Here is a 461373-nt window from a genome sequence, read left to right as displayed (position 1 = left end):
ATCGCCACAGCCAAACAGGGCAACCAGCTTGCCGTTGAAGTCTACTTCTTCCAGCGTCGGGAAGAAATCGTCCCAGTCACACTGTGCTTCACCGTAGTACCAGGTCGGGATGCCCAGCAGCAGGATGTCATAGCCCTCGAGATCTTCTTTGCTGCTCTTGGCGATGTCATGCACATCAGCAACGTCTTTACCGAGCTGTTTTTGAATGTTTTTTGCGATATTTTCAGTATTGCCGGTATCACTGCCAAAGAAAATGCCGATGATTGCCATGAGTAAAATAACCTCTTGAAACTTAATGGTATGGTGGCGCAAATTGTCCACGGATAAGGGCAATAATAGCAGAACAGGCAACCCTGCGGAAACAGCTATCACGCAGGACTGCACTCTGTGCTACATGAAAAAGGTAATATTGGGGATTTTCTGACTCACGCCTTGCCGCGTAACGTCTCAAGCTGGGCGATCAGCATCTCTTCGATCAGTTCGCTGCGGCTGATGTTGCGCGCGTCAGCTAACTCGTTAAGCGCATCGACGGCATCGGCATTCAGCTTCAGTTCGACACGCTTAAGCCCACGATTTTTATCGCGTTTAAGCTGGTTGCGTTTATTGATACGCAGCTGTTCATCGCGCGAAAGCGGATTCGTTTTCGGTCGTCCCGGTCGACGCTCATTCGCGAACAGATCTAGTGTCGTACGGTCCGTTTGTTCTTTGGCCATGATTCTGAGACTTCGGGGGAAACACGCCGCCCTGCTAATGCCCGGGCGATAAGCGCGCCATCATACATCACCCAAATCCACACGCCAACGACTGGAAGCCCGTCGTCTTCCGGTCGCTGGCTTTTTAATCAATTCGCTGTATCAGTAAGATAGCGGCGAATGGCGCGCAGGACGGCATCCGGTTTTTCCGCGTGTACCCAGTGCCCGGCACCCGCAATAACGTGAGCGCGAGCCTGCGGGAATTGCGCCAGCAGCGTGTCACGATACGCATCAGTGACGTAAGGGGAGTTGCCGCCGCGAATAAAAAGGGTAGGGTGCGGCCAGGCGGGGACGGTTTCCCAGCCCACAATATGCGAATACTGATCCCACAATACCGGGACGTTAAAGCGCCATTGTCCGTCAACAAACGATTTCAGCAGGAACTGAACTACGCCTTCCTCATCAAGATGCTCACGCATAACGGCAGCCGCCTGCTGGCGGGTTGCGACACCCGCTTCGGTGACCGCATTGATGGCGGCAAAAATCTCATCGTGACGGCGAACGTCGTAATTGACGGGCGCAACGTCGATGACCACCAGCCCGGAAATACGCTCAGGGGCCAGCGCAGTGAGCGCCATCACCGCTTTGCCGCCCATTGAATGCCCGATAAGCGTCGCTTTCTGGATATTATTCGCATCGAGGGTGTCCCGCAGATCCTGCGCCATGGCTGCGTAGGTCATCTCCTCCGAGCGCCCAGAAAGACCGTGATTGCGCATATCAACCTGGAGGATCGCGTGATCGGTCACTAAATCGCGCGCCAGCACACCCAGATTATCCAGGCTACCAAACAGGCCGTGAACCAGTACGATGGGAGAATTATTGTTCGGCGATTGTGCAGTTTGCGCTCGGGTATTCAATTTCATGGCAAAGTTCTTTTTTTAGGTTTGTCAGGTTAGGGTATCATGTTGACCATTCTGCCGCCCGGGGGCAAGGATCCAGTTTAATCTGACTTTTGCCGCCAACCTGGTTTGACGCTATCCGCTGTTGGGATTTGACCTTATAATCTCAACGACTTGTATTCAGATAAGATATCGCACTGGATTAAGATGAAAACAATCGAAGTTGATGACGAACTCTATCAGTATATTGCCAGCCAGACGCGGCATATTGGGGAGAGCGCGTCCGACATTTTACGGCGCATGCTTAAAATTTCCGCCGCCTCACAGCCCACTCCTGTCACTAAAGATGTCGTGTCTCAGCCGAGCGTTGTTGCACAAGTAAAACCTGCTGTCATGCCGGCAAAAGACAAAGTGCGCGCGATGCGCGAGCTGCTGCTGTCCGATGAATATGCCGAGCAGAAAAAGGCGGTTAACCGCTTTATGCTGGTGCTGTCTACACTTTACTCACTGGATAACAACGCATTTGCAGAAGCGACAGAGTCGCTGCACGGTCGCACGCGCGTTTACTTCGCAGGCGACGAGCAGACCCTGCTGCAAAATGGCAACCAAACCAAGCCCAAACACGTTCCCGGTACACCATACTGGGTGATCACCAACACCAATACGGGCCGTAAGTGCAGCATGATCGAACATATCATGCAGTCCATGCAGTTCCCGGCGGAATTGATCGAAAAGGTTTGCGGTACAATTTAACCCTTGCATCAGAAGGACCAGGCAATGGCAAATCACAGCCGTGCAGGACTACCTGCACAACAAAGCGATTTGATTAACGTCGCTCAACTGACCGCGCAGTACTACGTGCTGAAGCCGGTGGTGGGCAACGCAGAACACGCAGTGAAGTTTGGTACATCTGGCCACCGCGGTAGTGCGGCGCGCCACAGCTTTAACGAACCGCACATTCTGGCCATTGCTCAGGCCATCGCGGAAGAGCGCGCCAAAAATGGCGTCACCGGTCCGTGCTATGTAGGGAAAGATACCCACGCCCTGTCTGAACCTGCTTTTATCTCCGTGCTGGAAGTGCTGGCGGCGAACGGCGTAGACGTGATTGTTCAGGAGAACAACGGTTTCACGCCAACGCCAGCGGTTTCTAACGCTATTCTGGTACACAACAAAAAAGGTGGCGCGCAGGCTGACGGCATTGTGATCACCCCGTCCCACAACCCACCGGAAGATGGCGGCATCAAGTACAACCCACCTAACGGTGGCCCGGCGGATACCAACGTCACGAAAGTGGTGGAAGATCGTGCCAACGCATTACTGGCTAACGGTCTGAACGGTGTGAAACGCATCTCGCTGGATGAAGCCATGGCCTCCGGCCACGTGAAAGAGCAGGATCTGGTGCAGCCGTTCGTGGAAGGGCTGGCGGATATCGTCGATATGGCCGCTATCCAGAAAGCCGGTCTGAAGCTGGGCGTGGATCCACTGGGCGGCTCCGGTATTGAATACTGGAAACGCATTGCCGAGCACTACAAGCTGGATCTGACCATCGTGAACGATCACGTCGATCAGACCTTCCGCTTTATGCACCTGGACAAAGACGGCGCAATCCGTATGGACTGCTCCTCCGAATGCGCAATGGCTGGCCTGCTGGCGCTGCGCGACAAGTTCGATCTGGCGTTTGCCAACGACCCGGACTACGATCGCCACGGTATCGTCACCCCGGCAGGGCTGATGAACCCGAACCACTACCTGGCTGTTGCAATCAATTATCTCTTCCAGCACCGTCCGCAGTGGGGCAAAGAGGTTGCGGTGGGTAAAACGCTGGTCTCTTCCGCTATGATTGACCGTGTGGTCGACGCGCTGGGTCGCAAGCTGGTGGAAGTGCCGGTGGGCTTCAAGTGGTTTGTTGACGGTCTGCACGACGGCAGCTTCGGCTTTGGCGGTGAAGAGAGCGCGGGGGCATCCTTCCTGCGCTTCGACGGCACCCCATGGTCAACCGATAAAGACGGCATCATCATGTGCCTGCTGGCGGCGGAAATCACCGCGGTCACCGGTAAGAACCCGCAGGAACATTACAACGAGCTGGCGGAACGTTTTGGTGCGCCAAGCTATAACCGTATTCAGGCTGGCGCCACGTCTGCGCAAAAAGCAGCTCTGTCAAAACTCTCTCCGGAGATGGTCAGTGCCAGTACCCTGGCTGGTGACCCGATCACCGCGCGTCTGACGGCGGCGCCGGGTAACGGCGCATCGATCGGCGGCCTGAAAGTGATGACCGAAAACGGCTGGTTCGCCGCGCGTCCATCCGGTACGGAAGATGCGTACAAAATCTATTGTGAAAGCTTCCTCGGCGCTGAGCATCGTCAGCAGATTGAGAAAGAAGCGGTAGAGATTGTCAGCGAAGTGCTGAAAAACGCGTAAGTCGTGATCTGGTGCGGGCTGATGCCCTCACCCCGGCCCTCTCCCACTGGGAGAGGGAGAAAACATAAAAAACGGCAACCTCAGGGTTGCCGTTTTGCATTGACCTCGTAGGCCCGGTAAGCGCCAGCGCCACCGGGCTTCTTTTTTAACTATGTTTATTCTTCAGTTCAAACCGTGGTGAGACCAGACCGTACAGCGTCCAGCCCATGAATGTCACCATCGCCCCATACAGCATCGCCTCCTGACCGGACGAGTAGAGCGCATAGAAGCTGTAAATCGCCCCAATCAGCGCCACGATATTGGCCGCCCGGGCTTTGCGCGGATCCACCTTCGCCACCTTCTGAATAATCACCAGCGCCGCCATCGACAGAATGTACGGAATGATGTTCGTCACCACCGCCAGGTTGACCAGCACGTTAAACTGGCTGTTCAGTGACGGGCTGATGGTCATCAGCGACAATCCGCTCTGGAAGATGACAATCGCCAGCATGCCCTGCACCGGTGCATCCGTTTTGGTGACGCGGGAGAAGATTTTCGGGAAATAACCTTCGTCAGCGGAAGATTTGAATACCTGGGCGATGGTGAACTGCCAGCCCAGCAGCGAGCCGCAGCAGGACATCACCATCAGTCCCATGATCACTTTCCCTACCTCCGGCGTAAACATCTGCGCAAACGCCAGTCCGAACGGCGCCGTGGAGTTAGCCAGATCCATGTTGGGCACAATTCCCGCAATCACGTTGGTTGAGACGATATAGATCACCGCCGCCCCCAGCGTCCCGCCGAGTACCGCGATCGGCACATTTTTCTCCGGGTTTTCCACCACTTCCGCATTCGCACAGGCCGACTCCAGCCCGAGGAAGGCCCACAGCGTCATGGCGATGGACGATCCCACGGCGGTGAAGAACGGTACGTGATGCGGATTCCAGGAATTGGCGTACAGCGTCGGGCTGAACCAGAACCAGCCGATGATGCACAGGCCGACAACCGGGATGATGACGCCCCAGACGGTGATGCTGCTGAGCTGTCCGGTGATGCGCGCGCCGCCAAAGTTAGCGACGGTGCAGATCCAGAGCACGCCGATCGTCGCCAGCCCAATTTGCACCGGGGTCAGCGTCGCGCCAAACAGCTCTGTGCCGTAACCGACAGCGGAAATGGCAATCGCCACATTGGCGATCAGCAGCGACACGCCATAGGTATAGTTCGCCATAAAGTTACCGGACTTACCAAACGCATATTCGGCATAGCCGCCCATGCCGCCGGACTTGCGGCTGAACATACCGCACTTGGCAAACGCCCACGCCAGCGCCATCGAACCCACGGCGGTAACAAGCCAGGAGATAATCGAAATCGTCCCCACTTCAGCGAGCTTGGTGGGGAGCATGATGATCCCCGAACCCATCATATTCACCATGGTGAGAATAGTGAGTTGCACCACGCCCATCTTGTTGGCCTTACTCATAATTTTTCTCCTTTCAGCAGCGATGGCTGAGCGGCAGGTTGTTTGATGACGTAGCAGCGCACCTGTTTGCGACCGTCACACTCCTCGACGTAAACCCCCTGTAACTCCGGCGCAAAACCCGGCAGCAGATTGATCCCGTCTTCCAGCGCGGCGAAATAGCGCAGCACGGAACCGCCCCAGACTTCTCCCGGCACCACGCACAACACCCCCGGTGGGTAAGGCAGCGCGCCTTCCGCGGCGATACGGCCTTCCGCGTCGCGCAGGGACACCAGCTCGACCTCACCGCGCAGATAGGCATAGTTCGCCTCCTGCGGGTTCATCATGACGCGTGGGAAGTGAGACTTGCGGAACATCTCTTTTTGCAGTTGCTTCACGTTATGGCGGGCGTAGAGGTCATGCATCTCCTGACAAATCTGACGCAGGGTATAATCCGCATAACGTTCCGGATGTTGCTTATAAAGAGAGGGCAGAACCTCTTTCAGCGGCACATCGCTCTGGAGCAGTTTTTCGAAGCGCACCAGCTGGGCGACGAGCTGCTGCAATTTGCCCATGTCCTCCGCCGGGGTGAGCAGGAACAGAATGGAATTGAGGTCGCATTTTTCCGGCACGATACCGTTTTCACGCAGGAAGTTGGCGAGGATGGTGGCGGGCACGCCGAAATCATCGTACTCACCGGTGCGGGCGTTGATGCCCGGCGTAGTCAGCAGCAGTTTGCAGGGATCGATAAAATACTGATGCTCGGCATATCCCTCAAAGGCGTGCCAGCGTTCGCCCGGAACGAAATGGAAGAAGCGCAGATCGGTAGCAATCTCTGCCGTATCCCAGCTTTCCCATGGACGGCCATCCACCGTCTCCGGCACGAACGGACGAATAAACTGACAGTTCTGAAGGATCAGTTTCCGCGCTTCAATACCCGTCACCACGCAGTCCATCCACATGTTGCGCCCACTTTGCCCCTCGTGCATGCGGGCGTTGATATCCAGGGCGGCAAACAGCGGATAAAACGGGCTGGTGGAGGCGTGCATCATAAAGGCGTTGTTGAGGCGTTTATGCGGGACATAGCGCGGCTGGCCTTTTATGTGGCTGTCCTTCTTATGGATTTGCGAGGTTTGCGAGAAGCCCGCCTGCTGCTTATGCACCGACTGGGTCACCAGAATGCCCGGATCGTTTTCGTTCAGCTCCAGCAGCAGCGGCGAGCAGTCGGCCATCATCGGGATAAACTGCTCGTAACCCACCCAGGCGGAGTCAAACAGAATGTAATCGCACAGGTGACCAATCTTATCCACCACCTGACGGGCGTTATAAATGGTACCGTCGTAGGTGCCCAGCTGGATCACCGCCAGACGGAACGGACGTTCATCCCGCGCGCGGCCAGGCGCGACCTCCGACACCAGCTCCCGCAGGTAGCTCTCGTCGAAACAGTGTGCGTCGATACCGCCGATAAACCCATACGGGTTGCGCGCCGTTTCCAGATACACCGGCGTCGCGCCCGCCTGTAACAGCGCCCCGTGGTGATTAGATTTATGGTTATTGCGATCGAACAGCACCAGATCGCCTGGCGTGAGCAGGGCATTGAGCACCACCTTGTTGGAAGAGGAGGTGCCGTTCAGCACGAAGTAGGTTTTATCCGCATTAAAGACTTTTGCCGCATGCTGCTGGGCGATGCATGGCGCGCCTTCGTGGATCAGCAGATCGCCCATTGCCACGTCGGCATTGCACAGATCGGCGCGGAAAAGCGTTTCGCCAAAGAAATCGACAAACTGGTTTCCGGCCGGATGGCGGCGGAAGAACTGGCCTCCCTGATGTCCGGGGCAGTCAAACGCGCTGTTCCCCTGCTGGACGTAATCGACCAGCGCGCGGAAGAACGGCGGGCGGAGCTGGGTTTCGTACTTCTGCGCAGCCGCTTCAAGCTGGCGTCCGTAGTACGCATTGCTGGTGTCGGAGTACTCAAAAACGCCGTGAATACGCGACAGAAATTCAGCCGGAACCCTTTCTTCTTTATGCGTGGCAATAAACACCGGGATACCGAATCCCGTGGCTTCTATTTCTTCTATGGCGCCATTGAAAATATCGCTGACGGCCAGAACCACGGCTGCCACATCAATATAATCTGATGCGGTGATATCCACGATGTCGCGCGAAGTGGTAAAGCATTCAGGACAGGCACGGCTGACGGCAATTTTTAACGTTTTCATCTTTATCTCTTTATTTCAGGCAATATGGGGCCCTCGACTTCTTGCGGTAAAGAAATCGATTATTTCCGGAAAAAAAAGCAAAGCGTGTCCGCTGATACGAAATCAGTTAATTGCTTTTTTGCTGAGTAGAATTCAGTCCGCCCGGTTGCGGAGAATCTGAATCACAAGGAATGAGCGCAGGTGTTCACAGGCAACAGCCTGTAAAATAGCGTTTTTCAGGATAACCTGTAAGCAGATGCGCCAGAAGTCGAAGGACTACCGGGCGTTAAAGAGATGAAAGTCAAAACAGTTACGGTGGGCAAACATCATGATATGTGTTGTCCGCCTTATATGGGGCATTAAACGATTATTGTTTTCCATGTTCAGTTTCCTTTCAGTAATTGAAAGCATGGTCATTTTATCCAGGAAAAAGGGATTAACTGTGAAACAGATCACCAATAACCGATCATTTTAGAAATAATTAGTCGTTTTGAGTGAATAACGCAGATCAAAATGCTGTTTTGTTGGTTCGGTGTTAATTTGATGTTTTAATTGTGTTTAAAGAGGGCGGATATAGCTATGAAAATAAACTCATCGTTATTTTCATGGCTATATTAAGGCTGGTATGTTTTTTATTTAAAATTAAAGTGAATACTTATTCAGATCATAAACCGATATCCGATACCGGTTTCTGTTAATAAATGACGAGGACGCGCGGGATCGGCTTCAAGTTTCTGGCGAAGGTGTCCCATATAAATGCGTAAATAGTGACTATGCTCGACAGCATTCGGTCCCCAGACCTGGCTTAACAGCTGTCGCTGCGTTAACACTTTTCCGTGGTTATTGAGCAGCACGGCCAGCAGACGAAATTCGATAGGCGTAAGGTGGATCTCTTCTTCCCCTCGCACGATGCGGCGGGCGGCAAGATCGACGCGGATATCGCCAAAGGCGTACACCGGATCGGAAGGGGACGTAGCGCTGTGTCGACGCAGCGCCACACGAAGCCGGGCCTGTAACTCGCCAATGCCAAACGGTTTGATCAGATAATCATCCGCTCCGGCATCCAGCGCGGCGATTTTATCCGTCTCTTCGGTGCGGGCAGAGAGCACCAGAATGGGCATCTGGCTCCACTGACGCACCTCACGAATAAAATCGATGCCGTCGCCATCCGGAAGTCCCAGATCCAGGATCACCAGATCTGGCTTGCGGGTGGCGGCTTCAATTAACCCCCGTTGAAGCGTACCGGCTTCATGCACGCGCAAGCCGTCGCCTTCCAGCGCGGTACGCAGAAATCGGCTGATAGCGAGCTCATCTTCAACAATCAGAACGTTAATCACAAATCCTCTGGTAATTCATCAAGTTCTGGTGGGGTTTCAAGAGGAAGTGTAACACAAAAGCGTGCCCCACCTTCCGGGCGGTTCTCTGCGGAAATGGTGCCACCATGCACGTCGACAATCGCCTGGCAGATCGCCAGACCCAGCCCAACGCCCGGAATGGCGGATTCCTTATTACCGCGCGCAAATTTTTCGAATATGGCGCGCTCCTGACCGGCCGGAATACCCGGCCCGTTATCCCAGACGTCGAGCCGCAGCACACGTTTATCCACCATGGCAGCAATCCCCAGCCGGGCCTTTGTCCCGGCGTATTTAGCCGCGTTTTCCAGCAGATTAATCAGCACGCGCTCAAACAGCGGGCCATCCACATGGATTAACGTCAGGGGTTCCGGCATGTCCAGCTCAATATGTCGCCCGCCGAGACCCGGCTCCAGCATCTTCAGCGCACTGCCGACAACCTCCTCAAGGGTGAGCCACTCTTTTTTGAGGTTAAACCCGCCGGACTGAATGCGCGCCATGTCCAGCAGGTTGTTCACCAGGCGCGTGGTATTCAGCACGTGCTGGCGAATTTCGCTGGCCTGCATCGCGTGCTTTGATCCTTCCGCTGCCAGATCCAGCGTCAGAATTTCGGACTGGCCAAACAGCACGGTAAGCGGGGTGCGCAAATCGTGAGACAGCGCTGCCAGCAGCGAATTGCGAATACTTTCGCGCTCGCTTGCCAGCCGCGCCTGCTCTTCGCTGGCGGTGAGCGCCAGCCGTTCAAGGGCGCTGGCGACCAGCAGGGTGAAGGTTTCCAGCAGGCGCTGCTGCTCTGGGATCATCAGCTGACGCAGGTTAGACGGCTCGACGATGACCAGCCCGTGATTCTTATCCGCGCTGCGCAGCGGCAGGATCTGGTAAGGCACGCCGGGCAGCGTGTCGGTGCCGGCGCCGGCAGGTAACCCCTTATCGAAACTCCAGCGGGCAATCGCTTCATCCCAGGGCGTCATCCCCGAAGGGGAGGTCAGCGGGCGAAGGCGCCCCTGTTCGTCGGGGAGCAAAATCAGGTTACTGGCATGAAAGGTCGAACGGATAAACTGCTCGCTGGTCTGCACGATATCCCGCTGCGTGCGGCCAACCGCCAGCGATTTTGACATTTCATACAGATGGCGCGTGCGCTGCTCGCGATAGCGGGCAATGCGTGCCTGGTAGCGTACGCCTGCCGTCAGATTCCCGATCACCAGCCCGACGGTAAGCATCACGGCAAAGGTCAGAATGTACTGCACGTCCGAGACAGCAAGCGTCCCGCGCGGAGCGATAAAAAAAAGGTCGAAGCTGATGACGTTGATCACCGTTGCCAGCACCGACGGCCAGCGGCCATAAAAGAGCGCGACCACAACGACGCCGAGCAGATAAATCATGACCAGATTGGCGGCGTCGAAGGCGATGAGCCACTGGCTGGCAATCACCGTAATCAGGGCGCAAAGGACCACTGCCACCAGGCAACCCCGGATCTGAATGCGCCATTTATCGCCAAAGGTGCGAGCATCCGGCGTACGGTTGGGCAGTGGGGCGGGCTTGTCATCCAGCGCGACGATGACTAAATCAAGATCCGGCGCGCGGCGGGCCAGCCTGTCGGCAAAAGATTCGCGGCTAAACCAGCGGCGATGCTGTCGACGTCCAATGACAATCTTGCCCAGGTTGTGCTCGCGCGCGTAGCGCAGAGTGGCTTTATCTTCCTGCGGTTCGGAAAGGGTGGCGGTTTCGGCACCCAGCTCCTGCGCCAGCCGCAGCGCGCTCAAAATGGCGCGACGCTGATTTTCTGGCAGGCCATGCAGCTGCGGCGTTTCGACGTAGACCGCGTGCCAGACGCTGCCAAATTTCGCTGCCAGCCGGGCGGCGGTGCGAACCAGTTTTTCGTTGCCGCTGCCGTGACCAATGCATAACAGAATGGCGTCCCGCGTGTGCCAGACGCGCTCTTGTCCCTGTAGGTCTCGCCAGGCGCGCATCTGGTCATCAACGCGATCGGCGGTGCGGCGCAGGGCCAGCTCGCGCAGGGCAATCAGGTTTCCTTTGCGGAAAAAATGTTCGATGGCGCGTTCGGCCTGGCCGGCAATATACACTTTGCCTTCGTGCAGGCGCTGGCGTAGATCGTCCGGCGGCAGGTCAACCAGTACGACTTCATCGGCAGAATCAAAAAACGGATCGGGGACGGTTTCCCGCACCTGGATACCGGTTACGCCGCTCACTACGTCGTTCAGGCTTTCCAGATGCTGAACATTTACCGTGGTGAAGACGTCAATGCCTGCCTCAAGCAGCTCCTCAACATCCTGCCAGCGCTTCGGATGGCGGGAGCCTGGCGCATTGCTGTGCGCCAGTTCGTCCATCAGGATCAGGGCAGGGCGGCGGGCGAGGGCGGCATCAAGATCAAACTCCGTGACCAGCCGCCCGCGATGGCTGATACGCTGGGGCGGCTGCGTCGCCAGCCCCGTCAGCAGCGCAGCCGTCTCTTTGCGACCGTGGGTTTCCACCACGCCGATGAGAATATCAAGCCCCTGCGCCCGAAGCCGCTGGGCTTCCGTCAGCATGGCGAAGGTTTTCCCGACGCCCGCGCAGGCGCCGAAGAAAATTTTCAGCTTGCCGCGGTGGGCTTCAGCCGTCTGTTCAAGCAGCCTGTCCGGATCCGGGCGCATGGGCTCGTCGGTCATTTAGTTCTTCCTTAGCGCGTCCAGCGCCAGATTCAGCTCAACAATGTTCACTACCGGCATGCCGATGAAGCTGACCAGCAGCTTTTGCGTATGTTCTGCGACCAGCTGGCTCACCTGCTCGACGGTCAGCTGACGGGCGGCTGCCACGCGTGGGATCTGCCACACCACCGCATCCGGCGTCAGGCTGTAATCCAGCCCGCTCGCGGAAGCGGTGATCAGCTCAACCGGCACCTCACGGCTGGCCTGCGGATTCGCGGCGCGCAGGGCGGCAACGCGTTCAGCAACGGCTTTGTCCAGGTCAGGATTACTGCCAGCCAGATTGCTGCCGCCGGAGGCCATTGGATTATACGGGCTTTCCGCAGTGGCGGAAGGGCGTCCCTGGAAGTAGCGCGGGTCCGTAAAGTTCTGCCCAATCAGACGCGAGCCGCGGTTTTCACCGTTCTGGATAATCAGCGAGCCGTTGGCCTGATCTTTAAACCACCACTGGCCCAGCGCGGTAGTCATCAGCGGGTAAAGCCCGCCGGTAATCAGAGACAGCAGAATAAACAACAGTATAGCGGGACGTAACATCGTCATTGGATCCACCTTTTAAACCAGCCCGAACAGCGTTAACAGCATGTCGATAACCTTGATCCCAATAAAGGGCACCACCAGCCCACCCAGACCGTAAATCCACAGGTTACGGCGCAGCATGGCGGCGGCCGTCAGCGGCTTATAGCTCACCCCTTTCAGCGCCAGCGGAATAAGAAAGACAATAATCAGCGCGTTGAAGATCACCGCGCTCAAAATGGCCGAGGCCGGAGAGTGCAGGTGCATCACGTTCAGGGCATTCAACTGCGGGTAGGTTGCCGCAAAAGCCGCCGGAATGATGGCGAAATACTTCGCCACGTCGTTGGCGATACTGAACGTGGTCAGCGAGCCGCGCGTCATCAGCATCTGCTTCCCGATATGTACCACTTCGATCAGCTTGGTCGGGTTCGAGTCGAGATCCACCATGTTGCCCGCCTCTTTTGCCGCCTGGGTACCGGAGTTCATCGCCACCGCCACGTCGGCCTGCGCCAGCGCCGGGGCGTCGTTGGTGCCGTCGCCGGTCATCGCCACCAGACGGCCTTCCGCCTGATACTGGCGAATGAGTGCCAGCTTCGCTTCCGGCGTCGCTTCGGAAAGGAAATCATCCACGCCCGCTTCGGCGGCAATGGCCGCCGCAGTCAGACGGTTATCCCCGGTGATCATCACTGTTTTAATGCCCATCTTACGCATCTGGGCGAAACGCTCTTTAATACCGCCTTTAACGATATCCTTCAGGGCGATAACCCCCAGAACGCTTGCACCTTCCGCCACCACCAGCGGGGTTGCTCCCTGACGCGCCACGCTTTCCACCAGGTTGTCGACTTCCGGGGGGAAGTGTCCATTATTGGCTTCAATATGACGGCGAATGGCATCAACGGACCCTTTACGGATCATCCGGTCCTGAATGTTAATTCCGCTCATTCGGGTTTGCGCCGTAAAGGGCACGAACGTGGCGTGCAGGCTCTGAACGTCGCGCTGGCGCAGGTTAAAGCGCTGCTTGGCGAGGATCACGATACTGCGGCCTTCCGGCGTTTCATCGGCCAGCGAGGAAAGCTGCGCCGCGTCAGCCAGCGTTTTTTCATCCACGCCGGGAGCAGGGAGAAAGTCAGAGGCCTGACGATTGCCCAGGGTGATGGTCCCGGTTTTATCCAGCAGCAGCACGTCTACGTCACCCGCCGCTTCAACGGCGCGTCCGCTGGTGGCGATGACGTTCGCGCCCAGCATCCGGCTCATCCCCGCCACGCCAATCGCGGAAAGCAGGCCGCCGATAGTGGTGGGGATCAGACAGACGAGCAGGGCGATCAGTACGGTGATGCTAACCGCTGTACCGCCGTAGGCGGAGAAGGGCCACAGGGTCGCCGTTGCCAGCAGGAAAACAATGGTGAGCGCCACCAGCAGAATGGTCAGGGCGATCTCGTTCGGCGTTTTACGACGCTGTGCGCCTTCCACCATGGCGATCATCCGGTCGAGAAAGGTTTCGCCCGGGTTAACGCTGCACTGGATCACCAGCCAGTCGGAAAGAATGCGCGTTCCGCCGGTAACTGAGGCGAAATCTCCGCCCGACTCACGGATCACCGGTGCGGATTCCCCGGTAATGGCGCTTTCGTCTACCGACGCGCCGCCCTCAATCACCTCACCGTCGCAGGGGATGATGTCGCCAGCTTCCACCAGCACCACGTCACCTTTGCGCAGTTCATCCGCCGGAACGTGGTCCATCTGCGCGCCGTATTTAGGTTCGCGTAATTTGCGCGCAAAGGCGGTCTTTTTTACCCCTTTCAGGCTGTTGGCCTGCGCCTTACTGCGGCCTTCCGCCAGCGCTTCGGCAAAGTTGGCGAACAGCACGGTAAACCACAGCCACAGGCTGATGGCGCCGGTAAAGGTTGCATTCCCTGAAAGCTGTCCCGTTCCCATGGCAATCGCCAGTGCGGTGGTGAGTAAACTTCCAGTCCAGACAATAAACATCACCGGGTTGTGCCACTGCACGCGCGGGCTCAGTTTTTTTACCGCATCCATGAGGGCCTGACGAACTAACGTCGGTTCGAGCAGGGCCAGTTGTTTACGACTCATGACAAATTCTCCGCAAAATCAGCGTAAAGAGAGATATTCCGCAACCGGGCCTAACGCGAGGGCGGGGATAAAGGTCAGGGCACCCACCAGCAAAACGGTGCCAATCAGCAGGCCGACGAACAGCGCGCCGTGAGTCGGTAACGTACCGGTGGTGGTCGGCTGGATCTTCTTATTCACCAGTGTTCCAGCGATCGCCATGACGGGAATAATCACGCCGAAACGTCCGATGAACATGCAGAACGCCAGCAAACAGTTCCAGAACGGCGAGTTGGCGCTTAATCCTGCAAAGGCGCTGCCGTTGTTGTTGGCGGCAGACGAAACGGCGTAAAGCACTTCGCTAAAGCCGTGAATGCCCGGGTTAAAGATGCCGTTGCGCCCGGCGTCGGTCATCAGCGCCAGCGCGGTACCGAGCAGCACAAGGGTGGGGGTGACCAGAATTGCCAGCGCGGTTAATTTCATTTCGCGGACGTCGATTTTTTTGCCGAGATACTCCGGCGTGCGACCGATCATTAGCCCGGCGATAAACACGGCGAGCAGAACGAACAACAGCATGCCGTACAGCCCCGAACCGACCCCACCGAAAACTACCTCGCCAATCTGCATCAGCCACATCGGGATCATGCCGCCGAGCGCGGTAAAAGAGTCGTGCATGGCGTTCACTGCCCCGCAGGAGGCCGCCGTGGTGACCACCGCATAGAGGCTGCTGGCAAGAATGCCGAAGCGGCTCTCTTTGCCTTCCAGGTTGATATTGCTGTTTGCCCCCAGCTGCATGAAGTGGCTGTTGCCGTTCCATTCGGCCCACATCACCAGTGCTACACAGACCACGAAGATCAACGACATCGCCCACAGCAGCGTACGTCCCTGGCGGCGATCGTTAACCACATCGCCAAAGGCGAAGCAGAGCGCGGCGGGGATCAGGAAGATCGCCAGCATCTGTACAAAATTGGTTAATGCCGTTGGGTTTTCAAACGGATGCGATGAGTTGGCGTTGAAGAAGCCGCCGCCGTTGGTGCCCAGCATCTTGATCGCTTCCTGCGACGCCACCGGCCCCATAGGAAGGAGTTCCCTGACCCCTTCAAGCGAGGTGTAAGGGGTATAAGGCAGCAGGTTTTGCAGAGTGCCTTGCTGAATAAAAAACAGGGCAATAATCAGCGCAACAGGCACCAGGATCCAAAGAGTGATGCGCGTGACATCAACCCAGGCGTTGCCGAGAGTGCTGACATTCTGACGGGCAAACGCGCGCGTCAGGGCGAAGATCACCGCGATACCGCTGGCCGCAGAAAGAAAGTTTTGCACGGTTAACCCGGCCATCTGGCTGAAGTAGCTGAGCGTGGTTTCACCGGCGTAAGACTGCCAGTTGGTGTTGGTGACAAAGCTGACCGCCGTGTTCAGCGCCAGATGCCAGGATAAACCCGGTAACTGCTGCGGGTTCAACGGCAGACTGCCCTGGAGCATCAGCAGCGTAAAGAGGGCAATAAGTCCCAGGATATTCAGAAGCAGTATCGCCATCAGGTACTGGCGCCAGTTCATTTCCCGGTCGCTGATACCTGAAATGCGCCAGAGCACGTTTTCAATATTTCGCGTGCCAGGCAATGGCACGTTGTTTATCAGCCGCGCCAGCGCTGTTCCCAGCGGCCTGGCGAGCACAAACAGTACCAGTAAAAAGCTGGCAATAAGCAAAAACGCCTGAGCAGCCATCAGAATGCCTCCGCATTAATCAGGGCATAAATCAGATAACCCAATAACAGGAACACCAGCACGATGCCGGCAATCAGACCTGCACTCACAATCCACCTCCGGGTGACTTTTGTTGTTGTACAAACGGTAGGATTTATGGCGCAAAGATTTCGCAAAAATCAGAAGGGCAGGTGTAAAAAAAGTATAAAAAGGGAAAGACCACAATTTAACTATTGGTAAGTAAATTGTTAACTTTTTTGTAACTTAATTACAGGCGGGAATGTAAATATTCACGAAATGAATGAAAATAAGTGGTCGGATGAGTAGTAAAATTACAAACAAAGCGGTATTATTTTAACCAGGTCACAGATTTCACATTTTCCAGAGACGGTTTCCGGCCAACTACAGGGGAGAAAATTATGGATCTTTATAAAGAGTTTCCGGCTCATATCATTTTCATGCGTCGCACTTTCGCCGTAGTGGCTGGCGTGCTGGCCCTGCCGGTGATGCTGTTCTGGAAAGATCGCGCACGTTTCTACAGTTACCTGCACCGCGTCTGGGCGAAAACCAGCGAGAAGCCGGTGTGGATGGATCAGGCCGAGAAAGCGACCTGCGATTTCTACTGATACGGTGTGACATCGTAGCCATAAAAAAACCGCCTACAGCAATGTGGCGGTTTTTTTGTCCCTCGGGATTCGCGGTCCGTTGGGTAATCTTGCAGCCCCTACCCGGGATTTTTATCATACCCTTCTTTAAAAAGTTCACAATCCACTTCACCTTTATAAATTCCTAATTTTACTGAAATAACTTACTTTTGGTGTTGGTGCTAATTATTATGCCACGTCCCTTTCCGCCATCTCGCAAATGGGCATCGGTCCTGGGAAAGGTGTATCCATAGCCGTAAAGCAGCCCACCTACCCGGGCTTGTGTCCACCGATTTATCACCGGTGGTGATAGGTGGAGCGGTTAGCAGCAGGGACCGCATAGTGAAACGCTATTTATGCATCGCGTTCATTGTCGCCAGCGCACTCGTTGTAAAGAGTGATAAACCGGATGTGTTTATTGCCTTTACCCTGATAGCGCAGGACAAGTAGCGTTAAGGCCGCCTTGGGCGGCCTTTTTTATTTCATCCCGTCTACACTTCATGGCAAAGTAGTTCAAAGCGTGCCTTTTTCCTTTTACGGCATGCCCTTACGGACATAATGGACAATTGCCAGGAGTTTTATGCCCACCCATCTGGTTTGGTTTCGCGCGGATTTACGCATTCACGACAACTTCGCTCTCGCGGCGGCCTGCCGCGCTAAAGACGCGAATGTGCTGGCACTGTTTATCGCCACGCCTGAACAGTGGCGGCAGCATGACATGGCGCCCCGGCAAGTGGCACTACTCAGCGCGTATCTGAATGACCTGCAACATTCACTGGCTGAAAAAGGCATTCCGCTGATCTATAAAGAGGCCCATGATTTCGCCGCGCAGCGCCAGACGGTGCAGGCAATCTGCCAGCAGCACGCAGTAACGCATCTTTATTACAACTATCAGTATGAATTCAACGAGCAACAGCGGGATCGTCAGCTGGAGAAAACCCTTGCGGGCGTGGTCTGTGAAGGCTTTGATGACAGCGTGATGCTCGCGCCGGGCAGCGTAATGACCGGTAACCACGAGATGTATAAAGTTTTCACGCCGTTTAAAAATGCCTTTATCAAACGCCTGAAAGAGGGACTACCTGAGTGCGTTACCGCCCCGACCGTGAGAGGGGAAACGATAACGGATCTGCCGGCGATCAGGCTGAATTATCCCCAGCAGTCGTTCGATGAAACAGTATTCCCCGCCAGCGAGAAAGCGGCTATCGCCCGGTTGCGTCAGTTCTGCACGCAGGGGGCGGCGGAGTACGAGGCGCGTCGGGATTTTCCAGCGACTGAAGGCACCAGCCGCTTGTCGGCCTGTTTAGCGCTGGGCGCGCTCTCTCCGCGCCAGTGTTTACATCGCCTGCTGGCGGAACAGCCTCAGGCCTTAGACGGGGGTGCGGGCGCAGTGTGGCTGAACGAACTGATCTGGCGTGAGTTTTATCGCCATCTGATGACGTATCATCCTGATTTGTGTAAACATCGGCCCTTTATTCGCTGGACCGAACAGGTACAGTGGCAGTCGAATGAGAAGCTGCTTAAAGCATGGCAGCGTGGGCTCACCGGCTTCCCGATTGTTGATGCGGCTATGCGGCAGCTCAATGAAACCGGGTGGATGCATAACCGTCTGCGTATGATTACCGCCAGCTTCCTGGTGAAGGATCTGCTTATCGACTGGCGAACCGGAGAGCGTTATTTTATCTCTCAGCTGATCGATGGCGATCTGGCGGCGAATAACGGCGGCTGGCAGTGGGCGGCCTCCACCGGAACGGATGCGGCTCCCTATTTTCGGATCTTCAATCCGACCACGCAGGGACAACGATTTGACGCCGACGGCGAGTTTATCCGTCGCTGGCTGCCGGAGCTTAAGGATGTCCCGGCCAAAGCCATTCATGAACCCTGGGTATGGGCGGATAAACAGCGTGTTACCCTGAACTATCCCCGTCCCATTGTCGACCATAAACAGGCGCGCGTCGCCACGCTGGCGGCGTACGAAGCCGCCCGAAAAGTTTGAGAGAATGATGATGAAAAACAGTGAACTGGAACGCCTGATTAACGAAAAACTCAACACGGCTTCGTTTAGCGACTACGGGCCGAATGGCTTGCAGGTGGAGGGGCGCGAGGCGGTGCAAAAAATCATCACCGGCGTAACGGCAAGCCAGGCGCTGCTGGATGAGGCGGTGCGTCAGGAAGCCGATGCGGTGATTGTCCACCACGGTTATTTCTGGAAAAACGAATCACCGATTATTCGCGGCATGAAGCGCAACCGACTTAAAACGCTGCTGGCGAATGACATCAATCTGTACGGCTATCACCTGCCGCTCGATGCGCATCCTGAACTGGGAAATAACGTTCAGCTTGCGCAGCTGCTGGGGATTACCGTGATGGGTGAAATTGAACCTCTGGTGCCGTGGGGCGAACTGTCGATGCCGGTTCCGGGTCTGGAGCTGGCTTCGTGGATCGAAGCGCGCCTGGGGCGTCGTCCGCTGTGGTGCGGCGACACCGGGCCGGATACCGTGAAGCGCGTGGCATGGTGCACCGGCGGCGGCCAGGGCTTTATTGACAGCGCGGCGCGTTTTGGTGTCGACGCCTTCATTACCGGCGAAGTCTCCGAGCAGACCATTCACTCAGCCCGTGAACAAGGCCTGCATTTTTACGCGGCGGGCCATCACGCCACCGAGCGTGGCGGCATCCGCGCCCTCAGCGAGTGGCTGACGGAAAATACCGATCTGGATGTGACGTTTATTGATATCCCTAATCCGGCCTGATGAGAGGTAGTTAAGTGCAGCGAGCGCGTTGTTATCTTCTGGGTGAAACCGCGGTAGTTCTGGAGCTTGAGCCTCCGGTGACGCTTGCCACGCAAAAGCGTATCTGGCGTCTGGCTCAGCGACTGCCCGAGCGACCCGGCGTGGTTGAAGCTATTCCGGGTATGAATAATATCACCGTGGTGCTGCGTGATCCGCACACGGGGGCGCTGGATGCCATTGAGCGTCTGCAACGCTGGTGGGAGGAGAGCGAGGCGCTGGAGCCGGAATCGCGAACGATTGAGATCCCGGTTGTCTATGGCGGCAAAGGTGGCCCTGACCTTGGCGTGGTGGCCGAACACTGTGGATTAACGGAGAAGCAGGTTGTGGAGCTGCATAGCTCAGTCGACTATGTTGTCTGGTTTTTGGGGTTTCAGCCGGGTTTCCCCTATCTGGGCGGGTTATCGCCCCAGCTGCATACGCCGCGCCGGGCTGAGCCGCGCCTGAGCGTACCGGCGGGCAGCGTGGCGATTGGTGGCGAGCAAACGGGAATTTATCCGCTCGCCTCACCGGGAGGCTGGCAGCTGATTGGGCACACGTCCACGCCGTTATTTGAACCAGGCCAGGACGCGCCCATACTCCTGCGTCCGGGGGATACCCTGCGCTTTATCCCGCAGAAGGAGGGGGTATGTTAACGCTTATTCGCGCAGGGCTTTACACCTCGGTACAGGATGCCGGGCGTTTTGGGCTGCGTCAGTCGGGCGTGAGCTTCTGCGGTGCGCTCGATCGCCCTTCGCTGGAGATTGCCAACCTGCTGGTAGGTAACGCAGGCAGCACGGCGGCGTTAGAAATTACGCTGGGTCAGTGCGTGATTGAGTTTGGTCAGGAAACCTGGTTTGCCTTAACCGGCGCGGGCTGTGACGCGACGCTGGACGGCAAAGCGGTGTGGACCGGCTGGCGATTGCGGGCGAAGGCCGGGCAGCGTCTGACGCTCAAGCGTCCTCTGCACGGCGTGCGCAGCTATCTTGCGGTGGCGGGGGGGATCGACGTGCCGGAGGTGTTGGGCTCATCCAGCACCGACCAGAAAGCGGGAATGGGCGGCCATGAAGGACGGCTGCTGCGTGACGGCGATCGTCTGCGAATAAAGACCTCAACGCGCCATTTCACCACCACGCAGGGCGTGAAACAGCTGCTGTGGGGGAACGTGATCCGCGCCTTACCAGGACCGGAATACCATGAGTTTGATGAAGCCGCGAAAGAGTCTTTCTGGCGCTCGCCGTGGAAGATCAGCCCGCAGAGTAACCGCATGGGTTACCGGCTTCAGGGCCAGCCGCTGACCCGCACGACTGACCGGGAGCTGCTTTCCCATGGTCTGTTGCCCGGGGTGATTCAGGTGCCGGGCAACGGGCAGCCCATCGTACTGATGAACGATGCGCAAACCACGGGGGGATATCCGCGTATTGCCTGCATTATCGAAGCGGATCGCTACCATCTGGCGCAAATTCCTCTCGGTCAGCCCATTCATTTTGTGCAGTGTTCGCTGGAGGAGGCGCTGAAAGCCCGGCAGGATCAGCAGCGTTATCTCGAACAGCTGGCGTGGAGGCTCGATGGTAAAGATTGATTTAAACGCCGATCTGGGGGAGGGCAGCAACGCCGATGCGGCGCTGATGACGCTGGTCTCCTCGGTGAATATCGCCTGCGGGTTTCATGCCGGCGATGCGCAGACCATGCTGGCGAGCGTGCGCAATGCCATGAAAAACGGCGTGGCGATTGGCGCTCACCCCAGCTTTCCCGACCGGGAAAACTTTGGTCGCACAGCGATGGATCTGCCGCCTGAGACGGTTTACGCGCAAATGCTCTACCAGATCGGCGCGCTGGAGACGATAGTGCGCGCTGAGAATGGCGTGTTGCGCCACGTCAAGCCGCACGGCATGCTCTATAACCAGGCGGCGAAAGATCCGGCGCTGGCGGATGCCATTGCCCGCGCGGTGCGGGACTGTAATCCACAACTGATTCTGGTAGGCCTGGCGGGCAGCGAGCTTATCCGTGCCGGAGAGCGGCTGGGGCTGACTACGCGGCAGGAAGTGTTTGCCGATCGGGGATACCTGCCGGACGGTAGCCTTGTTCCGCGTACGCAGGCCGGTGCGCTGATCACCGACGAAGGTAAAGCGCTGGCGCAGACGCTGGAGATGGTGCGCTTCGGGCGAGTAACCTCAACGGAGGGGACAACGGCAAACGTTCAGGCTGATACGGTGTGCTTACACGGTGACGGCGAGCATGCGCTCCAGTTTGCGCGACGCCTGCGGATGGCGTTCTCGGAAGAGGGCATTGTTGTCAGCGCAGAATAATCATGAAAGGACAATAACATGCCAGAAGGTCCGGAGATCCGGCGCGCGGCGGATAGCCTGGAGGCGGCGATAAAGGGCAAACCTCTGACACACGTCTGGTTTGCCTTTCCTCAACTCAAGCCGTTTGAATCGCAGCTGGTGGGGCAGACGGTGACCCACATTGAAACGCGCGGCAAGGCGTTACTCACCCACTTTTCCCATAACCTGACGTTATACAGCCATAATCAGCTTTACGGTGTCTGGCGGGTGGTGGAGGCGGACGAGCAGCCGCAAACGACCCGCGTGCTGCGCGTGCGGCTACAAACGGCGGATAAGGCGATCCTGCTTTACAGCGCCTCTGATATCGAAATGTTTACGCCGGAGCAGCTGCTGATGCATCCGTTCTTACAGCGGGTCGGGCCGGACGTGCTCGACATGCGTCTGACGGCAAGCGATGTGAAAGCCCGGTTGTTATCCCCCACATTCAGCAACCGGCAGTTTTCCGGGCTATTGCTCGATCAGGCATTTCTGGCGGGGCTGGGAAACTACCTGCGGGTGGAGATCCTCTGGGAAGTGGGGCTGGCGCCGCGTCACAAAGCGTCGCAGCTGAGCGATGAACAGCTGGAGGCGCTGTCGCACGCGTTACTGGATATTCCACGGCTGTCGTACAACACGCGCGGCGTGGTGGATGAGAACAAGCATCACGGGGCGCTGTTCCGCTTCAAGGTGTTTCATCGGGCAGGTAAAAAGTGTGAGCGGTGCGGCGGGGTGATTGAGAAGGCGACGATCTCTTCCAGGCCGTTTTACTGGTGTCCTGGGTGCCAGATGTAAAAAAGCCGGGTGGTGGCTACGCCTTACCCGGCCTACATCTCGCACTTGTAGGCCCGGCAAGCGAAGCGCCGCCGGGCGTGTTTTTAGCGCTTAATGTCAGACTTAAAATCACGCTGCTCGTAGCCGGTATACAGCTGACGAGGACGCGCGATTTTCATGCCTTCGCTGTGCATTTCGTTCCAGTGCGCAATCCAGCCCACGGTACGCGCCATGGCGAAGATTACGGTGAACATGGATGACGGAATGCCCATCGCTTTCAGAATAATGCCAGAGTAGAAATCGACGTTCGGGTAGAGTTTCTTCTCGATGAAGTACGGGTCGTTCAGCGCGATGTGTTCCAGCTCCATCGCCACTTCCAGCAGATCATCTTTGGTGCCCAGCTCTTTCAGCACTTCGTGGCAGGTCTCACGCATGACGGTCGCGCGCGGGTCGTAGTTTTTGTAAACACGGTGACCGAAGCCCATCAGACGGAAGGAGTCATTCTTGTCTTTCGCGCGGCGCACGAACTCAGGAATGTGCTCAACGGAGCTGATTTCTTCCAGCATCTTCAGTGCCGCTTCGTTCGCGCCGCCGTGCGCCGGTCCCCACAGGGAGGCGATGCCCGCAGCGATACAGGCGAACGGGTTCGCGCCGGAAGAGCCCGCGGTACGGACGGTAGAGGTCGAGGCGTTTTGTTCGTGGTCAGCGTGCAGGATCAGAATACGGTCCATTGCGCGTTCCAGCACCGGGTTCACTTCGTACTCTTCGCACGGCGTGGAGAACATCATACGCAGGAAGTTACCCGCGTAGGAGAGGTCGTTGCGTGGGTACACAAACGGCTGACCGATAGAGTATTTGTAACACATCGCCGCCATGGTAGGCATTTTAGACAGCAGACGGAACGCCGCGATATCACGGTGACGTGGGTTATTCACGTCCAGAGAATCGTGGTAGAACGCCGCCAGCGCACCGGTAATACCGCACATGACCGCCATCGGATGAGAGTCACGACGGAACGCATGGAACAGACGGGTAATCTGCTCATGGATCATGGTGTGACGGGTCACGGTGGTTTTAAATTCATCGTATTGGGCCTGCGTCGGTTTTTCGCCGTTCAGCAGGATGTAGCACACTTCCAGATAGTTGGATTCGGTGGCTAACTGATCGATGGGGAAGCCGCGATGGAGCAGGATACCTTCGTCACCGTCAATGTAGGTGATTTTGGATTCGCAAGATGCGGTGGAGGTGAATCCAGGGTCAAAGGTGAATACCCCTTTGGAACCCAGCGTACGGATATCAATAACATCCTGACCGAGCGTGCCTTTTAGCACATCCAGTTCAATAGCATCATCACCATTTAGGGTGAGTTTTGCCTTTGTATCAGCCATTTACGGTCTCCTTAGCGCCTTATGCTTAAGACTGCGCTTTACCGGATTTGCTTTCAGCTGTTAATCATCGTTACCAGATTGTTATTTGGCTTACCGCTCAGCTCACGAGGAGAAACCAGGGTACAGAGCTATGGCGCCTTGCAGGTAAACGAATGAAATATCAGTGAAACAACAGCAAATCAGCGTTTTTGCAGTCCGAATTATTCAAACCTGTATATCACTAATAACTGTCCTGATAACTTCGGTCAATACCATCACACTGTTACATAACTATTTGTCAGGTGAAAGAGAGACCTCATAACTTTTGCGCATTATATGCCTTTTCTGATGACGTTTGTAACAATATTGTTTAACATTTGTCAAATCAGATGATTAAAAATTAAAAAGATGTTGTTATCGTGACCCCGATCACTGTTCCAGAGAAAACCCAACAAACTGTATGTAGGTTAATTGTAATGATTTTGTGAACGGCCTATACTGCCGCCAGGTCTCCGGAACACCCTGCAATCCCGAGCCACCCAGCGTTGTAACGTGTCGTTTTAGCATTTGGAAGCAATGTTTTGCATGACGCGCAGTTATAGAAAAGGAACGCTGTCTGACCCGCATCGCAGTCCGGAGGAAGGAAACAATAAGAACAGCATGTGGGCGTTATTCATGATAAGAAATGTGAAAAAACAAAGACCTGTCAATCTGGATCTGAAAACGATCCGATTCCCTGTAACAGCAATAGCGTCCATTCTGCACCGTGTTTCTGGTGTGATTACGTTTGTGGCGGTCGGTATCTTGCTGTGGTTACTGGGAACCAGCCTCTCATCCCCTGAAGGATTCCTCCAGGCCTCAGCCATTATGAACAGCTTCTTCGTGAAATTTATCATGTGGGGCATTCTGACCGCGCTGGCCTATCACGTGGTTGGCGGCGTTCGCCATATGCTGATGGACTTTGGCTACCTGGAAGAGACGTTCGAGGCCGGTAAACGTACCGCTAACATTTCATTTGTGATCACTGTCGTGCTTTCACTTCTCGCAGGAGTTCTCGTATGGTAAGCAACGCCTCCGCATTAGGACGCAACGGCGTACATGACTTCATCCTGGTCCGTGCTACCGCCATCGTTCTCACCCTTTACATCATCTATATGATCGGTTTCTTCGCGACCAGCGGCACGCTGACGTGGGAAATCTGGAGTGGTTTCTTCGGATCGGCCTTCACCAAAGTGTTCACCCTGCTGGCCCTGTTCTCCATCCTTATTCATGCCTGGATCGGCATGTGGCAGGTGTTGACCGATTACGTTAAACCGCTGGCGATTCGCCTTCCGCTGCAACTGATTATTGTTGTTGCTCTGCTGGTTTACGTCATTTATGGATTTGTTGTGGTGTGGGGTGTGTAATGAAACTGCCAGTCAGAGAATTTGATGCTGTTGTGATTGGTGCGGGTGGCGCAGGTATGCGCGCCGCACTACAAATTTCCCAGAGCGGCCAGACCTGCGCGCTGCTCTCTAAAGTATTCCCGACCCGTTCCCACACTGTGTCTGCGCAGGGCGGTATCACCGTTGCGCTGGGTAATTCCCATGAAGATAACTGGGAATGGCATATGTACGATACGGTAAAAGGTTCCGATTACATCGGTGACCAGGATGCCATCGAATATATGTGTAAAACCGGCCCGGAAGCGATTCTGGAGCTGGACCACATGGGTCTGCCGTTCTCTCGTCTGGAAAATGGCACCATCTATCAGCGTCCGTTTGGCGGCCAGTCGAAAAACTTCGGCGGCGAGCAGGCGGCACGTACCGCAGCGGCGGCTGACCGTACCGGCCACGCGCTGCTGCACACGCTGTATCAGCAGAACCTGAAAAACCACACCACCATCTTCTCCGAGTGGTATGCGCTGGATCTGGTGAAAAACGCCGATGGCGCCGTGGTGGGATGTACCGCCCTGTGCATCGAAACCGGTGAAGTGGTCTACTTCAAAGCCCGCGCAACCGTGCTGGCGACCGGCGGCGCAGGCCGTATCTATCAGTCCACTACCAACGCCCATATCAACACCGGTGACGGCGTTGGGATGGCGATCCGCGCTGGCGTGCCGGTGCAGGACATGGAGATGTGGCAGTTCCACCCAACCGGTATCGCCGGTGCGGGCGTACTGGTGACAGAAGGCTGCCGTGGTGAAGGTGGTTACCTGCTGAACAAACATGGCGAGCGCTTCATGGAGCGTTATGCGCCAAACGCAAAAGACCTTGCGGGCCGTGACGTGGTGGCGCGTTCCATCATGATCGAAATCCGTGAAGGCCGCGGCTGTGACGGCCCTTGGGGTCCGCACGCGAAGCTGAAACTCGACCATCTGGGTAAAGAAGTGCTGGAATCCCGTCTGCCGGGCATTCTGGAACTGTCCCGCACCTTCGCTCACGTCGACCCGGTGAAAGAGCCAATTCCGGTTATCCCAACCTGTCACTACATGATGGGCGGTATTCCGACCAAAGTGACCGGTCAGGCGCTGACCGTGAACGAGCAGGGCGAAGACGTGGTCATCCCTGGCCTGTTCGCGGTAGGCGAAATTGCCTGCGTATCCGTGCACGGCGCAAACCGTCTGGGCGGCAACTCCCTGCTGGACCTGGTGGTATTTGGTCGTGCGGTGGGGCTGCATCTCCAGGAATCTATTGCCGAGCAGGGCGCGCTGCGTGATGCGACCGATGACGAAATAGATGCCTCTCTTGAGCGCCTCAATCGCTGGAACGGTAATCGTAACGGCGAAGATCCGGTGGAGATCCGTAAGGCGTTGCAAGAGTGTATGCAGCACAACTTCTCGGTATTCCGTGAAGGTGACGCGATGGCCAAAGGGCTTGAGCAGCTGAAAGCGATCCGCGAGCGTCTGAAGAATGCCCGTCTGGACGATACCTCAAGCGAGTTCAACACCCAGCGCGTGGAGTGCCTGGAGCTGGATAACCTGATGGAAACCGCGTTCGCCACTGCGATGTCGGCAAACTTCCGTACCGAAAGCCGTGGCGCCCATAGCCGCTTCGACTTCCCGGATCGTGATGACGAAAACTGGCTGTGCCATTCCCTGTATCTGCCAGAGTCGGAAACCATGACGCGTCGTAGCGTTAACATGGAACCGAAACTGCGTCCGGCGTTCCCGCCGAAGATTCGTACTTACTAATGCGGAGACAGGATAATGAAACTCGAATTCTCAGTTTATCGTTATAACCCGGATGTAGACGATGCTCCGCGTATGCAGGATTACACCCTCGAAGCGGAAGAAGGTCGTGACATGATGCTGCTGGATGCCTTAATCCAGCTGAAAGAGAAAGATCCTACGCTGTCGTTCCGCCGCTCCTGCCGTGAAGGGGTGTGTGGCTCTGACGGTGTAAACATGAACGGCAAAAACGGTCTGGCCTGTATTACGCCAATTTCAGCGCTACAGCGTTCTGGCCAGAAAATTGTGATCCGTCCTCTGCCTGGCCTGCCGGTCGTGCGTGATTTGGTGGTGGACATGGGGCAATTCTATGCACAATATGAGAAGATTAAGCCTTACTTATTGAATAATGGGCAAAATCCACCCGCTCGCGAGCACTTACAGTCTCCTGAGCAGCGTGAAAAACTCGATGGGTTGTACGAGTGTATTCTCTGTGCATGCTGTTCTACGTCATGCCCGTCATTCTGGTGGAACCCGGATAAATTTATCGGCCCTGCGGGTCTGCTGGCTGCCTATCGCTTCCTGATCGACAGCCGCGATACCGAAACCGAGAATCGTCTGGAAGGGCTAAGTGACGCTTTCAGCGTATTCCGCTGCCATAGCATCATGAACTGCGTCAGTGTGTGTCCTAAGGGGCTGAACCCGACGCGCGCCATCGGCCATATTAAGTCGATGTTGTTGCAGCGCAGTGCGTAAGTAACAACGCCGGATGGCGCTGCGCTTATCCGGCCTACGTAACAGTAGGCCCGGTAAGCGTAGCGTCACCGGGCAAATTGCAGAAACCTTTAAAAACTGCCAGATAAGTAAATAATCGAGACGTTCAGCGCGAGACAAGGCGCGGTTGAACGAATCCCCTGGAGCATAGTTGACTATGTGACTGGGGTGAGTGAAAGCCGCAACGCAGTCGCAGCCGGAACGACGAAGATTATTTAGACAGTTTCTAAAGGTTCCTTCGCGGGCCACAAAGAGCTCGCAGGTGAACCCCGGCACGTACACGTGGTGTGCGTGGTAGTTTCTACGGCGAAAGTAAGCATAAAAATGCTTAAGGGATCACGATGCAGAACGGCGCAATGAAAGCCTGGCTGGACTCTTCTTACCTCTCTGGTTCAAACCAGAGCTGGATAGAACAGCTCTATGAAGACTTCTTAACCGATCCTGACTCAGTGGACGCAAACTGGCGTTCCATGTTCCAGCAGTTGCCTGGTACAGGGGTCAAACCGGATCAATTCCATTCAAAAACACGTGATTATTTCCGTCGTCTGGCGAAGGATGCCTCACGTTACTCTTCTGCGATTTCCGACCCTGACACCAATGCGAAGCAGGTTAAAGTCCTGCAACTTATCAACGCTTATCGCTTCCGTGGTCACCAGCATGCGAATCTCGATCCGCTGGGACTGTGGCAGCAGGAACGTGTAGCGGATCTTGATCCGGCTTATCACGATCTGACCGAGGCCGATTTCCAGGAAAGCTTTAACGTAGGTTCCTTTGCCATCGGCAAAGACACGATGAAGCTGGGCGATCTGATTGACGCGCTCAAGCAAACCTACTGCGGCTCCATCGGCGCGGAATATATGCACATTACCTCCACCGAAGAGAAACGCTGGATCCAGCAGCGTATCGAATCCGTGGCAGGCCACGCGAATTTCTCAGCAGAAGAGAAAAAACGTTTCCTCAGCGAACTGACCGCAGCGGAAGGCCTTGAGCGCTATCTGGGCGCGAAATTCCCTGGCGCAAAACGCTTCTCACTGGAGGGCGGCGATGCGTTAGTCCCGATGCTGAAAGAGCTGATTCGTCATGCCGGTAAGAGCGGCACGCGCGAAGTGGTGCTGGGCATGGCGCACCGTGGTCGCCTGAACGTGCTGGTTAACGTGCTGGGTAAAAAGCCGCAGGATCTGTTCGACGAATTTGCGGGTAAACATAAAGAGCACCTCGGCACCGGTGACGTGAAGTACCACATGGGCTTCTCGTCAGATATCGAAACCGAGGGCGGTCAGGTTCACCTGGCGCTGGCGTTTAACCCGTCGCACCTGGAAATCGTCAGCCCGGTGGTTATCGGTTCCGTGCGTGCGCGTCTGGATCGTCTGGACGAGCCGAGCAGCAATAAAGTGCTGCCAATCACCATTCACGGTGATGCGGCGGTCACAGGGCAGGGCGTGGTTCAGGAAACCCTGAACATGTCGAAAGCGCGTGGTTATGAAGTGGGCGGTACCGTTCGCATCGTAATCAACAACCAGGTGGGCTTCACCACCTCTAACCCGCTGGATGCGCGTTCCACCCCGTACTGCACCGACATCGGTAAAATGGTTCAGGCACCCATCTTCCACGTTAACGCGGATGACCCTGAAGCCGTTGCTTTCGTTACCCGTCTGGCGCTGGACTTCCGTAACACCTTCAAGCGCGACGTGTTCATTGACCTCTTCTGCTACCGCCGTCACGGCCACAACGAAGCGGATGAGCCAAGTGCAACCCAGCCGCTGATGTACCAGAAAATCAAAAAACACCCGACGCCGCGTAAAATCTACGCTGACAAGCTGGAAAGCGAAAAAGTGGCGACGCTGGAAGATGCGACCGAGATGGTCAATCTTTATCGCGACGCGCTGGATGCGGGTGAATGCGTAGTGAAAGAGCTGCGCCCAATGAACATGCACTCCTTTACCTGGTCGCCGTATCTCAACCACGAGTGGGACGAGAGCTACCCGAACAAGGTTGAGATGAAGCGTTTGCAGGAACTGGCTAAACGCATCAGCACCGTGCCGGAAGCGATCGAGATGCAGTCCCGCGTGGCCAAGATCTATGGCGATCGCCAGGCAATGGCGGCGGGTGAGAAGCTGTTCGACTGGGGCGGCGCGGAAACGCTGGCCTATGCGACGCTGGTTGACGAAGGTATTCCGGTTCGTCTGTCCGGTGAAGATGCGGGTCGTGGCACCTTCTTCCACCGTCATGCGGTTGTACACAACCAGTCTAACGGTTCAACGTACACTCCGCTTCAGCACGTGCATAACGGTCAGGGCCAGTTCAAGGTCTGGGACTCCGTGCTGTCAGAAGAAGCGGTTCTGGCCTTCGAATACGGCTACGCCACCGCAGAACCCCGCACCCTGACCATCTGGGAAGCGCAGTTCGGTGACTTCGCCAACGGTGCGCAGGTCGTCATCGACCAGTTCATCTCCTCCGGTGAGCAGAAGTGGGGCCGTATGTGCGGTCTGGTGATGCTGCTGCCGCACGGCTATGAAGGACAAGGTCCGGAGCACTCCTCCGCGCGTCTGGAGCGTTATCTGCAACTCTGCGCCGAGCAGAATATGCAGGTTTGCGTGCCGTCCACTCCGGCTCAGGTTTACCACATGCTGCGTCGTCAGGCGCTGCGCGGTATGCGCCGTCCGCTGGTGGTCATGTCGCCAAAATCCCTGCTGCGCCATCCACTGGCGGTCTCCAGCCTGGAAGAGCTGGCAAACGGCACCTTCCTGCCGGCCATCGGTGAAATTGACGAGCTGGATCCGCAGGCCGTTAAGCGTGTCGTAATGTGTTCTGGTAAGGTTTATTACGACCTGCTGGAACAGCGCCGTAAGAACGATCAGAAAGATGTCGCCATCGTGCGTATCGAACAGCTTTATCCGTTCCCGCATCAGGCGATGCAGGAAGTGCTGAAACAGTACGCTCACGTTCATGATTTTGTCTGGTGCCAGGAAGAGCCGCTCAACCAGGGCGCATGGTATTGCAGCCAGCATCATTTCCGTGAAGTGATTCCATTTGGGTCTGCCCTGCGTTATGCAGGTCGCCCGGCCTCCGCCTCTCCGGCGGTAGGGTATATGTCCGTTCACCAGAAGCAGCAACAAGATCTGGTCAATGACGCGCTGAACGTCGATTAATTAAAGGATACATAATGAGTAGCGTAGATATTCTTGTTCCCGACCTGCCTGAGTCCGTAGCAGATGCAACCGTCGCCACCTGGCACAAAAAACCAGGCGACGCGGTAACCCGTGACGAAGTGCTGGTAGAAATCGAAACTGACAAAGTGGTACTGGAAGTACCGGCTTCAGCGGATGGCATTCTGGATGCAGTCCTGGAAGATGAAGGTACGACCGTCACTTCTCGCCAGATCCTGGGTCGCCTGCGTGAAGGCAATAGCGCGGGCAAAGAGTCCAGCGCCAAATCTGAAGAGAAAGCGTCTACTCCGGCCCAGCGCCAGCAGGCGTCTCTGTCCGATCAGACCAATGACGCGCTCAGCCCGGCGATCCGTCGCCTGCTGGCTGAGCACAGCCTCGATCCGGCAGCCATCAAAGGCACCGGCGTGGGTGGCCGTCTGACGCGCGAAGACATCGACAAGCATCTGGCAAAAGCGCCTTCTGAGGCGAAAGCGGAAGCGAAAGCCCCTGCGGCAGCACCAGCGGCACAGCCAGCTCTGGGCGCACGTAGCGAAAAACGCGTGCCGATGACCCGCCTGCGTAAGCGCGTGGCCGAGCGTCTGCTGGAAGCGAAAAACTCCACCGCGATGCTGACCACCTTTAACGAAGTCAACATGAAGCCAATCATGGATCTGCGCAAGCAGTACGGTGACGCGTTTGAAAAACGTCACGGTATCCGTCTGGGCTTCATGTCCTTCTACGTAAAAGCGGTAGTTGAAGCGCTGAAACGCTACCCGGAAGTGAACGCGTCTATCGATGGCGATGACGTGGTTTACCACAACTACTTCGACGTCAGCATGGCGGTTTCTACCCCACGCGGCCTGGTTACCCCGGTTCTGCGTGACGTGGATACCCTGGGTATGGCTGACATCGAGAAGAAAATCAAAGAGCTGGCCGTGAAAGGCCGCGACGGCAAGCTGACCGTTGAGGACCTGACTGGCGGTAACTTCACCATTACCAATGGTGGTGTGTTCGGCTCGCTGATGTCTACCCCGATCATCAACCCGCCGCAGAGCGCGATCCTGGGTATGCACGCCATTAAAGATCGTCCAATGGCGGTAGACGGTAAAGTTGAGATCCTGCCGATGATGTACCTGGCGCTCTCTTACGATCACCGCCTGATCGACGGCCGCGAGTCCGTAGGCTTCCTGGTTGCCATTAAAGAGCTGCTGGAAGATCCAACGCGTCTGCTGCTGGACGTCTAGTTTTTGCAGTCTTGCCCGGCGGCGCGTTGCTTGCCGGGCCTACAAAAGCACTACCTAACGATTACCTGAAGGATGGATAGAACACATGAACTTACATGAATATCAGGCCAAACAGCTGTTTGCCCGGTATGGCTTACCGGCTCCGGTGGGTTATGCCTGTACTACCCCGCGTGAAGCAGAAGAAGCCGCGTCTAAAATCGGTTCCGGCCCGTGGGTAGTTAAATGTCAGGTTCACGCTGGTGGCCGTGGTAAAGCGGGCGGTGTGAAGGTTGTTAAGAGCAAAGAAGAGATCCGTGCGTTTGCTGAACATTGGCTCGGCAAGCGTCTGGTAACCTACCAGACAGATGCGAACGGCCAGCCGGTTAACCAGATCCTGGTTGAAGCGGCAACCGACATCGCGAAAGAACTGTACCTCGGCGCAGTCGTAGACCGTAGCTCCCGTCGCGTGGTGTTCATGGCGTCTACCGAAGGCGGCGTGGAAATCGAAAAAGTGGCGGAAGAAACCCCGCACCTGATCCACAAAGTGGCTATCGATCCGCTGGCTGGCCCAATGCCTTATCAGGGCCGCGAGCTGGCATTCAAGCTGGGTCTGGAAGGCAAGCTGGTTCAGCAGTTCACCAAGATCTTCATGGGCCTGGCGAACATCTTCCTGGAGCGCGATCTGGCGCTGATCGAAATCAACCCGCTAGTGATCACCACTCAGGGCGACCTGATCTGCCTCGACGGCAAGCTGGGCGCTGACGGCAACGCGCTGTTCCGCCAGGCGGATCTGCGTGAAATGCGCGACCAGTCTCAGGAAGACCCGCGTGAAGCGCAGGCTGCACAGTGGGAGCTGAACTACGTCGCACTGGATGGCAACATCGGCTGCATGGTTAACGGTGCGGGCCTGGCAATGGGCACCATGGACATCGTTAAGCTGCACGGCGGTGAGCCAGCGAACTTCCTCGACGTGGGCGGTGGCGCAACCAAAGAGCGCGTAACCGAAGCGTTCAAAATCATTCTCTCTGACAGCAACGTGAAAGCGGTTCTGGTGAACATCTTCGGCGGTATCGTACGTTGCGACCTGATCGCCGACGGTATCATCGGCGCGGTAGAAGAAGTGGGCGTTAACGTTCCGGTTGTTGTACGTCTGGAAGGGAACAACGCTGAACTCGGCGCGAAAAAACTGGCTGACAGCGGCCTGAATATTATTGCAGCGAAAAGTCTGACGGATGCAGCTCAGCAGGTTGTTGCCGCAGTGGAGGGGAAATAATGTCCGTTTTAATTAATAAAGATACCAAGGTTATCTGCCAGGGCTTCACCGGTAGCCAGGGGACTTTCCACTCCGAACAGGCGATTGCCTACGGTACGCAGATGGTTGGCGGCGTAACGCCAGGTAAAGGCGGCACCACGCACCTGGGCCTGCCGGTGTTCAACACCGTGCGTGAAGCGGTAGAAGCGACGGGCGCAACCGCGACCGTGATCTACGTACCGGCGCCGTTCTGCAAAGACTCTATTCTGGAAGCGATCGACGCAGGCATTAAGCTGATCATCACCATCACCGAAGGCATCCCGACGCTGGATATGCTGACCGTGAAGGTGAAGCTGGACGAAGCAGGCGTGCGCATGATCGGCCCGAACTGCCCAGGCGTTATCACTCCAGGCGAATGCAAAATCGGCATCATGCCGGGCCACATTCATCGCCCAGGCAAAGTGGGTATCGTGTCCCGTTCCGGTACCCTGACCTATGAAGCGGTTAAGCAGACCACCGACTACGGTTTCGGCCAGTCCACCTGCGTGGGCATCGGCGGTGACCCGATCCCGGGCTCTAACTTCATCGACATCCTGAAGCTGTTCCAGGAAGATCCACAGACCGAAGCGATCGTGATGATCGGTGAGATCGGTGGTAGCGCGGAAGAAGAAGCGGCTGCTTACATCAAAGATCATGTGACCAAGCCGGTGGTGGGTTACATCGCGGGTGTGACCGCGCCGAAAGGCAAACGTATGGGTCACGCGGGCGCGATTATCGCAGGCGGTAAAGGTACGGCTGATGAGAAATTCGCAGCACTGGAAGCCGCAGGCGTGAAAACCGTTCGCAGCCTGGCGGATATCGGTGAAGCACTGAAATCCATCATTAAATAAGTCCTCTCTGCTCCCCGAATGGGGCGCGTTGAAGTATAAAAAAATGTCCGTTTCGACATGGTTGGCCGCTGTAAAGCGGCCTTTTTTTATTGCCTGCGTTTAGCCACCAGAGTGAATTTATAGTCGTCGGTGTTAAACACGTTGCGACTGTATTCAAATACCCGGCCGTCTTTCAGAAAGCCGCGAGAGACTTTTTCCAGAATCGGTTTCGCCGGATCGAGCGCCAGGGCGGCAATCGCCTCGTCCGATGGCATGACTGGCACCAGCTCCTGCTCGCTGCGATCGATCACCATCTTTTTGATCTGCTCAATGTAATGGTATTTCGACTGTTCCATCACTTCCCAGGTGAGGTCGGGGAACATCGCCAGCGGCATCCATGTCTCTTCCAGATTCACCGGCTTTTCCCTGATGAAGCGTACGCGCTTGACGTGCCAGACCTTATCATCCGGATTGAGCGCAAGTTTTGCCGCGAGCCGCTCATCGGCTTTCACCACTTCGAAGACGCTGACGTCGCTGTGCGTATCGACGTTGCGATCCGCTAACTTTTCGTAAAAGCCGGTGAGCTGATAAATATCGTAATTCACCCGCTCCTCTTTTACATACGAGCCGCTGCCCTGAATACTTTCGATGATCTGCTCGTCGGCGAGCAGCTTCAAAGCCTGCCGCACGGTGACCCGGCTGACGCTAAACGCCTCCTGAAGGCTGGATTCCGTCGGCAGCGCGTCGCCAGGTTTTAACTCACCGGCATTAATTTTCTCGCGGAACGCATCGGCGATCTGCCGGTACATCGGTTTATTGCCCATTGTGTCGCGCCTTTTTAATACGTTTTCAGGGAATTATGCCTTCAGTGGTAAATTTGTAAATAATACAAATAAGATACAAATATCGGTGTTAGTGAAAATGATCACATAAATGTATTGTCCGGTCTGCCACAATCCTGTCCAGACAATAACTTTGGATAGGTGAGGATCTTATGAACCTGACGACTCTGACCGACCCACGTGCTGTCTGCGTGCAGGCGCAGTTTACCAGCCGTGATGAGGCAATCAGTCAGCTTGCGACGCGGCTGGAGGCGTTGGGCAAAATAGCCGACGCCGATACGTTTCTGGCAGACGTTTTCCATCGGGAATCGCTTGGCCCGACGGCGCTGGGCGAGGGGCTGGCGGTACCTCATGGTAAATCAGTGGCGGTAAACGAAGCGGCTTTTGCCGTGGCCACACTGCGTGAGCCGCTGGCCTGGGAAGGTGTGGACGGACCGGAGGAGGTTGAGCTAATTTTTCTGCTCGCCATTCCTCCCGCACAAGCGGGATCAACGCATATTCAGGTCCTGACGGAACTGACGTCTCGCCTGGCGGATGACGAGCTCAGGGCGCGCGTGATGACGGCGACCAGCGCGGAAGCGGTGCTTGCGGCGCTGGAAACAGCGCCTGACGCACAAGAAACCGCCGTTGCGGAGAATGCCCCGACGATCGTCTGCGTTACCGCCTGTCCGGCCGGGATCGCCCATACCTACATGGCAGCGGAGTATCTCGAAAAAGCGGGACGTAAGCTCGGCGTCAATGTGGTGGTCGAAAAGCAGGGGGCAAATGGTATTGAGGGGCGCATCACCGCGCAGCAGTTGCAGGAGGCAAAAGCGTGTATCTTCGCGGCGGAAGTGGCGATCAAAGAGCGTGAGCGTTTTCAGGGGATGCCCGCCATTTCCGTGCCCGTCGCGGAACCCTTACGCCATGCGGAAGCGCTCATTGAGCGTGCGCTGGCGCTACAGCCTGTATCCGATGCGCGTCCTGCGCACGTCGACACGGACGCGAAAAAGTGCGTTAAAACCGAACTCAAGCAGGCGCTGCTCAGCGGTATCTCCTTTGCGGTACCGCTGATTGTCGCCGGCGGTACGGTGCTGGCGGTGTCGGTACTGCTTGCGCAAATCCTGGGCTTGCAGCATCTGTTCGATCAGGAAAATTCGTGGCTGTGGATGTACCGCAAACTGGGCGGCGGGATGCTCGGTATTCTGATGGTGCCTGTTCTGGCGGCCTATACCGCTTACTCGCTGGCGGATAAACCTGCGCTAACGCCGGGCTTTGCGGCGGGTCTTGCCGCCAATATGATCGGCTCTGGTTTTCTCGGGGCCATCGTCGGCGGGCTGATTGCGGGCTACCTGATGCGCTGGGTAAAAAACCACATCCGGCTGAGTAGCCGCTACAACGGCTTTCTGACCTTTTATCTCTATCCGGTGATTGGCGTGCTGGGCGCAGGCAGCCTGATGCTGTTTGTGATCGGCGAACCGGTAGCCTGGATCAATAACGCCCTGACCGCCTGGCTTAACGGTCTGTCCGGCGCGAATGCGCTGCTGCTGGGGGCGATCCTGGGCTTTATGTGCTCGTTCGATCTGGGCGGTCCGGTCAACAAAGCCTCTTACGCGTTCTGTCTGGGAGCGATGGCCAATGGCGTATACGGGCCTTATGCGATTTTTGCCTCCGTCAAAATGGTATCGGCCTTTACCGTGACGGCATCAACGATGCTGGCTCCGAACCTGTTCAAACAGTTCGAGATTGAAACCGGCAAGTCCACCTGGCTGCTGGGGCTGGCGGGCATCACCGAAGGGGCAATTCCGATGGCTATCGAGGATCCGTTGCGGGTCATTGGCTCATTTGTTCTGGGGTCAATGGTGACCGGAGCGATTGTCGGGGCGATGGGGATTGGGCTCTCCACCCCCGGCGCGGGCATTTTCTCGCTCTTCTTACTGCATGATGCCGGGCTGGGCGGCGTGATGGCCGCTGTCGGCTGGTTTGGCGCCGCGCTGGCTGGCGCCGCAATCTCTACGCTCATTTTACTGCTCTGGCGACGCCAGGCCGTGAAGAGCGGCACCTACGTGACTGAAGACATACCATCGTAAACACGCACTGACAGGAAACGAAGATGAAAGCTGTATCTCGCGTTCATATCACGCCACATATGCACTGGGACCGGGAGTGGTACTTCACCACCGAAGCGTCACGTATTCTTCTGGTCAATAATATGGAAGAGATCCTCACTCGTCTTGAGCAGGACGCAGAGTATAAATACTACGTACTCGACGGCCAGACGGCGGTGCTGGAAGATTATTTTGCCGTGAAACCGGAAAACAGGCCACGCGTGAAGGCACTGGTGGCGGCCGGGAAGCTGATTATCGGGCCGTGGTATACCCAGACGGATACCACCCTTGTTTCCGGCGAGTCGATTGTCCGAAATCTGATGTACGGTATACGCGACTGTCTGGCCTTTGGCGAGCCGATGAAAATTGGCTATCTGCCGGACTCCTTCGGCATGTCTTCCCAGCTGCCGCACATTTACAACGGTTTTGGCATCACGCGCACCATGTTCTGGCGCGGGTGTTCCGAGCGGCACGGTACCGATAAAACCGAATTTCTCTGGCAAAGTCAGGACGGCAGCGAAGTGACGGCACAGATGCTACCGCTGGGCTACGCGATTGGTAAGTACTTACCGGAGGATGAGGCCGGGCTGCGCAAACGGCTCGACACGTACTTCGAGGTGCTGGAAAAAGCCTCCGTGACGAAAGAAATTTTACTGCCTAACGGCCATGATCAGATGCCGCTCCAGCAGAACATCTTTGCGGTGATGGATAAGCTGCGCGAAATCTATCCGCAGCGTCAGTTTGTGATGAGCCGCTTCGAGAAGGTGTTTGACCACATTGACGTGCACCGCGATGAACTGGCGACGCTGAAAGGGGAGTTTATTGACGGTAAATATATGCGGGTGCACCGGACGATAGGCTCCACGCGGATGGACATTAAAATCGCCCACGCCCGGATAGAGAATAAAATCGTCAACGTCCTTGAGCCGCTGGCCACGCTTGCCTGGACGCTGGGCTTTGAGTATCACCACGGTTTGCTGGAAAAAATGTGGAAAGAGATCCTCAAGAATCACGCCCATGACAGTATCGGCTGCTGCTGTAGTGACAAAGTGCATCGTGAGGTGATGTCACGCTTCGAGCTGGCGGAAGACATGGCCGATAACCTGACATGCTTCTATATGCGCAAGATTGTCGACAACATGCCACAGAGCGAGGAAGACAAACTGGTGATGTTTAACCTCACGCCCTGGCCGCGTGAGGAAGTGATTAACACCACGATACGTCTGCGCGCCAGCCAGTTCCGCCTGCTGGACGATAGGGGGAATGAAATCCCTTACTGCCTGCGCAGCGCGCGTGAAATCGACCCCGGCTTGATTGACCGGCAGATTGTGCATTACGGTAACTACGATCCCTTTATGGAGTTTGATATCCAGCTCAATCAGATCCTGCCATCAATGGGTTACCGCACGCTCTATATCGAGCCGCACGTGGCCGGCAAGCTGCTGGCGGCAGAAAAATCGTCGGAGGCGTTGCTGGAAAATGCTTTCTGGGAAATAACGTTAAACGACGACGGCACCCTGCGTCTGCTCGATAAAGCGTCCGGGCTTATCTATGACCGCGTGCTGGAAATAGAAGAGAGCTCGGATGATGGCGATGAGTACGACTACTCGCCTTCACGGGAAGAGTGGAGACTCACTTCCGCTCAGGGCGAGCATGAGGTTGAGGTGATCCACGAGGCCTGGCAGAGCAGGGCGGTGATCCGCCATCGCATGGCGGTGCCGGCGGATCTCGCCGAACGTTCTGCGCGTCAGCAGACGGGAACGCTTGAGGCAGAACTCACGGTCACGCTCAGCCATAACAGCCGACGTATCGACGTTGAGGCGCGTCTCGGAAATCACGCGGATGACCACCGTGTGCGGGTGCTGATCCCGACGCCATTTACCACAGACACGGTGTTAGCCGATACCCAGTTCGGTTCGCTGACGCGACCTGTACAGGATGAAGCGATGGCGAACTGGCAGGAGGAGGGCTGGAAGGAAGCGCCGCTGCCGGTGTGGAATCTGCTCAACTACGCGGTGCTCCAGGAACGGCGTAACGGAATGGCGCTGTTTACCGAAGGGTTGCGCGAATTTGAAGTGACTGGCGAGCGTCAAAAAACGTTTGCCCTGACGTTGCTTCGCGGCGTGGGGGTGCTTGGGAAGGAAGATTTACTGCTGCGCCCCGGCAGACCGTCCGGGATCAAAATGCCGGTGCCGGATTCGCAGATGCGGGGCCAGTTAACCTGTCGCTTTAGCCTGTTCAGTTTTAATGGTACGCCAGTCAGTGCTGGCGTTGCGCAGCAGGCGAAGTCGTGGTTAACGCCAGTGCACTGTTATAACAAAATCCCGTGGGATGCGATGAAGCTTAACCGCGCCTCTTTCACCACTCCCTGTAGCTATAGCCTGCTAACGCTGGCGCCTAACGGATGCGTACTCAGTGCGCTGAAAAAAGCGGAGGATCGTGACGAGATGATTCTTCGTCTGTACAACCCTTCGGAGACCCGCTCCTGTGACGTGGCTTTGTCTGTGAACCGTGAGGTCCAGGCCTGTTGCGAAACGGACATGAATGAGGTGTGCAAGGCGCAAGGGGAGGAGGGTTCAGCCATTACGGGACCGTTCCGGCCAGGCCAGTCACGCACCTTTAGCATAAAAATTGAAAGGTAATCCTCCGAACAAAATAAAGGCCGCAGGAATGCGGCCTTTATTTCATCAAATAGTCACGAAAGGGTGTTAATTTTAAGATTATTAAAGGTGAATGAAATGTAATCGCTTCGGCGGGTAGCAAAGCGAAAGAAAAATACTGTGAAGCAGATAACATTATATGTTTATCTTCCGGCAAAATGCGTTTTTTCTTGCGCGTTAATAAAAATCACAACTGTTTATATTATCTTCTGGCTTTTATAACCAATAACGCCTTTAAATATACATATTGTTAACAAGGTTTTTACTATCCGCACCACAAAGAAACATCATTAACAGCTCTGACTGTTTTTGATTTAAATCAATGTTTAATACTTGGAAAAAGGCTCCGAAAGGCGTTAAATTGTTCCCGATCAAAATGGCCGAAAAGTGGTAATTTTGCTATAAATTGATCGCCGTCGAAAAACGTAAATCTGTTCGAATAAAAACCTGTTTATTGTAAGGGTTTTGCAGCGTATTATATTTACGGGATCAATTTGGTTTTTTCTTAACGTATTTGTAACCTTTCATCATTGCTTTTTCCTCATGTAGAGAATAAGCAACGAAGAAGGGAAGCAGATTACTTTGTATTGGGGCATGCGTGTGGATCCTTATCTAACGGGGTTCACTCTCGGAGTCTTCATGCGATGAGCAAGGAGTCATAATGTTAGACGTAGTCGAACTGTCGCGCTTACAGTTTGCCTTGACCGCGATGTACCACTTCCTGTTTGTGCCGCTGACGCTCGGTATGGCGTTCCTGCTGGCCATCATGGAAACGGTTTACGTCCTCTCCGGCAAACAGATTTATAAAGATATGACCAAGTTCTGGGGCAAGTTGTTTGGTATCAACTTTGCGCTGGGCGTGGCAACCGGTCTGACCATGGAGTTCCAGTTCGGGACAAACTGGTCTTACTATTCCCATTATGTGGGGGATATTTTCGGTGCGCCGCTGGCCATTGAAGGTCTGATGGCCTTCTTCCTCGAATCCACCTTTGTAGGTCTGTTCTTCTTCGGTTGGGACCGTCTGGGTAAAGTCCAGCATATGGCGGTAACCTGGCTGGTGGCATTAGGCTCCAACTTGTCCGCACTGTGGATCCTGGTGGCGAACGGCTGGATGCAAAACCCAATCGCATCTGATTTCAACTTCGAAACCATGCGTATGGAGATGGTCAGCTTCGCTGAGCTGGTCCTGAACCCGGTTGCTCAGGTTAAATTCGTTCACACCGTGGCGTCTGGCTATGTGTGCGGCGCGATGTTCGTGCTGGGCATTAGCTCCTACTATATGCTGCGCGGCCGCGACTTCGCCTTTGCCAAGCGTTCTTTCGCTATCGCAGCAAGCTTCGGTATGGCCGCGATTCTTTCCGTTATTGTTCTGGGTGATGAATCCGGTTACGAAATGGGCGACGTGCAGAAAACCAAACTCGCCGCAATTGAAGCTGAATGGGAAACCCAGCCGGCACCGGCAGCGTTTACCCTGTTCGGCGTGCCTGACCAGGAAGCGCAGGAAAACCGCTTCGCCATTCAAATTCCTTACGCTCTGGGTATTATCGCCACGCGCTCCGTCGACAAACAGGTGACTGGCCTGAAAGATCTGATGGTGCAGCATGAAGAGCGTATCCGTAACGGGATGAAAGCCTACTCGCTGCTGGAACAGCTGCGCGCCGGCTCTACCGACCAGGCCGTTCGCGATCAATTTAACGACGTGAAGAAAGACCTCGGTTACGGTCTGCTGCTGAAACGCTATACCCCGAACGTCTCCGACGCGACGGAAGCGCAGATTCAGATGGCAACCAAAGACTCTATTCCACGCGTTGCGCCGCTGTACTTCGCGTTCCGCATCATGGTGGGTTGCGGCATTATCATGCTGCTGATCATCGCGGCCTCGTTCTGGTCAGTCATTCGTAACCGTATCGGTGAGAAAAAATGGCTGCTGCGCACCGCGCTGTACGGTATCCCACTGCCATGGATTGCTATCGAGTCCGGCTGGTTTGTTGCGGAATATGGCCGTCAGCCGTGGGCGATCGGTGAGGTGCTGCCAACAGCGGTAGCGAACTCCTCCCTGACCGCAGGCGACCTGATCTTCTCCATGCTGCTCATTTGCGGTCTGTACACCCTGTTCCTGGTGGCTGAACTGTTCCTGATGTTCAAGTTCGCGCGCCTTGGCCCAAGCAGCCTGAAAACCGGTCGCTACCACTACGAGCAGTCTGTTGCGACTACTCAGCCGGCACGCTAAGACAGGAGTCATCAAATGATCGATTATGAAGTATTGCGTTTTATCTGGTGGCTGCTGATCGGTGTTCTGCTGATTGGTTTCGCGGTCACCGATGGTTTCGACATGGGCGTGGGCATGCTCACCCGTTTCCTCGGTCGTAATGACACCGAGCGTCGAATCATGATCAACTCCATCGCCCCGCACTGGGACGGTAACCAGGTGTGGCTGATCACCGCAGGCGGCGCGCTGTTCGCTGCCTGGCCGATGGTCTACGCGGCTGCGTTCTCCGGCTTCTATGTGGCGATGATTCTGGTGCTGGCTTCTCTATTCTTCCGTCCGGTGGGTTTCGACTACCGTTCCAAGATTGAAGACACCCGCTGGCGTAACATGTGGGACTGGGGCATCTTCATCGGTAGCTTCGTTCCACCGCTGGTCATTGGTGTGGCGTTCGGTAACCTGTTGCAGGGCGTACCGTTCCACGTCGACGAATATATGCGTCTGTTCTACACCGGTAACTTCTTCCAGCTGCTGAATCCGTTTGGTCTGCTGGCAGGCGTGGTGAGCGTGGCGATGATCATCACCCAGGGGGCAACCTATCTCCAGATGCGTACCGTAGGTGAACTGCATCTGCGTTCCCGCGCTACCGCTCAGGTGGCAGCGCTGGTGACGCTGGTCTGCTTCGCTCTGGCAGGCGTGTGGGTGGTGTATGGTATTGATGGATACGTGGTGACGTCCGCTATCAACCATGCTGCACCGTCTAACCCGCTGACCAAAGAGGTGGCGCGTCAGGCCGGTGCATGGCTGGTGAACTTCAACAATACCCCTGTGCTGTGGGCTATCCCGGCTCTGGGTGTGCTGCTGCCACTGCTGACCGTGCTGACGTCTCGTCTGGAGAAAGGCGCTCTGGCGTTCGTATTCTCTTCCCTGACGCTGGCGTGCATCATCCTGACGGCCGGTATTGCGATGTTCCCGTTCGTGATGCCATCCAGCACCATGATGAATGCCAGCCTGACCATGTGGGATGCAACGTCCAGCCATATGACGCTGAACTTAATGACCTATGTGGCTTGCGTGTTCGTTCCGATTGTTCTGGCTTACACCATCTGGTGTTACTGGAAAATGTTCGGTCGTATCACTAAAGAACATATCGAAAGCAACACCCACTCTATTTACTAAGTAAGGAGCTGAATATGTGGTATTTCGCATGGATTTTAGGGACGCTTCTTGCCTGTGCGTTTGGTGTCATCACTGCCCTGGCGCTTGAGCATGTAGAAGCGACCAAAGCAGGTGAAGAAAAGCACTAATGAATATTATCGCAACGTTATATGCGGTAATGGATAAGCGCCCCTTGAGGGCGCTTTCCCTCATTATGGCATTACTGCTGGCAGGCTGTATCTTCTGGGACCCGTCGCGCTTCGCGGCGAAAACCAGCGAGCTTGAAATCTGGCACGGCTTCCTGATTATGTGGGCGGTGTGCGCAGGCGTGATTCACGGTGTCGGCTTTCGTCCGAAAGCGCTACACTGGCAGGGCATCTTCTGCCCACTGATTGCCGATCTGGTTCTCCTCGCCGGTTTGATTTTCTTCTTCTTCTGAATAAGAAATGTCCGTTAACGTTATGGGCTTACCCTGGCCCATAAAAATTTACTCTCCGTTTACTTTCTCCCATTCCAAACCATCATTCCCGCGCGTATAGTAGCGAAGTTTGAAAGCTCCAACTTTTCTTGTATTACCGGGATGTAAAGTGAATACAACGCTGTTTCGATGGCCGGTACGTGTCTATTACGAAGATACCGATGCCGGTGGTGTGGTCTACCACGCCAGCTACGTTGCTTTTTATGAACGGGCACGCACAGAGATGCTGCGCCATCATCACTTTAGTCAACAGGTGCTGTTGGCTGAGCGAGTTGCCTTCGTGGTACGCAAGATGACGCTTGAGTATTTTGCGCCTGCCAGACTCGACGATATGCTCGAAGTCCAAACAGAAATTACATCAATGCGCGGAACTTCACTGGTTTTCACGCAGCGGATAGTCAATGCAGAGAACACGGTACTGAACTCAGCTGAAGTCCTGATTGTCTGTGTTGATCCAACCATAATGAAGCCTCGTGCGCTTCCTAAGTCTATTGTCGCGGAGTTTAAGCAGTGACTGACATGAATATCCTTGATTTGTTCCTGAAGGCAAGCCTTCTGGTTAAACTTATCATGTTGATTTTGATTGGTTTTTCAATCGCATCCTGGGCCATCATCATCCAGAGAACGCGTATCCTCAATGCCGCTGGCCGCGAAGCCGAAGCGTTTGAAGATAAGTTCTGGTCGGGTATTGAGCTTTCTCGTCTGTACCAGGAAAGCCAGGGACGCCGTGATAACCTTTCAGGCTCCGAACAAATTTTCTATAGCGGTTTCAAAGAGTTCGCTCGCTTACATCGCGCTAACAGCCATGCGCCGGAAGCCGTGGTAGAAGGGGCGTCGCGTGCGATGCGCATCTCCATGAACCGCGAACTGGAAAATCTTGAAACGCATATTCCTTTCCTCGGAACCGTTGGCTCCATCAGCCCGTATATCGGCCTGTTTGGTACGGTGTGGGGGATCATGCACGCCTTTATCGCCCTTGGGGCGGTGAAGCAGGCAACGTTGCAGATGGTTGCGCCGGGTATCGCAGAAGCACTGATCGCGACCGCAATCGGTCTGTTCGCCGCAATTCCGGCGGTAATGGCGTACAACCGTCTGAACCAGCGCGTGAACAAACTGGAACTGAACTACGACAACTTTATGGAAGAGTTCACCGCGATTCTGCATCGTCAGGCGTTTACCAGCACCGAGAGCAACAAGGGGTAAACCATGGCCAGATCGCGTGGACGAGGTCGTCGCGAGCTCAAGTCCGAAATCAATATCGTTCCGTTACTGGACGTGCTGCTGGTGCTGCTGCTGATCTTTATGGCGACGGCGCCCATCATCACCCAGAGCGTGGAAGTTGATCTGCCGGATGCGACAGAATCACAGGCGGTAAGCACCAATGACGATCCTCCGGTCATCATTGAGGTTTCCGGCGTAGGGCAGTACAGCGTGGTGGTAGAGAAAGATCGTATGGATCAGCTTCCGCCAGAGCAGGTTATTGCTGAAGCGCAACGACGCCTGGAGTCAAATCCGAAGACGGTCTTCTTAATCGGTGGTGCGAAAGACGTACCATATGATGAAATTATCAAAGCGCTGAACTTGCTACATAGCGCGGGCGTTAAGTCAGTTGGCTTAATGACTCAGCCTATTTGATCATCTGCGTAGTTTTTGGGAACCGATAGTGTCAAAGGCAACCGAACAGAACGACAAGCTTAAGCGAGCGATAATCGTCTCCGCAGTGCTGCACGTAATTCTTTTTGCAGCGCTGATCTGGAGTTCGTTCGATGAGCACCTTGATGCATCAGGCGGCGGTGGTGGCTCGTCCATCGACGCCGTCATGGTGGATCCCGGTGCGGTAGTGCAGAACTATAATCGTCAGCAACAGCAGCAGGCGAGCTCTAAACGTGCTGAAGAGCAGCGAGAAAAACAGGCGCAACAGCAGGCGGAAGAGCTGCGTGAAAAGCAGGCCGCTGAGCAGGAACGTCTGAAGCAGCTAGAGAAAGAGCGTTTGCAGGCGCAGGAAGCGGCGAAAGAGCAGGCAGAGCAGCAGAAGCAGGCTGAAGCCGCTGCGAAGAAGGCGCAGGAACAGCAGAAGCAGGCGGAAGAGGCGGCAGCCAAAGCCGCGGCTGATGCAAAAGCGCAGGCTGACGCACAGGCGAAATTAGCGGCTGACGCGGCGAAGAAAGCCGCTGCTGATGCTCAGAAAAAAGCGGAAGCAGAAGCTGCGAAGAAAGCCGCTGCTGATGCCCAGAAGAAAGCGGAAGCAGAAGCTGCGAAGAAAGCCGCTGCTGATGCCCAGAAGAAAGCGGAAGCAGAAGCCGCGAAGAAAGCCGCTCAGGAAGCAGAGAAGAAAGCTGCTGCCGATGCTGCGAAGAAAGCGGCTGCTGCCGAGAAGGCTGCGGCTGAAAAAGCGGCTGCCGCTGAAAAAGCTGCGGCTGATAAAAAAGCTGCTGCCGAAAAAGCCGCAGCCGACAAGAAAGCTGCCGCTGAAAAAGCCGCTGCCAGGAAGGCCGCTGCTGAAAAAGCTGCCGCTGAAGCAGCCACCGCTGACGATATCATTGGCGACCTGAGCTCCGGTAAGAATGCACCGAAAACGGGCGGTGGGGCGAAAGGAAGTAACGCAGCACCGGCAGGAAGTGGTAACACTAAGAACAACGGTGCCTCTGGTGCTGAGATCAACGACTATAAGAATCAGATTGCTGCGGCTATTGCCAGCAGACTTAACGATAAATCGCTCTATACCGGGAAAACCTGCCGACTGCATATTAAACTGGCTACGGATGGTATGGTGCTGAGCGTTGAGTCAGAAGGGGGAGATGAAGCGTTATGCCAGGCTGCACTTGTGGCAGTGAATCAGGCAAAACTGCCAAAACCTCCGTCACAGGCTGTCTATGAAGTGTTCAAAGACGCTTCGCTGAACTTTAAGCCATAAGCAGAGCTGCGGTTATCGGGTTCTGATAGTTTTGTGTATTTGAGTTTGTTAACCTTCTGCTAAATTATCCAGGACTTATTGTTCGGATAAGGGAGATATGATGAAGCAGGCATTACGATTAGCTTTTGGTTTTTTAGTACTGTTGACGTCAGCAGTGCATGCCACAGTAAGCATCGACATTACCGACTGGAACGACTCAGCGCGTCCAATCGGTGTCGTTCCGTTCCAGTGGGCAGGCCCGGGCGCTGCGCCTGAAGATATTGGCGGCATTGTTGCAGCTGACCTGCGTAACAGCGGTAAATTTAACCCCTTAGATCGTTCTCGTCTGCCGCAGCAGCCGGGTACCGCTCAGGAAGTTCAACCTGCTGCATGGTCTGCACTGGGTATTGATGCCGTGGTTGTCGGACAGGTTACTCCTGCGCCAGACGGCGGCTATAACGTCGCTTATCAGCTGGTGGATACCGGCGGTGCGCCGGGTACCGTTCTGGCTCAAAACACGTATAAGGTGAACAAGCAGTGGCTGCGTTACGCAGGCCATACGGCGAGTGACGAAGTGTTTGAGAAGCTGACCGGTATTAAAGGTGCGTTCCGTACTCGTATCGCGTACGTAGTACAGACCAACGGCGGCCAGTTCCCTTATGAGCTGCGCGTCTCTGATTACGATGGCTACAACCAGTTCACCGTACACCGTTCACCACAGCCGCTGATGTCTCCGGCATGGTCTCCGGACGGCTCTAAGCTGGCGTACGTGACCTTCGAAAGCGGCCGTTCCGCGCTGGTCATCCAGACGCTCTCTAACGGTGCTGTGCGTCAGGTTGCGTCATTCCCGCGTCACAACGGTGCGCCTGCGTTCTCTCCGGACGGTACCAAACTGGCGTTTGCCCTGTCTAAAACCGGTAGCCTGAACCTGTACGTGATGGATATTGGTTCTGGTCAGATCCGTCAGGTCACGGATGGTCGTAGCAACAACACTGAGCCAACCTGGTTCCCGGACAGCCAGAATCTGGCCTTTACGTCTGACCAGGCAGGTCGTCCACAAGTTTATAAAGTGAATATCAACGGCGGAGCAGCGCAGCGTATTACCTGGGAAGGTTCTCAGAACCAGGATGCTGACGTCAGTGCCGATGGTAAAACAATGGTAATGGTCAGTACTGCGGGTGGTCAGCAGCACATTGCCAAACAAGATCTGGTAACGGGGGGCGTACAAGTACTGTCGTCAACGTTCCTGGATGAAACGCCAAGTCTGGCACCTAACGGCACCATGGTAATCTACAGCTCTTCTCAGGGGATGGGATCCGTGCTGAATCTGGTTTCTACAGATGGGCGTTTCAAAGCGCGTCTTCCGGCAACTGATGGACAGGTAAAATCACCTGCCTGGTCGCCGTATCTGTAATAATAATTAATTGATTACTAAAGGAATCTTAGAAATGCAACTGAACAAAGTGCTGAAGGGGCTGATGATCGCTCTGCCTGTTATGGCAATCGCAGCGTGTTCTTCTAACAAGAACGCAAGCAATGACCAGAGCGGCGAAGGCATGATGGGTGCCGGCACCGGTATGGACGCTAACGGCAATGGCAATATGTCTTCTGAAGAGCAAGCGCGTCTTCAGATGCAGCAGTTACAGCAGAACAACATCGTTTACTTCGATCTGGATAAATACGACATCCGTTCTGACTTCGCTGCAATGCTGGATGCGCACGCAAACTTCCTGCGTAGCAACCCGTCTTACAAAGTCACCGTAGAAGGTCATGCGGACGAACGTGGTACTCCGGAGTACAACATCTCCCTGGGTGAACGTCGTGCAAACGCTGTTAAAATGTACCTCCAGGGTAAAGGCGTTTCTGCTGACCAGATCTCCATCGTTTCTTACGGTAAAGAAAAACCAGCAGTACTGGGTCACGACGAAGCGGCTTACTCCAAAAACCGCCGTGCCGTACTCGTTTACTAAGAGAATTGCATGAGCAGTAACTTCAGACATCATCTGATGAGTCTGTCGTTACTGGTTGGAATAGCGGCCCCCTGGGCCGCTTTTGCTCAGGCACCAATCAGTAGTGTCGGCTCAGGCTCGGTAGAAGACCGGGTCACTCAACTCGAGCGTATTTCTAACGCTCACAGCCAGCTTTTAACTCAACTCCAGCAGCAGCTTTCCGATAACCAGAATGATATTGATTCCCTTCGTGGTCAGATCCAGGAGAGTCAGTATCAGCTTAATCAGGTTGTGGAGCGCCAGAAGCAAATTTTGTTGCAGATGGATAGCCTGAACAGCGGCGGAGCAGCAGCACAGCCAGCAGCAGGCGATCAAAGCGGTGCGGCAACGCCTGCACCTGCGGCAGATGCCTCCGCGTCGTCTGGTGCGCCTGTACAGAGCGGTGACGCGAATACGGACTACAACGCGGCCATTGCCCTGGTGCAGGACAAATCGCGCCAGGACGATGCTATCGTTGCGTTTCAGAACTTCGTTAAGAAGTACCCTGATTCCAATTACCAGCCAAATGCGAACTACTGGCTGGGTCAGTTGAATTACAACAAGGGTAAAAAGGATGATGCGGCGTTTTATTTTGCCTCTGTGGTGAAAAATTACCCGAAATCACCGAAAGCGCCTGATGCGATGTATAAAGTCGGCGTGATCATGCAGGACAAAGGCGACACTGCAAAAGCCAAAGCGGTTTATCAGCAGGTGGTTGCAAAATTCCCGGGTACAGACGGCGCCAAACAAGCGCAAAAACGTTTGAGTTCGATGGGTTGATTATCGCATGACCAGAAATCGCGTCATTTCTGGTCGTGCAGCATGATTCCTAAGCAGTTAAGTGATCTTCATCGAAATTTTTGTTGCGCAGAATTCTTAAATCAGTAATATATGCCGCCGTTGCCACGGGATATCAAACAACGTGAAAGCAGCGCAAAAGTGGGTCGTTAGCTCAGTTGGTAGAGCAGTTGACTTTTAATCAATTGGTCGCAGGTTCGAATCCTGCACGACCCACCACTTAAAGCAGTTCTGGCAGTACAGAGTGGGTGATTAGCTCAGTTGGTAGAGCATCTCCTTTACACGGAGGGGGTCGGCGGTTCGAGCCCGTCATCACCCACCACTCGGGTCGTTAGCTCAGTTGGTAGAGCAGTTGACTTTTAATCAATTGGTCGCAGGTTCGAATCCTGCACGACCCACCAATTTTATTGGTTCCGAGTGATAATTCAGGCAACACCCGAACGGGTCGTTAGCTCAGTTGGTAGAGCAGTTGACTTTTAATCAATTGGTCGCAGGTTCGAATCCTGCACGACCCACCAGCCTGAATAGATTTGAAGTACATCCCGCAAGGGGTCGTTAGCTCAGTTGGTAGAGCAGTTGACTTTTAATCAATTGGTCGCAGGTTCGAATCCTGCACGACCCACCAGTGTTGAAAGGCGCCCTAAAGGCGCCTTTTTGCTATCTGTCGTTCGCCAGTGCCTTGTAGGTCGGGTAAGGCGAAGCCGCCACCCGACAGATGCTACCGGCATCAATTCCCGATGACATTCCCCCTCAAATTCGCTATCTTGTTTAGTATACAAAACACCATTGCCTCATTTTTGTTATCTCATGCAAAACAAAGGCAATATTGTTAAGCCAGTAAAACGAGAAGCTATAATGAGTGTGATGTTTGATCCCGAAACCGCAATCTATCCCTTCCCGCCGAAGCCCGCTCCGCTAAGCCGGGATGAAAAACAGTTCTATCGTGAAAAAATTAAGCGCCTGCTTAAAGAGCGTGATGCGGTGATGGTGGCGCATTACTACACCGACCCGGAAATTCAGCAGCTGGCGGAAGAGACGGGCGGCTGTATCTCAGACTCCCTGGAAATGGCGCGTTTCGGTGCTAAACATCCTGCCTCCACGCTGCTGGTTGCAGGTGTGCGCTTCATGGGCGAAACGGCAAAAATTCTCAGCCCGGAAAAAACCATACTGATGCCGACGCTGAATGCCGAATGCTCCCTTGACCTCGGTTGCCCGATTGATGAGTTCACCGCCTTCTGTGATGCCCACCCTGATCGTACCGTGGTGGTCTATGCCAACACGTCTGCGGCGGTGAAAGCCCGGGCAGACTGGGTAGTGACCTCCAGTATCGCCGTTGAGCTGATTGAGCATCTGGACAGCCTGGGGGAGAAAATCATCTGGGCGCCCGATCGTCACCTGGGAAACTATGTACAAAAACAAACCGGTGCGGATGTGCTGTGCTGGCAGGGCGCCTGTATCGTTCACGACGAGTTTAAGACCCAGGCCCTGACGCGCATGAGAGGGTTATACCCGGACGCCGCGGTTCTGGTGCACCCGGAATCCCCGCAGTCCATCGTCGACATGGCGGATGCCGTCGGGTCAACCAGCCAGCTCATTCATGCTGCGAAAACCCTGTCACACAAGCAGCTCATTGTGGCGACCGATCGCGGTATCTTCTACAAGATGCAGCAGGCCGTGCCGGAAAAAACGTTGCTCGAAGCGCCGACCGCCGGAGAAGGGGCGACCTGCCGAAGCTGCGCACATTGCCCGTGGATGGCGATGAATGGGCTCAAAGCGATTGCGGAGGGGCTGGAAAACGGTGGCGCAGCGCATGAGATCCACGTGGATGCCGCTCTGCGTGAAGGCGCGTTAATTCCACTTAACCGTATGCTGGATTTTGCGGCTACACTACGTACTTAACTTATTACGCCCCGGAGAAAAAATGGATTTTTTTAGCACACAGAACATCCTGGTTCATATCCCGATTGGTGCGGGCGGCTATGACCTGTCGTGGATTGAAGCGGTGGGTACGCTGGCCGGTTTACTCTGTATCTGGCTGGCCAGCCTTGAGAAGATCAGCAACTATGCGTTCGGGCTGATAAACGTCACGCTGTTTGCGATCATCTTCTTCCAGATCCAGCTCTACGCCAGCCTGCTTCTACAGCTGTTCTTCTTCGCAGCCAATATCTATGGCTGGTACGCCTGGTCTCGGCAAAACAGTCAGCAGGAGGCGGAACTGCAAATCCGCTGGCTGCCGTTGCCAAAAGCCATCACCTGGTTCGCGGCCTGCGTGGTAGCTATCGGCTTTATGACCGTCTTTATTGATCCGGTATTTGCCTTCCTGACGCGCGTGGCGGTCTCGGTCATGTCGGGTCTGGGATTAAACGTGACGATGCCTGAGCTTCAGCCGGATGCCTTCCCGTTCTGGGATTCCTGCATGATGGTACTGTCGATTGCCGCAATGATCCTGATGACCCGTAAATACGTTGAGAACTGGCTGCTGTGGGTGGTCATCAACGTCATTAGCGTGGTGATTTTTGCCCGCCAGGGTGTTTATGCCATGTCGCTGGAGTACATGCTGCTGACGGTCATTGCCCTGAACGGCAGTCGCATGTGGATTAACAGCGCGCGTGAGCGTGGCTCGCGCGCGCTTTCCCGTTAATGGTGATGGGCGTGTGAGTGGCCGGACTGCGCCTCGTTCAGGTGACAGTCTGGCCCGTTACATGGCTGATACTCCATCTGGATGGTGGCGTGCGCAATTTCGTAGTGATGCTCAAGGAAGTGCCGAATACGTTCAAGCAACGCATCGTGATCGTGGGGCGGAATAACCTGAACGTGCAGCGTCATAAGCGGTTTCTCACCCACCAGCCAGACGTGAACGTGGTGAACGTTACGGACTTCAGGAATGGAACGACACAGATTGCGTTTTAGCTCGCCAATATCCAGCGACGTGGGAGCGCCTTCCAGCAGCTCATTGACGCTCTCTTTCAACAGCCGCCAGGCACTGCGTAATACAAGGCACGATACCAGCACGGAAAGAATCGGGTCGATAGGGGTCCAGCCCGTGCCCATAATGATCAGCGCGGCTACGATGGCACCTACGGAACCCAGCAGATCGCCCAGCACATGAAGCGCCGCGGCCCGTACGTTCAGATTTTTTTCACTGCTGCCGCGGTGCAATATCCAGAACGCCAGAATATTGGCGACCAACCCGGCAATGGCGATAACCATCATTGTCGTCCCGGCTATCGGTTGTGGATGCCGAAAGCGCTGAAAAGCCTCCCAGACGATAAGAATAGTAATGACCACCAATGCAATCGCATTCACAAAGGCGGCAAGCGTGGTCAGTCTGAGCCAGCCAAAGGTGTGGCGGGTATTGGGAGGGCGACGGGCAAACTGCACGGCCAGCAGAGCAAACAGGAGCGCGGCAGCGTCGGTCAGCATATGCCCGGCATCGGCCAGCAGCGCCAGCGATCCGGATATCAGCCCGCCTGTGACCTCAATTATCATAAAGGTGGCAGTGACGCCAAAAGCCAGCAGAAGCCGTTTGGCATTTTCATCGCCAGTGGAGTGGGAATGGGAGTGGGAGTGCGCCATGGTATCGTTCCTGATTTATTATTATTTTTAGTTTAGCGTTTTTAAGAGCTTAAATAAAAAAGGAGAGCATTCGCTCTCCCTGTTTTACCTTACGGAAGGTTACTGGGTAGTACCGTCCGTTTTGGTATTGGCATCGCTGCCTACTTTGTCATTCGGGTCCGGGCATTTCCCGTCTTTACACACAGAGTTTTTATGAACCTCGTCGGTGGTCATACCCTCATGGTTCATCGTGCCTGTGCTCGTCCCGCCGGTGTTGGTATTGCCCGTGTTGATATTACTGTTATCAACATTGTTTGGCGCAATATTCTGTTTTGCATCCGGCGCAACCTGGCCCGCTTCGGCAGCGGCATTCGCGTCGCCGTTGCTGCCGGATGAGCCTGCGTCAGCAGCCAGTACGCTACCGCTTGCCAGAGTAAGGGTTGCCGTAAGGAAAAGCGTAGTCAGTTTCGTCATTTTCATCATGGTGCTCCTGTTCTTATCGTTACGCTGGATAACATTCTCCAACAGTGCATCTTGTTCAGTGGCGAAAGATCCCAGTTTCCTGATTTATGTCAGGATGGAATCGCGTACAAATATTTAAAAACAGTCGTTACAAGTAAAAAGCTTAGGCCAGATCTCATTTTTCGCTATTTTGTTGTGTATTTTAGGCGAATTCCAGGAATTATCTGCGCGAAGTGTAAAAGCCCGTTTACACTTCGTGGCCGACAAGTTAGATTGAAAGGATTGCTTTCATTACTAAAGATATGGCAGAGCTGGAAAGAAGATGAATTATCAGAACGACGATTTACGCATTAAAGAGATCAATGAGTTATTACCTCCCGTAGCGCTCCTTGAAAAATTCCCCGCCACCGAAAATGCCGCCAACACGGTGTCTCATGCCCGCAAGGCGATCCACAAGATCCTGAAAGGTAGCGACGATCGTCTTCTGGTAGTCATTGGGCCGTGCTCCATTCACGATCCTGCTGCGGCCAAAGAGTATGCGTCGCGTCTGCTCGCCCTGCGTGAAGAGCTGAAAGGCGAACTGGAAATCGTGATGCGCGTTTATTTCGAAAAACCGCGTACCACCGTGGGCTGGAAAGGGTTGATCAACGATCCGCATATGGACAACAGTTTCCAGATCAACGACGGCCTGCGCATTGCGCGTAAGCTGCTGCTGGAGATCAACGACAGCGGGCTGCCTGCTGCCGGAGAATTCCTCGATATGATCACCCCGCAGTATCTGGCTGACCTGATGAGCTGGGGCGCTATTGGCGCGCGTACGACGGAATCTCAGGTTCACCGTGAGCTGGCGTCTGGCCTGTCATGCCCGGTGGGTTTCAAAAATGGCACTGATGGCACCATTAAAGTCGCTATTGACGCCATTAATGCGGCTGGCGCGCCGCACTGCTTCCTGTCGGTGACCAAGTGGGGCCACTCCGCTATCGTGAATACCAGCGGTAATGGCGATTGCCATATCATACTGCGCGGCGGTAAAGAGCCTAACTACAGTGCTAAACACGTAGCGGAGGTAAAAGCAGGGCTGGAGAAAGCGGGTCTGGCACCGCAGGTGATGATCGATTTCAGCCATGCCAACTCCAGCAAACAGTTTAAAAAGCAGATGGAAGTCGGCGCAGATGTGTGTCAGCAAATCGCCAGCGGTGAACGCGCAGTGATTGGGGTGATGATTGAGAGCCATCTGGTGGAAGGCAACCAGAACCTGGAGGGCAGTGAGCCGCTGGTCTACGGTAAGAGCGTGACGGATGCCTGCATTGGCTGGGACGATACCGATGCGATCCTGCGTCAGTTGGCGGATGCGGTTAAAGCGCGTCGCGGCTAAGTTTGTCCCGGGCAATAAAAAAGCGTGGATTGCTCCACGCTTTTTTTATGTCCGGGGAATATTACTTCGCTTTACCCTGGTTCGCCACGGCCGCCGCTTTTGCAGCGATTTCGTCGGCGTTACCCAGGTAGTAATGTTTAACTGGCTTGAAGTTTTCGTCGAACTCGTACACCAGCGGCACGCCGGTAGGGATATTCAGCTCGAGGATTTCATCTTCACCCATGTTGTCCAGGTATTTCACCAGCGCACGCAGGGAGTTACCGTGAGCAGCGATAATGACGCGCTCGCCGCTTTTCAGGCGTGGCAGAATGGTTTCGTTCCAGTAAGGCACAACGCGGTCGATGGTCAGCGCCAGGCTTTCGGTCTGCGGCAGTTCAGCCTCAGTCAGCTTCGCGTAACGCGGATCGTGGCCCGGGTAGCGCTCGTCATCTTTGCTCAGCTCTGGAGGCGTGACCGCAAAACCACGACGCCACTGCTTAACCTGCTCGTCACCGTATTTTTCTGCGGTTTCCGCTTTGTTCAGGCCTTGCAGCGCACCGTAGTGACGCTCGTTCAGTTTCCAGGATTTCTCAACCGGCAGCCAGGCCTGATCCAGCTCGTCCAGAACGTTCCACAGGGTATGGATGGCACGTTTCAGCACAGAGGTGTAAGCAAAGTCAAAGGTGAAGCCTTCTTCTTTCAGCAGTTTACCTGCCGCTTTTGCTTCGCTCACGCCTTTCTCGGACAGATCAACGTCATACCAACCGGTGAAGCGGTTTTCGTTGTTCCACTGGCTTTCGCCGTGGCGCACCAGGACAAGCTTAGTATTAGCCATTTCTTACTCCTCAAGCATTTTGAATGATAACAATTCTCATTATATTGCCGTGACTGTGCCAGCAGCAACGCTTAACCCTAACCATAGCGAAAATAGTTCGAGAGTGTAAGATGCATGTGAATCCAGGGTTATGATTTTGTCTGCGATCGCCGCTATTTTCAGCAAGGCGGAGATAAAAAAGCCCTCGCGATGAGGGCCAGTCTTTTTTGCCGGATGGTGCTTCGCTTATCAGGCCTATATTCGTAGGCCCGTGCGCCGCCGGATATTAAGCGCGCGGAATGAAATGATACTCGGTGACGCTTACGTACTCTTCACCCGGACGTAGCACGCAGTCCGGCTGCGGCCATTCAGGATGGTTAGGCGTGTCCGGAAGGAACTCGCTCTCCAGCGCCAGTCCTTGCCAGGCGCCGTAGGCGTCATGTTCACGCGCCGTGGTACCCTCCAGATAGTTACCGGAGTAGAACTGTAGGGCGGGGGCGGTGGTGTAGACCGTCATCTGTAACTTCTCATCAGCAGACCAGACCTGTGCGGCAGGTTGAGAAAGATCGCCTTTTGCCTGCAACAGGAACGCGTGGTCGTAGCCTTTCACCTTGCGCTGATCGTCATCACTCAGGAAATCCTGAGCAATGGTTTTCGGCTGACGGAAATCAAAGCTATTTCCGCTTACCGGTTTCAGCCCCTGATAAGGGATACCCATCTCATCGACCGGCAGATACTCATCCGCCAGGATCTGGAGTTTGTGGCTGCGGACATCGGTCTGATTACCGTCAAGGTTGAAATAGGCGTGGTTAGTCAGATTGACCGGGCACGGCTTATCGACGGTCGCGCGGTACTCAATGGCGATGCGATTATCTTCGGTCAGGGTGAAGCGCGCTGTTGCGGTGAGATTGCCCGGGAAGCCCTGGTCTCCATCGCGGGAGTCCAGAGAGAACCAGACCTCACCGTCATTTTGCTGCACAATCTTCCAGCGACGTTTATCAAACCCTTCCGGGCCGCCGTGCAGCTGATTTTCGCCCTGGCTGGCAAGCAGGGAATACGTTACGCCGTCCAGCGTAAACTGGCTTCTGGCGATGCGGTTAGCGTAGCGGCCTATGGATGCGCCCAGAAAAGCGGTCTGCTCGATATACTGCTCCGGCGATGCGCAGCCAAGCAGGGTTTCGCGCACGCTGCCGTCAGGCATCGGTACGCGGGCAGAAAGTAACGTTGCGCCCCAGTCCATCAGCGTAACCACCATCCCGGCGCTGTTGCGCAGGGTTAACAGGCGATACGGCAGACCATCCGGTGCGAGTGTCGGTGTTTCGTTTAGCACTGTCCGGCTCCTTGTGATGCTTTGCAGACATAGAAAGTTTCTTTGATGCCCGTTTTGGCTTCGTACTGTTTAGCCACCGCGTCCTGAATGGCAGGGACCAGCTCTTCCGGCACCAGGGCGACGACGCACCCGCCGAATCCGCCGCCGGTCATACGCACGCCGCCTTTGTCGCCAATCGTGGCTTTCACAATTTCAACCAGGGTGTCGATTTGCGGCACGGTGATTTCGAAATCGTCACGCATGGAGGCATGCGATTCGGCCATCAGCTCGCCCATCCGTTTCAGGTCACCTTTCGCCAGCGCGGAGGCGGCTTCTACGGTACGGGCATTTTCCGTCAGTATATGGCGCACGCGCTTCGTGACAACCGGATCCAGCTCGTGGGCAACCTTGTTAAATTCATCAAGTGAGACATCACGCAGGGCTGGCTGCTGGAAGAAGCGCGCGCCGGTTTCGCACTGTTCGCGACGGGTGTTGTACTCGCTGCCCACCAGGGTGCGTTTGAAGTTGCTGTTGATGATCACCACAGCCGCACCTTTAGGCAGCGGAACCGCTTTGGTCCCGAGGGAGCGGCAGTCAATCAGCAAAGCGTGTTCTTTCTTGCCCAGCGCGGAAATCAGCTGATCCATAATGCCGCAGTTGCAGCCCACGAACTGGTTTTCCGCTTCCTGACCGTTGAGGGCGATCTGGGCCCCGTCCAGCGGCAGATGATAAAGCTGCTGGAACACGGTGCCGACCGCCACTTCCAGCGATGCGGAAGAGCTTAATCCCGCCCCCTGCGGCACGTTGCCGCTGATCACCAGATCGGCCCCGCCGAAATTCTTGTTACGCTTTTGCAGGTGCTTCACCACGCCGCGAACATAGTTCGACCACTGTTGGCTGTCGTGGGTCACGATCGGCGCATCAAGGGAAAATTCGTCAATTTCGTTGCCGTAATCCGCAGCGATCACTCGCACATGACGATCGTCGCGTTTCGCGCAGCTGATCACCGTCTGGTAGTCGATGGCACACGGCAGGACAAAACCGTCGTTATAGTCGGTGTGCTCGCCGATCAGATTAACGCGGCCTGGCGCCTGGATAACATGGGTGGCAGGGTAGCCAAATTTTTCAGCAAACAGGGATTGTGTTTTATCTTTCAGACTCATTTTTAGACTCCTGATTCGCGGTAATGGACGTCGCTAACGGCACGCAGACGTTCTGCCGCCTGTTCTGCCGTCAGGTCGCGCTGGGTTTCCGCCAGCATTTCATAGCCCACCATAAATTTACGTACCGTCGCAGACCGCAGCAGCGGCGGGTAGAAGTGTGCATGTAACTGCCAGTGTTGATTCTCTTCGCCGTTAAACGGCGCGCCGTGCCAGCCCATGGAGTAGGGGAAGGAGCACTGGAAGAGGTTGTCGTAGCGGCTGGTCAGTTTTTTCAGCGCCAGCGCAAGGTCGTCTCGCTGGTCGTCATTGAGGTCCGTAATGCGCTGAACATGGGCTTTCGGCAGCAGCAGCGTCTCAAACGGCCACGCCGCCCAGTAAGGGACCACCGCAAGCCAGTGCTCGGTTTCCACCACGGTACGGCTGCCATCCGCCAGCTCACGCTGGGTGTAATCCACCAGCATCGGCGAACCGTTCTGGGCGAAATACGCTTTTTGCAGTCGGTCCTCACGCTCCGCTTCATTCGGCAGGAAGCTGTTCGCCCAGATCTGACCGTGCGGATGCGGGTTGGAGCAGCCCATCGCCGCGCCTTTGTTTTCGAACACCTGCACCCAGGGATAGCTCTGCCCCAGCTCTGCGGTTTGCGCCTGCCAGGTGCTGACCACCTCTTTCAGCGCCTCCACGCTCAGCTCCGGCAGCGTTTTGCTGTGATCGGGCGAGAAGCAGATCACGCGGCTGGTGCCGCGGGCGCTTTCGCAGCGCATCAGCGGGTCATGGCTTTCCGGCGCGTCTGGCGTATCGGTCATCAGCGCGGCAAAGTCGTTAGTAAACACGAAGGTGCCTTGGTAGTCCGGGTTTTTATCGCCCGTCACGCGCGTATTGCCCGGGCAGAGGAAACAGTCCGGATCATGCTGCGGCAGCGTCTGTTTGGCAGGCGTCTCTTGCGCCCCCTGCCAGGGGCGCTTGGCGCGATGCGGTGAAACTAAAATCCATTGCCCGCTGAGCGGGTTAAAACGACGATGCGGGTGATCGACGGGATTGAATTGCGTCATGACAAATCCTTAATCCGGATAACCCTGCGGATGGCGTGACTGCCAGTGCCAGGTATCCTGTGCCATTTCATCAAGCGTGCGGGTGACACGCCAGTTAAGCTCTTTATCCGCTTTGGTGGCATCGGCCCAGTAAGCCGGGAGGTCGCCATCACGGCGGGGAGCGAAGTGATACTTCACCGGCTTGCCGCAGGCTTTACTGAAGGCATTCACCACGTCCAGCACGCTGCTGCCGATCCCGGCGCCGAGGTTGTAAATATGCACGCCCGGTTTATCCGCCAGCTGCTGCATCGCCGCCACGTGGCCGTCGGCCAGATCCATGACGTGAATGTAATCGCGCACGCCGGTGCCATCTTCGGTGGGATAATCGTTACCAAAAATCGCCAGGGAATCGCGGCGCCCTACGGCAACCTGCGCGATATACGGCATCAGGTTATTAGGAATGCCCTGCGGATCTTCGCCCATATCCCCTGACGGATGCGCGCCAACCGGGTTGAAGTAGCGCAGCAATGCGATGCTCCACTCAGGCTGGGCTTTTTGCAGGTCGGTCAGGATCTGCTCTACCATCAGCTTGCTTTTGCCATACGGGCTTTGCGGCGTACCGGTCGGGAAGCTTTCAACGTAAGGAATTTTTGGCTGATCGCCGTAGACGGTCGCGGAGGAGCTGAAGATAAAATTTTTAACGTTGGCCGCTCGCATGGCGGAGATCAGACGCAGGGTACCGTTAACGTTGTTGTCATAGTACTCAAGCGGTTTTGCCACCGATTCGCCAACCGCTTTCAGGCCCGCGAAGTGGATAACGGTTTCAATCGCGTGATCGTGAAGGATTTCAGTCATCAACGCTTCATTGCGGATGTCGCCTTCCACGAAAGTCGGCTGTTTACCCGAAAGGCGTTCAATGACCGGCAGCACGCTGCGCTTACTGTTGCACAGGTTATCAAGAATGACGACATCGTGGCCGCTTTGCAGCAGTTGCACACAGGTATGACTTCCTATGTAACCGCTACCACCTGTTACCAGAACTCGCATATTTCGCTCCATTAGGCTTATGGTATGAATTAACCATAGCATATCAGAGACGCGAAAAGTGTGACATGGGATAAAATAGTGGTATCGTTTACACTGGTTTTCACACGCGCTTTTTCACAGACTGAGTGCATTGTAGATCAAAGAGATAGAGATGTATTGTTGCAGGTTGTCTGAAAAGCGGAGGGCAGCGCCCTCCATGTGTTAATCGATTTTGCTCAGCAGGTAGCGGTATTGCTCGCCGTCAGGGACAAATTCCAGCCGATGGGTGATGCAGGACGGGGCATCTTCAGCATGGTGGGACACAAACAGCAGCTGGGTTTCACCTTCGCTAATCAGGACATCCACAAAGCGGCGGATCAGCTGACGGTTGAGCGGATCCAGCCCCTGCAACGGTTCGTCAAGAATCAGCAGCGTAGGGTGCTTGACCAGCGCGCGGACGATCAATGCCAGCCGCTGCTGCCCCCACGACAGGCTGTGGAATGGCGCATCGGCGACCCGGTTATCCATACCCAGAATATCCAGCCACTGCTGCGCCAGCTTGTGCTGCTTGTCGGATACCGCCTGATAAATACCAATGGAGTCGAAGAAGCCAGAGAGGATCACGTTTCGCACCGTGGTGCTCACCCGGTAGTCCAGGTGCAGGCTGCTGCTGACATAGCCGATGTGCTTTTTGATATCCCAGATGGTTTCCCCGCTGCCGCGGCGACGGCCGAACAGGGTGAGATCGTTGCTGTATCCCTGCGGGTGATCCCCGGTGATCAGGCTCAGCAGCGTGGATTTACCCGCCCCGTTGGGGCCGACGATCTGCCAGTGCTCACCAGGATTAACCGTCCAGCTGAGGTGATTAAGAATAGGGCGATCGTCGTAAGCAACCACCCCATCGCGCAGCACAATGCGCGGCTGGTCAGGCTCCAGCCCGTGGCGTGCTGAAGGCGCATCCGGCTCCGGCAGGGCAATACCGTCCAGTTTCTCGCTGTGCGCCAGCTGCGCAATCAGCGCCTGCCGAAGCAGTACGGCTTTCTCGCCGGTTTCGGTCAGGCTACAGTCCGCCAGCACGCCCGCATAATGTACGAAATCCGGGATCTCATCAAAGCGGTTAAGAACCAGCACAAGCGTGTATCCCTGCTGGTTAAGCGACGCCAGCAACGCTGCCAGTTGCGCGCGGGACTGCACATCCAGTCCGTCAAACGGTTCATCCAGGATCAGGAGTTCCGGCTCGCTCATCAGCGCCTGACACAGCAGCGTTTTGCGCGTTTCACCGGTTGAAAGGTATTTAAAGCGGCGATTAAGCAGGGCGGTAATGCCAAATTGTTCCGCCAGCTGCTGGCAGCGGGCAGGATCTTTTATCTCATCCTGGATAATTTCCGCCGTCGTGCGGCCGGTATCTTCTTCGCCGGGGCTGAGCAAATCGGTATTGTTACGCTGCCACTCATCGCTGACCAGCTTTTGCAGCTGTTCGAAGGAAAGGCGCGTCAGCCGGGTAAAGGTGCACCGACGTTCACCCTTCAGTTGGGTTAATTCGCCTGCCAGGGCGCGGGCCAGCGCGGATTTTCCGCTGCCATTCGTGCCCACAAACGCCCAGCTTTCTCCGGCGCGAAGGGTTAACTCTGGCAGCGATAAGGTACGGGTATCGCTAAGACGAAACGTGCCTTGCGAAATATGCAATGATGACATGTGTTATCCCATTTTTTGCAGCAAGAGATGTCAGGGATACTCAGTGTTAACGGGGTTGTCAATGCGCTTAGCACAATGTGGCGATAATTACCCGGTCTGCATTGAAATATGCGGTCACCACAGCACCTTCGTCTAATTCGGTCGCGTCGTTCACCGGAACGGTGGCGCAGAGCAACTGTCCATCCGGCAGGGTCATCAGCACTTCACACTGTTCTGCGCCGCGCTCGATGTGGCTGATACGCCCGCGTAGCTGGTTGTCGGCCTCTGCGGCCTGCTCAGGGTTGAGTGCGATGCTGATCCAGGGCGCTTTGAGTAATACCAGCACCTCCTGACCTTCGTTCAGCCCAAGGCGTTGACCACTTTGCGCGGTGATGGCGGCTTTCAGACGCGTCGTACCGTCCGCGAGCAGGATCTCGATATGCTCCTGCACCTGCGAATGATCGCGCCCCGTCACCGTACCAAACCACTGGTTGCGGGCGCTGGTCTGCAAAGAGAAACGGGAGATGGCGCCCAGCAGGCTGTCCAGCGGCAGATTGTCGTCATCGCTCAGCACATCAAATGCTTTTTGCTGGATCTGCGCCAGTAAATCGTAGAGCTGGATCAGACGTTGCCCATAACGCGTCAACACGGCGCCGCCGCCGCCTTTCCCGCCGGTGGCGCGCTCAACCAGCGTGTGTTCGCTCAGGGTGTTCATGTCGTTAATTGCATCCCAGGCGCTTTTATAGCTGATGCCGGCGTTTTTAGCTCCCTGGCTAATCGAGCCAGTTTGTTCTATTTGTTTTAACAGGGCGATACGTCGCGGATCGGCGAAAAGCTTCTGCTGAAGTCGTAGGGTGAGGAGAATTTCGGCCTGCATAACAGTGTCCCGGCAAAAAGGCTATTGTGACCCAAATGCCCGGGGGCGGAAAGCGCACCGCACAAAAGGGGATGTTTTTCTTACTTTTCAGGGTAGAATAAGCCGTTCACAAGATCTGGAGAAAACCATGTTAGAGTTGTTGAAAAGTCTGGTATTCGCGGTAATCATGGTGCCAGTAGTGATGGCTATCATCCTCGGTGCCATCTACGGCCTGGGTGAAGTGTTCAACGTCTTTTCGAACATTGGTCATCGTCGTGACCAGCCTAAAAAGCAGCAATGATTTCCTCCAAAACGCCCGGCCAGCCCGGGCGTTTTGCTCTCAAGTTTATTCCTCTCCCGCCGATATCTTTTACAACGTTCCTTGAGTTTACGCATTAATGGGTACGATTTAGCGCTAGGAACGCCTGCGATATGTCGTTATATTTATTTGTATATAACGATACGCACAGGAGCTTCAAATGGCACGTTCATGGGTACGCCTTTTCGCAGGGGCCACGCTGACTCTCTCACTCACCGGCCACGCGCTGGCGGATGAAGGAAAAATCACGGTCTTTGCGGCGGCGTCGCTGACTAACGCGATGCAGGATATTGCTGCGGTATACAAAAAAGAGAAAAACGTCGAGGTGGTCTCGTCGTTTGCCTCCTCATCCACGCTGGCCCGCCAGATTGAAGCGGGGGCGCCCGCGGATCTGTTCATCTCTGCCGATCAGAAATGGATGGATTACGCGGTGGAGAAAAAAGCTGTTGATACGGCTACCCGCGAAACGCTGCTGGGAAATAGCCTGGTGGTGGTCGCGCCCGCAAACAGCAAGCAGGACGACATCGCCATCAACAAACAGACGGACTGGACCCGGCTGCTCAACGGTGGCCGTCTGGCGGTAGGCGATCCGGAGCATGTTCCTGCCGGGATTTATGCGAAAGAAGCGCTACAAAAACTGGGCGCGTGGGAGACCTTATCGCCGAAGCTGGCTCCCGCAGAAGATGTGCGTGGCGCGCTGGCGCTGGTGGAGCGTAACGAAGCGCCACTCGGGATCGTTTACGGCTCCGATGCCGTCGCCAGTAAAGGTGTGAAGGTGGTAGGCACCTTCCCGGAAGACTCGCATAAGAAAGTGGAATATCCTGTTGCGATAGTTGATGGACATAAAAATGCGAGCGTGACGGCCTTCGTTGACTACCTGAAGGGGCCGGAAGCGTCCGCGATCTTTAAACGTTACGGATTTACGACTCACGAATGATATTGACCGAACCTGAATGGCAGGCCGTGCTGCTGAGCCTGAAAGTCTCTTCCCTGGCGGTTGCGCTGAGTTTGCCCTTTGGGGTGTTCTTTGCCTGGTTACTGGTTCGCGTGAAGTTTCCAGGCAAAGCCCTGCTCGACAGTGTTCTCCATCTTCCGCTTGTCTTACCGCCTGTGGTGGTCGGATATCTGCTGCTGATCTCCATGGGTCGACGCGGCTTTATCGGCGAATGGCTGTACGACTGGTTCGGCCTGACCTTTGCTTTCAGCTGGCGCGGCGCGGTTCTGGCCGCGGCGGTGATGTCCTTCCCGCTGATGGTGCGCGCTATCCGTCTGGCGCTGGAAGGGGTGGATACTCGGTTAGAACAGGCCGCCCGCACGCTGGGCGCAGGCCGCTGGCGGGTATTCCTGACCATTACGCTTCCGCTGACGTTACCGGGCATTATCGTCGGTACGGTGTTAGCCTTCGCCCGCTCGCTGGGTGAGTTTGGCGCGACCATCACCTTTGTGTCGAACATTCCCGGCGAGACGCGGACCATCCCGTCGGCCATGTATACCCTGATTCAGACCCCAGGCGGCGAAGGTGCGGCGGCCCGGCTGTGTATTATTTCAATTGTGCTCGCTCTGGTCTCGCTGCTGGTGTCTGAGTGGCTGGCGCGCCTCAGCCGTGAACGGATGGGGAAACCGTGATGCTGGAACTCAACTTTACGCAAACCCTGGGCAGCCACACGCTGACGCTGAACGAAACGCTGCCTGCCAGCGGTATCACCGCCATTTTTGGCGTGTCCGGGGCGGGGAAAACGTCGCTGATTAATGCGATTAGCGGCCTGACGCGTCCCCAGTCTGGCCGTATTGTGTTAAATAACCGCGTCTTGAATGACGCGGAGAAGAAGGTCTGCCTGTCACCGGACAAACGTCGCATCGGCTATGTGTTTCAGGATGCGCGCCTGTTTCCGCACTACAGCGTTCGCGGGAACCTGCGTTACGGCATGGCAAAAAACATGGCCGGACAGTTCGATAAGCTAGTGGCGCTGCTGGGCATCGAACCGCTGCTGGATCGTCTGCCGTCGTCGCTGTCGGGTGGTGAAAAACAGCGCGTGGCGATTGGCCGCGCCCTGTTAACCGCGCCGGAACTGTTACTGCTGGATGAGCCGCTGGCCTCGCTGGATATTCCGCGCAAGCGCGAGCTGCTGCCGTATCTGCAACGTCTGGCGCGGGAAATCAATGTGCCAATGCTCTACGTCAGCCATTCGCTGGATGAGATTTTACATCTGGCCGACAAAGTGCTGGTGCTGGAAGCGGGCAGGGTGAAGGCATTCGGCAATCTGGAGGAGGTGTGGGGCAGCAGTGTTATGCATCCATGGCTGCCAAAGGAGCAGCAGAGCAGCATTCTGAAGGTGAGCGTGCTGGAGCACCATCCGCACTACGCGATGACCGCGCTGGCGCTGGGCGATCAGCATTTGTGGGTGAATAAAATCGATACGCCGATTCAGTCCACGTTACGGATCCGCATTCAGGCGTCGGATGTCTCCCTGGTCCTGCAACCGCCGCTGCAAACCAGTATCCGCAATATTTTGCGCGCAAAAGTGGCGCAGTGTTTTGATGATAACGGCCAGGTGGAAGTGCAGCTGGAAGTAGGCAACAGAACGCTGTGGGCGCGCATCAGCCCGTGGGCCAGGGATGAGCTGGGCATCAAGCCTGGCCTGTGGCTTTACGCGCAAATCAAGAGCGTTTCCATAACCGCCTGATTACAGCAGGTGGGTATAAATATATTGCGCGATGCTGTCGGTGGTGTTATCGCCAATCACCACGTCAGCGCGCGCTTTCACCGCGTTATCGGCATTACCCATCGCCACGCCCGTTCCGGACGCTTCCAGCATGCTGATGTCGTTATAGTTATCGCCGAAGGCAATTACGTCCTGCATTGATCCGCCCTGCGATTCGACGAACTGGGTCAGACGCTTTCCTTTGCTGTTGCCTTTGCGGGCGATATCCACCTGATCGTGCCAGGACCATTCACATTCCAGACCCAGCGTATGCTCGACATGTTTTGCGAAGGTATTCAGTTTGGCGGTGTCTTCATCGGTCAGGGCAAATTTCCAGATTGCGTCGACGTCTTCCGCCGCCTGGCGCAGGGAGGAAACCTGAGTGAACACCGGACGCTGCGCTTCCGGCAGAGACAGAGCCCAGTTGCTGGTGCGGATCACATGGCCGGTAGGGCGTTCATACACCATGGCGTTGTCCACATACATCAGGCCGTGAATGGCATGCTCATCCAGTAAATCAATCAATTGCAGCGCCTGCGTAACGGGAAGCGGATCGGAGGCTAAAACCTTTTTTGCCTGATAATCATACAAATAGGTGCCATTACAACAAATTGCAGGTGTATCTAAGCCCAGTGCCTGATAAAAAGGATGAATGGCTACGTGATGTCGACCCGTTACGATGAGAAGTTGATACCCCGCTTCCTGGGCTCGTTTGAGGGCCTCAAGAGAAGAGGGGAGCAGGGTTTTCTGAGGGGTAAGCAGTGTTCCGTCTAAATCCAGGGCAATCACTCGCGAGGTCATTTTTTCTTCCGGGTTAATGTTGAATTTAAGGTCTGTCGGGATGGTACACCGAGAGCGGAACCCTGCAAAATCCCGGACTACAATTCAGCATTCACCGTTAAAAATAATCAGGAGTATTCATGAAACAAACCGTTTATACCGCCAGTCCTGAAAGTCAGCAGATCCATGTCTGGCGTTTGAATACAGAAGGTTCGCTTACGCTGGTTCAGGTTGTTGATGTGCCAGGCCAGGTGCAGCCGATGGTCGTCAGCCCGGATAAACGTTTTCTTTATGTCGGCGTACGCCCGGAATTCCGCGTGCTGGCATACCGCATCTCCCCGGACGACGGCGCGCTGACCTATACCGCAGAAGCCCCGCTGCCGGGCAGCCCGACCCATATTTCCACTGACCATAAAGGCAACTTTATCTTCAGCGGCTCCTACAATGCAGGCTGCGTGAGCATCACCCGCCTGGAAGACGGTATTCCCGTTGAAACCGTCGACGTGGTAGAAGGGCTCGAAGGTTGCCACTCCGCCAACATTTCGCCGGATAACCGCACGCTGTGGGTGCCAGCGCTTAAGCAGGACCGCATCTGCCTGTTCACCCTGAGCGATGACGGCCATCTGGTCGCGCAGAGCCCGGCGGAAGTCACCACCGTGGAAGGCGCAGGCCCGCGCCACATGGTCTTCCATCCGAATCAGCAGTATGCCTATGTCGTTAACGAGCTGAACAGCTCGGTAGACGTGTGGGAACTGAACGATCCTAACGGGCAGATCGAGTGCGTACAGACGCTGGACATGATGCCATCTGATTTCTCCGACACACGCTGGGCGGCAGACATTCACATTACGCCGGATGGCCGTCACCTGTATGCCTGTGACCGTACCTCCAGTCTGATCACCATCTTCAGCGTCTCTGAAGACGGCAGCGTTCTGGCAGTTGAAGGCTTCCAGCCGACAGAAACCCAGCCGCGCGGCTTTAATGTCGATCACAGCGGCAAATACCTGATTGCGGCGGGGCAGAAATCCCACCACATTGCGCTCTATGAAATCCAGGGCGTGCAGGGTCTACTGGAAGAGAAAGGACGCTATGCGGTCGGACAAGGGCCGATGTGGGTTGTGATTAACGCTCATTGATCCGTAGACGAAAAAAACCTCGCAAATGCGAGGTTTTTTTTATGCGCGGTTAATGCATGAGGTAGGCCGGGTAAGGCGCAGCCGCCACCCGGCAGCAGGCATTTTACTGCTTCGGCTCAGCAACCACTTTGCTACCCAGACCGCGGTTGTTATATTCCCACATGCGGTTAAAGTTAGCGTCATTCAGGTTACGCTGCACGTTGTCTTTCTCATCCACCGTGCCGGTGTTGCCGGAGAAAGGACGTTTCGAGATCGCCGCATCCGCCCACGGTTTTGCCATGTTAAAGCCTTCGTTAATCACGCTGTCGCGGATCACGACCTGGCCGTTAGTGGCGGAGTCCACGTCCAGAGAGCGACCAAGCTGCGCCACGCCATCGCCAGCAGCAGTAAAGCGGCTATTCACGGCCAGGAAGCCATAGAACAGGTTAGACTGCGTGGCCGGGGCAAAGACGTAACCTTCCTGCTGCGTACGTGAATTCACCACGCGGAAGTCGGTGTTATCAAATACCACCGCGCCGCGGCCAGAGACCATATCCACGTCGCCTTCAATGTAGCTGTTGGTGACCAGAGTACGCGTCAGACGGTTGTTCTGAAGGGTATTCTGCACGCCGCTGTTGGTCACGAAGAAGGTGTTCTGGCGGCCCAGGATATTGACGTTGTTAATCTGTACTTTGTCGCCATCGCTACGCAGCGCCACGGCCTGATGATTACCTGCGTCAACGCTGTCGCCCAGGGTGTTCTGAATGGTCAGGTTCTGCAATTGCAGGCCATTGTTCTGTGACCAGAATACCGCCGAACACATCACGCCAATGGTGGCGGCACGCTTGCGCTGGCAGTTATCAAACATATACCACGCCGGTTTACCTGGCATGTATTTACCGGCCGGGTTCACCAGACGGCGCCAGGTGGTGCTGTCGATCTCTGAATCAATCGCCAGGCCAATTTTTACGTCGACCGCTTTTTCGCCCAGGCCGTAAAGCGTAATGCTTCCCGGTGCCGCCGGAACATAAACGGTTCCTTCGTATTCACCCGGCAGGATGGCAATGTACTGACGAGATGCGCTGTGTTTGGTGATTGCCGCATCAACGGCTGCCTGAATAGAGGAGTGAGTTACACCCTGCGCCCCGGCCGGGCCGACAACGAAGTCTGGCTGTTTCGGCAGGTTAATAGAAGAAGGCGTCCGCGGGGCTGCATTGGGATCCATCGCCGAGAAATAGTGCTCACGGGTGAAGTTCTTCGCTTCAGCCGCTGACAGGATCGGACGGGAAGCGGTGCCCGGAGCAACCTGCTCAGAAGGTTGCTGATCCGGTGGTGTTGAACTGCAAGCGGATAAAGTCACGCCAAAGGCGAGTGCCAACGCCAGACGGGAAATCCTGGAAATATTCAAGGTAATGCTCCTGGGTATGCAAGTCTTATCTGGATAGACGAAATAGCCTGCTTTTTTATACTAAGTTGAGCGAAACGGGAAGATAAAAACCGGAAAAGTTGCATTTTTGCCCGCAGGCGACGGGAAAGTCATCACAAATAAATAACATTTTCCCCCAATGCGGTTGACAGCGGGCGGCAGATGAAAATAAATGTCTATACAACCCATGACAAGTGGAAGGCACATGCAGCAGCTTCATCCCGATGATGTGATATGGCGAAATGCGCGACTGGCAACCCTGGCGACAGGGGAGGCGGAGCCCTACGGCCTGAGAGAACAACATGCCCTCGTTGTGCGCGGCCAGACGATTCTGGCCATTATTCCTGAATCCGGGATCCCCTCCGGGCATCGTCAGTGTGTCGATCTCGACGGGCGTCTGGTTACCCCCGGCCTGATCGATTGCCACACCCATCTGGTGTTCGGCGGCGATCGCGCAGCGGAATGGGAGCAACGGCTTAACGGCGTGTCATATCAGACCATTAGCGCGCAGGGCGGCGGAATTAACGCCACGGTCACGGCCACCCGCAACAGTTCGCCGGAAACGCTCCTGACGGTGGCGCAGCAGCGACTCCAGCGGCTGATGAATGAAGGCGTAACGACCGTTGAAATCAAATCGGGATACGGACTGAATGCCGAAGCCGAAGAGAAAATGCTGCTGGTTGCCCGCCAGCTCAGCCTGAATAATCTGGTCGATATCAGCCCGACGCTGCTGGCCGCGCACGCCGTTCCTGCCGAGTACCGACAGGATCCGGATGCCTATCTGGCGCTGGTCTGTGAGCAGATCATGCCCACGCTGTGGCAAAAAGAGTTATTTGAAGCGGTGGACGTGTTTTGTGAAAACGTCGGCTTTACCCCGGCGCAAACCGAGCGCCTGTTCCGGGCCGCCGCCGCGCTCGGGATCCCGGTAAAAGGGCATGTAGAACAACTGTCGAATCTCGGCGGCGCGGCGCTGGTCAGCCAGTATAAAGGGCTGTCGGCCGATCATATTGAGTATCTCGATGATGCAGGTATTCAGGCGATGGCGCAAAGCGGCACGGTGGCGGTATTGCTCCCCGGCGCGTTCTATTTTCTTCAGGAGCGCCAGCGTCCACCGGTGGCGCAGCTGAGAGAGCAGGGCGTGCCGATGGCGGTGGCTACCGACTACAATCCGGGCACCAGCCCGTTTGCCAGCCTGCATCTGGCAATGAACATGGCCTGCGTCCAGTTTGGCCTCACGCCGGAAGAGGCCTGGGCTGGCGTGACGCGGCATGCGGCGCAGGCGCTAGGACGTGGTGCGACGCACGGGCAGTTAAAGCCCGGTTATGTGGCTGATTTCGTCGTCTGGGAGGCGAATCATCCGGTTGAGATGGTTTACGAGCCGGGGCGGAATCCTATGTATCAACGCGTGTTTCGGGGGCAGGTAGCATGAAACTGTGGCATCCCGTCTCTCCGCAGGTCTGGCAGGGTCGTGACGACAGCGCCGAGTCCAGCACCGCGAAACGTCTCTTCCAGACCATACAGCAGCGCAAACACTTTTCTCCCGCGCCGTCAGGCATCGCCCTGCTGGGCTTTGAATGTGATGAAGGGGTTAAGCGTAACCAGGGCAGGCCCGGTGCTGCACAGGCACCCGATGTGTTGCGTGGCGCGCTGGCGAATATGGCGAGCCATCAGGGGCATGCGCGCCTCGTGGATATGGGCGCTATTTATGTTGAAGGCCACGCGCTGGAGGCGGCACAGCAGGCGCTGAGCGAGGCCATAACCGCGTGCCAGCAATCCGGGATGCGTACTCTGGTTTTCGGTGGTGGACATGAAACCGCCTGGGCGCACGGGCGCGGCGTGCTGGACGCCTTTCCGAACGATCGCCTTGCGGTGATCAACCTGGATGCGCACCTCGATTTACGCAAGGCCGAACGGGCAACGTCCGGCACGCCGTTCCGCCAGCTGGCGCACTACTGCGCGTCTCATTCGCGGGTGTTTCACTACGCCTGCCTGGGGGTAAGCCGTGCGGCGAATACTCAGGCGCTGTGGGAGGAAGCTGAGCGGTTGAACGTGACGCTGGTTGAAGATCTCGATTTTCGCCGGGATGCGCTATCCGCGCTGGATAGCGTGCTTGCGCAGGCAGACCGGGTTTATCTCACCGTTGACCTTGATGTGTTGCCTGCCGCAGAAATGCCCGCCGTGTCCGCCCCTGCGGCGTTGGGGATCCCGGCGCTGGATCTGTTCCCGGTGATTGAGCGTATCTGCCGAAGCGGTAAACTACAGGCGGCGGATCTGGTGGAATTTAATCCGCACTACGATCGGGACGGACAGGGCGCTAAGCTCGCCGCCCGACTGGCCTGGCAAATTGCTCACTGGTGGGCATAACAACATTCAAGGAGTCATGATGTTTTCACGCTCGCCCCTGCCGCAGCCGAGCCCTCCCGCGCCTTTTTACGAAAAGGTGAAGCAGGCGATCAGCGAAAAAATCGCCGCCGGCGTCTGGCGCCCGCACGACCGCATTCCGTCCGAGGCCGAGCTGGTGGCGCAGTTTGGCTTTAGCCGAATGACCATCAACCGCGCACTGCGTGAACTGACCGATGAAGGGTTGCTGGTGCGTTTGCAGGGTGTCGGAACCTTTGTCGCCGAGCCAAAAGGACAGTCGGCGCTGTTTGAAATCCGCAGCATTGCCGATGAAATTGCCGCCCGCAACCATCAGCACCACTGCGAGGTGCTGGTGCTTGAAGAGACGCAGGCCAGCGCCGAACAGGCCATCGAGCTGAACGTTACCGAGGGCACCCGGATTTTCCATTCGGTGATGGTGCATTATGAGAACGACATTCCGGTCCAGATTGAAGATCGCTGCGTCAACGCGGAGCGGATACCGGATTACCTGAGCCAGGATTACACCCAAACCACACCGCATGCGTATCTCTCGCTCGTCGCCCCGCTGACGGAAGGGGAGCATATCGTGGAAGCCGTGCGCGCCACGCCGCAGGAGTGCGTGCTGTTGCGTATTAAAGAGCACGATCCCTGTCTGCTGATCCGCCGTCGTACCTGGTCGTCCTCGCAAATTGTGTCGCATGCGAAGCTGCTATTCCCGGGGAATCGCTACCGGTTGCAGGGCCACTTTATGTCATAAGTTTTATAAGCGTGATCGCTAACGCAATATAGCAAAATTGTATCTTTTTTGTTAAATCCGACCTTGTGTGTGCTTGTCTATACAAGTATATCTAAATGCATCACCTGTCCCTTATGAGGAACACACAATGTCGTCAGATAAATACCGCAAGCAGGATGTCCGCGCCGCGCGCGGCACCACGCTCACCGCAAAAAGCTGGCTCACCGAAGCACCGCTGCGCATGTTGATGAACAACCTTGATCCTGAGGTAGCAGAAAATCCCCACGAGCTGGTGGTCTACGGCGGCATTGGCCGCGCCGCGCGCAACTGGGCGTGCTATGACGCGATTGTTGAGTCTTTGACGAATCTCGAAAACGACGAAACGCTGCTGGTGCAATCCGGCAAACCGGTTGGCGTATTCAAAACCCATAAAAATGCGCCCCGCGTGCTGATTGCCAACTCCAACCTGGTGCCGCACTGGGCGACGTGGGAACACTTCAACGAGCTGGACGCAAAAGGGCTGGCCATGTACGGCCAGATGACCGCGGGTAGCTGGATCTACATCGGCAGCCAGGGGATTGTGCAGGGCACGTATGAAACCTTCGTGGAAGCGGGCCGTCAGCACTATAACGGATCACTGAAAGGCCGCTGGGTGCTCACCGCCGGACTGGGCGGCATGGGCGGCGCGCAGCCGCTGGCCGCGACGCTGGCGGGCGCGTGCTCCCTGAACATTGAGTGCCAGCAGAGCCGCATCGATTTCCGTCTGCGTACCCGCTATGTCGATGAACAGGCCGACAACCTCGATGACGCGCTGGCGCGCATCAAAAAGTACACCGCTGAAGGCAAAGCCGTGTCGGTTGCCCTGTGCGGCAACGCGGCGGATATTCTGCCGGAACTGGTGGCGCGCGGCGTGCGTCCGGATCTGGTCACCGACCAGACCAGCGCTCACGATCCGCTTCACGGCTATCTGCCAAAAGGCTGGACGTGGGAAGACTACCAGCAAAAAGCGGAAACCGATCCTGAGGGCACGGTACTGGCGGCTAAACGCGCCATGGCGGAACACGTCTCCGCGATGCTGGCCTTCAGTAAGATGGGTATTCCGACCTTTGATTACGGGAATAACATCCGCCAGATGGCGAAAGAAATGGGGGTGAATAACGCCTTTGACTTCCCCGGCTTCGTGCCCGCCTATATCCGTCCTCTGTTCTGCCGCGGCATTGGGCCGTTCCGCTGGGTTGCCCTGTCCGGCGATCCGGAGGATATCTACAAAACCGACGCCAGAGTGAAAGAGATTGTCGCCGATGACGAACACCTGCATCGCTGGCTGGATATGGCGCGCGAACGCATTAACTTCCAGGGCCTGCCGGCGCGTATCTGCTGGGTCGGGCTGGAGTGGCGGCAAAAACTCGGCCTCGCCTTTAACGAAATGGTGCGCAGCGGCGAAGTCTCCGCGCCGATCGTCATTGGCCGCGACCACCTGGACTCCGGCTCTGTCGCCAGTCCGAACCGTGAAACCGAAGCCATGCGCGACGGCTCGGATGCGGTCTCCGACTGGCCGCTGCTGAATGCCCTGCTGAACACCGCCAGCGGCGCGACCTGGGTATCGCTGCACCACGGCGGCGGCGTCGGGATGGGCTTCTCCCAGCACTCCGGGATGGTCATCGTCTGTGACGGAACTGATGAAGCGGCCGCGCGTATCGCTCGCGTGCTGCACAACGACCCGGCAACCGGCGTGATGCGTCACGCGGATGCGGGTTACGAGATTGCCATTGATTGTGCCAAAGAGCAGGGCCTGAACCTGCCGATGATCCCCGCCACACAAGGAAAGCCTGCATGAACGCGTTAACACTTACTCCCGGCTCGCTGACGCTCAAACAGCTGCGTCACGTCTGGCGTCAGCCGGTGACACTCTCCCTTGATGAAAGCGCCCACCGTGCCATTAACGACAGCGTGGCCTGCGTGGAGGCGATTGTGGCGGAGGGGCGCACCGCCTACGGCATCAATACCGGGTTTGGCCTGCTGGCGCAGACCCGCATCGCCACGCACGATCTGGAGAATTTACAGCGTTCGCTGGTGCTGTCGCACGCGGCGGGGGTTGGCCAGCCGCTGGACGATGAGATCGTCCGCCTGATGATGGTGTTGAAAATCAACAGCCTGGCGCGTGGGTTTTCCGGCATTCGTCTGAGCGTGATCCAGGCGCTGATGGCGCTGGTCAATGCGGAAGTTTATCCGTGGATCCCGGCGAAGGGCTCCGTCGGCGCCTCCGGCGATCTGGCGCCGCTGGCGCATATGTCGCTGCTCCTGCTGGGTGAAGGCCAGGCGCGCTGGCAAGGGGAGTGGCTGCCTGCGAAAGAGGCGCTGAAAAAAGCTGGCTTAACGCCGATCACCCTCGCGGCAAAAGAGGGGCTGGCGCTGCTCAACGGCACGCAGGCGTCGACCGCGTTCGCGCTGCGCGGTCTGTTTGAAGCGGAAGATCTGTTCGCCTCGGCGGTGGTGTGCGGTGCACTGACCACTGAGGCGGTGCTCGGCTCGCGTCGTCCGTTCGATGCCCGCATCCACGAGGTGCGCGGCCAGCGCGGTCAGATTGATGCCGCCGCCATGTACCGCCACGTACTTACCGATACCAGCGACATTGCCGATTCGCATCACAACTGTGAGAAGGTGCAGGATCCGTATTCCCTGCGCTGCCAGCCGCAGGTGATGGGCGCATGCCTGACGCAGCTGCGCCAGGCGGCAGAAGTGCTGCTGGTCGAAGCCAATGCGGTGTCCGATAACCCACTGGTATTTGCTCAGGAAAACGAGGTGGTTTCTGGCGGTAACTTCCACGCCGAGCCGGTGGCGATGGCCGCAGATAATATCGCCCTGGCGATTGCCGAAATCGGGGCGCTGTCTGAGCGTCGAATCGCGCTGATGATGGATAAGCACATGTCCCAGCTGCCGCCATTCCTGGTGCGCAACGGCGGCGTGAACTCGGGCTTCATGATAGCCCAGGTCACCGCCGCGGCACTGGCAAGCGAGAACAAAGCCCTGTCGCATCCGCACAGCGTGGACAGCCTGCCAACCTCAGCCAACCAGGAAGATCACGTTTCGATGGCCCCGGCTGCCGGGCGTCGCCTCTGGGAGATGGCCTCTAACACCCGCGGCGTGCTGGCGGTGGAGTGGCTGGCGGCGTGTCAGGGTATTGATTTGCGCGAAGGGCTAAAATCCAGCCCGCTGCTGGAGCAGGCGCGCCAGGAACTGCGCGAGCACGTTACGCACTACGATGACGACCGCTTCTTTGCGCCGGATATTGATAAGGCGATGCAGCTTCTGGAGGAAGGACGGCTGGTGGGGCTGTTACCATCGGTGCTGTGATTTTATGCCCGGTGGCGCTGCGCTTACCGGGCCTACGAGTGCGAAATGTAGGCCGGGTAAGGCGTAGCCGCCACCCGGCTTTTTTTACGAATACATCGCCGTAATCGACGCGCTGCCCAGCGAATGGAAATGCACGTTAAAGCCTACCATCGCGCCGCTCGCCCCTTCGTCGACCTCAATCTTGTCCACATCCAGCGCGTGCACGGTGAAGATATAGCGGTGCGTTTCCCCTTTTGGCGGCGCCGCGCCGCCGTAGCCCGCTTTGCCAAAGTCAGTGCGCGTCTGAATCGCACCGTCAGGCAGAGCAACCAGATCGGAACCGGAGCCCTGCGGCAGCACGCGCGTGTCGGCGGGCAGGTTTGCCACGATCCAGTGCCACCAGCCCGACCCGGTTGGCGCATCCGGATCGTAGCAGGTCACGACAAAACTTTTGGTTCCCGCTGGCACATCGTCCCACGCCAGATGGGGAGAGATATTATCCCCCTGATAACCCATACCGTTAAACACGTGACGTTCCGGCAGCTTTTCGCCGTCGCGCAAATCTTTACTGATGATTTTCATCCGATTTCCCTCGTTACTCACTCATTCAGAAAGTGTAACGCATGGGGTTAAATCGCGAAATGCGCTGAAGTGTTAACGGCTTCAACCACTGCCCCGGTCAGCTTGCGGAGCTGATCCGCAGAAATGCTGTACGGCGGCATGAGGTAAATCAGCTTACCGAAAGGTCGCACCCACACGCCCTGGTCAACGAAGAAGCGCTGCAACGCGGCCATGTTCACCGGATGCGTTGTCTCGATTACCCCGATGGCGCCCAGTACGCGGACGTCCGCGACGTATTCCGCCTCCGCCGCCGCGCTTAACTGCTGCTTCAGCTGCGCCTCAATCGCCGCCACCTGCGTCTGCCATGCGCCGCTTTCCAGAATGGCGAGGCTTTCGCTTGCCACGGCGCAGGCCAGCGGGTTGCCCATAAACGTCGGGCCGTGCATAAAGCAGCCCGCGTCGCCGTCGCTGATGGTATCGGCAACCTGGCGGGTGGTAAGCGTGGCGGAGAGCGTCATGGTGCCGCCGGTGAGCGCTTTCCCCAGGCACAGAATATCCGGCGCGATCCCCGCATGCTCGCAGGCGAACAATTTCCCGGTGCGGCCAAAGCCGGTGGCGATCTCATCGGCAATCAGCAGGATCCCTTCGCGGTCGCACATCTTCCGAATGCGCTTCAGCCACTCGGGATGGTACATCCGCATTCCGCCCGCGCCCTGCACAATCGGTTCGAGAATAACGGCGGCAATCTCGTGGCGATGGGCCGCCATCAGCCGCGCGAAGCCCACCATGTCCATCTCGTCCCATTCGCCGTCGAAGCGGCTCTGCGGGGCTGGCGCAAACAGGTTTTCCGGCAGATAGCCTTTCCACAGGCTGTGCATGGAGTTGTCCGGATCACATACCGACATCGCGCCGAAAGTGTCGCCGTGATAGCCGTTGCGGAAGGTAAGGAACCGCTGGCGCGTTTCGCCCTTCGCATGCCAGTACTGCAACGCCATTTTCATCGCCACTTCCACGGCCACCGAGCCGGAGTCGGCCAGGAAAACGCACTCCAGCGATTCAGGCGTCATCGCTACCAGGCGACGGCATAAATCCACCGCGGGCTGATGCGTGATCCCGCCAAACATCACGTGTGACATCTGGTCAATCTGCGCTTTCATCGCCGCGTTCAGTCGCGGGTGGTTGTAGCCATGGATCGCCGCCCACCAGGAGGACATCCCGTCAACAAGCCGCTCGCCGCTGGCAAGATGCAGCTCGCAGCCGTGGGCCGAGGCTACCGGATAGACGGGAAGGGGGCGGGTCGTGGAGGTGTAAGGGTGCCAGATATGCTGCTTGTCGAAGGCGAGATCGTCCTGGGTCATAATCGACTTGTAAACCATTTTGAAAAGTTTTAGGTTTACAAGTATAAACCGAACCGACAATTAACAAAACCCTTTGGAGAAGCCCGATGGCTCACCACGCACGCTGGACGATGTCGCAAGTCACTGAATTATTCAACAAACCTTTCCTGGAGCTGATGTTTGAGGCGCAACAGGTGCACCGCCAGCACTTCGATCCGCGTCATGTTCAGGTCAGCACGCTGCTGTCGATCAAAACCGGGGCTTGCCCGGAAGACTGCAAATATTGCCCGCAAAGCGCGCGCTATAAAACCGGTCTCGAATCCGAGCGCCTGATGGAAGTCGAGCAGGTGCTCGACTCCGCGCGCAAGGCCAAAAACGCTGGCTCGACCCGCTTCTGCATGGGCGCGGCGTGGAAAAATCCGCATGACCGCGACATGCCCTATCTGGAGCAGATGGTGAAGGGGGTGAAGGCGATGGGGCTTGAAGCCTGCATGACCCTTGGTACGCTGAACGAAGAGCAGGCGCAGCGTCTCTCGGCGGCGGGGCTGGATTACTACAACCACAACCTCGATACTTCGCCGGAGTTCTACGGCAACATCATCACCACGCGCACCTATCAGGAGCGTCTGGATACGCTGGATAAAGTGCGTGATGCGGGGATCAAGGTCTGTTCCGGCGGGATCGTGGGACTGGGCGAGACGGTAAAAGATCGTGCCGGCCTGCTGTTACAGCTGGCAAACCTGCCGACCCCGCCGGAAAGCGTGCCCATCAACATGCTGGTGAAGGTAAAAGGGACGCCGCTGGCGGATAACGAGGACGTGGATGCCTTCGATTTCATCCGCACCATCGCGGTGGCGCGCATCATGATGCCGACCTCTTACGTTCGCCTCTCTGCCGGTCGCGAGCAGATGAGCGAGCAGACCCAGGCGATGTGCTTCATGGCCGGGGCCAACTCCATCTTCTACGGCTGCAAACTGCTGACCACGCCAAACCCGGAAGAGGACAAAGATGTCCAGCTGTTCCGCAAGCTGGGGCTGAACCCACACCAGACCGAGGTACAGGCGGGGGATAACGAGCAACAGCAGCAGCTGGAGCAGCAGATTTTTAACGCCGACACCGACCAGTTCTACAACGCGGCAGCCGTATGACCTGGCAGGCACGTATCAGGACCGCGCTCGACGAGAGGCGGGCGGCGGATGCGTTTCGGGTGCGCAGGGTAGTGGAAAACGGTGCAGGCCGTTTTCTCTCCCGGGAAGGAGAGCGGTTCTGTAATTTCTCCAGCAACGATTATCTGGGCCTGAGCCAGCACCCGCAGATCGTTCGCGCCTGGCAGCAGGGCGCGGATCGTTACGGCGTGGGCAGCGGTGGCTCCGGGCACGTCAGCGGCTACACCACGGCGCATCAGGCGCTGGAGGAAGAGCTGGCCGACTGGCTGGGCTACCCGCGGGCGCTGCTGTTTATCTCCGGTTTTGCCGCGAATCAGGCGGTGATTACCGCCCTGATGGGCAAAGACGACCGCATCATCGCGGACCGCCTGAGCCACGCGTCCCTGCTTGAAGCGGCCAGTCTCAGCCCGGCGCAGCTGCGGCGTTTTGCCCATAACGATGCCTCTCAGCTGAACGTCCTGCTGGGTAAACCCTGTTCAGGGCTTCAGCTGGCGGTGACGGAAGGGGTATTCAGCATGGACGGCGACAGCGCGCCGCTTGCCACTTTGCATGACGTCGCAAAACAGCAGAACGCCTGGCTGCTGGTCGACGATGCCCACGGCATTGGCGTCACCGGCGAGGAGGGGCGCGGAAGCGCGCACCAGCAACGCGTCAGGCCGGAACTGCTGGTGGTCACCTTCGGCAAAGGCTTCGGCGTCAGCGGCGCCGCGGTGTTGTGCAGCGAGCCGGTGGCCGATTACCTGGTGCAGTTCGCCCGGCACCTGATCTACAGCACCAGCATGCCCCCGGCGCAGGCCGTGGCGCTCTCTGCGTCGCTTGCGGTGATCCGCGGCGAAGACGGCGCTGAACGCCGGGCGCGCCTGGCCGACCATATTCAGCGTTTTCGCCGGGGGGTAAGCGCACTGCCTTACCGGCTTACCGACTCGCACAGCGCCATTCAGCCCGTGATTGTGGGTGAAAACCCTCGGGCGCTGATGCTGGCACAGGCGCTACGAGAGCGCGGGCAGTGGGTCACGGCGATCCGCCCACCCACCGTGCCGCCAGGCACCGCGCGCTTGCGTCTGACGCTCACGGCAGCGCACGAGCCGCAGGATATCGATACGCTTCTGGAGGCACTGTATGTCTCCCGTCAATAAACAGGCCGTTGCCGCCGCGTTTGGCCGGGCAGCGCAAAGCTATTCACAGCACGATGAGCTGCAACGCCTGAGCGCCCGCGGGCTGCTGGCCGCGCTCGGTGAGGGGCGTTTTGCGCAGGTGCTCGACGCTGGCTGCGGGCCTGGCGGCAATAGCCGCTACTGGCGCGCAACGGGTAGCCACGTCACGGCGCTGGATTTATCCGCGCAGATGCTGGATGAGGCCCGCCAGCAGCAGTCAGCAGACCGTTATCTGGTGGCCGATATCGAGGCCATCCCGCTGGAGGATGCGCTGTTTGACCTTGTCTGGAGCCATCTGGCGGTGCAGTGGTGCGCCAGCCTGCCGCAGGCCCTACGCGAGCTATACCGCGTGGCGCGGCCCGGCGGAGCGGTGGCCTTTACCACCTTGCTGGAAAGTTCGTTGCCAGAGCTGAATCAGGCGTGGAGGGCAGTGGATGCGCAGCCGCACGCCAACCGGTTTCTCTCGCACCAACAGGTCACTCAGGCGCTGGCAGGCTGGCGCTATCGCAGCGTGGTCCAGACCGTCACCCTCGAATTTAGCGATGCGTTAAGCGCCATGCGATCGCTTAAGGGCATAGGCGCGACGCACCTGCACGCCGGACGGGAGAAGAAACCCCTTACCCGTGGCCAACTCCAGCGTCTCGAGCTGGCCTGGCCGCAGGAGCGGGGCCGGTTCCCGCTCTCTTATCATCTTTTTCATGGGATTATTGAACGTGACTGAACGTTATTTTGTTACCGGCACGGACACTGAAGTCGGTAAAACGGTTGCCAGCGCCGCGCTGTTGCAGGCGGCGCGTCTGCTGGGGAAAACTACGGCCGGGTATAAGCCCGTAGCCTCCGGCAGCGAGATGACGCCGGAAGGCTTACGTAATACCGATGCGCTGGCGCTACAGCGTAACAGCAGCCTTACGCTGGCCTATTCTGCGGTGAACCCCTATACCTTTGCTGAACCCACCTCGCCGCACATCGTCAGCGTCGATGAAGATCGTCCGATTGATTTTTCGGTGCTCTCTTCCGGGTTACGCGTCCTGGAAACGCAGGCCAACTGGGTGCTGGTGGAGGGGGCTGGCGGCTGGTTTACCCCGCTGTCCGACGAGCAGACATTTGCTGACTGGGTGCAGGCCGAGCAGCTTCCGGTCATTCTGGTGGTTGGCGTGAAGCTTGGCTGTATCAATCACGCCATGCTGACCGCCCAGGCCGTGCAGCAGGCCGGGTTGCGTCTGGCAGGGTGGATTGCCAATGACGTGGTAGCGCCGGGTAAACGTCATGCTGAGTATCTGGCGACGCTGAAGCGGGTGCTGCCTGCGCCGTTTCTCGGCGAGATCCCGTGGCTTGCCGACGGCGCAGAGCAGGCGGAAACCGGACGCTATCTCGACCTCAGCGCCTTATGTCCCGCGCCATCCAGTGCGCAATAAGGTCGTCATCCAGCTCGTTAACGTGGCCCTGTGCCACGTTACGTCCGCGATAGAGCATGCAGAAACGATCCGCTACCCGGCGGATAAACGACAGCTGTTGCTCCGCTAACAGCACCGTCATTCCCAGCTCCCGATTCAACCGCACCAGCAACTGCCCCAGCCTGCGCGCGAAACCGTGCCCTGCGCCATGCATGGGCTCATCCAGAATCAACACGCGCGGACGATTAACCAACGCACTGGCGAGGGCCAGCTGATACTGGTCGTCAGGGGACAGCGCAGAGGCACGGCTCTGTCGCAGCGGATAGAGCTCCGGAAACAGGGCATACACGTCACTTTTTGATGCCGGGTCGGGTTTCCCCGTCGCCCGCATAGCGATATGCAGATTTTCATCGACGGTGAGCTGGGAAAATATTCGCCGATCCTGCGGGACGTAGCCTATCGTCGGCGGCGCCGGGAATGCGGACGCAGGGTTGAGCAAGTTATGCGGCGGCGCGCCAGCCTCATGCCAGATGATGGTGCCGCTCTCGACGGGCACCTTTCCGGTAATGCAGTTCATAAGCGTGGATTTGCCCATGCCAGGCAGGCCAACAATGCCCGTACAGATGCCTTGCGGGAAATCGATATTCACGTTCCATAGCGTATGTTGGCTTCCGTAAAACTGATTTACAGCACGCAGACTCAACATCTTTCTCTCCTTAAAAATGTGTGGGGTGATGCACAGAGTGATGTCTGCAAAACGCCTGCCAGGAACTTCATAATGATTAAAAAAAGGCCATTTTTAGGAATAACTCACTATCAAAAGCTGAACGTTTATACGAATTGCACACTCCCGGTGCTGCGTATGTCGAATTGTGGTGCAGGAGAAATGACAGAATTGTGATTAAGATCTCGCCAGTCGCTTATGAAAAAATGAACGTTTTCCAGGCAAAAAAGAGTGATAAAAATTTTTTACTGCCGCTTCGTGGGAAAAACCGGGAATTTGCTGGAGTGCATGCTGTACGGGCTGGAGGCAGTTATCCACTATTCCTGTGGATAACCTTGTGCATTAGAGTTAGAAAACCCGCGATAAGCGAGAGAATACGCGGGTTACAACCAAATTGGTGCGAAACGCGGCTTAATAAATTAGTCTTTATTTTTTAACGAATTAGATAAAAGCAATTCCCTCAACGCCAGCGAGACCTGTTGCCATAAAACTTTCATAACCGCCCTTGACAAATGTTAAAAAAGTAATAGTTCTGGGGATAACCCCCTGAGGCTGGTGTTTTATTTTGTCACAGTCGAAATTTGGCTCGCGAACGCACTAATCCTCTCTGCGCTACGCTAAATATCCTGACACGCTACTGGTTTTTCATCCAGTGTTTTTTACTGGCAATCCTGGCCACAACGAGTAAAATTACTCACCTGCCGCTTATTCTGTCATCAGGTCGTCGCCCATGAGTAAACCGTTTAAACTGAATTCTGCTTTCCGTCCTTCCGGGGATCAGCCCGAGGCTATTCGTCGCCTGGAAGAGGGGCTGGAGGACGGGCTGGCGCACCAGACCCTGCTGGGGGTTACCGGTTCGGGCAAAACCTTCACCATTGCCAACGTCATTGCCGATCTCCAGCGTCCGACGATGGTTCTCGCGCCGAACAAAACGCTGGCGGCGCAGCTGTATGGTGAGATGAAAGAGTTCTTCCCGGAAAACGCGGTGGAGTATTTCGTCTCCTACTACGACTACTACCAGCCGGAAGCCTACGTTCCCAGCTCCGACACGTTTATCGAGAAAGATGCCTCGGTGAATGAACATATCGAGCAGATGCGTTTGTCGGCGACCAAGGCGCTGCTGGAGCGTCGTGATGTGGTGGTGGTGGCCTCGGTGTCGGCGATCTACGGCCTGGGCGATCCGGATCTCTATCTCAAGATGATGCTGCACCTGACGCAGGGGATGATCATCGATCAGCGTGCGATTTTGCGCCGTCTGGCGGAGTTGCAGTACACCCGTAACGATCAGGCGTTCCAGCGCGGGACCTTCCGCGTGCGCGGCGAGGTGATTGATATCTTCCCGGCGGAGTCGGACGATATGGCGCTGCGCGTGGAGCTGTTCGACGAAGAGGTTGAACGCCTGTCGCTGTTCGATCCGTTGACCGGTCACGTCGAGTCGGTGATCCAGCGCTTCACCATCTACCCGAAAACGCACTATGTAACGCCGCGCGAGCGTATTGTGCAGGCGATGGAAGAGATCAAAACCGAGCTGGCGGACCGCCGCAAGGTGCTGCTGGCGAACAATAAGCTGCTGGAAGAGCAGCGCCTGAGCCAGCGTACCCAGTTCGATCTGGAGATGATGAACGAGCTGGGCTACTGCTCCGGCATCGAAAACTACTCGCGCTACCTCTCCGGGCGCGGGCCGGGCGAAGCGCCGCCGACGCTGTTTGACTACCTTCCGGCGGACGGCCTGCTGGTGATCGACGAATCCCACGTTACGATCCCCCAGATCGGCGGGATGTACCGCGGTGACCGCGCGCGTAAAGAGACGCTGGTGGAGTACGGGTTCCGACTGCCGTCAGCGCTGGACAACCGTCCGATGAAGTTTGAAGAATTTGAGGCGCTTGCTCCGCAGACCATCTACGTATCGGCCACGCCGGGCAACTACGAGCTGGAAAAATCCGGTGATGACGTGGTGGACCAGGTGGTGCGTCCGACCGGGCTGCTGGATCCGATTATCGAGGTGCGTCCGGTGGCGACGCAGGTGGACGATCTGCTCTCGGAAATACGTGCCCGCTCCGCCATCAACGAGCGCGTGCTGGTTACCACGCTCACCAAACGTATGGCGGAAGATTTGACGGAGTATCTGGAAGAACACGGTAAGAAGGTGCGGTATCTGCACTCGGATATCGATACCGTGGAGCGTATGGAGATCATCCGCGATCTGCGTCTGGGCGAGTTCGACGTGCTGGTCGGTATTAACCTTCTGCGAGAAGGGCTGGATATGCCTGAGGTGTCGCTGGTGGCGATTCTGGACGCGGACAAAGAGGGCTTCCTGCGTTCCGAGCGCTCGCTGATCCAGACCATTGGCCGCGCCGCGCGTAACGTCAACGGGAAGGCGATCCTGTACGGGGATAAAATCACCCCGTCGATGGCCAAAGCGATTGGCGAAACGGAACGTCGTCGCGAGAAGCAGCAGCGCTACAACGAAGAGCACGGCATCACGCCGCAGGGGCTGAACAAGAAGGTGGTGGATATCCTGGCGCTGGGTCAGAACATTGCGAAGACCAAAGCGAAAGGCCGCAGCAAGGCCCGTTCAGTGGTGGAAGAGGATACCGTCGCGCTGACGCCGAAAGCGTTGCAGCAGAAGATCCACGAGCTGGAAGGGCAGATGATGCAGCATGCGCAGAACCTGGAGTTCGAAGAGGCCGCGCAAATCCGCGATCAGCTGCATCAGCTGCGGGATCTGTTTATTGCGGCATCGTAGTTTTTTGCCCGGTGGCGTTTTCGCCCTCTCCCTGTGGGAGAGGGCCGGGGTGAGGGCATCAGGCCGCACAAAACGAACCTAACCTAATGCCTGAATCGCCTTCTCCAGCGCCTCGCGCAGCAGATGGCGGTCGTGGCGATATTTAATATCGCTGGCTTCCAGCGGCTCCTGCACCACCACGCGATCGCCAATCCCCGATACATCCACTTTCGGCCCGACCACGACACCATCGATAATTTTCTTACCAACGTACTGTTCCATCAGGTCCAGCTTATCCGCCAGCGACAGGCTTGCCGCCGCCGGGCTGAGTTCGCGGCCTAAATTACCGATATAGACCATGGGCGCAGGCGTTCTGCGCAGCGCCTGCGCCAGCTCTTTCACCAGCAGGATCGGCATCAGGCTGGTATAAAAACTTCCCGGCCCAATCAGGATCAGATCGGCCTCGGCAATCGCTTCTACCGCTTCACGCGTTGCGGGTACGCTGGGGTAGGTCATCAGCTCTTTTGGCGGAAGAAGAAGCTGGTCGATATTCACTTCACCATACACTTCGTGATCGTCGGCATCGATCGCCATTAAATCCACCGGCTGTTCAGACATCGGGATCAGGAATGCATCCACCTTTAACAGGTTACGAATTAAATTGATCGCTTCCAGAGGGCGCACGCTCAGGTGATCCAGCGCCTTTAACATCAGATTTCCAAGATTATGGCCTGAAAGTTCACCATTTCCGCCAAAACGGTACTCAAACATCGCCGAGGCCACGCTTGGCTCCGTGATAAGCTGGTTGAGGCAATTGCGCATGTCACCCCAGGCAATCCCGCCTTCAGCACGTCGGATCCGCCCGGTTGAGCCGCCGTTGTCCGTTGTTGTCACGATGCCCGTCAGGCGCGAGCCCAGTGACGATAATGACGACATCACGCGTCCCAGACCGTGACCTCCGCCAAGAGCGACCACACGGTCCAGATCCGCAAAAGTGCGATTGCGCATACCTATTCCTTATCCTGTTAAGCTTGCGTCACAGTAACGCAACTACTCCTAAAAGACGATGCCTCTCACAAACCATAATGACGTATATCAATGCGAAAGCGCTGTTTTTGCGTATTCTGTAGTGAAAATGCACGATAACATCGTTATATATAAATTTATATAGCGAAAGGCGACAATGGCGAAGTGGCGATTTCCACGCTACTATCGCCATAACCACGTTTTCAAAACTGAAAACATACACTCTAGCCCTGGCGCCTGTGTCGAGAGATATGGCGCCCTGGCCGTGGCGGATTTGCCACCAGGGTACAGAAAGAAATGACTGTGCCTCCCGATCTGGAAAGGTGTACATGGCTTCACAACTTACTGATGCTTTCGCGCGTAAGTTTTTCTACTTACGTTTGTCGATTACCGACGTGTGTAACTTCCGTTGCACCTACTGCCTGCCCGATGGCTACAAGCCGGGCAGCGTCACCAATAATGGCTTTCTCTCCGTGGATGAAGTACGCCGCGTCACGCGCGCGTTCTCTGAACTTGGCACGGAAAAAGTGCGTCTTACCGGGGGAGAGCCCTCCCTGCGCCGTGATTTCCCTGACATCATTGCCGCCGTGCGTGAAAACGAACGTATCCGCCAGATCGCGGTGACCACCAACGGTTACCGCATGGCGCGTGACGTGGCGAACTGGCGCGATGCGGGGCTGACGGCGATCAACGTCAGCGTCGATAGCCTGGACGCCCGTCAGTTCCACGCCATTACCGGCCAGGATAAGTTCCAGCAGGTGATGGACGGCATCGATGCCGCGTTCACCGCCGGTTTCGACAAGGTCAAAGTCAATACCGTGTTGATGCGTGATGTGAACCACCATCAGCTGGACACTTTCCTGGCGTGGATCAAACCGCGCCGCATTCAACTGCGTTTTATTGAGCTGATGGAGACCGGGGAGGGTAGCGAGCTGTTCCGTCGCCATCATATCTCCGGCATGGTTCTGCGCGACGAACTGCTGAAACGCGGCTGGATCCACCAGATCCGCCAGCGCAGCGATGGCCCGGCGCAGGTCTTTTGTCATCCGGATTATGAAGGCGAAATCGGCCTGATCATGCCCTATGAAAAAGACTTCTGTGCCAGCTGCAACCGCCTGCGCGTCTCCTCCGTCGGCAAGCTCCATCTTTGCCTGTTCGGGGATGGCGGCGTCGATCTACGCGATTTGCTGGAAGATGACGCCCAGCAGGACGCGCTTGAAGCACGTATTTCCGAGGCGCTGACGCACAAAAAGCAGACCCATTTCCTGCATCAGGGCAACACCGGCATTACTCAGAACCTGTCCTATATCGGCGGGTAATCAGGCTTTAGAAGGAACCAGAAGATGAGTCAGGTAAGCGCGGAATTTATCCCGACACGCATTGCTATTCTTACCGTTTCCGAACGTCGTGGTGAAGAGGATGATACCTCTGGCCACTGGCTGCGCGAGGCGGCACACGAAGCCGGACACCAGATTGTTGATAAAGCGATCGTCAAAGAAAACCGTTACGCCATTCGCGCTCAGGTCTCACAGTGGATTGCGGGTGATGACGTCCAGGTGGTGCTGATCACTGGCGGCACCGGCTTTACCGCAGGCGACCAGGCACCGGAAGCGCTGCTCCCGCTGTTCGATCGCGAAGTGGAAGGCTTCGGCGAAGTGTTCCGCATGCTCTCCTTTGAAGAGATTGGCACCTCTACGCTTCAGTCCCGTGCCGTCGCGGGGGTGGCGAATAAGACGCTGATCTTCGCCATGCCGGGGTCGACCAAAGCCTGCCGCACCGCGTGGGAAAACATTATTGCCCCGCAGCTGGATGCCCGTACCCGTCCGTGTAATTTTCATCCCCATTTAAAGAAATAAGCTATGTCACAACTGACCCACATAAACGCCGCTGGCGAAGCGCATATGGTGGATGTCTCCGCCAAAGCCGAAACGGTGCGCGAGGCGCGTGCTGAAGCGTTCGTCACCATGCTGCCGGAGACGCTGGCGATGATTATCGACGGCAGCCATCACAAGGGTGACGTGTTTGCCACCGCCCGCATCGCCGGTATTCAGGCCGCTAAACGTACCTGGGACCTCATCCCGCTCTGCCATCCGCTGATGCTCAGCAAAGTGGAGGTAAATTTGCAGGCGCAGCCGGCGCATAACCGTGTGCGTATCGAGTCCCTGTGCCGCTTAACCGGGAAAACCGGCGTGGAGATGGAGGCGTTGACGGCGGCCTCCGTGGCGGCGCTGACCATCTACGACATGTGTAAAGCGGTACAGAAAGATATGGTGATTGGCCCGGTGCGTCTGCTGGCAAAAAGCGGCGGCAAATCCGGTGATTTTAAGGTGGAAAGCCATGATTAAGGTGCTCTTTTTTGCCCAGGTCCGTGAGCTGGTCAATACCGACAGCCTGACGCTGGACGGCTCTTTCGAAAATGTCGCCGCCCTGCGTGCGCATCTGGCGGCGCAAGGCGACCGCTGGGCGCTGGCGCTGGACGAAGGCAAACTGCTGGCCGCCGTGAACCAGACGCTGGTGGAGTTGACCCACCCGCTGGCCGATGGGGACGAAGTGGCCTTCTTCCCGCCGGTCACAGGGGGTTAAGATGACGGAAACCCGAATTCTGGTCGGCCATGAGCGTTTTAACGTGGGCACGGAATATGACTGGCTGGCCGGGCGCGACGAAGACGGCGCGGTCGTGACGTTTACCGGGAAAGTGCGTAATCATAATCTCGGCGACAGCGTAAAAGCGCTGACGCTGGAGCACTATCCGGGAATGACCGAAAAATCGCTGGCGGCCATTGTGGAAGAGGCGCGAGGCCGCTGGCCACTAGGGCGCGTTACGGTTATCCATCGCATCGGCGAAATGTGGCCCGGCGAAGAGATTGTGTTTGTCGGCGTCACCAGCGCCCATCGCGGGAGTGCTTTTGCGGCGGGGGAGTTCATCATGGATTACCTTAAAACCAAAGCGCCGTTCTGGAAGCGTGAAGCGACGCCGGAAGGTGAGCGCTGGGTAGAATCACGCGACAGCGATAAGCATGCCGCCAGCCGTTGGTAGTTGGTTTACGCGGATGTGTTACTCTTAACGTGTGTGTTTACTTAATCAGGAGTGAATCATGGACCGATTTCCGCGTTCCGATTCGATAGTTCAGCAGACCCGTAGCGGGCTGCAAACCTACATGGCTCAGGTGTATGGCTGGATGACGGTTGGCCTGCTGCTTACCGCGTTTATCGCGTGGTATGCGGCAAACACGCCTGAACTGATGATGTTTATCTTCTCAAGCAAAATCACCTTCTTTGGGCTGATTATTGCGCAACTGGCGCTGGTGTTCGTGCTCTCCGGGCTGGTGCACAAGCTCAGTGCGGGTATGGCGACCACGCTGTTTATGCTCTATTCGGCGCTGACCGGGCTGACGCTTTCCAGTATTTTCATCGTTTACACCTACTCTTCCATCGCCAGCACGTTTGTGGTGACCGGCGGGATGTTCGGTGTGATGAGCCTGTACGGTTACACCACCAAACGTGACCTGAGCGGCTTCGGCAACATGCTGTTTATGGGGCTGATTGGGATTGTGCTGGCGTCGCTGGTTAACCTGTGGCTGAAGAGTGACGCGCTGATGTGGGCGGTGACCTATATCGGGGTGGTGATCTTCGTGGGCTTAACCGCTTACGATACCCAGAAGCTGAAAAACATCGGTGAACAAATTGATGTTCGCGACAGTTCAAACCTGCGCAAATACTCGATTCTGGGCGCGCTGACGCTTTATCTGGACTTCATCAACCTGTTCCTGATGCTGCTGCGTATCTTCGGCAACCGTCGCTAGTTATTTCCCCCTCACCCTAACCCTCTCCCTCAGGGAGAGGGGATTGCACGGTGCGGGCTTTTCTCCCTCTCCCCGTGGGAGAGGGCCGGGGTGAGGGCATCAGACCGCAGCGCTACCCGACACAACTCACTTCGCCAACATCCTCTCGTTCTTCGCGCGCAGCTTCTTCGCCCGACTCTCCAGCACCAGATAACAGACCGTTGCCAGCGCCAGCGGCAGGAAGTAGTAGATCATGCGGTACGCGAGCAGGGCGGCGATAATCGTCCCGTGAGACACATGCTCCCCCGCAAGCAGCGCGATAAACACCGCCTCCAGTACGCCAATACCCGCCGGAATATGCACAATCACCCCGGCAATACTGCTTACCAGCAGCACGCCCAGCACGAAGAAGTAGTTCACATCTTCGCCAATCAACAGCCAGATAATGGCCCCCATCGCCATCCAGTTAGCGCTGGAAACCACCATTTGCAGGACGGCAAACTTCCATGACGGCAGCACCAGCTTCTGGCCTTTAATGGTCATGTGACGACGTTTGGCAAAGGCGCAGGCCCACAGGTAGGCGGCGATGATCAGCAGCAGTACGATGCCCAGGATGCGCAGGGTAGCCTCATCGATGTACCAGTGCGCAGGCAGCTGCACCACGCCGATGGTGAAAATCACCCCGCCCAGCAGGATATACCCCAGCCAGTTGGTGGTGATGCTTAAGGAGAAAATACGCGTGATGGTGCCGCCCGGTAAGCCAAGGCGGGAGTACAGGCGATAGCGCATACCAATCCCGCCCACCCAGGTGCTCAGCGTCAGGTTAAAGGCATAGCAGATGAATGACACCAGCATAACCTGCCGTTTGGCAAGCTTATGTCCGCAGTAGGCACGTCCCAGCAGGTCATAGCAGCCGTACATCAGGTAGCTCACAATCACCAGCCCAACGGCCCCCAGCAGGACTGTCCGGTTGTAGTTGCGAATAACTTTCCACACCTCTTCCCAGTCCACCTTTTGGGCATACACCACCAGCAGGACCGCGACGGCAATGAAGAACAGCCAGGTCAGGATTTTTTTCGCCAGCCGCCAGCGAGGATGAGATTTCGACATCAGGTTTTCCCTCCATCTTCCGCCTCTACGCGGTCCTGGGTTTCCATTTCGGGTTGCACAGGCGGATACACCAGCGCCAGTTTCGGCGTATGCGCGGGCAGCCAGCCCACCATGGCCGGGAAGTGGCGCAGGAAGTGGAACACCACCACGCCGATGCCCACGTTCCACCAGCTCCGTTTCGGCACCATGGACTCATCCACACGCACGCAGTCTTTATTGATAAGACCCTGAAGGTTATCGCGCAGGGTCTGATTAAACTGGCGATCGTGGATGATCAGGTTCGCTTCCAGATTGAGCGATAAGCTCAGCGGATCGAGGTTGCTGGAGCCAACGGTCGCCCAGTGGTCATCCATCACGGCGACTTTGCCGTGCAGCGGGCGGCGGCGATATTCATAGATTTGCACGCCGCTTTTGACCAGATAGCGATAGAGCAGACGCGCGCCCACCTTCACAATCGGCATATCGGGCTCACCCTGCACGATAAGCTTCACGCTCACGCCGCGTCGGGCCGCGTTGCGCATGGCGTGCAAAATCCGGTAACCAGGGAAGAAATAGGCGTTGGCGATAATCACCTCGCGCTTCGCGTTCGCCAGCATCTTCAGGTAATGACGCTCGATATCGTCCCGGTGCTCCTCGTTATCCCGCCAGACGAACAGCGCCTGCGCCTCGCCGGGCTTGCGGTTCTCTTCCGGGCGATGACGGCGTCGCCACCAGCGGCGAGCGGCCTCTTTGCCGGGTAAGTTTTCCAGCACGAACAGCTGGATGTCCTGAACCACCGGTCCTTCGATACGGATCGCGTAGTCCTGTTTAGCTTCGGGACCGTAATCCGACATATGCTCGGCGGAGTAGTTAATGCCGCCAACGAAGGCCACCGTTTCATCCACCACCACAATTTTGCGGTGCATTCGGCGGAACAGGTTGGTGCGCATGCCGAACAGACGCGGGCCGGGATCGTAATAGCGGAACACCACACCTGCGGCGGTGAGCTCGTTAACAAATTCGTCGCTGAGATCCGGCGAACCATATCCGTCGAGCAGAACCTCGATTTTTACACCGCGACGGGCGGCATGCAGCAGTGCGCTGTGCAACTGCCTGCCCACATCGTCTTCAAACCAGATAAACGTTTCGAGAAAGACTTTCTGCTGTGCGTGGCTAATCGCCTCAAAAACCGCCGGATAAAAGTTATCGCCATTTTCCAGCAGCGTAATACGGTTACCTTCCTGCCATGTGCATTTCATAAGTGGATCTCCGCGCTGAGTGGGGCATGGTCGGAGAGATGTCGCCAGTTGAGTAAAGCCAGCGCCGTCGGGCTGCTGGCGTGGGCATTTTTTACGTAAATGCGGTCAAGGCGCAGCAGGGGGAAGCGCACCGGAAACGTCCGCGCGGGACGACCGCGTGAGCGGGTAAAGATCTCCTCCAGCCCCGCCTTCACCTTCAGCGGATGGTTGGCCCGCTGTCGCCAGTCGTTGAAATCACCGGCCACCACTACGGGCTCGCCCTCCGGCAGCGCATTGGTCCAGTCTGCCAGCATCTGTAGCTGGGCCTGACGGTGGGCTTCACGCAGGCCAAGATGAACACAGCCCACATGAATGGGAAAATCGAGCGCCGGGGGGGTGATACGACAGTATAACAGCCCGCGTTTTTCGCTCTCGCCAACGGAGACGTCGCGGTTCTCATAATGCTCGATAGGAAAACGCGACAGCACCGCGTTACCGTGATGCCCCTCCGGGTAGACCGCATTGCGCCCGTAGGCGTAATCGCTCCACATGGTATCCGCCAGAAACTCGTAGTGGGGCGTGTCGGGCCAGTTTTCGAAATGCATAGGGTGCACTTCGTGCGCGCCCATGACCTCCTGGAGGCAGACAATATCGGCGCTGACGGTGCGTACCGCGTCGCGCAGCTCCGGTAAAATGAAGCGGCGGTTAAATGCTGTGAAGCCCTTATGAATGTTTATCGTCAGCACCTTAAGCGAGAAATGCTGCGTTTTTTTGCTCATAAACACCTTCCTGGGTGACTATCCCGATGAAAATAAAGTGTAGTAGGCGTCACAAAAAGATGCGGCGTTACGGAATTTTCCGTAAAGTGCGGTAGTCTGAATTAGCAGAGAAAAATCCTTCAGGAGAGAAGCCATGAAGTGGCAACAACGCGTTCGTGTCGCAACCGGTTTGAGTTGCTGGCAGATAATGTTGCATTTACTGGTCGTGGCCGTACTGGTGATGGGCTGGATGAGCGGCACGCTGGTGCGTGTCGGCTTAGGGTTATGCGTGGTTTACGGCGTGACCGTGCTGTCGATGCTGTTTTTACAGCGTCACCACGACGCGCGCTGGCGTGAAGTGGGTGATGTGCTCGAAGAGCTCACCACCACCTGGTATTTTGGTGCGGCAATGATCGTCCTGTGGCTGTTGTCACGCGTGCTGCAAAACAACCTGCTGCTGGCCCTGGCGGGTCTGGCTATCCTCGCAGGGCCTGCGGTGGTGTCGTTGCTCACCAAAGAGAAAAAGCTACGCGATGTTTCGTCTAAACATCGCATAGGCCACTGAGCCCGTTGTGGCCGCGATGACCAGTAGCGGCCACAAACTTCCCCACACAATATCCAGACTCGCATCCTTCAGATAGATTTGCTTGGTGATATCCGTGAAGTGACGAATTGGGTTTATCCACGTCAAATCCTGTAACCACACCGGCATGTTCTCCACTGGCGAAACGTACCCTGAAAGCAAAATCGCCGGCATCATAAAGACAAACACCCCGATAAACGCCTGCTGCTGCGTTGAGCAGAGCGCGGAAATCAGCAGCCCAAACCCCACCAGCGACAGGCCGTAAATCACCATCGTGAAGTAAAACAGCGCCAGCGATCCGGCAAACGGGATCTGGTACGCCCATATTCCCACCCCCAGCACGATGGTGGCCTGGAACGTCGCGACAATCAGTGCCGGCACCGCCTTGCCGACAAATATCTGCCAGGTGGCGAGCGGTGAGACCAGCAGCTGATCCAGCGTACCTTGCTCACGTTCGCGCGCCACGGACAGCGAGGTGACAATCATCACGCCAATGGTGGTGATCATGGCGATTAATGACGGCACCACAAACCATTTATAGTCCAGGTTCGGGTTGTACCAGTTGCGCACCACCAGCTCGCTGTTGTTGGGTTTGGGTTTGCCCGCCATCAGCTCCTGCTGGTAATCCTTCACCACCTGTTGCAAATAGTTCGCCGCAATCTGGGCGCTGTTGGAGTTACGTCCGTCGAGGATCAGCTGCATCGGCGCGGTCTGGAATGTGTCCAGGTTGCGGGAGAAGTCCGCCGGGAAGCGTACCAGCAATAATGCTTTTTGCGTGTCGATGGTGGGCTGGATCGCCTGTGGGCTTTCCAGAAGCAGGACATGGGTAAAGGCTTTGGCGCGGGCGAAACGCTGCGTCAACTCGACGGAATGCTTGCCGTTGTCTTCGTTGTAAATGGCGATGGTGGCGTTGGTGACCTCCAGCGTGGCGGCAAACGGAAACAGTACAACCTGAAGCAGCACCGGCAGCACCAGAATTGCGCGGGTCTGCGGCTCGCGCAGCAAGGATTGCAGCTCTTTGCGGATCAATGTCCATAAACGGTGAAACATCGCGTCGTCCTCCTGTCGGGTGGCGCTTGCGCTTACCCGACCTACAAAATCCGATGGCTAATCTAATCTTCTTTTCGTTTTCATCCACGTCAGCCCGATAAACATCACCGCCGACGCCAGCAAAAACAGGGTGTTGATAATCAGCACCACCGGAATATTTCCCGCCAGGAACAGGCTTTGCAGGGTGCTCACAAAGTAGCGCGCCGGAATGATGTACGTCACGGCGCGGATCACCGCCGGCATACTGTCTATCTGGAAGATAAAGCCGGAGAGCATAATCGACGGCAGGAAGGCGGCATTAAGCGCCACCTGCGCGGCGTTAAACTGGTTGCGGGTGATGGTGGAAATTAACAGTCCCATCCCCAGCGTGCTGAGCAAAAACAGGCTGGTAATAAAGAACAGCAGCACCAGCGAGCCGCGGTACGGCACGCCAAGAATAAATACCGAGACCAGCATACACAGCAGCATCGCCAGCATGCCGAGGAAGTAGTAGGGGATCAGCTTGCAGAGCAGCAGCTCGACGCGCGTCACTTCGGTCGAGAGCAGCGCCTCCATGGTGCCGCGCTCCCATTCGCGGGCGATCACCAGCGAGGTGAGGATCGCGCCAATCACCGTCATGATGATGGTGACTGCCCCCGGAATAATAAAATGCTGGCTGATGGCGGCGGGGTTAAACCAGTAGCGCGTCTGCACGTCAATCAGCGGTTCAAACTCCTCCCCCCGGTCTTCGGCGCGCTGCATCTGCCAGAGCTGCCAGATCCCCTCCGCATAGCCCTGCACGAAGTTGGCGGTGTTCGGCTCGCTGCCGTCGGTGATCACCTGAATTGGCGCATCGGCGCCCGGGCGTGCCATATTGGCGGCAAAATCGACCGGAATGACGATCAGACCGCGAATTTTTCCGGCCTGCATTTTCTGGATCAGTTCCTGCCGGTTGTCGCTGATGGTGGCATCGATGTAGGGCGAGCCGGTCATGGCGTGGGTGAAGTCCAGCGCCTCTTCGCTCTGCTGCTCCAGCAAAATCCCGACCCGCAGCTTGCTGGAGTCGAGGTTAATCCCGTAGCCGAAAATAAACAGCAGCAGCAGGGGGATCACCACCGCAATCAGCCAACTGCTGGGGTCACGCACAATCTGCCGCGTCTCTTTGACGCACAGGGCGCGCACCCGGCGCCAGGAAAGGGTGTTACTGCGCATGAGTATTCTCCTTATCCCAGTCGTGGATGAGGGTGATAAACGCCTGCTCCATGGTCGGGTCTGGCTGCGCGTCGTCGGCGGCCTGCGCTTTCAGGTCATCCGGGGTGCCGTGGGCAATCAGCTTGCCGCGATAGACCAGCCCGATGCGGTCGCAATACTCTGCCTCGTCCATAAAGTGGGTGGTGACCATCACGGTCACGCCTTTTTCCACCATGCTATTGATATGCAACCAGAATTCTCGGCGGGTGAGGGGGTCCACGCCTGAAGTCGGTTCATCAAGAAACAGGATATCCGGCTCGTGCATCAGTGAGCAGGCCAGCGCCAGCCGCTGTTTGAAGCCAAGCGGCAGAGCGTCGGTAGCGTGTGAGGCGATATCGGTCAGGCCGAAGGCGTCGCACATGCGGCCGATCTTCTCATTCTGTGCCCGTCCCCGCAGGCCGTAGACGCCGGAGAAAAATCGCAGATTTTGCTCCACCGTCAGGTTGCCGTAGAGCGAAAACTTCTGCGCCATATAGCCCAGGTGCTGGCGCGCCTTGCCGGAGCTGACTTTGAGATCCATGTTCAGCACCAGCGCTTTGCCGGAGGTTGGTACCAGCAGGCCGCACATCATTTTAAAGGTGGTGGATTTCCCCGCGCCGTTCGGCCCGAGCAGGCCAAATATCTCGCCGCGCTTCACCGCAAAATTGACGTTATCGGTGGCGGCGAAATCGCCGAATTTTTTGGTGAGCGATTTTGCTTCAATGACCGTTTCGCCCGGCGTGCCTTCCACCGTGTGCAGGATGGCGCCAAGCGGTGATTCTGAGGTTCCCGCCCCGCCCAGCAGATCGATAAACGCATCTTCAAAGCGCGGCGCGGTCTCTGTCATGTCGATCTCAGGCATACCCTGCGCACGGCGGATATCGTCGGCGGTAGTCTCTTTTTTGAGGATCACGCGCACCGAACGGCCCTGAATCATCCCGTCGCTCACCTGCGGCAGCTTCAGTACCCGTTGCAGCAGCTTGCGGTTGGACTCCTGCGCGCTGTGCAGCAGAAAACTGCGCCCGGCCATGGTTTGCGTCAGCTCGGTGGGTTCGCCCTGATAGAGCAGTTCGCCTTCATTCATCAGCAGCACGTCGCGGCACTGCTCTGCTTCATCAAGGTAAGAGGTACTCCAGAGGATCAGCATGCCGTCACCCGCCAGCTCGTGCACCATCTGCCACAGCTCGCGGCGGGAAATCGGGTCCACGCCCACGCCGGGTTCATCCAGCAAGAGCACCTTCGGTTCGCCCACCAGCGTGCAGGCCAGCCCCAGCTTCTGCTTCATCCCGCCGGAAAGTTTGCCCGCCAGCCGGTCGGTGAACGGGCCGAGGGAGGTAAACGCAAGCAGACGCTGGAAGGTTTTCTGCCGGGTTTCGCCGGTAACGCTGCGCAGATCGGCATACAGGTTGAGGTTTTCCATTACCGTCAGATCTTCGTACAGACCAAACTTCTGCGGCATATAGCCGAGCATGCCGTGGAGCGCCGCGTCGTCTTTGATCGGATCGAGGCCAAGCACGCTGGCACTGCCTTCATCCGGCTTCAGCAATCCCGCCAGCATCCGCATCAGCGTGGTTTTACCCGCGCCGTCCGGCCCCACCAGCCCGGTCACATAGCCTTTCTGAATCGTACAATTCAGCGGTGCGACCGCCGGTTTGGCCATTCCCGGGAAGCGTTTGACCAGATTGTTGAGCTGGATAACCGCATCATTCATGTCGTTCCCCGTCGTTTAAGGTCACGGTAACAGGCATGCCCTGACGCAGCGCGTCGTCCGCATCGGTGACGATGATGCGCAGGCGGTACACCAGGTCGGTACGTAGGTCCGGGGTTTCAACGGTTTTTGGCGTGAACTCGGCGGTAGGGGAGACGAAGCCCACTTTGCCGTGATACGGCTTGTCCGGGCGACCGTCGGTATAGAGCAGTAGTTCGCGGCCCGGCTGCATCTGACCAAGATTTGGCTCATCAATGTAAGCGCGCACCCACACCGGACGGGTTAAGGAGAGCGTTAACACGGTGCTGCCCGCGCTGAGCATGCTGCCTGGCTCCACGGCGCGGGTCATCAGCGTGCCGTCAGACGGGGCGACTAACGTGGTGTCGTGCAGATCCAGCTCCGCCTGGGCTAACTGCGCCTGCGCCTGCTCAAGGCTGGCCTTCGCCTGGGCAATGTCCTGCGCACGGTTACCGGTGCGGTACTGGCTTAACTTATCCTGGGCAGATTTCAGCGTCGCCTGTGCCTGGTCGCGGGATGAGCGCGCGTTTTCCAGGTCGTTGGCGGAAATAGTACGGCTTTTCCATAAGCCTTGCTGACGGTTATAGAAATTCTGCGCATAGTCATAGGCGGCTTTTGCCTGCTTAACGGCAGCGGCCGCCTGGGAGATCTCTTCGTCACGGTAGCCCGCCAGCATCAGGTCGTATTGCGCCTGTGCGACGGAGACGCCTGCTTTTGCCTGCATCAGCGCGTTCTCAAACGGGGCTTTGTCCAGCATTCCCAGCGTCTGCCCGGCTTTGATGGCATCGCCTTCGTCAACGTTCAGCGAGGCCAGCCGTCCGCCGACGCGGAAGCTCATGTTCACGGTGCGGATATCCACGTTGCCGTACAGCGTCAGGCCACGATCCTGCTGGCTCTGATACCACAGCCAGCCACCGATTCCCGCAGCAAGTAACACAACAACCACCAGAATGATGGCGACAGGTTTTTTCATGACTTCTGGCTCCTTTGCGTTAAGCCTTGCAGGATCAGATCAACGTGACAGGTAATGACCTGGCTAATTTGCGCGGCTTTATCCTCATCGAATTGTGTCCAGCCCGTACGTAACAGGATGGTCTCACGCCCCAGACGGAAGGCGAGCACTTCGCCCAGCAGGGCGTGGGTATGCAAAATGGTGTCGGTATCGCTGGCGTCCCGTCCGGTATAGGCGGCGATCAGCCGGGTCAGATGGCTGTGCATCGGGGCGATCACCTGATCGTGCACCAGCTGGTACGCGGTAGTGGGGGAGAGCTGCTCGCGGGAGATAAATTTGCTCAGGTTCAGCGTATCGTCGTGCGTCAGCAGGCGGATCATGTTGTGACAGGCGTTAAGGATCAGCTGGCGGATGGCAGCCCGGTCAGGCTCTGGCTGGCTGAACAGCGCGGTGGCTTCTTCCACGTGCGGGCGAAAGCTGGTGCCGATAAAATCCGCGATCCACTGGGCGCAGGCGAGGTATAAATCCTCTTTTGAGCCAAAATAGTAGGTGATGGCCGCAATATTCTGCCCGGCCTGAGCGGCGATATCCCGCGTGGTGGCATGCAGACCATACTCGCCAAACTGCGCCAGCGCGGCGGCGATAAGCTGACTTTTCGCCTGTTCGCCTTTGGTTGTCGTTGGGGTTGTATTCATAGCAGCATTAAAAATTAATCAATCGATTGATTAAGATTATGCCTGATTTGCGCAAACGTCGAGTCATCGCCGGGGATATTTTATGCGCCACGTCACAAAAGCTGCTACACTCCGCTCCTTCGCGACATTGTGGTTTTTGTCCTTCTATTCGTTATATCTCCCTGAAAACTACACCTGTGATGGTCGGGGCGGTTCGGAGTTTTTATGTCTTTTGATTCCCTTGGTCTGAACCCGGAAATTCTGCGCGCCATCGCAGAGCAGGGCTACGTTGAGCCAACCCCTATCCAGCAGCAGGCCATTCCGGCCGTTTTGCAGGGCCGTGACCTGATGGCAAGCGCGCAGACCGGTACCGGTAAGACCGCGGGCTTTACCCTGCCGCTGCTGGAGCTGTTGGTAAAAAACCAGCCGCACGCCAAAGGCCGTCGTCCGGTGCGTGCGCTGATCCTCACCCCAACCCGCGAACTGGCGGCCCAGATTGGCGAGAACGTGCGTGAATACAGCCGCTACCTCAACATTCGTTCGCTGGTGGTTTTCGGCGGGGTAAGCATTAACCCACAGATGATGAAGCTGCGCGGCGGCGTGGACGTGCTGGTGGCAACGCCGGGGCGTCTGCTGGATCTGGAACACCAGAACGCGGTGAAGCTCGATAACATCGAAATTCTGGTGCTGGACGAAGCCGACCGTATGCTGGATATGGGCTTCATCCACGACATTCGCCGCGTGCTGGCGAAGCTGCCGACGCGTCGTCAGAACCTGCTCTTCTCCGCGACTTTCTCCGACGAGATCAAGGCACTGGCGGAAAAGCTGCTGCATAACCCGCTGGAAGTGGAAGTCGCGCGCCGCAATACCGCCTCCGAGCAGGTGACGCAGCACGTGCACTTTGTGGATAAGAAGCGCAAGCGGGAACTGCTCTCCCAGATAATCGGCCAGGGCAACTGGCAGCAGGTACTGGTCTTTACCCGCACCAAGCACGGCGCTAACCACCTGGCGGAACAGCTCAATAAAGACGGTATTCGCAGCGCGGCGATCCACGGCAACAAGAGTCAAGGTGCGCGTACCCGCGCGCTGGCTGATTTTAAATCCGGCGACATACGTGTGCTGGTGGCAACCGACATCGCCGCCCGTGGCCTGGACATTGAAGAGCTGCCGCACGTGGTGAACTACGAGCTGCCAAACGTGCCGGAAGACTACGTGCACCGTATCGGCCGTACCGGCCGTGCGGCGGCAACCGGGGAAGCGCTCTCTCTGGTCTGCGTGGATGAACACAAGCTGCTGCGCGACATCGAACGCCTGCTGAAGAAAGAGATCCCGCGCATTGAGACCCCGGGTTATGAAGTGGATCCGTCGATCAAAGCCGAGCCAATTCAGAACGGTCGTCAGGGCGGCGGTCGCGGTCAGGGCGGCGGCGGTCGCGGTCAGCAGCCGCGTCGTGCCGAAGGTGGCGCGCCGAAATCTTCGGGCAAACCGCCGCGTCGTAATAACGACAGCAAACCAGCCGGTGAAAACCCGTGGCGTAGCGGCGAAGGGAAACCGGCAGGCGAGGGGCAGCGCCGACGCCGCCCGCGTAAACCTGCTAACCCGCAGTAATCTGGAAGCCCGGTCGTAAAGCCGGGCTTTTCTTTTTGCGGCAGCGAAGAGAAAGTGCCACAATAGTGGCTGTTTATACAGTATTTCAGGTTTTCCGATGGCTTTAACCGCTGCGCTCAAGGCGCAAATTGGCGCATGGTATAAGGCGCTACAACAGCAGATCCCCGATTTTATCCCCCGAGCCCCGCAGCGGCAGATGATTGCCGACGTGGCGAAAACGCTCGCCGGGGACGACGGGCGACATCTGGCGATTGAAGCCCCGACCGGCGTCGGGAAAACCCTGTCGTATCTCATTCCCGGCATTGCCATCGCGCGGGAAGAAGACAAAACGCTGGTGGTCAGTACCGCTAACGTGGCCTTGCAGGATCAGATCTTCAGCAAAGATTTGCCGCTGCTGCGCAAAATTATCCCCGATATACGGTTCACCGCCGCCTTTGGTCGCGGGCGCTACGTCTGCCCGCGCAATCTGGCGGCGCTGGCCAGCAGTGAACCCTCCCAGCAGGATCTGCTCGCGTTTCTTGATGACGAGCTGACGCCAAACAACAAGGCGGAGCAGGAGCAGTGCGCAAAGCTAAAGGCCGATCTCGACGGCTACAGGTGGGACGGCCTGCGGGATCACACCAGCCAGGCGATCGGCGACGACCTGTGGCGCAGGCTCAGCACCGATAAAGCGAGCTGCCTGAACCGCAACTGTCATTACTATCGCGAGTGCCCGTTCTTTGTCGCCCGGCGTGAGATTCAGGAAGCGGAGGTGGTTGTCGCCAACCATGCGCTGGTGATGGCTGCCCTGGAGAGTGAAGCGGTCCTGCCGGAGCCCAAAAACCTGCTGCTGGTGCTGGATGAAGGTCATCATCTGCCCGACGTGGCGCGGGATGCGCTGGAGATGAGTGCGGAAATTACCGCCCCGTGGTTTCGCCTGCAACTCGATCTGTTCTGCAAGCTGGTGGCAACCTGCATGGAGCAGTTCCGCCCGAAAACCACGCCGCCGCTGGCGGTCCCGGAGCGGCTGAGCGAGCACTGTGAAGAGGTGTACGGCCTCATCGCCTCGCTGAATAACATTCTCAACCTGTATCTCCCCGCCACCCAGGAAGCGGAACACCGCTTTGCGATGGGTGAGTTGCCACAGGAAGTGATGGAGATTTGCCAGCAGCTGGCGAAGCACCTTGAAAAGCTGCGCGGGCTGGCGGAGATGTTCCTCAACGATCTCAACGAGAAAACCGGTACCCATGACGTGGTGCGCTTGCACCGCATTCTGCTGCAAATGAACCGCGCGCTGGGCATGTTTGAGGCGCAGAGCAAACTCTGGCGGCTGGCCTCGATGGCGCAGGCGTCCGGGGCGCCAGTGACAAAGTGGGCCACCCGCGAAGTGCGAGACGGACAGGTACATCTGTTCTTCCACTGCGTGGGCATCCGCGTGGCCGATCAGCTGGAAAAGCTGATCTGGCGCAGCGTGCCGCACGTGGTAGTGACGTCGGCAACCCTGCGTTCACTGAACAGCTTCTCAAGGTTACAGGAAATGAGCGGCCTGAAAGAGAAAGCGGGGGACCGTTTTGTGGCCCTGGACTCGCCGTTCAACCACTGTGAGCAGGGCAAGCTGGTGATCCCGCGCATGAACTATGAGCCGCTTATCGATAACGAAGAGCAGCATATTGCGGAAATGGCGGCCTACTTCCGCGAGCAGGTTGAGAGTAAAAAATACCCCGGTATGCTGGTGCTGTTTGCCAGCGGCCGCGCGATGCAACGCTTCCTGGAGCACGTCACCGATCTGCGCTTACTCCTGCTGGTGCAGGGCGATCAGCCGCGCTATCGGCTGGTGGAAACGCACCGTAAACGCATTGATAACGGCGAGCGTAGCGTGCTGGTGGGGCTACAGTCCTTTGCGGAAGGGCTGGATTTAAAAGGCGACTACCTGACGCAGGTGCATATCCATAAAATTGCCTTCCCGCCCATCGACAGCCCGGTGGTGATCACCGAAGGCGAATGGCTGAAAAGCCTTAACCGTTATCCGTTTGAAGTGCAAAGCCTGCCTGCGGCGTCGTTTAACCTGATCCAGCAGGTCGGGCGCTTGATCCGTAGCCACGGCTGCTGGGGCGAGGTGGTGATTTATGACAAACGCCTGCTTACCAAAAACTATGGCCAGCGGCTGCTGAATGCGCTGCCGATCTTCCCGATTGAGCAGCCAGAAGTGCCGGAGGTAAAAAAACGCCCGGCAAAACCCTCTGCCGGGCGTACAAAAAGCATCCGTGCAAAGAGGCGCGGTCCTACTGGTAAGTGAATGTCACCTGAATCACGCTGCTGAACGTCCCGGCAGTGACGGGCATTGAGGTGGCGTAGTAGCGTGCGGACAGAGGAAAGGTTGCCGTGTGGTCGCTCGGATTGATGGCGGCGTTAAAGGCGGCCTGCGGGGCAATCAGTATTTTGTCCTGTCGGTCTGCCAGCTCCAGCGCCAGTCCCTTTGCGCTACCGATATTGGCAAATTTGGTCGGATGCACGCTGTCTGCCTGGCCATAGAAAAAGGCCGTGGCAAGCGCCAGCGTGGCTGGGCAGTGCGATACTGACAGGGAAAAGTCTTTCCACTCGCCGGTATCCCCCACGTCTCTAAAACTGCCCGACACCGCCTGGCCTAAGTCCACCGTCAGGTTGCGGCTGGCGCTGTCAATGACGCAGGTATTGGCGTAAATATTTCCCGTCATCTGGATCTGAATGTCGTCTGCGTGAGCCTGGGCCAGTAAGCCCACCGCCAGAAACGCGATTGTCTTTTTCATGTTTGTCACTTATAGGCGAGAGTGATGGTTGCTACGGTGTTGGCGGGGCCGGGCGTCACCACATCGCTGGTCTGCTCGTAGCGAACCTGAAAGGGGATATCCAGCGTTTCATTGGCAACGGCCTGGCTTTGGGTGTTGACGTAGGAGTCAAAGGTCGCGATATGGTCATCAAACAGCATTCTTACCCCGACGCCCCTTGCCATGCCCGTCTGCTTCGTCAGTTTGATCACTCCCTCAAATGCCGTTTCGTACCCGTTAGCACTGGTGATTTTTAGCTCAGGCTGAACGGTTGTGTCACAGTTAACGGTGATATTAAACGTCTGAGCGGGGCTGGATAAAAACCCCACGCTCATAAAATCACTGACGGGAAAATCGCCCAAATTAACGGTGAGATTTTTTGGCGAAACAGAGCAGGTGACCTGATGCAAAATGACGTTACCTGCATACGCAATATGATTAGGGCTGCCGATCCCTTCATGGCCAAAAACGCCAATGCCGAATTCGGTCTGAGACTGCACCAGCGTGCCGGATGTCACGGCGTCGCTTGTTTTCACTAGTTCAAGCGTGACGTCAAAGTTAAACGACTGTGTGCCATCGGTAGAAACATAGGCAACAGGCGTTCCGCGTGAATCGCACTGTACTCCGCCGGCTCCGCTGATTCGCTGACCCTGATCGTTCATTAGTGCGACCCCAATCCCCGGTACGCCGGAATCATAAACGCCCCTGAGCCCAGGAATTTCCGCGCCGGTGCCGTAGTAGCAGGAAACAATTTCCAGACCGCTGTCGATACTCTGATCGCAGTGCCCGGCAACATGAACGCTTTGCTCTGTACCCGGGATAGTTGCGCCAACGGCCAGCGTCGTGGGGACAGAGATGGAGGCCACGTTAATCATTTTGGGCAGATCCGGCGTGGTGCAGGTCGCCTTCGCATGCGGCATAAATAACGCGGCGGTTCCCAGAACCAGTAAGAAAAAGCACTGTTTAATCATTTGCATAATCGTTAGCCTGAACGGTAATCAATGACACTGCGCGGCAGCGTTAATGATGCTGGTTTTCTCTTTCTCATCCGTTAGCGCATAGTCAGCGACGCAGTGCTCGCTCGCCTCCTTTCCCCAGGAAACGTTGAGATGCCCTTGCTGTGGCAGACCCGAGAGGTAAGTCTGGCCGTCATTTCCGACAATAAATTCGCTGTCCTTATCCCCGGTGGTGACCGTTGCGCCGAAGGGCAGCGGTTTACCATTTTGTGTAAGCGTCATCAGGACGCGATTACCCACGCGGGTAGTAAAGCTGGCGCGCACCACGGCCCCTCGGGTCGGCGTCACAATTTGCGCCGCGTGGGTGACGTCGGCATCCTCCGGCAGCGTTTCGGTATCCAGTGCGATGGTGTTATGGCGATACGCGGTCACGAACGGCACGACGGTATAGCCGCGGAAGTCAGTCTCCACGCCTGTCTGGTTGGTGATATGGGTGCCGTGCGTACCTGGCGCTTTCACCAGCGCGATGGTTTCACCGAGCGGCTGGCTCAGGGTTATCCCGTTAGCGTGGGCCACCACGCCGCCCTGCAAACCGACGTTCAGGGTCTGCTGATACCTATCCTGACTGACGCCTGCGCTCACTTCGCCGTAGGTCGCTTTGTAATCGGCGTTGATGCTGGTGGAGTTACCGCTGCCGGTGCTGCTCAGCCCTTCCTGGATATTCCAGTTCAGGTTGTCTTCTTTCAGCGCCGTACCGTTAAGACCGATGTTCTGCGTGGTGCCGTCTTTGGTGTTGTTCAGGTTGTACGTGGCCCAGGTATTATGCATCCAGCGATCCAGCGGAACCGAAACGCTCAGCGAGAATTGGTTGTCGTTTGTTACCTCATTACCGTCTTCATCGCTGTCGTGAGTGTTTTTGTTCATGCTGTAGCTGAGGCTGTAGCTCACGCCGTGCCAGCTGTTGTTGTAGCTGACGCTCAGGGAGGTCATGTTCTGGCTCTGGCTCCAGTAAGTTTCCTTCACCATGCTCAGCGTCACCGACCCCCAACCTTCTGGCAGCGTCTGGTCAATGGTGGCTTCTGTACGGGCGCGGCGCTGCTGGGGAGCAGACCAGTCGTCGGCGCGGGTATACGACTCCATGGTGTCGTCCAGGGTGTAAAACCCCTTGCTGTTATAGCGATAGCCCGCAAGCGAAAAGTTGGTGCCTGAACCGGCGAAATCTTTGCTGTAGCGTACGCGCCACGACTGGCCCTTGCTGGACTGCTGTTTTTTCAGCAGGGCTCTGGCGCGGGTCACGTCAATGGAGAACGCCCCGAGATCGCCCATGTTTTTCCCGGCGCCGAGCGCCTGGGACTGATAGTGGCTGCTCTGCTGCACGCCGCCGTAGGCCGTGAAGCCGTGAGGTAAACCGTAGATGGCGCTTCCCTGGGCAAACGGCGTCTTTTCAACGTCTTTGTCATAAGAGCGATAACGCCCGGCGGTTACGCTGTAGCGCAGGTTTTTTTCACGCTGCAATACCGGCACGGAGGCAAACGGCACCACGAAATGGCTCTCGCTGCCGTCTGTTTCTTTCACCGTAACCTGGAGGTCACCGCTGCTGCCGGTGGGGTAGAGGTCGTTAATTTCGAATGCGCCCGGCGCGACCGTGTTCTGATAAATCACGTACCCGTTCTGGCGGACCATCACCAGCGCGTTACTGTGGGCGGTGCCGCGAATAATAGGGGCATAGCCTTTTTCGCTGTCCGGCAGCATGTCGTTGTCGGATTTCAGCTCCACGCCGGTGTAGGGGACGCTGTCAAAAACGTCGGAAGGTGAGGTGCTTTGACCCACCGTCACGTCACTTTTCATCGCCACCATATCGCGTTGCGCATAGGTATAAACGGAGGTGAATTTCTGTTCCTCCTCGTGGCCCGTGGTGCTGCGATTCCAGGTGGAGTAGTTACGAACGCGCCATACCCCGAGGTTGAAGCCGGGACGCAGGTTAACGTACTGGCTGCTGCTATCCTCTTCACCCTGCTGGCGCGCATGGCTCTGGCTGGCGTTGACGCTGTAATTAAGCAGGCCCGCGTTGATCCCTTCGTCAAACTCTTTCGGGTCGATGTAACCGCGTGGCACCTGTCCGAGCGCCTTTTGCGGAATGCTCAGCAGCAGCTGCTGATTGCGCACGCGAAAGGTCGCGGATGCCGAAGGGATGGCGTGTAGATCGGCGCACTGACCTTCTGCCCTCAGCTGCGGATATTTTTGCGTTTTGATCCCGAGGCTCTTTAATTCGTCCAGTGTAAAACAAGGCTGAAGCGTGCTGGTGCCCTGCGGATCTTTAACTACGTTAAAGGTCACGTCACGGGTATCAATTTTATTGTTATTGATAAATACCGCGACCTGATATTTACCTGGCGCCTGACCGGGACCTTTTTCATAGACAGACAGATCGGTCTTTTCCTGCTGCGGGTTATCAATGTCCAGCAGGGCAGGGTTAAAATAATCATCAGCCAAAACCTGCTGCGCAAAGATCGCCATTGCCAGGCAACAAAAAGTCATCAGCAATGACGAAAATCGGCAGGTGAACGGCTTTTTATGGCTGTACATGATGATTTTATTACCGGGCAATATTACTAATGAACGGGTTTAGACCATGTCTGGCTGATGCTGCCGTAATCCGTAATAATGGAATACACGACGGTCGAGCCTCCGACATTGCCAGGTAAAGCAAAATGCGTTTCAGTTTTCGGCACAGCCCAGGTGGCTTTCGTGATTTTCTGACCATTCAGGGTGACGGCCTGAAAATTCATATAGAAAGGCGTGGGATTATTTACCACTAAATCATTCCCTTCGCGATGCCATTCAAGTTTATCGGCCATATCTTCTGGTTTGCCTTTTACCGCTGACGGGCGATACAGCAATTTAATTCGGGTGTTAATGGCAATTTGCAGCGTATTTACGCCTTCAACATGCTTTGAGGACGGGATCGCTTTAATATTCAGCCAGTACAGAGATTCCCTGTCTTCCGGTAAATTTCCTCCCGTACGCACCACGCGTAGTACGTTATCTTCTTTCGCATCCAGTCGGAAAAGCGGCGGGGTGATCAGGAACGGTGCTTTGGCCAGGTTTTTACCACCGGAATCGACCCAGGACTGCACCAGATAATCTGTGGTATCTGGGTTTGAAAGACCAAGAGATGATTCGTTTTTATCTCCCTGATAGACCAGACGGGTGCCATTGATCACGACACCCGCCTGTGCCGAGGCTGCTACCAGTAAAAGAGTGCTCAGTAAATAACCGTGGCGCATAAAGATTTCTCAATAAAAAGATGAGATATTAATGCCCGCAAGAGCATTAATATCTCAGGATTGATAAGATCAGTTATAAATAACGGTGAAGGTCGATACAGAGTTAGCAGGGCCCGCAGTAACTGCCGCCTGAGTTTGAATATAACGCGCACCGAACTCCAGGTCGTTAACCTCCGTTCCGGAGGCTAAAGGATATTGCTTCGAAGGGGTATACAGAGTGACAGGCTGCCCGGAAGCGTCCATTAGCTGAATAGCTACACCAGTAGCCGCATCGGTATCGGGCGTTAATGCCAGCGTGGCATTATTATCCGCATCCGGGGTACCACCGAAGTTAATCGCAGCCGAGGTTACGGTTTCCGGACAATTGGTTAACTTAATATCAAACTTCGTGAGTGTGCTGGTAGAGCCTGCGCCGGTAAATACCGTTTTAGATACTTTTCCTAACTGAACATCTAATGGATTACTTAATCCATTCACGACCTGGCAAGCAGAATCGATAATTTCTCCGGTGAAATTAATCTGCCCTTCACCGTTGGTTTCCGCAAATGCGGATGCAGAACACCCCACCGTTGTGGCGATAAACAACCCTAATGCAACCTTGTTCATAGTAAATCCCAATGTGTTTCTGGCAAAAACGTTGCCTGGACGTTTTTACCGTTGACCCTTAATAACTTTCCGATGTTTATTTAATCAAAAAAAGGGCAGGTACGAATCTTTAGTTCCAATCACAAATAATGCAAATAGTGCTTGAGTTTATTTTTTTTACCTGAAAACAGCAGGTTGATAATGATCACAAAACACTATCGGGTGCGTGTTCATCGGGCTATATTGTTAACAAGATGATGCTGTCAGGAGAAATGTCGTGGATTACCGCAAAATTATCAAAGAGGTAGGGCGTGGGAAAAACCATGCTCGCGATCTGGACCAGGAAACGGCCCGTACGTTGTACACGCATATGCTGAATGGCGACGTGCCGGATCTGGAAATGGGCGGCATTCTGATTGCGCTGCGCATCAAAGGGGAAGGTGAGGCGGAGATGCGCGGTTTTTATGAGGCCATGCAGTCGCAGACGATGCGTTTAACCCCGCCCGTCACGAAGCCGATGCCGATTGTGATCCCGACCTACAATGGCGCGCGTAAGCAGGCAAACCTCACGCCGCTGCTGGCTATTCTGTTGCAGAAACTCGGTTTCCCGGTGGTGGTGCATGGCGTGAGCGAAGATCCGACGCGCGTGCTGACAGAAACCATTCTGGAATTATTAGGCATCGAACCCACTCTCCATGCTGGCCAGGCGCAGGCAAAGCTGGAGGGGAACCAGCCGGTCTATATTCCCGTGCGCGCGCTCTGCCCGCCGCTGGAAAAGCAGCTGGACATGCGCTGGCGCATGGGGGTGCGTAACAGCGCCCACACCCTGGCGAAGCTGGCGACGCCGTTTGCCGAAGACGCCGCGCTGCGTCTTTCCAGCGTCTCCCATCCGGAGTACGTGACGCGGGTCGGTCAATTCTTTGCCGAAATCGGCGGGCGAGCGCTGCTGATGCACGGGACTGAAGGGGAGGTTTACGCCAACCCGCAGCGTTGTCCACAGCTGATGCTGATTGAGCCTGCCGGGACGTGGGTCGTGCTCGAACGTGGGGAAGAGAACAGCGATGTGATCCTGCCTGAGTCGAAAGATCCGCAAGTCACCGCGCACTGGATCGTACAGTGTCTGGCCGGAAAGGTGCCGGTTCCGCAGTCTATCAAGCTGCAAATGGCCTGCTGTCTGCTGGCGGCAGGGGAAGTGGCGTCCGTGGACGCCGGGTTGCAGCGCGTGGCGCAGTCGTTTTAAGCAAAAAAAAGCCCGTCCAGTGGCGGACGGGCAAACAAGGGTAACAACAACAGGGTCAATGAGGGTTGGAGCATCTCACCAGAGGGTAGGGTGAGGGTGGAGCATAATTCGTTCGATTACTTGTAGATAACCGCGGTACCGCTCAGTTTGTTATTACCGTTAGTGGAGGTGATGGTGTATCCACTTGCGCCGGCAGCGGCAGCTTTTTCCGCCAGTTTGGCTTCCAGACCGTCCAGCGTGGTCGCGCCTTCAGCACTCACCACCCCGATTTTGTTCAGATCCTGTGCCTGAGTAGAGGAGACTGGCTCTACGGCGAAAGCGCCGAAAGACAGAGCGGACAGGGCAACAGCGGCAACAGCATATTTGATTGTTTTCATAGGTCAATTCTCGCAGGTTATTCTGTTAAGGGGACGATGTTCCGTCGATGTGATAAGTATCACGGTTTTTAGTGGAAGATAAAATCGAAGAGAATTGACGTGGTTACTCAAAAAAATTGAATGACAAATAACTTATTGATTATTAATAAATTCAGAAGCGCAATTGACATTTCTTGGGGATGCGCTTTACAGAAGCCATCGGAAGGGCACGTTTTGCTACGCGTTTCGCTAAAAGTCGTGAGCGTAAAGTAAACGGCTGGCGCGGTTAACTTCGGTAAAGGAAAGTCAACGTAACTGGCTGTCTTTCGATCCTCTACGATTATATCCTGAATGTGCCGCATTTTTTGAATCTTTCTCCTGCTGACAGGCAATGCATAGCCGTACGCCAGGAATGGCTTTACGCCGTGCTTCAGGAATCGGATCCCCGCACTCTTCGCATTCCGTCAAACTTTCGCCGCGCGGAATTTCACCGCGAGCACGCGCAACCGCATCTTCAATGGTACTGTTGATCTGTTCGTTAACGGCGTCGTCATTCGCCCAGCCGGAAGCCATCATGTTCTCCTGATCTGTTTAAGCCATTTATCTTAATATGGGGTTAAAAAACGCACAGTCAAGGCGAAGGAAGGAAATGAGAACTGCATCTGCCTGGCAGATGCAGTGTGGGAAAAGAGGGCGTTATTTATAGATGGTCGCGGTGCCGTACATATGGTTATCGCCACCGGCGGCGTTCACCACGAAGCCTTTAGCCCCTTCCTGACGCGCTTTTTCGGCCAGCTTGTCCTGAAGGTCATCAAGGTTGCTTGCCCGGCTGACAGAGACCGTCCCGGCCGCACGTAGCTGGCTGGTGTCGTTGCTGTCGGTCAGAGGTTGAACGGACCAGGCTGAGAACGATGCGCCTGCCAGCGCACCCGCAATAATAAAGGTCAGATACTTTTTCATAATCACATCCTCAGGGGAAACAACAGGTGATTCCTCTTAAGTTTAGAAGCCTGACGCGCGTGATTTAGCGCAAAAATTTGATGATGATCTGCTTATTTTTTGAACGATAAATTCTGACAATTTGCTGACAGATCATAGACATACAGGTTGCTGATTTTCGTCGGTTTTTTGTGCAGCGCAGACAGATATTTACCCCCGCGCCGTCACAGGGTATCTTACGCGGCTGTCTAAAGGAGAATGCCATGACTTCCCAAAAGCCGGGATTGCACCCGCGTAACCGCCACCGTAGCCGCTACGACATGAAAGCCCTGTGCCTGAGCTGCCCGGAATTGCAGGATTTTATTGTTCAGACACCAGCCGGTGAACCGTCGGTAAACTTTGCCGATCCGCTGGCGGTTAAGACGCTGAACAAAGCGCTGCTGGCCCATTTTTATGGCGTTACGCACTGGGACATCCCGGATGGCTTTCTCTGCCCACCGGTGCCAGGCCGTGCGGATTATGTCCATCATCTTGCCGATCTGCTGGCAGATGATAATGGCGGCGTGGTGCCGAAACAGGCCACCGTGCTTGATATCGGTACGGGCGCGAACCTGATCTACCCCCTGATAGGCGCACATGAGTACCAGTGGCGGTTTACCGGCAGCGAGATCGGCGCCGAGGCCTTTGCCAGCGCACAGGCCATTATCAACGCTAACCCAGGGTTAAGCCGGGCCGTTCGTTTGCGTCGTCAAAAGGATCCCGCTGCTATTTTCAACGGCATTATTCACAAGAACGAACAATATGATGCCACCCTGTGCAACCCGCCATTCCACGACTCCGCCGCCTCCGCACGTGCGGGCAGTGAACGCAAGCGGCGTAACCTGGGCCAGGCTGAAGATGGCGCGCTGAACTTTGGCGGCCAGCAGCAGGAGTTGTGGTGCGAGGGCGGGGAAGTGGCATTTATTTTGCGCATGATTGCCGAGAGTAAGGGCTTCGGTCGTCAGGTGAAATGGTTTACCACGCTGGTTTCCCGTGGCGATAACCTGCCGCCGCTTTACCGCGCCCTGACCGACGTCGGCGCGGTGAGAGTGGTCAAAAAAGAGATGGCGCAGGGCCAGAAGCAGAGCCGCTTTATCGCCTGGACCTTTATGGACGATAACAAACGCCGCAAATAGCCCCCCATCGCAGGCCGGGTAAGGCGAAGCCGCCACCCGGCTCGGTTACAGCGTCGGCTCCTGCGGAGGCAGCGGCGAAGCGGGCGGCGACAATACCTGATACGTCTGCACCGGCGCTCTCACGTTCGCCAGATCGAAGTGTTTTTTCACCATGCTGTCGAGGGCGAAGCGCACCGTCCACTGCTTAAGGGGCTGGGTGGTGAACGACACGCGCAGGGTAAAGGCAGTGTTCGTCAGCCCGACGATACCCGCGAACGACGGTTCACCAATCACCAGCCCGCGAATATCCTCCATCTCCATCAGTTCGCTCACCGCATCCCGCAGCGCCTGCTTCGCCTTATCTGCATCCTCATGACGATCGACATCATAATTCGCCACCACCGAACCAATGCCGCGCACAAAGTTGGCAAAGGTGGTGATCGATGACCACGGAATAATGTGGTACGCGCCGGTATCCTGACGTACGCCGACGGAGCGAATGGACATGCGTTCCACCGTGCCGGTGAGCGGTCCTATGGTCACCAGATCCCCGGTGTTCATCCCGTTCTCAAACTGGATAAAAATGCCGGTGATAATATCCTTCACCAGCGTCTGCGAACCAAAGGAGATCGCCAGCCCAAGCGCACCGGCACCCGCCAGCAGCGGGGCGATATTCACGCCGATTTCCGACAGTACAATCATGATGGTGATGGTGCTGATGATCACCGCCAGCGCGTTGCGGCACAGGGTCAGCAGCGTGCGGGCGCGGGCGCTCGGCAGCGGCCTGCCGTGGACATCCGACACCAGACGGTTTTCGATAAGGCTTGCCAGCAGCGTCCAGCCGACGGCGGAGAAGAACAGGATCAGCGCGATACGAATAAGAATATCAACGGTCTTTTCCCCCGCGCCGTTATGCAGCCAGTTCCAGAAATCAAACAGCCCCCACGCGTTCAGCAGTAGCATAATTGCCACGCAGACCGTCAGAATACGCGCCACCTTCAGGGATACCGTCATCCAGCCATTTACCCGCTTTTGCAGTTCCGGGTAGTTACGCTGAACCTGCGGCGACAGGGTGATCGTTTTCGACAGCCAGCGGGAGAGCAGGCCAGAGACAAAGGCCGCAATGCCGATAATCGCCAGGCTTTTGAACGTCGCCCCCATCATAAATTTCAGGCTATTGCCCGGATCGAACAGGGAGAAGAAACAGAGCACAATAAAATAGGCGCTGGCCAGCCAGTGCCACACCAGCGCAAAGGCGCGAATAAAGAGGCTGAAAAAGGAGAGGGAGCGATCGGCCAGGTGCAGCAGGCTGTCGGTGATCGCTTTTTTATTGTGGAAGATGAGGTACAGCGCCCAGACGGTAATGCACAGCATGATCAGCACGTTCGCCAGCGCCCCGAACTGCACGTTAACCTGGTTGGAAATAATCGGCACGGCAACCAGCAGGCCATAACCAATCAACCCGCTCAGCACGCTGAGCCGCACCGCCCAGTATTTGGCGCTCTGATCCGAAATGGCGAAGGGGCGAAGGTCCGGCACGCGCGGGCAGAAGATCAGCCGCAGGAGGGCTTTAAAGAACTCAATCAGGGCAAATGCATTGAGGAACAGTCCCTGCTGAAACGCGATGGTTTTGTTTCCGGTATTAAGTCGGTCGGCCAGCATCTGGCCGACAAACAGCGTCAGGGCCAGCAGCAGCAAATCGATGACAAACGCCCCGGTAATCATTGCCGGAAGATGCAGCCAGCTGCTTTTATGCTGATTCTTTTTGCGTCCCCACTGGCCCATTTTCCGGTAAAGCGGCCAGACAGACAGGCGCAACAGCCAGTAAAAAATGAAGACGGCGCCAGCCAGAATAGCAAACTGGGTGGCGGCTGCGGAAAAGGTGTGAGGATTAAAAGGCTTATGTGAGGTGCCAACCAGGTTGCGATAGAGCTGGGCAAAACGCGACGACAGGGCTTCCCCGTAGCGGCGACTGATGTCGGTGACGTTTTCCAGCACCGTTTTTTCTTCTTCGGCTTCCGGCGGCGCAATAGCAGGAACCGGATCCTGAGGCGGCGTGGCAGCCACCTTCCTCAGCTGATCGATCAGCTCCTGTCGGGACGTGTCGTTCTCAAGCACGTCGGCCAGCGCGCCGTAGGCGGCTTTTTTCTTTTCTGCGTCTGGCTCTGGCGGCGCATTTTGCTGGGTGGCGGTGGCTCCGGTGGTGACGCCGGGAAGGGTTACAGCAAGTGATGGCGCGCTTAACAGGCTAAACAGTAGCAACAGGATCCACGGCACGGCGTCCTCCGACAAAAATATCGTGCAAAATGATAAGTATAGAGCGCGGGGGGCGGAGGGGATTTTTTGGGAACAATCCGGCGTAAAAAAGCCGGGCATGCCCGGCTCTGGGTGTGTCTATCAGGAGACGTGTTGCAGGAACTCCTGGAGGCGCTGGCTTGGTGGGTTCGCAATCAGCGCCTGCGGATTCCCGTCTTCCGCGATACGGCCCTTATCAATGAAGATCAGACGGGACGCCACCTTTTCGGCAAAGCCGATTTCGTGGGTAACGATCACCATCGTCATGCCTTCTTCCGCCAGATCCTGCATAACTTTCAGCACTTCGTGACGCAGCTCCGGGTCGAGTGCCGACGTTGGCTCATCGAACAGCATCATCTTTGGCTTCACCGCCAGCGCACGGGCAATGGCCACGCGCTGCTGCTGGCCGCCGGACAGCTCGGAAGGATAGTGGTGGGCACGCTCCGCCAGACCAACCTTCGCCAGCAGATCTCTTGCCAGCGCTTCCGCTGCCGCTTTGCTGGCCCCGCGCACGCGCAGAGGACCGAACATCACGTTTTCCAGCGCCGTGAGGTGCGGGAACAGGTAGAACTGCTGGAACACCATGCCCGCTTCCTGGCGGATCAGGCGCTCGTCCACTTTCGGATCGTTAACCTTCAGACCATCGACGATCAAATCGCCGCTGGTGATCTCCTCAAGCTTGTTAATGCAGCGCAGCAGGGTGGATTTACCGGAACCGGACGGCCCGATGATCACCACCACTTCGCCCTGCCTGATGTTCAAATCGATATTGTGCAGCACCTGGGTTGGGCCAAAGTGCTTGGAAACGTTTTTAAATTCAATCACAGGATTTTCATCCTTCTTTCAAGACGACGCAGAACAAAGCTCAGGACAAGCGTGATAATCAGATAGACAACGGCGACCGCACTCCAGATTTCCAGAGCGCGGAAGTTACCCGCGATGATCTCCTGGCCCTGACGGGTCAGTTCGGCCACGCCGATAACAATAAACAGCGAGGTGTCTTTAATGCTGATGATCCACTGGTTACCCAGCGGCGGCAGCATGCGGCGCAGCGCCAGCGGCAGGATCACGTGACGAATGGTTTCGCGACGGGAAAGACCTAACGCCAGGCCGGCTTCGCTGAAGCCTTTATGAATCGACAGCACCGCACCGCGGGTAATTTCCGCAATGTAGGCGCCGGAGTTGATCATGATGGTGACAACGGCGGCGCTGAACGGGTCGATGCGCAGGTCGGTGAAGGCCATCGGCAGGGCGAAGTAGATGAACATGACCTGCACCACAATGGGGGTGCCGCGGATCACTTCGATGAAAACCAGTGCGATGTGGTTTGCAATCCAGCCGCCGTAGGTGCGGGCGAAACCGGCCACCAGACCGATAATCAACCCGCCAACCAGACCGAGGACCGAAATCCACAGGGTCATTTTAGCGCCTTCAAGCAAGAGAGGAATGGCAGGCCAGATGGCGCTCCAGTCAAACTGCATGATGTATTCCTGTATACCGTGGTGAAAAACAAAAAACGTAGGCCCGGTAAGCGGAAGCGCCACCGGGCGTTACAAACCTGAAGTCAGGTGAAATTATTTAGGCTCGGTACCGAACCATTTTTTGTAGATTTCGTTATAGGTGCCGTTCTCTTTCAGGGTTTTCAGCGCGCCGTTAACTTTGTTACGCAGGTCGTCGCTGCCTTTCGGGAACGCAATACCGTACTGCTGAGCTTCCAGGGAATCACCTACCGCTTTGAACTTGCCATTACCGGCGGTTTTGATGAAGTAAAGGATGTTAGGCGTGTCGTGCAGCACCGCGTCAGCGCGGTTGGTGCCCAGTTCCATGTAAGCGTTGTCGATGTTCGGGAACTGACGCAGGTCTTTGGTTTTGATGTTGGCTTTCGCGTAATCAACGGAGCCGGTGCCGCTCTTCACGGCGACCACTTTACCGTCGAGATCTTTCACGCTTTTCACGTCGTTGTTATCCGCTTTCACCATCACCAGCAGGCCGCTTTTGTAGTAGCCGTCAGAGAAATCGATGGCTTTTTTACGTTCTTCGGTAATGGTGATGCCTGCCAGCGCCAGGTCAACGTTTTTGGTTTGCAGTGCCGGGATAATGCCGCTGAAATCCATTGGCTTCAAGGTGTAATCCAGTTTGAGTTCTTTTGCGACAGCGGCCCACAGATCCACGTCAAAACCAACGTATTTATCACCCTGTTTGAATTCAAACGGTACGAACGCCGTGTCAGTCGCCACAACCAGTTTGTCGGCGGCCTGCGAGGACACCGCAAACGCCAGGGTAAGTGCAGCCAGTGAAACTTTTAATACAGACTTCATAGCATTTCCTTTTATATCCACGGGGCGATCCCCTGCGAGAACCTCAGGCACAATGAAAAAATCGTGCCAATTTTACAAGCTGTTGTTTTGCAAAGGGGATGATGTCACGCATTGCACAAAAAGCGTGGCAATTCTGCCAGGTTGCACCAGAATGGAGCACCGTTTTGGTGCGCTTCGTTAAGGTCTTCTGACAGGGGGATATTTAGCGCAGAATCTGACGAAAAAACAATCTTCCGTTAACGGTTGTGTGAGGTGATTATTACATTTTATTCACTTTTGCGGCCGTTGCGGGCAAAAGTGCGCACCATAAATGTGCAAAACCCCCGCCAGGGGCGAGGGTTATTCGGACAATCCGCAGGGATTATTCGATGTTGGACTCGATGAACCACAGGAACTGATCCAGGTCGCGTGATGCGGCAGTGAAGATATCAGCGGTATCTTCATCTTTGGCTTCGCCAATCGCTTTACGAACATCATTCGCCACAATCGCATAACGATCCGCCAGCTCTTTCAGGTGATCCTGAACGGTATGGATATCCAGCGGATAGCTTTTCAATGGCGTTTTGCTGTTGATCACCTGTGTTGTACCCAGTGCCACGCCACCCAGCTGTACGGCGCGCTCGGCCATGGTATCCAGGTGAGTCACCAGTGCTGTGCGGAAGCCATCCAGCATTTCATGAACGGCAATAAAGTTTGCACCGCGCATATTCCAGTGGGCCTGTTTGGTGATCAGCGAAAGATCGATGAACTGGACCACCTGGCGATTCAGCAACTCGATGGTCGCTTTTTTATCGCTATCCGATACATCGTTACGGGTATAAAGCAGATTAGACGCTTTCGTTTTCACCAGTTTAGCGGTACTCATAATCTCATATCCTCTTGATGTTTGTGTCCCAGGTAATTACGGGACTAAGTATAGCACCGGATTTTTTCTCTGCGGTTTGGCTCTGCCTATCGGTTTAATAGCGAAAGGAAGGTTGTATTATCAACTATTTGAAAAGTAGGTGGTTTATTTAAATTGATACAGATCAATCTTAATTCGCTTTCCCGGAAGGCGAGCAGGTGAAATATTTTGGCAATATGAGAGAGTTTGTAAGAAATTATTTGAGCTACTGACGTGGCGTATATTCTGCATGGCGGGTTAGCCATGCAGAATTTAAGGCTTAGTTGAGGTCTATTTTTTCCACTTTAGGTTCCGGACGCATGGTCAGGGTGGAGCCCATAGACGCCGCGATAATGGAACAGAGCGCCAGCGTTTGTACCAGGGTCAGGGTTTCACCGAGGAAAATCATTCCTGAGATGGCGGCCAGCGCGGGCTCCATGCTCATGAGCGTACCAAAAATGCGTGTGGGCAGGCGCGTCAGGGCGATCATCTCCAGAGAGTAGGGCAGCGCCGTGGAGAGAATGGCAACCGCCAGCCCAACCGGCAGGATTGACCATTGCCATATTGAGTCTGTCGCTTGTGCCATTCCAATCGGGACAAAGATAACGGCGGCAATCAGCGAGCCTAAGGCGACCGTCGCGGGGCCGTGCTCTTCCCCCGCACGCTGGCCAGTGAGAATATACACCGCCCAGCATGCCCCCGCGCCCAGCGCCAGAGCTGCCCCTGTCAGATCGATTTGTGAAACGCTTTGCCCGAGCGGCAGCAGGAACCATAGCCCCAGCACGGCCAGTACGACCCAGATAAAGTCTACCGGACGACGAGAAGAGAAGAGGGCAACCGCCAGCGGGCCGGTAAATTCAAGCGCGACCGCGATCCCCAGCGGGATCGTCTGAATAGAGAGATAGAACATGTAGTTCATCCCTCCCAGCGCCAGCCCATAAAAAAGCAGTGGCAGTCGCTGCTCCTTTTTAAACCGTAGCCGCCAGGGTTTAAAAACAACCACGAGGATCAGGGTGCCTAATGCGATACGCAGCGCCGTAACGCCGGGCGCACCAACCAGCGGAAACAGCGATTTTGCCAGCGACGCGCCGCTTTGTATGGACATCATCGCGATAAGTATGACTGCCACCGGCATCCAGACCGACGATTTACGAGGTAAACCTGGCATCCTTTCTCCTGTCAATTTATGTCAAATGAGGTAAAAGTCGCAGTGTAATGGAAATAAGCTGCAACGGTTGAGCTACTGTTGAAAAAAATCCAGGGAAAATCCGTAAAATGAGAAAACGTTGATGATTTTATCGCCTGAAAGATTAGGAATAATCTGGATGAACTAAATGGCGATGACGCGCACTATTAGCATTTACAGGTGAAAATCTGGAGTTATTTGAACGAGATAGCTGGTGCTGGAAATGTTCTGTTACAGGAAAGGTCGCATTAGACATCGTGAATGACAAAGAGTTTCACAGAATTTTTTGATATATTTAAAACTTACGGACTTACTTGAAGCACATTTGAGGTGGTTATGAAAAAAATTGCATGTCTTTCAGCACTGGCAGCTGTTCTGGCTGTTTCCGCAGGTACCGCTGTAGCGGCAACTTCTACTGTAACCGGTGGTTACGCTCAGAGCGATATGCAGGGCGTGATGAACAAAACCAACGGTTTCAACCTGAAGTACCGTTACGAGCAAGACAACAATCCGCTGGGTGTGATCGGTTCTTTCACTTACACCGAGAAAGATCGTACTGAAAATGGCTCTTACAATAAAGGTCAGTACTACGGCATCACCGCGGGTCCTGCTTACCGCCTGAATGACTGGGCAAGCATCTACGGTGTTGTAGGTGTTGGCTACGGTAAATTCCAGCAGACCGAAAACCAGGGTCTGAACCGTACTGCAAGCAACAGCGACTATGGTTTCTCCTATGGCGCAGGTATGCAGTTCAACCCAATCGAAAACGTTGCTCTGGACTTCTCCTATGAGCAGAGCCGTATCCGCAACGTTGACGTTGGCACCTGGATCGCGGGCGTAGGTTACCGCTTCTAATCACTTCGGTGAGCCAGTAAAAAATCCGCCCAATGTGGCGGATTTTTTTTGTTTGTACCCTCTCCTCGTGGGAGAGGGCCGGTGAGGGCATCAGCCCGCACGAAACGGCAGAAATTACTTACTCTTAATATCGAAAATATCGGTCCCAAGATGGTTATAGTCGACTTTCTGTAACTTAAAGTTGGTAATGTAAACTGGCGGGCCCTTCTTCCCGGAGATAAACGGATAATCATTTTTTATCTCTTTCGCCTTAATCCCCGTCCATTGTGAGAAGAATTTCAGGAAATCGTTCGCGGAACGGCGCGCTTTGATGATGCGATGCGTTTTGTCATCACTCGACAGCACCATAAACGGTACCTGGAAGTTTTGCTGGAACTTGTCATCGTGTGCCAGATACTGCACCTGTTTACCGCGCTCCTTAAATGCCAGACCGTGGTCAGAGAAATAGACCATCGAGAAGCTGTCGCCGCTGTTGCGCAGCTGTGCGTACAGCTTGCTGAGCAGATCGTCGGTTTGCGTCATGGTGTAGAGATAACACGAGGTCTCTTTGGATTGCACAAACTCCGCATATTTTCCCCCGGTACGATCGCATGCCTGCGGGTGTGACCCCATCAGGTGCAGGACAATCAGCTGCGGCTGGGTGCGCTGAGTAGCAAAGACCTGCGCCGTCATTTTTAGCAACGCTTCATCTTTTGTGTTTTTATCGGCTTCGAAATCACCGCTTTTCAGGAACTGTACCTCGTCGGCACGCTTCGCGATGCTGGCGATGGCGGTATCATACTCGCCGATCTGTCCCTGGTTAGAGAACCACCATGTCTGAAAACCTGCCCGGTTGGCCAGGGTGACAAAATTATCCTGAAACTGCGGTTTTCCATCCACCACGCGGTTGAGCGTCAGACCGAGTGATTTCTGCGTCGAGCCGCTGGCCGCCACGTAGTCGGTAAACAGCGTACCGTTAACGGCGCTGGCAAACGGCGTGTTATCCCAGTGACCGCCAAACGCGCCGAGCGCATCGCGACGCGCGCTTTCCCCGATCACCACCACGTAAGTGTGATACTTCGGTTTCACCGCCAGCACGTTCCAGGTATCTTTCATGGTGGAAAGCTCGGCCATACGCGCCTGCTCGTCGAGCACTTCCTCGTTATTCACCACCACGTCTTTGACGAAGCGAAACACCGGATACCCGGTATCTTTAAGCTTAAACACGCCGCCCCAGGCCAGATTTTGTACCGGTGCAACAAAAAACGTCACCACGCTAAAGGCCAGGCACAGGCTTTCAATTTTACCCCATGCCTTTTTCCCGACGGGCTTACGACGAACCGCAATCACACCGAGGGCAAAAATGAAAAGGCCAACCACGTAGTTGTACCACGGAAAGATCGTCAGGATCTCTGTGGACTCTTCCATATTGGTGGAGTGGAGCGCCAGCAGAGTATTAAAGTTCGGCGCGCCATAGGCCTGGCCAAACGGGAAATAGGCGGCAGCAATCAGAGAACAGATCCCGATAAGCACTTTCTGCACGCGCGGTGCGCTTCGCCAGAGCAGGTGAAGAATACAGGTGAATCCGACGGCATAAAGCAGGCTAAAGGGGTAGCCAAGAGCAAAGTTAATCAACAGCGATTGCAAAAAATAGAATCCCGTCCACGGGCTTAAGGCCCGGCTGCGGGTAACAAGTGTATCAATCAGGGTTACGTTCATAGATCACTATCACGAAAACGCCATGTGCTCACCCTGGCGTCAAGGGTCAAAGCCTGCCGGACAGTGCGTGGAAAGGGAATGAGAGGTCCGCTTCAGCGAGCCGCAAATTGTGCAGGGCTGCAAGAAGATAGTGCGAGCGTGAATTAAGGTCAACAGTTGCTAAACAGATGTTTTGCGAAGGGGGCTGCAAATCCGCAAAAATAATCGGGAACAGGCCAGTTTACAACGTAAGTGTGACGGGAAAATGAAGCGGCGTACCGCGACGCCGCTTAGTGGGAAGAATTGTCGTCCTGCTGCGGTTTGGCGTTAAACATATCGCACAGCATGTTCAACAGCATCAGGCGCACTTTAAAAGGAGAGTGGGTAAACACGTTCATACACCTCTTGAATTCATTCATAAGACCTCCTGATTCATGATCCCTTCGATCCGTGAAGGGTGACTGCATTACATACAGATATAGCACAGGCTATATTGTATAGCTATGGCTAATTCGTTAATTTTTTGTGCTTGTAGAGCTATGGTTTACAATGTGCGCTCCGTTACAGGGCGCTGGAAGCGTCAACCCCATTGAGGAAGCACAATGAACCGTCGCGCAGGTAAGCCAACAACAAAAAAAACGACGCAACTGGTGAACGTTGAAGAGCATGTGGAAGGCTTCCGCCAGGTGCGTGAGGCGCACCGCCGGGAGCTGATTGATGATTATGTCGAACTGATCTCTGATCTGATCCGTGAGGTTGGAGAAGCGCGCCAGGTGGATATGGCCGCACGCCTGGGGGTGTCGCAGCCAACCGTTGCCAAAATGTTAAAACGTCTGGCGTCGGTCGGGCTGATCGAAATGATCCCCTGGCGCGGGGTGTTTCTCACCGCTGAGGGCGAGAAGCTGGCGCAGGAGAGCCGCGAGCGACACCAGATCGTCGAGAATTTTTTACTGGTGCTGGGCGTCAGCCCGGAAATTGCCCGTCGGGATGCCGAAGGTATGGAACACCACGTCAGTGAAGAGACGCTGTTGAAGTTCCGCGAGTTTACGCTCAAATACGGTCCCTCCGCTGAATGAACATCCCCGGCTTGCAGGCCCTGAAACGCGATCGCTTTTTCCATCTTTTACTGATCACTGGCGTTGGGCTCAGCGTCTTTGTGCCCTTCACGCCGCACACCTGGCCGGCGGCCATAGACTGGCGCACCATTATTACTCTGAGCGGTTTGATGATGCTCACCAAAGGCGTGGAGCTGAGCGGCTATTTTGACGTGCTGGGGCGCAAAATGGTGCGCCGCTTCGCCACCGAGCGCAAACTGGCCCTGTTCATGGTCTTTTCGGCGGCGCTGTTGTCGACGTTTCTCACTAATGACGTGGCGCTTTTTATCGTGGTGCCGCTTACGCTCACGCTGCGTAAGCTGTGCGAAATACCGGTTACCCGTCTGATTATCTTTGAAGCGCTGGCCGTCAATGCGGGCTCGCTGCTCACGCCGATCGGTAACCCGCAGAACATTCTGCTGTGGGGACGCTCCGGCCTGTCGTTTACCGCGTTTACCGGGCAGATGGCGCCGCTGGCGCTGGCGATCGTGGCGTCGCTGCTGGCGGTGGGCTGGTTTGCTTTCCCGAATAAATCGTTGCAGTACCACAGCGGTACAACCGGCCCCCAGTGGCAGCCGCGTCTCGTCTGGAGCTGCCTGGGGCTGTATATCGTTTTCCTTATCGCTCTGGAGTTAAACCTGGCGCTGGCGGGCGCGCTGCTGGTGGCGTGCGGCTTCCTGTTCCTCGCCCGGCGGGTGCTGGTGAGCGTTGACTGGACGCTGCTGCTGGTGTTTATGGCGATGTTTATTGACGTCCATCTCCTGATCCAGCTTCCGGTATTGCAGAACGTTCTCCATAGCGTCAGCGGTCTGTCGCAGCCGGGATTATGGCTGACGGCGATTGGTCTCTCGCAGGTGATCAGTAACGTGCCGTCCACCATTTTGCTGCTTAACTATGTTCCCCCAACGGTACTGCTGGCGTGGGCGGTCAACGTCGGCGGCTTTGGGCTGCTGCCCGGCTCGCTGGCTAACCTCATCGCCCTGCGGATGGCCAACGATCGCCGCATCTGGTGGCGCTTCCATTTATGGTCAATCCCGATGCTGCTCTGGTCAGCGGCGGTCGGTTTCGGACTATTCCTTCTCATATAGTGCGCAATTTGTCAGTTTTTCCTGGCAAATGTATAGCAACGTCCTAGCTTTAGTGAACGGCATAGTGTGATGCCGCTCACTGACAGGACCGTTGCTGAACTATGGCAGAAGATCAAAACCCACCTGCTGACGAGCAGGATCAAAACAATAACGAGCGCAAGCGCCCGGGGAAAAAACCGTTAATTATCCTTGGCATCGTGGTCATCGTGATGGTGATTGTGGCGCTGGTCTGGTGGTTTTTAACCCGTAACGAAGAGACCACCGACGACGCCTTCACCGACGGCGACGTAGTAACCATTGCCCCAAAAACGGCAGGCTACGTTACCGAACTTCGCGTGCGGGATAACCAGCGCGTGAAGAAAGGGGATGTGCTGGTGGTGATCGATCCGCGTGATACCACCGCCCAGCGCGATCAGGCCCAGGCCCAGCTTGGGCTGGCGGTTGCGCAGTTGCATCAGGCGCAGGCGCAGCTGGCGCTCTCGAAGGTGCAATATCCCGCCCAGCGCGATGAAGCCAAAGCCCAGGTACTGAAAGCCCAGGCGGATATGGCCAACGCGCAGGCGGAGTACCGCCGTCAGCGCGGCGTTGACCCGCGCGCGACCACGCAACAAAGTATCGATGCCGCGAACGCTCAACTGCGGAGTGCCCAGGCGGGTCTGGCCAGCGCGCAGGCGCAGCTGGAAGTGGCGGAGCAGGTTCAGCTGCAAATCCGCCAGCAGGAGACCAACGTCGAAGCCCGCGAACGGCAGGTCGATCAGGCCAGAGCGCAGCTGGAAACCGCCAACCTGAACCTCTCTTATACCGAAGTCCGCGCCCCGTTCGACGGTTTTGTCACCAAACGCAACGTCCAGCCCGGTACGCTGGTGCAGGCAGGTACGGCGCTGTTCTCGCTGGTTTCCCCGAACGTGTGGGTGGTGGCGAACTTCAAGGAGTCGCAGCTTGAGCGCATGAAGCCGGGCGACAAAGTGACCGTGTCCGTCGATGCCTGGCCGGATATGGAGCTGGAAGGCCATATCGACAGCATCCAGCAGGGCAGCGGCTCGCGCTTCTCCGCCTTCCCGTCGGAAAACGCCACCGGTAACTTTGTGAAGATCGTTCAGCGCGTGCCGGTGAAAATCGTCATTGATAAAGGGCTGGATCCGAACAAGCCGCTGCCGCTGGGGCTGTCGGTTGAACCGAAGGTCACCGTGGAATGACGGATCACAGCCACGATAACTGGAAGCCCGCCAGTAACCCGTGGGCGGTGGCGATTGTGGTCACCCTGGCGGTGTTTATGGAAATTCTGGACACCACCATCGTCAACGTGGCGTTGCCCCACGTCGCGGGGTCGCTCTCGGCCAGCTATGACGAATCCACCTGGGTGCTCACCAGCTACCTGGTGGCGAACGGCATCGTGCTGCCGATTTCGGCCTTTCTGAGCCGCCTGTTTGGTCGCAAGCAGTTCTTCCTGATCTGCATTGTGATGTTCACCATCTGCTCGTTCCTGTGTGGCATCGCCACCGAGCTATGGCAAATCATCCTGTTCCGCGTGATGCAGGGGTTCTTTGGCGGCGGATTGCAGCCTACCCAGCAGTCGGTGCTACTCGACTACTTTAAGCCGGAGGACAGGGGCAAAGCCTTTGGCCTTTCATCCATTGCCATTATCGTCGCGCCGGTACTCGGTCCCACGCTGGGGGGATGGATCACCGATAACTACTCCTGGCGCTGGGTGTTCTTTATCAATATCCCGGTAGGGATTGTGACGGTGCTGGCTATCTATCAGCTGCTGGAAGATCCGCCGTGGGAGAAAAAGTCGGAAGAGAAGCTCACCGTCGACTGGACGGGGATCGGCCTGATCGCCCTCGGTCTTGGCTGTTTGCAGGTGATGCTCGACCGGGGCGAAGATGATGACTGGTTCTATTCGAACTTTATCCGCACCTTCGCAGTACTGACGCTGGTCGGCATTATCGGCGCGATCTACTGGCTGATGTATGCCAGAAAGCCGGTGGTGGATCTGCACTGTATGAAGGACCGCAACTTTGCGATCTCCAGCCTGCTGATGGCGGGGATGGCGATGATCCTGTACGGCAGTTCGGTGGTTATTCCGCAGCTGGCGCAGCAGGATTTGGGCTATACCGCCACCTGGTCCGGGCTGGTGCTCTCGCCCGGCGCGGTGCTGATTGTGCTGACCATCCCGCTGGTGCTGAAGCTGATGCCGGTGGTGCAGACGCGCTGGATCATCGCCTTCGGCTTTACCTGCCTGGCGGTGTCGTTCTTCTGGTCCCGCACGCTGACGCCGGATATCGACTTCGAAACGCTGGTGCTGTTCCGCAGCGCGCAGTCGATAGGGCTGGGGTTCCTGTTTGTGCCGCTGACCACCATCGCCTTTATCTCGATCCCGAGGCGGCTCAATGCCGACGCGGCGGCGCTGTTTACCATGTTCCGCAACGTGGCCGGCTCGATTGGGATTTCGCTCTCGACGGCGGCGATCACCGAGCGCTCGCAGGCGCACAGCGCGCATCTGGCTTACCACGCTTCGCCGTTTAACGAGCAGTTCCAGCTGGCGATTCGCGAAAGCGCCCAGGCGATCCAGAACTTCACCACTCAGGTGGGCGATCCGACCGGCATTGCCACCGGGCGGATGTACCAGACGATGATCGAGCAGTCGCGCTTTCTGGCCTACATCGACGTCTTCACCATTCTGAGCGCGGTGGCCCTATTACTGATTCCGTTTTGTTTGTTGCTCTCGCCGGTTAAGAGCGAGGGGAGTGCAGGAGCACACTGATGATACACAGACGTTTACACCCCCTGATGATAATGATGCTGCTGGTGGGCTGCGCCGTCGGGCCGGACTACCAACAGCCTGCACCGCCCGCCACCACGCACTGGAACGATAAGGGCGACAGCGCGGTGAAATCGCAAACTTCCTCCGCGGCCACTAACCCGCGCTGGTGGAAAACCTTCGGCTCGCCGCAGCTCGACAGCCTGATTGAACGCGCCATCGCCGGGAATCTGACGCTACAGCAAACGGTATTACGCATTGCCGGCGCGCGCGAACAGATTAACCAGGCCGGCGGGGCGTTTTTCCCGTCGGTGAATGGCAATGTGCAGGCGACGCGCCAGCAGCTTGGGCTGGAAGGTGAGCTGAAATCCCACGGCGTGTATGACCAGTTGAATAATGTCGATCCTGAACTGCGGGGCGCGTTAGGCCCGCTGACGCAGCCGATAAACCTCTATCAGGGCAGCTTCGACGCCCAGTGGGAAATCGACCTGTGGGGCAAGGTGCGCCGTCAGGTAGAAGCGGCTGAGGCGCAGCAGCGGGCGGCGATCGAGCAGCGTAACGATGCGCTGGTCTCGCTGGAAGCCGAAGTGGCGCGGGCGTGGCTACAGCTGCGTGGGGCGCAGAGCATCATTGCCACGCTTAATACGCAAATTGAAAGCGCACAGCAGACGCTGGATCTGACCGAAAGCCGCCAGCGGGGCGGGCTGTCGCCGCAGATGGACGTGGAGAACGCCCGGGCGCAGCTGGGCAATCTTGAAGCGCAGCTGCCGCAGTATCAGGCGCAGGAACGCCAGGCGATGAACGGGCTGGCGATCCTGCTCGGCAAACCGCCGGGCGCGCTGGATGCCGAACTGCAATCCGTGCAGCCGATGCCTGCCCTGCCAGATATTGTGCAGACCGGTATTCCGTCGACGCTGGCCCGCCGTCGCCCGGACGTGCGCGAAGCCGAGGCGAATCTCCATGCCGCCACGGCGCAGATTGGCGTCTCGGTGGCAGAACTGTTCCCGAGCTTTACCCTCTCCGGACAGTTTGGCCTGCGCAACAGTGAATCTAACTGGCTGACCGACTGGAGCAGCCACTTCTACAGCTTTGGCCCGCAGGTTTCCATACCGATTTTCCAGGGCGGTCGGCTGGTCTCCAGCGTCAAGGTGGCGCGCGCGCAGCAGGGGGCGGCAGTGCTGGACTATCGCCAGACGGTACTGACGGCGCTCGGCGACGTTGAAAACGCGCTGGTGAGCTATCGCACCGACCAGCAGCGTGAAGCGGGCCTGGCGAAAACCATCGACGCGCTGCAAAACGCCTTTGATCTCGCCAGCGACAGCTACCGGCAGGGGATCGCCAGCTTTATTGACGTGCTGGACGCCCAGCGTCAGCTCGCTCAGGCCGAGCAGCAGCGGGCGCAGGCGCAGGTGCAGAGCGCGCTTGACCTGGTGGCGCTCTACAAAGCCCTCGGCGGCGGCTGGGAGCCGTATCAGCAGGTGCGGCTGCCAGACTACAGCGTCTTTGGCGACGCCCCACGCGGATAGATTCAGAGGATTGGGCAAGAAACGGACAGGAACGCCACATTCGCGATGGCTGGGGGGCGGGTATAACTAACAGACATCCAATCGACATGCGAGGAAAGCGTTATGCGTTATCAAAAACTGGGCAATACCGGACTGTTTGTTTCTGAACTCTGCCTCGGCACCATGACCTTCGGCGGTGAAGGCGGCATGTGGGGCAAAATTGGTCAGCTTCAGCAAAGCGACGCCGAGCAGCTGGTGGGCCGCGCGCTGGACGCCGGGATCAATTTTATCGACACGGCAGATGTCTACTCGGAAGGGCGTTCAGAGGAGATCACCGGGCAGGCGCTGAAGAACCTGAAAATTCCGCGCGAAAACGTGGTCGTTGCCACCAAGGTGTTCGGTGAAACCGGCACAGCGGGGGTGAACTCGCGCGGTAGCTCGCGCTATCACATCATCAGCGGCGTGAAGGAGAGCCTGCGTCGCTTGCAGCTGGATCATATCGATCTCTATCAGCTGCACGGTTTCGACCCCGCGACCCCCATCGAGGAGACGCTTTACGCGCTGGATAATCTTGTGCAGCACGGTCACGTACGCTATATCGGCGTCTCGAACTGGGCGGCATGGCAGATTGCCAAAGCGCTCGGCATCTCTGAGCGTCTGGGGCTGGCGCGTTTTGCCTCATTGCAGGCGTACTACACCATCGCCGGGCGCGACCTTGAGCGCGAACTGGTGCCGATGATGCAGAGCGAAGGCGTCGGGTTGATGGTATGGAGCCCGCTGGCGGGTGGTCTGCTAAGCGGAAAATACGATCGCGATGGGCAGAGCGCGGCCGGTAGTCGTCGCCTGGCGTTCGACTTCCCGCCAGTGAATAAAGATCGCGCCTTCGACTGCGTGGACGTGATGCGTACCATCGCCGAAAGTAAAGGCGTTTCCGTGGCGCAAATCGCGCTGGCGTGGCTGCTGCACCAGAAAGCGGTGACCAGCGTCATTATTGGTGCGAAACGCGTCGATCAGTTGGATGACAACATTGCCGCAACCGGCGTTCAGCTAAGCGATGATGAGCTGAAACAGCTGGATGCGGTCAGCGCGCTGCCGCGCGAGTATCCTGGCTGGATGCTGGAGCGCCAGGGCGAGTACCGTCGCAATCAGTTAGCGCAACAATAACCTTTCTTTCCCCGGTGGCGCTTGCGCTTACCGGGGCTGCGTTCCCTTGTAATGACATATTAACGTTATGTCACTACACGAAATACCAATGGGCTGTTCTCTTCTTCCGCTGTTTCAGTATGCCAGCTTTACGAACGCACAGGGTGGTACCCGGGAAGAATCACTCCGGGCCAATGCGTGCGTTTCATTAATGCGCGCATCCGTGTATTAAGGATTGCCTTAATCCTCTCCAAATGATATTAATTATCATTCTTATTATAAAAATAATGGCAGTTTAAAATATCTGGCAAGGATGTGAGCTTAACGATCGATCACTTTTACGTTAGGCATGTATTAGGGAATGGGTATGAGAATTATCAAGATCTTCTGGCCGCTCACTGCGCTCCTGGCAGGGTTGAACAGTCAGGTATCACTGGCAAAATCCTCCGATGATAACGACGAGACCCTGGTGGTGGAAGCCACCGCTGAGCAGGTACTCAAACAGCAGCCGGGCGTGTCGATTATTACCAGCGAAGATATTAAAAAGAACCCTCCGGTCAACGATCTCTCCGATATTATTCGCAAAATGCCCGGTGTCAATCTGACCGGCAACAGCGCCTCGGGTACACGTGGTAATAACCGCCAGATCGACATTCGCGGCATGGGGCCGGAGAACACCTTAATTTTAATTGATGGTGTGCCTGTGACGTCGCGCAACGCCGTGCGTTATAGCTGGCGTGGAGAGCGTGATACCCGCGGCGACACCAACTGGGTGCCACCGGAACAGGTTGAGCGTATTGAAGTGATCCGCGGCCCTGCGGCGGCACGCTACGGTTCGGGCGCAGCGGGCGGGGTGGTGAACATCATTACCAAACGCCCTACCAACGACTGGCACGGTTCGCTGTCGTTATACACCAACCAGCCGGAAAGCAGCGACGAAGGCGCTACGCGTCGCGCCAACTTCAGCCTTAGCGGGCCGCTGGCTGGCGATGCGCTGACCATGCGCCTGTACGGAAACCTGAATAAAACCGATGCCGACAGCTGGGATATTAACTCCTCGGCCGGTACGAAAAACGCGGCCGGGCATGAAGGGGTGCGCAACAAAGATATTAACGGCGTTGTCTCGTGGAAATTAAATCCGCAGCAAATTATCGATTTCGAAGCCGGATATAGCCGCCAGGGGAATATCTATGCAGGCGATACGCAAAACAGTTCTTCCAGTGCCGTCACTGAAAGCCTGGCGAAATCCGGCGAAGAGACGAACCGCCTGTACCGGCAGAATTATGGCATTACACATAATGGTATCTGGGACTGGGGTCAAAGCCGTTTTGGTGTCTATTACGAGAAAACCAATAACACCCGCATGAATGAAGGATTATCCGGTGGCGGTGAAGGGCGTATTTCGGCGGATGAAAAGTTCACGACCAATCGCCTGAGCTCCTGGCGAACCAGCGGCGAGCTTAATATTCCGCTGAATGCGCTGGTCGATCAAACGCTGACCGTGGGTGCGGAGTGGAGCCGCGATGAGCTCGACGATCCTTCCTCTACCAGCCTGACCGTGGATGACAGTGATATCGGCGGCATTTCTGGCTCGGCTGCGGATCGCAGCAGTAAAAACCATTCCCAAATCAGTGCGCTGTATATTGAAGATAATATTGAGCCGGTTCCCGGCACGAATATCATTCCCGGCCTGCGCTTTGATTATCTCAACGATTCCGGCGGTAACTTCAGCCCCAGCCTGAACCTCTCGCAGGAATTGGGGGATTACTTCAAAGTCAAAGCGGGGATTGCCCGAACCTTTAAAGCACCAAACCTGTATCAATCCAGCGAAGGTTATCTGCTCTACTCGAAAGGCAACGGTTGTCCAAAAGATATTACATCGGGCGGCTGCTACCTGATCGGTAATAAAGATCTCGATCCGGAAATCAGCATCAATAAAGAAATTGGGCTGGAGTTCGCCTGGGAAGATTACCATGCCAGCGTGACCTACTTCCGCAATGACTACCAGAATAAGATCGTGGCCGGCGATAATGTTATCGGGCAAACCGCTTCCGGCGCATATATTCTCCAGTGGCAGAACGGCGGGAAAGCGCTGGTGGACGGTATCGAAGCCAGCATGGCGTTCCCGCTGGTGAAAGATCGTCTGAACTGGAATACCAATGCCACCTGGATGATCACCTCGGAGCAAAAAGACACCGGTAACCCGCTGTCGATCATCCCGAAATACACCATTAATAACTCGCTTGACTGGACCATCACCCAGGCGTTCTCTGCCAGCGTCAACTGGACGTTATACGGCAGACAAAAACCGCGTACTCATTCGGAAACTCGTAGTGAAGATACTGGCGGTCTGTCGGGTAAAGAGCTGGGCGCTTATTCGCTGGTGGGGACGAACTTCAATTACGATATTAATAAAAATCTGCGTCTTAACGTTGGTGTTAGCAATATCTTAGATAAACAGATCTACCGATCTTCTGAAGGGGCGAATACCTATAACGAGCCTGGCCGGGCTTATTATGCCGGTGTTACCGCGTCATTTTGATCGTAGTGTTACAGGTGTACTGCCCGCGTCAAGGCGGGCAGTGTTTAGCGGCTTAATGAATGACAGCCTGCTGTGTTACCTGCGTTTTCACCACTGATATCTAACAGCGCTCCGCGGAAGGAGGCGTTGAACATCGGCCCGTGTCCCAGGTTTGGGAAATCCCAAAAGGCGGCATTGACGCCTTTATCTTCCAGCGTGGCGAGGGTGGCATGAATTTTCGTCAGCACTCCGGCAGCATGCGTTTCCCGGTTATCGCCCGGCGTCGCCGAACCTTCCATTATCATCAGGCGCCTGGCGCAGTATTGCGACGGCTCAACCGCCGTGATGCGGCTCAGTAGCGCATCATGGCCTCTGCCCAACGACGGGCTGGCGCTGTAATACGTCCGGAAATAAGGGGAAGACAGCCATGCATCCAGCACGAACAGGCCGCCGTAGGAGTGCCCCCACAGGCCGCGACGCTGCCGATCGATATTCAATCCCTGTTCCACCTTTGGCGCTATACGCGTTTCCAGTAACTGGCGGAAGTCGTTGCTACCCCCACTCTTACGGCTAAAACGCCCGTTGCGGGTATCCGTTTTGCCGCTTTCTGCTGCTGGCGTATAGTCGTAGGCCCTGCCGTTGAGATCGAAGGGGAGGTTGGTCTGATACCCGACAGCCACAATCACCGGCGGTGATTTTTCTGCCAGCTGTTTGAGCAGGTCGTCGTTCAGGCGGTCCATAACTGCGTTGCCGTCGAGCATATATAAAATCGGGTAGCCCGACGCCGGTGCGGATTTATTTGGCACGGCCGTCCATACCCGATAATGGCGGCTGCCATCGTCGGAGTCGAACGAGTTGACGCTGAAATGGTAAAACGCAGAGCCTTTATCGGCGATATTCGGCCCCAGTGGCTGCATATCCGGCTTTGCGAAAGCGTGCGCATTCCAGATAAGGGTGAGACCAGAAAGAAGAGTGACAAGCGCCTTGCGTGAGTGTGTTGGGCGATACTCGCGGGCATACATCTGATGTTTATTCCTTTTCCGCAGGTGACATTTTCTTTATTCAGGAAGCCTGTACAGTTGCCTGAAAGTGTTCGCGGGTCAAGTCAACCCTGGAGTAAACCAAGCCCGTCAATCAGTGCGCCGCGCCACCATGCGTAATCGTGACCCCCGGTGTACATTGCGCAATGGCTGTCGACGCCAGCGGTAAGCAACTGCTGATGCAGCCGCTGAACGTGGGGTACCGTCGAACCTTCCAGCGATCCCACGCACAGGCGGATGCGCACGCCCTGCGGCGGGGCAGAAAGCAGATGTTCGCTCACCCATGACGAATCGGTTTCGCTGAACACGTTTGGCCGGCTGGCACCCTCTGGCGTCCACCACATCGAAGGGGAGTGGCTGAGCGCCAGCCCGAACGTTTCCGGTGCGTAACGAGCGGCCATGAGCGCGCTGACCCCGCCGAGGCTCTGTCCGGCCAGCACGGTGCGCGAACGGTCTGCCCACCGCCGCTGCGGGTGTTCGGCGCGGATCGTCGGCAACAACTGGCCGGCGATATCCTTTATCAGCTCGCTGCGCCCGCCGAGTATCGCAGTTCGCTCGTGTTCATCGATATTATCGATGCCAAGTACAGCCACAGGCACGATGCGTCCGTTGTTTATGGCGGCGTCAATTGCCGCGCATACGCCAAGGTGATCGAACCAGGTTTCACCATCGGGCAGTACCACCAGGCCGAGGGGCTGCGAAACATCAACGTCCGGCAGATAGAGCCGAACCCGGCGCGATTCCCCGGCGAGAGTGCGCGCCGAGGTAAGCAATTGCCCGCTGGGTGACCCGCCGCGCCATTCGGACTGGGCGGGGGCTTTATCAAGCGCCAGCACCGACTCCTGTGTGCTTCCCCGAACGTTGATCCCCGGCGTTTTGTTTAGCGGATCGGCGTGCCCGACGAGGGTAGCAAAGCGGCCTCCGGACTGTGCAATCGTCTCGGCCGGGGTGCCGGGGGGGATTTCCACCAGCGAATAGGAGCCGCAGTAGCTTGCAGGTAAACGCAGTGTCAGAGTCCAGATATCCGTCGCGGGAAGGGCGGTCATCATCCCTTTCGCCACGTGCTCTTTATCCGTCACCCGATTCAGACGCAGATAAACGCCCTGTAGAGGGTGCCTGGCGCGCCACAGAAATGTCACATCACGCTCGTCTTTCGCTCCGTCGACTGGCGTCACCAGCGGTACATTTAGCGACTCAGCGTCTCGCCAGAAGTCAGAAAGGTTAGCAATGTGGCCTGCTGCCAGCTGGCTGCGCAGCCTGGCGATAGCAGAGGGATGTTGTTGCATGTTCAGCATTCACTCTCTTTGAATATGAAGGGTGTCAGTATAAATAGCTAAAGCGGCTATTCCGGGAACAGCCGCTTTAGCGCGTGTTTTGTAATGTCTTACGTGCGCAATTACTCTTCCACGATTTCCCCCGTGATGTCGTGCTGGCGATGGGGAACAGAGCTGCCGACGCTGTCATGCCACAAGCGGGTGTAGAGGCCGCCGGCCGCTAACAGCTGTTCGTGGGTGCCGTATTCCGCAAGCTGCCCCTTATCGATAACGGCAATCAGATCGCAGCGCTGCGCGGTGGTCAGACGGTGCGCCACAATCAGCGCCAGGTGCTTCCCGGCGTGCGCGACGTCTGTTAACGATGACATCAATCGCTCTTCGGATGTGCGATCCAGGCGTGACGTGGCTTCATCGAGCAGCAGGATGTGAGCATTCGCCAGTTGTGCGCGGGCCAGCGCAATCAGCTGGCGCTGACCTGCGGACAGATCGGCACCGCCGTTATTCACCGGTGTGCGGAATCCCTGCGGCAGATTGCGCACCGTCTCATACAGCCCTGCCTGTTGAGAGGCAATCTCAACGTCGTCATTGGTACTGGATGGCCGTGAATAACGAATGTTTTCCGCGATATCACCACTAAACAACGCCACATCCTGATCGACCAGCCCAATCTGGCGACGGTAATCGGCAAGCGAGGCATCATCAATTATCCGATCGCCAATGCTGATCCTGCCGTGGGTGGGGGAATACAATCCGGCGATCAGCTTAATCAGCGTTGACTTACCCGCACCGCTGCGACCAACGACCGCGACGACCCTTCCCTCAGGGATTGTCAGGGTAAGTTTGTTCAGCGCGGGTTGAGGACTGTCGGGATAACTGAACGTGACCTCATCAAGATGCAGCGCGCCGGTGGCGGGCGGTGCGGAAGAGGGCTCGATGTTCTCTGTGCCTTCGGTCGCCAGCAGTTCATTGATATGTTTGCCGCTGGCCGTCGCCTGCTGCCAGGCGTCGACAATTCCTGATAACTGCTGCACTGGCCCATAGAATTGCCCCAGCAGCAGGAAGAAAGCCGCCAGCACCCCGGCGGTCATTTCGCCTTCGGCGACTCGCGATGCACCCACCAGAAGAACGGCGGCATAGGAGGCCTCGGTGCAGAAGGTCAGGAACGGGAAATAGACGGCAAGGTATTTTTGCGCACGTACGCGGGTCGCACGGAACCGATCCGATAACGCGCGCAGCCGGGCGGCTTCCTGTTCCTGCTGGCCATGCGATTGCACAACGCGCAAGCCGGAGACTTTCTCCTGCAGGGTGCTGTTGACTTTGCCTATTTCCAGCCGCGCCTGCGCATAAGCAGGGGAGCTGAGGCGGCGATAAATCCAGGTTGCCAGTGCGACCACTGGCACCGCGCTTAATGCCGTCAGCGCCAGGAGCGGGTCGAGCCAGAACATGGCGGCGGCGATGGCGAACATTGTCACCAGGCTGGTGGCTGCACCGGCAAGGCCGTTTTGCAGAAAGCGGGCGAGAGAGTCCACATCTACGGTCATGCGGGTCAGACGCGAATCGACATGCTTTTCATGCCAGGGGAGACCAAGACGCAGCATATGGCCGAAGCTGCGCAAGCGCACCGTATGCTGGACTGACTCTGCCGCTCTGGCGGCGAAGACAGTCTGTAGTGAATAACAGCACCAGCTCACGGCCACCAGGCACAGGGCGAATAGGGCACAGAGGCCGATAGTCGACATATCGCCTGTGGCAACGCCGGAGTCAATGCCGCGCTGCAGCAGTATCAGTACCCCGACGCCTGCCGCCGAATCGAGGGCGATCAGCAGGGCGGCGATGACGAACATCCACGCCACGGGCTTCAGCAGCGACGTGACTTTGCGGCCTTTACCGGCCAGCGCCTGCTGTACTGCATTTTCCGGCACGCGCGTCATACGGGCGACAAAGCTTTTATCCCCCGTCTGCGCCGCATCGTCTTGTGCCGCTGGTACGGTCGGCCACAATCCGTTAGGCCCACTGTGGGAAGGCGCGAGGAAATCGCCGTCGCCGGTCATCAGCGCGCGGAACGCCGGACAGCGCGCTTCAAGTTCTGCCTGGGTTCCGGTGTCCACCACCCGGCCCTTATCCAGCACCACAATCCGGCTGGCTAACTGAAGCGTCGAACGGCGTCGGGCAATCACCAGCAGCATATGCTTTTCGTCAGCATAGCGACTCAGCGCGGTGTTGATCTCCGCTTCAGTACCGGCATCGACCGCCGAGGTGGTGTCATCGAGGATCAACACTTCCGGCGCGGTAATGAGCGCCCGTGCCAGCGCGATTCGCTGCCTCTGTCCGCCGGAAAGATTCGTACCGCGTTCGGTTAATTGGGTATCGAAACCTTTCGGCAGGGCGTTGATAAAATCGCTGGCTCCTGCTGCCCTCGCCGCGAGGCGAATGTCGTCCGCCGTTGCCTGAGGGTGCCCGTAGGCGATATTTTCCGCCACCGAACCGGCAAACAGAAAAGCATCCTCAAACACAACGCCTACCCGACGACGAAGCGCCTCCAGCCTGAGATCGCGGAGGTTCTGTCGGCCTGCGCTGGTGTTGAGCCATATCTCTCCGGCGCTGGGATCGTAAAAACGCGCCAGCAGCATCAGCAGCGTGGATTTCCCGGAACCCGATGCGCCCACTACCGCCACCGTTTCACCGGCGTGCAGGGAAAAGGAGACATCGCTGAGGATGCGTCTGCCGCCACGGTACTCGAAGCTCATATTCTCCAGTTGCAGCCCGATAACCTGACCGTTAACCGCCTCCGTCCCGTCTTCCATCTGCGAACGGGTGTCGATCAGAGCAAACACGCGCTCCACGGACGCCTGGGTGCGCTGGGCGATAACCAGAAACGATGCCAGTACACGGGTTGGCCCGGTCAGCATCGCGAGGAAGCTGGCAAACGCCACGAAGGTGCCGAGATCGATGCGACCGTGCATAACCGACCAGCCGCCGTAGCACAGCAGGACGATTTGCCCGAGCACCGGTAGCGCCAGCATGGTGGCACCTGGCATCGCCTGCGAGATGGCCGCGCCGATGCGTACCCGCACCATCTGCCGCGACTGGCGATCCAGCCAGCGCGTTTCACGCAGCTCCGCCACGCAGGATTTTACCACTGAGATCTGCGCCAGCACCTCGCGCATATGTTCGGTGAGATTTGCCAGTCGGTCCGAGGCCAGCCCGGTTTGCGCAAAGACCCGGCGACGCGCGCGCAGCGCAGTGATAGCCAGGCATGCCAGTACGCACACGACGATGAGCGTCATGGCGGGTGACATCCACAGCATCACGGCAATGCCGGCAATGTAATAAGTGAACACCGCCAGCGGCACCGGGCACATCTGTAGCAGGGTATGCACCTGCTGCAGATCGCTGTTGGTCCGTGAAATCACCTGCCCGGTGCGCAGTGCGTCCTGGCCTGCGCCGTCAAGTTTTTGAATACTGTCGAATGCCCGTCCTCGCAGGGTGTGCTGCACCCAGAGCGAGAGCTCCCCGGCATAACCGCGGCGCACGTAGTTACCGATGAAATCAAAAAAGGCAATCAGCAATAGCCCGCAGGCCAGCCACGGCAGACGAGTCGGATTGCCCGCCAGCGCGTCGTTCACCGCTTGCCTTGTCAGCAACGGCGTCAGCGCGGCCAGCAGAATGGTCGAGACCGACGCTACCACTACGATGATGCTAAGTTTCTTACGTTCCCAGCACACGCGTGCCAGGCGAACTATCCAGGACCGCGCAGGAGTGGGAGAGTGAGTCGCAGGCATTAAGCCTCCTCCGTCTGTAAACAATAGGATCCAAGTCGGATCGCTGTGCAAAAAAAAGCGCCAGCCCGATCCGGTCCCGCATTGTTACGGGCGTATCTCCTGGATGCGTGCTGGCGTATGATCGTCATGACGGCGTAGTGGCTACCCTTTCTGTACCCTCGCGATCAGGCTTTTCGCCACCTCGCTCGGACAGGGTTGCGCTGCCATTTCCGCCGCTACCTCTTCAGAGGCGTCGCGAAGCGCGCGATTGTCGAGGAAAGCATTGATCATGCTGCTCGACAGGCCGTCGTCGCCGGGGATGATCCCGCAGCCGCGTTCGACAACAGCGCGGGCATTTACCGGGCGATCGGCACCCTGGCCGAAGACGATCTGTGGAATACCGGCGTGCAGCGCCGTCAGGGTATTGCCCGCGCCACCATGATGAATGAAGCCATCTGCGCCGTTCAGGAAGGCTCCCATGGGTATCCAGTCGACCAGGCGAACATTTGAGGGCAGTGAGCGCAGATCCGACCGCGCATTGGCCGAAAGATGCAGGATGATCTCGGCATCGACTTCACTGGCGGAATCCATCACCCAGGCGATCAGGTCAAGGCCGTCGACCATCGGTTTGACGGTACCGAGACTCACCAGCAGACGTTTACGGTCGGGCGTCCTCTCCCACCACGGTTCCCACACCGCGCCGCCGTTGTACGGGACGTACTGCATGGGAATAATGGGTTCTCCGTCGTTTTCAAGAATGCTCATGCTCGGTGGTGTTACGTCGATCCAGGCCATATCGCGCGGTGCGTCCCCAACGCCGTGGCGATGATAGGCGTCCGCGAGCGAACGCGTTACGCCTTTGATATGCCAGGGCGTATGGCCGAAGCCGACGGTTTGCATTACGACCGGTATATCGTATTTGGCGGCAATCAGAGGCCCGATGACGCCGAGCGGCGGGTAGATGATGAGATCGGGCCGCCAGTGTCCGGCAAACTCCACCAGGTGGTCGGCCATCTCTTCGCTGAAGAATGAGAAGTTGCCCATTTTTGTGCCGATGTTGCTTTCTTTTCGCTGTGCCTCGCGGCGGCGATAGTCAGCTTCAGAATCAAAACCGGGTGCGGCGTCAAATACCACCAGCCCTGCTTCTGCCGCTTTTTGGGCGAATTTTCCTCCGCTGGCGATCAGCACTTCATGGCCGTTAACGCGAAACGCCTGTGCCAGAGACAGCACAGGATACAGCAGCCCATAGAGAGGCGGGCCTACAAACAAAATACGCATGAGAAAATCCCTCTCCGCTTGACGAACTAAATCAGGAAGTCGACGCAGTCATATGCCAGCAGCAGGACGTTAATTTTCGTTAAGCCTGCTTTGACAGACGCTGCGTCCTTTTTGAGTTTCATCAGCCTTACGAACGGTCCTGTCGCTGACTGTTCCGTGACGTAGGCTGGTGAATCGGGAATTCCTTGTCCCGGCTTCCATTAACGCTTACGCGCCGTTGTCCTTTTGAACAGCCCAGGCGTCGTGCTGCCACGCCGCGGTGTTCAGATGCATTTGTTGAGTGTGAGACCGTTCAACAAACCTGGAGAGGCTTGTTTCCTGATACCTCTGTATACCTTGCCAGATAAACCATCAGTGCAAATGCTAATGATAATAATTACTATTATCATATGTGAGTTGCAACTATAATTAAGCACTTAATGCACAATGAATCGATTATGGGAAAAATCGCAGGTGGGGCTCAGCAAAAGGGGACTCTGTGGATTTAGGCACAAAATCCCACGCTTGCGGCGGTTTACAGGCGGACCTGGTGATTCTGTGTAATTGATGGCGGGGGTCTACGATGACGCTACTTCACCAAATAGCGCGGGTTTACCTCCCGTAAATACTGGCGATGTTACTATGATGCCTGATTCACTGCTGTTTATCGTTATGGAAAACCTGCGTAATGTTAACAAAATTCCCTCCCCGACGCGTAATGACCTGTGCTGCGGCTCTGCTAATTATTTTTAGCATCGCCTTGTTCTTCTTCCTGAGAAGCCCCGAGGTTCCCGAGTATGTTACCGCTCCAGTACGCATCGGCGATATTGAAAACGCCGTACTTGCTACCGGTCGAATTGATGCGATTGAGCGGGTCAACGTTGGGGCACAGGTTTCTGGCCAGGTTAAGTCGCTGAAGGTGAAGTTAGGCGATCGTGTCACTAAAGGGCAGCTCATCGCTGAAATTGATGACGTGCCGCAGCGGAATGATTTACGCAACGCAGAAGCTGCTCTCAACGTGGTAAAAGCGGACCTTCAGGCTAAGCAGGCGCAGTTGAAGCAAGCCTCATTGCGTTTTAAGCGCCAGCGCCAGATGTTAAATGAGGATGCCAGCTCGAGAGAAGATTTCGAAACGGCTGAAACCACGCTGGCCAGTACCCGCGCTGAGCTATCGGCACTGAATGCCAAACTCGTCCAGGCGCAAATTGATGTCGACAAGAAAAAGGTCGATTTGGGTTATACAAAAGTTGTTGCTCCCATGGACGGCATTGTTATTGCCGTTGTCACCCAACAGGGCCAAACGGTTAACTCCAGCCAAAGTGCGCCGACCATTATCAAACTCGCACGTCTGGACGTGATGACAATTAAAGCCCAGATCTCTGAGGCGGATATCACGCGAATTTCACCGGGACAGAAAGCCAGATTCACCATTTTCTCTGAGCCGGATAAGCATTATGACGCCACGTTACGTACCGTTGAACTGGCACCTGAGTCGGTTATGAAAGATGATAGCCTTGCCAGCAGTAGCTCAGCCTCAGGGTCAGGCACGTCAAATGCTTCGGTGTACTACAACGCGCTGCTGGATGTCCCCAATCCAGAAAATCGGCTGCGAATTGCCATGACAGCACAGGTGACCTTGCTGGCTGGAGAAGCTAAAAATACGTTACTGGTGCCGATTCAGGCTGTGCACAAGGTGAGTGGCAACAAACAGCAGGTGCAGATATTGACCAGTGATAACCGGCTGGAAACCCGTGAGGTCAAAACCGGCATTACTAACAGTGTGGATATCCAGATCCTGGACGGTGTAAAAGTCGGGGAACATGTTGTGTTATCGCAGCCGGGTGAAAAAGCGCCCGGGGAAGGGTTTGTATCTTGAGTAATATCATAGAACTCAAGGGCATCAGCCGCACCTACAGGAACGGTGGACAGGATCTCACCGTGCTCAAAGGGATTGATTTGACTATCGCTGCTGGGGAGATGGTCGCGATCATCGGCGCCTCCGGTTCCGGTAAGTCAACCCTGATGAATATTATGGGCTGTCTCGATGTCCCTGATTGTGGCGATTACTTTATCAGCGGTCAAAATGCCGCCCAGCTTTCACCTGACGATCTGGCAAGGATCCGCCGTGAGCACATCGGTTTTATCTTCCAGCGTTATCATTTAATGCCCGACCTGAGCGCGTTAAGTAACGTTGAAATTCCGGCGATTTATGCCAATAGTGAGCGCGAAAAGCGCCGTCTGCGCGCGGCGACATTGCTTGGAAGACTCGGGCTGGAAGGTCGTGAACATCATAAACCGGGAGAGCTTTCAGGCGGCCAGCAGCAGCGTGTGAGTATTGCCCGCTCGCTGATTAACGGCGGTGAAATCATTCTGGCGGATGAACCCACCGGCGCGCTGGATACGCAGTCCGGTCAGGAGGTACTGTCAATACTCAGTGAACTGAATCAGCGTGGCCATACCGTGGTTATGGTGACACATGATATGAAGGTAGCGCAGCATGCTAACCGTATTATTGAGCTGCGTGACGGTGAAATTATTTCTGATACCGGCAGTCGTGTTACCTCCGGGGTTGCCCTTAAACGACCTGACAGCGTTCAGCAAAGCTGGTGGCAAAGTATTGTTGACCGTACCCGTGAATCCCTGCACATGGCGTTAAAAGCGATGAATGCGCATCGCCTGCGCACGACGTTAACCATGACGGGCATTATTTTTGGTATCGCCGCGGTTGTTACGGTGGTGGCACTGGGAGAAGGCGCGAAACAGCGAACCCTTGATAATATCAAGGAGCTTGGAACCAACGTGGTGAGCATCTACCCGGGAAGGGATTTCTTTGACGACAGCACTGAAGCCATTCGTACTCTGGTCCCGGCAGACGCCGAAGCATTAGCAAAGCAGGGGTTTGTTGACAGCGTCAGCCCCGAAGTTAACGCTTCCGACAACATTCGCTTTCTGGGTAAATCCGCTACCGCCACGATCAATGGCGTTGGGCGCGATCATTTTCGCGTAAACGGTATTGAACTGTTGCAGGGATCAACTTTCCAGGACGATCGAAATGCCTCGCAGGAAGTCATCATTGATGAAAACGCCCGCAAGGCGTTATTTGACGATGCGGGACTCAAGGCACTTGGGCAAATCGTTTTTCTGGGTTCCGTGCCTGCACGGGTTGTCGGCATCGCCAAAGGGAACAGCCGAAGCTATGCGCCTAATCGCATTAACGTCTGGATGCCTTACAGCACGGTGATGTATCGAATGACAGGAAAACCGGTGTTGACCAGCATCAGCGTAAGGCTTAAGGATGATGTTGCCAACGAGGCAGCGGTCAGCGCTATTTCTCAGCTTCTCACTCAACGCCACGGCGTGAAAGACTTCCAGCTTTATAATTTCGAGCAGATTCGACAATCAATCGAACGGACCTCAATGACCTTTAGCATCCTGATTCTGATGGTGGCCTGCATCTCGCTGATGATCGGCAGCATTGGGGTGATGAATATCATGCTGGTGTCGGTCACGGAACGGACCCATGAGATTGGCGTACGAATGGCGGTCGGTGCGCGTCAGGGCGATATCATGCAGCAGTTTATGATTGAGGCTGTGCTGGTATGTCTAATAGGCGGAGTGTTAGGTATTGCACTGTCGTATGCCGCCGGAGCGCTGTTCACCGCGCTGGCAGGGGGCATTTTCACCGCCATTTATTCGTGGCAGGCCGCTGCTGCCGCATTCTTCTGCTCAACTTTAATCGGCATGATCTTTGGTTATCTCCCTGCCCGCAAGGCAGCAAGGATGGATCCGGTCGTTTCACTGGCCAGCGAGTAACCCATGAAAATATTATCCCCTTTAACGGTATGCCTTGCTGTCCTGCTTAGTGCTGGCTGCGCCGACTCTCTGAAAAGCGACTATCAGCCTCCTGAGGTGAAATACCCTGCCAACTGGTATCAGGCGGATGCTGCGGAGGAGAGGATGCCGTTCGACTGGCAGGCCTTTAACGATCCAGACCTCGACGGCTGGCTGCGGCAGGTGATGGGGCGCAATAACGATGTCGCTGGAGCAGTATTGCGTGTTTATCGCGCCCGCCTGGAAGAAGAGCGGATTGGCATCACAAACGATCCGGGACTAAAAGGTTCGCTCGCGCTTGACGGTAAAAAACAGCTGAACAGCTCAGCCCACTGGAGCAGGGGCAGCGTTGCCAGTATTAATACCAGCTATGAGCTGGATCTGTGGGGCAAAATAGCGCGGCAGCGCGATGCGAAGGCGTGGGCACGTTTTGCCTCGGAAGAGGATCTGCGTTCTGCACGCCTGACGCTGCTTTCAAATGCCAGTAATAATTACTGGCGCTTAGGCTTTATTAACCAGCAGCTGTCTGTCCTGCAACAAAGCATCGACTATGCAAAAGAGACGCTGCGCCTGGCTAACGCGCGTTATGCCGCGGGCGGTGCCTCCTCTCTGGATGTTGTGGATGCTCAGCAGGGCGTGCTTTCGCAGGAAAACAGGCTGGCGGCGTTGAAGAACGAACGTTTACAGGCGCTCAATCAGCAAGCCGTTTTGCTTGGAACCGCGCCGGGCAGCGCGATAGTCGAACCGAAAGCGTTACCAATGGGACCACTGCCGCAGGTCAGTGGAAAGATCCCGGTCAACGTGCTGCGGCATCGACCCGATATCAGCGCTAAAGAGTGGCGGGTACGGGAAGCATTGGCCACCGTTGATGTCCAGCGTACTGCATTTTATCCAGCGTTTAGTCTGACCGGCTCGCTTGGCACCAGCAGCAGCAGCCTTATGGCCTTCCTGGAAAATCCTGTAGGCTCTGTTGGAGCAAACCTGACCCTGCCGTTCCTGGAATGGAGAGAAAGGGGCATGGACGTGAAGATTGCCCGAAACGACTACGAGCAACGGGTTCTGGAGTTTAAACAGGAACTTTACAAGGCGATGAGTAGCATAGAAGATGCGCTTGCTTTGCGTCATCAACTCCTGGAACAGGAGACGCTTCTACGTGAAGGCCTGGAACTGGCGAAAAAATCAGAGAGGCTAAACGAAGTTCGCTATCGCCAGGGCGCGGTGCGAATTTCTTTCTGGCTTGATGCTCAGGAGAAACGCCGTCAGGCCGAACTGGCACTGTATGAAAATCGCTTTAACCAGTTAAATAATCTGGCAAAAATCTATATGGAGTTCGGCGGTTCGGCATCTTTCCCCTGAATTGCGCAGACTCATTTACGTCTGGCAGCAATAGGACTTGCTGCCAGGGCGCAGTTCGCAAGACATCCTTCGTCATTATTCAAACCCATCTCACAAAAATCGTTCCTCCCCTTTGATCGAAATTTCATCTCCGGCTATATGACTAGTCATATCATTTAAATGACTAGTCATATAGGAGGCAACCATGAATCAATCACTGCCAGCCAACTTCTTATGGGGCAACTCGGTGTCGAGCATGCAGACGGAAGGGGCCTGGAATGAGGGCGGAAAGGGGATGTCGGTGTACGACATTCGCGAAGCCGGTGAAAATATCTCTGACTGGAAAGTGGCCACCGACTCCTACCACCGTTATCGGGAAGACTTTGATTTGATGCAGGATCTGGGCATGAACTGCTACCGCTTCCAGATCTCCTGGAGCCGCGTCTGCCCGCAGGGTGACGGCGATTTTAACGACGAGGGTATCGCCTTTTACGACCGCTTTATCGACGATCTGATCGCCCGCGGTATCGAGCCGATGGTCTGCCTCTACCATTTCGATATGCCGCTGGCGCTGGCACAGGAGTACAACGGATTTAACGATCGTCGCGTGGTGGAGGCGTTTATCCGCTACGGCAAAAAGATGATCGACTGCTTTGGTGACCGGGTGAAGTACTGGCTGACCTTTAACGAGCAGAATATTTTCCACATGCCGATAGCCTTCCGCATCTCCGGCTATATGAAGGGGGAGGAAACCCTGCGCGAGCTGTACGAAGTGCAGCATCACACCATGGTGGCGCACATGGCGCTGACCGAGTACCTGCACCAGACTAAGCCGGGCAAGCTGATGGGCGGCATGCTGGCGCACCAGCTGATTTATCCGGCCACCTGCAAACCGCGTGACATCTTCTGCGCCCAGCAGTACGACGAATTCCTCAACCAGAACCTGCTGCGCGTCTTCGCGGGCCAGGGCTACAGCCCGGCGGTGATGGCGGTGGTGGAGCAGGAAGGCTTCGGCGATATCTACCGCGCAGACGATCTCGCGCTGTTTGCGCGCACGAAGAACGACTTTATGGCCTTCAGCTACTACGCCAGCAAAACGCTGGACAGCGATGCCATCCCGGAAGGCACGCCGGTGAACTATTACCTGCTGCACGGCGAGAAAAACAATCCGTACCTGAAGGCCACCGAGTGGAACTGGCAGATCGATCCGCTGGGCTTTCGCACCATCATCACCCGCTATGCCAACGACTGGCGAATGCCAGTATTCCCGATTGAGAACGGCATTGGGGTGATTGAGTCCTGGGATGGCGTAAACCCCATAGAGGATACCTACCGCATTGACTACCACCGGGCGCATATCGAGGCCATGAAAGAGGCGATGTTCGAGGACGGGGCAGAGGTATTGGGCTATCTCGGCTGGGGGTTGATTGACATTCTCAGCTCCCAGGGTGACATGCGCAAGCGCTACGGCGTGGTCTACGTCAACCGTGAAAATCACGACCTGAAAGACCTGAAGCGCGTGCCGAAGAAGAGCTATGCGTGGTTAAAACAGGTAATCCATACCAACGGACGCGAGATGTAAGCCGTACGCTGCCGGGCCGTTTTTGTGACTGATTGATGGGAACTATCCGCTATGTCTGAAACAAAAATAACACCGCACATGCAGTCTTTTGTCGATAAATTTGTTGAGTTCTCGGCGCGCCTGGCAAACCAGGTGCATCTTCGCTCCCTGCGCGATGCCTTCGCCACGGTAATGCCGATTTTCATCCTTGCCGGTCTGGCGGTGCTGGTGAACAACGTGGTGTTTCCCTGGATCTTAGAGGGCGACACGCTCACGCAGTTTAAGGTGTGGGGCGAGGCGATCATCAACGGCACGCTGAACATCGCCGCGCTGCTGCTGGCGCCGATGATCGCCTGGTCGCTGGCGCGCAACAAAGATTTCGACAATCCGGTCTCGGCAGTGGTTATCGCCGTCAGCAGTTTCATCATCATGATGCCGATGCGCTTACAGATTACCCCCGTCGGCAGCGACGCCACGGTAAACGTTACCCAGGTGCTGACGTTCGCCAATATCGGCTCCACCGGGATTTTCGCCGGGGTGCTGATTGGGCTGCTCTCAACCGAGCTGTTTATCGCCATTTCACGGCTGAAGGCGCTGCACATTTCGCTGGGGGAGAACGTACCGCCAGCGGTGAGCAAATCCTTTACCGCGCTGATCCCGACGATCCTCACGCTCTCCCTGTTTGCGGTGCTGGCGGCTATACTGGCGAACGTGCTGCACACGGATCTGATCCATCTCATTACGACATTTATTCAGCAGCCGCTGCGGCTGATCAACACCAGCCTGCCCGGGACGATCTTCATTTACAGCTTCGGTAACTTCCTGTTCACGCTCGGTATTCATCAGTCGGTGGTCAACAGCGTGGTGCTGGAGCCGTTCCTGCTGATCAATACCAATGAGAATATGCTGGCCTTCGCCAACGGCCAGCCGATCCCGCACATCATCAACAACATCTTTGTGCCGACCTTTGGCATGGTGGGCGGGACGGGCAGCACAATCTCATTGCTGATTGCTATCTTCATCTTCTCAAGACAGAAATCAGCGAAGCAGGTGGCGCGTCTGTCGCTGGCGCCGGGTCTATTTAACATCAACGAGCCGGTGATTTTCGGCCTGCCGATAGTCTTTAACCTGCCGCTGATGATCCCGTTTGTGCTGCTGCCCGCTATCGGGATTTACTTTGCGTGGCTCTGTACCACGCTGGGGCTCATGTCGCGCTGCGTGGTGATGATCCCGTGGACGACCCCGCCGATCCTCAGCGCCTGGCTGGCGACGGCGGGGGACTGGCGGGCGGTGGTGGTGCAGTTGGCAATCATCGTATTTGGTGTATTCTTCTACCTGCCTTTCCTCAAAGTTGCCGAGCGAGTGGCGTTGAAAAACAGCGGGACAGAACACTAATTTAAGGAAGGACGATGGCGGCGAAGTACATCACCATAGCGCGGGAAATTAAGAAACGCATTATCACCCAGCAGTACGCCGCCAATGAACCTCTGCCGGACCAGTTCGCGCTGGCGGCGGAGTTCAGCACCAGCCGGATGACCATTCAGCAGGCGATGCGTCAGCTGATCGTAGAAGGGCTGGTCTATACCCGACAGGGGCAGGGCACGTTCATCCGCAAAAATTTCCTCCAGCTTTCCCAGTGGGATCTCTCCGGCAGCGACTACTTCGGGGCGACCAAAACCTGGGAACATTTAGGCACGGTGACGAGTCAGGTGGTGCACTTCGAACTGCGCTTCCCGAACGAGAAAGAGCAGGCATCGCTGATGATAAATCCGGATACGCCGATCTATGACTTTATCCGTCTGCGTTTACTGAACGGTGAGCCGATGTCTCTGGACGCTACGGTAATGCCGCTCAATCTGGTGCCCGGTCTGAACAAAACCCATCTTGAAAGTTCGGTATTCCGGTATGTACAGGAGACGCTGGGGCTGAAGATCATGGGATCGTATCGGGTGGTGCGGGCGCTGAAGCCCAGTGCGCTGGATATGCAACACCTTGTCTGCGAGCCAACCGACCCGGTGCTGGAGGTAGAGCAGGTGATCTATCTTGAAGATGGTACGCCGCTGGAGTACGCCCATTGTCACTATCGCTATGACCATGGCGGCATCGTTATCGTGAATAACGGATAAAAAAAAGCGGGCCCCGCGGCCCGCTTTTTTAATTCTCACGATTAGTTCAGACGCACCGGCATACCGGAACGGTTCTGAATCGCCTGATCAACGATGGTCGTGTCAACATCCGCCTGAGAGGTGACGGACTGCACCGCGCTGGTCAGCTTAATCGGTACGATTTCGTTGTTGTTGATCTGATCTTCGCTGGTGGACAGCGGGTTATGCACTTCAATGTAACGGCTGCCGTCCGGCTCTGACGTCGCTTTCACCGGTTCGTTAATGAACTGCACGCGCGTACCGACCGGCACGTTATCGAACAGGAATTTGATGTCTTCATTACGCAGACGCACGCAGCCGTGGCTTACGCGCAGGCCGATACCGAAGTTGGCGTTAGTACCGTGAATGGCATACAGACGTCCAATGTACAGCGCGTACAGACCCATCGGGTTATCCGGGCCGGCAGGCACAACGGCTGGCAGCGGTTCGCCGGCAGCAATGTACTCAGCGTGCATTTTGGCGGTCGGCGTCCAGGTTGGGCCCGCTTTCTTACGCTCCACTTTGGTGGTCCAGTTCAGCGGAGTGTCTTTACCCAGCTGACCGATACCGATAGGCAGCACGATCACGGTGTTGGTGCCTTTCGGGTAGTAATACAGACGCATTTCGGCGCTGTTAATCACGATACCTTCGTGCACGGTATCCGGCAGGATCAGCTGCTGTGGAATGTTGAGTACGGTACCCGCTTTCGGCAGATACGGGTCAACGCCCGGGTTCGCCTCCAGCATGTTCGACAGACCGAGCTGATACTGCGCCGCGAAGTATTCCAGCGGCTGAGAGTTCCCTTCCGGCACCGTCACCACCTGGTTTTCACCCACCAGACGGCTTCCGTCTGTCGGCAGGGGATACGTCACCGCAGACGCGGTCTTACAAAAACCTACTACGGCTAACGCCGCCGCAAAAAGCGTTGTTAATTTCATGTTCATGTTATGCGAGGTATCTAAGCCATTCTGGCGATGAGTTGATAAGTCTGAATCGGTAATGGGAGCGCATTATATGTGCATTCCCGTTAACTGGGAATTCAGATGTGTACGAAATCACATTTTTTTCGATTTTGTTAAAGTTTAGTGGATTACCGCAACAGGGGATCTCAATTCGGAATTGTGGCATAATGCCGCGTTTATCACACTTTTCGCAGGAATCTCTCCGTGTTAGTTACCAGCAATGTCACTATGCAGTTTGGCAGTAAGCCGCTGTTCGAAAACATTTCCGTCAAATTTGGCGGCGGCAACCGTTACGGCCTGATTGGTGCCAACGGTAGCGGAAAATCCACCTTTATGAAGATCCTCGGCGGTGACCTGGAGCCAACGCTCGGTAACGTGTCGCTCGACCCTAACGAGCGCATCGGTAAGCTGCGTCAGGATCAGTTCGCCTTCGAAGAGTTCACCGTGCTCGACACCGTGATCATGGGGCACGCGGAGCTGTGGGAAGTGAAGCAGGAGCGCGATCGTATCTACGGTCTCGCTGAGATGAGCGAAGAAGACGGTTACAAAGTGGCCGACCTGGAAACGCAATACGGCGAAATGGACGGCTACTCTGCGGAAGCGCGTGCGGGCGAACTGCTGCTGGGCGTCGGTATTCCGGTTGAACAGCATTACGGCCCGATGAGCGAAGTCGCGCCAGGCTGGAAGCTGCGTGTGCTGCTGGCACAGGCGCTGTTCTCTAACCCGGACATCCTGCTGCTCGACGAACCGACGAACAACCTGGACATCGACACCATCCGCTGGCTGGAGCAGACGCTGAACGATCGCGACAGCACCATGATCATCATCTCGCACGACCGTCACTTCCTGAACATGGTGTGTACCCACATGGCGGATCTGGACTACGGCGAGCTGCGCGTTTATCCGGGCAACTACGATGAGTACATGACGGCGGCAACCCAGGCGCGCGAGCGTCTGCTGGCCGACAACGCCAAGAAGAAAGCGCAGATTGCTGACCTGCAATCCTTCGTCAGCCGCTTCAGCGCCAACGCCTCTAAATCGCGCCAGGCAACGTCGCGTGCCCGTCAGATCGACAAAATCAAGCTGGAAGAGGTTAAAGCCTCCAGCCGTCAGAACCCGTTCATCCGCTTCGAGCAGGACAAGAAGCTGTTCCGTAACGCGCTGGAAGTGGAAGCCCTCACCAAAGGCTTCGATGAAGGCCCGCTGTTCAAAAACTTCAACCTGCTGCTGGAAGTGGGCGAGAAGATTGCCATCCTCGGCGCCAACGGCGTGGGTAAATCCACTATGCTGAAAACCCTGGTGGGTGAACTGCAACCGGATAACGGTACCGTGAAATGGTCTGAAAACGCGCAGATTGGTTACTACGCGCAGGACCATGAATATGAGTTTGAAAACGATCTGACCGTCTTCGACTGGATGAGCCAGTGGAAGCAGGAAGGCGACGACGAGCAGGCGGTACGCAGCATTCTGGGGCGTCTGCTGTTCAGCCAGGACGACATCAAAAAGCCCGCCAAAGTGCTCTCCGGTGGTGAAAAGGGCCGTATGCTGTTCGGCAAGCTGATGATGGAAAAACCGAATATTCTGGTGATGGACGAACCGACTAACCACCTGGATATGGAATCTATTGAGTCGCTGAACATGGCGCTGGAGATGTATCAGGGCACCCTGATCTTCGTCTCTCACGACCGGGAGTTCGTCAGCTCGCTGGCGACCCGCGTGATCGAAATTACGCCAGAGCGCGTGGTGGACTTCACCGGTAACTACGAAGATTACCTGCGCAGTAAAGGTATCGAGAGTTAAAAAAATAGCCGGGTGGCGGCTTCGCCTTACCCGGCCTACGTTCTATCCCCTCTCCCTGTGGGAGAGGGTTAGGGTGAGGGCAACAGGCCGCACTACACCACCCACTCGCCCCCTTCAACTCCGTTCACCCGCAACGTACGTTTTTCCCCCGCCGGTAATGACACCTTCAGCGCCTTCCATGCCGGACGATAGTCGCCGCGCGCATTCACCTTCAGGTTGATACTTGCGCCGTCGCACTCCATCTCCCATTCCACCCACAGCGCGTTGCCGTTCTGGTAGCCCCAGCTTTCGCCGTCATCCTCAAACAGCAGCCCGGCGGTGGTGCCGACGCCTTTCACCGGGAACAGTTTCAGCTCACGGGTATCGTCTTTATCGGCGCTCACGTGACGGATGCGTTCGCTGAGCGGCAAACCGGCCCCGGCGCGTACCAGCAGCGGCAGCTTTTCCAGCGGCGCATCAAGGACGATCGCCTGGCCGCCCGCATACCACGCGTGGGTGTAAAAATCGTACCAGCCCGTTTCGTTATCCGGCAGCCAGACGCGGCGCTCGCGCTGCCCGGCTTCGACGACGCTGGCCACCAGCAGGTCACGGCCCAGCAGGAAGTCGTCGCACTCTTCAAAGGTCTGCGCATCGTGCTCATGATCGAGGAAGGTCGGGCGCAGCATCGGCTCGTCGTCGGCGTGCGCCTGCCAGAGCAGGGTGTAGAGGTACGGCAGCAGGCGGTAGCGCAGTTCAATGGCGCTGCGAATCGCAGGCGTGACACCCGGGTACATCCACGGCTCGTTCACCGTGTGATCATCGTTCCACGAATGAATGGTAAAGCGCGGGTGCATCACGCCGTTCTGTACCCAGCGCACGAACAGCTCGGCATCCGGCTTGTCGCCGGAGAAACCGCCGACGTCGTGACCGACGTTGAACAATCCGGACAGGCTCATGCCCAGCCCCATGCGGATGTTATAACGCAGGGTGTCCCAGTTGGTGCGGTTGTCGCCGCTCCAGGTCTGAACGTAGCGCTGCATCCCGGCACAGCCGGAGCGGGAGATCAGATACGGACGTTTCTCCGGCGCAAAGCGCTGCTGCGCTTCCAGCGAGGCGCGCATCATCAGCAGCGGCATCACCGGGCGAATGTGCTTGATGGCGATCTCCTGACCGAAGCCATAGCAGCGCGCTTCCCCGTCCCACACTTCATACTCGTTGTTGTCGTTCCAGGTGGAGTCGATGCCCATCTCCAGCAGCTGCGTGGTCACGCCGTTCTGCCACCACTGCACCGTCTGCGGGTTGGTGAAGTCGAGATGCGATCCTTCGTCATCCCAGAAGCTGGAACGTTCAGGCGCATCGGTTTCTGAATCACGAATGAACAGGCCGCGTTCCGCCACTTCGCTGTAGCGGGGATGATCCTGCAACAGACACGGCTTGATGTTGGCCGCAAGCCGCAGCCCCGCGTCGTGGAACGCCTGGCTCATCACCTTCGGCTGCGGCACTTTGTCGTAGTTCCAGTTAAAGACGTAGCGCTTGCCGTTAATCGAGGTATAGCCGGAGGAGAGCTGGAACGAGTCGCACGGAATGGCATGCTCATCGCACAGGCGGATGAAGTTCATCAGCTGGTTTTGCGCGTCCGGCGCGTCGGTGTAGTGCATGGTCGAGCCGCTGTAGCCCAGGCTCCACTTCGGTCCGAACAGCGTTTTCCCCGTCAGGCGCACGAAGGCTTTCGTCACGTCCAGCACGCGCTTGCCGGTGAAGAGGTAGTAGTCAATATCGCCCGCTTCCGCCTGCCAGCGGCGGTAGGCGGTGTGATAGTTGTCGATCTCGTTACCCAGATCCAGCCAGCAGCTGCTCAGGTTATCGTAGAACAGACCGTAGCTCACGTCATCGCGACGGGTGAGGGTGAACGGGATGTGCTTGTAAAGCGGATCGGTGCTGGCCGCGTTATAGCCCATCGCGTCCAGGTTACGCATCTCATAGCGTTTGCCGTTGCGCTGTAAATCACCCGCTTTCTCACCCAGACCGTAAAAACGTTCATCCTTACGACGGCTAAGATAGTGCGCCACGCCGTCACCGTGGGCGTTCAGCAGGTAGGCGCTGGTCGGGCGGTCATTGACCAGCGGCTGCCACTCGCCCGCCTCATTGCGGTAGTGCCACTCCAGCCACAGCGGCTGGTGGACGGTGACGCGCAGCTGTTCAGTCGCTACGGTTAACGTGTCGTCCTGCTGCGTCAGCGTCCAGGCAGGGCAGGTGAAGCCGCTGACATCGTCACGACGGCGGCCTTCCCACGGCACATCTTGTTCCGGCGCGATGCTCCAGGTGCGGTTCAGCGCCAGCTCGCCTTTACGTTTGATCAGCACACGGAACAGATTCTCTTCCAGCACATACAGACACAGGCGGTGCTGATTATCGATCAGCAGTTCCAGATGGTTTGCTGACTGCTTATCTACGGTCCAGTTTTTCAGGGTTTTCATATGCAATACATCCACTATCAGGCGCGCTTGGCGCGACGTTCAGCAATAAATGCTACCAGGAAGACAGCGCCAATCAGGTCAAAGAAGCCCATGGCAATAAAAAGCGGGTTAAAGCCGATTTTGTCGGCGGTCACACCGATTAACAGTGAGAACAGGAAGCTGGCGATCCACGCCGCCGAGCCGCGCATGCCGTTGACGGTCGCCATCTGGCCTTTGTCGAACGACTCCACGACCAGGGCGCTCAGCATGCAGGAGATGATCTGGTGCCCGAAGCCGCCGATAGAGATCAGCACGATGGTGATATACGGGTCGCGGGTCACGGCTACGACGGCCAGAGAAATCATCAGAAACGCGCCGGTGACGGAGCTGGCTACCACCGAGTTGACGCGGGTGCAGCCAAACCAGCGGGTGTAGAGCCGGGTCAGGTAGCCGCTCGCCACGCTGCCGAGGTCGGCGGCCAGGAACGGCAGCCAGGCGAACATCGCGATCTGTTTCAAATCCATACCATGCTCTTTGGCGAGGTACAGCGGCACCCAGAAGCTCAGCACGGCCCAGGCCGGTTCCGCCATAAAGGCCGGGATGGCGATACCGTAGAACCGTTTGTTCTTCGAGACGGTTTTCAGCGCGGTCAGGAAGGGCAGTTTGACCGGCGCAGGTTCGTTATCCTGCTTGATAAACGCCAGCTCATCGCGGCTCAGGTTTGGGTGCTGTTCCGGGTTGTGATAAAACGCCCACCACAGGATCACCCACAGCAGCGCCAGCACGCCGGTAAACATAAACGCACCCTGCCAGCCGAACGACGCGTGAGCAAAGTAGATGATAGGCGGGGCCAGCATGGCCCCAATGGAGAAGCCTACCCCCGCCCAGCCTGCGGCAACAGGGCGCTCTGATTTCGGGAACCATTCACCGATGGTTTTGGCGTTCGCTGGCGTGGCGGCGGCTTCGGACGCACCCATAAAGAAGCGCAGAATCGCCAGGTGCAGCCAGCTTCCGGCACCCGCGTGGAAGATACACATCAGCGCCCAGATCCCGGCGCAGACCATAAAGCCGATTTTCAGGCCGATAACGTCAATCAGCCAGCCGCACAGGGGCTGGAAAATGGTGTAGGCGATCTGGAACGCGCCGACGATCCAGGAGTACTGCTCGGTGGTGATCCCGAGGCTCTCTTTCAGTTCAGGGGCGAGAATACCTAACGAATTACGGGTGATGTAGTTAACGGTCACGCCGAGAAGAAACAGCACCAGTACGTACCAGCGCAGGTTCCTGATGACGCGACGTGTTTTGCTTGTCGCTACGGTGTTATTGATGTCCTGACTCATTTTCTTCTCCACAAGACGGACGGTAAGGGGACAAAGGTTCAGGTGTCACACAGCGTCAGGCGTTTGAAAGTTATCTGTTTTAGAGCGCTAAGCTGCTATACAACTAGTATGGAAGTTGTGTGACAGGTTCACCTTAAGAAAGAAATTGGGCAGGGAATAGTGGATTTTGTGCAAACTTTCTCATAACCGAGGTTTAATTTTCGGCATTATGGCCTTCTCGCAAGTTATTACCTGATAAACAAGTTGTGAAAATTTTTTCATTTCACATCCGGAGCCAGATCACAAAATGGACAAAAGGCTTAAAATCACCGAAATCGCCGCCCGGACGCAGCTCTCCATCAGCACCGTTTCTCGCGTGCTGGCGGGGAAGGCAAACACCAGCGAAAAAGCACGGGCAAAGGTGCTGGCGTGCGCGCGGGAGCTGGGGGTAATGGACGGCATGGCGGCGGGGCGTCTGCTGCTTAACAGCCTGGCGGTGTTTGCCCCGCAGCGGGCGTTTGACGAGCGGTCCGACATCTTTTACTACCGCGTCATCCAGAGCGTGAGCAAAGGGCTGGCCTCGCACGAGGTTCGCCTGCGTTACTGTGCGCTGGAGGAGAACGACAGCGATGCCCAGCTGTTTCTGGCCCGCATGAACGAAGCGGACACCCAGGCGGCGATCCTCCTTGGTATCGACGATCCGCATATCCACGATCTGGCGGTAGACGTGGGCAAACCCTGTATGCTGATTAACTGCCGGGACCGCCACATGCGCCTGCCCGCCGTCGCGCCGGATCATCGCGCGATTGGCGAGCGGGCGGCAGAGTACCTGTTCGAGATGGGGCACCGGGAGGTGATGAACGTGCTGTGCCTGCGTCGCTACACCATGGAGCTGCGCCTGTCCGGGATCCGCGACGCGTGGCACGGTCATAACCTCAGGTTCAGCGACAGGCGCGACCTGCTGATGGTGTCCAGCTTCAGCGCCAGAGAGACGGAGCAGCTGGTAAGCGAGTGGCTTCACCAGCAGAAAGGGAAGGACCTGCCAACGGCGTTCCTGGTTGGTGGTGATTTTATGGCGGCGGGGACCATCAGCGCGCTGCAAAAACACGGTCTGCGCGTGCCGCAGGATGTCTCGGTGATGAGCATCGACGGCTTTAATCTCGCGGCGATTCAGGATGTGCCCTTAACCGCGGTACATGTTCCGCGTGATGAGCTGGGAACGGAAGCGGTGCATATGCTCCAGCAGCGGCTGATGCGCCCGGACGCGCCGGTGGGAACATTGCTGCTAAACGGCACGCTGACCGTGCGGGAGTCGGTCCGGCGGATACGTCAGGGGAAACGACGTACCGCCGTAGAGCGGGAAGGGCTGTACGACGGTTAAGCCATGCCCAGCGCGCGCCTGCCGTGGATGTTGAGATCGGCCACGGTAAAGCGGCCCTGCCAGCTTTTCTCATAATCCTCGCGCGGGAAATCGCCCGGTGACGCGCCGGTTTCCAGCGCTTCCTTGACCTTTTTCGCATAGGCGAGATTCTTCTCGCACATTGGCGCGGCAGGAATATACATCACGTTGCCCCAGCCCTGCTGATTTTCCACCGGCGCGACGGAGTGGATCACATCGCAGTGCCACCACACGGAATCACCGGCTTCCAGCGCCGGAATGCTGGTTAACGCTTCGATCAGCAGCGGATGCCACTTCTCAGAAATCGGCAGCACGCGCCCCGGCGCCACGCCGCACAGCTCGTCTTCCGGCACGTCGTCCAGCAGCGGACGCAGCAGAATATAGGCCATTGCCTCCGGGATCGGCACCACGTGCAGCAAGCCCTGTCCGGGGATCATGTCCGACAGCGCCGTCCAGCCCTGGAAGGTGCGGAACACCGAGCATTTGGTGGTGTTATCCACGGTGTACTCTTCCACTTCGGTACGGTGCGCGGCGTTCCACGGATCGTATTTATCAACGTTGCCGTCAAACACGCGGGCAAAGACCTGCTGATAAGCGGGCAGCAGCCAGCGCTCCAGCGCGCCAGAATCAGTGTGTGCGCCAAGTCCCTTCGAGGTGGTTCCCGGTGGACGACGGCGGATGCGGTCCGGGTAAATCACGCTCACGTCCGGGTCGAACCACTGCTTGCCGTTGCTCTCAAATGTCCATAAACGGTTCAGGAACGACTGTACCTGCGCCATCTCTTCACTCTGGCGCGCCTGCATTTGCGCCTGCGACCAGTAGATCGGGTAAATCTCCGGACGAGAGGCCGTTAAGGTGCCGAAGAAGTTATCGCCGGGTCCTTTATACACCTCGTCAAACTTATTCAGATCGAGGTAGTCGAGCATCGACTGATCCCACGCCAGCGCCTGCTCGCGCGGGAAATGGCCTTTGATCACCGCGCAGCCGCGACGTTTAACCGCTTCGCGCTGTTCGGCGGTGATCGTGCCGTTTTTCACGTCGGCAAAGGGGATCACTGGCCAGACGGTTTCGCCTTTGTTTTTGAGAGCGTTGATTTCCGCCACGCGGGTGGCGATTTTATCGCTGAGCCGGTCGAACACCGCCTGCACATCGCCGATCTGCGCGCGTAATTCACGTTTCATCTGACGGATTGCCGCTTTATGGTCCGCTGGCAACGTTTCGCTGGTAAAGGTCATAACTGCCTCGCATCTTTCATTCGAAAGTAAAAGTGTCTACAAGTGATACTTTAAGTTAAAAAAAAGTTAATGCAAGTTTAAAACCTTGACGGGTGCCACAGGATGGGAAAAGAGTGAGAGGCCGGAGCGAGGCTCCGGCAGGTAGGGGGATCAGGCGTCGAACGGGGAGTGCGCGTCGAGCACGGCCTGAATCACATTCAGCGCGCCCTGATGGTTGTTATCGTCGGTAGTGTAACGGCTGACCTCTTTAATGCTGTCCGCCGCGTTGCCCATCGCAAAGGAGTATTTCACCAGCTTCAGCATTTCCGCATCGTTGCCGCTGTCGCCAATGCCGACGCACGCCTGAGGTGAGACTTTCCAGCGTTTAAGCAGGCGGCTGATGCCGTTGGCCTTGTGCAGGCCGGGGATAATCAAATCGACAAAACCGAAGCCGCTGGTGACCGGCTTCATGATGCCGTCCAGGGAGACATGCAGTTTATCAACCAGATTCGGGATATCGCTGTCCGGCAGGTTCAGGGAGAATTTAAACAGCACGTCGTCAATTTCGCGGTAATCGCTGATGGGTTTTAAGCGATGGTAGTGTTTCGACATCAGCTTCACGAACGCTTCTGGTGCTTTATCGCTGACGTACGCGCTCTCCAGCCCGCAGGCCACAAAGTTCAGCCCTTTGTCTTTCAGCAACTCGCCAATGACGATCTGCGACTCATGACGCGTCAGTTCGCCGTGGAAAATCTGTTCGCCGTGATCGAAGACCAGCGCGCCGTTTTCCGCGACGAAGGAGATCTGATCTTTCAGCTCCGGGAAGAAGGAGATGAGCTGGTAATACTGGTTGCCGCTGGCGACAACAAATTCAATGTCGCGGGCTTTAAGCTGCTCAAACTGTGCCTGGAAGCGGTCACGATCGTACTGCTTGGCATCATCAAGGAAAGTTCCGTCCATATCGGTGACGATAACTTTTACGGTCATACTGTGCTCCTGGGTCACTGCGTTTGAAACATTCTAATAACAAGGTGACGGGGAGCACAAATTTAATTTCGAATGAAAGTCAGAAAGCCGGGTGGCGGCTTCGCCTTACCCGGCCTACGGGGGGACAATGTAGGCCCGGTAAGCGAAGCGCCACCGGGCGTTTTTTTACAGCGTATGCTCAGTACGGGCAATAATATCGTCCTGCGCATCCGGCGACAGGGCGGTGAAGAACGCCGAGTAACCCGCGACGCGCACCACCAGGTCACGATACTGATCCGGGTGTTTCTTCGCTTCCAGCAGCGTTTCGCGGGAGACGATGTTGTACTGAATGTGCCAGCCTTTATGCACCTCGAAGAAGGTGCGCAGCAGCACCATCAGCTTTTGGCGATCGCTGTCGTTTTCCAGCGTCGACGGGTTCAGCTTCTGGTTTAGCAGCACGCCGCCGAGAATCGCTTCCGTCGGCAGTTTACCCACGGAGCCAATCACCGCCGTCGGGCCGAGGTGGTCGGTACCGGAGGCCGGGCTTGCCCCTTCCGCCAGCGGGGTGTGGGCTTTACGGCCGTCCGGCGTTGCCATGGTTGCTGCGCCAAACGGCACGTTTGCGGAGATAGAAGACGTGCCCGCATAGTAGTTACCCCCAATCGGGCCGCGGCCGTAGCGTGGGTTATGGTACTGCTTCAGCTCTTCAATGTAGGTTTCGTAGGCACGGGTCAGCAGCAGGTCCACGCTGTCGTCGTCGTTGCCGTACTTCGGCGCGCCGTTGATCAGGCGCTGGCGCAGCTGCTCGTGGGTCAGCCCTTCGAAGTCATCCGCCAGCGCCGCCGCCAGCTGTTGCTGACCGATAACACCCTGGTCAAACACCAGCTTCTTCACCGCTGCCAGGCTGTTGCCGAGGTTGGCGATCCCCACCTGTAGGCCGGAAACCCAGTCATACTTCGCGCCGCCCTGCTTAATGCTTTTCGCGCGTTCGATACAGTCGTCCACCAGCGCCGAGCAGAGAATATCGTGGACGTTCTCTTCCAGCATGGTGTCCACCACGTACTCGATCTCAATGGATTTGCGGGTGTAGTAGCGGATCTGGTTATCCCACGCCGCCATGACCTCATCGAAATTCCCGAAATTACCGGCAGAAAGCGCTTTTTCCTGCGGCAGGAACACCTGGCCGCTGGTGGCGTCGCGACCGCCTTCCAGCGCCGCCAGCATCACGCGGGCGAAGTTGATAAAGCTCATGCCGGTGCAGCGATAGCCCCACTTGCCGCCGACGGCGGTTTCGATGCAGCCAATCGCCGCATAGTCATACGCGTCCTCTCGTTCCACGCCGAGCTTGATAAATTCCGGGATCACGATTTCATCGTTGTTAAACGCCGGCATCCCGAAGCCGCAGCGGATCACCTGCACGCAGGCGTCGAGGAAGTCGTTGCTCATGCCCGCGTGGTAGCGCACGCTCAGGTTTGGCTGGGTGGAGCGCAGGCGACCGCAGGACTCCAGAATCGCGTAGGAGAGCGGGTTGACCGCGTCCATCGGCTCACCGTTGACCAGCTTCTGGCCGCCGATGGTGACGTTCTGATACAGCGGGCTGCCCGCAGAGGCTTTGGAGTGTGAGCCGGAGCGGATTTTATTCACTTCCAGCAGCTTCAGCCAGCAGCTGTGCAGCAGCTCAATGGCGTGCTCGCGATCCAGACTCTGGTCCAGCTCCACGTCGCGGCGGTAGTACGGGTAAAGGTACTGGTCCATACGGGCAAAGGAGACGGAGTGACCGTTGGACTCAATTTGCAGGATCAGCTGAATGAAGTAGCACAGCTGTAGCGCCTGCCAGAAGGTTTTTGGTGGTTGGTGGGCGATGATGTCGCAGTTTTCCGCCATGGCCAGCAGCTCGTCGCGGCGGCTGGCGCGGGTTTCTGTCGCGGCCATTTCACGCGCCAGATCGGCAAAGCGTTTGATGTGCAGGCTTACGGCTTCCAGCACGATATCAATGGCTTTCAGGAACTGATCGCCGTGCAGATCGTCCAGCACCGTCAGGTTGATGCGCGAGCGGCGCTCGGCCACTTTCGCGCGCAGGCCGTCGAGCCCTTTCTCCAGCACCAGCGGGAAATTCACCGCCAGGTGCGCGTCGCCGGAGGTCATGTTACCTTCGGCTTTGATGATGCCGGTTTCCAGCAGGCCTTTCTGCTCGTCGGTAAACATACCGTAGCAGCGATCCTGCACCGTCTGGCCGCGCCACCACGGGCAGATCGCATGCAGGACGCGCTTGTTCTCTTCGCTGACCGCGAAGCCCGCACCCGGACGGTCCGCCAGATCGTCAATCTCTTTCTCAATCCACGAGACGGTGTATTCCGGGAAGATCGGTGCGGCGCGCACTTCGCTGGCCTGGTTACCGATAATCAGCTCGTCATGCTTGATCCAGATAGTACGTTTTGCCAGGTGGTGGGCGAGGGCCAGGGCGCGACGGACCGGGATCGGCTTGTCCATGTGCTGCTGATACATTTCGGTGTAATGCTGCGCGCGCTCGGTACAGACCGGCGGCTTAACGATATGCACCAGTGCCGTTTTGTGCGCCTTGATGCGCTCGCTGAGGGTGTTGAGATTCAGGGTGGTCATAAGTTTATCCTCGTAAGGTCGCGGTTAACCCTTTCTGGCAGGCATACTGCTGCGCGAAGTCCAGCAGGGCAGGGTTATCCAGCGGTTTGTCAGGGGCAAAGTAGGGTTGGCCGAGCAGGGTGTATTTGTTCATGCCCAGCGTGTGATACGGCAGAAAATGAATATCGTGAACGCCGAGTTCGTCGGCGGCGAAATTGGTAATGGCGGTAACCGACGCTTCATCGGCGTTAAAGCCCTGGATCAGCGGCACGCGAATGGTGATTTTTTTCCCGGCGGCGGCCAGGCGCTTCAGGTTGTCCAGGATCCGTCTGGCTGAGCCATCGGTCCACTGTTTAAATACGTCACTGTCCACATGTTTCAGGTCCGCCAGGAACAGATCGACATACGGCAGTGACGGCTCGATATAATGCCAGGGTACGTGAAGGCAGGTTTCAACGGCGGTATGAATGCCTTGTTCATGGCTGGCTTTAAACAGGGCATGTGCCAGCGCCGGGTTCATGAACGGCTCGCCGCCGGAGAGGGTGATCCCGCCGCCGCTGCGGTCGTAGAAGGGCTTGTCGCGCAGCACGGTGGCCATAATCTCCTCCACCTGCTTCTCTTCACCGCAGACGGTAAGCGCCTGGGTCGGGCAGCAGTCGGTAAGGGCAGTGAGCGTCTCGTCGTTAAGCTTCTCACGATGAATGACCAGCCCGTTCAGCGCGCGTTCAACACACCCCGGCGCGGCCTGCTGACACAGGTCACAGCCGTCCAGGCACAGGCGGGCATCAAACAGGACGTCCCGCGTGCGGGAGCGGCTTTCCGGGTTCTGACACCAGCGACAGCCCAGCGAGCAGCCTTTCAGGAATACCACGGTTCGAATACCGGGACCGTCGTGGGTGGAGTAACGCTGTATATTGAAGATCATTTTCTTGCCCTCGAGTTACATATGAAGATTAAATTACTTTCGAATGAAAGTTATCTTGATATGGGTCAATTCCTGAGCAGGTTTTGCTGTGATAGGGTAAGTGCAGGCTAATTTTGAGGGTGACATCATGGAACTTTATCTCGACACATCTGACGTTGCGGCAGTCAAAAAGCTGGCGCGTATCTTCCCGCTGGCGGGCGTGACCACTAACCCAAGCATTGTGGCGGCGGGTAAAACGCCTCTGGAAGAGCTGCTGCCCGCGCTGCACGACGCGCTGGGCGGCAAGGGCCGGCTGTTCGCTCAGGTGATGGCGAAGACCGCCGAGGGAATGGTGGAAGACGCACGTAAGCTGCGCGCGATAATCAATGACCTGGTGGTGAAAGTGCCCGTGACCGCTGAAGGGCTGGCGGCGATCAAAATGCTGAAAGCAGAAGGGATCCCGACGCTGGGTACGGCGGTGTACGGCGCAGCACAGGGGATGCTCTCCGCACTGGCGGGGGCTGAGTATGTGGCTCCTTATGTGAACCGCGTGGACGCGCAGGGCGGGGACGGGATCCAGACGGTGGTCGAACTGCAACAGCTGCTGACCCTGCATGTCCCGCAGTCAAAAGTGCTGGCGGCGAGCTTTAAAACCCCGCGCCAGGCGCTGGACTGCCTGCTGGCAGGGTGCGAGTCCATCACGCTGCCGCTGGACGTGGCGCAGCAGTTTATTACCTCTCCGGCCGTGGATGCGGCAATTGTGAAGTTTGAGCAGGACTGGCAGGGGGCGTTTGGGCGGACGTCTGTCTGATGCGGTTGCCGGGTGGCGCTAACGCTTACCCGGCCTACGTTTGCATCGCTGTTGCCGGGTGGCGCCGTTCGAGCCGTTGTAGGTCGGGTAAGGCAAAGCCGCCACCCGACTTTTTTACTGGCTACACACCTCACACCCGGGGTTACGCATCAGCTTCATCTCGCGGAACTGGCAGGTCATCGCGTCATACATCACGATTTTACCCGCTGCGGGCGTGCCGTAGTGCGCCAGCACTTTGATCGCCTCCATCGCCTGCAAGGAACCGATAACGCCAACCAGTGGCGCCATCACGCCCGCCTCGACGCAGGTCAGCGCATTCTCGCCAAACAGACGGCTCAGGCAGCGGTAGCAGGGCTCTCCTTCAGCGTAGGTGAAGACGCTGATTTGCCCCTCCATGCGGATGGCCGCGCCGGAAATCAGCGGCGTTTTACGGGCAAAGCAGCCCGCATTGAGCTGGTTGCGAATGGCGACGTTATCGGTGCAGTCCAGCACCAGGTCATGCCGTGCAATCTGGGCAAACAGCGCGTCGTCATCCAGCATCGCGTCAATCAGGGTGAACTGAACGTTGGGGTTAATGCGCGCCAGCGCCGTGCGTGCTGATTCCACTTTAGGCTGACCGACCGTCGCGTCACTGTGCAGCGTCTGGCGTTGCAGGTTGGACACCGACACGGTGTCGAAATCCAGCAGCGTCATGCTGCCGATGCCCGCCGCAGCTAGATATTGCGCCGCCGCGCAGCCCAGCCCGCCAAGACCCACAACCAGCACGCTGGCCGCCTTGAGCGCTTCCTGGCCCTCGAAATCAAACCCGCGCAGCACGATCTGGCGGTTATAGCGCATCATCTCCGGGTCGCTCAGTTCCACCGTCATGTCAGCCTCCGAACAGGTGGTTAAAGCGTTCCACTTCAACCCATTCGCCCGCCTCAACGTGGCCGCGATCGCGCTCCAGCACGATAAAGCAGTTACCCTGACTGAAGGAGCTAAAGATGTGCGAACCCTGATGCCCGGTGGTGCTCACCTCCAGCTCGCCGTCGGCGTTGCGCGCCAGAATGCCGCGCTGGAAATCGAGACGGCCCGGTGATTTTTTGAGGCGCGTTGCCGCCCGCACGCGCACGCGCTCCGGCAGCGGGCTGGCATTGTTGCCTGAAAGCTTCGCCAGCAGCGGGATCACCAGCTGGTAGAAGGTCAGCGCGGCGGAGACCGGGTTACCCGGCAGGCCACAAAACCAGCTGTGCGGAAGTTTGCCAAACGCGAACGGTTTGCCCGGTTTAATCGCCAGCTTCCAGAAAGCGATTTCACCCAGCTCTTCAAGCAGGGTTTTGGTGTAATCCGCTTCGCCAACCGATACGCCGCCGGAGCTGATCACCACGTCGGCAGAGGCGTCAGCGTCGATAAACGCCGCGCGCAGTTTTTGCGGATCGTCAGGAATGATACCGAGGTTAATCACCTCGCAGCCCAGCTGCTCAAGCATCAGGTGCACCGCCAGACGGTTGGTGTCGTAAATCTGCCCCTCGTTCAGCGGCTGACCCGGAAGCTGTAGCTCGTCTCCCGTGGAGAACACCGCCACGCGCACTTTGCGGATCACGTCAATCTCCGCGATGCCAAGCGATGCCAGCACCGGCAGTTCGGCGACCGTCAGTTTTTGCCCGGCGGCAAAGACCGTTGCGCCCAGGGTAATATCTTCCCCGATGTGGCGGATATTTTGTCCCGCTTTGACGCTGGCGGTAAAGCGCACGCCGTCGTCCGTTTGTTCGGTCTCTTCCTGCATCACCACGGCTTCACAGCCCTTTGGCACCGGTGCCCCGGTCATAATGCGCACGCAGGTGCCCGCTGGCCACTCACCGTTAAACGGCTGCCCGGCAAACGCTTTACCTGCCACCGGCAGCGGCTGACCCGTTTGCAGATCCGCCAGACGTACGGCATAGCCGTCCATCGCCGCGTTATCGAACCCCGGCACGTTCAGCGGCGAGACGATATCGCGCGCGGCAATACGGCCAAAACAGCGCACAAGCGGCAGCGTCTCAACGTCGTGCAGTGGAGTAATGCGGTCAAGCATCTGCGAGAGTGCCGTCTCAAGCGGCATCAGTCCGGCGGTAAAATCCATGGTGGGCTCCTGCGGAGTAACAACGAAAGCGCTCATTATGGCAGAAAAGTGCGGCTAACTGTATGACCCGATGGGTGTACGCTTTACATCACAGTTGCGTCTTTCTATATTCAAAAATCATCTGAAGATTCGTCGACGATAATGATATTTATAGAAAAAGCAGCCAGCCAGGCTGATGGGTGATGCGAAATGAGTAAAGCGGTTATCGCAATTCATGGCGGTGCCGGGGCAATCACCCGTGCACAGCTCAGTCCCGAGCAGGAGAAGCGTTATATTGATGCGCTGAACGCCATTGTGGAAACAGGCCAGCGGATGCTGGAAGCGGGCGACAGCGCGCTGGACGTGGTGACCGAAGCGGTGCGTCTGCTGGAGGAGTGTCCGCTGTTTAATGCCGGTATTGGCTCGGTTTTTACGCGCGATGAAACGCACGAGCTGGATGCCTGCGTGATGGACGGCGTCACCCTGAAGGCGGGCGCGGTAGCGGGCGTCAGCCGTCTGCGTAATCCGGTGCTGGCCGCGCGTCTGGTGATGGAACAAAGCCCGCATGTGCTGCTGGCCGGGGCGGGGGCGGAAAAATTTGCCGTTGAGCACGGGATGGACACGGTCTCGCCCGATCTTTTCTCCACCGAGGAGCGTTACCGGCAACTGCTGGAGGCCCGTACAGCGGGGATGACGCAGCTGGACCATGCCGCGCCGCTCGATGAACGCAGCAAAATGGGCACGGTAGGCGCGGTGGCGCTGGATAAAGCCGGTAACCTCGCCGCCGCGACGTCGACAGGCGGTATGACCAACAAACTTCCCGGTCGCGTCGGCGACAGCCCGCTGCCGGGGGCCGGGTGTTACGCCAATAACGCCACCGCGGCGGTGTCATGCACCGGCACTGGCGAAGTGTTTATCCGCGCGCTGGCGGCCTACGACATTACCGCGCTAATGGATTACGGCGGATTAAGCCTGAGTGAGGCCTGCGAGCGGGTAGTGATGGAGAAACTGCCGGCGCTGGGCGGGATTGGCGGCTTAATTGCGGTGGATCGGGAGGGCAACGTGGCTCTGCCGTTCAACAGTGAAGGGATGTACCGGGCGTGGGGGTATGCCGGCGATGCGCCCAGCACAGGCATTTATCGTGAATAAGGGGGCATTGCGTGCCGCACCGTGAAGAGCTGGACAACTGCGAAGTGCTGGCTGTCCACCAACTGAATATTGCGTTTCAGGAAGAGCGGCAGTTCATCCCCGCAGTACAGAATTTATCGTTTTCGCTCAGGCGCGGCGAGACGCTGGCGATTGTTGGCGAATCAGGTTCCGGTAAATCCGTTACCGCGCTGGCGCTGATGCGTCTGCTTGAGCAGACGGGCGGGCAGGTCACCAGCGAGCGGATGCTGTTGCGCCGTCGCAACCGTCAGGTTATCGATCTCAACGAGCTGAGTGCGTCCCAGATGCAGGGGGTGCGCGGGGCAGATATTGCGATGATTTTTCAGGAGCCGATGACCTCCCTGAACCCGGTTTTTCCGGTGGGCGAGCAGATTGCCGAATCTATCCGCCTGCATCAGGGACTGAGCGGTGATGAGGCGCTCAACGAAGCAAAACGGATGCTGGAGCTGGTGCGTATCCCTGAGGCGCACGCGATTTTGTCCCGCTATCCGCATCAGCTTTCCGGCGGCATGCGCCAGCGGGTGATGATTGCGATGGCGCTGTCGTGCCGTCCGGCGGTGCTCATTGCGGACGAACCCACCACGGCGCTGGATGTCACCATTCAGGCCCAGATCCTGCAACTGATTAAGGTGTTGCAGCAGGAGATGGAGATGGGGGTGATTTTCATCACCCACGATATGGGGGTGGTGGCGGATATTGCCGATCGGGTGCTGGTTATGCATCAGGGCAATGCCGTGGAAACCGGCACGGTGGAGCAGGTCTTTCATGCGCCGGTGCATCCTTATACCAAAGCGCTACTGGCGGCGGTCCCGCGTCTGGGGGCCATGAATGGCAGTGATTTTCCGCGCCGTTTTCCGCTGTTCTCACAGACCGAACAGGGCCAGCAGGAAGACGAAACCGAGCAGGATACGGTGGTTCCCGGCAGGCCAATTCTCGAAGTGCGTGACCTGGTGACCCGTTTCCCGCTGCGTAGCGGGATCCTCAATCGCGTGAAGCGCGAAGTGCATGCGGTTGAAAACGTCAGTTTTGATCTCTGGCCGGGCGAAACGCTGGCGCTGGTGGGGGAGTCCGGCTGCGGTAAATCCACCACCGGACGGGCGCTGCTCAGGCTGGTGGCGTCGCAGGAGGGGAGCATCACCTTCAACGGTGAGCGCATCGACACGCTCCCTAACAGTAAATTGCAGGCGGTGCGCCGGGATATTCAGTTTATATTCCAGGATCCTTATGCGTCGCTCGATCCGCGCCATACGGTGGGGTACTCGATTATGGAGCCGCTGCGGGTGCATAACCTGCTCGACGGTGAAGCCGCGCAGCGCCGCGTCGCATGGCTGCTGGAGCGCGTGGGCCTGAAGCCGGAGCATGCCTGGCGTTATCCGCACGAATTTTCTGGCGGTCAGCGACAGCGTATCTGCATTGCGCGGGCATTGGCCCTCAATCCGAAAGTGGTGATTGCGGATGAGTCCGTGTCAGCGCTGGATGTCTCTATCCGCGCGCAAATCATCAATCTCCTGCTCGATTTACAGCGGGATTTGGGCATTGCGTTTCTGTTTATCTCCCACGATATGGCGGTGGTGGAGCGGATCAGCCATCGCGTGGCGGTGATGTACATGGGGCAAATTGTTGAAATCGGCCCCCGTCGGGCGGTGTTTGAAAACCCGCAGCACCCGTACACCCGCAAGCTGATGGCTGCCGTACCGGTTGCCGATCCTGAGCATCGTCACGCCCAGCGCGTGCTGTTGCAGGACGAAATGCCGAGCAATATTCGTAAACGGGGCGAAACCCTGGAGCGCGTGGCGCTGCGTGAGGTGGGACCCGGTCATTTTGTCGCACCACCGCGTCAGGGCAATGCATTCTCGCGGTTATAACTTACAACAGGCAGGAGAACACAATGGTTCCTTTTGTTGCTCGTAAATGGCTGCTGGCCGCGAGCGTGACGGCTGCGCTGGCCGCCGCCCCCGCGTTCGCGGCGAAAGATGTGGTGGTGGCTGTGGGGTCTAACTTCACGACCCTGGATCCGTATGATGCCAACGACACTCTTTCTCAGGCGGTGGCAAAATCCTTCTACCAGGGGCTGTTCGGCCTGGACCGCGAAATGAAGCTGAAAAACGTGCTGGCGGAAGGCTATACCGTGTCGGACGACGGGCTGGTCTATACCGTTAAGCTCCGTACCGGCGTGAAGTTCCAGGATGGCACCGACTTCAACGCCGAGGCGGTTAAGGTCAACCTGGATCGTGCCAGCAATCCGGAAAACGGTCTTAAACGCTACAACCTGTATAAAAATATCGCCCAAACCGAGGTGGTTGATCCGGCAACGGTGAAGATCACCCTCAAAGAGCCGTTCTCGGCGTTCATCAATATCCTGGCGCATCCCGCGACGGCGATGATTTCCCCCGCCGCCCTGAAAAAATATGGCAAAGAGATTGGCTTCCACCCGGTGGGGACCGGACCGTACGAACTGCTTACCTGGAATCAGACCGATTTTGTGAAGGTGAAAAAATTCGCCAGATACTGGCAGCAGGGGCTGCCGAAGCTGGATACCATCACCTGGCGGCCGGTAGTGGACAACAACACCCGCGCCGCAATGCTGCAAACCGGCGAAGCGCAGTTTGCCTTCCCGATCCCGTACGAACAGGCGGCGCTGCTGGCGAAAAACAGCAAGCTGGAACTGGTGGCCAGCCCGTCGATTATGCAGCGCTACATCAGCATGAACGTCACGCAGAAACCGTTTGATAACCCGAAGGTGCGTGAAGCCATCAACTACGCCATTAACCGCCAGGCGCTGGTGAAGGTGGCCTTTGCCGGCTACGCCACCCCGGCGACGGGCGTGATGCCGCCAACCATTGAGTACGCGCAAAGCTATCAGCCGTGGCCTTACGATCCGGCGAAAGCGCGGGAACTGCTGAAAGAGGCGGGCTATCCGAACGGCTTTAGCACTACGCTGTGGTCGTCGCATAACCACAGTACCGCGCAGAAGGTGCTGCAATTTACCCAGCAGCAGCTGGCGCAGGTGGGCATTAAAGCCAGGGTTACGGCGATGGATGCCGGACAGCGAGCGGCGGAAGTGGAAGGCAAAGGACAGAAAGAGAGCGGCGTGCGGATGTTCTACACCGGCTGGACGGCTTCAACCGGAGAAGCGGACTGGTCCCTGTCGCCGCTGTTTGCTTCCCAGAACTGGCCGCCAACGCTGTTCAATACCGCGTTCTACAGTAATCCGCAGGTGGATAAAGATCTGGCCGATGCCCTGAAAACCACCAAACCGGAAGAGAAAGCACGCCTGTACAAAGAGGCGCAGGACATTATCTGGAAAGAGTCGCCGTGGGTGCCGCTGGTGGTGGAAAAACTGGTCTCAGCCCACAACAAAGCGCTGACCGGTTTTTACATCATGCCGGATACGGGCTTTAGCTTTGATGACGCGGATTTGAAATAAAACTCATGCTGAATTATGTGTGTAAACGCCTGCTGGGGCTTATCCCGACGCTGCTGATTGTGGCCGTGCTGGTGTTTTTGTTTGTCCATATGCTGCCCGGCGATCCGGCGCGTTTGATTGCCGGACCGGAAGCGGATGCGACGGTTATTGAACTGGTGCGTAAACAGCTCGGTCTTGACCAGCCGCTGTACAGGCAATTTCTGCGTTACATTGGCAATGTCCTTCAGGGCGATTTCGGCATCTCAATGGTGTCGCGTCGTCCGGTGTCGGAGGAGATTGCCAGCCGCTTTATGCCTACCTTCTGGTTAACGATTGCCAGTATGAGCTGGGCGGTTGTCTTTGGCCTGGGCGCGGGGATTGTCGCCGCCGTCTGGCGCAACCGCTGGCCGGATAAGCTCGGTATGGCGCTGGCGGTCACCGGCATCTCTTTCCCGGCGTTTGCGCTGGGCATGCTGCTGATGCAGATTTTCTCCGTCGAGCTGGGCTGGTTGCCGACCGTCGGGGCCGACACCTGGAAGCACTACATTCTGCCCTCTATGACGCTTGGCGCGGCCGTTGCGGCGGTTATGGCCCGGTTTACCCGCGCCTCGTTTGTCGACGTGCTGAGCGAAGATTACATTCGCACCGCGCGGGCAAAAGGGGTGAGTGAGAAATGGGTCATTCTGAAGCATGGTTTTCGTAATGCGATGATCCCGGTGGTCACGATGATGGGGCTACAGTTCGGCTTCCTGCTGGGGGGCTCTATCGTGGTTGAGAAGGTCTTTAACTGGCCGGGGCTGGGGCGCCTGCTGGTCGACTCGGTCGATATGCGTGACTATCCGGTTATTCAGGCTGAAGTCCTGCTTTTCTCGCTGGAGTTTATTCTTATCAACTTAGTGGTGGATGTGCTTTACGCCGCCATTAACCCGGCCATCAGGTATAAGTAAGATGCGATTACTGAACTGGCGTCGCCAGGCCATTTTAAACGCTATGCCGGGGATCAGGCCGGACCATATTCGCACCCCGTGGGTTGAGTTCTGGCGTCGATTCCGTCGTCAGCCCGTCGCTATGGTCGCCGGGTTGTTTGTGTTACTGCTGATCCTGGTGGCGATTATCGCCCCCTGGATAGCCCCGTTTGATGCGGAAAACTACTTCGACTACGACCGGCTGAACGATGGTCCGTCGATGATGCACTGGTTTGGCGTGGACTCGCTCGGGCGCGATATTTTTAGCCGCGTGCTGGTAGGGGCGCAGATCTCACTGGCGGCCGGGGTCTTCGCGGTGCTGATGGGCGCAGCAATTGGCACCGTGCTGGGGCTGGTGGCCGGGTACTACGAAGGCTGGTGGGACCGCATCATCATGCGTATCTGCGACGTGCTGTTTGCCTTTCCCGGTATTCTGCTGGCGATTGCCGTGGTGGCGGTGATGGGCAGCGGCATGGCGAACGTCATTATCGCTGTGGCGGTATTCTCGATTCCCGCTTTCGCGCGTCTGGTACGTGGCAACACGCTGGTGCTGAAGCAGCAGACCTTTATCGAGTCGGCGCGCAGCATGGGAGCCAGCGATGCCACCATCCTGTTCAGCCATATTCTGCCGGGAACGGTCTCGTCTATCGTGGTCTATTTCACCATGCGCATAGGCGTGTCGATTATCTCGGCGGCCAGCCTGTCGTTTCTGGGGTTAGGGGCACAGCCGCCGACGCCGGAGTGGGGCGCGATGCTGAACGAGGCGCGGGCGGATATGGTGATTGCGCCACACGTGGCGATCTTCCCGAGCCTGGCGATTTTCCTGACCGTGCTGGCGTTTAACCTGCTGGGGGATGGGCTGCGCGACGCGCTGGATCCGCGGATAAAAGGGTAGTGCTGTGGAATGTGCCGGGTGGCGGCTACGCCTTACCCGGCCTACAAAAGGGAAGCAGGGTGTTTAAACCCGGCTACCCCACAGGTCATACTCATCCGCGTTTTCAACCTTCACGCGAATAATATCACCCGGCTTAACCTGTGTTTCGCCGTTCAGGTACACCGCGCCATCGATTTCCGGTGCATCCGCCATGCTGCGGCCAATCGCGCCTTCTTCGTCCACTTCGTCGATAATCACCAGAATTTCGCGGCCCACTTTCTCCTGCAAGCGTTCAGCAGAGATCTGCTGTTGCAGCTGCATAAAGCGGTTCCAGCGCTCCTCTTTTACCTCTTCCGGTACCTGGTCCGCCAGCTCGTTGGCCGTTGCGCCTTCAACCGGGCTGTACTTGAAGCAGCCGACGCGATCCAGACGCGCCTCTTTCAGGAAGTCGAGCAGCATCTGGAAATCTTCTTCGGTTTCACCCGGGAAGCCGACAATAAAGGTGGAGCGCAGGGTCAGATCCGGGCAGATCTCACGCCACTGCTTGATGCGCGCCAGTTGGCGATCCACGGAGCCAGGACGTTTCATCAGCTTCAGAATGCGCGGGCTGGCGTGCTGTAGCGGGATATCCAGATACGGCAGGATTTTGCCTTCCGCCATCAGCGGGATCACATCGTCAACGTGCGGATAAGGGTAGACGTAGTGCAGGCGCGTCCAGATCCCGAGCTTAGCCAGCTGCTCGCACAGGCCGACCATGCTGGTTTTCACCGGCTCGCCGTTGTGGAAACCGGAGCGGTGTTTGACGTCCACACCGTAGGCGGAGGTGTCCTGGGAGATGACCAGCAGCTCCTTCACGCCCGCGTCGGCCAGGCGTTTGGCTTCTGCCAGCACCTCGCCAATCGGACGGCTCACCAGATCGCCACGCATCGACGGGATGATGCAGAAGGTACAGCGGTGGTTGCAGCCTTCGGAAATTTTCAGGTAGGCGTAGTGGCGCGGCGTCAGCTTCACGCCCTGTTCCGGCACCAGGCTCAGGAACGGGTTGTGCTTTGGTTTGGGGACGTAGTGATGAACATGTTCCAGCACCTGCTCGTAGCTGTGCGGGCCGGTGATCTCCAGCACTTTCGGGTGCACTTCGCGGATCTGATCCACCTTCGCGCCCAGGCAGCCGGTGACAATCACTTTGCCGTTTTCCGTCAGGGCTTCACCAATGGCTTCCAGTGACTCCTGGACCGCGCTGTCGATGAACCCGCAGGTGTTGACGATCACCATGTCGGCGTTGTCGTAGCTTGGCACCACGTCATAGCCTTCAGTGCGAAGTTCAGTCAGGATGCGTTCGGAGTCCACCAGGTTCTTCGGGCAGCCGAGGGAGACAAAGCCGATTTTCGGCGGGTGCGTAACATTGCTCATAGGTTAAAAATTCATCAATTATGGAGTTATCAGGGCGGGATTTTACAGCGTATCGCGGGGGATTTATACACTCTTGATGGCGCAGTTGAGGCGGGCAATCGTTGTAACATTGTAAAGAATGTTAATCAGTTATCGTTTATTGATCTCAGGCATTACATTGTACAAAAAATGACCTTATCCTTAATAAGGTAACATGGCTGACAGGGGAGGAAATAGCATGTCCGTTGACAGACTGAAACGCGATCTGCTTAACAAGCTGATCAACGCCCGAATCGACCTGGCCGCATATCTGCAACTCCGCAAGGCGAAAGGGTATATGTCAGTCAGCGAAAGCGAAAATCTGCGTGATAACTTCTTTGAACTTTGCAATTTCATGCGTGAAAAAGCACCCATCCTGAAAGCGCACTGCGCTGAAAGCGAATTAGTGGCGCTGCGCCGCGCCGCCGAGGTGCTCTCCATCGCCGGGGTCTGTTTGATGAACGGACGTCACGACTGCCCGAATTTTATTGCCGTTAACGCGGAGAAGCTTGAAAACTGCCTGACCACGCTCGCGCTTTGCATCATGTGTCTGAACAAGCCGGAAACGCTTGCCCGGCACTGAACCCGGGGGAGGCAACTCCCCCTTCTGATTAAGCTTTTGTAAAAGTGGTAACGCACCCGGGAACAGTGGCTAATCTTTAAGCCATATGTCGATAAAGGAGTGCGTTATGCCTCGATCCTCGCTGATTTTCCTTCCAGTCTTGTTATTCCCGCTTTCACTGCTTGCAGCACCTGAGACGGTTAAGGTCGACGTGCTACAGACAAAACTGGATCACCCCTGGTCGCTGGCGTTTCTGCCAGATAACAAGGGGCTGCTCATCACGCTCAAAGACGGGCAGCTTAAGCACTGGCAGGCTGGAAAAGGGCTCTCCGATCCGATTGTCGGCGTGCCGAAAGTGTGGGCGAGCGGCCAGGGCGGACTGCTGGACGTCGCGCTGGCCCCGGATTTTGCACAGTCACGGTGGGTCTGGCTCAGCTTCGCCGAGGCAGGTAATGATGGCAAAGCGGGTACCGCCGTGGGCTACGGGCGGTTGAGCGATGACCTTTCGCGCATTGAGGGCTTCCAGGTGGTGTTCCGACAGATGCCGAAGCTCTCTACCGGCAACCACTTTGGCGGACGGCTGGTGTTCGACGGCAAAGGCTATCTCTTTATTGGCCTGGGTGAAAACAACCAGCGCCCGACGGCGCAGGAGCTGGACAAGCTTCAGGGCAAGGTGGTGCGCCTGACGGAGGACGGAAAAGTGCCGCCGGATAATCCGTTTGTGAACACCGCCGGTGCGCGCCCTGAAATCTGGTCCTATGGTATTCGCAACCCGCAGGGGATGGCGATGAATCCGTGGAGTGACACGCTGTGGCTCAACGAACACGGACCACGCGGTGGGGATGAGATCAACATTCCTGAGAAGGGCAAAAACTACGGCTGGCCCCTGGCGACGCACGGGATCAATTACAGCGGCCTGAAAATCCCGGAAGCGAAAGGCGAGCACGTTGAGGGCACCGAAAAACCGCTGTTTGTCTGGAAAGTATCGCCCGCCGTCAGCGGCATGGCGTTCTACAACAGCGACGTCTTCCCGCAGTGGAAAAACAAGCTGTTTATCGGCGCGTTGAAGGAGAAAGACGTCATTGTGCTGAGCGTGAAGGGCAATACCGTGACGGAGGACGGACGCATTCTGGGCGATAAAGATCAGCGTATTCGCGATGTGCGCGTCGGGCCGGATGGCTATCTGTACGTGCTGACTGACGAGACGGACGGGCAGCTGCTGAAAGTCAGCCCGTCCGGGTCGTAATCAGGTCACCGGGATCATCACCACGTTGCGATACGCCGGGCGCTCGCTAAGCTGCTGGATCCAGCGCTCCAGGTGAGGGCGCGGGGTCCAGTTGAGACCCATGTTAGTGAGGTTCCAGACGAAGGGGGCGACGGCGATATCACCCACGCCGAAGGTGTCGCCGGAGAACCAGGTGTGCTTCGCCAGTTCGTCGTCCATCATCGCGAACAGGGATTCGCAGGCGTCCTGGGCGGCATGAATGGCGGGATAATCACGTTCGGCTTCCGGCGTGCGGATCAGCCCCATCAGGATCACCCGGTGCGTGGGGGAAAGCGTCTGGTTTGCCCAGTCCATCCATTTTTCGCCCTGCGCGCGCCGGGCCGGATTTTCCACCCACAGGCGACCCTGGCCGTATTGCGCGGCGAGATAACGCACGATGGTGTTGGACTCCCACAGCGTGGCGTCTGTCTCGTCATCGCGCAGCAACGGCACCAGTCCGTTTGGGTTCATCGCCAGATAGTCGGCGTCTTTATTCACCCCGAACGCCATGCCAGCCATGATTTGGTTGAACGGTAAATCCAGTTCCTCCAGCGTCCAGAGCACTTTCTTCACGTTAGTCGAATTGTTCCTGCCCCACAGCGTAATCATATTTACTCCCGATGAGATGTGAATCCGAGTCAGCTTTTCGCCATGGTGAGATAAACCTAACAATTACGCAACAGATGCTAAAAAAAACGCCGCAATCAAAGCGTATCTGAATGTTATTGCATAAACTTTAAAAACTTTACCTGGAACAGGTTTCTTTGAACGCTGTAGTGCGCTATTACTCATCGCTTCTTGCGACACGGTGATTGTGACGTGATTTTTAGAATGGACACTCGGGTGGCATTTATGACGCAAAAAACTTCTTCTCTGCGCAGCCTGGCGGCAGGCTCGGCGCTGCTTTTCCTTTTTGCCCCAACGCTCCATGCGGCGGAACAGACGGCGCCCGAAGCGCCGCCTGTCGATGCGCGCGCCTGGATCCTGATGGATTACGCCAGCGGGAAAGTGCTGGCGGAAGGTAACGCCGACGAAAAACTCGACCCGGCGAGCCTGACGAAAATTATGACCAGCTATGTTGTCGGCCAGGCGTTGAAAGCGGGCAAGATCAAGCTGGATGACATGGTCACCGTCGGCAAAGATGCCTGGGCGACGGGTAACCCGGCGCTGCGCGGCTCGTCCGTCATGTTCCTGAAGCCCGGCGATCGGGTCTCCGTTTCCGATCTGAATAAAGGGGTCATTATTCAGTCGGGAAATGATGCCTGTATTGCGCTGGCCGATTACGTCGCAGGCAGTCAGGACTCATTCATCGGGTTGATGAATGGCTACGCGCAAAAACTGGGTCTGACCAACACCACCTTTAAAACCGTTCACGGCCTGGATGCGCCCGGTCAGTTCAGTACCGCGCGCGATATGGCGCTGCTGGGCAAAGCGCTGATCCATGACGTGCCGGATGAGTACGCCATCCATAAAGAGAAAGAGTTTACCTTCAACAATATCCGCCAGCCTAACCGTAACCGTCTGCTCTGGAGCAGTAACGTTAACGTGGACGGCATGAAAACGGGGACGACCGCCGGGGCCGGATACAACCTGGTGGCTTCTGCGACGCAGGGCGACATGCGCCTGATCTCGGTGGTGCTGGGGACGAAAACCGACCGCATTCGTTTTAATGAATCCGAAAAACTGCTGACCTGGGGTTTCCGCTTCTTTGAAACCGTCACGCCGATTAAGCCGGACGCCACCTTCGTCAGCCAGCGCGTCTGGTTTGGGGATAAAAGTGAAGTGAACCTGGGGGCAGGTGAAGCGGGGTCCGTCACCATTCCACGCGGTCAGCTGAAAAACCTGAAAGCCAGCTATACCCTGACCGAGCCACAGCTGACCGCGCCGTTGAAAAAAGGCCAGGTGGTCGGGACGATAGATTTCCAGCTTAACGGCAAATCCATTGAGCAGCGTCCGCTGGTGGTGATGGAAGCGGTGGAAGAGGGCGGCTTCTTCAGCCGGATGTGGGACTTTGTATTAATGAAGTTCCACGGCTGGTTTGGCAGCTGGTTTAGCTAGGTTTTTGCCGGGTGGCGCTGCGCTTACCCGGCCTTCGTTCGAGCCGTTGTAGGCCGGGTAAGGCGAAGCCGCCACCCGGCACAACCTCAATACATCAACTTCACCTGCTGCGCCTTTGCATACGACACCAGCTCGTCATCCGGGCGGCAATCACTGACGATGGCGTCAAAGCGCGACAGTTCCCCCATCCTTGCCGGACGGACCTTGCCAAATTTACTGTGATCAACCACCAGCACATGCTGCTGTGCGGCGTTGAGCGCCCACTGTTTCACCGGTAACTCTTCAAGATTAAAACAGGTTGCCCCCTGTTTCACATTCACACCCGCCGCAGAGTAAAAGGCGATATCCGGACATACATTGCTCAGCGTGTCCTGAATATTCAGCGGTTTGAAGATGGCGTTGCTGGCATGAAACTCGCCGCCGCACAAAATCACCCGGCACGCCGGTTTCTCCTGCAAGGCCAGGAAGGTGTTTAGCGAATAACAGACGGCGGTAAAGGGAACGGTGCTGTCGATGGCCTCGATGATCCACGGGGTTGTCGTACCGCAATCAAAAAACAGCGTTTGATGCGGCTGCACCAGCGAGGCGGCGAGCCGCGCGGCTTTGCGCTTCTCTTCCACCAGGCGTGTTTTTTGATCGCTTAACAGATAATGGCTGGCGCTACGCGGCTCCAGAACAATATACCCGCCAAGCAGCACAACGGGGGCGCTGTCGCTGTTCAGATCGCGACGAATGGTCATTTCAGACACGCCAAGCAGGGTAGCGGCTTCCTTAAGATGCAGCTTATCGCTGCGCTTCAGCGCCTGAAGCAGCTGAGCAATGCGGTCATCGTGACGTGTTTCCATAGATCCTCGGGCTAAAAAAGTGAGCCCCCGCAGGGCGGGGGCTCAAGTGTAACCTGACGGACCGGGGTTAGTCACGTATCCAGCCTTTGCGGATCGGAAGGGCAAACAGAACGCGATAGGCCTGTGATAATCCACGATAAAGCGCCGGACCAAAGAGGCTCCACAGGATGGCTGCGCTGACGCAGCCCATCAGCCCCACCAGGAAACCGCCGACCATATCCAGCGGCCAATGTACGCCCAGGTAGACGCGGGACCAGGCGATGGCGACCGCCACGCCCATCAGCACCATGCCGGACCACAGGCGATGCCAGAACAGGAAGGCCAGCGCAAAGGTGAAGATCACCGTGCCGTGATCGCTCGGGAACGAGTCATCCGGCGCATGGTGCAGGAAGTTGTAGCCGACGTGCTCGACAAACGGACGATCGTGCGGGAAGGCGTGGCCCAGCACGTAGCTTGCCAGCACGCTCACGCCGATCGCCATCGCCATTTTGATCACCAGATGGCGCTGGGCGGTGACCTGTGTACGAGGTCCCCATAACCAGAGGATCACCGCCAGCGCCGGTACAATGCTGATCACATCTTTCGCAATGAAGATGGCGAGATCGATCATCCATTCCGGTGATGCTGGCGTGGCGTTGAGCAGGTAAAACAGTTCGTAGTTCAGATTTTCTAACATAATCTCGTTACTCTTTAGCAAACCAGGTGGAAACCAGCCCGTAAACCAGCACCTGGGAAAACCAGACCCACCACCCGGCCCACAGGTTGTGAGAGAAAAAATGCGCGCCGCGCATGACCTGCCCGAATCCCATCAGCAGCCCCATAACAACGCCTAACGCGACAAAGGACCATGCCAGGCGCGGACGTTCACGCCAGAAGGCAAAAAACAACCCCATCACCATAAACCCGCTTGAGGCGTGGCCGCCGGGAAAGCAGCGTCCCGGTCCGCTGCCTGCCGGAACGGCGCTGAACAGGGGATACGAGACGGCTTTGCCGCCATACTCCACCAGATCCCACGGACAGCTGTGGTGGCTTATGCTTTTCAGCACCCCAACTACCAGCGCCCCCAGCCCCATCAGAAGCGCGGCCGTCACCAGCCGGGCATTGCGTTTGTAAGCGCCGTAAATCAGCGATGCGGCAGCCAGCGCAATGGCCACATATTTCGCCAGCCGATGGTTCAGCAGATCCAGCAGCGGGTTTTGCTGTAGCGGGAAATGGTGCGTCGCCGCGTCATACCAGAAGCCGGTTATCCATCGGTCAAGCGATTCATCGCGCGAAAGCCAGGTAAAAAGCAGCGCAAGGACGATCAGCCCGAAAAGCTGATAACCATAAAAGCGGGCAGAGAAACGGTAAAGGCTTTTTGTCTTATTTGTCGGTAACTTAGATAATTCTGAAGGGCTGACGGCGTGTGTCATAGTTTCGGTCAATAACGTGAAATAGCACTATCATAGGGAGGGCAACTTAAGGAAACCTTAAACAACAACGATAAGTGCCTTATTTCTGTGTTTTCACGTGATTATGCTATCTCAGACAGCGGCAATTCATTACACTCATCGCGATTTTTTCATACTAAAGAGATTGCATGATAAACCGTTCTTCTTCCGGTAATCGTCTGGGTCGTCAGGCGTTACTTTTTCCTCTGTGTCTGGTGCTTTACGAATTCTCTACCTACATCGGCAACGACATGATCCAGCCAGGCATGCTGGCTGTGGTTGAGCAGTACAATGCAGGTATTGAGTGGGTACCTACATCCATGACCGCCTATCTGGCGGGCGGCATGTTTTTACAGTGGCTTTTAGGGCCGCTGTCGGATCGTATTGGCCGCCGCCCGGTGATGCTGACGGGCGTGGTGTGGTTTATCGTCACCTGTCTCGCCACGCTGCTGGCGCAGAACATTGAGCAATTCACGCTGCTGCGTTTCCTTCAGGGCGTGAGCCTGTGCTTTATTGGCGCCGTGGGCTACGCCGCTATTCAGGAGTCGTTTGAGGAGGCGGTATGTATCAAAATAACCGCCCTGATGGCGAATGTGGCGCTGATTGCGCCGCTTCTGGGGCCGCTGGTGGGAGCCGCATGGGTCCACGTTGCGCCGTGGGAAGGGATGTTCGTCCTCTTTGCCGCGCTTGCGGCCATCTCTTTCTTTGGGCTGCACCGTGCGATGCCGGAGACCGCCACCCGCCTGGGCGAAAAGCTCTCGCTTAAAGAGCTGGGGCGTGACTATAAGGCGGTGCTGCAAAACGGCCGTTTTGTCGCGGGCGCGCTGGCGACGGGCTTTGTCAGCCTGCCGCTGCTGGCGTGGATTGCCCAGTCGCCGGTCATTATCATCAGCGGCGAACAGCTTAGCAGCTATGAGTATGGCCTGTTACAGGTGCCGATTTTTGGCGCGCTGATTATCGGTAACCTGGTGCTGGCGCGTCTGACGTCGCGACGTACCGTGCGTTCGCTGATTATTATGGGTGGCTGGCCCATAGCGGCAGGGCTGATTATCGCGGCGGTGGCGACCGTAGCCTCGTCTCATGCGTACCTGTGGATGACGGCGGGGCTGAGCGTTTACGCGTTTGGTATTGGCGTGGCGAATGCCGGTCTGGTACGCCTGACGCTGTTCGCCAGTGAAATGAGTAAAGGCACGGTGTCTGCCGCGATGGGGATGCTGCAAATGCTGATTTTCACTGTCGGTATTGAGGTGAGCAAGCATGCCTATGCTTTCGGCGGTAACGGACTGTTCAGCCTGTTCAATCTCGCAAACGGTGTGCTGTGGGTAGGGCTGATGGTGGTGTTCCTGAAGGACAAACGCGTCGGAAACGCCCTGCAACCGTAACCCTTATTCCCTCTCCCTCAAGGGAGAGGGGGCCGTCTGTGCAGGCATTATTTTGTGGGGAACCCTTAGCCCTGTGGGAGAGGGTTAGGATGAGGGCACCAGAGCGCACGGAATCAATTAAACGGCGCCTCCCCGTCCAGCACCCTATCAATTACGTCCAGCACCCCTTCGTCATTATTGTTCGGCGCTTCATAGCGGGCCACCGCCTTAATGTGCGGTCTGGCATTGGCCATCGCGAAGCCATACCCTGCCTGGCGCAACATCTCCACGTCGTTACCGCTGTCGCCAAAGGCCACCACTTCACTGTCCTCAATGCCCCAGCGCGCTTGCAGGATCCGCAGGCCGTTAGCTTTGTGTACGCCGGGGATAATCAGGTCGATACTGCCGTGTCCCGTGGTCACCGGCACCATGATGTCGCCAAGCTTCTCATGCAGCAGCGCCTGAATGCGCGGAATTTCGTCGTCAGAGACGTTTAGCCCGAATTTGAAGAAAATATCGTTGAGGTTGTCAAAGCTGCTGACGCTTTCAAGGCGGTGATAGTATTTCGCAGCAATCTCTTTGAAGAGGTCGTTATACGTTTTCAGCGTGTAGGCGCTGTTTTTTCCGCAGGCAATTATCTCAATGCCGGGCACGTCGTTTAACAGGGTGGCGACGGTCAGAAAATGCTCTTTCGACAGTTCGCCGTTAAACACGTCTTCGCCCGCATCCACCACCCAGCCGCCGTTTTCGGCAACGAAGGCAATTTCATGGGCGATCTCCGGGAAAAATGAGATCAGCTGGTAGTACTGGTTTCCGCTGGCGACCACAAAACGGATGCCTTGCGCTTTCATGCGCGCGTACTGCGCCAGAAAACGCGCGCGGTTATAGGTTTTCGCATCGCTCAGGAAGGAGCCATCCATGTCGACTGCAATCAGTTTAACGCTCATATCCCTTCTCCATTGACGTTGTTTCTGCTTCCGGTTTTGCCACCGCTCGCGCCACCAGGGCGGCAATAATGACTAACCCTAATACCACCAGCATCGCGCTGCGTAACCCGTAGTGCTCACCGAGGAATCCAAGCAGCGGCGGGCCCACCAGGAAAGCGAGGTAGCCCGTGGTCGCCACGACGCTCACGCGCGTCGGCGCGTCGGGGCCGGTATCGCTGGCAGCGGAAATGGTCAGCGGGAAGCCAAGGGAGGCGCCCAGTCCCCACAGGATCACCGACACGCCGGCAATCCAGTCCACATCCACAAAGATAATCATCGCGATGCCCAGCCCACCCAGCAGGGCGCTGGCACGGACGACAGCCACGCGGCTGTAACGGTCGATAAACCAGCCCCCGGTAAAGCGTCCGACGGTCATGCCGAGCGTGAACCCGGCGTAAATCAGCGAGCCGGAGGTGGGGCTAAATCCGTGCCCGTCTACCATCAGCAACGGTAGCCAGTCGTTGGCGGAGCCTTCAGCAAACGCCATCGCCAGTACCACCACGCCAATCAGCATCAGCTGGAAATCGCGATAGAAGGGCAACCCTTTTGCCGCAGACTTCTGTTCGTCCGAGGCATTTTGTCCTGTGCCAGCGGGAATAGCCCTGATGCCGGTGAGGATCGGGATAATACAGACCAGCGCCGCGAGTAAAATGTGCACATTGGCCGCAATGCCCAGCGCCGTCAGCGCCATCCCTATGCCCGCGCCCGCCAGCGTGCCGAGGCTGTAAAAGCCATGCATCATCGGCAGCACCGTTTTGTTCATCGCCTGTTCAACGGCGGCCCCCTCGACGTTAATGGCCACTTCCGCCGCACCAAAGCTGCCGCCAAATACCATCAGCCCAAGGGCAAACATCAGCGGCGAGGCGAACCACAGCGCCACGCTCAGACCGAGCATTCCCACCACGGCGCAGCACATGGTGGTGCGGATCACCGCGCGCGTGCCAAAGCGTTTCACCAGCCAGGCCGAGCAGAGGATGCCGCTCATCGAGCCAATCGACAGGCCAAACAGCACGATCCCCATCTCCGCCGTCGAAACGGATAGCGTATCGCGGATTGCCGGGGTGCGCGTTGCCCAGGAAGCCATCAGCAGCCCGGGGATGAAGAAGAACATAAATAGCGCCCACATGCGCAGATGCAGGGCTTTGCGAGGAGAAGTTAGCGTCATTGGGATCAGCACCAGCAGTACAACAATAGCGACAACACTAGCAACTTTGTGTACATTTGTACATAAACCGGATGAGGATTTTATGAGCAGACCACCGAACGACCCTAACCGCCGCGAGAAGATACTCCAGGCGACGCTGGACACCATTGCTGAGCACGGTATTCATGCCGTCACGCACCGCAAAATTGCCACCTGCGCAGGCGTGCCGCTGGGGTCGATGACCTACTATTTCGACGGGATGGAGTCGCTTCTGGAGGAGGCATTCACGTGGTTTACGCAGCAGATGTCTCAGCAGTACCGGGATTTCTTCGCGGGGGTTACGGGGCGCGAGAGGGCGTGCGAGGCCATTACCACGCTGATCCACAGTTCAGCCGTGACCACGCCACACAATATGGCGCTGATGTATCAGCTGTACGCGTTTATGCACCGCAGCGCCGCGCTGAAAACGGTGATGCAGGACTGGATGAAGATGAGCCAGGCTACGCTGGAGCAGTGGTTTGATCCGGCCACCGCCCGCGCGCTGGATGCGTTTATCGAGGGGATGACGCTGCATTTTGTGACCGATCGGTCGCCGTTAACCCGGGAGGAGATCCGGGTGATGGTGGGGCGGATTGCAGGCGAGGATACCGTCTGATAGCACTCGCCCCGGCTACGCTTATTGTCGGGAGATTTTTTTCCCGCTGGCGTCAACGACGACTTCGCCATCTTCCTTTGTAAATGCCCCTTTTTGCGCGTCCGGAAGGATGTCGAGAACGACTTCAGAAGGACGGCACAGACGGGTGCCCAGCGGTGTCACCACAATCGGACGGTTAATCAGGATGGGGTATTGCAGCATGAAATCGATAAGCTGGTCATCGGTGAAATTTCCCCCGGCAAGGCCCAGTTGCTCATAAGGCTCGACGTTTTTGCGCAGCAGATCGCACACGGAAATCCCCATGTCTGCAATCAGCCTGGTCAGTTGATCGCGTGACGGCGGGTTTTCCAGATAGAGGACAATCTCTGGTTCCGTACCGCTGTTGCGGATCATCTCCAGCGTATTGCGCGACGTGCCGCAGGCGGGGTTGTGATAAATGGTGATGTAGCTCATATCAGTGACTCATTATGGTGTGAAGGAGAGACGTAGCGCGAGTGCGGCGAGCGTCACAAAGAGAACCGGCAGGGTCATTATGATGCCCGTCCTGAAGTAGTAGCCCCAGGTAACAGTCATGTTTTTCTGTGCCAGCACATGGAGCCAGAGCAGGGTAGCCAGACTTCCTATGGGGGTAATTTTCGGCCCCAAATCGCAGCCAATCACGTTAGCGTAAATCATTGCCTCTTTAACCAACCCTGTTGCAGCACTACCCTCAATGGAGAGCGCGCCAATCAGCACCGTTGGCATATTGTTCATTATGGATGACAGGAAGGCGGTGATAAATCCGGTTCCCAGCGTGGTGATCCAGAGTCCGTATCCGGCTAAGTGATCAAGAACGCCTGAAAGAGACTCCGTCAGCCCGGCGTTGCGCAGGCCATACACCACCAGATACATCCCCAGCGAGAAGATAACAATTTGCCACGGCGCGCCGCGCAGCACTTTTCCAGTGTTAATGGCGTGCCCGCGTTTAGCAACGGCAAACAAAATCAGCGCGCCAGTTGTTGCGATAGCGCTGACCGGGATACCCAGAGGTTCAAGCACAAAGAAACCGACAAGCAGTAGCAGCAGCACGATCCAGCCCGTTCTGAACGTTGGCAGGTCGTGAATGGCCCGTGCGGGCTCGCGGAGTTTTGCCTGGTCATATTCGTGGGGAATTTCTTTTCGGAAGAACAGATGCAGCATCACCAGCGTTGCGGCAATCGCAGCGATATCAACCGGGATCATCACGGAGGCGTATTCGCTGAAGCCCAGCTTAAAGAAGTCCGCCGACACAATGTTGACCAGGTTGGAGACAATCAGCGGCAGGCTGGCGGTATCGGCGATAAATCCCGCCGCCATCACGAACGCCAGCGTAGCCTGCTTGCTGAACCCCAGCGCCAGCAGCATAGCGATGACGATAGGGGAGAGGATCAGCGCCGCGCCGTCATTGGCAAACAGCGCCGCCACGGCTGCGCCCAGCAGCACGATCCAGGTAAACAGCAATCGCCCGCGACCGTTTCCCCAGCGGGCAACGTGCAGCGCGGCCCACTCGAAAAAGCCGGACTCATCCAGCAGCAGGCTGATAACGATAACCGCGATAAACGTTGCCGTCGCATTCCAGACGATATTCCACACCACAGGGATATCGTTAATGTGGATAACGCCGCTCATCAGCGCCAGCGCGGCGCCAATGGTCGCGCTCCAGCCGATGCTGAGCCCTCTGGGTTGCCAGATGACCAGCACCAGTGTGAATAAAAAAATCGCTCCTGCCAGAAACATCTTTTACTCCATTATATCTGTTATTGTGAATATGTTTTGGTCAGCACGAGCCCGGAAGTCGGTTTTTCAGCTTCATACGCGTCTCTTCCCGCAGGCAGTTCCAGCTGGTGTCGATAACGGTTGCCGCCCATGCAGGCATGTTGGGAGAGAGACGGTAGTAGATCCACTTACCCTCGCGACGGTCGATGGCCAGCCCGGCCTCGCGCAGTAAGGCCATGTGGCGGGAGACTTTCGGCTGCGGCTCGTTGGTAGCGGAGCAGAGATCGCAGACGCACAGCTCGCCCGCTTCACGCAAAAGCATGACGATGGAGAGCCGCGTTTCGTCGGAGAGGGTTTTGAAGAGCTGGAGCGGGTGGAGCATGGCAGTTCCTGCATATGGATTAATACATATTCGTTTTATCGTATATGTTTTTATGGCAAGAGAGAAGATAAGATTACAGGAAGAAGAATTTCAGGCAACAAATAAACCTTTTATGTAAACCGGTTGGTGAAAGAAAAAAATGCATTAAAATCAATTGGTTGGGCAGTGGTAAAGAGTAACGATTACGGGGTAATGCCAACCGCTGCCACCACTTTGTCGCCACTTATAATATACAACCTGAACGAATTCCATCTAAATCTTTGGCAGATACCCAAGCTCTTTTGTTAGGGTTCCATCGTTTGGTCATATCCAAAGCAAGTATGGTTATCAGAGTCCCCCACGATAACCTTCTTCTATTCCACTTCACAAAGCGGGCAGGCGTGGCGGGATACGAGCGCGCCCTGTGTGGGATTGGAATGGATCTATACTATGCAGATCTGATGATGGACTATCGAAGCTCGTTCTATTCTACATGGTTATTAGCTAGTTCAAAGATCATTAAGATTGAGGTAGCTTAACTTTTTATATTGGAATAGACTTAGAGCAATTAGATAAATGTGGTTATTGAGTTGACCAGTTTCGTAAAAGGGGTTTAAATGAAAAAAATATTAAATAACTTACAAGTAAACTACTTTACAAATAATAATGATGTTACAGCTACACCTCCCATTTTAGGTATGCTGTTAGGGAAATTATCATCTTTATCGTTATTACCCATGTTTGCTCATGAAATAAATGCTCTTACTGGAGAAAGAAGACAAGTAGTAATAATGACTGACTCTGATCAACATTTTAGAATAGAATTCCCTATACATAGTATAGTTTTTACGGGAAATAATATTGAGAATAGTGATTTTTTCAATAAAGTTGAATCAGCAATAGAAGCATTAAAGAGTATTTTTCCTGATAAAAAATCTAATCGATTAGCTATTGTTAACTCATCATTTTACAGAGCAAGTGAGTCGTCATATAGTGAACTTTATAAAAAAATGTTTACCTATCACCAAGTTGACCCGATTGAATGGGAAAATAGAATTGTCGAAAGAAAAGTGTTCGGTTCATTTGGTGAAATAGCGAATATGGTTAGCAGTGCTAAAAGATGTACTGTACAACATCCAATGCTAGATAATGGTAATCTTGTTGACGTTATCAACTTTGAAGTTGATACCAATACTATCCCAGAAAATGTCAATAATAGATTTGATTTCAATTCATCAATATCTGTCTTTAGGGAATTATATAGTAAAAACAATGAGTTAGTTAATGGTTTCTCTCGATACATAAATATTTAAAATGAGGGGGTGATATGGATTTTATGATTGGAAATTACATCATCCCTACGGATGATAAACAAAAATTGCTTTATGATTCTTCAGATAATGAAGTTTTATTACGTAGCTTTGATGCGTTTAAGTTTTATTCTAATCGAAAGGATGGGATAAACACAGGGAATACTCGTCTTCAGTATTTAAAAAATTATATTGGTTCTAATAAATTAAGTGCCACTGAAGTTTCTTATGATCCCGATAATGCTGCGTTTGAACGAGATGTGAAGTTAAATATAAACATGACATTAGATCTTATTAAGTCAGAGGACTATATAGAAGGTGAGGTCACAAAAAGCCAAATATTTTTAGAATCTTTATTTAGTAAAAGCGCTAACTTGTTTGGTGAAGTTTTTCAGAATGTATGGCTAAAGTTATATGGCAATAATTATGAATTGCGGAAATATTTGTGCATAGCCTCTTGTATGGATTATCAAATGCTTAAGGATAAAGCAGATGTACTCGTGCTCGGGGGAGCGTCCCATGCTGATCCTTTTGTCAATGAAGCAGCTTTAAGAGCAGCAGAGGCCTGGTCTGATCCGAAGTTTTTAATATATTTTGAGAAACTCAGAGAATTCGAATTTGATTGGTTAAATGACTATAAAAAAAGCGTCATTCAATATTTGGAGCATTTGAAATGAGCTATCTTTTGAGGAAGATATCTATAACGAAGTGGCAGCCAAACCTTAGCTTGGAGCCTCAGCATTATACCGCAGATGCTATTACCGGATGTACTAGAACAACAAGAAATACTCTTTCCGTTTGGCATTCTGAAACAATGGATTTCGCTTCAGAGGATGTTGAGAAACTAATTGTTGCTTTAGCAACCACCATGCAGACTCCTGATACAATAGACCTTATTTGGCTCGAGCCAGAATGGTTAAATCGAGCCGGAGTAATCATCGAAGCGACAATGGGTAGTAGTAAATTTACCGATATAAATCATGAGCATAGAGACTTAGTTGGGATTGACCACTCACTATTGGCTAAAGTTGGGCAACATATAGTTCAACAATACAATCGCGATCGCATAATTTATTATAAGCGTATATCTAGACCTAACCTGATTACCCTTATGAATAAATGGGTAAATGAAAGAAATGTTGTTAAAATTGATGAGTTAAATGAGAAGTGGCAAAAAGTATTAGCTGCTTAATGTAGTTTATTTAATATAGATGCCGAAAGGCATCTGTATTTTGTATTAATTTTTATTTAAAATAATAATCCTCGAATTTTATAACATTCATATCTAACTATATATTGAGTTCTTCACTTTTTCTGTAATGGTGATAATTCATTTCTAACAAATACCATACTCGCCTTCTCCACATCTCCTGACCCACCAACATTGCTAGGCATAATCAGCATCATCTACGGCGGCACTCGGTGTGCCGCCATCATGTCTTCGCGGCTCACGTTCTTGATGTTCAGAAACTCATCCTTTACAGCTACCTCTGATAGCAGGATGATCTGAATGCCATCCTATTTGCCATTGGACGAGTACATAAATAGGTGCGGAAGTTGCCGGGCCTTTAGCGCTTTTCATGGCCTAGCGGATATTGTTCATGTCCTACTGTTTTTGCGTGGCGTCGGTCATGTACATGATTAAGCCCGCATTGCTGCCGTTGGTGTAATACTTGCGGCGTAACATGGTGGAGGACTCGTTCAGCCGGGCTGAAGGAATAGCGGACAAATATTCCGGCAGACCATAAATTTCTAGGTTCAGGTCTTGCTCCATAAGGTGAAAATGATATCATTGTTGAGCTGATAGGGCTGTGTGGACATATCGTGCTGCACAAACTCGAAAGGAATGTCAGAACAGTTAACTTAATGCGCCTAGTTCGCCGCTTGCGCTGTGCCTTTTATCTTTCTCAACTCGCAGCAGCGGGCTTCTTAGCCAACTATTCTGTCATCACAGTTTAATCAACAATCTCCACGACCTTACGTCTGCTAAATCCTGTTTCGTTCGCGATCTCCATTAGTTTGGCTTCTGCCAAAGCTTTGCTGCGCATTGCTAAGAGCGACGGCTTTAAAGGATGAGTGTTACCTTGAATGTTTAATGGGAGCGGAATACTACTTATCAGCACTTCTTCCGGCATCCAAGGTTCTTCGTATGCTACCCAGTATACTTTTGCAATCTTTTCCATCCAAAGATCGAACCATTGTTCCCCTACATAGGTAAGCGTCGTTCTGTTTCCCTTCCAACCCGACGAAGAGGATAATTGCTCACTGCCGCAAGCAATACACTTAGTGTGCGTCTCAGCGTAGAGCCTTCGGCATTTCCACTGTAGTGTGTTTTGAGATTGGCTCTACTATTAGGTTTCCTTTTTTGTCGGGAGAAATACCGACATAAAACAGAGTTAGCCCATCATGAGTTAGGCAACCTTCTATGGGAACGCTTGCCGGGATTTCTATGAACCACCAAAAATAGACTCCGTTGATTGCGGGAATGGGTGTCGGTCGACTCATAACCTCCGCTCTGTTAAATGTTTTGTCAGAATAAAAATTAAACATTGATATTTCCCGCACTAATTTATACGGGCATTTTATGGGATCATCAACTGGGATTATTTGATTTACTTAGGGGAATATATGAGCTTAAAAGTGACGACACAGCAGGTTGATACGTGGAAGAAGCGTATTCAGAGGGATGGGTTAAAAGGTTCGACCTACTTTTGTCAGTAGAGCGGTGCTGTATGGGTATCTGCATCCGTCGACCACCAGGCAATATGCCAGCGTGTTTTAGGGCAAGATTCGGGAACAAGCTCACTGACGAGCTACCTGCGCTGGGAGGATGTGAGTGCGGTTGAGCTGGTTGAACTAATATATGCGATTGAAACGGCGTAGAAAGACTTTGCCTGTAGCTTTTTCCCTAAGGACACGAAATTCAGGCAACAAAAAACCCATCAACCTTGAACCAAAACGGCGGGGTTGATGGGCTCCACAAATTGGGGACATCAAAGAAAAGCAGTGGCACTAGTTATGACTGCACCCTGCGTAAAAAGTTCTGCGCGTAACGAAAATTTTTTCAGCCACACGCAAACTTGAGATTTATCCGAGTCCTGGCCAGATAATGATGATCAGCGTACCCGCCAGCGTCAGCAGCACGTTGGCGATTGCGTACGTGCCTGCATAGCCCAGCGCCGGGATATTGCTGCGCGCGGTGTCGCTGATGATCTCCATCGCCGGTGCGCAGGTGCGCGCGCCCATCATCGCGCCGAAGAGCAGGGCGCGGTTCATGCGCAGCACGTAGGCGCCGAACAGGAAACAGATCACCACCGGTACCAGGCTGACGATAAGTCCGGAAACCAACATTTGCCAGCCGACCGCGCCCAGGCCGTTGCCAATGCCGCTCCCGGCGCTTAAGCCGACACCCGCCATAAAGACCATCAGACCGAACTCTTTCACCATGTTCAGCGCCCCCTGAGGGATATAGCCGAAGGTGGGATGATTCGCTCGCAGGAAGCCCAGCATGATCCCGGCGAACAGCAGACCGGCTGCGTTACCAATGCCGAAGCTAAAGTTGCTGAACTGGAAGGTTATCATCCCGATCATCAGGCCGACAATGAAGAAGGCGCAGAAGGCTAACAGGTCCGTCACCTGGCTGTGGATCGAGATAAAGCCGATACGGTCGGCAACGGTTTTAACCCGTCGGGCATCGCCGCTGACCTGCAACACATCGCCTTTATTGAGCACCACGTTATCGTCGATAGGCATTTCAATCTGGCTGCGGATCACGCGGTTGAGGAAACAACCGTGGTCGGTCAGCTTCAGCTGTGCCAGACGGCGGCCCACGGCGTTGTGGTTTTTCACCACAATCTCTTCGGTGACGATACGCATGTCCAGCAGGTCGCGGTCAAACACCTCTTTCCCGTTGCGGAAGCTCGGATCGAGACGCGCGTGGGCGTCCGGGTAGCCAACAAGGGCGATGTCATCGCCCATCTGGAGCACCGCGTCACCGTCCGGGTTTGCCAGAATGCCGTTACGACGGATACGTTCGATGTAGCAGCCGGTCTGACGGTAGATCCCCAGCTCGCGCAGGTTTTTCCCGTCGGTCCAGGCAACCAGCTCCGGCCCGACGCGGTAGGCGCGGATCACCGGCAGGTAAACTTTACGTTTGGAGTCCGTGTCCAGGCCGCGCTCGCGGGCGATGGTCTGGGCGCTGGTCTGGAGATCCTGATGCTGAAGTTTTGGCAGATAGCGCGCGCCAACAATCAGGCTCACCAGACCAATCAGATAGGTCAGGGCATAGCCCAGACTCAGGTTGTCCAGCGCGGAGGAAAGCTGCATGCCTGCCATGCCAGAATGACGAAGCGTATCCCCCGCGCCAACAAGCACCGGCGTGGAGGTCATCGAGCCTGCCAGCATACCGGCCGTTAAGCCGATGTCCCAGCCAAACAGTTTGCCCAGCCCTAACGCAATCAGCAGGGCGCTGCCGACCATCACCAGCGCCAGCATCAGGTAATTTTTGCCGTCTCGGAAGAAAATGGAAAAAAAGTTCGGACCGGCTTCCACGCCTACGCAAAAAATAAACAGCATGAAACCTAAGTTAAGCGCGTCCGTGTTAATACTGAAATGTTGTTGACCTAATAACAGGGAGACGACTAAAACGCCAATGGAATTACCAAGTTGAACTGAACCCAGGCGTAATTTACCCAGACAAAGGCCCAGCGCCAGTACCACAAATAATAACAGGATGTAATTCCCATTTAACAAGTCTGCGACGTTTATATTCACGGAGGCTAACTTCTTGTTTACCAGTAAGTTGTTGAATGAAAGGACTATTTGGGCTACTGTTTTCAGAGTCAGGGAATCACTTTGCATCTCCCTGCTTCCTGATAAATACCCTAAACACTAGCAGTCGGTTAGTTTAATCGTAATAGCTACCGACAGCCACCTATTATCGCACGACTTCTGTGCGTGCTTTGGCAAGGATTGCCGCATTGCTTTATCTGACTGGGCGTCCACCGGACGATTTTTGTATTTGATAGAGATAAGTCAGGAGGATAGTTTGAACTTTAAACGAAACTGGGCTGGCGTAATCAGCTGTTTTTTGCTGTTTACGGTCGTTTGCATGTCGCTCGCTTTTAACGTGAAAGGCGCCTTCAGAGCGTCCGGTCATCCCGAGCTGGGCCTGTTGTTCTTCATCCTGCCGGGGGTAGTCGCTGGTTTTCTCTCGCGTAAAGGCGAGGTGGTGATGCCGCTTATTGGGGCAATGCTTGCGGCCCCGCTCTGCCTGCTTCTGATGCGCGTGCTGTTTCTCTCGTCGAGAAGCGTCTGGCAGGAAGTGGCGTGGCTACTGAGTGGCGTTTTCTGGTGTGCGCTGGGCGCGCTCTGTTTCTTATTTACGCGCAGCCTGCTGCAACAGAGGAAGCACCGTAAATAAAAACGCCCTCAGGGGGAGGGCGTCTTCGCATTACTGAGCCGCAAACAGGCCCAGGTGTTCTTTGGCGTAGGCCTCAAAATCGGTGCAGCCGCCGATGTGTTTCTGATCGAGGAAGATCTGCGGCACGGTTTCAACCGGTTTACCCACGGTTTTTTCCAGATCGGCTTTAGTGATGCCTTCCGCATGGATATCCACGTAACGGAAGTTGAAATCATCACGTTCTTCAGTCAGTTTCTCTGCCAGCTCTTTCGCGCGTACACAGTAAGGGCATCCTGGACGACCAAAAATTACTGCAAACATTTCTCTCTCCTCAAAAAAACAAGCCTGACGGCGAATAGCGCCTATAGTGCACGATAACCTGCCGTCATGGAAAGAAGGTTTCACCTGTCACTTTGATACAGTCAGGCTATGTTTCGCCAATTACATCAGGTAGATCATTGCCTATACTGGCTGCCATACGTTTTACGCAACACAAAGAGAGACAAAATGACGCCAACCATTGACCTGCTTCGTTCCCACCGTTCCATTCGCCATTTCACCGATGAGCCGATTACCCAGGCGCAGCGGGAAGCGATCATCGACAGCGCAAGAGGCACCTCCAGCTCCAGCTTTTTGCAGTGCAGCTCCATTATCCGCATCACCGATCCGGCGATGCGTGAGCAGCTGGTAACGCTGACGGGCGGACAAAAGCACGTTGCCCAGGCGGCTGAGTTCTGGGTGTTCTGCGCCGATTTTAACCGTCACCTGCAAATCTGCCCCGAGGCCGAGCTGGGGCTGGCGGAACAGCTGCTGCTGGGCGTGGTGGATACGGCGCTGATGGCGCAAAACGCGTTCACGGCGGCGGAATCGCTGGGGCTTGGCGGCGTCTATATTGGCGGGCTGCGTAACAACATCGAAAGCGTGACGGAACTGCTGAAGCTGCCGAAACACGTGCTGCCGCTGTTTGGTCTGTGCCTCGGCTGGCCGGCGGATAACCCGGATCTGAAGCCGCGCATTCCTGCTGCGATGCTGGTGCATGAAAACCACTACCAGCCGGTCGACCAGGACGTTCTGCATCAATACGATGAAGAGCTGGCGAACTACTATCTGACGCGCGACAGCAACAACCGCCGCGACACCTGGAGCGACCATATTCGTCGCACCATCATCAAGGAGAACCGCCCGTTCATTCTTGATTACCTGCACAAACAGGGCTGGGCAACGCGGTAGTCCATTCCTCCTGCGCCTCGTGTATGATAGGCAGGCTTTTACCATGTCTTTAGAGAGGTGCAGGGTGAAAATTGCCATATTGTCCCGGGATGGAACGCTCTATTCATGTAAACGCCTGCGAGAAGCGGCGGCGAAACGCGGACATCAGATTGAAATCCTCGATCCGATGTCCTGCTATATGAACATCGACCCTGCGGCGTCGTCGATTCATTACAAAGGCCGCAAACTCCCGCATTTTGATGCGGTAATTCCCCGCATTGGCTCCCAGATAACCTATTACGGCACGGCTGCGCTGCGCCAGTTTGAAATGCTGGGAAGCTATCCGCTCAACGAGTCCGTGGCGATCTCCCGCGCCCGCGATAAGCTGCGCTCGCTGCAACTGCTGGCGCGCCAGGGGATCGATCTGCCCGTCACCGGGATTGCCCACTCCCCGGACGACACCAGCGATTTAATCGACATGGTGGGCGGTGCGCCGCTGGTTATTAAGCTGGTGGAAGGTACGCAGGGTATTGGGGTGGTACTGGCGGAGACGCGTCAGGCGGCGGAAAGCGTGATCGACGCGTTTCGCGGTCTGAATGCCCATATTCTGGTGCAGGAGTATATTAAAGAGGCCAACGGGTGCGACATCCGCTGCTTTGTGGTGGGCGATGAGGTGGTGGCCGCCATAGAGCGGCAGGCAAAAGAGGGAGACTTCCGCTCTAACCTGCACCGCGGCGGTATCGCGCGGGTGGCCCTTATTAGCGAGCGCGAGCGCGAGATTGCGGTGAAAGCGGCGCAGACGCTGGGCCTGGACGTGGCGGGGGTCGATCTGCTGCGTGCCGGGCGCGGGCCGCTGGTGATGGAAGTCAACGCCTCGCCGGGGCTGGAAGGGGTGGAAAAAACCACAGGCGTCGATATTGCAGGTAAAATGATCGCATGGATTGAACGCCATGCGACGCCGGGATTTTGCCTGAAAACGGGCGGTTAAATGGATCGGCGCGCACTTTTTGCGTAATCTGGACAACGTTTTTATTTAAGAGGCTGCACAGCGATGGATTTACAGGTCGTACCTACACTGGATACGTTACGTCAATGGCTCGATGATGCCGGTATTACTTTCTTCGAATGCGACTCCTGCCAGGCGCTGCATCTGCCTCACATGCAAAATTTCGATGGCATTTTCGATGCCAAAATCGATCTGATTAACGACGTGATCCTGTTCTCGGCGCTGGCTGAAGTAAAGCCTTCTGCGCTGCTGGCGCTGGCGTCTGATCTGTCAGCGATCAACGCCAGTTCTTTGACGGTGAAAGCGTTTCTCGACATACAGGATGATAATCTGCCAAAGCTGGTGGTTTGCCAGTCTTTATTCTCCGGCGCGGGGCTCTCCTTCAAGCAGTTCGCCTGGTTTATGCGCCTGAGCGAAGAGCAAATTTCCATGGTAATGATGGAAGCCAACGCACATCACCTGCTGTATAGCGCGGAAGATGATGCCGAGAATAATGATGCATCTCCCAATTTTCTCCACTAAGCCTGTCTGACTTTTGCGCAGTCGCTGCCAGAGCGGCTGCATAACACCATTTTTTCTGCTGCTTTTAACCTTTCTTTAAAGAGTTTTTCACCTCCTCTCCGGCCGTTTAGGCTTATCACGTAGACATAATCTGCATAAAAAATTGATAAAAGGCGTTTTTTCGTCTGGGCTATAGCCGGAGACACGGGCTAGAGTTATTCTTGCGGTGCTTAGAAAAGCGAGCGGAACCTGCCGGGAAGAGGGGGGTATTTTATTTCGGGCAGAGCGACAAACTATGCATGATTATTGCATATCTTCAGGCTGCACAGTTTTGGTTCGTTTGTTAACGAACTTTCAGAAGGAATAACAATATGATCGCCTTGAATAAAAAATGGTTATCGGGTCTGGTTGCGGGTGCTCTGATGGCCGTCTCTGCCGGCACGCTCGCTGCGGAACAAAAAACGCTGCACGTCTATAACTGGTCTGACTATATTGCGCCGGACACCGTCGCGAATTTTGAAAAAGAGACCGGCATTAAGGTTGTCTACGACGTATTCGATTCCAACGAAGTGCTGGAAGGCAAACTGATGGCGGGCAGCACCGGTTTCGACCTGGTGGTGCCGTCGGCAAGCTTCCTGGAGCGTCAGCTGACCGCCGGTGTCTTCCAGCCGCTGGACAAGAGCAAATTACCGAACTGGAAAAACCTCGATCCGGACGTGCTGAAGCTGGTGGCGAAGCACGATCCGGAGAATAAATACGCGATGCCTTACCTGTGGGCGACCACCGGTATTGGCTATAACGTGGATAAAGTCAAAGCGGCGCTGGGCCCGGACGTCAAGCTGGACAGCTGGGACGTGGTGCTGAAGCCGGAAAACCTCGAGAAGTTGAAAAGCTGCGGCGTCTCTTTCCTCGATGCGCCGGAAGAGATTTTCGCCACCGTGCTTAACTATCTCGGCAAAGATCCAAACAGCAGCAAGGCCGACGACTACACCGGTCCGGCAACCGACCTGCTCCTGAAGCTGCGTCCGAATATTCGCTACTTCCACTCCTCTCAGTACATCAACGACCTGGCTAACGGGGATATCTGCGTGGCCATCGGCTGGGCGGGCGACGTCTGGCAGGCGGCGAACCGCGCGAAAGAGGCGAAAAACGGCGTGAATGTTTCCTACTTCATTCCGAAGGAGGGGGCGCTGGCGTTCTTCGACGTCTTCGCGATGCCGGCTGATGCGAAAAATAAAGAGGAAGCGTATCAGTTCCTCAACTACCTGATGCGTCCGGAGGTGATTGCCCACATCAGCGACCACGTCTACTACGCCAACGGTAACAAGGCCTCCGTGCCGCTGGTGAGCGAAGAAATCCGCAATAATCCGGCGATCTACCCGCCAGCCGATGTGTTTGCCAAGCTCTTCACCCTGAAAGTGCAGGAACCGAAAATTGACCGTGTGCGTACCCGCGCGTGGACGAAGGTGAAAAGCGGTAAGTAACGGCGTTTGATATCGTTGCCCGGTGGCGCTGTCGCTTACCGGGCCGACAGATCCCGTAGGCCGGGCAAGCGTTAGTGCCGCCCGGCGATGCGCACCCTGACGGTGCGTTTGCACCAGTGTTGATCTATGCCGGAGAGCACCCCGTGAATGACGCGATCCCCCGCCCGCAGGCGAAAGTCCGTAAAGCGCTGACCCCGCTTCTTGAAATTCGTAACCTCACCAAATCCTTCGACGGCCAGCATGCCGTGGACGATGTCAGCCTGACGATCTACAAAGGTGAAATTTTTGCTTTGCTCGGCGCATCGGGCTGCGGCAAATCCACACTGCTGCGTATGCTGGCAGGCTTTGAACAGCCTACCGCCGGGCAGATCGTGCTGGATGGGGTAGACCTCTCCAGCGTGCCGCCGTACCAGCGGCCCATAAACATGATGTTCCAGTCCTATGCCCTGTTCCCGCACATGACCGTTGAGCAGAACATCGCCTTCGGCCTGAAGCAGGACAAACTGCCGAAAGCCGAAATCACCGCGCGCGTGGCAGAGATGCTGAGCCTGGTGCATATGCAGGAGTTTGCGAAGCGTAAGCCGCATCAGCTTTCCGGCGGCCAGCGTCAGCGCGTGGCGCTGGCAAGAAGTCTGGCGAAGCGACCAAAATTATTACTGCTCGACGAGCCGATGGGCGCGCTGGATAAAAAGCTGCGCGACCGGATGCAGCTGGAAGTGGTGGATATCCTCGAGCGCGTGGGGGTGACCTGCGTGATGGTGACCCACGATCAGGAAGAGGCGATGACCATGGCCGGGCGCATTGCGATCATGAATCGCGGTAAGTTCGTGCAGATCGGCGAGCCGGAAGAGATCTATGAACACCCGACAACCCGCTACAGCGCGGAGTTCATCGGCTCGGTAAACGTCTTCGAAGGGCTACTGAAGGAACGCCAGGACGACGGTCTGGTGATTGAATCGCCGGGGCTGGTGCACCCGCTGAAGGTTGATTCTGATAACTCCGTAGTGGACAACGTGCCGGTTTACGTTGCCCTGCGCCCGGAAAAAATCATGCTTTGCGATGAGCCGCCCGCCGATGGCTATAACTTTGCCGTGGGCGAAGTGGTGCACATTGCCTATCTCGGCGATCTGTCGATTTACCATGTGCGCCTGAAAAGCGGCCAGATGCTCAGCGCCCAGTTACAGAACGAACACAGGTATCGCAAGGGACAGCCAACCTGGGGCGACGAAGTGAGCCTCTGCTGGGATGCGGACAGTTGCGTAGTCCTGACGGTATAAGGAGCGGTCATGAGCACACTTGAACCTCCAGCCCGCGTCAAAAAACCGGGCGGTTTCGCGCTCTGGCTGGCGCGCATGCAGATGGCGCATGGCCGCAAGCTGGTCATCGCCATGCCCTATATCTGGCTGATCCTGCTGTTTCTGCTGCCGTTCCTGATCGTCTTTAAGATCAGCCTGGCGGAGATGGCGCGGGCGATCCCACCGTATACCGATCTGTGGGAGTGGGCCGACGGGCAGCTGACGCTGACCTTAAACCTCGGTAATTTCCTGCAACTGACCGACGATCCGCTCTATTTCGAAGCCTATTTGCAGTCGTTACAGGTTGCGGCTATTTCAACGATCTGCTGCTTGTTCATGGGCTACCCGCTGGCGTGGGCAGTGGCGCACAGCAAGCCGTCGACGCGAAATATTTTACTGCTGTTGGTCATTTTACCGTCGTGGACGTCGTTCCTGATCCGCGTGTACGCGTGGATGGGGATCCTGAAGAATAACGGCATACTGAATAACTTCCTGCTGTGGCTTGGGGTCATCGACCAGCCGCTGACGATCCTGCACACCAACCTTGCGGTGTATATCGGGATTGTCTATGCCTATCTGCCGTTTATGGTGCTGCCAATCTATACTGCGCTGACGCGAATCGATTACTCGCTGGTGGAAGCCTCGCTGGATCTCGGCGCACGCCCGTTGAAGACTTTCTTCAGCGTCATTGTGCCGCTCACCAAAGGCGGGATCATCGCCGGATCGATGCTGGTGTTTATCCCGGCGGTCGGGGAGTTTGTGATCCCGGAACTGCTCGGCGGCCCGGACAGCATCATGATTGGCCGCGTGCTGTGGCAGGAGTTCTTCAATAACCGCGACTGGCCGGTGGCCTCGGCGGTGGCGATCGTCATGTTACTGCTGCTGATCGTGCCGATCATGTGGTTCCACAAACATCAGCAGAAACAGATGGGAGACCACGGATGAACAACTTACCGGTAGTACGCTCCCCGTGGCGAATTGCGATCCTGATTATCGGCTTTACCTTCCTGTATGCGCCAATGCTGATGCTGGTGATCTACTCGTTCAACAGCTCTAAGCTGGTCACCGTCTGGGCGGGCTGGTCCACGCGCTGGTACAGCGAGCTGTTCCACGATGATGCGATGATGAGCGCGGTGGGGCTGAGCCTGACCATTGCGGCGCTGGCGGCGACGATGGCCTGCGTGCTGGGCACTATCGCCGCGCTGGTGATGGTGCGCTTTGGCCGTTTCCGCGGGGCGAATGGTTTCGCGTTTATGATCACCGCCCCGCTGGTTATGCCGGACGTCATCACCGGCCTGTCGCTACTGCTGCTGTTTGTCGCGCTGGCGCACGCCATCGGCTGGCCAGCGGATCGCGGGATGCTCACCATCTGGCTGGCACATGTCACCTTCTGTACGGCGTATGTGGCGGTGGTGATCTCCTCGCGGCTGCGCGAGCTGGATCGCTCCATTGAAGAGGCGGCGATGGATCTCGGCGCAACGCCGCTGAAGGTCTTTTTCATCATCACGCTGCCGATGATTATGCCGGCGGTGATCTCCGGCTGGCTGCTGGCGTTCACGCTCTCGCTCGACGATCTGGTTATCGCCAGCTTTGTGTCGGGGCCGGGCGCGACGACGCTGCCGATGCTGGTCTTCTCCAGCGTGCGGATGGGGGTGAATCCGGAGATCAACGCCCTGGCGTCCATCATCCTTGGCGTGGTCGGAATTGTCGGATTTATCGCCTGGTATTTGATGGCGCGCGCGGAAAAACAGCGTGTGCGCGATATCCAGCGTGCAAGACGCGGCTGAAGGAATTACTATTTCCAGTGATGTGCCGCGTATGACGCGGCACTGTTTTTCAGGGAAGTAAAAACATTGGGATTCTTACAAAAAACACGTCATTCGCACGCTCGTCCGAACGTCCCTGCACTGGTGCAGGTGGCGGCGCTCGCCATTATTATGATCCGCTGCCTGGATGTGCTGATGATAATGAACACGCTGGGTCCGCGCGGAATGGGGGAATTTATTCACCGCAGCGCGCAGACGTGGAATCTGACGCTGGTGTTTCTCAGCAGCCTGATGCTGGTGTTTATTGAGATCTACTGTGCGTTCTCGCTGGTGAAAGGCCGCAACTGGGCGCGCTGGGTGTATCTGCTGACGCAGATCACCGCCGCCAGCTACCTGTGGGCCGCCTCGCTGGGCTATGGCTATCCGGAGCTGTTCAGCATACCCGGTGAGTCGCGACGTGAGATTTTCCATTCACTGGTGATGCAAAAACTGCCGGATATGCTGGTGCTCTGCCTGCTTTATCTCCCGGCTTCCAGTCGGCGGTTCTTCCGCCTGCAATAATGTGTATAATCGCAGCCCTCGTGTTTCTTAAGGTTTTCATATGCAGTGCGCACTCTATGACGCCGGACGCTGCCGCTCCTGTCAGTGGATAGAACAGCCGGTCTCTCAACAACTCACCGCCAAAATGGCCGACCTGCAACAGCTGCTGACAGCACATGCGGTGGGCGAGTGGTGCGCACCCGTCAGTGGCCCGGAACAGGGCTTTCGCAATAAAGCCAAAATGGTGGTCAGCGGCAGCGTTGAAAAGCCGCTGCTGGGGATGCTGCACCGCGACGGCACCCCGGAAGATTTAACCGACTGCCCGCTGTATCCCGCCTCGTTTGAGCCGGTGTTTAGCGCGCTGAAGCCGTTTATCGCCCGGGCGGGGTTAACGCCCTATAACGTTGCCCGCAGGCGCGGCGAGCTGAAATACCTTTTGCTGACCGAAAGCCAGATCGACGGCGGGATGATGCTGCGCTTTGTGCTGCGTTCGGAAAACAAGCTGGAGCAGCTGCGCGCGGCGCTTCCGGGGTTGCAGGAACAGCTTCCGCAGCTCAAGGTGATCACCGCAAATATTCAGCCGGTGCATATGGCGATCATGGAAGGGGAAAAAGAGATTTTCTTCACCGAACAGCATGCGCTGGCGGAGAGCTTTAACGGCGTGCCGCTGTGGATCCGTCCGCAAAGCTTCTTTCAAACTAACCCCACCGTCGCCAGCGCGCTGTATGCCACCGCGCGCGACTGGGTGCGTGCGTTACAGGTTCATCACATGTGGGATCTGTTCTGCGGCGTCGGCGGCTTTGGCCTGCACTGTGCCACGCCAGACATGCAGCTCACCGGAATTGAGATTTCCGCCGAAGCGATTGCCTGCGCGAAGCAGTCCGCCGCAGAGCTGGGGCTGACGAATCTGCACTTTCAGGCGCTGGACTCGACCCGGTTCGCCACCGGACAGGGCAACGTGCCGGAGCTGGTGCTGGTGAACCCGCCGCGCCGGGGTATCGGCCAGGCGCTCTGCGACTACCTGAGCCAGATGGCGCCGGAGTACATTGTCTACTCCAGCTGTAACGCGCAGACCATGGCGAAGGATATCGCCAGCCTGCCGGGCTACCGCATTGCGCGGGTTCAGCTTTTCGATATGTTCCCCCATACCGCCCATTATGAAGTGTTGACGTTGTTAACCAAAGCGCAGGCCGGGTAAGGCGAAGCCGCCACCCGGCATAAACCCCGCACAATGTTCAACAAAATGTGAACTCTTCCCCCGCTCGAAATCAGGTAAGCTTACGTCATAACAAATGATTGAAGGCTTACCCATGAAGCAGATCCTGCTGGTAGAAGACGACCACGATATCGCGGCACTCCTGCGTCTTAATCTGGAAGATGAAGGCTACGCCATTACCCACGAGCCCGACGGGGGCAACGCCTTACAGCGTCTTGAAACACAGCCGTGGGACGCGGTGATCCTCGATCTGATGCTGCCGAATGTCGATGGTCTGGAGATTTGCCGCCGTATCCGCCAGATGACCCGCTACCTGCCCATTATCATCATTAGCGCCCGCAGCAGTGAAACTGACCGTATTACCGGCCTGGAAACCGGGGCGGATGATTATCTGGCAAAACCTTTCTCGGTGCAGGAGCTGATTGCCCGCATTAAGGCGCTGTTTCGCCGTCAGCAGGCGATGGGCCAGGCGCAGACGGACGGCATTATTCAGGCGCACGGACTGACTATCGATCCGCTGGCGCGCACCGTGCGCCTTAACGGTCAACACGTCGATCTCACCCCGCGCGAATTTGAACTGCTCTATTTCTTTGCCCGCCATCCCGGAGAGGTCTTTTCGCGGCTGGCACTGCTGGAGCAGGTATGGGGGTATCAGCACGAAGGCTACGAACACACCGTCAATACCCACATTAACCGCCTGCGCATTAAAATAGAGAAAGATGCCGCCGAGCCGGAGATCGTTCGCACCGTCTGGGGCAAAGGCTACAAATTTGCGGAGCAGAATCATGATGCGTCGCTTTAGCCTGAGCCAGCGCCTGACGCTGCTGTTTACGGCGTTACTGCTGCTCTGCGCCACCGTCGCCTGTGCGGTGCAGCTCTACAGTAGCATGCAGTACGGCAATGCGATGGTGCAGCGGCTCTCCGGTGGGCTGGCGCAGCAGATTGTGCAGCGGGAAGCGATTCTGGATGCGCAGGGCAGGGTGGATCGCAGCGCCTTAAAACCGCTGTTCGACCGGCTGATGACCTTTAATCCGAGCGTCGAGCTGTATGTTGTCTCGCCAGATGGCGATATCCTGGCCGATGCCGCCCCGCCGGGGCACATTCAGCGGCAAAAAATTGACCTTGCGCCGATACAGAATTTCCTCAGCGGGACAGTGATGCCGGTGTTTGGCGACGATCCCCGAAGCCAGAATAAGAAAGTCTTCAGCGCCACCCCGCTGCGGCAGGACGGTGAGCTGAAGGGGTATCTGTACATTATTTTGCAGGGGGAGGAGTCCAACGCGCTGGCGGAGATGGCCTGGCACAAAGCGCTCTGGAGTACGGCGCTGTGGTCGATGCTGCTGGTGGCGCTGTTTGGTCTGCTGGCGGGGTTGCTGCTCTGGTACTGGGTGACGCGCCCGGTTAAAGAGCTCACGCTGGACGTGGCCGGGCTGGAGCAGGACAGCATCAGCGCGATTAAGCAGCTGGCGGCCCAGCCGCTTGAGCCTGCCGGCCAGGATGAAGTGGCGATCCTGCGCAATACCTTTATCGAGCTGGCGCGCAAAATCACCTCTCAGTGGGATCGGCTGGCCGACAGCGACCGCCAGCGCCGGGAGTTTATCGCCAACATTTCGCACGACTTACGCACCCCGCTGACGTCGCTGCTGGGTTATCTGGAAACGCTGTCGCTGAAATCCGCAACGCTGTCGCCGCAGGAGCATCAGCAGTACCTCGCTACCGCGCTGCGTCAGGGGCAAAAGGTACGCCATCTGTCGCAGCAGCTGTTCGAGCTGGCGCGTCTTGAGCACGGCGGCATCAAGCCCCAGCGCGAGCGTTTTGCCATGGCTGAACTGATTTCCGACGTGGCGCAAAAGTTTGAACTCGCTGCCCGCACGCGTGAGTTAAATCTGCACATTGACGTCCCGGGTCCGCTGCCGCAGGTGTTGGCCGATGTTTCCATGATTGAACGGGTGGTGACGAATCTGCTGGATAATGCGATACGCCATACCCCAGCAGGTGGAGACATTCGTCTGGCGGTGTGGCAGGAGAACGACCGGTTACAGGTTGAAGTGGCCGACAGCGGAACGGGTGTTGATGCCGCATTACGGGACGATCTGTTCCAGCGTCCGTCAGCGTTAAATCCACAGGCCTCGCGGGAGCACCGGGGCGGGTTAGGGTTGTTAATCGTGAAAAGAATGCTGGAGCTGCACGGCGGGGGGATCAGGCTGATGGAGTCCGTGAGCGGGGCACGGTTCAGGTTCTTTGTGCCGCTTTAAGAAATTGCCGGGTGGCGGCTTCGCCTTACCCGGCCTACAGACTACCCCCGTAGGCCAGGTCACCCGGCAAAAAAGGTTATTGCGGGAACCACTGCTCGCTGATTTTCTGGTATGTGCCGTCAGCTTTGATCGCTTTCAGCGCGCCGTTCAGTTTCTCAAGCAGAGCCTTGTTATCCGGACGCACGGCAATACCGAGGCCAGTGCCGAAATACTGCGGATCGGTCACTTTCTCCGTCGCTGTACCCAGCTGCGGGTTGGTTTTCAGCCACTCATTCACGACCGCGGTGTCGCCAAATACGCCATCAATACGGCCATTTTTCAGGTCGATAATGGCGTTCTGGTAGCTGTCGTAGGCCACGGTTTTCACTTCAGGATGCTTGTCCTGGAGGTATTTCTGGTGCGTGGTGCCGTTCTCCATGCCGATGCGCTTGCCTTTCAGCTCGTCGAAAGATTTATAAGCTCCTTTCTTCGCAATCACCACCGCAGAGTTCGCGTAGTACGGGTCGGTGAACGCGACCTGCTTGCTGCGCTCTGGCGTGATGTCCATGCCGGAGATCACCGCGTCGTACTTTTTAAATTTCAGGGACGGGATCAGGCTGTCAAATGCGTGGTTAGTAAAGGTGCAGTCGGCCTGCATCTGCTTGCACAGCGCTTTCGCCAGGTCGATGTCGAAGCCGACGATCTGGTTGCTGGCATCCAGCGATTCAAACGGCGGATAGGTGGCAGAAACGCCGAAATTGATTTTATCGGCGGCGGATGCGCCAGCGGCGAAGGTTGCGAGTAATGCGGCCAGAACTAACTTTTTCATTGTAATGCTCCCGTCTGTCAATCTTGTCATTATGCGCCGTGTCTGCGGCATGGATGTACAATGCCACTCAATGAATTTATATGCAATAAAGATGATTAAATATTATTTAATGCATAAAAAAATGCGGGTGACCCATCAGGTTACCCGCACTACGAAAACAGCTTTATGCATTAGGTCGATTAATTTCTGCGCTCAAACGCCAGCGCCTTACGCTCGATAAGACGCATCATCAGGGTCAGCAGACCGTTGACCACCAGATAGACCAGACCCGCCGCACCGAACACCATCACGTCGTAGGTGCGTCCGTACAGCAGCTGTCCGTGGCCCATCACTTCCATCAGGGTGATGGTGTAGGCCAGGGAGGTACTTTTGAACACCAGCACGACTTCGTTGGAATAGGAAGAGAGGGCGCGCTTAAAGGCATAAGGCAGCAGGATCGCCAGCGTATCCTTCTTGCTCATGCCCAGCGCCCCGCAGGACTGCCACTGGCCTTCCGGGATCGCGCGAATGGCACCGTAGAACAGCTGCGTGGTATAGGCCGCGCTGTTCAGGGAGAGGGCAATCAGGGCGCAGAGCCATGGCTCAGAGAGCAGATGCCAGATAACCGGATATTCCTGTAACGACGGGAACTGGCCCGGGCCGTAGTAAATCAGGAAGATCTGCACCAGCAGCGGCGTTCCGGTGAAGAGCGTAATGTAGCCACGTACAATCCACACCAGCACCGGCGTTTTCAGCGTCAGGACGATGGTGAAGATCAGCGCCAGGATCAGCGCCACGATGATAGACGCGACGGTCAGCGTCAGGCTGGTGTGCAGCCCTTTCATCAGTTCGGGTAAATAATCCAGCATCAGCCTGGTCTCCGTTCAAAACGCGTTGCGCGCAGATCAATACGCTTCAGAACGTACTGGCTCAGCAACGTGATCACCAGGTAGATAGCCGCCGCGACGATGTACCAGGTAAACGGCTCCTGCGTACGGGTGGCGATACTTTTTGTTTGCAACATCAAATCGTTCACGCTGATCAGGCTCACCAGCGCGGTATCTTTCAGCAGTACCAGCCACTGGTTACCCAGCCCTGGCAGGGCATGACGCCACATCTGCGGCATCACCAGGCGGAAGAAGATCGCCGCTTTCGACAGACCCAGCGCCTGGCCGGATTCCCATTGACCCTGCGGTACCGCTTTCAGCGCGCCGCGCAGCGTTTGTGACGCATAGGCCGAATAGAGCAGGGAGAGCGCAATCACGCCGCACAGGAACGGGCTGACGTCGAAGTTCTCAATCTGCATCTGCACCGGGATCTGCGCAAAGCCGAGATTAATCGTGAAGCCGTCCGACAGCGTTAACAGCAGCTGTGAGGAGCCGAAATAGATAAACAGGACCACCAGAATTTCCGGCAGTCCACGCAGCACAGTCACCAGCGCTGAACCGAGCCATGCGACAGGGCGCCACTTAACGGACTCCCACACCGCAAAGAACATCGCCAGTACGAGGCCGATAATCAGTGCACAAACGGCAAGGCCGACGGTCATCCCGGCGGCGCTTGCTAAAGGAAAAATTTCATTCATCAGGAATTACTTCTGGAACCATTTTTTGTAGATGGTTTCGTAGGTGCCGTCTTTCTTCACTTTTTCCAGCGCAGCGTTGAATTTCTGCTGCAACTCGGTATTGCCCTGACGTACGGCAATACCCAGACCTGTACCGAAGTAGTCTTTATCGGTCACCTTGTCACCCACGGCGGCCAGCTTGTCGTTCGCTTTCAGCCATTCGGTCACGACAGCCGTGTCCCCGAACACCGCATCGATACGACCGTTTTGCAGGTCCAGCTTCGCATTCTGGTAGCTGTCATACGGCACGGTGGTGATTTCCGGATGCTTATCCATGATGAATTTCTGGTGCGTGGTGCCGTTCTGCACGCCGACTTTCTTGCCTTTCAGCAGGTCAACGGAGGCGTATTTACCTTTCTGACCGATGAACAGGGCCGAGTTGTCATAGTAAGGGGTGGTGAACAGAACCTGCTTTTCACGCTCCGGAGTGATGTCCATTCCGGCCATTACGGCGTCGATACGGCGGAACTTCAGGCTTGGGATCAGGCTGTCGAACGCCTGGTTGCTGAAGGTACAGGTCGCGTCGATCTCTTTACACAGGGCGTTTGCCAGGTCCACGTCGAAGCCAACAATCTTGTTGTTCGCATCAATGGATTCAAACGGAGGGTAGGACGCTTCAGTGGCGAAACGGATGGTCTGGGCTGCGGTAGCGGAAAGGCTGACGCTAGCAAGCAGCGCGGCAATCAAAACTTTTTTCATTATAATTTCCCTAACACATCAGTGAGATAAATAGTTTTTGAAGGCATCGGTTTGCGGGTTAGTGAAGCAGCTCGCGTCACCCTGCTCAACGATATACCCGTTTTCCATATAAACCACGCGGCTGGCGGTTTTGCGCGCCACTTCCACCTCGTGGGTCACGATGACCTGGGTAATGTTGGTTTCCGCCAGCTCACGAATAATGCTCACGATCTGGGCGGTAATTTCCGGGTCCAGCGCCGCGGTTGGCTCGTCAAACAGCAGCACTGCCGGCTCCATCATCAGCGCACGGGCGATCGCCACACGCTGTTGCTGACCACCAGAGAGGTGTAAAGGATACCGGTCGCTGTACGGTTTCAGACGCAGACGTTCCAGCAGCTTTTCCGCACGCGCCATCGCCTGGTCTTTGCTTAAGCCAAGCACGCGGCACGGGGCTTCAATCAGGTTTTGCACCACCGTCAGATGCGGCCAGAGATTGTATTGCTGGAAAACCATGCCCACGTTTTGACGCAGTTCACGAATCGCTTTATCAGACGGGGTCTTCGCGAAGTCAAAATGGTTACCGGCGATGGCCAGCGTCCCCGAACGGGGCATTTCAAGCAGATTAAGAACACGCAGAAGGGAGCTTTTTCCCGCGCCGCTTGGGCCGAGCAAAACCAGCGTTTCGCCCTCCGGGCAACTCAGCGTAATGTCGAACAGCGCCTGGTGTGCGCCGTAGAAGCAGTTAATGCCGTTTAGTTTAATACTCATCGGGGCAGTCTTTACTCATCCAGGCAATCTATAGCAATTGAGGCCGCAGATAGTACCGTTGACAGAATAGTTATGCAATATTTCTGCGTTAAAAGTTAAATATAACCCGTATTTACTCTTAAACATAGCACAAAATAGCGACGGGAATGGGGGGCGAGTATAAATGTCGGCATTCCGCAGGAAATGCCGGACATTTTACGGGGTTAACGTTTATTGAACGGAGGCGTTAGCGGTTCTCAATCGACTGGCGAAGGGTGCCCGCCGGGGCATGAACGCTGCCGCCAATATAGCGCACATCGTCTATTGCCCAGCACTGGCCTTCACGGATCATCAGCACCTCATCCTGCCAGGTTTGCGTCCCCCGGGTAAGCTTCACGCGCAGGGGAATATTGCGTGCGTCGGTATTTGGAATGGTGGACGCGCTGGCGACGTCGGCGCTGTCCGGCAGCGTGGCGCGGCTGGAGAACGGATCGGATGACAGCAGGGCGTTGTGCTGCGGATCGCGCGAAGCGTCGGTGAGCAGTTTCGCCAGATTATCGCTCAGGTACGGGCGCAGGGCGGTCAGGTCATTACCGCGATGCTGAATACGGTAATCATAAAATTGTTGCGCCACGGCATCCGGGCCACCCTCAATACAAGGGCCGCTGCGGGTTCCGATATCCTTAAAGGCTGGCGTGACCGGCGTTGTGCAGGCGCTGAGCACCAGCGCGCATGGCACTAAAAGCGTTAAAGCAGAGTAGCGCATGTTGATTTCCTTATTTATTAACTATCCTTTCAATCATAGCGTAACGAACCGATAATGCTGTCGCTAACGCATTGAACGCTAAAGAAGGAGAGAAAGTATGCAATTTTCAACAACGCCAACCCTGGAAGGTCAACCGATTACCGAGTACTGCGGCGTGGTCACCGGTGAGGCGATACTGGGCGCCAACATTTTCCGCGACTTTTTTGCCGGCATTCGGGATATCGTCGGCGGACGCTCCGGCGCGTACGAGAAAGAGCTGCGTAAAGCGCGCGAGATTGCGTTTAAGGAGCTGGGCGAGCAGGCCAAAGCGCTGGGCGCGGATGCGGTGGTGGGCATTGATATCGACTACGAAACGGTCGGAAAAGATGCCAGCATGCTGATGGTGAGCGTAAGCGGTACGGCGGTGAAAACCCGTCGATGAAGCGTTCGCTCTCAACCCTCCTGCTGGCGATGTTGCTGGCAGGATGCGCCTCGGAAGAGGGCATTGTTGATAAAGGCGCCTACGAGCTGGATACGCGCCATCAGGCGCAGGCGGCCTACCCGCGTATAAAGGTGCTGGTTATTCACTACACCGCCGATGATTTCGACACCTCGCTTGCGACCCTGACCGATAAAAACGTCAGCTCTCACTATCTCATCCCCGCAAAGCCGCCAGCTCCGCAGGGCAAACCGCGTATCTGGCAGCTGGTCCCGGAGAGCGAACTGGCCTGGCATGCGGGCATCAGCTTCTGGCGTGGCACCAACCGCATAAATGATACCTCCGTCGGCATTGAGCTGGAAAACCGCGGCTGGCGGAAAACCGATGGCGTGAAAACCTTTACCCCCTTCGAACCGGGGCAAATTGCGGCGCTGATCCCGCTTGCCAGAGACATCATCGCCCGCTACGACATTAAACCGCAGAACGTGGTGGCACACTCGGATATCGCCCCGCAGCGTAAAGACGATCCTGGGCCACTGTTTCCTTGGCGCGAACTGGCGCAGCAGGGTATCGGAGCCTGGCCCGATCCGGGGCGCGTGAATTTTTATATCAACGGGCGACCACATTATCAGCAGGTTGATACCGCAGCACTGCTCGATTTGCTGGCGCGCTACGGTTACGAGGTGCCAGAAAACAGTACGCCCGAACAGCAAAAACGCATCATCATGGTTTTCCAGATGCATTTCCGTCCGCAGTTATGGAATGGCGTAGCGGATGTGGAAACCATGGCGATTGCCGAAGCACTTTTAGAGAAATACGGACAGGGGTAAACCTTCGGATTACCCCCGAATGAGTATATTTTCGTAAGTTCCTATCAGATTAATCCTAAGTACAAACTCATTTCATTTTTAGTTAATTGACTTAAAATTATCCCGATTTAAGATGGACACATAGCGCGCTAAGTAATTTGGCGAATTAATAAAAAGCTTCACTCTTTTTTTGTTTATTCTTGACGTTTTCATCAGGAAAAATATTTATGGCTCGGTAACAACACCGTGGCCATGCTTTTTAAAAATCACATCTTAAATCGGGTATAACAATGTTAAGCATCTATGGAAAAAAATTACGTCCGCAACATGAAATGGAAAAGATCATTTCTGCAACCTCAGGCGTTGAAGAAAGAACGTTAAAAAAATGGCAGAAAATTTCCACCTCTGATTCCGGCTATATTCATATTATCGTCAGCGGTGAAGTCGAATTTCGACGTGAATCTGACGAACTGTGCATGTTCACCGTCACCGGGCAATGCATTTTCGGCCTGTCGTCAATGTATTACAGCGCCACCCATATGTACGGCCTTGTTCGGACGAATACGGTTGTTCGCTCGATCAAGAAAGAGGTCTTCGCCCAGCTGATGACCGAAAAAAATCTGTGGCCAGAACTGACCAAAGTCCTTTCCTGGTACATCTGCATGCTGAGCAAACGTGATGATGTTCTGGTTGCCCGCAGTGCGTATTCCGTTGTCCGCGAATTTTTATATGAGATTAACGACCTGATTGTTCAACAACAGCGTGATATTAACGTTTATGATTACATTCAGGAATACACTAACCTGGCACGTAGCACTATTATTAAAATCCTCTCCGATCTGAAAAAGGGTCAATATATTGTGGTGGAAAAAGGTCGACTGCTTAACCTTACCGCACTGCCTGAAAAATATTAATACCTGCTCCCGCCGTCTCCTTTTTCACTGAAAGGAGAACGGCTATTTCCACTGTTTTTTACACTGGCTTGTGAATTATCCTGCGTTTCGTCAACCGGCGGCGCGGGAATTTTTCCTTGAGAATAATCCTGCTCCTGCTCTTTTAGCGCCTGCTTAAATAATTCCGTTAATGATGACTCTTCACTGCCCGTGCTGGCGGGAGCGTTATCGTGCTCATGCGCTTCGGTCCCGGGTAAGGTATCCCGCGAGGCGTCGTGTGGCACTGCGCCGTCGGGCGCTTGCTGCCAGTCGCCATCATCACTGTTGATCGGCAGATCCTGCATCGATGGAACATCAACTGGCACTGGCGCAGCTTTAGGTTGCGGATGCGGGAACGGTTTACTCACGTACACGTAATGCATATCCGAAAGCTGCGTTTCCGGTTTCGCAACGCTGGCGTTGACCGGTTCAGGCGCCGGGTGGTGCAGGTTCCAGTAGACGTGCATATACAGGCCGACAACCAGCATGACGCAAATCCCGACCAGCCATAACGCTGTTTTGCCGAATACGTTTTTCAGGCTGGGGAGACGGTACGAAAACCAGACCGCTTCCCCGGTTGTATAGCTGCGCTGGGCCGCAAGGCAGATGGTCGACATTAGGCTTTCTTCTCCTGCATTTTCGCGTCCGGGGTGGTGCGGGTGGTCTGAATCAGTACGCCCGGCGTGCTGTTGGTCACGCGCATCAGCTGCATCAGCGTATCTTCGCCGGGGATGCCATCCACGTGCAGATGCATTTTTTGCTGGAACTCGCGGGTGCGTTTCATCATCTCTGTGGTCCAGATCCGGGCATGCGTTTCGGGCTGGCTCAGCGCCAGGCTTAATTGCTGATCCAGCCAGGCCATATCTTTGCTGTCGCTGGCCGCGCCGATCGCGTCTTTACCTTCCGGTGTCAGGCGGTGCAGCTGGGTGAAGTTGCCGGTCGCGTGCCGGTTAAACCAGCTGCGGCTCACCTGCCAGGTCCGGTTATTCATTAACAGGTCAATGGACGTGTTCCCGACCCTGGCGATCACCGCATAGTTAAGATGGCCGCTGGTTTTCAGTTCACTGACCCACGGATACCCTTCCTGCGCCAGCGTCTCCGGCGACGCGTTCCCCTGTTTACACATCAGGTTCACTTTGGCGGCGTTCTGGCACAGCGCATCTTCGGCCGAGGCGTCATACCCCCACATGAGATACAGCTGATGCATCGCATCCGGCTGATTAACTATTTCGTTGTCGATAACCGGCACTACGGGCGCTTCGACTTTTAGCGATTGCTGTTTCCAGCTGACGGGCACCGGCAGCTGGATCGGCAGGCGTGCACCGATCGATGAGGTCAAATACCAGCCGCAGGCGGCAAACAGCACGGACGCAAACAGCCCCACGGTCGCCAGGCGCTTACCGTGTTTTTGGGCGGGCAGGATCTCTCCCGCCGCCAGACGTAAATGACGTGGGCTGACCTGGGCCGCGCGTTCCGTCCAGGCGGCGAGCATTGACAGGTGCGCCAGCGCGTTCAGTTTGCTGATGTTGCCTTTGGTTAGCGTGTGCATTTTGCGCACGCGGGCAGGCGGCAACGGCGAGTTTTCGCAGCCGTGTTCTTCGCACTGGGCCTGAACATAGCTCAGGTATTCGCGGCAGGTCAGGGGGCGCAGGGCATGATGCGTGTGCGTATATTCGCGCAGTTCAGGTTGCTTTAGCAGGATCTCCTGATCCGCATTGCCCGTCAGTACCACGGCGAGCCGGAAGTTCAGCTCCTGGGCGCGCGTGAGCAGCGTTCCCAGGACTTCACGGCAGCTCTCCTTCATGGCTTCGGCATGGGCGATCGTCAGCACTCTGGATTTTGCTTTCCCCTCCTGCCACTGGCGCAGGACGGCATCCAATGCCTGCATGCGATCTTTAATCGCTTTCGTTCCCGGGTTGAGTTTGTACAGCAGGCTACTGGCACTCAGTTTGGGAAACGCGTTGATGGCAAGAACGGTATTGTTGCTGGCTTTAAGCGCGTCGATGAACTGACCCAGAAGCGGAGCGTCGTCGCAAAAAAGCCCGATAATTCCCGCCAGCTGGGTTTTCTCTTTCAGCAGGTTGAACACGTCCTGATGATAAGGCACCAGAAAATCACCGGATAAACGGGTGATTGTCCTGAATGGCGGATTTTTAAAATTAAAGTGACTCTGATACATAACGACTTACCGTCTCTGATTAGGAATAGCAACAGCAGCAGAAAGTAAGGTAATGCCCCTGAGCGGTCAATTTGCAGACAGAGTAAAAATATCCAGCCGGCTGCGCCTAACATCTGGAATTTATACGGTCAATATTTTTCTTTATGAAAGTTGGTGGCGAAGTCAGTGGTCGCGTTTGCAACAGCTTATTACTATTTTCCTCCATATTGGCGCAGTATGACGCTGCTTATTTTTGCTTTGCTATAGGCCGGATAAAAAATGAGGTTCTCATTTCTGTCACGGTGGATAACGCCTTGTATTATGTTTTTGCTGCTCATTTTTTGCGGCCAGCAAGGCTATCTCACCTTTAAAGATTATAAAAAAGTTACGAATAAGTTTGCTAATTCTGACCTACAGCCGCTGAAAAAAACGCGCGAAGACAAACCCTTCACGCTTTTTACGGCTGCCGTCCGTCAGGAGAACTTATCGGCTGCGGCAAAACCCCCGCTGGCGGCGGAGATTGAAGGCATTGTGCGCAGTGATGACGCCTGGCTCTCCTTCGCTGTCATCAAAACCCCGGGCGGCCAGCGAAGCTACCGCGAGGGTGAACCGCTCGCCGGGTTTAACGACGCATTTATTCAGGAAATAAACAAAGATAATGTGGTGGTTAATTATGAAGGTGCTACGCAGGTACTGGCGTTAAATAAACCGGACTATTTTAAGGGGGGCGTGGAGAGCGGCCCGGTTACAAAATCGACGAAAGATGCTGGCGCAGAGAGTGTGCATCTTGATGATTATCTGGTGTTAAAACCCATCATTGAAAAAGGCCGACTGGAAGGCTACCGGATAAACCCAAGGAATGCCTCCGCCTTTTACAGTCAGTCAGGTCTGGAAAAAGGCGATGTGGCGATTCAGGTTAACTCTGTCGATATGACCGATGAAGCAAAAGCGAAAAGCATTATTGCCAACTGGTCGAAAATGAAAGAAGCGGAGGTCATCGTACGACGTCACGCTCACCTTGAAAATATTCGGGTTAATGTTCTAAACAATTAATAAGTGTGCAGACATGAAAAAATTTCCCTGGGCATGCGTGGCGCTGACCGCATTGTCGTTATATTCCAGTTCGCTGCTTGCAGCTAACTTTAGCGCAAGTTTTAAAAATACTGATATTCGCGAGTTTATCGATACGGTAGGTCGCAATCTCAACAAAACTATTCTGGTCGATCCGTCCGTCCAGGGAACCGTCTCGGTCAGAACCTACAACGTGCTGACGGAGGATGAGTATTACCAGTTCTTCCTGAGCGTGCTGGATCTCTACGGCCTGTCGGTGATCCCGATGGACAACGGCATGGTCAAAGTGGTGCGCTCAAGCGTGGCGCGTACCGCCGGTGCGCCGCTGGCAGACAGCAAAAACCCGGGCAAAGGTGACGAGATTATCACCCGCGTGGTGCGCATGGAAAACGTACCCGTTCGCGAGCTGGCCCCGCTGCTGCGTCAGCTCAACGATGCCACCGGCATCGGGAATGTGGTCCACTTTGAGCCGTCCAACGTCCTGCTGTTAACCGGTAAAGCCTCGGTGGTGAACCGCCTGGTGGATCTGGTGCAGCGCGTCGATAAAGACGGTATTCAGCGCCGCGAAATCATCCCGCTGCGCTTTGCCTCTGCCAAAGAGCTTTCGGATATGTTGAATAACCTCAACAACGAAGAGCAGAAGGGGCAGAATGCGCCGCAGCTGGCGACCAAGGTGGTGGCGGATGACGAAACCAATAGCCTGGTGATCAGCGGCTCGGAAGATGCGCGGGCGCGTACCCGTTCCCTTATCCATCAGCTGGATCGCGAGCAGAATAACGAGGGGAACACCCGCGTCTTCTACCTCAAATATGCCAGCGCCACCAAAGTGGTACCGGTGCTGACGGGGATTGGCGAGCAGCTGAAAGACAAGCCGGGCGCGGCCAAAGCGAAAACCGCGAGCGCCTCAACCGACCTGAACATTACCGCCGACGAGTCGACCAACTCCCTGGTGATCACCGCGCAGCCTAACGTGATGAACTCCCTGGAGAAGGTGATCGACAAGCTGGATATTCGCCGTCCGCAGGTGCTGGTGGAAGCGATCATTGCCGAAGTGCAGGACGGCAACGGCCTGGATCTTGGCGTGCAGTGGACCAGCAAGCACGGCGGCGTGCAGTTTGGCGCTACCGGCCTGCCAATCAGCCAGATTAAAAATGGCACCATGAAAGGGGCGAGCTTCACGGGCCTTGCGACCGGCTTCTTTAACGGTGATTTCGGTGCGCTGGTGACCGCGCTCTCCACCGACGGTAAAAACGATATCCTCTCCACGCCAAGCGTGGTCACGTTGGATAATAAAGAAGCGTCGTTCAACGTCGGTCAGGATGTGCCGGTGCTTTCCGGTTCGCAAACCACCAGCGGCGACAACGTCTTTAACTCGGTTGAGCGTAAAACCGTGGGGACCAAGCTGAAGATTGTGCCGCAAATCAACGATGGCGACATGATCCACCTGAAGATTGAGCAGGAAGTATCCAGCGTCGACAACAGCGCAACGGAAGATTCCAGCCTCGGCCCAACCTTCAACACGCGCACGATTAATAACGAAGTGATGGTCCACAGTGGCCAGACGGTGGTGCTCGGCGGCCTGATGGAAAATGTGACCAAACAGTCGGTCTCCAAAGTGCCGCTGCTCGGCGATATCCCGCTGGTCGGGCAGCTGTTCCGCTACACCTCGCAGGATACCTCTAAACGCAACCTGATGGTGTTTATTCATACCACCGTCCTGCGTGACGACGACAACTACAGCGCAGCCTCGAAAGAGAAATACGACCAGATCCGGGTGCGCCAGATGCAGCGCGTGGAAGAGAAAAAGCTCGGTATTGTCGAGCCGAGCGACAACGCCGTACTGCCAGCGTTTCCTGCCGCCAGCACTGCACCCGTGAAAACCCACGCGGCACGCAATCCGTTTAAAGAGTAAGGCGGAGGGGAAACGTGGACGAACTGACTAAAACCCTGTGTAGCAGCAACTACGCAAAAGATAACGGCGTTCTGCTTTACAACAATGACGTCTATATCCGTGAGGACACCCCGGCATTAGCACTGCTGGAGGTGCGCCGGGTGCTGGGACGCGCATTCGTCCCGATCACCCTGGCGCCGGAAGCGTTTGACGAGATGCTGGCTAAAATCTGGCAGCAGAGCAGTGGCGTGTCGCAGCAGCTGGTGGACGACATGGACGCGGATATCGATCTGATGGCGTTAACCGAGGAGATCCCGGATAACGAAGATCTGCTCGATAACGACGAAAACTCGCCGGTGATCCGCCTGATCAACGCCATTCTCGGCGAGGCGGTGAAGGACGGCGCGTCGGATATTCATATCGAAACCTTCGAGCGCACCCTGAGCATTCGCTTTCGCGTTGACGGCGTGCTGCGCCCGGTGCTGCAACCGGCGCGTAAGCTCGCCCCGCTGCTGGTGTCGCGTATCAAGGTCATGTCGAAACTCGACATCGCCGAGAAACGCCTCCCGCAGGATGGCCGTATCTCCCTGCGCATCGGTCGCAAGGCCATCGACGTGCGCGTCTCGACCATTCCGTCCCAGTACGGCGAGCGCGTGGTGATGCGCCTGCTCGATAAAAGCAATCTCAAGCCCGACATCAACAAGCTGGGGCTGATTGATGAAGAGCTGGAGAAGCTGAAAGGGCTGATCGACCGCCCGCACGGGATCATCCTCGTTACCGGCCCGACGGGTTCCGGTAAAAGTACCACGCTGTACGCCATTCTTTCGGCGCTGAACGGCCACGAACGCAACATTCTGACCGTGGAAGACCCGATTGAGTACGAGCTGGAAGGGGTGGGGCAGACGCAGGTTAACCCGCGCGTGGACATGACCTTTGCCCGCGGGCTGCGCGCCATTCTGCGTCAGGACCCGGACGTGGTGATGATCGGGGAAATTCGCGACGGTGAGACCGCCCAGATTGCGGTGCAGGCGTCGCTGACCGGTCACCTGGTGATGTCGACGCTGCACACCAACAGTGCCGCAGGGGCGATAACCCGTCTGCGGGATATGGGGCTGGAGTCCTTCTTAATCGGTTCATCGCTGCTCGGTGTCATTGCCCAGCGTCTGGTGCGTCGGCTGTGTACGCACTGCCGGACCACCAGTCCGCTGGACGCCAATGAAAAAGCGCTGTTCAGCTTTATGGCCGCGCCGCCAGACGCGATTTACCGCGCGGTGGGGTGCGAACACTGCCGTCAGAGCGGCTATCAGGGCCGCGCCGGTATCCATGAATTCCTGGTGGTGGACAGCGCCATGCGCCGTGCCATCCATGAAGATAAGGACGAAATGTCCCTCGAAACGCAGCTTTTTAAGCATGCCTACAGCCTGCGTGAAAACGGGCTGCTGAAGGTGATTAGCGGCGTGACGTCTCTGGAAGAGGTCATGCGCGTCACCGCCGAACGTGGGGGGGATGCGTAATGGCTTTCTACGCCTGGACGGCAACGGATGCCGCGGGGAAAACACAGCGCGGGACGTTACAGGCCGAGGGGCAGAAGCAGGTTCGCCAGTGGCTTCGCGAGCAAAAGCTGATGCCCGTCAGCATCACCGAAACCCGCGAAACGGCGGCTGGCGGGAAAGCGAAAACCGGGGTGAAGCTCTCCACTCCGGTGCTGTCGATGTTTACCCGTCAGCTTTCGACGCTGGTCAACGCCGCGCTGCCGCTGGAGAGCGCGCTGAAAGCGATCTCGAAGCAGACGGAAGACAAAAAGCTGGCGGCGATGGTGGTGGAGATCCGCGAGAAGGTGGTGGAAGGCCACACCCTGTTCGATGCCTTCAGCCAGTTTCCGCGCACCTTCGACAAGCTTTACTGCACGCTGGTGATGGCCGGGGAGAAAACCGGTCACCTGGGCGACGTGCTGGAAAAGCTGGCGGAGTACAACGAGCAGCGCCAGAAGATGAAAAGCAAGCTGACGCAGGCAATGGTCTACCCGATAACTCTCACCGTGGTCGCCATCGCGGTCATCAGCATCCTGCTGGTGGCGGTGGTGCCGCAGGTGATCGAGCAGTTTACCCACATGAAGCAGCAGCTGCCGATCACCACCCGGACGCTGATTGCGGTAAGTGATTTCCTGCAAGCCTGGGGCATTTATATTGTGGGCATTCTGGGCGGCGGCTTTATCGGCTTCAAAACCTGGCTGAGGAATGCCAAAAACCGTTTTCGCTGGCACAGCTGGCTGGTGAACGGCTCGCCGATTAAAAAGCTGGTCTGCGCCATCAACAGTGCCCGCTATATCCGTACCCTGAGCATTTTGCAGGCCAGTAGCGTGCCGCTGCTGGAGGGAATGTATATCGCGATGGACGGTATTGAAAACCGCTATGCCCGGCAGGTGCTGGAGCAGGCCGCCGACACCGTGCGCCAGGGGGCGTCGCTGTATGCGGCGCTGGAACAGGCGAAATTATTCCCCCCCACCATGCTGTATATGATTGCCTCCGGTGAAGAGAGCGGGGAATTAGGTAATTTAATGGATCGCGCGGCGGAAAATCAGGAATCGGCTTTACAACATCGAATTACATTAACGCTGTCGGTTTTTGAACCGGCGCTGGTGGTATCCATGGCGACGATTGTTTTATTCATCGTGCTGTCGATATTACAACCGCTTCTGCAACTTAATAATATGGTAGGTTAAATCATGGCTTTAAAACGTAAAAACCTGGCTCGCCAGGCGGGCTTCACCTTGCTCGAATTAATGGTGGTGATTGTTATTCTCGGCGTTCTGGCAAGTATGGTGGTGCCAAACTTAATGGGAAATAAAGAAAAAGCGGATGAGCAAAAGGCGACCAGCGATATTGTCGCGCTCGAAGGCTCGCTGGATATGTACAAGCTGGATAACCACCGCTACCCGACCACAGAGCAGGGTTTGCAGGCGCTGGTGACCAAACCTGAAATCGCGCCAATCCCGAACGGCTACCGCACGGACGGCTATATCCGTCGCCTGCCGCAGGACCCCTGGGGCAATGATTATCTTCTGGTGAGCCCGGGTGAACACGGCGCGGTGGACGTCTTCTCAGCCGGTCCGGACGGCGAAGCCAATACCGCCGATGACATTACCAACTGGTCTCTGGATAAGAAAGAGAAATAATGAAAAATCAACGCGGCTTTACGTTGCTGGAAATTATTCTGGCGCTGGTGATATTTGCCAGCTGCGCCATGATGGTGGTGTCCACCATTCCTTCGCGCAGCGGCGTGGATATATTTGGCCAGCAATTAAAAGCGCTCGTTGATTATGGTTCAGACCGTGCGGTGATGGACGGAAATATTGTCGGGCTGGTGATCGCCACCGATAAATATCAGCTGGTGACGATCGCCGATAAAAAAGGCGAGCGTCACTGGATGCCATTATCTGCCGGACGCATTAACACCAAAGGTGATTTTCCGGAAGAGATGCATGTGTCGCTTTCGCCGCAGCGTCTGGCCGCGACGGTGACCTCCGAGCCGCAGGTGATCTTTTTACCGGACGGTGAAATCAGCCGCTTTACGCTGACGCTGCAAAGTTACGACAAACAGCACCATTTCCGCGTGGTGTCGCAGGGCGCGGCGCCGGTATCGGTAGAAAATGATGGCTAACGGCAACAAAAAGCAAAAGGGGATGACGCTGCTGGAGGTGATGGTTGCTCTGGTGATTTTCTCCACCGCCGCGCTGGCGCTGATGTACTCGGTCTCCCTGAACGTGCGTTTTACCCATGGCCTGGCCGATACCTTGCAGGCCAGTTGGGTGGCGGAAAATCAGCTGGCGGAAGCACAGCTCACCCGAACCGACTTCCCGGATACTGAACAGCAGGGGACGGAAATCATGGGCGGGCGCAGCTGGAACTGGCGTAAGCAGCGGGTGAAAACCGCCGACAACGTCTGGGCGAATACAATACGCGTGTATGCGGAAGGCGATGAGAGCCAGCCGGTTATTTCCCTGCGCATCATTCCGCCGGGAGAGAGCAAGTGAAGAAAACGCGACGCCAGCGCGGATTTACCCTGCTGGAGATCATGATTGCGCTGACTATCTTCGCGGTGATCAGCACCCTGGCCTGGCAAATTCTGGACGGCGCGATGCGTACCAGCTCGGCCACCGATGCCAGCGCCGCAAAGCTCAACCAGCTTCAGCGCGCCTGGAGTCTGATGGAGCGTGATTTTTTCCAGCTTCAGGCGCGCGCCCCGCGTAATGAGCCGGAGCTGTTTCGTCAGGAGGGCGATGCTCTTGAACTGACCACCCTGAATGGCGTGAGCGGAACGGTCCAGCTGGAGCGCGTGCGCTGGCGGCTGGAAGAGGGGCGTTTGTATCGCGACGTCTGGCCGGTCATTGACGGCCCGGCGGACGTTAAGCCTGACGAAGTGCCGATTGTCAGCGGCGTAAAATCATTGCAGTGGCGGTTTTATCGTCAGGGCTGGCTGACAGCCTGGCACGACGCCGCCCATCTGCCGGACGGCGTGGAGGTTACGTTGACGATGGAAAACGGGGATACCTGGCGCTGGGTGTTCACTACACCGGGTGATATGCCGGAGGTGGCCGCTGCCGCAGCGCCAGCGCCTTCGCCGGAGACCAGACCATGAAACGGATCCGTCAACAACAGGGCGTCGCCCTGCTGGTGGTGCTGATTTTGCTGGTGATGATGTCGGCGCTGGCCGCCAAAATCAGCCAGCAGTTCTGCCGTAATTTGCAGAAAACGCATTATCAGGTAAGCCAGCAGCAGCTGCGCTGGGCGATGCAGACCCAGGAAAAAGTGGTGAAGGACCGGTTACAGACCGACGCCAGCGGCGAGAGCAAGCCGCTGGCCCTGGACGGCGACTGGCATCAGCCGCTGGAGACGCAGGGTGAGGACTATACGGTCGTGAGCCAGGTGGAAGATGCGCAGGACTGCTTTAACGTCAATAACCTGTTGACCGCCGACATCGCACCCCAGGGGCAAAGCGCTCCCGCGGTGGCGGAAACACCGCGTAAAGCGCGGATTGTTGAACAACTTCTGACGGAAAGCGGCCTCAGCCCGGGCACGGCGGAGGCGGTCTATTTCCAGCTGGTGGATTATCTCGATGGTGACAGCACCACGGCGAAGGAGGGGGCCGAAAGCGATGCGTGGGCTGGCGTCGTGCCCGCGCGGCAACCGGCAAATCAGATGATGCGCAGCATCGCGGAAATCAAACTGCTGCCGGCGTTCCCTGTTACGGCGTATCCGAAGGTGAGCAAGCTGTTATGCGCGCTGCCGGACGCTGCCAGCAAGGTCGATGTCAACACCCTGCAACCGGAACAGGCCGCCGTGCTGGCGGCCATGTTCCCCGGAAAACTGACGCGGGATGACGTCGTTCGCCTGTTGGATGCGCGTCCGGAATCGGGCTGGGAAAATATGGAAGCGTTCAGCAAAGCGCTGGAGCAGGCCTTCCCGCAGTTGAAAGACGATCTCCCGCAGGTGGCGGATCAATTTTCTATAAACAGCCGGTACTTCCGCGTGAATTACACCGGCAATACCGATGAATTAACGCTTCGCGTGATCAGCCAGCTTCAGGTGAATAACGAAGCCGGTGAGATCGTGACGTGGCAGCGTCGTTACCGAATGATTGAATAAGAAAAGTAGAACGTTATGAAACAGGTACTTTTTGTTCGTCCCGACAGCCGCGAGGGCGGGAAAATAATGTGGTGTGAGTCCGGCAGCGAGCGCGTCGAGGTGGTCGACAGCCTGGAGATGCTGGCCGAACACCCCCTGGCTACGCGCGTTTGTCTCCTGTTGCCCGCCAGCGACATGATTTTCCGCCATTTTACGCTGCCGAAAAAGGTGGCTTCTCAGGCGATGGCCTTCTCGTGGATGGCGGAAGAGACGCTGATTGGCGACGTGGACAACCTCCACTGGACGGTACTCCACAAAAAAGGCGCCGACGTCGACGCCGTGGCCATTGACGCCGACCGCCTGCGCGCGGCATTAACCCGCTTTCAGGAGGCCGGATTAAACGTGATTCAGGCCCTGCCTGATGCCTGGCTGCTGCCCGTGGCGACAGGGGGCAGCACGCTGGTCGCACAGGATGATAGCTACTGGCTGCGTTTATCGCCCCATGTGGCAGGTGAAATGGAGGCAACCCTGTTGCCGCTGTTAATGCAGAAAGCCGGGGTCGGGGAAGTATGGTGTTACGGCGATGCGCCTGCGAAGGTGCACGTTGACGTGCAGCATGCCTGGCAGCATCCGCTGGCACTGATTCAGCCGCAGTGGCAAACCTGCCGCGTTAACCTGCTTCACGGTGAATTCAGCCTTAAGGCCGGTCATGGGCGGGCGGCGAAAAGTATGAAAGCCGCGATGGTGGCGGTGGGTGTGCTGTCTGTTGCTCTGCTGCTGGGGCCACGTATTGCAATGGCCTGGATGCTTGTGCAGCAGGAAAATCGGGTGCAGGAGGAGATCGTCCAGGTTTATCAGCACCATTTCCCCAGCATGCGCCAGCAGACCAATATCAAATATCACTTTGGTCAAAGCCTGAAAAAACAGAGCAAGGGATTCTTTCTTCAGCTTGATGAGCTGGAGAAAGCCCGGCAGGCAGTCCCTGCGATGGAGATCGATCTGCTGGAATACGATGCGCAGCAAAACACCCTGACGCTCAGCGTCAGCGCGCAAAACCAGCCCGCGTTGCAGGCGTTTGTTAACCAGACCAGTGAGAATTTTGATTTTACCTTACAGCCTGTTTCAACAACCGAACCGTATACCGCCATGATCGCAGGAAAACATAAATGAAAGAGCGAATCGCGCAGCTGAAATCACGCTATCAGAATTACAGCGCCCGGGAAAAAATTATTTTAAAAATATGTGCCGTTGCCATTGTGGGGGCAGCGGTGTATTACACGGGAGTGATCCCCCTGGATAATATGATTCAAAATAGTAAATCGACGCTTAAAAGACAAAAAGAGACGCTTAACTGGATGCGCAGTGAAATTGATAAAAATCATCTTCAGGTCCAGATAGTCAAAACGAATAATCCGCGTACGGTGGTCGAGAATAGCGCCCATGAAATTAACCTTTCACTGACGGATGTGCGCCAGGAGGGGCAAACTTTATCGTTCGTGGTGAATCGGGTGAATGTTTATGAATTAAAAAGCTGGCTGCGTGAAATTAATCAGACCTCCGGCGTGAGACTGCAAAAAATAAACCTCACGCCGGTGGACCACCTCAGCGACGTGAAAGCGCAGGTGCAGCTCACCTGGTCAAGAAACGCATGAATACCTTTTCGCTGATGCGGGACGCCTGCCCGGTAGGGTTCCCGATAATGAGTGCGATCCTGGGCGGCATTGTGGGCAGTTTTCTAGGCGTTGTCGCCGAACGCGTACCGGGGATGGTGATGGATGAGGAGGGGAGTGGCAATCTGCTCTTTCCGGCCTCGCACTGTCCGGTGTGCCAGCACGCACTTGCCGCGTGGGAAAACATCCCGCTGCTCAGCTGGCTGTTATTACGGGGACGCTGCCACCAGTGCGGCAGCGCGATCCCGCTGCGACTCTTTCTGGTCGAACTGATCTCCGCCTTGTTTTTTGGCATCACGGCCTGGTGCATGCCGGACGTTCAGGCGCTGTTCTCTTTGTGGTTACTGGCGGCTTTTTTACTGCCGCTGGCCATGATCGACTGGCAGCATCAGCTGCTTCCGGACTGCCTGACCCAGCCGCTGCTGTGGGCGGGGTTAGTGCTCCATGCGTTTGACCACACGTTGCCGCTACGCGATGCGCTGTTCGGCGCGGTGGCGGGCTATCTGTCGCTCTGGCTGCTCTACTGGGCTTTTCGTCTGATCACGGGACGAGAAGGTCTGGGTTACGGGGATTTTAAGCTACTGGCGGCGCTGGGCGCCTGGTGCGGCTGGCAGGTGTTGCCCTCCATTGAACTGGCGGCAGCGTTAAGCGGTATTGTCGGTTATTTCGCCGTAAATAATTTAAATAAAAATAACCTCACTATTTCTTTTGGTCCTTATCTCGCCTTTGCTGGAATAGTGGTGTTTATGAGCCAGCAATTTGCTTTCACATTTTAAATATACAGGTCAAGATTTTTTATAAATCTTTTTGATGGAGGAAGGGAAGGACGACCCTTTACGCTCAGTGTATCGTAAGAGATATAAGCTACACGGAATTTCAGCTTGTATCTTTTAATGGAGGAATACAACGCAGCAACAATTTTTTGTTCACGGCACTCACGTTGGTTAAATACGCATTACGCGAAACGCATCCATGATCTCACGGAAGACATGGGTTATTACGTTACGAATAAATTTATCAGGAAATAAAAATGAAATTTATGAAGCCAAAATATCTGGCGCTCTTTATTGCGGCGGCAACCAGCTCCGCATTTGCAGCAGCGCCAGGGGCACCGACGATCGGCTATGGCAATGACAAATTTGCCCTGGTGGAAGTGGATCAGGCAGCCCAGGATTATAACAATCTTGTCAAAGTGCATAACGATGGCGTGGATGTAAAAGTTGAGTGGAACGTCTGGAGTGGTGATGCGCCAACTTCAGCGAAAGTTCTGCTGGACGGACAAACCGTATGGACCGGCGCAGCCGGCGCGACGGGCTCTGCAACGTTTAAAGTGAAAAAAGGCGGGCGTTATCAGGAGCAGGTTGAAGTCTGTAACGCCAGCGGCTGTGCGAAAAGCGCCAGCAAGCTGATTATTGTGGCAGACACCGACGGTAGCCACCTGCTGCCGCTGAATACGTCTCTCAAAGAGAATAACAAAGCGTTTGCGAAGCATACCGATAAAGTGGTTGCGGCCTACTTCCCGGAGTGGGGCGTTTATGACCGTAACTTCCCGGTTGATAAGATCCCTGCGGCAAACCTCAACCACATTCTTTACGGCTTCATTCCAATTTGTGGCGGTGACGGCATCAACGACGGCCTGAAAACCATTGAAGGCGGCAACAGCTTCCGCGTGCTCCAGAACGACTGTAAGGGCCGACCTGACTATACCGTGGCGATCCACGACCCATGGGCTGCGCTGCAAAAACCACAGGCTGGCGTCTCCGGCTGGGACGACCCGTATAAAGGTAACTTTGGCCTGCTGATGGCGCTGAAAAAAGCGCATCCGGACCTGAAAGTGCTGCCATCTATCGGCGGCTGGACGCTCTCCGATCCCTTCTTCCACATGGGTGACCCGGCTATCCGCGCACGCTTTGTCTCTTCTGTGAAAGAGTTCCTCCAGACCTGGAAATTCTTTGACGGCGTGGATATCGACTGGGAATTCCCTGGCGGCGGCGGTGTGAGCGAAAACCTGGGCAATCCGCAGCAGGATAAAGCGACCTATACCGCGCTGATGCATGACCTGCGCACCATGCTGAACGAGCTGTCTGCACAGACGGGCCGTACCTATGAACTGACCAGCGCCATCGGTGCAGGCCGCGATAAGATCGAAGACGTGGATTACACTGCCGCTCAGCAGTACCTCGACCACATCTTCCTGATGAGCTATGACTTCTACGGCGGCTGGAGCAACACCGTTCTCGGCCACCAGGCGGCGCTGCGCGCGCCAGCATGGCGTCCGGACACTGACTACACCACTGAAAATGGCGTTAACGCGCTGCTTTCCCAGGGCGTACAACCAGGCAAGATCGTGGTGGGTGCGGGAATGTATGGCCGCGGCTGGACCGGCGTGCATGGCTACACCGGTAACAATCCTTTCACCGGCACCGCTACAGGTATGGTGAAAGGGACCTGGGAACCCGGTGTGGTTGACTATCGTCAGATCGTTAACGAATACAAAGGCAAACCAGGCTGGGAATACGGCTACGACGCTGATGCGGAAGCCCCTTACGTCTTCAACAAAACTACCGGCGACCTGATCACGTATGAAGATGCGCGTTCAACCACGGCGAAAGGTAAGTATGTTCTGGCGAATAAACTGGGTGGCCTGTTCGCATGGTCTATCGACTCTGACACCGGTGACATCCTGAACGCGATGAACGAAAGCCTGCTGGGCGGCGACGCTACGCCGGTTGATCCGGTGGTCACCAACCACGCGCCAATCGCGTCCTCTGCCGACCAGAACGTGTCTGGCCCGGTAACCGTCACGCTCGATGGCTCTGCTTCAAGCGATCCTGATGGCGATGCGATTACCTACAAATGGACCCAGGTCTCTGGTCCGTCGGTCACCATCACCAACAGCACCAAAGCGAAAGCGACCTTTAACGTTGCCGCCGCGACGTCCGACCAGACCATGGTGTTCCGCCTGACGGTGACCGATGCAAAAGGCCTGAGCAACGCGATTGATGTCCAGGTGGTGAACAAGGCGCCGAAAGCTAACCAGGCACCGGTTTTAAACCCAATGGAAGCGATCACGCTTGAATCAGGTGAAACCTATGCGCTGCATGCCCAGGCCGCGGATCCAGACGGAGATGCGTTGACCTACGCCTGGAGTGTACCAGCAGATATGCACGCTACCGGGACTGACTCCGCGAACGTGAACATCACTGCGCCGGAAGTGAGCTCGACGTCTACCTACACCCTGAGCGTGGTGGTGAGCGACGGTAAGACCAGCGTGCAGTCTAACGTCCAGGTCACCGTGAATCCGAAAGCGGCGCCTGCACCTGTGCCAAATGACGAAGACACTAACCCGGCTGATGATGTGACTCCACCGTCTGACAAAGGGAGCTGCGATGCACCTGTGGATGCTAACGCCAGCAAATATGCGGCATGGGAATCCAGCAAAATCTACAACGGTGGCGATACCGTAAGCTTCGACCATCTGGTGTGGAAAGCGAAGTACTGGACTCAGGGCAATCAGCCTGGCTTCGGTGTGGATGCATGGGAGTTGGTGAGCAACGTGAAGATGAACTGGCGTTCTGACCTGGTCTACAACGGCGGCGACACCACCACCTATGAAGGAAACGTTTACCGTGCGAAATGGTGGACCCGTGGTGATAATCCAGCCAACAGCGACGTATGGGTAAAAGAAGGCGCATCAACAGACTGCAAATAATCTAACCCATTAATGACTCCCCCTTTTAGAGGGGGAGTGATTCAAAATTCATTTTACAGGATGTTGGTAAGGAGAAATAACCGAAACTGTCAGCAGGTAAAAATGAAAAAGTTGATTTTGTTGTTATTGATAATAAGCCAAAGCGCTCTGGCAAACTGTTGGAATAAAGCGGCGCATTATTATCATGTCGACCCTTATTTACTGTACGCGATAGCGAATGTGGAATCCGGAATGAACCCGTATGCGGTTGGGCAAAACCGCGATGGCACGCGGGATGTCGGGCTGATGCAAATCAACAGTTCGCATTTTACCGCGCTGGAAAGCAGAGGAATCGACGAATACCGGTTAATCACGGAGCCGTGTACCTCGATCATGGTCGGGGCTTCTATCCTTGCCGGGATGATCAGGGTGTATGGCTATAACTGGGAAGCCGTTGGCGCGTATAACGCCGGACTGAAAAAAGAAATTATCCGCAGAGGATGAAATATGCCCATAAGGTCTGGGCCAAATATCAGCAACTGAAATTAGCAGCACGTTATTAACGTTTTTTATTTTTGAAGAATTCCTGAAGGTGTTCTTCGAAAAGTGAAAACAGCTGAATGTGGTTTATGTATTAACGGAGTAATACCTAAGCCGGGATTTTAACATTTAATTTTAAACGAACAGGAAAACTGAAATGAACAAAAGGACGTTACTGAGTGTACTCATTGCGGGAGCCTGCGTGGCGCCACTCATGGCTCAGGCTGCTAACCTGAAGGAGACCAGCAGTGAGCCGTACACCATCAAAGCCAGCGATCTGGCGAAGAAAGAGAAGGAACTGACGGACTTCCCGCTGATGGCTTCGGTTAAAGAGACCATCCAGACGCTGGATAACGCGCAGGTTGAATTGATTGAGCCAGGCCGGGCGGCGAACCCGGACAACGTTAAGCGCGTTGAAGGGATTGTGAAAGCCAGCGACTGGGAATATCTCTTCCCGCTGCGCGCGCAGGCCTATACCTACAGCAACTTCCTGAAAGCCGTGGGTAAATTCCCGGCGCTGTGTAAGACCTACAATGACGGTCGTGACAGCGACGCCATCTGCCGCAAAGAGCTGGCCACCATGTTTGCCCACTTTGCCCAGGAGACCGGCGGCCACGAAAGCTGGCGTCCGGAAGCCGAATGGCGTCAGGCGCTGGTCCACGTACGTGAAATGGGCTGGAGCGAAGGGCAGAAGGGCGGTTATAACGGCGAATGTAACCCGGACGTCTGGCAGGGGCAGACCTGGCCTTGCGGTAAAGATAAAGACGGCGATTTCCTGAGCTACTTCGGTCGTGGTGCGAAACAGTTGTCCTACAATTACAACTACGGTCCATTCTCTGAAGCGATGTACGGTGACGTGCGTACGCTGCTCGACAAACCTGAGCTGGTGGCGGACACCTGGCTGAACCTGGCGAGTGCGATCTTCTTCTTCGCCTATCCGCAGCCGCCAAAACCAAGCATGTTGCAGGTGATCGACGGTACATGGCAGCCGAACGACCACGATAAAGCCAACGGTCTGGTTCCGGGCTTTGGTGTGACCACCCAGATCATCAACGGCGGCGTTGAGTGCGGCGGCCCGACTGAAATTGCGCAGTCTCAAAACCGTATCAAGTACTACAAAGAGTTCGCGAACTACCTGAAAGTGCCTGTTCCGGCGAACGAAGTGTTGGGTTGCGCCAACATGAAGCAGTTCGACGAAGGTGGCGCAGGCACCCTGAAGATTTACTGGGAACAGGACTGGGGATGGAGCGCGGATACTCCGGACGGCAAAACCTACTCTTGCCAGCTGGTGGGTTACCAGACCCCGTTCAGCGCATTTAAAGACGGTGACTACAGCAAGTGCGTGCAGCACTTCTTTAACGTGAAAATTGTTAACGACGAGGGGTCTTCCGAGACCCCGGACGAAACGCCGGTCACGCCAACACCGACGCCATCCGACGATGAAACGCCGGCACCAACCCCAGGGCCGGATGAAACGCCGGTTGTGGTGAACCACGCGCCGGTTGCGCAGATTGCCGGTCCGATCGGTGCAGTGGAAGCGGGTGCGCAGGTTTCTCTGAGCGCCGAAGGCTCTACCGATCCAGATGGTAACACGCTGACGTATACCTGGCGTTCCCAGGATGGTCAGACTGTTACTGGTCAGGACAAAGCGGTTGTGACCTTTACAGCGCCAGAGTCTGCGACGGCGCAGCAGTATGAAGTGAGCCTGACCGTCAGCGATGGCGAACTGAGCAGCACCACGTCTTACCTGCTGAACGTGAAAGCGAAAGCGGCAACGCCATCCGGAGAAGATACGTCTTACCCGGCATGGAGCGCGAACAGCAAGTACAACGCCGGTGATATCGTGAACAACCACGGTAAACTGTTCCAGTGCAAACCGTTCCCGTACAGCGGCTGGTGTAACAATGCGCCGACGTACTATGAACCTGGCGCAGGTCTGGCATGGGCTGAAGCCTGGACGGCATTATAAACAGCAAACGGCAACCCCCAGGGTTGCCGTTTTAGTGTCTGCTCTTTCCCCTCACCCTAACCCTCTCCCCAGGGGGGCGAGGGGACAGTACGGTGCAGTTGTAGGCCCGGTAAGGCGCAGCCGCCACCGGGCAAAAGGCTAACGATGAAGTTTCCCGTGATCCCGTAACCACGCCGCCGTACGCACTATCCCTTCATCCAGCGATACAATCGGTTTATATCCCAGCTCGTTCTCCGCCCGCGAAATATCCAGCGTAAAATCAAAGTTGAGCTTCGATACACCGTAATGCGTCAGCGCAGGCTCTTTCGCCGATTTACTGCCAAAGCGCTCCATGCTGCGGGCAATCATGTCCAGCATCGGGTAAGGAACAGAACGGATCCGGCAGTCGATTTTTAACTCGTCAATCAGCCTTTGCACAATGCTGCGCAGGGTACAGGGTTCGCCGTTGGTGATGTTGTACGCGCGGCCCGACACCAGCTTATCGCATTCCGGCTGGCTCGCCAGCCACATGGCGTGAACGGCATTTTCGTAATAGGTCATGTCCACCAGCGCATCGCCGCCGCGCGGTAACAGCACGCTGCCGTAGTGGTGCATCATCTGGGCCAGTCGCGGGATAAAGACTTTGTCGTGCGGCCCAAACAGGCTCTGCGGACGCAGCACGGTAAAGCGGGTGTGCGGGTTTGACTGGGCCAGCAGGTCGATCACCTCTTCGCCCGCCGCTTTACTGCGGGCAAACTCGCAGGCGAAGCGCGCCGGGCGGAAATCTTCCTGAATATCACGATGGTGGTGATAGTCGAAATAGAGCGACGGGGAGGAGATATGAATAAAGTTACGCACGCCCCAGGCGACGGCCCATTCGCCCAGACGACGCGTGGCGCGCACGTTAGCGAGATCAAAAGCTTCCTGGGTACCCCACGGGGAGGTAAAACTGGAGCAGTGCCACAGCGTATCGATACCGGCGAGCATCACCTTGGCCTGAGAGGAGACCAGCTCCGTCAGATCGGCATGGACAAATTCAGCGCCCATTTTTTGCAGGAGCTTACCCATCGCCTCATTGCGACCGGTGGCCCTCACGCTGATGCCTTTGTTGCGCAGAAACTCGACCGCATTTCGGCCTAAGCCGCTGGTCGCCCCGGTAACCAGTACCTTCATAACAATCCACTGTGTTGAAAAGAATTTCGTGCGCATTCTTTCGTGAATTACGATGTGTTGCAATGGGAAAGGTGAAAGATTAAGAGTTTTATTTAGTTATTTTCCCGCTTTTCTTCTGCCAGTTGCGCAATCCGTTTCGCCATTCCGCGGAAGATAAACAGGTGTGCCGGGATCATCAGCAACCAGTAAAACAGACCCGGCATTCCGTGCGGATGCCACCATGCCCGAACGTCCAGTTCACGATGGTCGCCGTTGTCCTTGAGGGTGAAGCAGAGCCGCCCCAGCCCCGGCGCCTTCATGCCAAACAGCAGCGCCAGCTGTTTTTCCGGCTCAACAATAATCACTTTCCAGCTGTCGACGGTATCGCCCACCTTCAGCCAGGGATGGGCAGGGCGGCCTTTTGCCAGCCGGTGACCGACCAGCAGATCCAGCGCGCCGCGCGTTTGCCACAGAATATTGCCGAAGAAATAGCGCTCTTTGCCGCCGATCTGGTTCACAACTTCCCACAGCGCTGCCAGGCTGGCCGTGGTTTTTACCGTACAGCCCGCCTGTTTCGGATAATAGCCGTACTCGGGCCGCCAGCGGGCAAACGCCTGCGCGTCATAACCCCAGTCGCTGGAGTTCACCAGCTTCTCTTCCTCTTTCAGCGTGTTGCGCACCGCGTCGTCAAAGCGGATGAGTTCCTGGGGAATTAAGGCGCGCAGCGCGCGATCGTCCGCCAGCAGATCGTGCTTCAACCCCTGGATAAGCGCTTTGGCGGTCGTCGGCGGCACGGAGGTGATCACATTCAAAAACCACACCGATATCCAGCGGGTCGGGAAGGGGATGGGGATCAGCCAGCGGTGGCGGCCACTCACCCGCATAAAATGTTCGAACTGCGCCTGATAGCTCAGCACTTCCGGACCTGCCGCCTCCAGCACGCGATGCTGCTCCGCCGGGTGATCCAGCAATGCCACCAGATAATGGAGTAAATTCTCCAGCGCAATGGGCGTGGTGCGCGAGCGTACCCAGCGCGGCGGCGTCAGCACGGGCAGGTTGTAGACCATATCGCGCATCACTTCGAACGCGGCGGAACCCGCGCCGACGATGATCCCTGCCCGCAGTTCGGTAACGGGGATACGGGCGCTCCGCAGCGTTTCTGCCGTCAGCTGTCGGGCGCGTAGATGGTCCGACTGCTCGTGCTCAGGCGCCTGGAGCGAGCTTAAAAAAATCACCTGCTTCACCGGCGTTTGCAGCAGCGCATCACGAACGTTCATCGCCACCTGACGCTCGTGGGCGATAAAATCCCCGCCTTCGCCCATGCTGTGGACAAGGTAGTAAAGCGTATCGACCCCTTCCAGCAGCGCAGGAAGCGCTTTCGGCCAGCTAAGGTCAACGTTGTGACACGTCACGCCAGGCAAATGTAGCTTTTGCAGGCGTTCCGTGTTGCGTGCCGCTGCCAGCACCTGGTGCCCCTGCTGGCTTAACGCAGTGGTCAGATGCTGACCGATATACCCGCTGGCGCCGAGCACCAGAATACGTTGCGGCACGGTATGCTCCTTAACGCTGTAAAAATGCCTGCCAGTGATCCACCACCTCGGTCAACTGCTCGCGGTTAACGTCAAGATGCATCACCAGACGCACGACAGGGGAGGCGTTAATCAGCACGCCTCGGGCTTTCATAAAGTCGCCCAGCGCGGCAGCATGCTCATCGCCGACGCGGACAAACAGCATGTTGGTGTCGTGACGCATGACATCAGCGCCGATTTCACGCAGCTGCGCTGCCATCCACGCCGCATTGTCGTGATCGTCTTTCAGGCGTGACACGTTATTTTTCAGGGCGTACAGTCCGGCAGCCGCCAGAATACCCGCCTGACGCATCCCGCCGCCGGTCATTTTGCGCCAGCGGTTGGCGCGCCTGATGTAGTCCGCGCTGCCAACCAGCAGAGAACCTACCGGCGTACCCAGCCCTTTAGAGAGGCAAATGGTGAACGAGTCGCAATATTGGGTGATCGCTTTCAGCTCGCAGCCGTACTCCACCACGGCGTTGAAGATACGTGCGCCGTCAACGTGCAGGCCGAGCTTACGCTCGCGGGTAAAGTCCCATGCCGCTTTCAGGTATTCGCGCGGCAGGACTTTACCGTTATGGGTGTTTTCGAGGCTCAGCAGTTTAGTGCGGGCGAAGTGAATATCGTCGGCTTTGATTTTCGCCGCGACTTTGTCCAGCGGCAGCGTACCGTCCGGTGCGGCATCGATCGGCTGCGGCTGGATGCTGCCAAGCACCGCCGCACCGCCGGCTTCGTACAGGTAGTTATGCGCCCCCTGGCCGACGATATACTCCTCGCCGCGCTCGCAGTGGCTGAGCAGCGCCACCAGGTTAGCCTGCGTGCCGGTGGGCAGGAACAGGGCAGCCTCTTTACCGCTCAGCTCTGCCGCATAGCGCTGGAGTTCGTTGACCGTCGGGTCATCGCCGTAGACGTCGTCCCCGACCGGGGCGGCCATCATCTCTTCGAGCATGGCGCGGCCCGGACGGGTAACGGTATCACTACGTAAATCAATCATTTCACATCCCTTTAATTTAAGAGGTCTTGTGAAATGTTTTACCTGAGCCAGTTGGTTTTTGCCAGTTCGATCACTTCGTCACCGCGCCCGCTGATGATGGCGCGCAGCATGTAGAGGCTAAAACCTTTGGCCTGTTCCAGCTTGATTTGAGGCGGGATCGCCAGCTCTTCTTTGGCGACCACCACATCCACCAGCACCGGGCCGTCGATGGCGAAGGCGCGTTGCAGGGCGTCGTCCACCTCTGAGGCTTTCTCCACCCGAATACCGGTGATACCGCAGGCTTCGGCGATGCGGGCGAAGTTGGTGTCGTGCAGTTCGGTGCCGTCCGTGAGGTAGCCTCCGGCCTTCATCTCCATCGCCACGAAGCCCAGAACGCTGTTGTTAAAGACCACGATTTTGAGCGGAAGCTTCATCTGCGCCACCGACAGGAAATCCCCCATCAGCATACTGAACCCGCCGTCGCCGCACATCGCCACCACCTGACGTTCCGGTGCCGTCGCCTTTGCGCCCAGCGCCTGCGGCATGGCGTTGGCCATTGAGCCATGGTTGAACGACCCAAGCAGGCGACGTTTGCCGTTCATTTTCAGATAGCGCGCGGCCCAGACGGTGGGCGTTCCTACGTCGCAGGTGAAGATGGCATCGTCGTCGGCGAAGTGGCTGATCTGCTGCGCCAGATACTGCGGGTGGATCGCTTTTTCGCTCGGTTTGGCGAGATCGTCCAGCCCCTTGCGCGCATCGCGATAATCGCTCAGGGCTTTATCGAGGAATTTGCGGTCCGTTTTTTCTTCCAGTAGCGGCAGCAGGGCGGCGAGGGTGGATTTGATATCGCCGATAAGCGCCATATCCACCTTGCTGTGCGCGCCGATGCTGCCGGGATTAATGTCGATCTGGATAATTTTGGCATCCGTCGGGTAGAACGCGCGGTACGGGAACTGGGTGCCGAGCAGGATCAGCGTGTCGGCGTTCATCATGGTGTGGAAGCCGCTGGAAAAACCGATCAGCCCGGTCATGCCGACATCGTACGGGTTATCGTATTCAACGTGCTCTTTCCCGCGCAGGGCGTGCACAACTGGCGCCTTCAGCTTGCCGGCAAATTCCACCAGCTCTTTATGCGCGCCGGCGCAGCCGCTGCCGCACATCAGGGCGATATTGCTGGAGTATCGCAGCAGCTGTGCCAGCTTTTTCAGCTCTTCTTCGGCAGGGGTAATGGTTGGCTGGGGCGCAGAGTACCAGTGGGTGGTGGCGGTTTCAGGTGCGGCCTTCAGCGCCACGTCCCCCGGCAGCACAACCACCGAAACCCCGCGATTCAGGATCGCCTTACGCATGGCTATCGCCAGCACCTGTGGGATCTGCTCCGGCGATGAGACCAGCTCGCAATAGTGGCTGCATTCACGGAACAGCTCCTGCGGATGCGTCTCCTGAAAATAGCCGCTACCGATTTCAGATGACGGAATGTGAGCCGCAATCGCCAGCACCGGAACATGGTTGCGGTGACAGTCGAACAGACCGTTGATGAGGTGCAGGTTTCCCGGTCCGCAGGAACCTGCACAGACGGCGAGTTCACCCGTAAGCTGCGCTTCGGCACCGGCGGCAAAGGCGGCGACTTCTTCATGGCGGGTGGGCATCCACTCAATAGTTTTCATCTTGTTAAGGCTATCGCTGAGTCCGTTCAGAGAATCGCCAGTGACGCCCCAGATACGCTTTACGCCAGCCTGCTCAAGGGTTTTCGCTATGTATGCAGCCACAGTTTGTTTCATGGTTGTCCGTCTCCTTTTTGTGATATAGCTTACAAGCTTAGAAGAAAGTCGCTGTATTGCCTGCTCGGTATTCCTTAAGTACAGGTGGTTTTTCTGCGCGACGCGCCTGGCAAAGTCAAACAAATAACGGGCTGCCGCACAGGCAGTAGGCACAATGTAGGCCTAGTGCCACCCGGCAAAAAGCCCGGTGGCGCTGACGCTTACCGGGCCTACAGGAGTTACAAAGGCAAATGAGCTGGCCTGCACGGACAAAAAAGCCCGGTGGCGCTGGTGCTTACCGGGCCTACAGGTGAACCACGACAGATTATGCGAGCACAAGATCGCCCTGCGGATGGCACGAACATGCCAGCACATAGCCTTCTGCGATTTCTGCGTCGGTCAGCGTCATGGTGCTGGTGACCGTGTACTCACCGGAAACCACTTTGGTCTTGCAACATCCGCACACCCCGGCGCGACAGGCCGCTGCCACCGGTACGTTGTTGCTTTCCAGCGCTTCAAGCAGCGTGGTGCCCACGCGGCCAAAGAAGGTCTGCGCCGGTTGCAGCTTCGTGAACTTCATCCCGCTAGTCGCCGCTTCCGCTACAGGCGTGAAGAACTGCTCTTTGAAGAAGCGGGTCACGCCGAGCGCTTTCACTTCTTTCTCCACGATCTCCATGTACGGCGCCGGGCCGCAGGTCATCACGATGCGGTTCGCAATATCCGGCACGCTTTGCAGCAGCTCGCGGCTCAGGCGCCCCGCGACAAAACCGTGCGTCGCGTTGTGCTCGGCCACCAGCGTCACCGGATAGTTGCGCCATTCTTCGGCAAAAATCACATCTTCCGGGGAACGAACGCTGAAAATCACCTGCACGTTGGCCTGAGGTCGGTATTTCGCCAGCCAGCGACGCATCGACATAATCGGCGTCACGCCACAACCCGCCGCCAGCAGCAGGAATTTATCTTCCGTCTTGTCGTCACAGGTAAACTCGCCCTGCGCGTCAGACAGCCAGATGTAATCCCCGCGCTTCACGTCCCGGGTCAGCCACTCGGATCCTGCGCCGTCATCAATACGACGAACGGTGAGCGTAATGTACTCGCTCACGCCCGGCGTGGAGGAGATCGTGTAGGCGCGCAGAGTATCCGCCGAATTACGCACGCTCACCAGCGCATACTGGCCCGCGCGGTACGGGTAATAGTCATGGCACAGCAGCGACAGCGTCCACACATCCGGCGTCTCCTGATGGATGTGATGAACCTGCATCCGCCACGGGCATTGTGAGGTTGGCATGGTCATGAATCTCTCCTTACGCGCTCAGCAGCTGCTTCATATCGTCTTCTACATTTGTTACTGAACGCAGACCGAATTTCTCGTTCAGCACCGCCAGCAGGTCTGGCGTCAGGAAGCCTGGCGCGGTCGGGCCGGTCACGATATTGGTGACGCCGAGAGAGAGCAGGGTCAGCAGGATGACAATCGCTTTCTGTTCAAACCAGGAGAGCACCAGCGACAGCGGCAGATCGTTCACGCCGCAGCCCAGTTTCTCCGCCAGCGTGACCGCCAGAATGATGGCTGAATACGCATCGTTACACTGACCCGCATCCACCAGGCGCGGCAGACCTTCGATGTTGCCGAAATCCAGCTTGTTGAAACGGTACTTACCGCACGCCAGGGTCAGGATCAGACAGTCTTCCGGTACGCGGGTGGCGAAATCGGTGAAGTAGTTACGCTCACCGCGCGCGCCGTCACAGCCGCCGATCAGGAAGATGTGGCGCAGTTTTTCACGGCTGACGAGGTCAATCAGGGAATCCGCCGCACCCAGCAGAGTTTCACGACCAAAACCGACGGTGATCAGGTGCGGAATTTCGCTGTACGGGAAGCCTGCCATCTGCTGCGCCTGAGCGATAACCGGACCGAAATCGTCGCCTTCAAGGTGGCTCACGCCCGGCCAGCCGACGATGCTGCGGGTCCAGATACGGTCGTCATACGCGCCGACGGTCGGGTCGATGATGCAGTTAGAGGTCATGACGATTGGGCCAGGGAAGCGGGCGAACTCCACCTGCTGGTTCTGCCAGCCGCTGCCGTAGTTACCGATCAGATGTTTAAATTTACGCAGCTCCGGGTAACCGTGCGCAGGCAGCATTTCGCCGTGGGTATAAACGTTAACGCCGGTGCCTTCGGTCTGCTTCAGCAGGTTGTAGAGATCTTTCAGGTCATGACCGGAGATCAGAATGCATTTGCCTTCGGTTGCTTTGACGTTGACCTGCGTTGGCGTTGGGTGGCCGTAGGTGCTGGTTTCACCGGCATCCAGAATGCTCATCACTTTGAAGTTCATCTGGCCGATTTCCATCGAGCATTCCAGCAGGGCGTTCATATCGGAAGGCCAGGTGCCCAGCCAGGCCATGATTTTGTGGTACTGGGCGTAAATAGCGTTGTCGTACTGGCCGAGTACGTGCGCGTGTTCCATATAGGCCGCAGCACCTTTCAGACCGTACAGGCACAGCAGGCGCAGGCCGAGGATGTTTTCGCCAATCGCTGCTTTGTCTTTATTGGGAGTAAATTCTGCGGCCTGACGCTGTAGCTCGCCCAGGTCGTCGCTCACCAGCTGTAGCTCCGCCATCGGGTTGTCCACGCGGGCGCTGGCGTCGGCATTCAGGCACTGCGCTTTCAGGGATTCACGCAGGGCAATCGCTTCGCGGGCATAGCTCACAATGCGTGGAGAATCGAAGTTAACGTTGGTCAGCGTGGAGAAAAATGCGCGCGGCGCAAAGCTGTCGACATAGTGATCAACAATGCCATATTCACGGGCTTTGAAGGCCCAGGCGGACAAGCCTTGCAGCGCCGCAATCAGCAGATCCTGGAGATCGGACGTTTCTGCGGTTTTGCCGCACATACCCTGCGCGTAAGAGCAGCCGTTGCCTGCTGGGGTACGGATGGTTTGTTCACATTGCACACAAAACATAATCACACCTGTTAAAGTTATATTTGAGATACATGTTTAAGGTTATGCCTGTGCCACAGCAGAGAAAAGTGCTTTCTTATACTAAGTGGAGGGTTATTGATTTAGCGCAATTTTGGCGGCAGGTTCACTACCGCCAAAGCAGTATCAGGCTGAGAAGAACGCCATCAGAATGGGTACCAGGAGGCTCAGAATAAAGCCGTGTACGATGGCGGCAGGAACCATCTCCAGCCCTCCCGAGCGCTGTAACACCGGCAGGGTAAAGTCCATTGAGGTGGCCCCGCACAGGCCCAGCGCAGTAGAGCGGCTGCGGCGTACCAGGCCGGGGATCAGCATGATGGCTATCAGCTCGCGCGCCAGATCGTTAAAGAAGGCTGCGCTGCCGATTACCGGACCAAACGATTCGGTCAGCAGAATACCGGAGAGCGAATACCAGCCGAAACCGGACGCCATCGCCAGGCTGGTTTTCAGCGGCAGATCGAGAATAAAGGCGTTAATCACTCCCCCCGCCAGTGAGCTGGCCACAACGATAACGGCAACCATCATGCCCCGGCGGTTAAGGACAATCTGTTTCAGCGTCATGCCATTATTTCGCAGCTGAATACCAATCAGGAAGAGCAGGAAAATAAGCGTATATTCGCTGGCTTCCGTTGCGTGCTGTAAAAATGCCCAGCCGGTCAGCCCCAGTATAAAACCGAGTACCACCACGCCGCACAGTTTTAATGATTCCAGCGCCATCGCAATACGGGAGGGAAGCTTTTCCTGATGGTGGTGATTTTTCCAGGGAATAGTGCGTTCCAGCCAGAACAGCGCAGCAATATTGCACAGCAGAATAACCACTACCGTAACCGCAGAATAATGCAGGATGGAAAGCAAGTTCGTCGCCAGATTATCCAGGAAGGCCAGGCTGATCCCCATAAAGAACAGAATGACGTAAACAATCCAGCTGAGAAAACGATTAATAAGCTTTAAGGCCGATTCATGACGCAGCGGAATAAGGTAGCCCACAATCAGGGGCAGAAGAATGATGAGGAGTCCTGAGAACATGAACAGCCGGTCCTTTTGAGTTTTCGTTAAGCGCCAGAGACACTACCCAATAAAGGCTGTGAGGTAAAGCTACAAAAAAAGCCGGGTGGCGGCTACGCCTTACCCGGCTTGTCTATTTGGGGTGGTGCGGCCTGATGCCCTCACCCCGGCCCTCTCCCACAGGGAGAGGGGGAAAACCATTAATCGTGTTTTTCCAGCAGGGTGCGATACAGCACGCCGCCCAGAATACCGCCGATAATAGGCATCACCCAGAACAGCCACAGCTGTTCAAGCGCCCAGCCGCCCTGGAAAATAGCCACCGCGGTGCTGCGCGCCGGGTTAACGGAGGTGTTGGTCACCGGAATGGAGATGAGGTGGATCAGCGTCAACGCCAGACCAATAGCGATGGGGGCAAAGCCCGCAGGCGCGTATTTGTCCGTTGCGCCGTGGATCACCAACAGGAAGCCTGCGGTGAGCACAATTTCAATCACGATGGCAGACAGCATCGAGTAGCCGCCTGGAGAGTGTTCGCCGAAGCCGTTCGACGCAAATCCGCTGGCCGCGGCGTCAAACCCGGCTTTTCCGCTGGCAATTACGTACAGCACCGCCGCGGCAATAATACCGCCAATAACCTGGGCAATAATATAGCCAATAATATCTTTCGCCGGGAAACGTCCGCCCGCCCATAATCCTAATGTGACGGCCGGGTTGAAATGACCGCCGGAAATATGCCCCACGGCGAATGCCATGGTTAATACAGTTAAACCGAATGCCAGCGCGACGCCGACAAAGCCAATACCTAATTCCGGAAATGCGGCTGCCAGTACTGCGCTACCGCAGCCACCAAACACCAGCCAGAATGTACCAAAACATTCTGCCGCTAATTTTCTGAACATAACCACCTCAATAATAAACGTCCGCGCCCATTCCTGCGCGCGGGTTATATCGCCATAAAGGGATGACGACTCAAAGAGCCAGTATTTTGAAACCATCAACATCCCTTCGCCACTCAAATAAATTCACTAAATTTGATTTAAGGCAATGTGATGTCAATCCTTGTTCAGATCGGAGGTAATAAGAGCATAGCCCAATAATTAAGGGGGCGTATATTCTGCTGTCGTGACCCGCAGCCTGCCGCTATACTGCTGATAACTTGAAGGAAAAAGTGGCCGAATTGCGGGGGATGTATGCTACTCGAACGTGTGGAGATTGTCGGGTTTCGCGGGATTAACCGCCTGTCGCTACAACTGGAACAGAACAACGTCCTGATAGGCGAAAACGCCTGGGGTAAATCCAGCCTGCTAGATGCCCTGACGCTGCTGCTTTCGCCCGAAGAGAACTTGTACCACTTCGTTCATGATGACTTCTGGTTTCCGCCAGGGGATGTCAACGGACGCGAGAAACACCTGCATATCATTCTGACCTTCCGCGAATCCGAGCCCGGTCGCCATCGCGTGCGTCGTTTTCGCCCTATGTCGCCCTGCTGGGTGCCCTGTGAAGATGGTTTCCAGCGTATTTTCTATCGCCTTGAGGGCGAAATGGCGCAAAACGACGGGGTGTTAACCCTGCGTGAATTTCTTGATGAGAAGGGAAATCCGATCCCGCTCGATAATATTGACGAGCTTGCCCGCCATCTTATCCGCCTCTCCCCCGTGCTGCGCTTACGAGACGCGCGCTTTATGCGGCGGATCCGTAACGGCACCGTGCCGAATATGCCCGAGGTGGAGGTGACCGCCCGCGAACTGGATTTCCTCGCCCGTGAACTGGTCTCACGGCCGCAGAACCTCACCGACGGCCAGATCCGTCAGGGACTGTCTGCCATGGTGCAACTGCTGGAGCACTATTTCTCCGAGCAGGGAACGGGGCAGGCGCGCCACCGTCTGATGCGTCGCCGCTCGCACGATGAACAACGAAGCTGGCGCTATCTCGATATTATCAACCGCATGATCGACCGCCCCGGCGGGCGCACGCATCGGGTGATCCTGCTGGGATTATTCTCCACGCTTTTACAGGCGAAAGGGACGGTGCGCCTGGATCGGGACGCGCGCCCGCTGCTGCTGGTGGAAGATCCGGAAACGCGGCTGCACCCGATTATGCTTTCCGTGGCGTGGCATCTTCTTAATTTGCTGCCGTTGCAGCGAGTCACCACCACGAATTCCGGAGAGCTGCTCTCTCTGACGCCGGTGGAGTATGTCTGCCGCCTGGTGCGTGAATCCTCGCGGGTCACCGCCTACCGGCTCGGGCCCGGCGGGTTAAATGCCGAAGATGGCCGACGAATTGCGTTTCATATCCGTTTTAACCGTGCCTCTTCCCTGTTTGCCCGCTGCTGGTTGCTGGTGGAAGGGGAAACGGAAACCTGGGTGATAAACGAGCTGGCTCGCCAGTGCGGACACCACTTTGATGCCGAAGGGATCAAAGTGATCGAATTTGCTCAGTCTGGCTTAAAACCGCTGATCAAATTTGCGCGCCGGATGGGGATAGAGTGGCACGTACTGGTGGATGGCGATGAGGCAGGTAAAAAATATGCGGCGACCGTGCGCAGCCTGCTCAATAACGATCGTGAAGAGGAGCGGGAACATCTGACCGCGCTGCCTGCGATGGACATGGAGCACTTTATGTACCGCCAGGGATTTGACGACGTCTTTCACCGCGTGGCGATGATCCCGGTAGATGTGCCCATGAATATGCGCCGGGTGATTGCCAAAGCTATCCATCGGTCGTCAAAACCGGATTTGGCCATTGAAGTTGCGACGGAAGCGGGCAGGCGAGGCGTGGAGTCGGTGCCCACGCTGCTGCGTAAAATGTTCTCCCGCGTCCTCTGGCTGGCTCGCGGGAGGGCCGATTAACGGGCAGTCGCCTGCGAAACCTGTTGGATCAGGCTATCAAGCAGGGCATAGCGGCGGCGGTATTCGGACCGTTTTTTACTCGCAATCTCTTCCATCGGTTTGCGTGGCATGGTCAGTGGCAGGGCAAAGTTGCCGTTATCCTGCTGCTGTCCGCCAAGGGAGCGCCAGAAGCTGTCATAGTCAGCCAGCAATTTTCCCTCTTTTTTCTTGCGATAGCGCCAGCTGCGGTAGATGTGGGTGGCGTTACTCACCGCGAGGATCTGCTCGACCGGGAAGGCGCCTGCCAGCGTCATGACCGCTTCAACCAGCAGACGTTTTGGGAACAGTCCGTGACAGGCTTTGGTCGCCAGCTGAATGTGCTCGTGCGGGACATGCGCTTTCGCCCCCTGCATTCCGCCGATGAAGAGCGTTGGCTTGCCCTGGTATGTGCACAGCGTAAAGGTCAGCTCGGCCAGCACCGTGTTCTGGTGGTCGCAAAAAGTGAGGGTCGCTTCCCCTTCTTTGTCCAGAAACGCATCCGCGCTCAGGCGAACGCTAAACTGCTGCTCCTCTTTGCCCGTTAACGTCACCAGCGTGATGCCCTGGCTGGAGAGGTAGCCGTTCAGCAGCGACGCCGGAAGATGGCGGCTCATCATCTCATAGTGATCGTTCAGTGCGTCCAGCGTAGTCTGGCGGCCCATATTGACGGTCAGCCACGGCCGGTGCAGGCGGCACGGCAGGCCGGGCTGCACGCGCAGGATCTGCATCAGACGGGGCTGTTTTGCAAGGTTTCCAAGCAGGCGCGCAGTGGTGAACGGCGTTGCCAGCGAGCGCAACATAAACTTACGTCGATAGGCCGGATTTTGCCACGCCAGCCCCGGCGTGAGGGAACCCGATGCCAGGCTTTTAAACAGTTGCCAGCCCGATTTAGGCTGGGGCAGCGTTGAATAAGGTGTATCGACGATGGAATACATGTTAGATCCTGCTTCTGGTGGAATATCGCTATTTCAGCAGGCGCTTTATCAACATCGGGTAAACAATTCCCGACGATTACGGGGATCGGGGGTTTCGTTGAGGAGTGGTTTAGATAAAATCAACGGTGATGATAGCCAGAACAATTATTTGGAATATTTATGAACCTGAAGGGAAAACGCAGAAAGCTGTTTCTGCTGCTGGCGGTAGTGGTGTTAGCGGGCGGATTCTGGTTATGGAAGGTACTGAACGCGCCGGTACCACAGTATCAAACGCTGATTGTTCGTCCGGGCGAGCTGCAACAAAACGTGCTGGCGACGGGGAAACTGGATGCCCTGCGTAAGGTTGACGTGGGCGCGCAGGTCAGCGGTCAGCTTAAAACCCTGTCAGTTGAGATTGGCGATAAGGTTAAAAAAGGCCAGCTGCTGGGCGTGATCGATCCTGAGCAGGCGCAAAACCAAATCCGCGAAGTGGAAGCGACGCTGATGGAGCTGCGCGCGCAGCGCGCGCAGGCTCAGGCGGAGCGTAATCTCGCTCAGGTCACCCTGACGCGCCAGCAGGCGCTGGCGAAAACGCAGGCTATCTCGAAACAGGATCTGGACACAGCCGCCACGGAGCTGGCGGTGAAGCAGGCGCAGATTGGCACCATCGATGCGCAAATCAAACGGAATCAGGCCTCGCTGGATACGGCGAAAACCAACCTCGATTACACGCAAATCGTTGCGCCAATGGCCGGGGAAGTGACGCAGATAACCACCCTGCAAGGCCAGACGGTCATCGCCGCGCAGCAGGCGCCAAACATCCTGACCCTGGCGGATATGAGCACCATGCTGGTGAAAGCCCAGGTATCCGAAGCGGACGTCATTCACCTTAAGCCGGGGCAGAAAGCCTGGTTTACGGTGCTGGGCGATCCGCAAACCCGCTATGAAGGGGTGCTGAAAGATATCCTGCCGACGCCGGAGAAGGTCAACGACGCCATCTTCTACTATGCGCGTTTTGAGGTGCCAAACCCGCAGGGCGTTCTGCGTCTGGACATGACCGCCCAGGTGCATATCCAGCTGACCGGCGTGAAAAACGTGCTGACGGTTCCGCTCTCCGCGCTGGGTGAATCCGCCGGGGACAATCGCTACAAGGTGAAAGTGCTGCGCAACGGCGAAACCCGCGAGCGGGAAGTGGTGATTGGCGCACGTAACGACACCGATGTGGTGGTGGTAAAAGGGCTGGAAGAGGGTGAGGAAGTGGTCACCAGCGAAACCCTGCCCGGAGCCGCGCAATGACGGCGCTGCTTGAGCTGAATGACATTCGTCGCAGCTATCCGTCCGGCGACGGGCCGGTGGAGGTGCTGAAGGGCATCTCCCTGCGCGTTGAAGCCGGTGAAATGGTGGCGATTGTCGGGGCGTCGGGCTCGGGTAAATCAACGCTGATGAACATTCTTGGCTGTCTGGATAAGCCCACCAGCGGCACCTATCGCGTGGCCGGGACGGATGTTTCCACCCTGGACGGCGACGCGCTGGCGAAGCTGCGTCGCGAGCATTTTGGCTTTATTTTTCAGCGTTACCATCTGCTTTCACACCTGAGCGCGGCGCAGAACGTGGAGGTGCCGGCGGTGTATGCGGGCGTCGAGCGCAAAAAACGCCTTGAACGCGCGAAGGCGCTGTTAACGCGTCTTGGGCTGGCGGAGCGTGTTGATTATCAGCCTTCGCAGCTTTCCGGCGGTCAGCAGCAGCGCGTGAGTATTGCCCGTGCGCTGATGAACGGCGGACAGGTGATCCTCGCTGATGAGCCAACCGGTGCGCTCGACAGCCATTCCGGTGAAGAGGTGATGGCGATCCTGCATCAGCTGCGCGATCAGGGGCATACGGTGATTATTGTCACCCACGATCCGCAGGTGGCAGCGCAGGCGGAACGCATCATTGAGATCCACGACGGCGAGCTGGTCAGCAACCCGCCGCCACGTCAGTCCAGAGCGGCGGCGCCGAAAGAAGCCTTACCTGCGTCCACCGGCTGGGGACAGTTCTCCAGCGGCTTTCGTGAAGCGCTGACCATGGCCTGGCTGGCGATGGCGGCCAACAAAATGCGCACCCTGCTGACCATGCTCGGCATCATTATCGGTATTGCCTCGGTGGTGTCGATTGTGGTTGTGGGCGATGCGGCGAAACAGCTGGTGCTGGCGGATATTCGCGCCATCGGGACTAACACCATCGACGTTTACCCCGGCAAAGATTTTGGCGACGACGAGCCGCAGTATCAGCAGGCGCTGAAATACGACGATCTGGCGGCTATTCAGAAGCAGCCGTGGGTGAACTCCGCCACGCCTGCCGTGTCGCAAAACCTTCGTCTGCGCTACGGCAACATCGACGTGGCGGCCAGCGCTAACGGCGTCAGCGGAGATTACTTCAACGTCTACGGCATGACCTTCAGCGAAGGGGCGACCTTCAACGCGGAACAGCTGGCGGGCAGGGCGCAGGTGGTGGTGTTAGACGCTAACTCGCGCAGACAGCTTTTCCCCAATAAAACCCGTGTGGTGGGGGAAGTGATCCTGGTGGGTAACATGCCCGCCACGGTGATTGGTGTGGCGGAAGAGAAACAGTCCATGTTTGGCAGCAGCAAGATCCTGCGCGTCTGGCTGCCGTACAGCACCATTTCCGGGCGCATTATGGGACAGTCCTGGCTCAACTCCATTACCGTGCGAGTGAAAGAGGGCTACGACAGCGCGCTGGCGGAACAGCAGCTCGAGCGGCTGTTAACGTTGCGCCACGGGAAAAAGGATTTCTTCACCTGGAACATGGACGGCCTCTTGAAAACGGCCGAAAAGACCACACGTACTCTTCAGCTGTTCCTGACGCTGGTGGCGGTGATTTCGCTGGTCGTCGGCGGGATAGGGGTGATGAACATTATGCTGGTGTCGGTGACCGAACGTACGCGGGAGATCGGCATTCGCATGGCGGTCGGGGCCAGAGCCAGCGATGTGCTCCAGCAATTTTTGATTGAAGCGGTGCTGGTGTGTCTGGTGGGAGGCGCAATGGGGATTGCGCTCTCAATGATGATCGCCTTCGCGCTCCAGCTCTTTTTACCGGGGTGGGAGATTGGCTTCTCACCGATGGCGATCCTCACCGCGTTTTTGTGCTCCACCTTTACCGGCATTTTGTTTGGCTGGCTGCCGGCACGAAACGCGGCGCGGCTGGATCCGGTGGATGCGCTGGCGCGGGAATAACCCGAAAATAAAAATGCCAGCCGATCGGGCTGGCATTTTGCCTGCGGGGTGTACACAATGAATCAGAGAGCTATGCAACCGTTTCTGCTTCAACGGGCACGATAAGACTGGCGTGATTGCCTTTTGGCCCCTGGTGTACATCGAACCGGACGGACTGCCCGGCTTTGAGCGTCCTGTAACCATCCATCTGAATGGTGGAATAGTGAGCGAAGATATCCTCGCCGCCGCCTTCGGGGCAAATGAAGCCAAACCCCTTGGCGTTGTTGAACCACTTAACAGTACCCATTTCCATGCTTCGACATCCTTCGTAAATCTTATAAATTAAGATGGAATGAACCGGTGGTGGAGTGGGGGCTGTTCAAAACCTCGCCAACTCACGCTTGTACAATTTAGAGAAACGGAAGAAGCCGTCAAGCGTTTGGCGCTGGAGTTGGGACAATAATCAACCAAAATTTGAGGCAGTTAACGCTATTGCAACAGTTTGTGACAGACATCGCGGATGACAGTAATAGATGATTGTTATCTAACATCTGAGGTAGATTCAAAGTGGTTATGCATAATGGGTAAGACCAACGATTGGCTGGATTTTGACCAGCTGGCGGAAGATAAAGTGCGCGACGCGCTAAAACCGCCATCTATGTATAAAGTTATGTTAATGAACGATGATTACACGCCGATGGAATTTGTTATTGACGTGCTACAAAAGTTCTTTTCTTATGATGTTGAACGTGCAACGCAACTGATGCTTACCGTTCATTATCGTGGCAAAGCGATCTGCGGCATCTTTACTGCCGAGGTTGCGGAAACCAAAGTAGCGATGGTGAACGACTATGCAAGGGAGAACGAGCATCCGTTGCTGTGTACGCTGGAAAAGGCCTGATAAGGCATAAAATTGGGGGAGGTGCCTATGCTCAATCAAGAACTGGAACTCAGTTTAAACATGGCTTTCGCCAGAGCGCGTGAGCACCGACATGAGTTTATGACCGTCGAGCACCTGCTGCTCGCACTGCTTAGCAACCCATCTGCCCGCGAAGCGCTGGAAGCCTGCTCCGTGGATCTGGTGGCGCTACGTCAGGAACTCGAAGCCTTCATCGAACAAACTACACCGGTGCTGCCAGCCAGTGAAGAAGAGCGCGACACGCAGCCGACGCTCAGCTTCCAGCGCGTGTTGCAGCGCGCGGTTTTCCACGTCCAGTCTTCCGGACGTAGCGAAGTGACTGGTGCCAATGTCCTGGTCGCCATCTTCAGCGAGCAGGAGTCCCAGGCGGCCTACCTGCTGCGTAAACACGAAGTCAGCCGGCTCGACGTGGTCAACTTCATCTCTCACGGAACGCGAAAAGACGAGCCTAACCAGGCATCGGATCCCAGCGGACAGATCAACAGCAATGAAGAGCAAGCAGGCGGGGAGGATCGTATGGAAAACTTCACCACCAACCTTAACCAGCTTGCTCGCGTTGGCGGTATCGACCCGCTGATTGGCCGCGACAAAGAGCTGGAGCGTGCCATCCAGGTGCTGTGCCGTCGCCGTAAGAACAACCCGCTGCTGGTGGGGGAATCTGGCGTGGGTAAAACCGCGATTGCCGAAGGGCTGGCCTGGCGCATTGTGCAGGGCGACGTGCCGGAAGTGATTGCCGACTGTACCATCTACTCGCTGGATATTGGCTCGCTGCTGGCGGGCACCAAATACCGCGGTGATTTCGAAAAACGTTTCAAAGCGCTGTTAAAACAGCTGGAGCAGGACACCAACAGCATCCTGTTTATCGATGAGATCCACACCATCATCGGCGCAGGTGCGGCCTCCGGTGGCCAGGTGGATGCCGCTAACCTGATCAAACCGCTGCTCTCCAGCGGCAAGATCCGCGTGATGGGCTCCACGACGTACCAGGAGTTCAGCAACATCTTTGAGAAGGATCGTGCGCTGGCGCGTCGTTTCCAGAAAATCGACGTTACCGAGCCGTCGGTTGACGAAACGGTGCAGATCATCAATGGCCTGAAAACCAAGTACGAAGCACACCACGACGTGCGTTACACCGCGAAAGCGGTACGTGCGGCGGTGGAGCTGGCGGTGAAATACATCAACGATCGTCATCTGCCGGATAAAGCGATTGACGTGATTGATGAGGCGGGTGCGCGTGCGCGCCTGATGCCAGCCAGCAAGCGTAAGAAAACCGTGAACGTGGCGGATATCGAGTCCGTGGTGGCCCGCATCGCGCGTATTCCTGAGAAGAGCGTTTCTCAGAGCGACCGTGATACGCTGCGCACCCTCGGCAATCGCCTGAAAATGCTGGTCTTTGGTCAGGATAAAGCCATTGAGGCTTTAACCGAAGCGATCAAGATGGCCCGTGCTGGCCTGGGGCATGACCACAAGCCTGTCGGTTCCTTCCTGTTCGCCGGTCCGACCGGCGTGGGGAAAACCGAGGTGACGGTTCAGCTCTCCAAAGCGCTGGGCATTGAGTTGCTGCGCTTTGATATGTCCGAGTATATGGAGCGTCATACCGTCAGCCGTTTGATTGGTGCGCCTCCGGGATACGTGGGCTTTGACCAGGGCGGCCTGCTTACGGACGCGGTTATCAAGCATCCGCACGCGGTACTGTTGCTCGATGAAATCGAGAAAGCGCATCCGGACGTGTTCAACATCCTGTTGCAGGTGATGGACAACGGGACGCTGACCGATAACAACGGGCGCAAGGCCGATTTCCGCAACGTGGTGCTGGTGATGACCACCAACGCGGGCGTGCGGGAAACCGAGCGTAAATCCATCGGCCTGATCCACCAGGATAACAGCACCGATGCGATGGAAGAGATCAAGAAGATCTTCACGCCGGAGTTCCGTAACCGTCTGGACAACATTATCTGGTTCGATCATCTGTCTACCGAGGTGATTCATCAGGTGGTGGACAAGTTCATCGTCGAGTTGCAGGTTCAGCTGGATCAGAAAGGCGTGTCGCTGGAAGTGAGCCAGGAGGCCCGCAACTGGCTGGCTGAGAAAGGCTACGACCGTGCGATGGGCGCCCGTCCGATGGCGCGCGTGATTCAGGACAACCTGAAGAAACCGCTGGCAAACGAGCTGCTGTTTGGCTCGCTGGTGGACGGCGGCCAGGTAACGGTGGGGCTGGATCAGGCGAAGAACGAACTGACGTACGATTTCCAGAGTGCGGCGAAGCACAAGCCGGAAGCGGCTCACTGATTTTCTTTAGTGTAAAAGCCGGGTTTTTAACCCGGCTTTTTTGTGTCCGCTTTTCTCCCTCTCCCTGTGGGAGAGGGTCAGGGTGAGGGCATCAGACCGCAACGAAATTTTGCGAGGCGCTTTCCAGTTTCTTTCGAGGCTTATTGCTGGATAAATTCACAGGCATAAAATGGCGGCGCACCTGCAAAATCAGGTGTCGGGATTGGCGTCCTGAAAGTGTGTGACCAGCAGTATTGCTGTAGGCTTCGTTCGCCCTAAGGAAAAGGGTATAATTCTGCATCTGGCGGGCGAATCGGAAGCTTCTTTTGAAGCGCCAGGTGCACACACTGGTACGCCAATTCCTTTTCGTCCGCCGCCAGCGAATCTGGCGTTTCCTGCGGTGGTAAATTCATGTGTGTGAAGGAATTACCCAATGAATACAGAAATCAATTTCTCCCAGTTCTATAGCGAACTTTCTCTCAATCCCGATCTCCCAACCCTCGTCGAGCGCTGTAATCTGCTCACGGAAATCCTGCTGGACTGTAATTCGCTCCCGCAAACGCAGCCCGTTTGCCGTTGTCTCGGTGCTTATCTGGACGTAGTCAAAACCGAACTCGCAGAATCAATGAGTGATTTCCGGGTGGTTGAATTTGACGACGAGACGGAACGGCTGAAGGAAAAAGAGTGGCTTCTGGAGGATACCGAAACCAAATGCGATTACTGCCGGGCATTAAACCACGTGCTGCTGGTGTCGCATTTTGACCGCGAGATGCTGCCCCATCTGACAGGATTGCTGCATGACATTACACATTCGATGGCGGCAGATGTGGCTGCACCTGAATGTGGAAAGCCTGTAGTTCATATCATTAATTAAGTTTAGTCTCGTGCGTCGGGGAAGGGACTCCGGCGCGGTATGGCGAAACCCTTTTTTCGAGTAGTTCTTTAAGTTATTGATTTTTATTGTGCGAATAAAGGCCGCAGAAAAAAGGGTTTGAGGTAGATATGTTGATTATTTTCTTTTCGAACAATAAGATGGCGAAGATTTCTTCCAGTTCACTGCCGTACAGGCAGCTTAGAAAATAACAGGTAAGGGCATTGAACGCTGGCGGTCGTTCACTGCCGTACAGGCAGCTTAGAAACGCCGTCAGCTCCACGAAACGGAGCCCATAACGTTCACTGCCGTACAGGCAGCTTAGAAACGTATCGGCAAAACCTACGGAGCCGCACATGAGTTCACTGCCGTACAGGCAGCTTAGAAAGATCCCCTCTGGTACGGTGGCGCGGGGTAAGTGTTCACTGCCGTACAGGCAGCTTAGAAATTGTAGCCCATCCTACGCTTCACCTGGTCGCTGTTCACTGCCGTACAGGCAGCTTAGAAATCAGCCAGCGCGAAGCCAACCGCAGATGATATGTTCACTGCCGTACAGGCAGCTTAGAAACATTCAGACTGTCCGCTAATTTTCGCCTTTTGTTCACTGCCGTACAGGCAGCTTAGAAATTATGCCGAGATATTACAGGCGCTGGCCAATGGTTCACTGCCGTACAGGCAGCTTAGAAATGCAAAAGCTCCAGAACGCCATGCGAGAACTGGTTCACTGCCGTACAGGCAGCTTAGAAAACTGGATTCATCGTTCAACTGCTGGCGTGGGAGTTCACTGCCGTACAGGCAGCTTAGAAAGTTTTAACTTTTCCTGGCGCTTTGTGAGCTGGGTTCACTGCCGTGCAGGCAGCTTAGAAAAAGGGCATGAAGCTGCGTCAGGTCCGTATCGGGTTCACTGCCGTGCAGGCAGCTTAGAAATCGTCGTTACCAGGCAGCCTCTCTTTTCTCCCGTTCACTGCCGTGCAGGCAGCTTAGAAAATCGAAAATGTAGCAGCTCTGACTGATGAATTGTTCACTGCCGTGCAGGCAGCTTAGAAATCGAAAACGTAGCAGCTCTGACTGATGAATTTGTTCACTGCCGTGCAGGCAGCTTAGAAAGAAAACCATACTCGCCTGGCTGGATACGCGATGTTCACTGCCGTGCAGGCAGCTTAGAAAAGTCTCGTTCCATAAATCATCCACTCTTTTAAGTTCACTGCCGTGCAGGCAGCTTAGATAGTTGGCCACGGCAACCTGACCGAAACCGGCATGTTCACTGCCGTACAGGCAGCTTAGAAAACGAACGCTTAACATGTTCCATGCCCGCTGGCGTTCACTGCCGTACAGGCAGCTTAGAAAATTTGTCTTGCTGGATGTTAGTTACTGAGCACGTTCACCGCCGTACAGGCTGCATACTCCCCAAACATTCACTCCAACTATTTTAAAATCCACAATCATCACCACAATCCTCGTTGTATTTTTAATAAACTCAATACTCATTCATCCGACAACCATATTCCCTCACATATATTATTCATAAAAATAATACATTAAATATGTCAGAGATTTTTTATCTCGACACTCCGATAATTATTATTCATTTGATACGCGTCACATTTGTCTTCATCTTATCTCCGCTAACATACCCCGCATTCAACACATTGAAATAAAAAGCACTTGCTATGCCAGCGAACAGCATTACCCCATCCGACTTAAAAACCATTCTTCATTCAAAACGTGCCAATATCTATTACCTGGAGAAATGTCGTATTCAGGTAAATGGTGGACGCGTTGAATATGTCACTCAGGAAGGTAAAGAGTCTTTTTACTGGAATATTCCCATCGCTAATACGACGGCGGTAATGTTGGGAATGGGAACATCCGTTACGCAAATGGCGATGCGGGAGTTCGCGCGAGCGGGAGTAATGGTCGGTTTTTGTGGCACGGATGGCACGCCACTTTATTCCGCGAATGAAGTGGATATTGATGTCTCCTGGCTATGCCCGCAGAGTGAATATCGCTCGACGGGATATTTACAGAACTGGGTCTCCTTCTGGTTTGACGAAGAAAAGCGCTTGCAGGCGGCAAAACACTTTCAGTTTATTCGATTACAACAAATTGAAAAACAGTGGTCAGGGTTGCGGATGCAGCGCGAAATGGCCTTTCAGCCAGATAAAGATGCTCTGAATACTCTCCTCGAACGTGCCAGACAGGGTATGGAAAAGGCTCAGGACCACACCTCTCTGATGCTCCAGGAAGCCCAGCTCACGAAATCGCTCTATAAACTAACCAGCCAGACGACAGGTTACGGCAATTTTACCCGAGCCAAACGGGGTGGCGGGGCGGATATGGCAAACCGTTTTCTCGATCAGGGTAATTATCTGGCCTACGGGCTGGCGGCGGTCGCGGCCTGGGTGACGGGCATTCCGCACGGTCTGGCGGTGATGCATGGCAAAACCCGACGCGGCGGGCTGGTTTTTGATATTGCCGATTTAATCAAAGACGCCCTCGTTATGCCGCAGGCATTTATTGCGGCTATGGAGGGTGAAGATAATCAACAGTTTCGCCAGCGCTGTATTAATGCCTTTCAGCAGGCCGATGCGCTGGATGTGATGATTACCACGTTGCAGGAAACCTCGCAGTCGCTGGCGGGGAGCACAAAATGAATGTGCTGATTATCTCTCGGTGTACCAAACGTGCGCGCGAGCAAAGCTGTCAGATTATCGATCAGTTTGCTGAGCGCACTGGAGACGCGGCGTGGCAGACGACGATTACGATGGAAGGTGCCATAACACTGCGCAAGCTGCTGCGTAAAACTGCGCGACGTAATACCGCTGTGGCCTGCCACTGGCTGAAAAAAAACGGTCAAACCGAACTGCTGTGGATAGTCGGGAATTTGCGTCGCTTTAACGCGCAAGGGCGCGTGCCAACAAATCGTACGACGCTGCAAATTATCCGCAATGACAGCGAACACCGCTGGCACAGTGCAGAAAGCATCGCCTTGCTGGCGGCGATTGCCGGGCTGTTTCACGATTTTGGCAAAGCGGGGATGTGCTTCCAGCAAACGCTGCTGAAAGAGAGTAAGCACCGTTTTCAGCCATACCGACACGAATGGATTTCGGTGCGTCTGTTTCAGGCTTTTGTCGGGCAACAAACCGATGCGCAGTGGCTGGCCTCGCTGGAACATCTCAAGGCAACTGACGAAAAAGCCATGCTGAAAGCCCTGACGATGGATACGCCGGAAAAAAGCGGCAGTCCGCTGGGTCACCTGCCCCCTCTGGCGCGAGTGGTGGCCTGGCTGATGCTGTCGCACCATCGTTTACCGCAGTCCCATTCGGCAGAGCCACAATTACTGTACTGCGATGGCTGGCTTGAGCGACAGCTGAACGCAGACTGGAACTCGCTTAATCATAAATCCACCGAAAAACATCAGTGGAAAGAGCGTGATTTAAAAAATGTCTGGAAATTCCCTCACGGCACGCCGCTAAGAAGTAAAACCTGGCGCGAGAAAGCCCGACAGATTGGCAAACGTATCAGGAATACCCCCGCGTTACTTGACTTTGGGTCGCTTGATAACCTGTTTACTCTCCATCTTTCGCGTCTGTCGCTGATGCTGGCAGATCATTTCTACTCGTCGCAGCCTGCGTATTCAGGTTGGCAGGACTACGCTGTCCAGATCTGGGCCAACAGTAATCCCGAGCCTAACCAAAAGCTGGATGAACATAACGTGGGCGTGGCGCATCATGCTCTGCTGATGGGTCGTTCCCTTCCCACATTACGGCGCGCATTACCCGCCATCGCCCGACATAAAGCGTTCAGGGAAAGGGCGAAAGATCCGCGTTTTTTCTGGCAAAACAAGGCCTGGGATGTCGCCTCTTCGCTACGGGATAAAAGTGCTGAGCAGGGCTTTTTTGGCATCAATATGGCCTCGACCGGATGCGGTAAAACCTTTGCCAACGCCCGGATTATGTACGCTCTGGCAGACGAGCAGGAGGGATGCCGCTTTAGCGTCGCGCTGGGGTTGCGGACCTTAACGCTACAGACGGGACATGCGTTGCAGTCTCGCCTGGGGCTGGACGATGACACACTGGCCGTCGTGACCGGTGCGGCAGCGGTGAAGGAGCTTTACCAGGGGAACGATACGGAAGATAACAACAGCGCCAGCGATGAAGCGTTTTTCGCCAGCCATCATTATGTCCATTATGAAGGCGCGACGAGCGGCGGCACGGCGCAGCAGTGGCTGTCGAAAGAACCCGCGCTTAATCGCCTGGTCAGCGCGCCGGTGCTGGTGACAACGATCGATCACCTGATGCCGGCAACGGAAGGCGTGCGTGGCGGCAGGCAGATCCCTGCCATGCTGCGTCTGCTGACCAGCGATCTGGTGCTTGATGAGCCTGACGATTTCGACATTGATGATTTGCACGCCCTTTGTCGACTGGTGAACTGGGCCGGAATGCTCGGTTCCCGGGTGCTGCTTTCCTCCGCGACGCTGCCGCCCGCGCTAACGGAAGCGCTGTTTGAAGCCTATCGGGAAGGGCGCAAAGCCTGGCAGGCCGCATGCGGTCAGTCTGACAGACCGATGAATATCTGCTGCGCCTGGTTTGATGAGTATGGCGCGCAGTCGCAGGATGTGGCCGACGACGCGCATTTTCGCCGGACGCATGGCGATTTTGTTCGCCAGCGGATCAAACGTCTGCCTGAGCAGCCGCGGGTTCGTCTGGGGAAACTGGCAGCCGTGGAGCCGCAATCTTCCAGCAAGACAGATGTTGTCTCCGCGCTGGCTCAGACGCTACGCCAGCAAATGATAGCGCTGCACGGCCTTCATCACAGCACGCATAACGCAGGCAAAAGCGTGTCGTTTGGTCTGGTGCGGATGGCCAATATCAATCCGCTGGTTGCCGTCGCGCAAACGCTGATGGCATTACCCTCCCCGGATAATTACTGCATCCATTACTGCGTTTATCACAGCCAGCATCCGCTGGCGGTGCGGGCGGCGATTGAAAAACGACTCGATTGTGCATTTACGCGGCACGAGCCGGAGCGGATCTGGCAGTTGCCTGAAGTTAAGCAGGCGCTGGCATCGCAGGAACAACATCATCTTTTTGTCGTGCTCGGAACATCCGTTCTGGAGGTCGGGCGCGATTTTGATGCCGACTGGGGGATTATTGAGCCGAGCTCAATGCGTTCACTTATTCAGTTTGCGGGACGTATTCAGCGCCATCGTCAGATCGCTCCTGAGAGCGAAAACCTGGTAATTCTGGATCGCAACGTCCGCGCGCTTCGCGGGGAAAAGGTTGCCTACTGCCGACCCGGTTTTGAAACCGGGCAGCATCTGCTGCCTCATCATGACCTCCATGCACTGATCGATGAAGAAGGCTATCGCACCCTGAATGCGATTCCGCGCATCGCTGAGGATGTCCCCGGCAATGCCCTTGCGGCGCTGGAGCACACCCGGTTGCGTGCCGCACTGCTGGAAGGCGGCGATAACTCAGATGCGGTCGCCGCATTGTGGTGGCGGTTGCCGCTGACCTGGAACGGTGAGCTTCAGAAACGGACACCATTTCGACGCGCTTCAGCTCAGGCCTCGTTCTTTTTGAGTATGGAAGAGGAGGGCGATGAACCTGAATTTTGCCTGATGCAGGAAGACGGGGTGTTAAAACCTGCGGGACGATTTTGCATACAGCCGTTATTCATGGCTGATGGCGTTGAGCCGTGGATTGCAATTGATTATGCCGAGGTATTACAGGCGCTGGCGGATGAAAAGCAGATGGAGTTGGGGGCGGTATCGCGTCGTTATGGCGAAATCACGCTGAGGGACGAAAGAAAAGAAGAGACAGAGGAATGGCTGTATCACCCGGTATTGGGTGTGTTCAGGGAATATCTATAAAGAGCCAGGAGCGAGTATGTCAGTTGAAGCACTAAGCGCTTTCATCGCTGAGTACATTGCCGGACGACGGCAAACAAAGCTGGAAGCATTTGATAAAGAGGCCGCAAAGCGCAGCGATACAGATAGCGCAACGCTTGCGGCAGAACGCCGGGAGCTGGAGCTTCGCTATGAACCGAAAGCATGGCTGACGGATGCCGCGAAGCGGGCCGGACAAATTAACCTCGTGACCCATGCGGCGAAATTTACCCACGGGGATTCAAAAAGTAGCAGTATTTACAGCGAGGCAGTGGCGCAGGAAGGGTATCTCAGCACCGCTGCGTTGTCAGGTCTGGAACCGGATGCGGTGGGAAACGCCGCTGCGCTGGATGTCGCAAAGCTGCTGCAAACGCGGGTTGACGGTGGCGACTCCCTTCTGGCAAGCCTGAAACGGGGCGATCACGCTGCGTTGGCCGCTTTTGCCGATGACGAGAATCAACTGAGGGAGTGGATTGCGGGGTTTTCCCGTGCGTTAATCCCCGGAGAACCAGCTTCGCACAAGCTGGCGAAACAGGGGTATTTTCCGGTAGGGGAAGGTTATCACCTCTTAAGCCCGTTATTCGCTACCTCGCTTGTACACGCCATGCATCAGAAAATGATTGCCTTCCGTTTTGGCGATGAAGTTAAAGCCATCTGGAAAGCACGACGTGAGAAAACATGGCATCCCACTCCGCTGACGCTATTCCCGGATGCGGCGGAAATACACTTCGGCGGTACTAAACCGCAAAATATTTCCTATCTCAACAGCGTGCGCGGTGGGCGGTGCTGGCTACTATCCTGTCAGCCTCCGCAGGGGAAAAGAGCAGAAAAGGCGCCAACAAATCTACGTTCTGTTTTCACCTCGGGTGGGCAGTTTGACCGTCGTGCCAGGAGTCAAATTCAGTTGCTGGTTTCCTTGCTCACGAAAACGGGCAGTTACACCAGTTTTCGTATTCGCGAGGCTCGTGATGGTTATATCAATATGCTTATCGATCTGCTGTTCGAAATTGCATCTGAACTTCAACGCGAAGCCTGGCAAAACTGGACGCTTAACTGCCCCAATCTGAAACCTCATCAACAGCTTTGGCTCGATCCCTGGCGCACAAAAACAGACGAAGCCTTCCGACTTGAGAGAGAAAAGGACGACTGGCAGGGCGCTGTGGCAGAAGATTTTGCCCTGTGGCTGAACGCACGTCTGCGCAAGGCGATGCCGGATTTAGGTGCCGTGGAAAAACGTGAATGGGAAACTCGCGAACGTTTACGCTCTAACCTCCGCGAGATGGAAAAAATCATTCAGGAGGCGCTGAAATGAGCTCACTGATCCTGCTTCGCCGCATCAGAGTTGAAAACGCCAACGCCATTGCTGGCCTGACGTATGGTTTTCCCGCCATCACCCATTTTCTGGGATTTTCCCATGCGTTATCACGCAAGCTGACGGAAACACACGGGCTAAAAATCGATGGCTGTGCTGTCGTCAGCCATGAGCACCAGATCCACGCGCATACATCCGGTCGTGATTATCAGTTTGCCCTGACGCGCAATCCGCTCACTCGGGACGCGAAAACAGCCTCCTTTAATGAAGAGGGCCGGATGCATATGACGGTTTCGTTGCTGCTGGAATGCCATGGGGAAATCCCTAATGGCGAGTACGGGCAGCGCGATCTGGCAGAGCATCTCAGCCAGGTTTGCCCGACGCTCAGGCTGGCGGGCGGCATCATCGTCGATATTCAGGCTATTACCGTCATGGCAATGCCGTCGGACAGTCGTGACATGTGTCGGTTGCAGTGGCAGCTGATGCCCGGATTTGCCTTACGCGATCGCAGCAGCTGGCTGGGGGAACATTATCAAACGCTTCTTGAGAGCGACCCCAATACCTCGCTGCTTGATGCCTGGCTCGATTTCGCTGCGTTGAAGTTTCAGGCTGAAACGCCAGAGGAGGGCGACATCCGTGAGGGCGAACCGGCAAACTGGCACTATGTTCCGAAACCTAACCCCGGGTATCTGGTGCCCTTAATGACTGGCTATCAGCGGATTTCTGAACTCTATTCCCCCGGCATGGTAACTAACGCACGTGATGCAGAAACACCCTTTGCGTTTACGGAGGCGGTGTATGGCGTGGGCGAGTGGTGCGGTCTGCACCGGATTCAGTCTCTTAATGAAATTTTCTGGCGTTTTCATACGACAGAAACGGGCTATTACTGTCAGGGCGCGGGCGCGCCGGTGACATCTGCACATTTAAAATAAAAAGGATTTAGCTATGGCAAAGGCTCCAACTGCCGTTAAAACGGCATCTGTTCTGGCATTTGAACGTAAACTGGCGACGTCGGATGCAGTGATGTATTCCGGAAGCTGGCAGGGGGAAACCTGGCAACCCATCTGCATTCAGGAAAAAGCAGTGCGTGGCACGATTTCCAACCGCCTGAAGAACGCGCTTACTAACGATCCGGCAAAACTGGATGCCGAGATCCAGAAAGCTAACCTCCAGAGGGTGGATGTGGCTGCGCTGCCCGCAGACGCCGACACCTTACAGGTGAAGTTTACCCTACGCGTGCTGGGCAACCTGTCCACGCCTTCCGTGTGTAATGACCGCGCCTATCAGGATGCGCTTCAGCAGGTTATTGACGGCTATATCAGTGAACACGGCTTTGCAGAACTGGCGCGCCGCTATGCAACTAACCTGGCGAACGGGCGTTTTTTATGGCGTAACCGCGTCGGCGCTGAAAAAATTATCGTGCGTGTGACGGGCTGTAAAACGTGGACGTTTGATGCTTATTGCTACGCACTGCGAGATTTTTCTGCAAGCGATAAGGATCTTGAAGCGCTGGCGCAGGAAATTGAAAAAGGGCTTAGCGGTGAGGGATTTGTGCTGCTGAACGTAGAGGCGCAGGTGTTGCTCGGTGCCGGACAGGAGATCTTCCCGTCGCAGGAGCTGGTTCTTGACAGCAACAGCAGTAAGAGTCGCCTGCTGTATCAGGTTGATAATGTGGCTGGCATGCACTCGCAGAAAATCGGCAATGCGATTCGGACGATCGATACCTGGCATTCAAAGGTGGATGAACTTGGCGCGATAGCCGTTGAACCGTATGGATCGGTCACCAGCCGCGGCGTGGCCTGCCGTCAGCCAAAAGAGAAAATGGACTTCTACACGCTTCTCGATAACTGGGTGACGAAAGGGCAGGAACCCGACGTTGAGCAGCAGCATTATGTGATGGCCGTACTGATCCGTGGCGGTGTCTTCGGCGAGAAGGGCGAGTAAGGAGTGATTATGGATCACTACATTGAGATCCGCGTGCTGCCCGACCCGGAGTTTAGCGAGGAGATGCTAATGGCCGCGCTGATGGCCAAACTTCATCGTGCGCTGGGTCAGCGAGGGAAAGGGGATATTGGCGTTAGCTTCCCTGCGCACGGTATTAAGCCCGGCGCGGTGTTACGCCTGCACGGCGAACACCAGGCGTTAAGCGAACTCGAATCGCTGGCATGGCGAAAAGGTCTGAGCGATTACTGTCTGTGCTCGGCAATTAAAGCCGTGCCAGAGGTATATCACTGGCGATGCGTATCCCGTGTCCAGGTGAAAAGCAGCGCGCCGCGGCTTATGCGTCGTTCGGTAAAAAAAGGTTGGATAACCGAAGAAGAGGCGCAGCAAAGGATACGCACAATGGAGGAAGCGAGGACCGATTTACCCTGGCTCAATTTACGTAGCCTCTCGACGGGCCAGTCTTTCAGGCTTTTTATCCGTCATGGTGAGTTGCTTTCCGCACCGGTGGTTGGCATGTTTTCAACCTACGGACTCAGCGCGACAGCGACAGTTCCCTGGTTCTGATAAATCACAGCCGCATCAGCTTTCAGGGTGCGGTTTTTTCTGCGAGACGGGTATCAAAATTAAAAGGCAGTAACTCAACAGAATTAAGTGCTTTGCGGAATGCCGGATGCAATGGATTAAGTATGGCGTTGTTTTCATAGGGAATGATGCAGGAGGGTAAGATGAGTGCGAGAGCGCTGTTAGCCTGCAACCAACCGGTACCCAAATCCATCGTTGATACGGGCGCCGGATTTTCCTGCCAGTCCTCGGGCAGCCACGCTTTATCCAGGTAATCAATCTGATCATCCGGGATATTAATGCTGAAAAGCTGGTACTGGTTCAGCACGGTGTCTTTTCTGACATGCACCAGAATTTCCAGTGAAGCCAGCGAGATGGAGGTGGAGACATACACGGCAGGATGGCCTTTATGATTCCAGCGTCCGCCATACTGGTTTGCACCACTGCCACTCCACGCTTCGCTGGCAAAACGTCCTGTCACCAGACGATAAAAAATCATGCGAACACTCCGTGCTCCAGCCGACCAATCAAATCGGTAACTTCCAGCGCACCGGTTTCCGTGGCAATCAGATCGACAGGCGCAACATTGCCAAGCCCACGTACCGGTAACTGCAACCAGTTCCATGCCTCTTCTTTACTGCCGAAATAATCGACGGCCGCATCCAGTACCCGAACGAAACGCGCCACACGTTCGCTCTCGTCGGGCGTCAGCGTCCGGCCCGTACTTTTGCGGCGGGCAACGTTACGCTCGTTAATTCCCGTGACGCGTAAAATCTCCGCTTTCGACATGTCCGTCCACTCGTGAATATTGTCGAGGACGCTGACGGGTAATCCTTGATTGAGATATTCAATCAGCCGCATGCCTCTGCTTGCAGGTAAACCGGCGTAGCGCCACAGCGTGTTATCAGCCGGCCTTTGCGCAGGAACCCATGTTCTCATGATACCTCCTGAGTGATGTCATTTGTCATGAGTAAGTATAGCCATTTGTTAGGGGGTATGGAACGGGTGTTTTTTGTTCAGGGTGGGGTAAAAGAAGGATGGGAGTTGACCCTAATTTTTGACCAAAATGTAATGCATTGATTTTTCGGTAAAATATCCTGTAGCGCAAAAAAAGGGTTTGAGCAGAGATTTTAGCTTTTTTTGTATGAAAATCATGATGGTGGAGAGATATTATTTCAGTGCACTGCCGTACAGGCAGCTTAGAAAATGCTGAGTGACGCATCCTTGCAGCTGCGAATGTGCACTGCCGTACAGGCAGCTTAGAAAAACAGCGACAGCGACTATGCCGTTAGGGCAAAGTGCACTGCCGTACAGGCAGCTTAGAAAATCGGCTTTGCTCATAAGCTTGTTGATGAAGCGTGCACTGCCGTACAGGCAGCTTAGAAAGGTTACCGGGCGGCCGCGCGTCTGAATCATCCGTGCACTGCCGTACAGGCAGCTTAGAAATCATCGAGTGTAAGGCTGTGTGATTTTATTGTGTGCACCACCGCACAACCAACACTAAAGCCGAAACAAAACCCAACCAATCGTTCAAATAATCGACTGTACTAACAAAAAATAAGGCCGGGAATATCCCGGCCTTATTTAATATTCATCTGCCATTACAGGCGAAAACAATTAGCGACTACGGAAGACAATGCGGCCTTTGCTCAGGTCGTACGGGGTCAGTTCAACAGTCACTTTGTCGCCCGTCAAAATGCGGATATAGTTTTTGCGCATTTTACCGGAGATGTGCGCAGTTACCACGTGACCGTTTTCCAGTTCTACGCGAAACATGGTATTAGGCAACGTATCAAGTACGGTACCCTGCATTTCAATATTGTCTTCTTTGGCCATCTAATCCTCTGGGGTATCACTACCAAGTTTTGAACCGGCAAGATAATGCCGAAATTCCTCAATTAAGTAAAGAATTGCGCGTTTAAAACGCAGCAAAACAGTCTCAGCGTATTGCCCAAGCGTCACGGTACAACCGAACGGAAAGCGCATTCGTAAAGGGGAGACGACAGGATAAACGTAAGGACGTTATCTGAAGCGAGGGTCCCAAACGGCGGCGGGGCAACAGGCAGAAGCTACTCTGCGGCGTAATTATAACACCCTCATAAAAAATATGCGGAAAACATTTAGGCATTGGGTATAAAGAGCGTTCTGGGAACCCAAAAATCGCGTGGTAGGGTCTCCTTTCGGCACTGTTCCAGGTGTTCGATATAGTGTCGGCGGGAGATTTCAACGGCGCCGAGCGAGGCGGTATGCTCATTCAGCACCTGACAATCCATTAACTGTCCTCCACGTCGGGCAAATTCCTGGCTAAAAACCAGCAGCGCGGTTTTCGACGCATTCGTGGAGCGGGAGAACATCGACTCGCCGCAGAACAGCGTACCCTGCGCCACGCCGTACATGCCCCCGACGAGGTCGTCCCCGCTCCACACTTCGATCGAATGCGCGTAACCCAGCTCATGAAGCTGGTGATAGGCGATAATGATATCGCGGGTTATCCAGGTGCCTTCGTGACGATCTTCAGCGCAGCCTTCGATAACCTGGCCGAAGGCGTGATTAAGCGTGACGCGAAAGGGTGATTTTGCATGAAAACGCTTCATGCTGCGACTCAGGTGAAACTGCCCAGGCCACAGCACGGCTCGCGGGTCGGGAGACCACCATAAGATCGGGTCGCCAGGAGAAAACCACGGAAAGATGCCGCGCTGGTAAGCCATTAAGAGCCGTGCCGGGCTGAGATCGCCGCCCAGAGCCAGCAAGCCGTTAGGTTCACGCAGCGCCCCCTCCGGAGAAGGGAACGCAATATTATGGCGAGAAAGCTGCACCAGGCGCATGACAACAGAACTCCAGTACGCGAGAGAGGACGCTACAAATATAGTCTACAGGCGCTGTTTAAACTGGTAGTAGCGACCTTGTTTTGCCAGCAGCTCTGCGTGACTACCTTGCTCAATTATGTGTCCGTTGTCCATCACAATTATCTGATCGAAATTCACCAGCCCGCGCAGACGGTGCGTGACCATCAGCACGGTTTTACCTTTCATCACATTCGCCAGTAAATCAAGGATTTGGCTCTCTGTCGTGGCATCCAGTCCTTCTGTCGGTTCATCCAGCAGCATCAGCGGCGCATCGTGCAGCAGCGCACGCGCAATGGCCAGACGACGCAGTTCGCCGCCGGAAAGCTGTCGACCCCCTTCACCCAGCCAGCTGTTCAACCCGTCGTCTTCAAGCAGCTTGTGCAGCCCAACCTGCTCCAGCATTGCCCGCAGCGTATCGTCGGAGGCGTCTGGTGCCGCCAGAAGAAGATTATCGCGCAGCGTAGCGCTGAACAGATGCACCCGCTGGGGCACGACGCTGACCGTTTTACGCAAGGCCGCTTCGCTAAAACCAGACAGCGGAACGTCGTTAAACCGAATCTCGCCCTGCTGTGGATCCCACGCGCGCGTGAGAAGTTGCAGAAGTGTCGATTTCCCACATCCCGTACGGCCAAGGATCGCAATGCGCTGCCCGGCATCAACAGAAAGGGTGATGTCTTCCAGCGCGTTTTGCGCCTGCTTGTCGTAGGCGAAAGTGACATTGCTGAGCGTCAGCGCGACCTGCTCTGGCACAGCGGTTTGACCCGCGCTGAACTTCACTTCCGGCTCCTGCTCGGCAATATCCGTAATGCGCAGCGCAGAGGCAATCACCTGGCCGAGATGCTGAAAGGCGCCCGTGACCGGGGCTAAGGCTTCAAAGGCTGCCAGGGCACAGAAAACAAACAGCGCAATCAGCGGGCCAGGCTGCGCGTTACCGCCCACGCCACCGGAGGCCATCCAGAGCATGGCGATAACGGCAATCCCACCAATTAACATCATCAGCGCCTGGGAGAACGCGGTCAGTTCAGACTGGCGCCGCTGGGCTTCATGCCAGTTCAGCTCCGTATTTTCCATGCGGGCGCGGTACCGTTTGCTGGCACCAAAAAGGGTGAGCTCGGCCTGTCCCTGCAACCAGGCGGTGAGCTGCTGGCGATATTCCCCTCGCAGGCGCGTCAGGTTTTCCCCGGTGGTTTTACCTGCACGATAAAACAGGGGCGGCAGAATAATCAGCGTCATCAGCATGATGCCGCCGAGCGTCAGTGCGATGGGAACATCCAGGAAACTCAACCCCAGCGTGACCACGACAATCACTACAAACGCGCCCACCATAGGTGAAATGACGCGCAGATAGAGGTGATCCAGCGTATCCACATCTGCGACCACGCGGTTGAGTAATTCGCCCTGTCGAAAACGTGCCAGCCCGGCAGGGGAGAGGGGCAGCAGTTTGCTGAAGGTGTAAATACGCAGGTGTTGCAGCACGCGGAAGGTCGCGTCGTGGCTGACCAGACGTTCGAAGTAGCGTCCGGCAGTTCGCGTAATCGCCGTGCCGCGCACCCCGGCGGCAGGCAGCATGTAGTTAAAGCTGTACAGCCCGGCAAAGCCTGCGGCCGCAGACGCGGAGAGGAACCAGCCGGAAAGCGTAAGCAGACCGATGCTGGCCAGCAGAGTAACGATCGCCAGCACGATCCCGAGCGTCAGCATCCATTTGTGGCGTTTATACAGTGCAAGATACGGAAGCAGGGCGCGCATCAGATATCCTCCTGACGGTTCGCCAGCAGGGTCGCAAACGGCCCCTGCGCGGCAACAAGCGCGGCGTAATCGCCTTGTTCAACAATGTGTCCGTTTTCCATCACCCAGATCTGATCCCAGTCGGCAATCCCTTCCAGCTGGTGAGTCACCATCATGGTGGTTTGCTGGCGTGAGGCTGCGTTAAGCGCATCCATCACGCGCTGCTCGCTGTGAGCGTCCAGGCTGGCCGCAGGTTCGTCCAGCAGCATTAGCGAAGAGGGATTCAGCAGCGCACGGGCGACCGCGACGCGCTGTGCCTGGCCAACTGACAGCCCGGCAGACTGATCGCCAATGACGGTATCGACACCCTGCGCAAGCAGCGGCAGAAACTCGCTGACCCAGGCGCGGTCGAGGACCGATTGCAGCTCATCTTCACGCGCATCCGGGCGTGCCAGCAGCACATTCTCGCGCAGCGTCGGAGCTGGCAGCTGAGGGTTTTGCCCCACCCAACTCAGCTGTTTACGCCAGGCATCCGGATCGAGCTCGCGCAGCTCCGTTTTGTTGATACGCAGCGATCCGGTGTACGCCATAAAACCTGACAGCGCATTCAACAATGAGCTTTTACCTGAGCCGCTGGTACCCACCAGCACCACACGTTGCCCGGCAGGCAGGGTAAAGTTCAGCGGACCGGCCAGCACTTTGCCTTCAGGCGACAGAACAGAAAAATCCTGTGCTTCAATGGTCACTGGATCGTTCGTATTCAGCGTTACCTCACCACGCTCCGGATTCGCCAGCGGCGTTTCCATGAAGGTTTTCAGGCTGTCGGCAGCACCCACCGCCTGCGCTTTGGCATGGTAAAAGGTGCCGAGATCGCGAAGCGGCTGGAAAAATTCCGGGGCCAGGATCAGCGCCAGGAACCCGGCGGAAAGCGTGACCGCCGTACCGTAGTGGCCAAAGTCCAGCGCGCCGAGGTAGGAGAAGCCAAAGTAAACCGCCACCAGCGCAATCGACAGGGAGGTGAAAAATTCGAGCACGCCAGATGAGAGAAAGGCCATGCGCAACACTTCCATGGTGCGCTGACGGAAATCCTGCGACGCCAGGCGAATGTTTTCGGTTTCCGCTTCACCACGACCGAAGATCCGCAGGGTTTCCATTCCGCGCAGACGGTCCAGGAAATGACCGCTCAACCGACCCAACGCCAGGAAGTTACGACGGTTAGCATCTGCCGCACCCATGCCGACCATCGCCATAAACAGCGGGATGAGCGGGGCGGTGCCCAGCAGGATCAACGCCGCCACCCAGTTAACAGGGAAGATGGCGATAACAATCATCAGGGGCACAAACACCGCCAGCGCCATCTGGGGAAGATAACGCGCGTAGTAATCGTGCATATCGTCGATTTGCTCAAGGATCAGCGTCGCCCAGCTACCAGCCGGTTTGCCCTGGATCCACGCAGGCCCGGCTTCCGAAAGCCGGTCGAGCACCTTGCGGCGGATCTCATAGCGGATGTGCTGCCCGGCATGGAATCCAACCCGCTCGCGCAGCCAGACCACCCACGCACGCAGAACGAAAACCAGCACCAGAACGATAAACGGCAACAGCAGCGCTTCGCGCGGAATGTTCTCCATGATCATATGATTGAGAATGCGGGCCAGCAGCCATGCCTGGGCAACAATCAACAGACCGCTGATGAATCCCAGAACGCGGGAAATCATAAGCCAGCGGCGGGACAGAACGCTTTGCTGTTTCAGCCAGCGGGTTAACTCTTGTTGACGGGTTTTTTCCATTGCGTACTTTGCAGGTGACGTTATAAGAAATTAGACCTCTGCATGTTACACGCGAGCAAAAATAAAGGCGACCAGTGGCCGCCTTTATTTACGTTTGTTACTGACTTGTAAAGATTATTTGCCTTGTTCAGCCAGCCCGTCCAGGTAGCGTTCTGCGTCCAGCGCGGCCATACAACCGGTGCCCGCAGAAGTGATCGCCTGACGATAAATATGGTCCATCACGTCGCCAGCTGCGAAGACACCCGGAACGCTGGTCTGGGTGGCGTTGCCGTGAATGCCAGACTGCACTTTGATGTAGCCGTTCTCCAGCTCCAGCTGGCCTTCAAAGATAGACGTGTTCGGGCTGTGACCGATTGCCACAAACAGGCCTGCCACTTCCAGCGTTTCGACGTTATCGGTGTTCTGGGTATCACGGATACGCAGTCCCGCCACGCCCATCTGATCGCCAGTCACTTCTTCCAGCGTACGGTTGGTATGCAGCACAATGTTGCCGCTCGCCACTTTGTCCATCAGGCGTTTAATCAGGATCTTCTCCGCGCGGAAGGTGTCGCGACGGTGAATCAGGTGTACTTCTGAGGCAATATTTGCCAGATACAGCGCTTCTTCCACAGCGGTGTTGCCGCCGCCGATAACCGCAACTTTCTGGTTGCGATAGAAGAAACCGTCGCAGGTCGCGCAGGCTGACACGCCGCGGCCTTTGAACGCTTCTTCAGACGGCAGGCCGAGATAGCGGGCAGAGGCGCCGGTGGCGATGATCAGCGCATCGCAGGTGTATTCGCCGCTGTCACCCGTCAGGCGGAACGGACGGTTCTGCAAATCCACTTTATTGATGTGGTCGAACAGGATTTCGGTTTCGAATTTGGCGGCATGCTCGTGCATGCGCTCCATCAGCAGCGGCCCGGTCAGGTCGTTCGGGTCGCCAGGCCAGTTTTCCACTTCCGTGGTGGTGGTCAGCTGACCGCCTTTTTCCATCCCGGTGATCAGTACCGGTTGCAGGTTAGCGCGTGCAGCATAGACCGCTGCGGTATATCCCGCAGGTCCAGAACCAAGGATTAGCAGCTTACTGTGTTTGGTCGTGCCCATGAGATCCCCATTGTTGTTGGCAGGCAATGGGCTGGATTGTAGGGAATTTGTTGCCGTAAAAAAAGAGCAGGAGAGTTTTGCTTCCGATATATGCAATAGACGCGCCCAATGGGTCAGAGGCGGTCACATCACTTCTGCTACTGAAAACCGCGCGTTTATAAGGCAATAAAATGAGGATTAATACCCCTCCGTAATGAATATCCGGCATGTTGTACTAAAAATCGATGTTTTGCTTTGACAATCCCCTGCGCTTTTGCGAAAACATTCAAGGAAGAAAAAAAGACGCACGAACTGCATGCCGCATAGACATGCACGGAAATGCCATTTTTACCGGGTCAGTGAAATCTACGCATGGTGTGGACAGACGCCATACGTGATGTCTGTGACTGCTTTCGGGCAACGGTCTTCTTACCGCAGAACCCGAATCTACATCGCGTCTAATACATAACCAGGCGATGTGATGAATAACGGGTCCAGGCTCTGAACAGTGATGTGCACAGGGTCCAGGCAGGAGTAGGGAAGGAATACAGAGAGACAATAATAATGGTAGATAGCAAGAAGCGCCCTGGCAAAGATCTCGACCGTATCGATCGTAACATTCTTAATGAATTGCAAAAGGATGGGCGTATTTCCAACGTCGAGCTTTCAAAACGTGTGGGACTTTCCCCGACGCCGTGCCTTGAGCGTGTGCGTCGACTGGAAAGACAGGGTTTTATTCAGGGCTATACGGCTCTGCTGAACCCGCATTATCTGGATGCCTCACTTCTGGTATTTGTTGAGATTACTCTGAATCGTGGTGCACCAGATGTGTTTGAGCAATTTAACGCCGCTGTACAAAAACTTGAAGAAATTCAAGAGTGTCATCTGGTTTCCGGTGATTTTGACTACCTGTTGAAAACCCGTGTGCCTGATATGTCCGCCTACCGTAAGCTGCTGGGTGAAACCCTGCTGCGTCTGCCAGGCGTGAACGACACCCGTACTTATGTGGTGATGGAAGAGGTCAAACAGAGCAATCGTCTGGTTATTAAGACGCGCTAACACGGAACAGGTGCAAAATCAGTGTAGTTTGATTACACTCCTGTTAATCCATACAGCAACAGTGCCGGGGAGTCCCGGCGCTGTTGTCCGTTTTAGCACACAGGCAGGACATGCCTGATACCTGGAGAGCCTTTCTTGAGCCAGGAATACACTGAAGACAAAGAAGTCACATTATCTAAGCTAAGCAGCGGACGTCGTCTCCTTGAGGCGTTACTGATTGTTATTGCCCTTTTTGCCGTCTGGCTGATGGCTGCCTTACTCAGTTTCAACCCCTCAGACCCCAGCTGGTCGCAAACCGCATGGCATGAGCCTATCCATAATTTAGGTGGCGTTCCCGGCGCCTGGCTTGCGGACACACTCTTCTTCATTTTCGGTGTGATGGCCTATACCCTTCCCGTCATCATTATTGGCGGATGCTGGTTTGCCTGGCGTCATCGACAGAACGACGACTACATCGATTATTTTGCCGTTTCGCTGCGCCTGATTGGCGCCCTGGCGCTGATCCTCACCTCCTGCGGACTGGCGGCGATCAACGCCGATGACATCTGGTACTTCGCCTCCGGCGGGGTGATTGGCAGCCTGTTGAGCTCCGCGCTGCAACCGATGCTTCACAGCAGCGGCGGCACGCTGGCGCTGCTTTGTATCTGGGCAGCGGGCCTGACGCTGTTTACCGGCTGGTCCTGGGTGAGCATTGCCGAAAAAATCGGCAGCTTTATTCTGACTCTGCTGACGTTTGCCAGCAATCGCACCCGTCGTGACGATACGTGGGTCGATGAAGATGAATATGAAGATGAGTACGAAGAGGAAGACGAGGCACCCGTGCAGCGTCGTGAATCCCGCCGTGCCCGTATTCTGCGCGGTGCTCTGGCGCGCCGCCAGCGCGTTGCTGAAAAATTCGCTAACCCGTTAGGCCGTAAAACGGATGCCGCGCTTTTCTCCGGCAAACGTATGGATGAAGAGGAGCAGATTGAGTATCGCGGCGCGGCCGTCGATCCTGATGATGTGTTGTTCTCTGGTCATCGAGCTACGCCGGGTGAGTATGACGAATACGATCCGCTGTTGCATGGTCATTCCGTGACTGAACCGGTAGCCGCTGCTGCTGCCGCAACGACGGCTGCGCAGGCCCATGTTGCGCCTGTTGAAGCCGTGATGCCGTCCTCGCCTGTTCCGGCACCGGAGTCCGCGATCCAGCAACCGCAGGTGGACTGGCAGACTGCGCCAGGCGTCCATACGCCTGAACCGACCATTGCGCCGGAGCCTGAAAGCTATATTCCTGTGCAGCAGGAACAGTGGCAGCAACCGTATCAGCCGCCTGAGCCTGCCAGCGAGCCGCAACAGCCGTATCAGGCCTATACGCCCGAACCTGCTGAGCCTGAACAGCCATACGTTGCGCCGGTGTCTGAACCCGAAATGGTGGAGGAAGCGAAGCCATCCCGTCCGCCATTGTACTATTTTGAAGAGGTGGAAGAGCGCCGTGCCCGAGAGCGCGAGCAGCTTGCCGCCTGGTATCAGCCCGTGCCTGAGCCGGTGCAGGAGCCTGTTGTAAAAGCGCCTTCTGCGAGCGTTGCACCTGTAGACCCAGCGCCAGCCGTTGCGTCGAGAGCGGAAACCGTGAAGCAGGCAACGGCAGCCGCTGCCGCGTCCGCTCCGCTATTCAGCCCGGCAACCGATGGTGCGCCGCGTCCTCAGGTAAAAGAGGGCATTGGTCCACAATTGCCGCGTCCTAATCGCGTGCGCGTACCGACGCGCCGGGAGCTGGCCTCTTATGGCATTAAACTGCCTTCCCAGCGTATGGCGGAAGAGAAAGCCCGTGAGTCCGACTACGAAGATGATGCCGACGAACTGCATCAGGATGAGCTGGCGCGTCAGTTTGCCGCCCAGCAGACTCAACGCTACGGGAATGAGTACCAACACGATGTTCATTCTCAGCAGGATGAAGATGATGCTGCCGAAGCGGAATTAGCGCGTCAGTTTGCGGCCACGCAACAGCAACGTTATTCCGGTGAGCAGCCTTCGGGGGCAAACCCGTTCTCGCTCTCGGATTTTGAATTTTCACCGATGAAAGATCTGGTGGATGACGGTCCGAGCGAACCGCTGTTCACGCCGAGCGTGATGCCAGAAGCGGAACCGGTGCGTCAGGCGCCAGCGCCGCAGGTTAATGCGCAGCCACAACAGCCAGCGCCGCAGGCTTATGCGCAGCCGCATACACCGCCGGCCCAACCGCCGCAGCCGCAGTTCCAGCAGCCAGCACCACAGCCGCAGGAAAGCCTGATTCACCCGCTGCTGATGCGTAACGGAGACAGCCGTCCGCTGCAACGACCAAGTACGCCGTTGCCGTCGCTGGATCTGTTAACGCCGCCGCCAGCGGAAGTCGAACCGGTGGATACTTTTGCTCTTGAGCAGATGGCCCGTCTGGTGGAAGCGCGTCTGGCTGACTTCCGTATTAAAGCGGACGTGGTGAACTACTCCCCTGGCCCGGTGATCACCCGTTTCGAACTGAACCTGGCGCCAGGCGTAAAAGCGGCGCGTATTTCTAACCTGTCCCGTGACCTGGCGCGTTCTCTGTCGACCGTGGCGGTACGCGTGGTGGAAGTGATCCCAGGTAAGCCTTACGTTGGCCTTGAGCTGCCAAACAAGAAACGCCAGACCGTTTATCTGCGTGAAGTTCTGGATAACACCAAATTCCGCGACAACCCGTCCCCTCTGACCGTGGTGTTGGGTAAAGATATCGCTGGCGATCCGGTGGTTGCCGATCTCGCGAAGATGCCGCACCTGCTGGTTGCGGGTACCACCGGCTCCGGTAAATCGGTCGGGGTGAACGCCATGATCCTCAGTATGCTCTACAAAGCGCAGCCTGAAGATGTGCGTTTCATCATGATCGACCCGAAAATGCTTGAACTGTCCGTCTACGAAGGCATTCCGCACCTGTTAACGGAAGTAGTGACCGACATGAAGGACGCCGCCAACGCATTGCGCTGGAGCGTCAATGAAATGGAGCGTCGCTATAAGCTGATGTCTGCGCTGGGCGTGCGTAACCTGGCCGGTTATAACGAGAAAATCGTTGAGGCGGCACGTATGGGCCGTCCGATTCCGGACCCATACTGGAAGCCGGGTGACAGCATGGATGCCCAGCATCCGGTGCTGGAAAAACTGCCTTACATCGTGGTGCTGGTGGATGAATTCGCCGACCTGATGATGACCGTTGGCAAGAAAGTGGAAGAGCTGATTGCGCGTCTGGCACAGAAAGCGCGTGCGGCGGGCATCCACCTGGTGCTTGCAACGCAGCGTCCGTCCGTAGACGTTATCACCGGTCTTATTAAGGCAAACATCCCGACCCGTATCGCGTTTACCGTGTCGAGTAAAATTGACTCGCGTACTATCCTTGACCAGGGCGGTGCAGAGTCGCTGCTGGGTATGGGCGATATGCTCTATTCCGGCCCGAACTCCACCTCGCCGGTGCGCGTACACGGTGCGTTTGTTCGCGACCAGGAAGTGCATGCGGTGGTGCAGGACTGGAAAGCGCGCGGTCGGCCGCAATACGTTGACGGCATCACCTCCGACAGTGAAAGCGAAGGTGGCGGCGGTGGTTTTGACGGCGGCGAAGAGCTGGATCCGTTATTTGACCAGGCGGTTAATTTCGTTACCGAAAAACGTAAGGCGTCCATCTCCGGCGTCCAGCGCCAGTTCCGTATTGGCTACAACCGCGCGGCGCGTATTATCGAGCAGATGGAAGCCCAGGGTATTGTGAGCGAACAGGGGCATAACGGTAACCGTGAGGTGCTGGCGCCACCGCCGTTTGATTAACCTTCAGCGATTGCAAAGAAGGGTAAATCAGCAAAAATTAAGCATATTCTTCTGTCGCCTGCCTTCGGGCAGGTCCAGAATAGAAACGGAACCCCCATATCGGGAAGACGTATTTTAAGGAATAACAATGAAAAAAATCGCCATCGCCTGTGCATTACTCTCCAGTTTTGTTGCCAGCAGCGTCTGGGCTGATGCAGCCAGCGACCTTAAAAGCCGACTGGATAAAGTGAGCAGCTTCCACGCCAGCTTCACGCAAAAAGTGACTGACGGCAGTGGCAACGCGGTGCAGGAAGGTCAGGGGGATTTGTGGGTGAAACGCCCGAATCTCTTCAACTGGCACATGACCCAGCCGGATGAAAGCGTGCTGGTGTCCGACGGGAAAACCTTATGGTTCTACAACCCGTTTGTTGAGCAGGCGACCGCCACCTGGCTGAAAGACGCGACCAGCAATACGCCGTTTATGCTCATTGCCCGTAACCAGTCCAGCGACTGGCAGCAGTACAACATTAAACAAAACGGTGATGAGTTCGTCCTGACGCCAAAAGGCAGCAACGGTAACCTGAAGCAGTTCACCATTAACGTGAGTAGCAACGGTACCATTAATCAGTTCGGTGCGGTTGAGCAGGACGATCAGCGCAGTAGCTATCAGCTTAAGTCTCAGCAAAACGGCGCCGTAGATGCTTCGAAATTCACCTTTACCCCGCCGCAGGGCGTAACGGTGGACGACCAACGTAATAAGTAAGAGGCATGAGTGAGCAACCTTTCGCTCGATTTTTCAGATAATGCGTTTCAACCTCTGGCCGCCCGTATGCGGCCAGAAAATTTAGCGCAGTACATCGGCCAGCAACACCTTCTGGCTGCGGGGAAACCCTTGCCGCGCGCCATAGAGGCCGGGCATCTGCACTCCATGATCCTCTGGGGGCCACCCGGCACCGGCAAAACAACCCTCGCTGAAGTGATCGCCCGCTATGCTAACGCGGACGTTGAGCGCATCTCGGCGGTTACCTCCGGCGTGAAGGAGATTCGTGAGGCGATCGAGCGCGCGCGGCAAAACCGTAATGCCGGGCGCCGCACCATTCTGTTTGTCGATGAAGTCCACCGCTTCAACAAGAGCCAACAGGATGCGTTTCTGCCGCACATTGAAGACGGCACGATTTTCTTCATCGGCGCAACCACGGAAAACCCGTCGTTTGAGCTGAACTCTGCGCTCCTTTCCCGCGCCCGCGTTTACCTGCTTAAATCCCTGACCACAGAGGATATCGAAAAGGTTCTGACCCAGGCGATGGAGGACAAAGCGCGGGGTTACGGCGGACAGGATATCGTTCTGCCGGACGACACGCGTCGTGCGATCGCTGAACTGGTCAACGGCGATGCGCGTCGGGCGCTGAATACGTTGGAAATGATGGCCGATATGGCCGAAGTGGATGATGCCGGAAAGCGGGTGCTAAAGCAGGAGCTGCTGACCGAAATAGCCGGTGAGCGCAGCGCACGCTTCGATAATAAAGGCGATCGTTTTTACGACCTGATCTCTGCATTACATAAGTCCGTGCGCGGCAGCGCCCCGGATGCGGCGCTCTACTGGTACGCGCGTATCATTACCGCCGGTGGCGATCCGTTATATGTCGCGCGTCGCTGTCTGGCCATTGCGTCGGAAGATGTCGGAAATGCCGATCCACGCGCCATGCAGGTCGCTATTTCCGCCTGGGACTGCTTTACCCGCGTCGGGCCCGCGGAAGGCGAGCGTGCCATTGCGCAGGCGATTGTCTATCTGGCCTGCGCGCCGAAAAGTAACGCGGTGTATACCGCCTTCAAAGCGGCGATGTCGGATGCGCGTGAGCGCCCGGACTACGATGTGCCGGTACACCTTCGCAATGCGCCAACCAAATTGATGAAAGAGATGGGGTATGGGCAGGAGTATCGCTACGCCCATGATGAACCCAACGCCTACGCCGCCGGGGAAGAGTATTTTCCGCAGGAGATGGCGCAAACCCGCTATTATCACCCCACAAACAGAGGTCTTGAGGGTAAGATTGGCGAAAAGCTCGCCTGGCTTGCCGGACAGGATCAAAATAGCCCTATAAAACGCTACCGTTAGTTCAATCGTTGCGGTAATGTTGGCAATATATCTCTGTGGCCGCAGGCTGTGGTCACTTTTTCCTCTTTTAATTCGATAAGCACAGGATAAGCATGCTCGATCCCAATCTGCTGCGTAATGAGCCAGACGCAGTCGCTGAAAAACTGGCACGCCGGGGCTTTAAGCTGGATGTAGATAAGCTGCGCGCTCTTGAAGAGCGTCGTAAAGTTTTGCAGGTACAAACTGAAAATCTGCAAGCAGAGCGTAATTCTCGATCGAAATCCATTGGCCAGGCGAAAGCGCGCGGGGAAGATATTGAGCCATTACGCCTGGAAGTGAACAAACTGGGTGAAGAGCTGGATCAGGCGAAAGCTGAACTGGACGTTCTTCAGGCTGAAATTCGTGATATCGCTCTGGCGATCCCGAACATTCCTGACGACAGCGTGCCTGTCGGCAAAGACGAAAACGACAACGTTGAAGTGAAACGCTGGGGCACGCCTCGCGAGTTTGACTTCGAGGTGCGCGATCACGTCACGCTGGGCGAAATGCACGCGGGCCTGGACTTTGCGGCTGCGGTTAAGCTGACCGGTTCTCGTTTCGTGGTCATGAAAGGTCAGATTGCCCATCTGCACCGCGCGCTGGCGCAGTTCATGCTGGATCTGCACACCGAGCAGCATGGCTACAGCGAAACCTACGTTCCGTATCTGGTTAACCACGATACGCTGTACGGTACAGGCCAGCTGCCGAAATTTGCCTGCGATCTGTTCCATACCCGTCCGCTGGACGAAGAAGCTGACAGCAGCAACTACGCGCTGATCCCAACCGCGGAAGTACCGCTGACCAACCTCGTGCGTGATGAGATCATCGACGAAGACGATCTGCCAATCAAACTGACCGCACACTCTCCATGTTTCCGTTCTGAAGCCGGTTCTTACGGTCGCGATACGCGCGGTCTGATCCGTATGCACCAGTTCGATAAAGTTGAGATGGTGCAGATCGTTCGTCCGGAAGAGTCTATGGACGCGCTGGAAGAGATGACGGGTCACGCAGAGAAAGTGCTGGAGCTGCTGGGGCTGCCATATCGCCGTATGGCGCTGTGTACCGGTGACATGGGCTTCGGCGCCTGCAAAACCTTCGACCTCGAAGTCTGGGTGCCTGCGCAAAATACCTACCGTGAAATCTCCTCCTGCTCTAACGTCTGGGATTTCCAGGCTCGCCGTATGCAGGCGCGTTGCCGCAGCAAGTCCGACAAGAAGACCCGTCTGGTTCATACCCTGAACGGTTCTGGTCTGGCTGTCGGCCGTACGCTGGTTGCCGTGCTGGAAAACTACCAGCAGGCTGATGGACGTATTGAGATCCCAGAAGTGCTGCGTCCTTACATGAAAGGTCAGCAGTACATCGGCTAATGATTTTGCATTCACGCACAAAAGCGCCTTCGGGCGCTTTTTTTATCCCTCTGAATTGATACGACGCAATGCCTCCTCACTCTAAAGTAGTAATACTTCTCCGAACGAAAGTTAGCATAAAACACCAGTAACGTTGTAATTCGTTATAAATAAAACTACATAGCGGTTTGTGCCGCCTCTCTTTTCTTTGTGAGCAACCAAAGTGAGTCTTTATGAAAATCAAAGCGCCTGAAGCGTTAATGGCTGCCGAGGTCACTCGCCGTGGGTTGATGAAAACCACGGCAATAGGTGGCCTGGCGGTGGCCAGCAGCGCCTTTACGCTCCCTTTTACCCGTCTGGCGTCGGCGGCGGAGGCTCTGTCTCCCGCTTCAGCCCCGGAAAAAGTGGTGTGGAGTGCCTGTACCGTTAACTGTGGTAGCCGTTGTCCCCTGCGTATGCATGTTGTGGACGGTGAAATCAAATATGTCGAAACCGACAATACCGGCGATGATAACTACGAAGGGTTACATCAGGTTCGTGCCTGTCTGCGTGGTCGTTCCATGCGCCGTCGCGTTTATAATCCGGATCGTCTGAAATACCCAATGAAGCGCGTCGGTAAGCGTGGGGAAGGGAAGTTCGAGCGCATTAGCTGGGACGAAGCCTACGATATTATCGCGACCAACATGCAGCGCCTGATCAAAGAGTACGGCAACGAATCCATCTACCTCAACTACGGCACCGGGACGCTGGGCGGTACCATGACCCGCTCCTGGCCGCCGGGTAAAACGCTGGTGGCGCGCCTGATGAACTGCTGCGGCGGCTATCTCAATCATTACGGCGACTACTCTTCCGCACAGATTGCTGCGGGGCTGAACTACACCTACGGCGGCTGGGCAGACGGTAACAGTCCGTCGGATATCGAAAACAGTAAACTGGTGGTGTTGTTCGGCAACAACCCAGGCGAAACGCGCATGAGCGGCGGTGGGGTAACCTATTATCTTGAGCAGGCGCGCGCCAAATCCAACGCACGTATGATCATCGTTGATCCGCGCTATACCGATACCGGTGCGGGACGTGAAGATGAGTGGATCCCTATTCGCCCTGGTACCGATGCGGCGCTGGTTAATGCGCTGGCCTATGTGATGATCACTGAAAACCTCGTCGATCAGCCGTTCCTGGATAAATACTGCGTGGGTTATGACGAGAAGACCCTGCCAGCCAGCGCACCGGCTAACGGGCATTACAAAGCGTACATTCTTGGTCAGGGCAGCGACGGGGTAGCGAAAACCCCTGAGTGGGCATCCACCATCACCGGCATTCCAGTCGAACGTATTGTTCAGCTGGCGCGTGAAATTGGTTCAACGAAACCGGCCTATATCAGCCAGGGATGGGGACCACAGCGTCACGCGAACGGCGAAATTGCCACCCGCGCTATTTCTATGCTCTCGATTCTGACTGGCAACGTTGGTATTCACGGCGGTAATAGCGGGGCGCGTGAAGGCTCGTATGAAGTCCCGTTTGAACGTATGCCAACGCTGGATAACCCGGTTCAGACCAGCATCTCCATGTTTATGTGGACGGACGCGATCGAGCACGGCCCGGAAATGACCGCGCTGCGTGACGGTGTTCGGGGCAAAGATAAGCTGGACGTGCCGATCAAAATGATCTGGAACTACGCCGGTAACTGCCTGATCAACCAGCACTCTGAAATCAACCGCACCCATGAAATTTTGCAGGACGACAAGAAGTGCGAAATGATTGTGGTGATCGACTGCCACATGACCTCATCGGCGAAGTATGCCGATATTCTGCTTCCAGACTGCACCGCGTCTGAGCAGATGGATTTCGCGCTGGACGCCTCCTGCGGCAACATGTCCTATGTGATCTTCACTGACCAGGCCATCAAACCGCGCTTCGAGTGCAAAACCATTTATGAGATGACTTCCGAGCTGGCGAAACGTCTTGGCGTTGAGCAGCAGTTCACTGAAGGACGTACTCAGGAAGGGTGGATGCGCCATCTGCACGAGCTCTCACGCAAAGCCATTCCTGACCTGCCGGACTTCGATACCTTCCGCAAGCAGGGCATGTACAAGCAGCGCGATCCCGAAGGGCATCACGTGGCGTATAAAGCCTTCCGCGACGATCCGCAGGCCAATCCGCTGACCACGCCGTCGGGCAAAATCGAGATCTACTCCGAAGAGCTGGCAAAAATTGCTGCAACGTGGGAATTGCCGGAAGGGGATGTTATCGATCCGCTGCCGATTTATACGCCAGGCTTCGAAAACTACAACGATCCGCTGACGGCGAAATTCCCGCTTCAGTTGACCGGTTTCCACTACAAAGCGCGTGTTCACTCCACCTACGGCAACGTTGACGTACTGAAAGCGGCCTGCCGACAGGAGATGTGGATCAACCCGATGGATGCGAAAGCGCGCGGCATCAGTAATGGCGATCGCGTACGTATCTTCAACGGACGTGGCGAAGTGCATATCGAAGCTAAAGTGACTCCGCGTATGATGCCTGGCGTTGTCGCGCTGGGGGAAGGGGCCTGGTATAACCCGGATGCGAACCGTATCGATCAGGCGGGCTGCATCAACGTTCTCACTACGCAGCGTCCGTCGCCGCTGGCGAAGGGCAACCCATCCCACACAAACCTCGTTCAGGTTGAAAAGGCGTAAGGAGTAACCGATGACAACCCAGTATGGATTTTTTATTGATTCCAGCCGCTGCACCGGGTGCAAAACCTGCGAGCTGGCCTGCAAGGATTACAAAGATCTGACCCCGGACGTTAGCTTCCGTCGTATTTATGAATACGCGGGCGGCGACTGGCAGGAGGACAACGGCGTCTGGCATCAGGATGTCTTCGCCTATTACCTGTCGATTGCCTGCAACCACTGCGAAGATCCGGCCTGCACCAAGGTCTGCCCGAGCGGGGCAATGCACAAGCGCGACGACGGTTTTGTGGTGGTGGACGAGGATGTCTGCATCGGCTGTCGCTACTGCCACATGGCCTGCCCGTACGGCGCGCCGCAGTACAATGCCGCCAAAGGCCACATGACCAAGTGCGACGGCTGCCATAGCCGCGTGGCGGACGGCAAAAAGCCCATCTGCGTCGAATCCTGCCCGCTGCGCGCGCTGGACTTTGGCCCGATTGAAGAGCTGCGCAAAAAACACGGTCAGCTTGCTGCCGTCGCGCCGCTGCCGTCTGCGCACTTCACGAAGCCGAGTATTGTGATTAAACCTAACGCCAACAGCCGTCCGACGGGTGACACCACCGGCTACCTGGCAAACCCGAAGGAGGTGTGAGATGGGAAGTGGATGGCATGAATGGCCGCTAATGATCTTCACGGTCTTTGGGCAGTGCGTGGCGGGCGGGTTTATCGTCCTTGCGCTGGCGCTGTTAAAAGGGAACCTCAATGCTGAACAGCAGCAGCGTTTGGTGTTAAGCATGTTTGGCCTGTGGGTGTTGATGGGCATTGGGTTTATCGCCTCTACGCTGCACCTGGGCTCACCGATGCGCGCGTTCAACTCCCTGAACCGCGTAGGTGCCTCTTCGCTGAGTAACGAGATTGCCAGCGGGGCAATCTTCTTTGCCGTTGGCGGGCTGGGGTGGTTACTGGCAGCGGTGAAAAAGCTGCCGTCAGGGTTACGCGCGTTGTGGCTCATCGTCACCATGGTACTGGGCGTTGTCTTCGTCTGGATGATGGTCCGGGTGTACAACACCATCGATACCGTTCCGACCTGGTACAGCGTCTGGACGCCGATGAGCTTCTTCCTGACCATGTTTATTGGCGGGCCGCTGCTGGGTTATCTGCTGCTGCGTGTGGCTGGCATTAATGGTTGGGCGATGCGCCTGCTGCCCGCGGTCTCGCTGCTGGCGCTGGTAATCAGTACCGTTGTCGCGCTCATGCAGGGAGCGGAGCTGGCGACCATTCACAGCTCTATCCAGCAGGCTTCGGCGTTGGTGCCGGATTACGGTTCGCTGATGGCCTGGCGTGTGGTGCTGCTGACGGCGGCGCTGGTGTGCTGGATTGCCCCTCAGCTTAAAGGTTACTCGCCTGCGCTGCCGTTACTGTCCCTGGCCTTTGTGCTGGTGCTGGTAGGGGAGTTAATTGGTCGCGGCGTATTTTACGGTCTGCATATGACGGTCGGTATGGCTATCGCCAGCTAATTTTTAGATTTTGTTATAAAAAGCCGGGACATAGCGCCCGGCTTTTCTTTTTTCATTCATGAAATTTTTCGACTGATGTTTCGTTGTAAAAATTCCCGGAAATAAATAAAAACAAATAGATAATTAATATCAGTAGCAGGCTTTGCATTAGCAGGATGAGTTTTTTAAATCGACAAGGCGCATAACGTGCGTGACGCCTGAACCGGTGGATTGACTTTGTTTTTGCCAGTGGCATGATGCGCACGAAATCTGAACTTCCTCACGGTTTTTAATCCATGACCACCTATACCCGCCCGGTGCTTTTGTTGCTCTGTGGCCTGCTTTTGCTGACCCTGGCGATCGCGGTGTTAAACACACTCGTCCCGCTATGGCTCGCCCATGAAAACTTACCGACCTGGCAGGTGGGTATGGTTAGCTCGTCCTTTTTTACGGGCAATCTGCTGGGCACCTTATTAACGGGCAGCCTTATTAAGCGCTTTGGTTTTAACCGCAGTTATTATCTGGCGTCGCTGATCTTTGCCGTCGGCTGCGCCGGTTTAGGCCTTATGGTCGGCTTCTGGAGCTGGATGGTCTGGCGCTTTATTGCGGGCGTCGGCTGCGCCATGATCTGGGTGGTGGTTGAAAGTGCGCTAATGTGCAGCGGAACGTCCCGTAATCGCGGGCGTCTGCTGGCGGCCTATATGATGGTTTACTACGTCGGTACCGTTCTGGGACAGCTGATGGTCAGCAAACTGCCAACAGACCTGATGAGCGTGCTGCCGTGGGTGACGGGCATGGTTCTGGCGGCGATCCTGCCGCTGCTCTTTACCCGCATTGTGAATCAAAACAGCGAGCATCAGGAAGCTACCCACGTCTGGCCGATGCTGAGACTGCGCCAGGCGCGTCTGGGGGTTAACGGCTGCATTATTTCCGGGATTGTGCTGGGCTCGCTCTATGGCCTGATGCCGCTCTATCTTAACCATCAGGGCGTCAGTGATTCCGGGATCGGTTTCTGGATGGCGGTGATGGTCAGCGCGGGGATTGTCGGCCAGTGGCCGATTGGCCGCCTGGCGGACCGCTTTGGTCGTCTGCTGGTGCTGCGCGTCCAGGTTTTCGTGGTCATCATGGGCTGTCTCGCCATGCTCAGCAACGCCGCAATGGCGCCTGCGCTGTTCATTCTGGGAGCTGCGGGCTTTACGCTCTATCCGGTCGCGATGGCCTGGGCCTGTGAGAAAGTTGAGCATCACCAGCTGGTTGCAATGAACCAGGCTTTGTTGCTGAGTTACACCATCGGCAGTTTACTGGGTCCGACGTTTACCGCTATGCTCATGCAAAATTATTCTGACAATCTGCTGTTTATTATGATCGCCAGCGTGTCGTTTATTTATCTGTTAATGCTGCTGCGCAAAGTGGGCGAACATCCAACGCCAGTGGCCCATGCATGACTTATTAAAAGCCTGTCGATGACAGGCTTTTTTGTCCCTGTCACATATAAGACTTTTACTTATTGTGAGTTTTTACTGCCTGGCGATAATTCAAATGAGTTTACCACTAAAAGGCAGCAATCATGTCTACTCGTCGTTTTTCCACTACCGCACTTGCCGTAGTGTTGGCTTTAACGTTTGCAACGGCTCCGGCCATGGCTAATCCTGGAAACGGGAATGGTGGTGGTCACGGAAACGGTGGCGGACAAGGTAATAGCGGCAATCATGGTAACGGGAACGCTGGTAACCATGGTAATAAACACAATAACGGTCAGGATAACCCTGGGAAATCGGATAAGAGCTTTAAAAACAGCAAAGATGTCGGTAATGATGTGGATGCTCGCGTGAGCTTCGATCATGCCCGCCATCTGGCACTGAATTACGGCTTAACGGGCTACGACTCTCTGCCTCCGGGAATTGCGAAAAACCTGGCGCGCGGTAAGCCACTGCCTCCGGGCATTGCGAAGAAAACCGTGCCAGCCGATATGCTGGGTCAGCTTCCTTCCTATCCGGGCTATGAATGGCGCGTAGTAGGTGACGACCTGGTCTTAATTGCGCTGAGTACGGCGATTGTGACTTCCGTTATTAATGGCGTCTTTAAATAGAATATAAAAAGGCCCGGTTTTCACCGGGCCTTTTCGTTAATACATGACCTTGTGGCCATACTGCTCAAGAATACCTTTGACGCGCTCCATCGTCTCTTTTTTCGGCGGCTTCACGCCATCGAGTTTGTACTCTTCACCCATCGCCACCCATTTATGTTTACCCAGCTCGTGATAGGGCAGGAGTTCAATTTTCTCCACGTTACCCATATCCCGGGTAAATTCACCCAGACGATGTGCAGAGTCATCATCATCTGACCAGCCCGGCACCACCACGTAGCGGATCCAGGTCTTGACGCCTTTGTTGGCAATGTATTTGGCAAATTCCAGGGTACGGTGGTTTGAAACGCCAACCAGATTCTGGTGGATCTCATCGTTCATCTGCTTGAGATCGAGCATGACCAGATCGGTCACTTCAAGCAGTTCATCAATAACCGGATCGTAACGGCGCACAAAGCCGTTGGTGTCGAGGCAGGTATGAATGCCTTCTTTGTGGCAGGCGCGGAACCAGTCGCGCACAAACTCAGCCTGAAGAATGGCTTCACCGCCGGATGCCGTCACGCCACCGCCGGACGCGTTCATGAAGTGGCGATAGGTCACCACCTCTTTCATCAGATCTTCAACGGTGACTTCTTTACCGCCATGGGTGTCCCAGGTGTCACGGTTATGGCAGTACAGGCAGCGCATCAGGCAGCCCTGGAAGAAAGTGATAAAGCGGATCCCCGGGCCATCGACGGTGCCACAGGATTCAAAGGAGTGAATGCGACCAATAATTGACATTGCGGTGATATCTCCGAATTTGGCCCATCCGGGGGCCTATGTAGATGCACAGCTCAAAGGCTATGTCGAGTCTGTTTTGGCTGTTATCCATTAAGTATAGATAGCGGACAAAAGAGACTGATGAAGCGAGGGTGTTAAAAAGGCCCCACTTGCGTGGAGCCTTTATTGTACGCTTTTTAACGCGTGATTTCAGTCAATTCCACTTACATGGACTGAGTGAAAGTACGGGTAATAACGTCCTGCTGCTGTTCTTTCGTCAGGGAGTTAAAACGTACTGCGTAGCCAGATACGCGGATGGTCAGCTGAGGATATTTCTCAGGATGTTCCATCGCGTCGAGCAGCATTTCACGGTTCATCACGTTCACGTTCAGGTGCTGACCACCTTCGATGGACGCTTCGTGGTGGAAGTAACCATCCATCAGACCCGCCAGGTTAGTTTTACGCACTTCGTCGTCTTTACCCAGCGCGTTTGGCACGATAGAGAAGGTGTAAGAGATACCATCTTTCGCGTAAGCAAACGGCAGTTTAGCAACGGAGGTCAGAGAGGCAACCGCACCTTTCTGGTCACGACCGTGCATTGGGTTAGCACCTGGGCCGAATGGCGCGCCAGCACGACGACCGTCTGGGGTGTTACCGGTTTTCTTACCATACACAACGTTAGAGGTGATGGTCAGAACAGACTGAGTCGGGATAGCGTTACGATAGGTAGTGAGTTTCTGAATTTTCTTCATGAAACGTTCTACCAGGTCAACCGCCATGTCATCAACGCGAGCGTCGTTGTTACCAAACTGCGGATATTCGCCTTCGATTTCGAAGTCGATAGCCAGGCCATCTTCGTCACGAATTGGTTTAACTTTCGCATATTTGATTGCAGACAGGGAGTCAGCCGCAACGGACAGACCTGCGATACCACACGCCATGGTGCGAACGACGTCACGGTCGTGCAGCGCCATCAGAGAGGCTTCGTAGCTGTACTTGTCGTGCATGTAGTGGATAACGTTCAGCGCGGTCACGTACTGTTTAGCCAGCCAGTCCATGAAGTGGTCCATGCGGTCCATGACTTCGTCATAGTTCAGCACGTCGCCTTTGATCGGTTCAGACTTAGGACCAACCTGCATTTTCAGTTTTTCATCAACGCCGCCGTTGATTGCGTACAGCATGGTTTTCGCCAGGTTTGCACGCGCACCGAAGAACTGCATTTGCTTACCAACAACCATTGGACTTACGCAGCAAGCGATAGCGTAGTCATCGTTGTTGAAGTCAGGACGCATCAGGTCATCGTTCTCATATTGCAGAGAAGAGGTGTCGATGGACACTTTAGCGGCGAATTTCTTGAAGTTCAGAGGCAGTTTTTCAGACCACAGAACGGTGATGTTCGGCTCCGGAGAAGGACCCATGGTGTACAGGGTGTTCAGGAAGCGGAAGCTGTTTTTGGTTACCAGAGTACGACCATCTACGCCCATACCGCCGATAGATTCGGTTGCCCAGATTGGGTCACCAGAGAACAGCTCATCATATTCTGGGGTACGCAGGAAGCGAACCATACGCAGTTTCATGACCAGGTGGTCAATCATTTCCTGAGCGTCTTGTTCAGTGATTTTGCCTGCTTTCAGGTCACGTTCGATGTACGCATCCAGGAAGGTGGATACGCGGCCGAAGGACATTGCTGCACCGTTCTGAGACTTAACAGCGGCCAGGTAGCCGAAGTAGGTCCACTGGATAGCTTCCTGAGCGTTGGTAGCAGGACCAGAGATATCGCAGCCGTATTTAGCCGCCATCTCTTTGATCTGACCCAGCGCACGGTGCTGTTCAGCGATCTCTTCACGCAGACGGATAGTCGCTTCCAGGTTTACGCCGTTTTCCAGGTCAGACTGGAGAGAGACGAACTGCGCGTATTTGTCTTTCATCAGGAAGTCGATACCGTACAGCGCAACGCGACGGTAGTCACCGATGATACGGCCACGGCCATAGGCATCTGGCAGACCGGTCAGAACGCCAGATTTACGGCAGTTCAGAATGTCTTTGGTGTAAACATCGAATACGCCCTGGTTATGGGTTTTGCGGTATTCGGTGAAGATTTTTTTCAGCATTGGGTCCAGCTCGCGGTTATACGCTTTGCAGGAACCTTCAACCATTTTGATACCACCGAACGGGATGATTGCGCGTTTCAGTGGTGCTTCAGTTTGCAGACCGACGATTTTCTCAAGGGCTTTGTTGATGTAGCCAGCATCGTGAGAAGTGATGGTAGAAGCAACGGAGGTGTCAAAATCAACTGGCGCGTGAGTGCGGTTTTCCAGTTTAACGCCTTCCATCACGCTGTCCCACAGCTTGGTGGTTGCGTCAGTCGCACCAGCCAGGAAGGATTCGTCACCTTCATACGGGGTATAGTTTTTCTGAATGAAGTCACGGACGTTGACTTCATTCTGCCAGTCACCTTTCGTAAAACCTTCCCAGGCTGTGGCTAACTTTTCATTAAGCTCGGACATGTAACACCTACCTTCTTAAGTGGATTTTTTATTTACTGCCTGAGACAACCATTAATGATGATCGCCGCCACGCAGGTAAATGACCCAGTATGTCAACCCAACTAACAGACCCCCACCGATAATGTTCCCGATAGTGACGGGGATCAGGTTATCAGTAATGAAGTTCATAATAGTCAGGTGTGAAAAACTTTCCGGGGTTGAACCTACAGCAGTCCAGAACTCCGGGCTTGCAAAGTTGCGGATAACAATACCCATCGGGATCATGAACATATTCGCAATACTGTGCTCAAAGCCGCTGGCAACAAACATCGCAACCGGCAGAACCATAATCATGGCTTTATCCATCAGGCTACGACCAGAGTAGCTCATCCAGACCGCCAGGCAGACCATCAGGTTTGCGAGGATGCCGAGAGCAACAGCTTCGATAAATGTATGGTGCATTTTGTGGTCGGCGGTTTGCAGGACGTTAAGCCCCCAGCCGCCGTTGGCGGTCATATACTCGCCAGAGAGCCACATCAACAGAACAAAGAGCAGACAGCCAATCAGGTTGCCAACGTAAACGTTGAGCCAGTTGCGCCCCAGTTGACCCCAGGTAATTCTTCCGCTGGCTTTTGCCACCACAATCAGCACCGTTGAGGTGAAGAGGTCGGCGCCGCAGATGACGCAGAGAATCAGGCCCAGTGAGAAGCAAATACCACCAATCAGTTTCGCTACGCCGAAAGGCATCCCGGCAGTGCCGGTGGTGGCTGTGATATAGAAGACGAAAGCGATGGAGATGAACACCCCAGCCGTAATGGCCAGAAAGAACGTCGTCATCGGATGTTTCGTGGCTTTGTAGACACCCGCTTCTTCGGCAACTTTCGCCATCGCAGCGGGGAGTAATAGATCAAAAGGGTTGTCAGCTTTCACACTAACTCTCTCTTTATTAAGTCGGCGACGAGATACTAACAAAGCATTATAGAAGAGAAATTGATATAGATCATATCTCGCCTGGCTTATAGGCCCGCAGTGTGTATGGTTTTACAGCAAAAGCGGAGTAAGTATTTGATTATCCGTATAAAAATAAATTTTAAAAGTTATGAAAAGAGTTGAATTTTTTCCTTCAGCCTCCCGTGGAACAGTTAATTAAAATGGAGTATTTATTATAATTAGTAACAGTAAAGCTCAGGTAAGCGTTTTTATATTTACCCGTGATTAACTTAATTATTACAATTAAACGTCATTGCGGAAAAATAAAAAAAAAGGGGCAATGAAATTGCCCCGTAATATAGCTCAGGCGATTGAATACGCCTACAGCCATTAATGTTACATGCGCTTATTTTGACCAGTAAGCGGCTTTTGCCTTCTGCAATTTTTCATACGCATTCAGCAGTGACTGATGCGCCGGGAAGGCTTTCAGATCGCTGTCAACCGCTTGCAGGCCGTAGAATGGTTCTTCACCGCTCAGCGCCGCGCTGGCAGCTTCAACGGCATCCGCACCGTACATACGTACAAAGGCGTTCAGATACTGCAATGGCTCGCGGTCGTCTTCCTGAGAAAGCAGGAGCAGCGTTTGCAGGCAACGGTAATAGTTAGTGCGCTCGGCGGAGAAGACGGACTGGTTAAACTCCATCGTCCACTCGGTCCAGGCCAAAGCCTGATCCAGATCGCCGCCCGCCAGCGCCAGCATCGCTTTCAGCTCGCCGATGCGCAGGGTGTACCAGCCGTTATCTTTTCCGGTCGCCAGACCCAGCAGTTCGCGCACGCGGGTGAAATCATCGTGTCCTTCTTCGTCCAGCTGGGCGATCAGGTTCAGATAATCTTCTTTATCCCACTCGCTGCCTGGCAGGGCCAGCAGGGTTTCACGCAGATGTGCGCCCATGCTATTGTTCGCCAGCCATAAATCTTCTGCCGGATAAATGTCCGACATACCTGGCACAATAATACGGCACGCGTAAACACCGAGGTGTTCATAGTCGGCAATGTAGACTTCCTGATCTTCCGCGTTGAAGATCGCCATCAGGGTGGCGAACTCTTCTTCCGTCGTACCGGCAAAGCTCCAGTCCACGAACGGATAGTCCGCGTCCTGTTTGAACATATCCCAGGAGATCAAACCGCTGGAGTCGATGAAGTGCGTTTCGAGGTTGGTGTGCTCGGCGACTTCTTCGTCATCAAAGGTTGGCGGAGTAAAGACATCGAGATCTTTCAGGCTACGACCTTGCAGCAGTTCGGTTACGGTACGCTCCAACGCCACGCCGAAGTCCGGGTGCGCGCCGAAGGAGGCGAAACAGGTGCCATTTGCCGGGTTGAACAGTACCACGCAGATAACCGGATATTTGCCGCCCAGAGAGCCGTCATAAGCAAAGATTGGGAAACCTTCTGCTTCCAGTTTGGCGATGGATTCCACCACGCCCGGGTAGCGCGCCAGCACGTCAGCCGGGATCTCCGGCAGGCTGATGGATTCAGCAATAATGCGGTTTTTGATATGACGCTCGAAAACTTCAGACAATCCCTGCACGCGCGCTTCGTTGCGGGTATTACCGGCAGACATGCCGTTAGACACATACAGGTTGCCGACGATGTTCATCGGGATATAAACGGTCTGCTCGTCAGACTGACGGGTGAACGGCAGGGCGCAGATCCCACGATCCTCATTGCCGGATTGCAGGTCGATCAACATGCTGCCGGTCAGTTCGTTTTCCGGATCGTAGAACGCGCGCAGGCGGGCATCGAGAATGCCTTCCGGCAGTTCATCGTTTTCGGTCAGCGGGAACCATTTTTCGTTCGGATAGTGAACGAACGGACCGTTGGCAATGGTTTCGCCCAGCCAGAAGTCGGCGAAGAAGTAGTTGGTGGACAGACGCTCAAAATACTCACCCAGCGCAGAGGCCAGTGCCGCTTTTTTGGTCGCGCCTTTACCGTTGGTAAAGCACAGCGCACAGTCTTTGTCGCGAATATGCACGGACCAGACGTGAGGCACCGGATTCAGCCAGGAGGCTTCTTCGATATTAAAGCCCAGGTCGGTCAGTTTCTGCTGGAAGCGAGCGATGGAATCTTCCAGAGCGGCGTCTTTGCCGGGGATAAACGTTTGAGTCATGGCGTTCACTTTTATCGTACGTAAAGCGCGCAATGATACGGGTTTTGCGTGACGGGTGCTATCTCCGGCGAAAATAAATGGCTGGACTATGCTTATAAGCAGTAACCTACTGTTAAGGCATAAAAAAATGAAAGCTTTCGATCTCCAGCGGATGGCGTTTGATAAAGTCCCTCCTGAGTTTTTAGGCGAAGTAGCGCTGCGCAGCCTGTACACCTTTGTACTCGTTTTCCTGTTTCTGAAAATCACCGGACGTCGCGGCGTGCGGCAGATGTCGCTGTTTGAAGTGCTGATCATCCTGACGCTGGGGTCGGCGGCAGGGGACGTTGCCTTTTATGACGATGTGCCGATGGTGCCGGTCTTTATCGTCTTCGTGACGCTTGCACTGCTGTACCGGCTGGTCATGTGGCTGATGTCGAAAAGTGAGAAACTGGAAGATCTGCTCGAAGGGAAGCCGGTGGTGATTGTCGAAGATGGTCAACTGGCCTGGGAGAATGTGCAAAGCGCCAATATGACGGAGTTTGAGTTCTTTATGGAACTCCGTTTGAGCAGCGTTGAGCAACTGGGGCAGGTGCGTCTGGCGATTATGGAAACGAATGGTCAAATCAGCGTCTATTACTATTCCGACGATGAGGTGAAGCCCGGCCTGTGCATCCTGCCGGATATGCTCATCGAGCGATACAAAACTGTACCTGAAGCGGGCGAGTACGCCTGCATAAAATGTAGTCATGTCGTGGTTATGCAGGCGGGCGATCATCAATTATGCCCCCGCTGTACGAATCCAGAATGGACGAAGGTTAGCCGGGCTAAACGTAACACCTGACAGCGATTTTGTCGGTTTTGTGACAACGGTACGGCAGATTGTATTGTGTGACGAGGGGCACATTTCTTCGGCCATCAGTTTTAGACATTGCGGCGCGTGTCACTGAATGATAAAACCGATATCCACAGTTATAACTTATGGCTTTTAGCGTGGTGAGGGGAAATGGCTCAAGTCTTTAATTTCAGTTCAGGTCCGGCAATGTTACCGGCAGACGTGCTCAAACAGGCTCAACAGGAGCTGTGTGACTGGAACGGTCTGGGTACGTCGGTGATGGAAGTCAGCCACCGGGGTAAAGCGTTTATTCAGGTGGCGGAAGAAGCAGAAAAGGATTTTCGCGATCTGCTGAACATTCCCTCGAACTACAAAGTATTGTTCTGTCACGGCGGTGGACGCGGCCAGTTTGCGGGTATCCCGCTCAATCTGCTGGGCGACAAAACCACCGCTGATTACGTTGATGCCGGCTACTGGGCGGCCAGTGCGGTAAAAGAAGCGCACAAATATTGCACGCCGAATGTCATCGATGCCAAAGTGACCGTTGACGGTCTGCGCGCCGTGAAGCCGATGAGTGAGTGGCAGCTTTCTGACAACGCCGCGTATCTTCACTACTGCCCGAACGAAACCATCGACGGTATTGCCATTCACGAAGAGCCAGATTTTGGCGAAAATGTCATTGTGACGGCGGATCTCTCTTCAACCATTCTGTCCACCCCGCTGGATGTCAGCCGCTACGGCGTCATCTACGCGGGTGCCCAGAAAAACATCGGTCCTGCGGGTCTGACTATCGTTATTGTGCGTGAAGACCTGCTGGGGAAAGCCCATAAGTCTTGCCCGTCAATTCTGGATTACACCGTCCTGAACGACAACGATTCCATGTTCAACACCCCACCAACGTTTGCCTGGTATCTCTCCGGCCTGGTCTTCAAATGGCTGAAGCAAAAAGGCGGTGTGGCGCAGATGGATAAGATCAATCAGCAAAAGGCTGAACTGCTGTACGGCGTGATCGACAAGAGCGATTTCTACCGTAACGATGTCGCCAAAACTAACCGTTCGCGCATGAACGTGCCGTTCCAGCTGGCGGACAGCAACCTGGATAACGTGTTCCTGGAAGAGTCCTTCGCGGCGGGTCTGCATGCGCTGAAAGGCCACCGTGTGGTAGGCGGAATGCGCGCCTCTATCTATAACGCCATGCCGCTGGAGGGCGTTAAAGCCCTGACTGATTTCATGATCGACTTCGAACGTCGTCACGGTTAATTGGCTGTTTTTCACCCCCGCAGCGTTCCTGCGGGGTTTTTATTATGTTGAGTTGAGAGTTGAGTTTCATGGAATCCCTGACGTTACAACCTATCGCGCGGGTAGATGGCACCATTAATCTGCCTGGTTCAAAAAGTGTCTCGAACCGCGCTCTGCTGCTGGCAGCTCTGGCAAACGGCACCACCGTCCTCACTAATCTGCTGGACAGCGATGACGTGCGCCATATGCTCAATGCACTGAAAGCGTTGGGCGTTCAGTACGCGCTGTCTGACGATCGTACCCGTTGTGAAGTCACCGGTAACGGCGGCGCGTTACATTCTGCTGAAGCGCTGGAGCTTTTCCTGGGTAACGCCGGTACCGCGATGCGTCCTCTGGCCGCTGCGCTGTGTCTGGGGAGTAACGATATTGTGCTGACCGGTGAGCCGCGAATGAAAGAGCGTCCGATCGGCCATCTGGTGGATGCCCTGCGTCAGGGCGGCGCGCAGATTGATTATCTTGAGCAGGAAAATTACCCGCCCCTGCGTCTGCGCGGGGGATTCACTGGCGGCAATGTTGAGGTTGACGGTAGCGTTTCCAGCCAGTTCCTGACCGCGCTGCTGATGACCGCACCGCTGGCACCACAGGACACCGTCATCAACATTAAAGGCGACCTGGTTTCTAAGCCGTACATTGATATCACCCTGCACCTGATGAACACCTTTGGTGTTGAGGTGGAAAACCAGTCTTATCAGCGTTTCGTGGTGCGCGGAGCGCAGCAGTATCAGTCCCCGGGCCACTACCTGGTTGAAGGCGATGCTTCATCCGCCTCCTATTTCCTTGCCGCAGGTGCGATTAAAGGCGGTACGGTAAAAGTGACGGGCATTGGCCGCAACAGCGTGCAGGGCGATATCCGTTTTGCTGACGTGCTGGAAAAAATGGGCGCGGTGGTGACCTGGGGCGATGACTTCATCTCCTGTACCCACGGTGAGCTGAACGCCATCGATATGGATATGAACCATATTCCGGATGCGGCGATGACCATTGCCACCGCTGCGCTGTTTGCGAAAGGCACCACCACGCTGCGAAACATTTACAACTGGCGTGTGAAAGAGACGGACCGCCTGTTCGCGATGGCAACCGAGCTGCGTAAAGTGGGGGCTGAGGTAGAAGAGGGCGAAGACTACATTCGCGTCACGCCGCCGGCAAAACTGCAATTTGCAGAAATTGGCACCTACAACGATCACCGCATGGCGATGTGTTTCTCGCTGGTGGCGTTGTCAGATACGCCAGTCACTATCCTTGATCCGAAGTGTACGGCAAAAACGTTCCCGGACTACTTCGAACAGCTGGCGCGCATTAGCACCCTGGCCTGATGATGGTATGCCGCATCACCTGATGCGGCATTTCCTTACGCTTTCTGACACTCATCCTCTTTCATTTCTTCTACACTCTGCTTCAATCATTCCGTAATTTGCACGCAAAGGTAACAGTTGCGCACGTTGGCGCGTATAATGCGCGGCGTTCATGTAAACGGTATGCCTTAATTAAGGAGAAAAAGATGACGGCAATTGCCCCGGTAATCACCATTGATGGGCCAAGTGGCGCAGGGAAAGGTACTCTGTGCAAAGCGATGGCGGAAGCATTGCAATGGCATCTTTTAGATTCGGGAGCAATCTATCGCGTGCTGGCGCTGGCTGCGCTGCATCATCATGTGGATGTTGCGTCTGAAGAAGCGCTGGTACCGCTGGCTGCGCATCTGGATGTGCGCTTTGTCTCGACCGATGGCAACCTTGAAGTGATCCTGGAAGGGGAAGATGTCAGCGGTGAAATCCGTACCCAGGAAGTGGCCAATGCGGCCTCTCAGGTGGCGGCTTTCCCACGCGTTCGTGAAGCGCTGTTACGTCGCCAGCGCGGTTTCCGTGAAGCGCCGGGGCTGATCGCCGACGGCCGCGACATGGGAACCGTGGTATTCCCCGATGCGCCAGTGAAAATTTTCCTTGACGCCTCTTCAGAAGAACGTGCTCAACGCCGCATGCTTCAGTTGCAGGAAAAGGGGTTTAGTGTTAACTTTGATCGCCTTTTATCCGAGATAAAAGAGCGCGATGACCGCGATCGTAACCGCGCCGTCGCACCACTTGTTCCCGCGCAAGACGCATTAGTGCTGGATTCAACCAGTTTAACTATTGAGCAAGTGATTGAAAAAGCGCTACAATATGCGCGCCAAAAACTGGCACTCGCGTAATCGCGACCGATTTAGCAGTACCCCCGCTGCAATGGATTGACGGCGGGTATGTGAAACAACCCCATCCGGCACGGAGCCAGGTGGACGTTAATATTAACCTGAAGATTAAACATGACTGAATCTTTTGCTCAACTGTTTGAAGAATCCTTAAAAGAAATCGAAACCCGTCCGGGTTCCATCGTTCGTGGCGTTGTTGTTGCTATCGACAAAGACGTTGTACTGGTTGACGCCGGTCTGAAATCTGAGTCTGCCATCCCGGCTGAGCAGTTCAAAAACGCCCAGGGCGAGCTGGAAATCCAGGTTGGTGACGAAGTTGACGTTGCTCTGGACGCAGTAGAAGACGGCTTCGGCGAAACCCTGCTGTCTCGTGAGAAAGCTAAACGTCACGAAGCATGGATCACGCTGGAAAAAGCTTACGAAGAAGCTGAAACTGTGGTCGGTGTTATCAACGGCAAAGTTAAAGGTGGCTTCACTGTTGAGCTGAATGGTATTCGTGCGTTCCTGCCAGGTTCTCTGGTAGACGTTCGTCCAGTCCGTGACACCCTGCACCTCGAAGGCAAAGAGCTTGAGTTCAAAGTAATCAAGCTGGACCAGAAGCGTAACAACGTTGTTGTTTCCCGTCGTGCCGTTATCGAATCCGAAAACAGCGCAGAACGCGATCAGCTGCTGGAAAACCTGCAGGAAGGCATGGAAGTCAAAGGTATCGTTAAGAACCTCACTGACTACGGCGCATTCGTTGACCTGGGCGGCGTTGATGGCCTGCTGCACATCACCGACATGGCGTGGAAACGCGTTAAGCACCCAAGCGAAATCGTGAACGTGGGCGACGAAATCACTGTTAAAGTGCTGAAGTTCGACCGCGAGCGTACTCGTGTATCCCTCGGCCTGAAACAGCTGGGCGAAGATCCATGGGTAGCTATCGCTAAGCGTTACCCAGAAGGTACTAAACTGACTGGTCGCGTTACCAACCTGACTGACTACGGCTGCTTCGTTGAAATCGAAGAAGGCGTTGAAGGTCTGGTGCACGTTTCCGAAATGGACTGGACCAACAAAAACATCCACCCATCCAAAGTTGTTAACGTTGGTGATGTAGTGGAAGTGATGGTTCTGGATATCGACGAAGAACGTCGTCGTATCTCCCTGGGCCTGAAGCAGTGCAAAAACAACCCATGGCAGCAGTTCGCGGAAACCCACAACAAGGGCGACCGTGTTGAAGGTAAAATCAAGTCTATCACTGACTTCGGTATCTTCATCGGCCTGGACGGCGGCATCGATGGCCTGGTTCACCTGTCTGACATCTCCTGGAACGTTGCAGGCGAAGAAGCAGTTCGTGAATACAAAAAAGGCGACGAAATCGCAGCAGTTGTTCTGCAAGTTGACGCAGAGCGTGAGCGTATCTCCCTGGGCGTTAAACAGCTCGCAGAAGATCCGTTCAACAACTGGGTTGCACTGAACAAGAAAGGCGCAATCGTAAACGGTAAAGTGACTGCTGTTGACGCTAAAGGCGCAACCGTAGAACTGGCTGACGGCGTTGAAGGTTACCTGCGCGCTTCCGAAGCTTCACGTGACCGCGTTGAAGATGCAACTCTGGTTCTGAGCGTTGGTGACGACGTTGAAGCTAAGTTCACCGGTGTTGACCGTAAGAACCGTGCAATCAGCCTGTCTGTTCGTGCTAAAGACGAAGCTGATGAGAAAGATGCAATCGCAACTGTGAACAAACAGGAAGATGCAAACTTCTCTAACAACGCAATGGCTGAAGCTTTCAAAGCAGCTAAAGGCGAGTAAGTTCAGGTTCGCACCATCATTTGAGCTGTAACGCATTTACAGCGCGAAGGATGGAGAGCAGACTTGACAGATTGCAGGATTCGTCCTGTAATCAATAACAAAGGGCGGCTACGGCCGCCCTTGTTTAATAAGCTGTTCAGCTAATGGGTTTGAAAGGAACCGGAGGAATCATGACCAAGTCAGAATTGATTGAAAGACTTGCCAGTCAGCAACCGCATATCCCTGCCAAGGCTGTGGAAGATGCCGTTAAAGAGATGCTGGAGCATATGGCTACCACTCTTGCCCAGGGCGAGCGCATTGAAATCCGCGGTTTCGGTAGTTTTTCTCTGCACTATCGTGCACCACGTACCGGGCGTAACCCGAAGACTGGCGATAAAGTGGAGCTGGAAGGAAAGTATGTTCCGCACTTTAAGCCGGGTAAAGAACTGCGCGATCGCGCCAATATTTACGGTAACTGAGTTTAATCATCAGGGTTAAACTGAGTTTAAAGAAAGCACCTTAGGGTGCTTTTTTTGTATCCCGCCCCTGCATTTCTGAATACGCGCCGCATTTAAATTTTCTCTTTGCTGTAAGCGCTTAAAACGTTGCAGCGCCCGCTGTAAATCACGTTTTTTCTGTCTGACGACGCATCAGTCCCGCCGCATAATCGCCTGAAACATGGAGGTGAAGATGGGGATCCACGTTATCAGTATGTGCGCCATTCTGGCCATAATCCCGCTCTATTGGTTACCCGTTTTGCCTGATTTGCATATTGTCTGGTTGCTGATTGCCGCAGGAATTGCGTTATCCGTACAGCAGAGAAAATGGCTCAGGTTTTCAGGCCTCGCATTGCTTTTTATGTGCTGGGGGATCCTGGCCGCTCAGGAAAGCGTGTGGCAGATGAACTATTTAACGCAAGCACCGCAGCAGGCCGAGGTGGTCATTACCGCAACGGACGGCGCAACGATGCATCAGGGAAGGATTGTCAGCCTCAATGGAGAACGCGTGTGGGCTGCCATGGGCGTGGCGCTGTATGGCAACTATTTGCCGCATAACGTCTGCGTGGGTCAACGCTGGGCAATGACCCTGCGGCTCAGGGCGGTACACGGAGAACTCAACGATGGCGGCTATGATTCACAGAAAAATGCCTTTGCCCGACACCAGACGCTGAGTGGACGGTTTACCCATGCGGCGCTCGTTGACGAAGGCTGTAGTCTGCGTGCGCAATACCTGACATCACTACAGAATACTCTTTCAGCATATCAGTGGGGACCCGTGATCCTGGGGCTGGGGATGGGGGAGCGGCTGTCGGTCTCGCGGGAGATAAAAAACCTGATGCGTGATACCGGAACGATGCATCTGATGGCAATCTCGGGATTACATATTGCGCTGGCCGCTTCTGTCATCTGGTTTCTGGCGCGGGGCATCCAGTTCTTCCTGCCGGGCCGCTGGATTATCTGGCAAATCCCCTTGCTGGCAGGGCTGATTTTTGCCGCGTTTTACGCATGGCTAACGGGCTTGCAGCCGCCCGCGCTGCGCACGGTTATCGCGCTTGTGGTACTGGCAGCATTAAAAATGAGCGGTCACCAGTGGTCGCCCTGGCAGGTATGGCTTACCTGCGTGGCGGCGATCTTGGTTTTCGATCCACTGGCGGTCCTGTCACAAAGCCTGGCGTTGTCAGCGTTTGCGGTCGCCGCGCTTATTTTTTGGTATCAGTGGTTGCCTCTCCCGCACTGGCAACGTGGCCGGTGCCTGCGGCCGCTGGTTACGCTGTTGTATTTGCAGGTCGGAATGCTGCTGCTTCTGTTGCCGCTTCAGGTCCTGATTTTCCATGGTTTCAGCCTCTCCTCGCTGGTGGCGAACCTGTTTGCCGTTCCTCTGGTCACGTTTATCTCAGTTCCGCTGATCCTGCTCGGCATGTTTCTGCATCTGTTTCCGGTCGCTGTGCTGGAAAGTATCGTCTGGCTGGCTACTGATAAATCTCTGGCAGGGCTTTTCTGGCTATTAATGCGTTTACCGAATGGCTGGCAGGACGTTGATGAACGCTGGCAATACCTGACGTTACTGCCGTGGCTGCTGGTCATTGGCTGGCGATTCAGGGCCTTCAGCGCAGCACCCGCAGTCTGTCTGGCAGGCAGCGTGGTGCTGGCCTTTCCCCTCTGGCACAGGGTTAAAACAGACAGCTGGTCCCTGCATATGCTGGATGTAGGGCAGGGGCTGGCGATGGTCATTGAGCGTCACGGGAAGGCCATTCTGTATGACACCGGGCTGGCATGGCCCGGTGGGGACAGTGCGCAGCAGCTGATTATCCCCTGGCTACGCTGGCATCATCTGAAACCGGAAGGGGCGATCCTGAGCCATGAACATCTCGACCACGCGGGGGGACTGGCATCGCTAAAAGCTGCCTGGCCCGCAATGTGGATCAGGAGCCCCTTATCCTGGTCCGGACATCTTCCGTGCTTTCGAGGACAGCGATGGCAGTGGCAGGGTTTAACGTTCTCCGTGCACTGGCCACCCGAAAACACCTCGGCGAAAGGTAACAACCGCTCCTGCGTGGTAAAAATCGATGACGGCGAACAGAGCGTTTTACTGACCGGAGACATTGAAGCGCAGGCAGAACTGGCAATGCTTAGCCACCGCTGGCGTCAGCTTGCGTCTACACTGATTCAGGTGCCGCATCATGGAAGTAACACGTCATCTTCAACACCGTTGCTACAGCGCGTAGAGGGGCAGGTTTCGCTGGCCTCGATGGCTCGCTATAACGCGTGGCGTTTCCCTTCTATTAAAGTGGTCCGGCGCTATCGAACGGAGGGATATCTCTGGCTTGATACCCCGCATTCCGGGCAGATATCTGTGACCTTTTCGCACCATAGTCGGCAAATTCGTCGCTTACGCGAACACTATTTACCGCGTTGGTATCATCAGTGGTTTGGCGCGCCCGTAGATAACGGGTAGAATATGCGGCTATTTCAACAAATGCTGGTTTTTTGAATGCATAACGACAAAGATCTCTCCACGTGGCAAACGTTCCGCCGGCTCTGGCCGATGATTGCTCCTTTCAAAACAGGCTTGATCGTGGCGGGCGTAGCGTTAATCCTCAACGCAGCCAGCGATACGTTTATGTTATCGCTTCTCAAACCGTTACTGGATGACGGTTTCGGTAAAACGGATCGTTCAGTGCTGCTATGGATGCCGCTGGTGGTTATTGGGCTGATGATCTTACGCGGAATCTCCAGCTATGTATCCAGCTACTGCATCTCCTGGGTATCCGGTAAAGTGGTGATGACCATGCGCCGTCGGTTATTCAGCCATATGATGGGGATGCCGGTCTCATTCTTTGACAAACAGTCAACCGGCACCCTGCTGTCGCGTATTACCTACGATTCAGAGCAGGTGGCGTCGTCCTCTTCCAGCGCACTGATTACCGTTGTGCGTGAAGGCGCATCCATCATCGGCCTGTTCGCGATGATGTTCTATTACAGCTGGCAACTCTCGCTGATCCTTATTGTGCTGGCGCCGATTGTCTCCATCGCGATCCGCGTGGTATCAAAGCGTTTTCGCAACATCAGTAAAAATATGCAGAATACGATGGGGCAGGTGACTACCAGCGCCGAGCAGATGCTGAAAGGCCATAAGGAAGTGTTGATTTTCGGCGGTCAGGAAGTCGAAACCAAACGCTTTGACAAGGTCAGCAACAGAATGCGCCTGCAAGGAATGAAAATGGTATCGGCCTCGTCGATTTCCGATCCGATCATTCAGCTGATTGCCTCTCTGGCCCTGGCCTTCGTCCTGTATGCCGCCAGCTTCCCGAGCGTCATGGAAACCCTGACTGCGGGTACCATTACGGTGGTGTTCTCATCCATGATTGCGCTGATGCGTCCGCTGAAATCGCTGACTAACGTCAACGCCCAGTTCCAGCGCGGGATGGCAGCCTGTCAGACGCTGTTCAGCATCCTCGATTCCGAACAGGAAAAAGATGAAGGAACACGCGTGATCGAGCGCGCTAAAGGCGACCTGGAATTCCGTAACGTCACCTTTACCTATCCAGGCCGTGAAGTGCCGGCGCTGCGTGATATCAGCCTGTCCATCCCGGCGGGTAAAACCGTTGCGCTGGTCGGTCGTTCCGGTTCGGGCAAGTCGACCATTGCCAGCCTGATTACCCGTTTCTACGATATCGACCAGGGCGAGATCCTGCTTGATGGTCACGACCTGCGGGAATATACCCTCCAGTCGCTGCGTAACCAGGTCGCGCTGGTCTCGCAGAACGTGCATCTCTTCAACGATACGGTGGCGAACAACATTGCCTATGCCCGTACCGAAGAGTACAGCCGTGAAGAGATTGAGAATGCGGCGCGTATGGCCTATGCGATGGACTTCATTAACAAAATGGATAACGGTCTGGATACGATCATTGGCGAAAACGGGGTGCTGCTCTCCGGTGGTCAGCGTCAGCGTATCGCGATTGCCCGCGCGCTGCTGCGCAACAGCCCGATTCTGATCCTCGATGAAGCAACGTCCGCATTGGATACGGAATCTGAACGCGCTATCCAGTCTGCTCTGGATGAATTACAGAAAAACCGTACCTCGCTGGTTATCGCGCACCGCCTGTCGACCATCGAACAGGCTGACGAAATCGTGGTGGTGGAAGATGGCGTGATCGTTGAACGCGGCAGCCATGCGGACCTGCTGGAACAGCGTGGTGTTTACGCGCAGCTTCATAAAATGCAGTTCGGTCAATGATTGCACGCATCTGGTCGGGTGAATCCCCTCTGTGGGTGCTGCTTCTCCCGCTCTCCTGGCTGTATGGCCTGGTGAGCGGTGCTATTCGTCTGCTTTACCGCCTCGGGATCAAGCGCGCCTGGCGCGCACCGGTACCGGTGGTGGTGGTCGGCAACCTGACGGCGGGTGGAAACGGCAAAACCCCAGTGGTGATCTGGCTGGTAGAACAGCTCCAGAGGCGCGGTATCCGCCCGGGAGTTGTCTCACGCGGTTACGGTGGTAAAGCGGCGCAGTATCCACTGGTGCTGAGCCCAGCTACGACAACCGCTGAAGCCGGTGATGAGCCGGTACTAATTTACCAGCGTACCGGCGCGCCGGTTGCGGTATCGCCGGTGCGCAGTGATGCCGTGAAGGCACTGCTTGCGGAGCATAACGTACAAATCGTTATTACCGATGATGGTTTGCAGCATTACGCGCTGGCGCGAGACAAAGAGATCGTGGTCATTGACGGCGTTCGGCGTTTTGGCAACGGCTGGTGGCTGCCAGCCGGTCCTGTACGTGAGCGAGCGTCGCGCCTGAAGAGCGTCGATGCCGTGATTGTGAACGGTGGTGAAGCCAGAGCGGGCGAAATCCCGATGTATCTTCGTCCCGGACAGGCCGTGAATATGTTGACCGGCGAGCGCATAGACGTCGCGCAACTGGAACATCTGGTTGCGATGGCCGGTATAGGTCATCCGCCGCGTTTTTTCGCAACGCTGGAGCAGTGCGGCGCGCGGCTGGAAAAACGAGTACCGCTTGCCGATCACCAGGCGTTAGTTGCCGAAGAGGTTGAAAGGCTGGCAGCGCCGGGTCAGACGCTGATCATGACGGAAAAAGACGCGGTAAAATGCCGGGCCTTTGCGAAAGAAAACTGGTGGTATCTGCCGGTTGACGCCGAACTCAGCGGCGAACAGCCGGAACATTTGCTCAAGGAACTGCTCGCGTTAGTGCAGTAACTTCTACGCGGTTCCGGTGGCGCTTTGACTGACAGGAAAACGCATGTCTCTACCGCAACTCTCACTTGCAGCCGCACGAAACTTGCATCTTGCCGCCCAGGGGCTTCTGAAAAAGCCCCGCCGCCGCGCGCAGCCAGCGGATATCCTCTCTACCGTGCAACGCATGTCGTTGCTGCAAATCGACACCATTAACATCGTGGCGCGTAGCCCGTATCTGGTCCTGTTTAGCCGCCTGGGAAACTATCCTCCGCAGTGGCTGGATAATGCGCTAAGTCAGGGCGAACTGATGGAATACTGGGCGCATGAAGCCTGTTTTCTCCCGCGCAGCGATTTTGCACTGGTGCGTCACCGCATGCTCGCCCCGGACAAAATGGGCTGGAAATACCGTCAGGAGTGGATGGTGGAACACGCGGATGAAATAGAGCAACTGATTGCCCATATTCAGGAAAACGGGCCGGTACGCTCCGCGGATTTTGAACACCCGCGAAAAGGGGCAAGTGGATGGTGGGAGTGGAAACCGCACAAACGCCATCTTGAAGGGCTGTTTACGTCGGGCAAAGTGATGGTGGTCGAGCGTCGCAACTTTCAGCGCGTCTATGACCTCACACACCGCGTTATGCCTCACTGGGACGATACGCGTGACCTGCTGTCTCAGGACGCAGCCGAAGCCATCATGCTCGGGAATAGCGCCCGCAGCCTTGGCATCTTCCGCCCACAGTGGCTGGCGGATTATTATCGTTTGCGTCAGCCGCAGCTAAAACCACTGTTGGAATCGTGGCAGCGCGAACAGCGCGTCATGCCGGTCTCGGTAGAGTCGTTAGGTGAAATGTGGTTGCATGCGGATTTATTCCCACTGCTGGCGCAGGCGCAGGAGGGCAAACTCCAGGCGACCCACAGTGCCGTGCTGTCGCCGTTCGACCCCGTTGTCTGGGACAGAAAGCGGGCCGGGCAGTTGTTTAATTTCAGCTACCGTCTGGAATGCTACACCCCGGCGCCCAGGCGGCAATATGGTTATTTTGTTTTGCCGCTGCTGCACGAAGGCCAGCTAGTCGGGCGCATGGACGCTAAAATGCATCGTAAAACCGGCATACTTGAAATTATCGCGCTCTGGCTTGAAGAGGGCATAAAGGTGACGGCTGGCCTGGAAAAAGGGTTAACGACTGCGCTCAGTGAATTTGCGCGCTGGCAGGGGGCGCATGAAATTGTACTCGGTCGCGTGCCTGCGGGGCTGTTTGCGACCCGTCGAGGTGGCTGGGAAACAGGCACTCCCTGAAAAGGGAATGTGATAAGCTTTAGCGATTACCCATACGGAGGAACTATGGATCACCGTTTACTTGAAATTATTGCCTGCCCGGTGTGCAACGGCAAACTGTATTACAGCCAGGATAAACAAGAGCTGATTTGCAAACTGGACAGCCTGGCGTTCCCGCTGCGTGACGGTATTCCGGTCCTGCTGGAAAATGAAGCCCGTTCACTGGTGGCAGAAGAGATCAAACCATGAGTTTTGTTGTCATTATCCCTGCGCGTTATGCTTCAACACGCCTGCCAGGTAAACCACTGGTGGATATCAATGGCAAACCGATGATTGTGCATGTCCTTGAACGGGCACGCGAATCGGGCGCCGGACGCGTCATCGTCGCCACCGATCACCCGGATGTTGCGCGCGCGGTTGAGGCCGCGGGTGGGGAAGTGTGCATGACCCGTGCCGATCATCAGTCAGGCACCGAGCGCCTGGCGGAAGTCGTCGAAAAATGCGGTTTCAGCGACGAGACGGTGATTGTGAACGTGCAGGGCGATGAGCCGATGATCCCGGCGGCGATTATCCGTCAGGTGGCCGACAACCTGGCACAGCGTCAGGTCGGGATGGCGACCCTCGCGGTGCCGATTCACCACGCTGAAGAGGCGTTCAATCCGAATGCGGTGAAAGTGGTCATGGACGCAGAGGGCTACGCGCTCTATTTCTCCCGCGCCACCATTCCGTGGGATCGCGATCGTTTCGCGCAATCGAAAGAGACAATCGGCGAAACCTTCCTGCGCCACATCGGTATTTACGGCTACCGCGCCGGCTTTATTCGTCGCTACGTCGGCTGGGCACCAAGCCCGCTGGAGCATATCGAAATGCTCGAACAGCTTCGCGTGCTCTGGTACGGCGAGAAAATTCACGTTGCGGTTGCCCAGGAAATCCCAGGCACCGGCGTGGATACCCCTGAAGATCTCGAGCGCGTACGCGTCGAAATGCGTTAATTCGCTGGCATCCCCTCGTCTGGGGGGATGCTCTCCCGCCAGGCTATTTTCCTTTTCTTTTTCATTATTGATCTCTACCGGGTGACATCCGGGTTTCGCGCGCTCATTATAAAAGCAGTAGTCTTAATGGGGGTAATCTCATATGGAACAGCTGCGTGCTGAACTCAGCCATCTCCTTGGCGAAAAGCTAAGCCGGGTGGAATGCGTGAATGAAAAGGCCGATACCGCACTCTGGTCGTTGTACGACAGTCAGGGAAACCCCATGCCGCTGATGGCCAGAAGTTTTACCTCGCCGGGCGTCGCCAGACAGCTGGCCTGGAAAATGTCGATGCTGGCGCGAGAAGGGACAGTCCGTATGCCGACGGTCTACGGCGTGATGACCCATGAGGAGCATCCCGGCCCGGATGTTCTGCTTATCGAGCGTTTACGCGGGGTTTCTGTTGAAGCCCCGACGCGTACACCGGAGCGCTGGGAACAGCTGAAAGATCAGATTGTCGAGGCTCTGCTTGCCTGGCATCGGCAGGACAGCCGGGGTCTTGTTGGCGCGGTGGACAGCACCCAGGAAAACCTGTGGCCGCTGTGGTATCGCCAGCGTGTTGAAGTGCTGTGGGGCACGCTGAACCAGTTCAACAACACCGGTTTAACGATGCAGGACAAACGTATTTTATTCCGCACCCGGGAGTGTCTGCCGACGCTGTTTGAGGGCTTTAACGACAACTGCGTGCTGGTTCACGGCAATTTCACGCTGCGCAGTATGCTTAAAGACTCGCGCAGCGACCAGCTGCTGGCGATGGTCGGGCCGGGGATCATGCTCTGGGCGCCGCGCGAGTACGAACTGTTCAGGCTGAGCGAGGGCGGGGCGGCGGAAGATTTGCTCTGGCACTATCTTCAGCGCGCTCCCGTTGCGGAGGCCTTTCTCTGGCGACGCTGGCTCTATCTTCTCTGGGATGAGGTGGCGCAGCTGGTCAACACCGGGCGCTTTAATCGCGCCAGTTTCGATCTGGCCGCAAAATCACTCCTGCCCTGGCTTGCCTGACGAACCTTTGAGCCACTGCCAGAGGCGGCCAAGCGTCTCGTAGCCGACACGATCGCTGTGCATCAGCCATACCGGGGACGGGATTATCCGTTCCCACGGATTGAGCGGGGCGTCAATAGCCATCTGGTTTGCCGGAGCAGGAAGCGGATGCAGGCCCTGCTTCTCAAAGAAAATCATTGCGCGCGGCAGGTGTGAAGCAGAGGTCACCAGCAGGAACGGTACATCACCGATGGCCTGTTTCACCGCCGCTGCCTCTTCTTCGGTATCTTTTGGGCTATCCAGCGTGATGATGGCGGAACGTGGTACGCCAAGCGATTCAGCCACTCTTGCTCCTGCTTCAGCGGTACTGACCGGGTTGGTTTTTGCCGCAGCGCCCGTGAAGATCATCTTCGATCCCGGATTGGCCAGCCACAGGCGGATCCCCTCGTTCAGGCGCGGCAGGCTGTTGTTGATCAGGTTTGAGCTGGGCGCCCAGTTCGGATCCCAGGTATACCCGCCGCCCAGCACCACGATATAGCCCACCTTCTGATTTCCCTGCCATGTCGGGTAGGTGTTTTCAATCGGACGTAATAAACCGTCAGCGACCGGTTGCAGGCTGAGTAACAGCAGCGCCAGCCAGCCCATGGTAACGAGGGATTTACCGCTTTTCTGAAAGCGGCTAAACCATATCAATGCCAGCCCCAGCGCGATGAGAAGCAACAGCAGGGGAAGGGGAAGCATCATGCCTCCAATATATTTTTTTAGGGTAAAAAGCATCCTTTTTGGTTCCTTTTTTAACCATACAGCAGGCGATTGTCGGTGATATTACACCAGAGTGGTTCATTCTCCGCGCGGGTGTGACAAAATAGCGGTTTTGCAGTGAGTGGAACCCTCCCAATGCGGGATCGCAATTTTGATGACATCGCGGAAAAGTTTTCGCGCAACATTTATGGCACCACCAAAGGTCAGCTTCGTCAGACGATCCTCTGGCAGGATCTGGACAAGCTGCTGGCTGAATTCGGTGACCGACCGTTGCGCGTGCTGGATGCCGGCGGTGGGGAAGGTCAGACTGCAATTCTGATGGCGCAGCGGGGACATCACGTCACGCTTTGCGATCTTTCTGCCGAGATGGTTGCGCGCGCAGGGCGAGCGGCAGAAGAGAAAGGTGTGAGCGACAACATGCATTTTATACATTGCGCCGCTCAGGACATTCCGCAGCATTTGGAAACGCAGGTTGATCTGATATTGTTTCATGCTGTGCTCGAATGGGTAGCTGAACCACAAGCGATGTTAAAAACGCTGTGGTCGATGTTGCGCCCGGGCGGTGCGTTATCGCTGATGTTTTACAATGCCAACGGCCTGCTAATGCGAAACGTGCTGGTCGGCAATTTTGGCTATGTACAGCAGGGCATGTATAAAAAGAAACGACGCACGCTTTCACCGGATTTCCCCCGTGAACCGCAGCAGGTCTATGGCTGGCTGGAGGAGATCGGTTGGGAAATTACTGGCAAAACCGGCGTGAGGGTGTTTCATGATTATCTGCGTGATAAACAAAAACAGGATGACTGTTTAGACGCCTTAACAGAAATAGAGACGCGGTACTGCCGCCAGGAGCCTTATCTGAGCCTTGGCCGCTATATACACGTCACCGCGCGCAAGCCGCAGATGCAAGGATAATCTATGAGTGAATTTTCCCAGACAGTCCCCGAACTGGTTGCCTGGGCCAGGAAAAACGATTTCTCCATCTCGCTGCCGGTAGACAGACTCTCATTCCTGCTGGCGGTTGCGACGCTAAACGGCGAACGCCTGGATGGCGAAATGAGTGAAGGCGAACTGGTGGATGCGTTCCGCCACGTCAGTGATGCGTTTGAGCAAACCAGCGAAACCATTAGCGTGCGTGCCAACAACGCAATCAATGATATGGTGCGTCAACGTCTGCTGAACCGCTTTACCAGCGAGCAGGCGGAAGGAAACGCCATCTATCGTCTTACGCCACTGGGCATTGGCATTACCGACTATTACATCCGCCAGCGCGAATTTTCCACGCTGCGTCTCTCCATGCAGCTCTCTATTGTTGCAGGCGAGCTGAAGCGTGCCGCCGACGCGGCTGATGAAAACGGTGACGAATTCCACTGGCATCGCAACGTTTACGCGCCGCTGAAATATTCGGTTGCAGAGATTTTCGACAGTATCGATCTGACTCAACGTCTGATGGACGAACAGCAGCAGCAGGTGAAAGACGATATCGCTCAACTGCTTAATAAAGACTGGCGTGCGGCCATCTCCAGCTGTGAACTCTTGCTGTCAGAAACGTCGGGTACGCTGCGTGAGTTGCAGGATACGCTGGAGGCGGCGGGAGATAAGCTACAGGCCAATCTGCTACGCATTCAGGACGCGACGATGGCGCACGACGATCTGCATTTTATCGACCGTCTGGTGTTTGATTTGCAGAGCAAGCTTGACCGCATTATCAGCTGGGGCCAGCAGTCGATCGACCTGTGGATCGGTTACGACCGCCACGTGCATAAATTTATCCGTACCGCCATCGATATGGATAAGAATCGCGTCTTTGCTCAACGTCTGCGCCAGTCGGTACAGACCTACTTCGATGCGCCGTGGGCGCTGACCTACGCCAACGCCGATCGTCTGCTGGATATGCGCGACGAAGAGATGGCGCTGCGTGATGAAGAGGTCACCGGTGAACTGCCGCCGGATCTGGAATACGAAGAATTTAACGAAATTCGCGAGCAGCTTGCGGCGATGATCGAAGAACAGCTTGCTGTCTACAAAACCAGACAAGCACCGCTGGATCTTGGCCTCGTGGTACGCGACTATCTGGCGCAGTATCCGCGCGCGCGCCACTTCGATGTTGCCCGCATTGTTGTAGACCAGGCGGTGCGCCTGGGCATCGCACAAGCCGATTTCACCGGACTGCCGCCGAAGTGGCAGCCGATTAACGATTACGGAGCCAAGGTACAGGCGCATGTCATTGACAAATATTGAACACGTGATGCCAGTTAAGCTGGCACAGGCGCTGGCGAATCCGTTGTTTCCGGCGCTGGACAGCCAGCTGCGTGCCGGTCGTCACATTGGCCTTGACGAGCTGGATAATCACGCCTTTTTGATGGACTTTCAGGAGTACCTGGAAGAGTTTTACGCTCGCTATAACGTTGAGCTGATCCGCGCGCCGGAAGGGTTTTTCTACCTGCGTCCGCGCTCTACCACGCTTATTCCGCGCTCGGTGCTTTCCGAACTGGATATGATGGTCGGCAAAATTCTCTGCTACCTCTATCTCAGCCCGGAACGTCTGGCGAATGAAGGGATCTTCACCCAGCAGGAGCTTTACGATGAGCTGCTGTCGCTGGCGGATGAAAGCAAACTGCTCAAGCTGGTGAATAACCGCTCAACGGGGTCCGATCTGGACCGTCAGAAATTACAGGAAAAAGTTCGCTCTTCCCTGAACCGTCTGCGCCGTCTGGGAATGGTCTGGTTCATGGGGCACGACAGCAGCAAGTTCCGTATTACCGAATCGGTCTTCCGCTTTGGCGCCGACGTGCGTGCGGGTGACGATGCGCGTGAAGCGCAGCTGCGCATGATCCGTGACGGTGAAGCGATGCCGGTGGAAAACCATTTGCAGCTCAATGATGAGCACGAAGAGAATCAGCCGGATAGCGGGGAGGAAGAGTAATGATTGAACGCGGTAAATTTCGCTCACTAACGCTGATTAACTGGAACGGCTTCTTTGCCCGAACCTTCGATCTGGATGAGCTGGTGACAACGCTCTCCGGCGGTAACGGGGCGGGTAAATCCACCACCATGGCGGCCTTCGTGACGGCGCTGATCCCTGACCTGACCCTGCTGCACTTCCGTAACACCACCGAAGCGGGCGCCACGAGCGGCTCCCGCGATAAAGGTCTGCACGGTAAGCTGAAAGCGGGCGTCTGTTATTCCGTACTGGACGTGATCAACTCCCGTCATCAGCGCGTGGTTGTAGGCGTGCGCCTGCAACAGGTTGCCGGTCGCGACCGTAAAGTAGATATCAAACCGTTTGCGATCCAGGGGCTGCCAACCTCCGTACAGCCGACCGCGCTGCTGACGGAAACCCTGAATGAACGTCAGGCGCGCGTCCTCACGCTCCAGGAGCTGAAAGACAAGCTGGAAGCCATCGAAGGCGTGCAGTTTAAGCAGTTTAACTCCATTACCGACTACCACTCTCTGATGTTCGATCTCGGTGTGGTAGCCCGTCGTCTGCGCAGCGCGTCAGATCGTAGTAAATACTACCGTCTGATTGAAGCCTCCCTGTACGGCGGTATCTCCAGCGCCATTACCCGCTCCCTGCGCGACTACCTGCTGCCGGAAAACAGCGGCGTGCGTAAGGCTTTCCAGGATATGGAAGCCGCGCTGCGTGAAAACCGCATGACGCTGGAAGCGATTCGCGTCACACAGTCTGACCGCGACCTGTTTAAGCACCTGATCAGCGAAGCCACCAACTACGTGGCGGCGGACTATATGCGCCACGCCAACGAGCGCCGTATTCATCTCGATCAGGCGCTGGAATACCGCCGCGAGCTGTTTACCTCTCGCAAACAGCTGGTGGCCGAGCAATATAAGCATGTCGAAATGGCGCGCGAACTGGGCGAGCACAACGGTGCGGAAGGGGATCTGGAAGCCGATTACCAGGCTGCCAGCGATCATCTGAACCTGGTGCAGACCGCGCTGCGTCAGCAGGAAAAAATCGAGCGCTATGAAGCCGATCTGGATGAGCTGCAAATACGTCTTGAAGAGCAAAATGAAGTGGTGGCCGAAGCCGCCGATTTGCAGGAAGAGAACGAAGCCCGCGCGGAAGCCGCCGAGCTGGAAGTGGATGAGCTGAAAAGCCAGCTCGCTGACTACCAGCAGGCGCTGGACGTGCAGCAGACGCGTGCGATTCAGTACAACCAGGCGTTGCAGGCGTTGCAGCGTGCCAAAGAGCTGTGCCATCTGCCGGACCTGACCCCGGAAAGCGCTGACGAATGGCTGGATACCTTCCAGGCCAAAGAGCAGGAAGCCACTGAGAAACTGCTTTCTCTCGATCAGAAAATGAGCGTGGCGCAAACGGCGCATAGCCAGTTTGAGCAGGCGTACCAGCTGGTGGTGGCGATTAACGGTCCGCTGGCGCGTAACGAAGCGTGGGACGTTGCCCGTGAGCTGCTGCGCGACGGCGTCAATCAACGCCATCTGGCCGAGCAGGTGCAGCCGCTGCGCATGCGCCTGAACGAGCTGGAACAGCGTCTGCGTGAACAGCAGGAAGCCGAGCGTCTGCTGGCGGAATTCTGCAAGCGTCAGGGTAAAAATTACGATTTCGACGAGCTTGAGGCCCTGCACCAGGAGCTGGAAGCGCGTATTGCGGCCCTGTCCGATACCGTATCGAACGCCAGCGAACAGCGCATGACGCTGCGTCAGGAGCTGGAACAGCTTCAGTCCCGTTCGAAGACGCTCTTACAGCGTGCGCCGATCTGGCTGGCCGCACAAAGCAGCCTGAACCAGCTCAGCGAACAGTGTGGCCAGGAGTTTTCCTCCAGCCAGGACGTCACCGAATACATGCAACAGCTGCTGGAGCGCGAGCGTGAAGCGATTGTTGAGCGTGACGAAGTGGGTGCGCGCAAGCTTGACGTCGATGAAGAGATTGAGCGTTTAAGCCAGCCTGGCGGCTCAGAAGATCCGCGCCTGAATGCCTTAGCCGAGCGTTTCGGCGGCGTGCTGCTGTCTGAAATTTACGACGATGTCGGCCTGGACGATGCGCCGTACTTCTCCGCGCTGTACGGTCCATCCCGTAACGCGATTGTGGTGCCTGATCTGTCGCTGATTTCGGACCAGCTTGCAGGGCTGGAAGACTGCCCGGAAGATCTCTACCTCATCGAAGGGGATCCGCAGTCGTTTGATGACAGCGTATTCAGCGTCGACGAGCTGGAAAAAGCGGTGGTGGTGAAAATCGCCGATCGCCAGTGGCGCTATTCGCGCTTCCCGGAACTGCCGCTGTTTGGCCGCGCCGCGCGTGAAAACCGTATTGAAAGCCTGCACGCCGAGCGCGAAACGCTTTCTGAGCGTTTTGCAACCCTGTCGTTTGATGTTCAAAAAACGCAACGTCTGCATCAGGCGTTCAGCCGCTTTATCGGCAGCCACCTGGGCGTTGCCTTTGAGCCCGATCCGGAAGCTGAAATCCGCAAGCTCAACACCCGCCGTGGTGAGCTGGAGCGTGCGCTTGCCAGCCATGAAAATGACAACCAGCAAAGCCGCGTGCAGTTCGAGCAGGCGAAAGAGGGCGTTGCGGCCCTTAACCGCATCCTGCCGCGCCTGAACCTGCTGGCGGACGATACGCTCGCCGACCGCGTGGACGAAATTCAGGAACGTCTGGACGAAGCGCAGGAAGCGGCGCGCTTTGTGCAGCAGCACGGCAATCAGCTGGCAAAACTGGAGCCGATGGTTTCCGTTCTCCAGAGCGACCCGGAACAGTTTGAGCAGTTAAAAGAGGATTATGCCTGGTCACAGCAGGTGCAGCGCGAAGCGCGTCAGCAGGCGTTTGCCCTGACGGAAGTGGTGCAACGTCGCGCACACTTCGGCTACTCCGATTCAGCAGAAATGCTGAGCGGGAACAGCGATCTTAATGAAAAGCTGCGCGAGCGTCTTGAGCAGGCCGAAGCAGAGCGTACGCGCGCCCGTGAAGCGATGCGTACTCACGCCGCACAGCTGAGCCAGTACAGCCAGGTCATGGCCTCGCTGAAAAGCTCCTTCGACACCAAGAAAGAGCTGTTAAACGATCTGCATAAAGAGTTGCAGGACATCGGCGTGCGCGCCGACAGCGGTGCAGAAGAGCGGGCGCGTATTCGCCGCGATGAGCTGCATGCTCAGCTCAGTAACAACCGCGCGCGTCGTAATCAGCTGGAAAAAGCGCTGACCTTCTGTGAAGCAGAGATGGACAACCTGACGCGACGCCTGCGCAAGCTGGAGCGTGACTATCACGAGATGCGTGAACAGGTTGTGACCGCGAAGGCGGGGTGGTGCGCGGTGATGCGCATGGTGAAAGATAACAACGTGGAGCGTCGTCTGCATCGTCGCGAGCTGGCGTACCTGTCAGCCGATGAACTGCGCTCTATGTCGGATAAGGCGCTGGGCGCGCTGCGTCTGGCGGTGGCGGATAACGAACACCTGCGCGACGTGCTGCGTATGTCCGAAGATCCGAAGCGTCCTGAGCGCAAAATTCAGTTCTTCGTGGCGGTTTATCAGCACTTACGCGAGCGTATTCGTCAGGACATCATCCGTACCGACGATCCGGTGGAAGCGATCGAACAGATGGAGATCGAGCTGGGCCGTTTGACGGAGGAGCTGACTTCCCGTGAACAGAAGCTGGCGATCAGCTCCCGCAGCGTGGCGAACATCATTCGCAAAACCATTCAGCGCGAGCAGAACCGTATCCGCCAGCTGAACCAGGGCCTGCAAAGCGTGTCGTTTGGCCAGGTCAACAGCGTGCGGCTGAACGTGAACGTGCGTGAGGCGCACTCCACGCTGCTGGACGTATTGTCTGAACAGCACGAACAGCATCAGGATCTGTTCAACAGTAACCGCCTGACCTTCTCTGAAGCGCTGGCGAAGCTATATCAGCGTCTGAATCCGCAGATTGACATGGGCCAGCGTACGCCGCAAACCATCGGCGAGGAGCTGCTGGACTACCGCAACTATCTGGAAATGGAAGTTGAGGTTAACCGTGGCTCAGACGGCTGGCTGCGCGCGGAATCCGGTGCGCTCTCTACCGGTGAAGCCATCGGTACCGGTATGTCGATTCTGGTGATGGTGGTGCAGAGCTGGGAAGATGAAGCGCGTCGTCTGCGCGGCAAAGACATCTCACCATGCCGTCTGCTGTTCCTCGATGAAGCCGCGCGTCTCGACGCCCGCTCCATCGCCACGCTGTTTGAGCTTTGCGAGCGACTCGATATGCAGCTCATTATCGCGGCGCCGGAAAACATCAGTCCGGAAAAAGGGACAACCTATAAGCTGGTGCGTAAGGTGTTTCAGAACAGTGAACACGTACACGTCGTGGGCCTGCGTGGTTTCGCCCCGCAGCCACCGGAGTCTTTACCGGGCACGGCTGACGCCTCTTAACGCGGGGTGTGATAAAGGGCGGCGCTCAGGCGCCGCTTTTTTTATTCACTTAACTTGTGTTCAGGGCTGCGTTATCTTTAAACTTCTTTACATAAGGTAAGGCAGCAGCGAGTATGCCTTTCTATACTGAAGGAAAGCTCCAGAATAATGGGCATGTCGTGAAAAACAGGGGGCAAGGGATGTTGCTTAAGAAAAATCGTGGTCGTCAGCTGTCTGCGCTGAGTTTGTGCCTGACAGTGATGTTTGCTCCACTGTTTACCGCTCAGGCCGATGAGCCTGAAATTGTACCGACTGACAGCTCCGCGACGATGGGCGCGCAGCCGACGTCGCTGTCACAACCGCTGGATCAGTCTCCGGCGACGGCCATCATGGCCGGCATTAAACCGCTGCCGGAAGGCATCGATACTGAATCATTACGCCAGCAGCTTATGACCGGCCTGCCCTCGGGCTATACTCCCGCTTATATTAACCAGCTCACGCTGCTTTACGCTGCGCGCGATATGAAACCGATGTGGGAAAATCGCGAGGCGGTACGTGCCTTCCAGCAGCAGCTGGCTGAAGTGGCGATTGCAGGTTTTCAGCCGCAGTTCACGACCTGGGTTGAACTCCTGACCGACCCTGCTGTTACCGGACAGGCGCGTGACGTGGTGCTGTCTGATGCCATGATGGGCTACTTACAGTTTGTGGCGGGGATTTCGGTGAACGGCAACCGCTGGTTATACAGCAGTAAACCGTACAAGCTGGCGACGCCTGCGCTGTCCGTCATTAATCAGTGGCAGCTGTCGCTGGATAACGGCGAACTGCCGCGCTTTATCGCAAGCCTTGCGCCTGCCCATCCGCAATATGCCACGATGCATCAGTCGCTTCTTGAGCTGGTTGCGGATTCCCGCCCGTGGCCTCAGCTGCGTGGCACCACAACGCTGCGTCCGGGGCAGTGGAGCAGCGATGTGCCTGCGATCCGCGAAATTATGAAACGCTCCGGCATTCTTGACAGCGGCCCTAAAATTGCTCTGCCCGGTGACGAGACGCAAAATGCGGTCGTCAGCCCGTCGGCGCCGGTAAAAGAGAAAACGGCCGTTGCGTTGAGCAATAAGCCCGCCGCTTACGATCGCGAGCTGGTCGCCGCAGTGAAGCAGTTCCAGGCCGCGCAGGGGCTTGGCGCTGACGGCGTGATTGGTCCATCTACTCGCGACTGGCTGAACGTCTCTCCGGCCCAGCGGGCAGGGGTGCTGGCGTTGAATATCCAGCGCTTGCGCTTGCTGCCGGGCACGTTATCCACCGGCATTATGGTCAACATTCCGGCGTACTCCCTGGTCTACTATCAGGACGGTAGCGAAGTGCTGGCGTCCCGCGTGATTGTCGGCCGACCTGACCGTAAAACGCCAATGATGAGCAGCGCGCTGAATAACGTGGTGGTTAACCCGCCGTGGAACGTGCCGCCGACGCTGGCGCGCAAAGATATCCTGCCTAAGGTCTGGAATGACCCGGGTTATCTGGAGCGACACAACTATACGGTGATGCGGGGCTGGAACAGCAAAGAAGCGATTGACCCCTGGATGGTCGACTGGTCAACGATTACGCCTTCGAACCTGCCGTTCCGTTTCCAGCAGGCACCGGGCGCACATAACTCGCTGGGACGTTACAAATTCAATATGCCAAGTTCGGACGCTATCTACCTGCATGATACCCCGAACCATAATCTGTTTCAGAAAGATGCACGCGCGCTCAGCTCGGGCTGTGTCCGCGTGAATAAGGCCTCCGAGCTGGCGAATATGCTGTTGCAGGATGCAGGCTGGAACGATACGCGGATATCAGATGCCCTGAAGCAGGGGGATACGCGTTACGTCAATATTCGCCACAATATTCCGGTCAATCTTTACTATCTGACGGCGTTTGTAGGCGCGGACGGACGCACCCAGTATCGTACAGATATTTACAATTATGATCTGACAGCGCGATCCGGCGCACAAATTTTGCCAAAAGCGGAACAATTAATCAGGTAAATGAAGTAGTTCGGTAAAAATGATTGTCGTAAGTTATGGTGAATATGAGGCGATCTGTCTGCAAGCCGCGTATTCACTGGGGTTGGGCGCCTTGACGTAGCAAGCTTTGCCAGTTATGGTGCCCTTCGTGCGCTAAGCATATTGACAATTTCTTTTACCTGTAGACCTGATTATCATGGACAAATTTGACGCTAATCGCCGCAAATTGCTGGCGTTAGGTGGCGTTGCGCTGGGCGCAGCAGCCATCCTTCCGACGCCAGCATTTGCCACCCTCTCGACACCTCGTCCGCGTATTTTAACGCTCAACAATCTGCATACTGGTGAGACGCTTAAAGCGGAATTTTTCGATGGCAGAGGCTATATTCAGGATGAATTAGCAAGACTCAACCATTTTTTCCGTGATTTCCGCGCGAATAAAATCAAAGCCATCGACCCTGGATTATTCGATCAGCTTTACCGCTTGCAGGGACTGCTGGGGACCAAAAGGCCGGTGCAACTCATTTCTGGCTATCGCTCTCTGGATACCAACAATGAACTGCGCGCCCACAGCCGTGGGGTAGCGAAAAAAAGCTATCACACTAAAGGGCAGGCGATGGATTTCCATATTGAAGGCGTTTCGTTAGCCAATATTCGCAAAGCGGCGTTATCTATGCGCGCAGGTGGTGTAGGATACTACCCACGTAGCAACTTTGTGCATATTGATACCGGGCCGGTTCGGCACTGGTAATAACGAAACACAGGAGCAGTATGAACTATCGTATTATTCCGGTTACCGCGTTCTCACAGAACTGTTCATTGATCTGGTGTGAACAAACTAAACTGGCCGCGCTTGTCGATCCCGGTGGAGACGCCGGGACAATCAAGCAGGAAGTCGCTGCCAGCGGTGTAACGCTGATGCAGATTTTACTCACCCATGGCCATCTCGACCATGTGGGTGCAGCGGCAGAACTGGCTGAACACTACGGTGTGCCGATTATCGGCCCGGAAAAAGAAGATGAGTTCTGGCTTCAGGGGCTACCTGCCCAAAGCCGTATGTTTGGTCTGGATGAGTGTCAGCCACTGACACCGGACCGCTGGCTGAACGAAGGCGATCGCGTTAACGTAGGGAATGTAACTTTACAGGTGTTGCATTGCCCCGGGCATACGCCCGGCCATATTGTCTTCTTTGATGACGTGTCGCGCCTGCTGATTTCCGGTGACGTGATTTTCAAAGGGGGCGTAGGACGCAGTGATTTCCCACGCGGCGATCACGGTCAGCTGATTCAGTCGATTAAGCAGAAGTTATTGCCGTTAGGTGATGATGTGACGTTTATCCCTGGACACGGACCGATGTCGACGCTGGGCGATGAGCGGTTGCATAACCCGTTCCTTCAGGATGAAATGCCTGTCTGGTAAACCCGGTAAAATAAAAAAGCCTGCGCGATGCAGGCTTTTTTTATGGGTGCAGGTTACAGCACCGCGACAATGGCTTCGCACAGCGGCGCCATGTTGTCAGGCGTCATACCTGCAACGTTCACGCGGCCAGAGGCAACGGCATACACGCCAAACTCTTCACGCAGGCGCAGCACCTGCTCTTTGGTCAGGCCGCTGAAGGAGAACATGCCGTTCTGCTTGATGATGAAGCTGAAGTCACGGTCAGCGCCTTTCTCAGCCAGCGTGTTCACAAACAGCAGACGCATGCGCTGAATGCGCTGACGCATATCGTTCAGCTCTTGCTCCCAGATTGCGCGCAGCGCATCGTTGCTCAGGATCGTCGCGACCACAGACGCACCGTGTGCCGGTGGGTTAGAGTAGTTAGCGCGGATCACGGACTTCATCTGGCTGAATGCGCGATCGACGGTTGCTTCGTCAGCAGCCACCAGCGTACAGGCGCCGACACGCTCGTTATACAGACCAAAGTTCTTGGAATAGGAGCTTGCGACAATCAGCTCCTGATGGACGGCGGCGAATGCGCGCAGACCTTCTGCATCTTCTTCCAGACCACGGGCAAAGCCCTGGTAAGCGAAGTCGAACAGCGGCAGCCAGCCTTTTTCAACGGACAGCTTAGCCAGCTGTTCCCACTGCTCAAGCGTAGGATCGATACCGGTTGGGTTATGGCAGCAGCCGTGGAACAGCACCACATCGCCCGCCTGGGCTTCGCTCAGGCTGGCCAGCAGACCGTCGAAATCCAGCGCGTGGTTTGCCGCGTCGTAGTAGGCGTATTCACGCACTTCCAGACCCGCAGAATTAAAAACGCTCTTGTGGTTCGGCCAGCTTGGATTGCTTACCCACACACGCTTCACAGAGGTGTTTTTCGCCAGGAAATCTGCCGCCACGCGCAGTGCGCCGGTACCGCCTGGGGTCTGCGCCGTGCGGGCGCGTTTTTCGCTCACAATGGTGCTGCCTTTGCCGAACAGCAGCTCCTGGGTGCAGCGACCAAATTCAGGGATACCATCAATACCGAGGTAGTTTTTGGTGGTTTCGTTTTCCAGCAGATACTGCTCAGCTTTTTTGACGCTGGTCAGTACCGGAGTTTTGCCGGTTTCATCTTTATATACACCAATACCCAGGTTGATTTTGCCAGGGCGGTCGTCGGCACGAAACAGATCGGCCAGGCCCAGAATTGGGTCGGCAGGAGCGGCAGTAATGTTCTCAAACATGACGAAGTTCCATTGTGATTACAGAAGTGAAATCCGCTATCAGGTTAACGGTAGATTTACAAAATGCCAACCGTTTGCGACGAAAAGCGTGCGGCTTTTCAAAAGTCGCTATTATTTTCTCTCAGGAATAAAAAAACAGGGCCGAAGCCCTGTTCATTAAGCATATAACAACGAGGTGTGCTGATTAGAACTGGTAAACCAGACCCAGAGCCACGATATCGTCGTTGTTGATGCCCAGCTTGTTGTCGTCTTTCAGCTGGTTGATCTGATAGTCAACATAGGTAGACATGTTTTTGTTGAAGTAGTATGTCGCACCAACGTCGATGTAGTTGATGTAGTCTTCGTCACCGATACCTTCTACGTCTTTCGCTTTAGATTTGTAGTAAGCGATGGATGGACGCAGACCGAAGTCGAACTGGTACTGAGCGACGACAGAGAAGTCCTGAGACTTGTTAGCGAAACCACGGCTGCCCAGACGCGCTGCGTTACGCATTTCGCCATAAATAGCTGCCAGGTAGATGTTGTTCGCGTCATATTTCAGGCCGGTTGCCCACTGTTCAGCTTTGTCACCTTTACCCCATTCCAGCGTCTGCTGGTTGTTGGTACGGTCAGCTGCACCATAAGCACCCACAATGCCGAAACCGTCGAAATCATAGCTCAGAGAGGTTGCCCAGCCGTCACCGTTGGAACGTACTGCGTCATCACGTTCATTTTTGCCCAGGTACTGAACACCAAAGTTCAGACCGTCAACCAGGCCGAAGAAGTTGCTGTTACGGTAAGTCGCCAGACCACCCGTACGGCCTGCGAAGAAGTTATCGCTCGCGCCGGTGTCGCCGCCGAACTCAGGCAGCATATCGGTGATGCCGATTGCGTCATAGACCAGACCGTAGTTACGACCGTAGTCGAAGGAGCCTGCGTCACCAAATTTCAGACCTGCGAATGCCAGACGGGTTTTGTTGCCGTTCTGTGCATCGCCACCTTCAGAGTTGTTACCCTGGAAGTTGTATTCCCACTGACCGTAGCCAGTCAGCTGATCGTTGATCTGAGTTTCACCTTTGAAGCCCAGACGCGCGTAAGTGTTGTCGCCATCGTTGCCCGCGTAATCAGAGAAGTAATGCAGGCCAACTGCTTTCCCGTAAAGATCTAATTTGTTGCCGTCTTTGTTATAGATTTCAGCAGCGTTTGCTGCACCGGCTACCAGCAGGGCAGGGACTACCACTGCCAGGATATTGCGCTTCATCATTATTTATTACCCTCATTGGTTTTTTTATGACACTCGCCACTGCCGCCAATAAATTCTGTCAATAAATATTTCCGGAACTATTGATGAGAGTTAGGTGTCTTTATGTGTCTGACAGGCATCTTTCCATTCATAGAACCGTTTCGCTACACTGAAAGTGCTACAATCTTCAAGATTCAGTTACCAAAAGAAAATATGTGTAACTAAATATGTATTTTTGGGAACTTTGTGAAGCACCTCAAATTTCAGTGTCGCCTGGCGAATTAAACATCCGCTTTATTCTTATATATATGATTTCCTTATGTTTAATTTAGCTAAAGGCCTTTCGTATAAACAGAAGTTAAACGGCTCATTTTTTCTTATGATCGACAAAAGCCATCCAGATGGCTGTGAAATTGGTTGTTTTTTATGCTAATGCGTAAGAATTGTTTTAAGCGCAATAAGAATGGGGTTATTTTTTTGTCTCAGGATATTTCATGGAAACAAAACGTAACAGGTAGAGGTAATGGCGGGGTTGTGGTTTAAAGACGCTTACTTCTGACTGACGAAAACTGACATTGCAGGATAAAATAATGGCCAGCATTTGCTGGCCATTAATGATTTGGTCGGTTAGAAACTTGCGTTACGCGGTGTGCGTGGGAACGGAATCACATCACGTACGTTCTGAACACCTGTTACGTAAGCAATCAGACGTTCGAAGCCCAGGCCAAAGCCGGAGTGTGGAACGGTGCCGTAGCGACGGAGATCGCGATACCAGCTGTAGTCCGCCGGGTTCAGGCCCATCTCCTGCATACGCGCGTCCAGCACATCCAGGCGCTCTTCACGCTGGGAGCCACCGATGATCTCACCGATGCCCGGCGCGAGGACATCCATCGCGGCAACGGTTTTACCGTCTTCGTTAAGGCGCATATAGAACGCCTTAATGTCTTTCGGATAGTTTTTCACCACAACCGGTGCTTTAAAGTGCTTCTCTGCCAGATAACGTTCGTGCTCGGAGGAGAGATCCACGCCCCAGTAAACCGGGTTTTCGAATTTCTCACCGCATTTTTCCAGGATTGCGACCGCGTCGGTGTAATCCACCTGCGCGAAGGCTGCGGAGACGAAGCGCTCAAGACGGGCGATGGCGTCGTTATCGACACGCTCAGCGAAGAATTTCATGTCGTCTGCGCGCTCTTCGAGAACGGCTTTAAACACGTATTTCAGCATCGCTTCTGCCAGGGCTGCCGCGTCATTTAGATCGGCAAAGGCCACTTCCGGCTCCAGCATCCAGAATTCCGCCAGGTGACGGCTGGTGTTGGAGTTTTCCGCACGGAAGGTTGGGCCGAAGGTGTAGATCTTAGACAGCGCACAGGCGTAGGTTTCACCGTTGAGCTGGCCGGAAACCGTCAGGAAGGCTTCTTTACCAAAGAAGTCTTTGTCGTAATCGACTTTACCTTCCGGCGTACGCGGCAGGTTTTCCATATCCAGCGTTGAAACGCGGAACATTTCACCTGCGCCTTCGGTATCGGAAGCCGTGATCAGCGGAGTAGAAACCCAGAAGTAACCCTGCTCGTCAAAGAAACGATGCAGCGCCTGCGCCAGCGTATGACGCACGCGGGCAACCGCACCAATCAGGTTGGTGCGCGGACGCAGGTGCGCGACTTCACGCAGATATTCGATGCTGTGACGCTTTGCAGCCATCGGGTAGGTGTCAGGATCTTCAACCCAGCCGGTCACTTCCACCGAGGTCGCCTGAATTTCGTAGCTCTGACCCTGGCCCGGAGAGGCCACCACAACACCGGTGACGATCACGGAACAGCCGGTTGTCAGGTGCAGAACGTCATCATTGTAATTGGGCAGAGAATTATTAATGACGGCCTGTACAGGATCAAAGCAGGAACCGTCATAGACGGCGAGGAAGGAGATGCCAGCTTTAGAATCTCGGCGAGTACGCACCCATCCGCGCACGGTGACCTCCTGGTCAACGGCGACACGGCCCTGGAGTACGTCGGCTACAGGCACAACGCTCATAATATTCTCTCTGTTAATAGTCGGAAAAAATAAACACTTGTCCGCCCTTATAGGGGGGATATCTATGTTACCTGCCATCCGCTATCAGACAAGTAAATTTCACCGTCTTATGAGAAGAAATAAGAAATTAATAAGAGAAGGGGAGCCATGAAGGCTCCCCCGAAGCCGTTAACTGGCTTTTTTAACCTGAGGCAGATCGAAGGCTTTACGTAATGCGCGGACAAACGCTTTGTCATGGCAGATGGTTTTGCCCGGACTGTCGGAGAGCTTCGCGACCGGCTTACCGTTACATTCCACCAGTTTTATGACGATGTTCAGCGGTTTCACCTGAGGAATATCACAGGTTAACCGCGTACCAATCCCGAAACTCAGGTTCACCCGCGATGAGAAATGGCGATAAAGGTCGACGGCTTTCGCCAGGTCAAGGTTATCGGAGAAGACCAGCACCTTACTCATGGGGTCGATGCCCAGTTTTTCGTAATGGGCGATGGCTTTCTCACCCCATTCAACCGGGTCCCCGGAATCATGGCGCAAACCCTGGTAGCGTTCGGCAAACTCAGGGCCAAAGTCGCGCAGGAACGCGTCCATGGTAATGCAGTCGGTAAGGGCAATACCCAGCCGATCCGGGTATTCCTTTAGCCACGCGGCGAGGGCGGCGCGCTGGCTGTTGGCAAGGTCAGGGCTGATCTGCTGGTGCGCCTGGAACCATTCGTGCGCCTGGGTGCCCATAGGCGTTAAATCAAGGCGACGTGCCAGATCGTAGTTACTGGTGCCAACGAACCACGGCTCCTGTTGCAGACGTCTGACAATGGCTTCCTGAACCTCGCGAGAGAAGCGGCGGCGCGTGCCAAAGTCCATCAGACGGAATCGGGACATATCCAGCCCTTCGGTCAGTCTGGAAAACTCAACGAGTTTATTCTCCAGAGCGGCAACCGCCTGCGTCACACCGGTTTCAGGGGAGCGATAGCGGTGGGCCAGCTCGCTGATCACGGCCAGAAGCGGCACTTCCCACATGATCACCTCACGCCACGGGCCGGTCAGACGAATGTCCAGCTTGCCGTTATCATTGGTGACGGTGACCTGTTCCGGGTTATAGCGGAACTCACGCAGCCAGTTCAGATAATCCGCTTTAAAGAAAGGCAGGCCTGAAAGCCACTGATATTCGTCATCGGTGAGCGCCAGATGCTGCATGGCCTCGACCTGTTCACGAATGGAATCTGCGTAGATACCCAGCAAGTCGTCACCCCGGCAGCGAAATTCCGCCGCAACATGGACATCATGATAGTGGTGAAACACGGCTTGCTGCATATGCAGCTTGTACGCGTCGGTATCCAGCAACGTATGCAGAACCGGAGAAGCGAATTGAGTCATAGGTGCGCTGTAGCATCCTCTCACGGGAGCGTTTAGTACAATAAACAACTCCGGAGTATACCCTGTTTAGTGATTTATTGAACCCCGATCACAACATAAGCACACTTTATGGTCGAGAGCATTTCGTGCCCCGTGTTATAAAAATGTAGCTAAAAAGGGCGTTGTGCCTGAAAAGATGAACATTCTGCATAGCGCGTTTTACACAACAGGAATATATTGAATCGTTACTCGACAAACGATGCATAAGGTTTTCTATGACACAACAGCCACAAGCTAAATACCGCCACGACTATCGTGCGCCGGAATACCTGATAAGCGATATCGATCTGACTTTCGACCTGGATGCCACAAAAACCGTGGTGACGGCGGTAAGCCAGGTGACGCGCCAGAGCGCGACTGCCGTGCCGCTGCGTCTGGATGGTGAAGACCTGACGCTGGTTTCCCTGCATATTAACGATGAAGCCTGGTCAGACTATAAAGAAGAAGGCAACCAGCTGGTCATCGACAACCTGCCGGAACGCTTTACCCTGCGCATCGTGAATGAAATTAGCCCTGCCGCCAATACCGCGCTGGAAGGACTTTACCAGTCAGGCGTAGCCCTGTGTACCCAGTGTGAAGCCGAAGGTTTCCGCCACATTACCTGGTATCTGGATCGCCCGGACGTCCTGGCGCGCTTTACCACCAAAATTATTGCCGACAAAACGCTGTACCCGTACCTGCTTTCCAACGGCAACCGGATTGGTGAAGGGGAACTGGAGAATGGCCGTCACTGGGTACAGTGGCAGGATCCGTTCCCGAAACCCTGCTATCTGTTTGCGCTGGTGGCGGGAGATTTCGATGTCCTGCGCGACACCTTTAAAACGCGCTCTGGCCGTGAAGTCGCGCTGGAGCTGTTCGTGGACCGTGGCAACCTTGACCGCGCACCGTGGGCAATGACTTCCCTCATCAACTCCATGAAGTGGGATGAAACGCGCTTTGGCCTCGAATATGACCTCGACATCTATATGATCGTTGCGGTCGATTTCTTCAACATGGGCGCGATGGAGAATAAAGGTCTTAACATCTTTAACTCTAAATACGTGCTGGCGCGTACCGATACCGCCACGGATAAAGATTACCTCGATATCGAACGCGTTATCGGCCACGAATATTTCCATAACTGGACCGGGAACCGCGTCACCTGTCGCGACTGGTTCCAGCTGAGCCTGAAAGAGGGCTTAACCGTCTTCCGCGATCAGGAGTTCAGCTCCGATCTGGGATCGCGGGCGGTGAACCGCATCAACAACGTGCGCACCATGCGTGGTCTGCAATTTGCAGAAGATGCCAGCCCAATGGCGCACCCGATCCGCCCGGATAAAGTCATTGAGATGAATAACTTCTACACCCTGACGGTGTATGAAAAAGGCGCTGAAATTATCCGTATGATCCACACCCTGCTGGGCGAAGAGAATTTCCAGAAAGGGATGCAGCTTTACTTTGAGCGTCACGACGGCAGTGCGGCCACCTGCGACGATTTCGTCCAGGCGATGGAGGACGCCTCTAACGTCGATTTGTCTCATTTCCGCCGCTGGTACAGCCAGGCCGGTACGCCGATCGTGACGGTCAAAGACGACTACAACCCGGAAACCGAGCAGTACACGCTGACCATCAGCCAGCGCACGCCGCCAACGGCCGAGCAGGAAGAGAAACATCCGCTGCACATTCCGTTCAGCGTTGAGCTATACGACAACGAAGGCAACGTGATCCCGTTACAGAAGGGCGGCCACCCGGTGCATAACGTGCTGAACGTGACCCAGGCAGAGCAGACCTTTATCTTCGATAACGTCTATTTCCAGCCCGTTCCTGCCCTGCTGTGCGAGTTCTCCGCGCCGGTGAAACTCGAATACAAGTGGAGCGATCAGCAGCTGACGTTCCTGATGCGTCACGCGCGCAACGATTTCTCGCGCTGGGATGCCGCACAAAGTCTGCTGGCGACCTACATCAAGCTGAACGTCAACCGTTACCAGCAGGGCCAGCCGCTGACGCTGCCGGTTCATGTGGCAGACGCGTTCCGTGCCATCCTGCTGGATGAGAACATTGACCCGGCGCTGGCGGCTGAAATTTTAACGCTGCCTTCTGCGACTGAAATCGCCGAGCTGTTTGACATCATCGACCCGATTGCCATCGTCGCCGTGCGTGAAGCGCTGACCCGCACGCTGGCGACCGAACTGGCAGATGAGTTCCTCGCCATTTACAACGCCAACAAGCTGGACGCGTATCGGGTGGAACATGCGGATATCGGTAAACGTTCCCTGCGCAATACCTGCATGCGCTATCTGGCGTTTGGTGAGGCAGAGCTGGCGAACACGCTGGTCAGCAAGCAGTACCACGAAGCCGATAACATGACGGATGCCCTGGCCGCGCTGGCCGCAAGCGTTGCCGCCGAGCTACCGTGTCGCGATGCGCTGATGCAGGAGTACGACGACAAGTGGCATCAGGATGGTCTGGTGATGGACAAGTGGTTCATCCTTCAGGCCACCAGCCCGGCAGCCGATGTACTCAGCAAAGTACGCAGCCTGCTGAAGCACCGTTCGTTCACCATGAGCAACCCGAACCGCGTCCGCTCTCTGATTGGTGCCTTCGCCAGCAGCAACCCGGCCGCGTTCCATGCCGAAGACGGCAGCGGTTATCAGTTCATGGTTGAAATGCTGACCGAGCTTAACAGCCGTAACCCGCAGGTGGCGTCTCGTCTGATTGAGCCGCTGATCCGCCTGAAACGTTACGATGCGCAGCGTCAGGCGAAAATGCGCGCCGCGCTTGAGCAGCTGAAAGGGCTGGAAAATCTGTCTGGCGATCTGTACGAGAAGATTGCTAAGGCGCTGGCCTGATGTAAAAAAGCCCGGTGGCGCTACGCTTACCGGGCCTACGTGGGGTCGCGGGGCATCGGTTTTCTCCCTCTCCCTGTGGGAGAGGGCCGGGGTGAGGGCATCAGGCATTAGCCTTTATCCGCTGAATCTCCGCTTCCCCACGTTTCATCACCCGATCCAGTACTTCGGCTTCCAGCTCCGCCAGTCTGGCCGATCCCACGCGGCGAGGACGTGGAATATCTACCGTCAGATCCAGACCAATTTTGCCCTCTTCTATTAACAGCACCCTGTCTGCCATTGCCACGGCTTCACTGACATCATGCGTCACCAGCAGTACCGTAAAGCCGTGCGTCTGCCAGAGGGTTTCAATCAGATCCTGCATCTCGATCCGCGTCAGGGCATCAAGCGCGCCGAGCGGTTCATCAAGCAGCAACAGGCCGGGACGGTGAATCAGCGCGCGTGCCAGCGCTACGCGCTGCTTTTGTCCACCCGACAGGGCCGCAGGCCACTCTCCCGCGCGATTCTCCAGCCCTACCGCAGCGAGTGCCTGCCGGGCGTCCTCCCGCCAGCTGCCCTTCAGGCCCAGCCCGACGTTATCCATCACCGTTTTCCACGGCAGCAGACGCGCGTCCTGAAACATCATGCGCGTATCATCCTGAATCGTGGCCAGCGGCGTAGTGCCTGCCAGAATGTCACCGCTGTTTGGCGCTTCCAGCCCGGCTAAAAGACGCAGCAGGGTACTCTTGCCGCCACCGCTGCGGCCGACAACGGCCACAAACTGTCCGGCAGGAATATGCAGATCCAGTGCATTCAGAATGGTGTTGTCGCCGTAGCGTTTGGTCACGCCGTTCAGCAGTAACGGTGTTCCCTGGTTCAGTCGTGCAGTATTCATGCTTTCGCCTCCTGAGCGGTGTAGGCCGGGTTCCAGCGCAGCCAGCTACGTTCCAGCCACTGGGCGCTGACGTCCGCAAGTTTGCCGAGCAGGGCATAAAGGATAATGGCAACCACCACCACGTCCGTTTGCAGGAACTCGCGGGCGTTCATCGCCAGATAACCAATGCCGGAGTTAGCCGAAATGGTTTCCGCCACGATCAGGGTTAGCCACATCAGGCCGAGCGCAAAACGCACCCCAACCATAATGGAGGGCAGGGCGCCCGGCAGGATCACATGGGTAAACAGGGCAAAACCTGACAGGCCATAGCTGCGGGCCATCTCCACCAGACCGCGATCGATATTACGGATCCCATGCCAGGTATTGATATAAATCGGGAATAACGTTCCCAGCGCCACGAGGAAAATTTTGGCGCTCTCATCAATGCCAAACCACAGGATAACCAGCGGAATAAGCGCCAGATGCGGCACGTTGCGCAGCATCTGAACGGAGGTATCCAGTAGCCGCTCACCCCAGCGTGACAGGCCGCTGATCAGCCCCAGCGTCAGGCCGATGCTTCCGCCAATCGAAAAGCCAATTACCGCGCGCCAGGAGCTGATGGCAAGATGTTGCCACAGCTCACCGCTGGCGCTTAGCGACCAGAACGCTTCCACAACGCCCTCCGGAGAGGGCAAAATGCGGCTCGACAGCCAGCCAGTTGAAGACGCCAGTTGCCAGACGAGGACAATGCCGACGGGCAGAAACCACGGCGCGGCGCGCAGCAGCCATTTTTGTGCGGTTGCAGACATGGTGGCTCCTTAGCTTTGCGCGACTTTTCTCGGGATAAACGCGTTCGCCACGGCTTCGCCCTGCAACTGAAGCTGACGTGGCTGCGGAATTTCCGGGATAGCGACATCCAGATGCGGGAACAGCAGTTCACCCACCTTGTACGCCTCCTCCAGATGTGGGTAGCCAGACAGGATAAAGCTGTCGATCCCCAGCGCCGCGTATTCATTAATGCGTGCCGCTACGGTTGGACCGTCGCCGACCAGTGCCGTGCCGGCACCGCCGCGCACCAGACCTACCCCGGCCCACAGGTTCGGGCTGATCTCAAGATTTTCACGCTTGCCGTTGTGCAGGGAGGCCATCCGATGCTGGCCCACGGAGTCGGTTTTGGCAAACGCTGCCTGTGCTTTAGCGATAGTGTCGTCGTCCAGATGAGCGAGCAGACGGTCGGCGGCTTGCCAGGCCTCGTCGTTGGTTTCGCGGACGATCACGTGCAGGCGAATGCCGAAGCGTACCGTACGGCCATGTTCTGCGGCTTTAGCGCGTACCTGAGCAATTTTCTCTTTCACCAGCTCCGGTGGCTCGCCCCAGGTCAGATAGAGATCGACCTGCTCAGCCGCCAGCTCCTGCGCCACGTCCGACGATCCGCCGAAATAGAGAGGAGGGCGCGGCTGCTGTACCGGCGGGAAGTAGAGTTGCGCATTGCGAACGTGGATATGTTTCCCTTCGAAGGTGACGGTTTCCCCTTCCAGCAGACGTCGCCAGACGCGGGTGAACTCTGCGGAGGCTTCATAGCGCTCGGTATGATCGAGAAAGACGCCATCGCCCGCCAGCTCCTGCGGATCGCTGCCCGTCACCAGGTTGAACAGTGCACGGCCGTTGGAAAGCCTGTCCAGCGTTGCCGCCTGACGCGCCGCGACGGTGGGCGACACCACGCTCGGGCGCAAGGCTACCAGGAATTTCAGACGCTGGGTGACGGGGATCATTGACGCGGCAACCAGCCACGCATCCTCACACGAGCGGCCCGTCGGGATCAGTACCCCGGTAAAACCGATGCGGTCTGCCGCCTGGGCGATCTGCTGTAGATAGCCGTGATCGACCGGGCGGGCGCCTTCTTCTGTGCCAAGATAGTGTCCATCACCGTGGGTGGGTAAAAACCAGAAAAGATTCAGACTCATGATTTTTTTCCTTCAATGCCAGCGGGTTGCCAGATGCGTTCGCGAATATTCACCTGCTTTGGAACCAGGCGGTTTTGATAAAAGAGGTCTGCCGTTTGCTGCTGGAGAGCGGCAACGTGGGCGTCAATCGGTGCTATGGTGGTGGGAGGACGGTGGTCAAGATAGGTGGCGATCACCGGTTCAGGCAGGCCCATGGTTTTTGCCAGCAGCGTGATGCTCTGCTGACGCTGGCTTTGGGTCAGCGCATCGGCCTGAGAGAAGGTATCCAGCACCTGCTGAATAAATGCGCCATTTTTCTCAGCGTAAGGACGTGCCGCCAGGTAGAACGAACCGGTCTGCTTCAGGGTGGTGCCGTCTTTCAGCACCCGCACACCGCCCTGCAACAGTGCGGCGGAGTAGTACGGATCCCAGATAGCCCAGGCATCAACATTTTTTTGCTGAAACGCCGCGCGCGCATCGGCAGGCGTCAGGTAAACGGGCTGGATATCGGTGAATTTTAGGCCGGCCTCCTGCAACGCGCGCAGCAGCAGGTTGTGCGAGCTTGAACCTTTCTGGAAAGCAACCTTATGGCCTTTGAGGCCGGCGACGCTTTTGATCTCGCTGTTTTCGGGCACCAAAATAACCTCTGCCTTCGGCTTGGCGGGCTCAACGCCAACGTAAACCAGATCCGCCCCGGCAGCCTGCGCAAAGATCGGCGGGATATCGCCGGTGCTGCCTAAATCAATACTCCCGACGTTCAGCGCCTCCAGCATCTGTGGTCCGGCAGGGAACTCGACCCATGAGAATTTGGTCTCCGGGAAACGCTTCTCAAGCAACGCATGGCTTTTCGCCAACACCATGCTGACGCTGCCTTTCTGATAACCGATACGCAGGCTCTCCGGCGCTTTCTCCGCCGCCTGAGCCAGCGACGCCACTGCCAGCAGACCTGCCAGCCCGATACGGGTAACTGTTTTAAACATGCGCCACTCCTTGTGATTGATGAAATGCTGCCGCGTGGCGATCCCGACGGTTCAGGGCGTGCCAGAAGGTTTCGAGTGCACTGTCGAGGCGGGTTTGCAGATTCGGCGTGAAATGGGGTTTATGCTGGTAGTCGATTACCTGTGAGTCGTCAGCGAAGACGCCATGCAGGATCTCCTGCGCTTTCAGCGCGTTCAGAACCGGCTTGAGGGCATAATCCACCGCCAGTAAATGAGCTACCGTACCGCCTGTGGCCAGCGGCAGGACGACCTTACCGTCCAGCGCGCGTTCGGGCAGCAGATCGAGCAGCGTTTTCAGTGCGCCGGAAAAAGAGGCTTTATAAATCGGTGTCGCGACGACCAGCCCGTCAGCACTCTTAAGTTGTTCGATCAGGGTTTTCAGCGCCGGGCTGTCGAAACGGGCGTAGAGCAGATCTTCAGGCGCGAAATTGTGCAAATTCCAGTGACACACTTCGACATCCAGAGCATTAAGCTTTTCGCGAGCGTATTCCAGCAGTGCGCTGGAGCGAGAGGGGAAGCGGGGGCTTCCGGCCAGGGTAATGACGCGCATGGTTGCTCCTTATAACTAATTGTTTGCTTTTATCTAACATTCATAACAATTTTCAGGAGTGTGACATTGCGTGGTTATTCCACTAAATGATTTATCCTCAGGATGAATGCAGAAAAATGCATAAGAAGCGAACCGATAAGTAAACGATTGCGTTTTACGTGGCTTTTTTTGCCACAGGTCAATTCCCTTTCCGGGCGGAATCGCACATAATCCCCTCCCGGTTTGCACACCGGGAATCCAGGAGAGTTCATGTACTACCCCTTCGTTCGTAAAGCCCTTTTCCAGCTCGATCCTGAGCGCGCTCATGAATTTACATTTCAGCAGTTACGCCGTATTACAGGAACGCCTCTGGCCGCGCTGGTGCGTCAAAACGTGCCGGAAAAACCAGTTCAGTGCATGGGCCTGACTTTCAAAAATCCACTGGGCCTGGCGGCCGGTCTGGACAAAAATGGCGAATGCATTGATGCACTCGGTGCGATGGGCTTTGGCTCGATCGAAATCGGGACGGTGACGCCGCGTCCGCAGCCGGGAAATGACAAGCCACGTCTGTTTCGCCTGGTTGAAGCCGAGGGGCTGATCAACCGCATGGGCTTTAATAACCTTGGCGTCGATCATCTGGTTGAGAACGTTAAGAAAGCCCATTTTGATGGCGTGCTGGGTATTAATATTGGCAAAAATAAAGACACGCCGGTCGAGCAGGGTAAAGATGACTATCTGATTTGTATGGAAAAAGTCTATGCCTATGCCGGTTATATTGCGGTGAATATATCTTCGCCTAACACCCCAGGGCTGCGTTCATTACAATATGGCGAAGCGCTCGACGATCTTCTTAGCGCCATTAAAAATAAACAAACGGCGCTACAGGCGATCCACCATAAATATGTTCCGGTCGCGGTTAAGATCGCCCCGGATCTTTCGGCAGAAGAATTGATCCAGGTTGCCGACAGTTTAGTTCGCCATAATATTGATGGTGTGATTGCAACCAATACAACACTCGATCGCTCTCTCGTTCAGGGAATGAAAAACTGTGACGAAGCGGGTGGATTAAGTGGCCGTCCGGTACAATTAAAAAGCACCGAAATTATTCGCGCACTCTCCGCAGAATTAAAAGGTCAGCTGCCGATTATTGGCGTGGGTGGCATTGACTCTGTCATCGCTGCACGTGAGAAGATGGCGGCAGGTGCATCGCTGGTGCAAATTTATTCCGGCTTTATTTTTAAAGGGCCGCCGCTGATTAAAGAAATCGTCACGCATATCTAATCTTTTCTCTTAATCAGACAACCAGGGCTTTATTTCCAGCCCTGGTTGTTTTATATTCCGTCATTGTTGCTTATTTAAACATTATAGTCTTTTATTACTAGTGTTATAAGCGAAGCGGCAAACAGGACATTTTTAGTACAGGACGTTTAGGGGACGGGAGAGAAACATGCGAATTAAACCTGACGATAACTGGCGCTGGTATTTTTGTGACGAGCATGACCGTATGATGCTCGACTTAGCCAATGGCATGTTGTTTCGCTCTCGTTTTGCGCGCCGAATGTTAACGCCAGACGCGTTTGCTCCCTCAGGCTTTTGCGTTGACGACGCTGCACTCTATTTCTCTTTTGAAGAAAAATGCCGCGAGTTCGATCTCTCCAAAGAACAGCGCGCTGAACTGGTACTAAATGCGCTGGTGGCGATCCGTTTCCTGAAACCGCAAATGCCGAAAAGCTGGCATTTTCTCGCCCACGGCATGTGCTGGACCCCGGCTATCGGCGATGCGGCGAGCGTCAATCTGAGCGATACCGAAGAAGAGGTGAATTTGCTGGTGGTTGAACCCGGTGAAAACGCTGCGCTCTGTTTGCTGGCCCAACCCGGCGTGACCATTGCCGGGCGAGTTATGCAGTTAGGTGATGCCATCAAAGTGATGAATGACAGGCTGAAGCCACAGCTGCGCGTTGATTCCTTCAGCCTTGAACAGGCAGTTTAAGCTTCCAGCTGTACGGATGTTTTCGGGACACAGCTACAGCACAGGATCGTGCCGTCACTGCCAATCGCAGATTTCTTCAGGGCACTTACTTCACCATCGACCAGTTTAATGCGACAGCATCCGCAAATCCCCGCGCGACAGGAATACGGTACGCGGATACCTGCCTGTTCCAGCTGTTCCAGTAGCACCTGCTGATTGTTACCACGGATAACTTTGCCTTCCCAGTGAATATCCACCGCGGAAGCGACGTTGGTGACAACGTCAACCATCTCTTCTTCCTGACCTGCGCCGTACACCCTGGCAGGCCCGCGGGTGAGAATTTCGACCTCGTCGCCCACGCGGATCACGCCGCTGGAGCGGGGGATCAGGTTCTGGCCGAAGTCGACATCGCCGTTATCCTGCGCGGTACGAAATGACTGCAAGGTTTTCAGCGGTTCGCCGGAAGGGTGTTTCTGGCCTTTCTCCGGGCTGACGGTGGTAAAAATACAGCGGCTGCACGGCTTCACGACATCAAAAATAACGCTGCCGATGCGGATCACTTTCCAGGTATCTTCATCCCAGGCATTCGCTCCGGTCACCACCAGATTCGGGCGAAATTGCTCCATCTGCACGCTGGCTTTGCAACGGTTTTGTAAATCACGCAGCGAGGCCTCGCTGGTCAGCAGGAAGGGAAAACCATCCGCGAAGGAGAGAGGAACCGCATCGTGGCGCTTCACGCGACGGGTCAGCGCAGGCCCAACCCAGCGCAGCTGAACGTCACGGAAGAAAAAGCCGCTCAGCCACTGGTTAATGTTATCCGGCGCGATACGCGCGGTAAAATGATTGCCCCACACTTCCGTTGGCGCATCAAGCGGCGCAAAATCAGCAAAGCGGATCACGACGCTTGAACCGTCCGGCGCAGTCAAATGCAGCCCGTCATGAAGCGGGGAAGGGGTAAAGCGAACCATCTGCGGGAACTGACGTGCGGTGATAAACGTACCGTCAGGCTCGGTGACCATAAAAATACGATCGAAGGCGAATCCGCTCATATCGGCCAGCGCGTGAGAGACGCCGATGCCGCGCATGGATTTCACCGGATGAATAAAAAGCCTGGATAACGTCGCCACTGCACACTCCCGCTAAAGAAAATAAGCCTTCAACTTTATGACATACACGCCATATTAGCTATAATGCGCGACAATTTTCTATGAGTAAAAGTGACGATATGAATTCTCTGTTTGCCAGTACGGCCCGTGGGCTGGAAGAGCTGTTAAAAACTGAACTGGAAGCCCTGGGCGCGAAAGAGTGCCGGGTGGTTCAGGGTGGTGTCCATTTTGAGGGCGACACGCGGCTTATTTACCAGAGCCTGATGTGGAGCCGTCTGGCGTCGCGCATCATGCTGCCGATGAAAGAGTGCAAGGTCTACAGCGATCTTGATCTCTACACCGGCGTACAGATGATCGACTGGACAGAGATCTTCACCCCGGACGCCACCTTTGCGGTGCATTTCAACGGCGTCAACGATGAGATCCGCAACAGCCAGTACGGTGCCCTGCGTGTTAAGGATGCCATTGTGGACTGCTTCACGCGTCGCAATAAAGAACGTCCGAACGTTGACCGTGAAAACCCGGATCTGCGTATCAACGTCTGGCTGAACGGCGATACGGCCAGTATTTCCCTGGATCTGAGTGGCGCAGGCCTGCATCTGCGCGGCTATCGCGATCGCACCGGGATGGCGCCGATCAAAGAAACGCTGGCTGCCGCTATCGTGATGCGCTCCGGATGGCAGCCAGGTACGCCGCTGCTCGATCCGATGTGCGGTTCCGGTACGCTGCTGATTGAAGCCGCGATGCTGGCCACCGACCGTGCGCCAGGGCTGCACCGCGGCCACTGGGGCTTCAAAGGCTGGGCGCAGCACGATGAAGCCATCTGGAAAGAGGTCAAAGACGATGCGCAGACCCGCGCCCGTAAAGGGCTGGCGGAGTACACCTCTCACTTTTACGGTTCGGACAGCGACGCACGGGTGATTGAACGCGCGCGCAGCAACGCCCGTCGTGCCGGTATCGGCGAGCTGGTGACCTTCGAGGCGAAGGACGTGGCGAATCTGACCAATCCGCTGCCAAAAGGCCCGTACGGTACGGTGATCAGCAACCCGCCGTATGGTGAGCGTCTGGACAGCGAGCCGGCGCTGATTGCACTGCACAGCCTGCTGGGCCGCAACATGAAAGCGCATTTCGGCGGCTGGAACCTCTCCCTGTTTAGCGCCTCGCCGGAGCTGCTGAGCTGCCTGCAATTGCGTGCCGATCGCCAGTTCAAAGCGAAAAACGGCCCGCTGGACTGCGTGCAGAAAAACTACCATCTGGCAGAGGTAGCGGCGGATAGCAAACCGTCAGGCGTGGCGGAAGATTACGCCAACCGCCTGCGCAAAAACCTGAAGAAATTTGAGAAGTGGGCGAAGCAAGAAGGCATCGAATGTTATCGCCTGTACGACGCTGACCTGCCCGAGTACAACGTGGCGGTTGACCGCTATGCGGACTGGGTGGTGGTTCAGGAATACGCCCCGCCGAAAACTATCGATGCGCAAAAAGCGCGTCAGCGTATGCTGGATGTGATTGCGGCCACCATCGCCGTACTCGGCATTTCGCCAAACAAGCTGGTGCTGAAAACACGTGAGCGTCAGAAAGGCAAAAACCAGTATCAGAAGATGGGCGAGAAGGGTGACTTCATCGAAGTGGGCGAATATAACGCGCGGCTGTGGGTTAACCTGACCGACTACCTTGATACCGGCCTGTTCCTCGATCACCGTATCGCCCGCCGCATGCTGGGCCAGATGAGCAAGGGCAAAGACTTCCTGAACCTGTTCTCCTATACCGGCAGCGCCAGCGTTCATGCGGGGCTTGGCGGCGCGCGTAGCACCACAACGGTAGATATGTCCCGGACTTATCTGGAGTGGGCAGAGCGCAACCTGCGTCTTAACGGCTTAACCGGCCGTCAGCATCGCCTGTTACAGGCCGACGTGCTGGGCTGGCTGCGCGATACCGACGAGCAGTTTGACCTGATCTTTATCGATCCGCCGACCTTCTCTAACTCCAAGCGTATGGAGGATAGCTTTGATGTTCAACGCGATCACCTGCGCCTGATGACCGACCTGAAGCGTCTGCTGCGTAAAGGCGGCACCATTATGTTCTCAAATAACAAGCGCGGATTCCGCATGGATCACGACGGCCTGGCCGAACTGGGACTGAAAGCACAAGAAATCAGCCAAAAAACGCTGTCTCAGGACTTTGCCCGTAACCGTCAAATCCACAACTGCTGGCTGATCTCCGCGGTCTGAAAGGAAAAATAAATGTCTTTAATTAGTATGCACGGCGCGTGGCTCTCTTTCAGCGACTCACCGCTTCTCGATAATGCAGAGCTGCATATCGAAGATAACGAGCGCGTCTGTCTGGTGGGCCGTAACGGCGCAGGTAAATCGACGCTGATGAAAATCCTCAACCGTGAGCAGGGGCTGGATGACGGCCGTATTGTTTACGAGCAGGATCTGATCGTCTCTCGTCTGCAACAGGATCCGCCGCGTAACGTCACCGGCAGCGTGTACGATTTTGTGGCCGAAGGGATTTCAGAGCAGGCGGAATACCTCAAGCGTTACCACGAGATTTCGCATCTGGTGATGACGGACCCGAGCGACAAGAATCTCAACGAGCTGGCAAAAGTGCAGGAGATGCTCGATCACCACGGCCTGTGGCAGCTGGAAAACCGCATTAACGAAGTGCTAGCCCAGCTTGGCCTGGAAGCGGATATGGAGCTGTCGGCGCTCTCCGGCGGCTGGCTGCGTAAAGCGGCGCTGGGTCGTGCCCTGGTGAGCGGGCCTAAGGTGCTGCTGCTGGACGAACCGACGAACCACCTGGATATCGAAGCGATTGACTGGCTGGAAGGGTTCCTGAAAACCTTTAACGGTACCATTATCTTCATCTCCCACGACCGTTCGTTCATCCGCAACATGGCCACGCGCATTGTCGATCTTGATCGCGGCAAGCTGGTGACCTATCCGGGCGATTACGATACCTATCTGCTGGAGAAAGAAGAAAACCTGCGCGTGGAAGAGCTGCAAAACGCCGAGTTCGACCGCAAGCTGGCCCAGGAAGAAGTATGGATCCGTCAGGGCATTAAAGCGCGTCGTACCCGTAACGAAGGGCGCGTTCGCGCCCTGAAGGCGATGCGCCGCGAACGTAGCGAACGCCGCGAAGTCATGGGTAGCGCCAAAATGCAGGTGGAAGAGGCGTCCCGCTCGGGCAAGATTGTCTTCGAAATGGAGAACGTGAATTATTCGGTTGACGGCAAAGTGCTGGTGAACGATTTCTCCGCTCAGGTTCAGCGCGGCGACAAAATTGCGCTGATCGGCCCGAACGGGTGCGGTAAAACCACGCTGCTGAAACTGATGCTCGGTCAGCTCCAGGCTGACAGCGGTCGTATCCACTGCGGTACCAAACTGGAAGTGGCGTACTTCGACCAGCACCGCGCCGAGCTGGATCCAGACCGTACGGTGATGGATAACCTCGCCGAGGGTAAACAGGAGGTCATGGTTAATGGCAAGCCGCGTCACGTGCTGGGCTACCTTCAGGACTTCCTGTTCCACCCGAAACGCGCTATGACGCCGGTGCGCGCGCTGTCCGGGGGAGAACGTAACCGTCTTTTGCTGGCGCGTCTGTTCCTGAAACCCAGTAACTTATTGATTCTCGATGAACCGACTAACGATCTGGATGTCGAAACGCTGGAACTGCTGGAAGAGTTGATTGATGGTTATCAGGGAACCGTAATGCTGGTCAGCCACGATCGTCAGTTTGTCGATAACACCGTGACCGAGTGCTGGATCTTCGAAGGCAAAGGGCGCATCGGGCAATATGTGGGCGGCTATCATGACGCGCGTGGACAGCAATCGCAGTCGCTGGCGCAAAAACAGGCGAAGACCAAAAATGTCGCTGAACCTGTTGTTGCAAAGGCAGAAACTGTCAAAAAGTCTCCTGCTAAAATGAGTTATAACTTGCAGCGCGAGCTGGAAGGGCTGCCGCAGCGTCTGGAAGAGCTGGAAGCTGCACTGGAAGCACTGCAAATCCAGGTCGCTGATGCGTCATTCTTTACGCAGCCTCACGACTATACTCAGAAAGTATTGGCTGAACTCTCCCAGGCTGAACAGGCGCTGGAAGAGGCATTTGAGCGCTGGGAGTACCTTGAGTCTCTGAAAAACGGCGCATAAACAGGGATAATCTATGTGTGACCAGCACCATGCCGATCGGCATATATTATGCTCGCAATGCGATATGCTCGTGGCGTTGCCAGAGCTTGGTCACGGACATAAGGCTGCCTGCCCGCGCTGCGGCGCTACGCTGACGACCGAGTGGGACGCGCCAAGGCAGCGTCCTACGGCTTATGCGCTGGCAGCCTTATTCATGTTACTGCTCTCCAATCTCTTCCCTTTCATCTATATGAAAGTGGGCGGGATGACCAGCCAGGTGGATTTACTGGAAATACCAGGCGTGATGTTCTCGGAAGATTACGCCAGCCTTGGCACCTTCTTTCTTCTTTTCGTGCAGATCGTCCCGGCTTTTTGCCTGGTCGTCATTCTGCTGCTGGTCAACCGCGTCAGGATGCCCACTGTCCTTAAAATCAAACTCGCGCGGATCCTGTTCCAGTTGAAAAGCTGGGGGATGGCGGAAATTTTTCTCGCGGGTATCCTGGTCAGCTTCGTGAAGCTGATGGCCTACGGCGATGTGGGGATTGGCAGCAGCTTTATTCCGTGGTGTCTGTACTGCGTGCTACAACTGCGCGCGTTCCAGTGCGTGGACCGACGCTGGGCCTGGGACGATATTGCCCCGGCGCCTACGCTCTCGCAGACGGTAAAGGTGGGCGTACCGGGTATCCGTCAGGGGCTTCGCTCCTGCTCGTGCTGCACCGCCGTGCTGCCCGCGGATGTCGAGGTGTGCCCGCGCTGTGAAACAAAAGGTCACGTCCGGCGTAAAAATAGCCTGCAATGGACCATGGCGCTGCTGGTGACCTCTGTCATGCTCTATCTGCCCGCCAATATCTTGCCGATCATGATCACCGATCTGCTCGGCGACAGAATGCCCTCGACCATACTGGCCGGGGTGATTTTGCTGTGGAGCGAGGGGTCTTACCCTGTAGCAGGCGTCATATTCCTCGCCAGTATTATGGTTCCGACCTTAAAGATGATTGCCATTGCCTGGCTTTGCTGGGATGCAAAAGGGCACGGTAAGCGAGACAGCGAGCGTATGCATCTGATTTATGAGGTCGTGGAATTTGTTGGCCGCTGGTCGATGATTGACGTGTTCGTGATTGCGGTTCTCTCAGCGCTGGTGCGTATGGGGGGGCTGATGAGTATTTATCCCGCTATGGGGGCGCTGATGTTTGCGTTGGTCGTCATTATGACCATGTTTGCGGCCATGACCTTCGACCCTCGTTTATCGTGGGATCGTGAGCCCGATTCAAGCCATGAGGAAGAGTAAGAGCATGGAAAATAAGAGTGGAGAGGCTAAAGTGCAGAAGGTCAGAAACTGGTCGCCGGTGTGGATTTTCCCTATCGTGACCGCGCTGATCGGTGCATGGATCCTGTTTTATCATTACAGCCATCAGGGACCGGAAGTCACGCTAATTACCACCAATGCAGAGGGGATTGAGGGCGGAAAAACCACCATCAAGAGCCGCAGCGTGGATGTGGGTGTCGTGGAAAGCGCGACCCTGACGGATGATTTAACCCATGTTGAAATCAAGGCCCGCCTGAATGCCGGCATGGAAAAACTGCTCCATGAAGATTCTGTTTTTTGGGTAGTGAAACCGCAGGTCGGGAGAGAAGGGATCAGCGGCTTAGGAACGCTATTGTCAGGGGCCTACATCGAACTCCAGCCCGGCAACAAAGGCGCCCAGCCAGCAAACTATCAGCTGCTGGATTCACCGCCGCTTGCGCCACCGGATGCAAAAGGGATCCGCGTTATTCTGGACAGCAAAAAAGCGGGCCAGCTCTCGCCGGGCGATCCGGTACTGTTCCGTGGATATCGCGTCGGTTCGGTTGAAACAAGCACCTTCGATCCGCAAAAACGGACCATCAGCTATCAGCTTTTTATCAACGCGCCTAATGACCGCCTGGTGACCAGCAACGTTCGCTTCTGGAAAGACAGCGGGATCGCGGTGGATCTGACCTCTGCGGGGATGCGCGTTGAGATGGGTTCACTCACCACGCTGTTTGGTGGGGGCGTCAGTTTTGATGTGCCGGAAGGTATCGATCTGGGACAACCGGTGGCGGAGAAAACCGCCTTCAGGCTGTTTGACGATCAAAAAAGCATTCAGGATGCGCTCTATACCGATCACATCGACTACCTGATGTTCTTTAAGGACTCTGTACGCGGCTTGCAGCCTGGGGCGCCAGTTGAGTTCCGCGGTATCCGTCTGGGGACCGTGGGACAAGTGCCTTACTTTGTTCCGGGACTCAAGCAGATGCTTGATGATGATTATCGTATTCCGGTGCTGATCCGCATTGAGCCTGAGCGTTTGATTAACCAGATAGGCGAGGACCAGGATATTGGGGAGCATATCAGCGATCTGATGAATCGCGGTCTGCGCGGCTCGCTGAAAACTGGCAACCTGGTCACAGGGGCGTTATATGTCGATATGGACTTCTATCCAAAAGCGCCACCAATGACGGGGATCCGTGAATTTGGCGGCTACAAAATCATTCCTACGGTCAGCAGTGGCCTGGCGCAGATTCAACAGCGCCTGATGGAAACACTGGATAAGATCAACAATCTGCCGCTGAATCCAATGCTTGAGGCCGCGACGGGATCACTGCATCAGAGCCAGGCGACGATGCAACGTCTGCAAACCACGCTGGATAATATCAACAAGATCACCGCCAACCAGTCCATGCAGCAGCTGCCGCAGGATATGCAGAAAACGTTGCGCGAACTGAATCGCAGTATGCAGGGCTTCCAGCCGGGCTCAGCGGCTTACAACAAGATGGTGGCGGATATGCAACGTCTTGATCAGGTTTTACGCGAGCTACAGCCCGTTCTGAAAACGCTCAATGAAAAGAGCAACGCGCTGGTGTTTGAAGCGAAAGACAAAAAGGATCCTGAGCCTAAGAGGGCGAAACAATGAAAAAATGGCTAATCATCGCAGGCGCACTGGTATTAACGGCCTGTAGCTCTGGAAGCGATAACAAAAGCTACTACCAGTTGCCGTTAAGCGCGCAATCCGGTGCGCAGAGTAGCAGCTCGCAGGGCAGCCGTCTGCTGTGGGTTGAACAGGTTGCCGTGCCAGATTATCTGGCGGGCAACGGGGTGGTCTACCAGACCAGCGATGTGCAGTACGTTATCGCCAACAATAACCTGTGGGCCAGCCCGCTGGATCAGCAGCTACGCAATACGCTGGTGGCGAATCTGAGCAGCCAGCTCCCTGGTTGGGTAGTCGCCTCGCAGCCTCTGGGAAGCGATCAGGATACCCTGAATGTTAACGTGACGGGATTCCATGGCCGCTATGATGGTGCGGTTGTTATCAGCGGGGAGTGGCTCTTGAATCATCAGGGCCAGCTGATTAAGCGTCCTTTCCATCTGGAACTGAAGCAGCAGAAAGATGGCTATGACGAAATGGTGAAAGTGCTTGCGCAGGGGTGGGCACAGGAGTCGGCTGCTATCGCAAGAGAGATTTCCCGGCTGCCATAAGTAAAATTCATCGACGAAAGCCGCACTCAGCTTCTTGCTGATTGCGGCTTTTTTTTCGTTTTATGTTCAGTTTGTTACTTGTCCCGCGTCACATTTTTTGTACAAACGATCTTCCATGTAGCTCACAAATATGACACCCGTATGAATTTTGAACGTTGACGCTGACGCCGATTCGGGGTATTCGTTAACTGTGCTTGCACATATTGCAATCACTGTTTTCTTTCCACCAGACAAAAGAATGAGGGAAACGAGGCATGAAGAGACAGAAACGAGATCGCCTGGAAAGGGCTCATCAACGTGGTTATCAGGCTGGCATCGCCGGACGTTCAAAAGAAATGTGTCCCTATCAGGCCCTGAATCAAAGGTCCCAATGGCTAGGGGGCTGGCGAGAAGCCATCGGAGACAGGGCAGTACTTGCTTGATACCGTCTCTTTAAAAAGAAACCTCCGCAATGCGGAGGTTTCGCCTTTCTGGAAGGGGCTAAATGCCGTTATCAGAAAGCGGAGGTATCCTGGAACAGACCCACTTTCAGGTCGTTCGCAGTATAGATAAGACGACCATCTACCAGCACTTCACCGTCCGCCAGGCCCATAATCAGGCGGCGGTTAACGATGCGTTTGAAATGGATACGGTAGGTGACTTTCTTCGCGGTAGGCAGAACCTGACCGGTGAATTTCACTTCGCCTACGCCCAGCGCACGGCCTTTACCTTCACCGCCAAGCCAGCCCAGATAGAAGCCAACCAGCTGCCACATGGCATCGAGGCCCAGGCAGCCAGGCATTACCGGATCGCCAATAAAGTGGCAACCGAAGAACCACAGGTCCGGGTTGATATCGAGTTCTGCTTCTACGTAACCCTTATCAAAGTTGCCGCCGGTTTCGGTCATTTTCACGACACGGTCCATCATCAGCATATTTGGGGCCGGTAACTGCGGGCCTTTCGCACCAAACAGTTCACCGCGACCAGAGGCAAGAAGGTCTTCTTTAGTATAGGATTCGCGTTTATCTACCATGTTCTCAGTAAGCCTTATTTTAGTGAAGGACGCAGGATAGCTAACACGTGTACGCTGAACAAGTCCGATCAGTTAGCACTAAACCAACTTAACCAGCGTAACGGCCACGGATAACGATGACGAGCATCCTGCTGTGTCGCCTGAGCTATACGTTCCTGAATGGTCTGCATCAGGGTTGTCTGGCCTTCGCCGTCCCAGACCAGGTTTGTCAGCAAGGGTAGAGCATCCTCAACCCCTTCGATGGCCCAGACGGCGAATTGTTCCTGCTCTACCGCATCCAGAATCGCCTGGCTCAGGCTCAAATGGCGAGCGTTAGGTGCCGGAATAATCACGCCCTGTTTGCCGTTTAAACCGCGCTGCTGGCAGATAGCGAAGAAGCCTTCGATTTTCTCATTCAGTCCACCCACCGGTTGGGCACGACCAAACTGATCCACGGAACCGGTAATCGCAATATTCTGATTAATCGGTACGTCTGCAAGCGCGCTGATCACGGCGCACAGCTCCGCCATCGAGGCGCTATCGCCGTCGACTTCACTGTAGGACTGTTCAAAGGTCAACGAGGCAGAGAAGGGGATCTGCTGCTCCAGCTGAAGTTCAGACATCAGGAATGCCTGCATGATCATCATGCCTTTGGCATGAATGTTTCCACCCAGTTCGGCCTTGCGTTCGATATCGGTAAATTCGCCGTCGCCAATGTGCACGACACAGCTGATACGGGAAGGCTCGCCAAAGGCGCGCGGGTGTCCGGGGAACTCGATGACGGACAAGGCGTTGATTTGCCCGATACGTTCGCCTTCGGTCTCCACCAGAATCTGTTCCAGCAGAATTTCATCCTGCATACGGTCAGCAAGATAACCTTCACGCCATTCACGCTGGGCCAGCATCTGGCTAAGCTGCTCACCGGTAAACGGACCGTTGCCGCTGATAACGCCCACTTCACGCAGCTGTTTACCGATCCAGAGCGGGCAGAGCGGCAGGGTTTCCTGATCGCCAGTGTAGCGTACGGCCTCGCGGATTAAGCCCGGCCACGCATCCTCGGCAGGCGAGGGCAGCGCGAAACGTTCCGCCACGGCCATAACCCACTGACACCACTGCGCCATGTCATCGGCATCGGCGATCTGAATATTGTCTTCAAATTCACTGTAAACCGCCTGCTCCGCGAGTTCTGGCTCCATTTCCTGGAAATCAGCCAGAGATTCACGGTCACCCGTCAGCACGACGGTCAGCGACAGCGGCATAGACGGAATGGAAACAGGCAGCGGACGTGAATCGTCGTAGCCTATCCAGTCAAAACGTTGCTGCATCACCACCGTTTTCAGGCGCATCCACAGCAGAGGCTGTGCGAGCAGGGTGCGAAGGGAGATGAGCAACACACCACCGTTCGCGCGGTGTACCAGACCGGGTTGCAGTGACACATCGCCATTGAACTGACGAAGGCAGCCGAACAGCTGTTCTGCTTCCACCCAGTTGGCGGTGATCACTTCGCCTTTTGCAGCGAACTGTCCGTCTGCCTGCGTGGCAGGTTCGTACGTCACGTCACGTCCGGCAATATGATACTGACCACCAAAAACGGCATTCGTTTTTGGATGCAACTGGCGCATGGCATCACCGAGAAGCGTCAGATACTCGGCTTCTTCCGGGGCTTTGAGCAGCATGAAAGGAGATGTAGCCCATGGGGATGACATCTGCTCCAGCGCGTAATGCAAACGCGGTTGTGTATCGCTAAGTATGAATTCGTGTTCTTTTGTGAGGTCTGGCTGTGCAAACAGCTCCTGATAGCTCTCGGTATCCGGAACCAGGTCACGCCATGCAAGTTTCGTAATGGTCAAAGTTGATGTTTTTTAGTCAGAAGTAAAACCGTGGAGTATACCGTAAGCGGCGCACTCTGCCCAATCAGGATTCGGGTTTTCGTCATGCGGATCGCCTGCGGCGTTTCACAGGATATGATTTCTTTTCAGCAGATTGCCAAAAAACTGATATTCTGAACAGAGTTACACGGTAACACTGAGATCGCAATGAAATATCAACAACTGGAAAACCTCGAAAGCGGCTGGAAATGGAAGTACCTGGTCAAAAAGCACCGTGAAGGGGAGCTGATCACCTGCTACATCGAAGCCAGCGCGGCACAAGAAGCTGTGGATATGTTGCTGACCCTCGAAAACGAACCGGTACAGGTCAACGGCTGGATTGAGAAACACATTAATCCGGCCTTGTTAAACCGGATGAAGCAAACTATCCGTGCTCGTCGTAAACGGCATTTCAATGCCGAGCATCAGCACACCCGTAAGAAATCGATCGACCTGGAGTTCATGGTCTGGCAGCGTCTGGCCGGGCTTGCGCAGCGGCGCGGGAAAACCCTGTCGGAAACGGTGGTGCAGCTGATTGAAGATGCCGAGCACAAAGAGAAGTATGCCAGCCAGATGTCGACGCTGAAGAACGATCTACAGGCACTGTTAGGTAAAAAATAAGCTTTTTACTTTTCTTCAGATAATAAAAAACCCCGCATCGCGGGGTTTTTTTATAAGACGATAACTTATGCCGCAGGCTGAGTTACAACGTCTTTGATACCTTTAACTTCGATCTCTACGCGACGATCTGGTGCCAGGCAGTCGATCAGTGCAGCGCGTGGTTTCACGTTGTCACAGGTAGAACCGGTAACTGGGTTAGATTCGCCCATACCACGTGGGGAGATCTTGTTAGCTGGGATACCTTTAGATACCAGGTAATCAACTACAGACTGAGCACGTTTCTCAGACAGACCCTGGTTGTAAGCGTCAGAACCGATACGGTCGGTGAAGCCCAGAACCACTACAGAACCGTCTTTAGGATCCAGGTTGCTCAGCTGGGTGTACAGCTGATCCAGCGCCTGCTGACCTTCTGGTTTCAGGGTAGCTTTGTTGAAGTTGAACAGAACGTCAGACTTCAGAGTGAAGTGCTTGGTCTGTACTTCTGGAGCTGGAGCCGGAGCTGGAGCTACGACTGGCGCATCTTCCTGCTGACCGAAACGGTAAGAAACACCAACGCTCAGCATGCCGTTGTCTGGACGAACGCCAACGGTAGCACCGTCACCGATGTTGTTAACCCACTGGTATTCCAGACGGGTAGCGATGTCACGGGTCATTGCCCACTCAACACCACCAGCGAATACTGGGGAAACACCAGTGTCGTGGTCGTCACCAGCACGGCTGTTGCTGGAGTCTGCACGCCATACCATGCCGCCCAGACGGGTGTACACGTCCAGGTCGTCAGTTACTGGGTAACCCAGTTTAGCGGTCAGCTGTACGCCTTGAGCTTTGAAAGCGCCATTTACGTTGTCGCCTTTGTAAGGCATACGACCTAACCAGTCGTAACCCATTTCAAAGCCAACATACGGGTTAACCTGATAGCCACCGAACGCACCTGCACCAAGCTGGCTCTCATGAGTTGGGCCATCATTGTTGTTTGCGCTGTCGTACCAACCGGTGTCATGGAACTGAGACCAACCCAGTTTACCACCTGCATACCAGGTATTATCTTTCGGAGCGGCCTGCGCTACGGTAGCGAAGCCAGCCAGTGCCACTGCAATCGCGATAGCTGTCTTTTTCATTTTTTGCGCCTCGTTATCATCCAAAATTTGCCATGAATATCTCCATCGGAGGAATCACGGTTAAATCCTTCACCGGGGGGCGTGGTCAAATATAAACCTACCGATATCTTCGGCTTAGGCCGAGCACCCCTGGCGATGTAAAGTCTACAACGTAGCTGAAAACTTACAAGTGTGAAGTCCGTCAGGCATATGAAAAAAAAAGTTCCGTATACCTAATATTTAACAATTTTTGAACGAATTTTGTGCAGTAAAATTAACGAGAACCGCGTCAGACAAGCCTTGCCGCAGTTTTGGCGCGTTGAACTTTTTTTGCATACTGCGGTCGAAAAAAATTCCAGGAAAACTCTTAAAATGACTCAATGGTACACATTTGAGTGAATTTTTAGCCCGGGATGTTGTCCTCTGCGATAGGAATCTCCACGAACCGGCCGCATGATGAAACCCATCGCGTTACCTTCTTCAGCCGCTTCAGTCAGACGCAAATGTTCCTCTTGCGACAGATCCTCAGGCAACCACCCAATCACGACGCTATAGTTCCCGGTACGTAATGCCCGGACCATCGACTCGACCGTATCGCAAGGGGAGAGTTGATTAATCTGCATCACCTTCGCTAACGGCAGGCCAGCCGACTGAACCCATTCACGACTTAATTTTTGCTGTGGCGTCAGCCAGAGCTGCCAGCGAGACTGTTGCCCGAGCTGCTGCAAAAGCGGCAGGAGTAAGAGTTGTGTTAACAGCGGCTGGTCTTCACGGTAAACCACTTCACTGATAAGCCCTGTCGATACACGCCCGATAGAATTCTGCGCAGCATTGCCTGCGGCAGAAGTGGAAGGTGTTAAGTGATTTGCATAGCCTGAAGTGTACATATTCATTCCAGCCCTGTAGTTACTGTATGGATATACAGTAACCCCTGTGTGCATAAAGATCAACCTCATTTTCGGAAAGCGACTCGCAAATTTCATCCATTCCTGGTGAACCTGAAAAAATCATCTTGCCCAACGGCAATAAGTTGCCTATTTTCCTGCTAACGGATCCGTTAGTAAGAAATATCGTGTTTACTGTATGATTTTTAATGGAATTATCATGAAAAAGATATCTTATGATCGGATTTATCAATCTCAGGAATACCTCTCTCCGCTGGGCGAAATTCATCATCGCGCCCTGTTTGGCGGTTATACCCTGGCCGTGGATGAAGCGGTGTTCGCGATGGTGTCTGACGGCGAGCTGTACCTTCGCGCCTGTGAGCAAAGTGCAAAATACTGTGTAAAAAACGCCTCCTCTTTTCTGACCCTGATGAAACGAGGACGGCCAGTGCTGCTTAATTACTACCGTGTGGATGAAGGTCTGTGGCAAAACAGGGAAAAGCTGCTTCAGCTCTCCTCGTTTGCGCTCGATGCCGCCAGGAAAGAGCGCTACCAGCGCCATCAGCGTAATCGGCTTAAGGATCTGCCGAACCTGACCTTTCAGATTGAGGTCCTGCTTATGGAGGCGGGCATTACCAATGAAGAGACGCTACGACAGTTGGGGGCGAAGACGAGCTGGCTGAAAATGCGCTCTAAGAATAAAGCGCTGAGTATCCGGGTATTGTTCGCGCTTGAAGGCGCCATCGAAGGGTTACATGAAGCGGCACTCCCGGCGGATATTCGCCGGGAGCTTATGGAGTGGTTTAATGCGCTGCCTGAGTCGCAGGGCCATCATTCCGCCAGGTAGCGATCTTCTGTCGCAGCCGACAAATTTCCGGCAGCAAAGCGATAAGCAGGCCAATTTGCTGTAGGACCAGCGGAGCTTTGTTGTCGGTGCCAGGATCAAGGTGTGCGATACGTTGCACCAGTTCATCCAGTGCCTGGTGAACCCGTGGCTCATCCGCAGGTTGATGATGAAGCGCATCATCAACGTAGCAAACGGCGTCGTCCAGCAGCGCCAGGATGCCCGGATTTGTCAGTTTCTCACGGTGGGCGCCAAGGGTAGAGATATAGCTGGTGAACGTGTGGTTCAGACACAGCAGGCGGAAGGCTGTCTCCCGGATTTCTGCCGTGGCGCGCGGCTCAGTTGACATATTCGAGACAACGGAAGCCAGCTCTGCGTCCGTGTTATGCGCATCGCGACGGGCAATCCGATAGGCCAGACGGTTATCGCGACCCTGATGGTATTGCTCAAGAATAGCATCCAGATAGCGGCAGTTGGCGTTCATCGCTCTGTCGGACACGCGCGGTAAGTTACGAAAACGCCAGTCCGGCCAGATAAAGCTCACCGCCGCCCAGGCAATGGCGCAGCCGATTAGCGTGTCGATCACGCGGGGGAGGGCCACTTCAAAGCCTTCACCCAGCAGATTGAAGCAGAGCAGCACCAGCAGCGTGATGAACATCGTGGCGTGGGCGTACTGCACATTGCGGAAGGCGAAAAACAGTACACCGGTAATCACGATCAGGATCAGTTGCCCTTCTACGGATGGCACAAAGTAGAGCACCGGCAGCCCGATGGCGACCCCGACTAATGTCCCGACAATACGCAGCGCGAGCCGATGGCGGGTAGCGTTATAGTTCGGCTGGCAGACAAACAGGCTGGTCAGCAGGATCCAGTAACCGTGGTGCAATCCTGTTATCTGGATAAACGCGTAGCCGACGCACAGAACCAGCGACATCCTTACCGCATGGCGAAAGAGGGCGGATTCCGGCGTAAAATGACGGCTCAGGCGCAGCCACATATCGCTGAAACCGTTGAGACTGTCGTCGGCAAGCTGGTTGTCGGCGTCATTGCCCGGCATTGCCATCGCCTGTTCAGACTCAATGGTGGCGAGCTGAGCATCGATGGCTCTCAGGTTGTTGAGCAAGAATCCCAGGGCTTTGAACTGTTCCGGCGATGTCCCACTGGCCTGAACGCGATCGAGGGCCGCATCCAGATGACTGAATGCGCGTTCAAAGCGAGGATCGTGCTGATAGGGCGTGCGCAGCAGTATTGAGCGCGCAAGTTGCTGGCAGGCCTGAGACTGCATCGACAGCAGGCGCTGGAAACGGAACATCACGTCGCTGTAGCGGAATTTCTCGCGCAGGTCAGCGTACTGCACATGCGAGGAGCTGGCGCGCTCGTGAATATCCTGGGCGACAAAGTAGTAGTGCAGTGTGCGCCGGGTACCGCGCTGACCGCGATCGCCGCGCAGACGGGTGAGCAGAGACGCTTTGGTCTGATTCAGCGTGGCGACCAGCTGGCCATTTGCCAGCGCCAGATCGTACAGGGGCGCCTGGCTGTCCTCTTCAATATCCGGATCAAACAGCCGGGATTTCAGCTCCAGATAGTGGGCCAGCTGTTCGTAACTGCGGGCAATGTTGTCCTGTAAGGCACGAACCGGAAAAATAAGATGTCCGGTTAAGGTCAGCAGGTTATACCAGATAGCGCCCAACAGCAGCAGGACCGGTTGCTGATACCACTGATCGTAAAGAGAGACGCCCAGCATGGTGTAAATGGCAATCAGCAGGGCGCCAAACGCGATAGTGGCGTAGCGTTGCCCGAGGCCGCCGAGCAAAATGAAGCCGCTGGTAGACACCGTCAGCCCTAAGGCAAACAGCCAGGGCCAGGGGAAAAGCAGCTCAACGGAGGCGGAAGCAATAAAGAAGCAGACCAGCGTGATGACCAGATTACGCAAACGACCGGCCAGGCGGTCGTCGAGATCCGCCAGCGCACCGGCCACCACCCCAAGCGTGAGGGGGATGGTGAGCTTCACGTCATTCAGCCACCACGGCAGAGCGACGGTGCCGCAGAGGGCGATAAAGATCCTGACGTTATACAGCCAGTTACTGTTCCACGTATAGCGACGAAGAAGGGGGCTTAGCATGAGTGCGGCCAGTCCTTATTACTGAAAACGGCGACGGGCGTTGGCTTCACGCGCGGCTTGCGCGACTTCGACCGGGACAACACGGCGTCCTACCGGCCACAGGGCGATGGTAGCAATTTTGAAATTAGCGATGCCAACCGGAATGCCTATAATCGTGATGCACTGGGCGATACCAGCGAAGATATGCATCAGACACAACCACCAGCCAAAGAAGATCAGCCATAAAATATTCAGCAGCGTGCCGCCGGTATTCATGAAGGCATTTTTTCTTTCCGGCTCCAGCTCATCCACGTGTACGGCTTCATTTCCATAAGGAACGAGGGACAGTTTGGTGATTTCCCAGCAGGAGCGCGTCAGCGGAAGGGTGAAGATGAGCACGATGCTCACCAGGGTGGCAAAAAGCCAGGAAAGGGTGGTGGCAAAACCGCCAAGGACAAAATTCAACACATTCAGAACGGTACGCATAAACCCTCATTTCCTTCGATATGATTAACGCCCGGTGATTGTAACGTTTTTTTGGGCTGGAGCACCTTAAAACTGGCAGTTAAACTGTCTGACAAATTATGACCTCGTGGATCCGGCAGGATATGGAACTGAAAGCAACTTCAATGGGCAAACGCCTGGCGCAGCACCCTTACGACAAGATTGTCCTGCTCAATGCAGGAGTGAAAGTCTCCGGTGAACGCCACGAATACCTTATTCCGTTTAATCAGCTACTGGCCATTCATTGTAAACGAGGGCTGGTATGGGGGGAGCTGGAGTTCGTCCTGCCGGCAGACAAAGTGGTGCGACTCCACGGGACCGAGTGGGCGGAAACCCAACGCTTCCACCATCATCTGAACACGCGCTGGCAGCAGTGGAGCCAGGAGATGAGCGTGATTGCCGCACAGGTTCTGCAACAGGTGCTGGACGATATCGCGCTAAGCAATACGCAGCAGAAGTGGCTGACGCGCCAGCAAACCGCCGGGCTTCAGCAAAAAATCGCCCAGGCGCTGACGGCATTGCCTTTACCGGTGGCGCGGCTTGAGGAATTTGAGAACTGCCGCGACGCGTGGCGGAAGTGCCAGGCCTGGCTGAGCGATATCGAGAAAAGCCGTCTGGCGCATAACCAGGCCTGGACTGAGGCGATGCTTACGCAATATGCCGACTTCTTCAGTACAGTGGAGTCATCGCCCCTCAATCCTGCCCAGGCGCGCGCCGTGGTGAATGGCGAACAGTCTTTATTGGTGCTGGCAGGTGCCGGGAGCGGCAAAACGTCGGTGCTGGTGGCGCGCGCGGGTTGGCTTCTGACAACGGGCGAGGCGGTTGCAGACCAGATTTTGCTGCTGGCCTTTGGTCGCAAGGCTGCGCAGGAGATGGATGAGCGCATTCAGGCGCGTTTGCATACCCAGGATATCTCGGCGCGCACGTTCCACTCCCTCGCTTTACACATCATTCAACAGGGCAGCAAAAAAGTTCCTGTTGTCAGCAAGCTGGAGAACGACGCTCAGGCTCGCCAGGCGCTGTTTATCAAGGCATGGCGTCAGCAGTGCAGTGAAAAAAAGGCGCAGGCGAAAGGCTGGCGTCAGTGGCTTGAAGAGGAACTCAGCTGGGAGGTGCCCGAGGGCAGCTTCTGGCAGGATGAAAAGCTGGCGCGCCGGCTGGGCTCTCGTCTCGACCGGTGGGTAAGCCTGATGCGCATGCACGGCGGCTCTCAGGCGGAGATGATAGAAAGCGCACCGGAGTCGATCCGCGCTGTGTTTTCTAAACGGGTTAAGCTGATGGCGCCGATGCTGAAAGCGTGGAAAACCGCGCTGAAAGACGAAAACGCGGTCGATTTTTCGGGGCTGATCCATCAGGCCATTATCATTCTGGAGAAAGGGCGCTTCGTCAGCCCGTGGAAACACATCCTGGTGGATGAGTTTCAGGATATCTCGCCGCAGCGCGCTGCGCTGCTTTCGGCGCTGCGGGCGCAGAATAAACACACGTCGCTGTTTGCCGTGGGCGATGACTGGCAGGCTATCTACCGTTTCAGCGGGGCGCAACTATCCCTCACAACGGCCTTCCACCACTATTTTGGGGAAGGCGATCGCAGCGATCTGGACATCACCTACCGCTTCAACTCGCGGATTGGCGAAATAGCCAACCGTTTTATTCAGCAGAACCCGCACCAGCTGTCGAAACCGCTTAACAGCCTGACGTCGGGGGATAAAAAGGCCGTCACGCTGCTGGCGGACGATCAGCTGGAACCGCTGCTGGATAAACTGAGCGGCTATGCGAAACCGGATGAGCGTATTCTGGTGCTGGCGCGTTATCATCACCTCAAGCCGACGGCGCTGGAAAAAGCGGCGACGCGCTGGCCAAAACTTCAGCTCGATTTTATGACCATTCACGCCAGTAAAGGGCAGCAGGCCGACTACGTGATTGTGGTGGGGCTAAAAGAGGGGAGCGACGGTTTCCCTGCACCGGCGCGGGAATCCGTGATGGAAGAGGCGTTATTACCTGTTCCGGAAGATTTCCCGGATGCAGAGGAGCGGCGTTTACTGTACGTGGCGATAACCCGCGCGCGCCATCGCGTGTGGCTCTTGTTCAACAAAGAGGAGCCGTCGGTGTTTGTCGATATTTTGAAAAGTATTGACGTGCCGGTGGCGAGAAAGCCGTAACGCGCCGGGCAAATTCTGTAGGCCCGGTAAGCGCAGCGCCACCGGGCAAAAAACTACTTCAGTCTCTCCGCAAGATAACGCTGATAATCCGGGATCAAAATCTCCACCGGATCGTTAAACTGCGGCGATTCAATGATGAAATCTGCCGTTGAAAGATTGGTGGCTACCGGAATGTTCCACACCGTCGCCAGACGCAGCAGCGCTTTAACGTCCGGATCATGCGGAACCGCGTTCAGCGGATCCCAGAAGAAAATCAGAACGTCAATTTTACCTTCTGAAATCTGAGCACCTACCTGCTGGTCACCCCCCATCGGGCCGCTCAGCATGGCATTCACTTCCAGACCGGTTTCGCGGTGGATCAGGTTGCCGGTTGTTCCCGTGGCAGAAAGGGCATGATGCTGTAAAAGAGGCTGATGGCGACGAACCCAGTTAAGCAGCATTTGTTTACAGTGATCGTGCGCAACCAGAGCAATGTGCTTGCGCGCCGGAAGTGTGCGTGTTGTCAGTTCCATAATCTTATCCGTGAGGTTACCTCGTTACACGATGACGGGAACTGGCTGATGCTGCAAGAGAAAGGACGAAAAAATGTGGCTTACGACGAAGGTTGTTGCTTCGCCCATTGCAGAAAACGGGCGCGCGTGTCCGGATCGGCATTCTGGAACCAGAACTTGAGGCGTTGCTCAGTAAGGGTCTGCGACTGAGGGGGGAGTACATCCAACTCCGATACGCCCGAAAGCAGGGTACTGTCATCCGCCATCATGGTGGCGAACTGGGGCAGCGAGGCGCGCCTGCTGGCCCTGTTGTAGGTCTCGGTGTCCGCTTCATAGTCTGTTCCCTTTGACCTTTTTGTCAGCGCCAGAATATCCAGTTTTACCGGGATGGGCATGGAGTCCCCGTCCACCAGTTCAATGCGCGGCGAGGCATCAAATGCCAGTGACTCCTTTTCTGTCTCAAGGCGCGGGAGACGAAAATTGACCTGGCTGATAAGCTGGGTATTAAAGCTGACCACCAGCGGAGGCGAAATGTACACCTGCTGTTCGTTGTCGGCGAGGCGAATGGTCTTTTCCACCCGAAAAACCACCTGGTGCGGGCCGTTATCCAGCTCGATACTGTCTGCACCCCGCAGCAGGGAGCTGGAGACTTTTTTCCCGTCCAGCACCAGCAGGTCAATGTCGGTTGAGAGTCTGAGGGTGGTTGCGAAAACAAAAACCGGCATGATTAACGCAACCATAGCCCAGGCAATGTCGGTTTTCATAGCAGACTCCTGTAGACAAACTACCCGGTAAGAATGTATCAAAAGTTTTCGACAAACACGTTTACTAACATATAGACATATTCTGCCGTTTTGCCCTCATACTTCTGTATGGGATGCGTGGTTGAGATGTCCGCTTTGACGTACACTTTGAAAAAAGCCAGGAGGAAGAGCATGAAAGAGAACGACATTGTCGAGATTCTGACGTCCACGCGTACTATCGCGCTGGTCGGCGCGAGCGATAAACCGGATCGCCCAAGCTATCGGGTCATGAAATACCTTCTGGATCAGGGTTATCACGTGATCCCGGTCTCGCCGAAGGTGGCGGGGAAAACGCTGCTGGGCCAGCAGGGCTATGCGACGCTCGCGGACGTGCCGGAAAAGGTGGATATGGTGGACGTTTTTCGTAATTCAGAGGCGGCCTGGGGCGTGGCGCAGGAGGCGATTGCCATCGGCGCGAAAACGCTGTGGATGCAGCTGGGCGTGATTAATGAGCAGGCGGCCGTGCTGGCGCGCGATGCCGGGCTGAAGGTGGTGATGGATCGCTGTCCGGCAATCGATATTCCCCGTCTGGGGCTGGCAAAATAAAAAAAGCCCGTTTGACGGGCTTTTTTACACCTTCAGTTGCGCAGCCTTGGTGCCTGTAACTGTTTGCGGATGGTCTGAGCAAGCTCGTCCATAGTGGGTTGTTCCGGATGCTCATCCTGTAGTTCACCACTCAGCTGCGCTTCGGCAAGATAGGTATGGACAGGCTGACCATCGTCGCCCTCCATAACCACATGATACCAGGGCGCGGCGCGAAGCTCTGCGTCAACGGCCAGATCGTCTGCTGACGGTTCATCAAGGGAATACTCCGGGTCGATATCCACGACCACACCCAAATATCCAAGCAAGGTGTGGCGGACCTGCTGGCCGATACCGAATTTGCTGGCAATCATAGTCACCTCCCGGGAAACATTACATACACACTATGTGCGGGCAATATTTCTCTTTTCAAGTTACATGACGCGACAGGCAAACCCTTTCAGATACAGCCCTTCCGGGTAGGTAGCGATCACCGGGTGATCGGCGGCCTGACGGAACTGCTCTATAAATTGTACATCACGACCCGCATCTATTGCGGCATCGGCGATGATTTTTTGGAATAAATCTGTCGTCATCAGGCCAGAGCAGGAGAATGTCAGCAGCACGCCGCCCGGGTTCAGCAGCTGGATCGCCAGCATGTTGATGTCTTTATAGCCACGGCAGGCGCCCATCAGCTGGCTTTTGTTTTCAACAAACTTCGGCGGGTCCATCACGATGACGTCAAATTTCTCGCCCTGGTCGCGGTATTTACGCAGCAGTTTGAATACGTCGTCGCGCACAAACTCCGCTTTGCTCAGATCCAGCTTATTCAGCTCAACGTTCTGCTTCGCCACGTCCAGCGCTTCCTGTGAGGTGTCGACGCTCACCACCTGAGCACAGCCGCCCATCAGGGCAGAGACCGCAAAGCCGCCGGTATAAGAGAAGCAGTTCAGCACGCGTTTATCGGCAACGTACTGGCGCGTTGCCAGACGGCTGTCACGCTGGTCGAGGTAATAACCGGTCTTATGGCCGCCCTGGATATCCACCAGCAGCTTCATGCCATGCTCTTCAATAGGCAGCAGGGCAGGCGGCAGTTCGCCGGTGACCGGGCCTTGCGTCAGCTCCATGCCCTCTTTTTTACGTACCGCCACGTCGCTGCGGTCGTAAATGGCACATTCCGGGAACAGGGTTTGCAGGGCGCTAATCAGCGCGGCACGCTGGTATTCCGCCCCGGCGCTCAGCAGCTGCAACACCAGGAAATTGCCGAAGCGGTCAATGGTCACGCCCGGCAGCCCGTCGGACTCTCCGGCAATCAGACGATAGCTGTCCAGCCCGTCACGCTTTGCCAGCCACTCGCGCCACTGCTGCGCCTGTTGCAAACGACGGACAAAGAAGTCGATATCGATGGTTTCTTCTTTATCGAACGTCCAGACGCGCGCGCGGATCTGAGATGCTGGCGAGTATGCGCCGCGTGCTAACCATTTCCCCTGATGGTCAACAATATCGATGGTTTCACCGAGGCTGGCTTTACCTTCCATGCGGGCAACCGCGCCGGAAAAGACCCAGGGATGACGGCGCAGTAATGACTTCTCGCGCCCTTTGGCTAACACTAAACGTACACTCATAATTTGCTATTCTGTCGATTCCAATGAAATGGCCGCCATTTTCCCGACTTCAGTGAGGAAATGCAACGCGCCAGTCGGATAAGGAGAAGGATGATGTCAAATGTTTGCACCATTGCCTGGGTCCATGGCCTTGTACAGGGCGTCGGATTCCGCTACAGCACCCAGCGCGAAGCCCTTCAGCTCGGGCTGACAGGGTATGCGCGTAACATGGATGATGGCAGCGTGGAGGTTGTGGCCTGCGGTGAGGCGGATCGGGTTGAGAAGCTGGTGGCGTGGCTGAAAGCGGGCGGACCGCGCAGCGCGCGGGTTGATAAGGTGCTAACGGAACCGCATCAACCCGACCGGGAATACGCTGACTTCAGTATTCGCTATTAAATGCATTTTACCGGCTTTGGCAGGCCGGCGATTTTTGTCGCCTGTTTAGCCGGGCCTTTCGGAAACAGGCGATACAGATAACGGCTGTTGCCTTTCTCTTCGCCAAATTTATTCGCCATGGCTTTGACCAGCATGCGGATAGCCGGCGAGGTGTTGAATTCAAGGTAAAATTCTCGCACGAAGCGCACCACTTCCCAGTGTTCCGGGGAGAGGGTAATTCCTTCGTTTTCCGCAATTTTCTCCGCCAGCGCTTCGCTCCACTGGCTGCTCTCTTTCAGATAACCGTCGTTATCGGTTTCGATCTCTTTGCCTTCAAAACTCAACATATTCATTCACACGTTAGTCAAAAACCGCCTAAGTCTACCAAAAAAACAAAGCCCCGCATAAGCGGGGCCCTGTTCACAGCACGGTGAGTTAATCGCGGCTGGCGAAGCCCAGGATGCTCAGCAGGCTGACAAAAATGTTGTACAGCGACACATACAGGCTCACGGTGGCGCGGATATAGTTCGTCTCACCGCCGTGAATGATGTTGCTGGTTTCATACAGGATTGCGCCGGATGAAATCAGGATAAACACCGCGCTGATTGCCAGATGCAGCGCAGGCAATTGCAGGAAGATGTTCGCCAGCATACCGACCAGCACAATCACGATACCTGCCATCAGCATACCGCCAAGGAAGGACATGTCCTTACGGGTGGTCAGCACGTAGGCCGAGCAGCAGAAGAACACCAGCGCGGTACCGCCCAGCGCCATACCAATCACGTCGCCCATTCCGGCAGACAGATAGGCATTCAGGATTGGCCCCAGAATGTAGCCCAGGAAGCCGGTAAAGGCGAACGCGGAGAGAATACCCACCGGTTTATCCGCGGTTTTGTAGGTCAGGAACATCAGACCGTACATACCCACCAGCGTGAGGATCAGGCCCGGAGAAGGCAGCATCAGTACGGTGCTGGCCGTCGCGGTGATCGCCGAAAACGCCAGCGTCAGGCTGAGCATGAAATAGGTATTGCGCAGCACCTTATGGGTGCTGAGTAGCGATGTGCGGTCGCGTGAAGAAGTAATTATACGATCCATGAGTCACTCTCTTATGACAGATGTAATTAGCGCAAAGAATAGGAAACGGCGCGGCAGACGCAAAGTGGTTTTACCCATCTTTACTCAGCCCCTTAGGGATTATGCTGGTTTTTTATTCTGGCAAAGCCTTTGTACTCAGAATGAAGTGCGGTTTGTAGAGCGTATTCAGATCAACCTCTTATAGGTCACTGAAAAATATTGCGTTATTTCCCTAAGGCCGCTAAGAGTTATTTCCGGATCGTCATAAAAACAGACAATAAGGCGAAGGAAATGAAACCACAAACACGCACGCACTTTACACTCTCTTTGTTAACCGCAGTGATCCTGTGCGCCAGCACGGCAACCTGGGCGGCTAACGTGCCGGCAGGAACCCAGCTGGCAGATAAGCAGGAACTGGTCAGGAACAACGGCAGTGAACCCGCCTCGCTCGACCCGCATAAAGTCGAAAGCGATGTCGAATTCAATATTATCAGCGATTTATTCGACGGGCTGGTCAGCGTCTCTCCGGCAGGTGAAATCCAGCCGCGCCTCGCGGAGAAATGGGAAAATAAAGACAACACCGTCTGGACGTTCCATCTGCGTCCGGGCATTACCTGGAGCGATGGAACCCCCATCACCGCGGAAGATATTGTCTGGAGCTGGCAGCGGCTGGTCGACCCGAAAACCGCCTCTCCGTATGCCAGCTATCCCGGTAGTATGCGTATCGTCAACGGCACTGATATCGCAGAAGGCAAAAAAGCGCCCGAGTCGCTGGGGGTGAAAGCCATCAATGACACCACGCTGGAAGTTACGCTCACGCAACCTAACGCCGCTTTCCTGGCGATGCTGGCTCACCCGTCTCTGGTGCCAATTGATAAAGTCCTGGTAGGCCGTTTCGGTGATAAGTGGACCAAACCGGAGCACTTCGTCAGCAGCGGGGCCTATAAACTGTCACAGTGGGTGGTTAACGAACGCATTGTGGCGGTGCGTAACCCGAAATATTGGGATAACGAACATACCGTCATCAACAAGGTGACCTATCTGCCCATTTCCTCTGAAGCTGCTGACGTCAACCGCTACAAAGCGGGCGAAATCGACATTGTTTACACGGTGCCGATCAACCAGTTTGCTCAGCTGAAGAAAACGCTGGGGAGCGAGCTGGACGTTTCACCGCAGCTTGCCACCTATTATTATCAGTTCAACACCACCCGGCCGCCGTTCAACGACGCCCGCGTGCGCAAGGCGCTGAACCTGGCGCTGGATAAAGACATCATCGCCGGGAAAGTATTAGGGCAGGGCCAGCGCCCGGCATGGCTGATCAGCCAGCCGGATATTGGCGGCGTCAAGCTCCAGAACCCGGATTACGCCAGCTGGCCGATGGATAAACGCATTGCCGAGGCGAAAAAGCTGCTGGCCGAAGCCGGATTTAACGACAGCCATCCGCTCAGCTTTAATCTCCTCTATAACACCTCGGAATCGCACCAGCGTATTGCCATTGCCGCCAGCTCAATGTGGAAGAAGAACCTCGGCGTGGAGGCGAAGCTGCAAAATCAGGAGTGGAAAACCATGCTTGATACCATGCACACCCATAACTTTGACGCGGTACGCTACGCCTGGATTGCCGATTACGACGATGCGGCAACCTTCCTGAACAACTTCCGTACCGGGGACAGCCAAAACACCACTCAGTACAGCAATCCGGACTACGATCGGGCACTGGTGAACGCGGCGAAATCGAAAACGGCGGAGGAGCGCGGTAAATTCTACCAGCAGGCAGAAGATCTGCTGGGACGGGATGTACCGGCGATCCCGGTCTATCATTACGTGCGCACGCACCTGGTGAAACCGTGGGTAGGGGGCTTCACGCCAGACAAGCTCGGGTACTACTACACCAAAGATATGTACATCAAAAAGCACTAACGATCCGCGGTGGATATTATGCTGCCAAAACGGCCAATCTGTCGTCTATTCAACCGATTAAACGCATTTTGGCTATTTTTAAAGCGAACGAATGCGCGCACTCTTTACAGCGCGCGGTGAGGTGTTTATAGTTCGCCTCACTTAGGAAGCGTGGCCGAGCGGTTGAAGGCACCGGTCTTGAAAACCGGCGACCCGAAAGGGTTCTAGAGTTCGAATCTCTACGCTTCCGCCAAATTCGAAACCCCCTGCGATAGCAATATCGCAGGGGTTTTTGTTTTTGCGCCAGTCTTCCGTCATGCCACCATGTTGTAGCTTATCGTGATCCCGGCGTCGGCCTTGCAGACCTGAGCTTTTACGCACCAGGTGTCCTCGATGTTTGCCGGCGTCAGAACCGCTTCGGGCGCGCCCGTGGCGGCGATCTGCCCGGCCTTCAGGAGGATCAGACGCTGGCAATAATTGGCCGCAAGATTGAGATCGTGCAGTGCAACCACCACCGTAAGCGGCAGCTGTGAAACGAGCCGCATCAGCTCCAGCTGGTGCTGAATGTCCAGGTGGTTTGTCGGTTCATCGAGCAACAGCACCTGCGGCTGCTGGGCCAGCGCGCGGGCTATCTGGCTTCGCTGGCGCTCTCCGCCAGACAAAGAGTGCCATCGCCGCTGGCGTAAGCGGCATAACTGCATCAGGCCAATCGCCTGCTCAACCGCAGCCTCATCGTCGCGCGAGGTTTTCTGGAATGTTTTCCGGTAGGGCGTACGCCCCAGTCTGACAATGTCCTCAACGGTCAGTTCTCCGTCGACCTCAGCATGTTGCGGGACAAACGCCATGTGCTGCGCGCGTTTTTTCAGCGGCATCATGCCGAGCGTTGTGCCATTAAGCGCCACGCGTTCGCTGAGTCGTGGAAACAGCCCGGCGAGACAGCGCAGCAGCGTCGACTTGCCCGAGCCGTTTGGCCCTAACAGGCCGATAATCTGCCCGGATGGCAGGTCGAGATCGATATCCTTAAGCACCGTCTGCGCTTGTCGGGTTACGGTCAACCCGGCCACGGTAATATTCATGGATGCTCCTTTCGGTTTTGATAAAGCAACGCCACAAAGACGGGGGCGCCCACCAGCGCAGTCACCACCCCGATGGGCAGAACATGGTGCACAATCAGCGTGCGTGAGACGATATCGGCGAGGATCATAAAGTGGGCGCCGATAAGAAACGTCAGCGGGATAGATAGACGATGGCCCGGCCCACATAGCATGCGCGTTACATGGGGAATGACCAGCCCGACAAACCCCACTGCGCCCGTGGCGCTCACCAGCGTTGCGGTAACAATGGCACAGGTCAGCAATAAGACAATACGCACGGCGGTAACCGGGATCCCCAGCGTGGTGGAGACCTCATCCCCGAAGGTGAAGGTGTCCAGCGCCCGTGAAAAGAGCAATACCACCAGTAAACCCGCAAGCGTAACGGCCAGTGCCAGCAGCGCGTCAGGCCAGCGCACGCCGCTCAGACTTCCCAGCAGCCAGAACATGACGCTACGGGACTGCTCGGCATTGGCGGACGTACTGACGACGTACGCGGTCATGGCGTTGAAGAGCTGGGTGCCCGCAATGCCAGCCAGCAAAATGCGCGACGGGCTTTCACTCATCCCGTTCGTAATCACCATGATGAGCGCAAAGGCGGCGCACGAGCCGACAAACGCACCGCTGCTCACGCCAATCACGCTCCCCCCGATGCCGAGAAGCATCACGCAGACGGCCCCCAGCGATGCGCCCGCGGAAATCCCCAGCAGATAAGGCTCAGCCAGAGGGTTACGCAGGATCGACTGTAACACAAGCCCGCACAACGCCAGGCCGCCGCCGTTGCACGCGGCCATTACTGCCCGGCTCATGCGATATTGCCAGACGATACCTTCCTCCGTTTGCGGCAACGCATAAGAGGTCAAACCCAGTCCGTTGAGGATCGCTTTCCCGGTACTGGCATACGACACCGGCATATCACCGATACTGGCGGCAAAGACCAGCATCAGCGGCAGCGCCATGGCACCTGCTGCCAGTAAACCCTGCTGGCGGCGGTCAAAAGCGAAATGACTCATTGTTCATCCCGGAAAGTAGCCAGCCGATCGCTGATAAGCTCAACCGCATCGACGTTACGCAATGAAGGGTTTAACGACATCGCTGGCACCACGATGATGTGGTTGTTCCTGACCGCAGGCATGTTCTTTGTCACCGGGTCACTGCGCAAGAACGCTTTTTTTACCTCTACGTCATCGGCAGGGTAGAGCCTGCGGGACATCCCGGCGATAACAATCACGTCCGGCTGCGATCGGGCTATATGTTCCCACGTTACAGAGGGCCATTCGTCGTGAGAGTCAATAATGTTCTTCAACCCCAGCGTGCGGCTGATCCAGCCAGGCGCGCCGTAATTCCCGGCCACCCAGGGATCGCCATTCAGACGGCTGCTGGAGAACCAGAATACAACGCTAAACGGTTTCGCGGAGGCGCGCGCCTGGGCCTTTTTAATACGCTCCGCCAGCGCACGATTGAGCTGCTCACCTCGCGCGGAAACATCAAAAATCGTCGCCAGATCTGTCACTTCCCGTGTAATTTCCGCCAGTGAAAACGGCGCGCTACGTGCTCCGTCTGCGTTTGAGGTTTCCGTTACCGTTTTATCCGTGCAGTCGGCAGGGGAGATCCACGTATTAATCCCCAGCGACGCAAACTGCTCACGGGTTCCCACTTCTCCCTGCGGACCAATGTGCCAGTGATACTGTGCGAGAACGAGTTCAGGTTTCTGCCCTACCACGGCCTCAAAGGAGGGGGAATTATCCGCAAGCCTGGGGAGGTTTTTCCCGGCATCCTCCAGCGGGGCCGGGAGCTTGCCGAACCAGACTGACGTCGCGGCGATCGTTTTCTCCAGCCCCAGTGCGAGCAGTAATTCTGTTTCATGCTGACCCACGGTCACGACGCGCTGAGGAGCCTGCGTAAAGGTCTGCTTAACGCCGCAATTTTCAATCGTGAGGGGCCAGGTGGTTGCGGCGAAAGCGGCAGGCGCCATGGAGAGCAGTGAAGCCAGAAATAACCCATTTTTAAGTAACATAGAACGCAATCCGAAATTGTTATGTTATAACATAATACATATATTGTGACTGAGAGCAACACGCTCACCGTCGCTTGTTGCAGAAACGAAAGGCTGGACTATTCTCAACATACCCACCTGGCATTCGCGGGTTGCCTGAAAAATAACAAGATTTCTGACCTGGGGTAGTAAGGATGAAAAAGATCCTGCTCGCGTTTGCGTTCTGTTTTGCCGCCCTGAGCGCCTTCTCATCGTATGCCGCAGAGCCCCGCCAGGCGCCTACGGAGCAGGAGCGCGCCCGAACGGTCTACATCTTCCATCAGCCCATCGTCATGCTCCAGGCGAAATTTGGCCTGACCACGCCGGAAGAACGCGTTTTACGCATCCGCAACACCCTGCGCAATTTTACCGAGGCGGATGTGCGTGAGCCGCTCAGCATCGTCCCCGTGACCCGCTATAACCAGCAGGGACGGCTAATAGTGATGAACGGGAAACCTGTGATGCTGCTGACGGAAGGGGATTTGGACGAAGGGGACGATCTTACCCTCAATCAGGCCGCACAGCGCGTGCTGGCGCGCATGGAAGCGCAAAGGATGGCGCTGCGCGATCAATACGATACCGGCTGGCTGGCGCTGTCGACGGTAAAAACAGCCGCTGGCCTGCTGGCGCTGTTGCTGCTCTGCTACGGCGCGTGGCGATCCTGGCGCTGGTTCCGGCGCGTCTACCGTCGGCGCATTGTGGAGAACCGCAGCCGGGTGCCGCAAAGCTGGCGGCGGTACATTGGCGCCATTGAGATTCGGCTTTACGCCTTGCTGATGTTCCTGCTGGGGTTTATCGGCTTTTACGTCTGGCTGAGCTGGGCATTCAGTCTGTTTCCGTGGACGCGGGTGTGGGGCACGTCGCTGGGAGACTGGACGCTTCGCGTGGTGCAGCAAATCGCCCTGGCGATTGTCTCGGCCTTGCCGGGGCTGACGATTGTTCTGATCATTTTCCTCATTACCGCTTTTATTCTGAAGCTTCTTAAGATGGTGCTGAATCAGGTGGAGGCTGGTCGTCTGCAACTTCCCGGCGTACATCCGGAAACCGTGGGGGCCACCCGTAAGCTCATTTCCGTTGCCGTCTGGCTATTTGCTCTCTCCGCCGCCTGGCCGTTTCTTCCCGGTGCAAACTCGCTGGCGTTTAAAGGTATTAGCGTCTTCTTCGGCCTGATGTTAACGCTGGGCTCGGCGGGGGTGATGAACCATGCCATGAGCGGTCTGGTCCTGATTTACTCCCGCGCGCTGCGCAAAGGCGATGTCATTCGGGTGGCGGATAACGAAGGCAAGGTCAGTGAAATTGGCATGCTGGCGACCAAAATTTTTACCCGGGAAAATTATGTCGTTACCGTGCCCAACGCGGTGGTGGTGAGCGGTAAGATCACCAACCTGAGCGCGCTACAGCCCGATGGCAGCCTCAATCTGACGATCAGCGTCACGATCGGTTATGACACCCCGTGGCGTCAGGTGCATGCCATGCTGGAGCTGGCCGCGAAACGGGCAAAAGGGATTGACCTTTCCGAGCCGCCGCTGGTGCGCCAGTTAGGGTTAATGGACTGGTATATCGCTTACGAATTGCAGGTCCGTCTGCTGCCCGAACAGTCCCTCGCGGTTGCCCGCAATGAACTGCATAGCCAGATACAGGATGTGTTTAACGAATTTAACGTGCAGATTATGTCCCCGAATTTTGTTATGCAGCCAGAGGGTAGCGTGATGGTTGCCAAAGAGAACTGGTATACCGCGCCAGCCAAACCCCCTCAGGGCGAAAACTGATGCCCGGTTTTCCCGTGGCAAGGCAAAATGTCACAGCTTCTGATCGACGATCGCCGATTTTACACGGGTCATCGCCAGAATGTTTTTTGAGCGCATATTTAATTTCTCGAGGATCCTCACGCGGTAGGTGCTGGTCGTTTTTTGTGACAGTTGCAGCTTTTTCGCGATCTCATGGTTTTCCAAATGAAACAGCTTCAGCACGTCATATTCGCGTCGCGTAAAAGAGTGTGTTCTGAGCGCCCGGTAAAAGCGCATCAACTGTTGAAAAGGGTGAGCAGTAAAATGCATCGACGAATAGATAATATTATCGATTCTCACCGCACGGTTGGCTTCTATCTCATGCATCAGGACAATGTAATCACGCTTAACTTTTTTGACCTGCCGAATGGTTTTATTGCGTAACTTATCCTGTTCAATCGCAATGATAAAATCCATCGCCTGATCGACCCCATCAAGGTCGTGAATATCCGCGTCATCGCGAATCAAATGGGTTGATGTCAGGGCGCTTGATACACCCTGGCAAAGGTAGTAGTTATCACTGATAAATAAAAAATTCATAATCGTCGTTAAATAAAGTCATGGCTAATCTCTTATCGCAGTGATCCACGGTTAATGGGTGTTGTACGAAAAAGAGTCTAAATGACCACCTGCGAATCTAATAAACGTTATGAATGTAAAAATAAATGTTTACATTTTAGCCAGCCGATGACGAAGAAATCAGCGGGGCGGAAGGGGACGACGCAAGACGTGTAACGTTATGCAATTTCGTGCTTTACATCATGCTCAGAGATGTTTATAGTGCGCCTCACTTTGGAAGCGTGGCCGAGCGGTTGAAGGCACCGGTCTTGAAAACCGGCGACCCGAAAGGGTTCTAGAGTTCGAATCTCTACGCTTCCGCCAAATTCGAAAACCCTGCGATAGCAATATCGCAGGGTTTTTTCGTTATTCCAGCCCCAGCGTATACTGCGCGATTTTGAAGTAGATAATCAGCCCGGTCCCGTCGATTAGCGTGGCGATAAACGGTGCGGAGACCACCGCCGGATCGATTTTGCAGCGTTTCAGTACCATCGGGATCACCGACGAGACGATGGCGCTCCACAGCGTAATGCAGACCAGCGTCAGGCTGACGATGAGCGTGATTTCCATCCCAATACCCATCATCCAGGCGCGAACGCAGCCCGCCAGACCCAGCGTGGCGGCAATCATTAACGAGGTGCTGATCTCTTTGCGCAGCACGCGACCCACATCGCGAAGGTGGACTTCACCCAGCGCCATGGCGCGCACCAGCGTCGAGGTGATCTGCGTCCCGCTGTTTCCGCCGGTGCCAATCAGCAGCGGAATAAAGAACGCCAGCGCGATGGCAGATTCCAGCGCCTCTTCAAAATGCTGGATCACCGAACTGGTATACGCTTCCGCAACAAACAGCAGCAGCAGCCAGACGGAGCGTTTCTTCCACAGGCTGAAGGCGCTGGTTTCCAGATAGGGCTTCTCCAGCGGCAGCGTCGCCCCCTGAAGCTGGGCATCTTCAGTAACGTCATCTTCCAGCAGATGGGCGATTTCACGCTCGGTAAGGCAGCCCACCAGCTTGCCGTGGGTCACCACCGGCACTACATCCGCACCCGCGTGCGCCAGCAGCCCGGCGACATCCGCCCGCTCATCTTCCGGTTTGAGCTGAATAAAATCCGATATCATCAACCCCTTAACAGGCTGCACGGTATCCGTGGCCTGCAATAATTTGCGTACGGCGATTAAACCCGCGAGGCGACCGTTATCTTCGATAAAAATATGCGACGGAATATCATCATCTTTTAATTTTTCAAAGAACTGCTCGCGTGCCAGAGCTACGCATAATGAAATATCGATAACGATAAAATCGGTATTCATATATTGCGCGATGGCGCTGTCATTAAAAGCCAGGTTTTGGTTGTGAATAGCGTAAGACATAGTAAATTCCCTTTGAATAATAAAATCTCTCAGGGGCGAGCAAGACAGGGCATGTCGGAAAGGAGATCCCCACGTCCTGGGTTCAGCACTGTACACCGTATCCCACAAGGGAAGTTATACTGACAAAGCCTTGATTCGACAGTGCCTGTTTTACCCTGTGCCGGTTCTCTCGAACCCACCAGAGCGATAACGTGTATTTGTACAGGAGCCTCGCCATAACGAGATCGTTGTAAAACGAGAGGGATAATACGCCTGTTTAAATTTAGTGCTCAGAAAATTAAATAATGTTTAAGAACGGTTTAGGTAAATCTTATTAATAAAATGTTGAGGGTTTATTTAAGGTTATTCATTTTAAATGGACAATTAAATTATTAACGGGGGAGGGGAAAATGACATGGTTTGATAACCTGCTGAATCATTTTGCGCTATATCCGGCACATCTGTTTGTGCTGTTATTCGTGATGGCGCTGAGCAAATCGACGGTGCTGATCTCCTCCGTGCTGCCGCCCGCGTCGGTGATGCTGCTGGCGGGCATTACCGTCAGCCAGGGGAGCATGCATCCTGCGCTGACGTGGCTCGCCGTGGTGATGGGGGCAACGGCGGGTTCGGTGCTGAATTACCATATCGGCCAACTGATGGGGCATACCCGGATGGTCACGCGCTTCACCTCAAAGCATGCCAATAAGTTCCTGCGGGTCCAGCATCAGCTGCAAAAGAACGGGGTCATCGTGCTTTTTACGTCGCGCTTCCTGGCGGTGTTGCGTTACATCGTCCCGCTGGCGGCCGGGATGCTCAGGCTGAACGCCGTCAAGGTCTACGCCGTCAGCCTGCTTTCCGCCTGTGCGTGGGCGGCGCTGTATGTCGGCGCGGTCACCGGCATCAGCGCCTTTTGAATTACAGGCTCCCCATTCCGCCGTCCACCAGCAGTTCCGTTCCCACCGTGTAGCTCGACTCGTCGGAGGCCAGATAGAGTGCGGCTTTTGCCAGCTCGGTCGTCGAGCCCATTCTGCCCAGCGGCACCAGCTTAATGACCTCTGCCATCATCGCGTTAAGCGCCTCGTCGCTTAAGCCCGTTTTTGTAAACGCCGGGGTTTCCACCGGACCGGGACTCAGACCGTTGACGCGGATCCCGCGCGGCAGCAGCTCCGCCGACAGCGTGCGCGCCAGCGACAGCAGGGCGGCCTTGCTCGCGGCATACGCGCTGCTGGTGGGCAGGCCGATGCGCGCGCTCACGGAGCCGCAGAGGATCACCGAGGATGGGTTATTCAGCAGCGGCAGCAGCGCCTGAATTAAAAAGAACGGTCCCTTCAGGTTGATGTTCATCAGACGGTCCCAGGCCTCCTCCTGCCAGGCGTCCAGCGGCGCGTGCGTCACGTCACCGGCGTTGAGAAAGACCGCATCCAGGCGTGGCCAGCGGGCGGTGAGGGTCTCCGCCAGCGCTTTTTGCGACGAAATATCGCCTGCGTCGGTTGGGATCACCCAGGCCTTATCGCCCAGAATGCGCTCTGCTTCGGCGAGGGTATCCGGGTTGCGTCCGGTCACGGCGACGCGCGCCCCTTCGGCGATAAACGCCTGCGCGGTGGCGAGACCGATACCGCTGGTGCCGCCGGTAATCAACGTATACTTATCGGTTAAACGACCCATGTTCTTCTCCTGAAATGTCTCTGGAGAAAGCACTATAGAAACGTTAGTATCGAAAGGAAACCAGGTACCAAATGGATACTAACGAGGCAAGAGGTGTGAAATGGCAGAGCTGCTGGAAGCGTGCTGCGAAAAAAAATCTGAGGCGTATACCTGCCCGATGACGCAGTTTGTGAATCTGATTTCCGGTAAGTGGGCGATCCCCATTCTCTATCGCCTGATTGTGTTCAATACGCCCGTTCGCTTTGGCGATCTGCTGCGTGCCGCTGCCCCCATCACCCAGAAAGAGCTGACGAAGCAGCTGCGCCTGTTTGAGCAGCGCGGTCTGGTGACGCGAACGGTCTACCCGGAGATCCCGCCGCGCGTGGAGTATCAGATCACCGAGCTGGGGCTAACCCTTCAGGACGCACTCTCGCCGCTGGCCGCCTGGATGAGCGAATACGGCGACCAGCTTCAGCGTTAGGCTACTGTTTTACGTAGCGCGGATCCCCGCTTCATCGGTGAGATAGGCCACCAGAATATCGACTGCGACCCCGTAGCGCGCGTCGCGAACAATCAGCAGCGACCACCAGTCGCCGATAATATCCAGCGAACGGGCGACGGGGCAGGTGCTCTCTTCAAGGCGGGTACGTTTCACAGCGAATTCTCCGGTGGGGTATGGTTTTTTTATAAAACTCATCGGCACACGCCGTAAGCACGTTAATCATCAGTTTGAGAAATGCTTCCCGAAAAACCTGTCACGGATCTGTCACACTCAGGGCGACATTAAAAACGTGTGAGGAATTAGGGATGAGAAAAGCACTACTCGCAGTTGCCGTGGCAGGTACCCTTTCCGTGACCTTTGGCGCACAGGCGCAGGACACGCCGGACGGCTATCAGCTGGAACAGGTGCTCATCATGAGCCGCCACAACCTGCGCGCGCCGCTTGCCAATAACGGCAGCGTGCTGGAGCAGTCCACGCCGAAGCAGTGGCCGGAGTGGGACGTCCCGGGTGGACAGCTCACCACCAAAGGTGGCGTACTGGAAGTGTATATGGGTCACTATATGCGCGAGTGGCTGGCAGAGCAGGAGATGGTGAAGACGCGTGAATGCCCGCCAGCGGATACCGTCTATGCCTACGCCAACAGCCTCCAGCGCACCGTGGCGACCGCGCAGTTCTTTATCACCGGCGCGTTCCCCGGGTGCGATGTTCCTGTGCATCACCAGGAAAAAATGGGCACCATGGACCCCACCTTCAATCCGGTCATTACCGATAACTCCCCTGAGTTTCGCGAGAAAGCGCTGAAAGCGATGGAGACGGAACGGCAGAAAATGCAGCTGGATGAAAGCTACAAACTGCTGGAACAGCTTACAAACTACAGCGACTCGCCGTCCTGCAAGGAGAAAAAAGTCTGCTCCCTGACGGAGGCGAAAGATACGTTCAGCGCCGATTATGAAAAAGAGCCGGGCGTCTCCGGGCCGCTGAAGGTGGGTAACTCGCTGGTGGATGCGTTCACGTTACAGTATTACGAAGGCTTCCCGACAGACCAGGTGGCCTGGGGGGAAATCAAAACCGATCAGCAGTGGCGCGTGCTGTCGAAGCTGAAAAACGGCTATCAGGACTCGCTGTTTACGTCGACGGAGGTGGCGCAGAACGTGGCTAAACCGCTGGTTAAGTACATTGATAAAGCGCTGGTGACCGACCAGGCAAAAGCGCCAAAAATCACCCTGCTGGTGGGGCACGACTCTAACATCGCCTCGCTGCTGACCGCGCTGGACTTCAGGCCTTATCAGCTGCACGACCAGCAGGAACGAACCCCGATTGGCGGTAAAATTGTCTTCCAGCGCTGGCATGACAAAAACACTAATCAGGAGCTGATGAAAATTGAGTATGTCTACCAGAGTTCAGAGCAGTTGCGTAACGCCAGCGTACTGTCGCTGCAATCCCCTGCGCAGCGCGTGACGCTGGAGCTGAAGGGCTGTCCGGTGGATGCGAACGGCTTCTGTCCAGTCGATAAATTTAATGCGGTGATGAACAACGCGGCGAAATAGAAGAAAACCCCCGCGCGCGGGCGGGGGGAACGTTCAGACGTTTTTACGTTCGATGGTTTGCTCGCCCCAGAATAGCGAGTCTTTGTCGGTTTTTTCGAAGGCGCGAACCAGCACTTCATCGTTGCCTTCTTCCCAAATCTGCTCAGCCAGCTTTTCGTCATAATTGGCGACTTCAAAGATGGCTTCGGCAATCTCCGGAGAGGTATTGCGTAAACTTGCCCATTCGCCCACGTGGTGAGCTTTGGATTCTTGAGTTGGCATACTTGTCCTCCTGTTGGGTTAGCCGTTCAGTTTTTTGGCAAGACCCGCGACGTATTCACCCTGATAGCGGGCGATTGAAAGTTCTTCATTGCTTGGCTGACGTGAACCATCGCCACCGGCAATGGTGGTCGCACCATACGGTGTCCCGCCACGAACCTGGGAAACATCGAACAGTTCCTGCGCGCCGTAGCCAATCGGCACAATCACCATCCCATGATGGGCAAGAGTAGTCCAGGTGGAGGTGATCGTCTGCTCCTGGCCGCCGCCCGTGCCGGTAGAGCTGAACACGCTGGCCAGCTTGCCGTATAACGCGCCGGAGGCCCAGAGCCCGCCCGTCTGGTCGAGGAAGGTGCGCATCTGGCCGGACATATTGCCGAAGCGGGTCGGGGTGCCGAAGATAATGGCATCATAGTCCGCGAGCTCCTGCGGGGTGGCGACCGGGGCGTTTTGTGTTTTCCCCCCGGCTTTGGCGAAGGCTTCCGCCTGCATGGTTTCCGGTACGCGTTTAACCACGACCTCAACGCCGTCTACTCTGTTTGCGCCTTCTGCTACTGCGTGAGCCATGGTTTCAATGTGTCCATACATGGAATAATAGAGCACCAGAACTTTTGCCATTTTGCATCACTCCTCGTTGGTTTTTCTTACAGCGGATCGCTGCGTTCCTTTAAAGATATGACATCACAGCCAGACTGCAAAAATGAACGGCATTTCTTTGATATATAACAATATCTTTTGGTTACGCGCCTTGTAGCAAAATGAAACAACTTTCGCGGCGCGGATTTTTCAAAATATAAGAATGGCTTATGAATAACTTCCCCGATATTTCATACGAAAGGCTGAGATCATGTTGCAGAATATTACCTCTCGCTTGCCGGATAGCCGCATTACACTAAGCTTAGTTTCACGCGGCACAGATAAAGGCACTGTCCTTGAGCCGCGAGGTGAAAGAATCCTCTTTTACTGAATGCAATATGATGTCTAATGTTTCACACTCTGGAGGTTAGAGATGGCAAACCATCGTGGTGGTTCAGGTAATTTCGCTGAAGACCGTGAAAGAGCATCAGAAGCAGGTCGTAAAGGTGGCCAGTCTAGCGGGGGCAACTTCAAAAACGACCCTCAGCGCGCATCAGAGGCTGGTAAAAAAGGGGGTAAAAATAGCCACGGCAGCAATAAGTAGTACGCCGGGTTAACGCCCTGCCGCCGGGTTTCCCGGCGGTTTTTTTATGTCAGCTACATTGAACTGTCATCAAAGGCATCGCACACTACAGGATTAATTCTTCGTGCTGGTGTCCCATGTCCGTTTCCCGTTTTACCTTCTCCATTAAGCCTCAGGAAGCGATCCTGATTTTGATCACCATGTTCTGGGGCGGAACCTTTCTTGCCGTTCAGTACGCGGTCACGATGAGCGATCCGTTTTTCTTTGTAGGGCTGCGCTTTGCAACCGCGGCGATTGCCGTGGCGCTTATTTCGCTGAAAACCCTGCGCGGATTGACCCTGAGAGAGCTTAAGGCGGGTGTCGCCATTGGTGTGGCGATTGCCATGGGCTACAGCCTGCAAACGTGGGGGCTCCAGTCTATCTCCAGCAGTAAATCCGCCTTCATCACTGCCATGTACGTACCGCTGGTGCCGCTGTTGCAGTGGCTGTGCCTCGGCAGAATGCCGGGGCTGATGTCGTGCATTGGCATCGTGCTGGCGTTCATCGGTCTTATTTTATTAGCCGGGCCGGAAAATAATCTGCTGGCGCTGGGGCCGGGGGAGATCATCACTCTGGTGGGGGCCGTTGCCATTGCGGCAGAAATTATTCTGATTAGCGCCTGGGCAGGAAAAGTGGACGTCAAGCGGGTGACGGTGGTGCAGCTTACCACCGCGTCGCTGGTGGCGTTCGCGACGATGGTGCCAGCAGGGGAGTCCGTCCCGCCGATGTCTACCGGGCTTATCGTCGTGGCGCTGGGGCTGGGCATTTTCAGCGCCATTATCCAGGTCACCATGAACTGGGCGCAGCGCAGCGTATCCCCGACACGGGCGACGGTCATTTATACCGGTGAACCGGTGTGGGCGGGTATTTTCGGGCGACTCGCCGGGGAGCGTCTGACGCTGCTGGCGCTGGTAGGTGCGGCGTTTATTGTTCTCGGCGTGCTGGTGAGTGAGTTAAAGCTCAGAAAGCGTCGGAATGCGGTGAACGATTTAACGGCCGAATAAGCTTTTGATTGAAATAAAGGGCAGGTTTAACTACGATGTGTACGGATGAAAACCGTACACGATAAATGAAACCATGCCAGCACTCAAAAAACAGCGTATCGATCTTCGCCTGTCGGACGAAGACAAAACAATGATTGAAGAAGCGGCAGCGATGACCAACCAAACGATCACCCAGTTTATGGTGAACAGTGCGTCAGAGCGTGCTGCCGAAGTCATCGAACAGCATCGGCGTCTCGTATTAAACGAAGCCTCATGGATTGCCGTTATGGATGCCATCGACAATCCGCCAGAGCCAAATGAACGCCTGAAGCGAGCGGCGAAACGTCTTCGAAACATGGAGTGAAGCGTCGTGGCAAATCTCACGATCGAAATGTTATCAGAGGGAACCGATTACGATTTCGGCGATTTCGATTGTGGTGAACCCTCGCTAAATGCCTTCCTTACCGAGCACCTGGTACGTCAGCACGGCGGGCGTATTTTACGCGGCTACCTGCTTAAAGAACGCGACCATCCGCGTGTCCTGGGCTATTACACACTCTCGGGAAGTTGCTTTGAAAAAGCGATGCTTCCTTCAAAGACTCAGCAGCGCCGCATCCCATACAGCAACGTCCCCAGCGTGACGCTGGGGCGTCTGGCTGTCCATAAAGAACTCCAGGGAAACGAGTGGGGAACAACGCTTGTCACACACGCTATGCGCGTTGTTTATCTGGCCTCGCAGGCTGTTGGCGTCCACGGAATTTTTGTGGATGCGCTTAACGAACGGGCCAAACGATTTTATCTGAAGCTGGGGTTTATCCCGCTGGCAGGTGAAAACAGCAGTTCGCTGTTCTTCCCCACGCAATCTATAGAACGACTGTTTGAGCAGGCGTGATCGCTCTTAAGGAACATGCAGGTCGGGTAAGGCGTCGCCGTTACCCGACGTGTTGATTTCACGGATCCTGAGTCACCACGGCGCCCTGCGGCGCGGCAGCCATCCGGCGGCTCAGCAGGGCGTTGAGCAGGATCGCGCCGAAGGTCGCCGTGCCAATCCCGCCCACCGTAAACCCGCCCAGCGTCAGGGCGAAATCACCCGCCCCCAGCACCAGCGTTACCGCCACCATGATCAGGTTACCGTTCTGGCTCAGATCAACATGATTCTGCACCCAGATACGTGCCCCTGCCACGGCAATCAGACCAAATACCACAATCGAGGCGCCGCCAATCACGGGGGCCGGGATGGTGTGGATCAATGCGCCGAATTTTGGGGAAAAGCCGAGCAGCATCGCCATCACCGCCGCCGCCACGAAGACCAGCGTCGAATAGACTTTGGTCACTGCCATCACGCCGATGTTTTCCGCGTAGGTCGTCACGCCGCTGCCGCCGACCGAGCCGGATAGCATGGTCGCCAGACCGTCTCCCACAAACGCCCGCCCCATATACGGATCCATATTGCACCCGGTCATTCCCGCTACGGCTTTCAGGTGGCCCAGGTTTTCAGCCACCAGAATCACCGCGACAGGCGCGATGAGCATCATCGCCTGAGCGTTAAAGGTGGGGGAGGTCATCTGCGGCAGGCCGAACCAGGCGGCCTGGTGAATCAGTGTGAAATCAACCGGTTTGCCGAGACCGAACACGTTCGCCAGCAGCGCGTAGACCAGACAGGCCGCAATCAGCCCGACCAGGATCAGCAGCCGTTGGATCATGCCGCGCGTAAAGACCGCCACCACGCCGATGCACAGCACCGTTATCACCGCCATCCAGCTTTCAAATGGTGAGCCGGAAACGCTCTTCACCGCAATCGGCGCGAGGTTCAGGCCTATCGCCATCACCACCGCCCCGGTGACGACGGGGGGCATCATCCGCTCGATCCAGCGCGTGCCGACTTTCATCACCACCAGACCGGTCAGGGTGTAGACCAGCCCACAGGCGATAATGCCGCCGAGGGCCACGCTCAGGTTGGGGTTAATACCCTGACCGTTAAACCCGGTCGCTGCAATGACCACCCCCACGAAGGCGGCGCTGGAGCCCAGATAGCTGGGCACACGCCCGCCGGTGACAAAAAAGAACAGCAGGGTACCCATACCCGACATCAAAATGGCGAGGTTAGGATCCAGCCCCATCAGCATGGGCATCAGCACCGTCGCACCAAACATCGCGACCGCATGCTGCACGCCCATCACCATGGTCTGCCCGAGCGGGAGCCTTTCATCCGGCGCGACCACGCCTTCTTCTGTGGAGGTCGATTTCAACTGCCAGTGGGGAAGTCCGAACATGATCTGTCTCCTGAATGCGGATTAACAGGCGGGTCGCATAAGCGCGTGATAGCCGCGGTCGAACCACACCAGCCCTTGCGGCGCCGGGTGGCGTACGATGGATACAATGTCGCAAAACAGAATGTCGTGAGTGCCAACGCTCACCACCTGGCTGATACGGCAGTCGAACGAGGCCAGCGCATTTTCCAGACGCGGGCAGCCCGTGTCGCCTGTCTGCCAGCGGGCAGCGGCAAAGCGGTCCGCCATCGGCGTTTTCCCGCCAAACAGGTTGGATAAAGGCTCCTGTCCGGCACTCAGCGTGTTAACGCACAGGGTGCGGTTCTCGCTGAAAATCGGCCAGACCGACGCGCCGCGGTTCAGGCACACCAGCAGGGTAGGCGGGGAATCCGTGACGCTGCATACCGCGCTGGCGGTGAAGCCCGCCAGGCCTGCCGGGCCGTCGGTGGTAATGATATTGACCGCTGCGCCGACGCAGGCCATAGCGTCGCGAAAGGTTTGTTTATCCGGTGTCATCACGTTCGCTCCTTACGCCAGCCCGCAGGCATCGTCAAAGGCCAGACGCGGCAGGCGTCCGTACAGTTTGGTCGTATCGCCATAGCCGATGTTAATCAGCAGATTGCTTTTGAGTAGCGTGCCCGTGAAAAAGGCCGCGTCCACTTTTTCCCGGTCAAAACCCGACATCGGCCCGGTGTCCAGCCCGAGCGCGCGGCAGGCGAAAATCAGGTACGCGGCCTGCATTGAGCTGTTGCGAAAGGCGGTCTCTTCCGCCAGCGCGGGGCTTGCGGTAAACCAGCTTCTGGCATCGCCGTGCGGGAACAGTTCAGGCAGGCGCTCATAAAACTCGCTGTCCCAGGCGACAATCGCCGTGACCGGGGCAGTGAGCGTTTTCTCAAGGTTGCCGCTGGAGAGCGCCGGGCGCAGCTTCTCTTTTCCTTCCGGGCTTCGCACAAACACAATGCGCGCCGGGGAGCAGTTGGCGGATGTCGGCCCCCATTTCATCAGGTCATAAATCTCGCGCAGCGTCTCGTCACTGACCGATATATCCAGCCAGCCGTTATGGGTACGTGCGCCGGTAAACAGCGTTTCCAGCGCGGCGGGCGTGATGGCTTCGCTCATTCAAGCTCCTTACAAAGCGGGTTCTGGGCTGTGCAGCAGGCTGGCAAGCCCGTTCAGCAGCAGAGTGTTAAAGATGTCCGGCACGGTCACGTTGCAGGCATGCCCGCCCTGGCGCATGACCGTTTTGCGGGCGTGCGGGAGGGCGGCGTGCAGTTCAGCGGAGCAGACGGACGGCACCAGCAGATCGTCGGTGGAACAGATAATCTGTACGGGGCAGCGAACGCGTGCAGCGTGGCGGCTGAAATCGGCCTGCTTCAGGGCATGCAGCCTGCGCAGCAGATTGGCTTTGCCCTGAAAATGGGCCAGCGCCAGCGCCTCCTCGGCCTCAAGCCGCGGGGCGCGGGCGGCCATCCAGTCTGCCGGGTAGAGGAACAGCGGCTGTGCCTCTACCCACGCCTGCGCGCCGCCCGCATGCAGCAGGCGTTCGCGAACGTCAAAACAGCGGCGGGTATGGGCATTGAGGGTCAGCCAGCCGTTGACGCAGACCAGCGCGGTGAGGGCGTCGGGCTTATCGATGGCCAGCCGCAGGCCGACCAGCGCCCCCAGCGCGTGGCCGACCACGCAGTAACGGGCGATCCCGGCCTCGGCTAACGCCAGCGCAAGCTCGTCGGCCATGTGTGCGAGGGTGTAGTCTTCCGGCAGGGTATCCGGGTTATTCCCCGTGCCCCGCTGGTCGTAGCACACCACCTGATACTCCTGCCCCAGCACGGCGAGCTGGGGCAGCCAGTAGCTGCCGCTGCCGCCGAGCCCGGCAATCAGTACCACCACGGGCGCGCCCGCAAAGGGGGGCGGTGAAATGGACAGTTTCATGGCCGCCTCACTTCGCAATGTGCGCAACGGTGGCAATTTCAACCAGCGCTTCGGGCTTTACCAGCCCGCACTGGATGCAAAACCGCGCCGGTTTATCGCCGGGGAAAAACTCCGCGTAAATCTCGTTAATCGCGGCGTAGTTTTTCCAGTCGGTGATAAAGATGCTGTTGAAGGTCACGTCCTCCATCGTCCCACCCGCCGTTTCGATCACGGTTTTGATTGTCTCCAGCACGTGGCGGGTTTGCGCCTTTGGGTCATCGATAAACACCACGTTGTTGTCTTTATCAAACGGCAGCGTGCCCGAGACATACACCACGCCGTCGGCGAGGGTGCCGGGGACAAACGGGGCAATCGGGGTGCTGGTGCCCGGCGGAATAATCACGGATTTCGGCATAGCGGTTCTCCTCAGGCGATGCGGGCGAGCGGGGGATCCAGCGCGTCGCAGAAATCATTGACGTTACTGACCCAGCCAAAAAAGGTTTCGATATTGAACAGGGCGGCTTTCTGGGCAAAATCCGGCCCGGCCTGATGGGTGGCATCCTCCAGTACCACCCCAAAATACTCGAGGAAAAAGCCGTCGCGCAGGGTCGACTCCACGCACACGTTGGTGGCTATGCCCGTAAAGACCAGATGACGAATGCCCCGGCTGCGCAGCAGGCTGTCGAGCGGGGTATTGAAAAAGCCGCTGTAGCGCGGTTTCGGCAGCACGATATCGCCGGGTTCCGGTACCAGCTCATCCACCAGCTGATAATCCCAGCCGCCTTTCGCCAGCAGCGTGCCCTGGAGTTCGGGCCGTTGACGCATGGTTTTCAGGGCGTTGGATTTGTGAAAGTTGGGGGAACCGGGACCGCCAGCCTCGACGTACTGGTCGTCCCAGCCGTTCTGGAACCAGATGATCAGCATGCCCGCAGCACGCGCGGCGCTCACGGCGGTTTTGATGTTCTCAATCACCGGCTGCGTGGTGGAGACGTCAAACCCGGCCAGATCCAGATACCCGCCTTTACTGGCATAGGCGTTTTGCATATCCACCACGATCAGCGCGCTGCGCTGCGCGTCAAAGGTAAGGGCTTCCGGGCGAGCGTTGAGGGTCGTCATTACGCCACCTCCTTCGTCACGGCAGGGATGTGGGCGCGGCACTGCATCAGCGGCTGAATGCGCTCGCCGAAGGTTTCCACGCCGGTGAGAAAATCATCGAAGGTCAGCAGCACGCCTTCGGCGCCGGGCACGGCAGCCACTTCGTCGAGCATTCTGGCGACGCTGGCATACGAGCCAACCAGGGTGCCCATGTTGATATTGACGGCAGACGTCGGGTCGGCCATCTGGCGCACATTGGTGTCCGCGCCGGAGCGGGTATCCTTCTGGCTCTGCTCGGTAAGCCAGCTCAGCGCGTCGTCATCCGCGCCGTCCTTGTATCGTTCCCATTTGGCGCGCGCGGCGTCGTCGGTTTCGTCGGCGATCACCATAAACAGCACATAGGAGCCCACGTCGCGCCCGGTTTTGTCGGCGGCCGCTTTCATGCGTGCCGCGGTGGGCGCGAAGGCGGCCGGGGTGTTAACGCCTTTGCCGAAGCAGAAGTTGAAGTCGGCGTATTTCGCGGAAAATTCCATTCCCGCGTCGCTCTGCCCGGCGCATATCACCTTCATCGGCACCGACGGCTGCGGGCTGACGCGGCAGTCGTTCATGGTGAAGAAGTCGCCTTTGAAATCGCTTTTGCCGGTGCCCCACAGATCGCGCAGCACCTGCACATATTCAGTCAGGTAGTCGTAGCGACGGGAGAAGTAATCGTCCCCCGGCCAGATCCCCATCTGCTCGTACTCCGGCTTTTGCCAGCCGGTGACCAGGTTAACGCCAAAGCGCCCGCCGGAGATGGAGTCGATGGTGGAGGCCATCCGCGCCACGATTGCCGGGGGAAGGGTAAGGGTGGCGGCGGTGGCGTAAATCTGGATGCGCGAGGTTACCGCCGCCAGGCCCGCCATCAGGGTGAAAGACTCCAGGTTGTGGTCCCAGAATTCGGTCTTACCGCCGAAACCGCGCAGCTTGATCATCGAGAGCGCAAAGTCGAAGTGGTAGTGCTCCGCTTTCTGCACGATGGCTTTATTCAGCTCAAAGGTCGGCATGTATTGCGGGGCAGTGGTCGAGATAAGCCAGCCGTTGTTGCCGATCGGTACAAATACGCCAATTTTCATCACGAACCTCTCTTCATCTCTGTGTGGGTGAAAGTCAGACGTGGCGCTGCATCCTGCATATCCTGTTCAGCCTCGTGAAAAGGGTTTTGCAAAGGGGATGCCAGTTTTTAAAAGGGCTTTATTGTTAATGTGTTAACGCAAGGTTGGTGAATAGAGTGCAAATAAAGTGGACTAAATGGTCAAAATAGATGCACGCAAACAGGCAACGGTGCGCGATGGCGGTGCAGGGGCGGTAAGGGATTGGGGAGCGGGTCGTCCGCATTGAGCAAAAAGCAAAAGTTAGTAATCGCTCTCGTTGCTGATGAGGGCCGCACCCGTGGCAGGATAAAAGGTGTTGTTATTCAATCTATCCAGGGTACAGATTCTCCAATATAAGTGTGTGTGTGCAGCAGCGGCAAGCCACCTTAACATCCTTTATCGTGATTGAAGTATTTACCTCTTGCAGAATTCCATTCTCATCAACAAACAGACCCGGATAAAAACTGCTTTCGCCAATGCAGAATAAATCCCTTCGCTGATGCTCATGTAGCGCGACCAACCAGAATACAGGCTCGGTGGTATCAAGACGTACACATACTTCGCTGAATATTTCATTCCACGATTTGCCAATCTTTTTGATCAGAAAATAAAACAATGGTGTGTAGTCTCGGCCATGCTTCTGTCCGCCATGTATTGACTCGCGCTTGGCCAGTAGTTCATCCCCGACTCTTTTACGATTACGTTCCCAGCAATATTCAGCACCTGGATTATTAGAATGGTGCCGCGTAGTTGTGTTGACGCTGCAATACAGTTTACGAGGCTTATTCTGTTTATGAGTACGCATAATCCGATCCCGTGCATCCTTTATTCTATGAGTTAGTAACTCCTGCCGGAGCTAGATTTAATAGTTGGAGACTGCATAAAAAATTGCCGTGTTTAAAGGTAACCTCATTTTGCTGAAATACCCTCCCATTGACAACAACTAAAAGCCCGCTGCTGGCTGCGAATTCAACGGTTCGGAGCAATCACCAGCTTGGACGTTCAGGTTGTTCTGTCCAATTTCAGGTAATGGGAAATTCACCATGTAAATATATTTCACAAATCCATGTATCATGTGTATGAATTGTTTTCATGACCTGTTTCTTCTATAATTTGTGCCAGGACATAAACATCAAACATAATTTAGGTCGCAAAGATATGTATAAATGCCTCAGGTTGCCTTTTGACAAAGTAAAAATCGACAGAATGTGTGATGAGAAAGGTAACAATGCCTCATACGTAAGAATCACCTACAATGAGTTCTACTATTATTTAAGTTACTACGATCTGAGACCAGTCACACCAAATTTTAATTCCATTGAATGCATTCCCAAAAACAGCGATCTTTATATCATTGTATATAAAATATCACCTAATAGCTATAGGATATGCTGGCTAGGAGATTGCGATTGCATCGAGTTCAGAATGATGGACACTGAAAGAAATCGTGGTAAATCTGCATCTTTAGCTGTATTGCTTGGTCTGATTTTATGTACACTTTCTATAGGTGCGTATTACTCATCTAGCACTGATATATTTGTATGTTATGTCCCATTTTTATTACTAAGTTTGTTTGGTTTTATCCTGACACTCCTTAATTTTTGTCATACATACTCAGATGAATTCATTCAATTTCGAGATTTGATGCGAAAAAACCTTATGCAAGAAAAAGATTTATTTTCCTCTGTTACAAACTTATCAAAAAGTTGCCAGCATAAACAAGATTACGAGCTAAACCTAAGATTACCTAAGGAACTCAACCGAAGAATAGTTACAATAGACTCTGTATACCGGGAGAGAAGAAAAGTAACTGTATACGAGCCCAATACTGGTTCAGATTTGTCTTATAGTACAAGTTATACAAAATGCATGGTGAATATGGTTTGTGATGGAGAAAAATTTACATTTGAGTATAAGGAGGCTTCTGGTGATCCAGCTCCATTTATTGCAAAGGGCGATAAAGCCAAACTATATTGGTATGGACCGGAACACGAAGTAATTCCTAGTGATCGCGAAGATGTTACCTATGGAACACGACTTATCTGTTTACATAATATAACAACGGATAACTTTTATGAAAGTCGCATGTGTAATGAACCGGGTAATGTTTTCAAACTATCGCAGAAGGGAGGGCGGGATATTTATAACCACTACTCGCAATGTTGATTAAAAAATCATCTATCATGCGATCCCACTAGATGCACTCCCAATAAGAGCTGGATGCAGCCATCGAGCCGCACCAGCCGTCTTTTCTTCACTCTTTTAATTCTCCGCAATCACTTGGACATACAGCATTTTATATCCACTGGGACTGATAACATATCAGTTCAAAAATATCCTATATAAAACAACTGCAACTAAACAAATAAATGCTGCTAGTGAGATTTTCCCAAGACCGGACTCGTATTTTAAAACCATAAAAACCAAAAGAAGAAAAGCCAGAGCAGGCAGTCTCCATACCACAAAAAACACCGTTAATTTTGGCATCATTGATTATACATCACTGATCCTTTCATTGTAATATCTGCTTCCTCGGGATGCTCAGACTGTTCTGTCTATATCCGTCAGGGCATGGGAGGCATTTAACGACGAAACTCCCGCAGCGTTAGCGAAGACAAAAAATGAGCTACGACTTCAGCCATAATAATCCCCCATACTGCAAAACTGGGTTTTCTACCGTGGTGCTTCGTGGGCCAATTTTCTGGGATTCAGACCCGGAACGCGCCATTTCAGCAATATTTCAGACCAGTTTTGTTGTAATCTAAAGCAGTCAGCTCTCGATCTTCCAGGATAAGTATCGCCTGTGTCCTTTTCCGTGTCACCCTGACAAACAGGAAGTTCCGTCCATTTATGTAAAATAACAGCCGATACACCTTCAGAAATCACGGTAGTTGACCGGCTGCTATGAGCAGAGGAACGGAAATACAGGAAATGATGTAAGCGCTTTTCATGATACAGAGAAAGTAATTATGCCAAACGCATTAATTGACCAACGCTTTTACTGAACTGATACCACCCGTCAGACGATCCTGCCTGAATATTTGCGCAGGATCGTCTATCAGCATTGGGGAAGTATATTAGCGACTATCGCGTCTCGTGTTAAACCGCCTCTATATTGTACCCATCAGGATCAAGGATGAACGCGGCGTAATATCCAGGGTGATAATGGGGCCTGTAACCCGGCGCACCATTATCTTTTCCACCTGCCTGGAGGGCGACACGGTGGAATGCCTCAACATCCTCTTTGTTTTTTGCATTGAAGGCAAGATGCATTCGGGGTGTGGAGGGAGTTCCCTGTGTTAACCAGAACGCACCGCCAGGATCTTGCCCTTCATCGAGTTGGGCGGGACCAAAACCTACCGCCTTGCCCGGAAATTCAAGCCGGATAACATGACCAAGACTGGCAAGAACATTTGTGTAACATTACTTACTGTCTTCAAGATTTATGACGTTGAATCCGGTGTGGTCAATCATTTTTTACTCTCGTCAGCAAAGAAGAATAACAGTAAAACATTAAACCATCGGGTGAGGTTGGATTTGGTATAAGAATTGGTGATTGCGTCTGTTCTTTACCTGTGTGAAACGATCTCTCCCAGAGCTGGTATGTTTGTTCTCTATTGATTCTCGCGCTGATATTTGTAAGGTCCACTCCTGACACGATGCAGCCAGCACCGAAGGTCCGCTGTGAGCGAAAATCAGACGTTATATACACATCCCCATTATCTTGAGTATGCTCCGCTGTGACTCTGTTTCGAAAACGATGTCGCTGATGTATTGCATTCCCTGCTTTTTATAGAATCTATGAGCATGTTCGTTTTGCTCGAGAACCTCCAACCATAAAAATTTTTTTCCATCACTTCGGGCAAGATCTATGACTTTTTTAAACATTAATTGACCGTAATGCTGATTCGTTTTAGTTGGGGCAAGGTAGAGTTTGTCAAGAAGAACACCACTAATGTCTGTATTAGGGGTAGTCGCTTGCCATGTCAGCTTCGCAAAACTAATCGGCTGATCTATTTCCGCTATATACCAGCTTATGTTTTGTCATTAATATTCTGCTCAATAACAGGAAGAGAATATTCACATTCCAAATAATTATACAATCCTGATTCTGACTGCCACATATGCTTAAAGTGCGCTGGATAGATGCGATAGCCAAGCTCTTTTAGTAATACTGAATCGGCTAATGTTGCTTGTCGTATGACTAAAGGCATGGGAAAAGCCCTTACTTAACGAGAAAAAAGTGATATCAAATTTGTAATATAAGTGGGCTGTTAAGTCTACCTGTCCGTACATTTTCCTTTTTGATTTGGTGCAGCCCCGCTCCCCAAAATGTCGAGAGAAAGCAGGGCTTTTGCTATGCTATGGCAAACCAATAAGGAGAGCGAAAATGACACAAGGCGCAGTGAAAACACCCGGTAAACGTTCGCAGGCGGTGAGCGCCAAGAAACAGGCGATCCTCAGCGCCGCGCTGGAGACATTTTCGCAGTTTGGTATTCACGGTACGCGCCTTGAGCAGGTGGCGGAGCAGGCCGGGGTGTCCAAGACCAATCTGCTCTACTACTACCCGTCGAAAGAGGCGCTGTATGTGGCGGTGATGCAGCAGATCCTGGATATCTGGCTCGCACCACTTAAAGCATTTCGCGAAGAGCTGGCCCCGCTGGTGGCGATAGAGGAGTACATACGCCTGAAGCTGGAGGTATCGCGTGATTACCCGCAGGCATCAAGGCTGTTCTGCCTGGAGATGTTGCAGGGCGCGCCGCTGTTGCAGGCGGAGCTGACCGGCGATTTAAAGCAGCTGGTGGACGATAAATCGGCCATTATTGCCGGATGGGTCGCCAGCGGAAAACTGGCGCCCGTCGATCCGCATCATCTGATCTTCATGATTTGGGCCTCAACCCAGCACTACGCTGACTTCGCGGCCCAGGTCGAGGCGGTGACCGGTAAAACGCTCCAGGACGAGGCGTTTTTCCAGAGTACGCTGGATAACGTGCAGCGGATGATTATCGAAGGGATCCGTGTGCGCTAATCAGCCGGTTGGAAAGGGCAGCTTAAATTGCCCTCTTCACACTGCATCAACGAGGCCAGAAAGGCTTCGCGCTCCGCTGTTTTCTCCGTCAGGCACTGGTTGATAATCATCGGCTGAATAGTGCCACCTTCGGTTCCTGAACCCATCAATTTACAGTCTGCGTCACGCAGGGCGATCCACGCCTGCTGCGCCTTTTTCAGCAGGTCGCGCTGAGGGGCTGCCGCGCGTTTGATGGCGGCCTGGTACGTCTGGTTGAGCTTTTTATCCGCAGCCTGGTACTGCTCTGCCGCACAGGCACTGAGTTCTGTCTGGGTGGTCGCTTTGTCGCACTCGTCGGCCAGCGCGCTGGCGCTGAGCAGCAGTGCTGCGCCTGCGATAAGATATCGTTTCATACACTCCCCAATAAAATAAGGCTCCGTCTCCGGAGCCTTATTAGCACAGCGTTAGCCGATTGTCATCAGGCTGGCGTTACCGCCCGCCGCCGCGGTGTTAACGCTGAGCGAGCGCTCAACGTACAGGCGCTCCAGCAGCAGGTTGGTCTCCCCGCGGGCGAAGCCCTGCACCGAGACAATCGCGCCGCTGCGGGCCGCCACCTGCTCGCACAGTTCGCGCAGCTGGTCGGAATCACCGTGGTAGATCACCGCGTCAAACGGCTGGGTCAGCAGGGCATCGGCCTTCGCAAAGCGAATGCGGGCCGAGACCGCTTTTGGCAACTGTTTGGCGAGGTCGCGATGCAGGGCATCTTCCGGCCACAGCACCTCACAGCCCGTTGCCGTTGCGGCTGCCAGCTGCACCAGTGCATCCTCCTCGTTATCCGCCACGCACAGCACACGCTCGCGCGGCATCAGCGTCCAGGTGTTGCGCTCACCGGTTGGACCCGGCAGCAGACGCTGTGTTCCCGCCTGCGCCAGCTCGCCGTACTGCTGTGCAATCGCATGCAGCTCGGGACGATTTTCAGCCCACTTAATCAGCGCGTCCAGCGGCTGGGTCAGCACGGCTTTCACCTGCGCATCTACCGGATATTCCGCGTCCTGACGCGCCAGCGTCACGCCCAGCGCATTTTCCGGACGGTTTGCCAGCAGGCGGTACAGATAGAGCGGACCGCCCGCTTTCGGGCCGGTGCCGGAGAGACCTTCACCGCCGAACGGCTGCACGCCCACGACCGCGCCAACCATGTTGCGGTTGACGTACAGGTTGCCGACTTTAGCATTGCCGGTCACCTGGGCAATGGTTTCGTCGATACGGGTATGCACGCCAAGCGTCAGGCCGTAACCCGAAGCGTTGATCTGATCGATCAGCTCGTTGAGGTTGTTACGGTTGTAGCGCACCACGTGCAGTACCGGACCGAAGACCTCTTTTTTCAGCTCGTCGAAGCTTGCCAGCTCAATCAGCGTTGGCGGCACGAAGGTGCCGGTCTGCCACTCGCGGGCATCTTCGCTGTTCTCGCGCACCGCCTGGAACACCGGACGGCCTTTGGCACGCATGGTCTGAATGTGGTTTTCAATGTTGGCTTTGGCTTCCGCGTCGATGACCGGCCCGATGTCGGTGGTGAGACGGCCCGGGTTGCCCATGCGGCATTCCGCCATCGCACCGCGCAGCATCTTCAGCGTGTGGTCAGCCACGTCATCCTGTAAGCACAGTACGCGCAGGGCGGAACAGCGTTGGCCCGCGCTGTCGAAGGCAGAGGCCAGCACGTCAACGACGACCTGCTCGGTGAGCGCGGAGGAGTCCACGATCATGGCGTTCATGCCGCCGGTTTCAGCGATCAGCGGGGTAGGACGGCCCTGCGCATCCAGACGGGTGGCGATGTTGCGTTGTAGCAGGGAGGCCACTTCGGTAGAACCGGTAAACATCACGCCGCGTACGCGGTTATCGGAGGTCAGTTTGGCCCCGACCGTTTCACCGCGCCCTGGCAGCAGCTGCACCACGCCCGCCGGTACGCCCGCTTCCAGCAGAATGTTAATGCCCTGGGCGGCGATCAGCGGGGTCTGCTCTGCCGGTTTTGCCAGCACGCTGTTGCCTGCGGCCAGCGCCGCGGCAATCTGGCCGGTGAAGATCGCCAGCGGGAAGTTCCACGGGCTGATACACACCACCGGGCCGAGCGGACGGTGGGTTTCGTTGTCGAAATCATCGCGCACCTGACCGGCGTAGTAGTGCAGGAAGTCGACCGCCTCGCGCACTTCGGCGATGGCGTTGCTGAAGGTTTTACCCGCTTCACGCACCAGAATGCCGATAAGCTGCTGCATCTGATCTTCCATCAGCACCGCCGCGCGTTCCAGAATGGCGGCACGCTCCTGCGGCGGGGTGGCAAACCAGATTGGCGCGTTGTTCACCGCGCTCTCCAGGGCCTGCTCCACTTCCGTTTCCGTGGCTTCGCGCACGTAGCCGACGATATCCTTCGGCTCTGCCGGGTTGATCACCGGCTGCATTTCACCGTCCTCAACGGACTGCTCAAGGATCGGCCTGGCCTGCCACTTCTGCAATGCGCTGTTTAGCAGGGCAGAAGAGAGCGACGCCAGACGGTGTTCGTTGGCGAGATCCAGACCCGCCGAGTTGACGCGACCTGCACCATACAGCTCGCGCGGCAGGGCAATCTTCGGATGCGGCAGACCAATCTGGCCTTCCTGCGCCGCCATCTTCTCAACGGCCTGTACCGGATCGGCCACCAGTTCGTCCAGCGGCAGGGTGGTATCGGCGATGCGGTTAACGAAGGAGGTGTTCGCCCCGTTCTCCAGCAGACGACGCACCAGGTAGGCCAGCAGGGTTTCGTGGGTACCTACCGGGGCATAGATTCGGCACGGACGGTTCAGCTTGCCGTCGGCCACTTTACCGGTCACTTGCTCGTACAGCGGTTCACCCATGCCGTGCAGGCACTGGAACTCGTACTGGCCCGGATAGTAGTTCTGACCCGCGAGGCTGTAGATCGCCGCCAGGGTGTGGGCGTTGTGGGTGGCGAACTGAGGATAAATCAGGTTCGGCACGCCGAGCAGTTTTTTCGCGCAGGCGAGGTAAGAGACGTCGGTATAGACCTTGCGGGTATAGACCGGATAACCTTCCAGACCTTCCATCTGGGCGCGTTTGATTTCGCTGTCCCAGTAGGCGCCCTTCACCAGACGGATCATCAGGCGGCGACGGCTGCGGCTGGCCAGGTCAATCAGGTAATCAATGACGAACGGACAGCGTTTCTGGTAGGCCTGGATAACGAAACCAATCCCGTTCCAGCCCGCCAGCTCCGGCTCGAAGCACAGTTTTTCCAGCAGGTCGAGGGAGATCTCCAGACGGTCCGCCTCTTCGGCGTCGATGTTGATGCCGATGTCATACTGGCGCGCCAGCAGGGTCAGGGACTTCAGGCGCGGGTAGAGTTCTTCCATCACCCGGTCGTACTGCGCACGGCTGTAGCGCGGGTGCAGGGCGGAAAGCTTGATAGAGATGCCCGGACCTTCATAAATACCGCGACCGTTGGACGCTTTACCGATGGCGTGGATCGCCTGCTGGTAAGAGACCATGTAGGCCTGCGCGTCGGCGGCGGTCAGCGCCGCTTCACCCAGCATGTCGTAGGAGTAGCGGAAGCCTTTGTCTTCCAGCTTGCGGGCGTTCGCCAGCGCTTCGGCAATGGTTTCCCCGGTGACGAACTGCTCGCCCATCAGGCGCATCGCCATGTCCACGCCCTTGCGGATCAGCGGCTCGCCGCTCTTGCCGATGATGCGGTTCAGAGAGCGCGACAGGTTGGCTTCGTTATGGGTGGAGACCAGCTTGCCGGTAAACAGCAGGCCCCAGGTGGCGGCGTTAACGAACAGGGACGGACTGCGGCCAATGTGGGAGTGCCAGTTGCCGTTACTGATTTTGTCGCGGATCAGGGCATCGCGGGTGGCTTTATCCGGAATACGCAGCAGCGCTTCCGCCAGACACATCAGCGCCACGCCTTCCTGCGAGGAGAGGGAGAACTCCTGCAACAGACCCTGCACCATACCGGCGCGTCCGCTGGCGGTTTTCTGGTTACGCAGCTTGTCGGCGAGCTGATACGCGAGGCTGTGCGCCTGAGCGGCAACGGCTTCCGGCAGGCGCGCCTGCTCCAGGAGCATCGGCACGGCGTCGGTTTCGGCACGGCGGTAGGCGCCGGTAATGGCGGCGCGGCTGACGGACTGCGGCAGGATCTGCTCGGCAAATTCCAGGAACGGCTGGTGGTTCTCTTCAACGGCCGTCGCGGCCTCTTCGCTTTCGTTCGCTGCACCCGCCAGCAGGGCAGGCAGCTCCGGCAGACCTTCTTCACTCTCCAGTCTTTCCAGATAGTTAAAAATCGCCTGCTTGATTAACCAGTGCGGTGTGCGGTCGATGCGGGTCGCAGCGGTTTTAATCCGTTCGCGGGTAGCGTCATCCAGCTTAACCCCCATGGTGGTCATCCCCATGCCAAAACTCCTGTTGTTCTGTAATAGCGTTCTGTTGATAGCGTGAAATATCCACCATGTTGCAACTTTGTGCAACCGTGTTAAATGTGACCTGGTCTGCAAGCTGGAAAATGAATGGATTGTTAACGATTAGTTGGCTGTGAAAAAGAACGTGCGGCGGTTTCGGAGCCCAGTTTTTATGCGGTGCTTAACACTTTTTAAAGGTGCAACCCGTAAAAGCGTGAGCGAGTGCAACCTATAGGAAAGACGTATAAAACCAGGGATGAAATTCATGTAAATGCAGTGTTAAATCGTTTGTCAGTGGGATGCGTATACGGCAGGATAGCGCGCCCAACGGAAACACATACACACATCACTACGTTCCGGTGATGACATAACAAGGCAACCCGGACGGTTGTCGCTCGACATTTTGGAGAATTTGAATGGCTATTAGCACACCGATGCTGGTGACATTTCTCGTTTATATTTTTGGCATGATCCTGATAGGGTTTTTGGCATGGCGTTCCACTAAAAACTTTGACGACTACATCCTCGGCGGGCGCAGCTTAGGCCCGATGGTCACCGCACTCTCTGCGGGCGCTTCCGACATGAGCGGCTGGCTGCTGATGGGGCTGCCGGGCGCGATTTTCATCTCCGGTATCTCCGAAAGCTGGATCGCCATCGGCCTGACCGTTGGCGCGTGGATTAACTGGAAGCTGGTGGCAGGCCGTCTGCGCGTGCACACCGAAGCCAACAACAACGCCCTGACGCTGCCGGACTACTTCACCGGACGCTTTGAAGATAACAGCCGTATCCTGCGCATTATCTCCGCGGTGGTGATCCTGCTGTTCTTCACCATCTACTGTGCCTCCGGCATCGTGGCGGGCGCGCGCCTGTTCGAAAGCACCTTCGGCATGAGCTATGAAACCGCCCTGTGGGCCGGCGCCGCAGCAACCATCCTCTATACCTTCGTGGGCGGATTCCTGGCGGTAAGCTGGACCGATACCGTGCAGGCGAGCCTGATGATCTTCGCCCTGATCCTGACTCCGGTGATTGTCATTTTCACCGTCGGCGGCTTTGGCGAATCGCTGGAAGTGATCAAGCAGAAGAGCATCGAAAACGTCGATATGCTGAAAGGGTTGAACTTCGTCGCCATCGTCTCTCTGATGGGCTGGGGCCTGGGCTACTTCGGCCAGCCGCACATTCTGGCGCGCTTCATGGCGGCGGATTCTCACCACACCATCGTTCACGCGCGTCGCATCAGCATGACGTGGATGATCCTGTGTCTGGCGGGGGCGTGTGCGGTCGGCTTCTTCGGTATCGCGTACTTCAACAACAACCCGGCGCAGGCGGGCGCGGTGAACCAGAACGCCGAGCGCGTGTTCATCGAGCTGGCGCAGATCCTGTTCAACCCGTGGATTGCCGGTATTCTGCTCTCCGCGATCCTCGCGGCGGTGATGTCCACCCTGAGCTGTCAGCTGCTGGTGTGCTCCAGCGCCATCACCGAAGACCTCTACAAAGCGTTCCTGCGTAAGGGCGCGAGCCAGAAAGAGCTGGTGTGGGTAGGGCGCTTTATGGTGCTGGTGGTTGCGCTGGTGGCGATTGCGCTGGCGGCAAACCCGGAAAACCGCGTCCTGGGGCTGGTGAGCTACGCCTGGGCGGGCTTCGGTGCGGCATTTGGTCCGGTGGTGCTGTTCTCTGTACTGTGGTCACGCATGACCCGCAACGGCGCGCTGGCGGGGATGATTATCGGTGCGGTAACCGTTATCGTCTGGAAACAGTTCGCGTGGCTGGGCCTGTACGAAATCATTCCGGGCTTCATCTTCGGCAGCCTCGGTATCGTGGTGTTTAGCCTGCTGGGTAAAGCGCCGTCTGCGTCTATGCAGAAACGCTTTGCGGAGGCGGACGCGCACTATCACTCAGCGCCACCGTCTAAGCTCCAGGCTGAGTAATTTTCCCCTCACCCTAACCCTCTCCCTGGTGGGGAGAGGGGATAGTCCTTTCACCTATGTGAGTCTTCATCAATGAGAATTAAAACAGGGTTAATGGTGGCAGCATTCGTGATGCTGGCGGGCTGTAGCGCACCCGCACAGCACGCGGCGGTGGAAACCTGCAAAGCAGAAAATCAGATGCAGCAGACCACGCTTTATTTCGGCTTAAACCGTCCTGCCGGGGCGCAAATCACAGGCAACGAATGGCAGCAGTTTGTCGACCAGGACGTGACGCCACGCTTTCGCGATGGTTTAACGGTATTTGATGCGCGCGGTCAGTGGCTGGGGAATGATGGAAAAGTGGCGCGCGAGCCGAGCAAGGCATTGATGCTGATCCACGCTAAAGACGCGCAGAGTGAGAAGAATATCGAAGCGTTGCGCGGGATCTATAAGTCACGCTTCGCGCAGGAGTCGGTGATGCGGGTCGACCAGCCGGTGTGCGTGCAGTTTTAATGAAAAACGGCGGGAAACCCGCCGTTGTTGTATCGTAGGCCCGTGCAAGCGAAGCGCCGCCGGGCACAAAACTTACAGCACCAACCCCGCAAAGCTCGCCGACAGCAGGCTTACCAGCGTTGCCCCGTATACAAGGCGTAAACCAAACCGCGACACCACGTTACCCTGTTGCTCATTCAGACCTTTTATTGCCCCCGCCACAATGCCAATGGAAGCGAAGTTAGCGAACGATACCAGGAACACGGATAAAATCCCCAGCCCGCGCGGTGACATTTGATGGGCTATTTTTTGCAGCTCGATCATCGCCACAAATTCATTCGCCACCAGTTTAGTTGCCATAATGCTCCCCGCGCTTAAGGCATCGCTCAGCGGAATACCAATAAGCCACGCCAGCGGATAAAACACATAACCCAGAATCTGCTGGAAGCTCATGCCAAATATGCCGGAGAAGAGGGCGTTAATGGCGCTAATAAGGGCGATAAAGCCAATCAGCATCGCCAGAATAATCATCGCCACCTTAAAACCGGCCAGAATATACTCGCCCAGCATTTCAAAGAAGCTCTGGGATTCGTGCAGTTTTTCCAGCCTGATATCCGGCTCCGCTTCCGGGCGGGCCGGGTTAATGACCGAAAGAATAATAAAGGTGCTGAACATGTTCAGGATCAGCGCCGCGACGACAAATCTGGCGTCGAGCATAGTCATATAGGCCCCGACAATCGACAGCGAAACCGTCGACATGGCCGTGGCAGCCATCGTAAACAGACGACGCGAGGAGAGATCGCCCAGCACGCCTTTGTAGGCAATGAAGTTTTCCGACTGACCGAGGATCAGCGAACTCACCGCGTTAAAGGATTCCAGCTTGCCCATGCCGTTCAGTTTTGACAGCAGCGTCCCGATCACCCGAATAAAGATCGGCAGAATACGCCAGTGCTGAAGAATACCAATCAGCGCCGAGATAAAAATAATGGGGCAGAGCACGCCAAGGAAAATGAACGCCAGCCCTTTTTCACCCATCCCGCCAAAGACAAAATTCGTCCCTTCGGCAGCGAATTTAAGCAGCGACTCAAAGAAACCGGAAACGTATTTAATAATAAACAGGCCGCTTTCTGCGTGGAGGAAAAAGAACGCCAGCGCGATTTCGATCACGATCAGCTGTAAAACGAAACGAATACGAATTTTTCGGCGGTCGAAACTCACCAGCCAGGCGAGCGCAAGAATAATCACCAGCGCCAGCAGGAAATGGACAATTTTAAACATGGCTTATTTTCAGTTGGTTTTCGAGGCGGACATTTAGCCACAGCCCCGGTTAACCGTAAATGGGCATTTTCGTTATACCTTATAAACGTAACGGTTACTCAGGCAATTATTACTCCGCAATGCGTTTACATCTGGTCATCAAAACGCAACACATTTCGCTTGTTTTTCTTGTTGCCGTAATGATAATCACTATCACAAGAATTTACTTTTCTTTGCATCAGTTGACCGCGATAAACATTTAAGGTGTCGGCATGTTTGTTCCTTTTCTCATTATGTTACGTGAAGGCCTTGAAGCGGCCCTGATTGTTAGCCTTATCGCCAGTTATCTGAAGCGTACCCAGCGCGGACGCTGGATTGGCGTCATGTGGGTTGGGGTTTTCCTTGCTGCGGCGCTCTGCCTGGGCCTCGGTATCCTCATCAACGAAACCACCGGGGAGTTCCCGCAGAAAGAGCAGGAGCTGTTTGAAGGGATCGTCGCCGTGATTGCGGTGGTGATCCTCACCTGGATGGTGTTCTGGATGCGCAAGGTCTCCCGTAACGTGAAGGTACAGCTTGAGCAGGCGGTGGATAACGCCCTGCAAAAAGGCAACCACCACGGCTGGGCGCTGATCATGATGGTCTTTTTCGCCGTGGCGCGTGAAGGCCTGGAGTCTGTGTTCTTCCTGCTCGCGGCTTTTCAGCAGGACGTGGGCATCTGGCCGCCGCTGGGCGCGGTGCTCGGGCTGGCCACGGCGGTTGTGCTTGGCTTCCTGCTCTACTGGGGCGGCATTCGTCTTAACCTGGGCGCGTTCTTCAAGTGGACCAGCCTGTTTATTCTGCTGGTGGCCGCAGGGCTGGCGGCAGGGGCGATCCGCGCCTTCCACGAAGCGGGTCTGTGGAACCACTTCCAGGACGTGGCGTTCGATCTCAGCAACGTCCTGTCGACCCATTCACTGACCGGTACCCTGCTCGAAGGGATCTTCGGCTACCAGGAAACGCCGAGCGTCAGCGAAGTGGCGATGTACTTTATCTATCTGGTTCCGGCGCTGATCCTGTTCGCTATGCCGCCGCGTACCGGCTCGCAGGCGTCGCGCGTAGCGCCGTAAGTGCTGTTTTAGTTACAACATACTTTTAAAGGGAAGAGTCATGGCCATTCAGTTCCGTCGTAGTGCGTTATGCGCAGGCATCGCCGCGCTGTTCGTGTCTGCCTTCACCGCTCAGGCGGCAGATATTCCGCAGGTAAAAGTCACCGTCAACGATAAACAGTGCGAGCCGATGACCATCACGGTTAACAGCGGTAAAACGCAGTTTATTATTCAGAACCACAGCCAGAAGGCGCTGGAGTGGGAAATTCTGAAAGGCGTGATGGTGGTGGAAGAGCGCGAGAATATCGCGCCGGGCTTCAGCCAGAAGATGACCGCAAATCTTCAGCCCGGGGAATATGACATGACCTGCGGCCTGCTGACTAACCCGAAAGGTAAGCTGATCGTCAAAGGCGCAGCGACGGCGGACGCGGCCAAAGGCACGGCGCTGCTGAGCCTCGGCGACGCCATTACCGCCTATAAAGCCTACGTCACCAAAGAGACAGCGGACCTGGTGGCAGGCACCAAAGCCTTTACCGACGCGGTGAAAGCGGGCGACATCGAAAAAGCGAAATCCCTGTATGCGCCTACCCGTCAGCACTACGAGCGCATTGAGCCGATTGCCGAACTGTTCTCTGACCTCGATGGCAGCATTGACGCCCGTGAAGACGACTACGAGCAGAAGGCCGCCGATCCGAAATTCACCGGCTTCCACCGTCTGGAAAAAGCCCTGTTTGGCGATAACTCCACCAGTGGGATGGAGAAATACGCCGAGCAGCTCAACAGCGACGTGCTGGAGCTGCAAAAACGCATCAGCGAGCTGGCATTCCCACCGTCGAAAGTGGTGGGTGGCGCAGCGGGCCTGATTGAAGAAGTGGCCGCCAGCAAAATCAGCGGTGAAGAAGATCGTTACAGCCACACCGACCTGTGGGACTTCCAGGCGAACGTCGACGGCGCACAGAAAATTGTCGATCTGCTGAGGCCTCAGCTGCAAAAAGAGAACGGCGAGCTGCTGGCGAAAGTGGATGCCAACTTTAAGAAAGTTGACGCTATCCTGGCGAAATACCGCACCAAAGACGGGTTCGAAACCTACGACAAGCTGACCGATGCTGACCGTAACGCGCTGAAAGGCCCGATAACCACCCTGGCGGAAGATCTCTCCCTGCTGCGTGGCGTACTGGGTCTGGATTAAGCGATGAACAAGCATGACGAATACGACGTGGCGGAACCTTCCCGACGTCGGTTGTTAAAAGGGGTAGGGGCGCTGGGCGGCGCGTTTGCCCTGGCGGGAGGCTGTCCGGTGGCGCATGCGGCAAAACCGCAAAGCGCCCCTGGCACGCTCTCCCCGGATGCGCGTATGGAAACGCAGCCGTTTTATGGTGAGCACCAGGCGGGGATCCTGACGCCGCAGCAGGCCTCGATGATGCTGGTGGCTTTCGATTCGCTGGCGAGTGATAAAGCCGACCTTGAGCGTCTGTTCAGGCTGTTGACCACGCGTATTGCCTTCCTCACCGCCGGCGGTCCCGCACCGGAAACACCGAATCCGCGCCTGCCGCCGATGGATTCCGGCATCCTCGGCGCGTTTATCGCTCCCGATAATCTGACCATCACCGTGTCGGTGGGGGAATCGCTGTTTGATGATCGCTACGGACTGGCGAAGCAGAAGCCGAAAGCGCTGCAAAAAATGACGCGATTCCCGAATGATTCTCTCGACGCGGCGCTGTGCCACGGCGATCTGCTGTTGCAGATCTGCGCTAATACCCAGGATACGGTGATCCATGCCCTGCGCGATATTATCAAGCACACCCCGGATCTGCTGAGCGTGCGCTGGAAGCGGGAAGGTTTTATCTCTGACCACGCCGCGCGCAGTAAAGGGAAAGAGACGCCGGTCAACCTGCTGGGCTTCAAAGACGGCACCGCCAACCCGGACAGCAGCAATACCGCGTTGATGAAGAACGTGGTATGGGTGACGGCGGATCAGGGCGAACCGGCCTGGGCGGTCGGAGGCACCTATCAGGCGGTGCGTATCATTCAGTTCCACGTGGAGTTCTGGGACCGCACGCCGCTGAAAGAGCAGCAAACTATCTTCGGTCGCGATAAGCAAACCGGCGCACCGCTCGGCATGAAGCACGAGCACGATGAACCCAACTACGCCCGCGATCCGAACGGGGATGTCATCGCGCTGGACAGCCATATTCGCCTCGCCAATCCTCGCACCAAAGAGACGCAATCCAGCCTCATGATGCGCAGGGGCTACAGCTACTCGCTGGGGGTGACCAACTCCGGTCAGCTTGATATGGGACTGCTGTTTGTCTGCTATCAGCACGATCTGGAGAAGGGATTCCTCACCGTGCAGAAGCGGCTCAACGGCGAAGCGCTGGAGGAATATATTAAGCCCATCGGCGGCGGCTATTTCTTTGCCCTGCCCGGCGCGCGTAACGCGAACGCCTGGCTCGCTCAGGGTCTGATAGAAGCCTGATAATCGTCCCTGCGACAGTTCGCGGGGACATTATTTTTTCGAAGGACTATCTTATTGTTATATTTCTGTAATATTTCTATATAAGACTGATTTTCCATGTAGGGGCAGTCCTAAAAGTTGCATTCAGGTAAAATAAATGTTGCATTTATGATAATTCCTGATGTACTTAAGAGAAGACAGCGGTAGTTCCCGGCAGTGATGCTAACTCACTATGGAGATCGCGAATGGTTGCGTCCTGTACTGGACAAGGTAAACACATCAACCGCAGTACCCGGCGCGGAGGCTCAGACTCCGGCAGCGATTTCTTCACCACCAAATTCTCTCCTTCACCTCAAGAACCTTTTTCTACCGACGTGCATAACGGTGCGCGTAGCCGTTGTATATCGTCATCCGGTAATGCAAGCAATGGCTTACAAGGAAGCCAACCCTCTGATGTTCGTGCGCATAATCGTGCCGATGCTGGCGCGTGTGATGAATACCAACAACTCAAGGTGCTATCCATGGGAAGACAGAAAGCAGTGATCAAAGCTCGTCGTGAAGCAAAACGTGTGCTGAGACGGGATTCACGTAGCCATAAGCAGCGTGAAGAAGAATCGGTCACCTCGCTTGTGCAGATGAGCGGCGTAGAATCCATTGGCATGGCGCGGGACAGCCGCGATGCATCGCCAATTGTGGCGCGGAATGAAGCTCAGGCGCACTACCTGAATGCTATCGAGAGTAAACAGCTCATCTTTGCAACCGGGGAAGCCGGATGCGGGAAAACCTGGATCAGCGCCGCCAAAGCGGCGGAGGCGCTGATTCATAAGGACGTGGAAAGGATCATCGTTACCCGTCCGGTACTGCAAGCGGATGAAGATCTGGGCTTCCTGCCCGGCGATATTTCCGAGAAGTTTGCCCCGTACTTCAGGCCCGTCTATGACGTGCTGGTGAAGCGGTTGGGCGCTTCCTTTATGCAGTACTGCCTGCGACCAGAGATTGGCAAGGTGGAAATCGCGCCGTTCGCCTATATGCGCGGACGTACATTTGAAAATGCGGTCGTCATTCTTGACGAGGCTCAGAACGTGACCGCTGCGCAAATGAAGATGTTTTTAACGCGCCTCGGGGAGAACGTGACGGTTATCGTCAACGGCGATATTACCCAGTGTGACCTGCCGTCGGGCGTGAAGTCCGGCCTGAGCGATGCCATGTCACGTTTTGAGGAAGATGAGATGATAGGGGTGGTCCGCTTCACAAAAGAGGACTGCGTCCGCTCAGCGCTGTGCCAACGAACGCTGGAAGTGTACTCCGACTAAGATCATTTCACATTTTAAGTCATTTCTTCCCGGCGTTATGCCGGGAAGCTTCCTTTATTCCCTCTGCACGCGTGGCTTTTTTAAATCATATTTATTTCCTATAGCATTCAACGGGATTTACGCCCCGTTTTGCGGTAATAATAATATTACTGTTAATTTGCTGCGAACGCTTTTTATACAGGTCACGAAAATGTGATATGTATTTATAATACCCACAAAATATCTATGAATATAATGATCATGCTAATTATTGGTTTAAAATTAAACGTGAATGTTGTCACAGAACATGACTAAGCAGTAAAAATTAAGTTGGTGTCTTTTGGGTAATTATCTATGTTTCGTACTTGTTCAGACAAAATTCTAAAAAGAAACTCGCCAGGGGATCGTTTCCTCTGGAACATCACGCTAAGGGTCATACATGAACGAACTGGTTAGTGCAATTAATGGTGTTATCTGGAGCCCGGCGTTAATATTTTTATGTCTGGGTGTCGGCCTCTATTTCTCGCTGCGTAGTCGCTTTCTGCAATTACGGCATATAAAACTTATGATTACCCTGATGTTTCAGGGGCGTCCTACCGAGGCAGGCGTGTCGTCGTTTCAGGCGCTGACGATGACGCTGGCGGGCCGCGTGGGGACAGGGAATATTGCCGGTGTAGCGACCGCCATTACCTTTGGTGGACCCGGTGCGCTTTTCTGGATGTGGATAGTGGCATTTTTGGGGGCAAGCTCTGCTTTTGTCGAATCCACGTTAGGTCAGGTTTATAAAGAGAAAATTAACGGCGAATATCGTGGTGGTCCTGCCTTTTATATTGAGAAAGGGTTAGGCGTGAAGTGGTACGCATGGTTATTTGCCATCGTAACGATTTTCTCCTGCGGATTATTACTGCCAGGTGTGCAGGCAAACTCTATTGGTGCGAGCCTGGATATTGCCTTTGGTCTGAGCCCAAATGTCACGGCGGCGTTACTTGCTGTGCTGTTGAGTTTTATTATTTTTGGTGGCGTAAAAAGGATTGCCAGCTTTAGCAGTATGGTGGTTCCGTTTATGGCGCTCGGCTATATTATTGTGGCGTGCGTGATTATCGCTATCAATATTGATCAGCTTCCTTCAGTTATATTGCTGATCTGGAAAAGTGCTTTTGGCCTTGAAGCTGGGTTTGGCGCTATTCTGGGCCAGGCCATCATGTGGGGCGTGAAGCGTGGCGTCTATTCCAACGAGGCGGCGCAGGGTACCGGGCCACATGCCTCCTCGGCGGCGGCCGTAAGCCATCCGGTGAAACAGGGGCTGGTTCAGGCGTTCTCCGTGTACATCGACACGCTGTTTGTCTGCTCCGCGACCGGGTTTATGCTGTTGATCACCGGGCTGTATAACGTGCAGGGCGTCGACGGCGCAGCGCTCTATACCGGAATAGCGGGCGTGGCCGCAGGACCGGGATATGTCCAGACGGCAATGGAAAGTATGATGCCGGGCTTCGGTAATTACTTTGTTGCCATCGCGCTGTTCTTCTTTGCCTTCACCACGATCATTGCTTACTACTACATCGCTGAAACGAATATCGCCTACATCAACCGTAAGATTCATCGCCCGTGGCTGACGTTCCTGCTCAAGCTGTGTCTGATGGCTTCGACGGTATATGGCACGGTACGCACCGCGGATCTGGCCTGGGGATTAGGGGATATTGGCGTAGGGCTGATGGCATGGCTCAACATTATTGCCATCGTTCTGTTGCATAAAAAAGCGTTTGCCAGCCTGAAGGATTATGAAATCCAGAATGCACAGGGGTTGGATCCACACTTTGACCCGGTTCGGCTGGGGATTAAAAATGCGGATTACTGGCTGGAGAAGCGTAAGGATGAAGCGCGTGCTCAGCCTGAGCAGGTTTCATCTCCTGAAGGAAAGGAGTCGGTAGGGAAGTTGAATAGCTGAGGAATGGTTGAGACAGGCCCGTGCTTTTGTACGGGCTTTCTTTTTTTGTAGGTGAGGCAGCTCCTGTCGCACCGGGGGGATTGACTCGCTTCGCTCTCAGTCTGTCCAACTGGCTGCGCCAGTTGTCGAACCCCGGTCGGGGGTTCTCATCCCCCCCCAAAGGCGTGCGACATGCGAAAAAAAAGCCCGCATTTTCATGCGAGCTCTTCTTCAAATATGGCGGTGAGGGGGGGATTCGAACCCCCGATACGTTGCCGTATACACACTTTCCAGGCGTGCTCCTTCAGCCACTCGGACACCTCACCATATTGTTTTGCTGCCTGACCGCTTGGGGGGCAACGGGGCGCTACTATAGGGAGTTGCGCTAAAACGGTCAAGCAGATTTTCAGCATTCGTGCTTGTTCGGTTAAGCCTTAATCAGCTTATGTCGCAGCGCGCAGGATTAACGCTGCGAATCGAGCACTTCGCTATTTTTCACCACGTCCTGCGCTTTGCTGTAGCTTTCGATCAGCAGCTGGTAGGCCGGGAAGATGTGTGTGTACACCTCAGCCCATTCACCCGCATCTTCACGGTTCCACGTGCGCTGAATTTCGGAAGCAACAGCAGCCGTGTCCATCGGCACCACGCCTGCCTGCACTACGCGCGCCAGGGTGATCTCCTGCGCCATTTTGCTGTAGGTGCCGGAGGCATCAATCACCGCAAACACTTTATATCCGTCCGCCACCGCGCTGATGGACGGGAAGGCCATGCAGACGCTGGTGATCGTCCCCGCGATAATCAGCGTTTTGCGCCCGGTGGCTTTCACCGCCGCCACGAACTCCGGGTTATCCCAGGCGTTGATCTCACCCTTGCGTGCCACATACTGTGCGTGCGGCGCGTTGGCGTGGATCTCCGGGATAAGCGGGCCGTTCGGTCCCTGTGGAACCGACGCCGTGGTGATCACCGGGATCTTCGCCAGCGAGGCGATTTTTGCCAGCGCTGCTGCACGGGCGCGCAGCTCAGGCATTGGCATGTCTCCTACGGTCTGGAACAGCCCGCTCTGGTGATCGATAAGCAGCATAACGGCATCGTTTACGTCAATAACGGGACGTGCACCGTTGAAGTTTGCAGGGGTAGACATAATGCGCTCCTTATTACGTTTAGATTTGGCCAAAGCGGCCGGAGTTGAAATCGCGAATAGCCTCGGCAATTTCGGTTTTACTGTTCATCACAAACGGGCCATAGCCCACGATGGGTTCATTCAGCGGCTCCCCGGCCATCAGCAGCACTTTGGCATCGCTGCTGGCTTCGAGATGCAGTTTGTCACCGCTCTGACTCAGCACGACCAGTTGCGCCTCACCGGCAGGCGTGGTGCCGTTCACCGTCACGCTGCCTTCAACGACAACCAGCGCCGTGCTCCAGCCTTCGGGCTGATTGAGCGTCAGATGGCTACCCTGGCGCAGCGCGAGATCCCACACGTTCAGCGGTGAGAAGGTATGCGCCGGGCCGGTTACCTCTCCAAAACGGCCAGCAATCACGCGCAATGTTCCGCTGTTATCCGGCAGGGTGACCACCGGGATATCCGCCTGAGTGATGCTCTGGTAGCCAGGCGTCGCCATTTTGTCTTTGGCGGGCAGGTTGACCCACAGCTGCATCATTTTCAGTTCACCGCCTTTCTGCGAAAACGCGCTGGAGTGGAACTCCTCGTGCAAAATGCCTGCGCCTGCCGTCATCCACTGCACGTCGCCTGGGCCAATAACGCCGCCTCTGCCGGTGGAATCACGGTGCTCCACTTCGCCTGAGTAGACGATGGTCACCGTTTCAAAACCGCGATGAGGGTGCTCGCCCACGCCCCGTTTCGCGCCGTCCCCCGGGAAGGTATGCGGTCCGGCGTAGTCCAGCAGCAGGAACGGGCTCAGGGGCTCGCCGTGCGTCTGGTAAGAAAACATCGAACGAACCGGAAAACCGTCACCGACCCAGTGCGGACGAGGTGCGGTATACACGCCTGTTACGTTTTTCATGATTAACTCCTGATGTCCTGTTGATGGAATTAGCTTATATTCAGGGTTAATATCCCGGTAGATAGCAAAAATGACATTCACTGTTCTTTAAATGGAACAATAGAGGCGTATGCAGGATCTCAATGATTTCGTATGGTTTGTGAAGGTGGTGGAGCATGGTGGCTTTGCGGCGGCGGGTCGGGCGCTCGATCAGCCTAAGTCGAAACTGAGCCGTCGGATTGCGCAGCTGGAAGAACGCCTGGGCGTTCGGTTGATCCAACGTACCACGCGGCAGTTTGCGGTGACGGAGGTGGGGCAGACGTTCTATCAGCACTGTAAAGCCATGCTGGTGGAAGCTGAAGCTGCGGAGGAGGCGGTGGCTGCTTTACAGGCTGAGCCGCGCGGTATGGTCAGGCTCACCTGTCCTGTCACCTTGCTGCACGTTCACGTGGGGCCCATGCTGGCGCGGTTTATGGCGCGCTATCCAGGGATCAACCTCCAGCTCGAAGCCACCAACCGCCGGGTCGATCTGGTGGCGGAGGGGGTGGATGTGGCGATCCGCGTTCGTCCGCGCCCGTTTGATGACAGCGATCTGGTATTAAGGGTGCTGGCGGACAGGGGGCACTGTCTGGTTGCCGGGCCGGCACTGATTGAACGGATGGGCAACCCGGCGATGCCCTCTGAACTCAGCGAGTGGCCGGGGTTAAGTATGGGGGCGGGCAAGCACCTGCATAAGTGGGAATTGAGCGGGCCGGAGGGCGCAAAGGCAGAAATTCACTTCACGCCGCGCCTGGTGACTACCGACATGCTGGCGCTGCGGGAGGCGGCGATGGCGGGCGTGGGCGTGGTACAGCTGCCCATTTTGATGGTGAAGGATCAGCTGGCTTCAGGTGAACTTGTTCGGGTGCTGAATGCCTGGGAACCCAGACGGGAAGTGATCCACGCGGTGTATCCATCCCGGCGCGGCCTGCTGCCATCGGTCAGGACGCTGGTGGATTTTCTCACCGAAGAGTATGCAAAGATGGTTGAAGACTAGCTTTTTGTAGGTCGGGTAAGCGTAGCGCCACCCGACATAAAGAACGCAGGGAGCGAATCTCCTTACGGAGAATATAAAAGAAAAAAGCCCGTACTTACGTACGAGCTCTTGTCTTGAATATGGCGGTGAGGGGGGGATTGACTCGCTTCGCTCGCCCTTCGGGCAGCCTGTTCGCTACGCTCTCAGTCTGTCCAACTGGCTGCGCCAGTTGTCGAACCCCGGTCGGGGGTTCTCATCCCCCCAAAGGCGTGCAACATGCGAAAAAAAAGCCCGCATTTTCATGCGAGCTCTTCTTCAAATATGGCGGTGAGGGGGGGATTCGAACCCCCGATACGTTGCCGTATACACACTTTCCAGGCGTGCTCCTTCAGCCACTCGGACACCTCACCATATTGTCATCCCGTTGTTGTCGGGACGGGCGCTAATGTAAGGAAAAGCCGTACTGCCGTCAACCCACTTTTTCAGTAATTTAGCGTGTTTAGACAAACTTCAGGCAACCTGATTCCGAAATGTGCGAAATGCGCCTCTTTTATCAGCAACGCGGTTTAGCGATAAATTTGTTATGCTGGCAAGCCAGTTGAAAATGAAAATAAAACAGCGCAATAAAAGGCAATGACTATGGATATTATCTTCTATCACCCCACTTTTGATACGGCTTACTGGATTAACGCGCTCACGGCGGCACTGCCTGGCGCACGCGTTCGCGAATGGAAACAGGGCGATAATGAACATGCCGACTACGCGCTGGTCTGGCATCCCCCGGTCGAAATGCTTCAGGGACGCCGTTTGAAGGCGGTGTTTGCTCTTGGTGCGGGTGTGGATTCCATTCTCAGTAAGCTGAAGGCACACCCTGAAATGCTGCCGGAGGATATTCCCCTGTTTCGTCTGGAAGATACCGGTATGGGGCAGCAGATGCAGGAATATGCCGTGAGCCAGGTGCTGCACTGGTTCCGACGTTTCGACGATTATCAGGCGTTTAAACAGCAATCCCACTGGGAACCGCTTCCGGATTATCAGCATGAAGATTTCACCATCGGCATCCTCGGCGCGGGTGTACTGGGTTCGAAAGTCGCCGAAGCGCTCGCGCCGTGGGGCTTCCCACTGCGCTGCTGGAGCCGGAGCCGTAAGGATTATCCAGGCGTCGAGAGCTTTGCCGGAACGGACGAACTCCCGGCGTTCCTGAAAGGGACTCGCGTCCTCATTAACCTGCTGCCGAATACGGCGGAAACGGTCGGCATTATCAATGGCACGCTCCTCAACCAGTTGGCAGAAGACAGCTACTTAATGAACCTGGCGCGCGGGGTACACGTTGTGGAAGACGATCTGCTGAAAGCGCTGGATAGCGGTAAACTGAAAGGCGCAATGCTGGATGTGTATAGCCGCGAACCGCTGCCAAAAGACAGCCCGTTCTGGGCACATCCGCGCGTGGCGATGACGCCTCATATTGCGGCCGTGACGCGACCGGCGGAGGCCGTGGCGTACATCTCGCATACCATCAGCGAAATAGAGAAGGGCAACGCGGTGACCGGACAGGTCGACAGACAGCGAGGCTACTGAGAGAAACCCGGCGTTCGCCGGGTTTTTGCTAATATTCGCCGCTGATAACTGCTATCCTTTGGAAAACCGCAGAGGAGAGAAAGATGTATCCCGTTGACCTGCATATGCACACCGTCGCCAGTACCCACGCTTACAGTAACCTCCATGATTATATCGCTCAGGCGAAGCTGAAAGGCATTCAACTGTTTGCGATAACCGATCACGGTCCGGATATGGCGGATGCGCCGCACTACTGGCATTTTGTGAATATGCGTATCTGGCCACGCCTGGTGGACGGTATCGGGATACTGCGCGGCATCGAAGCGAACATCAAAAATACTGACGGTGAGATTGACTGCACCGGCCCGATGCTGACCTCGTTAGATCTGATCCTCGCCGGCTTCCACGAGCCGGTCTTTGCGCCCCAGGATAAAGAGACCAACACCGCAGCGATGATTGCCACTATTGCCAGCGGCAACGTGCACATTATCAGCCACCCGGGAAATCCGAAATACCCGATTGATATTCAGGCCGTGGCGCAGGCGGCAGCGAAGCACCGTGTGGCGCTGGAGATTAACAACTCCTCCTTTGTTCACTCGCGTAAGGGCAGTGAAGCCAACTGCCGCGAAGTGGCGGCGGCCGTGCGTGACGCGGGCGGCATGGTGGCGCTGGGCTCTGATTCACACACGGCCTTCACGCTGGGTGATTTCAGCGAGTGCCTGAAAATATTGCGGGACGTGAATTTCCCGGAAGAACAGATCCTGAACGTCACGCCGCGTCGTATGCTCGACTTCCTTGAGTCGCGCGGCATGGCGCCGATTGATGAATTTGCCGATCTTTAATTAATAACGGAATAAAAACATGAATGAGTTTTCCATCCTTTGCCGCGTGCTGGGCACCTTATATTACCGCCAGCCGCAGGATCCGCTGCTGGTTCCGCTGTTTACCCTGATTCGTGAAGGTAAACTGGCGCAGAGCTGGCCGCTGGAACAGGATGAGTTGCTGGAACGCTTGCAAAAAAGCTGTGATATGCAGCAGATTTCAACGGATTACAACGCGCTGTTTGTGGGGGAAGAGTGTCGCGTGTCGCCGTATCGTTCTGCCTGGCAGGAAGGTGCGACCGAAGCGGAAGTTCGGACGTTTCTTTCAGAACGGGGCATGCCGCTGACGGATATGCCTGCCGATCATATCGGTACCCTGCTGCTGGCGGCCTCCTGGATTGAAGATAATGCAGGTGATGATGAGAACGAGGCGATTGAAACCCTGTTCGAAACGTATTTGCTTCCGTGGGTTGGCACCTTCCTGGGTAAAGTTGAAGCCCATGCCACCTCGCCGTTCTGGAGAGCGCTGGCTCCGCTGACGCGTGACGCCATCGCTGCCATGTGGGACGAGCTGGAAGAAGAGAACGAAGAGTGATTTGAATCACAAAAATCCTGCAACGATACATTTCAACTTGCACGTAATGTGCTTCTGATCTCATTTCTATGGTGCGCATCTGCTAAGATGCGCACCATGAACATACTACTTTGTATTGCAATCACGACTGGCATCCTCTCCGGCCTCTGGGGGTGGGTGGCTGTCTCTCTCGGCTTGTTGAGCTGGGCTGGTTTTCTTGGCTGCACGGCCTATTTCGCCTGCCCGCGGGGTGGTCTCAAAGGGCTCTTCATCTCCGGCTGTACTCTGATGAGCGGTGTGATTTGGGCGCTGGTCATTATGAAAGGCAGCGCGCTGGCGCCGCATGTGGAAATCCTGGGGTACGTCATGACCGGTATGGTGGCCTTCCTGATGTGCGTTCAGGCAAAACATCTGCTGCTGTCCTTTGTGCCCGGCACGTTCATGGGTGCCTGTGCGACCTTTGCAGGGCAGGGGGACTGGAAGCTGGTGGTCCCTTCGCTCATGCTGGGATTACTGTTTGGCTACGCCATGAAGAACAGCGGTCTCTGGCTTGCGGCCCGGCGCGAGAAGAGCCAGAGCGTTCCTGCGGTAAGCAAATAAAAAAAAGGCGAGACGGAAATCTCGCCTTTTTTATGCGCCGCCGATTATGACTCCGGCGGCACCGACATCTCACGGTATTTCACCAGCACCGCATTACTCACGTCACTTTTATTCTGAAGATCCCACAAGCCGCGATCGATACCGTCATTAATCAGGAAAATCACGCCGGTTTCGATGGCCGACATTAGACACAGCATGACCGGCTCGTTAGAGGTATAGCCAATTTCACCCTCCAGCAGACGCTGGTAATCGATAAAGCGGAACACCCCGGCCTGCACTTCATAAGAGAGAATCGTTTTGCTGGTGGTCACGGAGGATAATATCTCACCCGTGCTCACGTTAACCACGCGCAGGTTGACGGCAATCTGATCCAGCTGATACTGCGTGTCGGCCCCGATGCCAAAGTAACGCGCACCCGCGCCGCCCGATTTCACGTTACTTTCGTAGCCGATAATCGAGCCTTCCACCATGATATTGGCTGCGGTGAGAGACTGTAGCGGCATGCGGTTATTGACGCCAACGGTACCATTCTCCTGCGCGGCACGAATGATTTTTCGTTCGTTAAGCAGGTTTTGCAGCCCCTGACGTTCCAGCGGGATAAACCAGCGAGAATCTTTCAGGGCGGTGACCAGCATCGCGGTGGCGCTCTGCGGTACGGCCGTCGAGAAGTTACTGGCCGGATACGGTTTGAACTGGCCCGTCTCATCCTGAATGTTATAGACCGAGACGAATATCTTCCCGGTAGGGACCGGCAGATGCGTCAGATCCCGGTAGCTCTGGGCACGGGGCATCAGGGTGGGTTTAGCGGCTTCTTTTGGCGGGGCAGTTAAACAACCGCTTAATAAGCACACTGCAACTAAAATAAAAAAGCGCTGCATAATAATTGTCCTTATTTCGGGGTTGTTTAGAAATCAGTTGAACTGGTCTGCAAACCGGAAACCTGGATTGTCGACGTTTTACCGGTTTTTCGGTCTGTCACATTTAACTGAAGCTGCCCATCTTTATTGGCAATATCGACGATAAAGTCGTTAGTGACCATCCGGCCGGGTTTTCCGGTATTAATGTTGGTTAATAAGCCACCTAATATTTGCGACTGGATGGCCTGAGTGAAATTATCCAGGGCCGACGGGGTCTCGATACCGAAATCATCGTCATAGCTGGGGTCTTTATAGGAGTTTTGAGCCTGAGCCTGGTTAAGCATAAAGGCTCCGTTATTCGGGTTGCCGCCAAAATTAGGGTTGCGGAACTGGAATGTCATATTTCCGGCCCAGCTCAACGGCGCAATGAGCATTAACGAAATCACTGTGTGTGCGAGACGCATTACAGCCTCCGAAATAGGTGTCGTTGCTAGAACTCATCTTTTGCTAAATCGCCTGTGCTCAAAAGGGCTTTGTCTAACTGTAGGCGGTTAATAGCTTCTTCTGTTTGTGCCAGCGCGAAAGCGACGTTCTGATCGAAGTCTCTTTTCGTTGGGAATAAAAAAGTCTGGTAAATAACGTCCTGATTAGCGGTTATTGTGATCCAGCTTCCCCACCGCGCACTGGGCCGTTCGTTGATGGTTAAGTTACCCGGATAATCGCTTTCCCACTTATCGCTGAAGGCACGATAAAAATTGTGTCCGACAGAGGTGACGGTGTGGTCGGTCAACAGTCCGGGAACTTCCACCTCAACAGCCTGAAGGTTTCCGGCAGCAAGCATAATGCCTGCGGCGGCAATCCAACTTAGGGTGCGTTTCATGCTATTAACGCCTGAGGTTATCGTTTGCCCACGACACCGCCTGCGTGCGATTTTTAACAGCTATCTTTTTGAAAAGATTATAAAGATGCGTCTTAACCGTATTTTCGCTGATAAATAACGAACGGGCGATTTCAATATTTGAAGCACCAATACGCAGTTTGTTCAGGATCTCTTTCTCACGGTGCGTCAGAAGTGCAGATTCTGAACTGTTATAGCGATAATTTCCGGAGTGGGTAATGAGGTAGCTGGCCAGTTTTTGCGAGAAATAACACTCCCCCCGCAATATGCCCTGCAAACCCTCCACGACACGGTTTTCTTCTTCAGTGACGTAAAACACGCCGTTAATATGCGGCCAGCTCTCAATATCGCGGAAAGGATACTCATCAGGCGTATTTAATAACAATACGCGGATATTATTGTTTTTCCTGCTTAAATTATCCTGCCAGTAATGGACCAGTTTTTTATCCGCTTCCATCATATCGAGAAGAATGATGCTGCCAGGAGCGATATCATCAAAAGAACGTTGAATATTATGCAGTTTCCCGTTAAGCGAGAGGCATTGTTTTAAATGCTGCAATAACGCTGTCGCTTGTAGGGAAGGTTTTGTGATCAACAATAATGTATGACCGGGTAAGCTATGGACTTCATTAAACATGATGAAACCCCACGTTATTTATGACACCCGGCAGCTGCCCTCGTATTATTGAAAAGGGCACCAGAAGTACTGACAGGTGTGGCACTGCTGTGTGTAGTTAAAAAACCTTCCTCCAAAGGAGGCGGTAAAATTAAAAACAAATAACGTACTGCTGTTTTCAATCTAGCTATTGCAAACTTTAAAGCAAGTGTTAATCATGTAATAGAATGTAAAATTCGATATTAAGTTGTGTATTTTGCATGGTGAATAGATTTTAAGATAAGGGGAAAGTTGTACAGGTGTATAAACGTGCACAGATTTTGAAAGTCATACAATATATTATAACGAATTGAATTATTGAGCTTTTAATTATTGTAAGCCAGCCGGTAAAAAGTATGAACTCAGCTAAAAAGTTAAGACTTCTCTAAGCTGGAAATTTTTCTTAAGAAAACTTGCTTCGTGTCACGCACCGGGCAAAAGACATTGCCATGTTTGTCTGTAGAAGCCGGTACAGGTTGGACAGCCTGTCTCGCTGTTGTCCAGACGCTCAGACAAGAATTTATTTCTGCATTAGTGGTGTGTCGCGTCGTTTCAGGCGAGATTTACGACTTTGAGGTGAATGAGCATATAAAAATAAGGCACACGGGTGAGATATTAAATATGTTTCGGCAGACATACTCTTTTCCGTAACGCGGCGTTAACAAAACGAATCGCGTTAACGGGTAAAGACATACCTATTTTATAGCCAGGTCCAGGGTGACAGCATGAAAAACAAAATGTTGTTTATGATGTTTACATTACTGGGTGCGCCTGGGTTTGTAATCGCAGGTGATTCAGATTTAGCCAGTTCTGAATATAATTTTGCGATAAATGAATTAAGTAAAGCTTCATACAATCAGGCAGCCATTATTGGTCAACAGGGCTCAGGTAATAATGCTGATGTACGCCAGGGCGGTTCTAAATTGCTGTCCATTATTTCCCAAGAGGGCGGGAATAACCGCGCGCATGTTGATCAGTCAGGGACGTATAACCTTGCTTATATCGATCAGACCGGTAACGGCAACGATGCGAGTATTAAGCAGGGCGCTTTTGGCAACACCGCCATGATTATCCAGAAAGGCTCGGGTAACAGGGCGAATATAACGCAGTATGGTACGCAGAAAACAGCAGTTGTAGTACAGAGACAGTCGCAAATGGCTATTCGCGTTATTCAACGCTAGCGATGTGTGACGCCTTAATCAATCCGATGGGGGTTTACCATGAAACTTTTCAAAGTGGCAGTTATTGCAGCAATCGTAGTTTCTGGCAGTGCTTTCGCAGGTGCGGTACCACAATTTGGCGGCGGCCACGGTGGTGGCTGGGGTGGCGGCAATAACGGCCCTGACTCAACCCTGAGCATTTACCAGTACGGCGGCGGTAACTCCGCGCTTGCTTTGCAGACGGACGCCCGAGATTCTGAATTGACCATTACCCAGCACGGTGGCGGTAACGGCGCAGATGTTGGTCAGGGCTCTGATGACAGTTCTATCGATCTGCTGCAAAAAGGCTTTGGTAACAGCGCCACCATCGACCAGTGGAATAGCAAAGACTCTGTTATCAACGTGAAACAGTTCGGCGGCGGCAACGGCGCGGCGGTAGACCAGACAGCGTCCGGCTCAACGGTGACTGTGCACCAGGTTGGCTTTGGCAACAACGCGACCGCACATCAGTACTGATTCAATTCTGTACCAAAAAACAGGGCATGTGCCCTGTTTTTTTTCGGGAGGATCTCATGAGCACCTTCATTCTCCTTGCTGCGCTTGCCAGCCAGATAACGTTCAGCACCTCACAGCAGGCAAATATGACAACCATTATTCCTCAGGTCACGCTGGCAGACGCCTGCGAATGTCAGGTTGAGGTGTTATCTGTCCGACAGGGGCAAGCGGGACAAAGTACATCGCGGCAGAAAAATACTCTTTTTATACCCGCTAATCAGCCGATTGATTTAACGCGAATCAGTTTAAATATTCGTTCAGGGGATGCGGTAAAAATAATCGTCACCGTTTCCGATGGAAAATCGCTTCATTTATCACAGCAGTGGAACGCACCGGTAAGTACGCTTTAATAATTCATGAAATCAATGATTTAATAAAGTGGCGGCGCTGCACAGGTAAGCTATGCTGATATCAAGAACCCAGTCATCGGGTTGCTTAAATTGATACGTCATAACGGAGCGTTTTTACCCCTCAAGGACGAATTTCATTGAGGAGTACAAATAATGTTCAAATCCGCAGCGTGTATTATTTCTGGTCTGGGACTGATCCTGTCCTCTTTTTTATCTCCGGCTTATTCAGCAACTATAGAAAATGGTGGGGTGATTCATTTTCGTGGCGCGGTGGTCGCTGACCCGTGCGAAGTCACGCCCCGGCATCAGCAGTTTGCGATCTCCTGTCCGGAAAATAACCGTATGAAAACGCATACCATCAGTTATGACGAGGCGCTCCGGGGCCATCATCCTCATTCAGCTCTGGCCGCTGTCAGCATGAAATACCTGAATGAACAGAAAACGCTTGCGGTCGTTCAGGTCGATTACCGATAACCGACGTTTTTTTCACGGCAGTTTTTCTCCTTCTCCCTCTGCGATACACTGATGAAAAAGGCGGGTTGCAGAGGGTGTTTATGAGACCGCAAATCGACGTTATTCATGGCGATATCACGACGGTACACGTTGACGTGATCGTCAACGCAGCCAATTCCTCCCTGATGGGTGGGGGCGGGGTGGACGGTGCCATTCACCGGGCCGCAGGCCCTCAACTCCTTGAAGCATGCAAAACCGTGCGTCAGCAGCAGGGAGAGTGCCCGCCGGGGCATGCTGTTATTACGCTTGCAGGCGATCTCCCGGCCAAAGCGGTGATCCATACCGTTGGACCCGTCTGGCACGGTGGCGACCGCCATGAGGCTGAGATTCTGGAGCAGGCGTATCGGAACTGCCTGCGGCTTGCGGCGGATAACGGGTATAAGACCATGGCGTTCCCCGCCATTAGCACCGGCGTGTACGGTTATCCAAAGGAAGCGGCAGCTACAATCGCCGTGAATACCGTTTATCACTACCTTTCCCTCAAACCCATGCCGGAAAAAGTCATTTTTGTCTGTTTCGATGAGCACACCGCCGACCTGTATCAGCGGATTTTGACCGCGCGCAGCCAGGCATTTTGATGTCTGAAGTGCAAAAACGGCGCCCTGGAGGCGCCGTTTTGTTATCCCGCTTTAACCTGAGGTTTGCCTGAGAACAGGAAACGCAAAAGCGGGATCCGCAGATGGATTTCATACAACACGATGGCAATGCCAACCACAAAGACCAGGCCGGTGAAGAAGCCCAGCGCATTCGAGGCGATATGCGGCGTTATGTACGCCCCGAAAAACAGCGTCAGCGGATGGTGAACCAGGTAGATAAACAGCGAAGCATTAACGAAATAGGTGACGCGACTGGATTTAAAATTCAGCAGACGATGGCCAAGGGCGAACACCACGTTAACCATCCACAGGCCCATCAGCATCGTTATCACGCTCTCTGTCTCATACATCCACGCGTCCCCGCTGCCATAGCGCTGATTGAGAAGATAGGCGGCAAAGGCCAGCGCAGCACCCACCGCACACCAGGGGGAGGGGGTGGTAAACAGCGCTTTAAGCCGGGGATGAATAAATGCCAGCGCCCCAATCAGGAAGAAGGGAATGTAGAACAGGGTCTGCATCACCACGAAATTAAACAGCCCATCGCTCAGAATGGGAGGGTAGACAATGAGCAGGGTACGCCTGACGGCGGCATACGCGACCCCCAGCGCAAGAAACAGCAGAGACAGCTTGCCCAGGGTGATGTTGGCGAAGAAGGTCGAGGATGCGGTGCTCGCGCGCTGGCGCAGCTGGCTGAAGATCAACAAACTCACCGTGGTTAGCACCACCAGTACCAGCAGGAACCAGAGGTGGGAAATCAGCTCCCAGACCAGGGTATTGTATTTCTCATAGAAGGAGAGATTCGGCCAGTTTTCCGCCTTGCCTTTAACATGCTGCAACATGATGAACTGCGGCAGCGTCAGCAGCGGAATGGCCGTCAACATCGGTATGCCCACGCGCTCCACGCGCACTTTCCACCATCGTTTGAGGGGATAGCGCAAGAAGAGCATATAAGAGAAATAACCGGAAATGACAAAAAACACCTGCATGCGGAAGGCATGGATAAAATCATTAAACAGCGTCAGCCACCAGGAGGGCATCTGGCTGTTCACGTGCCAGGTGTGGCTGGAATAGATCAGTGAAATATGAAAAGGGATCCCCAATAGCATGAGCCATGCGCGGATCGAGTCGAGGAAATATTCACGTTGTACAGGGGTTGTGCTCATATAACTTTGCGCATTCTCAGACTTTTCGCCTTATCCCTAAGGCTCATAATGGTTACATTCGGAGCCAACCCTACACCAAGACCGACACCCTGTCTCCAGGATAAGCACGCAAAGTGAAAAGCGGGTTCTTTCATTTGCTTAATCCATGAGCCAGCGAGCTGAACAAAGCAGTGATAATGTTGTCGGATTGCCTGAGTTTCCATTAAAATGGATCGGATCGATATAAGCACACAAAGGGGGAAGTGCTTACTTATTATGAAACATAAACCACAAATGATGAAAATGCGTTGGTTGGGTGTAGCAGTGCTGTTGTCACTGTATACCTCATCTGCACTGGCCTTTAACATCGATGATGTCGCAAAACAGGCTAAATCGATGGCGGGCAAGAGCTACGAAGCGCCAAAAAGTAACCTGCCCTCCGTTTTCCGCGACATGAAATACGCGGACTATCAGCAGATCCAGTTCAATCACGATAAAGCGTACTGGAACAATATTAAAACCCCGTTCAAGCTTGAATTTTACCACCAGGGTATGTACTTCGACACGCCGGTTGCCATCAACGAAGTGACGGCGACCGCGGTACGCAAAATCAAGTACAGCCCGGATTATTTCAATTTTGGCGATGTGCAACACGATAAAGACACGGTAAAAGACCTCGGCTTCGCAGGCTTCAAGGTGCTTTATCCGATTAACAGCAAAGATAAAAACGACGAAATCGTCAGCATGCTTGGCGCCAGCTACTTCCGCGTGATTGGCGCGGGGCAGGTGTACGGGCTTTCTGCGCGCGGTCTGGCAATTGATACCGCGCTGCCATCAGGTGAAGAATTTCCACGTTTTCGCGAGTTCTGGATCGAACGTCCAAAACCAACCGACAAACGTCTGACAATTTATGCGCTGCTGGACTCCCCTCGTGCGACAGGCGCTTATCGCTTCGTGATCATGCCAGGGCGTGACACGGTGGTTGACGTACAGTCTAAAGTTTACCTGCGCGATAAAGTGGGCAAACTGGGCGTCGCGCCGCTGACCAGCATGTTCCTGTTCGGGCCGAACCAGCCCTCTCCGGCGACCAATTTCCGTCCTGAACTGCATGATTCCAATGGCCTCTCCATTCATGCGGGTAACGGCGAGTGGATCTGGCGTCCGCTGAACAACCCGAAACACCTCGCCGTCAGCAGCTTTGCGATGGAAAACCCGCAGGGCTTTGGTCTGCTGCAACGTGGCCGTCAGTTCTCCCGCTTTGAAGATCTGGATGACCGCTACGATCTGCGTCCAAGCGCCTGGGTTACGCCGAAAGGCGACTGGGGTAAAGGCAAGGTTGAGCTGGTTGAAATTCCAACTAACGATGAAACCAACGATAACATTGTGGCGTACTGGACACCGGATCAGCTGCCGGAAGCCGGTAAAGAGATGAACTTCAAGTATGCGATCACCTTCAGCCGTGACGAAGACAAACTGCACGCACCGGATAACGCGTATGTAATGCAGACGCGTCGTTCGACGGGTGACGTGAAGCAGTCCAACCTGATTCGTCAGCCGGATGGCACGCTGGCATTTATCGTGGACTTCACCGGGCAGGATATGAAAAAACTGGCCCCGGATACTGCCGTGACGGCACAGGCCAGCATTGGCGATAACGGTGAAATCGTTGAGAACGCCGTGCGTTACAACCCGGTCACCAAAGGGTGGCGTTTGACCCTGCGCGTGAAGGTGAAAGATCCGAAACAGACCACTGAAATGCGCGCTGCGCTGGTCAGTAACGATAAGCCGCTGAGTGAAACCTGGAGCTATCAGCTACCTGCCAATGAATAATACATCTGAATATATTGATGCCATGCCGCTGACGGACATTGAAAAAGCGGCACTCCCTGCGAGCGACATCCGCGCGGTTCACACCGCGCTGGATGGTGAACATCGTCACTTTTCCCGTGATGATGATACGCCGCTGGGGTCAGTGAAGGCACGTCTGGAGCAGGCATGGCCGGACTCGCTGGCAGAAGGGCAGCTAATCAAGGATGACGAAGGGCGTGACCAGCTACAGGCGATGCCGAAGGCCACGCGTTCCTCCATGTTCCCCGATCCGTGGCGCACCAACCCGGTGGGCCGCTTCTGGGATCGCCTGCGTGGGCGTGACGTGACGCCGCGCTATCTGTCACGTCTGACCAAAGAACAGCAGGCATCCGAGCAGAAATGGCGTACCGTGGGAACGATTCGTCGTTACATTCTGCTGCTGCTGACGCTGGCGCAGACGGTTGTCGCCACCTGGTACATGAAAACCATTCTGCCGTACCAGGGCTGGGCGTTGATTAACCCTGCTGACATGATTGGCCAGGATATCTGGGTCTCCTTCATGCAGCTGCTGCCGTATATTTTACAGAGCGGCATTCTTCTGCTGTTCGCGGTGCTGTTCTGTTGGGTCTCTGCCGGGTTCTGGACGGCGCTGATGGGCTTCCTGCAACTGCTGATGGGGCGTGACAAATACAGCATTTCCGCGTCGACGGTCGGGGATGAGCCCCTCAATCCTGAGCACCGTACCGCGCTGATCATGCCTATCTGTAACGAAGACGTTGACCGCGTATTCGCCGGGCTGCGTGCTACCTGGGAGTCCGTGAAGGCGACCGGTAACGCGGCGCATTTCGACGTCTATATCCTGAGCGACAGCTACAATCCGGATATCTGCGTGGCGGAGCAAAAAGCCTGGATGGAGTTGATTGCCGAGGTGCAGGGCGAAGGGCAGATCTTCTACCGTCGTCGTCGTCGGCGTGTTAAGCGTAAGAGCGGAAACATCGATGACTTCTGTCGTCGCTGGGGTAACCAGTACAGCTACATGGTGGTACTGGATGCAGACTCCGTGATGAGCGGCGACTGCCTGAGCGGGCTGGTCCGTCTGATGGAAGCCAACCCGAACGCGGGAATTATTCAGTCCTCGCCAAAAGCGTCCGGTATGGACACGCTGTATGCGCGCTGCCAGCAGTTTGCGACCCGCGTCTACGGGCCGCTGTTTACTGCCGGTCTGCACTTCTGGCAGTTGGGTGAATCCCACTACTGGGGCCACAACGCCATTATCCGCGTGAAGCCATTCATCGAGCACTGCGCCCTGGCGCCGCTGCCGGGTGAAGGGTCGTTTGCCGGGTCCATTCTGTCGCATGACTTTGTGGAAGCTGCGCTGATGCGTCGCGCAGGGTGGGGCGTCTGGATTGCCTACGATCTGCCTGGCTCGTATGAAGAGCTGCCGCCGAACCTGCTGGATGAGCTCAAACGCGACCGCCGCTGGTGTCACGGTAACCTGATGAACTTCCGCCTGTTCCTGGTGAAAGGGATGCACCCTGTTCACCGTGCGGTGTTCCTGACGGGCGTTATGTCCTATCTGTCTGCGCCGCTGTGGTTTATGTTCCTGGCGCTCTCAACCGCGTTGCAGGTTGTGCATGCCCTGACGGAGCCGCAGTATTTCCTGCAACCGCGCCAGCTGTTCCCGGTGTGGCCGCAGTGGCGTCCGGAGCTTGCGATCGCGCTGTTCGCGTCGACCATGGTGCTGCTGTTCCTGCCTAAGCTGCTCAGTATCATTCTGATCTGGTGCAAAGGTTCGAAGGAGTACGGTGGTTTCTGCCGCGTGACCCTTTCACTGCTGCTGGAAGTGCTGTTCTCGGTCCTGCTGGCGCCGGTGCGTATGCTGTTCCATACGGTGTTTGTGGTGAGCGCGTTCCTGGGATGGGAAGTGGTGTGGAATTCACCGCAGCGTGACGATGACTCTACGCCGTGGAGTGAAGCCTTTATGCGCCACGGCTCTCAGCTGCTGCTGGGCCTGGTGTGGGCCGTTGGTATGGCCTGGCTGGATCTGCGTTTCCTGTTCTGGCTTGCGCCGATTGTGTTCTCGCTGATCCTGTCGCCGTTTGTATCGGTGATCTCCAGCCGTTCCACGGTGGGCCTGCGTACCAAACGCTGGAAGCTGTTCCTGATCCCGGAAGAGTATTCTCCGCCGCAGGTGCTGGTGGATACCGATACCTATCTGGAGCAGAACCGCAAACGCACGCTGGATGATGGCTTTATGCATGCCGTGTTTAACCCGTCATTCAACGCGCTGGCAACCGCGATGGCGACGGCGCGTCACCGCGCCAGCCAGGTGCTGGAGATCGCCCGCGATCGCCACGTTGAGCAGGCGCTGAACGAGACGCCAGAAAAGCTTAACCGCGACCGTCGTCTGGTGTTGTTGAGCGATCCGGTGACGATGGCACGGCTTCACTACCGCGTGTGGTCCTCTCCGGAGAGATACTCTTCGTGGGTGAACTACTACAAGGACGTGAAGCTCAATCCGCTGGCCCTGAAGGCGAAGTAAGTTGTTAAGTAGGGCGGGTAAGCGAAGCGCCACCCGCCAAATAAAATACCGGCTTAATCGCCGGTATTTTTTTAGAGGTCAGAAATGAAAGTAATCATTGTCGTCATGATGGCATGCCTGCTCAGCGGTTGCGGCAGCATTATCAGCCGCACCATCCCCGGGCAGGGCCACGGGAATCAGTACTACCCCGGCGTACAGTGGGATGTCCGTGATTCCGCATGGCGCTATCTCACCGTGCTCGATCTGCCGTTTTCTCTGATTTTCGACACGCTACTGCTGCCCATCGATGCCAGCCACGGCCCCTACGAGTAGCGGTGACTTATCGCTCGTCCCATTCGTCCGCTGCGGCCTGACCCTCTTCGGTATCCAGCGGCGGTTCGAGCTGAAACTCACCTTCGTCCCATTCGTGCAGCGTATTTTCTTCCAGCCACTCCTGACGTAACTCAATTTCGTCATAGTCGCCGTCGAATACCGCCTGCGCACCTTCACCACTGAGTATCGGCAGACATTCACCATCTTCACCTTCATCAGCAAAGAATTCGGCCTGCCACATAATATCGCCGTCCTGTAGGACGTATTTTTGGATATTGAGTTGTTGCACGTCAGCATCTTCTTCCTCAACGCCGGGATTATCGGCGAGGAACTCTTCGCGAGCGGCATCAATTGCTTCTTCCAGCGTGGCGTACATGGTCATTGGTGTCTCCCTGTTTTTCGTGAAGGTATTCAGGGAAAGAATAGCTGATTATGTGATTTTGCAAGTATGAATGCGAAAATTAGCCGTCACGATGTGGTCTTATTCGCGCCGGGCGAAGCGCCCGGGATAAGCTGAGCCACGAATAAACGGCGTTGAACAGCACGACGCCTGCCGTCACGATAAAGACCGCCCGGAAACCGAAGCTGGCCGAAATCCCCGCGCCGACCAGCGGTCCGGTGACGTTACCCAGATCGCGAAACGACTGGTTATAACTGAAAATACGACCGGCTATCTGGTTGGTGGAGTTATAGACCAGCAGCGTCTGTACAGCCGGGAGTAGCGCACCATCCGCAGCCCCCAGCAGGAAGCGCAGGACGCCGAGCTGCCACGGAGACTGCACCAACGCCATGGGGATCAGCAGCAGGACGGAGACGATCAGGGCGCAGATCAGGATCTTTTCCGGGCCGATACGGTCTCCCAGCTTGCCGAGCCTCGGCGCGCTCAGTAGCGCCGCCACGCCGGGAACAGAGGCGATTAGGCCGCTGATAAAGGCGATATTACTGACGTTTCCCGCCAGGTCGCGTACGTAGAGCGTCAGTATAGGCGCGATTGAACCGGTGGCCACCTGGATAATCATGGTGGTTACAAACAGGCTCAGCACCAGCTTTGGGTTTTTCAGCGAGGCCAGCACATCCCGGGCGTGCAGCATCTCTTTTTTGGCCACGGGCGTGAAATTCTCGCGGATACAGATAAGCGTCACCAGGAAGCAGAGGAACAGCACGCTGGCGGTAATGAAGAATACCGGCCGCAGTCCGTAGTGGTCGGCCAGCAGCCCGCCCGCCAGTGGGCCCAGCAGTGCGCCGCTTACGCCGCCAGTGGATAGCGTGCCCAACGCCCAGCCGCTTTTCTGGCGCGGGATTTGGGTGGCGATTAGGGCGTTGGCGTTAGGGATAAATCCCCCGAGCAGGCCCAGAAGCGCGCGTAGTATCAGGAACTGCCAGACATTCTGCGCCACCCCCATCAGCAGCATAATGATCGCCATGCCGAGCGCGGAGCGCAGCAGCATAATTTTGCGGCCTTTGCGATCCGCCAGCCCACCCCAGAAAGGCGACGCAATGGCGGAGAACAGGAACGTAATGCTGAACACCAGGCCGGACCACATATTCAGGGCGCTATGTCCGGTGACGCCGAGCTGTTCAACGTAGAGGGGCAGGAAGGGCATCACCAGGCTAAAGGCGGCGCCAGTAAGAAAACAACCCAGCCACGCAACCGTCAGGTTACGTTTCCAGTTTATGGGAGCATCTGTGGGGGACATAACTATCCGCATAATGAGGTGCAGGGCACCGTGAACAGTGAGGTAATAAGCCTGCTAATTATGCGCCCGGGGTATGATTGCCGCAATGACGGGGAGCTTTTAAAGCTAAAACAACATGCGGCCCGGAAGGCCGCACGCAGGTTAATACCGGGAAGGGACGCCCTGAGGCCGGGTTTTAAAGCGGCGATGCAGCCACATGTACTGCTCCGGCGCGAGCATAATGCATTTCTCGACAACGCCGTTCATCCAGCGGGCGGTGGTTTCTGCATCAATCAGCGGTGGCGCGAGTTCCGGCTCCAGCATGATGAGCTGATAGCCTGAACCGTCTGGTTTACGGCGCGGCACAAACGGCACGATAGCCGCTTTGGACATCCGCGCCAGCATCCAGGTCCCGGTGGTCGTCGCTGCATCTTCCACCGCAAAGAACGGGACAAACACGCTGGATTGCGGGCCATAGTCATGATCCGGGGCATACCAGACCACTTCACCTGCTTTCAGGGCGCGGATCATCCCTTTCAGGTCTTTGCGATCGATCATGCTTTTATTGGAGCGCATGCGTCCGTTGGTCTGGATCAAATCGATCACCGGATTATCGTTAGGACGATAAACGCCTATACCCGGCGCCTGCATGCCGAACATGCGCGCGCCAATTTCGAGCGTCAGGAAATGAACGCCAATCAGCAGGACGCCAGTCTGGTTGGCCTGAAGAGTATGCACCGGCTCCATGCCGGTCCCGGCCACTTCCGTCCAGCGCGCCATGCGTTTATCCGACCAGAACCAGGCCATACCGGTCTCCATCAGCCCCATGCCGACAGATTCGAAGTTTTTAATCACCATGTCGTGGCGCTCAGATTCACTCATCTGAGGAAAACAAAGCTCAAGGTTACGATACGCGATCCTGGCGCGACGCTTCATAAACTGCTGAGCAATGCGGCCCAGTCCTTTACCCATGCGGAAAATGACGGGATAAGGCAGCTGTACAATTAGCCACAACAAGCCAATGCCTGACCATGTTAACCAATAGCGGGGATGCAAAAGCGCGGCAGTAAATTTCGGTAACTGGGTCATGTCTGTCCTGTGTTCTAACGTCCTGAAAGGATATTGTCTCATTTTTTAAGGCATAGCCAAAATGTCTGTCATCGAAACATGAAAGAATATGCAAATGTTAAGTCTGATTAATCAGGTTGACTGAAATGTAGCGTAAATTGTGTGGATGTAAATTGTCTTTGTTTGCTATATCATGCCGACCGATTTTTATTTCTCAACGATTGCAGGACTTGTACACCATGCCAGTGTTACACAACCGCGTTTCGAATGAGATGTTGAAAGCGCGTATGTTGGCCGAAACCGAACCGCGCACAACGATCTCTTTCTATAAGTATTTCACCATCGATGATCCCCAGGCGACCCGCGATGCGCTTTACCAGGCTTTTACCGCCCTGAACGTGTTTGGTCGCGTCTATCTGGCGCGTGAGGGGATTAACGCGCAGATCAGCGTGCCGGAAAGCAAGGTCAGCGCCTTCCGCGACCTCCTTTACGGGTTTGATCCGGCGCTTAACGGCTTACGCCTGAACATTGCGCTGGATGATGACGGTAAATCATTCTGGGTGCTGCGCATGAAGGTGCGCGAGCGTATTGTGGCGGATGGCATTGACGATCCGAGCTTCAATGCCGCTAATGTGGGGGAGTACCTGAAGGCCGCTGAAGTGAACGCGATGCTCGACGATCCGGATGCGGTGTTCATTGATATGCGTAACCACTACGAATATGAAGTGGGGCACTTCGAGAATGCGATGGAAATTCCTGCCGACACCTTCCGCGAGCAACTGCCAAAAGCCGTTGAGATGATGCAGGAGCATAAAGACAAAAAGATCGTTATGTACTGCACCGGGGGGATCCGCTGTGAAAAAGCCAGCGCCTGGATGAAGCACAACGGGTTTAATAAAGTCTGGCACATTGAGGGTGGGATCATTGAGTATGCCCGTCGCGCCCGTGAGCAGGGTTTACCGGTGCGTTTTATCGGTAAGAACTTTGTGTTTGACGAGCGTATGGGCGAGCGAATTTCAGAGGACGTGATCGCGCACTGCCACCAGTGCGGTACGCCGTGCGATACGCATACCAACTGCAAAAACGACGGATGTCATCTGCTGTTTATTCAGTGCCCTGCATGTGCCGAGAAGTTTAATGGCTGCTGTAGCGAGCTGTGCAGTGAAGAGAGTATCTTGCCTGAAGAAGAGCAACGTCGTCGCCGTGCCGGACGCGAGAACGGGAATAAGATCTTTAATAAATCCCGGGGCCGACTGAATACCAAACTGGGTATTCCGGACCCGGAGTAAAACACTGCCCGGCGGCGCGAAAGCCTGCCGGGCCTGTTTTATGACTTCTGCTGAACGCCTTCCACCGAAATAATCAACTCAACATCCTGCGATGCCGGGCCTAAATCCGTGGTGATATTAAAATCTTTCAGATGAATTTTGCCTGCGGCTTCAAAGCCAGCACGTTTGCCACCCCACGGATCGTCGCCCTGTCCAATTAATTTGGCATCCAGTGTGACCGGTTTTGTTACGCCGTTCAGCGTCAGATTACCGGTAATAGCGAGCTTATCACCGTCTTTCTTCACCTCTGTCGACGCGAAAGTAGCTTGCGGGAATTTGCCCACGTTCAGAAATTCAGCGCTGCGCAGATGTTTATCACGCTCGGCGTGATTAGTGTCGACGCTGTTGGTATTAATGGTGACGTTCACTTTATCGGCAGCAGGGTTTTTCTCGTCGAAAGTAAATGTGCCATCGAAATCATTGAATGTGCCATATAACCAGCTGTAACCCAGATGCTGAATACGGAAATTGACAAAGGCATGCTGGCCCTCCTTATCAATTTTATAGTCAGCGGCAATGGCCGAACCGGTGGTAAATAGCAGCGAACCTAATGCGATACCCAACAGGCGTTTTTTCATTTTATGCTCCAGAGTCAACTGACGAACGGCCAAGCATGCGCTTCAGCGTATCGTCTTTATCAATAAAGTGATGTTTCAGGGCCGCAAGGCCATGCAGGACAGACAGGATCACCACGCTCCATGCCAGCCACAGATGAACCACACCTGCGGTGTCAGCCTGTGAACCGGCGTCAGCCAGCGTGGCTGGGACGTCAAAAAGCCCAAACACGCTGATCGGTTTACCGTCTGCGGTCGAAATAAGATAGCCGCTGATCAGAATGGCAAACAGCAGGGCATAGAGTGCGATATGTGCGCCAACAGCGCTTATGCGGGTAAGTCGGCCATGGCTTTTGGGTGCTGGAGGGGGCGGAGAGATATGTCGCCAGATCACGCGAAAAACCAGACCCATCATCAGCAGAACCCCAATGCTTTTGTGCAATTCGGGGGCCTGATGATACCAACCGTCATAATAGCTTAATGTCACCATCCACAGGCCGAGACCAAACATGGCATAGACGGCAAGTGCAAATAGCCAGTGTAAACACATGGATATTATTCCGTAGCGACGGGAGGAGTTACGCCATTGCATATGAATTTCCGTTCTCAAATGACTGAGCAATAAAAATGGACGGGTTAAATAAATAATGCAACTGAAAAAAATGAATAATGTTTTTTATTTAATTTATTTCAGCGAATTTGAATGTGTTTCCGCAATGTATTTCAATCGCTTCGTTCAATAAATTTGAGGTGACGTTTTTTAAAAAATATAAGTTAAATAAATTTAAAGGAGTGTCAATAAACGTCAGCGAGAATTTTCAGAAGAATACAATATAGATAACGTCAATGATCGCCAGCAGCGACCAAAGAACAATGTAGAGCATGAAATGCTCGCGGATGTTATTGATAAGGTAATTCACCAGTCTGCGCATCATGCCCCTCTCGCTAAACAGGCCCCGGTTATTCGGAGCCTGTAGAGGTATTATCGGTTAAAGCGCGAGAGCGCGAAGGGCTTGAGATCAAACGAAGGCGCGATCCCCTGCGCAAACTGGGCGGCGATTTCACCTAACACAGAGGCAAATTTAAACCCGTGACCGCTGAGCCCGGTTACGAGCAGGGTGTTATCGTGTCCCGGCAGGGTGTCGATGATAAAATCTTCATCCGGGGTGTTGTCGTAGGTGCACGCTGCGCCGTAAAGCAACCCGCCTACGCCCGGCAGGATATTACGCAGGAATGTGAAGGCTTCGGAACCATCCTGCGGATAAGCACCGTAAGGCTTGCGTTCTTCCGCAGAGGAAATTACCTGCCCGCCGTTATGTTTGCCAATCTTGAGCGCGTCTTTTTCCGAGGGAAAACCGTAGAACTGGTCGCCATTGGGTAACTCGCCTGTAAACGCCGGGAATTTGTTCTGGCTGCTGTAACGCCCGTCAGACTGGAACCAGGAGAAGACTTTTCGCACCGGCTGGATGGGCAGGTCCGGCAGCTGTTTCGTCACCCACGTTCCCGCACTCACCAGCAGACGCGTGGCGGTATATTCACCTTCAGAGGTGGTGACGGTTGAACCCTCTGCATGGTGGGTGATGCCCGTGACCGGACAGTTGAACAACTGCGCGCAGCCCGCTTTGGCGGCGAGATCAATCCAGGTCTTAATGGCCGTTTCGCTGTGCAGCACGCCAGAGTTGGCTTCAAACAACCCAATGTAGTCGTCAGGGACAGAAATTTCCGGCCAGCGCGCCATGATGCCGTTTGCATCCAGACGCTCGACGTCCAGGCGGTAGGCTTTCGCGCTCTCCTCGACGGTCGCCAGAAACGTGGAGCTGGCTGGCCCCAGGTTAACGACCCCGGTGCGCTCAAAAATGCGATCTTCGGTGAGGGCGGTCAGCTCATCCCACAGCGTCTGAGCCCGAAGCACCAGCGGTACATAACGTTCACCTTCACCGTAAGCGTGACGGATCAGACGGGTATCGCCGTGATGGCTTCCTTCAGAGTGGGGGGGAAGGTGGGCGTCAATCATCAGCACTTTCAGACCCGCCTGCGTGGCGTAATAACCGGCGGCAGATCCTACGGAGCCGCTTCCGATAATGATTAAATCGTATTTCATAGGCTTCTCTTTACTAACGCTTTGTTAGCAGAGTAATTAACTAAGTGGGCTTATACAAGAGCGAAATAAATAAGGCACCGCGAGGGTGCCTGTTGAGTGAAAAGGGGCATAAGGTCAATGCCGTTTATACTCATTTTCCTGATAGTCGCCAGATTCTATTTTTGCGATGCCTGCTTCTAAAATAGAGATAAACTGACGGGCGACGTCTGTTGTAAGCCACAGCGTCTGTCCAACTTCCGCTTCATCACGGTTTTGCTGATTTGGGGTCTGGTAGTGCAAACGCAGCATCAGCGCATCGTAGCTGTCTACGGTGCTGATATCCCAGCCAACAAGCGGATGGGTCTGGATGACTTCACTATTCTTTTCCATTATAACCCCCTTAATGCGTGTTAGAAGACAACGACTTTGAGGTTCAATGCATGTTTTTCTGAAAGCAATTTCAGTATATCAATTAATAAGGGTTCAGAAGGAAAAAATAAACGGGTAGCAACACATTTTTATGCTTTTTAGGATTGTTCGAACAATAAAACGCCATCTTGTTCACGATTTTCTAAGAAGATGCTGAAATATTTTGAACTTTCAGGAGACGAAACGAAAAAAAGCCGGGGCGACCCGGCAAAAAAACACAATGAGGGAGCAAATTTTAATCAGTGATGAACCAGTCGTCGGCGCTTTCCCATGTTTCCTGCAAAATTTCGCTGATGCGTTCTTTGTCTTCTTTCGCGCCGCCGATGACGGAAAGATGGTTTGCTGTCGCATAACGTACCGTTACGGCACCATCGTTTTCAGGAAAAGTGCTGCTAATACGTCGGGATAGTTCACCCGCCAGAGCGTCGAGTGCGCCAGCAGGCAGGACGGTGGATTTGGCAATGGTGACTTCGATACGCATAAATGCCCCCTGTGTAATATACTGTTTATTTATACAGTTATATTGTCGCTTTGACAACAGGGGGCGCGATTTTTTTAGCGTTTTACCGTCCAGTTTACGGTTTCACCGGCCAGGAAGGGGATCAGCGTATCGTCGGTGAGCGCAATCGACGCTTCAACCTGGCTTTCTTTGCGCTCCAGCTCAATGAACGTGTCATTAACCGGCAGACCGTAGAAACGCGGGCCGTTAAGGGAGCAGAAGGCTTCGAAATGGTCTAACGCATTCATCTCTTCAAACACGGTTGCGTAACTTGCCAGGGCGGTCGGGGCGTTAAAACAGCCTGCACAGCCGCAGCTCGCCTCTTTACGGTGACGGGCATGCGGGGCGGAATCCGTGCCGAGGAACGCGCGCGGGAAGCCGCTGGCGACCAGCTCACGTAGCGCCTGCTGGTGGATGTTGCGCTTGAGGATCGGCAGACAATACAGATGTGGGCGAACGCCGCCCACCAGCATGTGGTTACGGTTAAACATCAGGTGCTGCGGGGTGATGGTGGCGGCAATCAGCTCGTTTCCATCCCGGACATACTCTGCGGCATCTTTAGTCGTAATGTGTTCAAACACCACTTTCAGCCCCGGAAGACGCTGGCGCAGCGGCTCCATGACCGTTTCGATAAAACGTGCTTCGCGATCGAAAATATCAATGTCAGCGTGGGTCACTTCCCCGTGCACCAGCAGCGGCATGCCCAGTTTTTGCATACGCTCCAGAACAGGCATGATGGCATCAATACTGGTCACCCCATGGCTGGAGTTGGTGGTGGCATTCGCCGGGTAGAGCTTCGCGGCGGTGAATACACCTTCGTTAAACCCGCGCTCAACTTCATTCGGATCCAGCGAGTCCGTCAGGTAGCAGGTCATCAATGGGGTAAAATCGTGTCCGGCCGGAACGGCGTCAAGGATACGCTGGCGATAGGCAATCGCGGCCTCGACGGTAGTGACTGGCGGAACCAGGTTAGGCATAACAATCGCACGGCCATAAATTTCGCTGGTATACGGCACGACGGTTTTCAGCATGTCGCCATCACGAAGATGGATATGCCAGTCGTCTGGGCGGCGGATTTTGAGAACCTGGGATTGTACAGTCATGGAAGCTCCGGCTTGAAAGAGATCAGTCATAAGAGGGCTGTTTTTGCCGGACACAAATCATAAGCGGAAACGTTTTCGTTTGCACACTATTCCGTTAAAAAAAACGGGCGCCTGAGCGCCCGGAGTGTTTAGTCGGTGAAAGGGATGATGATTTCACCCGGTTTCACCTCTATCCCTTTGGCATATTTTTTCGCCAGGGATTCGCCTTTGCTCTTGTCTTCGCTCAGAACATAGGCAGGCTGTTGGTTAAAGTAGTTCTGCAACGACTGGTTGAGATACGGCATCAGCGTTTGCAGCACCGGTTTCATTTTTTCCGGCGTCACAACTGCATCGACGATTTCCATCTCATGCAGGAAAATGGCCCCTTTCTCTTTATTCAAGACCGGCAGCGCCTTGAGCTTCAGCTTGATATCCGCTTTCTGATTGCCGAAGAGCGAGGTCATATCGAGGCTGGCATCGCCGGAAAGGGTGACTTTGTTAGGCTCCTCGCGCCCAATCTGGCTGGCGAGATTCGTCAGGACGATATGCGCATCCGCAAGGCCGGGCACGCCGATATCTTTTGAAAAGTTATTATGTTTTTCCAGCGCCTGATTAATTTCCTGCTCACTGACGGTGTACTGCGTAAGCTGGTTACATCCCACCAGCAGACCACTGACAATTAACGCAGCGGCAATAACGATCTTTTTCATGGCGTTCCTCAACATAAAATCGGCGCATCTGTCCTGATACGCCAGTATGTCAGGGTGATCCAACAGAAACCAGCAGAAAAAACTGATAGTGAAAGAGGGTCAGGCGCCAGGCTCCAGCATCCCGCGGGTGCTGCGTTTATCACTGAACTGCCACCAGAGGGCAATCAGCGTCATAAAGCCGACCATGCCGAGCATGACCCACGGCAGCTCCGGCTGATGGAGCGCTTTTCCGGCATCAAACAGCCAGCCGCCACCGGTGTAACCCAGTGCGCCGCCAAGCGCCAGCCCGAGACGGCTGAAGCCCATGTAGCTGCCTCGGGCCCGGGCGTCGGCAAGTGACGCGCTCAGCGTTTCACGGGCTGGCTCGGCAATGATTGAACCAATATAGAAGGTGCAGATGAGCATAAACAGTTGCTGAAGCGAACTCACCAGGCCGATGGGCATCATGCTCAGCGTCATCAGCAACAGCCCGGCCATCAGACGGTGCTCAAGCCGGAAACGGCGCTCGCTCCAGCGGGCAATCGGATAGAGCAGCGTCAGAGAGAGGCAGGCCTCAATGGCATACATCCATTTCACCGCTGCCGGCGTGCCGGCAATATCGTTAACCATAATGGGCAGCATCAGCATGACCTGCACGGCGAGCATGTAGTAGCCGGTCAGGGTTAACACATAGGTGACGAAGCGTTTATCGCTCAGCACGCGGTCAAGCCCTTCCCGCACAGGCGCCTTCACCGTCGACAGCTTCCACGCGGGCAGAAACAGACCGTTAAACAGCGCGCAGAGAATAAACAACACCGCGCCGGTGGCGCAGACCAGGCGGAAATCGTATTGCAGCAGCCAGCTTCCCAGCAGGGCGCCCACCACCGCGCCAGCGCTGTCCTGCATCATCAAAATCGAAAAGAAGCGCCCCCGGTGTTGCGGACGGATAAGCTTAACCACCAGCGCGGTACGCGGTGGGTCGAAAAGGGTGCCGCCAATCCCGGAAAGGAAACAGGAGAACCACAGCAGCCAGGGTTCATGAGCGATTGCCATGGTGGCGAATCCCGCCGCACGTAACAGCATGCCGGTGACGATCATCGGTTTCGCGCCGAAGCGGTCGGCTATTGCGCCGCCAAACACGCCCAGACCCTGTTGTACAAACTGGCGTAGACCCAGCGCGATCCCGACCATCAATGCCGCCCAGCCCATTTGATCGACAAAACGAATCGATATAAGCGGAAAAACGACAAAAAAGCCGAGCACGACCAGCATGTTATCGACGAGCAGGAAATATTTACCCAGGCTCCTGGCCTGTGATACGCGGGACATTTTCCCTCCAGGGAAAATAAAAGGTGAGCACGCTAACATTCTGCGGTGTCGCCGGGCTTTTTCCCATACCCGCTGGCGACAATATTTTTTTATCAAAAAGGTGCTTTGATAGAGAGTTCTCATCGAAAAATGTGAAAAGCGATCAAAATGGTATGTCACTGTTTTCACAGAAGGCACAGGCGCAGGTATAGTAAAGCTAACAGGCAGAGCAGAAGCGACGGGAAGGAGTGGTAACGATGTTTGGCTATCGCAGTAATGTGCCAAAAGTGCGTCTGACGACGGACAGGCTGGTCGTTCGTCTGGTGCATGAGCGTGATGCCTGGCGTCTGGCGGATTATTACGCCGAGAATCGCCAGTTTTTAAAACCCTGGGAACCCGTTCGGGACGAGAGCCACTGCTACCCCTCTGGCTGGCAGGCGCGCCTCAGTATGATTGCGGAATTTCATAAACAGGGAAGTGCGTTTTATTTCGCGCTTCTCGATCCGGAAGAGAAAGAGATCGTTGGCATTGCCAATTTTTCAAACGTGGTACGCGGGTCGTTTCACGCCTGTTACCTCGGGTATTCCATCGGTCAGAAATGGCAGGGGCAGGGGCTCATGTTTGAGGCGCTGACGGCGGCGATTCGCTACATGCAGCGCACGCAACATATCCATCGCATTATGGCCAACTACATGCCGCACAATAAGCGCAGCGGCGATCTGCTGGCCCGCCTGGGGTTTGAGAAAGAGGGCTATGCCAAAGATTATCTGCTGATTGACGGCGAGTGGCGGGACCATGTGCTCACCGCGCTCACCACCCAGGAGTGGACCGCGGGTCGTTAAGGAGAAAAAATGAAATATCAGTTAAATGGCGCCGAAGCGCGCGTGGTCGGCTGCCTTCTGGAAAAGCAGGTCACCACGCCGGAACAGTATCCTCTGTCCGTGAATGCCGTCACGATGGCCTGCAACCAGAAGACGAACCGTGAGCCGGTGATGAACCTTGGCGAGCACGAGGTGCAGGATACCCTTGACGAGCTGGTGAAGCGCCACTACCTGCGCACCGTCAGCGGCTTCGGTAATCGCGTCACTAAATATGAACAGCGCTTTTGTAATTCCGAATTTGGCGATTTAAAACTCAGCGCTGCGGAAGTGGCGGTGATCACCACGCTGCTGCTGCGCGGGGCGCAGACGCCGGGGGAACTGCGCACGCGCGCCTCTCGCATGCATGAATTTCGTGATATGCAGGACGTTGAACAGACGCTGGAGGGGCTGGCATCACGCGAGGACGGTCCTTACGTGGTGCGTCTGCCCCGCGAGCCGGGCAAGCGTGAAAGCCGCTACATGCACCTTTTTAGCGGCGACGTTGAGCCCTCTGCGCTGGCCGTAGAATCCGACACGCCAGCATCAAACGACAGCCTGAACGCGCGCGTGGCGGCCCTGGAAGACGAGGTTGCCGGGCTGAAGCAGCGTCTGGATGCGTTACTCGCACATCTGGGAGATTAATCGTGACAACATTACGCATTGGTGTTGTGGGGCTGGGAGGGATCGCGCAAAAAGCCTGGCTGCCCGTTTTAGGCGCCGCGTCCGACTGGACGCTGCAAGGGGCGTGGTCGCCCACCCGCGAGAAAGCAGAGCGCATCTGCAAAACCTGGCGCATCCCTTATGCCGGTTCGCTACAGGATTTAGCCCGTGAATGTGATGCGGTATTTGTGCATACCTCAACCGCGACGCACTACCAGGTGGTGAGCGAGTTGCTGAACGCAGGCGTTCACGTCTGCGTGGATAAACCCCTGGCGGAAAATGTACAGGATGCTGAGCGACTGATTGAGCTGGCCGCGCGTAAAAAGCTGACGCTGATGGTCGGCTTCAACCGCCGTTTTGCGCCGCTCTATCAGCAGCTTAAAGCGCAGTCCGGCTCGTTCGCCTCTCTGCGTATGGATAAGCACCGTACCGACAGCGTGGGGCCTAACGACCTGCGCTTCACGCTGCTGGATGATTATCTCCACGTCGTGGATACGGCCCTGTGGCTGAGTAACGGAAAAGCCCAGCTGCAAAGCGGCACGCTGCTGACCAACGAGCAGGGAGAGATGGTTTACGCCGAACATCATTTTGCCGTTGAGCATTTGCAGGTGACGACCAGCATGCATCGTCGGGCGGGCAGCCAGCGCGAGTCCGTGCAGGCCGTTACGGATGGCGCGCTGTATGACGTCACCGATATGCGAGAGTGGCGGGAAGAGAAGGGCAATGGCGTGGTCGCGTTACCGGTTCCCGGCTGGCAAAGCACCCTGGAGCAGCGTGGCTTCGTGGGCTGCGCGCGTCACTTCATCACCTGCGTGCAGAATCAGACGGTTCCTGAAACGTCCGGGGAGCAGGCTATTCTGGCGCAGCGCATTGTGGAACGACTCTGGCGCGAAGCCATGTCGGAATAACGCGTTGTAACATCTGCCGATAGTAATTCGTTGAAATCCGGTTAGACTAAGCGCCGCTTGTTGGCTTTGCCGGGTGGCGCTAACGCTTATCCGTCCTGGAAATCCGTAGGGTTGTGGAACTTCACGTTAATGAACTTATTAAAATCGCTGGCGGCCGTCAGCTCGATGACCATGTTTTCCCGCGTGCTTGGCTTTGCGCGCGATGCCATTGTGGCAAGGGTTTTTGGCGCCGGGATGGCGACTGACGCCTTTTTCGTCGCTTTTAAGCTGCCAAACCTGCTGCGCCGTATTTTTGCCGAAGGGGCCTTTTCACAGGCATTTGTTCCGATCCTCGCAGAATATAAAAGCAAACAGGGCGAAGATGCCACCCGCGTCTTTGTGGCCTACGTTTCCGGATTACTGACGCTGGCGCTGGCGATCGTGACCGTCCTGGGGATGCTGGCAGCGCCCTGGGTGATCATGGTGACGGCGCCGGGTTTTGCTGACACGGCGGATAAATTTGCCCTGACCACCCAACTGCTGCGTATAACCTTCCCCTATATTCTGCTGATTTCGCTGGCGTCGCTGGTGGGTGCCATCCTGAATACCTGGAACCGCTTCTCCGTTCCGGCCTTTGCCCCCACGTTCCTTAACGTCAGCATGATTGGCTTTGCGCTGTTCGCCGCGCCGCATTTTAACCCACCGGTGCTGGCGCTGGCCTGGGCCGTGACCGTCGGCGGCGTGTTACAGCTTGCTTACCAGCTTCCGCACCTGAAAAAAATCGGCATGCTGGTTCTGCCGCGCATTAATTTCAAAGATGCGGGCGCAATGCGCGTTATCAAACAGATGGGACCGGCGATACTCGGTGTGTCCGTTAGCCAGATCTCGCTGATCATCAATACCATCTTCGCCTCTTTCCTGGTGTCGGGCTCGGTGTCCTGGATGTACTACGCCGATCGTCTGATGGAGTTTCCATCCGGGGTGCTGGGCGTGGCGCTGGGGACTATTCTGCTACCGTCGCTGTCGAAAAGTTTCGCCAGCGGCAACCACGATGAATACTGCCGCCTGATGGACTGGGGCCTGCGTCTCTGTTTTCTGCTGGCGCTGCCAAGCGCGGTGGCGCTGGGGATCCTGGCAAAACCGCTGACGGTTTCATTGTTCCAGTATGGAAAATTCACCGCCTTTGATGCCGCCATGACCCAGCGTGCGCTCGTAGCCTACTCGGTGGGGCTGATGGGGCTGATTGTCGTGAAGGTGCTTGCGCCCGGTTTCTATTCACGTCAGGACATCAAAACGCCGGTTAAGATTGCCATTGTGACGCTGATCATGACGCAGCTGATGAACCTGGCGTTTATTGGACCGCTGAAACACGCGGGGCTGTCATTGTCGATTGGTCTGGCGGCCTGTCTGAACGCCGGGCTGCTGTACTGGCAGCTGCGCAAGCAGGATATCTTCACACCGCAGCCGGGCTGGGCAAGCTTCCTGCTGCGTCTGGCGATTGCGGTAGTGGTGATGGCGGCCGCGCTGGTTGGCATGTTGTATGTCATGCCTGAGTGGGCGCAGGGCACCATGCCTTACCGCCTGATGCGTCTGATGGCCGTGGTGGTGGTCGGTGTGGTGGCGTACTTTGCCACGCTGGCGGTGCTTGGCTTCAAAGTGAAAGAGTTCACCCGCCGCACGGTATAAACGCCAAAAGGGGAGTTCACCAGAAGGTGCTCCCCGCTTCATGACGTGCCGCTACTGCGTCAAATCGAAATCTTTTTCCCACCCGTGATACGTGCCGTGGCCGTCTGACCATCCGCACCGTACAGCCCCGGCTCTTTATAGGGCTTTAACACTTCAAGCGTCTGCTGATTACGGATAATCTGTCCTTCCAGCAGCCAGCCGTTATGCTGGTTGAGATCGCGAAGATGCTGGGTTTTTTCTGTAATGGTCTGCCAGCGTTCGTTGATCTCATCATTGGCGCTGCGTTTCGCGTCTTGCTCAGCGCGTCGCTGTTTTTCCAGATAATCCAGGGTCGCCAGCAGCGAGCTTTTATCTTCAGTTATGCGTTGCAACGCGCTGCCGTTGATTTGACCAGAAGAGAGGTGGTGCTGTTCTGCATCCATCACCGTTTTCAGGTCGTTCAGGACCACCGTCATCTGATCCAGTATTTCTGACAGTCGACTCATACGGTTAGTTACTCTGGAGGAAACTCTGTGCGTCCTGAATCAGCGCATCAGCGATTTTGCTGGTATCCATTTTCAGTTCGCCGTTACGGATAGCCGTTTTCAGCGCTTCAACACGTTCCATGTTGATATCGCTGCTGCCTGGCTGCATCAGCTTCGACTGCGCATCGCTCAGCGTGACGCTGGTGCTGTTAGCCGTCGACGTTTTTTCCAGACGCGTTTTTTGCGGGGCAGCCTCATTCGTTTCGCGAGGTTGTACAGTGCTAACCGGCTTCAGGGCTGATGTACGATCAATGCTCATAGTGTTGTCCTCATCGAGGGTTCGCGGCGTTTGCGCCTGACATCATCATTTGTTGAATATTTATCGGCAGTCGCCGCGAAATCTTTAAAAAGATTACAGGTTAATCAGAATATTCCCATCAGGACCGACCGTGCCGCTGACCACCTGGCCTGAGGACATTCTGACCCGGGCATTTTGCGCCACTGCGGCATTATTCAGCGCTTTTCCTTCACTGTTGATACTAAAGCCTTCGCCATTGGCGACCACCATCACCTGTTGTCCCGCTTTCACCCGCCACGCCTGGCGCAGCATGGATAGCTGTATCGCCTGTCCAGGAGCGACATCGCGCAGGCTGACCGCCTCCTCAGCCTGGTTGATATCCAGCATCGTCCGCGGTGGAAGCTGATCCAGACGGCCTCGCTTCAGCGTTACGCTGTCAGGTTGCAGCAGGCTGCCCCGGGGAATGGGAACGGCGGCGACAACATAATTGCCCGTCGCCTGAACCGCAACCTGTAAGTAGCGTTTTTCATTGGCGCAACGCGCCAGCACGTTCACGTTGCCCCATAAGCGGGTGCTGCCGGTCACGCTAAATGACGGGGCTTCGCAGGAAGGATAAAGGTTAGGCGGGGTGCGCACGGTCACGCGTACGTCATCGCTGAAACCGGCCAGCTTCTGCGCAAAGAATGCATTGAGCTGGTCCTCTAACCCCTCAGCCTGCACCAGAGGGCTTAAAAGCAGTAGGGTCGCCGCCAGGCCACGTTTAAAAGTCCGCATCGCACGTTCCACCATGTCCAGAATTTAGCAAATTCTACCCGCAGTGGTTTTCCATCAACGCAACAAATAGCGACGCATTTTGCGCTTATTCCGTCGATAGGGGAGACGGGGTGAGATTTAAGCTGTGAACTGAAATTTTCTCATCAGCGGAGGAGACATGCTCGATAAACTCGACGCCGCGTTACGTTTTCAGCAGGAAGCGCTCAATTTACGCGCCCAGCGGCAGGAGATTTTAGCCGCCAATATCGCCAACGCGGATACCCCCGGGTATCAGGCGCGCGATATTGATTTTTCCAGTGAACTCAAAAAAGTGATGGAGCGTGGACGTGCCGAAGGAACGGGTGTCTCACTGGCCCTGACATCCTCACGTCATATTCCCGCTCAGGCGATGACCGCGCCAACGACCGACCTGCTTTACCGTATTCCCGATCAGCCCTCACTTGATGGTAACACCGTCGACATGGACCGGGAGCGCACACAGTTTGCCGATAACAGCCTGCAATACCAGACAGGTCTGACGCTACTCGGCGGGCAAATTAAAGGCATGATGACCGTCCTACAGGGGGGCAATTAGTAAATGGCCTTGCTGAATATTTTTGATATCGCCGGTTCGGCATTAACGGCGCAGTCCAAACGACTGAACGTGGCCGCCAGTAACCTGGCCAACGCCGACAGCGTGACCGGCCCTGACGGGCAACCGTATCGCGCTAAACAGGTTGTCTTCCAGGTTGATGCTGCACCGGGTGCGGCAACGGGCGGCGTAAAAGTGGCGGACGTGGTTGAGAGCCAGGCACCCGACAAGCTGGTTTACGAGCCAGGCAACCCGCTCGCGGATGCCAGCGGCTACGTGAAAATGCCGAACGTGGATGTGGTCGGGGAGATGGTGAACTCCATGTCCGCGTCGCGCAGCTACCAGGCAAACGTCGAAGTGCTTAATACCGTGAAGAGCATGATGCTCAAAACACTCACTCTCGGCCAGTAAAGGAGACACGCATGTCCATCGCCGTAAACGTGAATGACCCGACAAATACCGGCGTCAACAGCACCAGCAGTGCGACCGGTTCTAGCTCTCTCACCGGGAGCAATGCCTCCGATTTACAGAGCAGCTTTCTGACCCTGCTGGTGGCGCAGCTGAAAAATCAGGATCCGACCAATCCGATGCAGAACAACGAACTGACCACGCAGCTTGCGCAGATCAGTACCGTCAGCGGCATTGAGAAACTGAACACTACGCTCGGCTCGGTCTCCGGTCAAATCGATAACAGCCAGTCCTTGCAGGCCGCCAACCTGATCGGTCACGGGGTGATGATCCCGGGGACCACGATTCTGGCGGGCACCAGCACTACCGATGGCACCTCCACCACCACCACGACGCCGTTTGGCGTTGAATTGCAGCAGCCGGCCGACAAAGTCACCGCCACAATCAAAGACGCCAGCGGCAACGTGGTGCGCACGATTGAGATTGGCGAGCTTAAAGCGGGCGTTCATACCTTTACCTGGGATGGCAGCCTGACCGACGGCACTAAAGCGCCTAACGGCTCGTATCAGGTTGCGATTAGCGCCAGCAACGGCACCACTCAGCTGGTGGCTCAGCCGCTACAGTTTGCCCTGGTTCAGGGCGTCATCAAGGGTAGCGATGGCAACAAACTGGATTTGGGTACCTCCGGTACCACCACACTCGACGAAGTTCGGCAGATTATCTAAGCCTTAATACTTATCAGGAGTAAGTCATGGCCTTTTCTCAAGCGGTCAGCGGCCTGAATGCTGCGGCCACCAACCTGGACGTCATTGGCAACAACATCGCCAACTCCGCGACCTATGGTTTTAAATCCGGTTCTGCGTCTTTTGCAGATATGTTTGCAGGCTCTAAAGTGGGTCTGGGCGTGAAGGTGGCGGGTATCACCCAGGACTTCACCGACGGGACGACCACCAACACCGGTCGCGGTCTGGACGTCGCCATCAGCCAGAACGGTTTCTTCCGTATGGTGGATGCCAACGGTTCCGTGTTCTACAGCCGCAACGGCCAGTTCAAGCTGGATGAAAACCGTAACCTGGTGAACATGCAGGGGCTTCAGTTAACCGGTTATCCGGTTGCCGGCACACCGCCTACGGTGCAAACCGGTGCGAATCCGCAGGCGATCTCCATCCCAACGACGCTGATGGCGGCGAAGTCCACCACCACTGCCTCTCAGCAGATCAACCTGAACTCCACCGATACCGCGCCAACCGTCGCCTTCGATCCGTCCAACCCTGACTCTTACAACAAGAAAGGCACCGTGACGGTGTTTGACAGCCAGGGTAATGCGCACAACATGAACCTGTTTTATGTCAAAAACGAGACGCCAGCTAACTCCTGGAAAGTGTATTCGCAGGACGGCAGCGTAGCGGGAGATGCAGCGAAACTGGCAACCACGCTGACCTTTAACGAGAGTGGTGTGCTGACGGGTGGCGATGATATCAAGATCACAACGGGCACCGTTCCGGGCGCGACGCCAGCCACGTTTGACATGAGCTTCGCCAACTCCATGCAGCAAAACACCGGTGCAAACAACATCGTGGCGACGAGCCAGAACGGCTATAAGCCGGGCGATCTGGTGAGCTACCAGATCAACGATGACGGTACCGTTGTCGGTAACTATTCGAACGAACAGACCCAGGTGCTGGGGCAGATCGTGCTGGCAAACTTCGCTAACAACGAAGGCCTGAAATCCGAAGGGGATAACGTCTGGTCTGCCACGCAGTCTTCCGGTGTTGCCCTGCTGGGTACCGCGGGTTCCGGTAACTTCGGCACGCTGACTAACGGCGCGCTGGAAGCCTCCAACGTCGATCTGAGTAAAGAGCTGGTGAACATGATCGTCGCGCAACGTAACTACCAGTCCAACGCGCAGACCATCAAAACCCAGGATCAGATCCTCAACACGCTGGTTAACCTGCGTTAAGCAGCTGACGGGAAAGCGCAATGGATCACGCAATATATACAGCGATGGGCGCAGCAAGCCAGACGCTCAATCAGCAGGCCGTTACCGCCAGCAACCTGGCAAACGCCTCCACGCCAGGTTTTCGTGCGCAGCTCAACGCGCTGCGTGCGGTGCCGGTAGAAGGGCTGTCATTGCCCACGCGTACGCTGGTCACCGCCTCCACGCCGGGCGCCGACATGACGCCAGGCCAGATGGATTATACCGCGCGTCCGCTGGACGTTGCCCTTCAGCAGGACGGCTGGCTGGCGGTGCAAACGGCGGACGGCGGGGAAGGCTATACCCGAAACGGTAATATCCAGGTGAGCGCCACCGGGCAACTGACGATTCAGGGGCATCCGGTGATGGGCGAAGCCGGTCCGTTGACGGTGCCGGAAGGGTCAGAGCTGACCATTGCGGCAGACGGGACGATCTCGGCGTTAAACCCGGGCGACCCGGCGAACACCGTTGCGCCTGTCGGTCGTCTGAAGCTGGTGAAAGCGGAAGGCAACGAAGTGCAGCGTGGCGATGACGGGATGTTCCGTCTGACCCAGGCGGCGCAGGCCACGCGTGGCGCCACGTTACAGGCCGACCCGACCATCCGCGTGATGTCCGGCGTGCTGGAAGGCAGTAACGTCAAACCGGTAGAAGCCATGACCGACATGATCGCCAGCGCCCGCCGCTTCGAAATGCAGATGAAAATCATCAGCAGCGTCGATGAAAACGCAGGCAAGGCTAACCAACTTCTGGCTATGAGTTAACAGGACTCCCTATGATCAGTTCTTTATGGATCGCGAAAACCGGTCTGGACGCACAGCAAACCAATATGGATGTGATTGCCAACAACCTGGCAAACGTCAGCACCAATGGTTTCAAGCGTCAGCGTGCGGTTTTCGAAGATTTACTTTATCAAACGATTCGTCAGCCAGGGGCGCAGTCTTCTGAGCAAACCACGCTGCCGTCCGGTCTGCAAATTGGTACCGGCGTGCGCCCGGTCGCCACCGAGCGTCTGCACAGCCAGGGCAACCTGTCCCAGACCAACAACAGTAAAGACGTTGCCATTAAAGGTCAGGGTTTCTTCCAGGTGCAGCTGCCTGACGGGACCTCCGCCTATACCCGCGATGGTTCTTTCCAGGTGGATCAGAATGGTCAGCTGGTGACGGCGGGCGGTTTCCAGGTTCAGCCTGCGATCACCATCCCGGCGAACGCGCTGAGTATCACCATTGGTCGTGACGGTATCGTCAGCGTCACTCAGCAAGGTCAGGCCGCGCCGGTCCAGGTTGGACAGCTTAACCTGACCACCTTCATGAACGATACCGGACTGGAAAGCATCGGTGAGAACCTCTACACCGAAACGCAGTCTTCCGGCACGCCAAATGAAAGTACCCCGGGCCTGAACGGGGCGGGGCTGTTGTATCAGGGGTATGTGGAAACCTCGAACGTTAACGTGGCGGAAGAGCTGGTGAATATGATCCAGGTCCAGCGCGCCTATGAAATTAACAGTAAAGCAGTGTCGACGACCGACCAGATGCTGCAAAAACTGACGCAACTCTAAGGTGTAGCCCGGTGCGGTAAACGTCGCACCGGCTCCCTGTTTTCGAAGATGAAGGCAATGCATAAAAACGCGGCGTTTCGTTATCCGATCCTGACTGTTCTGGCCGTCACCCTCAGCGGGTGTGCCTGGATCCCGTCTAAACCATTGGTACAGGGTGCGACTACCGCCCAACCCGTTCCCGGTCCCGCGCCGGTGGTGAACGGCTCAATTTTCCAGACCGCGCAGCCGATTAACTACGGTTATCAGCCGCTGTTTGAAGACCGTCGTCCGCGTAACGTTGGCGATACGCTGACCATTGTGTTGCAGGAAAACGTCAGTGCGAGTAAGAGCTCGTCGGCGAACGCCAGCCGCGACGGCAAAACCAATTTTGGCTTCGACACCGTACCCCGCTATCTGCAAGGGCTGTTCGGCAACGCCCGTGCGGATGTGGAAGCCTCCGGCGGCAACACCTTTAACGGTAAAGGTGGCGCGAACGCCAGCAACACCTTCAGCGGAACGCTGACGGTAACGGTTGACCAGGTTCTGGTGAACGGCAACCTGCACGTGGTGGGCGAAAAACAGATCGCCATTAACCAGGGTACGGAATTCATTCGCTTCTCCGGTGTGGTTAACCCTCGCACTATCAGCGGCACCAACACCGTACCGTCCACCCAGGTGGCGGATGCGCGCATTGAGTACGTCGGCAACGGCTACATTAACGAAGCGCAAAATATGGGCTGGCTGCAACGCTTCTTCCTTAACTTATCGCCGATGTAAGCGAGGTGACCTATGTATAAATTTCTCTTCGCCGTGGCGCTGTCGCTGGTCGCTACCGTTGCGCAGGCCGATCGCATACGCGATCTCACCAGCGTGCAGGGCGTGCGCGAAAACTCGCTGATTGGCTACGGCCTGGTGGTGGGGCTGGATGGGACGGGTGACCAGACGACCCAGACGCCGTTCACCACCCAGAGCCTGAACAATATGCTCTCGCAGCTCGGTATTACCGTACCGGCCGGGACCAACATGCAGCTGAAAAACGTGGCGGCCGTGATGGTGACCGCGTCTTATCCGGCCTTTGCGCGTCAGGGGCAGACCATCGACGTGGTTGTCTCGTCGATGGGTAACGCCAAAAGCCTGCGCGGCGGTACGTTGCTGATGACGCCGCTGAAAGGCGTCGACAGCCAGGTGTATGCTCTGGCGCAGGGCAACATTCTGGTTGGCGGAGCAGGCGCGTCGGCGGGCGGCAGCAGCGTGCAGGTGAACCAGCTGAACGGGGGACGTATTACCAACGGCGCGATCATCGAACGTGAGCTGCCGACCCAGTTCGGCACCGGCAACACCATTAACCTGCAACTGAATAACGAAGACTTTACGATGGCGCAGCAGATCGCTGACACCATCAACCGCAGCCGGGGCTACGGCAGCGCCACCGCGCTGGATGCCCGTACCGTGCAGATCCGCACGTCAACCGGCAGCAGCAACCAGGTGCGGTTGCTGGCCGATATCCAGAATATGGAAGTGAACGTGCCGGTGCAGGATGCGAAAGTCATTATCAACTCCCGTACCGGCTCGGTGGTGATGAACCGCGAAGTGACGCTGGACAGCTGCGCCGTGGCGCAGGGCAATCTCTCCGTCACGGTTAACCGCTCGGCCAACGTCAGCCAGCCGGATACCCCGTTTGGTGGCGGTCAGACGGTAGTGACCCCGCAAACGCAGATTGATTTACGACAGAGCGGCGGTTCGTTGCAGAGCGTGCGCTCCAGCGCCAACCTGAACAGCGTGGTGCGTGCTCTGAATGCGCTGGGTGCAACGCCAATGGATCTGATGTCCATTCTGCAATCCATGCAAAGTGCAGGCTGCCTGCGCGCCAGACTGGAAATCATCTAAATGCTGACCGATAGCAAACTGTTGACCAGTGCCGCCTGGGATGCCCAGTCGCTCAACGAGCTGAAAACCAAAGCGGGCAAGGATCCGGCGGAGAATATCCGCCCGGTTGCCCGTCAGGTGGAAGGCATGTTCGTACAAATGATGTTGAAAAGCATGCGTGAAACCCTGCCGAAAGATGGCATGTTCAGCAGCGATTCCACGCGGCTTTACACCAGCATGTACGATCAGCAGATTGCCCAGCAAATGACCGCCGGAAAGGGGCTCGGCCTGGCGGACATGATCGTGAAGCAGACCGCAGCCGCTCAGGGGCTCCCGCCTGAAGAGGCCCCGCCGCAGGTGCCGCTGAAGTTTGATCTGGAAAAGGTGACCAGTTATCAAAATCAGGCGCTGACGCAGATGGTGCGTAAGGCGATGCCGAAGCCGGCAGAAACGCGTGACGAGCCGCTCTCCGGCGACAGCAAAGACTTCCTGGCGCAGCTCTCCCTGCCGGCGCGTCTTGCCAGTGAAGAGAGCGGCGTGCCGCACCATCTGATTCTGGCGCAGGCGGCGCTGGAGTCGGGCTGGGGGCAACGTCAGATCCGCAGGGAGAACGGTGAGCCGAGCTTCAACATCTTTGGCGTGAAGGCCACCTCCAGCTGGAAGGGGCCGACCACCGAGATCACTACCACCGAATATGAGAACGGTGCGGCAGTGAAGGTGAAAGCCAAATTCCGCGTCTACAGCTCGTATCTGGAAGCGTTGTCGGATTATGTCGGGCTGCTGAGCCGGAATCCGCGCTACACCGCCGTGACCCAGGCCGCCACGCCAGAGCAGGGCGCTCAGGCATTGCAGAATGCTGGCTACGCGACCGATCCAAACTATGCGCGCAAGCTGACCAGCATGATCCAGCAGCTGAAATCCATGTCTGAGAAGGTCAGCAAAGCGTATAGCACAGATCTCGAAAATCTGTTCTGAAAGTTCTCAAGTCCCGGTGGAGGTTGCCGATAACCTTCATCAGGACTCGTGTCTGAACGTATAAAAGGAACCCCCATGTCCAGTTTGATTAACAGCGCCATGAGTGGCCTCAGTGCTGCGCAGTCGGCACTCAATACCGTCAGTAATAATATTTCAAGCTACAACGTGGCAGGTTATACCCGCCAGACCACCATTCTGGGGGCATCAAACAGCACCCTGACCGGCGGTGGCTGGGTGGGTAACGGGGTCTATGTCTCCGGTGTTCAGCGTGAATATGATGCGTTTATCACCAACCAGCTGCGCGCGGCGCAGAACCAGAGCAGTGGGCTGACCACGCGCTACCAGCAGATGTCAAAAATTGACGATGTGCTTTCTGATACCACGAACTCGCTTTCTGCCAACCTCCAGGATTTCTTTAAAAGCCTGCAAACGCTGGTGAGTAACGCAGAAGATCCGGCTGCTCGCCAGACGGTACTCGGGAAGGCGGATGGTCTGGTAAACCAGTTTAAAACCAACGATCAATATCTCCGCGATCAGGATGCGCAGGTCAATACGGCGATTTCTACCAGCGTCGATCAGATCAATAACTACGCGAAACAGATTGCCAATCTTAACGATCAGATCTCCCGACTGACTGGCGTCGGTGCGGGCGCATCTCCGAACGAACTGCTCGATCAGCGCGATCAGCTGGTGAGTGAACTGAACAAGATTGTCGGTGTGGACGTCACCGTACAGGACAGCGGCACCTACAACATCTCTATCGCCAACGGTTACACCCTGGTACAGGGCAGCAACGCCAGCCAGCTGGCGGCGGTGAAATCCGGTGCGGACCCAGCGCGTACAACAATTGCGTATGTGGATACCGCAGCGGGCAACGTGGAGATCTCAGAAAAACAGATCACCACGGGGTCGCTTGGGGGGCTGTTAACGTTCCGTTCTCAGGATCTGGATCAGGCGCGAAACACCCTTAACCAGATGGCGCTGGCGTTTGCGGATGCCATGAATACCCAGCACCAGGCTGGCTTTGATGCCAACGGGGATGCAGGCGGCAAGCTGTTTGATTTTGGCTCGCCGGCAGTGCTGAGTAACGGTAAAAACACCGGAAGCGCGTCCGTTACGGCCACGATGACGGACAGTACAAAGGTCCAGGCGACAAACTATAAAGTCGAGTACAACGGTACTGACTGGACAATCACGCGTCTGTCGGACAACACCAGCTTCACGGCCAAGCCTGACGCCAGCGGTAATCTGTCGTTTGATGGTCTCAACGTTAAGATTAGCGGCTCAGCCGATAATAAAGACAGTTTCATCGTCAAACCGGTGAATGACGTCATTGTCAATATGGACGTAGCGATCAGCGACGAATCCAAACTGGCGATGGCCTCCGCGAAAGGAAGCGGTGAAAGCGACAATACCAATGGCCAGAAGCTGCTGGATTTACAGAGCGCCAAATTGGTGGGAGGGAACAAAACCTTTAACGATGCTTATGCCGCGCTGGTCAGTACGGTGGGCAGCACCACGGCGTCGCTGAAAACCAGCAGCGAAACCAAAGTTAACGTGGTGACGCAGCTGACCAAACAACAGCAGTCAATCTCCGGGGTTAACCTGGATGAAGAGTATGGCAACCTGCAACGCTATCAGCAGTACTATCTGGCGAATGCGCAGGTGCTGCAAACGGCGAGCACGCTGTTTGATGCATTGATCAATATCCGCTAAGGCTGAGGCATAAAAAATGCGTATTAGTACTCAAATGATGTATGAGCAAAGCATGCGCGGCGTGACGAACTCCCAAAGTCTCTGGCTCAGCTACGGCGAGCAGATGTCTACGGGGAAGCGTATCAACCGTCCGTCTGACGATCCGATTGCCGCCTCGCAGGCCGTTGTGCTCTCTCAGGCTCAAACGCAAAACAGCCAGTATGCGCTGGCACGCTCCTTCGCTACGACGAAAGTCTCGCTGGAAGAGAACGTGTTATCGCAAGTGACAACCGCCATCCAGGCTGCTCAGGAAAAGATTGTCAATGCGGGCAACGGTACGTTAAGTGACGATGACCGCGCTTCGCTGGCCACGAACCTGCAAGGTATTCGCGATCAGCTCATGAACCTGGCTAACAGCACGGACGGTAACGGTCGCTATATTTTTTCCGGTTACAAGACCGAAGCGGCGGCTTTCGACCAGGCGACGGGTGATTATAAGGGCGGCGGAACGCCAATCAGCCAGCAGGTTGACTCCGCGCGCACGATGCAAATTAGCCATACGGGCACTGAAGTTTTCGATAGCTTCACCAGCAATGCCAAGCCAGAGCCAGATGGTAGTGCGCCGGAAACGAATTTGTTCAAGATCCTCGACTCCGCAATTGAAGCGTTGAATACGCCGATTGGGGAGGACGAAACGAAAGCCGAGGCGTTTACGGCGGCTATTGATAAAGCCAACCGTGGCCTGAGCAACTCCCTCAACAACGTGCTGACCGTGCGCGCCGACCTCGGCATCAAGCTGGATGAGCTGGGCAAGCTGGACGCTCTGGGTGAAGACCGCGCGCTGGGTCAGACGCAGCAGATGAGTAACCTGGTTGACGTGGACTGGAACTCGGTGATTTCGTCCTACACCATGCAGCAGGCGGCGTTGCAGGCCTCGTATAAAGCCTTTAGCGATATGCAGGGTATGTCTTTGTTCCAGATGAACAAATAAGACTCTGACCTGTTTGACATGTCTTGAAACTGGGCATGTTTTGACTGCCCAACCCGTCCGGGTTGGGCATTTTTTTTACACACGTTCTGCCTGTGCGGACAGCACCCGGGCGCTTTCAATCACTCTGATAGCCAGCGCAATGGCACCACACAGGGTTGCCAGAGCCACCACGCCAGACCAGCCTGCCAGCGTATAGATATTGCTGCCTAATGCCGAACCCAGCGCCATTCCGATGAAAATGACGGTAAACAGCAGGGCGTTCAGGCGTCCGCGGGCCTGCGGCTCAAGGCTGTAGACCAGGTTCTGGTGGGCCACGAGGCTGGACTGCAAGCCGAGATCGAAACCGACCGCGGAGAGGGCAATCAGGATCAACTGACCGTGTACACCCAGTGCCGGCATCATGAACATCAGGGCAAACGAGAGGGTCACCAGCGCGGCACCCAGCTGGGTCACTTTACCGGCGCCCAGCTTATCTGCCAGACCCCCTGCCAGCGGTGCAGCCAGCGCACCAGCGGCTCCGGCAATACCAAATCCACCCGCTATGGCACTGCCAAGATGATACCGTTCCAGCAGCATGACCGCCAGCGTTGACCAGAATGCGCTAAAGGCAATCGACAGAAAGCCCTGGGCCAGCGCGGCCCGACGCAGCGCCGGATAGCGGCGCCAGAGGTGTTCCATGGAGCGCATCAGCGCCGGGTAGCTCAGCGTGGAGAGAACGGCGAAGCGGGGAAGCACGGCCCACATCACCACGCCGATAAAGGCAATACTTGCGGCGGCCAGCTGATACATCACCCGCCAGCCAAAGGCCTCACCCACCACGCCGCTCACGCTTCTGGAGAGCAAAATCCCCAGCAGCAGGCCGGTCATCACCGTGCCGACCGTTTTTCCCTGTTTACCTTCCGGCGCGAGGATCGCTGCGGCCGGGACAATATCCTGCGCCATGGTGGCGGCCATGCCAATCAGCAGGCTGGTGAGCAGCAGGGAGTGCAGTTGTCCGGTCAGGCTACAACCCAGCAGGAACAGCGCCAGGGCCGCACTTTTTATCAGGATCAGCGTTCTGCGGTCATGACGATCGCCGAGCGGGAGCAGAAACAGGATGCCCAGGGCATAACCCGCCTGGGTGAGCGTCGGGACCATGCCCATGCCTTCGATGCTCAGATGCAGGTCTGAGCCCATCAGCGGCAGCAGAGGCTGGGCATAATAGATGGATGCCACGCTAAAGCCCGCACCGAGCGCCAGCATTAAGATTACCCAGCGGCTTACGGCCCGGGTGGTGGTTGTGTTCATAAGATGTTCCTCATTCGTTGTGTGCGGCTATTTTTTATCAGTACGCCTTGCGACGGTAGCGGGCGCGGTGGTAAAACGCTTATACGTACGGCGTATGGGTAAAAATGGTATGAAAAGGTCTGAGCGTATAGATCGGGTAGAACTGATGCGAACGTTTGTTCGCATTGTGGAGGCGGGGTCTCTTTCTGCGGCGGCACGTCAGCTGGCAACAACCCAGGCCACGGTGAGCCGACGGTTGCAGTCGCTTGAGACCATGCTGGGAGTACGCCTGATGCTGCGCACAACCCATACGACCCGGCTGACCGATGACGGCGAACGCTGCTATCAGCATGCCCGACGGGTGATTGACAGCTGGCTGGCGCTAGAAGACGAGGTAGGGCAGACGGAAGATGAACCGGTTGGGGTGCTGAGGGTGCGCGCCCCGCACGCGTTTGGCCAGGATCAGCTTCTGAAACCGTTAACCGAATTTTTACAGCGCTATCCCCAGCTTTCTGTTGAGTGGATGCTCAACGATCGCTCGGTTGATTTCCTCGGCGACAACCTTGACTGTGCTATTCGGGTGGGTGTGGAAGTCGATCCGGCAACCGTGTCCGTGCTGCTGGCTGAAGTGCCGCGCTCGGTGGTGGCTTCACCGGAATTACTGGCCCGTTATCCCGCGGTTAAAACGCCGGAAGATTTGCAGCAGCTTCCCTGGATTGCCATCAGCTCTTTTTATCAACGCCATGTGGAGCTTTTCCACGATGCATCATCTGCCCCGGCGCGGGTTACCATTACGCCACGCCTGAGTACCGACAGCCTGTATGTGGCGCGCAATACGGCACTCACCGGGCTGGGCGTGGCGGTGGTATCCAGCTGGACAGTACAGGATGATATTCAGGAAGGAAGACTGGTGCATCTACTGCCAGAGTGGCAGCCGGCAGCGTTACCGGTACATCTGGTTTACCCCTGGTCTCGTTATTATCCGGCGCGCTTGCGGCGTTTTCTGGAGCTGATGCGGCAGATAATGCCGGAGGTCACCGGAATGAGAAAGCCCCTGCAACAGCCATAAAAAAGCCGACCCGAAGGTCGGCTTTCAGTCTTAGCGTGCGTTATTCAACAGGCTGAGGACGAGTAGCTGGCGCAGTAGCCATGTGCGTTGCACTGTGACCACCGGCAGCACCTTTGCCTTCGAAGTTGAATGCCGGACGAACCCAGTCGCTATGGCGTGGCGCTTCAGGTACATACTCAGGTGCCGGGGCGCGAGTCATCGGCGCGGTAGCAACGTGAGCAGGCGCTGGAGCGGCAACGACCTCAACCGGCTCGGATTTCACTTCAGCCTCTTTGACCTCTTCGACAACAGGCTCAACCTGAATCTCGACGTCCTGAACAACCTCTTCCGTCACCGTTTCGACGGTAACGTCTGCGGGTTCTTCTGCTGCGGAGACCGGCTCAGCTTCCTCCGCGACTTCTTCAGCCACCACGGTATCTTCTTCGGCAATGATCTGCGGAGTGGCATCAACCGGCGCAGCAATGACTTCAGGATGGGTCGTTTCCACTTCCACAGCCTGCGGTGCCACCGTGTCAACAACTTGCGGTTCAACCACGGTTGCCGCTTCAGTCACGACGTCTTCCACCGCTGCTACCGGTGCAATCACCTCTTCGGTCACAGCCTGTTCTTCAACAGCCTGCTCCGGGCGAGCAACCGGATAACGGATCCAGACTTTACCGGATGCCATCTCAGGTGACGCGCACGCCACGGTCAGCGGCATTGGCGACTGAGTCGGGTAACGCTCGTCACGGTAGCGACGACGACGCTGGCCGCTCACGCGCAGGTGACGCGGAGAACGACGGGAGCGACGCGGCATACCTGCGTTGTCACGGTTTTCGCTGCTTTCGTCCTGCTCAACCTGATTTTCCACTACGGCTGGCAGGTCAACTTTTGCAACCTGGGTACCCGTTGTGCTTTCTGCTGCTTCAACCGCGATAACGTCGTTTTCTTCCGTCTGAACAGCACCCACACGTACTTTCTGGGTCAGCTGACGCTGCTTACGACGCGGCATAACCTGAGTACGCTCTTCCTGCTCCGTGTCCTGCTGTTCAACAGGCGCTTCGCGGTTCAGGTTTTTGACTTCCTGCTGGGCCTGGCGTTTCTCGTCGTTACGACGACGGTTACGCTCGCGGCGAGGTTGCTGCTCGTCACGCTGTTTGCTCTTCTCGGACTCATCGCCCGCCTGCTGGCGAATCTCACGATCTTCAACGTTCTGCTGTTGCTTCTCGCGACGGTTGCGACGGTTGTCCTCGCGTTGTTCACGACCTTCGTTGTTCTCGGAACGATTATCACGGCGCTCGTTACGATCGCTACGGTCGTTGCGGTCATTACGATCGCGACGATTGTTCTGACGCTTACGACGGTCCTGCTGACGCTCTGGTTTCGCTTCTTTTGGCGCTTCTTTCGGCTGCTCAGGCTGAACTTCTTCGCCAGCAAACATTTTTTTCAACGCGCCGAAGATGCGGCTCAGGAGACCCGGCTGCTCAGGCTGCGCTTTTGGCGCGGCAGGGGCCGCCTTTTGCACGGCAGGTTTTGCCGCTGGTTTTTCCAGCGTCGCTTCCGGCGGGGCTTCCGGCATGATGAAGGTTGCTAATGCAGGCTGCTCAGGCAGTTTACGCTCGGCAGGCTCTTCATCCGATGGCAGCGCCATTTCTTCTTCATGCAGCTTCGGCAGCAGGTAGCTGAGGGTGCTTGTCTCTTCGCCTTTACGCACGCGCAGCACGTGATAGTGCGGGGTTTGCATCTCGTCGTTTGGCACGATGATGCAGCGAACACCGCCCTGACGCGCTTCGATTGCGCTTACCGCTGCACGTTTTTCGTTCAGCAGGTAGGAGGCAATCGGCACCGGAACGATGGCGTGAACCTCTTTGGTGTTCTCTTTCAGCGCTTCTTCTTCAATCAGACGCAGAATAGAGAGGGAGAGCGATTCATTGTCACGCACGGTACCCGTACCGGAACAGCGCGGGCAGACGTGATGGCTGGACTCGCCGAGTGACGGGCTCAGACGCTGACGGGACATTTCCAGCAGGCCGAAGCGCGAGATATGGCTAATCTGGATACGTGCGCGATCCTGGCGCACCGCTTCACGCAGACGGTTTTCAACCGCACGCTGGTGGCGAACCGGGGTCATGTCGATGAAGTCGATAACAATCAGACCACCCAGGTCGCGCAGGCGGAGCTGGCGGGCGATTTCATCAGCGGCTTCAAGGTTGGTGTTGAAGGCGGTCTCTTCGATGTCGCCGCCGCGGGTTGCACGCGCGGAGTTGATGTCGATAGCGGTCAGCGCTTCGGTGGTATCAATTACGATAGAACCGCCGGACGGCAGACGCACTTCACGCTGGAAGGCAGACTCGATCTGGGATTCGATCTGATAGTGGCTGAACAGCGGGATTTCACCGGTGTACAGTTTAATTTTGCTGGTGAAATCCGGGCGACCCAGCGCGGCGATGTGCTGGCGAGCCAGCTCAAGCACTTTCGGGTTATCAATCAGAATTTCACCGATGTCCTGACGCAGATAATCACGGAAGGCACGCACAATAACGTTGCTTTCCTGGTGGATCAGGAACGGAGCAGGACGGCTCTCAGCCGCTTTCTTGATGGCTTCCCAGTGCTTCAGACGGAAGCTCAGGTCCCACTGCAACGCTTCGGCAGATTTGCCGACGCCTGCGGTGCGCACGATAAGGCCCATGCCGTCTGGCAGCTCGAGACTTGCCAGCGCTTCTTTCAGCTCGGTACGGTCATCGCCTTCGATACGGCGAGAGATGCCACCCGCACGCGGGTTGTTTGGCATCAATACCAGATAGCTTCCTGCCAGGCTGATAAAGGTGGTCAGTGCGGCACCTTTGTTGCCACGCTCTTCTTTATCGATCTGGACGATAACTTCCTGACCTTCACGCAGAACATCTTTAATGTTCGGACGGCCATGGGAGTTGTAGTTTGCAGGAAAATATTCGCGGGCGATTTCTTTGAGAGGAAGGAAACCGTGACGCTCAGCACCGTAATCGACAAATGCAGCTTCAAGGCTTGGTTCAATGCGGGTGATTTTGCCTTTGTAAATGTTCGCTTTTTTCTGTTCGTGTCCAGGACTTTCGATATCCAGATCGTACAGGCGCTGCCCATCCACAAGGGCGACACGCAACTCTTCTTGCTGAGTTGCGTTGATTAACATTCTTTTCATCGTAACTTACTCGTTATTCTTACATTGACGACAAAGCTGCGGGCAAGGTGACGCTTTCCGGGGTATGAACCGATGGCCTCGTGTCTATTCACGTCGCCAACCTCACGGTTGTCGCTCGCTTAAGAGGCGCAGAGTGTCGGTTGCCTGTGTTTCATACGGAAACACAGCGCAATTATCAGGGGAATTGCCTGGGAAAACTCTCCAGAGAACAATCCTTATACCGGGAAGTACTGCAACCCGCAGCCCGCTAACTGCCTGAAAGATCAATACGTCTTACGCCATTGCTGCGTGGATGATCGGTCAGACAAAATTGGTCATTCCGTCGACATCCTTACAAAACCCGGATTTAACGCGGAAAACGGATTCATTATTCCACTGCTCGCCGGGTTATAGCAAGATGACTTTTACCAATTATCACCCGGTTACTCACAGTTTCTTCACTTCAACGGGGTGATTGGTTTAATAACCACCAAATCGATTGCGCGAAAGGGGAGTGGTCCGGATAAAAGTAAATATAAGCATAGAAAAATGAGTGGCGCTAATGTCTGACGCTATTTAGAATCGCCAACCATGAAAACAGAGACTCCAGCCGTAAAAATGGTTGCCATCGCCGACGACGAGGCGGGGCAACGTATCGATAATTTTTTGCGCACCCAGTTGAAGGGCGTGCCAAAAAGTATGATTTATCGCATCTTGCGTAAGGGCGAGGTGCGGGTGAACAAAAAACGCGTGAAGCCAGAGTATAAGCTCGAGGCGGGCGATGAAGTCCGGATCCCACCGGTACGTGTTGCAGAGCGTGAAGAAGAGGTCGTTTCTCCGAAGCTGCAAAAAGTCGCGGCCCTGAGCGACGTTATCCTTTATGAGGACGACCACATTCTGGTGCTGAATAAACCGTCCGGAACGGCGGTACACGGGGGGAGCGGTCTGAGCTTCGGCGTGATTGAAGGGTTACGCGCGCTGCGCCCGGAAGCGCGTTTCCTCGAACTGGTTCACCGTCTTGACCGCGATACCTCTGGCGTGCTGCTGGTGGCGAAAAAACGTTCTGCGCTGCGTTCACTGCATGAACAGCTGCGCGAAAAAGGGATGCAGAAAGATTACCTGGCGCTGGTGCGCGGCCAGTGGCAGTCCCACGTGAAAGTGGTGCAGGCGCCGCTGCTGAAAAATATTCTGCAAAGCGGCGAGCGCATTGTTCGTGTTAATCAGGAAGGGAAACCGTCTGAGACGCGCTTTAAAGTTGAAGAGCGCTACGAATTCGCCACGCTGGTGCGCTGTAGTCCGGTGACGGGGCGTACCCACCAGATTCGCGTCCATACCCAGTTTGCGGGCCATCCGATTGCGTTTGATGACCGCTATGGCGATCGCGAATTTGATAAGCAGCTGGCGGGAACAGGGCTGTCGCGTCTGTTCCTGCACGCGGCAGCGCTGAAATTTACCCATCCTAATACCGGCGAAGTTATCCGTATTGAAGCGCCGCTGGATGAGCAGCTCAAACGCTGTCTGAAAGTTCTGCGCGGCTAAGGTAAATGTAAAACGGCAATGTATATTGCCGTTTTTTATGTTTGCCCCCTCTCCCTGTGGGAGAGGGCCGGGGTGAGGGCATCAGGCCGCAGGGATCACATCGTCAGCGGATTACACTCTTCTCGCCTCAACATCTGGCACAGCGCAATCAGCGGCAACCCCACCAGCGTGTTGGGATCGCGGCCATCGAGCTTGTCGAACAACGCAATCCCTAGTCCTTCACTTTTAAAGCTCCCTGCACAGTTTAGCGGACGTTCCCGACGCACATAATCCATAATCTCCTGCTCGCTAAGATGACGGAAGTGCACATCAAACGGCTCGCACTCGGTTTGCAGATGACCGGAAGCCGAATTATAAAGCGCCAGGCCGGTATAAAAGGTCACGATACCGCCTCGCGCACGCAACAGCTGCTGGCAGGCGTTTTCTTCCGTATGCGGTTTGCCGGTGATTTCGCCGTCCAGCACACAAACCTGATCGGAGCCTATAATCAGATGTGCGGGGTAACGTACGGCCAGCGACTGTGCTTTCTCTTTCGCGAGACGGGTCACCAGATGACGCGGTGACTCGCCCGGCTGTGGCGTTTCATCCACCTCCGGCGCAGCGCATTCAAACGGGATCCCGAGCTTTTCCAGCAGCATTCGGCGATAAGGTGAAGTGGAAGCAAGGACGAGATTTGGCATATTTTTATCACCAGATATAGCGTATCGATGCCAGCCATTTTAAACTACAGGCCGCAATGTGTGCGAATAATTGGCAAAAGGCAGCTCTGGTTGCCTTTTTCTTTGACTCTATGACGTTACAAAGTTAATATGCGCGCCCTATGCAAAAGGTAAAATTACCCCTGACTCTTGATCCGGTTCGTACGGCTCAAAAACGCCTCGATTACGAAGGAATCTATTCTTCCGATCAGGCTGAGCGTATTGCCGAATCTGTAGTCAGTGTGGACAGTGATGTAGAATGCTCCATGTCGTTCGCTATCGACAACCAGCGTCTCGCCGTGTTAACCGGTGATGCAAAGGTGACGGTAACGCTCGAATGTCAGCGTTGCGGGAAACCGTTTGTACAGCATGTTCACACAACGTATTGTTTTAGTCCGGTTCGTTCTGACGAACAGGCTGAAGCACTCCCGGAAGCGTATGAGCCGATTGAGGTTAACGAATTCGGTGAAATCGATCTTCTGGCGCTGGTTGAAGATGAAGTCATCCTCTCCCTGCCAGTCGTTCCGGTGCATGATTCTGAACACTGTGAAGTGTCCGAGGCGGACATGGTCTTTGGGGAACTGCCTGATGAAGCGCAAAAACCAAACCCATTTGCCGTATTAGCCAGCTTAAAGCGTAAGTAATTGAGGAGTAAGGTCCATGGCCGTACAACAGAATAAACCAACCCGTTCCAAACGTGGCATGCGTCGTTCCCATGACGCGCTGACCGCAGTTACCAGCCTGTCTGTAGACAAGACTTCTGGTGAGAAACACCTGCGTCACCACATCACCGCTGACGGTTTCTACCGCGGCCGCAAGGTTATCACTAAGTAATCACGCGTCAGCGTGATTAGGCTTAGTGAGGAACTTCCCCGTGCAAACGGGGAGTTTACCGAACCAGGCTGCGACGATACCTTGACACGTCTAACCCTGGCGTTAGATGTCATGGGGGGAGATTTTGGCCCTACCGTGACAGTGCCTGCAGCATTGCAGGCACTGAATTCTAATTCGCAACTCACACTTCTTTTAGTCGGTAATCCCGACACAATCACGCCATTACTTGCAAAAGCTGACTTTGAACAACGTTCGCGTCTGCAGATTATTCCTGCGCAGTCAGTTATTGCCAGTGATGCCCGGCCATCGCAGGCTATTCGTAATAGCCGCGGCAGCTCTATGCGAATGGCGCTGGAGCTGGTGAAAGAAGGGCGAGCGCAGGCTTGCGTCAGCGCGGGAAATACTGGCGCGCTGATGGGGCTGTCGAAATTATTGCTCAAGCCGATTGAGGGCATTGAGCGTCCGGCGCTGGTGACGGTATTACCGCATCAGCAGAAGGGCAAAACGGTGGTGCTGGATCTGGGCGCTAACGTGGATTGTGATAGTACAATGCTGGCTCAGTTTGCCGTTATGGGGTCGGTGCTGGCTGAAGACGTGGTCGGGATTAACAATCCCCGCGTTGCTTTACTGAATATTGGTGAAGAAGAGACTAAAGGCCTGGACAGTATCCGCGACGCTGCGGAAATACTCAAACAGGTCCCCTCCATCAACTATATTGGTTATCTCGAAGCCAATGAGTTGCTGACGGGCAAAACGGATGTATTAGTGTGTGATGGCTTCACCGGAAACGTGACGTTGAAGACCATGGAAGGGGTCGTACGAATGTTCCTTTCTCTGCTGAAATCGCAGGGAGAAGGTAAAAAAAGGTCCTGGTGGCTGATTTTATTAAAGCGTTGGTTACAAAAAAGCCTGACGCGGCGATTCAGTCACCTCAACCCCGACCAGTATAATGGCGCCTGTCTGTTAGGATTGCGCGGCATCGTGATTAAGAGTCATGGCGCCGCCAATCAGCGAGCATTTACCGTCGCGATTGAACAGGCAGTGCAGGCGGTGCAGCGACAAGTCCCTCAGAGGATTGCCGCTCGCCTGGGATCTGTATTAGCTAAAAGTGACTGAGCGTACATGTATACGAAGATTTTAGGTACCGGCAGCTACCTGCCAAAACAAGTGCGTACCAACGCCGATCTTGAAAAAATGGTAGATACGTCTGACGAGTGGATTGTCACGCGCACAGGTATCCGTGAACGTCGTATCGCCGCGCCAGACGAAACTGTGTCCACCATGGGCTACGAAGCCGCTCAGCGAGCGCTTGAGATGGCTGGCATTGATAAAGAACAGATCGGGCTTATTGTGGTGGCGACAACCTCTGCCACGCATGCCTTCCCAAGCGCAGCGTGCCAGGTGCAGAACATGCTCGGCATCAAAGGCTGCCCGGCATTTGATGTTGCAGCAGCGTGCGCGGGTTTCACCTATGCGCTGAGCATCGCCGATCAGTATGTAAAATCGGGCGCCGTAAAATATGCGCTGGTGATCGGCGCTGATGTGCTGGCGCGTACCTGCGATCCAACCGATCGCGGCACGATCATTATTTTTGGCGATGGCGCGGGCGCGGTGCTGCTGGGGCAGTCCGAAGAGCCGGGCATCATCTCCACGCACCTGCATGCCGATGGCCGCTACGGCGAGCTGTTAACGCTGCCTAACGCCGATCGCGTTAATCCTGATAACTCCATTTACCTCACCATGGCAGGTAATGAAGTATTCAAGGTGGCGGTGACTGAGCTTGCGCATATTGTCGATGAGACGCTGGAAGCCAATAACCTTGAACGCACCGCACTCGACTGGCTGGTGCCGCATCAGGCGAACCTGCGTATCATCAGCGCGACGGCGAAGAAGCTGGGCATGTCTATGGATAACGTTGTGGTGACGCTTGATCGCCACGGCAACACCTCTGCGGCATCGGTACCGTGCGCATTTGACGAAGCGGTACGCGATGGACGAATTAAACGGGGCCAACTGGTCTTGCTTGAAGCCTTTGGTGGCGGGTTCACCTGGGGTTCCGCGCTGGTTCGTTTCTAGGATAAGGATTAAAAAATGACGCAATTTGCTTTTGTGTTCCCGGGACAGGGCTCGCAAACTGTTGGGATGTTGTCTGAAATGGCAGCAAACTATCCGGTTATTGAAGAGACTTTCCGTGAAGCCTCTGACGCGCTGGGTTATGATCTGTGGGCGCTGACCCAACAGGGCCCCGCTGAAGAGCTGAACAAAACCTGGCAGACTCAACCGGCACTGCTGGCAGCCTCCGTCGCATTGTGGCGCGTATGGCAGCAGCAGGGCGGCAAAGCGCCGACGCTGATGGCGGGTCATAGCCTGGGTGAATACTCTGCGCTGGTCTGCGCAGGGGTGATTGCCTTCGCTGACGCGGTACGCCTGGTTGAATTGCGTGGTAAATTCATGCAGGAAGCGGTGCCAGAGGGCACGGGCGGCATGTCTGCCATCATCGGTCTGGATGATGCTTCTATCGCTAAAGCCTGTGAAGAATCTGCTGAAGGTCAGGTCGTTTCTCCGGTAAACTTTAACTCGCCAGGCCAGGTGGTTATCGCGGGTCATAAAGAAGCGGTTGAGCGTGCAGGCGCTGCCTGTAAAGCTGCGGGCGCAAAACGTGCACTGCCCCTGCCGGTGAGCGTGCCGTCTCACTGCGCGCTGATGAAGCCCGCTGCCGATAAGCTGGCGGTTGAGCTGGAAAAAATGACCTTTAACGCACCGACGATTTCCGTTGTGAATAACGTCGATGTGCAGTGCGAAACCGCGCCGGAGGCTATCCGTAACGCGCTGGTTCGCCAGCTCTACAGCCCGGTTCAGTGGACTAAAACCGTTGAATTTATGGCGTCTCAGGGCGTTGAACATCTGTATGAAGTTGGTCCAGGTAAGGTACTTACCGGTCTGACAAAACGTATTGTAGACACCCTGACTGCCTCGGCGATTAACGAGCCGGAAGCCATGAAAGCGGCACTCTCGCAATAAAAGAGGAATACCATGAGTTTTGAAGGAAAAATTGCCCTGGTGACCGGCGCAAGCCGCGGTATTGGGCGCGCTATTGCTGAAACACTGGTTGCGCGCGGCGCGACGGTGATCGGGACTGCGACCAGTGAGAATGGCGCACAGGCCATCAGCGACTATCTGGGTGCGAACGGTAAAGGTCTGGTACTGAATGTGACTGAACCAGCATCTATCGAATCTGTTCTGGAAAATATTCGCGCAGAGTTTGGCGAAGTGGATATTCTGGTCAATAATGCCGGGATCACTCGCGACAACCTGCTGATGCGAATGAAAGACGACGAGTGGAACGATATTATCGAAACCAACCTGTCATCTGTATTCCGTCTGTCAAAAGCGGTAATGCGCGCTATGATGAAAAAGCGTCATGGTCGTATTATCACTGTAGGTTCTGTGGTTGGTACCATGGGAAATGCTGGTCAGGCTAACTACGCTGCGGCGAAAGCAGGTCTGATCGGTTTCAGTAAGTCGCTGGCGCGTGAAGTCGCGTCCCGCGGAATTACTGTAAACGTTGTTGCTCCGGGCTTTATTGAAACGGACATGACGCGTGCGCTGACTGATGAGCAGCGTGCGGGTACGCTGGCGGCAGTTCCGGCGGGTCGTCTTGGCGACCCTAAAGAAATCGCCAGCGCGGTTGCATTTTTAGCCTCTGACGAAGCGGGTTACATCACTGGTGAAACCCTCCACGTCAACGGCGGGATGTACATGGTTTAATCACGATCGAAAATATTTGCGTTATTTGGGCAAATGGCCTCAAAATAACGTAAAATCGTGGTAAGACCTGCCGGGATTTAGTTGCAAATTTTTCAACATTTTATACACTACGAAAACCATCGCGAAAGCGAGTTTTGATAGGAAATTTAAGAGTATGAGCACTATCGAAGAACGCGTTAAGAAAATTATCGGCGAACAGCTGGGCGTTAAGCAGGAAGAAGTTGTGAACTCCGCTTCCTTTGTTGAAGACCTGGGCGCAGATTCTCTTGACACCGTTGAGCTGGTAATGGCTCTGGAAGAAGAGTTTGATACTGAGATTCCGGACGAAGAAGCTGAGAAAATCACCACCGTTCAGGCTGCCATTGATTACATCAACGGTCACCAGGCGTAAGTGAACATCTCCAGGCGGTCATTCGACCGCCTGAGTTTTATCTTTTGTTGTCCCACGAATCTCTTTTTTATCCCTCCCTGGAGGACAAGCGTGTCTAAGCGTCGTGTAGTTGTGACCGGACTTGGCATGTTGTCTCCTGTCGGCAATACCGTAGAGTCCACCTGGAAAGCTCTCCTTGCCGGTCAGAGCGGCATCAGCCTAATCGACCATTTCGATACTAGCGCCTATGCAACGAAATTTGCTGGCTTAGTAAAGGATTTTAACTGTGAAGAGATCATCTCGCGCAAAGAACAGCGCAAGATGGATGCCTTCATTCAATATGGAATTGTCGCTGGCGTTCAGGCCATGCAGGATTCTGGCCTTGAGATTACGGAAGAGAACGCGACCCGTATCGGCGCCGCTATCGGCTCCGGGATTGGCGGTCTTGGTCTGATTGAAGAAAACCATACATCTCTGATGAATGGCGGCCCGCGTAAAATCAGCCCGTTCTTCGTTCCGTCTACGATTGTCAACATGGTGGCAGGTCACCTGACCATTATGTTCGGCCTGCGTGGCCCAAGCATCTCAATCGCGACAGCCTGTACGTCTGGCGTGCATAACATCGGCCAGGCCGCGCGTATCATTGCGTACGGCGATGCAGATGCTATGGTTGCGGGCGGCGCTGAAAAAGCCAGTACCCCGCTGGGCGTCGGTGGCTTCGGTGCAGCGCGTGCGCTCTCTACCCGAAACGATAATCCGCAGGCGGCGAGCCGTCCGTGGGATAAAGACCGTGATGGTTTCGTGCTGGGTGACGGTGCAGGTATGATCGTACTGGAAGAGTACGAACACGCGAAAAAACGTGGCGCGAAAATTTATGCTGAAGTTGTTGGCTTTGGCATGAGCAGCGATGCTTATCACATGACGTCTCCTCCAGAGAACGGCGCAGGCGCTGCGCTGGCGATGGAAAACGCCATCCGCGATGCGGGCATTACGCCGGCACAGATTGGCTACGTTAACGCCCATGGGACGTCTACCCCTGCGGGCGATAAAGCAGAAGCGCAGGCTGTTAAGTCTATCTTCGGCGAATCTGCCGGCCGCGTAATGGTAAGCTCCACGAAATCCATGACCGGTCACCTGCTGGGTGCTGCGGGAGCAGTAGAGTCAATCTACTCTATTCTCGCGCTGCGCGATCAGGCGGTACCGCCAACCATCAACCTGGATAATCCGGATGAAGGTTGCGATCTGGACTTCGTTCCTCACGAAGCACGCCAGGTTAGCGGTATGGAGTATACCCTGTGTAACTCCTTCGGCTTCGGTGGGACTAACGGTTCTCTGATCTTCAAAAAGGTCTGAGTCTGGTTAGTCGCTGACGATAAAAAAGGTCCGCTTGCCGGGCCTTTTTTATTAGGTGAAATCCCCTTGTCCGGCTGCTCACATCCTGCCAGACTGAGCCTCCACGCATAAGGAGCCACCATGTTTTTAATTAATGGCCTTGAGCAAGACACGCTGCCGGCAAGCGACAGGGCGACCCAGTTTGGCGATGGCTGTTTCACGACTGCGCGTATTCTCAACGGTGGCGTGTGTCTGCTCGGGGCCCATATCCTTCGTTTACAAAAAGCCTGCGAAGCACTACTGATCCCCTTCTCGCAGTGGGACATTCTTGAAAGTGAAATGCGTCGGCTGGCGGCAGATAAGGCAAGCGGCGTCCTGAAAGTCATTATCAGCCGCGGGAGCGGTGGCCGGGGTTATAGCGGATCTGCCTGTCTGCATCCTACGCGGATCCTTTCCGTTTCAGATTATCCTTCCCATTATGCGCACTGGCGTGAAGAGGGCGTAGCCCTGGCGTTAAGTCCGGTACGTCTGGGGCGAAACCCGATGCTCGCGGGTATAAAACATCTCAACCGCCTTGAACAGGTGCTTATTCGTACTCATCTTGAGCAGACGGAGGCCGGGGAGGCGCTGGTTCTTGACAGCGAAGGGTACATTACGGAATGCTGTGCGGCTAATTTACTCTGGCGGAAGGGCAGTGACGTGTTCACGCCTTCGCTGGAGCAGGCCGGCGTCAACGGCATTATGCGGCAGTTTTGTCTGCACCAGCTGGCACGCGCAGGCTTTCGCGTTGTCGAAGTCAACGCTAAGGAAGAGGCGCTGCTGTCCGCCGATGAAGTCGTAATCTGCAATGCGCTGATGCCCGTTGTCCCCGTTCGCGCTTATGGCCGCAAATGCTGGTCATCCCGCGAGCTGTTCCAGTTTCTGGCCCCGTTATGTGAGCAAACCAGGTAGTCATGAAGAAAATGTTACGCTTTGTCCTCCTTCTTATCGTTGCGTTCGGTATCGCTGGCGGAGCGGGAGTGTGGAAAGTCCGTCAGCTGGCGGAGAGTCAGATTCTGATAAAAGACGAGACGATTTTTACCCTGAAAGCGGGGACCGGGCGGCAGACGCTTGGTCAGCAGCTGTATGACGACAAAATTATCAATCGCCCACGCGTATTCCAGTGGCTGCTGCGTATTGAACCGGACCTGTCCCATTTCAAGGCCGGCACCTATCGCTTTACCCCTGGCATGACCGTGCGCGAGATGCTGCAACTGCTGGAGAGTGGTAAAGAAGCCCAGTTCCCGCTGCGTTTTGTGGAAGGTATGCGTCTGAGCGATTACCTCAGGCAGCTGCGGGACGCGCCATACATTAAGCATACGCTGAAAGATGACCGCTACCAGACCGTGGCAGACGCCTTAAAATTCGAACATCCCGAGTGGGTGGAAGGCTGGTTCTGGCCCGATACGTGGATGTATACGGCAGGCACGACGGATGTGGCCATTCTGAAGCGCGCGCACAACAAAATGGTCGCGGCGGTAGACGCTGCCTGGAAAGGGCGAGCAGAGGGCCTGCCTTATAAAGATCAAAACCAGTTCATGACGATGGCCTCGATCATCGAGAAAGAGACGGCCGTTGCTGCCGAACGTGACCAGGTTGCCTCGGTGTTTATTAACCGTCTGCGCATCGGCATGCGTTTGCAAACCGATCCTACCGTCATCTACGGCATGGGCGAAAACTACAACGGCAGGATTTCCAGAAAAGATCTGGAGACGCCAACGGCGTATAATACCTACGTGATTAGCGGCCTGCCGCCTGGACCGATCGCGACGCCGAGTGAAGCATCGTTGAAGGCCGCCGCGCACCCGGCCAAAACGCCGTATCTCTATTTTGTGGCTGACGGAAAAGGGGGGCATACGTTTAATACCAACCTGGCCAGCCACAATCGCTCCGTTCAGGACTATCTGAAGGCACTTAAGGAAAAAAATGCGCAGTAAATACATTGTCATTGAGGGACTCGAAGGGGCGGGCAAAACAACTGCCCGTAACGTGGTGGTGGATACGCTTACGTCGCTTGGCGTTGCCGACATGGTCTTTACCCGCGAGCCGGGCGGTACGCAGCTGGCGGAAAAACTGCGCAGCCTGGTTCTGGATATCAAATCCGTTGGCGATGAAGTTATTACCGACAAAGCGGAAGTGCTGATGTTCTATGCTGCGCGCGTTCAGCTGGTGGAGACGGTGATCAAACCCGCTCTGGCAGAAGGGAAATGGGTGATTGGCGATCGCCACGATCTCTCAACCCAGGCGTATCAGGGCGGGGGCCGGGGTATCGATCAGGCCATGCTGGCTACGCTTCGCGACGCGGTTCTGGGCGATTTCCGTCCTGACCTGACGCTGTATCTGGACGTAACTCCTGAGGTGGGCCTGAAGCGCGCCCGTGCCCGCGGCGAACTGGACCGCATTGAACAGGAGTCTTTTGATTTCTTTAACCGCACCCGTGCGCGTTATCTGGAACTGGCCGGGCAGGACAAGACCATTCGTACCATCGATGCGACGCAATCCCTTGAAGACGTTACGCGTGATATTCAGCAGACCGTTACGCAGTGGCTACAGGAGCAGCAGGCATGAAATGGTATCCATGGTTGCGCCCACACTTTGAACAGCTGATCGGCAGCTATCAGGTTGGTCGGGGGCATCATGCGTTACTGATCCAGGCGCTGCCGGGAATGGGTGATGATGCGTTGATTTACGCCATCACCCGCTTTCTGATGTGCCAACAGCCGGAAGGACATAAAAGCTGCGGTAAATGCCGGGGTTGCCAGCTCATGCAGGCGGGCACGCATCCTGACTATTACACCCTCGAACCCGAGAAGGGCAAAAATACGCTCGGTATCGACGCGGTGCGTGAGGTCAGTGAGAAACTGTACGAATATGCGCGTCTGGGGGGGGCGAAAGTGGTGTGGCTGAATGACGCCGCGCTACTCACGGAAGCCGCAGCCAACGCCCTGTTAAAAACCCTGGAAGAGCCGCCAGAGAATACCTGGTTTTTCCTCTCCTGCCGCGAGCCGGAACGCTTGCTGGCGACGCTGCGCAGTCGCTGCCTTCTTCACCACCTCGCTGTCCCTCAGGAATCCTGGGCGCTCGCCTGGCTTGAGCGAGAAGTGACGGTGTCACAAGATGCGGCGCGCTCGGCGTTGCGCCTGTGCAGCGGTGCGCCTGCGGCTGCGCTGGCCTTATTGCAGCCGGAGGTGTGGTCCCAGCGTGAAACGCTATGTCGTGCGGTTGAATCAGCCCTCGATAGCCATGACTGGCTGAGCGTGCTGCCAGCGCTGAACAGCGATCAGGCACCGGAACGGCTGCACTGGCTGGCCGCACTGCTGCTGGATGCGCTCAAAATCCAGCAGGGGGCGACGCTTCTGACTAACCCTGACGTGTGGGCGCTGGTCACCACGCTGGCGAATCGCCTGTCAGGGCAGTCGCTGCACGCTATCCTTCATGATATCTGCCAGAGCCGTGAACAACTTTTGACAGTGACCGGTCTCAATCGCGAGCTTTTACTGACCGACCAGTTACTGCGTATCGAACACTACCTGCAACCGGGCGTCATACCGCCGGTTTCCCACCTCTGAGAGAGACATTATGTTTTTAGTCGACTCACACTGCCATCTCGATGGCCTGGATTATCAGTCCCTGCATAAAAATGTGGACGACGTGCTGGCGAAAGCCGCCGCGCGCGATGTGAAATTTTGCCTGGCCGTGGCGACCACGTTGCCGGGTTACCGCGCCATGCGTGAACTGGTAGGCGAGCGCGATAATGTCGTCTTCTCCTGCGGCGTGCATCCGCTGAATCAGGATGAAGCGTACGACGTTGAGGATTTACGCCGTCTTGCCGCAGAAGAGGGCGTAGTGGCGATGGGCGAGACCGGTCTCGACTATTTCTACACCCCGGAAACGAAACCTCGCCAGCAGGAATCCTTCCGCAACCACATCCGTATTGGCCGTGAACTGAATAAGCCTGTTATCGTTCATACCCGCGATGCGCGCGCCGACACGCTGGCGATCCTGCGGGAAGAAAAGGTGACGGATTGCGGTGGCGTACTACACTGTTTCACTGAAGACAGAGAAACGGCGGGTAAGCTGCTTGATTTAGGCTTTTATATCTCGTTCTCGGGGATTGTAACGTTCCGGAATGCTGAGCAACTGCGTGATGCGGCGCGATATGTTCCGCTGGATCGTATTCTGGTGGAAACCGATTCCCCGTACCTGGCACCGGTGCCTCATCGCGGCAAAGAAAATCAGCCAGCGATGACCCGGGATGTCGCTGAGTATATGGCCGTTCTGAAAGGTGTCAGTATTGAAGAGCTGGCTCGCGTGACAACGGAAAACTTCGCCAGTCTGTTCCATATCGACCCCGCCCACCTGCAATCTGTCTGATACGCCTGTTATTTTTAGGCTCGTAATTAATAAGTAAAACGAGTAAAGTTCACCGCCTCATTTGGGGCGGTGATGGCGTTTTTAGACACATCCAGACATGCTTTATGTAAATATCTGCAAGTTTTTTGGCCGTCTTGAACTGAAACGTGATAGCCGTCAAACAAACTCAGAGGGAATTATTTTACTCTGTGTAATAAATAAAGGGCGCTTAGATGTCCTGTCCACGGCGCGGTACTCCCCCCGGGCCAATGCGTGAAAACGTAAAAAAAGCACAAATACTCAGGAGCACTCTCAATTATGTTTAAGAATGCATTTGCTAACCTGCAAAAGGTCGGTAAATCGCTGATGCTGCCAGTATCCGTACTGCCTATCGCAGGTATCCTGCTGGGTGTCGGTTCTGCAAACTTCAGCTGGCTGCCAGCCGTAGTTTCCCACGTGATGGCCGAAGCAGGCGGTTCTGTTTTTGCTAACATGCCGCTGATCTTCGCTATCGGTGTTGCTCTGGGCTTCACCAATAACGACGGTGTATCCGCGCTGGCGTCCGTTGTTGCTTACGGCATCATGGTGAAAACCATGGCTGTGGTTGCGCCGCTGGTACTGCACTTACCTGCTGAAGAGATTGCCGCTAAGCATCTGGCGGACACCGGTGTTCTCGGTGGTATCATCTCCGGTGCGATTGCAGCGTATATGTTTAACCGCTTCTATCGCATCAAGCTGCCTGAGTATCTGGGCTTCTTCGCGGGTAAACGTTTTGTGCCGATCATTTCTGGTCTGGCCGCGATTTTCACCGGTGTGGTTCTGTCTTTCATCTGGCCACCAATCGGTACAGCAATCCAGACCTTCTCTCAGTGGGCGGCTTACCAGAACCCGGTTGTGGCGTTCGGTATCTACGGCTTCATTGAGCGCTGCCTGGTACCATTTGGTCTGCACCACATCTGGAACGTTCCATTCCAGATGCAGATTGGTGAATACACCAACGCAGCAGGCCAGGTGTTCCACGGCGACATCCCACGCTACATGGCGGGTGACCCAACGGCAGGTAAACTGTCTGGTGGCTTCCTGTTCAAAATGTACGGTCTGCCGGCCGCCGCAATTGCGATCTGGCACTCTGCTAAACCAGAGAACCGTGCAAAAGTGGGCGGTATCATGATCTCCGCAGCGCTGACCTCGTTCCTGACCGGTATCACCGAGCCGATCGAGTTCTCCTTCATGTTCGTTGCGCCGATCCTGTACATCATCCACGCGGTACTGGCAGGTCTGGCATTCCCAATCTGTATCCTGCTGGGTATGCGTGACGGTACGTCCTTCTCTCACGGTCTGATCGACTTCATCGTTCTGTCCGGTAACAGCAGCAAGCTGTGGCTGTTCCCAATTGTGGGTGCGGGCTACGCAGTGGTGTACTACACCGTCTTCCGCGTGCTGATCAAAGCACTGGACCTGAAAACGCCGGGTCGTGAAGATGCAACGGAAGACAGCAAAGCCGGTGTGACCAGCGAAATGGCGCCTGCTCTGGTAGCTGCTTTCGGCGGTAAAGAGAACATCACTAACCTGGACGCGTGTATCACTCGTCTGCGTGTGAGCGTTGCCGACGTTGCGAAAGTAGACCAGCCGGGTCTGAAAAAACTGGGCGCAGCGGGCGTCGTTGTTGCAGGTTCTGGTGTTCAGGCAATCTTCGGTACGAAATCCGATAACCTGAAAACCGAAATGGATGAGTACATCCGCAACAACTAAGCTGTGACCTGGGGAGACTAAGGCAGCCGAATGGCTGCCTTTTTTATTACTGCGGCTTGTGGTGCCGGGTGGCGGCGGCACCTTACCGGGCCTACGTGATGGGTAGGCCCGATAAGCGCAGCGCCACCGGGCTTCTGTCACTCAGAAATCGTAGCTCGCGCTCACCGAGACGTTCAGCGGCGCGCCATACACTACATAAGAACCGACGTAATCGTAATACTCTTTGTCGAACAGGTTGTTGACGTTAGCCTGCACCGCAAAATCTTTGGTGACCTGATAACGGCTGAACAGGTTCACCAGCCCATAGCTGCCTTGCTCCGCGCGGGAACGTCCTGCCGGGCCGCCTTCCACGTCCGTCCACACTTTGTTCTGCCAGTTTACGCCGCCGCCCACGGTCAGTTCCGGCAGCATTGGCAACTGATAGCGGGTGAAGAGCTTCATGGTTGTGCGCGGCTGATCGGCGCTGACGGCGTTGCCATTCTTATCTTCTGCGATGTAACGCGTCGCGCCGAAGGTCAGCTGCCAGTTATCGGTCAGGGCACCGTTGAGCTCGAACTCGACCCCTTTGCTGACCACCCCGTCCAGCGATTCATAGATCGACTCACCGCTCGGCATGTAGGTATAGGTGTTGCTGGCGACGTTATCCTGCTCAATGCGGAAAATCGCCAGCGAGGTGGTGAGACGGGTATTAAACCAGTCCGCCTTCACCCCGGCTTCGTAGCTTTTACCCGTGGTAGGGTCAAGATAACGTCCGCTGGCATCGCGCTTATCCTGCGGCTGGAAGATAGAGGTATAGCTGACGTAGGTCGACCAGTCCTCATTGATGTCATACACCAGGCCGGCGTACGGCGTGACATCATCTTTGGTGCTTTCCAGACGGGTATTCGGCGATCCTGCCGGGTTATAACGAATGTTATATTGGGTGTAGCGCGCGCCCAGGATCAGGTGCAGCGGATCGGCCAGCGAGAAACGAGCCGACGAATAGGCTGAAGACTGGCGAATATCATCCTTGCTGTAGAGTTTCCACGGCGTCCACTGGGGATCGGCGATGTTCCCGTTCCAGTTCTTAAAGTTGCCGACATCAACCATGCCGTATACCGCATCCGGCATGGAGTTGTCGTAATGGTTACGCTGACGGCTGAAGCTGCCGCCGAACATCATTTCGTGCTGACGGCCAAAGAGATCGAAGCCGCCGCGCAGGAAGGCGTCAACCGCATCCTGTTTACGTTCCCCACGGTTCCAGCCGCCGTAACCCACCAGGCCCGCACCGGTCTCTTTATCCGGATAGCCGGACATATACATCAGTTTGGAGTCGAAGTTGGTTTCAGCGTGCATGCCGTTGATGTGCGCTTCCCAGCCATTATCGAAACGCTGAGTCAGGTTAGCGAAGATGCGGGTGCTGTCTTTATCTGAATAAGCCCAGTCAGGTGCGACGGTCTGGCTACGATTGTAGTGGGTCTTACTTCCGTCGCTGTACCAGGTCGGCAGCCCGCCCCAGGTCGGGTCGGCGGTATGGCTTTCCTGATATTCATACCCTACCGAGAGGGTGGTGCTGTCGGTGACATCCGCGTCCATCACGCCGTAGAGGAATTTCTTCCGGTAGTGGTAGTTATCCACGAAGCTGTCGTTGTCCTGATAACCCGTAATCAGACGGCCCCGTACCTTACCTGACTCTACCAGCGGCGCCTGGAGATCCAGCACGTAGCGCTGCTTGTCCCAGCTGCCGTAACTGGCGGAGACGTTACCTTTAAATTCCGGGCTGTCCGCGTGCTTACGCACCATATTAACGTACGCCGCCGGGTTGCCCGTGCCGGACATCAGGCCGGTGGCGCCGCGAACCACTTCGATGCGGTCATAAATCGCGGTATCCGCGGCGGTATCACCAAAGTTCCACACTTCACTGATGGAGGTTGGCAGGTCGTCATAGGCGTAGTTGCTGACGAAAAAGCCGCGTGAGTAAAACACGGTACGGTCGCTGTCCTGCACCTGGGCCGTAATGCCCGTGGTATTCGTCAGCACCTGTCCGATGGATTGCAGATTCTGGTCAGCCATACGTTGCTGGCTGATAACGCTGACGGACTGTGGGATGTCGCGGGGAACCAGCAACAGTTTGGTGCCGGTGGTGGTGGTTTTTACGCTGTAATCCTGATCCTGGCTGGCAGAAAGATCCTGTGTGTTGTCAAAACCCCCGTCTACGACGACGGTATCTTCGGTGGTTGAAGCAGCGAAAGCAGCGGTTGGCGTCAATGCCATAGCAATGCAGGCGGCCAGCAACGAAGGTGTTGCGGCAGGCTGATGTTGCCCATCCCTGGTGTGATTAATGAAAGACATCATCAAACCCTTAGTGAATGGTGAAGGTAATTCGCGACAGTCCCGCTAGCACGGGCTGACGTCGTTTTCTATGTTAAAAATGCGCATGAAAATGCAAATGCGAAATATACGCATTGTGATTAACGCTGTAAACAGATGTTTCGGGATGAACTGAAATAAGGTTTCTGAAAAGAAATGTCCTAAAGCGATGCCTCTTAAGCCAGATGGCGGACAATCAGGAAAGAAATCACGGGAGAAGGTTGAAAGGACAGGAGAAACTCGCTCATACTCTTGTCTTGTGTCACGCAGTAAATCAGACAATGTGTGTTAACAACGGACGCACGACGCCAGATTAAACTTAAAAGGAAAAGGTCATGGCTGAAGAAACGATTTTCAGTAAAATTATCCGCCGCGAAATTCCGTCGGATATTGTCTATCAGGATGAACTGGTCACGGCTTTCCGCGACATTTCTCCCCAGGCGCCGACGCACATCCTTATTATTCCCAATATTCTGATCCCGACCGTTAATGACGTTAAAACCGAGCATGAAGTGGCGCTGGGCCGTATGCTTACGGTAGCCGCGAAAATCGCAGAGCAGGAAGGGATTGCTGAGGACGGATACCGTCTGATCATGAACTGTAATCGCCATGGCGGCCAGGAAGTCTATCATATTCATATGCATCTGCTGGGTGGACGTCCACTGGGACCGATGCTGGCACATAAAGGTCTTTAATATGTTAACTGGGCGTATTGCAGCGCTGATCGTGACGCTGGTAATGGTTGGGTGCAGCGCGCGTCCCGCCATCCCGGTCAGTGAAGAACAGACGCTGGTGATGGAGTCCTCAGTGCTTGCTGCGGGCATCACGGCGGAGAAGCCTTCGCTGACCATAAGCGAAATCCAGTCTTCAGCCTCCTCTACGCTCTATAACGAAAGGCAAGAGCCAGTGACGGTGCATTATCGCTTCTACTGGTATGACGTGAGAGGTCTTGAGATGCACCCGCTTGAGGCGCCGCGCAGCGTGACCATCCCGGCAAGATCGTCGGTCACGCTCTACGGCAGCGCCAGCTATCTGGGTGCACATAAGGTGAGACTTTATCTTTATTTGTAAGGAGTGAACCTTGATTAAAACAATGAGCCGTTATGCGCTCCTGAGTGCCTTTGCACTCTTTCTGGCGGGTTGTGTGACGCGAACGGAAGAACCAGCACCGGTAGATCAGGCGAAGCCGGGAACGGAACAGCCAACAACACCAGCGCAGCCTGTTCCAACCGTGCCGTCTGTACCGACCATTCCGGCGCAGCCTGGCCCGATCGAACATCCGGACGACACCGCACAGCCTGCGCCGCGAGTACGCCACTATGACTGGAACGGCGCGATGCAGCCGATGGTGGGCAAAATGTTGCAGGCACAGGGCGTTACGCCCGGCAGCGTGCTGCTGGTGGACAGCGTGAACAACCGTACAAACGGTTCCCTGAATGCGGGAGAAGCGACGGAAACCCTGCGCAACGCGCTGGCAAACAACGGTAAATTTACGCTGGTCTCAGCTCAGCAGCTCGCGGTCGCCAAGCAGCAGCTTGGTCTGTCGCCTCAGGACAGCCTGGGTTCGCGCAGTAAAGCGATGGGTATTGCCCGCAACGTTGGCGCGCAGTATGTCCTTTATTCTAACGCGACAGGCAACGTGAACACGCCGTCGTTGCAGATGC

At 55.6% G+C, this 461373-nt stretch carries 417 protein-coding genes, 9 tRNA genes, 1 other RNA gene, 3 pseudogenes, 1 CRISPR repeat array and 2 riboswitches (2 of these 433 running past the window's edge); of the genes and pseudogenes, 248 read left to right on the top strand and 182 right to left on the bottom strand.

What is annotated here, in order from left to right:
• From fldA to ybfF, 3 genes are all read right to left on the bottom strand, one after another.
• On the bottom strand, positions 1–270 hold the 5' portion of the coding sequence (gene fldA, locus ACJTMZ_RS07035) for a flavodoxin FldA (protein ID WP_003858653.1). The gene continues 261 nt to the left of window position 1, outside the view; only the first 270 of its 531 coding nucleotides appear in the window; the start codon lies at positions 268–270; its stop codon lies beyond the left edge, outside the window.
• A 155-nt stretch (positions 271–425) separates the two neighbouring features.
• Positions 426–713, bottom strand: a complete 288-nt coding sequence (gene ybfE, locus ACJTMZ_RS07030; protein WP_003858652.1) for a LexA regulated protein — start codon at positions 711–713, stop codon at positions 426–428.
• A 128-nt stretch (positions 714–841) separates the two neighbouring features.
• Positions 842–1615 carry an esterase gene (gene ybfF, locus ACJTMZ_RS07025; protein WP_023296122.1) on the bottom strand — a complete coding sequence of 258 codons (774 nt, stop codon included), beginning with the start codon at positions 1613–1615 and terminating at the stop codon, positions 842–844.
• A 183-nt stretch (positions 1616–1798) separates the two neighbouring features.
• On the opposite strand from ybfF, the gene seqA reads away from it, so the two are divergent.
• Together seqA and pgm are read left to right on the top strand one after the other, a co-directional pair.
• A complete protein-coding gene (gene seqA / locus ACJTMZ_RS07020; RefSeq protein WP_003858650.1) occupies positions 1799–2344 on the top strand; it encodes a replication initiation negative regulator SeqA in 546 nt (181 codons plus the stop codon).
• Positions 2345–2368: 24 nt separating this feature from the next.
• Positions 2369–4009, top strand: coding sequence for a phosphoglucomutase (alpha-D-glucose-1,6-bisphosphate-dependent) (gene pgm, locus ACJTMZ_RS07015; protein WP_048220270.1), 1641 nt, complete (start codon positions 2369–2371; stop codon positions 4007–4009).
• Between the two features lie 145 nt (positions 4010–4154).
• Here the strand turns inward: pgm and potE are convergent, their stop codons facing one another.
• The 9 genes from potE to kdpF all read right to left on the bottom strand — a co-directional run bounded on the left by potE (position 4155) and on the right by kdpF (position 16087).
• Positions 4155–5468 (bottom strand): putrescine-ornithine antiporter, encoded by a 1314-nt coding sequence (potE, locus tag ACJTMZ_RS07010; protein WP_045339312.1) that lies wholly within the window; start codon positions 5466–5468, stop codon positions 4155–4157.
• Positions 5465–7663: an ornithine decarboxylase SpeF gene (speF, locus tag ACJTMZ_RS07005; protein WP_015571121.1), complete on the bottom strand. Its 2199-nt coding sequence runs from the start codon at positions 7661–7663 to the stop codon at positions 5465–5467. The genes potE and speF overlap by 4 nt, the downstream gene beginning before the upstream one ends.
• Before the next feature lie 255 nt (positions 7664–7918).
• A complete protein-coding gene (speFL, locus tag ACJTMZ_RS07000; protein WP_003858645.1) occupies positions 7919–8023 on the bottom strand; it encodes a leader peptide SpeFL in 105 nt (34 codons plus the stop codon).
• A 278-nt stretch (positions 8024–8301) separates the two neighbouring features.
• On the bottom strand, positions 8302–8979 hold the full coding sequence (gene kdpE, locus ACJTMZ_RS06995; protein WP_003858643.1) for a two-component system response regulator KdpE: 678 nt from the start codon (positions 8977–8979) through the stop codon (positions 8302–8304).
• On the bottom strand, positions 8976–11663 hold the full coding sequence (gene kdpD / locus ACJTMZ_RS06990) for a two-component system sensor histidine kinase KdpD (protein WP_252010887.1): 2688 nt from the start codon (positions 11661–11663) through the stop codon (positions 8976–8978). The genes kdpE and kdpD overlap by 4 nt, the downstream gene beginning before the upstream one ends.
• Positions 11664–12239, bottom strand: coding sequence for a potassium-transporting ATPase subunit KdpC (kdpC, locus tag ACJTMZ_RS06985; RefSeq protein WP_408626889.1), 576 nt, complete (start codon positions 12237–12239; stop codon positions 11664–11666). It lies immediately after the preceding gene.
• 12 nt (positions 12240–12251) lie between these two features.
• Complete coding sequence (gene kdpB / locus ACJTMZ_RS06980; protein ID WP_017384978.1) at positions 12252–14300, bottom strand: potassium-transporting ATPase subunit KdpB; 2049 nt, start codon at positions 14298–14300, stop codon at positions 12252–12254.
• Positions 14301–14318: 18 nt separating this feature from the next.
• Positions 14319–15998, bottom strand: coding sequence for a potassium-transporting ATPase subunit KdpA (kdpA, locus tag ACJTMZ_RS06975; RefSeq protein ID WP_047365446.1), 1680 nt, complete (start codon positions 15996–15998; stop codon positions 14319–14321).
• The gene (gene kdpF, locus ACJTMZ_RS06970) at positions 15998–16087 is read right to left on the bottom strand and encodes a K(+)-transporting ATPase subunit F (RefSeq protein ID WP_003858638.1); all 90 of its coding nucleotides are present in this window, start codon (positions 16085–16087) and stop codon (positions 15998–16000) included. The genes kdpA and kdpF overlap by 1 nt, the downstream gene beginning before the upstream one ends.
• Positions 16088–16396: 309 nt before the next feature.
• Between kdpF and ACJTMZ_RS06965 the strand changes: the two genes are divergently transcribed.
• The 7 genes from ACJTMZ_RS06965 to nei all read left to right on the top strand — a co-directional run bounded on the left by ACJTMZ_RS06965 (position 16397) and on the right by nei (position 22502).
• Positions 16397–16603, top strand: a complete 207-nt coding sequence (locus ACJTMZ_RS06965) for a YbfA family protein (RefSeq protein WP_003858637.1) — start codon at positions 16397–16399, stop codon at positions 16601–16603.
• Between the two features lie 598 nt (positions 16604–17201).
• The gene (gene phrB / locus ACJTMZ_RS06960; protein ID WP_047365448.1) at positions 17202–18614 is read left to right on the top strand and encodes a deoxyribodipyrimidine photo-lyase; all 1413 of its coding nucleotides are present in this window, start codon (positions 17202–17204) and stop codon (positions 18612–18614) included.
• Between the two features lie 10 nt (positions 18615–18624).
• Positions 18625–19368 carry a type 2 GTP cyclohydrolase I gene (locus ACJTMZ_RS06955; RefSeq protein WP_026094364.1) on the top strand — a complete coding sequence of 248 codons (744 nt, stop codon included), beginning with the start codon at positions 18625–18627 and terminating at the stop codon, positions 19366–19368.
• Between the two features lie 14 nt (positions 19369–19382).
• Positions 19383–20039, top strand: coding sequence for a 5-oxoprolinase subunit PxpB (pxpB, locus tag ACJTMZ_RS06950; RefSeq protein WP_047365450.1), 657 nt, complete (start codon positions 19383–19385; stop codon positions 20037–20039).
• The gene (gene pxpC, locus ACJTMZ_RS06945) at positions 20033–20965 is read left to right on the top strand and encodes a 5-oxoprolinase subunit PxpC (protein WP_047365452.1); all 933 of its coding nucleotides are present in this window, start codon (positions 20033–20035) and stop codon (positions 20963–20965) included. The genes pxpB and pxpC overlap by 7 nt, the downstream gene beginning before the upstream one ends.
• Entirely contained in the window at positions 20952–21692 is a 741-nt protein-coding gene (pxpA, locus tag ACJTMZ_RS06940; protein ID WP_047365466.1) for a 5-oxoprolinase subunit PxpA, read from the top strand. Before pxpC ends, pxpA begins: the two co-directional genes overlap by 14 nt.
• Positions 21693–21710: 18 nt before the next feature.
• Positions 21711–22502, top strand: coding sequence for an endonuclease VIII (gene nei / locus ACJTMZ_RS06935; protein ID WP_408626888.1), 792 nt, complete (start codon positions 21711–21713; stop codon positions 22500–22502).
• An 83-nt stretch (positions 22503–22585) separates the two neighbouring features.
• Here nei and ACJTMZ_RS06930 read toward each other — a convergent pair whose 3' ends face one another.
• Positions 22586–23869 (bottom strand): citrate synthase, encoded by a 1284-nt coding sequence (locus tag ACJTMZ_RS06930; RefSeq protein ID WP_006809584.1) that lies wholly within the window; start codon positions 23867–23869, stop codon positions 22586–22588.
• 639 nt (positions 23870–24508) lie between these two features.
• Between ACJTMZ_RS06930 and sdhC the strand changes: the two genes are divergently transcribed.
• The 8 genes from sdhC to sucD all read left to right on the top strand — a co-directional run bounded on the left by sdhC (position 24509) and on the right by sucD (position 34281).
• Positions 24509–24913, top strand: a complete 405-nt coding sequence (sdhC, locus tag ACJTMZ_RS06925; RefSeq protein ID WP_026080740.1) for a succinate dehydrogenase cytochrome b556 subunit — start codon at positions 24509–24511, stop codon at positions 24911–24913.
• On the top strand, positions 24907–25254 hold the full coding sequence (sdhD, locus tag ACJTMZ_RS06920; protein ID WP_003858621.1) for a succinate dehydrogenase membrane anchor subunit: 348 nt from the start codon (positions 24907–24909) through the stop codon (positions 25252–25254). Before sdhC ends, sdhD begins: the two co-directional genes overlap by 7 nt.
• Positions 25254–27020 (top strand): succinate dehydrogenase flavoprotein subunit, encoded by a 1767-nt coding sequence (gene sdhA, locus ACJTMZ_RS06915; RefSeq protein ID WP_003858619.1) that lies wholly within the window; start codon positions 25254–25256, stop codon positions 27018–27020. The genes sdhD and sdhA overlap by 1 nt, the downstream gene beginning before the upstream one ends.
• 15 nt (positions 27021–27035) lie before the next feature.
• Entirely contained in the window at positions 27036–27752 is a 717-nt protein-coding gene (locus ACJTMZ_RS06910) for a succinate dehydrogenase iron-sulfur subunit (RefSeq protein WP_023303307.1), read from the top strand.
• Between the two features lie 359 nt (positions 27753–28111).
• The gene (gene sucA / locus ACJTMZ_RS06905) at positions 28112–30919 is read left to right on the top strand and encodes a 2-oxoglutarate dehydrogenase E1 component (protein ID WP_003858615.1); all 2808 of its coding nucleotides are present in this window, start codon (positions 28112–28114) and stop codon (positions 30917–30919) included.
• A 14-nt stretch (positions 30920–30933) separates the two neighbouring features.
• Entirely contained in the window at positions 30934–32160 is a 1227-nt protein-coding gene (gene odhB, locus ACJTMZ_RS06900) for a 2-oxoglutarate dehydrogenase complex dihydrolipoyllysine-residue succinyltransferase (protein WP_003858613.1), read from the top strand.
• An 85-nt stretch (positions 32161–32245) separates the two neighbouring features.
• Complete coding sequence (sucC, locus tag ACJTMZ_RS06895) at positions 32246–33412, top strand: ADP-forming succinate--CoA ligase subunit beta (RefSeq protein ID WP_033486397.1); 1167 nt, start codon at positions 32246–32248, stop codon at positions 33410–33412.
• Positions 33412–34281: a succinate--CoA ligase subunit alpha gene (gene sucD / locus ACJTMZ_RS06890; RefSeq protein WP_003858609.1), complete on the top strand. Its 870-nt coding sequence runs from the start codon at positions 33412–33414 to the stop codon at positions 34279–34281. The genes sucC and sucD overlap by 1 nt, the downstream gene beginning before the upstream one ends.
• 86 nt (positions 34282–34367) lie before the next feature.
• Here the strand turns inward: sucD and ACJTMZ_RS06885 are convergent, their stop codons facing one another.
• Complete coding sequence (locus tag ACJTMZ_RS06885; protein WP_017384967.1) at positions 34368–35084, bottom strand: GntR family transcriptional regulator; 717 nt, start codon at positions 35082–35084, stop codon at positions 34368–34370.
• A gap of 170 nt (positions 35085–35254) precedes the next feature.
• Between ACJTMZ_RS06885 and mngA the strand changes: the two genes are divergently transcribed.
• The 20 genes from mngA to pnuC all read left to right on the top strand — a co-directional run bounded on the left by mngA (position 35255) and on the right by pnuC (position 52011).
• Complete coding sequence (gene mngA, locus ACJTMZ_RS06880) at positions 35255–37171, top strand: PTS 2-O-a-mannosyl-D-glycerate transporter subunit IIABC (RefSeq protein WP_047365456.1); 1917 nt, start codon at positions 35255–35257, stop codon at positions 37169–37171.
• 23 nt (positions 37172–37194) lie between these two features.
• Entirely contained in the window at positions 37195–39831 is a 2637-nt protein-coding gene (gene mngB / locus ACJTMZ_RS06875; protein WP_252010886.1) for a mannosylglycerate hydrolase, read from the top strand.
• A 679-nt stretch (positions 39832–40510) separates the two neighbouring features.
• A complete protein-coding gene (gene cydA, locus ACJTMZ_RS06870) occupies positions 40511–42079 on the top strand; it encodes a cytochrome ubiquinol oxidase subunit I (protein ID WP_003858601.1) in 1569 nt (522 codons plus the stop codon).
• Between the two features lie 15 nt (positions 42080–42094).
• Entirely contained in the window at positions 42095–43234 is a 1140-nt protein-coding gene (gene cydB, locus ACJTMZ_RS06865) for a cytochrome d ubiquinol oxidase subunit II (protein WP_252010885.1), read from the top strand.
• Positions 43235–43248: 14 nt separating this feature from the next.
• Positions 43249–43362, top strand: a complete 114-nt coding sequence (cydX, locus tag ACJTMZ_RS06860) for a cytochrome bd-I oxidase subunit CydX (RefSeq protein ID WP_003858598.1) — start codon at positions 43249–43251, stop codon at positions 43360–43362.
• A complete protein-coding gene (gene ybgE, locus ACJTMZ_RS06855; RefSeq protein ID WP_003858596.1) occupies positions 43362–43652 on the top strand; it encodes a cyd operon protein YbgE in 291 nt (96 codons plus the stop codon). Before cydX ends, ybgE begins: the two co-directional genes overlap by 1 nt.
• A gap of 148 nt (positions 43653–43800) precedes the next feature.
• Positions 43801–44205: a tol-pal system-associated acyl-CoA thioesterase gene (gene ybgC / locus ACJTMZ_RS06850; protein WP_003858593.1), complete on the top strand. Its 405-nt coding sequence runs from the start codon at positions 43801–43803 to the stop codon at positions 44203–44205.
• Positions 44202–44894 (top strand): Tol-Pal system protein TolQ, encoded by a 693-nt coding sequence (gene tolQ / locus ACJTMZ_RS06845; RefSeq protein ID WP_003858590.1) that lies wholly within the window; start codon positions 44202–44204, stop codon positions 44892–44894. The genes ybgC and tolQ overlap by 4 nt, the downstream gene beginning before the upstream one ends.
• A gap of 3 nt (positions 44895–44897) precedes the next feature.
• Positions 44898–45326: a colicin uptake protein TolR gene (gene tolR, locus ACJTMZ_RS06840; protein ID WP_003858589.1), complete on the top strand. Its 429-nt coding sequence runs from the start codon at positions 44898–44900 to the stop codon at positions 45324–45326.
• 28 nt (positions 45327–45354) lie between these two features.
• On the top strand, positions 45355–46605 hold the full coding sequence (gene tolA / locus ACJTMZ_RS06835; RefSeq protein WP_252010884.1) for a cell envelope integrity protein TolA: 1251 nt from the start codon (positions 45355–45357) through the stop codon (positions 46603–46605).
• Between the two features lie 100 nt (positions 46606–46705).
• A complete protein-coding gene (tolB, locus tag ACJTMZ_RS06830; protein ID WP_017384962.1) occupies positions 46706–47998 on the top strand; it encodes a Tol-Pal system beta propeller repeat protein TolB in 1293 nt (430 codons plus the stop codon).
• Between the two features lie 34 nt (positions 47999–48032).
• Positions 48033–48554 (top strand): peptidoglycan-associated lipoprotein Pal, encoded by a 522-nt coding sequence (gene pal / locus ACJTMZ_RS06825; protein ID WP_003858578.1) that lies wholly within the window; start codon positions 48033–48035, stop codon positions 48552–48554.
• Between the two features lie 9 nt (positions 48555–48563).
• On the top strand, positions 48564–49352 hold the full coding sequence (gene cpoB / locus ACJTMZ_RS06820; protein ID WP_252010883.1) for a cell division protein CpoB: 789 nt from the start codon (positions 48564–48566) through the stop codon (positions 49350–49352).
• Between the two features lie 161 nt (positions 49353–49513).
• Positions 49514–49589 (top strand) — tRNA-Lys (locus ACJTMZ_RS06815).
• A gap of 27 nt (positions 49590–49616) precedes the next feature.
• Positions 49617–49692: transfer RNA gene (locus tag ACJTMZ_RS06810), tRNA-Val, on the top strand.
• 3 nt (positions 49693–49695) lie between these two features.
• Positions 49696–49771 (top strand) — tRNA-Lys (locus tag ACJTMZ_RS06805).
• Positions 49772–49812: 41 nt separating this feature from the next.
• Positions 49813–49888: transfer RNA gene (locus ACJTMZ_RS06800), tRNA-Lys, on the top strand.
• A gap of 31 nt (positions 49889–49919) precedes the next feature.
• Positions 49920–49995 (top strand) — tRNA-Lys (locus tag ACJTMZ_RS06795).
• 230 nt (positions 49996–50225) lie between these two features.
• Positions 50226–51269, top strand: a complete 1044-nt coding sequence (gene nadA, locus ACJTMZ_RS06790) for a quinolinate synthase NadA (protein ID WP_149500441.1) — start codon at positions 50226–50228, stop codon at positions 51267–51269.
• A 22-nt stretch (positions 51270–51291) separates the two neighbouring features.
• The gene (pnuC, locus tag ACJTMZ_RS06785; protein ID WP_017694131.1) at positions 51292–52011 is read left to right on the top strand and encodes a nicotinamide riboside transporter PnuC; all 720 of its coding nucleotides are present in this window, start codon (positions 51292–51294) and stop codon (positions 52009–52011) included.
• Here pnuC and zitB read toward each other — a convergent pair.
• Positions 52008–52946, bottom strand: coding sequence for a CDF family zinc transporter ZitB (gene zitB / locus ACJTMZ_RS06780; protein ID WP_045347418.1), 939 nt, complete (start codon positions 52944–52946; stop codon positions 52008–52010). The genes pnuC and zitB overlap by 4 nt on opposite strands.
• 99 nt (positions 52947–53045) lie before the next feature.
• Positions 53046–53405 carry a protein YbgS gene (locus ACJTMZ_RS06775; protein ID WP_017384957.1) on the bottom strand — a complete coding sequence of 120 codons (360 nt, stop codon included), beginning with the start codon at positions 53403–53405 and terminating at the stop codon, positions 53046–53048.
• Between the two features lie 304 nt (positions 53406–53709).
• Between ACJTMZ_RS06775 and aroG the strand changes: the two genes are divergently transcribed.
• Positions 53710–54762, top strand: coding sequence for a 3-deoxy-7-phosphoheptulonate synthase AroG (gene aroG / locus ACJTMZ_RS06770; RefSeq protein ID WP_003858564.1), 1053 nt, complete (start codon positions 53710–53712; stop codon positions 54760–54762).
• A 61-nt stretch (positions 54763–54823) separates the two neighbouring features.
• On the opposite strand, the gene gpmA is transcribed toward aroG, so the two are convergent.
• The 7 genes from gpmA to modE all read right to left on the bottom strand — a co-directional run bounded on the left by gpmA (position 54824) and on the right by modE (position 62632).
• Positions 54824–55576 carry a 2,3-diphosphoglycerate-dependent phosphoglycerate mutase gene (gene gpmA, locus ACJTMZ_RS06765; protein WP_006809557.1) on the bottom strand — a complete coding sequence of 251 codons (753 nt, stop codon included), beginning with the start codon at positions 55574–55576 and terminating at the stop codon, positions 54824–54826.
• Between the two features lie 265 nt (positions 55577–55841).
• Positions 55842–56885, bottom strand: coding sequence for a galactose-1-epimerase (gene galM / locus ACJTMZ_RS06760; protein WP_252010880.1), 1044 nt, complete (start codon positions 56883–56885; stop codon positions 55842–55844).
• Positions 56879–58027, bottom strand: a complete 1149-nt coding sequence (gene galK, locus ACJTMZ_RS06755) for a galactokinase (protein WP_023324336.1) — start codon at positions 58025–58027, stop codon at positions 56879–56881. The genes galM and galK overlap by 7 nt, the downstream gene beginning before the upstream one ends.
• Positions 58028–58029: 2 nt before the next feature.
• The gene (gene galT, locus ACJTMZ_RS06750; protein ID WP_252010878.1) at positions 58030–59076 is read right to left on the bottom strand and encodes a galactose-1-phosphate uridylyltransferase; all 1047 of its coding nucleotides are present in this window, start codon (positions 59074–59076) and stop codon (positions 58030–58032) included.
• Between the two features lie 9 nt (positions 59077–59085).
• Positions 59086–60102 carry a UDP-glucose 4-epimerase GalE gene (gene galE / locus ACJTMZ_RS06745; RefSeq protein ID WP_003858554.1) on the bottom strand — a complete coding sequence of 339 codons (1017 nt, stop codon included), beginning with the start codon at positions 60100–60102 and terminating at the stop codon, positions 59086–59088.
• 201 nt (positions 60103–60303) lie between these two features.
• Positions 60304–61776 (bottom strand): molybdate ABC transporter ATP-binding protein ModF, encoded by a 1473-nt coding sequence (modF, locus tag ACJTMZ_RS06740; protein ID WP_017384953.1) that lies wholly within the window; start codon positions 61774–61776, stop codon positions 60304–60306.
• 67 nt (positions 61777–61843) lie between these two features.
• Positions 61844–62632 carry a molybdenum-dependent transcriptional regulator gene (gene modE, locus ACJTMZ_RS06735; RefSeq protein ID WP_015571099.1) on the bottom strand — a complete coding sequence of 263 codons (789 nt, stop codon included), beginning with the start codon at positions 62630–62632 and terminating at the stop codon, positions 61844–61846.
• Positions 62633–62759: 127 nt separating this feature from the next.
• Between modE and ACJTMZ_RS06730 the strand changes: the two genes are divergently transcribed.
• The 4 genes from ACJTMZ_RS06730 (at position 62760) to modC (ending at position 65614) form a co-directional block, all read left to right on the top strand.
• Complete coding sequence (locus tag ACJTMZ_RS06730) at positions 62760–62912, top strand: AcrZ family multidrug efflux pump-associated protein (protein WP_003858549.1); 153 nt, start codon at positions 62760–62762, stop codon at positions 62910–62912.
• A 178-nt stretch (positions 62913–63090) separates the two neighbouring features.
• Positions 63091–63867 carry a molybdate ABC transporter substrate-binding protein gene (gene modA, locus ACJTMZ_RS06725; protein WP_015571098.1) on the top strand — a complete coding sequence of 259 codons (777 nt, stop codon included), beginning with the start codon at positions 63091–63093 and terminating at the stop codon, positions 63865–63867.
• Positions 63864–64556: a molybdate ABC transporter permease subunit gene (modB, locus tag ACJTMZ_RS06720; protein WP_015571097.1), complete on the top strand. Its 693-nt coding sequence runs from the start codon at positions 63864–63866 to the stop codon at positions 64554–64556. The genes modA and modB overlap by 4 nt, the downstream gene beginning before the upstream one ends.
• Positions 64556–65614, top strand: a complete 1059-nt coding sequence (gene modC, locus ACJTMZ_RS06715; protein ID WP_017694124.1) for a molybdenum ABC transporter ATP-binding protein ModC — start codon at positions 64556–64558, stop codon at positions 65612–65614. Before modB ends, modC begins: the two co-directional genes overlap by 1 nt.
• Here modC and ACJTMZ_RS06710 read toward each other — a convergent pair whose 3' ends face one another.
• Positions 65615–66433 carry a pyridoxal phosphatase gene (locus ACJTMZ_RS06710; RefSeq protein ID WP_252010877.1) on the bottom strand — a complete coding sequence of 273 codons (819 nt, stop codon included), beginning with the start codon at positions 66431–66433 and terminating at the stop codon, positions 65615–65617.
• Positions 66434–66552: 119 nt separating this feature from the next.
• Between ACJTMZ_RS06710 and pgl the strand changes: the two genes are divergently transcribed.
• Positions 66553–67548: a 6-phosphogluconolactonase gene (gene pgl / locus ACJTMZ_RS06705; protein WP_047735293.1), complete on the top strand. Its 996-nt coding sequence runs from the start codon at positions 66553–66555 to the stop codon at positions 67546–67548.
• A gap of 103 nt (positions 67549–67651) precedes the next feature.
• Here the strand turns inward: pgl and ACJTMZ_RS06700 are convergent, their stop codons facing one another.
• The gene (locus ACJTMZ_RS06700) at positions 67652–68935 is read right to left on the bottom strand and encodes a putative acyl-CoA thioester hydrolase (protein WP_252010876.1); all 1284 of its coding nucleotides are present in this window, start codon (positions 68933–68935) and stop codon (positions 67652–67654) included.
• A 223-nt stretch (positions 68936–69158) separates the two neighbouring features.
• On the opposite strand from ACJTMZ_RS06700, the gene hutI reads away from it, so the two are divergent.
• From hutI to hutH, 5 genes are all read left to right on the top strand, one after another.
• Positions 69159–70382, top strand: coding sequence for an imidazolonepropionase (hutI, locus tag ACJTMZ_RS06695; protein WP_126850411.1), 1224 nt, complete (start codon positions 69159–69161; stop codon positions 70380–70382).
• Positions 70379–71317, top strand: a complete 939-nt coding sequence (gene hutG, locus ACJTMZ_RS06690; protein ID WP_063658904.1) for a formimidoylglutamase — start codon at positions 70379–70381, stop codon at positions 71315–71317. Before hutI ends, hutG begins: the two co-directional genes overlap by 4 nt.
• Positions 71318–71336: 19 nt before the next feature.
• Positions 71337–72071, top strand: coding sequence for a histidine utilization repressor (locus ACJTMZ_RS06685; protein ID WP_017694120.1), 735 nt, complete (start codon positions 71337–71339; stop codon positions 72069–72071).
• Between the two features lie 127 nt (positions 72072–72198).
• A complete protein-coding gene (hutU, locus tag ACJTMZ_RS06680; protein WP_003858533.1) occupies positions 72199–73887 on the top strand; it encodes a urocanate hydratase in 1689 nt (562 codons plus the stop codon).
• Positions 73884–75404 carry a histidine ammonia-lyase gene (gene hutH / locus ACJTMZ_RS06675; RefSeq protein WP_015571090.1) on the top strand — a complete coding sequence of 507 codons (1521 nt, stop codon included), beginning with the start codon at positions 73884–73886 and terminating at the stop codon, positions 75402–75404. The genes hutU and hutH overlap by 4 nt, the downstream gene beginning before the upstream one ends.
• 84 nt (positions 75405–75488) lie before the next feature.
• Here hutH and ACJTMZ_RS06670 read toward each other — a convergent pair whose 3' ends face one another.
• A complete protein-coding gene (locus ACJTMZ_RS06670; protein ID WP_003858531.1) occupies positions 75489–75965 on the bottom strand; it encodes a kinase inhibitor in 477 nt (158 codons plus the stop codon).
• Positions 75966–76012: 47 nt separating this feature from the next.
• On the bottom strand, positions 76013–77302 hold the full coding sequence (gene bioA / locus ACJTMZ_RS06665) for an adenosylmethionine--8-amino-7-oxononanoate transaminase (protein WP_017384943.1): 1290 nt from the start codon (positions 77300–77302) through the stop codon (positions 76013–76015).
• A gap of 86 nt (positions 77303–77388) precedes the next feature.
• Between bioA and bioB the strand changes: the two genes are divergently transcribed.
• From bioB to bioD, 4 genes are read left to right on the top strand one after another with little or no spacing between them, the layout of a single operon-like run.
• On the top strand, positions 77389–78429 hold the full coding sequence (gene bioB, locus ACJTMZ_RS06660) for a biotin synthase BioB (protein WP_017694116.1): 1041 nt from the start codon (positions 77389–77391) through the stop codon (positions 78427–78429).
• Positions 78426–79583: an 8-amino-7-oxononanoate synthase gene (gene bioF / locus ACJTMZ_RS06655; RefSeq protein ID WP_192972180.1), complete on the top strand. Its 1158-nt coding sequence runs from the start codon at positions 78426–78428 to the stop codon at positions 79581–79583. Before bioB ends, bioF begins: the two co-directional genes overlap by 4 nt.
• Complete coding sequence (gene bioC, locus ACJTMZ_RS06650) at positions 79567–80322, top strand: malonyl-ACP O-methyltransferase BioC (RefSeq protein WP_015571087.1); 756 nt, start codon at positions 79567–79569, stop codon at positions 80320–80322. Before bioF ends, bioC begins: the two co-directional genes overlap by 17 nt.
• A complete protein-coding gene (gene bioD / locus ACJTMZ_RS06645; protein ID WP_026094362.1) occupies positions 80315–81016 on the top strand; it encodes a dethiobiotin synthase in 702 nt (233 codons plus the stop codon). The genes bioC and bioD overlap by 8 nt, the downstream gene beginning before the upstream one ends.
• On the opposite strand, the gene ACJTMZ_RS06640 is transcribed toward bioD, so the two are convergent.
• A complete protein-coding gene (locus ACJTMZ_RS06640) occupies positions 80979–81701 on the bottom strand; it encodes an ABC transporter ATP-binding protein (RefSeq protein WP_015571086.1) in 723 nt (240 codons plus the stop codon). The two genes, bioD and ACJTMZ_RS06640, sit on opposite strands and share 38 nt — an antisense overlap.
• Before the next feature lie 748 nt (positions 81702–82449).
• Between ACJTMZ_RS06640 and uvrB the strand changes: the two genes are divergently transcribed.
• Positions 82450–84465 (top strand): excinuclease ABC subunit UvrB, encoded by a 2016-nt coding sequence (gene uvrB, locus ACJTMZ_RS06635; protein WP_408626887.1) that lies wholly within the window; start codon positions 82450–82452, stop codon positions 84463–84465.
• 78 nt (positions 84466–84543) lie between these two features.
• Here uvrB and yvcK read toward each other — a convergent pair whose 3' ends face one another.
• Complete coding sequence (yvcK, locus tag ACJTMZ_RS06630; protein ID WP_017384936.1) at positions 84544–85452, bottom strand: uridine diphosphate-N-acetylglucosamine-binding protein YvcK; 909 nt, start codon at positions 85450–85452, stop codon at positions 84544–84546.
• Between the two features lie 226 nt (positions 85453–85678).
• Positions 85679–85812, top strand: a riboswitch (molybdenum cofactor riboswitch).
• Between yvcK and moaA the strand changes: the two genes are divergently transcribed.
• The 6 genes from moaA to ACJTMZ_RS06600 all read left to right on the top strand — a co-directional run bounded on the left by moaA (position 85800) and on the right by ACJTMZ_RS06600 (position 89273).
• A complete protein-coding gene (gene moaA / locus ACJTMZ_RS06625; protein ID WP_017384935.1) occupies positions 85800–86789 on the top strand; it encodes a GTP 3',8-cyclase MoaA in 990 nt (329 codons plus the stop codon). Its footprint overlaps the riboswitch before it by 13 nt.
• Before the next feature lie 24 nt (positions 86790–86813).
• Positions 86814–87326: a molybdenum cofactor biosynthesis protein B gene (moaB, locus tag ACJTMZ_RS06620; protein WP_015571084.1), complete on the top strand. Its 513-nt coding sequence runs from the start codon at positions 86814–86816 to the stop codon at positions 87324–87326.
• A 3-nt stretch (positions 87327–87329) separates the two neighbouring features.
• Entirely contained in the window at positions 87330–87815 is a 486-nt protein-coding gene (gene moaC, locus ACJTMZ_RS06615) for a cyclic pyranopterin monophosphate synthase MoaC (RefSeq protein WP_017384934.1), read from the top strand.
• Entirely contained in the window at positions 87808–88053 is a 246-nt protein-coding gene (gene moaD, locus ACJTMZ_RS06610) for a molybdopterin synthase sulfur carrier subunit (RefSeq protein ID WP_003858510.1), read from the top strand. The genes moaC and moaD overlap by 8 nt, the downstream gene beginning before the upstream one ends.
• Position 88054: 1 nt before the next feature.
• On the top strand, positions 88055–88507 hold the full coding sequence (moaE, locus tag ACJTMZ_RS06605) for a molybdopterin synthase catalytic subunit MoaE (RefSeq protein WP_015571082.1): 453 nt from the start codon (positions 88055–88057) through the stop codon (positions 88505–88507).
• Positions 88508–88565: 58 nt separating this feature from the next.
• Entirely contained in the window at positions 88566–89273 is a 708-nt protein-coding gene (locus tag ACJTMZ_RS06600) for a Bax inhibitor-1/YccA family protein (RefSeq protein ID WP_015571081.1), read from the top strand.
• Positions 89274–89399: 126 nt separating this feature from the next.
• Here the strand turns inward: ACJTMZ_RS06600 and ACJTMZ_RS06595 are convergent, their stop codons facing one another.
• Genes ACJTMZ_RS06595 through ACJTMZ_RS06585 form a run of 3 tightly spaced genes read right to left on the bottom strand, consistent with a single transcriptional unit; the run spans position 89400 to position 92358 of the window.
• The gene (locus ACJTMZ_RS06595; protein ID WP_015571080.1) at positions 89400–90362 is read right to left on the bottom strand and encodes a YbhN family protein; all 963 of its coding nucleotides are present in this window, start codon (positions 90360–90362) and stop codon (positions 89400–89402) included.
• Positions 90362–91600 carry a cardiolipin synthase ClsB gene (gene clsB, locus ACJTMZ_RS06590; protein WP_252010874.1) on the bottom strand — a complete coding sequence of 413 codons (1239 nt, stop codon included), beginning with the start codon at positions 91598–91600 and terminating at the stop codon, positions 90362–90364. The genes ACJTMZ_RS06595 and clsB overlap by 1 nt, the downstream gene beginning before the upstream one ends.
• Positions 91597–92358 (bottom strand): endonuclease/exonuclease/phosphatase family protein, encoded by a 762-nt coding sequence (locus tag ACJTMZ_RS06585; RefSeq protein ID WP_017384933.1) that lies wholly within the window; start codon positions 92356–92358, stop codon positions 91597–91599. The genes clsB and ACJTMZ_RS06585 overlap by 4 nt, the downstream gene beginning before the upstream one ends.
• A gap of 133 nt (positions 92359–92491) precedes the next feature.
• Between ACJTMZ_RS06585 and ACJTMZ_RS06580 the strand changes: the two genes are divergently transcribed.
• Positions 92492–92902, top strand: a complete 411-nt coding sequence (locus ACJTMZ_RS06580) for a YbhQ family protein (protein ID WP_003858499.1) — start codon at positions 92492–92494, stop codon at positions 92900–92902.
• Here the strand turns inward: ACJTMZ_RS06580 and ACJTMZ_RS06575 are convergent.
• Genes ACJTMZ_RS06575 through cecR form a run of 5 tightly spaced genes read right to left on the bottom strand, consistent with a single transcriptional unit; the run spans position 92864 to position 98552 of the window.
• On the bottom strand, positions 92864–93970 hold the full coding sequence (locus ACJTMZ_RS06575) for an ABC transporter permease (protein ID WP_017384932.1): 1107 nt from the start codon (positions 93968–93970) through the stop codon (positions 92864–92866). The two genes, ACJTMZ_RS06580 and ACJTMZ_RS06575, sit on opposite strands and share 39 nt — an antisense overlap.
• Before the next feature lie 57 nt (positions 93971–94027).
• Positions 94028–95161, bottom strand: a complete 1134-nt coding sequence (locus ACJTMZ_RS06570; RefSeq protein WP_023296150.1) for an ABC transporter permease — start codon at positions 95159–95161, stop codon at positions 94028–94030.
• Positions 95151–96890 (bottom strand): ATP-binding cassette domain-containing protein, encoded by a 1740-nt coding sequence (locus ACJTMZ_RS06565; protein ID WP_032102648.1) that lies wholly within the window; start codon positions 96888–96890, stop codon positions 95151–95153. Before ACJTMZ_RS06565 ends, ACJTMZ_RS06570 begins: the two co-directional genes overlap by 11 nt.
• Complete coding sequence (hlyD, locus tag ACJTMZ_RS06560; protein ID WP_023296152.1) at positions 96883–97878, bottom strand: secretion protein HlyD; 996 nt, start codon at positions 97876–97878, stop codon at positions 96883–96885. Before hlyD ends, ACJTMZ_RS06565 begins: the two co-directional genes overlap by 8 nt.
• Positions 97875–98552 (bottom strand): transcriptional regulator CecR, encoded by a 678-nt coding sequence (cecR, locus tag ACJTMZ_RS06555; RefSeq protein WP_017384928.1) that lies wholly within the window; start codon positions 98550–98552, stop codon positions 97875–97877. Before cecR ends, hlyD begins: the two co-directional genes overlap by 4 nt.
• 204 nt (positions 98553–98756) lie before the next feature.
• Between cecR and rhlE the strand changes: the two genes are divergently transcribed.
• Positions 98757–100139: an ATP-dependent RNA helicase RhlE gene (gene rhlE / locus ACJTMZ_RS06550; RefSeq protein WP_032102650.1), complete on the top strand. Its 1383-nt coding sequence runs from the start codon at positions 98757–98759 to the stop codon at positions 100137–100139.
• A gap of 97 nt (positions 100140–100236) precedes the next feature.
• The gene (gene dinG, locus ACJTMZ_RS06545; protein WP_252010872.1) at positions 100237–102414 is read left to right on the top strand and encodes an ATP-dependent DNA helicase DinG; all 2178 of its coding nucleotides are present in this window, start codon (positions 100237–100239) and stop codon (positions 102412–102414) included.
• On the opposite strand, the gene ACJTMZ_RS06540 is transcribed toward dinG, so the two are convergent.
• From ACJTMZ_RS06540 to ACJTMZ_RS06520, 5 genes are all read right to left on the bottom strand, one after another.
• Positions 102401–102904, bottom strand: a complete 504-nt coding sequence (locus tag ACJTMZ_RS06540; protein ID WP_015571072.1) for a fimbrial protein — start codon at positions 102902–102904, stop codon at positions 102401–102403. The two genes, dinG and ACJTMZ_RS06540, sit on opposite strands and share 14 nt — an antisense overlap.
• 5 nt (positions 102905–102909) lie before the next feature.
• Positions 102910–103899 (bottom strand): fimbrial protein, encoded by a 990-nt coding sequence (locus tag ACJTMZ_RS06535; protein WP_017384925.1) that lies wholly within the window; start codon positions 103897–103899, stop codon positions 102910–102912.
• Between the two features lie 21 nt (positions 103900–103920).
• Positions 103921–106464, bottom strand: coding sequence for a fimbria/pilus outer membrane usher protein (locus tag ACJTMZ_RS06530; protein ID WP_252010871.1), 2544 nt, complete (start codon positions 106462–106464; stop codon positions 103921–103923).
• Between the two features lie 26 nt (positions 106465–106490).
• Entirely contained in the window at positions 106491–107165 is a 675-nt protein-coding gene (locus ACJTMZ_RS06525; protein ID WP_015571069.1) for a molecular chaperone, read from the bottom strand.
• 69 nt (positions 107166–107234) lie between these two features.
• On the bottom strand, positions 107235–107771 hold the full coding sequence (locus ACJTMZ_RS06520) for a fimbrial protein (RefSeq protein WP_015571068.1): 537 nt from the start codon (positions 107769–107771) through the stop codon (positions 107235–107237).
• Between the two features lie 256 nt (positions 107772–108027).
• Here ACJTMZ_RS06520 and ybiB point away from each other — a divergent pair, with 256 nt between their 5' ends.
• Positions 108028–108990 (top strand): DNA-binding protein YbiB, encoded by a 963-nt coding sequence (gene ybiB, locus ACJTMZ_RS06515; RefSeq protein WP_023296155.1) that lies wholly within the window; start codon positions 108028–108030, stop codon positions 108988–108990.
• A 116-nt stretch (positions 108991–109106) separates the two neighbouring features.
• Here ybiB and ybiJ read toward each other — a convergent pair whose 3' ends face one another.
• The 3 genes from ybiJ to mcbA form a co-directional block, all read right to left on the bottom strand.
• Positions 109107–109367 carry a DUF1471 family protein YbiJ gene (gene ybiJ, locus ACJTMZ_RS06510; RefSeq protein WP_003858474.1) on the bottom strand — a complete coding sequence of 87 codons (261 nt, stop codon included), beginning with the start codon at positions 109365–109367 and terminating at the stop codon, positions 109107–109109.
• A 285-nt stretch (positions 109368–109652) separates the two neighbouring features.
• On the bottom strand, positions 109653–109919 hold the full coding sequence (locus tag ACJTMZ_RS06505; protein WP_017693765.1) for a DksA/TraR family C4-type zinc finger protein: 267 nt from the start codon (positions 109917–109919) through the stop codon (positions 109653–109655).
• A gap of 123 nt (positions 109920–110042) precedes the next feature.
• Entirely contained in the window at positions 110043–110306 is a 264-nt protein-coding gene (gene mcbA, locus ACJTMZ_RS06500; protein ID WP_003858470.1) for a DUF1471 family periplasmic protein McbA, read from the bottom strand.
• Positions 110307–110548: 242 nt separating this feature from the next.
• Between mcbA and rlmF the strand changes: the two genes are divergently transcribed.
• Entirely contained in the window at positions 110549–111460 is a 912-nt protein-coding gene (gene rlmF / locus ACJTMZ_RS06495) for a 23S rRNA (adenine(1618)-N(6))-methyltransferase RlmF (protein ID WP_023296156.1), read from the top strand.
• A gap of 45 nt (positions 111461–111505) precedes the next feature.
• Here rlmF and ybiO read toward each other — a convergent pair whose 3' ends face one another.
• The 6 genes from ybiO to rhtA form a co-directional block, all read right to left on the bottom strand.
• Entirely contained in the window at positions 111506–113716 is a 2211-nt protein-coding gene (gene ybiO / locus ACJTMZ_RS06490) for a mechanosensitive channel protein (protein ID WP_023296157.1), read from the bottom strand.
• Positions 113717–113836: 120 nt separating this feature from the next.
• The gene (glnQ, locus tag ACJTMZ_RS06485; RefSeq protein WP_023296158.1) at positions 113837–114559 is read right to left on the bottom strand and encodes a glutamine ABC transporter ATP-binding protein GlnQ; all 723 of its coding nucleotides are present in this window, start codon (positions 114557–114559) and stop codon (positions 113837–113839) included.
• Positions 114556–115215: a glutamine ABC transporter permease GlnP gene (gene glnP, locus ACJTMZ_RS06480; protein ID WP_003858462.1), complete on the bottom strand. Its 660-nt coding sequence runs from the start codon at positions 115213–115215 to the stop codon at positions 114556–114558. The genes glnQ and glnP overlap by 4 nt, the downstream gene beginning before the upstream one ends.
• Before the next feature lie 93 nt (positions 115216–115308).
• The gene (gene glnH, locus ACJTMZ_RS06475; RefSeq protein ID WP_003858455.1) at positions 115309–116052 is read right to left on the bottom strand and encodes a glutamine ABC transporter substrate-binding protein GlnH; all 744 of its coding nucleotides are present in this window, start codon (positions 116050–116052) and stop codon (positions 115309–115311) included.
• 361 nt (positions 116053–116413) lie between these two features.
• Positions 116414–116917, bottom strand: a complete 504-nt coding sequence (gene dps / locus ACJTMZ_RS06470; protein ID WP_000100801.1) for a DNA starvation/stationary phase protection protein Dps — start codon at positions 116915–116917, stop codon at positions 116414–116416.
• 298 nt (positions 116918–117215) lie between these two features.
• Positions 117216–118103: a threonine/homoserine exporter RhtA gene (gene rhtA / locus ACJTMZ_RS06465; RefSeq protein ID WP_017384917.1), complete on the bottom strand. Its 888-nt coding sequence runs from the start codon at positions 118101–118103 to the stop codon at positions 117216–117218.
• 354 nt (positions 118104–118457) lie between these two features.
• On the opposite strand from rhtA, the gene ompX reads away from it, so the two are divergent.
• Positions 118458–118976: an outer membrane protein OmpX gene (gene ompX / locus ACJTMZ_RS06460; protein WP_003858450.1), complete on the top strand. Its 519-nt coding sequence runs from the start codon at positions 118458–118460 to the stop codon at positions 118974–118976.
• A 114-nt stretch (positions 118977–119090) separates the two neighbouring features.
• On the opposite strand, the gene ACJTMZ_RS06455 is transcribed toward ompX, so the two are convergent.
• Positions 119091–120674, bottom strand: a complete 1584-nt coding sequence (locus ACJTMZ_RS06455) for a phosphoethanolamine transferase (protein ID WP_017384916.1) — start codon at positions 120672–120674, stop codon at positions 119091–119093.
• Between the two features lie 269 nt (positions 120675–120943).
• A complete protein-coding gene (mntS, locus tag ACJTMZ_RS06450; protein ID WP_017384915.1) occupies positions 120944–121072 on the bottom strand; it encodes a manganase accumulation protein MntS in 129 nt (42 codons plus the stop codon).
• Positions 121073–121255: 183 nt separating this feature from the next.
• Here mntS and mntR point away from each other — a divergent pair, with 183 nt between their 5' ends.
• From mntR to iroN, 7 genes are all read left to right on the top strand, one after another.
• Complete coding sequence (mntR, locus tag ACJTMZ_RS06445; RefSeq protein WP_015571059.1) at positions 121256–121729, top strand: manganese-binding transcriptional regulator MntR; 474 nt, start codon at positions 121256–121258, stop codon at positions 121727–121729.
• Complete coding sequence (locus ACJTMZ_RS06440; RefSeq protein WP_047740613.1) at positions 121726–122835, top strand: SLC13 family permease; 1110 nt, start codon at positions 121726–121728, stop codon at positions 122833–122835. Before mntR ends, ACJTMZ_RS06440 begins: the two co-directional genes overlap by 4 nt.
• Before the next feature lie 101 nt (positions 122836–122936).
• Positions 122937–124031 (top strand): HlyD family secretion protein, encoded by a 1095-nt coding sequence (locus tag ACJTMZ_RS06435; protein ID WP_015571057.1) that lies wholly within the window; start codon positions 122937–122939, stop codon positions 124029–124031.
• Entirely contained in the window at positions 124028–125599 is a 1572-nt protein-coding gene (locus tag ACJTMZ_RS06430; protein WP_015571056.1) for a DHA2 family efflux MFS transporter permease subunit, read from the top strand. The genes ACJTMZ_RS06435 and ACJTMZ_RS06430 overlap by 4 nt, the downstream gene beginning before the upstream one ends.
• Positions 125599–127122 (top strand): efflux transporter outer membrane subunit, encoded by a 1524-nt coding sequence (locus ACJTMZ_RS06425; protein WP_017384913.1) that lies wholly within the window; start codon positions 125599–125601, stop codon positions 127120–127122. Before ACJTMZ_RS06430 ends, ACJTMZ_RS06425 begins: the two co-directional genes overlap by 1 nt.
• Positions 127123–127224: 102 nt before the next feature.
• Positions 127225–128265 (top strand): aldo/keto reductase, encoded by a 1041-nt coding sequence (locus tag ACJTMZ_RS06420; protein WP_017384912.1) that lies wholly within the window; start codon positions 127225–127227, stop codon positions 128263–128265.
• A 346-nt stretch (positions 128266–128611) separates the two neighbouring features.
• Positions 128612–130786 (top strand): siderophore salmochelin receptor IroN, encoded by a 2175-nt coding sequence (gene iroN, locus ACJTMZ_RS06415; RefSeq protein WP_023296162.1) that lies wholly within the window; start codon positions 128612–128614, stop codon positions 130784–130786.
• Positions 130787–130830: 44 nt separating this feature from the next.
• Here iroN and ACJTMZ_RS06410 read toward each other — a convergent pair whose 3' ends face one another.
• The 4 genes from ACJTMZ_RS06410 to iroB form a co-directional block, all read right to left on the bottom strand.
• Positions 130831–131787 carry an alpha/beta hydrolase gene (locus ACJTMZ_RS06410; RefSeq protein ID WP_032102659.1) on the bottom strand — a complete coding sequence of 319 codons (957 nt, stop codon included), beginning with the start codon at positions 131785–131787 and terminating at the stop codon, positions 130831–130833.
• Positions 131788–131870: 83 nt separating this feature from the next.
• Complete coding sequence (locus ACJTMZ_RS06405; RefSeq protein WP_032102662.1) at positions 131871–133100, bottom strand: esterase family protein; 1230 nt, start codon at positions 133098–133100, stop codon at positions 131871–131873.
• A 101-nt stretch (positions 133101–133201) separates the two neighbouring features.
• On the bottom strand, positions 133202–136861 hold the full coding sequence (iroC, locus tag ACJTMZ_RS06400) for a salmochelin/enterobactin export ABC transporter IroC (protein ID WP_252010870.1): 3660 nt from the start codon (positions 136859–136861) through the stop codon (positions 133202–133204).
• Between the two features lie 141 nt (positions 136862–137002).
• Complete coding sequence (gene iroB, locus ACJTMZ_RS06395) at positions 137003–138118, bottom strand: salmochelin biosynthesis C-glycosyltransferase IroB (RefSeq protein ID WP_252010869.1); 1116 nt, start codon at positions 138116–138118, stop codon at positions 137003–137005.
• A gap of 667 nt (positions 138119–138785) precedes the next feature.
• Between iroB and ACJTMZ_RS06390 the strand changes: the two genes are divergently transcribed.
• From ACJTMZ_RS06390 to ACJTMZ_RS06365, 6 genes are all read left to right on the top strand, one after another.
• The gene (locus ACJTMZ_RS06390; protein ID WP_023303343.1) at positions 138786–139973 is read left to right on the top strand and encodes an efflux RND transporter periplasmic adaptor subunit; all 1188 of its coding nucleotides are present in this window, start codon (positions 138786–138788) and stop codon (positions 139971–139973) included.
• On the top strand, positions 139970–141910 hold the full coding sequence (locus ACJTMZ_RS06385; RefSeq protein WP_023296167.1) for a MacB family efflux pump subunit: 1941 nt from the start codon (positions 139970–139972) through the stop codon (positions 141908–141910). The genes ACJTMZ_RS06390 and ACJTMZ_RS06385 overlap by 4 nt, the downstream gene beginning before the upstream one ends.
• Before the next feature lie 3 nt (positions 141911–141913).
• On the top strand, positions 141914–143284 hold the full coding sequence (locus ACJTMZ_RS06380) for an efflux transporter outer membrane subunit (RefSeq protein WP_252010868.1): 1371 nt from the start codon (positions 141914–141916) through the stop codon (positions 143282–143284).
• Between the two features lie 184 nt (positions 143285–143468).
• Complete coding sequence (locus ACJTMZ_RS06375) at positions 143469–144845, top strand: glycoside hydrolase family 1 protein (RefSeq protein ID WP_017693755.1); 1377 nt, start codon at positions 143469–143471, stop codon at positions 144843–144845.
• Between the two features lie 51 nt (positions 144846–144896).
• Positions 144897–146219 (top strand): PTS sugar transporter subunit IIC, encoded by a 1323-nt coding sequence (locus ACJTMZ_RS06370; RefSeq protein WP_023296170.1) that lies wholly within the window; start codon positions 144897–144899, stop codon positions 146217–146219.
• Positions 146220–146233: 14 nt separating this feature from the next.
• The gene (locus ACJTMZ_RS06365) at positions 146234–146950 is read left to right on the top strand and encodes a GntR family transcriptional regulator (protein WP_015571043.1); all 717 of its coding nucleotides are present in this window, start codon (positions 146234–146236) and stop codon (positions 146948–146950) included.
• Positions 146951–146991: 41 nt separating this feature from the next.
• On the opposite strand, the gene ldtB is transcribed toward ACJTMZ_RS06365, so the two are convergent.
• Positions 146992–147912 carry a L,D-transpeptidase gene (ldtB, locus tag ACJTMZ_RS06360; RefSeq protein ID WP_015571042.1) on the bottom strand — a complete coding sequence of 307 codons (921 nt, stop codon included), beginning with the start codon at positions 147910–147912 and terminating at the stop codon, positions 146992–146994.
• A 222-nt stretch (positions 147913–148134) separates the two neighbouring features.
• Between ldtB and ACJTMZ_RS06355 the strand changes: the two genes are divergently transcribed.
• Entirely contained in the window at positions 148135–149730 is a 1596-nt protein-coding gene (locus ACJTMZ_RS06355; RefSeq protein ID WP_003858434.1) for an ABC-F family ATPase, read from the top strand.
• Between the two features lie 92 nt (positions 149731–149822).
• Here ACJTMZ_RS06355 and ACJTMZ_RS06350 read toward each other — a convergent pair whose 3' ends face one another.
• Positions 149823–152186 carry a TIM-barrel domain-containing protein gene (locus ACJTMZ_RS06350; protein WP_032620022.1) on the bottom strand — a complete coding sequence of 788 codons (2364 nt, stop codon included), beginning with the start codon at positions 152184–152186 and terminating at the stop codon, positions 149823–149825.
• Between the two features lie 17 nt (positions 152187–152203).
• Positions 152204–153505 carry an MFS transporter gene (locus tag ACJTMZ_RS06345; protein WP_015571039.1) on the bottom strand — a complete coding sequence of 434 codons (1302 nt, stop codon included), beginning with the start codon at positions 153503–153505 and terminating at the stop codon, positions 152204–152206.
• A 286-nt stretch (positions 153506–153791) separates the two neighbouring features.
• Between ACJTMZ_RS06345 and ACJTMZ_RS06340 the strand changes: the two genes are divergently transcribed.
• Positions 153792–154865, top strand: a complete 1074-nt coding sequence (locus tag ACJTMZ_RS06340) for a substrate-binding domain-containing protein (RefSeq protein WP_252010867.1) — start codon at positions 153792–153794, stop codon at positions 154863–154865.
• On the opposite strand, the gene ACJTMZ_RS06335 is transcribed toward ACJTMZ_RS06340, so the two are convergent.
• From ACJTMZ_RS06335 to ACJTMZ_RS06320, 4 genes are all read right to left on the bottom strand, one after another.
• Complete coding sequence (locus ACJTMZ_RS06335) at positions 154862–156118, bottom strand: DUF1479 domain-containing protein (protein WP_032647814.1); 1257 nt, start codon at positions 156116–156118, stop codon at positions 154862–154864. The two genes, ACJTMZ_RS06340 and ACJTMZ_RS06335, sit on opposite strands and share 4 nt — an antisense overlap.
• A 150-nt stretch (positions 156119–156268) precedes the next feature.
• Positions 156269–157084, bottom strand: a complete 816-nt coding sequence (locus tag ACJTMZ_RS06330) for a Cof-type HAD-IIB family hydrolase (protein ID WP_017693749.1) — start codon at positions 157082–157084, stop codon at positions 156269–156271.
• A 165-nt stretch (positions 157085–157249) separates the two neighbouring features.
• Positions 157250–159682, bottom strand: a complete 2433-nt coding sequence (locus tag ACJTMZ_RS06325; protein WP_252010866.1) for a formate C-acetyltransferase/glycerol dehydratase family glycyl radical enzyme — start codon at positions 159680–159682, stop codon at positions 157250–157252.
• A 4-nt stretch (positions 159683–159686) separates the two neighbouring features.
• Complete coding sequence (locus ACJTMZ_RS06320; RefSeq protein ID WP_252010865.1) at positions 159687–160586, bottom strand: glycyl-radical enzyme activating protein; 900 nt, start codon at positions 160584–160586, stop codon at positions 159687–159689.
• A gap of 127 nt (positions 160587–160713) precedes the next feature.
• Here ACJTMZ_RS06320 and fsa point away from each other — a divergent pair, with 127 nt between their 5' ends.
• On the top strand, positions 160714–161376 hold the full coding sequence (gene fsa, locus ACJTMZ_RS06315; protein WP_252010864.1) for a fructose-6-phosphate aldolase: 663 nt from the start codon (positions 160714–160716) through the stop codon (positions 161374–161376).
• 114 nt (positions 161377–161490) lie between these two features.
• Here fsa and moeB read toward each other — a convergent pair whose 3' ends face one another.
• Positions 161491–162243, bottom strand: a complete 753-nt coding sequence (moeB, locus tag ACJTMZ_RS06310) for a molybdopterin-synthase adenylyltransferase MoeB (RefSeq protein ID WP_193136112.1) — start codon at positions 162241–162243, stop codon at positions 161491–161493.
• A 1-nt stretch (position 162244) separates the two neighbouring features.
• Complete coding sequence (moeA, locus tag ACJTMZ_RS06305; RefSeq protein ID WP_252010863.1) at positions 162245–163477, bottom strand: molybdopterin molybdotransferase MoeA; 1233 nt, start codon at positions 163475–163477, stop codon at positions 162245–162247.
• 189 nt (positions 163478–163666) lie between these two features.
• Here moeA and iaaA point away from each other — a divergent pair, with 189 nt between their 5' ends.
• Genes iaaA through gsiD form a run of 5 tightly spaced genes read left to right on the top strand, consistent with a single transcriptional unit; the run spans position 163667 to position 169889 of the window.
• Positions 163667–164605 carry a beta-aspartyl-peptidase gene (iaaA, locus tag ACJTMZ_RS06300; RefSeq protein ID WP_015571030.1) on the top strand — a complete coding sequence of 313 codons (939 nt, stop codon included), beginning with the start codon at positions 163667–163669 and terminating at the stop codon, positions 164603–164605.
• An 11-nt stretch (positions 164606–164616) separates the two neighbouring features.
• On the top strand, positions 164617–166488 hold the full coding sequence (gsiA, locus tag ACJTMZ_RS06295) for a glutathione ABC transporter ATP-binding protein GsiA (RefSeq protein ID WP_023296179.1): 1872 nt from the start codon (positions 164617–164619) through the stop codon (positions 166486–166488).
• A 23-nt stretch (positions 166489–166511) separates the two neighbouring features.
• Positions 166512–168050: a glutathione ABC transporter substrate-binding protein GsiB gene (gsiB, locus tag ACJTMZ_RS06290; protein WP_252010862.1), complete on the top strand. Its 1539-nt coding sequence runs from the start codon at positions 166512–166514 to the stop codon at positions 168048–168050.
• Positions 168051–168055: 5 nt separating this feature from the next.
• Complete coding sequence (gene gsiC / locus ACJTMZ_RS06285) at positions 168056–168976, top strand: glutathione ABC transporter permease GsiC (RefSeq protein ID WP_006809475.1); 921 nt, start codon at positions 168056–168058, stop codon at positions 168974–168976.
• Between the two features lies 1 nt (position 168977).
• Positions 168978–169889, top strand: coding sequence for a glutathione ABC transporter permease GsiD (gene gsiD, locus ACJTMZ_RS06280; RefSeq protein ID WP_015571027.1), 912 nt, complete (start codon positions 168978–168980; stop codon positions 169887–169889).
• A 63-nt stretch (positions 169890–169952) separates the two neighbouring features.
• Here the strand turns inward: gsiD and rimO are convergent, their stop codons facing one another.
• Complete coding sequence (gene rimO / locus ACJTMZ_RS06275; protein ID WP_017693743.1) at positions 169953–171278, bottom strand: 30S ribosomal protein S12 methylthiotransferase RimO; 1326 nt, start codon at positions 171276–171278, stop codon at positions 169953–169955.
• 217 nt (positions 171279–171495) lie between these two features.
• On the opposite strand from rimO, the gene bssR reads away from it, so the two are divergent.
• Together bssR and ACJTMZ_RS06265 are read left to right on the top strand one after the other, a co-directional pair.
• Positions 171496–171879, top strand: coding sequence for a biofilm formation regulator BssR (gene bssR / locus ACJTMZ_RS06270; protein ID WP_032620009.1), 384 nt, complete (start codon positions 171496–171498; stop codon positions 171877–171879).
• 106 nt (positions 171880–171985) lie between these two features.
• Positions 171986–173104, top strand: a complete 1119-nt coding sequence (locus ACJTMZ_RS06265; protein WP_252010861.1) for a PQQ-dependent sugar dehydrogenase — start codon at positions 171986–171988, stop codon at positions 173102–173104.
• Here the strand turns inward: ACJTMZ_RS06265 and ACJTMZ_RS06260 are convergent, their stop codons facing one another.
• Entirely contained in the window at positions 173105–173731 is a 627-nt protein-coding gene (locus tag ACJTMZ_RS06260; RefSeq protein WP_015571026.1) for a glutathione S-transferase family protein, read from the bottom strand.
• A 243-nt stretch (positions 173732–173974) separates the two neighbouring features.
• Between ACJTMZ_RS06260 and dacC the strand changes: the two genes are divergently transcribed.
• Complete coding sequence (dacC, locus tag ACJTMZ_RS06255) at positions 173975–175180, top strand: serine-type D-Ala-D-Ala carboxypeptidase (protein ID WP_252010860.1); 1206 nt, start codon at positions 173975–173977, stop codon at positions 175178–175180.
• Positions 175181–175266: 86 nt separating this feature from the next.
• Here dacC and deoR read toward each other — a convergent pair whose 3' ends face one another.
• The 3 genes from deoR to ACJTMZ_RS06240 all read right to left on the bottom strand — a co-directional run bounded on the left by deoR (position 175267) and on the right by ACJTMZ_RS06240 (position 177437).
• Positions 175267–176025: a DNA-binding transcriptional repressor DeoR gene (gene deoR, locus ACJTMZ_RS06250; RefSeq protein WP_408626886.1), complete on the bottom strand. Its 759-nt coding sequence runs from the start codon at positions 176023–176025 to the stop codon at positions 175267–175269.
• A 67-nt stretch (positions 176026–176092) separates the two neighbouring features.
• Complete coding sequence (gene ybjG / locus ACJTMZ_RS06245) at positions 176093–176701, bottom strand: undecaprenyl-diphosphate phosphatase (protein WP_045328001.1); 609 nt, start codon at positions 176699–176701, stop codon at positions 176093–176095.
• Positions 176702–176708: 7 nt separating this feature from the next.
• On the bottom strand, positions 176709–177437 hold the full coding sequence (locus ACJTMZ_RS06240) for a phosphatase PAP2 family protein (RefSeq protein WP_214602229.1): 729 nt from the start codon (positions 177435–177437) through the stop codon (positions 176709–176711).
• 167 nt (positions 177438–177604) lie between these two features.
• On the opposite strand from ACJTMZ_RS06240, the gene ACJTMZ_RS06235 reads away from it, so the two are divergent.
• Positions 177605–178837 (top strand): MdfA family multidrug efflux MFS transporter, encoded by a 1233-nt coding sequence (locus ACJTMZ_RS06235; protein ID WP_252010859.1) that lies wholly within the window; start codon positions 177605–177607, stop codon positions 178835–178837.
• A 113-nt stretch (positions 178838–178950) separates the two neighbouring features.
• Here ACJTMZ_RS06235 and ACJTMZ_RS06230 read toward each other — a convergent pair whose 3' ends face one another.
• Complete coding sequence (locus ACJTMZ_RS06230) at positions 178951–179763, bottom strand: Cof-type HAD-IIB family hydrolase (RefSeq protein WP_017384884.1); 813 nt, start codon at positions 179761–179763, stop codon at positions 178951–178953.
• The gene (locus ACJTMZ_RS06225) at positions 179753–180967 is read right to left on the bottom strand and encodes an MFS transporter (RefSeq protein WP_017384883.1); all 1215 of its coding nucleotides are present in this window, start codon (positions 180965–180967) and stop codon (positions 179753–179755) included. Before ACJTMZ_RS06225 ends, ACJTMZ_RS06230 begins: the two co-directional genes overlap by 11 nt.
• Before the next feature lie 82 nt (positions 180968–181049).
• On the opposite strand from ACJTMZ_RS06225, the gene ACJTMZ_RS06220 reads away from it, so the two are divergent.
• The gene (locus tag ACJTMZ_RS06220) at positions 181050–181601 is read left to right on the top strand and encodes a TetR/AcrR family transcriptional regulator (protein WP_015571021.1); all 552 of its coding nucleotides are present in this window, start codon (positions 181050–181052) and stop codon (positions 181599–181601) included.
• 21 nt (positions 181602–181622) lie between these two features.
• Here ACJTMZ_RS06220 and arsC read toward each other — a convergent pair whose 3' ends face one another.
• From arsC to ACJTMZ_RS06205, 3 genes are read right to left on the bottom strand one after another with little or no spacing between them, the layout of a single operon-like run.
• Entirely contained in the window at positions 181623–182054 is a 432-nt protein-coding gene (arsC, locus tag ACJTMZ_RS06215) for a glutaredoxin-dependent arsenate reductase (RefSeq protein WP_015571020.1), read from the bottom strand.
• Between the two features lie 12 nt (positions 182055–182066).
• A complete protein-coding gene (locus ACJTMZ_RS06210) occupies positions 182067–183356 on the bottom strand; it encodes an arsenite/antimonite efflux transporter (protein WP_252010858.1) in 1290 nt (429 codons plus the stop codon).
• Positions 183357–183396: 40 nt separating this feature from the next.
• Entirely contained in the window at positions 183397–183717 is a 321-nt protein-coding gene (locus ACJTMZ_RS06205) for a metalloregulator ArsR/SmtB family transcription factor (RefSeq protein ID WP_023305767.1), read from the bottom strand.
• 596 nt (positions 183718–184313) lie between these two features.
• Here ACJTMZ_RS06205 and ACJTMZ_RS06200 point away from each other — a divergent pair.
• Genes ACJTMZ_RS06200 through ACJTMZ_RS06190 form a run of 3 tightly spaced genes read left to right on the top strand, consistent with a single transcriptional unit; the run spans position 184314 to position 186198 of the window.
• Positions 184314–185009 carry a hypothetical protein gene (locus tag ACJTMZ_RS06200; RefSeq protein ID WP_127341040.1) on the top strand — a complete coding sequence of 232 codons (696 nt, stop codon included), beginning with the start codon at positions 184314–184316 and terminating at the stop codon, positions 185007–185009.
• 14 nt (positions 185010–185023) lie between these two features.
• Positions 185024–185683 carry a hypothetical protein gene (locus tag ACJTMZ_RS06195; protein WP_047364608.1) on the top strand — a complete coding sequence of 220 codons (660 nt, stop codon included), beginning with the start codon at positions 185024–185026 and terminating at the stop codon, positions 185681–185683.
• Positions 185680–186198, top strand: a complete 519-nt coding sequence (locus tag ACJTMZ_RS06190; RefSeq protein ID WP_047364606.1) for a hypothetical protein — start codon at positions 185680–185682, stop codon at positions 186196–186198. The genes ACJTMZ_RS06195 and ACJTMZ_RS06190 overlap by 4 nt, the downstream gene beginning before the upstream one ends.
• A gap of 113 nt (positions 186199–186311) precedes the next feature.
• On the opposite strand, the pseudogene ACJTMZ_RS06185 reads toward ACJTMZ_RS06190, so the two are convergent.
• The 3 genes and pseudogenes from ACJTMZ_RS06185 to ACJTMZ_RS06175 all read right to left on the bottom strand — a co-directional run.
• Positions 186312–186842, bottom strand: a pseudogene (locus tag ACJTMZ_RS06185) (phage portal protein); the annotation flags it as partial.
• Positions 186843–186961: 119 nt separating this feature from the next.
• Entirely contained in the window at positions 186962–187285 is a 324-nt protein-coding gene (locus ACJTMZ_RS06180) for a GIY-YIG nuclease family protein (RefSeq protein ID WP_323372657.1), read from the bottom strand.
• An 808-nt stretch (positions 187286–188093) separates the two neighbouring features.
• On the bottom strand, positions 188094–189779 hold the full coding sequence (locus ACJTMZ_RS06175) for an aspartate:alanine antiporter (RefSeq protein ID WP_252010857.1): 1686 nt from the start codon (positions 189777–189779) through the stop codon (positions 188094–188096).
• Positions 189780–190053: 274 nt separating this feature from the next.
• On the opposite strand from ACJTMZ_RS06175, the gene ACJTMZ_RS06170 reads away from it, so the two are divergent.
• Positions 190054–190428, top strand: coding sequence for an inner membrane protein YbjM (locus ACJTMZ_RS06170; protein ID WP_017384878.1), 375 nt, complete (start codon positions 190054–190056; stop codon positions 190426–190428).
• Between the two features lie 30 nt (positions 190429–190458).
• Here the strand turns inward: ACJTMZ_RS06170 and ACJTMZ_RS06165 are convergent, their stop codons facing one another.
• Entirely contained in the window at positions 190459–190728 is a 270-nt protein-coding gene (locus ACJTMZ_RS06165; RefSeq protein WP_006809455.1) for a GrxA family glutaredoxin, read from the bottom strand.
• Positions 190729–190914: 186 nt separating this feature from the next.
• Between ACJTMZ_RS06165 and nfsA the strand changes: the two genes are divergently transcribed.
• From nfsA to ACJTMZ_RS06110, 11 genes are all read left to right on the top strand, one after another.
• Positions 190915–191637 (top strand): nitroreductase NfsA, encoded by a 723-nt coding sequence (gene nfsA / locus ACJTMZ_RS06160; RefSeq protein ID WP_015571015.1) that lies wholly within the window; start codon positions 190915–190917, stop codon positions 191635–191637.
• 64 nt (positions 191638–191701) lie between these two features.
• A complete protein-coding gene (rimK, locus tag ACJTMZ_RS06155; protein ID WP_017693733.1) occupies positions 191702–192604 on the top strand; it encodes a 30S ribosomal protein S6--L-glutamate ligase in 903 nt (300 codons plus the stop codon).
• A gap of 63 nt (positions 192605–192667) precedes the next feature.
• The gene (locus tag ACJTMZ_RS06150; protein WP_003858385.1) at positions 192668–193144 is read left to right on the top strand and encodes a YbjN domain-containing protein; all 477 of its coding nucleotides are present in this window, start codon (positions 192668–192670) and stop codon (positions 193142–193144) included.
• A 350-nt stretch (positions 193145–193494) separates the two neighbouring features.
• Entirely contained in the window at positions 193495–194607 is a 1113-nt protein-coding gene (gene potF / locus ACJTMZ_RS06145; RefSeq protein ID WP_015571013.1) for a spermidine/putrescine ABC transporter substrate-binding protein PotF, read from the top strand.
• Between the two features lie 143 nt (positions 194608–194750).
• Complete coding sequence (gene potG / locus ACJTMZ_RS06140) at positions 194751–195884, top strand: putrescine ABC transporter ATP-binding subunit PotG (RefSeq protein WP_017693732.1); 1134 nt, start codon at positions 194751–194753, stop codon at positions 195882–195884.
• A 9-nt stretch (positions 195885–195893) separates the two neighbouring features.
• Entirely contained in the window at positions 195894–196847 is a 954-nt protein-coding gene (potH, locus tag ACJTMZ_RS06135; RefSeq protein WP_252010856.1) for a putrescine ABC transporter permease PotH, read from the top strand.
• A complete protein-coding gene (gene potI / locus ACJTMZ_RS06130; RefSeq protein WP_003858378.1) occupies positions 196844–197689 on the top strand; it encodes a putrescine ABC transporter permease PotI in 846 nt (281 codons plus the stop codon). The genes potH and potI overlap by 4 nt, the downstream gene beginning before the upstream one ends.
• 42 nt (positions 197690–197731) lie before the next feature.
• Complete coding sequence (locus tag ACJTMZ_RS06125; protein WP_086598616.1) at positions 197732–198229, top strand: YbjO family protein; 498 nt, start codon at positions 197732–197734, stop codon at positions 198227–198229.
• Positions 198230–198269: 40 nt separating this feature from the next.
• Positions 198270–199406: a 23S rRNA (uracil(747)-C(5))-methyltransferase RlmC gene (gene rlmC / locus ACJTMZ_RS06120; RefSeq protein WP_032671250.1), complete on the top strand. Its 1137-nt coding sequence runs from the start codon at positions 198270–198272 to the stop codon at positions 199404–199406.
• A 112-nt stretch (positions 199407–199518) separates the two neighbouring features.
• Positions 199519–200226, top strand: a complete 708-nt coding sequence (locus ACJTMZ_RS06115) for a response regulator transcription factor (RefSeq protein WP_022650690.1) — start codon at positions 199519–199521, stop codon at positions 200224–200226.
• The gene (locus ACJTMZ_RS06110) at positions 200210–201679 is read left to right on the top strand and encodes a sensor histidine kinase KdpD (RefSeq protein WP_023296194.1); all 1470 of its coding nucleotides are present in this window, start codon (positions 200210–200212) and stop codon (positions 201677–201679) included. The genes ACJTMZ_RS06115 and ACJTMZ_RS06110 overlap by 17 nt, the downstream gene beginning before the upstream one ends.
• Positions 201680–201755: 76 nt before the next feature.
• Here ACJTMZ_RS06110 and artJ read toward each other — a convergent pair whose 3' ends face one another.
• From artJ to ACJTMZ_RS06080, 6 genes are all read right to left on the bottom strand, one after another.
• Complete coding sequence (gene artJ / locus ACJTMZ_RS06105) at positions 201756–202487, bottom strand: arginine ABC transporter substrate-binding protein ArtJ (RefSeq protein ID WP_015571008.1); 732 nt, start codon at positions 202485–202487, stop codon at positions 201756–201758.
• A gap of 179 nt (positions 202488–202666) precedes the next feature.
• Complete coding sequence (artM, locus tag ACJTMZ_RS06100) at positions 202667–203335, bottom strand: arginine ABC transporter permease ArtM (protein ID WP_003858369.1); 669 nt, start codon at positions 203333–203335, stop codon at positions 202667–202669.
• Complete coding sequence (artQ, locus tag ACJTMZ_RS06095) at positions 203335–204051, bottom strand: arginine ABC transporter permease ArtQ (protein ID WP_003858367.1); 717 nt, start codon at positions 204049–204051, stop codon at positions 203335–203337. Before artQ ends, artM begins: the two co-directional genes overlap by 1 nt.
• 6 nt (positions 204052–204057) lie before the next feature.
• Positions 204058–204789 (bottom strand): arginine ABC transporter substrate-binding protein ArtI, encoded by a 732-nt coding sequence (gene artI, locus ACJTMZ_RS06090; protein ID WP_006174322.1) that lies wholly within the window; start codon positions 204787–204789, stop codon positions 204058–204060.
• An 18-nt stretch (positions 204790–204807) separates the two neighbouring features.
• A complete protein-coding gene (gene artP / locus ACJTMZ_RS06085; RefSeq protein WP_006809439.1) occupies positions 204808–205536 on the bottom strand; it encodes an arginine ABC transporter ATP-binding protein ArtP in 729 nt (242 codons plus the stop codon).
• A gap of 226 nt (positions 205537–205762) precedes the next feature.
• On the bottom strand, positions 205763–206281 hold the full coding sequence (locus ACJTMZ_RS06080) for a lipoprotein (RefSeq protein WP_252010855.1): 519 nt from the start codon (positions 206279–206281) through the stop codon (positions 205763–205765).
• A 97-nt stretch (positions 206282–206378) separates the two neighbouring features.
• On the opposite strand from ACJTMZ_RS06080, the gene ACJTMZ_RS06075 reads away from it, so the two are divergent.
• The 3 genes from ACJTMZ_RS06075 (at position 206379) to ACJTMZ_RS06065 (ending at position 208422) form a co-directional block, all read left to right on the top strand.
• Positions 206379–206702 (top strand): heavy metal-binding domain-containing protein, encoded by a 324-nt coding sequence (locus ACJTMZ_RS06075; RefSeq protein WP_006174327.1) that lies wholly within the window; start codon positions 206379–206381, stop codon positions 206700–206702.
• Positions 206699–207529: an N-acetylmuramoyl-L-alanine amidase gene (locus ACJTMZ_RS06070; RefSeq protein ID WP_023303370.1), complete on the top strand. Its 831-nt coding sequence runs from the start codon at positions 206699–206701 to the stop codon at positions 207527–207529. The genes ACJTMZ_RS06075 and ACJTMZ_RS06070 overlap by 4 nt, the downstream gene beginning before the upstream one ends.
• 269 nt (positions 207530–207798) lie before the next feature.
• Complete coding sequence (locus ACJTMZ_RS06065) at positions 207799–208422, top strand: helix-turn-helix domain-containing protein (protein WP_023303371.1); 624 nt, start codon at positions 207799–207801, stop codon at positions 208420–208422.
• Here the strand turns inward: ACJTMZ_RS06065 and ACJTMZ_RS06060 are convergent.
• Together ACJTMZ_RS06060 and ACJTMZ_RS06055 are read right to left on the bottom strand one after the other, a co-directional pair.
• Complete coding sequence (locus tag ACJTMZ_RS06060; protein WP_015571004.1) at positions 208419–209057, bottom strand: hypothetical protein; 639 nt, start codon at positions 209055–209057, stop codon at positions 208419–208421. The two genes, ACJTMZ_RS06065 and ACJTMZ_RS06060, sit on opposite strands and share 4 nt — an antisense overlap.
• Positions 209057–210619, bottom strand: a complete 1563-nt coding sequence (locus ACJTMZ_RS06055; RefSeq protein WP_252010854.1) for a peptidoglycan-binding protein — start codon at positions 210617–210619, stop codon at positions 209057–209059. Before ACJTMZ_RS06055 ends, ACJTMZ_RS06060 begins: the two co-directional genes overlap by 1 nt.
• 300 nt (positions 210620–210919) lie before the next feature.
• Here ACJTMZ_RS06055 and gspC point away from each other — a divergent pair, with 300 nt between their 5' ends.
• The 15 genes and pseudogenes from gspC (at position 210920) to ACJTMZ_RS05980 (ending at position 227054) form a co-directional block, all read left to right on the top strand.
• A complete protein-coding gene (gene gspC, locus ACJTMZ_RS06050; protein ID WP_032619996.1) occupies positions 210920–211651 on the top strand; it encodes a type II secretion system protein GspC in 732 nt (243 codons plus the stop codon).
• Positions 211652–211664: 13 nt separating this feature from the next.
• Positions 211665–213581 (top strand): type II secretion system secretin GspD, encoded by a 1917-nt coding sequence (gspD, locus tag ACJTMZ_RS06045; protein ID WP_015571003.1) that lies wholly within the window; start codon positions 211665–211667, stop codon positions 213579–213581.
• A 14-nt stretch (positions 213582–213595) separates the two neighbouring features.
• Positions 213596–215074 carry a type II secretion system ATPase GspE gene (gene gspE / locus ACJTMZ_RS06040; RefSeq protein WP_408626885.1) on the top strand — a complete coding sequence of 493 codons (1479 nt, stop codon included), beginning with the start codon at positions 213596–213598 and terminating at the stop codon, positions 215072–215074.
• Positions 215074–216282, top strand: a complete 1209-nt coding sequence (gene gspF / locus ACJTMZ_RS06035) for a type II secretion system inner membrane protein GspF (RefSeq protein WP_017384864.1) — start codon at positions 215074–215076, stop codon at positions 216280–216282. The genes gspE and gspF overlap by 1 nt, the downstream gene beginning before the upstream one ends.
• A gap of 3 nt (positions 216283–216285) precedes the next feature.
• Entirely contained in the window at positions 216286–216735 is a 450-nt protein-coding gene (gspG, locus tag ACJTMZ_RS06030; RefSeq protein WP_163371100.1) for a type II secretion system major pseudopilin GspG, read from the top strand.
• A complete protein-coding gene (gene gspH / locus ACJTMZ_RS06025; RefSeq protein ID WP_252010853.1) occupies positions 216735–217220 on the top strand; it encodes a type II secretion system minor pseudopilin GspH in 486 nt (161 codons plus the stop codon). The genes gspG and gspH overlap by 1 nt, the downstream gene beginning before the upstream one ends.
• Positions 217213–217593 carry a type II secretion system minor pseudopilin GspI gene (gene gspI, locus ACJTMZ_RS06020; RefSeq protein ID WP_252010881.1) on the top strand — a complete coding sequence of 127 codons (381 nt, stop codon included), beginning with the start codon at positions 217213–217215 and terminating at the stop codon, positions 217591–217593. The genes gspH and gspI overlap by 8 nt, the downstream gene beginning before the upstream one ends.
• The gene (gspJ, locus tag ACJTMZ_RS06015; protein ID WP_032670232.1) at positions 217590–218198 is read left to right on the top strand and encodes a type II secretion system minor pseudopilin GspJ; all 609 of its coding nucleotides are present in this window, start codon (positions 217590–217592) and stop codon (positions 218196–218198) included. Before gspI ends, gspJ begins: the two co-directional genes overlap by 4 nt.
• On the top strand, positions 218195–219205 hold the full coding sequence (gspK, locus tag ACJTMZ_RS06010) for a type II secretion system minor pseudopilin GspK (RefSeq protein WP_047717878.1): 1011 nt from the start codon (positions 218195–218197) through the stop codon (positions 219203–219205). Before gspJ ends, gspK begins: the two co-directional genes overlap by 4 nt.
• Positions 219206–219220: 15 nt before the next feature.
• Positions 219221–220354, top strand: a complete 1134-nt coding sequence (gene gspL, locus ACJTMZ_RS06005) for a type II secretion system protein GspL (protein WP_408626884.1) — start codon at positions 219221–219223, stop codon at positions 220352–220354.
• A complete protein-coding gene (gene gspM, locus ACJTMZ_RS06000) occupies positions 220351–220836 on the top strand; it encodes a type II secretion system protein GspM (RefSeq protein WP_047734150.1) in 486 nt (161 codons plus the stop codon). The genes gspL and gspM overlap by 4 nt, the downstream gene beginning before the upstream one ends.
• Positions 220833–221630: an A24 family peptidase gene (locus ACJTMZ_RS05995; RefSeq protein ID WP_180240658.1), complete on the top strand. Its 798-nt coding sequence runs from the start codon at positions 220833–220835 to the stop codon at positions 221628–221630. Before gspM ends, ACJTMZ_RS05995 begins: the two co-directional genes overlap by 4 nt.
• 254 nt (positions 221631–221884) lie before the next feature.
• Entirely contained in the window at positions 221885–224566 is a 2682-nt protein-coding gene (locus tag ACJTMZ_RS05990) for a glycosyl hydrolase family 18 protein (RefSeq protein ID WP_408626883.1), read from the top strand.
• A gap of 102 nt (positions 224567–224668) precedes the next feature.
• Positions 224669–225108 (top strand): annotated as a pseudogene (gene iagB, locus ACJTMZ_RS05985) (type III secretion system invasion protein IagB).
• Positions 225109–225242: 134 nt separating this feature from the next.
• On the top strand, positions 225243–227054 hold the full coding sequence (locus ACJTMZ_RS05980; RefSeq protein ID WP_252010852.1) for a glycoside hydrolase family 19 protein: 1812 nt from the start codon (positions 225243–225245) through the stop codon (positions 227052–227054).
• A gap of 138 nt (positions 227055–227192) precedes the next feature.
• Here the strand turns inward: ACJTMZ_RS05980 and ACJTMZ_RS05975 are convergent, their stop codons facing one another.
• From ACJTMZ_RS05975 to aqpZ, 8 genes are all read right to left on the bottom strand, one after another.
• Positions 227193–228206, bottom strand: a complete 1014-nt coding sequence (locus ACJTMZ_RS05975; protein ID WP_017384852.1) for an NAD(P)-dependent oxidoreductase — start codon at positions 228204–228206, stop codon at positions 227193–227195.
• 92 nt (positions 228207–228298) lie between these two features.
• Complete coding sequence (locus ACJTMZ_RS05970; RefSeq protein WP_023296207.1) at positions 228299–229735, bottom strand: SDR family oxidoreductase; 1437 nt, start codon at positions 229733–229735, stop codon at positions 228299–228301.
• Between the two features lie 10 nt (positions 229736–229745).
• Positions 229746–230747, bottom strand: a complete 1002-nt coding sequence (gene ltaE, locus ACJTMZ_RS05965) for a low-specificity L-threonine aldolase (RefSeq protein ID WP_252010851.1) — start codon at positions 230745–230747, stop codon at positions 229746–229748.
• A gap of 38 nt (positions 230748–230785) precedes the next feature.
• On the bottom strand, positions 230786–232504 hold the full coding sequence (gene poxB / locus ACJTMZ_RS05960) for a ubiquinone-dependent pyruvate dehydrogenase (RefSeq protein ID WP_017693711.1): 1719 nt from the start codon (positions 232502–232504) through the stop codon (positions 230786–230788).
• A gap of 304 nt (positions 232505–232808) precedes the next feature.
• Positions 232809–233777, bottom strand: coding sequence for an NADH oxidoreductase (hcr, locus tag ACJTMZ_RS05955; protein ID WP_017693710.1), 969 nt, complete (start codon positions 233775–233777; stop codon positions 232809–232811).
• Between the two features lie 10 nt (positions 233778–233787).
• A complete protein-coding gene (gene hcp, locus ACJTMZ_RS05950; RefSeq protein WP_252010850.1) occupies positions 233788–235440 on the bottom strand; it encodes a hydroxylamine reductase in 1653 nt (550 codons plus the stop codon).
• 144 nt (positions 235441–235584) lie between these two features.
• Positions 235585–236484: a LysO family transporter gene (locus tag ACJTMZ_RS05945; RefSeq protein WP_252010849.1), complete on the bottom strand. Its 900-nt coding sequence runs from the start codon at positions 236482–236484 to the stop codon at positions 235585–235587.
• 179 nt (positions 236485–236663) lie between these two features.
• A complete protein-coding gene (gene aqpZ, locus ACJTMZ_RS05940; RefSeq protein WP_032103428.1) occupies positions 236664–237359 on the bottom strand; it encodes an aquaporin Z in 696 nt (231 codons plus the stop codon).
• A gap of 291 nt (positions 237360–237650) precedes the next feature.
• On the opposite strand from aqpZ, the gene ACJTMZ_RS05935 reads away from it, so the two are divergent.
• Positions 237651–239309, top strand: coding sequence for an ATP-dependent endonuclease (locus tag ACJTMZ_RS05935; RefSeq protein WP_017693708.1), 1659 nt, complete (start codon positions 237651–237653; stop codon positions 239307–239309).
• Here the strand turns inward: ACJTMZ_RS05935 and ACJTMZ_RS05930 are convergent.
• On the bottom strand, positions 239306–240262 hold the full coding sequence (locus ACJTMZ_RS05930; protein WP_252010847.1) for a DUF535 family protein: 957 nt from the start codon (positions 240260–240262) through the stop codon (positions 239306–239308). The two genes, ACJTMZ_RS05935 and ACJTMZ_RS05930, sit on opposite strands and share 4 nt — an antisense overlap.
• A 159-nt stretch (positions 240263–240421) precedes the next feature.
• On the opposite strand from ACJTMZ_RS05930, the gene macA reads away from it, so the two are divergent.
• Both macA and macB read left to right on the top strand, forming a co-directional pair.
• On the top strand, positions 240422–241537 hold the full coding sequence (gene macA / locus ACJTMZ_RS05925) for a macrolide transporter subunit MacA (protein ID WP_017384842.1): 1116 nt from the start codon (positions 240422–240424) through the stop codon (positions 241535–241537).
• Positions 241534–243474, top strand: coding sequence for a macrolide ABC transporter ATP-binding protein/permease MacB (macB, locus tag ACJTMZ_RS05920; RefSeq protein WP_015570984.1), 1941 nt, complete (start codon positions 241534–241536; stop codon positions 243472–243474). The genes macA and macB overlap by 4 nt, the downstream gene beginning before the upstream one ends.
• Positions 243475–243544: 70 nt before the next feature.
• Here the strand turns inward: macB and cspD are convergent, their stop codons facing one another.
• The gene (gene cspD / locus ACJTMZ_RS05915) at positions 243545–243766 is read right to left on the bottom strand and encodes a cold shock-like protein CspD (RefSeq protein ID WP_006809408.1); all 222 of its coding nucleotides are present in this window, start codon (positions 243764–243766) and stop codon (positions 243545–243547) included.
• Positions 243767–244033: 267 nt separating this feature from the next.
• Between cspD and clpS the strand changes: the two genes are divergently transcribed.
• The 9 genes from clpS (at position 244034) to cas6f (ending at position 257221) form a co-directional block, all read left to right on the top strand.
• Positions 244034–244354, top strand: a complete 321-nt coding sequence (gene clpS / locus ACJTMZ_RS05910) for an ATP-dependent Clp protease adapter ClpS (RefSeq protein WP_006174393.1) — start codon at positions 244034–244036, stop codon at positions 244352–244354.
• A 27-nt stretch (positions 244355–244381) separates the two neighbouring features.
• Complete coding sequence (gene clpA / locus ACJTMZ_RS05905; RefSeq protein WP_006809407.1) at positions 244382–246661, top strand: ATP-dependent Clp protease ATP-binding subunit ClpA; 2280 nt, start codon at positions 244382–244384, stop codon at positions 246659–246661.
• Positions 246662–247073: 412 nt separating this feature from the next.
• On the top strand, positions 247074–247514 hold the full coding sequence (locus ACJTMZ_RS05900) for a hypothetical protein (protein ID WP_015570982.1): 441 nt from the start codon (positions 247074–247076) through the stop codon (positions 247512–247514).
• Positions 247515–247691: 177 nt separating this feature from the next.
• A CRISPR array of direct repeats spans positions 247692–248858; the repeat unit is 28 nt; unit sequence GTTCACTGCCGTACAGGCAGCTTAGAAA.
• Positions 248859–249181: 323 nt separating this feature from the next.
• Positions 249182–250165, top strand: a complete 984-nt coding sequence (cas1f, locus tag ACJTMZ_RS05895; protein ID WP_023296212.1) for a type I-F CRISPR-associated endonuclease Cas1f — start codon at positions 249182–249184, stop codon at positions 250163–250165.
• Positions 250162–253386: a type I-F CRISPR-associated helicase Cas3f gene (gene cas3f, locus ACJTMZ_RS05890; RefSeq protein ID WP_252010846.1), complete on the top strand. Its 3225-nt coding sequence runs from the start codon at positions 250162–250164 to the stop codon at positions 253384–253386. The genes cas1f and cas3f overlap by 4 nt, the downstream gene beginning before the upstream one ends.
• A gap of 16 nt (positions 253387–253402) precedes the next feature.
• Complete coding sequence (csy1, locus tag ACJTMZ_RS05885; RefSeq protein WP_252010845.1) at positions 253403–254713, top strand: type I-F CRISPR-associated protein Csy1; 1311 nt, start codon at positions 253403–253405, stop codon at positions 254711–254713.
• The gene (csy2, locus tag ACJTMZ_RS05880; RefSeq protein ID WP_047056384.1) at positions 254710–255645 is read left to right on the top strand and encodes a type I-F CRISPR-associated protein Csy2; all 936 of its coding nucleotides are present in this window, start codon (positions 254710–254712) and stop codon (positions 255643–255645) included. The genes csy1 and csy2 overlap by 4 nt, the downstream gene beginning before the upstream one ends.
• Before the next feature lie 13 nt (positions 255646–255658).
• The gene (gene csy3, locus ACJTMZ_RS05875; RefSeq protein WP_252010844.1) at positions 255659–256657 is read left to right on the top strand and encodes a type I-F CRISPR-associated protein Csy3; all 999 of its coding nucleotides are present in this window, start codon (positions 255659–255661) and stop codon (positions 256655–256657) included.
• 9 nt (positions 256658–256666) lie between these two features.
• Positions 256667–257221: a type I-F CRISPR-associated endoribonuclease Cas6/Csy4 gene (cas6f, locus tag ACJTMZ_RS05870; protein ID WP_023296214.1), complete on the top strand. Its 555-nt coding sequence runs from the start codon at positions 256667–256669 to the stop codon at positions 257219–257221.
• Positions 257222–257243: 22 nt separating this feature from the next.
• Here the strand turns inward: cas6f and ACJTMZ_RS05865 are convergent, their stop codons facing one another.
• The 7 genes from ACJTMZ_RS05865 to trxB all read right to left on the bottom strand — a co-directional run bounded on the left by ACJTMZ_RS05865 (position 257244) and on the right by trxB (position 264659).
• Entirely contained in the window at positions 257244–257717 is a 474-nt protein-coding gene (locus ACJTMZ_RS05865) for an RES family NAD+ phosphorylase (protein ID WP_032647883.1), read from the bottom strand.
• Positions 257714–258157, bottom strand: a complete 444-nt coding sequence (locus ACJTMZ_RS05860) for an antitoxin Xre/MbcA/ParS toxin-binding domain-containing protein (RefSeq protein WP_023296216.1) — start codon at positions 258155–258157, stop codon at positions 257714–257716. The genes ACJTMZ_RS05865 and ACJTMZ_RS05860 overlap by 4 nt, the downstream gene beginning before the upstream one ends.
• Before the next feature lie 678 nt (positions 258158–258835).
• On the bottom strand, positions 258836–259054 hold the full coding sequence (infA, locus tag ACJTMZ_RS05855) for a translation initiation factor IF-1 (RefSeq protein WP_002211347.1): 219 nt from the start codon (positions 259052–259054) through the stop codon (positions 258836–258838).
• Between the two features lie 284 nt (positions 259055–259338).
• On the bottom strand, positions 259339–260043 hold the full coding sequence (gene aat, locus ACJTMZ_RS05850) for a leucyl/phenylalanyl-tRNA--protein transferase (RefSeq protein WP_023296218.1): 705 nt from the start codon (positions 260041–260043) through the stop codon (positions 259339–259341).
• A 45-nt stretch (positions 260044–260088) separates the two neighbouring features.
• Positions 260089–261810, bottom strand: coding sequence for a heme ABC transporter ATP-binding protein/permease CydC (gene cydC, locus ACJTMZ_RS05845; protein WP_003858307.1), 1722 nt, complete (start codon positions 261808–261810; stop codon positions 260089–260091).
• Positions 261810–263576 (bottom strand): heme ABC transporter permease/ATP-binding protein CydD, encoded by a 1767-nt coding sequence (cydD, locus tag ACJTMZ_RS05840; protein WP_047364582.1) that lies wholly within the window; start codon positions 263574–263576, stop codon positions 261810–261812. The genes cydC and cydD overlap by 1 nt, the downstream gene beginning before the upstream one ends.
• A 114-nt stretch (positions 263577–263690) precedes the next feature.
• Positions 263691–264659 carry a thioredoxin-disulfide reductase gene (trxB, locus tag ACJTMZ_RS05835; protein WP_252010843.1) on the bottom strand — a complete coding sequence of 323 codons (969 nt, stop codon included), beginning with the start codon at positions 264657–264659 and terminating at the stop codon, positions 263691–263693.
• Between the two features lie 543 nt (positions 264660–265202).
• Between trxB and lrp the strand changes: the two genes are divergently transcribed.
• From lrp to ACJTMZ_RS05785, 10 genes are all read left to right on the top strand, one after another.
• Positions 265203–265697, top strand: coding sequence for a leucine-responsive transcriptional regulator Lrp (gene lrp, locus ACJTMZ_RS05830; protein ID WP_000228469.1), 495 nt, complete (start codon positions 265203–265205; stop codon positions 265695–265697).
• A gap of 135 nt (positions 265698–265832) precedes the next feature.
• Positions 265833–269501, top strand: coding sequence for a DNA translocase FtsK 4TM domain-containing protein (locus tag ACJTMZ_RS05825; RefSeq protein WP_252010842.1), 3669 nt, complete (start codon positions 265833–265835; stop codon positions 269499–269501).
• Positions 269502–269628: 127 nt separating this feature from the next.
• A complete protein-coding gene (gene lolA / locus ACJTMZ_RS05820) occupies positions 269629–270243 on the top strand; it encodes an outer membrane lipoprotein chaperone LolA (protein WP_003858270.1) in 615 nt (204 codons plus the stop codon).
• Positions 270244–270252: 9 nt separating this feature from the next.
• Positions 270253–271596, top strand: coding sequence for a replication-associated recombination protein RarA (gene rarA, locus ACJTMZ_RS05815; protein WP_006809396.1), 1344 nt, complete (start codon positions 270253–270255; stop codon positions 271594–271596).
• A 92-nt stretch (positions 271597–271688) separates the two neighbouring features.
• Complete coding sequence (serS, locus tag ACJTMZ_RS05810; protein ID WP_252010841.1) at positions 271689–272981, top strand: serine--tRNA ligase; 1293 nt, start codon at positions 271689–271691, stop codon at positions 272979–272981.
• Positions 272982–273193: 212 nt separating this feature from the next.
• A complete protein-coding gene (gene dmsA / locus ACJTMZ_RS05805) occupies positions 273194–275638 on the top strand; it encodes a dimethylsulfoxide reductase subunit A (RefSeq protein WP_252010840.1) in 2445 nt (814 codons plus the stop codon).
• A gap of 10 nt (positions 275639–275648) precedes the next feature.
• Positions 275649–276266 carry a DMSO/selenate family reductase complex B subunit gene (locus ACJTMZ_RS05800; RefSeq protein WP_017384835.1) on the top strand — a complete coding sequence of 206 codons (618 nt, stop codon included), beginning with the start codon at positions 275649–275651 and terminating at the stop codon, positions 276264–276266.
• A gap of 1 nt (position 276267) precedes the next feature.
• Complete coding sequence (locus tag ACJTMZ_RS05795; RefSeq protein ID WP_252010839.1) at positions 276268–277131, top strand: DmsC/YnfH family molybdoenzyme membrane anchor subunit; 864 nt, start codon at positions 276268–276270, stop codon at positions 277129–277131.
• Positions 277132–277406: 275 nt separating this feature from the next.
• A complete protein-coding gene (locus ACJTMZ_RS05790) occupies positions 277407–278555 on the top strand; it encodes an MFS transporter (RefSeq protein WP_003858254.1) in 1149 nt (382 codons plus the stop codon).
• A 122-nt stretch (positions 278556–278677) separates the two neighbouring features.
• Entirely contained in the window at positions 278678–279199 is a 522-nt protein-coding gene (locus tag ACJTMZ_RS05785) for an anti-virulence regulator CigR family protein (RefSeq protein ID WP_017384833.1), read from the top strand.
• Positions 279200–279235: 36 nt separating this feature from the next.
• Here the strand turns inward: ACJTMZ_RS05785 and pflA are convergent, their stop codons facing one another.
• From pflA to ycaO, 4 genes are all read right to left on the bottom strand, one after another.
• Positions 279236–279976: a pyruvate formate lyase 1-activating protein gene (gene pflA, locus ACJTMZ_RS05780; RefSeq protein WP_003858250.1), complete on the bottom strand. Its 741-nt coding sequence runs from the start codon at positions 279974–279976 to the stop codon at positions 279236–279238.
• A 203-nt stretch (positions 279977–280179) separates the two neighbouring features.
• Positions 280180–282462, bottom strand: coding sequence for a formate C-acetyltransferase (gene pflB, locus ACJTMZ_RS05775; RefSeq protein ID WP_003858247.1), 2283 nt, complete (start codon positions 282460–282462; stop codon positions 280180–280182).
• A gap of 51 nt (positions 282463–282513) precedes the next feature.
• Positions 282514–283371, bottom strand: a complete 858-nt coding sequence (gene focA / locus ACJTMZ_RS05770; RefSeq protein ID WP_040117452.1) for a formate transporter FocA — start codon at positions 283369–283371, stop codon at positions 282514–282516.
• Between the two features lie 406 nt (positions 283372–283777).
• Positions 283778–285538: a 30S ribosomal protein S12 methylthiotransferase accessory factor YcaO gene (gene ycaO / locus ACJTMZ_RS05765; protein ID WP_023303388.1), complete on the bottom strand. Its 1761-nt coding sequence runs from the start codon at positions 285536–285538 to the stop codon at positions 283778–283780.
• 127 nt (positions 285539–285665) lie between these two features.
• Between ycaO and ACJTMZ_RS05760 the strand changes: the two genes are divergently transcribed.
• The 13 genes from ACJTMZ_RS05760 to ACJTMZ_RS05700 all read left to right on the top strand — a co-directional run bounded on the left by ACJTMZ_RS05760 (position 285666) and on the right by ACJTMZ_RS05700 (position 300588).
• Positions 285666–286358, top strand: a complete 693-nt coding sequence (locus tag ACJTMZ_RS05760; protein WP_017693700.1) for a DUF421 domain-containing protein — start codon at positions 285666–285668, stop codon at positions 286356–286358.
• A gap of 162 nt (positions 286359–286520) precedes the next feature.
• Positions 286521–287609 (top strand): 3-phosphoserine/phosphohydroxythreonine transaminase, encoded by a 1089-nt coding sequence (serC, locus tag ACJTMZ_RS05755; RefSeq protein ID WP_017384829.1) that lies wholly within the window; start codon positions 286521–286523, stop codon positions 287607–287609.
• Positions 287610–287677: 68 nt separating this feature from the next.
• Complete coding sequence (gene aroA / locus ACJTMZ_RS05750) at positions 287678–288961, top strand: 3-phosphoshikimate 1-carboxyvinyltransferase (RefSeq protein ID WP_017384828.1); 1284 nt, start codon at positions 287678–287680, stop codon at positions 288959–288961.
• Positions 288962–289146: 185 nt separating this feature from the next.
• Positions 289147–289830: a (d)CMP kinase gene (gene cmk, locus ACJTMZ_RS05745; RefSeq protein ID WP_015570968.1), complete on the top strand. Its 684-nt coding sequence runs from the start codon at positions 289147–289149 to the stop codon at positions 289828–289830.
• Positions 289831–289941: 111 nt separating this feature from the next.
• Positions 289942–291615, top strand: a complete 1674-nt coding sequence (rpsA, locus tag ACJTMZ_RS05740) for a 30S ribosomal protein S1 (RefSeq protein ID WP_003858235.1) — start codon at positions 289942–289944, stop codon at positions 291613–291615.
• Between the two features lie 170 nt (positions 291616–291785).
• Positions 291786–292073 carry an integration host factor subunit beta gene (ihfB, locus tag ACJTMZ_RS05735; RefSeq protein WP_003858233.1) on the top strand — a complete coding sequence of 96 codons (288 nt, stop codon included), beginning with the start codon at positions 291786–291788 and terminating at the stop codon, positions 292071–292073.
• A 211-nt stretch (positions 292074–292284) separates the two neighbouring features.
• On the top strand, positions 292285–294549 hold the full coding sequence (locus ACJTMZ_RS05730) for a ComEC family protein (RefSeq protein ID WP_077579772.1): 2265 nt from the start codon (positions 292285–292287) through the stop codon (positions 294547–294549).
• Positions 294550–294585: 36 nt separating this feature from the next.
• A complete protein-coding gene (msbA, locus tag ACJTMZ_RS05725; protein ID WP_017693697.1) occupies positions 294586–296334 on the top strand; it encodes a lipid A ABC transporter ATP-binding protein/permease MsbA in 1749 nt (582 codons plus the stop codon).
• Entirely contained in the window at positions 296331–297308 is a 978-nt protein-coding gene (gene lpxK / locus ACJTMZ_RS05720) for a tetraacyldisaccharide 4'-kinase (protein ID WP_096205415.1), read from the top strand. The genes msbA and lpxK overlap by 4 nt, the downstream gene beginning before the upstream one ends.
• Positions 297309–297351: 43 nt before the next feature.
• Entirely contained in the window at positions 297352–298581 is a 1230-nt protein-coding gene (locus ACJTMZ_RS05715; protein WP_045343536.1) for a winged helix-turn-helix domain-containing protein, read from the top strand.
• Between the two features lie 45 nt (positions 298582–298626).
• A complete protein-coding gene (ycaR, locus tag ACJTMZ_RS05710) occupies positions 298627–298809 on the top strand; it encodes a protein YcaR (RefSeq protein ID WP_003858220.1) in 183 nt (60 codons plus the stop codon).
• Positions 298806–299552 (top strand): 3-deoxy-manno-octulosonate cytidylyltransferase, encoded by a 747-nt coding sequence (gene kdsB, locus ACJTMZ_RS05705; RefSeq protein WP_045343535.1) that lies wholly within the window; start codon positions 298806–298808, stop codon positions 299550–299552. Before ycaR ends, kdsB begins: the two co-directional genes overlap by 4 nt.
• A 142-nt stretch (positions 299553–299694) precedes the next feature.
• Positions 299695–300588, top strand: a complete 894-nt coding sequence (locus tag ACJTMZ_RS05700; RefSeq protein WP_003858216.1) for a YcbJ family phosphotransferase — start codon at positions 299695–299697, stop codon at positions 300586–300588.
• Here the strand turns inward: ACJTMZ_RS05700 and elyC are convergent.
• Positions 300565–301344, bottom strand: a complete 780-nt coding sequence (gene elyC, locus ACJTMZ_RS05695; protein WP_252010838.1) for an envelope biogenesis factor ElyC — start codon at positions 301342–301344, stop codon at positions 300565–300567. The two genes, ACJTMZ_RS05700 and elyC, sit on opposite strands and share 24 nt — an antisense overlap.
• A gap of 120 nt (positions 301345–301464) precedes the next feature.
• On the opposite strand from elyC, the gene cmoM reads away from it, so the two are divergent.
• The 7 genes from cmoM (at position 301465) to ACJTMZ_RS05660 (ending at position 312101) form a co-directional block, all read left to right on the top strand.
• Positions 301465–302244, top strand: a complete 780-nt coding sequence (gene cmoM, locus ACJTMZ_RS05690) for a tRNA uridine 5-oxyacetic acid(34) methyltransferase CmoM (protein WP_006809373.1) — start codon at positions 301465–301467, stop codon at positions 302242–302244.
• A gap of 3 nt (positions 302245–302247) precedes the next feature.
• On the top strand, positions 302248–303570 hold the full coding sequence (gene mukF / locus ACJTMZ_RS05685; protein ID WP_015570962.1) for a chromosome partition protein MukF: 1323 nt from the start codon (positions 302248–302250) through the stop codon (positions 303568–303570).
• Positions 303551–304255, top strand: a complete 705-nt coding sequence (gene mukE, locus ACJTMZ_RS05680) for a chromosome partition protein MukE (RefSeq protein WP_017384823.1) — start codon at positions 303551–303553, stop codon at positions 304253–304255. The genes mukF and mukE overlap by 20 nt, the downstream gene beginning before the upstream one ends.
• The gene (gene mukB / locus ACJTMZ_RS05675) at positions 304255–308703 is read left to right on the top strand and encodes a chromosome partition protein MukB (protein ID WP_408626882.1); all 4449 of its coding nucleotides are present in this window, start codon (positions 304255–304257) and stop codon (positions 308701–308703) included. The genes mukE and mukB overlap by 1 nt, the downstream gene beginning before the upstream one ends.
• 179 nt (positions 308704–308882) lie before the next feature.
• Positions 308883–310706 (top strand): L,D-transpeptidase, encoded by a 1824-nt coding sequence (gene ldtD, locus ACJTMZ_RS05670; protein WP_032647901.1) that lies wholly within the window; start codon positions 308883–308885, stop codon positions 310704–310706.
• 175 nt (positions 310707–310881) lie between these two features.
• The gene (locus ACJTMZ_RS05665; protein WP_003858202.1) at positions 310882–311433 is read left to right on the top strand and encodes a YcbK family protein; all 552 of its coding nucleotides are present in this window, start codon (positions 310882–310884) and stop codon (positions 311431–311433) included.
• A gap of 20 nt (positions 311434–311453) precedes the next feature.
• Complete coding sequence (locus ACJTMZ_RS05660) at positions 311454–312101, top strand: MBL fold metallo-hydrolase (RefSeq protein WP_032619969.1); 648 nt, start codon at positions 311454–311456, stop codon at positions 312099–312101.
• Positions 312102–312154: 53 nt separating this feature from the next.
• Here ACJTMZ_RS05660 and ACJTMZ_RS05655 read toward each other — a convergent pair whose 3' ends face one another.
• From ACJTMZ_RS05655 to pncB, 4 genes are all read right to left on the bottom strand, one after another.
• On the bottom strand, positions 312155–313345 hold the full coding sequence (locus ACJTMZ_RS05655) for an amino acid aminotransferase (protein WP_017384820.1): 1191 nt from the start codon (positions 313343–313345) through the stop codon (positions 312155–312157).
• Between the two features lie 184 nt (positions 313346–313529).
• Positions 313530–314588 (bottom strand): porin OmpF, encoded by a 1059-nt coding sequence (gene ompF / locus ACJTMZ_RS05650; protein WP_017384819.1) that lies wholly within the window; start codon positions 314586–314588, stop codon positions 313530–313532.
• Between the two features lie 606 nt (positions 314589–315194).
• Positions 315195–316595: an asparagine--tRNA ligase gene (asnS, locus tag ACJTMZ_RS05645; RefSeq protein ID WP_150391211.1), complete on the bottom strand. Its 1401-nt coding sequence runs from the start codon at positions 316593–316595 to the stop codon at positions 315195–315197.
• Between the two features lie 168 nt (positions 316596–316763).
• Complete coding sequence (pncB, locus tag ACJTMZ_RS05640) at positions 316764–317966, bottom strand: nicotinate phosphoribosyltransferase (RefSeq protein ID WP_045344713.1); 1203 nt, start codon at positions 317964–317966, stop codon at positions 316764–316766.
• Between the two features lie 254 nt (positions 317967–318220).
• Here pncB and pepN point away from each other — a divergent pair, with 254 nt between their 5' ends.
• On the top strand, positions 318221–320833 hold the full coding sequence (pepN, locus tag ACJTMZ_RS05635; RefSeq protein WP_252010836.1) for an aminopeptidase N: 2613 nt from the start codon (positions 318221–318223) through the stop codon (positions 320831–320833).
• A 100-nt stretch (positions 320834–320933) separates the two neighbouring features.
• Here the strand turns inward: pepN and ssuB are convergent, their stop codons facing one another.
• Genes ssuB through ssuE form a run of 5 tightly spaced genes read right to left on the bottom strand, consistent with a single transcriptional unit; the run spans position 320934 to position 325174 of the window.
• Positions 320934–321704 carry an aliphatic sulfonates ABC transporter ATP-binding protein gene (ssuB, locus tag ACJTMZ_RS05630; protein WP_015570909.1) on the bottom strand — a complete coding sequence of 257 codons (771 nt, stop codon included), beginning with the start codon at positions 321702–321704 and terminating at the stop codon, positions 320934–320936.
• A complete protein-coding gene (ssuC, locus tag ACJTMZ_RS05625) occupies positions 321701–322492 on the bottom strand; it encodes an aliphatic sulfonate ABC transporter permease SsuC (RefSeq protein WP_003858185.1) in 792 nt (263 codons plus the stop codon). Before ssuC ends, ssuB begins: the two co-directional genes overlap by 4 nt.
• Before the next feature lie 9 nt (positions 322493–322501).
• On the bottom strand, positions 322502–323647 hold the full coding sequence (gene ssuD / locus ACJTMZ_RS05620) for an FMNH2-dependent alkanesulfonate monooxygenase (protein WP_045333942.1): 1146 nt from the start codon (positions 323645–323647) through the stop codon (positions 322502–322504).
• Positions 323644–324606: a sulfonate ABC transporter substrate-binding protein gene (locus ACJTMZ_RS05615; RefSeq protein WP_049012682.1), complete on the bottom strand. Its 963-nt coding sequence runs from the start codon at positions 324604–324606 to the stop codon at positions 323644–323646. Before ACJTMZ_RS05615 ends, ssuD begins: the two co-directional genes overlap by 4 nt.
• Positions 324599–325174 carry an NADPH-dependent FMN reductase gene (ssuE, locus tag ACJTMZ_RS05610; RefSeq protein ID WP_003858180.1) on the bottom strand — a complete coding sequence of 192 codons (576 nt, stop codon included), beginning with the start codon at positions 325172–325174 and terminating at the stop codon, positions 324599–324601. Before ssuE ends, ACJTMZ_RS05615 begins: the two co-directional genes overlap by 8 nt.
• 249 nt (positions 325175–325423) lie before the next feature.
• Here ssuE and pyrD point away from each other — a divergent pair, with 249 nt between their 5' ends.
• Together pyrD and zapC are read left to right on the top strand one after the other, a co-directional pair.
• Positions 325424–326434 carry a quinone-dependent dihydroorotate dehydrogenase gene (gene pyrD / locus ACJTMZ_RS05605; RefSeq protein ID WP_015570907.1) on the top strand — a complete coding sequence of 337 codons (1011 nt, stop codon included), beginning with the start codon at positions 325424–325426 and terminating at the stop codon, positions 326432–326434.
• A gap of 166 nt (positions 326435–326600) precedes the next feature.
• Positions 326601–327143, top strand: coding sequence for a cell division protein ZapC (gene zapC, locus ACJTMZ_RS05600; RefSeq protein WP_015570906.1), 543 nt, complete (start codon positions 326601–326603; stop codon positions 327141–327143).
• Here the strand turns inward: zapC and ACJTMZ_RS05595 are convergent.
• Positions 327140–328249: a YcbX family protein gene (locus ACJTMZ_RS05595; RefSeq protein ID WP_150325830.1), complete on the bottom strand. Its 1110-nt coding sequence runs from the start codon at positions 328247–328249 to the stop codon at positions 327140–327142. The two genes, zapC and ACJTMZ_RS05595, sit on opposite strands and share 4 nt — an antisense overlap.
• Positions 328250–328347: 98 nt before the next feature.
• Between ACJTMZ_RS05595 and rlmKL the strand changes: the two genes are divergently transcribed.
• The 6 genes from rlmKL (at position 328348) to rmf (ending at position 336273) form a co-directional block, all read left to right on the top strand.
• The gene (gene rlmKL / locus ACJTMZ_RS05590; RefSeq protein ID WP_032655570.1) at positions 328348–330456 is read left to right on the top strand and encodes a bifunctional 23S rRNA (guanine(2069)-N(7))-methyltransferase RlmK/23S rRNA (guanine(2445)-N(2))-methyltransferase RlmL; all 2109 of its coding nucleotides are present in this window, start codon (positions 328348–328350) and stop codon (positions 330454–330456) included.
• A gap of 12 nt (positions 330457–330468) precedes the next feature.
• Positions 330469–332376: an ABC transporter ATP-binding protein gene (locus tag ACJTMZ_RS05585; RefSeq protein WP_023296269.1), complete on the top strand. Its 1908-nt coding sequence runs from the start codon at positions 330469–330471 to the stop codon at positions 332374–332376.
• Between the two features lie 13 nt (positions 332377–332389).
• The gene (gene pqiA, locus ACJTMZ_RS05580) at positions 332390–333643 is read left to right on the top strand and encodes a membrane integrity-associated transporter subunit PqiA (RefSeq protein ID WP_017693685.1); all 1254 of its coding nucleotides are present in this window, start codon (positions 332390–332392) and stop codon (positions 333641–333643) included.
• 4 nt (positions 333644–333647) lie between these two features.
• On the top strand, positions 333648–335288 hold the full coding sequence (gene pqiB / locus ACJTMZ_RS05575; RefSeq protein ID WP_015570901.1) for an intermembrane transport protein PqiB: 1641 nt from the start codon (positions 333648–333650) through the stop codon (positions 335286–335288).
• Positions 335285–335851: a membrane integrity-associated transporter subunit PqiC gene (pqiC, locus tag ACJTMZ_RS05570; RefSeq protein ID WP_015570900.1), complete on the top strand. Its 567-nt coding sequence runs from the start codon at positions 335285–335287 to the stop codon at positions 335849–335851. Before pqiB ends, pqiC begins: the two co-directional genes overlap by 4 nt.
• A 254-nt stretch (positions 335852–336105) precedes the next feature.
• Entirely contained in the window at positions 336106–336273 is a 168-nt protein-coding gene (gene rmf / locus ACJTMZ_RS05565; protein ID WP_003858162.1) for a ribosome modulation factor, read from the top strand.
• A gap of 71 nt (positions 336274–336344) precedes the next feature.
• On the opposite strand, the gene fabA is transcribed toward rmf, so the two are convergent.
• Together fabA and ACJTMZ_RS05555 are read right to left on the bottom strand one after the other, a co-directional pair.
• Positions 336345–336863: a bifunctional 3-hydroxydecanoyl-ACP dehydratase/trans-2-decenoyl-ACP isomerase gene (gene fabA / locus ACJTMZ_RS05560; RefSeq protein ID WP_000227926.1), complete on the bottom strand. Its 519-nt coding sequence runs from the start codon at positions 336861–336863 to the stop codon at positions 336345–336347.
• A gap of 68 nt (positions 336864–336931) precedes the next feature.
• Positions 336932–338692 carry a Lon protease family protein gene (locus ACJTMZ_RS05555; RefSeq protein WP_047365680.1) on the bottom strand — a complete coding sequence of 587 codons (1761 nt, stop codon included), beginning with the start codon at positions 338690–338692 and terminating at the stop codon, positions 336932–336934.
• 186 nt (positions 338693–338878) lie between these two features.
• Here ACJTMZ_RS05555 and matP point away from each other — a divergent pair, with 186 nt between their 5' ends.
• Positions 338879–339331 carry a macrodomain Ter protein MatP gene (gene matP, locus ACJTMZ_RS05550; protein WP_006809347.1) on the top strand — a complete coding sequence of 151 codons (453 nt, stop codon included), beginning with the start codon at positions 338879–338881 and terminating at the stop codon, positions 339329–339331.
• Positions 339332–339396: 65 nt separating this feature from the next.
• On the opposite strand, the gene ompA is transcribed toward matP, so the two are convergent.
• The gene (ompA, locus tag ACJTMZ_RS05545) at positions 339397–340449 is read right to left on the bottom strand and encodes a porin OmpA (RefSeq protein ID WP_108376575.1); all 1053 of its coding nucleotides are present in this window, start codon (positions 340447–340449) and stop codon (positions 339397–339399) included.
• A gap of 356 nt (positions 340450–340805) precedes the next feature.
• Complete coding sequence (sulA, locus tag ACJTMZ_RS05540; protein WP_026094322.1) at positions 340806–341315, bottom strand: SOS-induced cell division inhibitor SulA; 510 nt, start codon at positions 341313–341315, stop codon at positions 340806–340808.
• A 217-nt stretch (positions 341316–341532) separates the two neighbouring features.
• On the opposite strand from sulA, the gene ACJTMZ_RS05535 reads away from it, so the two are divergent.
• Entirely contained in the window at positions 341533–342159 is a 627-nt protein-coding gene (locus ACJTMZ_RS05535; protein WP_017384804.1) for a TfoX/Sxy family DNA transformation protein, read from the top strand.
• Here ACJTMZ_RS05535 and yccS read toward each other — a convergent pair.
• Positions 342116–344278 (bottom strand): YccS family putative transporter, encoded by a 2163-nt coding sequence (yccS, locus tag ACJTMZ_RS05530; protein WP_015570895.1) that lies wholly within the window; start codon positions 344276–344278, stop codon positions 342116–342118. The two genes, ACJTMZ_RS05535 and yccS, sit on opposite strands and share 44 nt — an antisense overlap.
• Positions 344279–344296: 18 nt before the next feature.
• Complete coding sequence (locus tag ACJTMZ_RS05525) at positions 344297–344743, bottom strand: YccF domain-containing protein (RefSeq protein ID WP_015570894.1); 447 nt, start codon at positions 344741–344743, stop codon at positions 344297–344299.
• 122 nt (positions 344744–344865) lie between these two features.
• Between ACJTMZ_RS05525 and helD the strand changes: the two genes are divergently transcribed.
• Entirely contained in the window at positions 344866–346920 is a 2055-nt protein-coding gene (helD, locus tag ACJTMZ_RS05520; RefSeq protein WP_252010835.1) for a DNA helicase IV, read from the top strand.
• A gap of 53 nt (positions 346921–346973) precedes the next feature.
• On the opposite strand, the gene mgsA is transcribed toward helD, so the two are convergent.
• Entirely contained in the window at positions 346974–347432 is a 459-nt protein-coding gene (mgsA, locus tag ACJTMZ_RS05515) for a methylglyoxal synthase (protein WP_003858146.1), read from the bottom strand.
• A gap of 80 nt (positions 347433–347512) precedes the next feature.
• Positions 347513–348175 carry a curli synthesis inhibitor gene (csgI, locus tag ACJTMZ_RS05510; protein ID WP_252010834.1) on the bottom strand — a complete coding sequence of 221 codons (663 nt, stop codon included), beginning with the start codon at positions 348173–348175 and terminating at the stop codon, positions 347513–347515.
• A gap of 171 nt (positions 348176–348346) precedes the next feature.
• Between csgI and ACJTMZ_RS05505 the strand changes: the two genes are divergently transcribed.
• Complete coding sequence (locus tag ACJTMZ_RS05505; RefSeq protein ID WP_006809337.1) at positions 348347–348760, top strand: CoA-binding protein; 414 nt, start codon at positions 348347–348349, stop codon at positions 348758–348760.
• 32 nt (positions 348761–348792) lie between these two features.
• Here the strand turns inward: ACJTMZ_RS05505 and hspQ are convergent, their stop codons facing one another.
• Positions 348793–349110: a heat shock protein HspQ gene (gene hspQ / locus ACJTMZ_RS05500; protein WP_003858136.1), complete on the bottom strand. Its 318-nt coding sequence runs from the start codon at positions 349108–349110 to the stop codon at positions 348793–348795.
• A gap of 60 nt (positions 349111–349170) precedes the next feature.
• Positions 349171–350361, bottom strand: coding sequence for a 23S rRNA (cytosine(1962)-C(5))-methyltransferase RlmI (gene rlmI / locus ACJTMZ_RS05495; protein WP_015570890.1), 1191 nt, complete (start codon positions 350359–350361; stop codon positions 349171–349173).
• 93 nt (positions 350362–350454) lie between these two features.
• Between rlmI and yccX the strand changes: the two genes are divergently transcribed.
• Entirely contained in the window at positions 350455–350736 is a 282-nt protein-coding gene (yccX, locus tag ACJTMZ_RS05490) for an acylphosphatase (RefSeq protein WP_017693676.1), read from the top strand.
• Here the strand turns inward: yccX and tusE are convergent.
• Together tusE and yccA are read right to left on the bottom strand one after the other, a co-directional pair.
• Positions 350733–351062: a sulfurtransferase TusE gene (gene tusE / locus ACJTMZ_RS05485; RefSeq protein WP_003858129.1), complete on the bottom strand. Its 330-nt coding sequence runs from the start codon at positions 351060–351062 to the stop codon at positions 350733–350735. The genes yccX and tusE overlap by 4 nt on opposite strands.
• 88 nt (positions 351063–351150) lie before the next feature.
• On the bottom strand, positions 351151–351810 hold the full coding sequence (yccA, locus tag ACJTMZ_RS05480; protein ID WP_003858127.1) for an FtsH protease modulator YccA: 660 nt from the start codon (positions 351808–351810) through the stop codon (positions 351151–351153).
• Positions 351811–352080: 270 nt separating this feature from the next.
• Between yccA and ACJTMZ_RS05475 the strand changes: the two genes are divergently transcribed.
• On the top strand, positions 352081–353709 hold the full coding sequence (locus tag ACJTMZ_RS05475) for an ABC transporter substrate-binding protein (RefSeq protein ID WP_252010833.1): 1629 nt from the start codon (positions 352081–352083) through the stop codon (positions 353707–353709).
• Positions 353710–353853: 144 nt separating this feature from the next.
• Positions 353854–353941 (top strand) — tRNA-Ser (locus tag ACJTMZ_RS05470).
• Positions 353942–354002: 61 nt separating this feature from the next.
• Here the strand turns inward: ACJTMZ_RS05470 and ACJTMZ_RS05465 are convergent.
• The 3 genes from ACJTMZ_RS05465 to ACJTMZ_RS05455 are packed head-to-tail and all read right to left on the bottom strand — an operon-like array spanning position 354003 to position 356796.
• On the bottom strand, positions 354003–354764 hold the full coding sequence (locus ACJTMZ_RS05465; protein WP_015570887.1) for an ABC transporter ATP-binding protein: 762 nt from the start codon (positions 354762–354764) through the stop codon (positions 354003–354005).
• A complete protein-coding gene (locus tag ACJTMZ_RS05460) occupies positions 354761–355792 on the bottom strand; it encodes an iron chelate uptake ABC transporter family permease subunit (protein ID WP_252010832.1) in 1032 nt (343 codons plus the stop codon). Before ACJTMZ_RS05460 ends, ACJTMZ_RS05465 begins: the two co-directional genes overlap by 4 nt.
• Positions 355789–356796, bottom strand: coding sequence for an ABC transporter substrate-binding protein (locus ACJTMZ_RS05455; protein WP_252010831.1), 1008 nt, complete (start codon positions 356794–356796; stop codon positions 355789–355791). The genes ACJTMZ_RS05460 and ACJTMZ_RS05455 overlap by 4 nt, the downstream gene beginning before the upstream one ends.
• Before the next feature lie 173 nt (positions 356797–356969).
• Here ACJTMZ_RS05455 and ACJTMZ_RS05450 point away from each other — a divergent pair, with 173 nt between their 5' ends.
• The gene (locus ACJTMZ_RS05450; RefSeq protein ID WP_252010830.1) at positions 356970–358583 is read left to right on the top strand and encodes a mechanosensitive ion channel domain-containing protein; all 1614 of its coding nucleotides are present in this window, start codon (positions 356970–356972) and stop codon (positions 358581–358583) included.
• Between the two features lie 30 nt (positions 358584–358613).
• Here the strand turns inward: ACJTMZ_RS05450 and ACJTMZ_RS05445 are convergent, their stop codons facing one another.
• The gene (locus ACJTMZ_RS05445) at positions 358614–359141 is read right to left on the bottom strand and encodes a LuxR C-terminal-related transcriptional regulator (RefSeq protein WP_015570883.1); all 528 of its coding nucleotides are present in this window, start codon (positions 359139–359141) and stop codon (positions 358614–358616) included.
• 254 nt (positions 359142–359395) lie between these two features.
• On the opposite strand from ACJTMZ_RS05445, the gene ACJTMZ_RS05440 reads away from it, so the two are divergent.
• A tRNA-Ser gene (locus ACJTMZ_RS05440) sits at positions 359396–359483 on the top strand.
• 42 nt (positions 359484–359525) lie between these two features.
• On the opposite strand, the gene ACJTMZ_RS05435 is transcribed toward ACJTMZ_RS05440, so the two are convergent.
• Entirely contained in the window at positions 359526–360527 is a 1002-nt protein-coding gene (locus ACJTMZ_RS05435; RefSeq protein ID WP_015570882.1) for a magnesium transporter, read from the bottom strand.
• 60 nt (positions 360528–360587) lie between these two features.
• A riboswitch (M-box (ykoK) riboswitch) is annotated at positions 360588–360757 on the bottom strand.
• A gap of 159 nt (positions 360758–360916) precedes the next feature.
• Here ACJTMZ_RS05435 and ACJTMZ_RS05430 point away from each other — a divergent pair.
• Positions 360917–361420, top strand: a complete 504-nt coding sequence (locus tag ACJTMZ_RS05430; protein WP_015570881.1) for a DedA family protein — start codon at positions 360917–360919, stop codon at positions 361418–361420.
• Between the two features lies 1 nt (position 361421).
• On the opposite strand, the gene ACJTMZ_RS05425 is transcribed toward ACJTMZ_RS05430, so the two are convergent.
• Complete coding sequence (locus ACJTMZ_RS05425) at positions 361422–362171, bottom strand: SDR family oxidoreductase (RefSeq protein WP_252010829.1); 750 nt, start codon at positions 362169–362171, stop codon at positions 361422–361424.
• Between the two features lie 100 nt (positions 362172–362271).
• Here ACJTMZ_RS05425 and ACJTMZ_RS05420 point away from each other — a divergent pair, with 100 nt between their 5' ends.
• Positions 362272–362631, top strand: coding sequence for a helix-turn-helix domain-containing protein (locus tag ACJTMZ_RS05420; RefSeq protein WP_017384779.1), 360 nt, complete (start codon positions 362272–362274; stop codon positions 362629–362631).
• Positions 362632–362697: 66 nt separating this feature from the next.
• Here ACJTMZ_RS05420 and ACJTMZ_RS05415 read toward each other — a convergent pair.
• Positions 362698–362805, bottom strand: a pseudogene (locus tag ACJTMZ_RS05415) (winged helix-turn-helix transcriptional regulator); the annotation flags it as partial.
• 152 nt (positions 362806–362957) lie between these two features.
• Here ACJTMZ_RS05415 and agp point away from each other — a divergent pair.
• Positions 362958–364199 (top strand): bifunctional glucose-1-phosphatase/inositol phosphatase, encoded by a 1242-nt coding sequence (gene agp / locus ACJTMZ_RS05410; protein WP_408626881.1) that lies wholly within the window; start codon positions 362958–362960, stop codon positions 364197–364199.
• Between the two features lie 33 nt (positions 364200–364232).
• On the opposite strand, the gene ACJTMZ_RS05405 is transcribed toward agp, so the two are convergent.
• Together ACJTMZ_RS05405 and wrbA are read right to left on the bottom strand one after the other, a co-directional pair.
• Positions 364233–364460, bottom strand: coding sequence for a YccJ family protein (locus ACJTMZ_RS05405; protein ID WP_006809324.1), 228 nt, complete (start codon positions 364458–364460; stop codon positions 364233–364235).
• 18 nt (positions 364461–364478) lie between these two features.
• Complete coding sequence (gene wrbA / locus ACJTMZ_RS05400) at positions 364479–365075, bottom strand: NAD(P)H:quinone oxidoreductase (protein ID WP_006809323.1); 597 nt, start codon at positions 365073–365075, stop codon at positions 364479–364481.
• A gap of 391 nt (positions 365076–365466) precedes the next feature.
• Between wrbA and ACJTMZ_RS05395 the strand changes: the two genes are divergently transcribed.
• From ACJTMZ_RS05395 to ACJTMZ_RS05380, 4 genes are all read left to right on the top strand, one after another.
• The gene (locus tag ACJTMZ_RS05395; protein WP_001273664.1) at positions 365467–365637 is read left to right on the top strand and encodes a general stress protein; all 171 of its coding nucleotides are present in this window, start codon (positions 365467–365469) and stop codon (positions 365635–365637) included.
• Positions 365638–365753: 116 nt separating this feature from the next.
• Positions 365754–366659, top strand: a complete 906-nt coding sequence (locus tag ACJTMZ_RS05390; RefSeq protein WP_015570877.1) for a DMT family transporter — start codon at positions 365754–365756, stop codon at positions 366657–366659.
• Between the two features lie 73 nt (positions 366660–366732).
• The gene (locus ACJTMZ_RS05385; protein WP_015570876.1) at positions 366733–367002 is read left to right on the top strand and encodes a DUF1778 domain-containing protein; all 270 of its coding nucleotides are present in this window, start codon (positions 366733–366735) and stop codon (positions 367000–367002) included.
• A 6-nt stretch (positions 367003–367008) separates the two neighbouring features.
• Positions 367009–367530 (top strand): GNAT family N-acetyltransferase, encoded by a 522-nt coding sequence (locus tag ACJTMZ_RS05380; protein WP_032670168.1) that lies wholly within the window; start codon positions 367009–367011, stop codon positions 367528–367530.
• A 58-nt stretch (positions 367531–367588) separates the two neighbouring features.
• Here the strand turns inward: ACJTMZ_RS05380 and rutG are convergent, their stop codons facing one another.
• Genes rutG through rutA form a run of 7 tightly spaced genes read right to left on the bottom strand, consistent with a single transcriptional unit; the run spans position 367589 to position 373023 of the window.
• Positions 367589–368911, bottom strand: a complete 1323-nt coding sequence (rutG, locus tag ACJTMZ_RS05375) for a pyrimidine utilization transport protein G (RefSeq protein ID WP_015570874.1) — start codon at positions 368909–368911, stop codon at positions 367589–367591.
• Positions 368912–368932: 21 nt separating this feature from the next.
• Positions 368933–369424: an NADH-dependent FMN reductase RutF gene (gene rutF, locus ACJTMZ_RS05370; RefSeq protein WP_015570873.1), complete on the bottom strand. Its 492-nt coding sequence runs from the start codon at positions 369422–369424 to the stop codon at positions 368933–368935.
• Positions 369425–369436: 12 nt separating this feature from the next.
• Positions 369437–370027, bottom strand: coding sequence for a malonic semialdehyde reductase (locus ACJTMZ_RS05365; protein WP_015570872.1), 591 nt, complete (start codon positions 370025–370027; stop codon positions 369437–369439).
• A gap of 9 nt (positions 370028–370036) precedes the next feature.
• On the bottom strand, positions 370037–370837 hold the full coding sequence (gene rutD / locus ACJTMZ_RS05360; RefSeq protein ID WP_015570871.1) for a pyrimidine utilization protein D: 801 nt from the start codon (positions 370835–370837) through the stop codon (positions 370037–370039).
• A gap of 7 nt (positions 370838–370844) precedes the next feature.
• Positions 370845–371231 (bottom strand): pyrimidine utilization protein C, encoded by a 387-nt coding sequence (rutC, locus tag ACJTMZ_RS05355; protein WP_015570870.1) that lies wholly within the window; start codon positions 371229–371231, stop codon positions 370845–370847.
• 11 nt (positions 371232–371242) lie between these two features.
• Positions 371243–371932, bottom strand: a complete 690-nt coding sequence (gene rutB / locus ACJTMZ_RS05350; RefSeq protein ID WP_015570869.1) for a pyrimidine utilization protein B — start codon at positions 371930–371932, stop codon at positions 371243–371245.
• Positions 371932–373023 (bottom strand): pyrimidine utilization protein A, encoded by a 1092-nt coding sequence (gene rutA / locus ACJTMZ_RS05345; protein ID WP_032647939.1) that lies wholly within the window; start codon positions 373021–373023, stop codon positions 371932–371934. The genes rutB and rutA overlap by 1 nt, the downstream gene beginning before the upstream one ends.
• Before the next feature lie 1443 nt (positions 373024–374466).
• Here rutA and ACJTMZ_RS05340 point away from each other — a divergent pair.
• Positions 374467–375207 (top strand): hypothetical protein, encoded by a 741-nt coding sequence (locus ACJTMZ_RS05340; protein WP_126340374.1) that lies wholly within the window; start codon positions 374467–374469, stop codon positions 375205–375207.
• Between the two features lie 933 nt (positions 375208–376140).
• Here ACJTMZ_RS05340 and ACJTMZ_RS05335 read toward each other — a convergent pair.
• Positions 376141–376314, bottom strand: a complete 174-nt coding sequence (locus ACJTMZ_RS05335; RefSeq protein WP_015570867.1) for a VOC family protein — start codon at positions 376312–376314, stop codon at positions 376141–376143.
• Between the two features lie 429 nt (positions 376315–376743).
• Positions 376744–376998 (bottom strand): N-acetyltransferase, encoded by a 255-nt coding sequence (locus ACJTMZ_RS05330; RefSeq protein ID WP_229289434.1) that lies wholly within the window; start codon positions 376996–376998, stop codon positions 376744–376746.
• Positions 376999–377431: 433 nt separating this feature from the next.
• Here ACJTMZ_RS05330 and rutR point away from each other — a divergent pair, with 433 nt between their 5' ends.
• Positions 377432–378070 (top strand): HTH-type transcriptional regulator RutR, encoded by a 639-nt coding sequence (rutR, locus tag ACJTMZ_RS05325; RefSeq protein WP_015570865.1) that lies wholly within the window; start codon positions 377432–377434, stop codon positions 378068–378070.
• Here the strand turns inward: rutR and ACJTMZ_RS05320 are convergent.
• Together ACJTMZ_RS05320 and putA are read right to left on the bottom strand one after the other, a co-directional pair.
• Positions 378067–378462 (bottom strand): lysozyme inhibitor LprI family protein, encoded by a 396-nt coding sequence (locus ACJTMZ_RS05320; protein WP_015570864.1) that lies wholly within the window; start codon positions 378460–378462, stop codon positions 378067–378069. The genes rutR and ACJTMZ_RS05320 overlap by 4 nt on opposite strands.
• Positions 378463–378513: 51 nt before the next feature.
• The gene (putA, locus tag ACJTMZ_RS05315) at positions 378514–382476 is read right to left on the bottom strand and encodes a trifunctional transcriptional regulator/proline dehydrogenase/L-glutamate gamma-semialdehyde dehydrogenase (protein WP_032670923.1); all 3963 of its coding nucleotides are present in this window, start codon (positions 382474–382476) and stop codon (positions 378514–378516) included.
• A 422-nt stretch (positions 382477–382898) separates the two neighbouring features.
• On the opposite strand from putA, the gene putP reads away from it, so the two are divergent.
• Together putP and ACJTMZ_RS05305 are read left to right on the top strand one after the other, a co-directional pair.
• Positions 382899–384407: a sodium/proline symporter PutP gene (putP, locus tag ACJTMZ_RS05310; protein WP_017384768.1), complete on the top strand. Its 1509-nt coding sequence runs from the start codon at positions 382899–382901 to the stop codon at positions 384405–384407.
• Positions 384408–384479: 72 nt separating this feature from the next.
• Complete coding sequence (locus ACJTMZ_RS05305) at positions 384480–384899, top strand: DUF3574 domain-containing protein (protein WP_033487255.1); 420 nt, start codon at positions 384480–384482, stop codon at positions 384897–384899.
• A 72-nt stretch (positions 384900–384971) separates the two neighbouring features.
• Here ACJTMZ_RS05305 and ACJTMZ_RS05300 read toward each other — a convergent pair whose 3' ends face one another.
• A complete protein-coding gene (locus ACJTMZ_RS05300) occupies positions 384972–386156 on the bottom strand; it encodes a NupC/NupG family nucleoside CNT transporter (protein WP_017384766.1) in 1185 nt (394 codons plus the stop codon).
• Positions 386157–386407: 251 nt separating this feature from the next.
• Between ACJTMZ_RS05300 and efeU the strand changes: the two genes are divergently transcribed.
• The 5 genes from efeU (at position 386408) to ACJTMZ_RS05275 (ending at position 392912) form a co-directional block, all read left to right on the top strand.
• Positions 386408–387241, top strand: coding sequence for an iron uptake transporter permease EfeU (gene efeU, locus ACJTMZ_RS05295; protein WP_023296293.1), 834 nt, complete (start codon positions 386408–386410; stop codon positions 387239–387241).
• A 40-nt stretch (positions 387242–387281) separates the two neighbouring features.
• Positions 387282–388409, top strand: coding sequence for an iron uptake system protein EfeO (gene efeO, locus ACJTMZ_RS05290; RefSeq protein WP_023303411.1), 1128 nt, complete (start codon positions 387282–387284; stop codon positions 388407–388409).
• Between the two features lie 3 nt (positions 388410–388412).
• Positions 388413–389696, top strand: coding sequence for an iron uptake transporter deferrochelatase/peroxidase subunit (gene efeB, locus ACJTMZ_RS05285; protein WP_032619947.1), 1284 nt, complete (start codon positions 388413–388415; stop codon positions 389694–389696).
• A 500-nt stretch (positions 389697–390196) separates the two neighbouring features.
• On the top strand, positions 390197–390988 hold the full coding sequence (gene phoH, locus ACJTMZ_RS05280) for a phosphate starvation-inducible protein PhoH (protein ID WP_017384762.1): 792 nt from the start codon (positions 390197–390199) through the stop codon (positions 390986–390988).
• A gap of 418 nt (positions 390989–391406) precedes the next feature.
• On the top strand, positions 391407–392912 hold the full coding sequence (locus ACJTMZ_RS05275) for a sodium:alanine symporter family protein (RefSeq protein ID WP_017693655.1): 1506 nt from the start codon (positions 391407–391409) through the stop codon (positions 392910–392912).
• A gap of 217 nt (positions 392913–393129) precedes the next feature.
• On the opposite strand, the gene ACJTMZ_RS05270 is transcribed toward ACJTMZ_RS05275, so the two are convergent.
• The 3 genes from ACJTMZ_RS05270 to ACJTMZ_RS05260 form a co-directional block, all read right to left on the bottom strand.
• A tRNA-Ser gene (locus tag ACJTMZ_RS05270) sits at positions 393130–393217 on the bottom strand.
• Between the two features lie 137 nt (positions 393218–393354).
• On the bottom strand, positions 393355–394032 hold the full coding sequence (locus ACJTMZ_RS05265) for an isochorismatase family protein (protein ID WP_003858068.1): 678 nt from the start codon (positions 394030–394032) through the stop codon (positions 393355–393357).
• 19 nt (positions 394033–394051) lie between these two features.
• A complete protein-coding gene (locus tag ACJTMZ_RS05260) occupies positions 394052–394912 on the bottom strand; it encodes a pirin family protein (RefSeq protein WP_032670925.1) in 861 nt (286 codons plus the stop codon).
• A 109-nt stretch (positions 394913–395021) separates the two neighbouring features.
• On the opposite strand from ACJTMZ_RS05260, the gene ACJTMZ_RS05255 reads away from it, so the two are divergent.
• On the top strand, positions 395022–395927 hold the full coding sequence (locus tag ACJTMZ_RS05255) for a LysR family transcriptional regulator (RefSeq protein WP_015570854.1): 906 nt from the start codon (positions 395022–395024) through the stop codon (positions 395925–395927).
• Positions 395928–396047: 120 nt separating this feature from the next.
• On the opposite strand, the gene ACJTMZ_RS05250 is transcribed toward ACJTMZ_RS05255, so the two are convergent.
• Both ACJTMZ_RS05250 and ACJTMZ_RS05245 read right to left on the bottom strand, forming a co-directional pair.
• A non-coding RNA gene (locus tag ACJTMZ_RS05250) (RtT sRNA) lies at positions 396048–396184 on the bottom strand.
• Positions 396185–396228: 44 nt separating this feature from the next.
• Positions 396229–396316: transfer RNA gene (locus tag ACJTMZ_RS05245), tRNA-Ser, on the bottom strand.
• Positions 396317–396545: 229 nt separating this feature from the next.
• Between ACJTMZ_RS05245 and ghrA the strand changes: the two genes are divergently transcribed.
• The 4 genes from ghrA (at position 396546) to ACJTMZ_RS05225 (ending at position 399458) form a co-directional block, all read left to right on the top strand.
• A complete protein-coding gene (ghrA, locus tag ACJTMZ_RS05240; protein ID WP_252010826.1) occupies positions 396546–397484 on the top strand; it encodes a glyoxylate/hydroxypyruvate reductase GhrA in 939 nt (312 codons plus the stop codon).
• 83 nt (positions 397485–397567) lie between these two features.
• The gene (locus ACJTMZ_RS05235; protein WP_063859309.1) at positions 397568–398305 is read left to right on the top strand and encodes a phosphatase; all 738 of its coding nucleotides are present in this window, start codon (positions 397568–397570) and stop codon (positions 398303–398305) included.
• Between the two features lie 19 nt (positions 398306–398324).
• Entirely contained in the window at positions 398325–398879 is a 555-nt protein-coding gene (locus tag ACJTMZ_RS05230; protein WP_023296296.1) for a molecular chaperone, read from the top strand.
• Between the two features lie 96 nt (positions 398880–398975).
• Positions 398976–399458 carry a DUF1097 domain-containing protein gene (locus ACJTMZ_RS05225; protein WP_072204616.1) on the top strand — a complete coding sequence of 161 codons (483 nt, stop codon included), beginning with the start codon at positions 398976–398978 and terminating at the stop codon, positions 399456–399458.
• Between the two features lie 44 nt (positions 399459–399502).
• Here the strand turns inward: ACJTMZ_RS05225 and csgG are convergent, their stop codons facing one another.
• Genes csgG through csgD form a run of 4 tightly spaced genes read right to left on the bottom strand, consistent with a single transcriptional unit; the run spans position 399503 to position 401850 of the window.
• Positions 399503–400336, bottom strand: coding sequence for a curli production assembly/transport protein CsgG (csgG, locus tag ACJTMZ_RS05220; RefSeq protein ID WP_003858055.1), 834 nt, complete (start codon positions 400334–400336; stop codon positions 399503–399505).
• Positions 400337–400362: 26 nt separating this feature from the next.
• The gene (csgF, locus tag ACJTMZ_RS05215; protein ID WP_003858054.1) at positions 400363–400779 is read right to left on the bottom strand and encodes a curli production assembly/transport protein CsgF; all 417 of its coding nucleotides are present in this window, start codon (positions 400777–400779) and stop codon (positions 400363–400365) included.
• Between the two features lie 26 nt (positions 400780–400805).
• Positions 400806–401195 (bottom strand): curli production assembly/transport protein CsgE, encoded by a 390-nt coding sequence (csgE, locus tag ACJTMZ_RS05210; protein ID WP_017384755.1) that lies wholly within the window; start codon positions 401193–401195, stop codon positions 400806–400808.
• 4 nt (positions 401196–401199) lie between these two features.
• A complete protein-coding gene (gene csgD / locus ACJTMZ_RS05205; RefSeq protein ID WP_017384754.1) occupies positions 401200–401850 on the bottom strand; it encodes a biofilm master transcriptional regulator CsgD in 651 nt (216 codons plus the stop codon).
• Between the two features lie 743 nt (positions 401851–402593).
• Here csgD and csgB point away from each other — a divergent pair.
• The 5 genes from csgB to ymdB all read left to right on the top strand — a co-directional run bounded on the left by csgB (position 402594) and on the right by ymdB (position 405024).
• Positions 402594–403049: a curli minor subunit CsgB gene (csgB, locus tag ACJTMZ_RS05200; RefSeq protein ID WP_017384753.1), complete on the top strand. Its 456-nt coding sequence runs from the start codon at positions 402594–402596 to the stop codon at positions 403047–403049.
• 39 nt (positions 403050–403088) lie between these two features.
• The gene (gene csgA / locus ACJTMZ_RS05195; protein ID WP_003858043.1) at positions 403089–403544 is read left to right on the top strand and encodes a curli major subunit CsgA; all 456 of its coding nucleotides are present in this window, start codon (positions 403089–403091) and stop codon (positions 403542–403544) included.
• 56 nt (positions 403545–403600) lie between these two features.
• Entirely contained in the window at positions 403601–403933 is a 333-nt protein-coding gene (csgC, locus tag ACJTMZ_RS05190) for a curli assembly chaperone CsgC (RefSeq protein WP_017384752.1), read from the top strand.
• A gap of 153 nt (positions 403934–404086) precedes the next feature.
• Entirely contained in the window at positions 404087–404407 is a 321-nt protein-coding gene (locus tag ACJTMZ_RS05185) for a type 1 fimbrial protein (RefSeq protein WP_017384751.1), read from the top strand.
• Positions 404408–404487: 80 nt separating this feature from the next.
• Positions 404488–405024 carry an O-acetyl-ADP-ribose deacetylase gene (gene ymdB, locus ACJTMZ_RS05180; RefSeq protein WP_015570849.1) on the top strand — a complete coding sequence of 179 codons (537 nt, stop codon included), beginning with the start codon at positions 404488–404490 and terminating at the stop codon, positions 405022–405024.
• 41 nt (positions 405025–405065) lie between these two features.
• Here ymdB and mdoC read toward each other — a convergent pair whose 3' ends face one another.
• Positions 405066–406205, bottom strand: coding sequence for a glucans biosynthesis protein MdoC (gene mdoC, locus ACJTMZ_RS05175; protein ID WP_017384749.1), 1140 nt, complete (start codon positions 406203–406205; stop codon positions 405066–405068).
• A 255-nt stretch (positions 406206–406460) separates the two neighbouring features.
• Here mdoC and mdoG point away from each other — a divergent pair, with 255 nt between their 5' ends.
• The 3 genes from mdoG to ACJTMZ_RS05160 all read left to right on the top strand — a co-directional run bounded on the left by mdoG (position 406461) and on the right by ACJTMZ_RS05160 (position 410847).
• Positions 406461–408014: a glucans biosynthesis protein MdoG gene (gene mdoG / locus ACJTMZ_RS05170; RefSeq protein ID WP_015570847.1), complete on the top strand. Its 1554-nt coding sequence runs from the start codon at positions 406461–406463 to the stop codon at positions 408012–408014.
• Positions 408007–410535: a glucans biosynthesis glucosyltransferase MdoH gene (mdoH, locus tag ACJTMZ_RS05165; RefSeq protein WP_003858032.1), complete on the top strand. Its 2529-nt coding sequence runs from the start codon at positions 408007–408009 to the stop codon at positions 410533–410535. The genes mdoG and mdoH overlap by 8 nt, the downstream gene beginning before the upstream one ends.
• 84 nt (positions 410536–410619) lie before the next feature.
• Entirely contained in the window at positions 410620–410847 is a 228-nt protein-coding gene (locus ACJTMZ_RS05160; RefSeq protein ID WP_003858030.1) for a YceK/YidQ family lipoprotein, read from the top strand.
• Positions 410848–410854: 7 nt separating this feature from the next.
• Here the strand turns inward: ACJTMZ_RS05160 and ACJTMZ_RS05155 are convergent, their stop codons facing one another.
• The 3 genes from ACJTMZ_RS05155 to ACJTMZ_RS05145 form a co-directional block, all read right to left on the bottom strand.
• Positions 410855–411229 carry a MysB family protein gene (locus ACJTMZ_RS05155; protein WP_015570844.1) on the bottom strand — a complete coding sequence of 125 codons (375 nt, stop codon included), beginning with the start codon at positions 411227–411229 and terminating at the stop codon, positions 410855–410857.
• A gap of 79 nt (positions 411230–411308) precedes the next feature.
• Positions 411309–412544: a multidrug efflux MFS transporter MdtG gene (mdtG, locus tag ACJTMZ_RS05150; RefSeq protein ID WP_017693650.1), complete on the bottom strand. Its 1236-nt coding sequence runs from the start codon at positions 412542–412544 to the stop codon at positions 411309–411311.
• Between the two features lie 141 nt (positions 412545–412685).
• The gene (locus ACJTMZ_RS05145; protein WP_017693649.1) at positions 412686–413612 is read right to left on the bottom strand and encodes a Kdo(2)-lipid IV(A) acyltransferase; all 927 of its coding nucleotides are present in this window, start codon (positions 413610–413612) and stop codon (positions 412686–412688) included.
• A gap of 218 nt (positions 413613–413830) precedes the next feature.
• Here ACJTMZ_RS05145 and ACJTMZ_RS05140 point away from each other — a divergent pair, with 218 nt between their 5' ends.
• Positions 413831–414880 (top strand): rhodanese-related sulfurtransferase, encoded by a 1050-nt coding sequence (locus ACJTMZ_RS05140; protein WP_015570841.1) that lies wholly within the window; start codon positions 413831–413833, stop codon positions 414878–414880.
• A 38-nt stretch (positions 414881–414918) separates the two neighbouring features.
• Here the strand turns inward: ACJTMZ_RS05140 and ACJTMZ_RS05135 are convergent, their stop codons facing one another.
• The 9 genes from ACJTMZ_RS05135 to mdtH form a co-directional block, all read right to left on the bottom strand.
• Complete coding sequence (locus ACJTMZ_RS05135; RefSeq protein WP_017384744.1) at positions 414919–415497, bottom strand: YceI family protein; 579 nt, start codon at positions 415495–415497, stop codon at positions 414919–414921.
• Between the two features lies 1 nt (position 415498).
• Positions 415499–416065 (bottom strand): cytochrome b, encoded by a 567-nt coding sequence (locus tag ACJTMZ_RS05130; RefSeq protein ID WP_017384743.1) that lies wholly within the window; start codon positions 416063–416065, stop codon positions 415499–415501.
• Positions 416066–416291: 226 nt separating this feature from the next.
• The gene (locus tag ACJTMZ_RS05125) at positions 416292–416405 is read right to left on the bottom strand and encodes a YceO family protein (protein WP_003858014.1); all 114 of its coding nucleotides are present in this window, start codon (positions 416403–416405) and stop codon (positions 416292–416294) included.
• Between the two features lie 50 nt (positions 416406–416455).
• Complete coding sequence (solA, locus tag ACJTMZ_RS05120; protein ID WP_408626880.1) at positions 416456–417574, bottom strand: N-methyl-L-tryptophan oxidase; 1119 nt, start codon at positions 417572–417574, stop codon at positions 416456–416458.
• Between the two features lie 114 nt (positions 417575–417688).
• Positions 417689–417943 carry a biofilm formation regulator BssS gene (gene bssS / locus ACJTMZ_RS05115; RefSeq protein WP_015570838.1) on the bottom strand — a complete coding sequence of 85 codons (255 nt, stop codon included), beginning with the start codon at positions 417941–417943 and terminating at the stop codon, positions 417689–417691.
• 274 nt (positions 417944–418217) lie between these two features.
• The gene (gene dinI, locus ACJTMZ_RS05110; RefSeq protein WP_017384741.1) at positions 418218–418463 is read right to left on the bottom strand and encodes a DNA damage-inducible protein I; all 246 of its coding nucleotides are present in this window, start codon (positions 418461–418463) and stop codon (positions 418218–418220) included.
• 74 nt (positions 418464–418537) lie between these two features.
• Complete coding sequence (gene pyrC, locus ACJTMZ_RS05105; RefSeq protein WP_017384740.1) at positions 418538–419584, bottom strand: dihydroorotase; 1047 nt, start codon at positions 419582–419584, stop codon at positions 418538–418540.
• 128 nt (positions 419585–419712) lie between these two features.
• A complete protein-coding gene (locus ACJTMZ_RS05100) occupies positions 419713–420273 on the bottom strand; it encodes a lipoprotein (RefSeq protein WP_058686326.1) in 561 nt (186 codons plus the stop codon).
• 99 nt (positions 420274–420372) lie between these two features.
• Positions 420373–421581 carry a multidrug efflux MFS transporter MdtH gene (mdtH, locus tag ACJTMZ_RS05095; RefSeq protein ID WP_003858008.1) on the bottom strand — a complete coding sequence of 403 codons (1209 nt, stop codon included), beginning with the start codon at positions 421579–421581 and terminating at the stop codon, positions 420373–420375.
• Between the two features lie 236 nt (positions 421582–421817).
• On the opposite strand from mdtH, the gene rimJ reads away from it, so the two are divergent.
• From rimJ to murJ, 4 genes are all read left to right on the top strand, one after another.
• Entirely contained in the window at positions 421818–422402 is a 585-nt protein-coding gene (gene rimJ / locus ACJTMZ_RS05090) for a ribosomal protein S5-alanine N-acetyltransferase (RefSeq protein ID WP_003858007.1), read from the top strand.
• A 9-nt stretch (positions 422403–422411) separates the two neighbouring features.
• A complete protein-coding gene (locus ACJTMZ_RS05085) occupies positions 422412–423062 on the top strand; it encodes a YceH family protein (protein ID WP_063151344.1) in 651 nt (216 codons plus the stop codon).
• 2 nt (positions 423063–423064) lie between these two features.
• The gene (locus ACJTMZ_RS05080) at positions 423065–423988 is read left to right on the top strand and encodes a Gfo/Idh/MocA family protein (RefSeq protein ID WP_017384736.1); all 924 of its coding nucleotides are present in this window, start codon (positions 423065–423067) and stop codon (positions 423986–423988) included.
• A 129-nt stretch (positions 423989–424117) separates the two neighbouring features.
• The gene (murJ, locus tag ACJTMZ_RS05075; protein ID WP_017384735.1) at positions 424118–425653 is read left to right on the top strand and encodes a murein biosynthesis integral membrane protein MurJ; all 1536 of its coding nucleotides are present in this window, start codon (positions 424118–424120) and stop codon (positions 425651–425653) included.
• 59 nt (positions 425654–425712) lie between these two features.
• Here the strand turns inward: murJ and flgN are convergent, their stop codons facing one another.
• From flgN to flgA, 3 genes are all read right to left on the bottom strand, one after another.
• Positions 425713–426138, bottom strand: a complete 426-nt coding sequence (gene flgN, locus ACJTMZ_RS05070) for a flagella biosynthesis chaperone FlgN (RefSeq protein ID WP_063138496.1) — start codon at positions 426136–426138, stop codon at positions 425713–425715.
• A 4-nt stretch (positions 426139–426142) separates the two neighbouring features.
• A complete protein-coding gene (flgM, locus tag ACJTMZ_RS05065) occupies positions 426143–426436 on the bottom strand; it encodes a flagellar biosynthesis anti-sigma factor FlgM (protein ID WP_003858002.1) in 294 nt (97 codons plus the stop codon).
• A 93-nt stretch (positions 426437–426529) separates the two neighbouring features.
• Positions 426530–427189 (bottom strand): flagellar basal body P-ring formation chaperone FlgA, encoded by a 660-nt coding sequence (gene flgA, locus ACJTMZ_RS05060; protein ID WP_252010824.1) that lies wholly within the window; start codon positions 427187–427189, stop codon positions 426530–426532.
• A 157-nt stretch (positions 427190–427346) separates the two neighbouring features.
• On the opposite strand from flgA, the gene flgB reads away from it, so the two are divergent.
• From flgB to flgL, 11 genes are all read left to right on the top strand, one after another.
• On the top strand, positions 427347–427763 hold the full coding sequence (gene flgB / locus ACJTMZ_RS05055; RefSeq protein ID WP_003857999.1) for a flagellar basal body rod protein FlgB: 417 nt from the start codon (positions 427347–427349) through the stop codon (positions 427761–427763).
• 3 nt (positions 427764–427766) lie between these two features.
• Positions 427767–428171, top strand: coding sequence for a flagellar basal body rod protein FlgC (gene flgC, locus ACJTMZ_RS05050; protein ID WP_003857997.1), 405 nt, complete (start codon positions 427767–427769; stop codon positions 428169–428171).
• A gap of 11 nt (positions 428172–428182) precedes the next feature.
• A complete protein-coding gene (gene flgD, locus ACJTMZ_RS05045; protein ID WP_003857994.1) occupies positions 428183–428893 on the top strand; it encodes a flagellar hook assembly protein FlgD in 711 nt (236 codons plus the stop codon).
• Positions 428894–428919: 26 nt separating this feature from the next.
• Entirely contained in the window at positions 428920–430128 is a 1209-nt protein-coding gene (flgE, locus tag ACJTMZ_RS05040) for a flagellar hook protein FlgE (protein ID WP_015570832.1), read from the top strand.
• 20 nt (positions 430129–430148) lie between these two features.
• Positions 430149–430904: a flagellar basal body rod protein FlgF gene (locus tag ACJTMZ_RS05035; RefSeq protein WP_003857990.1), complete on the top strand. Its 756-nt coding sequence runs from the start codon at positions 430149–430151 to the stop codon at positions 430902–430904.
• A gap of 11 nt (positions 430905–430915) precedes the next feature.
• A complete protein-coding gene (gene flgG / locus ACJTMZ_RS05030) occupies positions 430916–431698 on the top strand; it encodes a flagellar basal-body rod protein FlgG (RefSeq protein WP_000625853.1) in 783 nt (260 codons plus the stop codon).
• Positions 431699–431755: 57 nt separating this feature from the next.
• Complete coding sequence (gene flgH / locus ACJTMZ_RS05025) at positions 431756–432454, top strand: flagellar basal body L-ring protein FlgH (protein WP_126513963.1); 699 nt, start codon at positions 431756–431758, stop codon at positions 432452–432454.
• A 12-nt stretch (positions 432455–432466) separates the two neighbouring features.
• Positions 432467–433564, top strand: a complete 1098-nt coding sequence (locus ACJTMZ_RS05020) for a flagellar basal body P-ring protein FlgI (protein WP_017384733.1) — start codon at positions 432467–432469, stop codon at positions 433562–433564.
• Positions 433565–434518, top strand: a complete 954-nt coding sequence (gene flgJ / locus ACJTMZ_RS05015; RefSeq protein ID WP_252010823.1) for a flagellar assembly peptidoglycan hydrolase FlgJ — start codon at positions 433565–433567, stop codon at positions 434516–434518.
• Between the two features lie 75 nt (positions 434519–434593).
• Positions 434594–436234 carry a flagellar hook-associated protein FlgK gene (gene flgK / locus ACJTMZ_RS05010; RefSeq protein ID WP_252010822.1) on the top strand — a complete coding sequence of 547 codons (1641 nt, stop codon included), beginning with the start codon at positions 434594–434596 and terminating at the stop codon, positions 436232–436234.
• A gap of 16 nt (positions 436235–436250) precedes the next feature.
• Positions 436251–437204, top strand: coding sequence for a flagellar hook-associated protein FlgL (gene flgL, locus ACJTMZ_RS05005; RefSeq protein WP_017384730.1), 954 nt, complete (start codon positions 436251–436253; stop codon positions 437202–437204).
• A gap of 75 nt (positions 437205–437279) precedes the next feature.
• Here the strand turns inward: flgL and ACJTMZ_RS05000 are convergent, their stop codons facing one another.
• Positions 437280–438491, bottom strand: coding sequence for an MFS transporter (locus ACJTMZ_RS05000; RefSeq protein WP_252010821.1), 1212 nt, complete (start codon positions 438489–438491; stop codon positions 437280–437282).
• A 94-nt stretch (positions 438492–438585) separates the two neighbouring features.
• Here ACJTMZ_RS05000 and ACJTMZ_RS04995 point away from each other — a divergent pair, with 94 nt between their 5' ends.
• Positions 438586–439539, top strand: a complete 954-nt coding sequence (locus tag ACJTMZ_RS04995) for a LysR family transcriptional regulator (RefSeq protein WP_032671510.1) — start codon at positions 438586–438588, stop codon at positions 439537–439539.
• 40 nt (positions 439540–439579) lie between these two features.
• Here the strand turns inward: ACJTMZ_RS04995 and rne are convergent, their stop codons facing one another.
• Entirely contained in the window at positions 439580–442696 is a 3117-nt protein-coding gene (gene rne, locus ACJTMZ_RS04990; RefSeq protein WP_252010820.1) for a ribonuclease E, read from the bottom strand.
• A 570-nt stretch (positions 442697–443266) separates the two neighbouring features.
• Here rne and rluC point away from each other — a divergent pair.
• Positions 443267–444214 carry a 23S rRNA pseudouridine(955/2504/2580) synthase RluC gene (gene rluC, locus ACJTMZ_RS04985; protein WP_003857970.1) on the top strand — a complete coding sequence of 316 codons (948 nt, stop codon included), beginning with the start codon at positions 443267–443269 and terminating at the stop codon, positions 444212–444214.
• A 95-nt stretch (positions 444215–444309) separates the two neighbouring features.
• On the opposite strand, the gene ACJTMZ_RS04980 is transcribed toward rluC, so the two are convergent.
• Positions 444310–444894: a nucleoside triphosphate pyrophosphatase gene (locus tag ACJTMZ_RS04980; RefSeq protein ID WP_017693639.1), complete on the bottom strand. Its 585-nt coding sequence runs from the start codon at positions 444892–444894 to the stop codon at positions 444310–444312.
• Positions 444895–445034: 140 nt separating this feature from the next.
• Between ACJTMZ_RS04980 and yceD the strand changes: the two genes are divergently transcribed.
• From yceD to ptsG, 14 genes are all read left to right on the top strand, one after another.
• Positions 445035–445556, top strand: coding sequence for a 23S rRNA accumulation protein YceD (yceD, locus tag ACJTMZ_RS04975; protein ID WP_003857966.1), 522 nt, complete (start codon positions 445035–445037; stop codon positions 445554–445556).
• Between the two features lie 16 nt (positions 445557–445572).
• Entirely contained in the window at positions 445573–445746 is a 174-nt protein-coding gene (gene rpmF, locus ACJTMZ_RS04970; RefSeq protein WP_003857964.1) for a 50S ribosomal protein L32, read from the top strand.
• Between the two features lie 81 nt (positions 445747–445827).
• Positions 445828–446862 carry a phosphate acyltransferase PlsX gene (gene plsX / locus ACJTMZ_RS04965; RefSeq protein ID WP_017693638.1) on the top strand — a complete coding sequence of 345 codons (1035 nt, stop codon included), beginning with the start codon at positions 445828–445830 and terminating at the stop codon, positions 446860–446862.
• Between the two features lie 6 nt (positions 446863–446868).
• On the top strand, positions 446869–447822 hold the full coding sequence (locus tag ACJTMZ_RS04960) for a beta-ketoacyl-ACP synthase III (protein WP_017384725.1): 954 nt from the start codon (positions 446869–446871) through the stop codon (positions 447820–447822).
• A gap of 15 nt (positions 447823–447837) precedes the next feature.
• Positions 447838–448767, top strand: coding sequence for an ACP S-malonyltransferase (gene fabD, locus ACJTMZ_RS04955; protein ID WP_015570824.1), 930 nt, complete (start codon positions 447838–447840; stop codon positions 448765–448767).
• 12 nt (positions 448768–448779) lie between these two features.
• On the top strand, positions 448780–449514 hold the full coding sequence (gene fabG, locus ACJTMZ_RS04950) for a 3-oxoacyl-ACP reductase FabG (protein WP_003857956.1): 735 nt from the start codon (positions 448780–448782) through the stop codon (positions 449512–449514).
• 154 nt (positions 449515–449668) lie between these two features.
• A complete protein-coding gene (gene acpP, locus ACJTMZ_RS04945) occupies positions 449669–449905 on the top strand; it encodes an acyl carrier protein (RefSeq protein WP_003857954.1) in 237 nt (78 codons plus the stop codon).
• 90 nt (positions 449906–449995) lie between these two features.
• Positions 449996–451237 (top strand): beta-ketoacyl-ACP synthase II, encoded by a 1242-nt coding sequence (fabF, locus tag ACJTMZ_RS04940; protein ID WP_032104090.1) that lies wholly within the window; start codon positions 449996–449998, stop codon positions 451235–451237.
• A 120-nt stretch (positions 451238–451357) separates the two neighbouring features.
• Positions 451358–452167 carry an aminodeoxychorismate lyase gene (pabC, locus tag ACJTMZ_RS04935; protein ID WP_032647994.1) on the top strand — a complete coding sequence of 270 codons (810 nt, stop codon included), beginning with the start codon at positions 451358–451360 and terminating at the stop codon, positions 452165–452167.
• A gap of 2 nt (positions 452168–452169) precedes the next feature.
• Entirely contained in the window at positions 452170–453192 is a 1023-nt protein-coding gene (yceG, locus tag ACJTMZ_RS04930) for a cell division protein YceG (RefSeq protein WP_408626879.1), read from the top strand.
• Positions 453182–453823 carry a dTMP kinase gene (tmk, locus tag ACJTMZ_RS04925; RefSeq protein ID WP_015570821.1) on the top strand — a complete coding sequence of 214 codons (642 nt, stop codon included), beginning with the start codon at positions 453182–453184 and terminating at the stop codon, positions 453821–453823. Before yceG ends, tmk begins: the two co-directional genes overlap by 11 nt.
• The gene (gene holB / locus ACJTMZ_RS04920) at positions 453820–454824 is read left to right on the top strand and encodes a DNA polymerase III subunit delta' (RefSeq protein WP_017384721.1); all 1005 of its coding nucleotides are present in this window, start codon (positions 453820–453822) and stop codon (positions 454822–454824) included. Before tmk ends, holB begins: the two co-directional genes overlap by 4 nt.
• Positions 454825–454834: 10 nt before the next feature.
• Entirely contained in the window at positions 454835–455629 is a 795-nt protein-coding gene (locus ACJTMZ_RS04915; RefSeq protein ID WP_017384720.1) for a metal-dependent hydrolase, read from the top strand.
• Positions 455630–455926: 297 nt separating this feature from the next.
• Positions 455927–457360: a PTS glucose transporter subunit IIBC gene (gene ptsG / locus ACJTMZ_RS04910; RefSeq protein ID WP_006809245.1), complete on the top strand. Its 1434-nt coding sequence runs from the start codon at positions 455927–455929 to the stop codon at positions 457358–457360.
• Between the two features lie 141 nt (positions 457361–457501).
• On the opposite strand, the gene fhuE is transcribed toward ptsG, so the two are convergent.
• A complete protein-coding gene (fhuE, locus tag ACJTMZ_RS04905; RefSeq protein WP_017384719.1) occupies positions 457502–459691 on the bottom strand; it encodes a ferric-rhodotorulic acid/ferric-coprogen receptor FhuE in 2190 nt (729 codons plus the stop codon).
• A 353-nt stretch (positions 459692–460044) separates the two neighbouring features.
• Between fhuE and hinT the strand changes: the two genes are divergently transcribed.
• The 3 genes in view from hinT to lpoB are tightly spaced (at most 13 nt apart) and all read left to right on the top strand, a layout consistent with a single transcriptional unit that may run on beyond the window.
• Positions 460045–460404, top strand: a complete 360-nt coding sequence (hinT, locus tag ACJTMZ_RS04900) for a purine nucleoside phosphoramidase (RefSeq protein ID WP_006809243.1) — start codon at positions 460045–460047, stop codon at positions 460402–460404.
• 1 nt (position 460405) lies between these two features.
• Positions 460406–460780 (top strand): YcfL family protein, encoded by a 375-nt coding sequence (locus ACJTMZ_RS04895; RefSeq protein WP_003857939.1) that lies wholly within the window; start codon positions 460406–460408, stop codon positions 460778–460780.
• 13 nt (positions 460781–460793) lie between these two features.
• Positions 460794–461373: the 5' portion of a penicillin-binding protein activator LpoB gene (gene lpoB / locus ACJTMZ_RS04890; RefSeq protein ID WP_085939398.1), read on the top strand. It continues 65 nt past the right edge of the window; 580 of the gene's 645 nt are visible here — the first part of the coding sequence; it begins with the start codon at positions 460794–460796; the stop codon falls past the right edge of the window.

It is taken from the genome of Enterobacter sp. DN (assembly GCF_046054285.1).
In the GTDB taxonomy this organism is placed as follows: Bacteria; Pseudomonadota; Gammaproteobacteria; order Enterobacterales; family Enterobacteriaceae; genus Enterobacter; species Enterobacter hormaechei_C.
This window is presented reverse-complemented; position numbering and strand designations above follow the sequence as displayed.

What these genes read in the sequence shown, in the direction of transcription:
- ybfE (WP_003858652.1), bottom strand. Translation starts at nt 713, where the DNA reads ATGGCCAAAGAACAAACGGACCGTACGACACTAGATCTGTTCGCGAAT.
- ybfF (WP_023296122.1), bottom strand. Translation starts at nt 1,615, where the DNA reads ATGAAATTGAATACCCGAGCGCAAACTGCACAATCGCCGAACAATAAT.
- seqA (WP_003858650.1), top strand. Translation starts at nt 1,799, where the DNA reads ATGAAAACAATCGAAGTTGATGACGAACTCTATCAGTATATTGCCAGC.
- pgm (WP_048220270.1), top strand. Translation starts at nt 2,369, where the DNA reads ATGGCAAATCACAGCCGTGCAGGACTACCTGCACAACAAAGCGATTTG.
- potE (WP_045339312.1), bottom strand. Translation starts at nt 5,468, where the DNA reads ATGAGTAAGGCCAACAAGATGGGCGTGGTGCAACTCACTATTCTCACC.
- speF (WP_015571121.1), bottom strand. Translation starts at nt 7,663, where the DNA reads ATGAAAACGTTAAAAATTGCCGTCAGCCGTGCCTGTCCTGAATGCTTT.
- speFL (WP_003858645.1), bottom strand. Translation starts at nt 8,023, where the DNA reads ATGGAAAACAATAATCGTTTAATGCCCCATATAAGGCGGACAACACAT.
- kdpD (WP_252010887.1), bottom strand. Translation starts at nt 11,663, where the DNA reads ATGACCGACGAGCCCATGCGCCCGGATCCGGACAGGCTGCTTGAACAG.
- kdpC (WP_408626889.1), bottom strand. Translation starts at nt 12,239, where the DNA reads ATGACGATGTTACGTCCCGCTATACTGTTGTTTATTCTGCTGTCTCTG.
- kdpB (WP_017384978.1), bottom strand. Translation starts at nt 14,300, where the DNA reads ATGAGTCGTAAACAACTGGCCCTGCTCGAACCGACGTTAGTTCGTCAG.
- kdpA (WP_047365446.1), bottom strand. Translation starts at nt 15,998, where the DNA reads ATGGCTGCTCAGGCGTTTTTGCTTATTGCCAGCTTTTTACTGGTACTG.
- ACJTMZ_RS06965 (WP_003858637.1), top strand. Translation starts at nt 16,397, where the DNA reads ATGGATCTTTATAAAGAGTTTCCGGCTCATATCATTTTCATGCGTCGC.
- phrB (WP_047365448.1), top strand. Translation starts at nt 17,202, where the DNA reads ATGCCCACCCATCTGGTTTGGTTTCGCGCGGATTTACGCATTCACGAC.
- ACJTMZ_RS06955 (WP_026094364.1), top strand. Translation starts at nt 18,625, where the DNA reads ATGAAAAACAGTGAACTGGAACGCCTGATTAACGAAAAACTCAACACG.
- pxpC (WP_047365452.1), top strand. Translation starts at nt 20,033, where the DNA reads ATGTTAACGCTTATTCGCGCAGGGCTTTACACCTCGGTACAGGATGCC.
- pxpA (WP_047365466.1), top strand. Translation starts at nt 20,952, where the DNA reads ATGGTAAAGATTGATTTAAACGCCGATCTGGGGGAGGGCAGCAACGCC.
- nei (WP_408626888.1), top strand. Translation starts at nt 21,711, where the DNA reads ATGCCAGAAGGTCCGGAGATCCGGCGCGCGGCGGATAGCCTGGAGGCG.
- ACJTMZ_RS06930 (WP_006809584.1), bottom strand. Translation starts at nt 23,869, where the DNA reads ATGGCTGATACAAAGGCAAAACTCACCCTAAATGGTGATGATGCTATT.
- sdhC (WP_026080740.1), top strand. Translation starts at nt 24,509, where the DNA reads ATGTGGGCGTTATTCATGATAAGAAATGTGAAAAAACAAAGACCTGTC.
- sdhD (WP_003858621.1), top strand. Translation starts at nt 24,907, where the DNA reads ATGGTAAGCAACGCCTCCGCATTAGGACGCAACGGCGTACATGACTTC.
- sdhA (WP_003858619.1), top strand. Translation starts at nt 25,254, where the DNA reads ATGAAACTGCCAGTCAGAGAATTTGATGCTGTTGTGATTGGTGCGGGT.
- ACJTMZ_RS06910 (WP_023303307.1), top strand. Translation starts at nt 27,036, where the DNA reads ATGAAACTCGAATTCTCAGTTTATCGTTATAACCCGGATGTAGACGAT.
- sucA (WP_003858615.1), top strand. Translation starts at nt 28,112, where the DNA reads ATGCAGAACGGCGCAATGAAAGCCTGGCTGGACTCTTCTTACCTCTCT.
- odhB (WP_003858613.1), top strand. Translation starts at nt 30,934, where the DNA reads ATGAGTAGCGTAGATATTCTTGTTCCCGACCTGCCTGAGTCCGTAGCA.
- sucC (WP_033486397.1), top strand. Translation starts at nt 32,246, where the DNA reads ATGAACTTACATGAATATCAGGCCAAACAGCTGTTTGCCCGGTATGGC.
- sucD (WP_003858609.1), top strand. Translation starts at nt 33,412, where the DNA reads ATGTCCGTTTTAATTAATAAAGATACCAAGGTTATCTGCCAGGGCTTC.
- ACJTMZ_RS06885 (WP_017384967.1), bottom strand. Translation starts at nt 35,084, where the DNA reads ATGGGCAATAAACCGATGTACCGGCAGATCGCCGATGCGTTCCGCGAG.
- mngA (WP_047365456.1), top strand. Translation starts at nt 35,255, where the DNA reads ATGAACCTGACGACTCTGACCGACCCACGTGCTGTCTGCGTGCAGGCG.
- mngB (WP_252010886.1), top strand. Translation starts at nt 37,195, where the DNA reads ATGAAAGCTGTATCTCGCGTTCATATCACGCCACATATGCACTGGGAC.
- cydA (WP_003858601.1), top strand. Translation starts at nt 40,511, where the DNA reads ATGTTAGACGTAGTCGAACTGTCGCGCTTACAGTTTGCCTTGACCGCG.
- cydB (WP_252010885.1), top strand. Translation starts at nt 42,095, where the DNA reads ATGATCGATTATGAAGTATTGCGTTTTATCTGGTGGCTGCTGATCGGT.
- cydX (WP_003858598.1), top strand. Translation starts at nt 43,249, where the DNA reads ATGTGGTATTTCGCATGGATTTTAGGGACGCTTCTTGCCTGTGCGTTT.
- ybgE (WP_003858596.1), top strand. Translation starts at nt 43,362, where the DNA reads ATGAATATTATCGCAACGTTATATGCGGTAATGGATAAGCGCCCCTTG.
- tolR (WP_003858589.1), top strand. Translation starts at nt 44,898, where the DNA reads ATGGCCAGATCGCGTGGACGAGGTCGTCGCGAGCTCAAGTCCGAAATC.
- tolB (WP_017384962.1), top strand. Translation starts at nt 46,706, where the DNA reads ATGAAGCAGGCATTACGATTAGCTTTTGGTTTTTTAGTACTGTTGACG.
- pal (WP_003858578.1), top strand. Translation starts at nt 48,033, where the DNA reads ATGCAACTGAACAAAGTGCTGAAGGGGCTGATGATCGCTCTGCCTGTT.
- cpoB (WP_252010883.1), top strand. Translation starts at nt 48,564, where the DNA reads ATGAGCAGTAACTTCAGACATCATCTGATGAGTCTGTCGTTACTGGTT.
- nadA (WP_149500441.1), top strand. Translation starts at nt 50,226, where the DNA reads ATGAGTGTGATGTTTGATCCCGAAACCGCAATCTATCCCTTCCCGCCG.
- pnuC (WP_017694131.1), top strand. Translation starts at nt 51,292, where the DNA reads ATGGATTTTTTTAGCACACAGAACATCCTGGTTCATATCCCGATTGGT.
- zitB (WP_045347418.1), bottom strand. Translation starts at nt 52,946, where the DNA reads ATGGCGCACTCCCACTCCCATTCCCACTCCACTGGCGATGAAAATGCC.
- ACJTMZ_RS06775 (WP_017384957.1), bottom strand. Translation starts at nt 53,405, where the DNA reads ATGAAAATGACGAAACTGACTACGCTTTTCCTTACGGCAACCCTTACT.
- aroG (WP_003858564.1), top strand. Translation starts at nt 53,710, where the DNA reads ATGAATTATCAGAACGACGATTTACGCATTAAAGAGATCAATGAGTTA.
- gpmA (WP_006809557.1), bottom strand. Translation starts at nt 55,576, where the DNA reads ATGGCTAATACTAAGCTTGTCCTGGTGCGCCACGGCGAAAGCCAGTGG.
- galK (WP_023324336.1), bottom strand. Translation starts at nt 58,027, where the DNA reads ATGAGTCTGAAAGATAAAACACAATCCCTGTTTGCTGAAAAATTTGGC.
- galT (WP_252010878.1), bottom strand. Translation starts at nt 59,076, where the DNA reads ATGACGCAATTCAATCCCGTCGATCACCCGCATCGTCGTTTTAACCCG.
- galE (WP_003858554.1), bottom strand. Translation starts at nt 60,102, where the DNA reads ATGCGAGTTCTGGTAACAGGTGGTAGCGGTTACATAGGAAGTCATACC.
- modF (WP_017384953.1), bottom strand. Translation starts at nt 61,776, where the DNA reads ATGTCATCATTGCATATTTCGCAAGGCACGTTTCGTCTTAGCGATACC.
- modE (WP_015571099.1), bottom strand. Translation starts at nt 62,632, where the DNA reads ATGCAGGCCGAAATTCTCCTCACCCTACGACTTCAGCAGAAGCTTTTC.
- ACJTMZ_RS06730 (WP_003858549.1), top strand. Translation starts at nt 62,760, where the DNA reads ATGTTAGAGTTGTTGAAAAGTCTGGTATTCGCGGTAATCATGGTGCCA.
- modA (WP_015571098.1), top strand. Translation starts at nt 63,091, where the DNA reads ATGGCACGTTCATGGGTACGCCTTTTCGCAGGGGCCACGCTGACTCTC.
- modB (WP_015571097.1), top strand. Translation starts at nt 63,864, where the DNA reads ATGATATTGACCGAACCTGAATGGCAGGCCGTGCTGCTGAGCCTGAAA.
- modC (WP_017694124.1), top strand. Translation starts at nt 64,556, where the DNA reads ATGCTGGAACTCAACTTTACGCAAACCCTGGGCAGCCACACGCTGACG.
- ACJTMZ_RS06710 (WP_252010877.1), bottom strand. Translation starts at nt 66,433, where the DNA reads ATGACCTCGCGAGTGATTGCCCTGGATTTAGACGGAACACTGCTTACC.
- pgl (WP_047735293.1), top strand. Translation starts at nt 66,553, where the DNA reads ATGAAACAAACCGTTTATACCGCCAGTCCTGAAAGTCAGCAGATCCAT.
- hutI (WP_126850411.1), top strand. Translation starts at nt 69,159, where the DNA reads ATGCAGCAGCTTCATCCCGATGATGTGATATGGCGAAATGCGCGACTG.
- hutG (WP_063658904.1), top strand. Translation starts at nt 70,379, where the DNA reads ATGAAACTGTGGCATCCCGTCTCTCCGCAGGTCTGGCAGGGTCGTGAC.
- ACJTMZ_RS06685 (WP_017694120.1), top strand. Translation starts at nt 71,337, where the DNA reads ATGTTTTCACGCTCGCCCCTGCCGCAGCCGAGCCCTCCCGCGCCTTTT.
- hutU (WP_003858533.1), top strand. Translation starts at nt 72,199, where the DNA reads ATGTCGTCAGATAAATACCGCAAGCAGGATGTCCGCGCCGCGCGCGGC.
- hutH (WP_015571090.1), top strand. Translation starts at nt 73,884, where the DNA reads ATGAACGCGTTAACACTTACTCCCGGCTCGCTGACGCTCAAACAGCTG.
- ACJTMZ_RS06670 (WP_003858531.1), bottom strand. Translation starts at nt 75,965, where the DNA reads ATGAAAATCATCAGTAAAGATTTGCGCGACGGCGAAAAGCTGCCGGAA.
- bioA (WP_017384943.1), bottom strand. Translation starts at nt 77,302, where the DNA reads ATGACCCAGGACGATCTCGCCTTCGACAAGCAGCATATCTGGCACCCT.
- bioB (WP_017694116.1), top strand. Translation starts at nt 77,389, where the DNA reads ATGGCTCACCACGCACGCTGGACGATGTCGCAAGTCACTGAATTATTC.
- bioF (WP_192972180.1), top strand. Translation starts at nt 78,426, where the DNA reads ATGACCTGGCAGGCACGTATCAGGACCGCGCTCGACGAGAGGCGGGCG.
- bioC (WP_015571087.1), top strand. Translation starts at nt 79,567, where the DNA reads ATGTCTCCCGTCAATAAACAGGCCGTTGCCGCCGCGTTTGGCCGGGCA.
- ACJTMZ_RS06640 (WP_015571086.1), bottom strand. Translation starts at nt 81,701, where the DNA reads ATGTTGAGTCTGCGTGCTGTAAATCAGTTTTACGGAAGCCAACATACG.
- uvrB (WP_408626887.1), top strand. Translation starts at nt 82,450, where the DNA reads ATGAGTAAACCGTTTAAACTGAATTCTGCTTTCCGTCCTTCCGGGGAT.
- yvcK (WP_017384936.1), bottom strand. Translation starts at nt 85,452, where the DNA reads ATGCGCAATCGCACTTTTGCGGATCTGGACCGTGTGGTCGCTCTTGGC.
- moaA (WP_017384935.1), top strand. Translation starts at nt 85,800, where the DNA reads ATGGCTTCACAACTTACTGATGCTTTCGCGCGTAAGTTTTTCTACTTA.
- moaB (WP_015571084.1), top strand. Translation starts at nt 86,814, where the DNA reads ATGAGTCAGGTAAGCGCGGAATTTATCCCGACACGCATTGCTATTCTT.
- moaC (WP_017384934.1), top strand. Translation starts at nt 87,330, where the DNA reads ATGTCACAACTGACCCACATAAACGCCGCTGGCGAAGCGCATATGGTG.
- moaD (WP_003858510.1), top strand. Translation starts at nt 87,808, where the DNA reads ATGATTAAGGTGCTCTTTTTTGCCCAGGTCCGTGAGCTGGTCAATACC.
- moaE (WP_015571082.1), top strand. Translation starts at nt 88,055, where the DNA reads ATGACGGAAACCCGAATTCTGGTCGGCCATGAGCGTTTTAACGTGGGC.
- ACJTMZ_RS06600 (WP_015571081.1), top strand. Translation starts at nt 88,566, where the DNA reads ATGGACCGATTTCCGCGTTCCGATTCGATAGTTCAGCAGACCCGTAGC.
- ACJTMZ_RS06595 (WP_015571080.1), bottom strand. Translation starts at nt 90,362, where the DNA reads ATGTCGAAATCTCATCCTCGCTGGCGGCTGGCGAAAAAAATCCTGACC.
- clsB (WP_252010874.1), bottom strand. Translation starts at nt 91,600, where the DNA reads ATGAAATGCACATGGCAGGAAGGTAACCGTATTACGCTGCTGGAAAAT.
- ACJTMZ_RS06585 (WP_017384933.1), bottom strand. Translation starts at nt 92,358, where the DNA reads ATGAGCAAAAAAACGCAGCATTTCTCGCTTAAGGTGCTGACGATAAAC.
- ACJTMZ_RS06580 (WP_003858499.1), top strand. Translation starts at nt 92,492, where the DNA reads ATGAAGTGGCAACAACGCGTTCGTGTCGCAACCGGTTTGAGTTGCTGG.
- ACJTMZ_RS06575 (WP_017384932.1), bottom strand. Translation starts at nt 93,970, where the DNA reads ATGTTTCACCGTTTATGGACATTGATCCGCAAAGAGCTGCAATCCTTG.
- ACJTMZ_RS06570 (WP_023296150.1), bottom strand. Translation starts at nt 95,161, where the DNA reads ATGCGCAGTAACACCCTTTCCTGGCGCCGGGTGCGCGCCCTGTGCGTC.
- ACJTMZ_RS06565 (WP_032102648.1), bottom strand. Translation starts at nt 96,890, where the DNA reads ATGAATGATGCGGTTATCCAGCTCAACAATCTGGTCAAACGCTTCCCG.
- hlyD (WP_023296152.1), bottom strand. Translation starts at nt 97,878, where the DNA reads ATGAAAAAACCTGTCGCCATCATTCTGGTGGTTGTTGTGTTACTTGCT.
- cecR (WP_017384928.1), bottom strand. Translation starts at nt 98,552, where the DNA reads ATGAATACAACCCCAACGACAACCAAAGGCGAACAGGCGAAAAGTCAG.
- rhlE (WP_032102650.1), top strand. Translation starts at nt 98,757, where the DNA reads ATGTCTTTTGATTCCCTTGGTCTGAACCCGGAAATTCTGCGCGCCATC.
- dinG (WP_252010872.1), top strand. Translation starts at nt 100,237, where the DNA reads ATGGCTTTAACCGCTGCGCTCAAGGCGCAAATTGGCGCATGGTATAAG.
- ACJTMZ_RS06540 (WP_015571072.1), bottom strand. Translation starts at nt 102,904, where the DNA reads ATGAAAAAGACAATCGCGTTTCTGGCGGTGGGCTTACTGGCCCAGGCT.
- ACJTMZ_RS06535 (WP_017384925.1), bottom strand. Translation starts at nt 103,899, where the DNA reads ATGCAAATGATTAAACAGTGCTTTTTCTTACTGGTTCTGGGAACCGCC.
- ACJTMZ_RS06530 (WP_252010871.1), bottom strand. Translation starts at nt 106,464, where the DNA reads ATGTACAGCCATAAAAAGCCGTTCACCTGCCGATTTTCGTCATTGCTG.
- ACJTMZ_RS06525 (WP_015571069.1), bottom strand. Translation starts at nt 107,165, where the DNA reads ATGCGCCACGGTTATTTACTGAGCACTCTTTTACTGGTAGCAGCCTCG.
- ACJTMZ_RS06520 (WP_015571068.1), bottom strand. Translation starts at nt 107,771, where the DNA reads ATGAACAAGGTTGCATTAGGGTTGTTTATCGCCACAACGGTGGGGTGT.
- ybiJ (WP_003858474.1), bottom strand. Translation starts at nt 109,367, where the DNA reads ATGAAAACAATCAAATATGCTGTTGCCGCTGTTGCCCTGTCCGCTCTG.
- ACJTMZ_RS06505 (WP_017693765.1), bottom strand. Translation starts at nt 109,919, where the DNA reads ATGGCTTCCGGCTGGGCGAATGACGACGCCGTTAACGAACAGATCAAC.
- mcbA (WP_003858470.1), bottom strand. Translation starts at nt 110,306, where the DNA reads ATGAAAAAGTATCTGACCTTTATTATTGCGGGTGCGCTGGCAGGCGCA.
- rlmF (WP_023296156.1), top strand. Translation starts at nt 110,549, where the DNA reads ATGACTTCCCAAAAGCCGGGATTGCACCCGCGTAACCGCCACCGTAGC.
- glnP (WP_003858462.1), bottom strand. Translation starts at nt 115,215, where the DNA reads ATGCAGTTTGACTGGAGCGCCATCTGGCCTGCCATTCCTCTCTTGCTT.
- glnH (WP_003858455.1), bottom strand. Translation starts at nt 116,052, where the DNA reads ATGAAGTCTGTATTAAAAGTTTCACTGGCTGCACTTACCCTGGCGTTT.
- dps (WP_000100801.1), bottom strand. Translation starts at nt 116,917, where the DNA reads ATGAGTACCGCTAAACTGGTGAAAACGAAAGCGTCTAATCTGCTTTAT.
- rhtA (WP_017384917.1), bottom strand. Translation starts at nt 118,103, where the DNA reads ATGCCAGGTTTACCTCGTAAATCGTCGGTCTGGATGCCGGTGGCAGTC.
- ompX (WP_003858450.1), top strand. Translation starts at nt 118,458, where the DNA reads ATGAAAAAAATTGCATGTCTTTCAGCACTGGCAGCTGTTCTGGCTGTT.
- ACJTMZ_RS06455 (WP_017384916.1), bottom strand. Translation starts at nt 120,674, where the DNA reads ATGAACGTAACCCTGATTGATACACTTGTTACCCGCAGCCGGGCCTTA.
- mntS (WP_017384915.1), bottom strand. Translation starts at nt 121,072, where the DNA reads ATGAATGAATTCAAGAGGTGTATGAACGTGTTTACCCACTCTCCTTTT.
- mntR (WP_015571059.1), top strand. Translation starts at nt 121,256, where the DNA reads ATGAACCGTCGCGCAGGTAAGCCAACAACAAAAAAAACGACGCAACTG.
- ACJTMZ_RS06440 (WP_047740613.1), top strand. Translation starts at nt 121,726, where the DNA reads ATGAACATCCCCGGCTTGCAGGCCCTGAAACGCGATCGCTTTTTCCAT.
- ACJTMZ_RS06435 (WP_015571057.1), top strand. Translation starts at nt 122,937, where the DNA reads ATGGCAGAAGATCAAAACCCACCTGCTGACGAGCAGGATCAAAACAAT.
- ACJTMZ_RS06430 (WP_015571056.1), top strand. Translation starts at nt 124,028, where the DNA reads ATGACGGATCACAGCCACGATAACTGGAAGCCCGCCAGTAACCCGTGG.
- ACJTMZ_RS06425 (WP_017384913.1), top strand. Translation starts at nt 125,599, where the DNA reads ATGATACACAGACGTTTACACCCCCTGATGATAATGATGCTGCTGGTG.
- ACJTMZ_RS06420 (WP_017384912.1), top strand. Translation starts at nt 127,225, where the DNA reads ATGCGTTATCAAAAACTGGGCAATACCGGACTGTTTGTTTCTGAACTC.
- iroN (WP_023296162.1), top strand. Translation starts at nt 128,612, where the DNA reads ATGAGAATTATCAAGATCTTCTGGCCGCTCACTGCGCTCCTGGCAGGG.
- ACJTMZ_RS06410 (WP_032102659.1), bottom strand. Translation starts at nt 131,787, where the DNA reads ATGTATGCCCGCGAGTATCGCCCAACACACTCACGCAAGGCGCTTGTC.
- ACJTMZ_RS06405 (WP_032102662.1), bottom strand. Translation starts at nt 133,100, where the DNA reads ATGCTGAACATGCAACAACATCCCTCTGCTATCGCCAGGCTGCGCAGC.
- iroC (WP_252010870.1), bottom strand. Translation starts at nt 136,861, where the DNA reads ATGCCTGCGACTCACTCTCCCACTCCTGCGCGGTCCTGGATAGTTCGC.
- iroB (WP_252010869.1), bottom strand. Translation starts at nt 138,118, where the DNA reads ATGCGTATTTTGTTTGTAGGCCCGCCTCTCTATGGGCTGCTGTATCCT.
- ACJTMZ_RS06390 (WP_023303343.1), top strand. Translation starts at nt 138,786, where the DNA reads ATGTTAACAAAATTCCCTCCCCGACGCGTAATGACCTGTGCTGCGGCT.
- ACJTMZ_RS06380 (WP_252010868.1), top strand. Translation starts at nt 141,914, where the DNA reads ATGAAAATATTATCCCCTTTAACGGTATGCCTTGCTGTCCTGCTTAGT.
- ACJTMZ_RS06375 (WP_017693755.1), top strand. Translation starts at nt 143,469, where the DNA reads ATGAATCAATCACTGCCAGCCAACTTCTTATGGGGCAACTCGGTGTCG.
- ACJTMZ_RS06370 (WP_023296170.1), top strand. Translation starts at nt 144,897, where the DNA reads ATGTCTGAAACAAAAATAACACCGCACATGCAGTCTTTTGTCGATAAA.
- ACJTMZ_RS06365 (WP_015571043.1), top strand. Translation starts at nt 146,234, where the DNA reads ATGGCGGCGAAGTACATCACCATAGCGCGGGAAATTAAGAAACGCATT.
- ldtB (WP_015571042.1), bottom strand. Translation starts at nt 147,912, where the DNA reads ATGAACATGAAATTAACAACGCTTTTTGCGGCGGCGTTAGCCGTAGTA.
- ACJTMZ_RS06350 (WP_032620022.1), bottom strand. Translation starts at nt 152,186, where the DNA reads ATGAAAACCCTGAAAAACTGGACCGTAGATAAGCAGTCAGCAAACCAT.
- ACJTMZ_RS06345 (WP_015571039.1), bottom strand. Translation starts at nt 153,505, where the DNA reads ATGAGTCAGGACATCAATAACACCGTAGCGACAAGCAAAACACGTCGC.
- ACJTMZ_RS06340 (WP_252010867.1), top strand. Translation starts at nt 153,792, where the DNA reads ATGGACAAAAGGCTTAAAATCACCGAAATCGCCGCCCGGACGCAGCTC.
- ACJTMZ_RS06335 (WP_032647814.1), bottom strand. Translation starts at nt 156,118, where the DNA reads ATGACCTTTACCAGCGAAACGTTGCCAGCGGACCATAAAGCGGCAATC.
- ACJTMZ_RS06330 (WP_017693749.1), bottom strand. Translation starts at nt 157,084, where the DNA reads ATGACCGTAAAAGTTATCGTCACCGATATGGACGGAACTTTCCTTGAT.
- ACJTMZ_RS06325 (WP_252010866.1), bottom strand. Translation starts at nt 159,682, where the DNA reads ATGACCACCCTGAATCTCAACACCCTCAGCGAGCGCATCAAGGCGCAC.
- ACJTMZ_RS06320 (WP_252010865.1), bottom strand. Translation starts at nt 160,586, where the DNA reads ATGATCTTCAATATACAGCGTTACTCCACCCACGACGGTCCCGGTATT.
- fsa (WP_252010864.1), top strand. Translation starts at nt 160,714, where the DNA reads ATGGAACTTTATCTCGACACATCTGACGTTGCGGCAGTCAAAAAGCTG.
- moeB (WP_193136112.1), bottom strand. Translation starts at nt 162,243, where the DNA reads ATGACGGTGGAACTGAGCGACCCGGAGATGATGCGCTATAACCGCCAG.
- moeA (WP_252010863.1), bottom strand. Translation starts at nt 163,477, where the DNA reads ATGGATTTTACCGCCGGACTGATGCCGCTTGAGACGGCACTCTCGCAG.
- iaaA (WP_015571030.1), top strand. Translation starts at nt 163,667, where the DNA reads ATGAGTAAAGCGGTTATCGCAATTCATGGCGGTGCCGGGGCAATCACC.
- gsiB (WP_252010862.1), top strand. Translation starts at nt 166,512, where the DNA reads ATGGTTCCTTTTGTTGCTCGTAAATGGCTGCTGGCCGCGAGCGTGACG.
- gsiC (WP_006809475.1), top strand. Translation starts at nt 168,056, where the DNA reads ATGCTGAATTATGTGTGTAAACGCCTGCTGGGGCTTATCCCGACGCTG.
- gsiD (WP_015571027.1), top strand. Translation starts at nt 168,978, where the DNA reads ATGCGATTACTGAACTGGCGTCGCCAGGCCATTTTAAACGCTATGCCG.
- rimO (WP_017693743.1), bottom strand. Translation starts at nt 171,278, where the DNA reads ATGAGCAATGTTACGCACCCGCCGAAAATCGGCTTTGTCTCCCTCGGC.
- bssR (WP_032620009.1), top strand. Translation starts at nt 171,496, where the DNA reads ATGTCCGTTGACAGACTGAAACGCGATCTGCTTAACAAGCTGATCAAC.
- ACJTMZ_RS06265 (WP_252010861.1), top strand. Translation starts at nt 171,986, where the DNA reads ATGCCTCGATCCTCGCTGATTTTCCTTCCAGTCTTGTTATTCCCGCTT.
- ACJTMZ_RS06260 (WP_015571026.1), bottom strand. Translation starts at nt 173,731, where the DNA reads ATGATTACGCTGTGGGGCAGGAACAATTCGACTAACGTGAAGAAAGTG.
- dacC (WP_252010860.1), top strand. Translation starts at nt 173,975, where the DNA reads ATGACGCAAAAAACTTCTTCTCTGCGCAGCCTGGCGGCAGGCTCGGCG.
- deoR (WP_408626886.1), bottom strand. Translation starts at nt 176,025, where the DNA reads ATGGAAACACGTCACGATGACCGCATTGCTCAGCTGCTTCAGGCGCTG.
- ybjG (WP_045328001.1), bottom strand. Translation starts at nt 176,701, where the DNA reads ATGTTAGAAAATCTGAACTACGAACTGTTTTACCTGCTCAACGCCACG.
- ACJTMZ_RS06240 (WP_214602229.1), bottom strand. Translation starts at nt 177,437, where the DNA reads ATGACACACGCCGTCAGCCCTTCAGAATTATCTAAGTTACCGACAAAT.
- ACJTMZ_RS06235 (WP_252010859.1), top strand. Translation starts at nt 177,605, where the DNA reads ATGATAAACCGTTCTTCTTCCGGTAATCGTCTGGGTCGTCAGGCGTTA.
- ACJTMZ_RS06230 (WP_017384884.1), bottom strand. Translation starts at nt 179,763, where the DNA reads ATGAGCGTTAAACTGATTGCAGTCGACATGGATGGCTCCTTCCTGAGC.
- ACJTMZ_RS06225 (WP_017384883.1), bottom strand. Translation starts at nt 180,967, where the DNA reads ATGACGCTAACTTCTCCTCGCAAAGCCCTGCATCTGCGCATGTGGGCG.
- ACJTMZ_RS06220 (WP_015571021.1), top strand. Translation starts at nt 181,050, where the DNA reads ATGAGCAGACCACCGAACGACCCTAACCGCCGCGAGAAGATACTCCAG.
- arsC (WP_015571020.1), bottom strand. Translation starts at nt 182,054, where the DNA reads ATGAGCTACATCACCATTTATCACAACCCCGCCTGCGGCACGTCGCGC.
- ACJTMZ_RS06210 (WP_252010858.1), bottom strand. Translation starts at nt 183,356, where the DNA reads ATGTTTCTGGCAGGAGCGATTTTTTTATTCACACTGGTGCTGGTCATC.
- ACJTMZ_RS06205 (WP_023305767.1), bottom strand. Translation starts at nt 183,717, where the DNA reads ATGCTCCACCCGCTCCAGCTCTTCAAAACCCTCTCCGACGAAACGCGG.
- ACJTMZ_RS06200 (WP_127341040.1), top strand. Translation starts at nt 184,314, where the DNA reads ATGAAAAAAATATTAAATAACTTACAAGTAAACTACTTTACAAATAAT.
- ACJTMZ_RS06195 (WP_047364608.1), top strand. Translation starts at nt 185,024, where the DNA reads ATGGATTTTATGATTGGAAATTACATCATCCCTACGGATGATAAACAA.
- ACJTMZ_RS06190 (WP_047364606.1), top strand. Translation starts at nt 185,680, where the DNA reads ATGAGCTATCTTTTGAGGAAGATATCTATAACGAAGTGGCAGCCAAAC.
- ACJTMZ_RS06165 (WP_006809455.1), bottom strand. Translation starts at nt 190,728, where the DNA reads ATGTTTGCAGTAATTTTTGGTCGTCCAGGATGCCCTTACTGTGTACGC.
- nfsA (WP_015571015.1), top strand. Translation starts at nt 190,915, where the DNA reads ATGACGCCAACCATTGACCTGCTTCGTTCCCACCGTTCCATTCGCCAT.
- ACJTMZ_RS06150 (WP_003858385.1), top strand. Translation starts at nt 192,668, where the DNA reads ATGGATTTACAGGTCGTACCTACACTGGATACGTTACGTCAATGGCTC.
- potF (WP_015571013.1), top strand. Translation starts at nt 193,495, where the DNA reads ATGATCGCCTTGAATAAAAAATGGTTATCGGGTCTGGTTGCGGGTGCT.
- potH (WP_252010856.1), top strand. Translation starts at nt 195,894, where the DNA reads ATGAGCACACTTGAACCTCCAGCCCGCGTCAAAAAACCGGGCGGTTTC.
- potI (WP_003858378.1), top strand. Translation starts at nt 196,844, where the DNA reads ATGAACAACTTACCGGTAGTACGCTCCCCGTGGCGAATTGCGATCCTG.
- rlmC (WP_032671250.1), top strand. Translation starts at nt 198,270, where the DNA reads ATGCAGTGCGCACTCTATGACGCCGGACGCTGCCGCTCCTGTCAGTGG.
- ACJTMZ_RS06115 (WP_022650690.1), top strand. Translation starts at nt 199,519, where the DNA reads ATGAAGCAGATCCTGCTGGTAGAAGACGACCACGATATCGCGGCACTC.
- ACJTMZ_RS06110 (WP_023296194.1), top strand. Translation starts at nt 200,210, where the DNA reads ATGATGCGTCGCTTTAGCCTGAGCCAGCGCCTGACGCTGCTGTTTACG.
- artJ (WP_015571008.1), bottom strand. Translation starts at nt 202,487, where the DNA reads ATGAAAAAGTTAGTTCTGGCCGCATTACTCGCAACCTTCGCCGCTGGC.
- artM (WP_003858369.1), bottom strand. Translation starts at nt 203,335, where the DNA reads ATGCTGGATTATTTACCCGAACTGATGAAAGGGCTGCACACCAGCCTG.
- artQ (WP_003858367.1), bottom strand. Translation starts at nt 204,051, where the DNA reads ATGAATGAAATTTTTCCTTTAGCAAGCGCCGCCGGGATGACCGTCGGC.
- artI (WP_006174322.1), bottom strand. Translation starts at nt 204,789, where the DNA reads ATGAAAAAAGTTTTGATTGCCGCGCTGCTTGCTAGCGTCAGCCTTTCC.
- artP (WP_006809439.1), bottom strand. Translation starts at nt 205,536, where the DNA reads ATGAGTATTAAACTAAACGGCATTAACTGCTTCTACGGCGCACACCAG.
- ACJTMZ_RS06080 (WP_252010855.1), bottom strand. Translation starts at nt 206,281, where the DNA reads ATGCGCTACTCTGCTTTAACGCTTTTAGTGCCATGCGCGCTGGTGCTC.
- ACJTMZ_RS06075 (WP_006174327.1), top strand. Translation starts at nt 206,379, where the DNA reads ATGCAATTTTCAACAACGCCAACCCTGGAAGGTCAACCGATTACCGAG.
- ACJTMZ_RS06070 (WP_023303370.1), top strand. Translation starts at nt 206,699, where the DNA reads ATGAAGCGTTCGCTCTCAACCCTCCTGCTGGCGATGTTGCTGGCAGGA.
- ACJTMZ_RS06065 (WP_023303371.1), top strand. Translation starts at nt 207,799, where the DNA reads ATGTTAAGCATCTATGGAAAAAAATTACGTCCGCAACATGAAATGGAA.
- ACJTMZ_RS06060 (WP_015571004.1), bottom strand. Translation starts at nt 209,057, where the DNA reads ATGTCGACCATCTGCCTTGCGGCCCAGCGCAGCTATACAACCGGGGAA.
- ACJTMZ_RS06055 (WP_252010854.1), bottom strand. Translation starts at nt 210,619, where the DNA reads ATGTATCAGAGTCACTTTAATTTTAAAAATCCGCCATTCAGGACAATC.
- gspC (WP_032619996.1), top strand. Translation starts at nt 210,920, where the DNA reads ATGTTTTTGCTGCTCATTTTTTGCGGCCAGCAAGGCTATCTCACCTTT.
- gspD (WP_015571003.1), top strand. Translation starts at nt 211,665, where the DNA reads ATGAAAAAATTTCCCTGGGCATGCGTGGCGCTGACCGCATTGTCGTTA.
- gspF (WP_017384864.1), top strand. Translation starts at nt 215,074, where the DNA reads ATGGCTTTCTACGCCTGGACGGCAACGGATGCCGCGGGGAAAACACAG.
- gspG (WP_163371100.1), top strand. Translation starts at nt 216,286, where the DNA reads ATGGCTTTAAAACGTAAAAACCTGGCTCGCCAGGCGGGCTTCACCTTG.
- gspH (WP_252010853.1), top strand. Translation starts at nt 216,735, where the DNA reads ATGAAAAATCAACGCGGCTTTACGTTGCTGGAAATTATTCTGGCGCTG.
- gspI (WP_252010881.1), top strand. Translation starts at nt 217,213, where the DNA reads ATGGCTAACGGCAACAAAAAGCAAAAGGGGATGACGCTGCTGGAGGTG.
- gspK (WP_047717878.1), top strand. Translation starts at nt 218,195, where the DNA reads ATGAAACGGATCCGTCAACAACAGGGCGTCGCCCTGCTGGTGGTGCTG.
- gspL (WP_408626884.1), top strand. Translation starts at nt 219,221, where the DNA reads ATGAAACAGGTACTTTTTGTTCGTCCCGACAGCCGCGAGGGCGGGAAA.
- gspM (WP_047734150.1), top strand. Translation starts at nt 220,351, where the DNA reads ATGAAAGAGCGAATCGCGCAGCTGAAATCACGCTATCAGAATTACAGC.
- ACJTMZ_RS05995 (WP_180240658.1), top strand. Translation starts at nt 220,833, where the DNA reads ATGAATACCTTTTCGCTGATGCGGGACGCCTGCCCGGTAGGGTTCCCG.
- ACJTMZ_RS05990 (WP_408626883.1), top strand. Translation starts at nt 221,885, where the DNA reads ATGAAATTTATGAAGCCAAAATATCTGGCGCTCTTTATTGCGGCGGCA.
- ACJTMZ_RS05980 (WP_252010852.1), top strand. Translation starts at nt 225,243, where the DNA reads ATGAACAAAAGGACGTTACTGAGTGTACTCATTGCGGGAGCCTGCGTG.
- ACJTMZ_RS05975 (WP_017384852.1), bottom strand. Translation starts at nt 228,206, where the DNA reads ATGAAGGTACTGGTTACCGGGGCGACCAGCGGCTTAGGCCGAAATGCG.
- ltaE (WP_252010851.1), bottom strand. Translation starts at nt 230,747, where the DNA reads ATGATTGATTTACGTAGTGATACCGTTACCCGTCCGGGCCGCGCCATG.
- poxB (WP_017693711.1), bottom strand. Translation starts at nt 232,504, where the DNA reads ATGAAACAAACTGTGGCTGCATACATAGCGAAAACCCTTGAGCAGGCT.
- hcr (WP_017693710.1), bottom strand. Translation starts at nt 233,777, where the DNA reads ATGACCATGCCAACCTCACAATGCCCGTGGCGGATGCAGGTTCATCAC.
- hcp (WP_252010850.1), bottom strand. Translation starts at nt 235,440, where the DNA reads ATGTTTTGTGTGCAATGTGAACAAACCATCCGTACCCCAGCAGGCAAC.
- ACJTMZ_RS05945 (WP_252010849.1), bottom strand. Translation starts at nt 236,484, where the DNA reads ATGTTCTCAGGACTCCTCATCATTCTTCTGCCCCTGATTGTGGGCTAC.
- aqpZ (WP_032103428.1), bottom strand. Translation starts at nt 237,359, where the DNA reads ATGTTCAGAAAATTAGCGGCAGAATGTTTTGGTACATTCTGGCTGGTG.
- ACJTMZ_RS05935 (WP_017693708.1), top strand. Translation starts at nt 237,651, where the DNA reads ATGCTACTCGAACGTGTGGAGATTGTCGGGTTTCGCGGGATTAACCGC.
- ACJTMZ_RS05930 (WP_252010847.1), bottom strand. Translation starts at nt 240,262, where the DNA reads ATGTATTCCATCGTCGATACACCTTATTCAACGCTGCCCCAGCCTAAA.
- macA (WP_017384842.1), top strand. Translation starts at nt 240,422, where the DNA reads ATGAACCTGAAGGGAAAACGCAGAAAGCTGTTTCTGCTGCTGGCGGTA.
- macB (WP_015570984.1), top strand. Translation starts at nt 241,534, where the DNA reads ATGACGGCGCTGCTTGAGCTGAATGACATTCGTCGCAGCTATCCGTCC.
- cspD (WP_006809408.1), bottom strand. Translation starts at nt 243,766, where the DNA reads ATGGAAATGGGTACTGTTAAGTGGTTCAACAACGCCAAGGGGTTTGGC.
- clpS (WP_006174393.1), top strand. Translation starts at nt 244,034, where the DNA reads ATGGGTAAGACCAACGATTGGCTGGATTTTGACCAGCTGGCGGAAGAT.
- clpA (WP_006809407.1), top strand. Translation starts at nt 244,382, where the DNA reads ATGCTCAATCAAGAACTGGAACTCAGTTTAAACATGGCTTTCGCCAGA.
- ACJTMZ_RS05900 (WP_015570982.1), top strand. Translation starts at nt 247,074, where the DNA reads ATGAATACAGAAATCAATTTCTCCCAGTTCTATAGCGAACTTTCTCTC.
- cas1f (WP_023296212.1), top strand. Translation starts at nt 249,182, where the DNA reads ATGCCAGCGAACAGCATTACCCCATCCGACTTAAAAACCATTCTTCAT.
- cas3f (WP_252010846.1), top strand. Translation starts at nt 250,162, where the DNA reads ATGAATGTGCTGATTATCTCTCGGTGTACCAAACGTGCGCGCGAGCAA.
- csy1 (WP_252010845.1), top strand. Translation starts at nt 253,403, where the DNA reads ATGTCAGTTGAAGCACTAAGCGCTTTCATCGCTGAGTACATTGCCGGA.
- csy2 (WP_047056384.1), top strand. Translation starts at nt 254,710, where the DNA reads ATGAGCTCACTGATCCTGCTTCGCCGCATCAGAGTTGAAAACGCCAAC.
- csy3 (WP_252010844.1), top strand. Translation starts at nt 255,659, where the DNA reads ATGGCAAAGGCTCCAACTGCCGTTAAAACGGCATCTGTTCTGGCATTT.
- cas6f (WP_023296214.1), top strand. Translation starts at nt 256,667, where the DNA reads ATGGATCACTACATTGAGATCCGCGTGCTGCCCGACCCGGAGTTTAGC.
- ACJTMZ_RS05865 (WP_032647883.1), bottom strand. Translation starts at nt 257,717, where the DNA reads ATGATTTTTTATCGTCTGGTGACAGGACGTTTTGCCAGCGAAGCGTGG.
- ACJTMZ_RS05860 (WP_023296216.1), bottom strand. Translation starts at nt 258,157, where the DNA reads ATGAGAACATGGGTTCCTGCGCAAAGGCCGGCTGATAACACGCTGTGG.
- infA (WP_002211347.1), bottom strand. Translation starts at nt 259,054, where the DNA reads ATGGCCAAAGAAGACAATATTGAAATGCAGGGTACCGTACTTGATACG.
- aat (WP_023296218.1), bottom strand. Translation starts at nt 260,043, where the DNA reads ATGCGCCTGGTGCAGCTTTCTCGCCATAATATTGCGTTCCCTTCTCCG.
- cydC (WP_003858307.1), bottom strand. Translation starts at nt 261,810, where the DNA reads ATGCGCGCCCTGCTTCCGTATCTTGCACTGTATAAACGCCACAAATGG.
- cydD (WP_047364582.1), bottom strand. Translation starts at nt 263,576, where the DNA reads ATGGAAAAAACCCGTCAACAAGAGTTAACCCGCTGGCTGAAACAGCAA.
- trxB (WP_252010843.1), bottom strand. Translation starts at nt 264,659, where the DNA reads ATGGGCACGACCAAACACAGTAAGCTGCTAATCCTTGGTTCTGGACCT.
- lrp (WP_000228469.1), top strand. Translation starts at nt 265,203, where the DNA reads ATGGTAGATAGCAAGAAGCGCCCTGGCAAAGATCTCGACCGTATCGAT.
- lolA (WP_003858270.1), top strand. Translation starts at nt 269,629, where the DNA reads ATGAAAAAAATCGCCATCGCCTGTGCATTACTCTCCAGTTTTGTTGCC.
- serS (WP_252010841.1), top strand. Translation starts at nt 271,689, where the DNA reads ATGCTCGATCCCAATCTGCTGCGTAATGAGCCAGACGCAGTCGCTGAA.
- dmsA (WP_252010840.1), top strand. Translation starts at nt 273,194, where the DNA reads ATGAAAATCAAAGCGCCTGAAGCGTTAATGGCTGCCGAGGTCACTCGC.
- ACJTMZ_RS05800 (WP_017384835.1), top strand. Translation starts at nt 275,649, where the DNA reads ATGACAACCCAGTATGGATTTTTTATTGATTCCAGCCGCTGCACCGGG.
- ACJTMZ_RS05795 (WP_252010839.1), top strand. Translation starts at nt 276,268, where the DNA reads ATGGGAAGTGGATGGCATGAATGGCCGCTAATGATCTTCACGGTCTTT.
- ACJTMZ_RS05790 (WP_003858254.1), top strand. Translation starts at nt 277,407, where the DNA reads ATGACCACCTATACCCGCCCGGTGCTTTTGTTGCTCTGTGGCCTGCTT.
- ACJTMZ_RS05785 (WP_017384833.1), top strand. Translation starts at nt 278,678, where the DNA reads ATGTCTACTCGTCGTTTTTCCACTACCGCACTTGCCGTAGTGTTGGCT.
- pflA (WP_003858250.1), bottom strand. Translation starts at nt 279,976, where the DNA reads ATGTCAATTATTGGTCGCATTCACTCCTTTGAATCCTGTGGCACCGTC.
- pflB (WP_003858247.1), bottom strand. Translation starts at nt 282,462, where the DNA reads ATGTCCGAGCTTAATGAAAAGTTAGCCACAGCCTGGGAAGGTTTTACG.
- ycaO (WP_023303388.1), bottom strand. Translation starts at nt 285,538, where the DNA reads ATGACTCAAACGTTTATCCCCGGCAAAGACGCCGCTCTGGAAGATTCC.
- ACJTMZ_RS05760 (WP_017693700.1), top strand. Translation starts at nt 285,666, where the DNA reads ATGAAAGCTTTCGATCTCCAGCGGATGGCGTTTGATAAAGTCCCTCCT.
- serC (WP_017384829.1), top strand. Translation starts at nt 286,521, where the DNA reads ATGGCTCAAGTCTTTAATTTCAGTTCAGGTCCGGCAATGTTACCGGCA.
- aroA (WP_017384828.1), top strand. Translation starts at nt 287,678, where the DNA reads ATGGAATCCCTGACGTTACAACCTATCGCGCGGGTAGATGGCACCATT.
- cmk (WP_015570968.1), top strand. Translation starts at nt 289,147, where the DNA reads ATGACGGCAATTGCCCCGGTAATCACCATTGATGGGCCAAGTGGCGCA.
- rpsA (WP_003858235.1), top strand. Translation starts at nt 289,942, where the DNA reads ATGACTGAATCTTTTGCTCAACTGTTTGAAGAATCCTTAAAAGAAATC.
- ihfB (WP_003858233.1), top strand. Translation starts at nt 291,786, where the DNA reads ATGACCAAGTCAGAATTGATTGAAAGACTTGCCAGTCAGCAACCGCAT.
- ACJTMZ_RS05730 (WP_077579772.1), top strand. Translation starts at nt 292,285, where the DNA reads ATGGGGATCCACGTTATCAGTATGTGCGCCATTCTGGCCATAATCCCG.
- msbA (WP_017693697.1), top strand. Translation starts at nt 294,586, where the DNA reads ATGCATAACGACAAAGATCTCTCCACGTGGCAAACGTTCCGCCGGCTC.
- lpxK (WP_096205415.1), top strand. Translation starts at nt 296,331, where the DNA reads ATGATTGCACGCATCTGGTCGGGTGAATCCCCTCTGTGGGTGCTGCTT.
- ACJTMZ_RS05715 (WP_045343536.1), top strand. Translation starts at nt 297,352, where the DNA reads ATGTCTCTACCGCAACTCTCACTTGCAGCCGCACGAAACTTGCATCTT.
- ycaR (WP_003858220.1), top strand. Translation starts at nt 298,627, where the DNA reads ATGGATCACCGTTTACTTGAAATTATTGCCTGCCCGGTGTGCAACGGC.
- kdsB (WP_045343535.1), top strand. Translation starts at nt 298,806, where the DNA reads ATGAGTTTTGTTGTCATTATCCCTGCGCGTTATGCTTCAACACGCCTG.
- ACJTMZ_RS05700 (WP_003858216.1), top strand. Translation starts at nt 299,695, where the DNA reads ATGGAACAGCTGCGTGCTGAACTCAGCCATCTCCTTGGCGAAAAGCTA.
- elyC (WP_252010838.1), bottom strand. Translation starts at nt 301,344, where the DNA reads ATGCTTTTTACCCTAAAAAAATATATTGGAGGCATGATGCTTCCCCTT.
- cmoM (WP_006809373.1), top strand. Translation starts at nt 301,465, where the DNA reads ATGCGGGATCGCAATTTTGATGACATCGCGGAAAAGTTTTCGCGCAAC.
- mukF (WP_015570962.1), top strand. Translation starts at nt 302,248, where the DNA reads ATGAGTGAATTTTCCCAGACAGTCCCCGAACTGGTTGCCTGGGCCAGG.
- mukE (WP_017384823.1), top strand. Translation starts at nt 303,551, where the DNA reads ATGTCATTGACAAATATTGAACACGTGATGCCAGTTAAGCTGGCACAG.
- mukB (WP_408626882.1), top strand. Translation starts at nt 304,255, where the DNA reads ATGATTGAACGCGGTAAATTTCGCTCACTAACGCTGATTAACTGGAAC.
- ldtD (WP_032647901.1), top strand. Translation starts at nt 308,883, where the DNA reads ATGTTGCTTAAGAAAAATCGTGGTCGTCAGCTGTCTGCGCTGAGTTTG.
- ACJTMZ_RS05665 (WP_003858202.1), top strand. Translation starts at nt 310,882, where the DNA reads ATGGACAAATTTGACGCTAATCGCCGCAAATTGCTGGCGTTAGGTGGC.
- ACJTMZ_RS05660 (WP_032619969.1), top strand. Translation starts at nt 311,454, where the DNA reads ATGAACTATCGTATTATTCCGGTTACCGCGTTCTCACAGAACTGTTCA.
- ACJTMZ_RS05655 (WP_017384820.1), bottom strand. Translation starts at nt 313,345, where the DNA reads ATGTTTGAGAACATTACTGCCGCTCCTGCCGACCCAATTCTGGGCCTG.
- ompF (WP_017384819.1), bottom strand. Translation starts at nt 314,588, where the DNA reads ATGATGAAGCGCAATATCCTGGCAGTGGTAGTCCCTGCCCTGCTGGTA.
- asnS (WP_150391211.1), bottom strand. Translation starts at nt 316,595, where the DNA reads ATGAGCGTTGTGCCTGTAGCCGACGTACTCCAGGGCCGTGTCGCCGTT.
- pncB (WP_045344713.1), bottom strand. Translation starts at nt 317,966, where the DNA reads ATGACTCAATTCGCTTCTCCGGTTCTGCATACGTTGCTGGATACCGAC.
- pepN (WP_252010836.1), top strand. Translation starts at nt 318,221, where the DNA reads ATGACACAACAGCCACAAGCTAAATACCGCCACGACTATCGTGCGCCG.
- ssuB (WP_015570909.1), bottom strand. Translation starts at nt 321,704, where the DNA reads ATGAATACTGCACGACTGAACCAGGGAACACCGTTACTGCTGAACGGC.
- ssuC (WP_003858185.1), bottom strand. Translation starts at nt 322,492, where the DNA reads ATGTCTGCAACCGCACAAAAATGGCTGCTGCGCGCCGCGCCGTGGTTT.
- ssuD (WP_045333942.1), bottom strand. Translation starts at nt 323,647, where the DNA reads ATGAGTCTGAATCTTTTCTGGTTTTTACCCACCCACGGTGATGGACAC.
- ACJTMZ_RS05615 (WP_049012682.1), bottom strand. Translation starts at nt 324,606, where the DNA reads ATGTTTAAAACAGTTACCCGTATCGGGCTGGCAGGTCTGCTGGCAGTG.
- ssuE (WP_003858180.1), bottom strand. Translation starts at nt 325,174, where the DNA reads ATGCGCGTCATTACCCTGGCCGGAAGCCCCCGCTTCCCCTCTCGCTCC.
- pyrD (WP_015570907.1), top strand. Translation starts at nt 325,424, where the DNA reads ATGTACTACCCCTTCGTTCGTAAAGCCCTTTTCCAGCTCGATCCTGAG.
- zapC (WP_015570906.1), top strand. Translation starts at nt 326,601, where the DNA reads ATGCGAATTAAACCTGACGATAACTGGCGCTGGTATTTTTGTGACGAG.
- rlmKL (WP_032655570.1), top strand. Translation starts at nt 328,348, where the DNA reads ATGAATTCTCTGTTTGCCAGTACGGCCCGTGGGCTGGAAGAGCTGTTA.
- ACJTMZ_RS05585 (WP_023296269.1), top strand. Translation starts at nt 330,469, where the DNA reads ATGTCTTTAATTAGTATGCACGGCGCGTGGCTCTCTTTCAGCGACTCA.
- pqiA (WP_017693685.1), top strand. Translation starts at nt 332,390, where the DNA reads ATGTGTGACCAGCACCATGCCGATCGGCATATATTATGCTCGCAATGC.
- pqiB (WP_015570901.1), top strand. Translation starts at nt 333,648, where the DNA reads ATGGAAAATAAGAGTGGAGAGGCTAAAGTGCAGAAGGTCAGAAACTGG.
- pqiC (WP_015570900.1), top strand. Translation starts at nt 335,285, where the DNA reads ATGAAAAAATGGCTAATCATCGCAGGCGCACTGGTATTAACGGCCTGT.
- rmf (WP_003858162.1), top strand. Translation starts at nt 336,106, where the DNA reads ATGAAGAGACAGAAACGAGATCGCCTGGAAAGGGCTCATCAACGTGGT.
- fabA (WP_000227926.1), bottom strand. Translation starts at nt 336,863, where the DNA reads ATGGTAGATAAACGCGAATCCTATACTAAAGAAGACCTTCTTGCCTCT.
- matP (WP_006809347.1), top strand. Translation starts at nt 338,879, where the DNA reads ATGAAATATCAACAACTGGAAAACCTCGAAAGCGGCTGGAAATGGAAG.
- ompA (WP_108376575.1), bottom strand. Translation starts at nt 340,449, where the DNA reads ATGAAAAAGACAGCTATCGCGATTGCAGTGGCACTGGCTGGCTTCGCT.
- sulA (WP_026094322.1), bottom strand. Translation starts at nt 341,315, where the DNA reads ATGTACACTTCAGGCTATGCAAATCACTTAACACCTTCCACTTCTGCC.
- ACJTMZ_RS05535 (WP_017384804.1), top strand. Translation starts at nt 341,533, where the DNA reads ATGAAAAAGATATCTTATGATCGGATTTATCAATCTCAGGAATACCTC.
- yccS (WP_015570895.1), bottom strand. Translation starts at nt 344,278, where the DNA reads ATGCTAAGCCCCCTTCTTCGTCGCTATACGTGGAACAGTAACTGGCTG.
- ACJTMZ_RS05525 (WP_015570894.1), bottom strand. Translation starts at nt 344,743, where the DNA reads ATGCGTACCGTTCTGAATGTGTTGAATTTTGTCCTTGGCGGTTTTGCC.
- helD (WP_252010835.1), top strand. Translation starts at nt 344,866, where the DNA reads ATGGAACTGAAAGCAACTTCAATGGGCAAACGCCTGGCGCAGCACCCT.
- mgsA (WP_003858146.1), bottom strand. Translation starts at nt 347,432, where the DNA reads ATGGAACTGACAACACGCACACTTCCGGCGCGCAAGCACATTGCTCTG.
- csgI (WP_252010834.1), bottom strand. Translation starts at nt 348,175, where the DNA reads ATGAAAACCGACATTGCCTGGGCTATGGTTGCGTTAATCATGCCGGTT.
- ACJTMZ_RS05505 (WP_006809337.1), top strand. Translation starts at nt 348,347, where the DNA reads ATGAAAGAGAACGACATTGTCGAGATTCTGACGTCCACGCGTACTATC.
- hspQ (WP_003858136.1), bottom strand. Translation starts at nt 349,110, where the DNA reads ATGATTGCCAGCAAATTCGGTATCGGCCAGCAGGTCCGCCACACCTTG.
- rlmI (WP_015570890.1), bottom strand. Translation starts at nt 350,361, where the DNA reads ATGAGTGTACGTTTAGTGTTAGCCAAAGGGCGCGAGAAGTCATTACTG.
- yccX (WP_017693676.1), top strand. Translation starts at nt 350,455, where the DNA reads ATGTCAAATGTTTGCACCATTGCCTGGGTCCATGGCCTTGTACAGGGC.
- tusE (WP_003858129.1), bottom strand. Translation starts at nt 351,062, where the DNA reads ATGTTGAGTTTTGAAGGCAAAGAGATCGAAACCGATAACGACGGTTAT.
- yccA (WP_003858127.1), bottom strand. Translation starts at nt 351,810, where the DNA reads ATGGATCGTATAATTACTTCTTCACGCGACCGCACATCGCTACTCAGC.
- ACJTMZ_RS05475 (WP_252010833.1), top strand. Translation starts at nt 352,081, where the DNA reads ATGAAACCACAAACACGCACGCACTTTACACTCTCTTTGTTAACCGCA.
- ACJTMZ_RS05465 (WP_015570887.1), bottom strand. Translation starts at nt 354,764, where the DNA reads ATGAATATTACCGTGGCCGGGTTGACCGTAACCCGACAAGCGCAGACG.
- ACJTMZ_RS05460 (WP_252010832.1), bottom strand. Translation starts at nt 355,792, where the DNA reads ATGAGTCATTTCGCTTTTGACCGCCGCCAGCAGGGTTTACTGGCAGCA.
- ACJTMZ_RS05455 (WP_252010831.1), bottom strand. Translation starts at nt 356,796, where the DNA reads ATGTTACTTAAAAATGGGTTATTTCTGGCTTCACTGCTCTCCATGGCG.
- ACJTMZ_RS05450 (WP_252010830.1), top strand. Translation starts at nt 356,970, where the DNA reads ATGAAAAAGATCCTGCTCGCGTTTGCGTTCTGTTTTGCCGCCCTGAGC.
- ACJTMZ_RS05445 (WP_015570883.1), bottom strand. Translation starts at nt 359,141, where the DNA reads ATGAATTTTTTATTTATCAGTGATAACTACTACCTTTGCCAGGGTGTA.
- ACJTMZ_RS05435 (WP_015570882.1), bottom strand. Translation starts at nt 360,527, where the DNA reads ATGTCTTACGCTATTCACAACCAAAACCTGGCTTTTAATGACAGCGCC.
- ACJTMZ_RS05430 (WP_015570881.1), top strand. Translation starts at nt 360,917, where the DNA reads ATGACATGGTTTGATAACCTGCTGAATCATTTTGCGCTATATCCGGCA.
- ACJTMZ_RS05425 (WP_252010829.1), bottom strand. Translation starts at nt 362,171, where the DNA reads ATGGGTCGTTTAACCGATAAGTATACGTTGATTACCGGCGGCACCAGC.
- ACJTMZ_RS05420 (WP_017384779.1), top strand. Translation starts at nt 362,272, where the DNA reads ATGGCAGAGCTGCTGGAAGCGTGCTGCGAAAAAAAATCTGAGGCGTAT.
- agp (WP_408626881.1), top strand. Translation starts at nt 362,958, where the DNA reads ATGAGAAAAGCACTACTCGCAGTTGCCGTGGCAGGTACCCTTTCCGTG.
- ACJTMZ_RS05405 (WP_006809324.1), bottom strand. Translation starts at nt 364,460, where the DNA reads ATGCCAACTCAAGAATCCAAAGCTCACCACGTGGGCGAATGGGCAAGT.
- wrbA (WP_006809323.1), bottom strand. Translation starts at nt 365,075, where the DNA reads ATGGCAAAAGTTCTGGTGCTCTATTATTCCATGTATGGACACATTGAA.
- ACJTMZ_RS05395 (WP_001273664.1), top strand. Translation starts at nt 365,467, where the DNA reads ATGGCAAACCATCGTGGTGGTTCAGGTAATTTCGCTGAAGACCGTGAA.
- ACJTMZ_RS05390 (WP_015570877.1), top strand. Translation starts at nt 365,754, where the DNA reads ATGTCCGTTTCCCGTTTTACCTTCTCCATTAAGCCTCAGGAAGCGATC.
- ACJTMZ_RS05385 (WP_015570876.1), top strand. Translation starts at nt 366,733, where the DNA reads ATGCCAGCACTCAAAAAACAGCGTATCGATCTTCGCCTGTCGGACGAA.
- rutG (WP_015570874.1), bottom strand. Translation starts at nt 368,911, where the DNA reads ATGTTCGGACTTCCCCACTGGCAGTTGAAATCGACCTCCACAGAAGAA.
- rutF (WP_015570873.1), bottom strand. Translation starts at nt 369,424, where the DNA reads ATGACACCGGATAAACAAACCTTTCGCGACGCTATGGCCTGCGTCGGC.
- ACJTMZ_RS05365 (WP_015570872.1), bottom strand. Translation starts at nt 370,027, where the DNA reads ATGAGCGAAGCCATCACGCCCGCCGCGCTGGAAACGCTGTTTACCGGC.
- rutD (WP_015570871.1), bottom strand. Translation starts at nt 370,837, where the DNA reads ATGAAACTGTCCATTTCACCGCCCCCCTTTGCGGGCGCGCCCGTGGTG.
- rutC (WP_015570870.1), bottom strand. Translation starts at nt 371,231, where the DNA reads ATGCCGAAATCCGTGATTATTCCGCCGGGCACCAGCACCCCGATTGCC.
- rutB (WP_015570869.1), bottom strand. Translation starts at nt 371,932, where the DNA reads ATGACGACCCTCAACGCTCGCCCGGAAGCCCTTACCTTTGACGCGCAG.
- rutA (WP_032647939.1), bottom strand. Translation starts at nt 373,023, where the DNA reads ATGAAAATTGGCGTATTTGTACCGATCGGCAACAACGGCTGGCTTATC.
- ACJTMZ_RS05340 (WP_126340374.1), top strand. Translation starts at nt 374,467, where the DNA reads ATGATGGACACTGAAAGAAATCGTGGTAAATCTGCATCTTTAGCTGTA.
- ACJTMZ_RS05335 (WP_015570867.1), bottom strand. Translation starts at nt 376,314, where the DNA reads ATGCATCTTGCCTTCAATGCAAAAAACAAAGAGGATGTTGAGGCATTC.
- rutR (WP_015570865.1), top strand. Translation starts at nt 377,432, where the DNA reads ATGACACAAGGCGCAGTGAAAACACCCGGTAAACGTTCGCAGGCGGTG.
- ACJTMZ_RS05320 (WP_015570864.1), bottom strand. Translation starts at nt 378,462, where the DNA reads ATGAAACGATATCTTATCGCAGGCGCAGCACTGCTGCTCAGCGCCAGC.
- putA (WP_032670923.1), bottom strand. Translation starts at nt 382,476, where the DNA reads ATGGGGATGACCACCATGGGGGTTAAGCTGGATGACGCTACCCGCGAA.
- putP (WP_017384768.1), top strand. Translation starts at nt 382,899, where the DNA reads ATGGCTATTAGCACACCGATGCTGGTGACATTTCTCGTTTATATTTTT.
- ACJTMZ_RS05305 (WP_033487255.1), top strand. Translation starts at nt 384,480, where the DNA reads ATGAGAATTAAAACAGGGTTAATGGTGGCAGCATTCGTGATGCTGGCG.
- ACJTMZ_RS05300 (WP_017384766.1), bottom strand. Translation starts at nt 386,156, where the DNA reads ATGTTTAAAATTGTCCATTTCCTGCTGGCGCTGGTGATTATTCTTGCG.
- efeU (WP_023296293.1), top strand. Translation starts at nt 386,408, where the DNA reads ATGTTTGTTCCTTTTCTCATTATGTTACGTGAAGGCCTTGAAGCGGCC.
- efeO (WP_023303411.1), top strand. Translation starts at nt 387,282, where the DNA reads ATGGCCATTCAGTTCCGTCGTAGTGCGTTATGCGCAGGCATCGCCGCG.
- efeB (WP_032619947.1), top strand. Translation starts at nt 388,413, where the DNA reads ATGAACAAGCATGACGAATACGACGTGGCGGAACCTTCCCGACGTCGG.
- phoH (WP_017384762.1), top strand. Translation starts at nt 390,197, where the DNA reads ATGGGAAGACAGAAAGCAGTGATCAAAGCTCGTCGTGAAGCAAAACGT.
- ACJTMZ_RS05275 (WP_017693655.1), top strand. Translation starts at nt 391,407, where the DNA reads ATGAACGAACTGGTTAGTGCAATTAATGGTGTTATCTGGAGCCCGGCG.
- ACJTMZ_RS05265 (WP_003858068.1), bottom strand. Translation starts at nt 394,032, where the DNA reads ATGTCTACCCCTGCAAACTTCAACGGTGCACGTCCCGTTATTGACGTA.
- ACJTMZ_RS05260 (WP_032670925.1), bottom strand. Translation starts at nt 394,912, where the DNA reads ATGAAAAACGTAACAGGCGTGTATACCGCACCTCGTCCGCACTGGGTC.
- ACJTMZ_RS05255 (WP_015570854.1), top strand. Translation starts at nt 395,022, where the DNA reads ATGCAGGATCTCAATGATTTCGTATGGTTTGTGAAGGTGGTGGAGCAT.
- ghrA (WP_252010826.1), top strand. Translation starts at nt 396,546, where the DNA reads ATGGATATTATCTTCTATCACCCCACTTTTGATACGGCTTACTGGATT.
- ACJTMZ_RS05235 (WP_063859309.1), top strand. Translation starts at nt 397,568, where the DNA reads ATGTATCCCGTTGACCTGCATATGCACACCGTCGCCAGTACCCACGCT.
- ACJTMZ_RS05230 (WP_023296296.1), top strand. Translation starts at nt 398,325, where the DNA reads ATGAATGAGTTTTCCATCCTTTGCCGCGTGCTGGGCACCTTATATTAC.
- ACJTMZ_RS05225 (WP_072204616.1), top strand. Translation starts at nt 398,976, where the DNA reads ATGAACATACTACTTTGTATTGCAATCACGACTGGCATCCTCTCCGGC.
- csgG (WP_003858055.1), bottom strand. Translation starts at nt 400,336, where the DNA reads ATGCAGCGCTTTTTTATTTTAGTTGCAGTGTGCTTATTAAGCGGTTGT.
- csgF (WP_003858054.1), bottom strand. Translation starts at nt 400,779, where the DNA reads ATGCGTCTCGCACACACAGTGATTTCGTTAATGCTCATTGCGCCGTTG.
- csgE (WP_017384755.1), bottom strand. Translation starts at nt 401,195, where the DNA reads ATGAAACGCACCCTAAGTTGGATTGCCGCCGCAGGCATTATGCTTGCT.
- csgD (WP_017384754.1), bottom strand. Translation starts at nt 401,850, where the DNA reads ATGTTTAATGAAGTCCATAGCTTACCCGGTCATACATTATTGTTGATC.
- csgB (WP_017384753.1), top strand. Translation starts at nt 402,594, where the DNA reads ATGAAAAACAAAATGTTGTTTATGATGTTTACATTACTGGGTGCGCCT.
- csgA (WP_003858043.1), top strand. Translation starts at nt 403,089, where the DNA reads ATGAAACTTTTCAAAGTGGCAGTTATTGCAGCAATCGTAGTTTCTGGC.
- csgC (WP_017384752.1), top strand. Translation starts at nt 403,601, where the DNA reads ATGAGCACCTTCATTCTCCTTGCTGCGCTTGCCAGCCAGATAACGTTC.
- ACJTMZ_RS05185 (WP_017384751.1), top strand. Translation starts at nt 404,087, where the DNA reads ATGTTCAAATCCGCAGCGTGTATTATTTCTGGTCTGGGACTGATCCTG.
- ymdB (WP_015570849.1), top strand. Translation starts at nt 404,488, where the DNA reads ATGAGACCGCAAATCGACGTTATTCATGGCGATATCACGACGGTACAC.
- mdoC (WP_017384749.1), bottom strand. Translation starts at nt 406,205, where the DNA reads ATGAGCACAACCCCTGTACAACGTGAATATTTCCTCGACTCGATCCGC.
- mdoG (WP_015570847.1), top strand. Translation starts at nt 406,461, where the DNA reads ATGAAACATAAACCACAAATGATGAAAATGCGTTGGTTGGGTGTAGCA.
- mdoH (WP_003858032.1), top strand. Translation starts at nt 408,007, where the DNA reads ATGAATAATACATCTGAATATATTGATGCCATGCCGCTGACGGACATT.
- ACJTMZ_RS05160 (WP_003858030.1), top strand. Translation starts at nt 410,620, where the DNA reads ATGAAAGTAATCATTGTCGTCATGATGGCATGCCTGCTCAGCGGTTGC.
- ACJTMZ_RS05155 (WP_015570844.1), bottom strand. Translation starts at nt 411,229, where the DNA reads ATGACCATGTACGCCACGCTGGAAGAAGCAATTGATGCCGCTCGCGAA.
- mdtG (WP_017693650.1), bottom strand. Translation starts at nt 412,544, where the DNA reads ATGTCCCCCACAGATGCTCCCATAAACTGGAAACGTAACCTGACGGTT.
- ACJTMZ_RS05145 (WP_017693649.1), bottom strand. Translation starts at nt 413,612, where the DNA reads ATGACCCAGTTACCGAAATTTACTGCCGCGCTTTTGCATCCCCGCTAT.
- ACJTMZ_RS05140 (WP_015570841.1), top strand. Translation starts at nt 413,831, where the DNA reads ATGCCAGTGTTACACAACCGCGTTTCGAATGAGATGTTGAAAGCGCGT.
- ACJTMZ_RS05135 (WP_017384744.1), bottom strand. Translation starts at nt 415,497, where the DNA reads ATGAAAAAACGCCTGTTGGGTATCGCATTAGGTTCGCTGCTATTTACC.
- ACJTMZ_RS05130 (WP_017384743.1), bottom strand. Translation starts at nt 416,065, where the DNA reads ATGCAATGGCGTAACTCCTCCCGTCGCTACGGAATAATATCCATGTGT.
- ACJTMZ_RS05125 (WP_003858014.1), bottom strand. Translation starts at nt 416,405, where the DNA reads ATGCGCAGACTGGTGAATTACCTTATCAATAACATCCGCGAGCATTTC.
- solA (WP_408626880.1), bottom strand. Translation starts at nt 417,574, where the DNA reads ATGAAATACGATTTAATCATTATCGGAAGCGGCTCCGTAGGATCTGCC.
- bssS (WP_015570838.1), bottom strand. Translation starts at nt 417,943, where the DNA reads ATGGAAAAGAATAGTGAAGTCATCCAGACCCATCCGCTTGTTGGCTGG.
- dinI (WP_017384741.1), bottom strand. Translation starts at nt 418,463, where the DNA reads ATGCGTATCGAAGTCACCATTGCCAAATCCACCGTCCTGCCTGCTGGC.
- pyrC (WP_017384740.1), bottom strand. Translation starts at nt 419,584, where the DNA reads ATGACTGTACAATCCCAGGTTCTCAAAATCCGCCGCCCAGACGACTGG.
- ACJTMZ_RS05100 (WP_058686326.1), bottom strand. Translation starts at nt 420,273, where the DNA reads ATGAAAAAGATCGTTATTGCCGCTGCGTTAATTGTCAGTGGTCTGCTG.
- mdtH (WP_003858008.1), bottom strand. Translation starts at nt 421,581, where the DNA reads ATGTCCCGCGTATCACAGGCCAGGAGCCTGGGTAAATATTTCCTGCTC.
- rimJ (WP_003858007.1), top strand. Translation starts at nt 421,818, where the DNA reads ATGTTTGGCTATCGCAGTAATGTGCCAAAAGTGCGTCTGACGACGGAC.
- ACJTMZ_RS05085 (WP_063151344.1), top strand. Translation starts at nt 422,412, where the DNA reads ATGAAATATCAGTTAAATGGCGCCGAAGCGCGCGTGGTCGGCTGCCTT.
- murJ (WP_017384735.1), top strand. Translation starts at nt 424,118, where the DNA reads ATGAACTTATTAAAATCGCTGGCGGCCGTCAGCTCGATGACCATGTTT.
- flgN (WP_063138496.1), bottom strand. Translation starts at nt 426,138, where the DNA reads ATGAGTCGACTGTCAGAAATACTGGATCAGATGACGGTGGTCCTGAAC.
- flgM (WP_003858002.1), bottom strand. Translation starts at nt 426,436, where the DNA reads ATGAGCATTGATCGTACATCAGCCCTGAAGCCGGTTAGCACTGTACAA.
- flgA (WP_252010824.1), bottom strand. Translation starts at nt 427,189, where the DNA reads ATGCGGACTTTTAAACGTGGCCTGGCGGCGACCCTACTGCTTTTAAGC.
- flgB (WP_003857999.1), top strand. Translation starts at nt 427,347, where the DNA reads ATGCTCGATAAACTCGACGCCGCGTTACGTTTTCAGCAGGAAGCGCTC.
- flgC (WP_003857997.1), top strand. Translation starts at nt 427,767, where the DNA reads ATGGCCTTGCTGAATATTTTTGATATCGCCGGTTCGGCATTAACGGCG.
- flgD (WP_003857994.1), top strand. Translation starts at nt 428,183, where the DNA reads ATGTCCATCGCCGTAAACGTGAATGACCCGACAAATACCGGCGTCAAC.
- flgE (WP_015570832.1), top strand. Translation starts at nt 428,920, where the DNA reads ATGGCCTTTTCTCAAGCGGTCAGCGGCCTGAATGCTGCGGCCACCAAC.
- ACJTMZ_RS05035 (WP_003857990.1), top strand. Translation starts at nt 430,149, where the DNA reads ATGGATCACGCAATATATACAGCGATGGGCGCAGCAAGCCAGACGCTC.
- flgG (WP_000625853.1), top strand. Translation starts at nt 430,916, where the DNA reads ATGATCAGTTCTTTATGGATCGCGAAAACCGGTCTGGACGCACAGCAA.
- flgH (WP_126513963.1), top strand. Translation starts at nt 431,756, where the DNA reads ATGCATAAAAACGCGGCGTTTCGTTATCCGATCCTGACTGTTCTGGCC.
- ACJTMZ_RS05020 (WP_017384733.1), top strand. Translation starts at nt 432,467, where the DNA reads ATGTATAAATTTCTCTTCGCCGTGGCGCTGTCGCTGGTCGCTACCGTT.
- flgJ (WP_252010823.1), top strand. Translation starts at nt 433,565, where the DNA reads ATGCTGACCGATAGCAAACTGTTGACCAGTGCCGCCTGGGATGCCCAG.
- flgK (WP_252010822.1), top strand. Translation starts at nt 434,594, where the DNA reads ATGTCCAGTTTGATTAACAGCGCCATGAGTGGCCTCAGTGCTGCGCAG.
- flgL (WP_017384730.1), top strand. Translation starts at nt 436,251, where the DNA reads ATGCGTATTAGTACTCAAATGATGTATGAGCAAAGCATGCGCGGCGTG.
- ACJTMZ_RS05000 (WP_252010821.1), bottom strand. Translation starts at nt 438,491, where the DNA reads ATGAACACAACCACCACCCGGGCCGTAAGCCGCTGGGTAATCTTAATG.
- ACJTMZ_RS04995 (WP_032671510.1), top strand. Translation starts at nt 438,586, where the DNA reads ATGGGTAAAAATGGTATGAAAAGGTCTGAGCGTATAGATCGGGTAGAA.
- rne (WP_252010820.1), bottom strand. Translation starts at nt 442,696, where the DNA reads ATGAAAAGAATGTTAATCAACGCAACTCAGCAAGAAGAGTTGCGTGTC.
- rluC (WP_003857970.1), top strand. Translation starts at nt 443,267, where the DNA reads ATGAAAACAGAGACTCCAGCCGTAAAAATGGTTGCCATCGCCGACGAC.
- ACJTMZ_RS04980 (WP_017693639.1), bottom strand. Translation starts at nt 444,894, where the DNA reads ATGCCAAATCTCGTCCTTGCTTCCACTTCACCTTATCGCCGAATGCTG.
- yceD (WP_003857966.1), top strand. Translation starts at nt 445,035, where the DNA reads ATGCAAAAGGTAAAATTACCCCTGACTCTTGATCCGGTTCGTACGGCT.
- rpmF (WP_003857964.1), top strand. Translation starts at nt 445,573, where the DNA reads ATGGCCGTACAACAGAATAAACCAACCCGTTCCAAACGTGGCATGCGT.
- ACJTMZ_RS04960 (WP_017384725.1), top strand. Translation starts at nt 446,869, where the DNA reads ATGTATACGAAGATTTTAGGTACCGGCAGCTACCTGCCAAAACAAGTG.
- fabD (WP_015570824.1), top strand. Translation starts at nt 447,838, where the DNA reads ATGACGCAATTTGCTTTTGTGTTCCCGGGACAGGGCTCGCAAACTGTT.
- fabG (WP_003857956.1), top strand. Translation starts at nt 448,780, where the DNA reads ATGAGTTTTGAAGGAAAAATTGCCCTGGTGACCGGCGCAAGCCGCGGT.
- acpP (WP_003857954.1), top strand. Translation starts at nt 449,669, where the DNA reads ATGAGCACTATCGAAGAACGCGTTAAGAAAATTATCGGCGAACAGCTG.
- pabC (WP_032647994.1), top strand. Translation starts at nt 451,358, where the DNA reads ATGTTTTTAATTAATGGCCTTGAGCAAGACACGCTGCCGGCAAGCGAC.
- yceG (WP_408626879.1), top strand. Translation starts at nt 452,170, where the DNA reads ATGAAGAAAATGTTACGCTTTGTCCTCCTTCTTATCGTTGCGTTCGGT.
- tmk (WP_015570821.1), top strand. Translation starts at nt 453,182, where the DNA reads ATGCGCAGTAAATACATTGTCATTGAGGGACTCGAAGGGGCGGGCAAA.
- holB (WP_017384721.1), top strand. Translation starts at nt 453,820, where the DNA reads ATGAAATGGTATCCATGGTTGCGCCCACACTTTGAACAGCTGATCGGC.
- ACJTMZ_RS04915 (WP_017384720.1), top strand. Translation starts at nt 454,835, where the DNA reads ATGTTTTTAGTCGACTCACACTGCCATCTCGATGGCCTGGATTATCAG.
- ptsG (WP_006809245.1), top strand. Translation starts at nt 455,927, where the DNA reads ATGTTTAAGAATGCATTTGCTAACCTGCAAAAGGTCGGTAAATCGCTG.
- fhuE (WP_017384719.1), bottom strand. Translation starts at nt 459,691, where the DNA reads ATGTCTTTCATTAATCACACCAGGGATGGGCAACATCAGCCTGCCGCA.
- hinT (WP_006809243.1), top strand. Translation starts at nt 460,045, where the DNA reads ATGGCTGAAGAAACGATTTTCAGTAAAATTATCCGCCGCGAAATTCCG.
- ACJTMZ_RS04895 (WP_003857939.1), top strand. Translation starts at nt 460,406, where the DNA reads ATGTTAACTGGGCGTATTGCAGCGCTGATCGTGACGCTGGTAATGGTT.